Consider the following 335,307-nt stretch of genomic DNA (forward strand, 5'->3'; position numbering starts at 1 on the left):
GTGCCCAATAGGTTTTTTGTACCTCACGCGCCTCTAATAACGCTTGAATCGCTCGCAACATACTTCGTTTTTTGGCCAGCAACAAGCATCCTGAAGTTTCTTTATCCAAACGATGCACCAGTTCAAGATAAGACAAATCATCACGCGTTTTTCGTAAAGCCTCAATAACGCCTAAACTCAAACCACTACCACCATGTACCGCAATACCGGCGGGTTTATTAATCACCAACAAACTATTGTCTTCAAACAAAATGCTTTCTCGCAAGCGTTGCTCGAGTTTTTCGCCGACAAAAATATCTTTACCCTGACTTGTACGTACTGGAGGGATACGCACACAGTCACCCTGCATGAGGCGCGAAGACGCCTGTGCCCTTTTTTTATTAATACGCACTTCTCCAGCACGAATAATGCGATAGATATGACTCTTAGGCACACCTTTCAAAATACGCATCAAATAATTATCTAAGCGCTGGCCTTCTTCGTCAGCACTAATTTCTGTGTAACGTACATCACTCATTTATGCATAAACCTATTTGCTGAAATTGTTTTTTTTTGGTACTATTAGAACTGCGTGGAAATTGTTCGCGCAACCGAATTATAACGCATAAACAAAGAAAAAGTTTATCGGCCGACTATAAAAAACCGGCCATACATAGGATGAGTTGCCAATTAGCCAGTATGAATCCTGCAATACAGATTTTTGGTGGTACGACAGTACCAAAATTTGCAAGTAAATAGCATAAGAAAATCAATGTGTTAGGCTCATAGTAACCGAATTGAAAACAAATCCTAGGAGTTTGAAAACGCGCTTCCCTTAAGTGAATGATAGAAGGAAGTAACCCAGTACCAGAGCAAAATTGAAAACGAACTCATCAGATACCCACGCATGTCAGACATGCTTTACATCAGTTACAGCTCATTTTGCGGATTTTAGGCAAAGGATGTTTTCATATGCATGAAATTCCATCTATTCAGCCTCTCCCCCACATCGCTCTGTCACTACAGATGTACATATCCAGTATGCGCCGCAATATTTGCCGGTACCATGCATGTGGTCTGTCCCTATGGTCTTGGGTCATGCTTAAAGAGAATATTTTTTGTCATTTGCAAGCTATGGTTAATAACCTGAACTTGTTTTCATGTTATTTGCAAAAACCAAGATGCACAACGCTCATTCTGAATAAATCAGGAACGAGTTTTGTAGTATCGCATAGCTTCAAAAAGGCAAGGATGAATGGCCTTACTATCCTTACTTGAGGTAGCGCCCTTTTATGGGGTGAATAATGGAAAGAATGTTAATAAATGCAACTCAAACCGAAGAGGTACGTGTTGCACTGGTAAAAAATAATTATCTGTATGATTTGGACATCGAATGTCCTGCAGAGGTGAAGAAGAAAGGTAATATCTACAAGGCAGTAGTGACTCGTCGCGAACCAAGCCTGGATGCCGTATTTGTTGAATATGGAGCAAAACGTCAAGGATTTCTGCCTCTTAAAGAAATTGCACCTGAATACTTAAGTAAACATCCTGATGATTTTGGTGATGAAAAACCGCCCATCACGACTCTTCTTCGCGAAGGCCAGGAATTGCTTATCCAGGTAGACAAAGAAGAACGCGGCAATAAAGGCGCGGCCTTAACAACCTACATTACTTTGGCAGGTTGTTACCTGGTATTAATGCCTAATAATCCCAACTCTGGGGGTATCTCCCGTCGTATTGAAGGCGATGATCGAGATGAGCTAAAAGAAACTTTAAATGCTTTGCAATTGCCGGAAGAAATGGGGCTTATCATCCGCACAGCTGGTGTTGGTAAAAGCCAGGATGAATTGCAAGGCGATCTGGATATGCTCTGCAATCAATGGCAAGCCATTCGCCAGGCCTATAATTCTCAGCTTGCGCCTTGCCTGATTCATCAGGAAGGTGATGTCATTATTCGTTCCATTCGCGATAATCTGCGCAAGTCTATCGGTGAAATCATCATTGATGATCAAATTTCTTACGTAAAGGCAAAACAATACATTGAGCAAGTTAAACCTGATTTTCTGCCTAACCTTAAACTCTACAACAATACGATCCCCTTGTTTAATTTCTATCAAGTTGAAAGCCAGATCGAAACGGCCTTTCAACGGGAAGTTCTTCTTCCTTCTGGTGGCGCGCTGGTCATTGATCGTACTGAAGCGCTGGTTTCTATCGATATTAACTCGGCAAAAGCAACCAGTGGTTCAGATATTGAAACGACTGCATTAAACACCAATCTTGAGGCCGCTGATGAGATCGCTCGTCAATTGCGCTTACGTGATTTGGGAGGTTTGGTAGTCATTGATTTTATTGATATGGGTTCCAGCAAAAACCAACGTGACGTAGAAAATCGTTTGAAAGAAGCGCTTAAAGCGGATAGGGCACGTATTCAAGTTGGTCGTATCTCTCGTTTTGGTTTACTTGAAATGTCACGCCAGCGCCTGCGCCTTTCTTTAGGTGAATCAGCACAGGAAGTATGCCCACGATGTGAAGGACGAGGTACGGTAAGAAATATTCAATCGCATGGTTTATCGATTATTCGTTTAATTGAAGAAGAAGCCTTGAAAGAAAAGACCGCTGAAATACACGTTCAATTGCCGGTGGAAATGGCTACTTTCATCATCAATGAAAAGCGTGAATTTATTCTGGGTATTGAGAAACGCCATAACGTGCATGTACTTATTATCGCCAATCCTTATCTGCAGACACCACAATATAACATTACCCGTCTTAAGGAAGATAATGTAGGCAAGAATAAAAAACCTAGCTATTCACTTATTCAGCAACCAGAATTGGATGTTGTTCGTACTGAACAAGAAGCAATTAAACATGCTGAACCCGCTGTAAAAGGATTTGCTCCTCATCATGCACCCAAGATTCACCATGGCAGCTTCATTAAGCGTCTATGGAGTAGTCTATTTGGCAGCACATCCGAATCATCAAGCAGCACGGGTAGTTCTGGCCGTCATGAGAAAGTGACACGCAGCAGCCCCCACCATCACCAACACAAACAATCATCTGCACAACAGGGTGGTGAAAGACGTCAGCAGAATCAGGGTAATCGTCGGCGCCGCCCCGGAGGCCATCAACAACAACAGCAACAACAACGTAGTGGTAATGTTGCCAATAATCCGCAGCGTAAAAAAGGCTCTGGCCAGCAAAGCGGAGGACGCGTGATCCCCCTTAAAACCGATTCTGCTAAAAAGAAAGGACCGCAGCAACGATCAGAAAAACCGGTGTCCAATAACTCGGTGGATGATTAATCCTGATCTGGGATTCCCGTATTACAAACGTGCTAATACGGGGATCCTGCTTCTTGCCAGGCCGCCGCACAATGCCCTATACCTCCCCTAAATGAATTAACAGGCTTGCCCACCATTTCAAGCACGGGTTTCGTATAAATTTAGTTCGCTCCCAAGCCCAGACATTGTTGCCCCAGCAGTTCATCAACATGGTTTGAAATGACAATGATCACATTCACCCTGCTTCCCGCGACTTTGTTCACGGATCGAAGATTGATTCATCAGATGTCCACTGGTCTTAACTCTCCATAGCGTAGCCCCTTGGCTATGGCTTCAGCAATATTTTTACACTCGAGTTTTTGAAAGATATTATTGCGGTGATGTCCCACTTGACGCTCTGAGATGTTCAGGAACAGGGCGATTTCCTTCATGCTTTTCCCTTGGGAAGATAAATACAAACATTGCTGCTCGCGACTGGTTAAGCGGCCATCGAGGCAAAGTGGTCGTTGCACCCAGGACTGTGACAACAAGGTTTGTACTTCAGCAAGCTGCTTGTTGGTGGGATTGGGATTACCTAAATACGCCAGATAATCGCGGGCAAAGACTTTAAAAAACTGCTTTTGCTTGGTGCTATGGTAATTAACAAAATCTTGTTTGTTAATGCTGTTACTGTCCATGTTGTTCTCCAGCGTAGGTTGGGAAATTCACCCAACAGCACATCGGGTCTAGACCCGACCTACATTAAAATGAACACGAGCAAGAGACGTGGCTGTTCCTACCCGTGCAGTGAGTATTGGAAACATTAGTGTTCGTTTAGCGCTTCACCTGCGCAAATAGCTAACAAAACCTAAAGGTCACGTCGAAAAAAGGGGGACTTTAAGCCGTTTCTTGCGAAGGAAACGTTGAAAAAAGGAATACAAATGAAATAACATGACGTCAGCCATAATTTATCTCCAGATAGATTGTGGTCAGCTGGTAGCGGGGGATGCCAGTCCCTCCTATCAGCGCTTTACTGCTGTAAAACAACTAAAAGCACGTTCATGTTATTTTATTCTGCAGTGCCTTGCAATGAAAATTCTTGGAATTTTTATGTGGGGCACGACGGAAATCCACCCTGCCCAATCTAGAATTTTTCTTTTTATTTTATCAGTTAAAGGACTATGCCTGAATTGCATGAACCAACAACCTGCTCTCCTGCCAAGGAACTGGAATAGCATAATGAGGTTTTTTGTGGCCCATCGAATCAATATCCCCTCTCCCGCGTAAGGAGTTGAAATAGTATGAGGGTGCTTTTCGCGGGAGAGGGACAACAATAACTGGCGAATTTCTTTAGCGTGAATACCCCTCTTAAACTCCCTCGCCCGCGTAAGGAATTGGTATAGCATGAGGATGTCTTTTCGCGGGAGAGGGTTGGGGAGAGGGAAGGTCACAGAGAGCAAATTCTGATAGGCCGATCACAAAAATACATTAGGATCCCACGAGAAAAAACTACGAAAAACTACCAGAATGTATCTGGTCGGTGCGATATTTATGAGGCATCCCAGGTTTCAGTTAAAGCTTGTATGATTACTTCCATAACCGATGTTGTTTGCAGCAACACATCATTATTCCAAAAGCGTAACACTTTAAAGCCATATGCATTTAGCCAGGACGTACGCTCCATTCGTATGTTTCGTTATCAAAATGCTGGCTGCCATCCAGCTCAATAAGCAAACGCTTTTCCAGGCATGCGAAATCGACAATGTATGCTCTTATTGGGACTTGTCGCTTGAACTTATAACCGAGCCGATTTGCTCGAAGATGAAACCAAAGATGTTTCTCAGTATCTGTACTGTGCTTTCGTAAATTTTTTGCACGTTGCCTTAACGTAGATTTGTCCATATCCCCTCTCCCGCGAAAAGACATCCTCATACTATTCCAATTCCTTACGCGGGAGAGGGGGATATTGGCTCGGTGCGTTTAAAGTAAATTCGCTATTTATTATTGTCCCTCTCCCCAACCCTCTCCCGCGAAAAGCACCCTCATGCTATTCCAGTTCCTTACGGCGGGAGAAGGCAGTTAATGAGGTCCGTTATTTGCTAGGTGCTATTCGTCTCGCAAACCTGTCGCGACGGGGGTCACACCAATATTTGGATTTACCCCGCAATCATCCAATAGCTTGAGCAAATTATTCCCTCTTCTGGTTAACCGTTTCACGCAATAGGCCTGTAAATAACTTTGTAGAACATAATAATATTCCGGCAAGGTCAGGATAGTCAGAATTTTCTCTGCGCGCTCGATATGATGACGGTTAGCATAATCACAGGCTTGAAATAGCACAGCAGCAAGCATAGAGGCAAAACTTGCTTTCCTTACTGGATCAGCTAAATAAAAGCGATGTACACATTCATCCAGTGCCCGATCTTTATCCCATTCAACCCAGATATCATAAAGGTTCATGGCAATGTCAGGTTTAAACTGCTCTATGCCCTCTAAACTAATCTGTTGTAAGGCATAAGCTACCGGGACTATCGCCTGCACGTTAGCCCAGGAACAATTTCCTGAAATTTGTGAACTAATCGGCATTTGCGTGATTGGCAATAAACCCAATTGCTGATTAATTATATGATGAAAATAACGTCGACTTTGTTTTTTATATAAAAACTCTTCTATAAAATGGGCATTGAATGCTTCAGGGCGAGTGATGCGATAAATGTTGGCAGAGCCTTCCGTCAAGCTATTTTCACCACGATCAATCTTGGCCCACCATTGCTTATAACGAATAAAACATAAGGCATGACCACGGCTCGCGGCTGGCAATATCAAGATAGGGGCTGTTTTGATAATCTGGGTGAGGCGTGCTTTATGTCGTTCATTTAAATGACGATGATGCTGCAATTGCAACAGTTCAGCCGCTAAGCCAAACGCATCCATAATGGTATATAAATAAGGGAATTGTTCACGCAAATGGCGAGTCGAATAACTACTCGTAAAGCGGCGCAAAGAGTCTTTCACGATTGCAACAGTAAACTCAAGAATAAACCCTTCATAATCTAATTCAATGAATTCTCCCTGCGCATTAACAATATCCACATCACCTTGTAATTCATAACGATGCCCAAGTAACTTGCCATGAATAAAATCCAGCGCGAAATCAAGTTTAGCCCCGTATTGATAGAGCAAATGCTTGAGTGGATCTTGAGCCCTTAAAACAGGATAGACTAAGACTGACAAACCGGCACGCGTGTAAGCATTTGCGTCGGCGCCATGAGTCAGTAACAACCGGGCAAGCTCAATATCATTATTATCGACCGCCCAGTGTAAGGGAGTACGACCCGTAACATCTGGTTTATTCACATTCACACCGCGAGCGAGCAATTGTTCTGCAATATTAATTTGCTGCGTAATTGCACACTCGATCAAAGGGGTAAAACCATACTCGTCCGTATCATCTAACGAGTCCCCTAGACGTAAATAATGCTCAAAGTCAGGCATACGACAACTGATGATATCATTGGCGATAGTCATAAGTAGTCCTAGGGTTTAAATTCAGGGGTTGAAGAAAATTTAGGCATATTACCCAAACGCAATTGCTTTTCCAGTTGCTCTTCCCGTTCACGATTCTGCATCTCGGTATAGGCTTCTGAATTTAATGGCGGATCCGGGCTCAATGGTCCCGTATCGATACCATCAAAGATCTGCCTGTCTAACCAGGGATGTTGATGAATACTATTCTGTAACTCACCCTCGGGAGCATTTTTTTGTTGCTCTTCGTGATGCTCACGGGCATTCACCTTCGCTAATTGGCGATGACCTTGCTGCTCTGCCTCGCGTTGTTCTCTACCCATCAGGAAGGTTTCGTCGACCAAAAAGGAACCGCCCTCAAAGCCAGGAGGCATTCGAGTCGGTAAACCAGTACCACCCTCCTTAGTACCAGAATTCCCAGTATTAGTATCTTCAATATCGGGATCGTGTAAAATTTTTTTCGTCATAACCACAAGTATAAATTATAAATACTCACGTTGCAGAATTTCAGCAATCTGTACTGCATTAGTTGCCGCACCTTTGCGAATATTATCTGCTACAACCCACAGGTTTAAGCCGCAGGGATAAGAAATGTCTTGCCTGATGCGACCAACAAAAACTTCATCATGACCCACAGCATGAGTAATAGGTGTCGGATATTGTAATTTAGCCACCTCGTCAATTACCCGAACTCCTGGAGCTTTAGACAACAATTTACGTGCCTCAGCAGCGGTCAGAGGGGCTTTTAATTCAAGATGAATGGCTTCGGAATGACCATAAAGAACAGGGACTCTCACTGCGGTTGGGTTAACAAGGATAGTCTCATCTTCCATGATTTTCCTGGTTTCCCAGACCATCTTCATTTCTTCACGGGTATAACCATTTTCCTGAAATTCATCAATGTGTGGCAACACATTAAAAGCGATCTGTTGTGGATAAACGGATGCTTTTGCTGGACGACCATTCAATAACTCTCCCACTTGATTGACTAATTCGGTGATCGCTTTTTTACCTGTACCCGAAACGGCCTGATAAGTGGCCACATTAATACGGCTAATTCCCACTGCATCATGTAGCGGCTTCAGAGCAACCACCATTTGAATCGTGGAACAATTAGGATTCGCTATAATACCTCGGTTAGTATATTCAGCGATGCGATGTGCATTGACCTCTGGAACCACTAACGGAATATCATCGTCATAACGAAAACAGGATGTGTTGTCCACCACAACACAACCGGCAGCCGCTGCAATCGGAGCAAATTGTTTTGAGACGGAACCACCGGCAGAAAACAACGCGATGTCAACTTGACTGAAATCAAAGGTAGATAAATCTTCAACATCCAACTGCCTATTATTAAACGTTACCGTCTTACCTACTGAACGTGCACTAGCCAGTGGATAAAGATTATCAACAGGAAAATCACGCTCTTGCAATACGGTGAGCAATGCTTCCCCCACTGCGCCTGTTGCACCCACAATAGCAACATTTAATCGTCTATTCATTACTACCTCAATTTTTATAGGCTCTGTCGTCAACTTCAACCACTGCTTCAACTTGACGCCAATACCTGGTTATTGGACTGTTTACATTTCGCTAGTTTGAGTGCTTATGGCTTGATTTTCGAGCAGCGAAGCACAGAAAATCAAGCCATAAGCGCCAAAATAGTAGAAATGTAAACAGTCCCTATTTGTTCTGGGCTTTATGCCGCAGATAATGATCCATCAACACTAAAGCCATCATTGCTTCAGCTATAGGAACCGCTCGAATACCCACACAGGGATCATGACGGCCTTTGGTAACAACGGTTACTTCCTCGCCTTGAGTGTTAATTGTTTTGCCAGGCTTGATAATACTTGAAGTAGGTTTCAAGGCAAGACTGACTTGCAGATTTTGACCCGTTGAAATCCCGCCAAGAATACCGCCAGCATTGTTGCTTAAAAAGCCCTGCTTTGTCATTTCATCACGATGTTCACTACCTAACTGACTAACGGCAGCAAAACCTGCGCCAATTTCGACTCCTTTCACTGCGTTAATAGACATCATAGCATAGGCAAGTGTCGCATCGAGCTTGTCAAAAACAGGATCACCAAGCCCTACAGGAACACCACGAGCCATCACCGCAATCCGGGCACCAACCGAATCACCCTGGCGACGTAATTGATCAATATAATCTGCCAACTGCTGTATTTGATAATCATTAGGACAAAAAAAAGGATTCTTGTTTATTTCACTTTCTGCAATAAAATCGATGGGGATCGTACCCATCTGCTGCAGATAACCAATTATTTCAATACCCACCATACGTTGCAAATAGAGACGGGCAATCGCTCCTGCTGCAACCCTGGCTGCCGTTTCGCGAGCGGATGAGCGGCCGCCACCACGATAATCACGATGTCCATACTTGTTGTGGTAGGTAAAATCAGCATGTCCTGGCCGAAATAAATCCTTAATCTCGCTATAGTCACTGGAACGCTGATCACTGTTTTGAATTAACAGCGCAATGGGGGTCCCGGTAGTTAATCCCTCAAAGACACCAGAAAGGATTTCCACTTTATCCTCTTCTCGTCGTTGAGTCGTATATTTAGACTGTCCTGGCTTGCGCTTATCGAGAAAGGGCTGAATATCTTCAGCACCAAGCGCTAAACCTGGGGGGCAACCATCCACTACACAACCTAACGCTTTGCCGTGACTTTCACCAAAGGTCGTTACCGTAAACAATGTACCCAATGTGTTTCCACTCATTACTTATTACCAAAATAGGCTTTTAATTGCTGGCAGGTTAATAAAAACACGCCTTGGCCGCCATGTTCAAAATCAAGCCAGGTAAATGGCAGCTGGGGAAACGCGTCAACTAAAGCATATTCGCTGTTCCCTACCTCAACGACTAAAATGCCTTCCTCTGTTAAGTAATCATGGGCGTTTGCCAGGATTTTTTCAACAATAGCCAAACCATTATTCTCACACTCCAAAGCTAATCGGGGCTCATGAGTATATTCATCCGGCAAAGTTTGCATTTCTTCATAGCCAACGTAAGGAGGGTTAGAAACGATCAAATCATAGCGAGCTCTAGGTACATTGGCCCAGCAGTCCGATTCAATCAGGTTAAGAACATCTTGCAAGCCATGACGAGCACGATTAATCGCTGCCACTTCCAAGGCTTCTGCTGAAATATCGACTGCATCAACTACTGCTTCCGGGAATGCGTAACTGCAAGCAATCGCTATGCAACCACTTCCCGTACAAAGATCAAGTACACGCTCTACGTTATCAGCAACAAGCCAGGGAGAAAATTGTTCTCTAATGAGCTCCGCAATGGGTGAGCGTGGGATTAACACGCGCTCATCAACATAAAAAGGCAGTTCACAGAAATGGGCTTCCCGCGTTAGGTATGGCACCGGAACTTTATTGATAATCCGTCTTGCCAAACGTTCGTTGAGCATTTGTTTTTCGGCAGGTGTCAATCGAGCTTGCAAAAGCAAGGGATCGACATCGGGCGGTAACGATAAACTGCCTAGCACCAAGGCCATCATGTCATCCCAAGCGTTATCCGTACCATGTCCATAATACAAATCAGCAGCCCTTGCCTGAGTTAAACCAAAACGCAAGAAATCAACAAGGGTTGCAAAATCAGCCGTAAGCGCTGCATAAGAATCAGTCATAATCTTACCTTAATCATTAGACTTTCCGCAGCCCTAAAGAGGGAGAGGAAAATCATCGATGCATACAATTATCACAAATTGTACGCTAATTCCGATTCTTTGTCCTTAGGCCCCGTATATACGTTATAATTTTAAAAGTACTTCAAATGTCTAAATTAACGAGTTCTATGTCTAATGATTTTCTGTCTGAGGAAGACAAGGCTTTATTTCGCCAGGTTGTGGAAAAAGTGAAGCCTTTACCCAAAAACAAAAAAATTGTTTCCGAAAAGGCTAAAAACCTGCCTCAGGCAACAAAGTCGTCCACCTATCGTTCTCAATCCCCCATGACAAAGGAGCATGACTTTTATTTATCGGATTATTATACCGAGGTCGTACAAGCAAGCACCCTGCTGAGTTACTGTAATCACAGTATTCCAACCAAGCGATTGCGGGAATTAAAAAGTGGACAAATTTCCTGGCAAGCCAGACTCGATTTGCATGGCTTGCGCAGTGATGACGCAAAAAATGCCTTGATCCAATTTATTAGACAACAACATGCCTTGGCTCACCGTTGCCTTTTAATTATTCATGGCAAAGGCAGTCCCCAAGGGGAGCCCCCTGTCCTAAAAAACTTGGTTAATCACTGGCTTCAGCAATTTCCCGAGGTATTAGCTTTCCACAGTGCTTTAACTCGTGATGGTGGTTCAGGTGCTTTATATGTCCTGTTGAAGCGTCAGAGAGAGCAAAAATGATAGGATGAAGTTATTTCTATTATTTGGATACTCAAAAGAGGTCTTTTGGAATAACTCCAATTTTGGCGAAATGACGTGGTTCTATTTACATTTCAGATTGAATTTATCCTCATAAACCCTTACTATTTGTACAAAATTTTTAACGACCTTATCATGAGCAAACAAGCGATTATTATCGGAATATCCGGCCCCTCTGCTTCTGGTAAAAGTCTTCTGGCTAATACTATTGTCACTGAACTTGGTTCAGAGCAAGTTGTTGTGATTTCGGAAGATGCTTACTATAAAGACAACAGCCACCTCCCCTTCGCGGAAAGAGAAAAAATTAATTACGATCACCCTGAGGCGTTTGACCACGCCCTGCTTTGTGAGCATCTGCGTCAATTACAACAAGGGGAATCCGTTAATATTCCTATTTACTCCCATTCGAAGCACCTTCGTTTGCCAGAAACACGTTATGTCGGCCGCCATACGATTATTGTCCTGGAGGGTATTTTATTATTTACCGACAAGGCACTGCGTGAAGTCATGGATATTCGTATTTTTATGTCCACGCCTTTGGATGTTTGCTTGACCCGCCGCCTGAAGCGGGATGTGGTTGAACGGCACCGCTCATTTGAATCAGTCGTCCATCAGTATGAGACAACAGTAAGACCAATGTATTTACAGTTCATTGAACCCTCAAGTCGGTACGCTGATATCATTGTCCCTCGCGGAGGGGAAAATCGTATTGCTATTGACATGATCCAAGCAAAAATGCGTGAGTTACTTGCAACGCACTCAAAAGATTAGAAGGAGAATAATGTGGGATTTTTAAGCGGGAAAAAAGCATTAATTGTTGGCCTGGCTTCTAACCGATCCATTGCCTATGGCATTGCCCAAGCCTTTCACGAGCAAGGTGCAGAACTAGCCTTTACTTACCAGAATGAAAAACTGCAAAGCCGCGTAGAAACCATGGCCGCTGAATTTAACTCCAGCCTTACCTTTCCTTGCGATGTTGCCAGTGATTTGGACATAAAATCTGTCTTTGAACACTTGGGAAGCCATTGGGATAAACTGGATATTTTAATCCACTCAGTAGCCTTCGCACCCGCTGATCAAATCAGTGGTGACTTCATTGAACAAGCTAACCGCGAGGGCTTTCGTATTGCCCATGATATCAGTGCCTACAGCCTGGTTGGCCTGACGCAAGCTGCCTTACCGATGATGGAAGGCACCCAAGGATCGGTTCTGACCTTAAGCTATTATGGGGCCGAGAAAGCCGTACCTAACTACAACGTAATGGGTATCGCCAAAGCGAGTCTCGAAGCCGCGGTTCGTTATCTAGCTGCCAGTTTGGGTCCAAGAGGACTACGAGTCAATGCGATTTCAGCAGGCCCTATTAAAACGCTGGCAGCAGCGGGGATTAAAGACTTCCGTAAAATGCAAACTGCTTATGCGAATACCACCCCATTAAAGCGCAATGTTACTGCAGAAGAAGTGGGTAATACGGCTGCTTTTCTATGTTCTGATTTGGCTTCGGGAATTACCGCAGAAGTGGTCCATGTTGACGCGGGTTACCATGCAGTTTCAATGTCAGATCTCACCTAACCTGTTTTGCTTCTTTTAAGTGAAGTGCCTTATATATAGGGCGCTTCATTTGATTCAGTTTCTGGAATGACTAAAGTCATGTAACTTTATGCGTATTACCATGCAGTTGAAAAGTCATATAAATTGAATGAATTAACTAAGTAAGTGCCTTTGCAAAAAGGCACTTACTCAGTACAACGACTAGCTATAATATTGTGGTGGGGCAGATGGCTGCATGTAGGCCTGTGGATCAGGATACATGGCGTAAACAGGAGGTTGGTAGTAATCCCAGCGGCGTAAGTCAAAATGAATCGTCTCATCACCTTGACGTAAAGGAACTGTTACAGGTCCCTCAAGAAGCGAGTCAGCACCTAAATCACCTGCACGTATTTTTCTTATGAGATCAAGATTTTCCTGCACTTTTCTGCTATTCGCCCCAAACGATCGTCGATGCAGCAAAGTAGGTACGCCCTCTTCACCCAACTCAGACCGCAGAGTAAAAATAGCATATTTTACCCGCATCAGATCGAAGCCCCTCTGGAATAAATGACGCTCTTCTTCTGCAGTTAAAGTAAAACGATTCGGATCGTTGGGATCCAGGGCATCAGGATTGGTTTTCCGCAAAATATAGTTCTGTACTTTATCCGTAACGAAACAACCTAATCCAGCACCAATAATGGTTAAACAAGTCAGAGACAAAACAACCACACCTACTGGACTGCTTAGACCAGCTAGCAGAGCAAGGTTCATTAATGGCGTTGCAGCAAAAGCCGAGCTTAAGACAGAGGTAACGTAACCAGCAGCAAGCATACCTGCCATTGTTGTCATTCCTTGCAGCCAACCCTCATTATATCGAAAACGATCGAGACTATTTAAGGCTTGACCTAGCATATAATAAAGCGCAAGCGTTGCCAGAACCAGGAGCAAGGCAGCCAGGGCGGCTAAAAAGAGGAAAGCGATCACATCACCATTATTCTTCTTCTCATCCTTGTTTGAACGGCCATGACTATGGCTAGAGGAATGGTCAATAACAACAACTTGAGGTGTCATTATGGAGCGCCACAAAAACCAGTTAAATAATACGTCATTGCTGGCACAATAACAGTGGCGACGGTGTCGGTACTCGTTATAGTCTTCAACGTCGATATTAATTTGAACAAATTGGGGATGGGCAAAAAATGCTTGCGGTTGATCTACCTGTGCAAAGGCCGGGCGCGTGCTCAGAAAAGTATTCAACGCGTGCATTACTTTATCGGCCTCTCTTTGGCAGTCTTCCTGGTTACCAGCTAAACTTAACCAATACAAGTTGCTAGCAGGATTATTTAAAGCGAACAGGACTCTTCGTCTTAATTCATCTCTAATTTGTTCCATTGAGAGCTGAGGATTTCGCCTGCTTGCTAATTCATTGTAATCGTTAGTGAGCTGTAAAAAAAATTTTGCTAATTGGTTATCGGTAAATTTCGCCATTACATCCCCTTTTAACTTAGGTTTAATGTCTGTCTATCTTAGCCTTATGAACCAAATTATTGACGTACAAATCGTAATCCATTAAGCCATAGTTGGCTTCAATTTGTTGGGCTAAGCTTGCCTGTTGTTCCTTATCAAGCAATGACAATTGGCCATCATTGATTTTTTTCAATCGCACGATGACATAATCACCATTACTTAAGCTGCGTCCATCACGACTATTAGTACGCGGCAGGCTAAAGGCTAAATCATTAACCGTAGCATCTGCTTTGTCTGTATCGCGTGTTGCTTTATCTACCTCTTGCCACTGCAGCTGATTGGTTTGCATGAGCTTGTCTTGCGCACCAACCTCTTCCTTGTTCGATAGCAATTCTATACCTAATTGCTTTGCCCGCTTCCCAGCCTCTTGCAAGGCTAATTTTTTAGTGATGGCATCACTGACTTGCGCCAACGATTTCTTGGCGGCGGGTATGTGTTTATTAACTCGTATGACCACAACACTATCATTGTCTAATTGCACCGGTTCGCTGTTATTGCCAAGCTCCAAGACATCATGACTGAAAGCCGCGTTGACTACTTGCTTGTTTTTACCCAATTCACTATTGCTACCGCGTCGCGAAAAAGGCTCAGTCTGCTCAACTTGCAATTTTAATGCATCGGCTACAGGGGTCAGCGAATCTGGCGTCTGATAACTTAAATCGGCGAGCTGCTCTAAGGCTTGCGCATATTGAGCCTGTGATAACTCAATTATTAATTGCTCTTTAATCGTTTCTTGGACGTCAGACAATGGTTTTAATGCTGCTGGCTTATAAGCCACCAGCTTAAAAATCTCATAGCCGTGGGCAGCTTTTACTGGCGGCGAAATTTGTCCTGGTTTGGTTAACTTTGCCAAGGTTTTATCAAAACCGGATTGACCTGCAACCAGCCAGGGCAAAATACCCTCGTTGGCAACAGACAATTTATCATCCGACATGGTTTTGACCCATTCGTTAAATTGAAGAGGATTGTTTTGCAGGGCTTGGTACGCTTCCTCAGCTTTTTGCTTTATCTGCTCCTGGGTCTCTGCAGTCGCATTTTCTGGAATAGCAAATAGGATATGAGCAACCTGCCACTGTGCCGGCGTCAGAAAATTACTTTGATTATCTTCATAGTAGCGCTTGATCTCCTCATCACTGACCTTCGTTGCATCCTTGATTTTTTGCATAGATAAGCGGACATAATCGAGCGAGACTTTTTCTGGTTCAAGAAATTCTTTTTGATGCTTTTGATAATAAGCATTGACCATTTCAGAAGAAACATTCCCTTCTTTGATAAATAAAGACGTTGGTATTTGCACATACTCGTAATCTCGAGTTTGCATGTAGAGCTTAACAAACCGCTCAATCTCATCGGGTAGAGCAAAAGCACTCCCTATAAACGCAAAACGCTGCTGATTAAGCAGCATGCCTTGCCTGACTTCTTTTTGAAAAGATTCCGGAGTAAAGATGGCTCCGCTCAGTGCTTGTTGGTAACGTTCTGCCGAGAAATGTCCATCTTCCTGAAATTGAGGGATATTAACGATAGCTGCATTCGCTTGTTCTGCGCTCACCTCAAAGCCACTGGCCTTTGCTGCCTGCATAGTGACTTCATTAACAATCATATTTCGCAGAACCTGGTTCTTCAAGGCTACTTCGCTAGCCGCTGTCATTTGCGACGGATCACGCTGCTGGCGGGCTCGCCTATAATTTGCTTCGAAAGCCTGTTTACTGATCGGCTGGCCATTCACATCAACCTCTGCGGTTGAGGTCTGACGTGATTGCATATAATAATCCACGCCGAATAAGGTAAAAGTGATAACAATCAAACCAATGACTATCCAGGCTATGACACCTTGTATGCGTTCGTTCAACTTCTGCAACATGTTCGAAATTCCATATTGGTGTTTCGCAAGAAAATACTGACTTAACGTGGTTGGTAAAAAAAACGCGCCCTTCGGCGCGTTAATCTTGGCGGAGTGGACGGGGCTCGAACCCGCGACCCCCGGCGTGACAGGCCGGTATTCTAACCAACTGAACTACCACTCCAATTCTTGGTGGGTGCTGCAGGGATCGAACCTGCGACCCTCGCCTTGTAAGGGCGATGCTCTCCCAGCTGAGCTAAGCACCCAAAAACTCTACTGCACAGCTTCCTTCAAGTTCTTACCAGCTTTGAACTTGGCAACACGTGAAGCCTTAATACGAATGGTCGCTCCAGTCTGTGGATTTCTACCGGTACGTTCAGAACGGTTACCAGTGGAAAAAGAACCGAAACCAGGCAACACAACTTGATCGCCACTTCTTAAAGCATCGGTCACGGTAGTCATAAAAGTATCGAGAACTCGACTAGCGTCTGCTTTAGTTACGCCAGAACCACTTGCAATTGCTTCAATCAATTCACTCTTATTCATCTTTTCCCCTATCAGTTATTCTTCCTTTATCCGAAGCGATTAAAACAGATTCATCAACCTCAGTCAAGCAGTCACATCCTTGCATCGCCCGCCAGTAGCGGGCAACGGAGTGAAATATACTCGGTATTAATGGGCATGTAAATCCTTATTTTTACTTTTTTTAGAACTTTTTCCTTTTGCAGCCTCATGAATGGTCGGAATAGGTGTATCAACGATCGGACTACGCTGTAAAGCGAGCTCTAATACCTGCTCAACTGTCTTCACAGGATGAATGGTCAGTTTCTTCAATACGTTATCAGGTATCTCTTCCAAATCCTTGCGATTCTCCTCAGGAATAATAACATGCTTAATCCCACCCCGATGGGCAGCAAGCAGTTTTTCCTTCAGGCCACCGATAGGGAGTACTTGACCACGCAAGGTTATTTCCCCGGTCATAGCCACGTCAGCACGTACAGGAATATGCGTTACTACCGAAACCAAGGCTGTACACATACCAATACCGGCACTAGGACCATCCTTGGGTGTTGCCCCTTCTGGAACGTGCACATGGAAATCATTTTTATCGTAAAAATCATCAGCCAAACCAAAAGCCTTCGCCCGACTTCTTACTACCGTCATTGCAGCGTGAATCGATTCCTGCATCACCTCGCCTAATTGGCCAGTATGTGTGGTTTTACCCTTACCTGGCATCATAGAGGCTTCTATGGTCAGTAATTCACCGCCTACGCTGGTCCAGGCTAACCCGGTGACCTGCCCTACCTGATCAAATTCTTCGGCAAGCCCATAACGGTATTTTTTAACCCCTAAATATTTTTCAATATTAGTACGGGATACCGCTACTTTTTTCACCCGCTTGCCTGTCAGTATTTCTTTGACCACCTTACGACAAATACTGGCTATATCGCGCTCCAGATTACGGACACCTGCTTCACGGGTATAATGACGGACAATTTCACGGATGGCACTTTCACCAATATTGATTTCGTTTGGCTTTAGACCATTCAAAATCAATTGCTTGGGCACCAAATAGCTTTCTGCAATATGGATCTTCTCATCTTCGGTATAACCAGCCAGACGAATAACCTCCATCCGATCAAGGAGCGGTGCAGGAATTTCCAGTGAATTAGCCGTCGCTATAAACATTACATCACTCAAATCATAATCGACTTCTAGATAGTGATCGTTAAAGGTATGGTTTTGTTCAGGATCAAGGACCTCTAGCAAGGCAGAAGCTGGATCACCACGGAAATCCATGGCCATTTTATCTACTTCGTCCAGCATGATTAGAGGGTTTTTAACACCGGCTTTGCATAGTTTTTGAATTATTTTTCCTGGCATAGAACCAATGTAGGTTCGTCGATGACCGCGAATTTCCGCTTCATCCCTTACACCACCTAAAGCGATACGAATAAACGTTCTGCCCGTCGCATTAGCGATTGATTGGCCTAACGAGGTTTTTCCAACCCCCGGAGGTCCTACCAGGCATAAAATAGGTCCTTTCAAACGTTTTACACGTTGTTGTACCGCAAGGTACTCAATAATCCGCTCTTTCACTTTTTCGAGGCCATAATGCTCTTTATCCAGCAATTTCTCCGCCTTCAGTAAATCAAACTGGATTTTATTTTTCCTTTTCCACGGCACACTAAGCATCCAGTCTAAATAGTTGCGAATGACGGTTGCTTCCGCGGACATGGGTGACATCAATTTTAATTTTTGCAGTTCAGCAAGCGATTTCTCTTTAGCTTCTTTGGGCATTCCGGCTTTATTAATCGAGTTTTCCAATTGCTCAATTTCATTGCCTTCTTCACCCATTTCGCCGAGTTCTTTTTGAATCGCTTTAATCTGCTCGTTGAGATAATACTCTCGTTGGCTTTTTTCCATTTGACGCTTAACGCGACCGCGTACTCGTTTTTCAACATGAAGCAAGTCAATCTCGCTTTCTATCGCTGCCATTAATCGCTCAAGGCGTGTTCCCACATCAGTCGTTTCAAGTAATTCTTGTTTATCATCTACTTTGAGGGATAAATGGGCTGCGATGGTATCAGCCAAACGGCCAGGCTCTTCGATACTTGCCAGGGAACTTAATACTTCCGGCGGGATTTTCTTATTAAGCTTGATATATTGCTCAAATTGAGACATCAAAGAGCGCATTAAAATTTCAATTTCTTGTTCTTTTAAGTCAGAACTAACTTCCTCTATAATCTCCAGGGAGGCCTCGAGATAGCCTTTTTCTTGAGAATAGGCTGTTACTTTTGCCCGTTGCTCACCCTCAACCAATACTTTGACGGTGCCATCAGGTAATTTTAATAATTGGAGAACGCTGGAAATCGTACCGACCGTAAAAACATCCTGTGGAGTTGGATCGTCATTAGAGGATTTACGTTGAGCAACCAGAAAAATCTGCTTACTGTCAATCATTGACGCTTCTAAGGCCTTAATTGATTTCTCTCGCCCGACAAACAAGGGAATAACCATGTGCGGATAAACAACAACATCGCGCAGAGGTAACACAGGTAACGGTGATATCAAGTCATTTTCTTCTTCAGTCGCTGTGAATTCATTTTCGCTTTCGCTAGACATAATAAGCCCTTATTCAAACGATAATCCTAAGAGAAATAGTATGGCCTTCAGTTGAAACGCCTGCTTTTTAAGCAAGCGTCCTGGACGGCCCTGCTGGATTCAGTCCCGATAAATTCCAGCAGCGCAGATTGCTACTGCTACTACACGCTTTCTTATTCCCTTCCACCTGCAGCAGATTGTTTACCTTCTTCGCCTTCATAGACAAGGATAGGCTTTCCGACGCCATTGATTACACTTTCATCAATAACAACTTTATTAACTCCTTCGATGGAAGGTAATTCATACATGGTGTCTAAAAGAATATTTTCAAGGATGGCACGCAAACCACGAGCACCAATTTTTCTTTCCAACGCTTTTTTAGCGATCAGGCGCAGAGCATCATCCCGAAACTCCAATTCTACACCTTCCATTTTAAATAAAGCATGGAATTGCTTGGTCAGCGCATTTTTTGGTGTGGTAAGAATATCCACTAACGCATCTTCATCTAACTCGTGTAAGGTTGTTACTACCGGTAAACGGCCAACAAATTCAGGAATTAAACCATATTTAACCAAATCCTCTGATTCGAGGGAGTCTAGTACCTTTTCCATTTCCTGGCTGTTTTTTGGATTTTTGAGCTGTGCAGAGAAACCTATTCCAGATTTATCGCTGCGCTCACGAATCACCTTCTCTAATCCGGCAAACGCGCCTCCACAAATAAACAGGATATTGGAGGTATCTACTTGAAGAAACTCTTGTTGCGGATGTTTACGCCCACCCTGTGGAGGCACAGAGGCAATAGTCCCCTCTATCAATTTCAGTAATGCTTGTTGCACACCCTCGCCTGATACATCACGGGTAATAGAAGGATTATCCGATTTACGCGAAATCTTATCGATTTCGTCGATATAGACAATACCTTGTTGGGCTTTATCAACATCATAATCGCATTTTTGCAATAATTTCTGGATGATATTTTCAACATCCTCACCCACATAACCTGCTTCAGTTAAGGTAGTCGCATCAGCCATGGTGAAAGGTACATTGAGTAAACGCGCCAAGGTTTGAGCAAGCAAGGTTTTACCGCTACCCGTGGGCCCTATAAGCAAAATGTTACTTTTACCCAACTCAATACCATCTTCGGTTTTATGGTGTAATCGTTTGTAATGGTTATAAACTGCTACCGATAAGACCTTTTTGGCATGGGGTTGCCCGATCACGTATTCATCAAGAAAATTGGAAATTTCTTTAGGTGTAGGTAAATGGGTCTCAGCTTCCTCTGGAATGTCTTGGGTTTCTTCACGAATAATATCATTACATAATTCAACACATTCATCACAAACAAAAACCGAAGGGCCTGCAATTAATTTTTTTACCTCATGCTGGCTCTTTCCACAAAAAGAACAATACAAGACTTTTTCATTATCGCCGTTACCGGTTTTACTCATCTACGAACCCCTCTTTTTACTGTTACTACACCAGTGTAGTAATCTAGAGTATCTATTATTGCTTATCAGTCCCTAAAATAGCCTCACCCACTGATTTGTTACCTCTTTTAGAAGGACTTAAACCAATGTTCTGACAAATATACTTCGAGTTAATAATAGACATCCTAGTAAAATTTTAGACAATCGGAAAAATAACGCCAGTTCGCTTTTACTAAAAAAGCGAGCTGGCTGCTTTAATTACTCAGTTGTAGCCAACGCATTGCGGTCGTAGAGAACCTTATCAATCAAACCATATTCCATCGCTTGGGTAGCACTCATAAAATTATCACGCTCTGTATCACGCATAATTTGATCAGGTGTCTTCTTGGTGTGATTGGCCATAATGCTATTCAAACGCTCGCGCACCGCCAATGTTTCCCGGGCATGGATTTCAATATCCGTTGCCTGACCTCGATATCCACCTAACGGTTGGTGAATCATGACTCTTGAGTTGGGCAAACAGAAACGTTTTCCGTCAGCACCGGCACATAGCAATAACGCTGCTGCGCTGGCTGCCTGGCCAATACATAAGGTACTGACATCAGGCTTAATAAACTGCATGGTATCATAAATTGCCAAGCCAGCAGTAACGACCCCGCCCGGCGAATTAATATACAAAGCAATGTCTTTCTCTGGATTCTCGGACTCCAAAAACAACAATTGAGCCACTACCAGGTTAGCCATATGATCTTCAACTTCCCCTAAAAGAAAGATAATTCGTTCTTTCAAAAGTCGTGAGTAAATATCATAAGAGCGCTCACCTCTAGAGGTTTGCTCAATAACCATCGGCACTAACCCACTGGCGTTTCTTATTAAGTTGTCTGCATAACCTGACATACTTATTCTCCTTTATTCTCAGCGTCCTTTTTAGGGTTCATGACCTCTTCGTAGCCCATTTTTTTGCGCTTAAGTTTAGCATCTTCACTGATTTTTTCAGCAACAACTTCTTCCATAACCAGCGCTTCTATTTCAGCCAGGCGTTCTTTACTGCCTTGATACCAGGCACGCAATTCATCAGGGCTTTCATAGGCACTGGCAAATTTTTCAATCATTGCATCAACACGCGCTTTATCAGCAACCAATGCATGCTTTTTCACGTATTCAGAGAACAGTAAACCAAGGTGAACACGCTTTTTGGCTTGCTCTTCGAACAACGCGCGTGGGAAATCAGGTATCTTCTCATCATCAGAATGCTCGTGACCAAAAAGACGATGATACATATCATGCTTTAAATGCTCGATTTCTTTATCAATCAGAGCCACTGGCAGATCAAATGTATTTAACTCCATTAATTTATCAAAAAGCTTCTCACGGTTCATCGAGCTTACTCGGCGCTCTAATTCACGAACCATGTTCTCTTTGATATCTTTTTTGAGCGCATCAATACCACCCTCAGTGATATTAAATTTCTCAGCAAACGCTTGATCTAATTCTGGTAATTTACCTTCCATGACTTTCTGGATGGTAATTTTAAAAGTTGCTTCTTTACCCGCTAATTCTTTGTGGCCATAATCTTTTGGGAAAGTGACTTTAATATCAAAAGGCTTGTCTTTTTTACCACCGATTATACCTTCTTCAAAGCCTGGAATCATCGCGCCAGAACCAATGACCAGTTCATGCCCTTTAGCACTACCGCCTTCAAAGGCCTTATCATCAAGGAAACCTTCAAAATCAATGACTGCTTTATCGCCTTTAGCCACTGCACGTGAAACCTCGTGCCACTCTTTGTTTTGCTCACGCAATTTTTCCAGCATATCGGAGACGTCGCTATCCTTGACTTCAGCATGAATAGTTTCGACTTCTGCCTGATTTAATTCTGTAATGGTAAATATTGGAAATACTTCAAAGACGGCGGTATATTTAAAGTCTTTCCCTGCTTCAAGTTTCTCAGGCTCAACAAAGGGTGACCCAGCGGGAACCAGTTCGTTTTTTTGCAACGCTTCAAATAACGTTGATTGCATTATTTCTCGGGCTACTTCTTCACGGACGCTATGTGAAAAACGGCTCTTTACTAAACTGAATGGAACTTTACCGGGGCGGAACCCATCAACCTTTACTTTACGAGCAAGATTGTGGAGACGCGTGCTCACTTCTTCCTCTACTTTTTCGGTTGGCACCGAAACTGTTACTTTACGCTCCAAACCTTTCAAGGTCTCAACAGAAACTTGCATCTAGTCACCTCACGGAAATTATCATGTAATGGTGCGAAAGGAGAGACTCGAACTCTCACGGGTTACCCCACTGGAACCTAAATCCAGCGCGTCTACCAGTTCCGCCACTTTCGCAAACAGGGTGGAATTATCAAACAGTATAACTGTCTTGTAAAGACTCAGGATGAATCTTAAGGATAAGATGGCTAATCGACTCTGAAGTCTGGGGTGAACGATGGGACTCGAACCCACGACAACCGGGATCACAACCCGGGGCTCTACCAACTGAGCTACGCTCACCATAATTATTCTTGCCAACTTTGTTTTAATCAGGAATTCTGCACTAAGGCTGGCACGCCCGGCAGGATTCGAACCTGCTACCCTCGGCTTAGAAGGCCGATGCTCTATCCAGATGAGCTACGGGCGCAAACTGAAACTGGTCGGGGTGGAGAGATTCGAACTCCCGACATCCTGCTCCCAAAGCAGGCGCGCTACCAGACTGCGCTACACCCCGTCGTTAACCCGTCCCCGAGGACAGAGCGCAAATAATACCCGCAGCGACTCTGGAGGTCAATAGTACTTTTGATATTTCTACTATCTTGGCGCTTATGCCTTGATTTTCTGTGCTTCGCTACTCACGTACTCGTATGCATGCTCCGCTGCGATGCTCGAAAATCAAAGCTAAGCACTCCTATTTAATTCAAGATAAAAATCTATTGTAGGCTATTGATGGCTTAGCTTTTCGGTTAGCATTAACCTATTCTCGACTGTATTTAGTTCGCTATGAAAATACAACTTTTGCCTTTGTTTGATAATTTGGACAATCTCCACAAGAACCAAGACAATGTCATCCTTCCGGCACCAGACTATCAACAGGATTTTTATCATAGTCTGAACTTTCTCAAAAGTTATACCGGCAGCCAGGGAACTTTCAATAGTTATCGCCGCGAAGCCGAGCGCTTGTTGCAGTGGTGTTGGCACATTAAGAAAACCACTTTATCTGCATTAAAACGCGATGACATCGAACAATTCATCCGCTTTTGCCAAAATCCTCCCCAAAGCTGGATCGGTTTAAAAAAGGTACCACGATTTATCGAAAAAGAGGGCAAACGGATTCCTAACGCCGAGTGGCGCCCTTTTGTCGTCACCCAATCCAAAGCGGCAAGAAAGCAAGGTAGCAGTTTATCAATAGAGCAATTCAATTTATCGCAAGGTGCTGTGCAGGAAATATTTGCGATTTTAAGCACCTTCTTCAATTTCCTGATTGCCGAAGAATACCTTGTTTCCAATCCAGTCGCCTTGATTCGGCAAAAAAGCAAGTTTATTCGTAAACGCCAACAAAATGCGCCTGTCAGACGGCTTAGCCTAATACAATGGGAGGCGGTCTTAACTGCTGCCGATAATCTGGCTGAAGACGAACCGGAAAAACATGAGCGGACCCGATTTATCTTAAGCATGCTCTTTGGGATGTATTTACGCATTTCAGAACTCGCCGCCAGTGAGCGCTGGATCCCTTGCATGAATGATTTTGCCAAAGACAGTAACGGTCATTGGTGGTTCACTACGGTTGGCAAAGGCAACAAGGAAAGGCAGGTTGCAGTTAGTGAAGCTATGCTCGCCAGTTTAATGCGTTGGCGAGGTTTTTTAGGCTTATCCCCTTTACCCTCCCCTGCTGATAATTCGCCGCTTATTCCAAAAATTCGCGGTGTTGGCCCCATGAGTGATACAGCGCCTATTCGCCGTCTGGTACAGCTATGCTTTGATCTGGCTGCTGCCCAATTACGTCAGCGTGGTCAAACGGAAGAGGCAGATAATTTAAGCGCGGCAACCGTTCACTGGTTAAGACACACGGGAATCTCGGAAGATGTAAAAATCCGCCCACGCGAGCATGTACGCGATGATGCAGGCCATAGCTCAAGCGCCACAACCGATCGTTATATCGATGTCGAAATGCAGGCACGTTATGAATCAGCGCGCAAAAAACAAATTGAAGTCAACGACAATGAATGAAAACGTTGTCCATTTGAAGTGGCAATTCATTTCATTATTAAGTGAATAGCTGGTAGCCTTGATGCAGCGTAGCGTAATCAAGGTATTCACTGTCCAAAACCAAACCGCTTAATTACGCTACGCTGCATCAAGGCCACTGCTACACTTGCTCGAGCACATTACGTAGCGAGAGATCACTCACTTTAAATCAAGAGGGGCGCGCATCAATCAATTCGATATTATCGATTGCCAAGGGTTCAGCAAGAAAAATTTCCCCCACCGCTTGAAAACGCTTGATGGAATCCGTTACCAAATAACTTATTTTTGCTTCTGCGGATTGATGAGGATTAAGCAAGGCCGCTTGTGTCAATACCTGCTGTAGTGCTTTTGCTGTTGCATCCGCTGAATCAACCACCGTGACACCATCAGGCAACAACGAGGTCAACAAGGATTTAAACACAGGGAAATGGGTACAGCCCAAGAGTAAAGTATCTTCCTCGTTAAAATCGGATAAATAGTGTTTCAACGCCTCTCGTGCAATGGCATTATCAACCATTCCTTCTTCAGCCAGGGCGACCAATACACTACAGGCGCGAGCTGTGATAGCAGCCTGGGGTAATTGCTCGCAAATCAACTGCTGGTAAGCATTGGAAGCAATCGTCGTTTCAGTCGCTAAAACAGCGATACGGTGATTTTTGGTTGCTGCAACAACGGCTGCAGCACCAGGTTTTACGACGCCTAAGACAGGCATATCGGGTAGCATGGCTTGTAAATGGGGTAAAGCCGCTGTCGTGGCTGTATTACAGGCAATTACCAGGGCTTTTATCTGCTTCTCCACCAAAACCCGCGCCATTTGCAGGGCATACTGCTGCACTGTATCCGGGCTTTTAGTCCCATAAGGCAAGCGTGCTGTATCGCCCAAATAAACGAACGACTCACAAGGTAAGGCTGCCTTAAGGGCGCGTAGTACAGTCAACCCGCCCATTCCTGAGTCAAAAACCCCGATAGGTAATTTATTCTTATTCATTTTATCCCTATTTAATACTATCCACCCAGTTTTGGCGTTGTTTTCGAAACCACAGCCGGGGTCGCATTAGACTGCTCTACTTCCCTTAACACCTGAACACCTCCTTTAAACATTTGAGAGAGTTTAATAAGATCTTGAGTGGTTTGTGCCTGGGGTTTTTTATGGCCGCTAGCCTCTGTAAAAAAGGATTCCGCCTTAGTCAGTGCAGGACTTTCTTTAAAGCCTTTTTCATAAAGTGAGTTACTCGATAAACCGTAGAAAGTACCCATTTCATTCTTAGGCTGAAATGCCCCCGATATCACCTTAATTGCATCCGGGCCAAACGCCATATCCGGATTCGCTTTGCCCATCGCGACTAAACCAGACCATAAGTACTTCAACTCTTCCGGATCAGTTCCATCCAGGATAATCCGATTATCTTTATTCGGTGCATCGTGTAAACCCGCCAAAATTTGGCAGGCCATTGCCATGGAAAAATTGACTCGTGCCTCATGCAAAGCTTTATCACTGGTAGGTGGAGGTCCTGGCAACTTTTGCGGAAAGGCATTGACGGTTAATTTAATACTTGGCAAGTATTCCATCGACCCGTCTTTACCAGGCGTTCCCCTGTCTGAGCCTCGTTGCTCGAGAAATCCTCCCGTAAGCCTGTCATTGGGGTGTGTCGGATCTCCCCCATAGGAAATGCGGTGGGGACGCACCATCCCTTCAGCGACTACAGGTACAGCATGGTAGTACGCAGGCCTACTTCCACCTGTCGCTGACATCGTCGATCCCCCTCCAGCAGGGATAGTCTTCTGCCCCCTCCAATCCGGTTTAAAAAACTCCGCCATCTCTGAGGCTGGGCGATCTGGTCCACACTCACTTTCGAAGTGAAATCGGATGTCCTGCTTACCTGCTTTTGCTTCTTCCACTGTTTTCACAAGACCTTTTTGCATCAGGGGATTAGGATTAGCAGGATCTCCTCGGAGTACTTTTTGCATTTTTTGATAATGCTCCAGCTCTTTTCCAACAAGATTCCCTTTCTCTATTAACACTTTGCGATAGGCCTCAATATCGCGTTTTTGAGCATCGCGTGCAGGACTGGGTAAAGCAGCCACGGCAGTCTGGGATGGTAAACTTGCTAATTGCTCATCAATAACCGCTTTCTGATGGGCCAATTGCGTAACGAAAGCATCACAACCTTTAGCAAATTCTAAAAATTCCGGCCCTAATTTTTCGGCATTCTGTTTAGCAGCGGCATGGAAAGCGGGATTAAACCAGTCGATCGACTTCGTATTACCGAAGCGCTCCAATTGCTTCCGTACCTTATCGTCTGCTTTCTTCATTTTCTCAAAGAGATCAGTAACTGCTTTGAGCTCTCTTTGTTTGCCACCAAGATTAGCTGCGTAGGTACCATTGTCCAATATAATCTGGCGACTCTGTTCACGCTTTAATTGTTTGAAAACTTCTGGCGTTAGTTGTTGTTCAAAGTTCTGCCCATTAAGCATTCCATGGTAAGGCTTCGTCCTCGCAGTAGTGATAAAATTCTCAAGCGATGTGGCTGCGTTAAGATCAGCTTTTAAGGCGTCAAATTGCCCATTATCGAAATGATTGTTTGCTTTTGGTAACGCCGCACAAAAAGTAATCAGACGATAGTCAGGAGCATCGGTATTCAATCCTCTCGCTTTCGCAATCATGTGAGCGTTTCGAGTAAGTTGCTCCTCTAGCGGTACTCTTAGGGCAGCATCACCTCCACCAGAAAAATCATGATTCCCCGCTGCATTCAAACCAAACGCAGGATAGAAGGATGCTGGAACCACTCCTATAATACCCTGTATTGCCTTAACCGTTTCTACATAGTTACTGTTGGCCCCGCCGTTGTTATGGAATATATTTCTCGCACCATCAACACCTGTAGCAGCATGGAGTATATTGTTTATATCGCGAATTTTTCCTGGATTGATGTCTACGGGTGGCGATTGTTGCGCAATAATCCTGGCAATCTCGGGGCTAGCAATCTGATTAATAAGATACAATCTGTAATTTTCTTCTACAAAAGGCTTCACATCAATCGCTTCACCCAGAATGTCTTTCACTACACGTTCAGCTTCTCGTTTAGCAAGCTCATCGTGTGCATCCTGAACATTCAGCAGAGCCTTCATCACTTCTGGTTTGCTCAATAATTCCTGCTGCTTGTTCAAGGGTAATTGTTTTACCAAAGCCAATAATTCTGGATGTGCTTCTGCACCGAATTGAGCAGTCGCACTAATTTGACGGGTTAGGGCTTTTTCAGAGGCCAGGGCTTGCAGATGTGCTCTGGAATCCTTATTCACCCAACTGTACTCAGTTATGCCTATTCTTCGCAGGGCATCAGTGAACTCAGTGTCAGTTTTTGCTGTAGCCAGTGCTGTTAGTTGCGCTGTAGGTCGAGCATCTGGAAATCTATCTACCAAATCGGTTACTACACGTTCCTGCAGTATTTGTTTTTCTTTTGGTGGTAAGACTCCCACTAATGTCTGCAGAGGGTTACCACCAACATGATTGAGGGTATCATTGACAATCGCCGTTATATCATTGTAATTGGTGTTGGCATTAATTGCTAACGCATTCCTGACTACTTTTTCAGCACCCGCATAAGCGCGGATCTGTTGAGCGAATCCTGCGGCGGGATCTCCGCCTGCTGTTAAATCATCGGCATCATTAACATTCCCCATTAAAATCCGAACGCCATCCCTCACATGATCAATATGCGCACCAGCGAGCAGGGTATCCAACGCAGCTCCATCCATTGTGCGTAAAGGTGTTGAAATATAACCCAATAAGGCTCTCTGACGTATCTCTGTAATTTTTTCTGGTGTTAAATACGCATCAATTTTGGTAGAAGGTATATTTGTCGGGAGATTCGCCTTCATGTAGGCCTTGAGATTAGCATAGGTTCCCGTGCCATCTACTGTAGCCAAGGCTTTCAATTGAGCAGGGCCAGCTGCAAGCAATCTTTTTTGTACTTGAGCAGCAACAACAATGTCATCGACACTACGAAGATTATTAAGTGCTTCGCGAAATGCCGGGCTGGTGCTGAAACCAAAAGCTGGCTTATCAGTCAAAACTTGCTTCACTTGCTCTTTTGTTGTCGCTGCGATTAAGGCATCTAAAGCAGCTGGATCTTCACACTGCGCGATTTTTATTTTAAGTGCCTGCAAAGCCGCAGTTTGGCGCAAAATGGGCAAAGAAGTGGGAGTAATGGCGTGATCCACAAAATTATTAGCATCTATAGGATGCCCGGCTAAGTCACGATGGGTTTTTAGCACCCTCGCAAAATCAGCGACACTCCCCTGTGCAGCAAGAGCTGCCAAATCGTCGAGTCTGGGTGCCCCTAATTGAGGCAGTCTAGCCAATAAAAAACGTTGGCCAAGCTGGCCCTTGGCTTTGTTAACTGCAGCAGCATCTAATAAAACTTCACCATCATAAGGATCACCAAAATCTTGTTTGAAATCGTCGGCAGTATTGTTCAATGTTGTTAATATTGCATCAGTACCTATCACATCTGGCGTTATTTCATTAATAGCTAATGCTAAACCTTTCTCCAGCGCAGCTTTCTTAACGATATCCGTAAAACCTGTAGCAACAGTCAGATTAGCTGCAGTGGGTGCAGTTAAATTCCATGGAGCTAGTTGCAATTTTGCCTGAAACTGCCCATCTCCCAATGCTGCCTCAGCAATGAGTTCTTTAATCTGAGCTTCAGTAGCCACCGTATTCTTGATTTTGTTAAGTAACAGCTGTTCTTTAGCTTGAGCTTTAATCGCGTCTATTGCTGGGTCAGTTAGAAAATTCTGCGACGTAGGATCCCAAGGGCCTGGCTGAGGAAGCGAGGTTAAATCACCAAAGACTGCAGGTTTAGTTGCAAGCTTGGCACGCGCATTATTCGCATCATTGTTAATAAGATCTACTAAAAATGCTTCATCCAAGGTACCACCTGATGCCTTTAAACCAGCCTGGACTCTTCTTTGGACTGCAAGTTTGTGTAACTCTGCAAAACTCTGTCCGGCACCAGCACCAGCTAAAGTTAAAAAATTATCATCATTGGCGGGAAGCGGATCTACAACCATGGCGTTAAAGCCATGCCAAAAATCCTTTTTCGCAAGAATGGCTCCTCTAAAACTAGCGGCCGTAGTAGGATCGGCCTTCATCAGTGCATCCAGAGCAGCAATGGCACCTCCTCCATCAGGACGGCTGATTATAGTATCATCTCGAAGGGCAGCTAAAAGTTCCGCATTTTGGATAGGCATGAATAACTCCGGAAGTCATATACGATCATTTTAAACATAAAATCTTAAGCAGTCCTTAAACTTTGCATGATTTTTGCGAAAACAACTTGAATTGTCTTTAAACTCATCTATTTTAAGAGTATAGCAAGCAATTGGACAAGGGAATGAAGATACACTTTTGCTTTATTTTGGCCTTAGTGCCTACAACCCTTTTTGCCCAAGGATGTATTACAGGCAAAGTATCTGAGAAACCCAGTTATGTCTGTGTCGATGGGCGTTCGCTCAGCCGAACAGGAGGGGGGTTAGTTTGGCAAGCCAAACGCGGTTGTTTTATGAGCCGCATTCCCTGTTGTAATTACGATGCAACCCACTACAGTTATTCAGCCAATCCCGGCTATGTTTTTTCTTCCTATAATCGCTGCCGCCAAGGCTATCCTTTCCATCTGGGAGAGATGCAGACCCATTAACTCAATGATTTATGCAAATTTTGCCTCGAACCTGGCGTTTTACGTAAGCCTCTGTAACGGTTTTTCAGCGGATGGTAATAGATTATCAACCTAGGCAATCGCTGCTTGATAACTCACTGTCAACAATATCGCGACCAGTAACCAGATAATCGTACTGGTCAGGTAAGCATGCTTAAAAGACTGATAGGTTTTTTTCTTCAACCAGACATTAAGCGCAAAAACGGGAAGAATGCAGCTAACAAAGAGGATAAGAACCTTGGCCACACTGTCAGCACCCTTTTGAAATGGTAGCCAACCAGCAAACAGCGTGACGGAGCGTTGCAAGATGGTTTGAAAATGCAGAAACCCCCATAACACCCAATGTTCATAATAAACAATCAAAGCCGTCGTTAAAATAAGAGGTAATAGGAGTTTCATCCCGCGAATAGCAAATAATTTTTTAAAAGCATTGCCAAACTCTTGTGAGAAAAATACCACGATTGCGCAGCCTACAACGACTAAAGATAAAACGACCATATCCATTTTTGTGTTTATCCCCTCTCTTCAAGCGCTTCCCAGCGGGCATAAAGTTTAGTTAACTCCGTTTCGTCTGCCGCTAATTGTTGTGTATGTGAAGTAATCATCTGGGCGTCTTGCTGATAAAAATCCGCTTCAGCCATTCTTGTCTGTAAAGCAGCAATTTTTTGCTCCAGGCTTTCAATTTTCTGGGGCAGTTGGCTTAACTCCCGTTGCTCATTGAAGCTTAACTTCGTCGAAGCAGTAGTCCGTTTAACGGCTGTTTTAACCGGAGCTTGTTCACGCCGCTCTTTTTTCTGCCTACGATAATCATCGTAACCGCCGACATATTCATTGAAGACGCCTTCTCCTTCATAAACCAGTACGGAAGTCACGACTTGATTAATAAACGCGCGATCATGGCTTATTAACAATAAGGTACCAGGATAATCCATTAACATGGTTTCCAATAATTCCAGGGTTTCAATATCCAAATCATTGGTCGGCTCATCCATGACCAGCAAATTAACTGGTTTGGCAAATAACTTGGCAAGTAATAAGCGATTACGTTCGCCCCCAGACAGTGTGGAAACCTGCTGATTAAAACGCTCGGATGGAAATAGAAATTCCCGCAGATAGCTCGCCACATGTTTTTGTTTACCATTGATGGTGACGTAATCAGCCCCTTCTGCTACATTGGCCATCACCGTCTGTTGTTCATCCAGTTGACGGCGTAATTGATCAAAATAGGCGATTTCGAGAGAAGTCCCTTGTCGAACTGTCCCGGAGTCAGGGCTCAATTCGCCTAAAAGCAAACGGACTAACGTTGTTTTACCACAACCATTTGGACCAATAATACCAATCTTGTCACCACGGGTCAGTAGCAGTGAAAAATCGCGCAGCAAGGTTTGGCCTGCTACGGAAAAATTAACCTTATTCGCCTCGATAACCAAAGAACCTGAGCGCGATACATCCAAGGTTAATGCTTGTACCTTGCCTAATTGCGCGCGGCGGGCTTTGTATTCTTCTCGCATTGCTTTTAACGCGCGTACACGTCCTTCATTGCGAGTGCGGCGGGCTTTGATACCAGTACGAATCCATGCTTCTTCGTCTGCCAGACGCTTATCAAATAAAGCATTTTGCTTTTGTTCACTTAGCCGTAGTGCTTCACGCCGGTCCAAATAAGTATCGTAATCACATTCGTGACTGTAAAGTTTGCCGCGATCAATTTCGACAATGCGATTAGCGATCTGCCCCAAAAATTCACGATCGTGTGTTACAACCAGTAAACTACCCGTATAGGTTTTTAGATAAGATTCCAACCATTCAATGGCATTCACATCCAAATGGTTTGTAGGTTCATCAAGTAACAAGAGGTCAGGGGCAGCAATCAGGGCTGCAGCCAACAAAGCCCGCCGTTTCATTCCGCCTGATAAACGACTCATTTCCGCTTGCGGATCAAGGCCTAAACGACTTGCCATCATGTCTACCCTGGGTAGCAAATCCCAGGCATGCAGATTATCCATTTGCTGTTGACATACAGCTAATCTGGCTAAATCATTGGTCGCTGATAAATGATGGAATTGCGCAAGTACCTCCCCAACTTCACCCAAACTTTTTACCAAAAAATGGTAAACCGTTTCTTTACCGCTTATGGGAACTTCCTGAGTTAAACCAGCAACGCGTAACCCGCCAAGTTTATTCAGTTGCCCACTGTCAGGCAGCAAATCGCCTTGCAATAAACGCAACAAAGTAGATTTACCAGCGCCATTTCGTCCCACCAAAGCAATACGCTCCTGCGGCTGGATCTGCCAATCAACCGCATCAAGCAAGCAATTGCCAGCAAGTTTTAAGGTTACCCCATGAAGAGAAACTATACTCATACAAACTCATCGCTTTTTTAGAGCTGTTGATACTATCCTGATGTGCTTAGGTTTTGGTTGCTATCTTCTAGCTCAACGACTCTTTAATCTAAACTCAATAGGATCAGACTCACGCAACCTCCGATCCCCTTCGTTAAAATTTTGCTTTTAATTCGGTCATTTAGTCAGGCTAAACGCTCTCATTAAAATCCAATTTTGCCTCGACTTCGACATTTTTCGTAAGTCCTGAGGGTAAATCACTTTTTTATAATTAACTGTTTATCCTGCTGCGATAAATTAAACTGGGACAACACATTCATACCTAATAAGATAGTGTCATCATCACTGCCGGGTACAATCACTGCCTTAACGTTATTTAAGGTAAATTTAGCAAAACTTAGTTGTTTTAGGCGAGTCAAAGTCCCTGTCACTTCGCCACTGGCTGTTTGGATGCTAATTGGATAACGACCCTGCAACTGCAACTTGGCAGCTAGCCATTGGGGTATAGCCACCAAAGTAGCCCCTGTATCTAAAATAAATTTAACTGGATAATCATTAATGGAACCATCGATGTAATAGTGCCCCTGTTCATCAGCAACAATCGTGACAGATCCATGAGTGATTTGATAGGAACCTTGTTCCTTCTCACCGTAATAATAAAAAAATAAAAGCAATAACCCAAAAAACAACAACCAGGCAATGAGAAACATCCAACGCCCGGTTTGTGTATATTGCTTATCAACCACGTCCTTAACCTTGAACTGATGCGGGTAAAACCATCACCCCATCGATTTCTACCTGCGCTCCACGCGGCAGGGCACTTACTCCAATTGCTGCCCGGGCTGGATAAGGTTCATCAAAATAACGCGTCATTGCTTCGTTAACCAACGGAAAATGGTTCAGATCAACCAGATAAACAGTCAATTTAACCAAATTTGCCAAACTGCCACCTGCCGCTTTACAAACAGCTTCCAAGTTATCAAAAACCTGATTAATTTGCAGGCGAATTTCATCGCTGCATAATTGCATGGTTTGCGGATCAAGCGGAATCTGCCCGGAGAGATAAACAATATCTCCACAACGAACTGCTTGACTATAGGTGCCAATCGCTGCTGGCGCTAACGCACTATGAATAGGTTGCATCAATTAATCTCCCTGCTTTTTACGATATAGGCGCATCACCACTTTATTAGCACGCAAACGACGCATCACTCGTGCTAAATGAGTTCTGTCACGCACACTGATTGAAAAAGTCACTCCATTATGCCGCCCATCTCGTGGATCGACATTAATATTACCAATATTGGATTCCGCCTCAGAAATTGCTGTTGCTAATGCAGCTAAAACACCGCGCTGATTAGCGACTTCAACGGTAATATCTACCCAAAACTCACCTTGCACCTGGTCATCCCAGCGTAAAGAAACCAATTGTTCCGGGTGATTTCGTCCTTGATTAATGTTAGGACAATCACTGGCATGCACTATAATACCGCGACCTTGCTGAAAACGCCCAACAATACTATCGCCTGGTATCGGTTGGCAACAATCAGCGAAATGAACCACCATCCCTTCAGTACCTTTAATAGCCAAAGGACCACTTTTCGCTGTTTTATCCAGTTCACTACTTTCCTGACTAATCACCAGCCGTTTGGCTATAATCATTGGCATCTGATTGCCAATACCAATAGCATAAAGTAACTCATCGGCGGATTTGTAATTTAGATCATGTAACAAGGCTTGCAAAGACTCCGGCGGTACCTTGGCATAATCACTGCCTAATTCAACAAGCGATTGCTCCAGCAAACGCTTACCCAAGACTATCGATTCCGTATGTTGCTGACTTTTCAAGAAATGACGTATGTTACTGCGCGCCTTGCCAGTCACCACAAAATTAAGCCAGGCAGGGTTAGGACGAGCCCCAGGTGCAGTAATAATTTCGACCGTCTGGCCATTCGTTAATGGAATACTCAGTGGAACCAGCCGACGATTCACTTTGGCGGCAACACAACTATTTCCCACACCAGAATGCACTGTATAGGCAAAATCAACCGGTGTAGCGCCCTTGGGCAATTCCATAATATGGCCTTTGGGGGTAAATACATAAACTTCATCCGGGAATAAATCAATTTTAACGTTTTCAATAAATTCCAAAGAATTTCCTGTGCTACGCTGCATTTCCAACAAGCGCTGTACCCATTCACGTGCACGTAATTGGGCTTCATTCACTTCCAAACCAGACGATTTATAAATCCAGTGGGCAGCCACTCCGTTTTCAGCCACCTTGTCCATGTCGCGAGTACGTATTTGTACTTCCAGGGGAACCCCAAAGGGGCCAAATAACGTGGTGTGCAGGGATTGATAACCATTGGCTTTAGGAATCCCGATATAGTCCTTGAAACGTTGCGGAACGGGTTTATACGTTTGGTGTAAGGCTCCCAGAACCCGGTAACAGGAATCAATATCCTCAGTAATCACTCGAAAAGCAAAAACATCGGTTATTTCAGTAAAAGACGCTTTTTTTTGCCGCATTTTACGATAGATACTATATAAATGTTTCTGCCGACCAAAAACATGCTCATAGGGAATATTGAGTTTCTCCAAGGCCTGCTGCAAATCCTGTTCAATTTTTTGGGTGAGCTCACGCCGATTACCTCGTGATTTTTCGACTGCTGACTTAATAGCCCTATAGCGCATGGGATAAAGTGCTTGAAAGCCCAAATCCTCAAGACCAATATAGATAGCATGCATCCCCAAACGATTGGCAATGGGGGCATAAATTTCCAGGGTTTCGATCGCAATGCGTCTTCTCTTTACCGATGGCATTGCGCCTAAGGTACGCATGTTATGATAACGATCAGCGAGTTTTACAATAATGACACGGATATCTTTCACCATCGCTAAAACCATTTTGCGGAAATTTTCCGCCTGGGCTTCAGCGCGAGATTCAAATTTGATTTTGGTCAGTTTGGTTACTCCATCGACCAACGCAGTAACATCTTCACCAAATTGCTGGGTTAAATCATCTTTACTAATGGAGGTATCTTCAACCACATCATGGAGTAGAGTGGCCATTATGGTTTGATAATCCAGGCGCATACGGGCTAAAATCAACGCTGCGGCAACCGGATGGGTAATATAAGGTTCACCTGAGCGACGCATTTGGCCGCGATGTGCTTTTTCAGCGACCAGATAAGCTTGATAACATTTTTCAATAAGCGGTTGCTCAAGGTAGCATTTAAGCTCTTCGTCTAACTCCTTAAAGTAGCTCACACAACACTCCCTTCAACTACCGCTGAATTTATTTGGGCTAATGCCCCAGGATAAAACATTGAGTTCACTCGTCAATTTTCTAATAGCTTGGAGCAGCTTGTTTTAAGCGCGGTAAAACAACCTGGAAACATCAGTATAAAAAACACTCTTGTTTCACCATTATAGTAAAATTGACTATCAAAACTAGAGTCTGTTGACATTTCTATCATTTTCGCTCTTGGATTGATTTTCGGTGCGGAAATACGCACATACTCCAATCCTAATTACTCACGTCAATGACAATGTCGACCGCTTTTAATAACCCTAGTCTTTGTCCAGGATATCCGGCTTGATTAACCCTTCAGCAATTTCCCGCAAAGCAACCACAGTAGGTTTATCATTTTCCCATTCCACCATGGGTTGTTCGCCACGAACAGCTATCTCGCGAGCACGTTTGGTAGCCACCATGACTAACTCAAACCGGTTTGCAACATGCTCTAAACAATCTTCTACGGTTACACGTGCCATACTCTTCTCCTCCAGAACTTAAAAAAAGATACCAACTTGGAGCCAAAATAGTCTATTTTACTGCGATGCCATCAAGAATGAAAGTAATTTTCCTTGCTGATTGACTTGACGAGCCATTCGGAGCCGGTTTGCAATGACTATGGCTTGTAACTCAGCGGCTGCTTTATTGAAATCATCATTGACTATCAGATAATCGAATTCTGAAAAATGGCTTAGTTCATCCTGAGCCCGCCGCATACGGCTGGAAATAACCTCTTCATTATCCTGACGCCGGTCTAAAAGCCGCTGTTTAAGGGTATCCAGTGCAGGCGGTATGACAAAGACAGAAACAGCATCAGGAAAAATATCTTTAATTTGTTGGGCACCTTGCCAATCAATGTCTAGAACCACATCAACACCTGCCTGGAGACGGGTGTTTATCTGCGCTACAGAAGTACCGTAATGATGATTAAATACCAGAGCATGCTCTATAAATGCATTGGCTTCTATCATGGCCAGAAATTGCTGTTCATCAACAAAAAAGTAATCCACCCCATCTTTTTCACCAGGCCGTTTTTTACGGGTAGTATGGGAAATAGAGACTTCGATTTCAGGGAGTGAAGTCACTAACTTTCGCACCAAACTGGTTTTCCCTCCCCCTGAGGGAGCAGCAACGATTATTAAATTACCTGCATAAGAATAAGCATCGGCCATGGTTTTACTCTATATTTTGAATTTGTTCACGCATTTGCTCAATTAACACTTTCATTTCAACAGCGCTCTGGGTCAAAGCAACGGACTCTGATTTTGAACTCAGCGTGTTCGCTTCCCGATTCAGTTCCTGCATCAAAAAGTCCAGACGGCGTCCAACCGCTTCCTCACGTTGCAGCACTTTTTCGACTTCAACCACATGGGTTTGCAACCTGTCTAGCTCTTCAGTCACATCCAAACGAGCCAATTGCAGAGCAATCTCTTGTTCTACACGTGTCTTATCGACCTCCAGTTGCAAAATATGTAACCGGGTTAGTAACTTGTCTTTTGTTTGTTCCGTAAGTGGTGCAACCAATTGCCATGCCACTTTAATTTCATCCTGTAATTTATCTAAACGACTTTGTATATGTACTCTCAATGCCTGCCCTTCGGACTTTCTTACCGCCAATAGCTGATCCAGGGTTTCCTGAAATAATAACTCCACCTGCTTGCCTAATGCCTCCTGATCAGATTGGGAGGTTTGTATCACACCAGGCCAGGATAAAATGGTACTTAACGTTAAATCATTAGGTAATTGCTTAGTCGTCGCCAACTGATGTCCTGCCGCCATTAGACTGTTGACCAGGCAGTCATCGATACGTAGGGATTGGGCATCCTTTGCAATACTCTGGAACTTAAGTTGACACTCCAATTTACCACGACTTATTTTTCCACGCATCATAGTGCGTAAAGAAGTTTCTAAAAAACGGAAGACTTCCGGCAAACGAAAAGAGACATCCAGATAGCGATGATTCACTGACTTAATTTCCCAGCACAGAATACCTTCATCGAGCTGTTTCTGCACTCTGGTAAAGGCGGTCATACTATAGGTCATAAATAATACTAGCAAAATTTAACGTTGGGCGACTATAAACTAAATTTGTACAAATGCAAGCCCAGGTGCATAGTCCGACCGAAAGGTTTATAATCGCCCATTTTTAGTGAGGATTAAGCATGCGCCCCAGCAATCGTGAACCCAATCAATTACGTGCGATCAAAATCACCCGTAATTTTACTAGTCATGCCGAAGGCTCAGTCTTGGTTGAGTTTGGCGAGACTCGCGTTTTATGTAATGCCTCGGTTATTGATGGCGTACCCCGTTTTCTTAAAGGCAAAAACCAGGGCTGGATTACTGCTGAATACGGTATGTTGCCTCGCGCTACACACAGCCGGACAGAAAGGGAAGCCAGCAAAGGGAAGCAAGGTGGCAGGACACTTGAAATTCAGCGGCTCATCGGCCGCTCTTTACGCGCTTGCATCGATTTGAAAGTCTTGGGCGAAAGCACCATTACCCTCGATTGTGATGTGATTCAGGCAGATGGCGGCACTCGTACTGCAGCAATTACTGGTGCCTGTGTAGCAATGAAAGACGCCCTTTCATGGATGGTGGCACGCGAAAAACTACGTAAAATGCCAGCATTTAACTACATTGCAGCTGTTTCCGTCGGTATTTACCGCGGCCAACCTGTCCTTGATTTAGATTATGCTGAAGATGTCTTGGCAGAAACCGACATGAATATTGTAATGAATGAAGAAGGCCAATTCATAGAAGTGCAGGGTACAGCAGAAGATAAGAGTTTTAATCGTGATCAACTCAATCAGATGTTGGCCCTGGCAGAAAATGGGATTGTTCAGCTCATCGAAATACAGAAAAACGCCTAACCCCTACCCAGCAAGGGAGCAAGTGAGAAACTTGCTCCTTCCATGTCGAACGCACGATCCATTAGCTTAGATGAACACCGCCTTCCTGTATATGAGGCGCTGCAATCAAATTGGATCGCCATAGCTGCATTAAATGTTGTTCCAGGGTTTGCATCCCCTTAGCCTGTCCAGTCTGCATAGAAGAGTACATTTGTGCGAGTTTATCTTCACGGATCAGATTACGAATAGCGGTATTACAAAGCATGATTTCAAAGGCAGCAATACGGCCGCCCTTTATTTTGGGCAACAAATTTTGCGCAATAACGGCTTGCAAAGATTCCGCTAACATGGAGCGTGCCAGTGATTTTTCCGCGCCAGGAAACACATCAATGATCCGGTGAATTGCCTTTACTGCAGAGTTCGTATGTAAAGTCGCAAACACCAAGTGACCTGTTTCAGCAGCAGTCATAGCAAGACGAATGGTTTCCAAATCACGTAACTCACCGACCAAAATAACGTCCGGATCTTCCCTTAAGGCTGAACGTAAAGCTGCATTGAAGCTGATTGTATCACGCCGAACCTGACGCTGATTAACCAGGCATTTTTTACTTTGGTGGATGAATTCAATCGGATCTTCAATCGTAAGAATATGTTGAGAACGCACTGTATTGATGTGATCGAGCAATGCAGCGGTCGTAGTACTCTTCCCCGAACCGGTAGGCCCGGTAATTAATATCAAGCCACGAGAATAAAAAGCAATTTCAGTAAAAATCGGTGGCAGTTCCAGCTCCGCCATGCTGGGAATTCTTGATGGAATAACACGGAATACTGCGCCAGCACCCCGTGCTTGATGAAAGATATTCACTCGAAAACGAGCCAGCTCTGCAATTTCGAAAGCAAAATCAATGTCTTTATTCTGCCTATACTCGTTTCTTTGCTCGGTAGTCATACTATTGACAAGGAGCTGACTAAGTTCTTGCTGCTCCAAGACTGGAAGTGCTGTCTGATGCAAAGTTCCATCGACACGAATCACAGGGGGTAACCCAGCTGATAAGTGTAAATCCGAGGCCTTGTTGTCTACTGCAACTACTAATAACTCCTTGATATCCATATCGATCCCTGTTTTGCAACTATTTATCCCGAACTATCATGCAGAGTAACCCGGATTGTGTCTAGCGAACTCATGTTTTCATTCGAAACTCACTTCACGCTAATGAATAGCATTTCGATCGCATTCTATTGTTAGACAGCACAATAATTTGCTACCTTTAGGCTTTTTGGGTTGTCTTGAATCATGACCATTAGCGAGCGCGTTCATCAAATTCAAACGCTTATCACTACAGCTACTGAACGTTACGAGCGCGAAGCAAATACAGTAAAATTACTGGCTGTCAGCAAAGGTCAGTCAAGCGATGCAATTAAACAGGCATTTAAAGCAGGGATCAGTGATTTTGGTGAAAATTATTTACAGGAGGCGCAAGTCAAAATGCGTGCCTTATCTGATTTAGCAATTCACTGGCATTTCATCGGCCCCATTCAAAGCAATAAAACTCGGGGTATAGCCCAAGACTTTGAGTGGGTACATAGTGTCGGCCGCGAAGAAATTGCGATGATGCTGGCTAAATATCGTCCTGCACACCTGCCTGCACTTAATATTTGTCTGCAAATTAATCTGGATGAGGAAGAGAGTAAGTCGGGTGTCAGCCCAATTCAGGCTGAAAAACTTGCTCTTTTTGTTGGTCAATTACCCTCCTTGACATTGCGAGGATTAATGACCATTCCTCGTCCTCAAGACAACACGCAGCAGCAATATGAGAGTTTTCTGCGTCTTGCTAGTTTATTGGCTGATTTGAACAAAAAATTGAACCTATCCATGGATACTCTATCCATGGGAATGAGTGATGATTTTGAAGCAGCGATTCGTGCTGGTAGTACTCTAGTACGCATTGGCCGCGCTATCTTTGGTGAAAGACAAGGTTAACAGCGATGAAAATTAGTTTTATTGGTTTCGGCAACATGGCACAGGCAATTGCGCGTACCTTACGCAATAATCGTGATTACCAAATTTTTGCTGCCTCTCCTTCCCTTGCAAAAGGAATTAATGATGATGGCTTTCACACCGACCATGATAATCTGGCAATTATTAAGGATGCTGACGTCATTTTTTTAGCCGTTAAACCGGCGAACCTGAAAACTGTTTTAACTCAAATTAGCCCTCATCTACCTCCAAACTGCTTACTGGTTTCGATTGCTGCTGGCATGAGTCTCTCCTGGTTAGCCCCATACTGTCCCACGAACCAAGCAATCGTCCGTAGTATGCCTAATATACCCATCGCTGTGCAGGAAGGAGCCACTCCGTTAATAGCGAATGATTATGTTACCAACAAACAGAAACACCTAATCGAACAACTTTTTCAAGCCTCTGGCATCACGACCTGGGTTACGAAAGAAAGTGATATTGATTCATTGACAGCGTTATCCGGTAGCGGGCCGGCTTATGTCTTTCTTTTCATGGAAGCAATGATTAATGCGGCCAAAAAACTTGGGCTTGACGAGAACCTTGCTCACAGCTTTACCTTGCAAACCGTTCTCGGAGCTGCCCATTTAGCTAAAAATAGTACCCTTGAACTGTCTGCTTTACGAAAAAAGGTGACCTCTCCCTCTGGCACAACTGCCGCTGCACTCGATATACTGCGACAACAAGGATTCGAAGAGCTGATATTTCAGGCAATGAAAGCAGCTTGTGAACGCGCACAACAACTGGGATCCTAGTGATATTCAGCAATAAATCGATGCTATAAACACGCTAGGATAAATTTCTAATTAACCTTTTTTGCGAGGATATGATGGCGGGATTGATGGCGGTTACCTATTTTCTGATCAGCCTATTTTTCAATTTGTTTTTGTTTGTTTTATGGTTACGCCTTATTTTGCGTTACTTCCATGTAAGTAGCCTGCATCCTGTGCACCAAGCGATAAACAAATTAACAGATCCTTTGCTCGGCCCACTAGAACGGCTGATAGGAACAGAAAAACTACCGGCAAAACAGCGCTATGACTGGGTCTGTTTTGGTCTACTCATTGTTGTTGAAATTATTAAATTTATAGTCCTTGGCTTGCTTCTTTATAAAACCCTCATGCCAATCTCCTATATTCTGTTATTTTCTGTGGCTGATCTTATTGTTCAACCCTGTAACCTGCTTTTCTATATGATTCTAATCCGGGTCGTTATGAGTTGGGTTAATCCAGCATGGCAACATCCTGCGAGTGATATTATCAAGATGGTGACCGATCCTTTATTAGATTTAGGGCGACGTTTGGTACCTGATATTTCTGGTTTTGATTTTTCTCCTTTTATTGTTTTAATTATTTTAAAGGTGATTACTCTGTTCATGAGTGCATCAATGCCTTTACGACTTGTTTAGCCTATTTTTAAACGGCAAAACTATATTGGGAGAGCTATACTTGAATCAAGTTGCAATCATTTTGGACACGCTTATGACTAGCCGATTCGTAACTGCCTTAGGGATAGCCTCTTTTTCTTTATCTTTCAATGTGCTTGCTGCTCAATCTTTTTATTGTCCACAAAATGCAGGCTACATCAATATTGGTATGACAACAGACCAAGTGATGGCCGCTTGTGGACAACCCTTAAGTAAACAGCAATTAAATCGCCCAGTCACTCAAAAAGTACCCATGCAGCAACTCATGTTTAACAATCAGGGTAGTCAGACAGCCTTTTATGGTGTTTGGTCTGTCCCTGTAGGTACAAATAGCGGCGCACAATTGGAAGTTGATGTGATTGATAATAAAGTGAGTGCCATCCGTCTCAATGGTAATAGCAGCAATGCCTTTTCTATCTGTGGCGGCCGGAGTATTCAAGTGGGGGATCCCGTCACCTCGGTTTACAACGCCTGTGGTAATCCCTCCGTTGTTAATAATACCTTTATTAATCAACCCATCGTGAGTAATCAAAAACCAGAATTGTGGATTTATCAGCCTGGACAATACCAATCACCAATTAGCTTGACATTTGTTAACGGCAAATTACAATCCATCGATTAATTTACAGCGTGGAAATAACCATGAGTGAAACGATTGATGATTTAACAATTGCTTATAGTGAAGATGGAACGGAAACGACTCGCGAACTGGGAAAAGAGGTATTATCCAAAGGCGCCTGGACGACGATTATGTTCCGCTACCAGGATTGGGATACGAGTAAAAAAGAGTTCGGCCCAATCAAATACTCAATTAGACGTTATCAAAAACGTAATAACCAATACTGGATGAAATCTAAATTCAATATTTCCAGTGAAGAACAAGCGCGAAAAATTATTGATGTTTTGACCACCTGGTTAGCAGAGAATAAACAATAATCACCTTAATACTCGGGATTTTTAACTTGCTGCCTCGAAAGAGGCTGGCTTCCGAGAAATCAATATTTTTTGAACAAATTATTTTAATTTTGATTTAAAATTCATGTCTTCGCCACGCAATCTGCAAACCAGCACTAACCAAGTCTAGCTTCTTTTCAAATAAGCTGTAAAATTACTCTCAAATATTATTATCAATCTGTTAAATTAATTGGCTAAAAAAACTGTATCTTCTTTCTGGGTAAAGACATTTTTAAACTTATTTGAATTTCTCTGTACAGCATTGACGAAAAATAAAATAAATGTATAATTGCTAACCATAAATTCAATTTAGTTAACATATGGGAGTGGAAATGGGCGTCCTTAGTTTTTTCCAAAATGTAAAAATTTGTACAGGTCAAAAAACACCTGATGTAAAAAAGAATTTTTTTCAAAACTATGCAGATCATTTGGATTTTCTGGAAGAAGAGTTTAAGAAAAAAGGTGCAAAACTCATGGGAATGACCTTTGATGATGGTCTTGCTTTTTTATCTGAGCAAGCGCTGGAACGCTTGAAGATTTTTGAAAGCTTACGTGATGGCCATGATTATTTTGATGAAGTCGTTGGTGCCACTGCCATACCGCTTATGAGTTTAGCCGTCGCAACCGTAGCTGCAGCTGCTGCTATTTGGGAAGGTGCTCAAGATTTGGCAATTCACACTGGTTTTATGAAAGCTAAAGACAAAGTTTCTATCGATAAAGATTTGCAGACATCTCATTATCTGTTGGTCGCTGGCGCTGCCTTTTTATTGGCCGCAGCAAGTTTCCTTAAATCGGCTATTAGCCTGATTAGTCGACCTGTGGTTACTGCAATTCAAGGGTTTGATAAACAAGATGAAGTACGCTTTTGTAACCAAAATGCTATGCTAGGCAATAAGTAAAATCTTAATCCTTGCCATGCAGTGACACTCTACTGCTGGCAAGGTGTTACCCCTCTCCAATTCAATTCTTTTAATTTCCATTCATTTTGGCAATTTACGAAAAGATACAGCAAGGCGATTCCAGCTATTTATGGTAATAATTGCCATCGTCAACTCGACCGTTTCCAACTCATTAAAACAGTGGCGGACTTGTTGATAAGTCTCATCGTCAGCCTGTGTTTCTGATAATAAGGTAACGGATTCTGCCCAAGCCAGAGCTGCCCTCTCACGCTCAGTAAAAAAAGGCGATTCATGCCAAACAGCCACCGCATGTAAGCGGCGCTCTGTTTCACCTAACTTATGAGCCTCAGTAGTATGCATATCAACGCAGTAAGCGCAGCCATTGATTTGTGATACCCTTAATTTAACCAATTCTAATAAGGTTTTTTCCAAACCACTTTTGCTCACATGGCTCTCAAGATTGTAGAGGGCTTTGACCGCATCAGGAGAAACTTTATAATAATCAAGTCTCGTGCCCATATTTTATCTCCCTATTATAAAGAATAACTCTTTTATAGTAGTAACAACTACCCTATTTTGTTAGTATCGAACGCTATTATTTTGTCTATTTGATGAGAATAAAATCATGAAAGAACAAATGCAGTTCTTGGTGAATCTTACTGAAGAGCAGATTAAAAAATTTACACTTGAAGAAGCAAATAACCATCTTGAAAAATTTCAAGCGCTTAATAAACTAGTCACTTCTATTTGGAGTCTTTTCGAATTATTCGAGCCAGGTGCTACTAAGCAGCGAACACTAGAACTTATTAATAACCATGCCAGTGGTATCGTTATTGAACAGATGAAAAAACTCCAAGCACTCAGTAGCCAGTTGCAATTCTTCTCTTCTGAAAAATCATTGGTCAAGGAGGATGCTTTATCTAATTTCGAAAACTACCAGACCATGGCACGTAATTATCTGGCATACACGGAATACAAAACCCAATTAGATGATAAGCAAACATTAATTGAGACACATAGACAATCACTTCTTCCCGAAGAGAATCCAGAACGTTGTACAATGTATTAAGCTTGGCTAATCCACGAAGTTGATTAATGTGGTATTAGAAAATATCGCATTAATCGCTTTGTGCAGTCATTTTCCTAATTGATATCTATTAAACCTATACCTGATTACCGTTTTTTTGAATCTTCGCCCAAAGTGCTTTATAATCTACCGTTCTATAGCTACTGGGTGCCCTCGGCATGAAATCTCGCTCCATTATCTTGCTCATGACACTCTTGGGCATCGTTTCAACATCTATCTTTATTTTTCAACACAAGAAAGCGGTTAGTAACCCCATTCCTATGAATGCAATTGCCGTTGAAACGGCAGCGGTTACGGAAAAAATCTTAGCAGAACAGTTTGAAACCCTGGGCAGTCTTGCCAGTACCGATAACATCGATATCAGTTCCGAGCTAGCCGGGCAAATTGCGGCAATTTATTTCAAACCAGGAGCCAGTGTAAAAAAAGGCACTCTTTTAATCCAGCTCGATAATACCGTTTTAAAAAGTGAATTGGCCAGTGCAGAAGCCAATCTCACGTTAAGTGAAACAAGCTACCAACGTATGAGTGAATTGGCCAAGCGTAAACTGGCCTCGGCACAAGCCTTGGACCAAGCCTCAGCCGATCTGCAGGAAAAACAGAATACGGTAAAAGCCAAGAGGGCCCAATTAGAAAAACTAAGCTTACGGGCGCCTTTTTCCGGGACGCTGGGCTCAAGACAAGTCAGTGTAGGGCAATATGTAAAAGTTGGCCAACCGCTGGTCCATTTGGTCGCCAATCAAAAATTGCGAGTCGAATATAATCTGCCAGAGCGTTACTTACCCCGTTTACAAGAGGGACAGAAAGTCAATGTGGTTTCTGATGCTTTTCCTAAAAAAATTTTTCAAGGCGTGGTTAATTACATTGATCCGGCAGTTGACCGCGAAACACGAACTATCGCGGTGGAAGCGTTGATCGATAATCCGCAACGCATACTATCTGCGGGATTGTTTGTGCGAGTCAGTCACCAGTTTGGTGAAAAGAAAAAACGTCTCCTAGTTCCCGAAGAAAGCCTGATTCCAACTATCCATGGTCAAAAAATCTTTGTATTACGCGATGATATAGCCGTCGCTGTCCCTGTTGAAACAGGCGCGCATCATGCCTCAATGACCGAGATTTGCAGTGGCTTGCAAGCCGATGATATCGTTATTGTGCGAGGTCAACACAAGCTCAAGGAAGGAAGTCACGTCATTGATATTCATGAAGGGTAGGAAATAGAGTGAATTTTTCCAAACGCTGCATCCAACGACCCGTTTTTACAATTGTTTTCACTTTACTAATGGTTATTGCCGGTTTGATTCATTTCAACAAATTGCCGGTAAGGCATTTACCCAATATCGATAAACCCATTGTCCATATTTCTACTGAATATGATGGGGCAAGTCCTGAATTGGTAGAAAAAGAAATTACTATTCCCATTGAAAATGCCTTGTCAGGTATATCAGGCGTTGACTCGCTACGCTCCACCAGTATGTTAGGTAAAAGCCGGGTTAATATTGATTTTCAACTGGGCGTTGATATCAATGAGATCGTTAGCGATATTCGTAACAAAATGTCGGCGATCCAGGCAAAACTCCCCAAAGATAGCCATGCACCGGTCGTCAGTAAAAACGACGCAGATGCAAATCCTGTTGCCGTTATTGGCTTTCATGATAAAACAAAAGACTCCCTTGAAATCACCGATTATGTCTCCCGTCACATCAAACCCAGGCTACAAGAAATTAAAGGGGTCGGAGAAGTAACCTATCATGGTGGACGAGATTACGCCGTTAAAATTGCCCTCGATCCGGTAAAAATGGCAGCCCGGAGAGTCACTGTTGCCGAAGTTAAAAATGCACTTACCCAGCAAAATCTCGACATTCCAAGCGGTCAAATTAAAAGCACTAACCGTTATTATACGGTAGTCACTCATGCGCGTTTACAAGATGCTAAGCATTTTGCTGATCTCGTCATTGCCCATCGTAATAATCAACTCATCCGTCTCGCCGAGGTGGCAACCGTTTCGGTAGGCAGCGAAAATGAAGATAATTTACTCCGCATTAATGGTAAATCGGCTGTTGGACTAGCAATCCTTGCGCAATCCACTGCAAATCCCGTCGACGTGGCAGCAGCAGTTAAAAAAACCTTGGTTTCCTTGCAGCAAACCTTGCCACCGGGTTTTAGCATTCAACTGGTTTTTGATTCAACCAATTTTATTAAACGTTCTATCCATGAAGTCTATAAAACATTTATTGAAGCTATTTTATTTGTTGGACTGGTAGTTTTTCTTTTTCTAGGTAATTTGCGCGCGGCAATGATTCCCATCATTACCATTCCTATTTGCCTGGTCAGTGCTTTCTGGCCTATGTACTGGTTGGGTTTTGAATTAAATACGATTACTTTATTAGCAATGGTATTGGCAATTGGCTTGGTAGTGGATGACGCTATTGTTGTACTCGAAAATTGCCACCGCCATATGCAGGCAGGATTATCTGCCATGCAAGCAGCAATAAAAGGGAGTACAGAAATCGTTTTTGTTGTCTTGGCAATGACAATCACCCTGGCAGCAGTTTATGCCCCTATGGGCTTTGTTGCCGGTTTTACTGGCAAACTATTCCTGCAATTCGGGACCACCCTGGCTTTGACAGTGATTATCTCTGGTATTGTTGCTTTAAGTTTATCACCCATGATGTGTTCAAGGCTTTTACGACATCAAGAAGGTCGCTACAGCCTGTGGTTAGACAAACAATTTGAAAAACTAAGCACTCGTTATCATCAAAGTTTGTTTGCCGTACTTAAGCAACCTTCACGCCTTGGTATGTTAGTTTTTTGTTCTTGCCTCATTGGCTTGTTTTGCTATCTACGCCTGGGTGCGGAACTTGCTCCAACAGAAGATCAATCGTATATCATAGCCCCTATTTCTTCACCAACAAATGCCAGCACGGCTTATACCGATCAATATAGTCGTGAACTAGAGGCCGTTTATGAAACAATTCCTGAGAAAGTAGTTTATCTTACTTCAGTAAAACCCTCATCGGCCTTTACTCTCTTAAAATTAGCCCCCTGGAATGAACGGCATCGTAGTCAAAGAGAAATAAGTAATGAGCTTAGCGAGAAAATGCAAAAAATTACTGGTATCAATGTTTTTCCCGCAAGTCCTAACCCCTTGGGTCATCGGGGTGGAGGAGGAATTAATAGTCAGTTTAGTATGGCCCTTTTAGGGAATACCTCCTACCTGCGGTTAAACCAAATTGCTAACGACATTACCAAATCCCTGTCTGACGACTCGCGCTTCAGGCATGTAAAAAATAATTTAGCCTTGGATAGCGAACAGATTGATGTTGAAATTGATCGGCAATTAGCGGCTGATCTAAATGTCAATCTAGCGGACGTGGCGGAATTACTTTCTACAATGCTCGGAGGTAGTAACCCGGTGAATTTTAATTACGACGGTCAAGCCTACAAGGTGATACTACAGCTACAACAAGCTGAGCGCCGCGATATTTCTGTATTAAACAAACTTTATGTCCAAAGTGGGCGTGGGCGTATGATCCCTTTATCAACCCTGATTCAGATAAAAAATACCATTGGCCCAGACAGTCTCCCCCATCTAAATCGTTTACGCACGGCCAATATAACTGCGGAACTGGCTCCTGGGGCTCATTTGAATGAAGTACTCACCAAGGTAAAAAGACTGTTGAAGGAAAAATTACCAGAGGATATTCAATACCACTTTACTGGCGCTGTAAAAGACTATCTTGAATCATCAGGCAGTAGCCTATACGCTTTTTTACTAGCCCTTTTATTTATTTATCTGGTGTTAGCTGCACAATTTGAAAGTTTTATTGATCCTCTCATTGTACTTTTTAGCGTTCCTTTATGCCTGGTCGGGGCGGTTATTGCGCTGTATCTGTTTGGCGGTTCCTTATCAATCTATAGTAATATAGGGATGGTCACGCTTATCGGTTTGATTACCAAACACGGCATCATGATCACAGAGTTTGCCAATCAACAACTCAAACTTGGTCATGATCGATTAAATGCAGTCATGGAAAGTGCTCGCATTCGATTACGGCCTATATTAATGACTACTCTGGCAATGGTCCTAGGGGCTCTGCCTTTAGCATTGGCCTCGGGCGCAGGTAGTGAAAGCAGGGAGCAACTCGGTTTAGTAATTCTTGGTGGTATGGTGGTAGGCACCTTTTTCTCGTTGTATGTCGTACCTCTAGCCTACCTGTTGATCAGCAAATCCAGGGTAAAAATCCACGACCCTACTCAGGAAACAAACCACAGCCAAATACCCTCGTTACTTTCTGAATAATTTTATAATGAGACTTGGAAGGCTATTTTACATGCTGCACAGCATACCTGCGAGTATGTGAGCAGCGAAAGGCCGAACATCAAACCATAAAAGTGCCACGTCAGTAGAAAGCCTCTAGTGTTTTGGCAGGATTTTCACATTAGGATCTTTAGAGTAGGCGTTCAATATATCGACGACCAGCTGCTCCACAACGCTGGATTTTGCATCCTCCTCAATGAGGCCAGTTTGCTCTCTCATCGCCGCCAGTCTAGCTTCAATTTCTTTTGCAACTGAGCCATTAGGGAACATCGCAGCTAACAATCTTCTCGCTTCCGAAGGCCCTAAGTGACGGTACAATTGATTACGGACTGCCGCGTCCTCTGCCGTGGTACTAAACGCCCACAACTCGACAGGTCCCAAGGTCAGCGTCAGTAATTGCACGTTAACACCATTCTTGGTTGCATATTGTACCAGGAAGGTTGCTCCCCCCTGGCGAGGACCATGTACTCGTGTACGCAATGCCACTTTGGCTGTATTAGACAAACCGAAAATCTGACTGGTCTTTTCTACTGCCTGTGATGGGCCCGCATCCATCACATAAATTGCAGTACTGAAATCAATCATTACTGCATCAAAGTCATCAACTGATTGCGATAGCAAAGCAATTTGCACCTTCCATTTACGACCCTCACGCATGTCGATAATGACCTGATCACGAACTGCAGAGGATTTGGCCGTGCGGTGGAATTCGTCATAGACAATCCGTTTGGGATCTTCCCTAATTTCTAAAACCCGTTCTTTATGATATTCCTTATACTGCTCAGGGATATTGGTCAAACTTTCCTCCGTCAAGTAATAATGCCGTGCAAGTACATAACGCGCCAACATATACATAACCGAAGTCTGGCGATCTGCGGCGTCTCCACCACTCTTGGCAACCTCGTCCAAATCGAGCGACACAACGCGTGCATCACCAATATCAAAACTTGTCACCCTTGATAGAATTGAATACTCACGAACCGCACCAGAAATCATACGAGAAAAAGCATTAATCAATGATTCACCCGTTGGCGCAGTGACCTTTTCATATAAATCCTCAATAGAGGGTGTACGACAGATTGAGGCGGCATCTGCAAGTAAGGGCATGGCATAACGTTGTGCCAACATAGCCTCATGGATAAAACCTGCTGAATAAAGGGAATCAGTTACTTCCCACCAGGTTGATTTTGAATCTCGAACAAAACCAATTTCCTCTAAAATACTGTCAATAAACTCTTCCACACCCGGCGAATAGGGGGTGGGATTAAATTCATCAGCCAAGCTTTTATATAATTCATCGACAACCATACCTGCCAAATCAGGCATACCATCATAAGGTTTCGCAGCACCCAACGGGGTGGTCAGCAGCGTTAGGAAGTTAACTAAAAAAGAACGCTCAATCGCTGTCGGGTAACGGCAACCTAACTGGGTATCGAAGGGATTAATTGAATAATCGGGCGTCATACGTAATCGATGATAGGCTACTAAATGGCGTTTAGAAGCAGGCAACGCCTCTTTAAGGAGCGATATGAGTCCACTACTTGAAGGACCAATATCAATAATAGCTATCCGAGGTAAGCGGGTTAGCCCCCCCGATAGGCAAAGTGCCAAATTCATCGCATTAGATAATACTGACTTACCAGAACCAGGACGAGCATACACCAAATCAATCCAGGTAGTTTGTTGGGTCGAACCTGGCTGAAATGGCCAGGGCTTTCCGTCGGGTGTACGAAATAACAAGGCACCATGCTCCCAGGGCGATGCAGGCCGTGTAATCGGTAACATGCTGATCACATCTGATAAAGGAGCAACAGAAGGCACGGCAGTGCTATTGATTGTTGTAGCCAGCATACTGGAAACAAACCCAGCAAAAGGATCGCCGCAGATTTCAGATACGTCCGTTGAACCCCATCCTTCTATCGCTTTAACTAGTTCCGAACTACGTCGTCGCAATAAAGCAAGCTCTCCTTCTGGAGCCCAGGTAGCAGCGACTACCCGCAAACGTATGATGGAATCATCCGTATTAAGCTGTAAATATTTTAATAAGTTTACCGAATCACTGATTAATCTATTTTGAGCAGAAGAAAAGCTGAGGATCGCGGACAATAACCCTTTAAGTTTTATGGTACCTAATCCCTCGCTCTCTATTAAAAAGGATATTCTCCAAGGAATATGAGAAGGTAAAATACGCGCAAACAAATTAATAAACGGCCTAATATCTTTGGGGAATAAGTCAATAAAAACCGAAGAATAGATTTTATTACCAACTCGGACTGTGCGTAGATCGAGAGCTTCCGCATCACGTGGAAGCACTTGTTTAGCTAAAGAGGGCCATAACAAATCGGAGGGGTCTCCATCAAAATTATTCACCTCACGTGGCATTATCTTATCGCCAGGGAGTGTCGCCTGCCAATCATCAGCAGTAAAATCAGGATCCGCAGTCATGCGGATAGCATGTACTGCATCATGAACTTCGACCAATTTTGCATAAATATTAAGCGCATCCAGATCGTTAAGTATAGAACGTACATAGGCATCATGCGTATCACGTAACTCAGGAATCGCAGCATAAATAGTCTGGGTATTTTTAAAAGGCGGCGCTTTGGTGTCTTTCAGCATTTTCATTTTAGCTTTATTTGCCGCCTTTAATTGTTCTTGCGATAAATTATAAGGACGGGTGTAAAGAACAAAATATAACCGTTCTTCAGCACAATATTGAGCCAGAAAATTAACACGTTCATTGAATAAATCGTCAAGGCCCAGTTCCAGACGCTTTGCTGTTGCATCAGCGGGCGCGTAAATGTCCTGGATAAGTTTTCTTATATTTTGTTTGTCATGGCTAAAATAGACTTGTAGGGCATGGCCAGGCCTGCCCATGGCAGGCTGAAACGCATTACTCAACCCTTCAACCAGGCGATCAAATTCTTCGGCACCGGCAAGCGCAGTAACGCCTTCAATTTTCAGAATAGACAATAAAGCGCCGTCATGGTTAACCAGGACCGTTGGACTATCAGCAGTTTCCAAATCGCAATAAGACTCGGTTGTTTGCTTCAATGAAGTACTTAACCAGGCAAAAAAGGTATCAACACCTTCAAAAAATGATTCTGACCAGTTCCCCATGCCATTTCCCTACCATTAAACGAATATTTTCAATGAACCCTACAAATTTAACCTTTATGCAATTAAGCTGACTAGTTATTTATGTTCTGTAATTTCTTCTAAGGCACTTGCAGCCCATCGCTCGATTTGTTTGCGGAATTTAGCTCTGGAAGGCAGTAATCGGATGTTTTTAAAAAGGCTTTCAGAGACATCCTTTGATGTAATATTCGAATCAATAATTAATTGACCAAATATCGCTGGATCACTGGTTCCTTCACCATACTTTTCTTCCACAACTTGAGAGCGAAATTTAAAACTACGATAAATATTTTGCGCACTGGATTTGTATCCTGTGTCATTAGTAATTGCGCAAAAAAGAACGTGACAAAGACTGTTTAATTCTGGCTGACTTAGTTCAGGAAGATAAATTAATGTGCCGCCGCCATAGCCACCAACACCAACGGACTCAATAAAAAAACATTGGGCACAAAAACAGCACGCTGTTACAAGATTAGATAATCGATTATTAGAAAAATCATGATCAAGGTTCACAACTTCTTGATATAACCTTGCCTGAAACCCGCAAAACTGACAGGTATAGCGATCGCGCTGAAAAACCTTTAGTTCGTAGGCTTTAAAACGCTCATCAGCCTTTCTGGCTGAATACATACGCCATGAGCCAGGACTCGCTACAAGCTTTAAAGTCGTATTACGCCCCTGGTTCTCAGCCATATGACTATGCTCTCAATAATTAGCAATTAATTAATAACAAAATCAGGAAGCAAAACCTGCCTTCCTGATTTCTAAAAATAGGTTTAACGTTTAACCACCACTACCACTGAAAATTGTACCAGTAGGACCAGCAGTTGAACCACCACTACCGCCAAACATGGTTGCTCCGGCCACACCCAGGATAGAGGGCAGGAATAATAGCGCTGCCGCAATAAAAACCAATGCGATAGGCGTACCAATTGGAATCTGGGTTGGGTTATCTTTGTGCTGCTTAAATTTCATAATGGCACCGATAGAAAAGCCTAGTCCCGCCAAATACGAACCTGCAGTAATTAATTTAGCCAGGTTTGTAAATGATGCAGTAATTTGTGAGGCCATACTACCAATAGTGCTACTAGAAGCAGCTACCTCCCCAGCAATAATCAATAAACCAATACAAGCTGTGTACATCAATAAGCGTTTTTTATTACCACGCTTTGTATTTAATGTTACTGGCTTCTTCACTTTAATCTCTCCTATTATTAACCACCTGTACCATATAATGTATTATTGATGATTTGTAGCGTTGCTACAACATTCATCGCCAAAATACCACCAAAAACATGCATCAGCCCTTTACCTGTACCCCCTGGAGGTTGGCCTTGTGAAGCAGAACGAGCTATCAGTACCCAGCCCCTCACAAACGCAACGACTCCTATTACCTGGATTATAACAGACAGCGCCCAACCTGCTTGATTGCCCGGACCAAACAGACTACTAATCAAGGGATTATTACTGTTTACCGGTGCATACTGTAAAATATTCGAAGAGCCAAAGGTAGTATTTAACATAATAGCCATTCCCGTAGGGAAATAAATTAACATTCCTGCTACTATTAAATAAATTACTGGCTCCTTCATGCTCGTATTACTCGACATCATTGTCCTGGACTCGCCGTACATCTTCAAGCTATAAATGGCCTTAAAAGCGAATGCCAAACCGATTACATAAGCGGCTCCTGTTACCATCCGCTCAACAGGGAGCAAATTAGTTGCAAGATTAGTTAAAACATCGACTTGACTTGCTATCCAAGAATTACTAGTTCCTGACATATTTACTTGCCTCAACTGTCTTGCTGACTGAACCTTATTACTTGACCTGAACTGGTTATTACACGTCCCTGACGTGCATCAATCAGCTTAACTACACCATAACCAGCTATTTGTGATCCTTCTCTAACAGTAAGTGTAGACCCATTTGTTGCAATTAACCATGCCCTGCCGGGTATTACTGCTTGAATATAGAAAACCGGTCGTGGAGGCCCTCTATGAACTACACGGGGCACAGGTTTTGGCGCAGTTCTGGTGGTCAATATGGCAATTTGGTTTGATTGCTGATCAACTTTAGCTGCCAGGGTAGTTAGCATTTGATTAAGATCAGCTATCTTGGTGGTTAATTCATTCACATTGCTATTAATACCACTTAACTGATCGTTCAGCGCATTGACTTCAGAGCGCAGATTTTGTTGACTTATTTCCAAAGCAGACAATTTTTGAGTGATTTGTGTATTATCAGGCCCTGCCTGTACTGGCGGGGTTGGAGGGGTCACAGGCTGTACTGTTGCAGTAACCGGTGGCTGTATTGGAGTAGGTTGAGGTGTTGCTGTTGTTATTGGTGGAACAGTTGTTGTCTCTGCATCGGTTGTTTTACCGGAGAAAAACATCCCCCAAAACTCATAAATGAGCATGATGACAATCACAATACCAACAACAATTAGCGCATTTCGTCTAATATCTTTTCTGCCGCCGCCATCAAACTTCTTTGTCTCCCCGCCAGCTGCTTCTGAAGGACGTGCCTCTTCATCCGATGAATCCGGACTTATTACATCCAGATCAGCAAACTGGTACTCATCACTATATTCATCTTTGTCGTCTGCCATTTTTTACCTGCTCATCAAGTTAAAGTGAGGTTAAGTCCTGAGTAAATAATATACCCAAGCCAGTACCTGAATATACTTCCACGGTGGTGGGTCGACTAAATTGCTGTTGTGCAACCTGCCCCCAACTTTTACCCACCGTCGCCAAACCAATCACAGCGTTTTCCAATGCAGAGCGACCAATACCGTTTTGAACGGTAATATTATCACCACCCCCAGTCCCGCCGATTGTCACTGTTGTGTTGGCTGATTGGAAAGCATTACCAAAACCTTCCAGGAAAGAAGAAGCAAATAAAGAACCGTAACGGAGAAGATAATGGTGATCTGTATTACTGGATAATGCGGTGCGAGCCGTATTTGGATCAATGGCATACGCACTAATGCTCACCGTTTTAGCAGCCCCCGGAACTGATAATGTGTTAAAACTAATCACCATTTTATCGGCATTCGCAGGCAAATTGAAACTGCCGATTAGTTTAGAGCCCTTTAATTTACCAGACACAATCGTTGCAAGGATGGGGCCTGGCTCATCACTATTAACGGAGGTATCTAAAACAGCGAATACGATATCGCCCGTTCTAACAATTGCTTTCTGTGGAGGAGTACTGCCACCAGCACCACCAGGGCCACTCGCCATGCCGCCGGCCATTCCTGACTGAGGAGCACCACTCACCTCAGCACCTTCCGCACCCGGCCCTTTTTCCTCTTGGCCACCAGTATAGGCCTGGGTAGCCACCTTTTTCCATTCTTGTAGTGACTGATTCGCAACACCCAACATTTGGCCTGTACGTTGTTGAATTTTTTGCTGATATTTTTGATCAGCTAATTGTTGGTTCTGTCTTTTCAAAATTTCCTGTAATTGCTGTGCTTGGGCTGCCTGTGCTGAAGTAGCAGAAGGCGCTTGCCCGGGCATGCTTGGTATCCCTGCCAAGTTGGATGGAACAGTTGTTGGTTGAGTGGCTGCTTGTAAACCTGCCAGCTGAGAAGTATCTGGAGGGAACCCTGCATTCTGTATCTCTGCGTTGCTGAAACCAGCATTTTTCAAGTCTGCAGCGGTGTAGCCGGCATCTTTTAAATCTTTTGCCGAAAAACCGGCTTGGCGTAAAGCAGCCGCGCTAAAACCAGCATCTTTTAGATCTTTGGCACTAAATCCGGCTGCTTTTAATTGACTCGCAGTAAAACCCGCATTTTTAAGGTCAGCAGCACTGAATCCTGCGTCTTTTAATTGACTGGCAGTAAAGCCAGCATTCTTAAGATCAGCAGCGCTGAAACCGGCATCCCGCAATTCTTTGGCACTAAAACCGGCATTTTTAAGTTCAGCCGCGGTAAAACCTGCGTCCTTAAGTTCAGCGGCTGTAAAACCCGCATCTCTTAATTCTGCAGCAGTATAACCCGCAGCCTTCATTGCTGCTGCACTACAACCAAGTGTTTGTCTTATTGTAGCCGCAGAGACGCCAGCCGCACGAGCCGCTTTTAATGAAGCAACACTACAATCCGCCGTCCTGCCAGCCGCAATTACAGCTGCTGTTTTAATTCCTGCCTGGCCTAATTGTTGTGGTGTAAAACCAGCATCCAGCAATTGTTGAGGAGTAAAACCAGCATCAGATAAGGCTTTAGCGTCATAGCCAGCCGCTTTCAAAGCTTCTGCACTACAACCATTTAATTCGCGTATCCGTTTGGCTGATACCCCCTGACTAAATAAGTATTTTAATTTGACGGGATCGCAACCGGCAGCTCGTATAGCGTCATCGGACACATCTGTTGCTGCCCGAATTTGCGCAGGGGTGAACCCAGCTGCTAATAAATCTTGCGGCGTAAAACCAGCCGCAGCTAATTGTTTTGCATCATAACCAGCCGCTTTTAAAGCTTGTGCGCTACAGCCATTTAAAGTACGTATTCTGGTAGCTGAGACACCTCTGGCAAAAAGAGCCTTTAGTTTTTGTGGATCACAGCCAGCCGCACGAATAGTGTTATCATCCACTGGGCCTGCGGCGCTGATTTGCGCGGGTGTAAAACCGGCATTGGCCAAATCGTTATCTGTAAATCCGGCTTCTTTTAACGCCTGCGCACTACAGCCGGCATATTGCCTAATCAACTTGGCGCTCACACCCGCCAGACGCTCCATCTTTAATGTTGCAACATCACAGCCCGCACTTTTAACATCGGCGGGTGTAATTCCAGGTGGTAATTCTGACTCACCCGCTGCAATTTCCCCGGGTGTAAATCCAGCATTAGCCAGGTCTTCCGGTGTAAAGCCAGCATTAAGAAGATCTCTTGCACTAAAACCAGCCTGTTTTAACTGCGCCGCGGTAAACCCTGCATTCTTTAGATCAGCTGCGCTGAAACCCGCATTCCTTAGCTCAGCAGCACTATAACCTGCCGCCTTTAATTGGGCAGCGCTACAACCGCTGATACGTCGAATTGCTGCGGCTGTCACCCCAGCAGCTCGCAGGCGCTTTAATGCATCGACTTGACATCCTGCTTTGCGGACATCAGCTTCTGTTATTCCATTAGGCAAACCACTCGCTTTTGTAATTTCCTCTGGTGAGAAACCAGCTCCTTTCAATTCACCGTCAGAAAAACCACCATCTTTCATCTGTTGAGCTGTAAATCCTGCATTTCGCAATTCGCAGGCATCAAACCCACACTGTCTAAGCCTTCCTGCACTAAAACCTGCCTCTTTCAATTGGCGAGCGTTAAAACCGGCGGCTCTTAATTCTTTACAAGAGCAAATCCGCTCTAAGTCAGACAGTTGATAGCCACTATCTTTTAATTGAATACAAGTACAAGCAGATTTCAAATCACTAAGGACTGCTCCTTCATTAACAACCTTAGTCACTGTCGCTTTACTACAGTTGCTGTTCTTTAACGCTTGCAACCATAAACTTCTCTGCGCTCCTCCCTGATCTTCCATTGCTAAAGTCGTAAATCCCACACCCCCTTGCCCCGCTTGCGCACCTACCGGCTCGACACCTGCCCCCAAAGCTTGAGTACGAATAATAGTGGGTATAGAACTTCCGCCAGTTTTTAGTGCTGATTGAGCCTGCTCAACATTTTGTGCTTCCTGCAATTTTGCGTACTGTACCGTTGGATCAAGTGCGCCAGGAATCGATTGAATTCCGCCTGGAACCATACTCACATTGGCACTGGCATCTGGTCCTAAATCACTTGAGAATTTAAACTTTGTTATGCCAATTACAATCGCTGTTATCAGTAAAATACCTGTGAACAGAATAATTACCCGTGAACGGGTATTGGTAAATAATGCCTTAAGATTCTCTTTTTTGCCTGCCATTTGATTATAACCCTTCTACCTTGAGCTGCATGACCTTTCCATGCCAGGAAACCAGTAATACAGGCGATTTTTGCATTTCATAAGCATGCATACCATCAGCACTGGTCATACTTCCTATCCAACCTGGAGAGAGAATAGTAAGGTTGGTTCGGACATACATTTTGTCGTTGATTATCCAAGCTCTTGCATCACCACCACTTACAGTTAAACGTCGACTGCCAGGCGGAGGAACACCATCCAGAACGTGCAATAAAAGATCGTTAGCACTTGGTGGGATGCCATTCTCCATCGGCGTACTCTTCGCATTTGGGCCGTAGCCTTGGATACGGAGATCAACACGATAATCCACTGCCTTCTGACCAGGAATCAGGGTCAACATAACAGGGGTATTCAAGCCACGAAGCCTGACCGCAAGATTACCGTAGTTGTACAACTTTAAAGCCTGAATCATCAACGTATTACTTGTTTTATCCCATTGAATATTAAAAGAGGAGGGATCACCCAAATCATAGGCACTGATAGGCCATGGAGCACCGGTTGAATCAAGAAAAACGAGCGAAGAAACAAATCCTTGTGACAAACGAATAACCGGCGGCGTCGAACCTGGCGACAAATTAACGAATTGCGACGTTGCGGTTGGTTTTGGCGGAACACCTGCTGTCGCTGCTTTAGCATACTCATTGGTTTGATAAAGTTGTTTAAGGCGCAAGAGCTGTTCCGGTGTGAGTGGAAACATTTGCCTTGTAACGCCTTCAAATGCCTTAACATCAATAAGCTCATTATCAGCATCACTCACAACCTGGCCATCTGGAACTGCTGGAGCGGGTGCCGTCGGTGGTGGAACTGTATTTTGCTGCGTCGGAGTACCTGGCCTGCCTTGTTGTTGCGGTTGGCCTGGTTGGCCTTGATTTTGCGATAAACGCTGTTGCAAAAGTCGAAGTTGTTGCAATGCCTGCTGTGCTGAATCGGATTGATCAGCAGAATAGGCAGCAAACGGAATCACACTACCTAACAAAACAGTAAGCGTACCAAGCCGAAGAGCGGCTTTTTTCTTCTTATTCATGAACTTATACCACCGCTAGCTGGCCCAACAACAAACTGCGATATGCCAATCCCACGAGGAGAGTTAAGTGTTGATACCCTCGTGATTAACATGGTCACTACGTTATTTTGCTGTGAAAATTCACTAGCACTCTGATAGGTTACCAAAATCGGCATTTGTACACGCCAAGAGTACCGGCCATTTAAAATCCCTTTTTGTAGGATAATGGGAGCTCGAGTCGCTACTGCAGAGACAATAAGTTTCTTGGCCTTCACCGCATCCAAATTATTTGATTGCTGCAAAGCAGTTAAAAACTGTGACCAACCATCAGCAGTAAAGAATCCTGACGAAGCTTGCAGCTCATCACGGTAATTCACAAAGTTATAGGTAAAGGCAGCAATAGCTGCTTGGTTTGCCCATTGCAGTACTGCGGAATCAGACTGGTTAGGCTCATTAAGGGGATACAAAGGCGTAATTCTACCATTGATGCTTGTAGCAAAATACTTAGGCGCCGGTGGATGAGTAATCATGTAAACTAACAGTGAAGCCAGAACGAAATTGACTAATATTGAAATGATAAGCGTGATCATCGTTTTACGTTGGCCATCACGGTAAAAATCATTCCTCATAGCAACAATTGTCAAAGCATCTTCAGCCATAATTTCCTCGGTTATTGCGGTATAACTTTCACTTCATCATCATTCGTTGGATCAGGCGCAAGTAATGCGTTGCCTGTGTAATTTGGCTCATTCAGGGGATTCAACTTTATAGGAGGAGTAATCCCACTGGTAGCATAAAAATCACGTTCCGGTTGATGAAGGTGAAGGTAATATATAATCAAGCACAAGAGTAAATTTATACATCCCGATACAATAAGGTATTTACTCGCCCTACGATAGGTTTGAATATAAAATGTCTTAGAATTTTTTATTGTATTCCAAGTCTCTCGACTCATTGTACCCTCATTTAAACAATCGTATCTCTGAAAGTAATTTCAATACGCGAATTTGGTGATTTATCACCACCCTGAGTAGAGGTCATTATAGGTTTATCACTCCCCAACCCTTCTGTAAAGATAAAACGGCTATCTATACCTTGCGACCATAAATAATCAGCTACGGCTCTTGCTCTTGCAAGGGTCAAAGCATGCTCACGTTTTGCTGAGACATATTTGCTACTATACGCGGTTACATTCACACCAACCTTACGAAATTCTTTTAGATAACAAGCTACTTTATTCAACAAACCATAGGAAGCCCAGTTTAACCGAGGTGATTGATCCGGGAACAACGCAGAGGAAGGAATACTGACCAAATAATCTTCACCTATAGTGGCAACCTTTACACCGTTATTGGCAAGTGTCTTTTGCAGCCGGATCATAGCCTTATCTGATGTATGCGCAACCTTAAAAGGTAGCCTTAGTGCGGGATCCTCTTCAGGTGTATATTTAGGTTGGCTTTTACAACCAAAGAGCAATAAGGATGCAAGCAAAATGGCATGCCCTCTTAAAAACCCTGGTAAGCCACTACGAAATCGTCTCAACACAAATCCTCTATTGATAAAATAGTTTCCCCAGCATAATGAAATAAAAACATACTAATCATTGCGTTACAAGCAGTTATTAAAAATTCCGCTGTTTAGGTGCAATTATGGGCAAGAAATGAACCAGTTTAGGGACGTGACAAATCGAAGGATGTACATAAACCAAGGGGTATTGGTCTACGATGGAAGAAATATCAACAGTCATTGGATTAGCAATCAATCTTCCTGGGCTTTAGCCTTGGCTTTCTCACGTTCACCGACAATTTTGTCAGAAAGAGCCACCACCATTTCGGCTAAATCTTCGACACTAACGATATCACGCTCATGAGGAGGATAACTGGTTGCCATTTGGAAGTCTTTGATTAATTCATTTGCTACTGTACCCGCGTATTTATCTTTTGCTCCGCTCGCACGCTCAATGACAGCCAAATAGTTACGCGTTTCATTAATGGCCAGCAGAGGTTGTGAAAATTGCTCTATCTCTTTAACAAGGAGAGGAACAGTATTTGCAGGTTGAGTCAGTTTTCTAAATATCGTTAAAGTACCTTCTTCCTCTTCTTCAATTAATTCCTCAACAGGAGCAGGTTCATTTTGGCCATGGAAAGCAAGTAACGCAGCGACACCACGTTCGATGGGCTCACTAATTTGGGATTCACGCAATGCCTTCGTAATTAAGGTGATTTCCTCATTTTCAATTTCTTTATTAATGCTTAAATCACCACTTTCCAATATCGTTTGAAATCCAGAGAGTTGCTTCTGTAATTTCATCAGGTAGTCATCCGGTGGCGGCTCTACTTTCAAGAATTGATTTAGTTTTAAACGCTTAACTGGCTTTGGATTAGCATAAAACATACGAGCGCGTACAATTTTTGATTTGAAAAAGATATGGGACTCACCCTCGGTCTGATCTTTCAAATCCAATAAGTCGATGCGTGCTCGTTTTTCAAATGAAGAACTCTTCGTATCCATATAGCTATTAGCGATACTCGAGTCCTTGGTTTGGAATGAATCTACTTTAGTAACGTAAGCTTCACCCGCCGTTTTGGTGAAGAAATCCCAAGTCTCGGTGGGGTCTTCCAGTTTCATACAAATTTTGATGTTGGTGTTTGCACCGATGGAGGCAGCTTCTTCTTTCGATGCCTTCTGGAATGCAGGTAAATCCTGTCCAGCAAAAATAGCTGAGAATCCAAGAGAACGCGCCTGGGCAGGTACCACAGCAAAACCCTGCACGGCATAATAACCATACTCATCGAGAATACACATATAAGGAGTCGGAGAATTGGTAGGCTTTCGTAAAATAACATCACGATAATCACCTTCTACCTGATCTCCCAAACCGGCAGCCATCATCGCCTTCAAAGAAGAAACAATTACCTTACCCAGGTTCGATAGCTCATCGGGCGATTTTTCCAAAGCGGGTAATAATACCACCAGAATCCGTCGATTAAGTACAACGTCTTTAAAATCAACTTCCGCCAGGTTAGTCCGTATAATATGTCCATAGGTATCTGCAAGCGATGAAAATACGCGTACCAGCTGCATGGTAATGAAACCATGCTGTTCTAAAACCTGAGAAACCTGTTTGCCTTTTTTCTCTTTGTTATAACCAGGTAAGTTGAAAACATAGTTACGCAGGGGATCCGTTACTAATTTTGGTACAGATTCTATACTGATACTTTCCTGTTCATCACGGGGAAATATTTTATCAATGACGATTGATTCCAATTTTACCAAATCAAAATAATTACGAATACTATTGGCATCAAGCAAAATAGCCCCTTCATCACGCATATAAACGAGTAATTTCATAAGCGCTTCAACGAAGCTGATAGCACGTCCCTTCCACATATCACCATCAGATGACTGGCCAGAAGAACCCATTAAACTTACAACGAGCTGAGTTAACATGCTCGAAGACCCCTGGCAAAAAGGATTGAGCGTGTTGGACAGGCGTCTTTCCTGCGGACCAATAACGTCGCGAGCCCCGGTCATGAAATTGATGAGCAGTAAATCATCTTCACGTCCCATACTACGCACCATGGAAAAGACTTTAGCGTAAAGCGAGTTATCCCCTTTTCCATCGACATAAATAAAACCGCTGGCTTGTACAAGCGCATTAAACGCTAACGATACAAGGGCTTCTGTTTTACCACTACCGGTAGAACCAAAAATAAGGGCATGGGTTCTTAAGTCATCATTGGCAAACCATAACTCCTCATTGGTTTTACGATCATTACCAAAAAAAGCAATTCCTCTTGCAATATTCGGGGTACCAACACCTGGCTTCAGATCATTGTAATCTTTAACTCTGGCAATTTTGGGCAATCTGAAAGGCAGTTTTTGCTTACGGGTATAACTATAAAGAAAAAACAGAATACCGAGAATTAGCATTAAGCTAGCCACTTCAGAGAGATAATAGGAAACTGCAGCCACTGAAACCAAAACAATAGAAATGTTGGTCGGATCAGCAAAAAAGTCCGCAAGCCTTTGGCCAAGGGTACGGGTATCCCTTAGCAACATGGTTGGATCTATTTCATGACGCGAATCAATACCACGCATTACGGTTCTAACTCCTGCAATTCTTTAGGCGTTAATTTGACTTCTTTCACCGCGACTTCAAGGGCTTTGATAGCCTCATCGATCATGGGTACCAACGAACGGCGTTTCATCTCTTTCTCAGCCCGCCAGTGAGCAAAGGGGCCTCCAACCTCAGCAAATGGCGTTTGCCTGCCTATACAATTAAGCATATACCATAATCGTCGATCTATGGTTTTTAACCACAGAAATTCTGCACTCGGAACTACGCCATCTTCTCGCGAAGCCTCTATTAAGGAAGCCATAACAGTGAGAAGATAGGCATGCTTCGCCAAAATCTCTTGAACGTTTTCAGCGTTCTGATACTTTTTTAACACAGGTCTTGCCACAGTAAAATCAGGCTTGCCTGCAGTGCAGGTTTTATCCAGGGTTTCCAAAATTAAATTGGCTGAGTCTCTATCTCTGTTCATACGGGCCATAAAGACAGCGGCCAAGGCATAAGCCTGTGGAGGGCAGCGATCAAAGCCATCCCAATAGGGACCCAGTTGCAAAGTAAATACCCGCTTCGCATCTCCCTTGCGAATACCAGCAGTCATCTCTTGCCCAGGTACCGGATTATCTAAGAGTGCGTCGTCTTTTTTTAGCAATTTATATTTGCGTGCAAACTCAATAGGGGTTAAAGCCATTGCCCAGGGACCGGTATTGATATCAGTAGCGGCCAGATCCAAGTTCACAACGGGCATAATTGCCAGCCAATTATACTGTTCCTGCGCACGCAGGGTATTCATATTATGAGGTCTACGAAATTTAAGGGTGATATCCGATTTATAAAGAAAAATGGCTAGAACTACAAGAATTAAAACGACAGGATAGCGGATGTAATCACCAACGCTACGTGTCAGCGTTAAAAACTGATCCCAGTCAACCGTAGCAGGATCAATTGTCTGCATCAAATAAACATTAGAAGCAAGTTGCTCATTACTAACAAAAAGTGTCACCAGTTTTGCTTGTAAGATATTTAAATAGAAAACAAAGGCAACAATATGCTGGTGCGCTGTTCTCCAAATAAAAAACAGGGTAAGAAACAATAGAACCATGATCCACACTGGTGCCATTGAATTATCGCCACTACCACCTTGTTGTTGAGCTTGTTGAGCCATTCGCCAAATTTTTACTGATTAATTTAAATGAAGTATATACCCACTTTAAACAAGGCGCGACTCTCATTGCTAGTCTGCATGAGAATTTTTAACTAAACGCCCTTTTGAATAACGGTAAACCCCTGAAAGATGCACAAAGCGAATAATATTATCCAAATGAATAGAGCGATCTTTAAGACTCAGTAAGGGTCTGCCATGCTTATCCATAGGTATTTTATCTGAGGGTACTGTCAAAAGATCATTTTGATCAATATAGATAGCCACATAGGCTTCGTTTACTTTATTCTCTTTGGCTTTAATTGAATATTGCACATCCTTTTCATCAGCATAAATAGGACGTGAAATCATTTGGCGCGGGAGATTGGCAAGAATACGTTCCCAAGCTTGGATATTATGTCCTTCAGTCGAGTAGAGAGCAATAAATACCTCTTGTTGACCTGCACGGAGCGCAATTCGATTTGCCAAATTCGACTCAGTTTTAGATTTTTCTTGTCCTCTTACATCACCACCTAGTTGCTTAGCAAAATTGTCACGTATTTCACGCAAATTTTTACCAATTACACGTAAGAAATTCGACTCTTCCCAAGGACCTGTGGAAATAGTTTCATCCAGCGCTTTTAAAATAGCTTGCGCTTGTTGTTCTGTTAATTCATCTTTCATATAGGATAAGGATAAACGATTGGCTACGTTTTTTACAATTAATATAGGAATATAGCTATTATAACAGTATTCCTTGTCATACACGGAGTACTATTTAAAATTTCCTGTGAGAAAATGGAAGAAATCTGATCAAAAAATATAACTTCTTCATTATGTTAATTTTTTAGATTCCGTTAGGTCAGGTTGATCGAGTGCTTCCCCAAGTTTATTGCCGAGATCAACCAGCTTGTCTCGAGCTTGAGAATTTGATGGATTATCACTCGCTTTATCTAAAAGACCGATAAACCTGTTTATAAGAGCAATGTTAGCCCTTACTTCATCTGCATTGATAGTCGGTTTTTTATTATCAAAAAAGCCAAGGCCCATAACAGACTCCAAAACTAATGACTCTTAGAGTTACATTAACAGATCATGACTTAAGACAAACTTAAGAGAAACCAGTCTTTCATTTAATTTACACTTGTCAGTATAAATATAGATCAATCGTACATTAATTCATCTAAAGGAGTGTAATCCCTACTCGGACCACCTTGAATAAGTTCATTCAATACATCAGTCATACAAAGCAGGCGCAGGACATTAGGAGTAACTTCATCAAATACCACACGGATTCCTAATAAAGCATTCTCAGCCTCATCAAAAGTGGCTCCCAGTCCATAACCAAGGCAAAGAGAACAGAGTTGATCCGCTCGCCGGGCAATAGCAGGTAATAAACCGGTTTCTGAAAATACCTCATCAAAGCTTACAAAACGATCATTTAAATAAAATTTCGCATTCATATTGGCAGCAATCAAAGCCATACTTTTACGAATATCTGTTGCCATTCATCGCCACCAAGGTTGAGAAGATTTAAGAGAGCCTGCCAAGAAGCTTCTGAGCCATCGCAAAAATACCGGAACCGTAAAACCATAATGTTCAATAATTCCAAAAAACACTGCAGATACTAAGACTAATACTCCCGTCCACACTCGGATGTGCATAAGAAAAAGGAAAATAGGAAAAGCAGCTCTCGCATCAACCATAAAAAAACGAGGGCTTCTTGCTGAGTCACGCCAATGCGACGTTTCCGAAAAACTCCCAGCAGCCATAGAGACTCCAACAGATAGGTTTTATTTTATTAGTATATCGTTCAGGGGCGAGAATTCAAGCGGTGAACCCGCTCAAAATTAAGACGTTTCAAGCGCAACAAAAAGAAATCACCGAACTATTTGGTGGGTGTGAGATCAAAACTATCTTTTTGGGGCAAACATTTGACCACCAACTCATCGATTGGTGATTTTGGCATAGGGGTTAGTACCTTGGCAGGCTTTAATTCTGATTGATCTACCTCTACCTCTGCCTCAGGCTGTTCAGATATTACTTTTTTTGTTGAATTCGGTTGCATTTTATTCAACATATGGTTTGTGCTATTAGACATCATAGCTCCAACAATCAATCGATAATTAGATCATAACATGTACAAGATTAAGGCATTATTAAATTATTATAGAAACTATCTAAACCGGATTCAGGAAGAAAACACCACCGTTAATTCACGCTCTAAAGTAACATAATCTATCTTTCCAGTCGTCAAAACAGGTATTTTAGTAGCAGGAAATACTTTATGGGGAATCAACAGTTCCGAATGCCCCAGTGTATGGATATAGTGAACAAACGTCGATTTGTCAGCGAGAGGCGCTTCGGAAAATAATAAGATTTGTTCTCCTTTTTTAGGGCATTGTTGATAGAGTGCAGCATGCGTCTGTCCTGGCCATAAAACTGCAGCAATCGATTCCACTGCTGTTAATGAAACCATTTCGCCACCCAATTTGGCAAACCGCTTTACCCGCCCTTTAATACTCACAAAACCATTGTCATCAATACTGACAATATCTCCAGTATCATGCCAACCATCTTTTAAATGGTTAATTTCCCCTAGGCAATTAGGAGAGAGATAACCTGCCATCACATTAGGGCCTCGAATGAACAATCGCCCTCCTTCAGAGATTCCCTCCATCGCTTCTACACGATATTGAATCCCGGGAAGAGGTAAACCCACACTGCCTATTTTAGAAGCGATAGAACAATTTAGCGCAATGACAGGAGATGCTTCTGTTGCCCCATACCCTTCATAGATAGAAACTCCAAAAATTTGTTTCCAATTTTGAATGGTTTCAGGCTTAACTTTTTCTGCCCCTGCAAAAACATAGCGCACTGAGCCAAAATCTCGTGGTTTCGCTACCCGAGCATAACCGGTTAGAAAAGTACCCGTGCTTAAAAAAATAGTTGCCTGCTTGTCATAAACCAAGCTGGGAATTATTTTATAGTGCAAAGGGGAAGGATAGAAAAAGCAACGATTTCCAGTGAATAATGGTAACAAACAACCCACAGTAAGGCCAAAACAATGGAAAATAGGAAGAGCATTTAAGAAAACATCTGCAGCAGAAAAATCAACCCGAGAAATGAGCTGATAACAATTAGCCAAAATATTCGCATGACTGAGTGCAACCCCTTTGGGCACCCCCTCTGAACCCGAAGTAAACAAGATTACAGCTGTTTGCCTAACGGCTACCCGATCGCCTAAACCAACATAAGTCCGCAGCGGGAAAAACCCCTTGAGTAAGCCAGTTATCTTGTCTGCTAAACCAATAGCCGCTTTACTATCTTCCAAAAATATTAGTTCTAAACCCGCAGCAAGCAATTCCTGCAGTAAGCCCTCAAGTTTTGCTGTGATAATAAATTGGCGGGAAGTGTAGATCGTTTTAATTCCAGCCAATTGGCAAGCAGCGTATAGGTTATAAAAACCGCCACTAAAATTTAACATCGCGGGTATACGCCGGTATGCTTGCAAGGCAAAAAAACTGACTAACGCAGCAATACTAGTAGGCATCATTAGCCCAACTCGTTCACCCGCCTGTGTTTGATTCTTAAACTGCCGTCCTAAAATAAAACAACTGCTGATAAACCGCCGTGTAGACAACGAATTACCCGTGCTATCCTCCATAAATTGCCTGGATTTCTTTGCTAATTTTACTCCTTGCAACATCGCTGCAAAAAGCGATTTATCCCGATTCCAATTAGTGAAAGACATTTCACTAAGTAAAAGAAAAAGTTCCCGACCTACTCTTTTCCTGGATTGTGGTGCATCCTGTGTCGTTAACAGGCGGGGAGCCATAACATGGAGCGTTACCTTGGGGCGCCATTGTGTCAAATGCTTGTCTTTGACCAAGGAAAAAATACTGTATTGCGTGCCATCGATACGCACGGGTAAAACGCTTGCCTGCGCTTTTTTCAACATTAACCCGGCAAGCTCAACCATCGCTTCGTCGTTAAGATAAGTGGAGTACTCAGGTGGAAATAACACACAATGCTTACCTTCCTGAACTGCTTGGCAAAAAGACTTTACAATCCCTAATCCCCCAGATTCATTCACCCGTACCTCTGAAAATAACCGCAAAACTTTAAACCACCCCTTCTTTGCCAAAGATACGGGTAAAATAAAGGTCAAACGCTCTGGAAAACAGAAGGCAAGCAATAACGCATCAATAGCAGAAGTACGATTAATAACAATGACCGTGTCAGCTCCTAATTCATAATGCCCCTGAATTTTTAAGCAAAACCATTTTTTAATCGCTTTTTTTATTAGCCAACCGCATGCCTGGCTGAGAGCAAACTGCCAACGTTGTTTTGCCATGGATTGCATCAGTTCGTAGGTCAACAAAATTTATAACTCAATCGTCCTTTACATTGCAATAATCCAACCAAATTAAGGACATCATGATCAAAACATAAATTCTAAGATCGTAATATATCCTTAATGTTCTATTGTTATACTTAATTAATTTTGTTTTAAGTGAACCGGTACCATGCCTAAAAAATTGAGCACTGATGAATATTTTCGCCTTATTAAAGAAAACCACCGAAAATATTTAGAAAAAAATATGATCACTCATCTTGAAATGGCTGGAAATCTAAAACAGGCCAAATTAGTTGGGCGATATGTAGAGCAGATTGGCGATTACCGTGAAGATCAAAATCACTATCTGGATTTTGCAGTAGAACAACCCTCTACAGCAGCAAAGGTTGGTCATGGGGTTTTAGCTGGACTTTTAGGTATCGGCGTAGCTGGTGTTGCCTACTATGCGCAAAAAATGGGTTCGCCTATCGATGTCATCAATCCTTTAGCAGGAGCTAAAAATATCGTGGGTGGTGTTTTTAGTGCGGCACTTGGCGCTGGCGCCGGTTATCTGGCTTATCAGGCATGGTTAGCCAGCACTGGTAGAGCAGCTAATGACGATGCACGCAAAGAATTCGATGCTGAAATGAAAAAAGCAGGATTCACTGATAAGAAATATGAAGAACTATCCAAAGAATTGGTCAAACTATTTCATTATAGAGAATGCCTCTTGTTAGGATTGGAAAACGACGCCAAACAAAATATGCGTGAGGAGTTTAAAAGGAAGCATTTACCTGATGGTGACCCCTTTAATGAAGAAGCCCTTAATGCTGCAATCGAAGTCTATTTTTTAGATGAGTTAAATAAGTTATTTAATCAGGCCTTTGTAGATATTTATGACATCCAGGATCAAAAGATCCAAGATGAGAAACAAGAATACAAAATCATTAGCTGGCTAAAAAATTATTTTGCCAAACCTGAAGAAAGAGAAAGATTCACTCAACAATTACAAATTGAGTTCATGAATCAATGCCTACATTACTTGACAGCCCAAATGGTTGAACCAAGTTTCCTTGCCAAGCATCCTCAGATTACAGCCAGTATAAGTGGTTTAATCGCGGGTAGCATTGCCTTAGGATTGGCGGCAATCATTATTGGCGGACCAATTAGCGCGGGCATCCTGGCTATTGGCCTGGTCATTACCTGTCTTGCTGCCGTAGCGACTTATTTCGCCGTCAATAATATCGATAGTTTACGATTCAAACGCGACAAAGAAAATCGTGATGCTCTTCAGCACGCAAGAGACGATATTATCAATGAGAGTGCTCGATTAAAACGCCTGATTAAAGAGGTAGTCCCCACTACTGATAAGGATCTGAAACAATTACAAATCTATAGTGCTGAAAATGCTCCCGGAGGGTTTGCTGCTTATTTTAATATCTTTAGTAGCGGCCACAGACAAGTTGCCATGGGAGCCAGTACAGCATGGATTAGGGAATATGCCATACGCTACCGTCACAGCAAACAAGTAGAAATCAATTTATCCGAACACCATAAAGGCATTATCACGAATGGAGAACTACAAACCAAAGAAATGCAAGAGTTGTTACTGGCAGAAATGCGTTCTGAAGTGCGTGGTGCTCTCCCGGCGAAGTTAAAAAATTTTATTGACCATACTCAAGCTTATTTACAAAACCATGAGAATAAAGACTTCATCAAACGCTTTGAATTAGTCGAAAAAATTAAACAACAAGTCCTGGAAATTGTAGCTGCCGTTCCACAAGGAACTCGCCAAACTACTTTACCCAAAGAATTAGTAGATTTTTATACCCGTCCTATTACAGCAGGCGGACTTGGCGGTTTAGTCCAAGATCTGGAGCAAGTGCGAAGCCTTGCACCTATTGTTGCTCCACAACAAATTGTCGATGAATTACATCCCTATTATCAAATGTTGGTTACCGCGCAACGATTTAACTACGCTTTAACCCAAGATCCAAATAAAGCGTCCATATTCATTGGTGACGCCGATTATCGTGCAATGCTTGGTTTGCGGATTGACAGCCCCAGTGAGCGCGTTGAAGCCAAAATTAATGCGGGCAATATCCAAAGCTATTTAAATCATTCGCTGGATTTTCTCTATTCACTGAATAAACCCCTCCAAATTGATGACTCGACTAATTTGGATACACCTTTTGTTAACACAAAAGAGTTTGTTCTATATAGAACCCTGTTGATTAAGCAATTAGCCCATTTAGCTGATCCAAGCAATCCTCGCGTTAGTAATGAAGTGCGACGTGAAATTGAGCGATTTGCCAGGGAGAAACTACACATTGATCCTAAGGTCGTCTTTGACGATGTCTTGCACCAAGGTCTATTTATTCAACAAGATATAGACAGCCCGCGTTTAAAATACCTGGGTAGAGAACGCCCCGTTAGTGATTTGGAATATATCGCCGATGCCATTCGCCTGGATTTAGGTTATACGTCTAAACCGGTTACTCCACGAATGATGATCGCACAGGAAGCCGTTGACTTTCTATTCGACAAAGGTGAAAGAACTATATTTTCATACGGAAAATCCACTGATGAATTACCGCCAGAAGCAACAGCAGAATACGTAGCAAAAATAAAAGATACCATTGCAACAACAAGCGCATTTATGGCTGCTCTCGCAAAAAGAAATACCTTGAAAAAAACTGGCGCGTTAGCAAGCTATGTTCATGATTGTCTGCGAGAAATAAAAAACTTACGCGAACAAATAGCGGCATTCGATAGAGAAGTACCGGTTAAAACAGCAGAAGGTCCTTTTAAATCAAAAGAACTGGCACAGGCAGACGAGTTATTGGCAGAGTATCAGGAAGAATTAGAAGGCATTTTAGCGGTAAAAAGAGTAGAGCAACAAAACATATTGGCATCCATAATACAATTTGGCGGGTTTAAAGTACCCAGTATTGATCTAAGTTTCAATGACTGGGAACAGTTAGAAGAAAGAGATTTAATGGGATCTTCCTGGCTATTATTAGACTCACTACCTCCTATTCCAGTTGAGCATGAAGCAAGATTTTTAACGGAGGCCTGGGACCTACAGGAGTCTTATATGTCTCCTTCAGTAGATACCTCTTCCAAACAAGTAGCCACTACAACGACAATGGCAAAGTCCAAAGAAGAACTGCCTGAAGACCTCTCTATGGATCAAGATGACCATGAAGTAGCAGAAGGAGTATTGGATTCAATCATTATCGTGTCAGATACGAAAGAAATTTCTCATGAGAATTTGACCCGCTTCATTGACTCTCTTGGCAACTATTTGAGTGAATTAGAAAAAGAACGCGAGATCTGGTTTTTTAATTATAGAGATTATGCCAAAGGAGCAAGGAAGGAAGCTGCCACTGAGCTTCGAACTGCATTGGTAGAATTAAGTCAAAATAAGCATCCTGGCACTGGCTTCTTAAAGAATGGGGCTTATAGTGGAGATGCTCCGCTAAAACAACTGATTAACTCTAATTTAAGCCAAATGGGAATAGACAGCCTTGAAGAGTTATTCTCTGAAAAATGCATTCTGTCCACTAATCCTTGATCAGCAACCAATTGGTTTCAGTTTTTATTCATAAAAACTGAAACCAATTGAAATCAATTCCCGACTATAACAATTCATCGTTTATTCTTGCTCAAACAATTACTCTGTAATAAAGTGACAGGTATGTTGTGTAGAAACTATTATCAATGAAAACGCTCGGTATCGTCTTCGCGATAGCAGCGTTTATTGCTTGCGCTTGGATTTTCCAACAAAACGCGCCATTAGTACTCAGTTATATTCAAGATCTGGGTTGGCTTGCTCCTGTTCTATTCGTACTGTTTTATTGCCTGGCTACTATTCTATTATTACCCACCATGGTTTTGACTTTTGCAGGAGGAGCTCTCTTTGGTCCTGTTCTGGGTGTTTTATTTAATTTGATAGGTGCTACAGCCGGAGCAGCATGCGCTTTTTGTATCAGCCGCCATTTGGCAACTAACTGGTTTACTTCTCGCAGGGGACCGAAGATTAATAAACTCATCTCAGGTGTTGAACGTAGTGGCTGGCAATTCGTAGGGCTAATCCGTTTGATCCCTATTATTCCATTTAATCTAGTCAACTATGGTTTAGGGCTAACTCAAATCAAATTCAGACATTATGTCATCACGACTTTTATTTTTTTGACTCCCGGGGAAATTATCTACACTTACTGCGGTCACGCCGGTATGGATGCGTTAACTCACCCAACGCCTTTTTATAAAAGCTCAAGTATTATTACCTTGATTATTCTAGGCTTCTTATTGCTTACTTTCAAACTGTTTAAATCTTATCAACGCCGTCAACAGGCAAAATATCAGCGAAGTGAGTTTCGTTGATCGGCAGCTAGAATGGCTTGTAACTGAGCAATTAATGAATGATTAGTCTTAAAGACTGTATTATCAATGACTGATACCGGACGTATTCCTTGTAAAGCATTGCATATAAAAACTGCATCTGCTTCGCTCAGGCTGGTTTTGTTTAAATTGCATTCAAAACAGACGATGTTATTTTCCTGACAGAGCGATAACAAACGCTGTCTTATAATCCCTGGTAACAAACCATTCTGCAAACTTGGTGTAAAAAGCTGATTGTTTTTGATGATAAACAAATTAGCCGTTGTCGTGTCTGTAGCGCATTGCTCTGTATTAAAAAACAGGACATCATCTATTCCGTTAATTTGCGCTTGGCGGCGAGCAATAATAGCCTCCAAATAATTGATTGATTTAAACTGATAAACTGGATTTCTACTATCACGCAGCCAAGATGCGCTACCAAGCTTTACTGCTGTATTCTCAGCCAGATAATTAAAAGCCGTAAAAACCAGCCGGGATTTTTTGCTTGTTGCAACTAAACCCCTCGGCGCATTTCCTGCACCTAAAATTACTTTAATACCCCCGTCTTGCACCTGGTTCAATGCAATACACTGCGTTAGGTTTTCATACCAAACAGACGGAGAAAGCTCAAAAGGAAGTTGTAAAAAAAGTGCAGCACGCTGTAATCGCTGCCAATGAAGCTGGGAATAGCAAGGTTTGTTATCAAGTACCCGTAAAGTCTCAAAAAGCCCTTCACCTAAAAATATACGCTCATCACTATAAAAGGGCACACTATTTCCACTGCCCTGAACCTCGATGAGCATAGCCATTATAGTTTAATAGTCAACAAAATCATCAAGTTCATCGCGGAGCCGTTTTTCTTCAAGCATGTTTTCAAGCCGTCTTCGAGCATCTAAAGTTGAGCCTTCCCGTATGTCATCGACATCAATCTCTTCTTCAGAATTAACGAATACCTCTCCTTCAATCAAATCATCTTCGCTATCATCAAACAGGTCACTCATGCCATTCTCTCACGTTTAACTGTGTCATACGCTTTACAATCGCAAAGCACCAGTAAATGCAGAGCTATATATCCTTTTTTAAATTTTTTGTCTAGCCTTTTTTTAAAAAAATATTCATGAATTTCTATGCTTGAACTTATAAGCTTATCTCGCAATAATCAGGCAAGGAAAAACGAAAAATAATAATATGGCCGATCGATATAAACAGATTATTCGCAGCACTAGCCGCCAAATACGGGAACAGCTCTCTGCTGATTACCAGGAAACAGCCTCCGCGCAAGTATGCAAGCGCATTCGCGAACTTACCCAATATCGCTATGCAAAGCGCATTGCTCTTTACCATGCGATGGGAGGTGAAATTAGCCTGGATGCTTTATGGAACTCCGCTCCCCTGCATGGTAAATATTGCTATTTTCCTGCCTTAAACGACGACAAAACCCTTTCATTTTTGCCAGCAACCCCAACCACTCCGTTTAAAGAAAATAAATATGGAATTGGGGAGCCCGATGTCGATAAAGGGGAAGCAATAGCTCCCAGGCAACTCGATATCATTTTCTTGCCCTTGGTGGCCTTCGATGACCATTGTACACGCCTGGGAATGGGAGCTGGTTATTATGATCGCACCTTGGCTAAAGAAAATCATCCTTTACTTATCGGTGTTGCGTATGAGTTTCAACGCCAGCCTTACATAGAACCGCATACTTGGGATATTCCGCTCACAGCAGTAGTAACCCAGCGAACCATTTACTGGAGCAAACCATGACCAACTATTGGTTAATGAAATCAGAACCGTCTTGTTTCAGCATTGATGATCTACGTACAGCCGCTAATCAAATTACCGCTTGGGATGGTGTACGGAATTACCAGGCACGTAATTTTATGCGTGACGACATGAAAATTGGCGATCAAGTATTTTTTTATCACTCCAATACCAATCCACCTGGTATTGTTGGTATTGCTGAAGTCGTCAGTGAAGCTTATCCTGATCACACCGCTTTTGACCCAAACAGTGAACACCCCGATGCCAAAAGCACGCCCGAGAATCCAAGATGGTTTATGGTTGATATCCGTTTTAAAGAGAAGTTTCCTCACATCCTTTCTCTTGATTACTTGAAGCAACACGCCGAACTAAAAAATATGCCGCTCCTCCGTAAAGGCAATCGTTTATCGGTCACACCTGTGAGTCAGGATGAGTGGCAATTTATTACGGAGAAATTACGCTAAGCACATCACGCGCCTGTATAATCAGTAATCTTGGCACGTCAGCGTAATCAAGGGTTCACCCTTTCCACTACAACCCTCTCAAAGGTAGGGTAGTGGATTATTGGTATATTATGTGCGCAGCTATCGATTATCCAGTTTGGATTTGGAGAATAAAAACCTTGATTACGCTGACGCGCCATCAAGGCTTGTATCTTTAAAAAATAAAAAATAAGCAAGTAAATTTTGTAATCATTTCCCCTGCTTTGAAAGATAGTCTCTAAATAGCATCTCCCCCCACTTCACCTGTTCTAATACGCACTACCTGCTCCAGGTTATAAACAAAAATTTTGCCGTCGCCAATCTTTCCTGTATAGGCGGCCTTGCAAATGGCATCAATTGCCACCTCAATCATATTATCAGGTAAAGCGAGTTCAATTTTTATCTTAGGGAGAAAATCAACAACGTATTCTGCTCCTCTATAAAGTTCAGTATGCCCTTTCTGCCGACCAAACCCACGTGTTTCGGAGATCGTAATTCCTGGTACGCCAATCTCCATGAGTGCCTCATGCACATCATCAAGTTTGAATGGCTTGATAATCGCGGTAAGCATTTTCATAATAATTCCTTCGTTACAACCTAATTAAGTACATAGCTGATAGACTTGAGTTTTGCTAGACTATCGCCAACAGTAACTACAACAGCAGGGAGATTTGCATGTTTGATCCAAAACACTTTGATGATTTAGCCCAAAAACTCTTCGCTACCCTACCTACCAGTCTACAAAATTTCGAAAAAGAGATTCAACAGAAATTCAAAGAAGTTTTGCAGGCTGCTTTTTCTCGTTTGGATTTAATCACTCGTGAAGAATTTGATGTACAAACCAAAGTACTAGCTAGAACTCGCGAAAAAGTAGATGCCTTGCAAATGCAGGTTGATACCTTACTGGCACAACAAGCAAAGCACAAGGAAAAATAAAATAGCTAGCTAGTTATTCAACCGTCCAACCAATAGGAAAACAAATGAACCTTGCTTTTAGCAAAACGCGCAGTGCTATAGGCATTCTTGCGCAACCTGTATCTGTGGAAGTGCATTTATCCAATGGGTTACCCGGCTTTACCATTGTGGGTCTTGCGGAAACAGCTGTAAAGGAAAGCAAAGATCGAGTACGCAGTGCCATTATTAATAGTCAATTTGATTTCCCCTGTCGCAAAATCACTGTCAATTTAGCCCCAGCAGATTTGCCTAAATCAGGGAGCGGCTTCGATTTACCTATCGCTCTAGGCATCTTGGCTGCCTCAGGCCAAATACCTTGCCAAAAACTGGACTCTCATGAGTTTATTGCTGAATTGGCCTTGAGCGGTAATTTACGTGGAATATCAGCTATCATCCCAGCTGTGCTGGCAGCGCAGCGCGATAAGCAACAATTAATTATTGCTACTGCGGATGCAGAGGACGCTTCTTTAGTAGGCTCTGAGGGTGTTTATAGCGCTAATAATTTGCGGGAAGTCTGTAGTTATCTCTGCCAAGGTACACCACTACAGCCGCTGCCCATACGTCCGGAAATATCTATCGACAATAATCAGCTGGATTGGTCAGATGTAAAAGGACAATATCACGCCAAACAAGCGATGGAAATTGCTGCCTGCGGCGGTCATAGTATTTTGCTCTGCGGTCCTCCGGGAAGTGGTAAAACCATGTTGGCCAAACGATTTAATACATTGCTCCCACCACTGTCTGAAGCAGAAGCGTTGGAGTGTGCTGCTATCCATTCATTACGAGGACGCCTCCCTAATTTTAACGCCTGGCGCTACCCTACTTTTCGAGCCCCACATCATACTGCTTCACCAGTTGCATTGGTTGGCGGCGGCAATCCACCGAAACCCGGTGAAATATCACTTGCTCATCACGGTGTTTTGTTCCTTGATGAATTACCCGAATTCCATCGACATGTTTTAGAAACCTTACGTGAACCCTTGGAGTCAGGAACTATTTCCATTTCAAGAGCAGCGATGCAAATGGAGTTTCCAGCCAAATTTCAACTTCTTGCTGCAATGAATCCCTGTCCCTGTGGGCAATGGGGAAATTCTCAGGCAGATTGTCTGTGTACCCCTGAACGCATCAGTCGCTATCTTGCCAAACTTTCCGCCCCTCTACTGGATAGAATTGATATGCAGATTACTATTCAGGCTTTACCGCAAGAAGAATTAATTAAACCTCACACAACAGAAAGCGGCCAAAGTATAAAAATCAGACAGCTAGTGGAAGCGGTTAGAAAGATACAACATCAACGTCAACGCTGTATTAATGCTCAATTAAGTACAAAAGACTGTGAAGCAGTCTGTTCCCTGGAACAAGAAGAAGTCGCCTTTTTAAGTCAAGTCATGAGTCGTCTCAAACTATCTGCTCGTGCCTATCATCGCTTGTTGAAAGTAGCGAGAACCATCGCTGATATGAATGAGTCTGAAAAAGTAACCCTGCCTGCTCTACAGCAAGCTCTCTCATTTAAGCAGACGCTACAAGGACCCAAGTAATTTGCAAAGCAGAATAGCAAGGAAGAGCTGCTTCCATTTCGCTAGCCTGAGTCGTTATGCTTCGATGGCCGAGCACCGCAGCGCAGCCTACATAAAAGTAGGTGAGCAGCGAAGCGCGGGATATCGAAAGAATAACCGCGAGGAAGAAGAGCAGGAGAAGGAGCTGCTTCCATTTCGCTAGCCTGAGTCGTTATGCTTCGATGGCCGAGCACCGCAGCGCGGCCTACATAAAAGTAGGTGAGCAGCGAAGCGCGGGATATCGAAAGAATAACCGCGAGGAAGAAGAGCAGGAGAAGGAGCTGCTTCCATTTCGCTAGCCTGAGTCGTTATGCTTCGATGGCCGAGCACGGCAGCGCAGCCTACATAAAAGTAGGTGAGCAGCGAAGCGCGGGATATCGAAAGAATAACCGCGAGGAGGAAGAAGAGCAGGAGAAGGAGCTGCTTCCATTTCGCTAGCCTGAGTCGTTATGCTTTGATGGCCAAGCACCGCAGCGCAGCCTACATAAAAGTAGGTGAGCAGCGAAGCGCGGGATATCGAAAGAATAACCGCGAGGAGGAAGAAGAGCAGGAGAAGGAGCTGCTTCCATTTCGCTAGCCTGAGTCGTTATGCTTTGATGGCCAAGCACCGCAGCGCAGCCTACATAAAAGTAGGTGAGCAGCGAAGCGCGGGATATCGAAAGAATAACCGCGAGGAAGAAGAGCAGGAGAAGGAGCTGCTTCCATTTCGCTAGCCTGAGTCGTTATGCTTCGATGGCCGAGCACCGCAGCGCAGCCTACATAAAAGTAGGTGAGCAGCGAAGCGCAGGGTATCGAAGCATAACGGCCAGGATAGTAGAAATGGAGCAGCTCCGTGTTAGAAGGGGCAATCTGTTGGCATTACTACCAAATCCCTGATACAAATCCTCTGCGGCAGTTTCCAGCAAAACATAATAATCTCCGCTAATTCTTCCGGCAGAAGGAAAGTAGGGTTACCCAATAATTCACAATAGTCAGCAAAACTGACCCCCATATTGGCATGGATATTTGTCTTCACAAGGCCTGGCGCCACATTGATAATACGAACGTTATTTTTGGCCTCGGCCATTTGCAAACTCTCAGCAATACTGCGTATTGCGTGTTTACTGGCATGATAACTAACAGCTGTCGGATAGGGTTTCCGATCTGCAATTGAGCTGATATTAATAATGGTGCCTGACTTTCTGGCTGACATATCAGACAAAACAATTTTTATACCATTGATCACCCCGTGAACCAACACTTCAACTTCATAATGAGTTTTCTCAATCGGGATATCTCTGAATTCACCCACATTGACAAAGCCAGCATTGTTAATCATACATTCGGTTTTACCGTATTTTTTTTCTGCATCGCGGACTGCTATTTCGAATCGTTCATAATCAGTAATATCCAGTGGTGCATATAGAACTTCACGCCCTTTTAATTCAGCAAGCGGTTCAATGTGGCGACTGATTAATAAACAGGGATAACCTTCATCGGTAAAACGAATTGCTAACGCTTTACCAATACCGGCGCTTGCGCCAGTAATCACAACAAGCGATTTTTGATTATTCATGCTGTCATTCCCTTGAGTACTCTATTAACTATAGATTATTTTGTTGAGCCTCAGGGATTTTTACATGAACGGTTTATTATTAAATTAGGTTTGCTAATAGGGTTTAATGGTATAAGCAAAAACTAAAATTTGCCTATACTTCAAAAAAGTAGTATTATAGAATTAGCTTGAAAATGTCTATTTTTATACTCTCAAATCGTCGTTTTATTATTTATTTAATCCTTCGTACTGTAGTTTTTAATTTTGACCTCTTCCCGCTAATTTCGCCTGTATAGGTATCTTAAATAAAAACGTAAGGATGTAGTCATGTCTAAAACAGTCAATGGGGTTGTTAAATGGTTCAACGAAACTAAAGGATTCGGTTTTATCGAGCAAGATTCAGGGCCGGATGTATTTGCCCACTTTAAAGAAATTGTGAGTTCTGGTTTTAAAACCCTGGCAGAGGGACAGCGCGTACAATTCGTTGTAACGCAAGGGGCAAAAGGTCTTCAAGCACAGAATATAACTGTCATTTAAATTACGATATTATCTTAACCACTATGTCTTGCTATAGACATAGTGGTTTATCAGTTCCAAAGTCTCATGGTTTTGTATAAAAATCAGATATCCCGCATTCAGCCCCAAGACATAATGAGATTGATGGGCTAATTTTATCCACTTGAAATTCCTAATCACTCAAAAACAACCTTTATAAAATGAGTATCTTTCCTGGTTAGCGATTTCTATCCTGGGAACCTCAGCAGCCTGAACAAATACAGTCTAATTGTTGGCTAACGCTTCAAGGATTGCCATACGCATAAAAACACCATTTTCAACCTGATTTAAAATACAAGACTGTGGTCCATCAGCAACTGCACTATCAATTTCGACACCGCGATTCATGGGACCGGGGTGCATCACTATCGCATCAGGTTTAGCGTATTTTAGGCTATCTTGAGTCAGTGCATATTCGGCACGGTATCGTGATAAATCGAGATGTTCATTTTCCAATAAACGCTCACGCTGTACTCGCAAACAGACGATCACATCCGCTTCTTGTATACCGTCTCGTAGAGAAGACGTAACACGACCAAAATGCACCGTTTGGGGCTGCCAAATATCAGGTGCTACCAAAGTTAATTCTCCTACTCCCATACTTTTACAAATACATTGCAAAGAATTTGCTACACGGGAATGAAAAATATTACCCACAATAGCGATTTTTAGTTGACGGAGATTTGGTTTTCTTTCCACGATGGTCATTAGATCAAGCATCGCCTGGCTAGGATGCGCATGCTTCCCGTCACCGGCATTGACAATATGAACCTGGTTTCCCAACGCGTCTGCCAACTGCCGTTGTAATCTATCCTGAGTATGCCTAATCACAAACAGCTTAATCCCCATTGCCGCCAACGTTTTGATGGTATCTTCAATAATTTCACCCTTGGCTTCGGATGAATTTTGTAAATCCAAGTTAATGACCGGCATAGATAATTGCTTTGCTGCCAATTCAAAACTAACCCTGGTGCGAGTACTATTTTCATAAAAAAGATTAGCTACGCTGGTTCGGGCACAGGAAGGGTATTGCTTGTTATGTTTAAAATAGAAGGCTCTTTCTAAAAGCGAATCAATTTGAGAGCGGGAGAGCTGACTAATTTCTAAAAAATGCTGCATGGTACTCACTGTCTACTGAGAGTGTTGTAGCCACTGCTCAAGAATAACACAGGCGGCGACACTATCGACTTGGGATTGCTTTATTTTACGATATCCCCCTTCGGCAAACAACTGAGCACGCGCTTCAACGGTAGACAACCGCTCATCAACCAAATGGACTGGGAGTAAAAAACGCTTGCGCAGTTGACGCGCAAAACTGCGAGCAGCAGCTGTAGTGTACTGTTCACTATCATCGATACAAGTTGGCAGCCCTACAATCAATGCTTGCGGACGCCATTCCGCGATTATTTTTTGCACTGCATCCCAATTAGGGATCCCCAGTTTTGCATCTAACGTCGTTAAAGGCCGTGCACTACAGGTAATTTGCTGCCCTACAGCGACTCCAATTCGCTTATAACCAAAATCAAATCCTAAGTAAACGCCATCAGGCATTGAGGAAACTCCGTACTAATACATATAAAATTAATCAGGCATGCCCTACGCTGGAAGTTAATTGGCTCATTTTCACACCAATGGTCATTCCGGCATACTCCCAGCGCTCTGAAAAGGGCACTTCATAGAGTAACTCTGCGGAATAAGGGCACACTAACCAGGCATTATCCATCACTTCTTGTTCCAACTGATTTTCACCCCAACCAGCATACCCTAAAGTAACGAGTGCATCTTTAGGACCTATGTCAGCTGCTATTGCCCGAATAATATCATTTGAGGTGGTAACGGTCACGTCATCACGCAGCACCAAACTGGAGCGCCAACCACCTAATGGTCGATGAATGACAAAACCACGTTCCGGTTGAATTGGCCCTCCAAATAACAAAGGCTTTTGGTTTTGCTCAATTCGAATCGGTTCAATTTGCATTTGCTCAAAAACCATACCCAGGGGATATTGCATCGGACGGTTAATAATCAATCCTACCGTACCTTGAATATGGTGTTCGCAAATGTAAATTACAGAACGTTCAAAATTGGGATCTTTCAGTGAGGGCATAGCTATCAGCAGATGATTGGCCAATGAAGTATTGATTGGCATAGCACGCCTCCAATAATCCCTTTTAGTTAATTTAAGTATATACTAAATAAATCATTTATATGGGAAAGAGACCTAGAATATTTTATGATCAATCAATAATTTTTTTCATTTTTCTTCTTGCTTTTTTAATGAAAACCTTGCTGTGCTTGCTTTGTTCGTTGTTATTAAATTAATGAAAAAAATAGAGGGACTCATGATAATAAAAGGCATTATGCTCTGAGCACAATGCCTTAAAGAAGATTTTTACAAATTATCGACGCGATTTAAGAAAATAAGTGCACATCTTGCCCTTGCCTTTTACTTCAATTTCATCTCTTTTTTCAATGACAAACTGTTCTTCCAGTAGTAGTGCCATTTTTTCCGTAATCTGAATTTCTCCGGGAATATTGGTAGCTTCCATCCGGCTTGCGATATTAACCACATTCCCCCAAACATCATAAATAAATTTTTTGTGTCCAATCACCCCGGCTATCACTGTTCCATAGGTCATTCCTATACGGGTTTGTAAGTCTATTGCATGAATTTGGGAAAATGTTTTTACTTTTTCTTTCATGGCCAGCGCAAAGTCTGCTATACGAAAGGCATGATCCGCTGCAGGCTCAGGAATTCCTGCTGCTGCCATATAAGAATCACCAATTGTTTTTATCTTTTCAACACCATATTTTTGTGCCAAATCATCAAAGTCATCAAAAAGACATCCTAAAATGTCAAACATTTTGTTAGTGCCTATTCTCGCCATCATGGCAGTGAAACCTACGATATCACAGAAAAGAACACTTGCCTGAGGGTATTCATCAGCAATAATTTTTTCACCACGTTTAAGCCGCTCTGCGATGGATGATGGAAGGATGTTAAAAAGAAGAAGTTCATTTTCTTTGGCTGTTTTTGCAATTCGGTGTAAGGCTTTAATAATGGAAATCAACATAATAATAGTGGATAACACTGAAAGAATGATAGCAATAGAAATGACCTGATTAATTTCTTGAGAAATCTCCTTATTTCTTTCAGTTGTTCTTGCCTTAATTTTTTCGAAAAACAACTGGATGGGAGCCATAATCTTTGCTTTTTCCTCCATGTATTTCTTGCCAAAAACCAAATCGATAGCAAGCTTTTTATTGGGTTCTCCCTGACTACTATATTGATCACTTCCGGTATCAAATTTTCCTTCCACAGCATTAATAGCCCTAAATTCAATGGCAGTCAGTGCATCACTCTTTTCTTGGGCTTGTCTTAGCAACTCAAATTCCTGAAGAGAAAACCCCTGATCTATCATCATCTGCACTAATGATTTCGCCTTTTCATAGGGTCTTGGTCTTTTATCATCATCCAATACCAGATCCCAATAGACACTATCGTATTCTTTCGGACGTGGACTTGTGCCGCTACGAATAGCAATGATTTCGTTAAAATGATCAAGGTATTTTTTGTCTCCTGTTATCACGTAAAGGCGAACCATCTTTGTCAAATCATCGGATGATATTCGGAGTTCTTGAGCGATACGATAAGATTCGTAATGCCTGTTATTGCTTTGCTCCTGAAGAAAAGAGAGATGCTTCAACAAAAACAGACAACCAAGCAGGGCAACAACAAGGATAATTAATCCAACAAAGAAAGAAACCAACAAGTAATCTTGTTTGAAATGAAAACGATACATCATGCTTTCCTTGAAGAGGAGAAGGAGCCTGATTAGTTAAAATTCAAAAAATATTATTATTAATTAGTTTATACTCATTTTCAGAACAGTACCAAATTCTTGCTAATGACGACTTAAACAGGATTTGGGTTATAAGTAACAACAATGTTCGTTGCAAGCTGATTGCGACTAGGCTAAGGAAACAAATCTATCCACGAATGTTATATTGTAAAGCCTATTAGATCATTTCAGTGACCGCTACCTTATCAGGCGCTGAAATAACCTTTTTTTCCCCCAACAGCAAAGTTTCGAGTTCCGCCAAGGAGGAAACTTGGTATTTGGGGGTAAGACCCGGCGAGATAGGGTGATTATGTGCATTAAACCAACAAGTATCTAACCCTGCGTTCAAGCCTCCCAGAATATCAGAATCTGGATTATCGCCCACCATTAATACTTGTCCGCGCGCTGGATTTCCCATTAACGAAAGAGCATGTTCAAAAATACCCCGATGAGGCTTGGCAAAACCTACCTGCTCTGAGATTACCAATAGGTCGAAGTAAGTTTGAAATCCAGTTCGCTCGAGACGAATCTGTTGTAATTCCGTAAATCCGTTGGTAATAATCCCTAGCTTAACTCGCCCTTTCAAAGAAGTTAATAAACTTTGTGCGCCTTCGATTGGTGTGCAAATATCCGCCATAATAGCCATAAAAGTACTATGCAAAACCTGAGTAGAAACTTGGAGTTGGTCAGCCCAAATTGCAAAACGCTGATGTTGTAATTCTTGCGCAGTAATTGTTCCGTTCTGATAATCTACCCACAACGATTTATTGAAGACTTGATAAGTCTGGTAATCTTGTTGAGTAAAATTGACTTCAAACCGGGAAAGCAGGCGTTGTAACCCATCAAAAGAATCGAAATTAAATAAGGTTTCATCCGCATCAAATAAAATCCACTCGTACGTCTTCACTGGAGGTCTCTCATAACTAGTTGCTTCTCAGCTGGAAAACTTCTATTTTACTGTAAAAAGAATGCTATATGGAGTCCAGTTAGTGCTTTATTAAATCAGAAATCAAATCGAAGCATCAAGATAAGAGAAATATAGACAGTCCCTATGAGGTAAACTCAATCAATCCCTCATCACTTAAGGTTTTTATCCAACAAAGCTGCCGTTGTCGTAGTAGAAATTCTGGCTAATTGGTTAATGGCGTTTTCATGTACCTTTTGCTGCGCAGCACCACAGGCATCCTCCACGATAGTCACTTGATAATCACGATCATGCGCTTCACGCGCAGTGTTCTGGATAGCCATATCGGTTGAAACACCAGTAAGAATCAGGGAGTCAATTTTCTGAGCATGTAAAACCGCTTCAAGAGGCGTTGCATAAAAAGCAGAAACTCGCTTTTTAATTAAGATAAAATCATCTGGCTGTACATCTACTTTTTCATGAAATTCCGTACCCCAGGTTCCCAATTGCAGAGCCCCAGCGAGTTTCACCTTAGAAAAAAGCGGCGATTGTATGGGACATTCAATATAAGATGCACTAAAGCCTATTTTAATATGGACTATAGGAAATCGAGCTTCCCGCGCCACTTTTATGACTTGATTGACCTGCTCAAGGACTTCATGTTCTCGTATGAAAGCAGCACTTGCAGCAATTTTTCCCTGGGGATGCACAATATCATTAACCAAGTCAATGACCAATAACGCTGTTTTTGCCATACTCACCGTCCCCTTTAGCTGACCCTGCTTCTTATCTTACCGTTCAAGCGATCCTTATCACAACATCCTGAATTAAAGAAAAGGGTTATTATCAGAATTAAGACTGTTAGGGGATTTGACTACGCATTATTGCCGGGAGGAGAAACCTGTCGAGCCAAAAGCCCGACATTAAAAGACAGGAATTTCTGGCGATTGAAAGGTAGGGATGTCTGAAGTCCCCATTGTCTCCACAGTCGGATAAAATCTGTAGTGGTTATAAGTTTTCGGTTTTTCCGCTCCTTTTTCATCCCTAAGCAGCATCTTCCCCCCATTTTCTTCTGGATTTGCTCTTTCAGTTGCCGCACCCTCACTACTTGACGGCGCTTTCACATTGAGGCTGGGGTAAAGCGTTTTTATATGATCGAGTTCTTCCTGCAATTGAACTCTGATAGTCGTTTCATTATTCTTATGCAAATAATATTTAATTGCAGCAAGAGCAATGTTGGTTACTACCGCAGTAACCGTAAGAAAAAGTCCACCAGGCAAAAAACACCAGGCTGCCATAACACCTGCTAAAGCAAGAGAAACAGAAACATCAATGAATGCCGCATTTTTATTTTGTAAATATTGGTATTCACGCCGTGCATACGTTTGATGAATATTTAAATTATTACTATCGTAAATTGGTGGTAGTGTTTCATGTTCTATCCAATACTGCGCCATGCAAAATACATCTTTGAGCACATTCACTATTGAAGCAGCAACAAAGAGAGAGCCGACCGTGGGGGACATTTCTCTTGCAGCCCAAATAGCATAGGCAGATAAATTATAAAAGGTATTCACCAGGAGGAAAGTATTGTCACGAAGGCGAATGTGATGTGCTTTTTTCGGATCATTGCTACTTTCATACAGACCCGAAATAGCAAATCCACTGGTGCTAATCATGCCTAAAATACCAGCCATTGCAGGCAGATAAGCGGACCCAGCTGAAAAAAGGCCAGAGACTAAGCAACCAAGAACAAATTTTGCCGTTGCCAGGGAAGTCTTTTCCTCTATCAAACTGAGTATATAATCGACTTGATAGTGGCTGCCGTCTGTTTTTAATTTAATAAAAAAATCGTAAACAGTCAGATTTGCGTTTAAATATTGCGACCAGTGCGTTTGCGGAATATTAAGGCTTTCCAAGATATCTTGGATTTTTTTATAAACCTTCAGGTTATCTTGATTAATCGTCGTGGAATAAAAATTTACCCTTAATTGCTCTAATTCTTTATCATAAGATTTCATGTGTTCTTTAAGAGCCTCAGGGCTTTTTTTATCTGCCCGAATGTAAGCATCAAATACACGTAGAGTCTCAACTAATAATGGCATTTTATGGGATCCCCGCAACATAATGCGCATAATATTAACATACTGACCTTAAGCCATCCTTAAGAAAATTATTTTTTGAATGAGGATTCCCTCCTTGCAAAGCGATGCTGAGAATAACCGTATTTGAAATAATGGGAACCCACTTTTGGATGCATTATTTATTGCAACCTGAGGATATTACTGTCGCTATCAGGATGGCGGCAAATTCGAAGGACCTACCCAAGCTTATACTAACCGGACTAGCTGATTAATTTCTATAACGTTTCAATACACCGTCTAATTATCCTTTCCTGGGAAAAGCCTACAATCGGCTTCCTTGTACCACTGTTTTCGCAATAATTCCTATTGTTTTTTTCCTGAAGGTAGATTATTTAAAAATTTTAACAGTCGGTAGCACTTTTTTTACTAACCCTAAAAACTGCATAAGATAGATAACTAACGCTATTAGTAGAAAAAAATTAATCACTAAATTAATAAAAGGATCCAGGAAGATAGATTGATTGACAGCCCAAAATATTAATCCGGTAATAATAACCATAATCAACTGATTTAAACTATCCATATGACCAGACTTCCTTTTCAACTTAGGGATAGAAAATGACTATCTCAATAATTTTTATTGCTTACATGATGATCGATAAATTTTTTTATATTGGTTTGGGTAAAGGTCTTAGGTTGCCGTTCGCTATAAATTTTTTCTAAAAACAAGGTATGCCTCGCCAGGTTGGCTAAAGAAATCACTCCGGTAGGTGCTTTGTTTTGCTCATTATTTAATACGATTAAATTAGCGATCTGTAAATTACCTATCTTTTCTGCAACGAACCCTAAATCGTCGTCCTCGTAACAACAATAAACGTTTTTCTTCATCAACTTACTTGCCGCCATGTTTCCAGTGACATCATTTTTTTGCAGATTTACTACAATGTCCCGCAGCGTAATAATTCCCAATAATCCCTCATTAACAACAATAGGCATAACCGCTATACGCAATTTTTCCATGAGCTTTGCAACATCAAAAATAGTATTATCAGGAAGGCAATAAACCGAATTATCCCTCATGATTTCTCGGACTTTCATTGAGCTACCACATCGTTTTAATTCCTTATTAATAAAGTATAGGACAACTTTAAGGTATTTATAGTCACTTCCTTTATTGACCCTCTTTATGCGCAACGGTTTTGATTACTTTAAAAAGTAAAAAGTCTGTTGCCAATTGGAATAAAGTTTTATTCTTTAAGCATAACGGTTGATTAGTTTCATTTTCTAAATGCGTTTTCAGTCAAAGCAGCATAAAAATAAGTCATTCAGCAAATGCGGCTACTCTTGCAATACGCCAAAGGGGTTTTTATGATCAATTGTACGGCTAACCTGCTATAGTAAAACTATCGATTTATTGCAATGAAGCCTGCTGATCCAGTAGGTGAGTCGCAAATGACATTCTAGAGAAATAAGGATTTTATCGTGGAATCAATTGAGATTAAGAAAAAAGATATATTTTTTCTACGTGCCTTGGAATTAGATGAGTTAATTATTATTGTGCTTGTTGTTAGTTTAATCACCTTGCTTATTTCAGTGTATCTGTGGGATAGACATCAAAAACAACATGCTGTTTTACGTAATTTCCCCATCGTAGGCCATTTTCGCTATTTTTTTGAATATTTAGGAGATTTTTTTCGGCAATATTTTTTTGCTAGCGATCGGGAAGAATTACCCTTTAACCGTGCTGAACGCTCCTGGGTATATCGAGCAGCTAAAAATGTTGATACGACTATAGGATTCGGCTCAACCCGTCCTCTCCATAATACAGGAACGGTCTATTTTGTTAGTGCTCCCTTCCCTCCCCTCGCCACTAACCAGGCAACTATCAGACCAGTCACTATAGGGCCTTATTGCGCACACCCCTATACTTCAAATCATATTTTTAATATTTCTGCCATGAGTTACGGTGCTATTTCCAAACCGGCCATTCAAGCTTTAGCAAAAGGAGCTAAAAAGGCAGGCTGCTGGTTAAATACCGGGGAAGGAGGACTGTCACCGTATCATCTTGAGTATGGCTGCGACATTGTCATGCAGATAGGAACAGCAAAATACGGCGTTCGTGATGCTGAGGGCCATCTATCCGATAAACGTTTGCGCGAGCTGGCTGCAGAAAAAAGTATCAAAATGTTTGAAATAAAACTCAGTCAAGGCGCCAAACCAGGTAAAGGGGGAATCCTGCCCGCTGTGAAGGTGACTGAGGAAGTAGCTAAAATAAGAGGTATTTTACCTCATGTTGATTCTATCAGTCCTAATCGACATGTTGATATCAGCAATGTCGAAGAGCTTTTGGACTCGATTGAGCATATCCGCCAGATAACAGGTAAACCAGTTGGTTGCAAATTTGTATTAGGCGGTTATGAATGGCTACATGACTTATGCCTGGCTATTCATAAGCGCGGCAGTCAATTTGCCCCGGATTTTATTACTTTGGACAGTTCTGATGGAGGTACTGGAGCTTCGCCACAAGGTTTAATGGATTATATGGGTATCCCTATCCAAGAGGCGCTGCCTAATTTAGTCGACATTCTGGTGATGTACAATTTACGTGAACGCATCAAAGTAATTGCCAGCGGTAAACTGATTACCCCCTCAGGTGTCGCCTGGGCACTTTGTGCCGGAGCAGATTTTGTGAACTCTGCGCGCGGCTTCATGTTTGCTCTAGGTTGTATCCAGTCCATGCAATGTCATAAAAACACCTGTCCAACTGGGGTAGCTACCCATGACCTCAGGCTACAACGTGGATTAGTGGTCACCGATAAGGCAGAGCGAGTTTATCATTATGCAAACAATATGGCGCATGAAGTTGCTATCATCTGCCATTCCTGCGGTGTAGATGAGCCAAGGCAATTACAACGCCAACACGCACGTATTGTCAGAGAAGATGGTTTTTCTATTTCACTGGCTGAAATTTTCCCCAATAAAAAACCATTGCCCGAGTATTTATAAAGTTAACCAGAAGGCGGCTCAGATTTCGCGAGTTTCGATGCTTGGGTCTTGACAATAGAAATGTCAGCCCCCGGCTATTTTTGCTCTTAAAGAGGGAACCAATTCCTGCAAAACTTCTTTAGGATAAGGTGTGGCAGTCATTCCAGATTGCCAGATACCATGAGGCCACGCTTTATCACCATTAAAGCGGGCAACAACATGGATATGAAGCTGGGAAACAATATTACCTAAAGCCCCAACATTCAATTTGTCGGGCTTAAAATGAATATTCACCAGATTCGATATCTTAGCGATTTCCTCTATTAATAGCTGGCGATTTGTAGGCGATAATTGGTAAATCTCTTGAATATTCTCTTCTCTAGGAACCAGAATAAACCATGGAAAATCAGCCTCATTTTTTAAGTAGACTGTTGATAAAGATAAATCGTCTAACCAAATACTACTTGCTTGAATACGTTCATCCGTTACAAAACCCATTGATTGGTCACCTTAATAAATGAGGGGCTGCGTACATTTCGCTATCTTGAGCCACGTAGGTCAGCCCGTGGCTCGACATACGCCCGCTGACCAATATGCTGTAAGCGAAGCGCCTAATCTGCACCGGCTAGCAGGTATGCTCCACTGTGGAGCTCAAAAATCAAGCCATAAGCGCCAAGATAGTAGAAAGGTAAGCCGTCTCCCCTAGCTATATAACAACGATGCGTGAAAGCGTAAATGATCGTCTATAAAACTGGCAATAAAATAATAACTGTGATCATAACCTTTTTGCATACGCAAATTTAACGGCACACCAGCTCGCAAACAGGCAGCCTGCAAAAGCTCTGGCTTTAATTGCTCCTGTAGAAAAGGATCTTGCAACCCTTGATCAATCAAAATGGATGAGTGCGGCCACCCCATTTTTTCCACCAACTCAGTAGCATCATAATTTTTCCATGCTTCTTCATTCTGTCCCAGATATCCCGCAAACGCTTTTCTACCCCATGGGCACTGCATGGGAGCACAAATTGGAGAAAAAGCAGAGACACTCCGATATTGCTGAGGGTTTTTAAGTGCCAACACTAAAGCACCATGCCCACCCATGGAATGGCCAAAAATACCGGTACGTTCAGGATTCACAGGGAAATGTTGATTAATTAGTTTAGGTAATTCATCACTGATATAACAGGACATTTGATAATGTTTAGCCCAGGGATATTCAGTCGCATCGACATAAAAACCCGCGCCGATGCCAAAATCATAACTTTCCCGATCACCGGGTATCTCAATACCACGAGGGCTAGTATCCGGTACGATTAATATTAATCCCAATTCAGCAGCTAGCCGCTGAGCCCCTGCTTTGGTTATAAAATTTTGTTCATTGCAGGTTAACCCTGAAAGCCAGTAAAGAGCAGGAAGTTTTTTCGTTATAGTCATTGCAGGCAAAAATACAGCAAAACGCATTAAGCAATTTGTTAATGAGGATTGATGGCTATAAACACCTTGTACCCCATTAAAGCATTGGTGTTCTTCAATCATTGCAATTGCCATTGTCATGATCCTTCTTGATATAAGTCCTGGAGCTCGTTAATTAATTCCCTAAAAATAGAACAATGGCTGTTATTGACGATCATTGCAGCGCAGTGTACATAGAAGTATAACAAGCTCTTAGAATGTTAGAACCGAACGTATTGATTCACCTGCATGCATCAATTCAAAAGCATCATTAATTTGCTCGAGAGGTAGAACATGGGTAATCAAATCATCAATGTTGATTTTGCCCTCCATATACCAATCAACAATTTTAGGGACATCCGTCCTCCCGCGTGCACCACCAAAAGCAGACCCTTGCCATACTCGACCTGTTACCAATTGAAAAGGTCGCGTGGAAATTTCCTGGCCTGCACCTGCGACACCAATAATCGTGGAAATCCCCCAGCCTTTATGACAACACTCCAAAGCTTGACGCATCAAAGTTACATTACCAACGCATTCAAAACTGTAATCCGCCCCACCATTCGTTAATTCAACCAGATGAGCAACAAGATCCCCAGCGATCTCGTTAGGATTAACAAAATCAGTCATACCCATTTTTTTTGCTAAACTCTGGCGCTGGGGATTAATATCTACACCAATAATTTGGTTAGCGCCCACCATGCGGGCTGCCTGAATCACATTGAGCCCTATTCCACCTAAACCAAATACAACCACGGTGGAGCCAGGTTGGACTTTTGCTGTATAAATCACTGCACCAATACCCGTGGTTACACCACAACCGATATAACATACTTTTTCAAAAGGGGCATCGTTACGAATTTTTGCCACCGCAATTTCGGGCAACACCGTATAATTGGCAAAAGTTGAGGTGCCCATATAATGGAAGAGCGGCTTACCATCGAGCCTAAAACGAGAACTGCCATCGGGCATTAAACCCTGTCCCTGCGTAGTACGAATGGCTTGACAAAGATTTGTTTTTTGAGAAAGACAATAAGCACATTGCCGACATTCAGGGGTATAAAGAGGAATGACATGATCCCCGGGTTTGACTGAACTGACACCGGCTCCCACATCAACCACAATGCCAGCACCTTCATGACCAAGAATCACTGGAAAAATTCCTTCCGGATCCTGCCCCGACAGGGTAAATGCATCCGTGTGGCATACACCAGTCGCTTTTATTTCAACAAGCACTTCACCTTGTTTAGGCCCTTCTAAATCGACCATCTCAACTGTTAATGGCTTGCCTGCCTGAAACGCTACAGCGGCTTTTACTCGCATTGAGGAATCCCTCCCTGAAGATCCAATGAACTAACTAGTTATTACTGGCAATCAATAAATTTTTAATATTTTGCTGCCATTTATAATTCCTGCGGTATCAAAGAAAACATGAAGCACTTTATTTTCAATCGATTATACTTAAATTACTTAGCACTATATATATGCAACACAATATGGATCTAAATCAAATTCGTGCATTTATTGCTGCTGCTGATTTCCGTTCTTTCACTTTAGCAGCCGATTACCTGTATATCACCCAATCGGCAATGAGTAAGCGTATTGCGGCGCTTGAATCAGAAATTAAGACCTCTTTATTCATCAGAGAACATAACCGCCTAATTCTAACTGAGACAGGAAAGATTTTCTTACCTTACGCTATCGAGACATTGCAGACTATCCAATCAGGTATATCGTCCATTAATCATTTTATAGATAAACAAAAAAAACCATTGCGAGTTGGAGTCGATTTTTTGATTGGTAGCTGGATGTTACCCGATTTTCTGGCTTCTTTTAGTCATGGACATCAGGATATAGAGTTTTCAGTCAGCTATTTATCACCACTAATGAGTTTTCGCGCCTTGCGTAATCGTGAAATCGAGCTTTGTTTAAATTGCATTAGCGATAAAATCGCCCATGAATTTGAATTAATTCCTCTTTTTACGCTTCCGTATGTTATCAAGGTGGCTCGTAACCACCCTTTGGCTAAGAAAAAAAATCCGGCTCTAGCCACTATTCTGGAGTACCCAGGGATTGTCATGCCTAAATATGCCCCTCCACGCCAGACTCTAGAGAATTTTTTATATAGAAAAAATCTTATATTACTTGCACAGCATGAAGCGGAACCTATTTTTGCACTGTTAAAACTTGCCAAATTAAGTTTAGGTTGGTGTTTTATACCCAAAAATGTCATTGATAGGAACCTAATCACTATCTATGAGCATCCAACCTTACATATTGATTATTTCATCATTTATCGCAAAGGGCATAAACTCAGCGATGACGCCCAAAATTTCATTACCCACCTAAGGGAGATTCAATTCTTTGAATAGCCCTATGTGCATACCTGGCACTGCTCAATTCTAAAGCAAACAAAACAGATAATTGATAATAAGTTAACCGTATATGGCGTTAATTACACAATTTTTTAGTAAACCTATTGTCACTACTCCCCATTTTACGTTATGTTGAAATGCCCAGCACAAAAATGGGTTATTTAAAGTTATTACCATTTATAGCAAAATACAATTGCTCAATTGTTTTTTTGAAGCAATTGACCGGCTTTAACAAAAGGAGGAGTTATGGCTACAGGTGAAGTAAAATGGTTTAATAATGCCAAAGGATGGGGTTTTATTATGCCAGAAGGCGGCGGTGAAGACATTTTTGTTCACTTCTCTGCTATTCATGGTACCGGCTATAAAACACTGGTTCCCGGGCAACAGGTAAGCTATGACCTTGAGAAAGGCGAGCGCGGCTTGCATGCTTCTAACGTAATAGCACTGAACAGCGAAAACGTATCGGCTTAAGTGTCTATTAGATGCGCGGCAGCTTTTTGCTGCTGCGACGGTGCCGTTGCTGTATTATGTGAGTTTTCTCAGTGCGTTATTTAAAATGAAGAATGGTTTATTGTTGATTAACCTGGGTACGCCAGAGGCACCTGATGTTATTGCCGTCCGAAAATATCTGCGAGAATTCTTAGCTGATAAGCGGGTTATCGACTTACCTGCACCGTTAAGGTATCTCTTGCTTTATTGCATCATTTTACCTTTTCGCCCCAAACAATCAGCACACGCTTATCAAGCGATTTGGAGCGAGGAAGGCTCGCCCCTGCTAATTCACAGTCGGCATTTACAAACCAAGTTACAAACGGCACTTGGAAGTCGTTGGCAAGTGAGCCTTGGGATGCGTTATGGCAACCCCTCTTTAATAAGCGCTTTAGAAGAAGTACGCCATTGTGCGCGTTTGACCATACTGCCCTTATACCCACAGTATTCCTCTGCTGCTACTGGCTCATCCATTGAGAAAGTATTGCATTTATTAACCTCTCAACCTGTTTTCCCAACACTCACCATTATTCGTGATTTTCATGACCATCCAGGCTTCATTAACGCGCAGGCAACGCTGATAAAACCGTATGTTGCCGATCACGATTATGTCTTATTCAGTTATCATGGGGTACCAGAACGCCATCTACTCAATACGGGTTGTAACAAAATTTGTGAGCAAAGTTGCCCACCCATTGATGAAAATAATCAAGCTTGTTACAAAGCACAATGCTATGCAACAACTCGTTCCCTGGTGAAGGCGTTGAGTTTATCGGCGGACAAATATGGTATCGCCTTTCAATCCAGATTAGGCAAAACACCTTGGATAAAACCCTATCTTGATGAAGTATTACCTAAACTGGCTACGCAAGGAATTAAACGTCTCGCAGTCTCTTGCCCTTCTTTTGTCGCTGACTGTCTTGAAACGCTGGAGGAAATCGGCATACGCGCACAAGAGCAATGGCAACAACTTGGTGGTACAAAATTAACGCTTATTCCCTGTGTAAACGATAGTGAACTATGGATTAACGCGCTTGTTAATCTGGTTACCAGCCCTGAAAATAGCAATAACTAAAACTAAAACGCCCTTATTTAACAAAAGATCGCTGGGCAAGGAGACACGGAGCGCAGAATTGGAGTACACGTCAGTGCATGAGGATTCGAGCACCGTATCGACGAAGCAATTTCCCACCCCGGTAGCGTTTAAAGAATAACAGCTAAAATGAGTGGTTAAACAAGAATATTCCCACAAAATTGCAAAACATTTTTTTTATGCTATAGAACATAGAGACGAATAATTTCTAACTGAGGTGAGCATGCATAGACATTTTGCCGAGCGTCTTAACAAAGAACTCGACGGTATTGGAGTACCACCTCGGACTGATGAGCGAATTGAGGTTTTTGCCAAACTTATTAAAATACCAAAATTTAAGGCAGAAGCCTTTTTGAATGGTATTACCATTCCCGATCCCACCCTGCTTAACCTCATTGCCCAAGAATTGGAAGTTAATCCTGAGTGGTTGATAGGAAAGAGCGAGCAGCGTCAGAAAAAAACACGTGCCTAAGATCTTCTTGGCTCTTTATAGCGCCTCTTCACATTGTTCAAGATTACAACTCATCCCAGTTTTCTTGATTGTCAGCAAAAAGCTGTAAACTATCCCAATCTTCAAATAAGGCCAAATGAAACAAGGCATCCCCTTCATTCACTAAAGGAATATTGGTTTTACCAATCACCAAACCATCACAGGGAGAACAAATTTTTACTTTATTGTTGCCCAAAGGATCTACAATCAAACAAAGTAATTCATCTTTATGGATTTTTGTACCAAGTAATTTGCTTTCTATAACCATGCCACTTTCCGCTGCTCTAACCCAAAACGTTGATTTTGCAACAGCTACTTCAGGTGGTGTTCTGGCAAGTGGCCTTCTTTGAGAAGGGGACAACATCTCCAGGTAGGTCATCACTTTTAAGATCCCCCGCACTCCTAGCTTGATAGATAACTCATCAAAACGTAATGCTTCACCCGCTTCATAAATAATCATCGGAATATCTAAATTATCTGTAGCATGGCGTAGGGAACCATCGCGCATGTTGGAAGGTACCATCACTGGTGCAGCGAACGCGTTGGCTAAAGCAGCAGATTGCGCGCACTGATGGCTATATCTTGTTTGGGGATAATTACTGCGATGAATTGCACCAGTATGCAAATCAATACCATGTGTTGAGTGCTCGACGATTTCTGTCATAAGCAAATTGGCAAGTTTGGAAGCCATTGAGCCTTGCTCGCGTCCAGGAAATTGACGATTCAAATCCCGCCGATCCGGCAAATAACGCGAGTGAAGGATAAAACCATAAACATTAACCACAGGAATTGTTAGCAGAGTACCTCGGATGCGCTTCAGTAGTGGGGAGTGGTGAAGCCTGCGAATGATTTCAACCCCATTAATCTCATCACCATGAATTGCTGCTGTCACAAAAAGAACAGGGCCCTCTTTCTTACCATGAAAAACATAAACCGGAACCTCAATGGGTGTCGAACTATATAACATGGACAAAGAGAGTTTGACACAACGGGATTGCCCCGCTTTGATAGATTCATTTGCAATGACAATTGGCTGTCTCGTAGTCATCCCTGGAACCGTCGGTTAATGCCTTTTGGCTTGGCATTTTTTTCAACATATTGAATAATTTTAGCAGCAATATTCACATGTGTCGCTTTTTCTATTCCTTCAAGCCCGGGCGATGAATTAATTTCCAATACCAAAGGACCATGCTTAGAGCGAATTAAATCAACCCCTGCCACTTTTAAGCCCATTGCTTTTGCAGCAGCAATCGCGATAGCCCGTTCTTGTGGGTCTAATTTGACTTTCACTGCTTTGCCACCCTGGTGCACATTGGCGCGAAAATCACCGTCTTTGGCCTGACGTTTGATGGCAGCCACTACTTTATCTCCTATCACGAAACAACGAATATCCGTACCGCGTGATTCTTCAATAAACTCTTGCACCAAAATATTGGCTGACATTTCCTTAAAGGCATTGATAATGCTCACTGCTGATTGATGGCTTTCTGCCAGAATTACCCCTTTTCCTTGAGTTCCCTCTAATAACTTAATAACTAATGGCGCTCCACCAACCATACGAATCAAGTCCTCTGTGTCATCAGGTGATTGTGCAAAACTGGTCAAGGGCATAGGAATCCCTTTACGTGCCAAAAGTTGCAAGGAACGAAATTTATCGCGCGAACGTGAAATGGCTATTGATTCATTAAGCGTGTACATCCCCATAGTTTCCATGTGCCTTAACAAGGCTGTTCCATAAAAAGTAATTGAAGCCCCAATACGGGGGATGACTGCATCAAATTTTGGTAAAGGGACACCGCCGCGGTAATGAACGTTTGGATTGGAAGCAGCTACATTCATATAGCAATTAAGGGGGTTAATGATACTAACCTCATGATTGGCTTCCTCCCCAGCCTCTTTTAAACGCTGATGTGAATATAACTGGGGGTTTGTGGCCAATATCGCGATTTTCATGAATAAATATTTCCTTGGTTATTTTTAATTTTATATTGGTATAAGCAAAGCCTAGCTCATAATTGAAGCCTTGCATTAAACTTCTTCCGCTACTCTACATCAGTGGAGTATTTGCTTGGTCGATAAGGGCGCTACGCTCCGTTTCTCCTTGCTCTACTCTCACTACAAAGCATGACAAGAGCCGTTTCTATTTTTATTTTTGAGACGACGGACAGTCCTCGTAGGAAATCAATTTTAATAACAAAGCCAGTAGCAGGAGCATAGTCTGGATAAAACTATCCAGACTAACCTGGCAGGAATATATGAATGCAACTACAGACTATTAGCGCGCCTTCGCAAGTGTTCTAAGAAACTAATAATTGATAATCTTGAACCAAAAAATCAGCCTTGTGCGGTGTTGTGAAAAAAGCACTTAAACCACCTTGTGGATTAAACACCATCACAGCTCCACTATGTTCTATATCATAATCATGAGCATTCTTAGCATTGGGATTTACGACTTTCGCATAAGCGATACCCATTTCGCGAGTCATCTTTTTCACCATCTCATTATCGCCTCTAGCGCCATAAAAATGGGGATGAAACGCTTTGACATAATGTCTAAGTTTATCCAGATCATCTCTGTCAGGATCAACAGAAACCATTACAATCTTGGGTAAAGGCTCTACTTTTTGTTCTTCAAGCAAACGATACATTTTAGCTAATTCTGCCATGGTAGTAGGGCATACATACCCACAGTTAGTAAAACCAAAAAAAATCATAGTCCACTGTCCCTGTAAACTAGCATTATTAAACGATTTGTTATCAATCCCTGTTAAGTCAAATTGGTTAATTTCCCGCGGTTTCTGCAGTAAAGTGCCATTAAATTGTTCAACATCAATTTTCTTTCTCGCATGAATATGTTGTGAAACAAATAACCCAGTAATTAGTGCGACGAAGGCAAACAAAACAGCCACTGTCAAAGCAATATGATTTTTGGCAGGCATTTCATCTCCTCAGACATAATGATCAATCAATAAAAATACAAATAACATCATTAGATAAACAATAGAAAACCGAAAGGTACGCATAGCAACAACTGGTTGTCCATCACGATACAGCGTAATTGCCCAATATAAAAAACGCAGGCCTAACAAAATAGCCCCGATAAGATATAAGTAACCGCTCATACCTATGACAAAAGGCAAAACACTTACCACCAACAGGAGAATAGTATACAAAAGTACATGCAATTTGGTAAATGGAATACCATGCGTCACTGGTAACATAGGAATTTCCGCATGCTTATACTCTTCAAAACGATAAATAGCCAAAGCCCAAAAATGGGGGGGAGTCCATGTAAAAATAATGAGTACCAAAAGCAGGGCTTGTGGATCTAAATGGTTTGTGACAGCAGTCCAGCCCAACAAAGGAGGTGCAGCACCAGCTAACCCGCCAATCACAATATTTTGTGGCGTCGCGCGCTTCAAATAGCCGGTGTATATCCCCGCATAACCTATTAAAGTTACAAAGGTGAGGACAGCAGTCAAGGTATTAACAAAAACAATGAGTATTCCCAAGCCAAGAACACCTAGTATCACCGCAAAATACAAGGCTTGCTTCACCGAAACCTTACCTTGCGCAACTGGCCTTTTTCGAGTACGGACCATGATGGCATCGATGCGTTTATCCACAAGATGATTAATCGCTGCCGCACTCCCTGCACACAACCCTATACCAACCAGGGAAGCCAATAAAATTGATAATGCTACCCAACCGGGAGTCGCTAAATACATTCCAACAACGACAGTAAGTAACATGAGCGCAACCACCTTGGGTTTGCATAGCTCTAAATAATCTCGCCAATCAACATTGAGACGAGGTTCTGTTTTAATGCTCATCACCAAGTCTCCTTTGAATAGATTTCTTTCCAAACTCTACGGTGGTGGGAAGAGGTCTAATAAGATAAAGCATCATCAATACCGTCGCCATCAACATTGCTGCCACTCCATTATGGGCAACAGCAACCCACAATGGAAGTAAGTAGATAACATTCATTACACCAAGAGCAAACTGCGTAATCACCAGCAAAATAGCCAGTAGAGTAATACGACGTAGAGATCTGCTATTGGTTTTAAATAACAATAATAACGACAGGCTCAAAACATACAACGCGGTCAGGACAGCGCCCAAACGATGAATATATTGGATAGTTGTTCTAATCTCACTGTCTAAAACACCACCTTGATAATTTGCTCCTACAGGGGCAAACAAATTAAATCCCTGCGAAAAATGTAATACAGGCCACCACTGTCCATTACACTGAGGAAAGCCAATACAAGAAATCCCGGCATAATTAGAACTCACCCAACCACCCAAAGCAATTTGACAAAATACGATTATCACCGCCAAGCCTACCCAGAATCTCCATTGCGGTAAACTGGCAGGAGTCACTGAACTCAATTGCAAACGAAACCGGCTTAAACAGGAAAAAATGAGTATCCCGCCTAATAAATGTCCCATCACAACAACCGGGAGCAATTTTAATGTAACCGTCCACATGCCTAAGGCTGCCTGAAATAAAACTAAAAATACTAAGGTTACGGGTAGCTGCCAAGGTAAGCGTCCACCCTGCAGACGACGCCAAAGAACATTCACCGCAATAAAGAGAATAAGTAACCCTAAAGTACCTGCGGCATAACGATGGGCCATTTCGGTCCAGGCTTTACGTGTTTCAATAGGACTGTAAGGATATTGATTCTGCGCTGACTCTAATGCTTTTTGTGCCTTGGGAAGCACCATATGACCATAACAACCTGGCCAATCCGGGCAACCTAAACCGGCATCGGTCAAGCGTGTATAAGCCCCCAACATAACAACGAACAAAGCTAGAATCACTGCGATTGTTGTTGCATAACGTACTGCTGTCAATTGCATGCGTTTAACCACTCTTTTCTGCTGTACTTAATAACTGTTTAAGATCATGGAATATATCCTGAGAACTAGCAGTCAATGCATAGGATAACACCAAATAATTATCAGGATTTGCTATAAACACACGTGCCTCAGGTTTCAAAATTGCCAAGGATTGTCGTTGCTCTTGAGACAGACGTAAGAAGTGAATGTCTTGTTCCTTAAAAGAATTCCTTAAAGACTCTGGTAATGCTTTGGTATTGTCTGCAAGAATCAACCACTGTTCTACTCCGTATAAACGCCGCCCCAGAGCCAGACGAATACGTGCGAGTTTATCGAGTTGATTAAGACAAGTTACCCCACAATCACCAGGACTCCACAATAAGAGACGCCATTTATTATTACTACTCATTGCGGGTACAAGAACCGCTGGTTGCAATAATTCACCCTTATTTGTCGTTGTGGTCCCTAGCCATTGCGGATGCCTATAATATAAATAAGCCGTTATCCCTGGCGTCATAAATATCAACGCCAGCAGTACCAAAACCATATAATTACGCTTATTCATCTTCATAGGTTTTCTTCAAATTTAAGGCAACAAATAAAATTAAAACAACAAAGGCAATGACAAACCATTGCAGAGCATAGGCATAATGTCGTTCAGGAGGCATTGCTACCACCGCCCATTCTCGCACATAGCCATCAGCTTCTGATTTATCGAGGCGAATGATAAACGGATAGACTGATTTATGCAAAAATCGACCTATTAATTTTGTGTTCAATTGTTCAATAATGGTTATTTTGCCTTTTTTTTCTACAGAAGGCCCTAATACCCAATTTTTCCCTACAGGATAATAGACACGGCCTGTCAAATGCGCAGGACTTGTAGGAGTCTTGACCTGCGGCAAGGTTCGTCGCGTTACATCCCCTTGAATCCAGCCCCGATCGATTAAAATAAGGTTACCAGAATCAAGTTTAAACAGAGTAAGCACATTATAACCGAAGTGGTGCTGATAATGCTGATTATCCAGCAATAAGATATCCGGTAGATAACGACCTTTTATGCTTACTGGTTGATATTGCCGCGGCTCTATCATGCCTGGTTGCCAGAGCGTGGGACTTTGGCTGGCAAGCGCTGCTTCTGCAGCGAGCATTTGCTTTTTCTCTTCTGCCCGCGCCAATTGCCAAAAGCCAAGACGGGCAAAAAGCAATATTGCTAGCAAAGCTAAAACCGTCATTCGCCAATCAGGCGTGAAACGGCGATTAAAACAGGTTAAACTGACCATCGTTTATTTCTTCTTAAGAACTCAATTAAAATTTGGAAGGTTTGGGGAGTTGCATACATGTCGCTCGCTTGAGTGTTTATGGCTTGATTTTCGAGCATCGCAGCGGAGCATAGCGCAGAAAACCAAACCATAAGCGTCAAGATAGTAGAAATGTAAACAGCCCTTAATAAAGACCAAGCCATTGCGGAGTATAACAAATGTTCACCAAAGCTATCATCCTTATTGTCATGCTGATTATTTTAGTCGCTTTAGGCAGCGGGCTCGTTTTTTTAGTGCGTGATGAGGGTAAAACAAAACGAACTGTCAAAGCGTTAACCTGGCGTATTGCTTTATCATTACTGTTATTCTTATTTCTCTTTCTGGCGTTTAGTATGGGTTGGATTCAACCTCATGCCATTTAACCAAACGCTACTGGGAAAGTGACTTGCTTTGTCGATGCGGTGCTTTATCCTCATGTACTGGCGTTGTACACTCCGGTTCTCTGCTTCGCGTCTTCTCGCAATTCACTCTCCTCAGCGAGTTTAGAAAAAGCCTAATGACAAAGTCTATCCAGGATAAGCTAATTATTTAGCCTGGATTTATACTTAAGAGAGACAAAAAATTTACACTCAATAATTTAACTAACTAAGGATAGAACTATGTACACACTGTACTCAGCGGGCACCCCTAATGGAATAAAACCAACCATTATGCTTGAAGAGTTAAAGGTCCCCTATGACATCAAGCGAATCAATATCAGCGAAGGTGAACAGTTCAAACCTGAATTTTTGAAAATCTCCCCTAATAATAAAATCCCGGTGATCTACGATCAAGAAAACGATTTTTATTTATTTGAGAGCGTCGCCATTCTTGAATATCTGGCAGATAAACATCAACAATTTTTGCCTAAAGATCTTAAACATCGATTTAATGTACTCAAATGGTGTTATTTCCAGGTAGGACATATAGGGCCTATGTTTGGTCAATATGGCCATTTTCACCGTTATGCACCAGAACAGGTGCCCTATGCTAAAAAGCGTTATGCTGATGAGGTTTTACGTTTAATGGCCGTCATGGATAAGGAATTAGTACAACATGCTTATATTAGTGGTACTGAATATACTATCGCTGATATGGCTATCTGGCCCTGGCTTTATTGCTATGAGACCTTCTATCAAGCAACCATTGATGCCAAACAATTCCCTCATTTAATGCAATGGTATCAAATGATTGCACAACGCCCACAGGTCAAGGCAGCGCTAGCAGCCTATAAAGACTAAACACTGTGCCGTATTAGCCTAATACGGCGCTGTTCATCCTTCAAAAATTGAAAAATAATGGTTATCGTAAGCGAGGTGGGGAGAAACCAGGGTCAGTTTAAGCGGGGTGCCGATTAAAATAGGAAAAAATTTTAGGGAGATTGCCAGACAATTGCCTCTTTGCTCATTTACAGAACGCGGTTTTAAATCTATCATTTGATTAATGTACACTAATCAACATGAGAAAAATGACGATGGCACAGGGCGGTAAGCGGGCGGGAGCCGGGCGACCCAAAGGTTCCAATATTTGGGGTGAACCCACAAAAGCGGTACGTATTCCTCTTTCACGGATCAATGGCGTTAGACAATTTCTTGAAGCCGGTAATGCAAGCTGCGCCCTGCCTCTTTATTCAAGCACTGTGCGAGCAGGCTTCCCCTCTCCGGCAGATGACCACATTGACTCTTTTCTCGATTTAAACAGTCATTTGATTAAACATCCAGCGGCAACTTTTTTTGTCATTGCGTCAGGAGATTCGATGCAAAATGCCGGTATTCAATCCGGTGATTTGTTGATCGTTGATAAAAGTTTGGAAGCAACTCATGGAAAAATTGTGATTGCTGCTATTGACGGGGAGTTAACCGTTAAACGGCTTTCACGTCTGGCTAATCGAATCCAGTTGCTACCTGAAAATGAGGGCTATCCAGCGATTGATATCACTAACGAGCAAGAGCTTGTCATCTGGGGTGTAGTGACTCACGTTATACACCAAGCAGGTTAATATGTATGCTCTGATTGACTGTAATAATTTTTATGCCTCCTGCGAGCGTCTCTTCAGGCCCGACTTGCATAACAAACCTATCGTTATTCTCTCCAATAACGATGGGGCAATTATCTCACGTTCGAACGAAGCCAAAGCGTTAGGAATCAAAATGGGAGAACCTTACTTTAAAGTCAAAGGATTTTGTAAACAGCATAAAGTTCATGTTTTTTCCTCCAATTACACGCTCTATAGAGATCTGTCACAACGAGTCATGTCTGTCATTGAAGAATTTTGGCAAGATATGGAAATTTACTCTATTGATGAAGCATTTTTAGATTTAAGCACGATGCCATCTTCTCTCCATGATAACTTCTGCATCACCCTTCAAAAACGCATTTTGCAATACACCGGAATTCCTACTTCTATAGGTATCGGTAGTACAAAAACGCTAGCAAAAATAGCCAATCATCTTTGTAAGACAGAACTCAAAATTGCAGTTTTTAATATCAGCAGACCACAAGATTGGCTTAAGAAAATTAATGTTGGGGAAGTTTGGGGCATTGGGCGACAATGGCAGAAAAAGCTAATACAGCGAGGGATTCATACTGCCTATGACCTGGCGAGTACAAATGTCCATTTGCTCAGAAAACAATACAATGTCATCCTGATGCGAACCGCAATGGAATTGCAGGGAATTTCTTGTTTAAGCCTGGAAGAAGTTGAACCCAGGCACTCTATTCTTTCTTCACGTTCCTTTGGCAGCATGCAAACTGACTTCCAGCATCTTGCTCAAGCAATTAGCAGCCATTGCGCCATTGCCTGTGAGAAATTACGCCGACAGCATTTGCTAGTGAAATCGCTATCCATCTTTGTAAAAACAAACCGTTTTCGTGCCGATTTAGCCCAATATCATCAATCTATCACTATAAAACTGGAGATGCCAACGGATGATTTACGCTTAATTACCCATTATGGTAAAGAAGGGTTACGTCAAATATACAAAGCGGGTTTTCAATATAAAAAAGTGGGCATTTGCTTAGAGGAACTCATAAGCAAAGCGCATCTGCAACTGGATATTTTCCACCAGCCGCAAAAGAAATTCGAAAAAACAGAGCAAATTATGACGGTACTTGAGGCGATTAATCACAAATACGGTCGCCATTCTATTAAACTGGCTGCAGAAGGTTATTCAAAAACGTGGGCTATGAAATCGGAATTAAGATCACCAGCCTACACAACCCGTTGGTCTGACTTAGCCAAGGTTAAAAGCTAAATTTTATTGACTGTACATCAACAATTATCTATTTAAAATCGCCCGATTTACTTGACAGTATTAATTTTTACTATCTACACTATTGAGTGCTGAAAGTGGGATTATTAAGGCACAGCTTAATCGCTTATAATAATATATTATCCATTGATTAAAAAGGAATTTTTATGAAAAAAGTAACTGGTACTGCATTAGCATTCGGCGCAGCAGCTATATTCTCCGTAGCGCCTGTCTTTGCATCATCTGCTTCTGATGCTCCTATGGTTCAGTGCAAAGGCGTTAATGCTTGTAAAGGCCAAAGCGCTTGCAAAACTGCTAACAATTCTTGTAAAGGTCAAAACGCCTGTAAAGGTCAAGGTGTTACTATGATGACCCAAGATGCGTGCCAAAAAGCTGGTGGCACAACAGATGCTGGCAGCTCTACAACCCAACAATAATTAATTATTACCAGGCATGCAAAAGCATGCCTGGTTTTTATCAATAAGTCCTTATGAATTCTATTCTCAAAGAGCCGCAAAAAATGCCCTACCTCGGGTTTGGTTTAGGGTTACGTCCTGAGCATTATGAAGAAATACTACAACAAAAACCGTCTCTGGATTGGCTTGAGATCATTACTGAGAACTATTTAATACCCGGCGGTAAGCCACTCTATTATTTGGATAAAATTCGCCAGGATTACCCTCTTGTGATGCATGGCGTATCATTATCTCTTGGCAGCACCGATCCGCTCGATAAAACTTATCTCAAAGAAGTAAAATTACTGGCTGAACGTATTGAACCGGTTTGGATTTCCGATCATTTATGCTGGACAGGCATTCATGGGCTAAACATGCACGATTTATTACCCCTGCCCTATACTGAGGAAGCCATTAATCACCTTGCTTCTCGCATTATTGAAATACAAGATTATTTAGGTCGGCAAATTCTTATTGAGAATGTTTCCAGCTACCTCACCTTTCTCCAATCAGACCTCACGGAATGGGAATTCATTACAGAAATTTCCAATCGCGCCGATTGTTATATTTTATGTGATGTCAATAACATCTATGTCAGTTCAGTCAATCACCATTTTAATGCCCTTGAGTACATTAATGGCATACCACCCCGACGCGTAGCCCAGATTCATCTTGCCGGCCATTCCGACCATGGTGATTACATTATTGATACTCATGATGCCCCAATAGTCAAACCTGTGTGGGATTTATATGCCAAGGCTATTGAACGTTTGGGACCGGTTTCAACGATGATAGAGCGGGATGACAATATTCCTCCCCTGTCGGATTTATTAGTTGAATTAAATCAAGCTAGAAACATTGCAAACAACCTTTCCATCAAAGAGTTAGCAATATGACTGATTTACATCACTTACAAGATAGCTTACAAAACTACTTACTCAAGAACCCAAGCGATATTCAAACAGCCATTGTAACCAGCAATAAAGTACCTGCAGCTAAGCGTCTGGCTATTTATGGAGAGGCTTATCGTCTCCGCCTTCTTGAAGCATTGGCTACTAATTACCCTATTCTCAAACACCACCTGGGTGACGATGCCTTCCAGAAAATAGGCGAGAACTATATCCATAGTCACCCCTCCTGTTATCGTTCAATTCGTTGGTTTGGTGATAAATTTGCTGAGTATTTAGCAGGTGACAACAATACTAATTATCCTTATCTAGCCGAACTTGCCCAATTTGAATGGCATATGGCACTAGCCTTTGATGCCGCGGATACCAGGCTAATCCGTATTGAAGACATGGCTACCCTACCGCCAGAATCTTGGCCTACTATGCAGTTTCTTACTCATCCATCGCTACACCGCCTCAATTTTTTCTGGAATGTTGTCTCGCTCTGGCAAGCTCTGGCAAATGAACAACCCTTCACTGAGAAAGAGCTGGTAATGAATAGTAACCCATTGCCATGGGTTGTTTGGCGTAATGAGTATACCATTCGGTTTTATTCCTTAGCCGAGGACGAAGCCTGGGCTCTTGATGCCCTAATCCAAGGACTGAGTTTCGGTGAATTATGTGCAGGGCTCTGTGAATGGGTAGAGGAACAAGAGGTAGGCATGCGAGCTGCCTCATTATTAAAAGGTTGGATACAATCAGGTTTATTGGCAGAAATAAAACTCAATTAAGAGAGTACCCCGTAATAAACAATTTGAGCCCGCATCATGCCGCGCTAAGGCTTTTCTATGCAACTTGATTTTCTGGACATTATCCTAGCCTTTTTTGAAGGCTTCGCCTTAATTATTTCACCTTGTATTCTGCCTATTTTGCCTATTATTCTTGCCGGTTCTTTCGCGGGCAGCAAGAAACGTCCGATGGGTATTATTATAGGTTTTGTTATAACATTTACCCTCTTCGCATTTTTTTCACGTCAATTGGTTCAATACTCGGGCATCGATCTCAATATCATTCGTCATTTTTCTTACGGCATACTACTGTTATTAGGCATTATTATGCTTTCAACTTATCTCACAGAAAAATTTAGCCATCTGACGCAGCGCTTGGTTGGAGTAAGCTCAGGCTTCTCTGCCGCAACCAATCCACAAGGCGGACTGATAAGTGGTTTTTTCTTTGGCGCTTTGGTCGCAATTATCTGGACACCCTGTGCAGGCCCTATCCTTGCAGCAATTATCGTCCAAACAGTGATCCAGCAAACAACTATCATCAGCTTTCTCAGTCTCCTGGCTTTTAGCCTGGGGGCCGCCATACCGATGCTAATCATCGCGCTTTATGGCATAACCATTATGGATAAATTCACTTTTTTCAAAACAAGAACATCTCTTTTCCGCAAAATTCTAGGACTAATCATTATTGCAAGTGTTGCCTATATGATTTATCAAGAACGAGGAGAGGCCACTTCCACAACAACAGCCAAGACAAGTATTCAAACCGCTACGACATTGCAAAATGGTTTATGGCTTCCTTATAAAGCACCTGAAATAAGCAGTATAGAAGCCTGGATAAACTCAGTTCCTTTGCAATTGACCAATCTAAAAGGCAAAGTCATTCTCGTTGATTTTTGGACATACTCTTGTATTAATTGTGTCCGTACCCTCCCTTATCTTAAAAACTGGTATGACAACTATCACGATAAAGGCTTGGTTATTATCGGTGTACATAGTCCTGAATTTGATTTTGAAAAAAATCTGGACAATGTTAACAATGCGGTGAAACGTAACGGCATTCAATACCCGGTCGCCCTCGACAATCAATTTGTAACCTGGCGCAATTTTAATAATCATTATTGGCCTGCTCATTATTTAATTAATAAAGAAGGGGATGTTGTCTATAAACATTTGGGTGAAGGGGACTATGAGATCACTGAAAACAACATCCGATTTCTATTGGGGATCGGCGGGCTTGCCATGCCTACTGAGGCCAGCACCGATCATCCATCACTCGCTGAGACACCAGAAACGTATTTAGGTTATGCACGCGCAGACAGGAATGCCAGCCCCTACCCATTAATTCATGATAAACCCGCACAGTATAGCTTCCCAGAACAATTCCCCTCTAATAGCTGGGGCTTACAAGGACTGTGGCAGGTGATGCCTGATAAAATTATTTCCATGCAAGCCAATGCAGCTATAAAAATTCAATTTAATGCCCGTAAAGTTTTTGTAGTAATGGGGAATACGTCCTCAAAACCCATTCAGGTGAAACTGCTTCTAGATGGTCGAATGATCACGACAGAGAAAGGTAAAGATGTTATAAACAGCAGCATTAACGTCAACAAACATTCTATTTATGAACTGGTCGTTTTACCTCATTTTGCCGACGGTCTTTTACAAATAACAGCGACTGAACCCGGGCTTGCTATCTATACTTTTACCTTTGGCAGTTAAGGTTCCTAACTCGTTTTGCTGGACAGCTGCCACCGTAAAAAACGGTTTGCCTTTCCCGTACTGGCGGCAGCTACCAGCTCATTAATATTTATTTTCGCACAATCAAATTATTTTCCACACCTTTAACGCCATTGACTTTACTCGCTACATCTCCTGCTGTATCACTTTGGCGAATGGTCTTCACATAACCACTTAGTAATACAATACCATTATGTGCTTCCACATGAATACGAACTGGAGCAAGTTCAGGCGTGTTTATGAAGGCTGTATTGACCGATGCAGTCAATGATTCATCAGAAAGCCGTGGCTGGAACAAATTTCCTCCACTAAACATTTGACAACCGGTTAAGAGTGAAAAACCCAGAGCAATTAACATACCTTGATAATATTTTCTCATCATTTCCCCTTTTTTATTGTTATTCATGCTCCAAGATCACATGAGTTGTTTTAATTTTTTCCAAATAGCCCTTCTTTATTAGCAAGAAGCGTGCGTAAATGATCTATTTCTTTGAGTAATTCAAGTGCAAGCCCTGCACCAGCGACATTAATACCTAAATCTCTGTTTAATTGTAATACAGTACGAATGCAACGCAATGCTTCATTATCAAATTGCCATTCATCGTTTTCATTTTTATGGATACTAATAATGCCTTCATCGATAATTTCCATAATTATTTCTCTGGGTACTCCCAAAGAAGAAGTAATTTCATGCAAAGACAAGTAAAACCATTCTTCACAAGTTTCAGTGGGTGCTTTTCTAGACTCAGTCATTACTAACTCCCAATTTTTCTCGTGGATTAAATTTTGTAGTCCCTGCCATTTGCTGATATAGGCTGGTCAACTGTTCATTCTCTTCGTCAGGAATAACTATTTGTAGAATGACATATTGATCCCCTGGAGGATTACCCGGCAAGCCTCTTCCCTTAAGACGCATTTGTTTTCCGGCTTGCGCTAATTTAGGAATTTTTAAATTGACCGGCCCGGCCAGTGTCGGAACTTTGATTGAAGCGCCGAGTGCTGCTTCCCAGGGCGTAACAGGGACTTGTAAATGAATATCTTTTTTCTGTAAGTGAAACCAGGGATGAGGGGCAATATGAATTTCAATGTATAAATCACCCGCTTGCTGGCCAGCTCCTTTGCCGCCTTGACCTTTTAATCGTATCTGCTGTTTATTACCAATACCTGGAGGGATTTTTACTTTAATCGCTCGTAGTTGATAATCCATGAATCCTTGATTATTCATCACTGGCATTTGTAATTGCAGCGTTTTTTCAGCGCCATTAAAACTATCTTCAAGACTAATTGTTAATTTGGCATGCACATCACGCCCCTGATCATAATAGGAAGCCTGTTGCTGCTGCTGACGTTCACGAAAAATGCTGTTGATAAAATCCTCAAAGTCAGCGGTATTGCCTTCGTTAAAATGATAATACCCACCCTGATCTGATTGCGGCCTATAGGCTTGTCCCTGTTGTTGCTCTTTCCAGTATTGGCCATACTGATCGTATTTAGCGCGTTTCTCCGGATCGCTCAAAACACTATAAGCCTCACCCAATTCTTTAAACTTGGCTTCAGCATCAGCTTCTTTGCTGACATCAGGATGGTATTTGCGCGCAAGCTTTCGATAAACGCGTTTAATATCTTCTTGGCTGGCACTACGTTCAAGTCCCATTATCTGGTAATAGTCTTTATATTCCATAACCCTGGTTAGTAAATGATTTTCTTCATTTTTAGCGACGGACTGAAGCTTGTCAATTTCTTTTAGAGCTAACAGGATGAAAAAGATAAAAATAGAAAAACGGTGAGAATCCTTCTCACCCCTTTCTTATCTACCAAATATTTCCGGGCCTTTGTCTTGATTCTCTCTTAACTCATCCATTGTTTGCTTAAAGTTACTCTTATAAGCAGAACTAATAGACGTCGCGAGCTTGTCTGCCTTTTCCAAGGTTTTTTGATGAATGACTCTTTCTGCACAAGCTTCTTTAATGCCTTTAAGCAAATTATCCACATAGGCCTTATGAGGCTTGAAAAGAGTCTCCTGATAGGAGCTACTGCTATAACCATAGAATGTACCTAGTTCGTTGGCTGGCTTGAACGTTGGGCTTATCACATTAATTGCTTTATGATTAAATTGCATAGAAGGTATCTCACTACCGAGGGTCATCAAAGCGGTCCATATATAACCCATTTCTTTTTCTTCAAAGCCCCGCAATATAACTTGGTTACTCGCTGTAGGCGGCTCACTGAAGGCACTTAGTAGTGTCACTGCACAGGCGAAAGCAAAATGTATTCTATCTTCAACCAGCTGAGGATCATCTTCCGGTACTCCATGAGGAGCCTCAGGAAATTTGGTTATGGTCAACTTAAGATCAGATAGATACTCGCTTGCATTGGCAAGACTGGTACGATAACTCGATGCTCTCTCTTCAATATAAGATCCAGAATACCGACCGGTGCGTGCCGCATCGGGATTAATAGTATGTTCTCTAAAATGCCCTGCTTTAAAGGCATCACCAGCCGTATACCGAGCTTGGCGAGCACCCAAGCCTAAGGTCGTCGATCTGGCACTGACTGTTGTGGCACTCGATGTATAGCCTGCTCTAAAATGCGCAGCCCTTTCATCCATGGGATGATCGGTAGCAGCACTCTTGAAAGGAAATACCTCAAGAGCGCCCTCATCTGTTTTTGCCCGTCGAATGGTTTCTAATATGCCGTCCTTCAACACCGGATTGACCGCTCTCGGATCACCGTACAATTGCGTATATACCGGTTTATAGAGCTCCAATTCTGTTTCTACTTTTCTCAAATAGGTAGTTAAGAGAGCCTTACGGTCTTGAAGTTCCTTCTTCTGCGGTCCAGTGAATCCATCCATATTAACCGGAATGCTGTTTATTTGCTCAACTAATTCATTACGAAGTGGAACCAGATAATCCACAATCACTTTACAAGTGGTTGCCAATTCAGTGAAATGAGCTTCCATTGCTATTGCATTTTTCTTGGCGGCGCCCCGGAAAGCGGGACTAAACCAATGCATGGGATTCATAGCCCCCAATTGGCGTAATTCACTACGTACCTTGTCATCAACGGTACCAATCGCACCTACACGCCTATTGATGCCAATTAAGGTAGTTCTATCAGCCGCTAACGTTGCGGCGTATTGGCCAGGATCGGAATAAGCATCCCTCTTGTCATTACGTTCATCACGAAGAGCAACGATCCGCCTGCTTGCCGCCTCACGAACCCGCAGATAGGCATCATCTTGCACTAAAGCCTGGATATTCCGTAGATTAAGCTCATCAACTTGATGCCAGTTATGATTTAATGATGCATTGCTATTAGCGGTGGAAATCGCAGTTAGCAGCTCCTTATCCTTACTGACAGCAATTTCTCTTTGCAAAGCATGAATAGCTTTTTCCTGCGCTATGATCCTTGGATCAGGCTCGTCTGGACGACGATGCCTTGCAGCATCTAAAACAAGCAAACGTGCCCTTGCCAAGTCAGAAAATTGAGTATGAGCATCCTCTTTAATCAGAGCTCGTAAATGATCTGCATTCCCTTTACGAAACATTCTAAAAGTTACTTCTAAAAACTCATTTGTTCTAGCTTCTCCGCTAACAGCTTCCAAAAATCGCGCATCGTCGCATCCATTGATGAAATCGGTTAGGGCAACGATAGCGGCTTGGTTAGCATTTAAACGGTCTCGAGCTGCGGCTGAGATATCTGCATAAGCCCCTATATGACTCAAAGCGTCTACATGAGCAACAGTTAAACCAGATCCTCTTAAATCAAAGTTGCTCCCAACACGAGCAACTCGATCGAGCAAGTCGGTATCATGACTATTATTAACCTCTATTATCAAAGCGTCTTTTGCTTCCTGCGTTAAAGTGGCTAATCGAAGTTCCGCCTCATCTTTGATGGTTTCAAAAGCATCAGCATTTCCATAATTATCTTCATTTCCCAACATGTCTACATGATTATCCAAACCATGTCCCCGCAAAGCATCATTGTTTCCGGCATCAGCAAATGCGCGCAAGAGTACCAAATTATTGCTACCCCGGATCGATTCTATTAAAGCAGCACTTGCTTCTTCGCTCAGGGCATGCAACCGGTCTCTTGCTTCATCTCTAACTCCTACATAAGCATTACCACGTAAAAATTCTACATGCGCATCAAATCCACCACCTACCCGCAAATCACCATTCTCTTCAGCATCAGCAATCTGACGCAAAGCGGCCAACTCTCTACTATCACGGATTGTGGCTTTTAATGCATTACTTGCTTGTTGACTTAGCGCTGTCAGACGTTCATCGGCAGCTGTTTTAATTTGTGCTTGCCACACAATGTCTCTAATAGCACCAACAGAAGCTACTTCCTCACCATGCGCACCATCATTCCAACCGATATCATCCAAATTTAAATCAGCTGGATTATCAACCCCATAAATAGCAGTTAATAAAGCTACATTATCACTCTCTTTAATAAGAGGTTTGAGCACAAGTAGTGCTTTTTGCTCGGCAACTTCGGCTAATTGACGAACTAATTGCTCAATTTCCGCTTGTTTTAGTAGAGCACTCTGTCTTTCTCTGGCTTCAGCTTCGCGTACGAGTAATATTTCTTCTTCTCTTTCTCGTAAGGTTACCTGGAGAGCTTCTACCTTTGACGACAACTGTTCATTGTCCTCTCCAAGCTGGACTGCCCGCCTTTCAAGGGATGAATGCTCTATGCGCAACTCTTCCAACGAGCTTAAAGTCGTGTGTGCTTCCAGTTGAGCTTTTTCTGTCTCTTTACGTTGCGCATCTAACTCTTCTCCAAGAACGCGGCGAGCATCGACTGTCTCTAATTTCGAAGCAGAAAGTTTCTCTTGTAACGATTTATTCAGCGCATTTAACTCTATCGCTTCACCTTCTAAACGCTGAACTGCTTCTAAACTCGTAGTCAATTGCCCCCGCGTATCTTTCAAGGCAGACGCTAAATTGTCTCGCGTACTTTCCGCTAGAACCAACCGCTCTTGCAGCCCCTTTAAGGCTTCTTGATGGTCTGCTCGCTCTTTGGCAAGCGATAGGCTCGCCTTTTCCGAGTGCTCATCACGTTTGGCAATCTCTTGTTCAAGCGCTTCCACTCGCTTAGTGTGTTCCTGCAATACCCGGGATGCCTCGTCTCTTAACTCACTAACAGACTGCTCCGCCTGTTCCACTTTGCGCACCATACTTGCCAACTGCGCTTTCGTCTGAACAACCGTCTCTTTTTCTTGGGTCAGTGATTCTCTCAACTGAACCTGAGTTTCCGTTAACTCCCGAACCTGCGTTTCTAAGCTCAATACCTTCCCTGACAACTCTTTATTGTCCTCTCCAAGCTGGACTGCCCGCCTTTCAAGGGATGAATGCTCTATGCGCAACTCTTCCAACGAGCTTAAAGTCGTGTGTGCTTCCAGTTGAGCTTTTTCTGTCTCTTTACGTTGCGCATCTAACTCTTCTCCAAGAACGCGGCGAGCATCGACTGTCTCTAATTTCGAAGCAGAAAGTTTCTCTTGTAACGATTTATTCAGCGCATTTAACTCTATCGCTTCACCTTCTAAACGCTGAACTGCTTCTAAACTCGTAGTCAATTGCCCCCGCGTATCTTTCAAGGCAGACGCTAAATTGTCTCGCGTACTTTCCGCTAGAACCAACCGCTCTTGCAGCCCCTTTAAGGCTTCTTGATGGTCTGCTCGCTCTTTGGCAAGCGATAGGCTCGCCTTTTCCGAGTGCTCATCACGTTTGGCAATCTCTTGTTCAAGCGCTTCCACTCGCTTAGTGTGTTCCTGCAATACCCGGGATGCCTCGTCTCTTAACTCACTAACAGACTGCTCCGCCTGTTCCACTTTGCGCACCATACTTGCCAACTGCGCTTTCGTCTGAACAACCGTCTCTTTTTCTTGGGTCAGTGATTCTCTCAACTGAACCTGAGTTTCCGTTAACTCCCGAACCTGCGTTTCTAAGCTCAATACCTTCCCTGACAACTCTTTATTGTCCTCTCCAAGCTGGACTGCCCGCCTTTCAAGGGATGAATGCTCTATGCGCAACTCTTCCAACGAGCTTAAAGTCGTGTGTGCTTCCAGTTGAGCTTTTTCTGTCTCTTTACGTTGCGCATCTAACTCTTCTCCAAGAACGCGGCGAGCATCGACTGTCTCTAATTTCGAAGCAGAAAGTTTCTCTTGTAACGATTTATTCAGCGCATTTAACTCTATCGCTTCACCTTCTAAACGCTGAACTGCCTCTAAACTCGTAGTCAATTGCCCCCGCGTATCTTTCAAGGCAGACGCTAAATTGTCTCGCGTACTTTCCGCTAGAACCAACCGCTCTTGCAGCCCCTTTAAGGCTTCTTGATGGTCTGCTCGCTCTTTGGCAAGCGATAGGCTCGCCTTTTCCGAGTGCTCATCACGTTTGGCAATCTCTTGTTCAAGCGCTTCCACTCGCTTAGTGTGTTCCTGCAATACCCGGGATGCCTCGTCTCTTAACTCACTAACAGACTGCTCCGCCTGTTCCACTTTGCGCACCATACTTGCCAACTGCGCTTTCGTCTGAACAACCGTCTCTTTTTCTTGGGTCAGTGATTCTCTCAACTGAACCTGAGTTTCCGTTAACTCCCGAACCTGCGTTTCTAAGCTCAATACCTTCCCTGACAACTCTTTATTGTCCTCTCCAAGCTGGACTGCCCGCCTTTCAAGGGATGAATGCTCTATGCGCAACTCTTCCAACGAGCTTAAAGTCGTGTGTGCTTCCAGTTGAGCTTTTTCTGTCTCTTTACGTTGCGCATCTAACTCTTCTCCAAGAACGCGGCGAGCATCGACTGTCTCTAATTTCGAAGCAGAAAGTTTCTCTTGTAACGATTTATTCAGCGCATTTAACTCTATCGCTTCACCTTCTAAACGCTGAACTGCTTCTAAACTCGTAGTCAATTGCCCCCGCGTATCTTTCAAGGCAGACGCTAAATTGTCTCGCGTACTTTCCGCTAGAACCAACCGCTCTTGCAGCCCCTTTAAGGCTTCTTGATGGTCTGCTCGCTCTTTGGCAAGCGATAGGCTCGCCTTTTCCGAGTGCTCATCACGTTTGGCAATCTCTTGTTCAAGCGCTTCCACTCGCTTAGTGTGTTCCTGCAATACCCGGGATGCCTCGTCTCTTAACTCACTAACAGACTGCTCCGCCTGTTCCACTTTGCGCACCATACTTGCCAACTGCGCTTTCGTCTGAACAACCGTCTCTTTTTCTTGGGTCAGTGATTCTCTCAACTGAACCTGAGTTTCCGTTAACTCCCGAACCTGCGTTTCTAAGCTCAATACCTTCCCTGACAACTCTTTATTGTCCTCTCCAAGCTGGACTGCCCGCCTTTCAAGGGATGAATGCTCTATGCGCAACTCTTCCAACGAGCTTAAAGTCGTGTGTGCTTCCAGTTGAGCTTTTTCTGTCTCTTTACGTTGCGCATCTAACTCTTCTCCAAGAACGCGGCGAGCATCGACTGTCTCTAATTTCGAAGCAGAAAGTTTCTCTTGTAACGATTTATTCAGCGCATTTAACTCTATCGCTTCACCTTCTAAACGCTGAACTGCCTCTAAACTCGTAGTCAATTGCCCCCGCGTATCTTTCAAGGCAGACGCTAAATTGTCTCGCGTACTTTCCGCTAGAACCAACCGCTCTTGCAGCCCCTTTAAGGCTTCTTGATGGTCTGCTCGCTCTTTGGCAAGCGATAGGCTCGCCTTTTCCGAGTGCTCATCACGTTTGGCAATCTCTTGTTCAAGCGCTTCCACTCGCTTAGTGTGTTCCTGCAATACCCGGGATGCCTCGTCTCTTAACTCACTAACAGACTGCTCCGCCTGTTCCACTTTGCGCACCATACCTGCCAACTGCGCTTTCGTCTGAACAACCGTCTCTTTTTCTTGGGTCAGTGATTCTCTCAACTGAACCTGAGTTTCCGTTAACTCCCGAACCTGCGTTTCTAAGCTCAATACCTTCCCTGACAACTCTTTATTGTCCTCTCCAAGCTGGACTGCCCGCCTTTCAAGGGATGAATGCTCTATGCGCAACTCTTCCAACGAGCTTAAAGTCGTGTGTGCTTCCAGTTGAGCTTTTTCTGTCTCTTTACGTTGCGCATCTAACTCTTCTCCAAGAACGCGGCGAGCATCGACTGTCTCTAATTTCGAAGCAGAAAGTTTCTCTTGTAACGATTTATTCAGCGCATTTAACTCTATCGCTTCACCTTCTAAACGCTGAACTGCCTCTAAACTCGTAGTCAATTGCCCCCGCGTATCTTTCAAGGCAGACGCTAAATTGTCTCGCGTACTTTCCGCTAGAACCAACCGCTCTTGCAGCCCCTTTAAGGCTTCTTGATGGTCTGCTCGCTCTTTGGCAAGCGATAGGCTCGCCTTTTCCGAGTGCTCATCACGTTTGGCAATCTCTTGTTCAAGCGCTTCCACTCGCTTAGTGTGTTCCTGCAATACCCGGGATGCCTCGTCTCTTAACTCACTAACAGACTGCTCCGCCTGTTCCACTTTGCGCACCATACTTGCCAACTGCGCTTTCGTCTGAACAACCGTCTCTTTTTCTTGGGTCAGTGATTCTCTCAACTGAACCTGAGTTTCCGTTAACTCCCGAACCTGCGTTTCTAAGCTCAATACCTTCCCTGACAACTCTTTATTGTCCTCTCCAAGCTGGACTGCCCGCCTTTCAAGGGATGAATGCTCTATGCGCAACTCTTCCAACGAGCTTAAAGTCGTGTGTGCTTCCAGTTGAGCTTTTTCTGTCTCTTTACGTTGCGCATCTAACTCTTCTCCAAGAACGCGGCGAGCATCGACTGTCTCTAATTTCGAAGCAGAAAGTTTCTCTTGTAACGATTTATTCAGCGCATTTAACTCTATCGCTTCACCTTCTAAACGCTGAACTGCTTCTAAACTCGTAGTCAATTGCCCCCGCGTATCTTTCAAGGCAGACGCTAAATTGTCTCGCGTACTTTCCGCTAGAACCAACCGCTCTTGCAGCCCCTTTAAGGCTTCTTGATGGTCTGCTCGCTCTTTGGCAAGCGATAGGCTCGCCTTTTCCGAGTGCTCATCACGTTTGGCAATCTCTTGTTCAAGCGCTTCCACTCGCTTAGTGTGTTCCTGCAATACCCGGGATGCCTCGTCTCTTAACTCACTAACAGACTGCTCCGCCTGTTCCACTTTGCGCACCATACTTGCCAACTGCGCTTTCGTCTGAACAACCGTCTCTTTTTCTTGGGTCAGTGATTCTCTCAACTGAACCTGAGTTTCCGTTAACTCCCGAACCTGCGTTTCTAAGCTCAATACCTTCCCTGACAACTCTTTATTGTCCTCTCCAAGCTGGACTGCCCGCCTTTCAAGGGATGAATGCTCTATGCGCAACTCTTCCAACGAGCTTAAAGTCGTGTGTGCTTCCAGTTGAGCTTTTTCTGTCTCTTTACGTTGCGCATCTAACTCTTCTCCAAGAACGCGGCGAGCATCGACTGTCTCTAATTTCGAAGCAGAAAGTTTCTCTTGTAACGATTTATTCAGCGCATTTAACTCTATCGCTTCACCTTCTAAACGCTGAACTGCCTCTAAACTCGTAGTCAATTGCCCCCGCGTATCTTTCAAGGCAGACGCTAAATTGTCTCGCGTACTTTCCGCTAGAACCAACCGCTCTTGCAGCCCCTTTAAGGCTTCTTGATGGTCTGCTCGCTCTTTGGCAAGCGATAGGCTCGCCTTTTCCGAGTGCTCATCACGTTTGGCAATCTCTTGTTCAAGCGCTTCCACTCGCTTAGTGTGTTCCTGCAATACCCGGGATGCCTCGTCTCTTAACTCACTAACAGACTGCTCCGCCTGTTCCACTTTGCGCACCATACTTGCCAACTGCGCTTTCGTCTGAACAACCGTCTCTTTTTCTTGGGTCAGTGATTCTCTCAACTGAACCTGAGTTTCCGTTAACTCCCGAACCTGCGTTTCTAAGCTCAATACCTTCCCTGACAACTCTTTATTGTCCTCTCCAAGCTGGACTGCCCGCCTTTCAAGGGATGAATGCTCTATGCGCAACTCTTCCAACGAGCTTAAAGTCGTGTGTGCTTCCAGTTGAGCTTTTTCTGTCTCTTTACGTTGCGCATCTAACTCTTCTCCAAGAACGCGGCGAGCATCGACTGTCTCTAATTTCGAAGCAGAAAGTTTCTCTTGTAACGATTTATTCAGCGCATTTAACTCTATCGCTTCACCTTCTAAACGCTGAACTGCTTCTAAACTCGTAGTCAATTGCCCCCGCGTATCTTTCAAGGCAGACGCTAAATTGTCTCGCGTACTTTCCGCTAGAATCAACCGCTCTTGCAGCCCCTTTAAGGCTTCTTGATGGTCTGCTCGCTCTTTGGCAAGCGATAGGCTCGCCTTTTCCGAGTGCTCATCACGTTTGGCAATCTCTTGTTCAAGCGCTTCCACTCGCTTAGTGTGTTCCTGCAATACCCGGGATGCCTCGTCTCTTAACTCACTAACAGACTGCTCCGCCTGTTCCACTTTGCGCACCATACTTGCCAACTGCGCTTTCGTCTGAACAACCGTCTCTTTTTCTTGGGTCAGTGATTCTCTCAACTGAACCTGAGTTTCCGTTAACTCCCGAACCTGCGTTTCTAAGCTCAATACCTTCCCTGACAACTCTTTATTGTCCTCTCCAAGCTGGACTGCCCGCCTTTCAAGGGATGAATGCTCTATGCGCAACTCTTCCAACGAGCTTAAAGTCGTGTGTGCTTCCAGTTGAGCTTTTTCTGTCTCTTTACGTTGCGCATCTAACTCTTCTCCAAGAACGCGGCGAGCATCGACTGTCTCTAATTTCGAAGCAGAAAGTTTCTCTTGTAACGATTTATTCAGCGCATTTAACTCTATCGCTTCACCTTCTAAACGCTGAACTGCCTCTAAACTCGTAGTCAATTGCCCCCGCGTATCTTTCAAGGCAGACGCTAAATTGTCTCGCGTACTTTCCGCTAGAACCAACCGCTCTTGCAGCCCCTTTAAGGCTTCTTGATGGTCTGCTCGCTCTTTGGCAAGCGATAGGCTCGCCTTTTCCGAGTGCTCATCACGTTTGGCAATCTCTTGTTCAAGCGCTTCCACTCGCTTAGTGTGTTCCTGCAATACCCGGGATGCCTCGTCTCTTAACTCACTAACAGACTGCTCCGCCTGTTCCACTTTGCGCACCATACCTGCCAACTGCGCTTTCGTCTGAACAACCGTCTCTTTTTCTTGGGTCAGTGATTCTCTCAGCTGAACCTGAGTTTCCGTTAACTCCCGAACCTGCTCCTGCAACTCCCTAACCGCTTCCCGATCACTCGCCAAAGCAGCAATCAACTCATTCAAATTGCCAGATTGTCTGGCCACTTCCTGCATAATTCCTGGAGGTAATTGAATTGCGACTATTGGAGCAACCGGAATTTCTTCACGAGGGCTTACGTCAGCGAGTAAGCCTTTAAAAAAGGTTTTTGCAGGCTCTTTGGCCTCTTTTTCTAATTGGGCGAAAAGACTTCTTCGGAAAGGGATAGACAGTGCGTCACTGTGTAATAGTTTCTCTAGGGTTTCGTGAAGAGCCTCATTTTGAGCTTTTTCAATTAACCAATCTTTATTAACCAACAAAGCGACCAGCCGTGCTTGTTCTAACTCGGGTTTGAGAGGATTCGCTTTAGCACACACTGCATCGAGTAATTCATTGACAACTTTAAATTGCTTTACTTCACTTTTTTCAACGGCTAAATAATTTTTAAGCGGATTAACCGGGTGAGGGTTACTCAGAAGATGAACTAAAGTCTTCTCAGCAGCGGCACCGCAATTCGTTTTAATTTTAGCAAGCAATTCAGTAAGGAATGTAAACTGCTCTTGTTCTAACGCATAATTGAGCAGAGTTTTGCCACTCTCATCGCTTTGTTTAAAAAACGCCGTCCATTCTTCGGCAGATAACTCAAGCTTTTCACCGAGTCGAATTAATTCTTTTACGCCCGCAAAATTACCGTTTTTTGCGGCAATTAAAGACGGGTAAGCCTCTGTACCAACTGGGGACTTTAATAGAAAGGTTTTGGCAAACTCTCTATTTTCTTCCAGATTTGTCCATGCCAGATCTTGCGTCCCTTCATCACGCATGAACAGATGGTAAGGCGAAGTATCATCAGGCGGCAACAGAATGGCCAGGATGGTTTTCGCATCGATTTTCTTCCCAGGCTCAGGATTTAAGACATTGTATTTAGCAATGATCTGGTTAAATAAGGTCTTATTACCAAGAACCGCACAAAGATGAAGAGACTCTTTGATCGCTTTGAAATTAGCATCTGCAGAAAGCCTGGCAGTTACTTTGGCAGCGGCTAAGGCTTCTTTTTGCTGCGCACGCTGCACTGCCGCAGTCTCTACCAATTTAGATTGTTCTACACTAAGGTCATCAATAGTCAATGTATCATCGATTCTTTTAAGTTCCCGTATGGCAAGAACAAGTGCTTGGCCTCCGCTGCTTAGCGCTTTTAACGTATTCAGATCTTTATCATGTTTACCAGCAGCAATTTCCCCAGCCAACTTAGCAATAGCAACAGCCAGTTTGGCGCTTCCAATTACGTTGTTGGTTGCCTCATCAAGTACACGTGCTGCGTTCTCAGAGTTCGCTGTTACTTTCTGCCGTTTACGTTCCGCGGCTACTGCCATGATTGCAGTGGTATACAACTCTTCTGTGAAAGTTGAACGTTGAAGTGAAAGAGTCCCATCTATTTCTTTGAGTCTTTGATGTGCATAGTGGGAGAATTTACCTTTCTCTAAAAACGCCAATTGCCCATCATGTCCACCCTCACTAATTTCGCTGGCAAACTTGGCAATTGCTGTCGCCCACTTCAGATTTTCTTGCGCAGCATCGACCTCTTTTTTCTTTCCTTGTAAGAGCTCCAAACGCTTCGCTGCAACTTTCTGCAGAGATTTATAGGCCTGATCATTCAGATTTAACTGGTCGCAACCCTCTAGTGCTTTGAAAGGTCCGTTATTTGTAGCCTCAACAAGGGTGCGTAATACGCCAGGATCATCAAGGTTACTAACTGTTTCCTCAACTACTTTTTCTGCTTCTTCATTCGGGAATAACGCTAAAATGGTTCCTAATTGAACCTCATTATTATTTCGAACAGCGATATGCAAACCATTAGTTGCCCATTTAATATGGGGTGCAGTAGCCAGGCGCTCCGCTCCAGGACCATATTCCTGCATCATGAATTTGAATATTTCTGTTTCAGAAGCACCCGCTCTTTTTAGCGTGTCAACCAGGCTATTGAAAACATCAGTCATTCCCTGCTCTGCGGCATAATGCAGTAAACCATCTTTGACAACAGCCGCAATAAAGTCCGGATTCGATTGAGTAATTTTACTGAGTAAATGTTTTAGAAGTTCATTTTGACCTTGCGCAATACATTCTTTTAATATGTGGCGACCAGGCGCTTCGTCCTCCAAAAAAATGTGATTAATTTGATCTTCAGGCAGTACTTTATCTAAAACAGCCTTCACTTGTCCGACTTGTTCCGGATTACTTGGATAAGTAAACAAGATATCCAGGTGCTTTATCTTGCCTGTCTCATTTAGTAAGTGGAAGGTTGCTGTGGTTTTTCTAATTACCGATTGCAGGACATCGCCTTTTGCCAGGGCTTGCTGATGTCCCAGATCGTTTAATTGTTCATAATCTTTAATGCATTGTTGAGCGGCTGCCAATTTTTCTTGTAGTTGCTCTTTACTATAACCTTCGCCGCTAGCAACCACGCGGCGTGCATCGGTTAGAATGAGCTCTATATTATCAATAATTCGCTGCTCTGCAGCGGCGCTTGGGAGGCCCTTAACACGAACAACCTCGTTCAGCTCAGCTTGTAACGCTTGTAAACGACGGTACAGATGTAAGGGGGCGCCTTCGCGCTGGTTCGAAGGAATGAACATGACACCATCTGTTTTGGTGTATACGGCACCCGATTCGAAATCCTCTTTACTGACAGGAGTTCCGCAAGCAAAATATTTATTAAAATTAGCCAAATCGGTAATTTTTAATCCTTGCGGATCCTTTCCATCAACATCCAAAACAGTTGGAATCACATAATCACCAACAGCACGTCCTTTAACAAGACTAAAATAGGCCTGGCGATTACAAATCCCGAAGGCCATAGCTGTTAATGACCAATCATCCATATAGGGATCTTCAGGTTTATCCAGTATTGTATTCATTTCCGGATTAGGCTCGGCTGTGGCCGACAGAGGTACCTTATCTCGGAGAGGTTCTCCTAGAACCTTGGGACTGATATAAGGTAAAGTTCCATTACGTGCACCATGTAAAATTTGCAGGGTTGGTTTGACACCAAAAATGACCCCTCCATCTGCCTTTTTTTGAACAAAACGGCCATTAGCATCTGTACAACGTTCAATAAACTCACCGTTGCTGTCTCTGTAAAGCTCTTTTGTTACTGTTTTGCTTAGATTGGGGCCAAATAGTTCGTCAAAAATATCAGCAACTTCTGTTTTGGAACCTTCATAGGTTTTTTTAAAACCACCCGTTGCCCAGTCAATGTATTTAACCTGATAGCTACCATCAGGGTTTCTCTTATAGAGAAAATTTTCTGGTTTAATATCGTTATGGCTAAACTTTAAGGCCTCAAATTTTTGCGCTTCGCTTACGATAGCTTGGGATAAAGAAACGATATCTTTTAGATCACTAAACGACTTTCCTTTCACTTTCTCAGGCCGCCTAGACGGATCGTGATATTCAATAGCCCCTTTCGTATAAAGATTTAATTCAGCATTAGCGACGTCTGCCAGGGTGTCACCCTTCGCACGCTCAGTTAAAATTTGATATTGCCTAGGCGCACTGTCTTTCAAAAATAATTTTAATTTTTCCGGTTTTCCAGCTTTTCGGGGTTTATCCTGTTCTATCCAGTATTGCGTTCCTCCAGATAAAGCTCCTTTCTTCGCCTTCTCTGCTTTAGAGAGGTTTTGCAACACGTCGCTTTCAATACGATACAAAGGATCATCACGTGCAGTAATGGGACGCGTTCTTAATTCATCACGACTCTTAGGATCAAAGGTTGTAGCTTTTGGATCAGCATCAGGCACATAACCTTTTTTTACAACTTGATTTAAACCAAAGAGTAAACTTTCAACTTCTTTAACTGAGCCATATTGCCCAACACCTAAGAGCCGGCTATGGGTAAACAAACGGCCTTTCTGTTTTCCTGGACCTGCATAAGCTTCATCTAAACCTTCAAAAGGTGCAATCACACCGCGAGTACCGCCATAGGAAAAGATAAATTCACCACCCGGTGGTTTCACTAGAGAATAAGGGAGTTTTACTGCACCTAAATTAATCCTCACAGGGGTGCCTGCAACGGGCTCTCCAGCTGCATTCAGAACTACGACATCAACTGTACCAGTAGAGGAGTGCTTGACTTTAAATTGCACGTCAAGCAGATCGACGCCGGCTGGTTTTATGGCTTTTGCAACCTCATGCAGGACTAGAAAATAAGCATTTTGCTCTTCTTCACTAATTGCGGGCTCGCCTTTTTTAGTACGCTCAACCAAGCGAACCATTTCAACAGCCATCCCATGGATTTCTTTCTTCAACCGACGAATATCTTCTTCTGTCTTTAAACCCAACGTAGCGGCTATTGTTTCATCGGTATATTCTGCTAAAAAAATCGCTTCTACTTTTTCAGTAACATTCTCCCCTGACTGAAAAGCTGCCTCGAGGGCCTCTGACTTTGCCTTTCTTTGTTCTGCGGATTTTGTAATGGTGCCTGCTTTCTGTATGATGGGTTTGACAGATTCAGGGGCTTGTTCTGCGGTAAGAGGCGGAAGTTGGGCAAGCGCTTTATAGGCACTGGTAACAAGTGCCTCTAATCCTGGCGTTTCTATCGCTTCTTTATAACGACCAGCTGCTAAATGGACAAATGGCTCCTGTAACCGTAAACCTGCCGCATGCCTTAATAATTCATAAGCTTTTGGCGGCAGATTAAGCGCTTCACAGCCTTCTAACGCATTAAAAGGCTCATTACCTGTTGCTCTGGCTAACGTTGCTAATTTCTGGACATCATGAATTTGGCTCAATATTTCCTCAGCAGTACGCAGGGCTTGTCGCTGCTCTACGCCTAAGGGAGGCACTTGTACTTTATTGCTTTGGCGTTGGGTGGCTGCAGCACCAATTAGGCGATCATAGTCTGCTTTTTGTAGAGACCCGATATCTAAATAAGGATTAATGACTTTTAATTGGGCAATTGCATAGGCCTTTCCTCCGGCATGCGTAAGCAAATTGTTTAATTTCGCATCATGCTTGCCATTACTAATTTGACTGATAAAAATATCGATTGCATTCTTCAGCTGCAAGGTACGGAGCTGTTGACTCGAAATTGTCAAAAGAGGGGGGATAACGTCATAGATGGCTTTTAATTCTGATAACTTACGGAGTAATAATTCACCATTAGTATCTATCTTCACACCATCAATTTTTATTTGACTAATATCACGACTCGTCTCTGGAATGAGGACTTTAACTTTTTCTAATCCCTCTTGATAAGCCTGCCCGATGCCTTCCTCAACATCCAAGCCAAGTGCAGTAAGCTTTTGTTGTACCTCCTCGAGGGATGCACCGGTGAGAGTTTTACTATGAACACGTTTTCGGATGTCGCTATTATTAACAAAACCTTGCAGGATAGATTCTATAGTTCGACCAAACCCCCTGTCCGCCGTTTTGTTACTAGCCCCCTCTTTAATTTGTTTTAGTATTTCAGCTTGCAATTCATCGTCCGTAAAATCGAAGTAATAGACGGTGACTGAGATTTCTCCTTGCGGCGAGACTGCAACTTGAGGTTTTTTTGCTGCTGCCGCAAACACCTCTTTTATTTTATTCTGGATTGTAGAGTCTGCACTGGTACGAATCGTGTCTTTAACTGCCCATAAAGCATCTAAAGCCTCTTCGAATTTTTTAAACGTGTTCGGATCATCATCTGGCCTCCATGGTGCAACAATTTTAGCGCCAACGTGACCCTGCTGAGGTTTCGGTTTGGGAGGTGGTGTGATTTCCAGATACGTAGCTTTCCCTGCTCTAAAACTGTCATTGCCCCTTAAAATTCTCCTTTCGGCCAAACTGACAAACACTTTGTCGGATTGGTTCCTATCTTTCGTGAATAACTCCACATCCCTGATATTTCTTGCCCAAAATAAATCACGAGTAAGGTTTGCTTGGGTTTTTCTTGCATATTCGCGGCGATCTTCCTGGCCAAATCTTAATCGATCGAAGAGTGCCTTTCGTTCTTTAACCATGCCGATTTTAGCTGAATTATCCCAATCACCTTTTTGTGTTATTTTGAATTTGCCTTCTACATCGGCTAGTAAATCTGCAACAGAATGCCCATTGCTATCTTTATATTGGCTTAAATTATCGATGATCGCCGAGGCTTCTACACCAGGTAATTTGGTGCGCAATTTTGAAAGAAATTCTTTGTATTCATCATATTGCGCAACCTCAGCAGCGGCTCCTACTTTTGCACAATCACGGCGTACAATTTCGTAGAACCCCATCTGTGCAAGTCTTTGGCATTGATTCCGTAGTTGCACATCATCAGGTTTACTTTCATACATTAAAGTCGCTTGCTTGATCATGTCCGTGATATTATCGAGCGACAACGTCTGCAATTGTTCTTCTTGTTCTGCTTGCCCAAGTTTGGCCAGCATTTCAACATAGAGATTGGTTTGGAGTTTTTTAACAGGGGCAGGAGCGTCAGCGAGGGTATCGGCCAAGTGTCTGATATTACGGAAATTTTGAGCAAATTCGCTAATAAAGAGCGCGGTATCACCAAGGGCTATCGGTTCTTCCAAATTCACCTTGACCAAGTCTCTAAGAGCCAGCATGCGGGCTTTAATATCCCCATTAATTTCTTGCTGCTTTTTCTTGTAGAGTGCTAATTGCTCATCAGCGGCCTCATTCCCTTCAATTTTTTCAGGCAACTGTGCCAATTGTGCGTCAATCGCTTCCGATTCTTTTTTCAATTCTTGGTAAGCATAGGCTATTAAAGCATTTTTAACGACACCCACTGATTTTTCAGAAAAATTAATGGCATTAATACCATTGATAAATTTCTTGCAATAAGCCATGTTAGAACCTCGCGAGCGGCAGCTTTTTATATATTTCTATAGATATATGTAATTTTAACTTCTAATTATTAAGGTAAAATTAATCCACTATCTGATTATAGACTCATTAGACTGCATTAATTGGGATTCGATAGCTCAAAAATGAGCCATGCTAGTCTAAGAGAGCTAAAAAGGCTATAGGTGAAAGGAGGGATTTAACCTTTTGTTAAATTCTTAATAACTTCGTAACAGAGAGTAGTTGTTTTTTGTCAAATACTTATCCATAAAAGATAAATTTTGGTTTCACGATGGGTAGAGTCTAAAGTCACCAACTGATCATTTTAAATTTAGAATCACCACATTGGCATTATTTTTACAAAACTTTAAAAAAGTTTGGACTTATTAAGCCTTCAATGGCTATTGAGCCATCTCTTAATCTCGTAGGCGGTATCAGAGAGTACTTCCAACAATTGCGTGTAAAGTTCTTCTAGTAATTGGACATGGCCCGCTTTTCGATAACGCTCCAAATACTGGCAGGCGTACAGCATTTTGGTGGTACCACAATATAAAGCGCCACTTTTCATCTTATGAGCCAATTCTTCAATAAGAGCCCAGTCTTTAACAGCATAGGCCTGTTCAATCGCCTTTTTATCGTCAGGGATTGCTTCATCAACCATAACTTTGAGCAATTCTTTAAAAACCTTGGCATCACCCAGGATTTTGATTCCATTATTGCTATCAAGTAAAGGAAAGTTATTTAATGCAAATAATTGCTCTTCGGTGTCAGGCAAATCGCGCCCTAGCTGACCAGTAACCGACTTTTTAACTCCTGCCATCCCGTTGGCAGCAGAAGGAATATAGTGCTTTATAATTTCTTGCATCTTCTGTAAATGCAGGGGCTTTTTGATTAGTTCTGCTATCCCTGCGTTTAGATAATCGCTTTCGGTTTCCTCAAGAATGTCCACTGTTAAACCAATAATTGGGATGGGTGTGTGGTACAACACTTTTTCTCGTTCACGGATTGCCAGAATCATTTGCTCTACAGACATTCCCGGTAAATTAACCTCCGTGAGTATTAAATCAAAACGGGTTGTTTGCATCAGTTCTAAGGCTTGTTCACCGTTTATGGCAAAAGAAAATTGGCAACCAGCCTGCTGAATAATGATTTCAGTCAGGCGAGCAGCAATAAGATTATCTTCTATTAATAATACATGGGACAAACTATTGGCTCCCTTCTCAAGCCCATCGACCGTTTATCCCTATTAAGCCTTCGTTTCCGCTCGAAGAAGCCTAATAAGGGCCTTTTGGATTATTGAACGTCATAACCTGTGGTTAATAGGATACCATTTATCGTTATAAGTTATGAGTCTATTCGAGCTGCACAGTCCAACGAGCATTCAAAGCAACATCCATACCGATACCTGATTGTTTGATAGTCTTGCCACCACTATCACCACCATAAAGCTATTATAGGGGCCACATCTAAAGAGGATTGTTCATATAACGTTCTGTTTTGCTCTTTTCTTAAATCTTAAAAGCCATTAAAACCACCCTTTAGGTGAGGCATTATTTTTCGGCTCTTATCAAATAAATTGATAAATTAAACCAATACTCCCCCTGATATTTTTCCTGGCACTCCCGATCATAAGCACTTACCATCGCCTCATTGATCATGGGTATTTTATTACTGGGGATTTGGCCATGAAAAAAGGCTATTCCATTGACAAATTTGCGGAAAACATCAAGAGAAGGCAAGGGTAAGGCATGCTTCGGTCGTTCTATGCTTATGCGTTTAAAAGGTAGAGCCTGTATTCTTTCTTGTAAATGATCTAAATTCTTGTAATCGACAGGCGGCTTAAAACTAGCTAAACAAGGAAACTCACCGGACGCTTTTACAGCCCTATAACTTGTAATAAAAGGGTCGTCACCTGAAGGAAAAAGAGTCAAAATTTTTCCGCCTGGTTTTAAAGCGCGATAAATAGCCTGAAACGCCTTTTCAATACTAAAAGCACACCATTGTAAACACCAAAACGATACGATGAAATCAAATTGATTCTCGAAGGTCATGGTTAATACATCCTCTTGCTCTAGACTTACATTAGGATAATTGGCCATTTCCTCTCTGGCTAATTTCAGCATATTCTCAGACGCATCAATACCAAGCAGTGCGCCCTGCGGGATTTTTGCCACGATTTTTCGAGTATAAGCACCATTCCCACAGCCGATATCCAAGACCTGATCGGTTGGCTGTATGGTCAAATATTTTAAATAATTATCAGCAATATTCGCTTGAATAAACGAACCTATTGCATAATCATTGGCAGGCCACTCTTGCGCTGACATGTTCATTTCCTTGTTTTATACAACATTCGGCTTGGTTGATGTGTTCGGAAAAATAATTCCTTACTTCAGATCCTCGCGACGGTATTTCCCTGCCATAAATGAGCGCGCAATGGTTTCTGTCAGACAAGTTAAATTCGAATTCATGCTGACAACGAGCGCCTCTGGTGTCACTTGAGTAAGCTTCAGGTGATAATAAACGTCATGTTTTTCAATTAAATCACGATCATGATAAATGATGTATTCAGCGCGTAATATACTGCTACCATTACTCGCTATAGCAAAATCGGCAATATTGATTTGTAAGTGGTAGTTAGGTTTGAATTTACTGTCCCAGGGAAAGCTCTCAACCACCGCTCCTGGCAATAGGGTGGAAAGATTGGTTTCTACTACACGCATGATGTTTTTATTTAAAGCTTCAGCCCATTGATGAAACTCTTTTAACGCAATCTGATGGGGTGTGTAGTGAATCATTAATTGCGGTTTTTCAATATAAGCGGGGCAATTCACTTCATCGATCCCTATTTTTAAATAGCTATAAGTATTCATTTGCTGTTTTTTCGGTGGAATAGGATTTAACACATAAAATTGCGACTCTTTACTGCGTCCGCAAGCAACAAGGACTAATCCTATTAAAAAAACAAAACTCCATTTGCCTACTCTCACTGTTTACCTCGCAATAATGATTCAGGATGCCGCGACAGATAATCGGTCAAATTTTGAGCTGAATAAGCAGCCCCCGAGATCTGTTTTAACGTTTGGGTAAAATAGGTGAATACTGGCGGAGTATCTTCATTAAGATTATTGGTTAATCTTTCAAAACTCTCTGCCATATTTTTAACCGCATTGATTGTTTGACGCATGTCTTCTGAACGAACAAATTTGCTAATGTCTTCCATCGTCTTTTTAGCGGTTTTTAATGCGTCATCTAAAGTCGTGTATTTATCAATTGTATTGATTGTTGGAAAAACAGGATAATTACGATAACGTGTTCGCTTGTATTTATGCACAGGCAATGATTGAACAAGCTCAATATTTGCAACACCTGTTAAAAAATTGGGTTTGGATATATCGGCAACATACCCCTGCTTGATGAGTGTTCGCATAGGATTACGTCGTAGTCCAAACGTTTTCTCAACAAAAAATTGTACATAAACGGGGATTTCCACTTCGTTCTTGGCTTTATTTTCCGTAATTTCTATTGCTGTAACTTGACCTATTTTCACCCCGCGGTAAGTCACTATTGACGAGGCTTCCAACCCTGTCAGTGATCCTTTGAAAAACATCACATAGGTTTCCACCTGGGCACGTAAGTATTCATTGTAAAAAAAGATTGCGCCAAAAATCATTAAACTGAGTGCGCCAACAATAAAAATACCCACTAATGTATAGAGTCGCTCCTGACGCATTACACTCCTTAAAAATTAGAAATATTCAAATATAAGCTAAAGGCTGTCAGCCATAATAAGCCCCGGGTTATGATTCGAGACACCGCTTGTCTTACTGAGATATTTCTTACCGCTACATCATAATAGTAATAGCCTACGATGAGACTCACAATGGTACAATACACTGAGGTTTTTAAAATCGAGATAAATATTTCCACGAAGGTTATAGAACCTGCCAAATGCAGCAAATATTCATGAGTACTAATCCCTAACACAAAGTGGAAGGTTAGGTACACGCTAAAAATAAAAGCAGCCACTGTGTAAGTGTAGAGAAGTAACGCTGTAATATTGATCCCAATGATGATAGGCAAAATATAATCCAGTAATACTTCCTGTGGGACACGATGCAGTTTTGTAACTCGAGCTGTAATCAAATTCAAAGAAGATTGCACACAAAGTACATAGCCAATTAATAAGGGAACAAAATCACGTGTTAACAAATTTTGCACAATTAACAGTGCTTTATGTTGCAGATGATACTTGTTTAAAATATGGTGAAGATTGGTGGCTATCGACATTCCCATTAAGGCACTAATGAACAATAAAGGAATCGCCAGCTTGGCACCCGAGCGGTAGATAGTTTTTATTATGCGCTCCCAGGAAATGACGGAGCGTCCCCAGAGAAAATCTTGCATGCAGTGCCATAAATGGCCAATGAAGTGAAAAAAAAGTGTAACTGATGCAATAAACTTTATTACATTAAAACCTGTGCGCCTAAAAACATACATGTTCCAATCCTTGTGAAAAGAGTTCAATCAACCAGGCTCCCCCTCAATGATTAACCGGTAGATGCGTTACCATCCCAAGTTTTTATAAGGCACTGAAACCCTTTGGATAGCACTCATGCATTTATCCGACGCTTTTCGTTGGTTACTTATCTTTAAAAACCTTAATAGGAAATGGCTTTAACTCGTTCTGTCCTTTTAAAAAATCAGTCACTTGATTCACCTGTGTAATCGTGGCTGACGAATACAGACCTTCCGTACAAGCTGATTTACTATAATTATTGGCGACAATCACATAAGGTCCTTGATTACTGACAACAGCACAAGTACAGGATGCCTTGGATGCATCATTCTTATCGATAGAACATGGCATATCCAAACACCAGGCCCAAGGGCGGTTATTCTCACAGCTTATATAACCTTTAATGGGATAATAACGCGAGTAAATAATTTCATATCCTCCGTTACAAGGTTTTTCACCTGCAGAATACCCTTCTTTCACATCACATTTGCAAGATACAAAATCATTTCTTCCTGGAATCGGTTCACACAAGGCAGTTGTACACAATGCATATTTATTTTTGCAAAGATTAAAACTGGGTGCGGATGTGGAGGCTGTCAGATTAAGATGTACTATCATCAGAACAGCAAACACCATTTTCTTCATAATAAAATCCTTCCTGATTAGATCCCGACGCACACTCTTTTAATAGTTTGCAGCAATTAATTGCTCTTTTTATCATAAAGAATGTACCTAATTCTGCAATAACAATAGCAAGTTACTCTTCTTTTACTAATTCCATCTCCGGGGCTGAAAAATAATATTCCAGCCGGTATTTGCGATAAAACTGTTCAGCCAATTTTGCATGCACGTAAGTACTAAGATGTACATCATCCCCAAACATATACTCTTTTTCTGAGGAAAAATCGCTTTTTTCTATAATAAAATCGGTCGATTGTATATAGGGCTGTCTTAGTTTAGCGATATCAAAACCATATTTCTCAGGGTTTTCATACATTTCAGTTACTATGGAGTTCACATCAAAGACATCAACAGAGCAGTGAGGATGGGTCGCAGCAAACTCTTGGCAAGCGGTGGTCAAACGCTCGTTAAAATAGAGCGAGCAGTCACGAGTATACTCACATTCTTCTTTCTTGGCTTGGTAACGAGGGGTTAATGAAAGATCAGGTAGATTAAATAAAACAAAATGAGAATACTCATTTCTTACCAATTGAGCCAGATTCTCCATGCGGGCTTTTATAGCAAGATCGACATAATCACGAGAAGGACTGGTATTAACAGTCATTAAATCATTCGCACCAGACCATTCAATGACTAATGTTTCTGCCTTGTGTTTTTTTGATAGCTCTAGCGCTTCATCATAGGCTAATAATTTTTTACGCACGCCATTTAAAGTCGGCAAAATCAAACGGTTAAAGAAACAACTAAGGTTTACACTGGGTACCCAGCTATAATCATGTGCCGTTAAGCCAGCCTCATCGTAGTTTCTAATAAAATTTTTACCTTTATGATTAATGACCCGATCATTATTAAGGAAATAGCCCGTCTGCACTAAAATTTCGACCCGTCGCTCATGACTATTAATATTATCCACAATGGCTGCAGCAGCACCTAGTTCCTCAATGATGAATTCTTCGGCAATCATTGCGCTTAGATGATCAGTCCAGATTAAACCCGTAGTAAATTTACTTAAAGAAGAACGGCCTCGCAGACCACTCAGAGTACTCATCGGAGTAAACCCAAGTAAATTTCGCCTATCCAGCGCTCCTTGAGCAGAGAAACTATCACCCATCATGATAAAACTTGAAATCTTCCAGAGTTTCATGATCAATCCCTTATCTATTTAATGGCCACATCCTCGAAGTACCTGCTATTGAGATGGAGTATGACATTAATAGAAGATTGTGCACAATAACTGTTTTTTAGCTATTGTGACATCCATTATTCCTTAATCACCTCCAGACTAAACCAATAAGGCAATCTGAAGAGAAGATTTTTGCTTGCCATCAACAAAAATAAATTGTTTGAATGAAGCGACTGAAAGAGAAAGGTAGAACAACTACTAATGCGGTATTAATATCCACAACAGAAATTAGTTAAATTCTATGGCGTTTCGCCAGCTTGAGCGTCAAATATCAGCAGCCCACTATCGGTGTACTCAGGGCGCTAAGTATACAATCAACTTCTTCTACCCTCTTTTGGTGGACTAGACAATGCAATGGTCTAAATAAGCGAGGAGAATGATTGATTGGTGTTCGAACAGCAGGTAATTCTGCTAGGGCATCACTGTGACTATCCGCATTAACAACAGGGATTTCTTGTGGACCACCGCCGTGACCATCAGCACTGCCAACAGGGGTTTCTTGAGGAGTAATGCCGTGATTATCAGCACTATCAACAGGGGTTTCCTGAGGGGTAGTGCTAAGGGTGGTTGTAACCTCACTAACCAGTCGGTTAACAGAGGATTGGAGCTGTGTTTCTTCGCTATCTTTTAAAACCTTTTTCAAACTTTGAAATTCCGTATTACCTACTTCATGCAAACGCGCCAAGACTATTTTGGGTGTCTTGTCATATCCAAGCGCCAGATTGCTATGAATATCGTACCATTCCAACCAGAGAGTACGACGTCTATTAACATTTTCCATTCTACTGATTAAATCTTGCTCACTAAGGGCTGCTTTTGACTGATAACTTGCTTCGATCTCTTCACACCGTTTGAATTCATCAATATAAAAATTTCTAACCATTGTTGCCTTTTCATGGTTGCCAAAAGCACTGATCATTCTGGGATTAATTTGAAACTCGGGAATTTCAAACGTGCCACCATAGTAGAGTTGGCGCGCTTTTTGATAAAGATCATTTTTTACCACAATGTATTCAGCAGCAGCTCTCAAAGCAACCAGCACGGTTGGAATTAAAATGAAAGTAAACACCAAATCAGAGAGGCCTAACGGGTTGAGTAGTAGGGCCGTCAAGACAATCGCCGTGACAGCAACAATCATTGGCATTACCATTCTTGCAAATTTAAAGAACGGGTCCTTTTCATATAAACCAATGTCACGGTATTCTTCATAAATGGGACGAAAAGGTGCCAGCAAACTTGCAATAATCGCTTTGTTTTCATTAATTTGATTTGCAAAACGACTGTAGTTATAAAGATCGAGGATAGCGAGAAACGAACTCTCGTTTTGTGTTGCAAAACTGGTAGCCTGAATAAAGGCATGGGCATCTGCCAGCTTGTTGACAAACTCTGTGCCGCCATTGACTACCCTATTATTCCAGAGATAAGACAAGGAGTGCATTAAGACTTGTCCTTGCGTATCACTTGGTATTTTCCATTCTTTACCATTAATGAGAAGCAGCTTTTCAATGATATGGTTGCCAAGCTCTTGCTTATACACTTGAAGCCAATGGTCTAATAACAGCGCTTCCTTATCGTTAAAAGCTTGCATAATTTCTTTGGCAATACGGTTAGCCTGCCTTTGATTGAAATTATGCAGTATCATTTCATTAGGAAGATTTTTAGCAGTTGCCTGTTGTAAATAATAAAAAACCACTTCGGTGACTAGCATTTCTTCTACTTTCGCCGTATTGGGTTCTTTCTTTTGCATTTCAAGGCGGTATCTGGCACGCAATACTGCGATGGCACTTTCTTCATGTGGAGGCAATGGATTGTTAAGCAAGGGGAAAGCTTGAGCCAAAGCATTCGCCCGTTCATCTAGGACAACTATTTTTTGAACAATTTCTTGCTGTCGAATTTCCTCTTTTCTCTGAGCGATTGTTTCACGAAGAGGAGCCATTTCCGGGTTAGCTAGAAAAAGAGCCTTCCAAGCGGCAATAATCTTTCTCTTTTCATCCCGTATCTGCTCCAGAACCGCAGGATTCGTAACGTCTTGTTCATCCTCGAGAAGAGGAGGTATGCTAGTTTGCAGACCCCTTGAAAATTCAGCCTGGGTAAGTAAACGTTTCTGTTCAGTGGTCAATAATTTAAAGTCAGGGTATTCAGCCCTTAATATCTCCCAAATAATTCGCGCGACAACTTTCTTGTAGGCATCCGTTTGCTCTATATCACTCAGCAATCGAGTTTTTTGCGCAACAAAGTTTTGTTTAGCTTGAGCATAGATTGTTTCTGGGGAGGAAAAAAGTACTTGCCACCAGGCTAAAGAAGCACGAATCTCTTCTATCGAAGTTAAGGTATCCTTAACTGCTCTAATAAATTGCAGGCCTGCAGGAGAGCGCTCAAAAGTCTTGCGTTTTCGCCGATTAAGGAGGCCGTAACCAGGTATATACCGATTAGCTATATCCAAAAATTCCATATGTCAGGCCATGTCATAAAATAGAGGTGAATCTTACGCCTCGAAGCTTAACATTTTATTATGTATTCGCGCTACTGAAACAGATAAAAATATTCAATTCAACAAAAATTAAATCAAAAAAATTATTAAAAATACAATAAGTATTTTTATAGTCCACATCCAAAGAATCTAGTCATGCAATTTGGTGCCGTAAACCCGATCACCGGCATCACCCAATCCGGGAAGGATATAGCCTTTTTCATCCAAACATTCGTCAATTGCTGCGGTATAAACCGGAATATCGGGATGTTCCTGGTGAAAAGAAGCAATACCTTCCGGGGCAGCCAATAAACAAAGAAATTTAATTGATTTCGGTTGTACTTCCTTAATTCGGCTGACCGCTGCAATAGCACTATTTCCCGTTGCGAGCATTGGGTCAACCACAATAATATCCCGATCTTTAATATGTTCAGGTAATTTATAGTAATACTCTACTACCATCAAAGTTTTGGGATCGCGATATAAACCAATATGACCAACACGTGCAGAAGGTATTAGTTGTAACATCCCATCTAAAATTGCATTACCAGCACGCAGAATAGAGACAAAGACCAATTTCTTCCCTTGCAAGACTGGCGCCTGCATGGTCGCAAGAGGGGTTTCAATCTCTTCATACTCAATCGGTAAATCACGCGTCACTTCGTAAGCAAGCAGCATACTCACTTCTTGTAGAAGGGTACGAAATTTAACAGTACTGGTATCTTTCTTACGCATGATGGTCAGTTTGTGTTGGATAAGTGGATGGTTTACTACAACCACATGTTGATCAGTCATTATTCTTCCTTTTTAAAAAACAGTGCCATCACTAATGATTTGGATAGGCGGACTACCCTCGCTGCGCCGTAGTTTGGCTATACGCCGCCCTGCTTCCCAAGTTCCCCCCTGTAGGATTTTAGCCAAAGGGAGAGCAACAGCATCCATCTGCAACTGCTGACGAATGGTCGTTGCCAACTCATCCAACAAAGCCACCGTCAGAGCCCGCCATTCCACAATAGCCTCTGCTCCTGCGCTGTGTGGCTTAAGAAATAACGCTTTATTTTTTACCCGCAGTAAGCCCGTATCGATTAGCAAACCACCATTACGGTATTCAGGTAGACCTGTCAGATCATCCAACTGGGTTACCTTTATTCCAGCCCATTCTAGAGGCTCCACCAAAGAATAGGTTAACCATTGAGATAATTTATGGAAAGGTATCAATTCGGAACCCAAGACATCTGTCTTCAGCTTGGGATGGTACCAGACATCTCCTAAGGGGACACCCTCAACTTGTAATCGTGCCGGCCAAACTTCAGCAAAAGCCGTTAATACGGCTTGAAAAATTTGACTCGCTGTAATCGTCTGATTCACTTGTAAGGATGAAATATAAGAATAAAAATTACCCAGACGCCTTTCCTTCCCAAAATAATGGCTCTGTTTGCTAATGACCATTCCTAAGCGATTAAGTAAAGCTACTCGTCCTTCTGCTCCTTCAAGAACATTGGTATTCGTTAGCTGGAAAGCCTTTGTCAAATCGGAATGAGTAAAAGTCAGTAAGCGCTCATAATCAACACGCCAAGGCTGGTTTGGATCGTTACTAAAAACCCCACTCAGGTAAAGGGCTAAACTGGCTATCGCCAATCCTTCCGAACGGTTATATTCATGGCCGGTATCGGAATCAAGATAACGCCAATAGTTACCTGCCCCAGCATCCAGAAAAACACTAATAATGACTAGCTCATAAAAGATTTTACCTTGCTCTTCCTGTGATAACCCGTGCAAGCGAGCAGTCAATGCATTGACCCTGTCAATACCACCCGTTGTAAAATGTCGCCAACGACTATGATAGGGGATTTCCAGGGTAGGATATTGATCATGGATAACGTCTAACACAAAAGCGGCCGTTGCAGACATTTGTTCATTATCCACAGCAAAATGCTCCAATTGCTCTTGGTGTGCCAGACTCAGCATACGCTCGGCTTGTTTACGAATAGTTCGCGGATCTTGCAGCGTTTTTAGCACACTATTCATTGACTTCTCATCACTCATCAAGTCCACGTCCTTTGGGTATGGCAAGTTCGTTAATATCAATAATGCGATCCGGTGAGAAATAGCCAGCTGCCCGTTTAGCATCCATTTCTACTTTGGCATCATTGGGGATTAATTCATCAGGAATCTTCACCCGCTCTACAATCTCTATGCCTGCTCGCTCAAGGGCGGCAAACTTCATATTGGACATGGATACAAAACGATGAATTTTCGTAATACCAAGCCAATGTAAAACATCAGACATTAATTCCTGGAACCGAACATCTTGCACGCCAGCAACACATTCAGTACGTTCAAAATACTTGGCAGCAGTATCACCACCTTCCTGTCTTTTACGAGCATTATAAACGAGAAATTTAGTAACCTCACCTAGCGCACGGCCTTCTTTGCGATTATATACAATGAGTCCTGCCCCCCCTCTTTGCGCTGACTCAACACATAACTCAATACCATGAACCAGATAAGGACGGCAGGTACAAATATCAGAACCAAAAACATCCGAGCCATTACATTCATCATGAATACGGCAAGAAAGTTCAATTTTTGGATCATGAATTGTCGTTACATCACCAAAAAAATAAGCCGTCAAGCCACCAATTGGCGGTAAAAACACATCAAGATCCGTTCTGGTCACCAATTCTGGAAACATCCCCGCTGTATGCTCAAAAAGGGTACGACGTAATTCGGCCTCAGAGACATTAAAACGTTCCGCAACCCCTGGTAAATACCATACTGGTTCAATGGCTGCTTTAGTAACCAGTACATCGCCTGACTCTTGCAGAATTTTACCATCTGGTTTCAGGCGTCCTTTTTGAATAGCATTTTGTAATTCAGGGATATTAATATGTGCTCTTGTGACAGCAATACTCGGTCTAATATCGTAACCAGCCGCTATTTCCTCGGCAAAAACATCCGCGACTACATGTCCCCAAGGATCGAGAGAAACAATTTTTCCCGGTTCATGCCATTGTTTATGAGGACCAATAACGACTGGTGGTGTTGTATCAGTTAAGTCAGGCTTATGCTCCGGATCGAGAACACCCGCAGCAATGGCCAACGCCCGATAGACAGAGTAAGAACCTGAATGAGTACCTACCACATTACGATGTCTAATATTCGTAAGGGAGGCAATAATAGGACCCCGTTCTTTTGGATTCTCCGCCCCCCACTTAATTTTCAGCGGCACAGCGATATGCTCAGAGGGATGAGAAGTTAAAACAATATGACCCTTGGATTTTCTTCCTGACTCATTAATTGTTGACATACTAATCCTTGCAGATAGATAAATGCCTTAGGGGAAAACTACTACAAACCACAGTGTACTTCTTTTAATGATAGTATTTTTTTGTGGTCGCTTGTTAAATTTAAATGCATATAGTATTCCATACCGTCAGCCTACAGGATGGATTTGTCATCAAGGTACAGTCATGGAATTGTTATTTGGAAACTTATCAAAGCACAGGTGTAAACCTTGTTTTAAAACTCGGGGTAAAAAATCATTGTCAAATTGAATACCCTGCCCATCAATGATTACCGTTGTTTGTTGTGCTGCTGCACTGCCAACAGCTTCTTCATCTGTGATTTGAACGGTAGCATGGAGTTTTAAATCTTTAACAATAGTTACCAGCAACATCGGGAGAGGACAGGTTCTAAAATTTTCAGCATCTTCTAAATCTTTCACGAAGCTTTGAGGAAATGAAACGTTCATAATAATAGGATCAGATTCTATCTGGCTTATATCAGCTCTGACTAAACCGGAAAGAAAAGTAATTTGGATAGGAGAAATAGCAATTCTTTTATCAGTTGCGCTAAATTTCGCATTAAACTCTGTTGGCAGCTGATCGGGCTGAATGGCAAATAATTTCTCGATAATCTTAGAATTGACGATCTTGCCGCTGATATCAGAAACCAGGGTATTGTTAGCGTATTTAGCATGGAAAGAAAATTTATTTTGGGCTACAAAAAGCTCTGCATTAATTAATTGCGCTTTATCTACTGTATTAAGCACCGCGCTGACATTGAACCGCTTTCCTTGTAGGTCACCACGAGTTTCGATGAAAATAGAGTATGGTTCTTTCGTCATACGGACTATCTTAATCGTTTTAAAATGCAGTGGTGGTAATAAGTCAGATAAAGAATACACCATATCAACATGGGATAAACGAGCCTTATCGATAAGGATAGACTGGCCATCAGCGCGTTCTTTTTTCTCTTGGGTATTCACGCCAACGGTCTGTTTTTCTTCCTCAGCAATTTTGGGCAAACTCACCAAATTGATAAACCCTTTTTTAATCTCCAGATCATAAATATGAAACTGTTGTTTAAGTAAGGCCAGTAAAGATAAATGCGCAGTTGCTTTCCTAAATGAAATAATAACTTTTCCCTTATAGCGATAAACAAACTGCTCAACATCTATTTTAAAAGAGGGTACAAGATTGACTCGCAAATTAAATTCTGGATTTTTCTCGCTACCCGCCGTACCCTTGCTTGTAAAGGAATAAATCAGATGGGTTGCAAAATAGCTCAGCAAAACATTAAAACTCAACACAAGAATAACAAGAATTAACAAAGCAAGTACTGCTCTTTTACTCCATTCCCATAGTCCGTTTTTCATCTTGCTCTCTATTTGAGTAATAGCCTTCACAACTCTATTATAGTGCTTTTAAATCATACAAAATGATCGTTGATGCTGACATCTGTGAAAAATGATTAAAATACTTTGGCTATTTTCACGGTTTGTTTTGTTTTATTTTTTGCAACGATACCATTTTCCCGATAATCTCTTAGAGGATGCCAGACGAGCTCTTCGTCAGGCCTCTTTTTGAATTCTATTCGTTTTGAGTCAGCAAAGGGAAACATGCATGTGGGTCATTACAAGGATACTCATTTTCGTCAGTTTAGTGACTCTATTAACATCCTGTTCTATCTCTTTGCCCCCACACGCTCAGGTGAAGCATTTGCGAGCCCTCCCTAATATGGAAAAGAGCGTTAAAAAAAATTTAAACGAACAAAAAATTTTTACACAGGGTGATTGGCCAGACAAACAATGGTGGTTAGCCTATCATTCACCCGAATTAAATGCCCTGATCGCCTCAGCATTAGCAACAAATCCCTCTATTCAAGAAATGAGAAGTCGTATTGTTACTGCCAGACAAGAGGCCATTGTAGCTCGCTCGGTGTTATTCCCACTCGTGTTTTTTGATGCAACAGAAAATAGACAATTTTTAAGTAAAAACGGCCTGTACCGTGCTCTGAATCCGAACCTTCCCTTAAGCGTCAATTTGGTTGATCTAACCATGTCCTTCAATTATGAATTTGATTTTTGGGGACAAAATCATAATCTTTTTTATGAAGCAATTGGCAAGGAAAAAGCTCAACGAGCAGAAGCAGCTCAAGTCGAATTAATTGTAACAACAGCCCTTGCCCAAGCCTTTTTTGCTTATCAAACCAATCTCATCAGAAAAGAATTGTATGAACAACTGGTTAGCGTACGACAAAGCATTAACGATTTACAAAATTTAATGCAGCGGAGCGCACTGTCTTCAGCACTGCCTAGCTATCTCGCTGCAGAAAATTTATTCGAAGCCAAACGGCTTCTCAGTACTATTAATGAAGAACTTGCCGTTGATAAACACCTTATCAATGTTCTGGCAGGACGCGGCCCTGATTGCCCATTAATGATCGATAAGAAACTTCCCGCCCTCCCGAAAAAACTTTATATTCCGCAAACACTCTCCATCGATCTAATCGCTCGCAGACCCGATCTGATGGCACAGATTTGGCGCGCCAAAGCCTTCGCTTTTAGAACAGGTGCCGCCATGGCGGAATATTACCCCAACGTCAATATTATTGGTCTCGTTGGTTTAGAAAGTACTCATTGGAAAAAACTGTTTGATCGCTCAAGTGCTACAACCGCATTAAGGCCGGCTATTCACTTACCCATTTTTACAGCAGGCGCTATTCGAGCAAATATCAGAGGAACAAAAGCAGAGTTTGATGCAGCTATTTTTGCTTACAATAATCTCTTGTTACGCAGTACCCAGGAAGTGCTGGACGTGCTGGCCTTTGCAAGATCCGTCTATCAACAGAAGCAAGACCAGGTAGCACTCATCGTTTCTGCCGAAAAACGTTTAGGCTTAACCCAATTACGCCAACAAAAAGGACTAGACAGTCAATTTAGTGATTATGCTCTGCGTGAAGAAGTCATTGAACAAAAATTAATTAACACCACGTTGCTGTATAACCAATATTTAGCGTCAGTTAAACTAACCAAAGTATTGGGCGGCGGCTACTGTCAAACGGAGATCCCTCTGGTGAGAACCGCATGAAAAAAACGACTCCTGCTTATAAATTAACCATTGTTCTTTTATGCATTTTTGTGCTTCTCTTCCTTTATTGGCTTATCGTCTGGCGAACAGAGGAATACACTAACGACGCTTATGTAGAAGGTAACCAGGTCTTTCTTCAACCCCTGCGGGAAGGTTTTGTAACTGGCATTAATACCGATGACAGTTTTCTTGTTAGCAAAGGCCAGCTTCTGGTGCAATTGAATGAAACCGATTCATTAATCGCGCTGGAAAAAGCAAAAAAAAATCTGGCAAGAATTGTGCGTGATATCTGCCAGGCTTTTCATGATGTTTTTACATTAGCTGCAGAAATTGAAATTAGACAAGCGCAATTGTTGAAAGCCCGACAAGATTTCAAGCATCGCTATGCAGTCATTCACGCAAAAGGGGTATCTCTGGAAGATTACCAACATGCCGTAGACGATTTGAAAGCAAGCTTTGCCGCATTAAAAAGCATAAAAAGTCAGTATCAAAGAGCCCTGGCTTTTGTGCAGGGGACTACCATTACCGCGCATCCCCTTGTGCTGGAAGCTGCCCAACAGGTACGTGATACCTGGGTACAACTTTATCGTTGTAAAATCTATGCCCCCGTAGATGGCCTTGTCGCACAACGACGGATTCAGGTAGGGATGAGGGCGTTAAAACGTACGCTGTTACTGAGCATCATCCCTCTTGATCAAATCTGGGTCAATGCAAACTTTAAAGAGACACAAGTTAAGAAAATGCGTATTGGCCAAAAAGCCAGGGTTATTTCCGATCTGTATGGCAGCTCTGTTGTTTTTCATGGAGAAATTGTCGGGTTGCCAGGCGCCGCAGGCAACGCATTCTCGTTGTTACCCCCAGAAAACCTCTCAGGCAACTGGATTAAGATAGTCCAACGTTTACCTGTTCGTATCAAACTTGATGCCAATGAATTAAAAAAACATCCACTTCGTATTGGTTTATCGTTGGAAGTTACCGTTGATGTTTCTGATCAAAGCGGCCTGTTGGTACCGACTTCATCTGAAGGAGCCCCCCATTACGCAACCGATATATTCAAAAAAGAAGAACGAGGTGTTCAGGAATTAATTGCTCATATTATCGCCAATAATTTAGATCCCAAACTAAAAGATTATGCACAGACTCCCCTGGCTCTTAAAGAGGTAGCTCTTGGCGAGGGGCCACCTAAATGATCTTATATGTTTTGATTCTCTCATTAGCAATTGTCATTTTTAACCTTACTTTACCAATGATGGCAGGGCTTTATATCGTCAGTGATCTTGGGGGCAATGCTTATTTAGCGCCTTATGGAGTCAGCTTTTTTTGTCTCGGTAACGTATTGGGCGTCCCGTTGGGAAAACCCTGGGTTACGCGTTTGAGTGCGATGCATCTCTATGTCCTGTGTTTATGCCTCATGATCGTCTTTTCTTGGCAATGCGTTATTGCCAGTAATTATTTTAATTTCATTTTGTTTCGTTTTTTGGAAGGTTTTGCATCTGGACCACTGTTTCTCTTAATTACTATGTCTCTGATCCCTCTCCTGGCTCCAGAAAAAAAAACTGAATTTGTTATGCCACTCGTTTTAACCTGTTTTGCTATTACCCCGGTACTTGGTGCTTGTTGGGGTGGCTGGGTCGCATTTAACTATCATTGGCAAGCCTTGTTTGTACCCAATATTCCTATCTGCCTTTTTTTAATTGTCTATGTTGGTTATGGCTTTAGAAAATTTCATAGGCCGCCGGAGAAAGTGCTTTTTGATAAGGTGGGTTATTTCTTTTATAGCACTAGTTTATTTTTTATTGGTACAGCCTTAATTCTCGGGCAAGAGCTCGATTGGTTTCGCTCGTCATTAATTACTTTTATGCTCATCGCAGGCGGAATTGGTTTTCTTTATTTTATTCTACGTAGTCTTTCGTTCCCTCATCCTATCGTTGAGTTCAGGCTATTCAAACACCTCTATTTTTGCTTTGCTTTATTAAATGTTGCCCTCCTTTTTTCGGCCTATTTTGGTATGGTCATTCTCTTATCCCTATGGTTGAAACTCTACGTCAATTATACCCCGGACTGGATTATTTTATTGATAGGTACTATGGCTCTTGGTGCATGGATCCCAATATTTTTAAATTACAAACGCTTTGATGCCCGGATTCCGCTGGCAACAGCTTTACTTTTTTTTGCTATTTCCTGTTTTTATACAGCGACGTTTAATGTAGAGATTAATTTTGGCAGAATTGCCGTTTCGCGGCTTTTGGCAGGACTTGGACTCGCCCTTTTTTTACCACCGCTTTTCCGCATGTCTGTAACTATCTATCCTCAAGCTCAGGCCACAGAACGGATCAACGTGTTTCATATTGTACGTCTGCTTGGCAGTGCCTTGGGTGCTAGCTTATATGTGATTTTATGGCAACGTCGACAAGTATTTTATCATGAACGCTTAGGCAGCCTGCTAACTCCCCTGGCCCCACCTACCCAACAATTTTTTGAACGGGCAGAACACTTTCATCTGTCAGGGGAGAAAGCCTTGGCAAAATTAAATGCCCTCCTCGATCGTCAGGCTACTGCTTTAGCCCTAGACGACTGTTTTTATTTAATGGGATGGATGATGGTTATTTTACTTCTGCTTGTCATTCTTTCTTTTGTATTTCGTCCCTACCTTCCTTTTGCAAAAGAGAGAAAACGGGAAGAAAACCCTTCTCTTGGGGCCACGGACACCTCACCCGTTTAACTGCTGATAGCCTGATTTTCGAACATCGCAGCCTACATACGAGTAGGTGAGCAGCGAAGCACAGAAAATCAGGTTATAAGTGCCAAGATAGTTGAAAGCTCAACTGCCTCTAATCGATGGCTGGACCTGCGACAATGATATCAATCACCGGCTCACCGCAGTTTTTGGCAATTTCGGTACGCATTATTGAGTGAAGACGGATAATTTCGTGCCAATCGTTACCTTTGGGAGAGACGGGTTTGCCAACAACCACTTTGATCTTTCCTGGTTTGGCCAGTAAATTATTGCCACGTAAAATTGCGCGTGTTCCCTGCAAGGAAACTGGACACAGGGGTGTCGTTGTTTCAGCTGCAATGATAAAGGCACCTAATTTAAAAGGACGCAATCCGGTAGCGTAGGTAAACGTTCCTTCAGGAAAAATAACAATGGATTGTCCCTGTTGCAGTTCTGCTTCAATCAGGCTTTTATTTTCCAAACTCTTGGTAAAATCCATTCGATCAACCGTTGGATAATTCAATTTTTTAATAAAACTATTAATGATAGGTACACTTAATAATTCTTTTTTCGCGACGATTGCAATATTTGTCGGCAAAACCGCCACCAACGCAAGCGCATCGACATAGCTGGCATGATTAGCAATATAAATCACCGAACCCAGATCGTTTAAGTTGTTTTTTCCTTCGACAGTGACAGGACAGAAAGTGAGTCTAAAAAAGAGACGAGCAAAAAAATGTACCATTTTAGCGGTATTTTGAGATGAAAAAAGCAGCGAAAGAAACCACATAATGGGCAAAAGAATGACTAGCAAGATAGCTACGTAAAGGCTGTATACTAATCGTCCCAAATAACAAATCCAGCTATAAATTTTTTTACCTACACTAATGCAAGCTAATTTTATCAATTGCAACTTGACTGGCAATTGCTGCTTGCTTAATTTGCCCTCGATATAAGCCTGCTTACAGGCAGAGCGCTGTAGTTTTCCACTTGAGGTTTTGGGGACAGTTCTTGGTGGAACCAAAATGACTATATCAGGCGGTATACCTAATTCCATCGCCATTTTTTCAATAATTTCCGCGCGAATAGCTTGTTGTTTTGCTTTTACCAACTCATAAATTTCAGCAACTACTACCAGTTTTTCAGTCCCTGTACTTGAGTCACTTATACCAAAAGCTACAGTACATCCTTTGCGAATACTGCTTATCTGATTGAGTATTTCCTCGATCTCTTCCGGATAAATATTACGGCCTGCTTTAATAATTAAGTCTTTTTTACGTCCAGTGATAAACAGTTCTTTATCAGCCAAATAACCTAAATCTCCCGTATCCCACCAGCCATCCCTGAACGCTTTTTGCGTCGCTTGCGGATTATTATAATAACCCTGCATGGCAGAAGGGCCTTTGAATTGTATATTTCCCACTATCCTTTCAGGTAATTCAGCACTTTTATCATCTACGATACGGATGTCATGGTCGGCCAAAACCTCCCCACATCCCACGTATTCGACCGTTTCCTCCCCTTGCGATGCCGGAATTGCCTTATTGTCTTTTTCAAACCATTCACGTTGAATTTTATCGATTCGTGGCACTCGCTTTTTGCCAGGAAACGTTAAACCTACTGTGGCTTCTGCTAAACCATAGACAGGAGCAAAAGACTCAAGCTTAAAACCATAGGGAGAAAATTTCTTGGCGAAACGCTCAAGAGTTTTGGGATTGATTGCTTCCGCACCATTAAAAGCGTACTGCCATGAGCTCAGATCCAAGCCTTCAATTTCATTTGGATTGATCTTTTTAAAGCATAATTCATAGGCAAAATTAGGGCCTCCAGATATTGTTGCGCGATGATAATGTATTGCCCATAACCAGCGCTCTGGACGGGTCAAAAAGGTAAGGGGGGAGAGAATGGTGACGGGAATACCAAAATAAAGACTACCCAGCCAACTCATCAACCCCATATCATGATAAAGAGGCAACCAACTCACGCTGACATCGGTTGGCTTGATGCCAATGGCTTTCTCTATGGCTCGAATATTTGCCAACATGTTTCTATGAGTTAAAGTGACCCCTTTCGGCTCCCCCGTACTACCTGACGTATATTGAATTAAAGTAATATCATCTTGCTCTATAGCAACAGTGGGTAACTTACCAGTCGATGTTTGTAAATTTTTTACGGTAAGGGCTTTGGTTAAACTGGGTACGAAGGTTTGCAACATGTTGCTGAGAGTTTCCGCGGCAGTAAAAGTCACTAATAAACGAGCTTGTGCGTTACGTAGAATTCCTGCCTCACGTTTTGCATACTCTTCAATACGATCTGCACGAAAAGGCGGGTAGATAGGAACAGGGATGGCGCCTGCCAGTAAAACACCACAAAACGTATAAAAAAATGCATCACTGGTAGGTAACATAATCGCGACGGTTTCACCCGGTTGAATACCGCGTTGGCATAAACCCCTGGCGACGTTCTCAGCCTCCTTAACCAATTGGCCATATTGAATGATTTGCTCGTTGCCATGCTCATCTTGTAAATAAATATGCGGGCGTTTGGGTTCTTTTTCCGCATAGGTATAAAGCACCTCATAAAGTGATGAAGTGGTAGTCAAGTCAAGGGGTTTTGATTCAAGTACAGGTGAAAATTGCTGATTTTTAGTTCGCAATAAAGTATTAACACTGCCCTCTTTAACCATTTTGATTAAATCACGAAGTGTCACTGCCTCCACCATTGCATTGTCAGGTAAATGAACAAAAAAGGCTTGTTCTATACGATGGAAAAGTTCTACTTTCCCCAGGCTGTCAATACCTAACTCGCGCTCTAAAGAAGCATCCAACGTAATAGCCTGTAATGCACGATCGGCCTGGAGCTCACTCAAGAACCCGCGAGTAATAGTCAATAATTGCAGCTCAATTCCCTTATTTGCATTCATGAAATTTACCAGCGCCCTTAGCTACCCTTAAAACTCTCTATTTTTCAGATAATAATCCACGTCAAAGAGATTTTGCCCTTTGTTTGAGTATAGTTGACTACTATTCATTTCATTATCAAAGAGTCACGACAGGGTCTAAAATAGAAATAGAGCCAAGTACCAGTTATTCCATCTGGTTAAAATAAAAGAATAGGGAAGACGCATCATGATATACAAAAAGATTATGGTGGCCATTGATGGCAGCGATTCCTCCACGCTAGCCTTGCAGGAAGCAATTAAACTAGCTGCTCACGCCAAAGCTCAGCTGCGCCTTGTTCATGTAATTGATGAGAATATCGTTAATTACACAGAGGGTTATATTGATTTTGACACCTTAGCTGCAGCTTACAAACGGCAAGGACAAAAAATTCTAGATCAGGCCAACGCTTTAGTGCGTAAGGCCAAGATCAAATGTGATAATTGCCTCATCGAACTAAAGCTTGAGGGACGCCTTGCAGAGAAAATTGTAGCAGAGGCTGAGCGTTGGCCTGCTGACTTGCTTGTTATTGGGACTCATGGTCGTCGTGGCTTTAGTCATTTATTTTTAGGTAGTGTCGCAGAAAGTGTGATTCGTATTGCCGCCTCGCCTGTTTTACTTATCCGCAGTCAATAAGATCCTTGGCTGCAGACGCCCATGAACTTATCAAGACCTAAAGGATTAAAACCATTCGTTAGCGAATTACAAGCTAAACGTCCAAACCGGTGCGATGGCTCTACCACTATCAAACATGATCTCTTATCTTAAAGACCGACTGGCTAGAATAAAACTATTATTTTGTCGATACTAAAGCAGGATTTTCTTCATGGTTGATTCATGAAGAAGAGGATCATCCCTTGCAACCCCCTCTATTCGGATTATACTCATTGACTCATTTTTAATTAATGGAAAAACAATGTTACGGAAAACCATCTTTGCTTTTATTTTATTGCCTTTATCATGCTGGAGCGCAGGGTTTTATGCAGGTGCTGGTGCTGGACCCGATATCATCGATTTTAAAGAATATGCCTTTGTTAAATCCCAAAATACGCCCCCCAATTTTGATGTCTTGGATAAAACCCATAAAACTGGCAAAGGGGTTTTTGGCTCCTTATTTGCAGGCCATGCCTGGCAGCATGGACGCTGGTATATAGCGGCTGAAGCCAATATTAACGTCAGTACGGTTGAATTTGATTCTGCAAATAATGAATATGTTAATAGCAATATTACTGATACAACCTTTGAAATGCCCTATAGCTATGGTTTAAGTGGCTTACCGGGATTCTTCATTGGCGAGAGCATTCTCTTTTATGGCCGTGTGGGTTACACCAATGGGCGCTTTAAAATTACAACCAGAGATAATTCTTTGGCCAGTATTCGTAGAAATCTGGGTGGTTTTCGTGCCGGCTTAGGAATGAACCAAAAAATTAATGAACACCTCGCGGTAAGAATGGAGTACTCGTACCTTCGCTATAAAAAGTTAACATTTGCTGTACTTGATAATGAGACATTAAAAACAACGACCATTACTCCTACAGGGAATCAAGTCGAATTCGGTTTAATCTATAATTTTGGTTAGCGAAACAACTTACAAATCACCCAGTTTGAACTGGGTGATGTCCATCACTGGAGATGTTCCATAAAAGCAGCACAAGGCATTGCGAAACAAAGCGGCACGTCTGGGCAATCCCTGTCTGCAATAGGTAGCGACCTGTTCATACACAGCCTGCTTAAAAACATGGGTATCTGCTTCATCACCATTAAGATTATCGATACTGACTCGAAAGCGGTGCCCTGCTGCAACAGAAAGTATCCATTCCATCGCCTGAGGCTTTACCTCCACCGATTGAAATAGTGCTTGCTGTTCTGCTGTGCGCCCATCCGGCAAATACCAATAACCGAAATCAACCTGCTTTCTACGCGCTTTGCCAGCAATAAACCAATGCGCACATTCATGCAGAGCACTGCTAAAAAAACCATGCGCAAAAAAAATAGCATGGTAAGAACGTTGCTCATCAGCTGGCAGATAAATAGGCTCTTCATCACCTTTAACCAGTTGGGTATTATATTTTTCCGAAAAACAAGTATTAAAAATGGTAATTAAATCTTGATAATGATGCACTTTACTATTCATAGAGGTGAAATCGGCCTTTTTAATGCTATTGGGTTCTACTAGAAAAGAAGCCTTCATGTCAACCATGAATTGTTATTGGCAAAAAAAACATTATAATGCCGTTTCGTTCATTATTACGATGAAAATAACATGGCATCAGTATTAGAATTGGCATTAAGCTATTTTGGAAGAACACAACCCGTTTCTACACCCATTCCTAGTCTAGCAATTGATAATCCGCTTAATCAGCAACAAATAGCTTCAATACAGTATTTTACTATTGGAGAACAGGCACAAGCATCGGACGGTGTGCTTGCAGTTCATCGAGTTCAGTCTTTTGATCTAAATAAACATGCCAACTTCATTAAAGGGTGCACCACGTTATTGCAACACAAATCAAAAGCACTCAAGGAACTTGATCAAACCATTATGGCTAGTATTGTTCTTGGTGTAGTCGCCTCCAGTTTGTCCTTTCTTCCTCTAGTTGGCTATTTAAGTTGGGCAGGCTGGGGCTCAGCAATGTACCACTTAAGCCAACGCTCTCTTGCCTATGCTGAATATCAAGAAGCATTAAAACTTACAGTAGCTTGCTGCAATTGGAGTCTCGGCCCACAAGAAGAGCGCGTAGATACTAAAGAAGCGTTACAAACCAGTCCCATCATTCGTAATATGATGGCTACTCTTTACCCGGTTCTTACAGGTATACAAATAAGACACTTGGTTGCAAATGATATTGAAGAAGGCTACATCTTGGAACTCAACCAACATGAGAGTAGTTATAAAGTACCTTCTCTAACCGTATTTTCCCCCTCCCGCGAAGCATCCTCTTCTCGTGAGGAAAACATCGCTTTAAGTAAAAAAAGCGCTGAATTTAATCGCTGTATATATGGTTTTAACAAAGGTTCAGCAATGGATTTCGTCGATGCTTTTGTGTCGTTCCTGCCTGATTTATATAACCTGGCTTGCTATGGTTGCAAACAAGCTCAACGCAAGTGGCAAGAATATACTGCTACTCCCAGCAGTTCAGAGAGTTCAGCTAGGGTCTAATGATCAAAGGAGAGACACCTTCTGCTAGAAGGTGTCTTCTGGTCTTTCAAGACATCATCAAATTAATTCTCAAAACCGAAAAATTCCACCTGCCTTCTTAAACAGCTGCTATCTTTTAATTAGGCCTACTCCGTTAGGAAAATGGATGAGAATCTCGGTTTTGCATCATACAGGACTCTTGTTGCTTAGCTTGGTAACTCACGCAGTCTCGGCGCAAACGACCTTGATTAGCAATTACAGCCAACTGGTCACAGCCTTGGAGCGTGGTGATGATGTTAAGGCTATTCTCCATTTTGATAAATGCCATCTCGATCCCAATTCAGCTGCCGCCCACATTCTTCCTAAATTAAAAGGAGCCAGTACTCGATTTAATTTTAATGAGTACACTCACTATAAATTACAAATAGATGATCAAGAAAAGGATATTATTGTCACCTCAATCACTATGCTGATAGAGCACCCCCATGGCGAGTTTTGGAACAATTATGCTCGCCTGCGTATATTTGAAGACAATTCAGCAGAACTCCATATCGCCTATTACGATCCGCTCACCGATGAAAAACAGTTGGGTATGGATTGGAGTTGCCATTTAAGTAATGGGAAAGATGGGAACGGGATTATGATATTTGACGCGAGCAATTAATCGAGTCATCGACAATTCTTGTGTTTTACCCTGATATCCATTATGTTTTTTTAAATTAGAATTTTTAGGGATAAAAATATGAAATTGAGTTCTTTTAACCGACTGAAAAAAATATTTTTTTGTTTATTGGTGCTGAACTGTTATCTTGGTAATGCTTATTCTGGCCAATCCCAAAAACCAATTAGTTGCCAACAAGAGTACGCTCTCTGTACCTCGGCCGCTTGTGTACCAGATCCAAGACACCCGCGTTATGCACTTTGCACCTGCGTTGTTAAAAAGGACATTAGCCTGGGATTTACTTCTTGTGATAAACGAGAGCCAAAAATTAATAAATACAAAATTAAACGTATTCGCTCTTCCTTTTCCTTTGCTCAATTTGATCAAAAGAAAGGCATGATGTGCCCTGAAGGCTCACCATGGACTGATTGCCTTGACTCTCCTTGTACCGTCAGCCCCAGAAACCCCAGTCAAGCTATCTGTAGTTGTAAAATCCATCATAAAAAACCATTCTTCACTTTGGGTGGCGATTGCAATACTTCCAGTTGTGCAACAGGATATTGGTCAGGCACTACCAAGGCGAATAGTACTCTCCTGAGAAATACCTTATTGGAAAAACTTAATATGAATAAAGATCCCTGGCCCTATGCAGCCTGTCCCAGTACGACTACCAAAAATTAAGTAATGGGTTCAACCCATTACTTAATTACTTACAATCAACACGATGGATTGTTAAGTAATAATCAAGTTGCCATCAATTCATGCAACCTATACCATACTGGTTTTGATAGCTCCTTTATTGAAACCGCTTATGCACAAGCTTCCTGTAAACCAGACTAGTTTAAAAATACCTGTACATCCCTTACTGACTGCTTATGTAGAAAGTATTACGCTTGAAACAGCCAAAGATACTCTCTCTGCCTCTCCCTACAAAGTCTTACCCGATTTATTTGCTGTAATGGGTTTTCAATACCATGGATCACTTTTTTTGCTCATGGATGGCAAAAAAACCTTACTTAAACGCTGCGGTATCAGTGGTCTACAGACAAGTTTTAAAGAATTCCAGCCAGAACATGAACAAACAACAACCTTATTAATCAAATTTTATCCTTGGGCAATCCCTTTATTGCTCAAAGAATCGGCTTATCATTTGCATGATCAAGCCATTGGCTTAGCGGAACTTATTGGTTATAACAACATGGATTTACTGGAAGAAGAATTACTAAATGCACAGAATACGTCGGATTTAGCAGACATCATGCAGACCTTTCTCATCCAGTTACATTCAGCCAACACTAAGAAATCACCAAAAACAGCCGTTATTTCGCTGGCCAAAGAAATAATGGCCAATCCGCTAATCAATTCTGTAAACAACTTAGCGACATACTACGGTTATAGTACTCGAACGCTGGAGCGTCATTTTAAGGAAATGATTGGCATAAGCCCCAAAAAATTTTTGCAGGTTAAACGCTTTCAGCAAACTTTCAAGCAATTACAAACTGGTTTGCCGCTTAGTAACATTTTTACTAATGACTATTATTACGATCAATCTCACTTTATTCATGAATTCAAACAATTTTCCGGCTGCACGCCAGGCGAAATTCTCTGTTACTGATTTGTCGTGTTCTTCCAATACATTCTCTTAGACCTCTTCTAAACTGGTTTTGTTATTTATTACCTGGAGAATGAAATGAAACCATCAACTGAGGCAATCGCTTTTATTAAACAATCTCTCGAGGGTTGTTTTAATAACACCATAATTTTCGCTGAACATGTTAAAACGCTCGCTGAAATGGGAGTCATTCGCTATGAGGTCGACTTGCAAGCCAATCGCATACACTATTATTTCAACGATAAAACCACTCACATGGAAGAAATAGCTCTTAACCAGGCACCAATGAGCAATCATTTTGATAAAGAATCAGTACAAAAAACCATCTCTGCTATTCAGCAACAAATGATTGATTATCCAACTTTCCTTAAGCGTATTGTGGCCGCAGGAACTCAACAGTATATCGTTGATATTATTGCACAACAGGTTATTTACCTAGGCAAAGAAGAACAACTGATTGAGGATTTTCCAAAAATAGAAAAAAAGCAGTCGATTCATTGTGAATAACGTTCAAATGATAATGCAGGTTCTCCCTGCATTTTACTCGCCGATTGAGTAATGACTAATAATCCCTCTCAATGACCTCCGTTCGGATCAATAGTCTCAAACAGTTCTGCGTTGTCGCTATAGTCAATCGGCACATCTATCAATACCGGTTTCTGCTGTGCCATCGCTTCCTCAAAAATATCCTGAAACGCTTCTGGCTTCGTCAATTCCAAACCAATAGCCCCGAACGCAGCAGCAAAATCAGGGATATTAACCTGTCCCAACGTGACACCACTGATGCGATGGTATTTCATCAATTCTTGTTCTAAAACCATATTGTAACTTCCATCACGCCAGATAAAATGGATGAAATGCAATTTTTCCCGCACAGCTGTTTCTAATTCCATGGCGCTAAATAAAAAACCTCCATCTCCGGAAATTGACACGACCTTTTCGTTGGGGAGAGCGTAATTGCTGGCAATCGCCCAAGGTAGGGCAACTCCCAGGGTTTGCTGACCATTACTGAATAATAATTGGTGTGGGCGGAAGGAAAAAAAATACCGTGCCATCCACATATACACGGTACCAATGTCACAACATACTGTTGTTGAATCATCAACCGCCTGCCTTAATTCATAGATGAAACGTAAAGGATGAATGGGTGAAGCCGTGTAGTTTTTTCCTGAATCAATTTTATCAAGTAAGGATTGACGGGAATGAACTATTTTATTGCTTAATGCTCGTTCACGTTTTTCCAGATGGGAAATCAGACTATTAATATTCGTTGCAATATCGCCTAATACCTCACAGGCAGGATGATAAGAGAGATGGATATCACAAGCATGGTAATCGATATGAACTACTGTTTTTTTATTAGAGGCATTCCAAATTTCCGGATCATATTCAACGGGGTTATAACCTATTGTGATTACCACATCAGCAAGATCCAGCAATTGATCTCCGGGCTGATTTTTAAATAACCCTACTCGCCCCACAAAAAGATCAACATACTCCTTCGACACGACACCAGCTGCTTGATAAGTGCCGATTAAAGCAAAAGGATGTTTTTTGAGTAAAGTTCGAATCGCCTTGGCATTATTTTGGCGACTTGATTCCATCCCAAGTAAAATGACTGGTTGCTTCGCCTGATTGATTAAGGCAGCAGCTCTTGCGATTAGCGCTTTTGGCGCCTCACCATATTCTGGTGCAGCAATGTCAGGAATCGGTTTACAATCAGTACTGTCATTCAACACATCTTGCGGCAAACTGATAAAACAGGCCCCACTGGAAGGAGTAAGAGCCGTACGGAATGCGTTAGCGACAATTTCCGGGATATTATCAACCCAATGGGCTTCAACACTGCTCTTGGTCACTGCCTCCATCAATTTAACGTTGTTAGTCCCTTGATGGGATTGCTTCAGGCTCATTGACCGGGCTACATTACCGCCGATCGCGATTACTGGGTCACCTTCTGTGGTTGCCGTCAGCAACCCAGTGGCAAGGTTAGCCACGCCAGGTCCAGAGGTCACTAAAACAACACCAGGTTTTCCAGTCAAACGGCCATAAGCTGCTGCAATAAATGCCGCATTTTGCTCATGCCGACAGACAATCAGTTTAATACGAGAATCAACCAAGGCATTGAATACTGCATCAATTTTAGCACCAGGAATTCCAAATACGTATTCTACACCTTGCTCTTCCAAGCATTTAACGAGTAATTGACCGCCTGTCATTTTTGCCATGAAAGATTCCTTCTTTTCAATCCATTAAAGCAAATAGTGATAACTCTCTTTATAGCACTAGCCAGAAAGGCGCGCAAACCTGTAAAGGTGTTTGACAATACCAGGTAGAAAGAGGTGGCAATTATTGATAAACAATTAAGGCTGCAGGCTTTTTTTAATTTCGGCTTCGGTATCAATAGGATCTAAATCACTCTCTTCATTTTTTTTAATTTCGAGCGGCATATCATTAGGATCATTATTATTCTCGTAACTATCCTGCACACGCATTTCCCTGATCACACTTTGATCTGCTTCCTGCGAGGAGTCAGCCGTATTGGCTATGCCAGCCTCATTTTTTCGCAATAATTCGGCTAATTGTTTGGGATAGACAGGAATAGGCATGGTAACTCTCAAAAAGAAAACAATTTTTTTTAGTATAGTTTCATTCTACAAATTTTGCTTCTATTTTGCACAACAACAGACTGGTACTGAACTAAGCGTTCACGTAAATTTACCTAGGTGGTACCCGGCTTTAAAGGATCAAGACGCACGCAATAACCTTTTTTAAGTAGAAGAAAATACTGGTAGCTGAAACGAGTAACAATATTCCTTCATCAGGGATATTTAAAATATATCTTGATTTTTTTTTGGTCATACTATTAAATCCACACGCACTTAATAATCAGGAGGTAGATTTAGATGTTAGGTTTTTTTAACCAAAAAAGTGCCTGGCGTGCTGGAATGCAGGCTTATCATGCACTCGTTTTCACTTATGCAGCTTATGATCTCTATATGAATCCAGCGTCCTTGGCTGAAAATGGCATGACCATGTTTGTTAGCACCCTATCTGGCTTGAGTTTAACAGAACATAATAGTGTCTTTACTGATCTTGGTGCAGCAGCACTCAACACCACCCAGATAGGCGCTGTTTATCAAGGTGTTACATCAGCGTGTACACTTGCCCCAGGACTATTCAATGCGGTGAAAGCCGTTGGTAATTTGGTGAGTGCGGGAGTTTCTGTCCTCACAAGTTGTCCGGATGAGCCAAGTCGGGATGAGTCAAGTACGCCAAGTGCTAAATTTAATTAACATTCACCAAACAACGTTAACCGGCAGGCTCAAATAGTGTGTCCATATATTTTTTAGCCTGCTGAATACAGAGTTGCTTTTCGTCATTAAAAATCCATTTAGGTGCATTCCGTGCTTCTGTAATGAGATGATCGGTGAACACAACTTTATTTTTTAAAGCATAAGATAGAGCTAAGGCAAAACGACATTTGGCGGTTAAAGAAGAGTTGATGGAATCGACGATGTTGCCTATTTGCTGGCACATATGCTGTAACGTATTGAATGGGCTCACATAATTTGCAAGAGAAAGCCGAGTACTGTTGTTATACCCCATGAGTCCTCTGTTATTAAAAGTCAGGCGCAACCCATTCGCTATTTCTCTTCGAATCACTTCAATCTTGGTAAGAAAAAAACTGTACTCAACCTCGTTAGCCGGAATGATATCCATCAAAAAAAGAACGATGGGCTGCTGAACTTCCACAATATTTTCAATCATGTAGGACAGTTCCACATAAAATCTTCCTTCATCGTATAACCTAGGTAAATGTATTGGTCCTAGGTTCGGAATTAGCAACTGGCACATGCTATCAACATGGGGAGAATCCTAATGGGAGACCTTTACGACGGTGCATCTTAGCAATGTGGGTAATCGTTGAATATACCAAATTACCATAATTACCCTATTGATTACCCTAGATCTCTAGGAGTAAGGATTTTTTGATTAATTGCGCTAAATTACGTGCTTGCATTTTGAGCATAATTTTCCGACGATGCAATTCGACGGTGGAGATAGCGATATCTAACTCCACTGCAATTTGTTTATTTAAATAACCGTCAACAACTAAATGCATTACCTGGCGCTCTCGTTCAGTTAACAAGGCAAACTGTTTGGCTACCTCAGTCATTTGCTGATAGTTTCGATTAACCTCGTTCTTGCTGGCCAATATAGTCTGGATTTTTTCGAGTAAAAATTGTTCATTAAAGGGTTTCGTTATGAATTCTTTGGCTCCGATTTGCATTGCTTGTACCGCCATAGGAATATCTCCGTGCCCGGTAATCATAATAACAGGAGGGCAATGGCTGCGCTGACATAATAATTTGAGTACCTCCATACCACTCATGGCTGGCATCCTTACATCCAATAAAACACAACCCTCTTCGAGCTTATCGGAATGCGCAAGAAACTCGTAAGGATTAAGAAATGTTTTGACTGCCAGCTTTACAGATTTTAAAAGCCATTCCAGTGCATTTGCGACATCCAGATCATCTTCAACAATATATACAGTACTAGCCATTATTTGCTTCCACAATGTAAGGGAGGCTAAATCTGCATATAGCACCTTCGTCAATGAGGTTATTTTCTATATACAATGCGCCGCCATGTGCTTTGATGATATTACGGCAAATAGATAACCCCACTCCCATGCCATATTCTTTCGTGCTATAAAATGGAGTAAATAAATTTTCAACAACATTTTGCGAGATACCTGGTCCGTTATCCATAATATAAACATTGATCTCATCGTTAGCTGTCTCTATTTTGATAGTTAACGTGGGTTGCCGAGTGTTGGACTCTAACATAGCCTCAAGGGCATTATTAATAAGATTTAAAAATACTTGTTTGATTTGATTAGAATCCAGGATGACCTTTGTTAGGTTTTTATCAAAATCATAATTTACGATTACGACAAAATCGAATGAAAAACGCGCTATTTTGACTGCATTTTCTGCTACTGAAGCTAAATCAACTGGCTCATAATGCAGCTCCCCATGGGTAACAAAACGCTTAATACGCTTGATAATCTTACCCATCAAATCAACCTGTTTGAGCGCAGCTTCTAAAACATTAGTCAGTTCTTCTTTATCAATATCATTCTGTTTTAAGCGGCGTACACTGCCGCTGAGGTAAGTGTTAGTAACGAGTAGTGGCTGAGAAATTTCGTGGGTTAACGTTGATGCAACCTCTCCTAACACATAGCAACGTGATAAGCGCGTAAGCGTAGTTTGCTGCCGTCGCGCCAATTCTTGAATATTCTTTTGATCGGTAATAAAACACCAGGTACCAATCATTTTAATTGGTTTTCCAGCCGCATCGCGGATATAACGACCACGTGCAGCAACCCATTCATAGCGACCATTCATGAGTCGAATGCGAAACTCGGCATTGTAATCATCCTGCTGAACAAAGGCTTCTTCCAACTCATTTACAATACGTTCGCGATCATCCGGATGCAATCGTGTCAGAAAATGGTTTAATCGCCCAATTTCCCCCTTGTAATCACCTAAAATAGATAACGACTCTGAATAGCCAAAATCAATGACGTCGTCTGAGATGAGATCCCACTCCCAGATATTTAATTTACCCGCATCTAACAATTCTCTAATGTGTTCATAAGAGATTTCAAATGGCGGAGGATCAGCCACTGTGCATTTTGAGCATTTATTTATGGTTTTCATAATTACTCAATATAGAAAAAATCTAATTATATCAACAAATTAAACAAATTGACACAAGTTTGCTCGTGGTGGTTTCTTAATTATCAAGGCTGAATCGTCTGATTAGTGGTTTACCCAGATAAAAGAACTTAATACTATATGATGATTCAAGATGAAACAAATATTGTCTCATGACAGACGATTAATACTTTAAAATATTAATCGAGCTAGCTATCGTTGACAGCCATCTTAAGTCTAAACTAAGACAATCACAACGCTTTAAGGAAAATGATATGAAAAAGCCAGTCTGTGTTGTTGTAGGCGTTGGTCCAGGCAATGGAGCTGCTTTTGCAGCTTGTTTTAGCAAGCAAAACTATAAGGTCGCCCTATTGGCACGTACAAGTGATTTTACAACTAAACTTGCGCTTGAACTGACGGACGCACAGGCCTATGAATGTGATGTCAGTGATAGTAACTCCATCCAACAGACTTTTAATAAAATCACCACCGAACTCGGGGAAATTGATAGTGTCATCTATAACGCTGGCTCAGGAAGTTGGGGAAATATTGAAGAAATTAAGCCAGAGGCGTTTGAAGCCAGTTGGCGTGTTAATACCTTAGGTTTATTCACTATCAGCCAGGCTGTCATTCCCGAGATGAAGAAAAAAGGCCACGGCAACATTATTGTCATTGGTGCAACTGCCTCTAGACGTGGAGGAATTAATACGGCAGCCTTTGCCTCTGCCAAAGCTGCCCAACGAAGCCTTACAGAATCGATGGCCAAATATTTATGGCCTTTGGGTATTCATGTTGCTCTGGTCATAATAGATGGTATCGTCGATTTACCCAACACACGGCAGCATATGCCAGATAAAGCAGATGATTTTTTTGTTAAACCGAATGATCTGGCAAACACCATTTTTTGGCTGACCCAACAACCTCCTTCAGCATGGTCTTTTGAAGTTGAAGCACGTCCTTTTGGGGAAACCTGGTAGAAAAAGAGAGGTAGAATTAAATTGAACTTCATTTTATTAGATAAAAATGATCAAACTTTTGGCTGACATTGGGGTGATAATCACCGCTATTTTACATCTTTGGTTTTTCATCCTCGAATTCTTTCTCTGGAAAAAACCGTTGGGCCGTAAAATTTTCCGAACACAGCCAGAGTTTGCTTTTCAATCAGCGCCACTTGCAGCCAACCAAGGTATTTATAATGGCTTTTTAAGTGCAGGCCTTATCTGGGGCTTACTATCCCCCGATCCCATAGAAGCATTTCATGTAAAACTTTTCTTCTTAAGTTGTGCTTTAATTGCTGGCATTGCCGGAGGGGTTCTCGTTCATTTAAGAATACTATTTATTCAAGCTCTGCCGGCCTTGATTACCTTGCTATTATTACTGATGCAATGACAAGGCCCTCCCCCGGGCTGAAGGTTTAGCTTGAGTGGTTCTGACCTATTTTGAGGGAGTCAGTTGATGAATAGAGCCCACCTGCACGGAATTATCCTTTCCAGGCCAATCTGCTAATAACCTGTAAAACCAGTGTAAAAAAGCTCTTTCATAAAAAATCTAAGGTATACTAATGATATTAGAAGTCTTTTTGGAATTTTCTTGAATACGTTTCCCTTTGATATTTATAAGTATATTGCAGCCAGTAATAGGCGTGGCCTGGGTGAAGTTGCTTTGACTTTTGCTTTACTTATTATGGGGTTAATTATTTTACAGGTTGCTCTAAGCAATCACTATTGGCCCCTATTCATTCTCATCATTCCACTTGCCTTTCTATTTACCCGCCTCTTTGTTCTTCAGCATGATTTAGGTCATGGGAATCTTTTTAAAAAGAGAAAATATAATGATTGGGTTGGGGTTTTTACCGGAATTATCCTTTTTACACCTTATTTTTATTGGCGCAAAGCCCATGCTATTCACCATGCCAATGGTGGTAATGCAGATAACAGGCCCTGGGTAGGGGACATAAAACTTCTCACCGTTAGAGAATACGAAGCAAAAAGTCGTTGGGGTAAATTGGTTTATCGGTTATATCGAAATAGCTTCGTCATGTTTTTTCTCGGCTGGATTTATGTCTTTGGGATTGATCAGCGTTTTTTTCGTAAACGCAAAGGCTTTGGTAAAAAAGAGCATCGAAGCGTCATAATCACCAATTTAGGTATTATTCTTCTTTACGGTCCTATCATTGCCATTGCAGGTCTGAAGTTTTTTTTAATAGCCATCCTATTACCCCAATGGCTTGCTGGTGCCTTGGGAATTTATTTGTTCTATGTACAACATAATTTTAAACATAGATATTTTGTTTCAAGTAGAGAATGGAATTTGCGTGATTCAGCATTAAAAGGAAGTACCTTCTATGATTTACCCCAACCATTCAAGTGGCTGACAGCCAATATTGGTTACCACCACATCCATACCTTGGCACCTAAAATTCCCTTTTATAAATTAGCAAAATGCCATAAAGAGAATGACTGTTTCAGTGCCGTATCCAAGTTGGGATTAAAAAATACCAAAGAGTTGATATCTCTCAAGCTCTACGATGAAGAAATGAAACAGATGATCACCTGGAAAGAATACAAAAGCACACGTGGCTAACCTTCGCCAGCAACATTGAAATACGACGTTCACATTAACTTATCTGGTATCAGCAAAACAGCGAGCGGCCAGTAAAACCGCTCACTGCTGCCAAAGCAAACTGTAAGGTCCAAGAAAACAACATTTATTGATTGGACTTATTGTCTTTTTTCTCACTGTCCAAACTTTTAATGCTGTCGACAAAACATTTCGTTTCCCCACGCCAGGGAGCCACAAACTCTTCACAATGATAACTAAGAATAACATGCTCATTATTTTGCATTGCACGCTCAGCCTGCTCAACAAGTTCAGATTTAAACTGTCCCAAGGTGAAGTGGAATTCTCGGCCCGTAGCACCGGTCGCATTATCAAGGCCGCCGCGTATCATTTCTCCTTCATAGGTTCCCCAATAGCGGCCTTCTTTGGCAACCTTCACAATAATTCCCGATTTCTGGCCTGATTTGGTTGTCCAGCATCCGGTTAATAAGCAGGTACTCATGATGAGTATAGAAAATAACATTTTTTTATTCATAGCGCTCAACTCCCAAAGGACGCACTCTATCCAATTTTCAATTTTTACACTAGCCACTACAATAAAGCCAGCCAGCACGATTTATTGTTAATCTAAAATCGAATGACTTATAATCAGCTTAGTTTAAGTTAGTTCGCTGTTCCATCTGCAACCTCAGTAAACAGCCCCGGCATCCACAATAACCGCTCTTATGACAAGCTTATGGAAACACAAAAAAAGATTTCTGCCATTTATACCGTAAAACACGAATTTCTTCATGAGTTTTGCCAAGAAATAGAAGAAGTTTCTGAGGTTATCGAAGATTTAGTATTTTCCCCTGTGAAAAAACTTAACGTATGTTTTGCCCAGGATATTTGGTTAGATCCCCATCTTGTAAAATTTCAATCCATTTCAGAAGCAGTCAAAATTCTTCGCCAGGCTGGTCATTTTTGGTATTTACATCCTATTGCCAACATAAGACGATCGCGTTTAATTGAAGAACAACTACGGAAATGTCCTTCTCTAATACGCGATTTTCCAGTCCAAACCGAGATTCCAGCTATAGGTAGTTTCAGTCTTTTAGATCAAAACACCTTAATCTACAGTCATAAGCGCCTCAAGAAATGGCCAGATGGAACGTGCTTTTTTAACGAAGACAAAACAAATCCACCCAATCGAGCCTATCTGAAATTATGGGAAGCACTTACCCTGTTAGAGGAATATCCTAAAGCAGGAGACTCCGTATTGGACTTGGGTGCATCGCCTGGCGGTTGGACCTATGTAATGCAATCCTTAGGCGCCAATGTTACTGCTGTTGATAAAGCGTTATTGGATACCAAAATTGCCCGTCTTCCCCGGGTGAGTTTTTTACAACAAAGTGCATTTTCATTAGAGCCCTCCAAATTAGAGCAAACTTATGATTGGGTCCTGTCAGACGTGGCCTGCTACCCTGACCGGGCTTATGCACTTATTATGAAATGGATAGCCTCTGGTAAGGCAAAACAAATGATTTTTACCATAAAATTACAAGGAAAAACTGATTTAGCTACCCTTAGACAGTTCCAAGAGATACCCAATTCCCGCATCGTTAATCTGTTTTATAACAAGCACGAAGCGACCTTTTTTTATCCCTGGTTGTCAAAGCCAGAGGAGCCTTGAGAGGATCCCATAGTTTGATTCTAAATTAATTACAGTGCAAAAAAATCTAAAAAATGATAAAATTGCGCAAATTAATAATTTATTGATCAATAAAAAAACAAAAATAACAGAATTGACGTAACCGTTCAAAGTTGAAAATTTGATTTTAATTCAAGAGGGGTCGTTTACCTCAATGAACGATGAAATTAAATTTTAACCAAGAATCGGCTTTTTGCGTAAATTCTCACCAAATTACCGTTTAGAGGCAATGTCATGTTAGATGTACGAAATATCAGTATGGATTTTGGCAAAAAATCTTTATTCCAAGAAGTGGATTTAATCTTGTTGCCTTCACAACGCTACGGAGTTGTTGGTGCCAATGGAACAGGTAAATCCACTTTTTTAAAGATTTTAGCGGGCGAGGAAACCTCGACACAGGGTACTGTCGAAAAAGCGAAAAATCTTAACATTGGCATTCTGAAGCAAGATCATTTCCGCTATGAAAATGACCGTCTTATCGATGTGGTGATCCGTGGAAATTCAATTTTATGGGAAGCCCTCGAAGAGAAAGATAAACTCTATTCGCAAGAAGATTTCACCGAGCAAGACGGTTATCGCCTCAGTGAATTAGAAGAAATTGTTATGCATCAGGGCGGGTATGAAGCAGAATCTACGGCGAGAAATTTATTACTGGGCCTGGGTATTGCTGAGAAATTTCATTACGGCCCCTTGAGTGCCTTATCAGGGGGTTACAAATTACGTGTTTTGTTGGCTCAGGTTCTTTATCAAAAGCCGGACATTATGTTACTGGATGAACCCACAAACCATTTGGACATTTTATCGATTGCCTGGTTAGAGCAATTCTTAAAAACCAATTTCAAAGGCCTATTGATTTTTATTTCGCATGATAGAGGCTTTCTCAATAATGTATCTACAAATATTCTTGATATTGACTATGATACTATCCTTGATTACCCAGGGAATTACGACAAATTTTGTTTAACCAAAGAAGAGCGATTAATTCTCAAACAAAGTGAGTTAAAGAACCAGGAAAAGAAAATTGAAGCACTACAAGGGTTTGTTGATCGCTTTGGAGCAAAGGCAAGCAAAGCCAGCCAAGCCGCTTCACGCCAAAAAATGATTGATCGTATCGAGTTAGTTGAGATAAAAGACTCCAACATTTTTAAACCTTACTTTAATTTTCAACAAAAAAATCCCTCCGGTAAGGTAGTACTGGTTGTAGAAGACCTTCATAAAAAATTTGACGAAAAAGTATTATTAAAGAAAGTATCCTTCAATATAGCAAGAGGCGATAAATGTGCCATTATCGGCCCGAATGGGATCGGTAAATCAACCTTATTAAAAATTTTATTGCATGAACTTAAATCCGATCAAGGCAATTTTGAATGGAATGAAACAGCCAAAATAGGTTATTTTGCTCAGGATTATCACAACCAGTTGGCAACAGAACAAACCATATTGCAATGGATAGAAAGTCATATTGCTGCGCCCGAGCAAGAAATCAGGAAAGTGTTAGGGCAAGTATTATTTCGTGGTTCAGATGTCGATAAAAAAATTGCGATGTTAAGTGGTGGTGAATCCGCACGCTTGATTTTGGCCAAGCTGATTTTAGAAAAAAATAATGTGCTTATCTTCGATGAACCAACAAACCATTTGGATCTTGAGTCCATTGATGCGCTGAGCGAAGCAATACAAGCCTTCCCAGGGGCAGTGCTCTTTGTTAGCCATAATCGCTATTTTATTGATCGGATTTCAACTCGCGTATTAGTATTAACAGAGCAATACGGCGTACAAAATTATTTGGGTAATTATCATGATTACCTCGAGCAATTTGGCAAAGATTATCTGACAATCGCTTAGAGTTTGAGTAAACCCATTACTGAGTAAAACAAACCATTTGTTTTGCTCAGTGATTAGTTAACTCACTGCCCCCCCACAGCCGGAAACCACGGCATACAAGATATCGCAGGTGTTAATTGTATAAAAATACTTCCTGATTAGGCAGCATTAACGCAGAGAATTCCTGTTGACAGTTTTTTCAACAGGAGATAAACCGCTTCTTAGCGCATACCAAAGTACAATGCCTGGCTCAGCATTTACAGTATCCTCATTGATTTTCAATCGGCCAGAACTGACCGCAGAAGAAACGGGAATCTTTTTCATTGTATTCATGGTGTGACGATGGCTTAAAATGGCGCGTTTTTTTGCTCTGCGCTTTTTCATTGAGTATTTTAATTTGCATAATAATCGTTTCTTCTTAGCTGCCATCTTAATTTTGGGCGCAGCATAAAGAGTCAGCAGATATAATTCTTGCTGTAACCGAGCAAGTAACACTCTTTTGAGATTATTATTTTTAAGATTGCTTGTTACTTGCTCCAGATGATTCTTAAGATTCTGTTTTTCAATCGCTTGCTTTTCCTTAAAGAAACCTAATTTACCTAAATACATACAACCTCCTTGTATTCGCTAACAAACAATTGCCATTCCTTGGCTGGGTATTTTCTCAGGTAATTATTAGTTAATAGTAGACGATTTTTAAGCTGTCAAACTTTTGAAAAAACACGATGTATTTTTTGTGAACAAGTAAAAATAGAGGTAACACCTCGTATTATCCCTCGTTTTGAGAGATATCATGGGGGCCTGTCCTAAGAAGTTATTAATACTGGAGATAGTCGATTGCCTGCTTTATTGACATGGCCATTTAATTTTATAAAAATTAAATAGCCAATTTTTTATACACAGGCACTAACAGTCTATCTTGGCTTGGAAGTTCAAAAACGAAAGATATCGTTTTTTTCCTCTGGTGCATCTGTATTCCCGCTCGCTCGTTCTGCATTTCCAAAACTGGAAAACCAGATATAGCGATTGCCAGAGGCATGGGTAATTTCTCTTGCCAAGTGTTGCCGTATAACACTTACCTCTTGGGTTTCGACTACCTCTTCCGGAATCAAATCATAATTTTGATTAGAGCTGACAATGACTTGGCTGACTAGTGGCTGCTGTCTTAAAAGCTTGGGGAGTGGGATTGCCCGCTGGTTGTAACACTCCAAAAATCGTTTAACTATTTCTTTATCTTTGCTTTGAGCAGAAATCTGCAAAGCCTCATGGATTTCTGGATGAAATGAAGCATTATTGACAATAGCCGGGACAGTCAATAAATAATCAATGAGCTCATAACCTCCCAGTTCAGCTGCCTTTCTAAGCGTACCAGCCGGGATAACAAACCGACTATCTTCGATAAAACATTTTAAACTTTCCACCAATCCTAAATTTAAACATCGATAAAAAGCATCATACTCTTTCTCATTGGGATTAAAGCGCGCATCGCTTAAAAGTACTTTAAGAACGGCAGGAAAAGAAATGGCTTCATACAACAAACTATGGGAAACAGTCGGGTTATAACCATCTTCATCCTCATAGCCTCTCTCTTCCAAGGGGTCAGAGGTTTCACAGCCTTTACGTAATAAAAAATCGGCAACAAGCTTATGGTTGCCAGTGATTACGGCGTCTTTTAAGTTGCCGAACGTCGGGGGAGTGAACCCCTCATTAAAAGCCGTGTCTTTAGAAGTGCTGCCCATTGGAGACTCCAAACAATTGCTGGAGTCCAATGATACATATTTTACCACTTTATATCAATATAAAGCAGAAACTGGACTATATTTGGTAAACTGAAGGTAAATCCTTCGTCGCAATCAACGTACAGGAAGATATAATCTGAACGAGGTTATCAATTTTAGCCCGTTGCAAGTAATTTGTTAATTTTTCAAACGATACACCCGCTCCAGTGCGATCAGTAGTTCGTTCTTTCAATAAAAACTCAATAAAGTCTGTTATCTCTAAAGGAGCTAAACCAGCATGTTCTAAAAACTCTTGAAATTCGGTCTTATCATCACGTAAATCCCCTCTTTGTAGGAAGCAAGTATTCACATTGATGCTGACTCGACGCAGTTTAGGTTCTGCCTGGCGACCGGAAAAGAAAGAAAAGAGCTTGCCGAGCACACAGGGCATAATGTTCTGATCGTTGCCATTTCGGGGAAGACTGGATTTTTTCAAGCTTACCACTAAATCTTCAGTAAATTGGCGCGTAACATTTCCTGCCATAGCACCATTAAGACGAATTTCTCCGGATACGGTTGTCAAGGCAACAATATGTCCATCACGTCCCCTGACTGTTCTTAATTCACTCTCACTGATTTCAGACAGGATCAGGGATCGAATCTTGCTGGCATCCTGCCCCATACCAGAAATCAATTGATCGCAAACTTCTTCATGGAGATTTAAAATAAAAAATTTGCCATTATCTTCTACAATCTCAGGAATAACACGCCTACTGTGCCTTCCAGGATCTTGCATCATCTTCTTAAAATGAAGAGCCATTGTCCTCTCAATTTCTCGTGCTCCTTCGCGTTTATGAAAACGCAGCACTATTTCATTATTCTCGGCTTTCTTAACTCCCACTAAGAGATAGTTTTCAAACAGATTTTTCTTTGCTTTGGCATGTTCAAAGGATTCAGTTGCCTGAACTGCAAGGTTGTTATAAGTCACTTTGCCGCGCGCGAAAATTTTTACATTAGGATTTTGGCGAAGTCCTTTACCATCTTTGACTAATTCGCCATTTTCATTCAGTAATCTATAACCATGAAGGTCTGTACCGAGCACAGCAATCCTGTAAGCTGTAGCCGCACCGCCTGCACCACCGATTACAACGACTCGTCTTGTTTTTACATCACTACTCAATTGCCTTTCTCTGGTACTGAGATCATATTCATTGCCATGAAGAATAGGAGTAAAACCTCTTTTCGCATCATAAGTCGAATAGTGTTGGTATAAACTTTTTCCCATACCAGAAGAAATACTTATTTCTTTACTTTGTCTTACGAATTCATACTGCAGGGCATTCTCAAAGGAGGTATTTTGTCCTATACCCATACCCAGTGAGAAATCAATGAACTGGGCATAAATATAAGCAATAAGCGTCTTGTTACCCTGGGGAATGGAAACCTTCAGTCGGTAATGATGAACAGTAGCCTCAACATGCCAGTCATCAAGATGTTTTTCTCTTCTTTCAAGTGCCTGCACGGACACACCATAAAACGGTGGTGGCGTATCTTTAAGAGCCATGTTAACTGTATTGGCATAGAAAAGATGCCTGGTGTTCGTTCTTAAAGTGCGCCCCATGCTTTGGCTCTTGGGAATAAAATCATTGGCAGTCGAATTACCCGGTATTTCCAACAGGGGATGTTCTTGTTCGGCCCGATGATCTGCACTGCTCCAATGACCCATGTGTTGCTCGGAAATGACTAGCGTTTCCAGACATAAAGGGCCAGAACTCTTCGTTGAAACATAATGCTGCAATTGTTTAAAGGCCTTCACAGCACTCTTGGGTATTGAGGGATCAGTGGTCATCAAGGTCATACCAGCGTAACCACAACCAACAAATAATCTCCCAACAAAAATGCTTGGGGGGACAAGAACATCCGTTTCATTAAGATGTTTATTGATGGCATCACGAGTAATCTGTTGCTTTCGCTCATTAATTACATAAGACTGCTCCAAAGCATCTAATGAATCGACAACACGCTCCAGATCATCCTCAGGTTTCTTCGCTACGAGGTCTAATTTGCCTGGGGTTTCCATTGTCAACGAGGCGTTACTGAGATTGCGCTTAAAAATTTGTAATTTAACCCATCCATCAGACACTTCTTCATCAAGAATGGAGGATTGGTAAGCTAAGTCATGATGTTTCGCATGGGTAGCGATTGCTTCTTTAAGCAGAGGCCAATACGTTGAAAAAAAGGCTTCAGAATCATTAGACTCGTAAGGGAAAGGCAGCTGTGCTCTAGTCCAGATGTCCTCAATGTTATAAATAATCTCATCAATTGTGTTGTATTTTATTTTACCCTTGCCATCAGCCCCGCGGTTAATCGCAACCACCAATCGATTTAATTGATTGGTGCGTCCATCTTTTTGCCATTCGACGGTTTGACTACCCGCAAATAAAGGTATTTCATGCAAACTAACATCTTTAATTGATTTACGCTTTACACCGATATCAGATTTAGGCATACCACCATTTCCACAACTAAAATGTTGCACAAAAGTATCATATGAACATTATCTGAACATTAAGAATGACTAAGAAATCACGTTCTTGATTAATAGAAGAGCGTCTTTAAGTTAAAAAAATCACCGGTTAAACGAGTTTTTTGATAGACAGGAACATTGAAAGAGAGAGAATATAAAACGCTCTGTTAAACACAATATTTTATTCGGTCTTTTATTAACCACAAAGACAATGTTGCTAATCAACCAGAGTGAAAATTTACCTTACAAGACAAGACGTAATTTTAACGTATAATCTATATTAAAAATAAATTTCGCAGATTAATTATGAATTATTTTCCTGTGGTAATTTATCTTTTCATTGCCTTGTTTCTACAAAATAACTTGGCACTGGCGCATAAATCTTCCCAACACTATATGGCTATGCTACAGGCAAGGAGTGAGCATGGCTATTTGCCCGTGGAACATGGTCAATTGTGGTATTGGTTTGTTAAAGCTGATCACCCGGATGCCCCGCTGACACTCTGGCTAAATGGCGGACCGGGATGCTCGTCGATGGTTGGACTATTTATAGAAAATGGCCCCTATCTTTTACAAAACATGGAAACTGTCACTAAACCGGCAGCTTACCATTTTAAAGAAAACCCTTTTGCCTGGACAAAGGTCTCCCATATGCTCTATTTGGATAATCCGGTAGGAACAGGCTTTTCTTTGCCATCACGGTATACCACTTCACCCAAAGAAATGCGTGAGAATGTAGTACAGGCTTTGCAGGAATTTTTTACTCGTCATCCAGAATTGAAAAAAAATGCGTTCTTTATTTTTGGTGAATCTTATGCCGGTAAAGATATTCCAAATATTGCTTATGAAATCAAACACTCTACTGATTTCAACCTCAAAGGGATTGGTATGGGTAATGGCTTTATTGATCCTCATTCAATCAATATTACTCAAGTCGAATTTGCTAGAAATAATTCACTCATTGATGAAAAAAAAGCAAAAGAGCTCTTAGCCAAAGCCCGCGCTAAATGGCAACAATTCTATGAACTGCAGGATAAAGGAGAAAAACCAAGTTTGTATTTAGCTAAAAAAACTGCTTATTTTACTCTCGGAAGATTAAAAGAAATATTGACAAAAAAACACCAAATTCCTGTTGTTAATACCTATGACATTCGCATTATTAAATACCCTTATATTCGAGATAATTTAAACCACTTTCTAAATGATGAAAATTACAAGCCAGTAAAAGCCAAAGGATCGTGGGTAGAATGCGGTAAAGATAATCATATTGTCCGCCATTATCTAATGAATTCTATTCCCCTTTCGTCAGCCCCTCTTATTGTAAAATTATTAAAAGACTTTCAATTACCGATATTGATTTTTAATGGCATGGACGATCTGATGGTTCCTTATTTGTCGCACCCTATGTGGCTTAATAAATATGATATACGTATACAAGCTAAAGATAATCGGGGATTAATCTATCAAGCTGTCGACTATCCGCTGGAATTAGTGTTTGTGAAAGAGTCAGGCCATATGGTTTTATTAGATCAGCCGGAGTTAGCTTTTGAGCTATTTAAAAATTTCATAGAACGCTATGAATGATAAAGCTCGCTTTTTTAAGGCTCTGGTAGATTATTGTTTTCAATTCCTTCATGCGGAAATTGGTTAAGTACCGCTGGATTCGCATTATAAACGATGTACCAACCTCGCCCGCCTGGTTCTACTTCTAGAGCGATATAGCTGAGCTCTATTTTAGAACGAATATTAGCCAACACCGAAGCAGCATCCGTTTGAGTAGAAAATAATTTAGACTTTAGGAAATTACCATTAGTATCTGAAGCCACCTTAAAACCAGCCTCAGAATCCTTAAGTATCTTTGCTATTTTATCCTCATTTTTTGGGTGAAACATACCTGAATCCACATAACAATATCTAATTACATTATAGATAAGCAATAGGTGGTTTTTTTCTATTTATTAATTTAAATAAAATTATAAAGAAAAAAATAGAAAACAAACAAATTAACGCAATAAATTAATCTACCAGAAATAACAAGACCTCTCTTTCTATGCGACCCATACCGATTAAAATAATTAATAAAATCAACATTAAAAATCAAAAATACACCCAATGCTAGAACAAAAACTATAAAGAACTATTTCATCCTTTTATACTGATAAAAAATGCGCCTTCTTTCACGAAATTTTCAAGTCGATTTATATAATATTTTTTAGTTTCATACCGGTATTATCCGATACTAGGCTTTCATTCATTAAGTCCATGATGGATACTCTAAAGCGACTAGAAAGAACTCCTGATTAACCAAGCTAATTTTTATTATTAAATTTTTGCACACGCCCTTATCAATCGCTGTTTCCCATCTCTTGATTGACGCCTCTGGCTTAATAGCGCAATTTAATGCATTATGTACAAAGCAGTGCCTGGACTAGTCATGGACATGTTGCTAACCATTTTCATTTATTAAGGGAGTAAACGATGGCTAAAACATTGGGAGTCCTTGTATACGAAAATTGTCAACCGATTGATTTCATTGCTCCCTGGGAGGTATTTTCTCTCTGGAAAACCATTGCAGAGCCGATTAATCTCTATTTGATCTCTCAAGATGGGGGCTATGTATCGTGTGTCAATGACATTCTAATAAAGACCCATTGTGATTTTGAACGCTCACCACAATTAGATTATCTGATTATTCCCGGCGGAAAAGGCAGAATTAACGAAGTAAACAATGCCAAATTAATATCATTTATTCAAAAACAAGCCAAAAATGCTCAATATATCCTTTCTATATGTACTGGTATGTTCCTGCTTCATAAAGCAGGACTGCTCCATGATAAGTTAGTAACAACTTATTGGCGAGCCATGCCAGAAGCCAGACTACTTTCAAATGTTCAGGTCACGGAAGAAAGAATGGTAAAAAATGGGAACATATGGCTTGCAGCTGGTGTCTCAAGCGGGATTGACCTGGCTTTTGAATTTATCGCCGAAATAGATGGCAAAGAAGCAGCTGGCAAAGTGCAGCTACTCTATGAAAATTTTCCCCTAAATCATGCTTATTGCACAGCGAATATGGCACATTCATTACCGCCTTATAATGATAAGGAAGAGAACTCCCTTCATTTACCCAGATACATTCTTGAGTACATAGAAAAGTATGCGCCTTAGGTAAATAACTTAGACTAGTTAACCTGATGTCTTAACTAATATTTCCTATAAAGAAAGACTCAATAGCACTTGTTCATTTGTACTATCACAGATAATATTAGCTCAGAACAGGGCTTAAAATTATTTTGTCGCTTGGTTATTTCATCTCCTGTTTCATGGCCGAAATAGGGTCTATTAGCGTTTCGCTAGCTTGAGTGTTTGGGCGTTGGTTTTTCTAGCATCGTAGCGGAGCATACCCACTCGTATGTGACCAGCGACGCACCGAACGCATAAACACCAAGAGAGTCGAAAGGCCGACAGACGCTAGTAATATAGGGAAATAGTAGCCCACATGTTAAAGATTCTTCTAGTAATAAGTTGTCTAGTTCTAAGTTCCTGTATGGTCGGCCCCAACTATAAAGAGCCGAAAAAAAATATTGCCCCTCATTGGTTGAAAAATGGTCCCGGGGTGAGAGCAGCGCCCATCCGAAATGCAAATTGGTGGCAAGCATTTCACGACCCAACCTTAACTTCATTAATTCAGCAGGGTTATTTCAATAATTTATCATTACAAGTTGCGGGGGTTCGGGTTTTGCAAGCCAGAGCGCAACTGGCCCAAGCAGTGGGAGAGCTTTATCCCCAGCAGCAAAATATGGGGGGTAACATTACTTATAATCGTATTGGCGGTAGCTCACTGCAAGACATTTTACCCAACAAATTTGAAACAGCTGCCGTCGGCTTTACCGCGAGCTGGGAAATTGATTTTTGGGGAAAATATCGCCGGGCTATTCGATCCAATGATGCAACGTTCTTATCATCAGTTGCTGCCTATGATGATGCTTTAGTGACGCTAACTGCGGATATTGCAAGTACCTATGTCAGCATACGTACCGACGAGAAATTAATACGAGTCACTCAAGCCAATATTCAGTTACAGACGGCGAGTCTCAAGGTCGCGCAGTCTCGTTATAAAGGAGGCCAAACGAGTTTGCTTGATGTGGAACAAGCACAAACAGAGCTTGCCGAAACGCAGGCTACACTGCCTACACTGGTCAGTGAACTGCAAACACAGAAAGATAAACTGGCAGTATTACTTGGTACTACACCAAACTGTGTAGATGATTTGCTCAAAAAAAATCAGGGTATTCCCAAAGCACCGTCCATGGTATCAGTAGGTATTCCCAGAGAAGCCTTGGCACAGCGCCCCGATGTTTATCAAGCACGCATGGAAGCCATCGCGCAATCTGAAGCGATAGGAGCCACTGCAGCTAATCTCTATCCGGCCTTTTCACTATCTGGAACGTTTTATTTTGCTTCTAATAACATTGGCAATCGTTCACTCAGTGATATTTTCAATTGGTCAAGCCGCAATATTTCGGCGGGACCTTCATTTCTGTGGCCTATCCTGAATTATGGCCAAATTACTAACCAGGTACGGGTGCAAGATGCGGCCTTCCAACAAGCCTTGTTAAAATACCTTAATCTCATATTACAAGCACAGAAAGAAGTCCAGGATAATATTACTCGCTATGTCGAAACAAAAAAATCCGAAGCCTATCTTGTCAAAGCAAATAGCGCTGCCACTGTCACCACGAGATTAGCGATGACTCGGTATAAAGAAGGTGAAACTGATTACACAACGTTATTGGATGCTGAACGACAACTGCTGCGGGTACAAAAATCATTGACACAGTCACAGGGTGATATTGCCCAATCCCTGGTGGCACTTTATCGTGCTCTGGGTGGTGGCTGGCAAATCCGTTGTGGGAATGATATTGTTCGTAAACATATCAAGGCAGATATGGCTGCACGCACCAACTGGGGCAATTTGTTAAAGAAACAAAATCATCTGCCACCGCTCACTGAAGAACAACGAATAAAGCAACTTTATTTACCAAACTGGTGATGAATATGACTTCAGAAAAAAAAGTTAACCTCGTGAAAATAGCAGCCATCACCTTGGTTATCCTTCTCCTCATTTATCTAATAACTCACCATAAAACCAGCAATACACAAGCATTGCCTACTCCAGTAGTAATTGTAAAAAAACCAGAATCAATGGAGATGGCTGAATATATTACCCAAACGGGTAATACCGTTGCTTTCAACTCTGTGAATTTGGTTGCCCGAATCGAAGGTTACCTCGATGCAATAAAATTTACCGATGGAACCTTTGTTAAAAAGGATCAGGAATTGTTTGTGATAGAGCCCCAGCCTTACTATGAAAAACTTGTGGAAGCTGAGTCCTCGGTGATATCGCGAAAGGCCACTTATGAATATACCAAGATTGAGGCCGCACGCCAAAAGCAAATGTATAAAGAAAATGCCACTTCGTTAAAGAATGTGGAAAAATGGGCGGCTCAAGCCGAAGCATCCAAAGCAGAAGTTGCTAAAGCAGAGGCTAATGCTAAGGTAGCAGCCATCAACTACAGTTATACCCATGTGCTTGCTCCCTTCGACGGCAGAATTGGTCGCCATCTGATCGATGTCGGAAATCTAGTCGGTAATGGCAAAGCAACTGAATTGGCAACCATCGAACAGGTTGATCCTCTTTATGTTTATTTCAATCTCAACGAACTGGATTTAATCAGAATTCGTGACGCAGCAAGAGCCCGTGGTTTTAAACCCTCCGAGATCAATCAAATTCCAGTTTATGTAAGAATGCAAAATGAAGCAGGATTTCCTCATGAAGGGAAACTTGATTTCGTCAATACCGGACTGAATTCCTCAACAGGAACCATGCAGTTTCGAGCCCTTTTACCCAATAAAAATTATCCCTTATTGCCTGGTTTATTTGTACAAGTCCGTATTCCCTTGACCAAAAAAATCCCGCATTTAACAGTACCTGACACTGCCATCCAATATGATCAAATCGGCCCCTATTTGTTACTCGTCAATAAAGACAATTATGTCGAATCAAGGCGCGTGGTATTAGGTAGTTTAGAACAAGGTAAGCGAGCCATTATTAAAGGGATTGATGCCGAGGATAAGATTATCGTTGACGGGTTGCAGAATGCAACGCCGGGTAACCAAGTCAATCCTAAAATAGAAACAAACTCGTCGACTCAAGTATCAGCGGGAAAATAAATGCTTTGCAAACGAGGAAGAGAAAGTCAGTGCGGTTAAAAAACCGGTTAGCCGTTTAACTTGCACGCTTTAGAAAAATACCTCCTGTCTAAAATGGATCTTCAAAGTGAGAAGAAACAGAAATGATTTCTAAATTTTTTATAGAACGGCCTGTACTTGCAAATGTTATTGCCTTACTGCTGGTTTTTCTTGGCTTAATTGCCATTATTGTTTTACCAGTGTCACAATACCCTGCGATAGTACCACCAACAATTCAAGTAACAACCAATTATCCTGGTGCCGATGCCAAAACGTTAATTAATACCGTAGCACTTCCTATTGAGCAGCAAGTCAATGGCGTGGAAAATATGCTTTATATGCAATCCACGTCAACCAATAGTGGTAACTATACTTTGATTGTTACCTTTGCTATCGGTACTGATCTCAATTTCGCTCAAGTACTGGTACAAAATCGCGTCCAAGCAGCAATGGCACAATTGCCAGAATCCGTACAGCAACAAGGCGTCGTCGTTCAGCAAAAATCTACCGCTATCCTGCAGTTTGTTACGTTAACATCCAAAAATGGCGAATACGATGGTTTATTCCTCGACAGTTATGCCACGATTAACATGCAAGATGAACTGTCTCGTTTGCCTGGAGTAGGTAACGTCATTATCTTTGGTTCAGGTGCCTATGCCATGCGAATCTGGCTGGACCCACAAAAAATGTTCGCTTTTTCTTTGAATCCACGTGACGTTCTTAATGCGATCAGCAATCAAAACAAGGAAGTGTCTGCAGGTCAAATCGCGGCGCCCCCTGTAGTAGGCCAACAACCTTATCAATTTACTGTTAATGTCCCTGGCCAACTTGCCAATCCAGAAGAATTTGCCAACATCATCATCAAAAGCTCAGGGACGGATCCCAATGAAAGAGCTGATGCGAGTAGTGCCGCACAAATTGTGCGTATTCGGGATGTAGGCCGAGTCGAGCTTGGTTCTTCCAGTTATAGTCAGCTAGCTAAACTCAATGGCAAACCAACCGCAGCTATAGGGATATTCCAACTTCCCGGAGCTAACGCTTTGGAAGTAGCCGAAGAAGTGCGTAAAACCGTTGCTAAAATGGCAAAAAAATTCCCGCCAGGGATGGAATATTCTATTCCCTTTGATACAACCATGTTCGTAAAAGCCTCGGTGACCGAAGTTTATAAGACACTCTTTGAGGCAGGCATTTTAGTCTTACTGGTCATTGTGGTTTTCTTACAAAATTTCCGTGCTACGCTAGTACCAGCCACCACGGTACCAGTCACTATTATTGGTACTTTCTTTGCCATGTTCTTATTGGGTTACAGCATCAATTTATTAACCCTGTTTGCCCTGGTCTTGGCTATTGGTATTGTGGTAGACGACGCAATTGTTATTGTTGAAGGGGTTACACAACATATTGAAAGAGGCATGCCACCCAAAGAGGCTGCCATTGAAGCAATGCGTGAATTATTTGGGCCAATTCTTGGTATTACCCTGGTACTCATGGCCGTTTTTGTGCCCGCCGGATTTATGCCCGGTTTAACTGGTGCGATGTATGCTCAATTTGCTTTAGTCATCGCTGCAACGGCCTTCATTAGTGCGATCAACGCCATGACATTGAAACCGACTCAATGTGCTTTATGGCTGAAACCGATTGATCCAGATAAACCCAAAAATATTTTCTTTCGTGCCTTCGATCGCTTTTATAACCCTATCGAAGCCTCTTATATACGATTCATGGATCGGCTTGTACATCACACGAATAAAGTTTGTCTCCTCGGTGTTTTGTTAGTTGCTATTGCGATTGGCGGTATCAGCCTTATTCCGACAGGTTTTATTCCCATAGAAGATCAGGGCTATCTCATTTTAAACGTCCTCTTACCTGATGGGGCAACCCTCGGGCGCACGGAAACTGTTTTGGATGAATTAAGTAAAAAAGTTTCCACAGTTCCCGGTGTTGCGAACGTCATTAGCATTGATGGTATTTCTCTTCTCGATAATAACGCCAACCTGGCTAATGCGGGTGTCGTGTATATCATATTCAAAGATTGGAGTGTCCGTGGAAAAGGAGAGGATTTAAAATCACTTTATACTAGGTTTAGCGAAATTGCCGCACAAACATTAAATGCCAAAGTATTAGTCGTTGTACCGCCCCCGATTCAAGGCTTGGGCTTATCAGGCGGTTTCCAAATGCAGGTAGAAATGCAAGATGGCAGTTTTGATTACCTCAAACTACAAAAAGTTACTGATCAGTTGGTGAAGCAAGGGAATGCCCTGCCCGAATTACAAAAAGTGATGACTTCTTTTCGTGCTGCTGTACCGCAAGTTTCCGCGCCAATCAATCGTTCCAAGGCAGAGTCCTTAGGTGTCTCTGTGGGTTCCGCATTTGATACTTTACAAACTTATCTCGGCTCCTCTTATGTAAATCTTTTTACCAAATTTGGCCAGGTATTTCAGGTCTATGTACAAGCAGACGCTTCTTCACGTACAAGTATAGAGGATGTGCGCAATTATTATGTAAAAAATCAGTATGGTGGCATGGTTCCTCTTGGCACATTAACAGATATCAATCCAACTATCGGGCCAGCACTGATTTCCCTTTATAATCTCTATCCATCGAGCAGCATTAATGGCATTGCAGCAGCAGGCTATAGTTCGGGACAAGCCATTCAAACCCTGGAGCAATTGGCGCATAAAATTTTGCCCGGAGGCCTCTCTTTTGAGTGGACATCCACTGCTTACCAGGAAAAAGTAGCGGGCAATGTCAGTTATCTTATTTTTATCATGTCATTGATTTTGGTGTATATGATTTTAGCTGGGCAATACGAAAACTGGCTTGTACCAGCCTCAATTATTCTTAGCGTCCCTTTAACACTGATAGGAACAGTAATCGCGTTATCCAGCCTGGGGCTCGATAACAATATGTATACGCAGATAGGGTTGTTGTTGTTAATTGCTTTAGCAACCAAGAATGCGATTCTGATTGTTGAGGTCGCCCATGAGCAACGACAAATTCACCGCAAACCCATTATGGAGGCTGCGGTATTAGGAGCAAAAACACGTTTTCGCCCTATTTTAATGACTTCTTTTGCCTTCATTATGGGGGTGTTGCCTTTGGTCTTTGCCACTGGTGCCGGTGCCAATGCAAGGCGCTCCATTGGTGTGGCCGTATGCAGCGGCATGTTAGCGTCTACCTGCCTTGCGGTGGTCTTTGTGCCCGTGTTTTACGTATTGTTACAAACCTGGCAAGAGAAGCGGCATATGAAAAAGAAAGGGGTAAAAGCGACAGCAGAGTAAGAAGTAAGCAGGATCAACTCTGCTTTTCTTCTTTCCTTTCATTTTCGAGCGATTCCCGGTCATGGTGTTACTTAAACTCCTCTCTTATCAAATTCATTTATTAAGCAAGTTTTTTTAAAAAAAGCACCAAAATGGATGATAATCACGCACAATACCGCTAAAAACAAACTCATTGACTAATTAATTTTCATTTTAAATGAAAAAAATTTATTTATCTTAAGCTTTCCTTAAGGTTTATTTCAGAAAACCTTGATAAAGTATAAGTAATCTAAATTAACTAAAGTGATCGATATGAGTGCACAAAGTACGCCTAAAATGTCGCAGCTATTAAGCAACAGCTTCTTTGGCGGTCATCGTTTGCCTCGTAAAATCACACAAACCGAGATACATGAGTCCGTAGCTGTTCCGGTCGCTCAACTTGAACAAACTATTCGAGATGTTCAATCCAAGTATCCATCGGAAGCTAAAGAAAAAGCATTGAATTCGATGCAAGAGATTTTGAATGCTTGCTTACAGCCTTCAAATCCAATGAATGTGTTTGGTAGTTAAACACTTCGCAATGCATTTGCAAAAGTCTTAACTCTATTCCAGTTATATTGGTATAATCATGCCATGAAAATCAGGCCTTTGTTGTTTTCATTCATTGTTTATACCTCCTTCATTGTTAGTTCACAATCAGGCTCCCCAGTAAACTCCGCAGAAAGGATCCGTTCTTTGCCAGGCCTTGGTAAAATTAACGAACTGCAATTAGCAGGCTATCTCCCACTTTCAGGTCCCGATTGTGTCGGCTACCAATGCCACAACAAAACGGGTAATTTATTTTATTGGTTTGTTGCAAGTCCTACCCATTCTACAAAAACGCCCATTGTCTTATGGCTGAACGGCGGCCCTGGCGCTGCAAGTTTATATGGTTTTTTTATGGAAAATGGTCCTTATACAGTCCAAAAAAATGGCCATCTTGCAAAAAGACAATACTCATGGACAAAACAGGCCGATTATTTGGTGATTGATCAACCTGCTGGTGTCGGGTTTTCTTATGGCAATCATTCCAGTTATGCCAATGAAGCGGAAGCCATGGATCAGCTTTATCATGCTTTAAAACTATTTTTTCAACGTTATCCCCAATTTTCGGCACAACCTTTCTACCTTGCTGGTGAATCCTATGCCGGGAAATACTTGCCGCAACTGGCAATCCGTATTTTAGCCGGCAATACCCATGCTCAAAAAATCCAATTAAAAGGACTTTTAATCGGTGATGGTTGGGTGAATCCCCGTTTACAACAAGCCGCTAATATTGATTTTGCCTATACACACGGACTCATTGATAAACAGGCACAGACTAAAGTCAAAACGCTTTATCAGCAGTGTATAAAAGAAATTGATAAAAAAAACCCTTCAAGTCGCCGTGCCAATCAAGTCTGCGAAAAAATTCAAAAGTTTATAAAAAAAACAAGCGGCAACCTTAATTTGGCAAATATAGCAACAGCTACCGAACCAGATGATAGAGCGATGCTTCACTATTTAAATCGTCCTGCTGTACGTAGAGCCTTACATAGTGATCCACGCGTGAAAAAATACAAAACCTTCAGCAAAATAGCTGCAGATAGTCTTGAAATCGGTGAACAGGACTCCGTTGCCAATCTTTATCCCCGTATACTGTCTGCTGGTATTCCTGTGTGGATATACAACGGCCTTGACGATGGAAAAGATTCTAATTTCATGAGCACTGATTTATGGCTTGCAGCATTGAATTGGCCTGGTAAAAAGCCCTTTGCCCAAGCATCGACCTGCGTATGGCATACTGACGGTCAGGTTGCCGGCTATGTTAAAACAGCTGCCGGGCTAACTCAGATCAAAATTCGTGGTGCCGGCCATCTAGCACCTATTGATCAACCCGCAAGATTATTCGATTTGTTTAATCACTTTATTCACCAACAACCACTTTGTTAGCGTTCTCTGATAACCTAATTCCCTGAATAAAAAAAATTTTTATTATTTTTAAGTTTTTTAAAGCTATTCATTGAAATTTAGTATTAAATATGGAAATTCAAATTATTTAACGACGTGATAAGTCTATTTGAGCTGTTAACCGTTAACTTGACTGCTTGAAGGACAACCTGTTATGGATATTAGGTTAAAAATTTATAATGAATCAAACTAGATATAGATTGCCATTTTTAATTGTTATTGTTCTTTTTCTCCTGTTGCACCTCTTCTTCCTGCTATCGGCCAATTTATTAGTTGAAGAAGCGTATTATTGGAATTATGCGAATCATCTTGATTTCAGTTTTCTCGATCACCCGCCAATGGTTGCCCTCTTAATTAAATTAGGAACATCCCTTTTGGGAACCAATGAATGGGGGGTGCGCTTTGCTACAATCCCTTGTTGGATTTTGACAGGGTATTTTAGCTTTAAGCTCACCAACTCAATAAAGAGAGGAGCTGGTATTTATGCTATTGCGCTCTTGTCAGTCCTTCCTTTTTTCTTTATTCATTCGCATATCATTACTCCAGATATCCCTCTCATCCTTAGCTGGTCGGCAACGCTTTATTATCTCTACCAGGCTTTGGTCCTGGAGCAATCCAAAAAATGGTATTTGGCAGGACTCTGGCTTGGCCTGGGGCTGCTTTCCAAATACACCATCGTTTTGCTTGGGCTTGCGACCGTCACCTATTTAATTTTAGAGCCTGGTTCGCGCAAGTGGTTCTTTCGTAAAGAACCTTACCTTTGTGCATTAATCAGTGTGCTCCTGTTTTTCCCTGTTATTTATTGGAATGCTACTCATCAATGGGCCTCCTTCCAATTTCAGAGCACGCGACGACTGCAAGAGCATTACACCTTTTCCTTGCATATATTGATTGGATTATTGCTGGTATTTTTAACTCCTGCCGGTGTTTTTGGAGGATGGCTTTTATATACCAAAGAGCACGCTAAAAACCTCATAACCACGAAAACAAAACGCTTTCTTCAAGTGTATACAACCGTACCCCTGTTATTTTTTTCATTGTTTAGTCTGTGTCATGTAATCAAGGTTAATTGGATTGGCCCCAGTCTGCTGGCAATGATTCCCTGGTTTTCGATCCTAATCGCCCACGACCAAAAAATAATTGGTTTATCGACCCGTAAAAGTTGGATAACAACCTGCGCTGTATTATTATTTTGTTACAGCGGAATACTTTATTGTATTTTTTCAGGCAAACCACAAACACTTAACCACTATTTATTTCCTAAAGTAATTCATTGGGATGAGTTCACCTGGCAACTGCATCGACTTGCCGATACCGTAGAAAGTAAAAATCATGACACGCCCATCATCGTGCCGCTGGATGTTTATAACATTGGCAGCGAGTTTAACTTTTACCAGCAAAAGTTGCTGGAACATCAGCAAATCGATTCGTCCTATCAGGTTATTGGTTCCCATGTTTTTGGATTAAATAGTTTAATGTATCAATATTGGGGCAGTGCCGATGAAACGAAGGGAAGGCTTTTGCTTTTAATTTCCAGAGAGTTATATCGCTTTAAGTATATTAATAATACAGTCTCTAGCTCACCGGTTTTGGAGTTATCCGATTACAACCAAGATCATAAGGACAGTGCAGTTAAATTTTATTATCAACTGGTCAAAATGGGCTAACCTTGCAGCGCGAAACCCCTGGATTCCCGTCTGTACAGAAAGGACAATGTCTTCCCGCGAAAGCGGGAATACTTCACAAACAAAGCGAGTAAGTAGGCAGATTTGCCTAACAGTTAAATTACTAAGAAAAGACACCAATGGTCATCGCAAGCTCCAAATCTTGTTCTTCTGCGTCAACTCCCCAATCGCAGTCACTATCTTCCTCATAACCAAAAATCATTGAAGACAATGTACGAATGACAAAAACGGCGGGATGAATAACAACGGTCACAGCACTAATTAATGCGCCTGTAATATCATCAGCCAGCTCCATAGCATGACCTGGAAGCCAGATCCAGGCTAGCGGATTCAAAACGTAGAAGGGAGTGATTGCCACACGTAAGGCGGTGCAGGCTAAATCATATAAACATCTGGCTATGTGGCAAAGAAACGTGGTGAACGCTTCCAGATGAAAGAGAAAGTTGTAATAAGGCTTAAACTTAAAATCCCCATAAAGTGCATTGGCCGCAATTTTAGTATTTTTAAAAAAAGTAGTCAGAATCTTTCTCCCAGGATTAAATCCTGGCCCATTTTAATACTCTCTTTTTAAAAAGAAAACTTCTAGCGATAAAATTAGTGTATAAGAGAAAGAACGAAAAAATGGCGCCGACCAAAGCAACGGATCGTAATTAAAGATAATTGCTATCATCAGTCAATCCTTGTTCCTTCCATTACTCCGGCCAGTTATAGTTAATTATTTTAGATCAATAAGAAACTACAACTTATGTCACAAATCCATGATCTTTTTGTAATCATTAAACAGCAGCTTAAACTACAGGGTTTAACCTATAAAGAGCTTGCGAAAAAACTGGCTTTATCAGAAGCCAGTGTTAAACGGCTGTTTAGCCAGCAACACATTGATTTGTCTAGACTGGAAGCTATTTGTGAGTGCATTAATCTAACCTTATCGGAAGCCTTTGAACTCGTACAAAAAAGAAATAAACCGATCCTGCATTTAACCGAGAAACAGGAAAAAGAATTGATCAGTGACAAAAAATTGTTACTAGTCGCCATTTGTGTTCTTAATTATTGGGAATTCAATGACATCTTGAATTTTTATAACTTTTCAGAACATGAACTGATTAGAAAAGTAGCCCGTCTTGATCAAATGAAAATTATAGAGCTGCAACCTGGTAATCGGTTCAAGCGCTTAATTCATGCTGACTTCTATTGGATTGCCGATGGCCCTATTCAGCGTTTCTTCCAGGAAAACATCCAAACTGACTTTTTCAACTGTCGCTTTGAAAAACCAGAACAATTGTTTTTAGTGCGCAACGGCATGCTCAGTGAACAAGATAATTTGAAATTTCAACAAGCGTTGCACAAAGCCGCTGATCAATTTTTACAAACTTGCCGTGAAACGATCGATATTGCGATTGATAAACGCCATGGAACAGCATTGGTAATTGCCATGCGTCCATGGGTTCCTCATATTTTCAATGATCTAAAGAGAGTCTGAATTAGCAAGTACAAGTTGTTTCGCTGATTGATAATCCAATTTACCATTGCCTAACCTTGGTAACTCCTCCACTTGTTTGATTGTTTTAGGCAACATTAACTTGGGTAAATCAGTTTTCATTAGCTTTTGCATGACTTCATCAACGGATAGATTCGCAGCATAAACAAGCGCCAATTGCTCCCCTTTTTTGCTATCAGGGATTGCAAGGGCCATGATCGCAGTATCTTCGTCATGCAATGCTTGCTGCCAGCGCTCCTCTACTTGACCTAAACTCACCATTTCACCACCAATTTTGGCAAACCTGGAATACCTGTCAACAATAGTCAGATAACCCTCATGATCCAGACGACCCTTATCACCTGTTTTATACCAGGTAAAATCACCATCCTCGATTAATACGGCGCGTGTTTTTTCTGGCATATTAAGATAGCCTTGCATGATTTGAGTCCCGCCAATAAGGACTTGACCTTCTTCTCCAACCGGTAGATCCTGAAGTGTTTCAGGATCGACAACCCTGAAAGCACAACCGGGTAAAGGTAAACCCACTGTCCCCGGTTTATTTGCTGTATGCACATGCCAATCACTTGCTGATAAAACATCAGGCAAGTTGCAGCTAGCGACTGGAGCCACTTCCGTTGCCCCATAACCTTCATAAATATCCAAATTGAATTTGCGTTTAAATTCCTGGTAAATGGTAGGTGATAACTTTTCAGCGCCAGCAACTACCATACGCAAACTCGATAGCATCATGGGATGAATAGCATTGTTACGCGCATACAAACCGAGGAAAGTAGAGGTACCACACAAGAAAGTCACTTTGTGGCGAAAAATGAGTTTGGCAATCGCCAGGGAATTCGTAGGATCCGGATAACAAACCATCGGTATCCCCTTTAATAAGGGCATTAACGTTGTTACCGTAAGACCAAAGGCATGGAATAGTGGCAACGAATTCAGAATGATATCTTTTTCTTCAATACCAAAAACACTCGCCACCTGATTAATGTTGCTTAAGAGATTACGATGGGTAAGTTCAATACCTTTTGGCTGACCCTCACTACCACTACTAAATAAAATCACTGCTGTACTGTTAACATCCGCCTTTTTGATAAAAAGCAAACTCAACAACCAGATAGGGAAGAGTTTAGCCAACATGAAATAAGCGACAATCCAAAGTTTGCTTTGTTCACCTTTGAAATCCTCCAGATAAATAAAGCTTATTGAAGACATCAACCCATTGAGTTCGATACCACGTGCTTTTATTTTTTCTATAAACTGCCGGGAAGTAATCATTGTTTTAATTGCAGCTTGCTGTGTAGCCGACTGAAGTATGGATTCACCAGTCGTATAATTTAAATTGACGACTGTTTTACCCAAACAGAACAAACTAAGATTGGCGATCACTCCTCCCAGACTGGCGGGTAAAAGAAGACCTATCGTTTGTTGTTTTTTGATGAGTGGTTTAAGTTTCCGGCTGAAGAATAATACTAACCCTAATAATTTACTGTTCGTTATTTTTCTGCCATTTTCCTCAATAAGCGCGGGTAAATGCCCTATTTTTTTTGCTTTATACAACCACTCCGATTGAATGCTGTTTAATTCGTTCGTTGATAATTTCCAGGCTTTAACAGAAAGCTCGCGCACCTTTTGTTGCACGGCTTGTGCCTTACAGCCAATATCCATTGCAGAGCCATAGATAACGGTTACACGACGATTATTGGCTTGAATTAACCGTTGATAATAGGACGAGGCATAGGAGGCTTTTGCTCCCCACAAACCATGGATATAAAAAGGTATAATGACTGCATTCGCACCCACCACTGCCCGCTCAAAACCAGTTCGGAAAACACCTAATTGTCCATTCCGGCTTAGACGCCCCTCAGGGAACAGTGCTACAACCTCGCCTGCATTTAAAGCAGCATTAATTTCCTGTAACGAATCCTGGCTGGCGCCTCGAGCAATAGGAATGATTTTAAATTTCTTGAGTAACCAATTCAGATACCAGGTTTCATAGATAGAACGCTCCATAACAAAACGAATTGGCCGTGGACAAGCGATCTGTAAAATGGCCCAGTCGATAAAACTAACATGATTACCCAGCAATAGGACACCACCTGCTGAAGGCAGGTTATCCAGTTGGTAAACGCTCAGGCGATAAAATTTGGAAGCAACGAAATACAATAAATAGCGGACCAGAGATTGAGGCAAGGTTATTATGGTATAGATTGCACCGGCCAAGGCAATCACAAAAAGTCCATACAATAAAATCAGACTATCTATACCCAAGAGGCTAAATAAGACAGTAAACCCCAGAAATCCAATCATGAAACAATTTTGCATAAAATTGTTGGCAGATAATATTTTACCCAACTCCTTGCGAGGGGCATTAAACTGGATCAGCGCATTAAGCGGTACAATGAGCATGCCGCCAAAAAAACCATAAACCAAAAAAAGCAGCACAATCGCCACTTGACTGGAAAGCGTTGGCAGAATAAAAAGCCCTGCGGTTATTCCCACCGTGGCAACCGGAAGCAAACCCGTTTCTACGAAACCCTTTGATACTTTACCGGCATATAAGGCACCTAATAATATCCCTATTCCTCCTATAGCTAAGGACCCTTGGGCAAACATCACGCTGATATTGCCCAGATGTTCTTTTAAAAACGCACCATAACTGGCCAAAAGTACTTGATTAATAGCCCAGAATAAGGATAAGCCGACAATGCAGGTAAATATGACATTCTTTTCAGTGACCTTTTGCAAATAGGTTTTTAAATAATGGCCACGAAAGTAATTGCTTAATTCATAATGTGACTGCGGATCTGCCGCTTGTTTTTGTAACAGCAGAAAAGTCATTAGCGTTTCAAAAACAGAAACGATTACTAACAAAAAACCAGCCGGAGCGATTGCTTGTAGCAGCAAGGCCTTATCACTGCTGTGCTGTAATCCCGCAGCATCAATAGCAAAGCTAAAAAGATAGGTAAAAATAAAAGTGGCCCCTAGAATAGCAATAATTGTCAGCGTTTGAACAATTGCATTAGCCTGCGACAGATGTTCCTTCCCGAAGATCTCTTTAATATAACCATACTTGGCTGGTGAATTGAGGGCACTTTGAATAGCAAGTAATAAGGTTAGTAAGAAAGCACCCCAAAAATAACCTTGGTAATAACACCAGGTAATCACTAAGGTCAGCGGAATAGCCGCTGCCGCAGTTATTCTTAACACCAACGCTTTAGGAAACTTATCAGCAAGAAATCCTGATGGGGTAAATAATAAAATATAAGGCAAAAGGATAAGGGCATTAATAATTGCGGATAGAATGGTATAGGTAGTTCCGATTGAGGTTTGATAGAGGGTATCTTGAATCAAAATTTTATGCCCCAGATCAACAAAAGTATTGAAAAACACCACCATGAGATAGGGGTAAAAACCTCTTATTTTGGTTAAGTTCATCTTGCACTCCAATTAAATCTTCTATTAACAGCATATAATTCGCACATTCAAAATAGAATCTTTTTCCCCGAAGTCCTATTTGGCAAATGCATTAGTATTACTATTTAATACTCTAAATAAAACCTCTCCTCTAATGAGTATATTCAGCAAAGATCTAATCAAGCATCTATTCGACATAACCACAATACCTCATTTTATGTATCTTCAACAATTCTTCTCTCTTAAGGTTTACCTAAGATTAATAATGTAAAATTTATGATCTTTATGTTCATTCTAACTGCACTCTCTTTTTGTTTAAAAAAATTGAAGTGACGAGAAGATGTGAGAGGTTTTAAAGATGTCATACAGCAAAATTGACAGATCAACAGCAAGCGTTCCAGTTAACACTAAATATCATTTATTTGCTTTCGTAAAAGATACTACCGATGGCCCAGGACACGTATCGATTAGCTCCGTAAAAGAAACACCGGAACAGAACAAAATTAAACATACCAGTTTTTTTCCTAGTTTGATTGGCTCATTCATTAATGGGCTTAGTTTGGGCTCAGTACCCGTACCAGGTCGACTAGCGTCTGACCATCAAGAGGACTTAAGAGAAGCAGAACACGTTTTAGTTAAAGAAATTGACAGTGAACAATATCAACGTGCTAAAAAAGCCCAAAAAAACTTTTCAAAAGAGGTGAGCGCAGGAAAGCGGGCTTACTCTGTTTTTGGTTCGTTAAATCCATTCGCTACGCTTATGACCAGCTTTTTTAATGCCCAGAAAAATGCTTACGCAACAGCCGAAAAACATAAAAGAATACATGGATTCCATCCAGTGGAAGATCACTGCGGATTTCATGTTTATGATAACGAGAGCCACAGTGCACCTGCAACGTTCGGTCCAGATAATTGCGCAAGCTCCGTAACTTATGTTGTCGCTGAGGCAGGGATTCCTTTCAGTAACCCACTGATACCTACTCTCTTTACTCCCAGTCTAGAAAAACAAGGATTCCAGAAAATAGATAAAGAAGAGTTTATACAACGATTTAAGCTAAAATAATTAATAATTATTGGCGCAAAATCAAGTAGGAAATAAAAGAGGCATGTAACAATCTCATGCCTCTCCAATTAAGGTTTAGCATTTAGGTCCATTGCTTATCTGCTCAGCCAAGTTATTGGGTGTTATTCCCCAAGGCATTTTCGATGGCTCAATATGCGCGCCACCACTAGTTAATATTTCACTTACAAGCATTGAACAATGCATCACCTGACTGGTTGTTTTCTTATGCCCAGATAAGAATCGTTTGTTCATTAATACATCTAACGGATCCTGAGTAATAAAATAAGGCGCATCCTGAAAAAATCCCAGCATATTCACTTTGGGCACTAACTGGTAGGTTGTTTGGCCTTCTTCCACTTGCTTTCTCGTCTGATCAATATGGGCGAGCATCGCTTTTGTATCAAGATTTTTAATTCTAATCGTTTGATCAGGTGGTACAGAAAGCGGGTTTTGCAATGGCAGGGGGGAAGACTCAAAATCACTAATTAGTTGTGTACGCGAAGCAGCTTGTGTTTCCATATCTTCTGCTAATGTTGTAGCTAGATGGGCTGGCAAGGGTAAAAAAATGGTTGGACCTATTGCTGGAATAACATCAGGGTGAATACTGATATACTCTCCAGGGTCTTCCGGTTTCATCTTGGGCCGATTACCCCCAACTTGGATAGCTGCATGCCCTACTCCATTTCTGGCTGTCATTTTCCAAAAATAAACCCAAGTATCTTCCTTCTCGACATCGGCTGAAGTTGGTTGCGGTTTAGATGATACAAAATCTGACTTGATGGAAGAGGTAGAGTTAGATTTAAAAACCATTGACTTTAACCATTCAAACATACGTAATCCTTTGTTATCTGCGAATACTAAATAGGATGCACTGAAGCCATTGTAAAAACAATGACCATAAGGTGCAATTTTAATTCTGGTTGGACGAAATATCATAATACCCAAATTTTCCCCAGTATACAATCAGCCAACGATTAACAAAAAACCAAGGACCGATTTTATATAGCTTGCTATTTATTAGCAAACTATTATAATATGCCAGGAAGGGTATCACCAGGAGAAAGAAATGAGTCTTCGATTATTGTCCTTAGCCGAAGTAAAACAAAGTATCACGATGGGGCAAGCAATTGCCGCCATGGAGCGTGCTTTTTTTCAGCTAGCAAAACAGGAAGTCAAATTACCCTTGAGAACAGGTATTCCTGTTGCCGAGGAAAAAGCCTTGACCTTAGCCATGCCAGCCTACCTTGCCAGTGATAAAACCTTAGGTTTAAAAGTAGCCTCTATTTTTCCCAATAATCCTGCCAAAAATAAGCCCTCAATTACCGGATTTATTATGTTGCTTGATGCAACCACCGGGGAACCCAAGGTGCTAATGGATGCCGCTTATTTAACTGCCTTAAGAACAGGTGCTGTCTCAGGATTAGCAACCAAATACTTTGCCCGTGACAATGCCAGCCATGTGGCTATTATTGGTTCAGGCCCGCAAGCGTTCACTCAACTTGAAGCGGTTGCAACAGTGCGCAACATCAAACGTGTTTCTCTCTGGTCACGCAATAAAGAAAACGCAGAAAAATTGGCAAAAAAAATTGCCTCTCAATATGAAGTTAAAGTGCATGATTCCGTATCAAAAGCGATTAGTGAAGCAGATATTATCTGCACCGCGACCAGTAGTATCGAACCTTTAATTCATTTCAATTCCCTGCAACCGCATACACATATTAATGCCATAGGTTCGCACTCCCCTGCGATGAAAGAAATTGCTAATGACGTTTTGAGCCAAGCGGTTGTAATCGCTGATCAGTTAGAGGCGGTGTTGTCCGAGTCGGGGGAAATCATCAGTGCTATTGAGCAAAATGAACTAAAAAAAGAGGCAATCATTGAGCTCGGTCAATACCTGCTAAACAAGGAAAAAAACTATAGCGATCAGTTAACCGTATTCAAATCGGTCGGGCTTGCAATTCAGGATTTAAGCGTCGCTGAAGTCGTTTATCAAAATGCGTTAAAAAATAATCTGGGTAGCACCTTCTCTCTCGGTTAAAGGGAAAGAAGCTACTCCTATATTACTAGTTTGGAGAAATTCGGTGCAGCCACTCCATAGCAAAACCCCACTCATTTCGTCACAATACCTGAAAAATAAATGGGGTAAATCCATTCATTTTAAGTTAGAGTTACTCCAGCCACCTGGTTCATTTAAGCTGCGTGGTATCGGGCATTTATGCCAACATGAGTGGAAAAAAGGAGTCCGAGCCTTTGTTGCCTCCTCAGGAGGTAATGCTGGTGTTGCAGTGGCTTATTGCGGAATGAAACTAAATGTCCCTACCACTGTGTTTATTCCAAGTAGCAGCCATCCACTCTATATTGATGCGATTAAATCCTACGGTGCTAAAGTCGTTATTGCAGGTTCAGTATGGGATGAAGCCCATCAAGCTGCGGCGCTTTTCGCTAAAGAGAACGCAGCAGCCTATATTCCCCCGTTTGATCATCCACTGCTGTGGGATGGCCATGCAACGATGATTGAAGAGGTAGTCACACAAGGACTTAAAACACCAGACGCCGTGATTGTTTCTGTAGGCGGCGGCGGATTGGCCTGTGGTGTTCTTGAAGGTATGCGACGACAAGGATGGCATCAAGTGCCTCTCATTGCAGTCGAAACAACAGGTGCTGATGCTTTTTATCAATCGTTAAAAGCCTCTAGCCGCATTATCTTACCTTCCATTACCTCTAAAGCAACAAGTCTTGGGGCAAAATCAGTAACAGAACGACTGATGCAATGGTCAGAAGAACATCCCATCCAGAGTATTGTAGTCAGTGATGAATCCGCAGAGCAGGGAAGCCGTTCTTTTGCCAGGGATCAGCGTTTGCTGGTTGAACTGTCGAGCGGCGCTTCGTTAGCGGTAGTCTACGAAAATCACCCTATCATTCACGCCTTCGAATCAATACTGGTTGTTGTATGCGGCGGCATTAATATTAGTCATTTCAGAATCTAGGGCTGGTTGATGATGACGCGTCTTCAATTTCTTTGTTATCAATTAGAACATACCCTCCTTCATCATCTGACTCTTCTACAATCTTATGGCCTTCTTTCTTAGTCGCTAGCAGCAGATCATCCTCAACTTCATCCTTGTCGACAAAAATAAAATCACTGTCATCCAGTTCCTCCTTCATCTTTGCCACCACTTCTTCATCACTATTTTTATCAATTTCCTTCTTGTCAGTTCTACTAACAGGTGACAACAAAGCATTACAGCTTTCAATAATGTAATCCCGGATAAAACCGACTACCCGATAGGAAGACATAATGGAAAGATGCCCATGGCGATCAAGCTCAACCAACGATTTTGGATTTTTCTTTACATAATCAACCACATAAGAAAAGGCTGGACGCACAATCCAATCTTGTGCGGCAGCAAAAAAATTATAGATTGCTTTCGATTGCATCACTTTAGCACCCAGTTTTTTGAGAAAGGTACTGTTTACTTGCATCTGCTCTACTGAAGTAGATACTCGTGAAAGAGGATCAATTGCTAAATCCGAACCACCAAAAGGACCACATAAATTTATTACTCGTTCGACATGAATCCCTGCTTCGGGAAGATAGCGTTCTGCTGCATAGGTATTGACTAAACAACCTCTTGAGTGGCCTATTAAAATAACATGTTTGTGCCCATTCTTTTTTATTTTTTCAGCTAATTGTGAGGAAAAATAGTTGATCCCTTTTCCTTGATAGCGACTATCAAAGGACACAAGATGAATAGAAGAAACAAGCTCGGGAAGACCCGCTGCTATTAAACGCTGCGCAATTCTGTCAAAAGCACCGGCCTGATCAGCAGTACCATGAGTACAATAAATCGCAATGCCTTCACTTAAATCAGGGGCATGCTCCTTGGGAGCCCTAAAATTAGGATTACGGAATACAAGATCACCGGAACCAAAGGAAGTAAGCCAATAATAGGTATGGGCAAGCGCGCCCGTTGTGCTAACTGGTTGTATTTCCTTAATCTTCCTGAAAATTTGCTCAAAAAAAGTATACATCCTAACTCCTTGTAAACATCTCTTCCCTTAGGAGTGCACAACTAAATCCATAAGCAGTTGCTATAACTGCTTATGAGCCAATTAACAAAAACACCTAAAGAATTCGCAACGAAGCGTAAGACAGGGTTTTAACCAATAAAACCCTGAAGAGAAGAGGCGAAGTATGCTGACATTTCTACTATTAATGCTTTTCCACTCAAGCTGGCGGACTGTCAATAAGACCAACTAATCTGCCAAAGGATTGCGCAATATAATCGTAGAGTCGCGCTCTGGACCAGTTGATAGCATATCAACTGGGACACCCAACAACTCTTCAATACGCTTAACGTAAGCCAATGCATTGGCAGGCAATTGCTTAAGCTCTGTTACATCAGCAGTTGACTCACTCCATCCTGGCAGCTCTTCATACACGGGTTCCAACCCTTCAAAGTCTTCTGCTGCTTGCGGTGGACGGGATAACAATTGCCCCTTTGCATTTCGATAGGCAACAGCAATGCGCAACGTGTCGATGCCATCCAATACATCAAGCTTGGTCATGCATAAACCCGTGATGCTATTAAGCTCTATGGAACGTCGTAGCAATACGGCATCAAACCAACCGCAACGGCGAGGACGACCCGTTACCGCACCAAACTCAAAACCGCGGGCAGCCAATCCCTTACCAATTTCATCTTTCAGCTCAGTAGGAAACGGACCACCACCAACACGAGTAGTATATGCTTTCGTGATACCCAGTATGTAATCAAGATAACGAGGACCAAAACCTGCCCCGTTAACGACACTACCTACACAGGTATTCGATGAGGTCACAAATGGATAAGTACCGTGATCAATATCAAGGTATACGCCTTGCGCTCCTTCAAATAAGATAGACTCCCCTTTTTCCCGATGCTCATGCAAAGAGGTTGTCACATCACAAATCATATTTTGCAAAGCGTCTGTCCACTCGGCTGCTTCTGCCAACAAAGGCTCAAGAGCAATTTCCTCTTGGTGGTAATAATGTTTCAATACAAAATTATGATATTGCAATAACTCGGTGAGTTTTGTTTTAAAACGTTGAGGATGCAATAAATCGCTTACCTTGAGTGCTCGTCGGGCAATTTTATCTTCATAGGCAGGCCCAATACCGCGACCTGTGGTACCAATGGCTGCATCGCCTTTGTGTTTTTCCCGAGCATTATCCAACGCGATGTGACAAGGTAAAATCAAAGGACAGGCTTGACTGATATGTAAGCGGCTACGAACATTAATGCCTTTATTTTCCAGCTCTTTAATTTCATCAAGCAACGCCTTGGGCGATAGTACGACACCATTACCAATATAACACTGCACATGAGGACGTAATATGCCGGAAGGAATTAAACGCAAGACCGTTTTTTCACCTTTGATTTTCAGTGTATGTCCTGCATTATGTCCACCTTGATAACGAACAACTACTTGTACGTCATGTGTTAACAGATCGACAATTTTACCCTTGCCTTCGTCACCCCACTGCGTACCTATCACAACAACATTTTTACCCATAATGGACTCTTACTCTGCAAATTGATGAACAACGGTGAGTAGAACAACCCCCACCAGCATGCTAAAAAAACCAGTTAAACGCAATATTTTCTCATCCTGTCCAATAATCTTGCGCAATAATTGCTTCCATCGCTCAGGAGAAGTAAATGGCATTAATCCCTCGAATACAAATACTAAGGCAATGGCCGAGAGAAAATTAATGAGCAACCGTATCTCCAATAAATAAAAAAGGGTTAAGCATGCTTAACCCGATTTCAGCAAAATTAACGATTATAATCAGTTTTTAGCGTTAACACCATCACCTTTTGACAAGGAATGTCTAAAGTAATCAAAAAACGCACTGCTTTGATCCAATACCAGAATATCTTGTCTGCTGTTAAAACTACCTTCGTAAGCTTTCAAGCTCCGATAAAAAGTGAAGAAATCTTTATTTTTACTAAAGGCTTCGGCATAGATAGTAGCCGCTTCAGCTAACCCACGAGCTCTAACGATTTGACCTTCGCTTTGTGCTTTGGCAAGCAATATAGTCACTTGCGCATCGGCTGCCGCCTGAATTGCTTCTGCTGCTGCATGACCATCAGCACGATGGCGGCTAGCTATTTTCTGCATATCGGCACGCATACGTTGATAAATAGCATTGGAAGTATTCTCGGGTAATTCTATGCCTTTAATACGCACGTCAACAACATCGATACCCAGTTGACTCGCTTGTTGTTCGGCTTTACCACGTAAGACTTCCATCACATCATCGCGTCCACCAGACACCAGATCAGAAATATTGCGTTTCCCAAATTCCGCACGCAATGAGGTGTTTAACTGCTGCTCAAGCAAGGTTTCTGCCTTGAATTCATTACCACCTGTCGATTTAAAATAACGAGCTAAATCATTAATTCGCCATTTCACATAATAATCGACAATCACATCCTTTTTCTCCTTGGTTACAATCCTTGAGGATTTGATATCCAAAGTCTGAATACGTGTATCAAAAATGCGGACACTTTCAATAAAGGGTGTTTTTAGATGTAACCCGGGCAATAATATTTTTGCCTTATTGGTATCAGCATCACTTACCAAACGCCCAAGACGAAGTAAAATACCCTGTTGGCCCTGAGTAATAGTAAAAACACTGGCAAGCAATACCATCAATATAATGAACAATAGAATGCCTAAAGTTGCTTTAGTCGTATTCATTTAGTTATTCCCCTCCTGACGGTAAGTGCGTCTGGTGATATTCCGGTCACTGACCAGCGTATTCTGTATATCATTAGCGACTGCAGAATGATCAATCTTGGTCGCAGACTCAGGGGTGGCTGGAATAGATGCGGACACTGGATTCGCTGCTAATTTGTCCAAGGGTAAATACAAAAGATTACCTGATTTGCCATCAACAATAATCTTACTGCTCTTGCTTAAGACTTGTTGCATCGTATCTAAATACATCCGTTCAGAAGTCACTAACGGAGCTTGGGTATAGCCTGGTAAAAGGGCTAAAAACTCTGCGACTTCCCCCTTCGCACGTAATACTGCTTGCTTGGCAAAGGCTTGCGCTTCCTCAAAAACCCGCTTTGCTCCCCCTTCAGCAATAGGAACTACCCGGGCTTGATAAGCAAGGGCTTGTTCTTTAAAACGTTTTTCGTCTTCCTGAGCCTTAATTGCATCATCAAAGGCATCCTGTACATTTTCAGGTGCGCGGGCAGGTTGTGGTGAAACATTCACGATCACGATTCCGGTTTTATATTTTTCCAGAATTTTGATTAAAGAATCCTGAACATTACTTCCCCAGGCTTCACGGCCTTCCGTAATGATCTGATCAAGCGTTGTTGTACCAACTACTTGTCGCAAAGCACTTGAAGTAGCCTGCTGTAAACTTTCTTGCGGATCAGCGACGTTAAAGAGATAAGCCTGTAAATCGTTGATTCGATACTGTACAGCCAAAGACACTGATACCAGATTCTCATCTTTTGTTAACATCTGTGCTGAATAGGAATAGTCAGAGAGACGCTCGACATTTTGCACAATTTTTGTCGAAATAAGACGTGGAATCCAATGAGGTCCAGGACCGACGGTTTCCACATACTTACCAAAACGAAGAATCGCTGCCTGCTCGGCAGGATCAACGATGAAAATGCCAGAGATGGCCCATAGAATAAAAACAACCAAAGTGACCATCACAGCGAGTACACCGCCATTACTGGAGGATGGCGTTTCATTACCGGGTTGGCCAGAACCACCAAAAAACGTTTTCTTCAATTTATCTTGAAAACGTTTCAGTGCTTCGTCCAAATCTGGCGGCTGATTTTTACCGCTCCACGGATCTTTATCTTTATCCTTGTCCTTATCCGGCTCATTCCATCCCATCTATATCTCTCCGCCTTCACACAAAAGTAGAATTCTAGGATGTATACTCTGTTTAAGCAAGCAAATGGCAAGGGTTTATACCTGCTTTACCTGTTTGCCCACACCATCCAGATCTTCGTGAAGCGATTCTCGACGGTTCTCCATCTTTTCCAGAACCCTGTCTGTTCGTGTACCCGGATAATCCTCTCTATACTTCTTTACCTGCTCCAGACTGGTATATTTCCCACTATCTATCAACCAACGCATTGAACTCCAGGGATTAAAGATAATGATCCCTAAACATTTTTTAATAGAAAGGGCTTCCTCATATTTTTTCACAAACGTGGCGAACTGAACCTCCTCCTTGGTAAAAGGACTGGGGGCCTCGACTTGAATTACCTCCTCCTCCGCCTCCTTTTTCTTGGAGGGAGGTTGCCCCCTTAAAACCAGGGATTCCAATTGCAAAGCGACATGGCTGGGGCGAGCAAAAAGGTACCAGAGTGATTGCCACCAGGAATTTTCCGCATAGATAATGGAGTGAAGGGGGCCACTAATATGGCAGCGGCGAACGAAGCTGGCTGCAAGCTCTGGCAGTTTCTCCGTGTATTTTGAAACTTCATCGAGTAAAGCATAACGATTATCTTGTAATAAGGTACACAACGCTTGCTCTCGCGGAACAGCCGCTCCATGGCAGAGAAGCATAGCGATACCACGTAAAGCGTCCTGCGAATCTTCCTTTGTCTCCAAGCGAGCACATAATAAATCAATGGCTCGATTGGACTCCTCATTCGTTGCTTCCAAATCCAGTCTAGGTGCTTTTGATTCAAGAATAGTCTTTAAAGCGTCCACCCGCCCTAACCGAGCGGCTAATAAAAGAGGCGTTTCCTGCAATGCGCCATAAGTATTATCAACGTCTGCCTCTGCTTTAATTAAGGCATCAACTGCTCCGGTAAAATTCTTAATAATGGCTTGATGCAGAGGGGGAATAGAAATCTTTTTATCTTTACCGACTTGAATTGCACTGGGTTTATTAACATTGGGATGATTGGCCAAAACAACACGTAAGTTATCAATGTTCTCAGTATCAATTACCCTGGCTAACAATGTTTTTCGCTCCGGGTCATAGCTATCTGCCAACAGTTGTTGTGGAGTTGGCTCTTCAACAAATTTTTTGGCGTGTTCAAGCACAAGATTCCCTAAGTCAGGTTTTCCCAATTGAAAGGCTAAATGAACGGGCTCTTCAACATGGGCGCTTGCCCCCTGCTCGAACAGGAATCTAATGTACTCCGTCAAATTATGTTCGACCGCATCATGGGCACGAATCAGATGATTTAAAATAGTAGTTTGCGCACCATTTCTTAAACAGAAAATGTGTCGTAAGACTTTGGGGTTGGTTTTTAATTCTTCGAGAATAAGTTCTTTAAAGGCGTCCAGGCCGCCCTCATCTTTTCTAGCAAGGATCCGATCGATCTTATCCAATAAGTGCATATCCCTTTTCCTATTTTATATTTTTAGACAATTGACGAGCTCATCGAAAATTCATATTACACAGTGGAAAAATGAAGATCAAAATAATTAGTTAAGAAACGATCCTTTTCCGTCATCAAATCTGCGAAGTGCTCTACAATGACACTAATATCACAAAAATTACCCGTTATACTACTAAAATTCTGTCTATCTATCTCTTTAAATAGATAAGATCCCAAACACCATGTCCAAGACGGTTACCACGCTGTTCGAATTTGGTTAAGGGTCTGGTTTCCGGCCGTGGCGAAAAACCGCCTTTGGGCTCACTATTCGCTAAAGCGGGCTCAACCGATAAAATAGCCTGCATATGCTCCGCATACTCTTGCCAATCGGTTGCGCAATGAATAAATCCACCCGGTTTCAAGCAACGGACTAATAATTTTACAAAATCAGCTTGAATCAAGCGTCGTTTATGATGACGCTTCTTAGGCCAGGGATCGGGAAAGAAAATTTGCACGCCTGCCAACGAGTTTTCAGCAAGATGATGCTTTAATACTTCCACCGCATCATGGGAAATAATCCGTACATTTTCAATGGCGTACTCCTGTAAATCAGCCGCTAAACTGCCAACGCCAGCACGGTGAACCTCTATACCAACGAAATTACGCTCGGGATACTGCTGTGCCATAGTCGTTAGCGACGCTCCCATACCAAAACCAATCTCGACAACGGTCTCCGCTTCCCTGCCAAAAATTGCCTGAAAATCAAAAGGCTTTTCATCTAAAACTAATTCGTAAGCCGGCAAATAATGCATTAACCCCTGCTCTTGCCTGTTACTTAATCTTCCAGCCCTTAAGACAAAACTCTTAATTGTACGATGCATAAAAATTACTCAATTAGCTTTAATGCGCGGATTATACCCCCTAAAGAAGGATTTGTGAGTAGTTACGGAGCTATTAATCACTTTATAAAAAGGAAGCGTTTGTTTTTCCCAAACTCATTGAAAGCGACACAAAGGTCTGATACCTACTCCTGCTATTTCACTGCAGTACATTGACTATCTGATCACCAGTATGCTCTTTCTGCTCTTTATTGGAACTATAAAGACCAAAACTCACTAATCCGGCAACCACGCCAACGGAAGCTAGCAATACCACCCCTGCTGTGGAAATTGTAATAATTGTCTTCAAAGCCAGCAGCGTGGCTGTAAAAGCACCCGCGCTCAAAATACCGCTAAGAGTCGCTGTTGTGTTGAAAAGAAAGGCGTGGTTATTATCTTCCTTAGGCTTATACTGCATTGAACCGCCTGGTTGAACAATTTCCGAGTAGGTTGGGTAGATCCCTTTTTTTGCCAAATCAGCTAAATGAGTTTGCACGATTTGACCAATAACTAACGCAATGTCATCCTGTTCCAATTTCTCCGCATTAGGGGTACCTGCAACAGCACTTGCCAATGCTTGCAAGTAGGTTCTCTCTTCCTTATAGGTTGCGCTGGAACCTGGAATCTCTACTTCATACACATTTTTAGTATATCCTTCTATACGATAGGCTATAAAGTGGGCTACTTGCTCCTCAATAGCAATCCATTTTTTCTCAAAGATGCCCTCTAATTTCTTTCTATGATGCGGGTATTTTCGTAGGAAATCATCCGCAAATAGCTTCCTTATTTGTTGGGTTCTTTTATCGTCACTGACAGGTAGATACTCACCATATTGGATGAGTATCTTGTTTTTCAATTGGATGAGGGGAGCCGCTAAATAATTCAAGACATCTGCTTTGAATTGATCGTCATCCAGAAACTGAAGAAGATCTTGCTCCAGATCGGAGGCAATTTTAGCTTTGGTATATTCTTTCATAGTAATACGTCATCTCAAAATTATGGAGTATAAACTGGTACCAGTTTAACATGAGGGAAGCATCTGTGCATGTCTTTTACTTCTTATCCAATTGTAGAGCAATGCAAGCGGCTGCAGTGAGTCCTGCAAATCATTAACTTTTCAGTTGCAACTCCCTGCGGATACCCTAAGATTATTACGCATTTTGTGATTTTTAAATGCCGTTGTACTCGCGCTGAAGAGATAATTTTGTTTATCAGCACATTGCTCTGTCCTTACTCAACGAGTATCAACTCATTTATACAAAACCGTGCTTCCCACAATGCGACGGCGGATGGCAGAATGGGTGAAGCGTCCCGCACTACATCCCTGTCGTAGCCTGGGTGCAACGAAGTGAAACCCGGGTTACGGTCTGCAGACCTTCACCCAGGCTACAAAAACAAGGAAAAAATGATGTCCCAGTAACAATTAGTAATCGTTGAAGATGATTTTGTTTGTCAGCTTCCCGCAATGCGACGGCGGATGGCGGAATGGGTGAAGCGTCCTGCACTACATCCCTGTCGTAGCCTGGGTGCAACGAAGTGAAACCCGGGTTACGGTCTGCAGACCTCACCCAGGCTACAAAAACAAGGAAAAAATGATGTCCAGTCACCACTAGTAATCGTTGAAGATAATTTTGTTTGTCAGCTTCCCACAATGCGACGGCGGATGGCAGAATGGGTGAAGCGTCCAGCACTACATCCTTGTCGTAGCCTGGGTGCAACGAAGTGAAACCCGGGTTACGGTCTGCAGACCTTCACCCAGGCTACAAAAACAAGGAAAAATGATGTCCCAGTAACAACTAGTAATCGTTGAAGATAATTTTGTTTGTCAGCTTCCCACAATGCGACGGCGGATGGCGGAATGGGTGAAGCGTCCCGCACTACATCCCTGTCGTAGCCTGGGTGCAACGAAGTGAAACCCGGGTTACGGTCTGCAGACCTTCACCCAGGCTACAAAAACAAGGAAAAAATGATGTCCCAGTAACAATTAGTAATCGTTGAAGATGATTTTGTTTGTCAGCTTCCCGCAATGCGACGGCGGATGGCGGAATGGGTGAAGCGTCCTGCACTACATCCCTGTCGTAGCCTGGGTGCAACGAAGTGAAACCCGGGTTACGGTCTGCAGACCTTCACCCAGGCTACAAAAACAAGGAAAAATGATGTCCAGTCACCACTAGTAATCGTTGAAGATAATTTTTGTTTATCAGCACATTGCTCTGTCCTTACTCAACGAGTATCAACCCATTTATATAAAACCGTGCTTCCCACAATGCGACGGCGGATGGCGGAATGGGTGAAGCGTCCTGCACTACATCCCTGTCGTAGCCTGGGTGCAACGAAGTGAAACCCGGGTTACGGTCTCTGCAGACCTTCACCCAGGCTACAAAAACAAGGAAAAATGATGTCCCAGTGACAACTCGTAATCGTTGAAGATGATTTTGTTTGTCAGCACATTGATCTGTCCTTACTCAACATATCAACTCATTTATATAAAACCCATGCTTCCACAATGCACGGCGGATGGCGGAAAGCGTGTCGGCCCCCTGACAGGGCTGGCTCCTATAGGTCACGCCAAGGGTCGACAATCCAATACCTTATTGATAAAACGTGACTTAACGGATAAATTGTCTATGCCGAGCCAATAACCCTACCTAGACTTGCCAGAGAGCAGTTAACAATCATTGGTGGTCTCGATTTTTAAAAACAAGCAGATGATTTGTTGGAAAAATAACCTGAATACATTGCATAATGGGCCATTTTTTGCTATAAAACGCCTCTTGTATTTCACACCCGGCTAATTCGCTCGGCGAAGGCCCCGAATTTATACAAAACAGAATTAAATCTATCGAACACTTCGGAGTAACAACATGTCAAGAGTATGTCAGGTTACTGGCAAGCGACCTACTACAGGTAACAATGTGTCGCACGCCAACAACAAAACAAGAAGACGCTTTCTACCCAATCTGAAAAGACATCGTTTTTGGGTTGAAGAAGAAAACCGTTTCGTATCTCTTCGAGTCAGTACGAAAGGTATGCGAATTATTGATAAATTAGGAATCAAAGCTGTTTTGGATAAACTCCGAGCAAACGGCGAAAAGGTTTAATTGAGAGGAAACTACCATGGCAGCTGTCACTATCAAAGTTAAGATGGAATCAACCGCAGGTACTGGTTACTACGTAACAACAACCAAGAATCCGCGTAACCATCCTGAAAAGATGGAATTGAAGAAATACGATCCTGTCGTTCGTAAGCATGTTATCTTCAAAGAGAAAAAAGTTAAATAAATCAATAATTGCCTCCATTAGGAGGCTTTTTTTTGCCGTTTTTTATTCTCTTATCGCCTCAATCATAGTCACCAAGTATTTTTTACATTCTTATTGAACTTATTAAGACCTTTTTGTGTTGAAAATGCCCTTATTCTCTACTGGATAATCGCCCTGAATCAGTTAAACTTAAGAATAAAAGCGATGAAACAAAGAGGATTTGCATGAAACCTTCGTTGCAACTCAATATAAGTCAGCAACTAACGCTTACCCCGCAACTTCAACAAGCGATTCGTCTTCTACAACTTTCTACACTCGATTTGCAACAAGAAATCCAACAGATCGTTGAATCCAATCCGATGCTAGAAGCCACGCCAAATGAAGAAAAAGAAGAATCACATCTAGGAAACGAAAAACAATCCCAGGAAGAGTTTGCCGATTTTCAATGGTCACAGCTTTATACCAGTCAAAACAAACGCACAACTTTTGACGATCTCGATTTCAATTATGAGAATCTTTATTGCACTACGACCAACTTGCAAGACCATTTGCGTTGGCAATTGGATTTAACACCAATGAGCGATATAGATAGAGTCATCGCGACTGCTATTATTGATGCAATTGATGATGATGGCTTTCTTACCCAGACCATGCTCGAATTGCATGCCAGCCTGGATAGTGAAGCCCATCCTTTGGATATCGAAGAAATTGAAGTAGTCCGTCACCGCGTACAACATTTTGATCCTGTTGGCTGTGCTTCAAATAATCTGGCAGAAACATTATTAGTCCAGCTTGAACAATTACCAGATCCAAATGGGGATCTCGACCTGGCAAAACGAATTGTGCGTGACGATATTGAGCTGCTTGGTCATCATAACTATCGTCAATTAATGAAAAATTACCAGGTTAATGAAGCCAATCTGGATAAAGTATTGCAAATCATTCAACGTTTAAACCCGAAACCAGGTAGTCTCATCCATCAAGGTGCCACTGAATACATTATTCCAGATATCATTGTAAAAAAAATCAATGGTGAATGGCAGGTTTCTTTAAACCAAAATACATTGCCGCGCCTGAGTATCAACAATCACTATGCTTCTCTCATTCAGCGGGCAGACAATAGTGCTGATAACCAGTTTTTAAAGAATAATTTGCAAGAAGCACGTTGGTTTTTAAAAAGCATTCAAAGTAGACAGGAAACGTTATTAAAAGTTGCCCAGTGCATCGTGGAATATCAACAAGAATTTCTTGAGCACGGGGATGAAGCGATGAAACCGCTCATTCTTAACGATGTTGCTCTAGCCTTAGATATGCATGAGTCAACCATTTCACGAGTTACTACACAAAAATTTATGCATACCCCGCGCGGTGTGTTTGAGTTAAAATACTTTTTCTCCAGCCACGTAACAACAAGTAGTGGCGGAGAATGCTCATCAACAGCTATTCGAGCAGTCATTAAGAAATTAATTGCTGCGGAAAATCGTAAAAAGCCGTTGAGTGACAGTAAAATTGCCCAATTGATTGGCGAACAAGGCATTCAGGTTGCCCGACGCACCGTGGCTAAATATCGCGAAGCCATGGGGATTGCGCCATCCAATGAACGCAAAACAATTCGTAGTTAGTTTTATTTCAACTGAAGGAGAGGATTATGCAGATCAACTTCACTGGTCATAATGTCGAAGTTACCCCTGCCTTGAAGGCTTTTACGGAAGATAAATTCACTAAACTGGAACGGCATTTCGACAGAATTACGTCTATCCATGTGGTATTTGATGTCGAAAAATTAAGCCAAATTGCTGAGGCATCCATCTTAATTTCAAAAGCCAAATTACATGCCCGTGCTGAATCTGAGGATATGTACGTTGCTATTAATATCCTGGTCGATAAACTGGATAGACAGCTAATAGAACATAAAGAAAAAATTCGTGAGCACCGTGAATAATCTTTAATTCTGTTTTTACTCTTAATCAGGTTGTAATCTTTTGATTTTAATGACTAATAAAATAAAATAAAAATAAATCAATTGGTTACAACTTAGGCAAAAAAAACAATCTCTCCAAAAGGTTGTTTGTTGTGTACAGATAGCGTTAAAATAGACCTAGTTTTTCTTCCGGTCTGTAATCATGCAACTTTGCCATGTTATCAATCCAAATAGTGTTTATATCGATTCAACCTCACAAAGCAAAACAGCAGTACTTCTTAAAATCAGTCAATTGTTAAGTCGAGAACAGCCTCAACTTGACGCACAAGACCTGTTTGATGCCTATTGGAAAAGAGAATGCATGGGAAGCACTTCTATTGGGCAAGGGATCACTATTCCCCACATACGCGTGCCCGGTATGACGCAACCACACGCCTGCGTCATTAGATTGCTCAATCCCGTTGATTTTGGCGCGACTGATAAACAGCCGGTCGATTTAGTCATTGGTTTGGTCGTGCCCCAGGAGCAACAAGTCGATCAACACCTGCAACTTTTAGCATCAATTATCAAGCAATTCAGCATTCCTTCATTTAGAGAAGCCTGCCGACGAATGACTGATAGTGGAGCGCTCTATAATCTATTAGCGTCTGAAACTGTACAAACAGAAGAAGCCCTTTGATTTACACCACTCCCTAGAATGGTTGCGCATCGATAACCTGCCAAGCGCTTGGATTGCCTTGTTTCGCCGAAAACTACATCCTGAATTTTTCAAAGCCGCATTGCAGGAATCATTTTTTGACTCAAGACATAGGCTACTAAAAGCCTCCTGCTCCTATTGGGAAAAATTAGTCTCCAATATTGAATTAACTTCGAACTCTGGATATTCAGTTTTCAACCCTATAAGCTGTGTCAAGATTGATAACTTCCTAAGAAAAAATGTTAAAAATCCTGTTAATTCCCGTTTTCTTACTTCCTTCTTTTGCCTATGCGAATGAAAAAGACGTGATTTGGTCCGCAACCTATTACCAGGCCATACCCAATAAGAAAGGCATTAGCCAAGATTATTGCCAGGCGCATACTCCAGGTACCTTTGTGGGCAAGGTTAATGAGCAACTTCAATTTGGAGCCGTCACCAATCGCGGGATCAAGCTCGATCAATTCACCTTTCATAATAAAAAAATCGCTGGGATTTCATTTATGGAAGGCAGCTTAAGGGCGCGAGGCCATACTCAAAAAACAAACTGGGAAGATCATCTACGCTATTATGTCTATAAATTATCCGAATATGGCCTTACTCGCGGTGTGTGGCAAAGTAAAGAGTGTAAAGGTTTTTTTGTAGGGAGGGTCATTAGTAAAAAATAATTATTGTCTTTCTCAAAACGCTCATGATTGTAGAAAATTGCTGCACATGCTAAATTGTAGCTGTCATGATAAAAACTAAAATTACCATCATTAATAAATTGGGATTGCACGCTCGGGCTTCTGCGAAATTCGTTTCTACCACATCGAGATTTCAAAGTCATATTGACGTCACCAAAAATACGCAGACCGTTAATGGCAAAAGCATTATGGGGATTATGATGCTTGCTGCCAGTAAAGGCAGTGAGTTAATTTTACAAATTGATGGTCCGGATGAGGTCGAGATGGAAAAAGCGATTACCGAACTCATCAATAATCGCTTTGGTGAGATAGAATAATTGTCTTTAACTATTAAGACTCATCAGACGACTGGCGTTTGCGTTGTTTGCGCACACGATGCAAAGCAAGCAAGGTTTGCAAAGGACCGGACAAAGCATAAATGACAAAACCAACAAACAGAACCACAGACGGATTTGCGGCAATCGCGACAAACAGAATTACCATAACCAAGAGGTATAAAAAAGGAACTTTTCCTTTAAAATCAATTTCTTTAAAACTGTAGTAGCGTACATTACTCACCATAAGAACCGCCGCAACAACCGTAATAAACGCTGTCAGTATAGCGATTACAAAATGTTGCAATTCATTTTGGTGACAAAACCAAACAAAGGACGAAACAATCGCTGCGGCAGGAGGACAGGCAAGCCCTTGAAAATAGCGTTTATCCGCTGTTTCAACCTGGGTATTGAAACGCGCAAGCCGTAAAGCCACTGCAGCGGTATAAATGAAGGCTACTAACCAGCCTACTTTACCTAATTGCTGCAGATTCCAACTATAAAGCAGTAAGGCCGGTGCAACTCCAAAGGTAACCATATCGGACAAGCTATCGTATTCAGCACCAAATGCAGTTTGCGTATTCGTCAAACGAGCAATACGTCCATCAAGCCCATCAGCAACCATACCAATAAAAATAGCGATAACAGCGACTTCGTATTGCGCCTTTAATGAAGCGACAATCGAGTAAAAAGCAGCAAAAAGGCTTGCCGTAGTAAACAAATTAGGTAACAAATATATTCCTGAATGGTTTTCTTTCTGATTCACAGTAAATGCTCATCTAAAATTAAATCGTTAGCATGCTAACATAATAATTGTCCTTACTGCCATTGCTTCGTTGTTTTGCCAAGATGATGCTATACTAGGCATACTGTTTTTAATATGTATCAAATATGGCCGAAGACTCCGAGAACAAAAAAATTGTTATCGAAGGTGTTACTCCTCAAGGTAAGCCTTTTCGTCCCAGTGATTGGGCAGAGCGAATGAGTGGGACAATGGCCAGCTTCAAAAACAGACGTATTCATTATTCCCCTCTGCTGCAACCTAGCGTGAATACAGAAGGCTATAAATGCGTTCTACTTGATCCCAAACTCAAAGAATCCAGTCCACAAGTCTATCAAGCCATTTTGGATTTTGCTAAAGCCAACAACCTCAAGATTTGCGGTGAGAATGAGTAAATTACCCTGCAGCAATGGATGCCCCGCGAACCCTGACCAACCTCAATGCACTCACTGCGTTTGAGATTGCAAACGAATAGAGATTTCATAATTACCATTCCCACTCATCAATTCAAAACTATGAATATCACCAGCAGGGCCAGAGGTTGTTATTAGACTATCGCTGCGGTTAGGAAGACTCCAACGTGTCTGTAAAGTTCCCCTTTCGTTTTTTAACTGTATTTTTATTGAACCAATCATATCATCATTATTCCAGGGAGCCGCATCTGCTTCATTCAAAGACAAAATCACTGTAACAGCTTCTCCTGGTGACAATGGCTCAGACCACAAAGTAATCCCCCGGACTTTATCCATAATTTGTGAAATCCAATGACCAGGTAACTCTGGAATACGCGCATAGTGTGTAGGTTTCCCAGCGCGATAAGTACTGATATCAAAATAAAGTTCATCGCCGGCAGGTTCACCCGTTTTAATTATTTTAATGTGCTTTAAAATCAAACTGGGTTTCAGCTCAGTGCCTTTATTAGCAGCAAAAAGCAACACAGGAAATAGAATTAAACAGGCTAAGATAGATTGATAATTCCTTTTCATCGCTACTCCTTAAGGCTCCTAAGAGCAATCTTCTTATTAAATATACGTTAGATACCCATAACTAGCTTGCTTTAACTGACAAATTGCATGCTAAACGCTTCTATTTTCCCCATTACTGTAGCTAAAAAGGCCGTGGTATTTTCAAAATTCATAGCTAAAACTCCCGCAAAAAGAAAAGCCAGGCCTTTCCCCCCCTGTTGCACTCCTGGTTCACTCGCTGTTACCAATAGTACACAACCCCGAATAAACCAAATCAAACCGGCTGTCTGAATGATTAAACCCATGGAGCTATAAATATCATAGGGATTATAATTGGCATATTGCAAAACATTGCCTGTTCCAAACGTAGTATTGGATAAATTTTGTACTGTGCTAGGTAAAAATAACAAAGCAGAGCCACCGATAATGTAAGCGAGGGGTACAAACATCTTTTCTTGAGAAGACGAGTTAGCTCGATGATCACCTATTTTCCTGAGTTTTGATATGGCAGTCATAAAAAATACGATACCGAGCAAATAAGCACCTCCTGAAAGAAGATGTTGCACAGGGAAAAGAGATCGGCTCAAATTGCCAATCATAGTGATTAGGTCAGTGCTATTCATACTCTAATTATATACTTAATTCTTCTATCAACTCTTGCAATGCATAATTTTTCCCCTATATTAGTGGGTTTCCTAACCAAGTTGTAATTATTATGCAAGTCAATACCTTTCCCATTACCCTGGAGGACGCGTTTATGCTCTCTCCTAAAGTAAAGCATTTTATTTTCAAAACAGAACAATCCCCCCCATTTAGCTACCTTCCGGGGCAATTTATCACCATTCATTTTGAACGGAATGGTAAAATGCTCAAGCGTAGCTATAGTATTGCGAATGTTCCTACACAAAACAATTATATTGAATTTGCAGCTGGCTATGTTGCTGAAGGACCAGGTACTGATTTATTGTTTAACTTAAAACCAGGCGATAAAATTAACATTAATGGGCCCTTTGGGCGCCTAATCCTCAAAGAAGAGATGCCTAAACGCTACATTTTTGTAGCAACCAGTACCGGCGTCACTCCTTATCGGGCGATGATTAATGAGCTGAAAGCGCGTTTAAAAGTTAATCCGGAACTTCAAATTGTGATTCTGCAGGGCGTGCAAAAGCATGAAGACCTCCTTTATCCTGATGAATTTATTGCGTTTGCGGCCCAGCATCCGCAAGTCACTTTTCGTGCTCATTTAAGTCGGGAACAAGAAAGTGCCTTAGGTCCTCATGAACACAAAGGCTATGTACAACATGCCTTTCCCGATCTAAACCTAAATCCCACAGAAGATATGATTTATTTGTGTGGAAATCCCGGTATGATCGACGATGCTTTCAATTATCTGAAAGAAAAAGGGTTTGCTTTACAACAAATCATTCGAGAAAAATACATTTCAAGCCCCAGTAAATAACGGTTTTAACGAGAGGAGAATAAACTATTATGTATTACGATGAATTATCAGCAACGATGGAACATCTGCTGCAAGACGGTAAAGGCATTTTAGCCGCTGATGAGAGCAGCGGTACTATAGGTAAGCGATTTGAGACAATTGGTCTTGAAAACACAGAAGAAAATCGCCGTGCGTATCGCCACTTGCTTGCCACTACGCCTGATTTGGAGCAATACATTAACGGGGTCATCTTGTTTGAAGAAACGTTTCAGCATAAAGATGATCAGGGAACAGCTCTCCCTGACTTGTTTGCCCAAAAAGGCATTATTCCAGGCATTAAAGTAGACAAAGGGCTGGTTACTTTAGCCAATACTGATAATGAAAAAGTGACCCAAGGTTTGGATGGCTTGGCGGAGCGCCTGGAGCATTTTAAAAAATTAGGTGCAAAATTTGCAAAATGGCGCAATGTTTACACCATTGGTGAGTACACGCCTAGCTTGACGGCTATCAAGGCTGGTGCTGAGATGCTTGCTCGTTATGCAGCAACCTGCCAATCAATTGGTATTGTTCCGATTGTTGAACCGGAAGTATTGATGGATGGTAATCATTCCATTGAACATTGTGCTGAAGCCTGCGAAATGGTATTGCATGAGCTCTTTCATGCTTTATTCATTCATCAGGTTGATTTAGAACACATCGTTCTTAAACCAAGTATGGTCACTTCTGGTAAAGATACGGTTCCTTTTAGTTCAGCAGAAGAAGTTGCTGATTACACGATTAGTGTATTCCGTAATAACGTACCGGCTGCGGTGCCAACAATTAATTTCTTATCTGGCGGCCAATCACCACAACAAGCTACTGCCAATCTGAATGCAATCAATAGTGCGGGTTACCAACCTTGGAATCTGAGTTTCTCTTATGGAAGAGCGTTACAAGAAGATTGCCTGCAAGCTTGGGGAGGTAAATCGGATAACATTAAAGCAGCCCAGGAAGCGTTGCTTAAGCGTGCACGCTTAAATAGTGCAGCCTGTTTTGGTGAATACCTGGAAAATATGGAATAAAGACGAGAGGAAGCGGCACCTGCCGCTTCCTTATTTTTATTTGCAAGTTTAAATGAAGAGATCGGCGTGGCCCATAGGACTTACGCAAAATTTCGAGGTCGAGGCAAAATTTGCTTTTAATGAGAGAGTTAGCCTAACTAAATGACCGAATTAAAAGGAAATTTTAACGAAGAGATTGGCGTTTTGCCTCTAGGACTTACGCAAAACTTCGAGGTCGAGGCAAAATTTGCTTTTAATGAGAGAGTTTAGCCTAACTAAATGACCGAATTAAAAGGAAATTTTAACGAAGAGATTGGCGTTTTGCCTCTAGGACTTACGCAAAACTTCGAGGTCGAGGCAAAATTTGCTTTTAATGAGAGAGTTTAGCCTAACTAAATGACCGAATTAAAAGGAAATTTTAACGAAGAGATCGAAGTTTTGCGTAAGTCCTGTGTTAAATGAATTCAAACCGAGCCAGCAAGGGTAAATGATCCGATAACATCCGCCAAGGCTTTCCTTTCAAACAATAGGCCTCTGAAACCCGCATCCCACGAAAATAAATCCGATCCACGCAAAAGGCCGGTTTTATTGCCGGAAATGAACGAGCATGATGGCCTTTCATGCTGTAGAAAGCCTCATTAATACCTAACTCTTCTGCCAATGGTTTTGATAAATGACGGCGCCAATCATTGAAATCACCCGCCATAAGCAAAGGCTCATGTTCTGGTACCGCTTCACTGATTCGCTGCATCAATGCGCTACACTGTGAAGAACGCTCAGCCTTAAATAAACCGAGATGAACGCAAAGTAGATGGACATTGATTTGGTTTAGCCCCTCTCCTATTTTTATCTGACTGTGCAAGATACTGCGTGAAGCACGATTCATTGAAGATAAGTTAATATTCTCAAATCGTTCAAAAGGATATTTACTTAAAATGGCATTCCCATGATGACCTGAGTGGTAAATTGCATTTTTTGCATAAAGGTAGTGAGGCCATATTTTTTCTGCAATGTATTCAAATTGGGGAGCATCGGGCCAAGCAACAATGCGTTTTTCCCGTAGCCTATGCTCACCCTGTACCTCTTGCAGAAAAACAAAGTCAGGATTTAATGTTAATAGCGCCTCTCGCATTTGAGGTAATAGAAACCGTTTACTGAAACTAAAACCCTTATGGATGTTGTAGGTTATTAGAGACAGGCTTCGCTGGTGTTTTTGCATAGCAACATTAGAAATAAACCCATTAATTAAGCATAACACTAACTACAGTAATAAGCGGTAGCTAAGACCTACTTTTATCATTCTGCGGGTTTAGGTAACATGAATTATTAAAAATTGATTCATTAGCCGTCTATGAAAACCTTCACTGTTACCATACCTGGATTTACCATTGCAGGTAAAGCCTGGGGAAATCCAGAGCTACCCCCTATGCTGGCTCTACATGGTTGGCTTGATAATGCCAATTCCTTTGATCTCGTAGCACCTTATCTGGAAAAACAATTTTATTTGATGGCTATTGATTTACCTGGCCACGGCCACTCCTCTCATCTACCCGCAGGCTGTTATTATCACTTCAGCGATGGGATTTTTACCTGTCTGCAAATTATTCATGCGTTAGGATTCAAGCATATTCATTTGTTAGGGCATTCCATGGGAGCCTGCCTGGCCAGCCTGATTGCCGGTGTTGCAGCAGAGCAAGTCCTTTCGTTAATTTTGATAGAAGGCCTGGGGCCTTTTTCCCAACCAGAACAAACTTGTCGCAAACAATTGGCACAATATATTCACCATCTTAAAGGAGAAAATAAAGAGGCAAAACCTTATCAATCGCTTGATTTAGCTGCCCAGGCACGCGCCAAACGAGGATACTTATCACTGGACTATGCGAAAATTATTTGTCAACGCGGTGTTGTTAAAAGAAAAGAGTCATTTTATTGGCGACATGACCGACGCTTATTAAATCCAACGCCTTTGTACATGACCGAAGGACAAATATTATCGTGTTTACAAGGTATTACTGCCAGAAGTCTTTTGATTTTAGCTGATAATGGCTTTGTCTTTAAAGATTTTGACATGCAAGAACGTATCAAAGCAGTTAAAAACCTACAGATAACTCAAATGCAAGGTGGCCACCATATTCATATGGAGCAACCAGACGCGATAGCACAGCGTCTGGTTGAGTTCTATAACATTAGGTAGAAGGGATTGGAGTTGGTTTGGGGTTCTCGCAAAGTTGATAATTAACAGCAACTTCGTCCAGCACTTTCTTTAACTCGCTTAGAGAATAACCTAAATCCTTCGCCGCTCGCAAAACACCACAGCCTCCTTCATCAAAAGTAGAATAAGGAGTCCAATAATCCATATTGGCTTTGATCATGACATCAAACGCTTTGCGTGTATTCCAACCGGCTTGATTAGCCATCAAATAGAATAAACGGTTAAATACGCCACTTGAATGATGGACATCCAGGCCCCCATAATACTCGTCAGCGGAATCAATGGAATGGCCATCACGACTCGGCTTATCCATATATCGTAAAACATCACGTCCACTGCTTTCCTTCACAATTTCTGCGCCAATTAACCAATTATTTTTTCCACTTGAATAATACTCAGCAGCTTGTGCGGCCATATCAGAAAATGCTTCATTCATCCCCCCTGACTGACCAAAATACTCTAATGCTGAATGTTGCTCAGTGAAGCCATGACTGATTTCATGACCACCAATACCTAATGAAACTAAAGGATACATAGTAGAATCGCCATCACCAAAGGTCATTTGTCTGCCATCCCAATAGGCATTTTCATAGCCTTCACCATAGTGAACACGCATCACTATTTGCATAGGGGCGCCATTCCGTTTGACTAAAACCTCAACACCATACCAATCATGATACATATGCTTAATAACATAGCCTGCATAGAGGGCATCATTAGTCGGTGAAAAGGCACCATTTTCTCTATCATATCCGTCCGCTTTATAACCAGTCCAGAATGTATTGGCGGCCGTATTGCCAGTCGTTTTGCAATTAAATTTCATTGGATCATTCGTAGAAAAATAATCATGCTCCATATCCACTACTTTTACATTTTCATTTTCCATATAACAGCGTTCTTTTTTGTTATCTCGGGTCATTTCAAGAAAGGGATAATTTTTACCAAAAACATACTCACCAACTTTAGTATTACCACCAAATCCAATTCCTTTCACTGGTGTACGAGCCACTGTTTTAATATCATTCCATTCCACAAAAGGTTTAGATGATTTCGCATCAACGATAGCTGTTGGTCTTTCTGGAATTTGATGATCATAGCGCACAAAAACACTCACTTTATATGCCCAATGCGCTTGATGTTTATCATCAATATAAATGATAGGAGTTATCTGCTCTTCACTCACATCTTTGTTTTGAAATTTGGCTTTAAACTGTTGTAATATTTTGCTGGAATTTTTTACCAAATCCTCTGGAGGATCGCCTAATTCACCCTGCAAGCCACGATAGACTGTGCCATTCATTTGCACATCTTTTTGTGTATTTAATAAGTTATTTATTGAACCATCACTATGCATAATGGCATAACCACCAAAGACCATGAAACCAGCATAGTACTGTTGCATACGAACATGGCTTATCTGATTTTTGTCTTTATGTTGCTTTACAAATTGTAAAACATCAGCAGCGTTGGAATTGACAGTCTTTCTATTCGGCAATGACAGATAAAACTGCTGTTGTAAATGCTGTAATGAAACCTGATCTAATGGGAGTGGCTCAGCCGCGTTAGCAGAAGAGACCAGGGTTAAAGCCAAGCAAGCAGCTACAGGGGATAAATGGGAATTTATACGCATTAATCTTTCTCCTTAAAGTATGCATGAGGACTCGTCCGGGAGTACTCATCTTTGCTAGCATTTTCCCTGCCAATTTTTAGAAATTAAGCAATTTAAATGCTCTAACAAGGATTGTTGGAATATCCCCGTCAAGTTGAATTTCGGATTTCAGATTAAGCATATTTTCCTGAGGTTGGCCTTAGCTAAAATCCGTTGGCAATATCTTACAGGGATTCATGCCAAACTAATATAGTTTTTTTATTTTTAAATTATTAACGTTTTTTGCCCCAACAAAATAAATACCATGGCCTCTGGGAAAATCATCTTTGTTACATAAATTATTACCGTTTCTTAGCCGATAGAAAAAACAAAATCCTGTTTTTTCTATCGGCCTCACGTTAAATAATGGTTTGCCTGCCAGCAATTTTGGGTAATAATTCCACACTTGCCCTTATGGCCAAAGGATGTATTAATTTACTATGAGCACTATTACTACTGATCTCCAACTTGCTGTCTCCTATCTGAAACAGGGCGAGATCGTTGCTATACCGACTGAAACAGTTTACGGGCTTGCAGGAAACGCTGAGAATGAAGAGGCGATTAGGAAAATCTATGCGATTAAAAATAGACCTCTTAATCACCCGCTTATTATGCATGTTGCAGAAAATTGGGATTTATCCAAGTGGGTCCAGTTTATCCCTGATTACGCCCAGATCTTAATTGAACAGTTCTGGCCAGGCCCTTTAACCCTGGTCATGAAAAGCAAACCAGGGCAAGTCAGTCCTTTAATAACGGGGGGACAAGATACGGTGGCCTTACGTTGTCCTAAACATCCGATTGCACAAGCGCTTTTAAAACAACTTGGAGCCCCGCTCGTAGCGCCCTCCGCGAACCCTTTCGGTAAAATTAGTCCCACAACAGCCGAGCATGTTCAGCATAGTTTTCACCAACAAGATTTACTTATTTTGGATGGAGGACGTTGTCAAATTGGAATTGAATCGACTATCGTGGCAGCCATTGATCCCCACGGTTATCAAATCCTGCGTCCTGGACTGATTGATGAACTGGAACTCAACGCCATTTTGCCAAGCAAGCAATTAAAAAGCGGCGACACGATTCGAGTGCCAGGGAAATTGGATAGCCACTACCAACCTGAAAAACCGCTCTATTGCTTTCCAGACTCTGCGAGCCTGCTTGCTTTCTGCCAGCAGAGCACCCTGCCTGTTTATGTGCTTGCCTTTGCTAACCTGCCGCAGCAGCCCCGTGAGCTGTTTTACCAGTTTCCAACCTCACCCGAAGAGACTGCCTTTGAGCTTTATTACCAACTCCGTTATGCGGATCAATCACCCGCCTCTTGTATTGCTATTGAACTCCCCCCTGAACAAGAGCGCTGGCACGGCATTAAAGAACGCATTTTAAAAGCTGGACAGAAACCGTCCTAGTCTACGCGCTGGTAACACACAGAATGCGCTCGCTGCTATTCGCTGTTTAATTATTGTTGGGTAATAAATAGATCAAAACCTGAGTAGGCATTACCTTGTCCCCTTTCTGACAAAAAACATCCGCTACCGTACCATTAAAAGGAGCCTGAATTTCAGTTTCCATTTTCATGGCTTCAAGTACTAATAAAGTCTGTCCTTTAGTCACTTTGTCTCCCACTGTAACATTGACGCTGACAATGTTACCTGGCATGGCAACAGTAATATCACCTGGCCCGGAAGGACGTTTAGCAGCGGGCGCTAAATTCGTTTCTTCTGTCTCTTCAAGGCTAATGAGGACTTCTTCTGGCACACCATCAACCCATAAAAAACAAGCTTGCTGGCCTTGCTCGCGGGTTCCGTAGCCCGCAATCTTTATATGGTAGTTTTCACCGTGCAAGGCAATATCGAACTCCGATAATCGATCACTTGGTGCTGGAGATCTGCTGATTATCAAAGGTTCGGGTTGCAAAGTATTGGCTTTTCGTTGCTCTAAAAATTGCTTCCCAATTTCAGGAAACATTGCATACGAAAGAACATCTTCATCATTTTTGGCGAACTCACCACTTGCTTCCCGTAGACGCTTCAATTCTTTCGGTAACAAATCGGCAGGCCTGACTTCAATTACCTCGGTATGCCCGATAGCTTTCTTACGTAAACTTGCGTTGATTTTACCCGGTGCAGCACCGTATTTCCCTTGACAATACAATTTCACTTCATTGGTTATCGTTTTGTAACGAATACCAGTCAACACATTCAAAACAGCCTGCGTGCCCACTATCTGCGAAGTAGGTGTCACTAACGGGGGGTACCCCAGATCTTTACGTACTCGCGGAATTTCTTCATGCACTGCATTGATCTTGTCCAAGGCGTGTTGCTCTTTCAGCTGACTATAGAGATTTGAAATCATTCCCCCTGGTACTTGATAAAGTTGTACGCGTGGATCAATATCACGGGCCTCACTTTCAAATTGCTGGTATTTTTTGCGTATATCTTGAAAATAATCAGCAATTTCAAGCAATAAATTCAAATCAAGCCCTGTATCGAATTCGCTGCCAGCCAATGCAGCAACCAAAGGCTCCGTTGCGGGATGCGAAGCGCCTCCGGAGAAAGATGAAATGGCGGTATCAATATGCTGACAACCCGCTAATACTGCCTGGAAGTGACAGATACCTGCCAACCCAGAAGTAGCATGGGTATGTAAATGGATAGGTAATTGGGTTGCGTCGGCTAAGGCTTGGTATAAGGTAATTGTTGCGGTTGGCGTAAGCAGACCCGCCATATCTTTAATAGCAATACTGTCACAACCAATATCAGCAAAAGCCTTACCAATCGTTACGAAACTTTCCAGATTATGTACCGGGCTAGTCGTATAACAGATAGCCCCTTGTGCATGCTTTTTTTGAGCCTTAATGCTTTCTACCGCTACTCTTACATTACGTACGTCATTTAAAGCATCGAAAACACGGAAAACATCCACACCATTTTTAGCAGCCAAGCGTACAAACGTCTGTACAACATCATCGGCATAGTGCCGGTAGCCCAACAAATTCTGCCCGCGCAAAAGCATGGATAACTGAGTATTGGGTAAAGCCTGGCGCAAAGACTTAAGGCGCAGCCAGGGATCTTCTTTTAAAAAGCGTAAACAGGCATCGAATGTAGCGCCGCCCCAAACTTCCATAGCCCAAAAACCAACCTGATCCATCTTATAGCAGATTGGCAACATATCTTCGGTGCGCATACGTGTTGCAATTAAACATTGATGCGCATCACGCAGCGTGACATCGGTGATATGTGTAACCATGGCTTGTTCAATCCCTTGCTTGATAGACCACTTCCCCAATTCTACCATGCTGGGAAATTGCTGCGTCGACCGTGTTCGAATCCTCATGTACTGGCATGTACAGGCCGATTCTGCGTTTGGCGTCCCCTCGCACGTTCCCACTACAGCAAATTTGGAAAGCGATCTAATACTGAATAATTTAAGAAAGATAACATAATTGACTACACAACGATATTAGACTATGCATTCAAAAATGAAACTGCAAAATGGAAGGCATCATGCCGATATCGTGCCGATATCATCGAATATATGGACATTATCATAAAGTTCAGGCAGAATCGCTTCAATTTTTTGAAATCAACTCATAATGAAGAAAATACTCGTTTTGCATGGGCCAAATCTGAACCGCCTGGGAGTACGCGAGCCTTCTATCTATGGCACAACGACTCTGGCAAAACTCGATGCTTTGCTCAATAAGCAGGCAGCCGAGGCTGGCATTCAGTTAACCAGTAAACAAAGTAACTCTGAAGCCGAGTTGATTGACATGATTCATCAGGCCGCCGATAACAAAGTTGATTACCTTATTATCAATCCAGCAGCCTTCACACACACGAGTATCGCAATTCGTGATGCATTGATAGGCGCAGCAATTCCATTTGTAGAAGTCCATATTAGCAATATTTATGCGCGCGAAACATTTCGTCACCATTCTTATTTTTCTGATATTGCCCAAGGGGTTATCAGTGGGCTTGGAGTTGGGGGTTATTGCCTGGCTCTTCAAGCAATTATAGAAAAATTCAATTAATAGAGAGTTATTATCGATGGATATTCGTAAAATCAAAAAATTGATCGAATTGCTGGATGAAACCGGCATTTCAGAAATTGAAATCAAGGAAGGCGAGGAATCAGTACGTCTGAGCCGTCATAGTTACGCCATGGAAGCACCCGTACAACAACGTTATATAGCACCGCCTTTACAACAAGCGGCCCCCCCTACTGCCGCGCCCCACGCACCGAATAACAGCGAACCTAAAGTTGAAACCACGGTTTCAGGGCACAAAGTTCGCTCGCCCATGGTGGGGACCATTTATACCGCACCATCCCCTGATGCTGCCCCCTTCGTTACAGTCGGCCAAACAGTAAAAACCGGTGATACCTTATGTATTGTTGAGGCAATGAAAATGTTTAACGAAATTGAAGCGGATCGAACCGGTATAGTGACTGCCATCCTTGTGAAAAATGGTGAGCCAGTCGAATATGACCAACCCTTGTTTACCATAGAGTAAGGGGTAAATGGATGCTCAGTAAAATTGTTATCGCTAATCGTGGCGAAATTGCTCTTCGTATTTTGCGTGCTTGTAAGGAACTTGGTATTCAAACGGTTGCCGTTCATTCAGACGTTGATAAAGATTTATTGCATGTGCGACTTGCGGATGAGACCGTTTGTATTGGTCCTGCTCCCTCAAAAGAAAGTTACTTGAATATCCCGCGCATTATATCTGCCGCGGAAATTACTGATGCTGTTGCCATTCATCCCGGTTACGGTTTTTTGGCAGAAAATGCTGATTTTGCTGACATTGTTGAACAAAGTGGCTTTCGTTTTATCGGTCCACGCGGGGATACAATTCGCTTAATGGGTGATAAAGTCTCTGCCATTGCTGCGATGAAAAAGGCTGGGGTTCCCTGTGTACCCGGTTCTGATGGCCCTCTATTAGACGATGATGCTCGCAACTTACAATTAGGTCGTGATATTGGCTACCCAGTGATCATTAAAGCAGCAGGCGGCGGCGGTGGTCGTGGTATGCGCGTTGTACACAGCGAAGCCAATCTTCTCAATGCAATTGCCTTAACTCGCAGTGAAGCAAAAGCTGCATTTAACAATGCAACGGTCTACATGGAGAAATTCCTGGAAAATCCTCGCCATGTTGAATTCCAGGTGTTAGGGGACGGCCAAGGTAATGCGATCCACTTGGGAGAACGTGATTGTTCAATGCAACGCCGTCACCAAAAAGTGATTGAAGAAGCGCCAGCACCTGGAATTACCCCTGCCTTACGTCAGGAAATTGGCGAACGCGTTGTCAATGCTTGCCGTGAATTAAAATATCGCGGAGCCGGTACCTTTGAATTCTTGTATCAGGACGGGTGTTTTTATTTTATTGAAATGAATACACGTATCCAGGTTGAACATCCAGTAACCGAAATGATTACGGGTATTGATCTGATCAAAGAACAAATAAAAATTGCCAGTGATATCCCTTTTACCCTCACACAAGAAGATATCAAGCTACAGGGCCATGCCGTTGAATGCCGTATTAACGCTGAAGATGCAAAAACATTCATGCCTTCACCAGGTACCATAAGACTTTTACATCAACCAGGCGGCCCCGGCATTCGCTTTGATTCTCATGTCTACAGTAGCTATACTGTGCCGCCGAATTATGATTCCATGATAGGTAAGTTGATTAGCTACGGTAAAACGCGGGAAGAAGCTTTCGCCAGAATGCGGAATGCACTGGATGAAATTATCATTGATGGTATTAAGACCAACATTGAGTTACACCATCGTATTTTGCGCGATAAAGCCTTCATACAAGGGGGTACCAATATCCACTATCTGGAAAAAATGTTGAAGGAATAAGCTTGTGTGGTATCAACTACAGATTGAACAATGCCATCGTAATGAGGTGGAATTACTGAGTGAGGCGCTGGAAGAAACCGGCGCTTTATCTATCACCTTGACAGATAAAAATGACGACCCTGTACTGGAGCCAGAACCTGGAACCACTCCACTGTGGCCAGATGTGGTGATTAATGCGCTTTATAGCGATGAACAAGACGCTGAACAAGCAAAACAGCTACTCGCACCTCAACATGCCCATTTGCATTTCAGCATTCAACACCTCGCTGATCAAGACTGGGAACGTGCCTGGATGGATGATTTTAAACCCCAGCGTTTTGGCGAAAGGTTATGGATTTGTCCTTCTTGGCTTGAGCCGCCAGAGCCTCAAGCCGTTAATTTGATTCTGGATCCTGGCCTGGCCTTCGGTACCGGAACTCATCCAACAACGTCTTTGTGCCTAACCTGGCTTGAACAAGCTGATTTAAGCAATAAAAAAGTGATTGATTATGGTTGTGGTTCAGGAATCCTTGCTCTTGCTGCCTTAAAACTTGGTGCAGCAAATGTGCAGGCAGTTGATATTGATGAGCAAGCGTTACAGGCAACCCGGAATAATGCGCTTACCAATACGATAGAACCGCAACAATTGCAGATTGGATTTCCACAAAGTCTGGAAGCACCAGCCGATTTGCTGATCGCCAATATCCTGCTGGCACCCCTTATGAGTTTGGGAAATACCTTTAAGGAATTACTTAGCCCTCATGGCCTCCTGGTCGTTTCGGGAATTTTAGAGGAGCAAGCCAGTTCATTAATCGAAACTTATCAGGCTGATTTTACCCATTTATTAACGCATAACCTGGATGGCTGGTCTTTATTAGCCTTTGCACGTCGATAGAGGCAGTTAATATTTCTTACTATCTTGATGCTGGTTACTCAAGCTAGCGAAAATCACTGCCTTCTAAGGCCAACCTGTAATTTTAACGTATAATGCCTTCTTATCTTATAGAGCAGAGCCTACTATGACCAACTCTCAAATGATTTCTTTTACTCCCAAACGAGCTTTATTAAGTGTTTCTGACAAACGTGGACTAGTTAAGCTTGCCAAAGTCTTACACGAACAGGGAGTCGAGCTTGTTGCTACCGGAAATACAGCTGCCCTGCTTACCGAGCACCACTTACCGGTTACGGAAGTCAGTGCATGCACAACCTTTCCAGAAATGCTTGATGGCCGAGTTAAAACCTTGCATCCAGCGATTCATGCAGGACTGCTGGCCCGAGATAGTCAAGATGATCACATTCTAAATGAACATGGTATCCAGCGCTTTGATCTGCTGATTGTTAATTTATATCCCTTTGAACAAGTCATTAGTAATCATGATTGCGATTTTCAAAAAGCGATTGAAAATATAGACATCGGCGGTCCAGCCATGATTCGCTCAGCAGCCAAAAATCACGCCCATGTTTTTGTTGTAGTAACACCCGACGACTATGAATTGCTGGCAGAATGCGTCCAAGCAAAGCAAGTTTCGGCCAATTTGGGATTCAGCCTGGCGAAAAAAGCCTTCGCCCATACGGCAGCCTATGATGCAGCAATTGCCAATTATCTTGGTACTCTGAATGATGAAAAACATCCCAGTGGTTTTCCCGCTGTCTTAACTTGTCAATTTAATAAACAATATGAATTACGTTACGGAGAAAATCCCCACCAACAAGCAGTCTTTTATATGGATAAAAACCCGCCAGCTGGATCACTAGCCACCGCACAGTTAATCCAGGGTAAACAATTATCCTATAATAATTTGCTTGACGCAGATGCCGCTTTTGATTGTGTTAAATCATTTCCGCCTGAAACCAATACCTGTGTCATTGTCAAACATGGTAATCCTTGTGGCATTGCGATAGGTAACACGCCTCTTCTTGCTTATTTACGCGCTCAAGAGGCTGATCCGGTATCCGCTTATGGTGGTATTTTGGCTTTCAATCAGTTGTTAGATGAGGCAACTGTGCAAGTTATTCTTGAAAAACAGTTTCTTGAGGTACTCATCGCTCCAGCAATCACTGAGGCAGCAAAGCGGATATTGGCCACGAAGCCCGCTATCCGCGTACTCATAACAGGGATCTGGGAACATAACCATGAATTTAAGCTAGATATGCGTCGAGTCGATGGTGGTTTATTAGTCCAGGAACACGATGATTTTGCAGTAAACAGCGATGAATTTATAACCGTCACCCGGAAAAAGCCTTCCGAGCAACAAAAGCAGGACTTACTCTTTGCCTGGTTAGCAGTAAAACATGTCAAATCAAATGCAATTGTATTTGCCAAAAATAACGCCACCATTGGAATTGGAGCCGGCCAAACCAGCCGTGTAATGAGTACGCGTATCGCTTTATGGCAGGCAGAACAAGCCGGTTTTTCTACTCTGGATTCAGTCATGGCATCTGATGCATTTATCCCCTTTGCTGACAGCATTGAAATAGCTGCCCAGGCAGGAATATCTGCCCTCATTCAACCAGGTGGATCAATACGGGATAAAGAAATGATTGCTACGGCCGATGAAGCTGGAATTATCATGGTATTTACAGGATACAGGCATTTTAAACATTAGACGTCTTCAGAGGCAAAACCGCTTTTCCGGCAAAGATGTTTTATATCCACCTGAAGAACCGTATCGATACCAATACGTTTTCCTTCCTGCATATTCAACATCGTTGCCTTGTCTTTATCGGCGCAAATAAAAAAACCGCAGCCATTTGTCCCGTCATATCGTCTAGATTGGCCGGAGGAGATGAGTAAATGGAGATCCAAATTTTCCAATCGGGCAGCAAGATGCTGGGCAGCAAAATCGTGATCAGTACCAATCTCTAAGCCAAAGGTAACATTTTCAATAGTAAACACAGGAGAAAACAAGCGATCTGACCATAAATCCAGGGTTTCTAATAAAAGATTTTCACCAGGTAGCGGCGTTTTACCAAAAAAAGCAACGTCAGGAATAGCAAGAGCGCCTGATCCATCCTCAAGACAAGGGAGCACCTCCAAACGCTGACAATGTACCGAAGATAATGCGTTAAGGAATTCACTCTCAGACGTTAATTCTTTCACCGTACTGTGTTGTTGTTCATTTTTATTGACAGTCAATAGATACCCTCCCCTTTTTATCAGTCTTAAACATTTGCCACTATAAAATACAGGAGCAATGTTTTGCATATACACTGACGGGATAAAATGATCTGAATGGGCTCGGAAATAGCTTTTCTCATCAGCAGCCAGTTTATCCACCGAAAGATAAATGCTACCTGGAATTAAAATAATCTGGGGGTATAGTGCACTGAGGGCCACCATTTCTCGCGCAAAATAATCCAGGGCAAGTGATTGAGGCAGGCATCCATGAGTTAGCAACCCACACCCACTTTTCCAGAAATCCCCAGGGCCTATAACCAGTGCGAGATGATCAGATACGGTGGAAGGTTGAACGGCTTCCATAGTCTGTTTGATGATCTCTGCCGCTTGAGTCAAGAGGGCCAGGGCTTGCGATTTTAAGTCTAATGTCCTATTAATAACGGGTTCAAATCCTTTTGGTAAAAAGTAAACCCTTAGTTCCATACACAGCTCTACAGCAAACCACTATATAAATTATAGGCAAATAATAACCACTTTGTTTTTTTTATAACAAATTGATTTCAAAGAATTATTAAGAAATTGCCCTGCCGCTATAGGGATGTCATGCCTAGAGACTGTTTACATTTCGCTGGAAACAGTCCCCAGGCAAAGCATCAGTATCTGTCATGGTTCAGTGCTTTGTAGATATCCATAAATGTTGAAACTGAGCTAATATTGATAGGAATATGTAATCGACGGGCAATATCACTGGCAGAAAAAATACCTCGAATATGATGGAGTGTATTATCGATTACCAGAAAATGTTGGCTTCCTTCGTTTTTTAGCGTTTCTACAATATCTTTGACTTTTGCTCTTTGTACATCATTAAAATCAATCGCTTTCAATTGACTCCGAGGTGTCATCACTTCATTCACATAGATATCACGGCGCGGGGTGTGGTGATGAACACGCGACATGACTTTTTCGCCAATTAAATCACTATAGGCAAGCGTACCTATAAATTCTCCATCCTCCAAAACCAATTTCAATTTAACATGCGTCTTTTTCATTAAATCTTCGGCGGTAACCACATCAAGTGACTGATCAATGACTAAGGGTTCTGTCTTTTTAAAATCAGTAAAGATATCCAATGCTGGAGAATCCAGCGTTATTTCAAAAATCTCATCAGGAGTGATCAAGTGGTCAATCTTACTAACATCACAGGTTTTTAAAATCATGGCTATTCCTTGTACTTCAAAGAGAAATAAATACAACTGTCAGCCTTAAATATAAAAAAGCTATCAAGGGTAGAATAATTTTTTTAGTAAAAAAAATCTATAAATTCAGTCAGATCGGCAATGACTTCTTTTATCTTTGTCAAATCACCCGATTTGACAATATACCCATTAGGGTATATAAGAACTAATAAAATGGAGAGCTGCCATGTCAAATTATCCCTCACACGAAAAACAAATTTCACGTATCAATCGCGTTATTGGTCAACTGGAAGGCATTAAGCGCATGATTGAAGATAAACGCTATTGCGTAGACATTATGTCCCAGTTACGTGCTGCACGGAACGCTATTAAAACGATTGAGTTGGGCGTGCTTGAAACCCATATAGGCCATTGTGTGACTGAAGCCTGTTGTAGCGGTAATGACGCCAATAAGGAAGAACGGATTCGTGAGATTATTAATCTGTTGCAAAAATATGAATAGGTGAACCGATGAACCCCAAACACCACCATCAAGAACAGGACAACATCACAACAGAACAAAAGAGTTGCTGCCATCATCACCAGCATCCTAGTCCTGCCCCCCAGCAACCGACTCAAAGCAAGGGGCCAACTATTTATACCTGTCCCATGCACGCAGAAATCCGTCAGGAAAATCCAGGTACCTGCCCTATTTGTGGTATGGCGTTAGAGCCTGAAACCGTGTCTGCAGCCGAAGAGCATAACCCGGAATATGAGGCTATGAATCGCCGATTCTGGATAGCTTTAGTGCTTAGCCTGCCAGTATTCATACTGGCTATGAGTGAGCATGTACTCAATCAATGGCTACCAACCCATCTCTCAATTTGGATCCAAATGATTCTGGCTACACCGATTGTAGCAGGCTGTGGCTGGCCGTTCTTTCAACGGGGCTGGCAGTCCCTTCAAACCGGTCATTTGAATATGTTTACCTTGATTGCTATAGGTACTGGTGTAGCCTGGGGCTATAGTGTGATAGCCACCCTATTTCCTGGTATTTTTCCCTCTTCTTTCCGCAATGAAGAAGGATTGGTTGCCGTGTATTTTGAAGCAGCTGCCGTTATTACCACATTGGTTTTACTTGGCCAGGTATTGGAATTAAAAGCACGGGCCCAAACCGGCGGAGCCATTCGCGCTTTATTACAATTATCTCCCACCACAGCACATCGCCTTGACGAAAATGAACAAGAAACGGAGATAGATCTTGGCCATATTCAGGCAGGCGATTTATTGCGCGTACGCCCAGGGGAGAAAATACCGGTCGACGGTGAAATCGTCAACGGCAAGAGTTATATCGATGAATCGATGATTACGGGTGAGGCAATGCCCGTAGCAAAAGCAAAAGGTTCCCGGGTTATTGGTGCTACCTTGAATCAGACAGGCAGCTTTACCATGAAAGCAACTCATGTTGGCCACGACACCATGCTGGCTCGAATCGTCCAAATGGTTAGTGATGCACAACGCAGCCGAGCCCCTATCCAACGCCTTGCTGATGCTGTCGCTGGCTGGTTTGTCCCCCTGGTTATTTTCATTGCTATTATTGCTGCAATTTGCTGGGCAATGTGGGGGCCTCAACCTGCTTTCAGTTACGCTCTCATTGCTGCTGTTTCCGTACTCATTATTGCTTGCCCTTGTGCCTTAGGACTAGCCACCCCCATGTCGATTATGGTTGGCATTGGTAAAGGCGCCAGTCAGGGTGTACTTATTAAAAATGCTGAAGCATTGGAACAGATGGAAAAAGTAGACACTTTAATTGTTGACAAGACCGGTACACTCACTGAAGGTCGTCCAAAATTAACCCAAATCGTTACCCTCCCTGACTGGTCAAAGGATGAACTATTAGCTTTAGCAGCAGCGCTTGAAAATAATAGTGAACACCCTCTTGGATATGCCATTGTCAGCGCTGCGAAAGAAAAAAATCTGTCTTTTTCACCAGTCACTGATTTTGAAGCAGTGATTGGTAAAGGGGTTCGGGGATTAGTCAATGGACGCCCTATTGCGATTGGTAATTTGAAATTAATGCCAGCCTCGGAAAATACCAATCAGTCCCTCTTTGATCAGGCCGAGGCTCTACGCAGCGAAGGCGCTTCGGTGATGTTCATGGCAGTGGAGCATCAAATTGCTGCCATTCTGGCAGTGACAGATCCCATTAAATCAACAACGCCTGCTGCAATTAGTACTCTTCAGCAAGAAGGGATTGAAGTGGTCATGCTAACGGGTGACAGCCAAAAAACCGCAGAAGCCGTCGCTGCCAAACTGGGTATTACGCAGGTTGTGGCTGAAATTATGCCTGAAGATAAAGGCCGAATTGTAGCCCAATGGCAACAGAAAAATAGAGTCGTTGCTATGGCGGGTGATGGGGTAAATGATGCCCCGGCACTGGCAAAAGCTGATATTGGTATTGCGATGGGTACTGGTACGGATGTGGCGATAGAAAGTGCCGGCGTTACTTTGCTATACGGCGATTTACAAGGCATCGTGAAGGCACGCCTTTTATCCAAAGCAACGATGCGCAATATACGCCAAAATCTGTTTTTTGCTTTTATTTACAATGCGCTGGGTGTTCCAGTGGCAGCAGGGATTTTATATCCCGTCATGGGTCTGCTCTTAAATCCCATGATTGCGGCAGCAGCCATGTCGCTTAGTTCGGTCTCAGTCATTATTAACGCGCTGCGTTTGCGATGGGAAACATTATGAAAATAATCCATGCTCGCCAAGATAACGAACAGAAAGAATTTAGTGCACGTATTTGGGTATTACCACTCAGAAATGGTATTATTTTGTTCAGCTATTATGACTGATGACAACCACAGCATAACAGGGCTGTCTTGCAAGGAACGCTCGATAGTATTGATTGAAATAACACCGCTTTATCTTGACGATAACGATCGGTCTATTTGGAGCGTTAAAAGTGAACATTTTTATTCATAAGATCTTCAATAAGTCTTTCATGTCGATTCTGGCACTCATAAGTTTTACTTACCCCTTATTTGCCGCTGCTAATCATCAACATAGCACGATGGACCATACAAAACATTCACACGCAGCCAAACAGAATGGTCCCTCTACTGTGAAGCTCACTGTACAAAAAATCCTGACGAAGGGAGGACAACAGGTTGTTACTATTAAATTAACTGATATTCAAACGAATCAACCGATTAATCTGAATGATTTAAATGAGGTGCACACAAAAAAAATACATTTATTGATTATCGATGATAGCTTAAGTGATTATACCCATACCCACCCACAAGCAACCAAGAAAGCTGGCGTTTATCAATTTACATGGCAGCCCACAAAAAAAAATGCCACTTATCGCATTTGGGCGGATCTGGTACCAACAAAAACTAACCGGCAAGAATATGTAATTAGCAATTTGCTTGGCGCCCCTCAAAATACGCCAAGAAGCGCTCACCAACTTGCCAAGGAAAACACCCTCGATGGTTACACGTTCAAATTATCCTTTGATCAAAAGCAATTGAAAGCAGGAAAGCCAGCCCTGGGCACAATTCATATCACGGACACCAAAGGCAATCCTGTCCGCTCCCTGGAGTCCGTCATGGGGGCTTATGCACACATTGTAGGTTTTAATGACGACTTTAAAACAATCGTTCACATCCATCCAATGGGTGCCGAACCACAGAAAAGCTCCGATCGTGGCGGACCTGAATTACAATTTCATCTTGTTCCTGAAAAAGCCGGTTTTACCAAACTCTATGCCCAGGTAAAAATTAACGGTAAAGAATTATTCGTTCCCTTTGGTATTAAGATTGATAACTCCTGATTTTTTAGGATCGCGAGTACTTAGGGTATTCAACAGCTAACGGTCTATGCCACTATTGTCATGAGTGAATACCCTCTTCCCATCTAATCCGGCTGAAAGGGTGTATAATAACTCTCTTCTTCGTTCTTGACAGGAGAAACCATAACCTGTTGAAGCCAATTTTCTGGATCTATTCCTGCCTGGGCAACCATTGACATCAACTGAGCCAGTTCTCTTTTTAGCATTTGTTGTTCACTACTGAGAGCCTGACAAGTCGCTTCCAATGCTTCATTTTCCTTCTTAATTTCTACTATCTCGATTTCTAGCTCATGAAGATGATCTTTCTTACGAACTCGCGACTTGCGGGCAGATAAGAGATTAGACAAACGCCTGAGCTCTTGTTTCTCCTCGACAGAAAGAGACCCTTTTCTTTCTTTTAAATTTTCAACTTGTTGTTCATAGAGCGCATATTTTTCCCCCTCTCTGCTCGTTTTATCCGTTTTTTCTGGTAAGGGGAAGAAGGCATAAGGACCTACTAAACGACGGTGCGGATTAGAGCGCATTACTCGATCATTTGCTGAAGTAATCGAGGGCTGTTGTGAAGAAGAGTCGGTTTCAAATTTGAAAAAGCTGTTATTTATAAACAGTGGCTCGTTTACTTGAAATCCAATGGATCCCTGCGCTAAGACTTCTTCCTCTTCTTCCTTGATTTGAGCAGCAGGTAATACAAGCTCTGGCAAATAGAGTTCTGCATACTCTGCTGAAACAACAGGGGCTAATAACCGTTGTTGCTCACGATAATTCCTGGAATAATCTTCCCATACTTTCATTGAAATTTCTGGCGTAGAAGAAGGGTTTTTCAATGCGCCTATCAGGAATTCTAAAAGAGAGCTTTGGAGGCTGGTAAGTGCAATCAAGTCATCCTTACTGGGGAAATCATGAGGATGTAGATCAAGAAACATAGTTAAGAAATGTTGTGTCGCCTGTTGCGTCTGGTAAAACTCAAGCATTTATTTCCCCTGTAATTAGCTCAAACTCAAACGAATCAGTCTAACAGGGGAAAGATTAAGGAATTCTTAACAATTCCTTAACCTTTAAAGGCCAAGCCGCCATCCAGTTTGTTATCCATATCGGGCTCTTTGGGCTTTTCCTGGATGTCATGGAGGTCCTTTTTGATTTGCCTGCATTTTTCTGTCGAATCAACTTTTTCTACTTTAACGGGACCGATTGCTTTGACTGCCTCATCCCGAATATCGCTAACGGCAGATTTAATGAGATTGCCAAGAGGTTTTAAACCAAAGCTGTTTTTTATAGCAAAACCAATTCCCTCAAACGCATAGGAAACCGCTGAAGCAAGCCCCTTGAGAGGGTTCCAACCCACTTTTCCTATCACATCATTGCAACGTCTACCAAAATCTTGCAACGCTGTCCCTACAGCCGATAAAACCCCACCACCCAGATGGCCTAAACTAAAAGTAAAATCAACTGTTTCCTTAAGCAAACTAAGCCCGGCGTGAATAAACTCCGCCATGACTATTCGTGGCACGGATGTTTCTTTCACTTGAAAATGGCGATCATGTTTCGCTAATAACCCACGTAACATGAGGGGTAACTGGCTAACACTTGCTGCTTCCGTCAAATGTTTATAATGTTCTTCAACCTTATTTAAAACTTTATCGTATTTATCTTGCGGTGAGCCAGGTTCATTTTCAATGATGTTTCTCACTTCATCACGTAACGCTTGCGCTTTACCAGCCTGGCTTCTTTGTGAAAAAGCAAGTAACTCCGATTTTTCTCGCTCATATTTAAAAGTAAGTCGATAAACCTCTTTTTCAAGAGCTGCCAACTTAGCAACATCAGGATCAAGATTTTTCGCACCCTCTGGCAACATGCCAGGGAACATTTGTCTCACCGTAGAACAAGGTTCTGTACAATGCACACCACCAGGCTTACCGACCGTTGGCTCTTGACGCTCATCCAAGCCAACTCCACGCGCACTCAAACGTGCAAAAAGCGCTGGATCCTCGTCTCTTAATTGCTTTAATTCCCTAACCACGTCCCCTGGCTTGGAAGCACTGTCATCAGGAAAATGGGGATCTTTCTGATTCTGCTCAAATAAATAATTAAATACCTTCGGGTAAGAGACTTTAAATAACTCCCGCTCGAGTTGGTTAACAAAAAAATCAGAATTTTTTACATAGAAATCAAGATGATTATTTAAACTTCTAACATCTCGCGGTACTGGTATCCCATCGACCAATTTAACTACTTTACCCGACTTTAAATAAGCCTCACGCTCTTGATGATGCTGATTAAATAGCTTCAACATCTCTTTACTTTGCGTTTCGGGAGGGAATTGCGAGATATCAGAATAAGGATTCTCTGCTTTCTTGGGATCGCTGGTGACCATTTGAGGCATTTTTCCCTCTTTAAAGGTCGTACCATGTTGAGTTAAAAATTGATAAAGAGAATGCCACATTATTTTAGCACCACTCTCCATGGTGTCTTTTTTTATCTTGGTCGTATCAGAATGGTTACCATACATAGGCAACATAGATACCTTGGTATTGGGTGAAGCAATAATGGCCCGTGTCATATCTTGCGGTTTGAAGTCCCGGCGCATTTCATCCGTTTGTAATACGGCTACATAGTTCTTCACATTATCCGGAATGACCCTTCTATTCATCACCCCTTTGTCGCTCATCCCGGCAACTGGATCCATAGCAAAAATATTGATACTTAAATTCTGTAATCGTTCCAACACTTTAGCCTCGTCAGGACTTAACGAATCTTTGCGTCCTGCCAATTCCAATTCCCTTTGCTTCAGCCGATTAGCGATCTCAATACAGGTGACAGAACCACGACTAAAACCGGTTAAATTGAGAGTATTGTCCACACTCTCTTGTTGAAGTAACCACGCTTCAACCTCTTCTGTTGATTGTATTGCATTGGGTGTGACTTCTTTACCCAGCATTCCCGGACCATTTCGTACAAATTTCTCGCCTGTACAAGCCTCAGAAAATTGAGAAATGATGTTCTTTTTCTTCATGGTACTTTTTTCACCAGTACCAAAACAAAACCCAGTAAATGTAGCCATAATGAGGAATCAGTAGGTGACTTAAGATTAGTATAGATGACAAATAATTAAGCAATTATTAGCAAAGACAAGAAAAATGATTAATTTTGTTATTTCACAACAGCGGATTATTTTGCAGAAGCGCGTATCAGGAGTGCGGAAAAGCACTCCTGGCAGGTAAAAACATTAGTCATCCAATAACCCAAGTGCCTTCACCGTATCACGTTCTTGACGTAGTTCATCCAGTGTTGCATCGAATTTGGCTTGACTATAATCATTAAAGGACAAGCCTTCCACCACACGAATTTCCCCGTGTTCACGGCGGCAAGGGAATGAGAAGATCAAACCTTCATCCACCCCATATTCCCCTTCGGAGCTACGGCAAACCGAGAAAGATTCATTGGCTACCGTATCATTCACCAAATGGTTAACCCCTTGAATAATCGCGTTTGCAGCCGAGGCAGCCGAAGACAATCCACGTGCTTTAAGAATTGCTGCACCACGTTGCTGAACGGTACTCACAAAGGTATCTTTTAGCCACGCCTCATCTTTAATCACTGTCGGTACAGGCAACCCATTAATTTTCGCGTTATAAAAATCAGGGTACTGAGTTGAAGAATGGTTACCCCAAATCGTCATTTGACTGACTTTAGTAATATCAACCCCGGCTTTCTGGGCAAGCTGGGTGCGCGCGCGTAACTCATCCAGGGTGGTCATTGCGTAAAATCTATCATTCGGTATATCCCTCGCATGATGCATGGCAATCAGGCAATTGGTATTACAAGGGTTACCAACAACAAAGACACGCACATCATCAGCAGCATAATCGTTAATAGCCTGGCCTTGTTTAGTAAAAATGCCGCCATTAATTTGTAATAAATCAGAGCGCTCCATTCCTTGCTTACGTGGCACAGAACCAACCAGTAAAGCCCAGTTAACGCTTTGCATAGCCTCATTGAGATCAGACGTACAGACAATACGCTTCAACAAAGGAAAAGCGCAATCATCCAACTCCATTGCGACGCCTTCCAGCGCTGGCAAAGCCTGTTCTAGTTCGAGTAAATGTAATTCCACATCAGTGTGGGGACCAAACATTTGACCGGAGGCAATTCGAAACAGCAAAGCATAACCGATTTGCCCCGCAGCCCCGGTTACAGCAACTCTAACGCGATTGTTCATGATTTTTTTCCTCGTTTAACCATTGTTTTACTAATAAAAGCGCCGCAATGCTACGCGCTTCAGAAAAATCCGGCCGCGCCAACAATTCTTTCCAGGCGCTTAAGGGCCATTCCACAACCACTGGCGGTTCAGGTTCGTCCCCAGGTAAAGGAGCCGTGTATAATTCACGTGCCACAACCAGCTCAAGACGAGCCCCAAAATAGCCTGGCGCTAATGTCATGGATTTGAGCCAGTCCAACTGCCTTGCTCCCATACCTACTTCTTCACGCAATTCGCGATTCGCCGCATCAAGGGAAGACTCCCCTTTTTCAATTAACCCTTTAGGAAAGGCTAATTCATAAGAATCAGTACCTGCAGCATATTCCTGCACTAACAGCAAGGATTCTCCTGGCGTAATGGGCACCACCAAGACCGCTCCATGGCCATGACTACGTATACGTTCATACACCCGTTTTGCACCGTTAGCAAAACGAAGATGCATTTGCTCGATAGTAAACAGTGATGACTTGGCAATCACTGTTTTCTGTGTGCAGACTGGTTTTTCCCGCATTCTCACCTATTACCTTTCGCACGCTATCCCAGAGTTAATTGTGTAAATTCACTGTAAGAATCAAAAGCTCAGGATTTTGTGGTAAAATTTCCGTCATGATACTATTGCCTTTCTCAACAAGCCAGTCTGATTTTTAAAACAATGTTCCCTACCTCTTTATATATCCATATACCCTGGTGTATCCGTAAATGTCCTTATTGTGACTTTAACTCTCATAAGAGTCCCGCATCGTTGCCTGAAGAATCTTATGTAAAGGCTTTGCTTGCTGATTTTAAAGCGGATCTTGACCATTTTCCTGCACGGAAAATTCATAGTATTTTTATTGGGGGCGGGACACCAAGCTTATTTTCAGCCCAGGCCTATGACTCTTTATTTAACCTATTACAGCAATTAGTGGAATTCTCGAGTGACATTGAAATTACGCTTGAAGCCAATCCCGGGACAGTCGAACAGCAACGATTTAATGACTATCGTCGCTTAGGTATCAACCGACTATCCCTGGGCATACAAAGTTTTAACCCCATTCATCTACAAGCCTTAGGACGTATTCATGATGACCAGCAAGCCCATAAAGCCATCGAAGCAGCGCGCCAGGCAGGCTTTGATAATATTAACATCGACATCATGTACAGCTTACCCAGGCAATCCGTTGCGGAGGGGTTAGAAGACTTGCATAAAGCACTGGCCCATCAACCCGAGCATTTGTCGTGGTATCAGTTGACCATTGAACCGAATACTGTGTTCTATAAGAAACGCCCTCCTTTACCTAACGAGGAAGAAGCCTGTACGCTGGAAGAACAGGGATTGGCATTATTGGCGGCCCACGATTTTAAACGCTATGAAATTTCAGCCTTTTGCCAACAAGAAAAATGGGCCAGACATAATTTAAATTACTGGCTTTTTGGGGATTATTATGGCATTGGTGCTGGTGCACATGGAAAAATATCGCTTGGCCAAACCATCTATCGTACAAGGAAGCAACGACAGCCAGCCGATTATCTCGCCGCAGATAAAGCCTTTCTCGTTGAGCGAGAAATAGTTACACCTGACTCCTTGTTATTCGAATTTATGCTCAATGCGACGCGCCTGGAACAGGCCATCCCCCACGCTCTCTTTAGCGAACGTACGGGACTCCCTTTTGACCGCTTACGCCCTCTTTTAGTCCATGCAGCCAGTAAGGGACTTATCACCATGGATGAGCAGTTTTGGCAAATTACCCCGTTGGGGCGCCGTTATACTAATGATTTACAAGCTTTATTTCTGCCCGACTAATACGGGTTAAACCCTATTTTCGTCCCTAAGCATTTTTAATAACCGACAAGTAGGTTATTTCATTTCAGTTTTGTCATTGCCTGGGCGTTTACCCTGTTTCCTGTTCTGTCCCGCCTGCGCGGCAAAAACCTGTTTAATTGATAGAGAAAATGTTTTTTGCAATCAATATGTTCAATGCATAAACATCACGCCTTCACTCTGACTTACTTTCCTTATAATTTCATTCTTTAGGTTGTGATAAAAACTTCACAAGTATATTGCTTTCCTCGATAATGAATCTTTCTTTTGCTAGGAGGCATCATGTTAAGCGCCCTGCTATTTATTTTTGTCGTTGTTATTGCTTATTTAGCTGGCTCAGTCTGTTCTGCAGTCATCGTCAGCCGTATTTTTTCTCTCCCTGATCCACGCGTTACAGGTTCACAAAATCCAGGGGCAACCAATGTATTACGCTTGGCAGGCAAAAAATATGCGCTCATTGTTTTGATAGCCGATATGCTAAAGGGCCTCCTGCCGGTCGTGTTAGCCAAAGCACTGGGAGCAGGGCCCGCTACCATCAGCTTTACCTGTTTTGCTGCAGTGATGGGACATATGTATCCCGTCTTTTTTAATTTTCAAGGCGGCAAAGGCGTTGCTACCGCGATTGGTGCTTTATTAGGATTCCATTTTATTCTGGGAGTCATGGTGATTGCGACCTGGCTTCTGGTTGCCAACTTTAGCCGTTATTCGTCTCTAGCCTCCATGGCTTCCATCGCGCTAGCTCCTGTTTATGCCATAGTCACCATGAGCGGTATGGAGACTTTGCCCCCCCTGCTCTTTATTGCCATGTTTATCCTTTATAAACATCGTGAGAATATTACTCGCTTAATCGATGGTGAAGAACCAAAAATTCGTTTTGAAAGCCATTCGCTCAATGAAGAAATCACCGCCGCCTTGAAAGAACAGGTTGAAGAAGAGAAAATAGAGCGGGCTGAAGAATTGGAGCACAAGAAGGAATTAAAGCACTTGCAGGCTCTGGACAGTGAGGCGTCTACTGCAGCGCCCAAAGAGAAGCCTAAAAGCCCCAGGAAGAAAGTAACCAAAAAGCCCAAGGCCTAAACCTTCTTGCAAACAGGACTCCTGGCAAAGAGGTTTTACTGTTCAGCCAAAGGCCACCGCGCTTTGACGTCGATGGCCTGGCTACTATCCTTTTCCCCACGCGCCAAATGCAAATACCCGGCATACGCCACCATAGCACCATTGTCAGTACAATATTCGGTGCGGGGAAAATAAACCTCTCCCGGCAATCCTTGCATGAATGCTTTTAATGACGCTCTCAATGCCCGATTGGCACCCACGCCGCCAGCAACAACCAGGCGGCGATTTGCAGTCTGTTGCAAAGCTCGCTTACATTTAATTAATAAGGTATCCACCACAGCCTGTTGAAAGGCTTTTGCTATCAAGATCCTGGCGTTATCATCTTTGGCACTGTTGTTCCAGGTCGTCAGTGCATGTGTTTTAAGACCGCTAAAACTAAAATCAAGCCCGGGCCTATCCGTCATAGGGCGTGGAAAAGGGGGCAATGAATGGACCGTTTCAGGCACCGCCTGATCAGCCAATCCTGCCAAAATAGCGCCTCCCGGGTAAGGAATGCCCATCAGTTTTGCCGTTTTGTCGAAGGCTTCACCAACGGCATCATCAACCGTATCCCCCAACAAATGATAATCCCCCAACCCCCGTGCCTCTATTAATTGGGTATGCCCACCTGAAACCAGCAACACTAAAAAAGGAAAATTAAGCTGCGGGGAATCCAGTTTTGCCGCCAATAAATGCGCCTCGAGATGATGAATTGCCAACGCAGGCTTTTTGAGGCCCAAGGCTAAACTCTTGGCAAAACACGCCCCTGTGAGCAACGCGCCAATCAAACCAGGCCCTGCCGTATAGGCAATCGCATCAATAGCCGTTTTATCCAGATTCGCTTGCTGCAAAACCTCGTTTACCAAAGGGACTAAATATTTGACATGATCACGTGAAGCCAATTCCGGTACGACACCACCATAACTCTGGTGAGTCGCAATTTGAGAATGAAGTGCATGCGCTACCAAGCCTTTTTCAGAATCGTAAATCGCCACGCCTGTTTCATCGCAGGATGACTCAATTCCCAGTACTCGCATCAACACCTCTATCAATTCAACGAATGCCCATCAATTATACGGAAAGAGGCAGCGAACGCCAAAAACAAATACAATAGCCCTCTAAACCCGGCGGGGTTTTAAAGAAGTCTCATTGCCTCTGCTATCGACAACTCGATTCAGGCCAGGAAATCCCGTATAAACCATCGGCAAAACAAGTTTTTAGAGCCATTATAAGCGAATTCACAAATAACTCTACAAATCTAAGTGACAATAAACTTGACGATTGCATCAACTGGCACTAGAATTGCCAGCCTATTGTGTTCAATTAAATCAGAGGACTAAATTAATGCCTACCGTTCGTGTGAAAGAAGGCGAAAATCCTGAATACGCACTACGTCGTTTCAAGCGCTCTTGTGAAAAAGCTGGAATTCTTACTGAGTTACGTCGTCGCGAGTTTTATGAAAAACCTACTGCTGAGCGTAAACGCAAACAGGCTGCTGCAGTCAAACGTCATCTTAAGAAAATTTCTCGTGATACGTCTGCTCGTCGCAACGTTAAGCATAGACGCAAGTAATTATGACTATTAAAGACCGCCTTAGTAACGATCTGAAAGACGCTATGCGTGCCAGAGACAAAAAGACGCTGGATACCTTGCGTCTTGTTACTGCTGCAGTCAAGCAAGTTGAAGTTGATGAGCGAATTGTTGTTGATGAAGAGCGAATGCTTGTCATCCTCGATAAACTTGCCAAACAACGCAAAGAATCAATTGCTCAATTCCAAGCTGCGGGACGTGATGATTTAGTCGCGCAGGAACAATTTGAATTGGATCTTATCAGTCAGTATTTACCTGAACCTTTGTCTGAAGCTGATATTGAAGCGCTTATCGCCCAAGCTCTTGCTGATATAGGCGCTGAAAAAATGAGTGACATGGGTAAAGTAATGGCGCAGCTTAAACCGCAATTACAAGGGCGGGCTGATATGAGCAAGGTTAGTGCGATGATAAAGGCCCGACTGAGTTAGCCTGCTATCATGTCTGGCTTAATCCCGCGGCCATTCATTGACGAACTCCTCCATCGAACAGATATCGTTGAGTTGATCGATGGTTATGTGCCGCTTAAAAAGAGTGGCCATAGTTTTGTAGCCTGTTGTCCCTTTCATAGCGAAAAAACCCCTTCCTTCAATGTTGTTGCGAAAAAACAGTTTTATCACTGCTTTGGTTGTGGTGCGAGCGGGAATGCCATTAGTTTTGTGATGAGCTATCTCAATCAAGGCTTCACGAACGCTGTTGAAACCCTGGCTTCACGACTAGGGATGCAAGTACCCCGAGAAGGCGATTCCGAAAAAAATCAGCAATCGCTGAGCCTCTACCAGTTATTAAATCGCGTGAGTCAATTTTATCAGAAAACATTGAAAAATCAGGGGCAAATTGCGATTGACTACCTGCGCCAACGCGGCCTTAGCGGCGAAATAGCCAAATTATACCAATTAGGCTATGCACCACCGGGATGGCAAACATTAGAAACGCAATTTAAAAGCAATAAAGCCGAACTGATTACGACGGGCATGCTTATTCAAAAAGACGATGGCAAAACTTATGATCGCTATCGCCATCGAATTATGTTTCCCATTCATGATCGACATGGCCGGATTATTGGTTTTGGTGGACGAGCCATTGATGCCAGCCAAAAACCTAAATACTTGAATTCACCCGAAACAACCCTTTTTCAAAAAAGCCGCGAGCTCTATGGCTTACATCAAATACTGCAACAACAGGTTACCATTGATGCCATCCTGGTTGTTGAAGGCTATATGGATGTAATCGCCCTGGCCCAATACGGCATAACCAATGCTGTTGCTGCCTTGGGAACCGCAACGAGTACTTACCATATTCAACTCCTGAGCAAGCATACCAAACAGCTGATTTTTTGTTTTGACGGTGATACAGCAGGTCGACAAGCCGCCTGGCGAGCCTTGGAAAGTTGCTTGCCGCACTTAAATAATGGACTTGATGCCAGTTTTATTTTTTTACCCGAAGGCCAGGACCCCGATAGCTTGGTTCGAGCCGAAGGCCAAAATGCCTTTAGGGAACGCCTGGAAAAAGCGACACCTTTAAACCGTTTTTTCCTTGATACCATCGCGGCTGCGATTGATACCAAGAGTGCTGCAGGTAAAAGCCAGCTCATCAACGCCGCCAAACCTTATCTGCTCAAAATGCAAGAAGGTCCCTATAAGCAATTATTGGTGGATGAAATAGCACGCATGACGCGTATCGAAAATCATCGTATTAGCCAACTTACTCAGGATCAGGGCAGTGAAAAAATAAACGATATCAAGACGATTACCCGCTCGCCTCTGCGGCTGGCCATTGCACTTCTTATCCAGCACCCGGAGGTTTTCGCCGCATGCCAATCCGAAATAAGCTTTGAATGGGTTGACAGCAAAGAACAGGAAATTCTGCAAAAGTTACTCCAGCATATTGCTCAATATCCTGAAAGCAATACAGCGTCCCTTATCGAATTGTGGCGTGATACCGCTTTCTTTGAGCCACTTAGTAAGTTAGCTGCGTGGGAACATCAAGTCCCTGAACAGGCTTTAACGAAAGAATTTATTGATATTATTCTTTTCTTACAAAAGCAGAATTTAGAAAATAAAATTAACCAATACATTGCAAAATCCAGAAATCAGGGCTTAACTATTTCAGAGAGGCTGGCATTGCAAGAAATGTTGCAACGACGGCATCAAACAGCCCATGACAAAAATTAACGCAGAATATACTGGCATGTTTGTCCTCTGGGGTTTATAATCAAAACCTTTTTGTAATCACTCACCCGATAAGTGCCTATGACCATGAATGACCAAGAACAACAGCGCTCGCAAATCACTAAAGTCATCAGCTTAGGTAGAGAGCAGAATTACCTAACTTATGCCCAGATCAACGATCTGCTACCCAATATCGTTGATACGGAACATTTTGATGTCATTATCTCTATGTTGGAAGGCATGAATATCAAAGTATTCGAACTCCCTCCCAGTGATGACGAGTTGGCGCTGCTGGGTAACACTGAAGAAATACCCGAGGATGTCGAAGAAGCTGCGGCTGTTCTTGCTTCTGTGGATAAAGAGACAGGACGTACTACTGATCCCGTGCGAATGTATATGCGTGAAATGGGTACTGTCGAGCTCTTGACCCGCGAAGGTGAAATACGCATTGCCAAACGCATTGAGGAAGGCATCTATCAAGTCTTGAAATCATTGGCGCATTATCCAGAAACGATACAACTTATCCTTGAAGATTATGAGCGGGTTCTGGTTGAAGAAATACGTCTTAGTGAAGTCATTAGTGGCTTTGCCGATGACGATGAAGAAGCACCGCCAGCGAATATTGGTTCCATGCTCGACGAATCTCAACAGGAAGACATAATCGTTAGTGATGTCGATGTAGAGGATGAAGAAGGTGAAGGCGGCCTGGCAGAAGCTGACGATGGCCCCAATCCTGAGCAAGCCAAGATTTATTTCGATGAATTACGTGAGAATTTTGATAAAGCGATGGTGGCGATGCAAGCCAATGGCCGTACCGCTAAAAAAACCATCGAACTGCTGGATGTGATGTCGGAATCGTTCTTGAAGTTAAAATTAACGTCAAGGCAAGTTGATCGCTTAACTCGTCACTTCCGACAATTACGTAATCATATTCGTGAGTTTGAGCGCAGCATCATGCGGCTTTGTATTGAAAAAGCGCGCATTCCCCGCAAGCTCTTTATTGACACGTTCCCTGGCCAGGAAACGGATATGAGCTGGCTTGAGACGCTGATTAGTAAGCAAGCGAAAAAGCTGGATATAGGGCGCATTGAAGAATATAGCGAAGAAATCAAACGCCTCCAATCAAGACTGGTTGCCTTTGAAGAAGAATATGGTTTAACCATTGCTGAAATTAAAGATATTAACCGTAAGATGTCTATTGGCGAAGCAAAAGCCCGCCGTGCCAAGAAAGAAATGGTCGAAGCCAACTTGCGTTTAGTGATTTCAATTGCCAAGAAGTACACTAACCGCGGCTTACAATTCCTTGATTTGATTCAGGAAGGCAACATTGGCTTAATGAAGGCCGTTGATAAATTCGAATACCGCCGTGGCTATAAGTTCTCAACCTATGCTACCTGGTGGATTCGTCAGGCCATTACCCGTTCAATTGCAGACCAGGCACGTACGATTCGTATTCCTGTGCATATGATTGAGACGATTAACAAGCTCAATCGAATTTCACGCCAGATTTTGCAAGAAACCGGGCGCGAGGCAACACCGGAAGAGCTGGCAGAGAAAATGGATCTTAGCGAAGATAAAATACATAAAGTATTAAAAATCGCGAAAGAACCGATTTCAATGGAAACCCCAGTCGGTGACGATGACGATTCGCACTTGGGTGATTTTATTGAAGATAATAATATTGAATCACCGATTGATTGCGCCACCGCCGAAGGGTTACGTGAAGCCACGCTGGAAATTCTGGAAACCCTGACCCCACGCGAAGCGAAAGTATTGCGTATGCGTTTTGGTATCGAGATGAATACGGATCATACGCTGGAAGAAGTGGGTAAACAATTTGACGTGACCCGCGAGCGGATCCGCCAGATTGAAGCAAAAGCCTTACGTAAATTGCGCCATCCTTCCCGCTCAGAGAAGCTCCGTAGCTTCCTCGAGGGTGATGACACCTAATGGTATCCTGATTGTTGGGGAATACGCCTGTTTTCCTCAACAATCAGGCTAAAAAATTAAAAATCTTGTGGAATTAAAGCGTTATTACCATTACAATGGCAACTCTTCGGGCCCATAGCTCAGTTGGTTAGAGCAGCGGACTCATAATCCGTTGGTCCTAGGTTCAAGTCCTAGTGGGCCCACCAATTTAAGTCAGTAAAGTCAAAAAGTTACACTTGAAACCCTAAATCCCCAAAATCCCCTTCGGGATTTCTTCGGAATCCGCGTGCAAAATCTAAAACGAAATTGCCTATTAGAGAACTTTTAACCCTTTCAAACTGTTAATAATGAGAGCAAGTAGCCTGGGTGAAACGAAGTGAAACCCGGGTTGCGGTCCTGCAGACCTTCACCCAGGCTACGTTTACTACGGTTCTATCGATAAATTCTCAGCGTTGATTACCCCAAACCGCAAGCCAACAATAATGGCACTGGTTATGTTTCGACAATTTAATTTTTGAAAGATGGATTGTCGATGCTGAGTCACTCTTCGTATGGATACCTTTAGAAAAGCCGCAATTTCCTTCAGTTCCTTACCTTGTGCAGAGAGATAGAGACATTGCTTTTCCTGCTCACTTAAACGTAGGTCGAAATAAATTGGTTGTCGCATCCAAGTGCTGGCAAGCAGCGCTTGAATTTCAGCTAATTGTTGAGAGGTTGGATTACTATTGCCTAAATAGTCCAGATAGTTCTTTGCAAACACTTTAAAAAAGGGACTATCAATTAAATTCATTTTTCTTAAGATTTCTTGCTTTGTTTTCACCATTATTCTTCCTTTATTTTTTAAAGGCGTGACTTAGTACAGGAATTATTGAAAAAATAATTCCTGTATCTCTAGTCGCTGAAAGAATTAAGATTTCTGGTTAAAAGCGAATTAAAAGCACGCTGTAAACCATGCTCCAAAGAGTTTCAATATACAACTGCGTTTCTATTCCTATCATTACTCTGAATAGCATTCTCTTGCTTTCTTAATATGCACAGAAAGATAACAAGCTTTGTGAGCTTTCCTCCTAATTTAGGGTACAAAAGGGATGCGTGGGAATCCCATACTCGTATTGAATTATAAACGTCCCTTTTCCCAAAGTTAGTTTGGGACAGGAGGGACAATTGATACTCTTATCAGTTGAAGTCGATAAATTTTGCTTGTTGTTTGCAACCGACATAGAATTCCCTCAGTGAATGAATCCATCGGTTGCTTTGATAGAAAAATCCTTATCCGTAAAAGATTGTTAAGTGTGTTATTAGCAAACAAACGAAAGTTTGTATATTGCGCTCTTGGGTGCGATTTGAGGAAGCTTGATGTGCGAGGATGAATAAATGGAATACACACTCCGGTTCCGTAACGAGACTATCAAAGTACCTGGGGTCATTTACATAATAGATTCGATTATCACAGTAATCAGACTTAACGGGCTTATTTGACGAACTCCCTACCCTAGCATGTACAATTTGGTGTTAATTATCGATATTTTTTGTGAATTTTTATGATCAAAATTGACCTTCTAAAAAACAATCCGCAAGCCATACCAGCACTTTCGAATATTTGGTATGAGGTTTTAGGTAAAATTTGGATGCCAGAGATTGGAATAGAAGAAATTGAATCTTTGTCTTACAAAGAACTGAACCAAGATATGCCTCTTACATACATTGCATTATATGGAGAATTCAGAATACCTGTTGGTTCATGCACGTTGGAATTAAACGGTGGAATTCGTCCTGGTTTAGGACCTTGGATTGGTGATTTGGTAGTTGATCAAAAATATCAAAGACAGGGAATAGGAAAAATGTTGCTTGATGTCGCAATCGAAAAAGCAAAAGAGCTAGGCTTTGAAAAAATTTATTTATTTACTTTTGATCCTGCGATAACGGAATACTATCGGCGGTTTGGATGGAAGAAAATCGGCATGGATGAATTTAAATCACAGCCTGTAATAGTGATGGAAGTACGCTTATGAATCACGTAAGAATAAGACTTAGCTACTTGCGTATGTCGGTTGGCCACTCCATTACTCCCTACCCTTCTTTTATATCTGTTATTTTTTAAATGCAATATTTTCTCCTACAATAGATATCTTTTAGCTAATAACTGATTTTACGATTAATCAGACTTAATTGGGTTAATAGCTCCCTTAACCCGCTCTCTTCAATGCATCAACAACAGCAACAGGATTTTGAGAAATTACTGTTAAATAAGCCCGTGCAGGCGCTTCCGGCAAACGCTCCCCTCTTTCCCATTTTTCCAGAGTACGAACACTGAAGCCAAACTCTTCTGAAAATTGCTGGCGGCTCATATGTAGTTTTTTTCTAATTTCGGCAACATCTACCTGAGCCGGCACACTAACTTTATGAGCTTTATGGCCCTTTGTTTGACCCTTTGCGTACTCTAGAGCTTCCATTGCGCCCTGAATTAAACTTTTTCCTACATCACTCATGAGAAGTTCCTCCATAAGTATCCACAATATGTGAAATAATTGTTTTCACTAAATTTCGCTCTTGTTGCGAGAGGTTTGCTTTCTGGTTTTTCCCATACACTGTAAAGAGAAAAATTGGCATCTGTTGATTATGATAATAGTAAATTATCCTCACACCGCCACTTTTCCCAGTATGAGCATCAGAAGCCCAACGCACTTTTCTCGCGCCTCCCGTTCCTACAATTAAATCCCCTTTTAAAGGATTCGCTGCAATAAAATCGATAAAAGACTTCCGACTGGCTTCATCCATGCAGGTCATTGCCTGTTTTAAAAATTCCGGCGTCTCTACAACTACCTGTAATGTGTTTGTCGTTTTCATAATTTATATTAGCCCCAATGGGGTTTTTTGTCAACCCCAGTGGGGCTATATCACAATGTATTTTGAAACATACAAAGCCATCCATTTATGCTCATACGCTTTCTTAAAGGAAATCAATTATATTGTGTACAGTTTCTTCCCGTCCTTGCTTGAAACAAAATTCTTTGTCAGCCTCGTCTTTCTCAAAATATGAGCCAAGGTTAGAATGAACAAAAAAATTATTCTCAAATGTAATTTCAGCAATTAACCAGGGTTTAAAGCCTTCGCTCTCACACATTACTCCCTCTCTTTCGCAGAGTAATAAAATTACTGAATTGTTCTTAATTCTTACAAATTCAACTATTATTAATTTTGGAGAATCGTCATTATAAGCAAAAATAGCCCTCTTTTTTAAATTCTTAAAATAAGCTTCAAGAGGATTTATTCCTATGCTGTCTGGGCATCGAGGAAAATAATAGGTGGCGCCCCACATATATTGCACACACCTTTTTGTAAATGACTTCTCTACCGTATTAGAATCACTTAAATCAATAACTGCCATAGCATTTCCTCTAATTAAAGTTAGGCATATGGCAATTTTGAAAAAAAATAATCGATTAGTCTCGGAATGAAAACTACAAGATTTTATTCCTAGAGATAAATGACCAATTAGATGGCCGTCGCTTCATTTTTAAATTTTCTAGCCTCACACATCATTAAAAGTGAGCTTATAACGCTTCTATCAATTACTTTGTTTACCAACTTAATACTGTGTTTAATATCGTCATCCCGATTGACACCTTCCTTACTTGAATTAGAAATTCTATCCTTAGGCCATATAAGTTTATGTATTCCTATATTCGTAATTTTAATCCCTTGCATTTTAAACCAAATTCTTAAGTCAAATACTGCTAATATTTTTCTGTCTTGCCAGCTATCAAATTGAACTTCAATGCGTTGAATCTTACCAATCCATGAGTTAAGTTTCTCTTTTAAAATAGTAATTGTGTCTTCTTTTACATATCCTGGGTCAAAAGAGAGAGAATTCCCAGTCAAGCACTCTATTTCTTTTTTGGGACACCAACTATCTTGTTGATGGTTTTCGTAGAATATGCACCACGGTGTCTTGTACATTTCGTGAAAAGCAAGGTTCTGCTCTCGCGATAAGCCTTCTTTATTGATGATTTTAGATATAGCACTTTCAAACGCCTCACGATTGGTATTATTTTTGTACCAGTCTGTGTTTATAAGTAAATGGTACATTATGAATATATCGCTGACTGAGGGATATCTTATTGGTTGAGGTGGTGAAGCCGTAACGAAAAAATTTAGAAATTTATCAATCTCTTTGGCTAATATAAACTCACGAAAGCATTCTTCTTGTTCCTTTATTGGGAGTTGGTGAACTGAGTGCGAGAGACCAATGTTACCTTGGTTAAATTGATACCTTTTCCAGACTTCATATAACCATTCTTCAGGCGTTAAAATTTTGTTGTAAAACTCATCATCATACCAAAGTGGTCTTGTTAATTCTTTTGTCATGCTTTATCTCACGGACTCTGTATATTTTTGGTGGAATAAATATTGATTATAATTCCGAAGTGACACGAAAATTTTTTATAAATTCAAAACAATCAAGTTCCTCCTCTTTCTTAGCTAATATTTTCACAATAGTTTTATTGTTAATTGCGGTTCTATAATCAAACGCCATGAATAAGCTTGATGGAAATACAATTAAAGTTCCGTCGTTTAATTTGAAAGATCCCCAACCAAGTGCGGATAAAGAAATTCGTAATTCATTGTCGTTTTTATGTCTCTTATCTTTTATATAAATATATTCAATAGGATTTCGTAAATATTTAAAGTCACTTTGAACTTTATCTCTTCTAACATAATCTACAAGGCCATAGTTTATATCAAAAATTTGATTGCATTGATGTCCGTTGTATTGAAAATGTACATTAGAAGCTTGTAGACTTTGATTCAAAGTAGCTCTTAATTTTCCAAAATCAAATACTAAACAAACTTTCCCTTTTTTTCCTCCTTTTCCATAATTTCGCCATATGAAGTCTGAGTTTTCTAAAGAAAAGCAGCAAGCATAAGTTCTACTGCGTGCCCGATCATAATAATTCGCACCACTAAAAGAGGGATCTTTTTCAAAATATGATCTTTCGTTGATTATTCTCTCTAAAGGTAATTGTTCTCCATCGTTTGGATCAGCATTTTTGAAATCCTTATAACTATCCACTCGGTTAAAATATAAATACTCACCTAAAATTGAACGGATTAAATTTTCAATTGTCATGATTTTATACAGTAATTGCTTCTCTCGGGGAGCTCTCAAAAGAAGAGCATGTGGTTCGATAAGTCCCATGAAAGACTCCATTCTTGTAGAACCAATCTCATATAAGTATAGTCAGATTACCCTGGTGCCCCATATGAAATCATCCACTGCTACTAATCATTATTACTAACATCTATAATCAGCTTGGGATCTCAAAAAACGACCGGTACTTGAGAAAGGGGAAGGATGTTATAAGAGAATTCCAATGACTACCACCCTACCCTCTTCAGATTTTCATATCATTTTCAAAGTCTCATAAAATCGATGGAAGTAGACGTTTCTAATATAGTTCAGAAATACCTCCGACGTACACATGAGGCCTTAAAGCTCGAAAGATACATTATTGTTGTTTCCTAAAAACATATAATAAAAATGTGCCTGTGCAAATTACTGGAATAAAATAGAGAAATGCTTTCACTAAGCTTGGATTAGAGGCCTCAGCTTCAATAATGCTTATAAAAACTACCGCCGCTGTCATTGAAGACACGATAATGAACCTAGTTGCTTTTTTATATTTCCAGAAAAATGGAAGAAGTAATAAGAGAAATAGCCATTTACTAAAGCTGCTGGATTTAGATTCTAGATATTTTAGCTCTTTTTTACTTTGAGGATAATTATAAACACCCATTAACTGAAGTTCTGATTTAGCACGCTCAACCCATTTGATTGAATCTTCGTCTTCTTTGTTAATTTCTAATTTTATATACTTAATAAATAACTCTTTGGCCTTCTCCTCATCTATTTTTTCATAAAGTAAACCAAGATTGTATATCGCCGAAGTATCATTTTCATGATATGCAAGAACTTGCTCGTATTGAGTTATTGCTTTATTTACTAGCCCGTGATCATGATACAGCTTTGCCAATTCAAAACGTACATACCAAGACTTAGGATCAAGTACTAAGTATTTTTGATAATATTCTACTGAATGCTGAGTATCTTTAGCATCTTTATAAGCACGAGCCAGATCCAGATATATGCCGTCAATACCAGAATAGCTTGTTTCAAGCCCATTCGTTCCAGTTTTTTTCCTAGCTGACAATGCATAATTTAAGACTTGAATAGCCTTTTTTGGTTCTCTTTGATCTTTTAAAACCCCGGCAAATTTTCTAAGTATTTCAATTTTCAGCTCGGTTGCTTGCGAGGATTTTATCCATTCACCAAGCCGAGAAAGCGCTTCATCATAACGATGCCTAGACTTTAATTCGTAAATCAATTCTCGCCATGCTTCATAATAATTAGAATCTAGAGAGATCGATTTCTCAAGTAATTCAATTCTTTCATCACCGTCGCTAAATACAGCTTTAAGCAGATATCCTTCTGCAGTTTGTTTGATCTTTAAGGACTTTTCGATATTAAATAATGCATTCTTACGGTAATTTATATTTTCTTGGATTTCTTGTGTACTAGGTGCCACTCTATAACGAAAAAAATCAAGGTCATGTTCTTCCCTTATTATTCTTGCATAAATTAAATACCCTTCATGTGATTCAGGATGCATTTTCAAGTAATTTTCTATTAATTCATGTGCCTTATTTAAGTTAGTGTCATTTTTTCCAGGAAATATTGTATAAAGTCGGGCAAGAAGTAAGCTCTTCTCGTCTTTAGATTTAACTTGGTTAATTTTATCAAGAACAATGGGGAGATTTTTCTCTTTAGATTCCCAATTTAACAAAGAAAAATTACGTAAAATAGTTTTAACTTGTTCTTCTGAGTTAAGTGCAATGGTTTTTGGCTCAATGGGTTTTTCTTGGGAAAATGCTGTGTTAATGAAAAAAAAACTGCTGATAAGAATAAGTATGAATTTTGATAATTGCATTTTTTGCCTCAATAAATTTAGTATTAATGGCAAACCCCATTAACAATTTAAAATTGTATATGGTAAGTGACTTTATTATGACCATTAACTTATACGGGATTTGAGGCAGAGTTTTTATTTTTAACACCAAGGTCGACCTTTATATTATGCCTTCTTTTTGATCAGCGCGGCAATTTTAGTCCAATAACAACTTTAATGCCACTTTTTGTCGATTCTTCCAGAGAACCCCATTACCTACTACCCTACCCTCTTTCAGATTCCCATTTCATTATCAAAGTTTCAGCAATTCGACGAAAGTTGTAGTTTCTAAGAGAGTTCAGTAAAACCACGGTATAGATATACTATTTTTAAAATTTATAGATAGGGAATTTGTATGTTGGTTATGCCCTCTACCTTAGCAGTTAATTCCCGGAAGGGAGTGCCACAGTAAAACTAGCCGATCAAATTCCCTTCCAAACCAAACCCATTTTGCTCTCGTCCTTTCTGACTTAAGTGTATTTATATTTGATTCTATAATGCTTTTATAAGCTAAAACATCATCTCTAGCGCTTTCATTTATAAGGAAATTTAGGAGGTTAATGTAATAATTATCTGAATCGGCAATTAACTTACCCCCATACCTCACATCACCCAAATCAATAGGTGAAAAAAAAGACCTAGCTTCCTCTGTTATTATAACTTTAGGATCTATAATTTTTTCCTTTTCATATGAATAGGCCTCGATTAATCCTTGCCCATAAATAATAGGATGATTGTGGTAAAGCTTCCCTATATGAATGACACCTCTGGAAAGTAGGTTAAGGTTTATAAATAGAGTCCTTTGTAAAATTTCTGCTTGATGTACAGCTATCAGTAGAGAATTAGATACATAATTGACAGGCCAAGAAAAAACAATTGTGTCTGAAAAGAAGGTAAATGATAGCTCAGTAAGACCATCTTTCCTCCTATGGCCTGCGCTCGGTCTAAAAGAATGATATACCCGAAGTAATGCGTTTTCTTGCTCAGACGTCATATTTTCTATGAAGTCTTTAAAACCCAAGATATCCAGATAAATAATTACTCTATCCTCTTGAGATTTCGAACCAAACGAATGGAGTTTGAAATCGTTCATTACTTATCCTCATGATAATTTTCAATTAACGATCAAAGATTATAGTAATATCATTATTCGGATATTAGTTTAATTAACCGCTATTTATGAATTATATCCCGCATATATGAAACATGCTGTTCAAGCTCAGAATAGCTCCTCAATTGTCAACTGTATCTCATCTTGACTCGGCTTGGCATATCTAAATATTTCTTTAATGGACACATTACCACTAAGCTCTTGAGCAAAATGAACACCATGTTTGTCTGTAACTTTCTTTAAGAAAGTATGTCGCAGTTTATGTGGCGTAAAATCAAACTTTTCTTGCTCTGGTAAAAATGCCAAGGCTTGCTTTAACACCCGCTGACAAATTCGGTAAACATCTAAGGTTTGTAGGCGTGTCCCATACCTTGTTATAAATAAAGGCTCATCATCCTGAGCTCCTCTTTTCTCCAGATATTCTTCTAAGTACATCCTACTTTCCTTCGGCAATGGAATTTTTTGACTAATACGATTTGACTTATGGCGTGAAACATCACATAAGCCTTCCTGTCTATATTGACCGACATTTAAGGAAACTACTTCTGATTCACGAAGCCCCGTGCCAAGTAAGACATAAAAAAGAGCTGTTTCCATTAATGGATTTTGATTCTTGCGAGTGCAGCCTTTAAGTCGCTGCTCGCAAGCTGATTTTAAACGCATTAGTTGTTTTGAAGTTAATCCATTCCAATCCGGCGCATCGGTTTGTAAATCTTTGACCTGTGCTAACGGATCACCTGCTAATAAGGGACGTTGTTGATGAAGCCAACGACCTACGTGACGAATGGTTGCCATCGTTCTATTAATAGATGTGGCCTTATAGGGTTTTCCAGTTTTCTCAGAAATGGTTTTACATAAATGCTTTTGAAAATGTTTACTAACAGCCGGCGTCCAACTATCCACCAAATCATGCCCTACTTCCATTTGAAAGAAATTTATAAATTTCGCCAAATCTTTCATTTTGGCCTGTTCAGTTTTTTCAGGGGCTCCTTTCACATGCACTGAGTAATAATAGGACAACCAAGCGGACAGGGAATTGGTATCAAAATGACCATCCAAGGGATGGAAAATCTTATCTATCACAAACTTTCGATTTTTTGAATTTTGTTCGTCCAGTAAATTCATAGGGTCACATTTTTATTTTTTTCCAATTATACCCTGTTTGTGATGGATAAGGTACGTTATCTATCTCAAAGTGCAAAGCACTCTGAAATGACTATAATTTAGTCAGTAAATCTTGTTTATTCAAATTAAGAAAATTATGACAGCGAAGAAGCCTAATCCAAAAGAGGAACATATCAAATCATTATATCGTGCAGAAATGCAATTTCGACTAATGGTTTCTGTTCGTCTGGCTTGCAGCCTCCAAAATCAACCACTAAACGTTCCAGATCTTTGGATTTTTGGTAATAACCAATTAGAAGGGAGGGAAATCCAGCTGAATATGAAAGAAGCTAATAAAGCAGCTGCTTTTTTAGAGCACGCTATTACCTATGCGTGGAGTATCCATGCTTATGAAGCAATTTTAAAATGCACAACTTCTTCTGATAGAAACGATGAATCCATAAACGCTGCATACCAAATCTCGCGTTATATTAGGCATGCATATACGCATAATCCATATATTCCAATATGGAGTTTTCAAGACGAAGATAAAAACAAAAGATATGAAATTCCAAATATAATTCGATTAAATACAAGTAATCTTCATAAGGAAAAATTGAAATGGCAAGACTATGGGGGATTTATAACCTTATGGAATTTATCTCGTTGGATTAGATTGAACATACTAGATGATAGGCTCCATAAAATTCATTCTAGGGAACATACGTATGTTCCCTCTGGGATTATTCAGCTAGGACGCTTAATATTAAAAAAAATTGAAATCGATAAAATGCCTTCTGATGACAAAAAAATAGGGATAGAAACAGTAGAAATTACTGGAGAGCAATATGGAATAATAGCTCGAGATTCGGATGGTATATACACTGTAAAACCCCTGAAGAAAATTAAATAGCCAGGGTAGCCTTGCTCATCAATTCAAGTTCATCACCATACAAAAATACGAACTATGGGGTCAGGGTTTGAATTTTGTATTCAACAATCAAAATTCAAGCCCTGACCCCACTGCCCCGGATCCTAAATTTAAAGAGCATGAGGTATGAGAGCTATCTAAAGATAGCTTGGTAGCATAGATTAGTTTACCTTCTTAGATTAAACTCTTCTCTCATAGTAATCAGCAATTGCCATTAAATGGAGAATATGGGATCAGGACTTTAGTTTAATTGTTGAATACAAAATTCAAGCCCTGACTAGGACCCCAGTTGCTTTTTTAGTCTTTATAAACTTATTGGATTTATCGATGCCTGTTACTCCCTTCCAGTTAGCCAAGCAACCATTAGATAAAGACGCATATATATGGCGATATATGAGCTTATCCAAATTTATGTCGCTACTTGTAACTCAAAATATTTATTTATCAAGAGTTGATTTATTTAGTGATCCCTTTGAAGGAGCATCAACCCAAAAAAACATTCTTCTTCGTAAAGACCTATACAAGGACAAGATACCAGAAAACATGTTAGAACAAATATCATTAAATTTTAAAATCATGCCAACTTGGGTTTATGCTAATTGTTGGCACAAAAGCGATTATGAGTCTGACTATATGTGGCAAAAATATGGTTCTGTGGATGGTGCCATTGCAATTCGAAGTACTTATAAAAATTTAATCGAATCAATTAAAGGTGATTGTGTAATTGGAATGATTTCATATGTAACAGAAAATGATTTCATACCTGAAAATAATATTTTGAGTAGATTTTTTTACAAAAAAAAGGCTTTTGAACACGAAAATGAAATAAGAGTATTACATTGGCATCCTGAGTTTAATGGTAACTTATCCGTCGTTAATAACGATTTGGGGATTACTTTTCCTGTTAACTTAATGAAATTAATAGATAGTATTTATATTTCTCCATTATCAGGGAATTGGTTCAAAAATATTGTTACTGATATTTTAGAAAAATACTCAATGAATATTACTGTTAATGACTCTCAATTAAGCTCCAATCCAGTATATTAAGTACTAAATGAAAAGGGTTTGTAGGATAGTAATGTATTGGGGATAGATATTTTACTAAACTACGAGGTCAGAGCTTTAATTTTGATCGTTGAATACACGATGCAAGCCCTGACCCTGAAGACGCCGTTCATTTGAGGAGTAAAACTTTTAAGCTACATTATAAAATAAAGCCTATTCAATCTTAGAAAGAACGTATCGCCCGAACGTTACCTCCATAGCCACCATCTCTCCCACAAGCTGCGGAACCATGAAATTCCCTACCGGTATCAAACAACTGATACCAAGCTTGTTCTACTCCAACTTCAGTAGAGCTCCAATACGCTTTACAACTAGAATCGACTGGGCCAGCATATACATTAAATTCTCCAATAATATATCTTTGCTTAAACATTAAATTAAGCTCATATTTTGATGGTAAATACCAATCATTATATCCACCATCTTTACAAGAAGCTGCAACCTTGGCGGCATAATTTCCAGCTGGGCCTAAGGCTTCTCTTATACGGTTGCTATTAAATTTCCCTGCATAAATACCATCTCGAATTGCACCGGTAGTATATTGCCTGTTAGCCCACTTAATGCCTCTCGCTTGATCAGAACTAGCAGCAATCAAACCATGATTATTACTTTCATCTAACCAAAAAATTACACCTCCTTGATAATACTCACCAATTTCATGGGCAAATATAGAGGTATTAACACATATACAAGAGAGAAATATTGATATTAGTTTAATATTTTTCATATAGTTACCATCTATCATTATTTCGTATATCAGATTGGCGCATCATGTTATCAATCCGTTGCTGTTCTAATTGTTGACGCTGCACCTCCAACATTTCCTTTTGTATTCGATTAGATTCTTCTTGTTGCATACAAGCTTGATAATTTGGGTCATTAAATCCCCCTGTACAAAATGAAAAAGCATTTGCAGAAACTGCTACTAATATGCATATTAAAATTCTTTTCATAAAACCCCGACATCTAATAACTAAATTAAAATAGCCATTCCCGGATTATTATTGTTATTGTCGAGTTAGTACTTTGATAAACTCGTGGAGATAAACCATTACTTGAAATGATCATATTTTGATCATTCGCGCGATGCTAAGAATTCTTTAGTATTTTGTCAAGTCAAAAAAACTGTAACTGGTAAAAAATTTTTTGCGAAAAACGATAACCAATCTATATGATTTCATTGCTCATCAATTATTCAAATACTTATAAAGAGTTGGTTTTGAAACACCAATTAACTCACAAATTTGTTTGATACTATGCTCTTTTCCTTTATAAAGTTTTATTGCTAATTTTGCTTTATCTGTTGATAACTTTTTAGGTCGACCACCTTTTCGACCTCTTGCCCTAGCAGCCTGAAGCCCTGCATGAGTACGTTCGCGAATGAGATTTCTCTCAAATTCCGCTAAAGCTCCAAAAATATGAAAAATTAACTTCCCAGAGCTAGAGGAAGTATCAATTGACTCATGTAAACTTTTCAATCCAATTTTCTTTTCGTCCAATGAGGCTACCATGTCAATCAAATCTTTTAGAGACCTGCTTAAACGATCTAACCGCCATACCACAATTACATCACCTTCACGCGCATAATCAAGAGCTGCGTCTAAACCAGGGCGTGCAATTTTACTTCCTGTCATCTGATCATCAAAAATTTTCTCACATCCAGCCTGAATCAGAGCATCATGTTGTAAGTTTAAATTTTGATCATCTGTTGAAACGCGAGCATATCCGATTAACATATTATCTTTTGGTTAATTAATTCATTGGAATTGAAGTTATATTAACTTAGTTTAATTTACAACATTTATTAACTTTATCGCTCTCGATTTTACTTCATCCAGAATTTTTAACATCCCACTTAATTAAGAGTAAATAAAACCCCCGTTTCTAATATAGGACTGTGGTGAATTTGTGTATTTGAGTACGGCACTGTTATACATCGTAGGACATTTGTAGTGGTTTCCTGCGATAAAATTTAAAATATAATCAATCGGTTATTTTTCAATTGACGGGCTCATAACCCGTTAGTTCTAGTGGTAGAATCCATATTGGAAAAAGTTATAATCCATAATAGACGAGCTTATATTCCATTTTGGACGCTATCTATTCTCTAATACTTGATGGGACATCGGGGACGCGGGGACAACCCTATCAACACTGATTTTCTCTGTTCTATCTTGTCCCCAAACACTATTTACTGGAGGGACAACTCCATACCTTACGTTCCCTCACTGTCCCCCATGTACCCGCTGTCCCCAGCTATTTTAAGCTATTCTTCATCCCAAATGCGGTTGCTAAAAACATACAACCGCGGTATCCCTATGCCACGTACTCGGATCTTTTGAGTTGTCCTGCCGTCATTGCTTGGAATTAGCCAATCAGAATTAACCAATACTCGAGCAACTATTTTGGGATCAAAGCCTTTACACACTTCGTTTTTGAATACTTCCGATAAAACCATGTATAACCTGTCGCCATTGTCTGCGGTAGTGTAAAATCCTGCACGATTATTGATTCGTTCATTATTGGGCATTTTAATATTATCAAAACGACTGGCACCATGTGACTCAAAAAAAGCTCTGGCTTGGGACAAAATAACTCTCTCATCCCGATTACCGAGTGCACCAAACGAATCAAGCCATGCACGATAACACTTCAATACAGCATAGAGAGCTGTACCACTAGACTAACCGGTTAATCTATATCCACTTGCCAATTCACCGGCTGCTGCAACTAAACCAAAGCGCCTTGCTACTCTTGTAATTTGTCCTGTGCAATTAGGGACAAATGCCATCTCCATAAATTCATGAATCTTTTGGTGACTCAATGCGGTTACCTATTTCAAATTTTATGGAATATTCTAGTCCATAAAAATGCCAAGGCTCCCATCTTAATCACCTGCTATGCGCACGAAATGATGATTATTTTAGAACTCGTTCAACAATTTTGTGGAGAAGAACTGAAATATGATTTAACCATTGACAAGCAACCGGGGCGAGCGTCCTGGCAAAACCCGACTCTTGAGTTGTTAGCAACAACCACGCTGCTCAGACTGTACAGGCCGTTGCTGGCTACAGGCCTCTTTTTATTACTCATTAATATCACTGTGTGCATAGATAATTAATGGATTATAATTAAACAATTATTCAAAATAATGATCTTACCCTATGAGCAGAGAAAAAAGACCAGTTTTTTTTCCCACCGCAGCAAAGCAACCGACTGTCATTTTAACCAATTATATCCATTTCGATGGCATAGGGGACTTTAATCACCTGCTGGATATTATGGAAGCCTTTATGCCCTGGACTACCCAATTAGGCATCAGAGTCGTGCCCCTGGTGTTGTGTCTTAGTGAAAAGAGGCAGATGGTCGTCAATAAAATTGAAGAGCGTTGCCCTGGATTGCAACCTTTTATATTTACCGTTGATGGTCGTTACCCACCTGATTTGATACCCTTATTCGAAGAATTTGTAGCTAGCAACAACAAGTTGCAAAAAATGCTTAACAGAGCTTTGAGTATTTTCCAAATTTCAACTGCCATAACAAAAGAGCAAAAAGACCTTTTATTAAAATTTTGCCAACCGAATATCCCTATCGTAAATATTAGTGAACAAGCTGGATTACGTACCACAGCGATGTTTAGTGCCATGAGCCAGGTGGATGAGAGAGATCGCCCTGTGAGTGCTTTAAAAAATATTAATGATCGGTGGATGGGGCTAGAGGATAAAACCTATTGCTATGGCGTTAAAATCAAAGCACCTCTTGAAATGAATAAGGCAGAAGCCATCCTAACGCTAGAAAATACTGATTTTATGCGTGTACTGCTAGGTCACTCTGACCCTCAATCGACACCCTCAGAAGAAACCGCCACAGAGTTTCTGCGTACTAACCAGCTAATCCCAGCTTACTTACAATCACAAATGAGTATTATGAAATTTATATACTTCTGCCTTGAACAACCGTCTCTGGCTGGCAGTAGTGATCTTACTTTTTATATTAATAATTATGACAATCTTTTTCATCCGCGATGTAAGATGGAGTTTACCCAGGAGCTTGAAGCGAGTCATGTACGTTTATCAGCCACAAGAGTTATCGAAGATGAGATCCTGGTCCCTCTTTTTGAAGCACTCTTGATTCAGGATCCTCATTTCCATCACTTGAAGGATTTAGGAATTACTAGCATTGAAATCAATTCGAATGGAAATAGTCGAACGATGGTTTTGGACTCAGCGGGTTCTACTTCACCTAAGAGAACAATTAGAATTTTGACTGATTTTAATCTAAACGACCATGATTATGATTATTTATTCCATATTGCCAGTTCTGTCGTTGGGGTCTCTGGTGATAATACCCTTGAAAAGGCACTGTCTCATGATAAATTGCCTGTTTTGCAATCAGAAGAAAAATATACCTTTGAACGAGGTATGCAGGCATTGTGTCAATTGGCCCAGGATTATCTTCCTGATATTTCTGCGGCGGTACAAGAAGATTTAGAAAGATTCTTTACTAGAAAAAATATGAGACTTGACAAGCCTTCCCATTGGTCTGAACTCTTAGCCATTGATCTGGCTATTTTATTAGAGCATTGGCAGAGAGTGACCGGCGAATTACGAGTTAAAAATAATTTATATCCTAATTTGGATCATATCTTCTATGAAGCCCTTTTGCATATGTCGGCGGCGAAGGGAGACATCGCTCTATTAGATTTAATTTATGAATATTTTCCTAAAATAGATTTTACCATCCCCAATAAACTCGGTAACACAGTCCAGACAATCGCAGCAGAAAATGGTCACGAAAATTATTTGCAAGAGCTATCGAGATTAGTTGACGTGCAAAACACAACAGCCATGGAAATTGAGAAAAAAGTGGTTCTTTAGTCTCAGACCTGCCAGGAATTTATATTTTGAGGAGTTAGCATAATATCTATAGAAACCCATAGTTTTTATCTAAACTTAGCAAGTAGCCTGGGTGAAACGAAGTGAAACCCGGGTTGCGGTCCTGCAGACCTTCACCCAGGCTACGTTTACTACCATCTAAAAACCGTAGACGTAATGAGGTTTCGCATTTCATCAGTTGTTGGTTTATTTTTACCAAAATAGACAAAAATTACTCTATCTGGTCCTGGTACTCCATCTTCAGGATCTGCTACATATATCAGATTTGGCGAATCCGTTAAATTCTTATTTACCCACCACCCAATGAGTCCAAATTTATCTCCAGTTTTAACTTGAGCCTTATTTTCGATTTCCATTTGATACCTCCATGTATTTCCACAATGTGGGTCTAGGCCTGCTCATTTTTATTCTAATGATATTATTTATTACATAGCAAGTAGCCTGGGTGAAACGAAGTGAAACCCGGGTTGCGGTCCTGCAGACCTTCACCCAGGCTACGTTAACTATGTTTACTACTGTTCCATCGATAAATTCTCAACGCTGATTACCCCAAACCGCAAGCCAACAATAATTGCACTGGTTATATTTCGACAATTTAATTTTTGAAAGATGGATTGTCGATGCTGAGTGACTCGTCGTATGGATACCTTTAGAAAAGCCGCAATTTCCTTCAGTTCCTTACCTTGTGCAGATAGATAGAGACATTGCTTTTCCTGCTCGCTTAAACGCAGGTCGAAATAAATCGGTTGTCTTATCCAAGTGCTGGCAAGCAGGGCTTGAATTTCAGCTAATTGATTAGAGGTTGGATTACTATTGCCTAAATAGTCCAGGTAGTTCTTTGCAAACACCTTAAAAAAAGGACTGTCGATTAAATTCGTTTTCTTCAACGTTTCTTGCTTTGTTTTCACCATTACTCTTCCTTTATTTTTTAAAGGCGTGACTTAGTACAGGAATTATTGAAAAAATAATTCCTGTATCTCTAGTCACTGAAAGAATTAAGATTTCTGGTTAAAAGCGAATTAAAAGCACGCTGTAAACCATGCTCCTAATGTTCAACCGGTGTAAATAATGGGAAATTTTGGCGGCTTCTTACGGACATGCCATTGAAATACAAAACTGAAATAGACTAAGATTCGTTTAGCCATAATTATCTCCGTTAAGATGATTGTGGTTAGCTGGCGGGGAGGAGGCCTAATTCCTCTCTGTCAGCGCCTGTTGCATTTAACACTTCAAACGCGCTTTTATACTATTTTATTCTGCGGTGTCTTGCAAATGAATTTTTAGAGTTAGGCAGACACCGCAGAAGCTGTCGAATAGCCATCGCAATGAGAGCCCCGTCCTCTCTATTTTTGGTTCACGCTACAGACAATCAACTCCCCCATGAATTCGGAGAGCGAATCATCGTCCTTACATTAAAAGTATCGGATGTAACACAGAAGGCTCCGCTGCCTCCCCTATTCCAGACACTATCCAATCTAACGCAAAAAGACCTGCATTAGCGGGATTATTATACGATTGTATGCTATAGTTAAAGTGGATTGAATCTGTCTTAAGATTAAGTAGCCATCTATTTTCTTCTTATTGCCTATCTAGTGAAATACCCTCTTAACAAGGTTATTTCTTCAATTTGTCTCGCCATTTTATTTCTAGGATTTAGGGGGGGTTATGAACCAAAACACATGCCATTATTGTCTGGAAGAGAAAGATGACTTTTCAATAAGAGGGCAATACAAAGTGACAAATGGAGATTTTCTCTGCTATCGACTATGCAAATCGTGCTCCAATAAGTTCATTGGAATAAACTCCTATTCTGATAAGGAAGGTCGTCATACTTTCTTAAATATCGTAAAAGCGAATGCACAAAAACATCCCTTATATGTTGGAAATTAGCCTGGCAGCTCATTTCTAACAATAAAAACCCGGGGTGATTATACCATTTAACAAGATCGGGAGACCTAAGAACAAACTGCTACCTGGTTACTTTTCCATGCCTTACCATCAGGATACCTTCCATTGCCAATTGATAACCAGGGGTTGGCTTCGTGGCTGTTTCTTTTAGATAGCCTTGTGTGACACAAAATTGAACCAGCTCTTTAACCTCTTCAACATTTTTAGCTTTTTTACCAAGCGCTTCAAAAATTTCATCCATTGTTAAAGTGACATCAATGCCTGCATTTTGCGTCATCATTTTTTGAAAAACATCCAAAATATCTTTTTCGTCCATGCTAAATCCTTTACTTATTTATTTAAGTATAATTCAGAATTCCCTTATAGGGGGCACTCCAGGAAAAATCCTATCCATTAATTGCAACTCTATTGATAATCGATTGCATCGATTACACCACCTTAACATAAAAAGTGAGCCCCCACATTTTTTCCTGAAACAAAATTAGCAATTATGCCACTGTCATTTAGGTCAATTTGTGAATCGCTAATTTATTATATTTATAATAAAATCAATAAATTAAAATTGAAATGGGTGACTAAAAATCCACTCCTCGCTCTCATACCCACTTCATTTAAAAAACAGATCAATTCAACGAGGCTGCTTCCATTTTTCGCTTTGCGGTAGTTGTCGGTCTCCACCAAATATAACGACCGCTTACCATGCTACAAATTTTCCTGCCCTCTCTGTGAGCTTAGAATAAGTAACGCCCCCTTAAGCTCTCCTCACAGAGTGAATTAGCTAAAACTCATACCACCCTGGCTTAAAGGTTCCAGTCCTTTTCCTCTTTCAGTAGCCATGGCTTTCGTATACTTTTCTCTTATTGCTCTGGCGTCACTTAATTTACTACCCTCTTGGTTCTCTTGAACAGTTGCAAAAAAAGCTGGGCTTCTTTTTGCAAGGGATTGTTTAATAATTGAAACTTGACCTTTAACAGCGGAGCACTCATCTTCTATGATGGGTTGATCTTTAAAAAAGGCCACAATGCGATTAATAAATCGCATAAAAGCTGATGTTTCCTGAGTTTTGGGAGTGAATTTGGAAAGATTGTCTTCCAAGTTGCTTATGATGCCATCCAAGGCTTTTTGGTATTTAACACATTCACGGAAAGTCTCTCCAGTTTTTTTTTGATCAGTATTATTGAGCTCTTTTTGGATTACGGTAACACTCTTTTTGGCCTTTAATATTATTTTTTCTAAATCAGTTAAATCTGAATATAAATTGGGATCAGAAGTTATAGTATCCCTTCTTTTATTATCCAACTCCCTTACTATTTGGCTTAACCCATCAACGGTTTCATTGGTTTTAATTTTTGTTAAATAAATAGCTTTTTCTTGAGCTGTGAAATTTTTTAAATTGAGTCTTTCTGCTACAGGAGGAGTCCCTTTCCAATAAAAATCAAGTTGACGTTCATATAACAATTTATCAACCTGATTTAATTTTTCATGGAGGCATTTAAGATCTTTTGTAAGTTCTGCATGATGTTGGGCAAAAATCTTGAAATCAAGAAAGGGACGAAGGCTTTCAAATCGCTCATTTAAAACTTTTTTATATTCTCTATTGCTTCCATTCTGCATGAGCCCTTTAGAACACCTTGATATTTCTTGAAGATTTTTAAGGAGTTGTGCTTTAGTTTTAGGCTCAACTTTTCTATTCGCCAGGCTTTTTGCGAAAGAAGCAATTTCTTTATCCAAACGCTCTATTACAGGCAAGATTTCTTCTTTAAGAGGACAGGAAAGCTCTCTTCTTGTCATAGGTTTTAATAAATTATCAGTGGTTCCTGGGCGTTGTACTAAAAAATTACTTAAATTTTCTGCATCGGTGATACCCATTTCTTTGAGTACACCCATGGCGAACGTTTTGCAGTTGAAGCGAACGTAATCATAGTCAGGGCCGCCAATATGCTTTACTTGAGCTCCTTGTTGTACGGTAGATGCATTTACACGTTTTTCTCTGTTTATAATAGAGAAAAATTTTTCCATTTCTGCTTGAGAAATTTCATAAGTTCTATGTACTACCTTGTATTTTGGACTGAAGATTGCCACATCTGCATTTAGTTCTTCGGCAACATTACCACCCTCAGTAATTCGAGCGGGGCCAAATCCTACATTACATACAATTCTTGCAGGCTCAGAAGGCTTGGCTTGTTCGGATAGCATCAATGCAGCATGCCCTTCAATTTCTATATAACTTAAATAGTATGACATTTTAAACATCCTCAAAACATCCACTTATTAAGTATAAAAAACGCTCATTATGGGCAAATTATTTTATATACGCAAAATACGCATTTGAGGTGGAGGGCAGCTCTGGTTATGGGTTTAAAGACGTTTTTAGGATCAGTCGCTTGTGCCACTGAGGTGCTTAATTTTACTGCTATAACAGTAAAATATAGTTAATTCATGGTATTTGCATGCCTACACACGAGATTGCCCATTTAATCCATTGCTACCGTAAACAAAGCGGCTTATCGCAACAGGAATTAGCCCGGTTAGCGGGTGTCGGGAAGACAGTTATCTATGATATTGAAAAAGGGAAAGAATCGGTACGGTTAAATACCTTACTCAAAGTACTCGATATTTTAAATATCCAAATGAAATTTGAAACGCCTTTCCTCAGGCAACGGATAATAACTCATGGAGAAAAGCACTCCCATCAGTGAATGGCATTAAGGCTGTTTCTTTTCATGTTTTTAGGACTAGCCATTCGATAAGCTATTGCTTCGTATAATTTAGAATATTGTTCAATATTTGTTCAACCATGGTTTTATAACTATACTAAACAAAAGTTACAGATCCTGTCGAGGGATAAGGCAACACTGTTCAGGAACTGAAAAATAGGAGCACGGATCTGTCAACTATTGGAACGGCGATTTTTGTTAGCGTCAGGAGGTAGGAACGATGACTAAGCACGAAAAGAAAGGAAAACAATCTAAAACACTCCATAAAGAGGAAAAGGTTAATCCTAAAGACCTGGAAAAGGTAAGCGGAGGTCGTTTGGGAGGACCAATCCCGGGCTGGATTGATGGCAGGCCAAGAAAACCACGCCCCGGATAAGACCCCTCTCCTTTCAATCAAATGAAGCGAAACCGAACCAGCTATCCTCGCTTTAAAGAGCAGGAGATACGGGATCTATATAAAGATAGCTTGGCCGCTTAGCTTCATTTGTCCTGGATAAATGTTGCATCAGCAATTCCATCTATGAGGTAATGGCTTGAATTTTGATTTTCTAATTTACACTAATTCAAACTTCACGCCCTACCCCCTCAAGCTTGATGATTTACGGCGTTATTTTGGGAAAAAAGGACATAACTCTAAGAAACCCCTTATAGACAATGCTTGCACTATTAAAACTTCAAAATGTGGGAGAGTTTTCAACGATGTTTCTGAATTATGGCTTTCTTGCCAGCGCTGCGTTCCTTATACCTGTATTTATCCTTTAGCAGGTATATGAATGGCTCTAGCAAAGGAGGTGCGCTGAAGAGTTCTAATCGACATAATCATATTCCAAACTCCTGCAGAACCTTTAATTCTTCAGATTTAATATATACTTATAAATCATAGGGCAATGGCAGGTTTCAAGGAATAGGAATGAAATCAAAAATCCTAGACTTCTTTTCTAAGTTACGAGCGAGTTATTGGTATATCCCTTTGATGATGTGTGTCACTGCACTTCTACTCTCTGTTTTAACTTTACGTTTAGATCATTTATTTGTTTGGCAATGGTTAGAAGAATGGGGATGGTTTCATGCCAGCAACCCCGAAGGAGCTCGCAGTATTTTATCCACAATCGCCACATCCATGATTACCGTCGCCGGTGTTACCTTCTCGATGACCATTGTAGCCGTCGCTTTTGCTGGCAGTCAGGTGGGTCCAAGACTCACTTCAAATTTTATGAGAGATAGAGCAAATCAAATCACACTGGGCACTTTTATAGCTACTTTTTTATTTTGTTTATTTATTCTATTAGCTCTTTTTAACTCTAATAAAGAGGGGATTGCACAGATTAATGGGCAAGTTTTTATTCCTCAAATATCTTTGCTAATTGCTATCGTGCTTACTATAAGCAGCCTGGTGGTTTTGATTAGCTTTATTCATCACATCCCTGAAAGTATCAATATGTCGAATGTGATTGCCCAGGTGGGAGAGGAATTAAATCGTCAAATCAGCTCTCAATTTCCCATCAATATAGGCAAAGAATACACTCAAAAACCCCTAGACTTGTCTTCACTAAAGAAGACGATTGTATCGTCCACTACTCAAGGGTACATTCGTATCCTGGAAGGAAATTCACTCATTGATATTGCCACAAAAAATGATTTGATTATTCAATTAGAAGTACGTCCTGGTGCTTATATTACTGAAGACGTAACCCTACTCATTATTTACTCCTCAAAAAAGGTGGATGAACAGATTCAAAAACAATGTACTGAAGCATTCGCATTAGGCCATAAACGCAATCAAGAGCAGGATATTCTTTTTCTGGTAGATGAACTGGTTGAAATTATTGCCCGCGCTTTATCACCTGGTATTAATGATCCGTTTACAGCCATAACCTGCCTGGATTGGCTTCAATCAAGCGTACAAAAATTATCGAAAGAGGATGAGCCGTCAGCTTATCGCGCCGATAGTGAGAATAAATTACGGTTAATAACGAAACCGATTACCTTTCAGGAATTTTGTGATCTAATATTTGTTAGAGTGCAACCTTATGTATGTAAAGATAGAAACGCAACTTTTCATATGATGGAAATGATTATTTCTATACATCAAGCACTCATAAATCCGCGACAGAGATCTATTATAAGCGCTCATGCATTATCACTGAAGGAAGCGGCCAATGAAGGTCTTCCACTTTCAGAAGACCGTAAAAAACTTTTAAGTCTCTATGAACATCATTTTAATAATACAGACTAGTGAACTTTTGTATTAATCCTGGTCATTTGTTTAAGATAAATTATACCCCATATAACCCCTAATATAGCTGCAGTAACGGATCCCAAGAGTACTCCCAATTTTGCAGCATTTAAAAACCTCATATCCTTAAAAGCTAACATGGCAATAAATATTGACATAGTAAATCCAATTCCGGCAAGGAGTCCTACCAACCAAAGACCTTTCCATGTGATGCCATCCGGTAAGTGACACCATTTTAATTTTATACAAACCCAGCTTATTCCAACAATCCCTATAGGTTTTCCACAAACCAGTGCGACAACAATGCCCGTTATAATAAGTAACTCTGAGGCAGAATAAGTACTACTACTGAGATTTATACCCGCATTTGCTAATGCAAATAGGGGCATAACGATATAAGCAATCCATGGATGTAGTGCTTGCTCAACTCGAACTACTGGAGGTAATAACTCTCTTTTAGCCACTTGAAGTTTCTGAAGTAGTCGCCTTTGACTATGCCCTTTTTCTAACTTTATATCTCGTCCTGTAAGCTCGCCAGTAATACGTAATAATAAATCTAAAGGATGCTCAGACATAGGCTTAGATCTCACAGGAGTCATTAGACCAAGAATTACTCCTGCTAAGGTAGGATGAGCCCCACTCATAAGGATTCCAAACCAAACCAAGCTTCCTGGAATAAGATAGCTCCATGCTGAACCAATACCAATGCGTTGAAAACCCAATACCAATAAGACACCTATTCCTGCCGTTAGGAATCCCAAATAATTGAGACCTTCGGAATAGAATAAAGCAATAATGAGAACAGCAATAATATCGTCAATAATGGCTAAAGAGAGCAGGAATACTCTAATCTCGCCGGGAATAGAGCGGCCTAATAATGCTAGTATTCCCACTGCAAATGCAATATCAGTTGCAGTGGGAACAGCCCAACCAGTTTGTTGTATTGGTGCAAAATTAAAAGCAAGAAAAATTAGTGCTGGAATGATAACCCCACCCAAGGCCGCAATAACAGGTAGGATTGCTTGCTTGATTTTGCTTAAGGCCCCCTCATGCAGCTCACTACGAATTTCCATACCCACAACAAGAAAAAAAAAGGTCATAAGAATATCGTTGATCCAAAAATGAAGTGACTTAGAAAATTCAAAGCCTCCTAAACTAATAGCAAATGATGTATGCCATATGTTTGCATAGCTATCAGCCCACTGGGAATTAGCCCAAATTAGCGCTATTGCGGCTGAAATAAGCAGGAGGACACCGCTTACAGCTTCAATATGAAGAAAATGTTCAATGGACGCAAAAGCACGCGCAGCCAAAACTTGAGTACGCCGCGGCTTGGGATGGGCCTTTTTACTCATAACTATGGAAATCCTTCATTGAAAAATGTTAAACAGAAAAATAACAATCAAATCATAGTATTATAATAAAGCATGAATAATTTAATTATATAGTCTACAAGTGGTTTTTAAATCATTGTGGCAATGAGCGTAAGCGCAAATGGTCAATAACCACTTATTTAATTCATTAATAATTGTATCTATCTTTTCTGGCAAACCAGTGAATTGGGTTGGAGAAGTCCCTACAGCGTGTATATGCCTCGCCAAAAGAAGCTGTAATAGTAGAGCATGATATCTTTCATACGCCTATGGCCGCACCACGAGAAATGACAGTTTACAATTTTTCCGCAAAAATCGTTTCCACTGAATAGACTGTAAGAATAGTTTCTAAGATCTTATCCATAAGAGAAGCAAGATAATAAGGTCATAGAGAACCTTATTATCTTGTTTTAGTGATTAATATTGCGATTTAATGATAAGGCCAGCAGCAAGGCCAACTGCCCCAGCCACAACAATTCCAATTTCTTTCTTATGATTCCATAACTGAGTAAAGAATGAGGGTTGATAGGTTGGCTCTCTCCTGATTTCCTCTTGCTGAACGGGTGTTTCAGTGGTGGTGGTTTGAGCTCTCATCTCTTCTTCAGAACGGGACGGTTTGCGGGCAAAGAAGGGACATTTGCTAATAGCTTGAGTTGATATTCTGGTTCTTACTTTTTCTTTATCAACAGGCTTTACTTCAGCCCTCACAATCGTGTCCATAGGAATTCGCAACGATTTTGCCAATTGAGGATCCAAGTGGGCAATTAAAGGTTGAAGCCCTGCATTGATTCCCTTTGACCCTTCTGATTGAGCGGTGGTTAATGGGTATTCTTGTAGTTTTAACCCTATTCCGTACAAAATTTTTAACCCATGCGTTAATTGCTCCGCTTCCTGGGTCGTTAAATCAGACATGGCTTCTTCGGTGCTAACACCAGGTTTTGCAAGATGACAAATTAACGCCGGTAGTTTATCCAAACCCAGTTCCTTCCGTAAAATCTGTAACACCGGTCCACAATAATCAAACTGAGTGCCAGTAATAACTCGCTCATCACGGTCTTTAGGGAAGTTTTCTGTGACAACAGCTAATTCCTCGATTATTCTTTGCGCAGAATCCTGATCCAAAACGCTCGATAAAAGATCATATAAATCACTCTTTCCTTTTTGAGAAAAGGCTTCAGGCAATAATTGCTCTACCATCATTTCTTCTGCAACTAACATGGCAGTAGACAACACGGTTGCGACATGGCTGCCAGTATTAAAAGAAGGGCTAACTAAATAACCATTGACTTTCGCATCAATAAAATCACGATGGCTCTCGATGATCACACTATCATCAAAGGCTCGAAAGATAGGCTGGTCTGTACTGTCTTTCATATCAAAGGCATAGGCAATTGCCTTTAAATTGTTATAAGTCACCGAAAAATTATTCGTAAACCTGATAGGTAAGACTGTTCGCGTGCTTCGCGGCTGACTCACACGCAATGGTTGCACCATTTCATCCTGTAAAGCACCTACCAGAAAATCGTCCACACAAGAGGGATCGTCTTGTATGGCTTTTTGCATCCGATTGTAAGCGACGGCTAAGGAAGTACTGAGCAATGGTCGTGGATCAAAATTGTATTTTTGTAAGTAATCAAAAATGACATACATCGCATTAAAAGCCTGGTTTTGAATAAACAAACCTAAACCACTGCTATTAACAAGGTTACCTGCTTGTAAAATTTTTTGTTGTGCCGGGCGTTTTTCATAAAAACCCCCTTCTGAAATTGCTGTCACGCGAATGATGTCTTCTGTTATTTCTTGTGGCAATACCTCTCCTGTTTCGGCATGGATAATCCAACCTAAAGGGGCGAATGTTTCATGTTCAGAGGTAGAAATGGCCAGTCCGTTAGATTCCTGGGTATATTCCTGCCTGTCATCCATATAAAATCCCAACTTGCTGATCTGCGACATTTCAGGCGTCGAACTAAATTCAGAAAATACTTCTGCAACGGGTTTCCCTGATTCCCGTAACTCTTTGTCGATCGCTTGTCGCTCACTGGGACTAACGGAAGAAGGGCAAGCGAGATAAGTGAACCCTTGTTTGGTCAGTTCATAGCGCATATTTCGGCCTACATTCCATACGGGAGCGTGAATAATATCCCATAGCCCTTGCTCGCCATAGGTCGTTTGTCTATTCACATGAACCAGAGGCTGTGCCCTTTCGTTTAATAATTTTGAACGGCCTAATGATAAATGACTTGTAAACTCCAGGGATTGGCCAACCGCTTTTGGGCTCATGGCATCAGAACCATCGAAGAACATATCAACCTCATCATTGCCATGTGCAGGTCGTTCTACAGGGTTGCTCGAGTAATCAAATTTTGCAACTTGCTGTAATAATCCAGCCCGTTGCCCCTGTCCTAGATGAAATCGAATGACTAACGCCCCAATATTTTTGAAGCGTTCAGTAAACGCTTCGAGTGGGCTTAATTCTGAATTAAAATCAATATATCCTTTTTCATCAAAGCTATCTTGTCCATACTGAGCACCTTGATAAGACAAAGTAATGCCGGGATAAGATTTTTTGTCTTGCCTGATTTGTTCATAAATAGTCGTTTTGGATTGCATAATAATCACTATACATAAAAAATGTGCAGTATATAACATGATTATTAAGCCTAGATTAACAGCAAATAGGCCGTGCTATTTCTATATAGAGGGTCAGCATTGAGCTCTTGAAGAGCGATATCAGGGAAGCCCTGCAATCGCCCCCATAGATTGGCTGTTTGCTAAATTACATGGCAGCAGTATATCGAGCCCCATCGTCAAATCTGCCTTTTAGCTCAACAAAATTTCTTGCTGGCTGGAAAAAAGTAGCCTGGGTCATTGAAAATTCAGGCTGGACAGGCATCATTTCGGAGAGTTGTAAAAGCTTGCAATAATGGCCGGTGAGCAACATGCTCTCTTCAAGATTTAAATTATTTTTCTTGAACCATCTTATCAATGCATCAGTATATTCAGTACAATTTAATTGATAGCCACTGGGCAAAAATTTTCCTAAATGAGCGCGCGCTTTAAGTACCTCCATGAAAAAATCGGTGATTTCTTTCTGAAACGCCGCATGCCCAGGTATATTAATGTCAGATACCATATCCAACGAACAAACATGCTTGCCTGCCTGATGCTGAGTAATCGATACGCCCCCGTTCGTACCTTGCAGGTAACGTAAATACATCCCTGATACAATGGGGTAATACCCTTTCTTGTTGTATTCATGTAAAGTCGTAAATACCTTTTCTAGGGCAACGACTATCTCATGATGGTCAGCGCTTACTTCGAATAACAAACCAGTATCCTCAACATTACGCGGATAACCCGTCTGATGATGAACTGAGTCATACCAACGTGAAACAGAGGTTTCACCGGTGCTTCCAATCACCAGGGGAAGCACAACATATTGGGCAAAAAATGGGATCCAGGAAGGATATCGGCACAGAAATTCGCTCACATGCAGAGAGTCGAAAATCCTGGTTTCCATTTCCTGCTTCACATGGGTTAAGGGAGTTCGGGCATTTCGATCCGAATCGGTCTTCTCTACGGGACGCCAACGGTAGACACAGACATTTTTAACAGTTCGATTAGTTAACTCATCCGGTTGGTAGGTAGGCATCAGATACACACTGGTATAAGGATCACGTTCCAGTAACCCGTCCTTAATCTCTTCGATTAATTGGGCGACGCTCATCACTTCTCTGCTGCATTCTAATTTTTTGGCTTCAGTACATTGAATTTCGGCACTTAAGACAAAACCAAACAATCCCTGGTGGCCTGAGCAAATTGTCTCAAAATCAGGATGACTGGCATCAATCGTCACAATTTCCCCATTGGGCAGACAAACGGTCATGGATTTGATAAGGCCTGATACACCAGGTTGGTCTTTACCCGTGCCAATGCCACTATTGGCTGCTAAACCAATAAACGAAATATAGGGATTTAACGAAGAGGTAGGTAAAGTCAGGTTATATCGCTCATAGAGCTCCTTATTGATTTCACCCACTTGCATACTGGCACCAATCGTGACGACTTGATTATTTCTATCAACGGCTTTAATTTGCGTAAATTCTTTTCCGACTAAACGAATAACAACATCGGCATCCTCTACACCATGCACAGAATAGGATTCACTGTATTTTTTTCCGCGTCCTCCAGCAGCAGGCCTTACCAAAATCCGTTGTGCAGGATCTTTCTTTTTATTTAAAGCAGTAATGAACTTCAGAACTGCGCTTAATGATGCCGTATCATTCACATCTAACACCAGCGCATTCTTATTTCTTCGAAATTTTGAATAATTTGTCCATCCAGTGGATGATTTAATTTTTAAATTATTTAATTGAATAAATCGCAGTAACTCGACACGTTCTTTTGGCGAAAACGACATCTCACACCTCATTTAACATTGGCTAAAATGATTAATATTTGAGCAAAATGAACGCTTAATGTAAAGCGAATTGTTTTCCCGGCAAGATTCCAATTTGGAATTGGAAAGACTAAGGCCAGGTTTGATGTATTGCAGCCGCTGTTGTTATTGCGCTATTTTAAGTTAACACGTTTCACTCTTTAGTTGGTATAAAATGGTTTTGTACCCTCCAGTTAAAGTCCTTTATGGTGGTAGGGCTCTATGATAGATTCGTCATTAATACACCTCTCCCCGTTCTATGAGCTAACTTCACTCCTGATATTGGCAACCACCATCGGTTTTTTCTGTCTGCTGCTTCGACAGCCAACGATTGTTGGGTTCATCATTGTAGGGATACTGGTGGGTCCAGCCTTTCTGGGGATTATACAGTCCCATGATCATATCGAATTATTGGCTGAATTAGGCATTGCTGTATTACTTTTTCTTGTCGGCCTGAAACTGGACCTCAACCTGATCAAAACCTTAGGCCTGGTTTCCCTGGCGACAGGGCTTGGACAAGTTGTGTTTACTTCCTTGATTGGTTTTTTTATCGCCAAAGGCCTCGGCATGGATTCAGTAACAGCGCTCTATGTGTCTGTTGCGCTGACCTTTTCCAGTACCATCATCATTGTCAAACTGCTTTCAGATAAACATGAAGCCGATTCCCTTCATGGCCGTATCGCCACTGGATGTCTTATTGTGCAGGATCTGGTGGTTGTTTTAGCCATGATGACCTTATCCGCCTTTGCTATTGGCAGTGGGGACAGCGGGGTTGGCTTGACAACACATTTCGTCAAAGTCTTTTTATACGGTATAACACTTTTAGTCTTTGTTGGTCTATTCATCCGTTATCTGGCCAATCCTTTGGTCAACCGCATGGCCCATTCCCCCGAATTATTAATTATTTTTGCCATAGCCTGGGCAGCACTGATGGCCGCTTTAGGCAGTTACTTTGGCTTTAGCAAAGAACTGGGAGGACTGATTGCAGGCATCTCATTGGCCTCGACGCCGATCAGGGACACGATTGCCGCAAGACTATCGCCCTTGCGTGACTTCCTGTTACTTTTTTTCTTTATCGCATTGGGCTCACAACTGAGTTTAAACCAGCTTGGCCATCAGGCCGTGCCGGCAATCCTATTCTCTTTATTTGTCTTGATTGGAAATCCACTGATCATGTTAGCAATTATGGGTGCGATGGGGTATCGCAAACGCACCGCCTTTTTAGCCGGATTGACTGTCGCGCAAATCAGTGAGTTTTCGTTGGTATTTATGGCAATGGGAGTATCGTTAGGTCATATTTCAACGAGCTCCTTAGGGTTAGTCACCCTGGTAGGATTGATTACCATTGCCCTTTCGGTTTATATGATTACTTATTCGCAACCTCTTTATCGTTGGTTGGAACCAGGCCTGTCCTTTTTTGAACGCAGCAATCCCTACCGGGAAAATAGAGAAATTCCTCCGTCAATCCATAAAAATAACTATGACATTGTCATTTTTGGCTTAGGACGGTTTGGCAAAGCGATAGCAAAATTATTAATTGCGAAACAATTAGATGTGCTGGCTATTGATTTTAATCCCGATGAAGTCAGGGAATGGGAGTTTCAAGGCTATGACGCCATCTATGGGGATGCCTGTGATATTGAATTTCTTGCTTCCTTGCCTTTAAATCAAGCAAAATGGATTATTTGCACAATTCCACAACACTTGCTTGGGGTAACCTACCAGGATCCAAGAATTATTTTGACTGAAACCGTAAGACAAGCCAAAATTCCGAGTTATATTGCAGTAACGACACACCATACTTCGGAAATAAAATCATTAAAAACGCGGGGAGTTGATGTCGTTTTACAGCCGTTTTATGATGCGGCGACCAGGGCGGTTGAAATAATCCTGGATCTATCAGAAAGCAATCCAACGAAGGCTGGCAAAGAATAAACTATCGATCCTTTAGCCCATCACCACGACTTATTTGTAGTTGGGATCAACCGGCCGTCCAAGCCTCTACTGAGCGCCCCCAAAATTGGATTTTTGTTCGATTTAAACAGAGGCAACGCTGATTCGCACAGCCGATTGCCGGATAGCTAAGCCAATTTTTGCCTGTCAACCCCTATGCATAAAAGCAATATTGTGGAATAATATTGCCCAATTGCAACAATATTTATCTATTAATATGAAAGTAAAAGCAATTCCTTTAATACTCGCTCTTTTTTTTCCTGCCACTTTATTCGCAAGTACTACAACTTGCCCTTTATCAAACGGGATCAATGTACACACTGCAAAGCGAATTTTAACGATTTGTAAACATGGCTCCGTCGTTAAGAGCTTTGATGTCGCTCTCGGATACAAAGGTGTGGGTAAAAAACGAGCGGGTGATAATAAAACGCCAATTGGTTTATATGGGTTAGCTTATCCAAGAAAATCCAATCAATTTAAAGTCTTCATTCCAATCCTCTATCCGACTGCAAAGCAAAGGGCTGCAGGCTATACGGGTAGGGATGTAGGTATCCATGGCCCAACTCAGTCATCCAGTGTGTTTGGTTGGCTAAGCCACTTACCGGGCGCAACGCGTGGATGCATTGCGGTGGGTAAGAATAACTATATTGAGTATGTGGCGAACTGGGTAAAAACGAATCCTGGAACCAAGGTTTTAATTATTTAAGTAAGTTTTATTTTTTTAGATAGTTATAACCATCGCGAGCTTTATTCTGAATATATCTCCATTTTTATATTCCCTGTAGTTAATCCGCTTTAACAAGCATGAATAAAGCTCAGCATTAACCTGCCTACTCTTAAGTAGACTCCGTCATTCAATCAACTCCCTCACAATAGGGAAGATTTGCTGCAGGCCCGCTGTTCGGTTAGCGGAAATCAACCCTATGGGTAATTTTACCCATCCACACTTTATACTGACTGCCTTACAATTGCCCACAAAAGATGTCCATCACGATGTAGGACACTGCTATTTTGAGGAGCAATCAATGCCTGGTTCTACTAATAAGCGCGATATTGCATTATTGGATGTGGATAACACCGTACTTTTCGGTGCTGCTCCAAACACGACTTATAACGATAATTTACTCGATGCCCTCCTTGAGGCAGGCGTTCGTGATATTTATTTGTTCACCTCAATGACCATAAATTCAGAGAGTGTTAGGGAACGGCAAACACTTGCAAACTATATGGAAAGCAAAGGATTTAAAGTGCATGGAGTTATTACTCCCAGCGATATCTTTTGGCCTTTGGATCAGGAGTTAATGGAGCGTTTCCTGAGCCATTTTAAACGGCCTGATAACAGTTTAACAAAAACCCTGTTAGAGCAAGATCAATATAGTGCCATTAATTTTGCGATTGAGTCCCAACCTGGGGTTGCTTTTGCACTAGCCTTGAACAATCCTGAAAGCATGGCAGGCATCACGGCACATAGCCAGGCAGCGAATAGTGTTCTGGGACTAGTCAAGAAGGCTAGCGATGAATACCTGACTGAAAAAGGCCACATGTATGACTTATTTATAAAACATAAGCCAGAATGGGTGAACCGTATCATTTTTGTCGATGACGCCAATGACAATATCAACGCTGTTGAAAAAGCGAATGAGAAATACAAATGCCGACTATTCGCTGTTTTAAATAGAGACAAGCAAAATGCCTGCGAGCTTCCCGCTCCGTTTTACCAGGAATCGTTTGCTTCAATGATAGGTAACCATCGTTTAAAACAGTTATTAGCAAGCTATTGCGATGCGAAACAAAACACTAGTCGGCAGCCCTCATTGAGCTGGTCTGCGTTTTTCCGTAAGGCCGTATCTCCCGCTCAAGAAGAAACCGCCATTGCTGCTGTACAGAAGGCCCTGGACAATGAAGAAACCGATCTCCTGCCTCATTTGGCCACTCTACGTCAGGGGGAACTTGGAAGTACACTAAGACGCTTTGTAAAAAGCGGTGCAGCAGATGCCTTCTGTGGTAAGAAAATTTCGACTGTCAGTGAATTGGTTAATGCGCTTCATAACCAGGTCAATGGTCAAAATAGCTTTGTGTTTGAAGTTTAATTTCGGGCCGTACCATTAATGGCAGGATGCTCTATAGGACGTGCCACTTTTAAAGAGAAGCCTTGATGTCCAATGCGGAATCAAGGCTGCACGACTCTAGATTTTCAAACCTGCTGAGGTGTCTTCAAGCAAATAAAACCCATCATTTTTTCCGTCAGTACCTGGGTTGTATGCTTTATATACCTGAAGAAAACCTTGATTCCGCCACGCCGCACCAAACTATCGATTACTTTAACAACAACCAGCACTCTGTCATTAATTCTGTTTCAGCTACCTCGTGATCAAAATTATAATAACAAAAAATACAAGGCAAATTTCCCAGCTCTTCACCGGATTCCGGTAACCAATCACGATATAATCCATACACCGTTTCACCAATAGTATTGCGCGAGCCCTTGTGTGCAGCTACTGCATAACGACCCGCTGGCAATCGTTTTTCTATAATCTCGCCTTCAAGTTTCAATTGCTCAGGTACGGTAATAGCAAGATCAAAACGAAACTCTGCGGCAGGTGTTGTTTGCGGATCATCATAGGCAAACCCAAACGCTTCCCCCGCTTTGGGTTTCAGGTTAATCGTTTGCGCTTTAGCCCAGTTGATTAGTCGGTTAACACTATCCCCTACTTTTTGCGGATCACCACGATGTTCTAACACTGCCAAACGTCTTGCCGCTATGTTTTTGATACTTACATTCATTGTCATTTCACCTTGTTTAGGCAAACAATACGGCTGTTGTTCCCACACTTGCCAGCTTGACTGAGCTCTAAACTCACTTGGATTAAGATGGCAAGCTTGTTTAAATGCGCGTGTAAATGATTCATGGGATTCGAACCCCGCATTGATTGCAATTTCAATTATTGATTTATCTTTGTTAACAATTAACTGGTGGGCGGCCCTTTTCAAGCGCAGCCAACGAACATATTGTTGTAACGATAAACCCGTATAGGCCGTAAATAAGCGATGAAAATGATATTTTGAAAAGCAGGCAATATCACTCAACTGGTTTAAAGTGAGTTTTTCGTCAAGATGCTTCCCGATAAACTCGATTACCTTTTTTAATTGACGTTCATAATTCATACTGTTCTCAATTCAAATGATCACTTCATTTACAGGACCAAGGTTACTCCGCCCCTAAATGGGTTGTTTGACCATTATTGCTGAATTAGCATCTATTTTTTAACTGGCAGCATCCCCCTCAAAGTTGCTGAAAACAGTGATTACTTAAAAACCCCACACTAAATTTTCTAACTCCTGCAAGCTCCTTGCTTTATCCTTCCAATCTGGGATTCTTACCTGGATATTTAAATTACTGTATTGATGCAGCAACATTAATGCAGTCAATTGATGGCTCAACGTCTTCGTCAACTCATGGGGTAAATAACCATAAGCCGTTAAAAACGTATGTAGCAATTGCTTGTCACCTTGTATAAGGAAGGCGCCTGGACCAAGCAAATCATACTCAGGCAACCCTAGCATCGCATCGCCAAAATCAATCAATCCACTGATGTGCCAAATACCCTCTACTTGCTTCACTAAAACATTCATTGGGGTATATTCCCCAGTTAAAATAACTGGCTTTTTGAGCGTTGGTAATATCTCTTTGGTTGAATCAAGGTAAGCAGGCAACTCTTGTAATAAAACGGTTGAAAGCCCTTTAGCCCGATGATGTTCTTCGCACTGCGCTCTTTGTTTTTCAAGAAATTGCGGCCAATGACAATCAATCGCTTCAAGTCCATCCGTGGGTAAGGCATGAACTTCCCGAATGAGCTCTCCTAACTCACGAAGAATGACTACTTTATTGTTATGGGCCATGGTTTCCCAAAGGCTTTCGAGAAGTGTTCCTTCAAGTTTGCTGAGAATAAGATAAGGCCATCCAAGGATTTCTCCTGCATACTCAAGCGAGGGAGTTTTAATCGACAGTCTTCCCTCTACCTGCTTTAAAACCAATCGCTCACTTTCAAATTGGCTTTGATGAAACGGCGGAAAAATTTTAATGACCTTACTATCTCCATAGGAAAAGACAATATTTGTCCCTTCAGAAAATAGCCTTAGTGAGGCCTCGGGTAATTGGTGTCTATCAATAACTGCGGCAGCCAGGTCTTCTGCAATGCGCAGCTTGCATTTTTCATAGTCTTCAAAGGTATGAATCGTTGAGAGTGTTTGGTTTAAAGTAGTGTTATCCATCAATTTTAATCCTGATACCTATTATTGCTCTATAGCTCGCAGCATTAGATTACTACATGTCAGGAAATAGAGTTGACCTTGGTGTGATATTTTTTCTTTCGTCTGCATGCCACAACATAATCTACTCACCAGTCGGATAGGTTTCGGGTAAATCATCAGAACTTAGTTGATTTTCCGTTGATAACGCAGTTAATGCACTGGTCTTATCAATGTGAATAATGCTATCAAATTGATAAGGTAACTGGGAAAAATAATAATGGCTCAGCCGCTCTGATTCCGGCAAATAGATAACCCCAATGGCCCTTTGCAATCTGGCGTGTTTCAGTAGTTCTATCAGGTGGCTTTTGTTGCGTAAGTTTAAAAAGAAGGTACTGGTTGATAGCTTATGGAATAATGCTTCATAGCTTGCTTCAAGCGCTGGCAATACGGTTTTAATTTCAGCAGGATAATCCCAGTCAGAGGAGGCCATTACAGTCCCCGTATATGTAGAAAATCCTAAAAGATAAGAACTGGTATCATAGTGCTCTCGAACAATTTGGCCTAAATTCACTTCCCCTCGATCATTCATCTCGGTGGCTCTGGCATCGCCAACATGAGAATTATGCGCCCAAACAATCACTTTGGCTGGCAAATTGCTTTTTGATTCAATGTGAGCAATGACATTGCTTAAGGTTTGGGCCATATGGCTATCGCGTAAATTCCATGATATTGCTCTGGGCTCAAACATAGCCCGATAATATGCTTCAGCATTTTTTACCAGGCGTGCATTTTGATTGGCATAAAATTCTGCTTCACTCAGTAATAATTTATCCGCATTTAATGTTGAAAAGGTTCGATGTTGCATTTCCAATAACTGCTCTTTAACTTCCTTGATACATGAATGTTTCAAATGTTGATTGACAAAATAACCATACATTTGTGGATCCATGGCTGTATGATCAAAACAAGCGTAACGATTTTTAGCTTGCTCGGCCAAGTCAGGCTGGTGTGAGGCTAAAAACCCTATAATAGCCTGCATTGAATCATGTAAACTATATAAATCCAATCCATAAATTCCAACCTTGGCTTTAACATCAAGATTGTCATTGTATTGTCTCAACCAATGTAAAAATGGAGGTATGGTTGTATTAGCCCACATCCAGGTTGGAAAACGGGTAAAGTCGTCCAAAGCGGTTCGTTCATTGCGGAATTCATTACTACCTAGAATATAACGATGCATTGAGTAAACACTTGGCCAATCACCTTCGATGGCAATAGCCTTAAACCCTTTTTGCTCGATTAATAATTGACTTAAAGCAATACGCGTTTGATAGAACTCTTCCGTTCCATGAGTGGCCTCGCCCATTAAAACAATTCGGGCCTCACCAATGCTGTCAATAATTTTATCAAAACCAGAGGTCTTGGTGATTTCAATTGGATTAATTGCCTTGGTCAAAAGATCAGTTAATTTCTCATCAATTACCAGATTGGCCATTATTCCTCCTGTTATTTTCCTACCTCAACTAATCTCGTTTTAATTCATTATTGACATCATTTAAAAGATCAGCCTCAGAAACATGAACCAAATCTTTTGGTATTACACGACTTATTAATTTTTCAACTTGTTTATTGATATCTTTTAATAAGAGGCCATGCATAGGAGGTGAGGAGACCAGGATCAATTTTTCATAGTCATTTACAGCGTGACCGTGTTCAAGAATCTTGGCAATTTCTTTTGCAAATCTCTCAATTTGGATTGCTTTGGGATCTGATTCCTGACTATAGGTCCCATGCGCACCTGAGGATTGGTATCGACCAGGCTTATCAGAGGTAATCTCAATATCTTTTAATTTGTTTTCACTATGTTCTATTTGTTTAACCAACGCTAAATTATTTTTGGAATAGTCATATATTCTGCATATTGTTGAGTCGAAAACGACAAGCCAGGTTAGTTGCTGTGATTTCATAATACCTCCGTGTAATAACAAGCAGTCTGCTGGACTGTTCATCAGAAACAAAGCCCTTCGCAATAACCAAAGAACAATATAAAGGTTAACTGGTTAAAGAAAGTCCTTTTATCAAATTTCCCTTAGTTTATAGACTATAGATTCACTTTTAACAATTGGAGTGCTTTTTTTGCCAGGCAGGATAAACGATGAAATCACAACAATTTGCGGACCAAGAATAGATAACAATAGATAACGCAATAGGTAACATTTGAAGATCGCACCTAGGGACCCAGAAGAGGAGATGGGGGAGAAATGGACTCTGCGTGGGTATAGTCTAAAAATTGGGCCCTCAAGGTATTAGACAAAACCCCATTGACCAATTTTGATGGCTTATCAGAGGGCAAATGCGGATGGATTGCTTTTATTTTATCTATCGCCTGAGTACAGGCCGTTAAAAATCGGCTTACTAAAAATTCATAATTTTCCACAGTAAAATCAACCTTCGGATGAAAGTGTATTGGTCTTTTATGCAACATTTGACTGTAGGTAGACGCCATGTGTTCCAGGGTTTGAATAGAAAAATCGAAATTAATATTTCCCGGCATTTTCATCGCTTCAGTGAGGTACTCCTCTACAGACTGAGGTGAATGATCGGCATCTATGACAACTAATTTACCGTTTGCAACGCCCCAATTACCCTCATTCATTACCAGATCTTGGACAAATGTTCCAGCAACAGCCAGCTTTGCGATACCTGCCTCGCCTATTTGCTCGACAACTTTTTCTCGTATGGCCCTCTTGATTTGCCACTGATCAGGAGTGCTTCCTTTTCGGTGATTTAACTTGATGACTGACCGAGTACACTGGGTAATAATGCTTTTGAAACCAGTAAAATTCTCGATAAACTCAGAGGCAAGGTATTTTTCAGCCTTCATTACGTCACCTGATGATGAGATATATCGGCCATTTTTTTCATGAACCAGTTTAATCCTTGGAGTATCTATGCCAATATTTTCTCGAACAAAATAGAGGTTATGCATCCCTAAAAGAATATTAGAATACCTATCTCCGTCCCCTTCTTCACAGACTTTAAGGAGATATTTTTTATCTTTAATAACACAGATTTTACCTGCGCTTACTCCATTTGTTTTTTGTTTGCAATCTCTAATCGTCCCCGTCACAGGCTGAATGGTCAGTGTATGACTCATATCGATTGGCTTTAATAGCAAACCGGGCACTGGTTGGGTAACAGGCCTGTAGAGGCTTAAGGCTCCAGTGGTGCTGGCGTTAGAGGGTTGAGAAAAAAAGGTTTGCGTCTGCGAGACTAAGGCTTTTTGGGTTTCCGTGTTTGTACCAGACTGTTTTTTTGGTGTTGCCTCTACAGAAGAGACTAATGCTGACAACGCCAAAATAAATACTAACTGTTGTGCGAGTGATAATTGATTAAAATCCCTTCCACACGCTGAAAACACAAAGGGCTCCGACTGCTTATTTCTTTTTTTATCTACAGGCAACCGTTGTTTTTGATTAAATTTATGCTGTGTTTGATAAGTTGAGCGATGAGATGGTTTGCTCTTGAAATGACTTCTTTTTTCCCGCATGATACAGACAACAAAACAATCAACTAGCGCAATATATTATCATTTGCAGCTTAATGAATTATTAAGGCCTTTTTATCACTATTTATCTTGGATGGGCTCTGAACTCTTTTACTGTCACTAAGGTCTTAAATAAATAGCGATGTCCTTTTCGATGCGTGTTATCAATGCTTGAATAGCCGCCCTGATTGGCTCTGTAATCTCAAATTGAAATTTGAGTTCGTTAATTTCTATACCATACAAAACCAACTTATTTGGTAATAAATTAAGGATTTTTCCCATCTCTATGGTATTTGCCAGTCCAAATTCATGCGTGGATTGTATTGAATTAATTGTTTTAATTTCTTCATTTTCAAGATAAAGAAGGCTGCCTGCCTTTGCCCCTGTTCTAACGGCATCAATTAAAAAAACCGTTTTTGCCTGTTGCATCCAATCGAGCAAATTAAGACCTGGCCTATCACAAGCCATGAATTGTAATTGCTGTGTAGAGTAGCCTTGAAGCGCTTTCTTCTTTTGTAATCCCTGAACAACCTCCCACCCTAAACGGTCATCCCCAAAAGGTGAACCAATACCTAAAATCAGCAATTCAATCATCTCGATCCACATCTAAAGTTAAGAAATGAGTCGAACAGGAAATACAGGGATCATAATTTCTAATGAGCTTTTCACTATAACCCCTAAGCTCATCACTTGGTTTTTCAAGTCCAAACTGCTGCAGGGAATGGTATAAATCGTCTTCAATACAGGCCTGGTTTTGGCTGGTTGGTGGAACAATCCGGGCAGATTGAACCAACCCTTGCTCATCCATTTCAAAACAATGCCACAATAAACCGCGCGGTGCCTCTGTACATCCATAGCCCCGACCTGAAGCGATATTCACCTCCGTATAAGACGAATCAGGATAGCTATAATTTTCCAAAATACGAGAAGCCTCCAATAGACAAAAATAAATTTCAATTGCGCGCGCTAAAATGCTGTGATGAATATTTTTACTTGGAAAATGAACGTCTAATTGCTTTAAAAAAACTTTTATCTGTTCAGGTAGCCGTTCATGATTGATATTTAGCCGTGCTAAAGGGCCGACCAAATAGGGTTTACCGTCTAATAAACAGTGAAGCGCGTTGGAATAAGGGACTTGATGTTCTTTAAAGTAATCATCAAACTCATCAATAGTAATATTCAGCCCTTTATCTGAAACAATGCGTCCCTCATTCATTGGATATTCCTGCTCATGAAATAAAGAAACACAGGTGAAATCATGGAAGGTTTTTCCAAAAGGCAATGTGTTTATCCATTGAATAAGTTCTTCACAATCGACAAGTGATGCCTTTATTTTTTGTAATAGGGTTTGCACAAGCAGTGGATCAGGAGCCTTGTAAAAACCGCCAATCCTTGCACCAACCGGATGGACAGATCGCCCCCCTAATAATCGCATTAATTCATTGCCCAGTGCTTGTAAACGCAAACCGCGACGTACTTCATGAGGGTAAATTTTTGCCATCTCGGTCACTGCTTTAAAACCCAAACTATCTGGCAAAGCCAAAAGGTGGATATGTAAGCTATGACTTTCTATCCACTCCCCACAATAAAACAAACGCCGCATCTCGCGCACCCAAGGGCTAGGCCGCATGTTAAAGCAATTTTCAATGGCCTGCGTCGCACTCATTTGGTAAGCAACCGGGCAAATACCACAGATGCGAGCAACCATATCTAAAACCTCGCTATAATCCCGTTGCTCTAAAAATTTCTCAAATAACCGAGGCGGCTCATAAATTTTGAGCTGCAAAGATTGAATTTTATTATTCTTAATTTTTATTTTAAGCGCCCCTTCTCCTTCCACACGAGCAAGAATAGGAACTTCAATTAATTTTTCTTTATTCTTTGACAATCTTAATCCCTTTAAAATAATTACCTGCCTGGTTAAATGCGGCTGCTTGATTATTGATATGCAAAAATTGCCTGGCAATCTTATCGACGCTACTGCCATTTTGGGCAAACCGAAGGCCTAATGAATGCGCATTGGGATTTTCCGAAGGGCCATAACAGGCATAACAAGCACGTCCATACCCAGGGCAAAGAGCGCCGCAACCTGTTTGAGTAACAGGGCCCATACAGGGTTCTTTTTTAGTAACCAATACACAGACCTGCCCTTTGCGTTTGCACTCCAGACAGACCGCATCCCTCTTAATACGTGGAACCACACCAAACAATAGCGAACGCACCGCATTCATTACCTGATGGGTATTAACAGGACAGCCCCATAACTCCAAATCCACTCGCACATGACTTGAAATTGCTGTAGAGGTACTTAGGGCTTCAATGGTTTTTGGTGACGCATAAATACTCGCCATCCATTCTTGATAATTCGCTGCATTGCGTAAAGCCTGAATACCACCTGCCGTTGCACAGGCTCCAATCGTAATAAGAAACGTTGAATTGGCACGAATCTTTTTTATCCGCTCTGCTTCTTCAGGCGTTGAAATACTTCCTTCGACAAACGCAATATCAATTTTTTCCTTAAAATCAAGAAGGCCGGCTTCAGCAAAATGGGTCAGCTCAACCAATTCGGATAACATGAGCAAGGCTTCCCCAGCATTTAAAAACGCCAACTGACAACCATCACAAGAAGTGAATTTATAGACTGCCAAGTGCGGTTTCCTCATTTCAAAATCCTGGTTCGGTAAACAAGGCTTTTATACAATCATAGGCAAAAACAGGACCGTCCTTACAAACAAATAAACCACCATATTGACAATGTCCACAGTGACCTATGCCACATTCCATGTTGCGTTCCATGCTAAGATAAATCGCTTTTTCAGAAATACCTTGATTAATCAATGCCAGGCTAGCAGCCTGCATCATTCCTTCAGGACCACACATCATTGCTATTGTATTGTTGGCATCTAACTGAAGTGAAGTAATCCTATCCGTTACATAACCAACACTCCACGGCCATGTTGGACCCGCCTTATCGGCAGCAATATAAATTTCGGTTTGCGGCATGGCTTGCCATTTCTTATATTGCTTGCGAAAAATAAAATCTTCACTATGTTTTACACCCTGAAAAATCTTTAGGGCCCCGTACTGTTCCCGTCTGGCCAAAATGTAGTTAATAACGGATACGGTTGGTGCGCATCCCAAGCCGCCGGTCACAATCACAATATCTTTGCCTAAAGCCCCTTTTACAGGCCAACCATTGCCAAATGGACCACGAACACCAACATAATCACCCTTTTTTAATTGCTGCATTGCTTTTGTTACTCGTCCAACCGCACGAATTGTATGCCCTAGATAACTGTGCTCTGCGGGATCGGAACTAATTGAAATTGCGACCTCACCTACACCGTAGAGGTAAAGCATGTTAAATTGTCCAGGATAGAAAGAAAAATCCTGCTGGTCTGGCTTTTCAACCAATTGAAGATCGAGGGTGAAAATCGTGGCTGACTCTTGATGCCGTGCATTAATTCTTGCAGTACGAGGTAGATAGGAATCCTTGAACATTATTTCGTTTCCCTTACATTGGATTCACCTGAAATAGCAGCTAATTCTTCGGTCATATCAATGCCTACTGGACACCAGGTTATACAACGGCCACAACCTACGCAACCACTCGTATCAAACTGATCAAACCAACTACCTACTTTATGCGTCAACCATTGTCGATAACGCTTTTTTGTATCATCACGAATTGGGTGGCCAGCCAGGTAACTGTGGCCTTCAGTAAAACACGAATCCCATTCGCGCTCCAAGGTGCTACTTTCTCCATCAAGGCTGGGATTTGTTATTTCACTATGGCAAAAACAGGTGGGACATACAGACGTACAATTGCCACAAGATAAACAACGTTCAGCAACCTCCTCCCACCGTGAATGACCTAAATTGGAGAACAATAAATCTCGCAACCCTCGCTGATTATCCAAAGGGATACGCTTCGTTTGCATGGCATCCGCATTAGCAATTTCCTGTCCGGCATCGTTACCTTGTTGTGTTGTTGCCAATACTAAATTCAGACCGGAAATTAAATGATGACCACGCTCGCTGCCCCCTTGAATGACGAAACCCGAATCTAATTCGGTCATTAAGAGATCGAAAGGACTCCTGACATTGGGTCCCGTCCCTGCCGAAACACAAAAGCAATTATCAGACGAATAACCACAATTAACAGCAATAACAAATAACGATTCACGGCGTCTTCGATAGCGTTCATCTTGATGGGGCTGTGCTAAAAAAACCTTATCCTGAATTGCCATTGCGGCTAAATCACAAGAACGAGCCCCAATAATGGCGATGGGCAATTCATTAGCGATACAGGGTTTAAATTCCAGTTTTCCTGTACTGCTACGCTCAACACGCCAAACAGTTTCACTGGGTTTAAATAGTAACGGCTTGATCGCTTGCGGGCCATTAGCCCATGAAAAGGCACGTTGTACAGGCAGTTGTTCTAGACGATACTCGCCTGGAGCCTGATGAGCACGAATACCCCAAGGTAACTGGTTTGCGTCTGTCAGCTTATCATAGACAATTGCTCCGTCACGGACTTGAGGCCCCACACAAGAGAAACCTAATCGCTGCAATGCATCAATTAATGCTTGTAACTTGTCCTGGGGCAAAAAATAGCTCCGATCATTCTCCATAACAGCTTCATCCTTAGCAGTTAGCAAATTCGCGGTAACTGTTCTCCGCTTAACCAATCCATCATTCGTAGCCCTCCTAATCTTGTACGCAATTGTACAAAATGCCTGGGATCTTCTACGACTTCTCCAATGATTGCTGCTTCTTTACCTAAGGAGTGGCTTCGCATGGTTGCGATTAACTTATCAGCCTCTTCTGCAGCACAGATAGCTAAGAGTTTGCCTTCATTAGCCACATATAACGCATCTAAACCGAGCAGTTCGCAAGCACTTGCCACTTCCGTACGGATAGGAATTTGGTCCTCATCGATAACAAAGCCAACCCCAGATTGTTCCGCCCATTCATTTAAGGTCGATGCCACGCCGCCTCGCGTAGGATCGCGAAGACAATGAAGCGAAGGTACCGCATCAAGCATGTGGCTAACCAACCCATTTAAAGCGGCTGTATCCGATTTGATGGTTGTTAAAAACTCCAAATTATTACGCTTGGATAGAACAGCAATGCCATGATCACCGACATAACCGCTGAGAATAACCTTGTCACCAGGCCTGGCCTGATCGCCGGAAATACAAACACCCTGAGGCACTACGCCTAATCCCGTGGTACTAATAAATACCCCGTCACCTTTACCACGTTCCACCACTTTGGTATCTCCGGCAATAATTGCTACATTAGCAGCAAGGGCAGCCTCTGCCATTGAGGTCACAATTTTTTTTAAGTCTGCAAGGGCAAAGCCTTCTTCTAAAATAAAACTTGCTGACAAATACAGTGGTTTCGCCCCTGCCATGGCAATATCGTTTATCGTTCCATGCACCGATAAGGAACCAATATTTCCCCCCGGGAAAAATAAAGGGGAAATAACATGAGCGTCGGTGCTCATTACCATTCGTCCAGACTCCACAGAAAAACAGGCTTGATCATTTTTTTGTGCGAGCCAGGGATTATCAAAGGCAGGCAAAAAAATCTCGTTAATTAATTGCACCATTGCTCGTCCACCACTGCCATGGCTCAAATCAATAATACCGTTTTTAATATTTAATTTGGGTCCTGCCACTTTTCTTTGGCTGATAGTTTCCATCTTTAACGCCCCCTTCCGTAGGCATAAACCGCAGCGCAGGCTCCTTCAGAGGAAACCATACAAGAACCCAAAGGATTTTGGGGTGTACACACCTTGGCAAATAATTTGCAATCACTCGGTTTTTTTATACCGCGTAAAATAGCCCCGCAATCACATTGTTTATGTTCAACACCAGGAAGATCGGGCAAAACAAACCGCTTTTCAGCATCAAACCGCTCGCAAGTGGTTTTAATTTGCAAGGCACTTTCCGGGATATTACCCAACCCGCGCCACTCAAAATTGGAACGCAATTCAAACACGTCTCTTGTGATAGCTTGTGACTTTAAATTTCCTTCTCGCGTCACTGCACGGGTGTATTGAATTTCAACATCACTTTGCCCTTTGTTAATTTGCTCAATGACCATTAAAATGGAATGCAAAACATCAAGTGGTTCAAATCCTGAAATAACAATAGGCTTTTTATAGGTTTTGCTTATTGGCTCATAGGCCTGGCTCCCTGTCACAATGCTTACATGAGCGGGTCCTATAAATCCATCCAGATTATGAATACCCTCTTCATCGCCCGATGATTGCAAAAGGCAATTCATAGCGGCAGGCGTTAATACATGATTACAAAAGACTGAAAAATTAGACAAATTTAATCTTGCAGCCTCTTTAATCGCATGCGCTGTGGGCGGCGTTGTTGTTTCAAAACCAATAGCAAAAAAAACAACGTCTCGTTCTGGATTAAGTGTCGCCAACCGCAATGCATCATCCACTGAATAAACCATCCTGACATCAGCTCCCTTTGCTTTTACCTGCAATAGGCTTTGCTGATTAGAACCTGGGACACGCAACATATCCCCATAACTACAAAAAATAACGTTAGATGAAGTAGCCAGGGCAATGGCCTTATCAATGCGGTTTATAGGTAAAACGCACACGGGGCATCCAGGGCCGTGAATCATTTCTACATTATTGGGTAAAAGACTTGGGAGACCATAACGGTGTATGGTATGAGTATGCCCACCACAAAACTCCATCAAGCGATACTGTCGCTCAGGCAATGCTTTATTACCAATTTCTTTGGCTATTATTTTCGCAAGCCTGGCATTACGAAAATCATTAATGTATTTCATTGGGCTTCCTGCATTTCAGCAAATAACATCAGTGTTTTTTTGGCTTCTTCTTCATCCAGCCTTGTCAGGGCATATCCCACATGAAGAATAACGTAATCCCCCTCACTCACTTGTTCTACCAGGGCGAGCGAAATTTCTTTTTCAATGCCGCCTATATTCACTAGTGCTCTCTGAGAGTCCAGCAATCGAACGACCTGAGCAGGAAGAGCTAAACACATATTAATTCCGCCTCTTTGTAATTTCCAGCAAGCCATGCCTGCCCCAATGAAATGCCACCATCATTGACAGGCACTTGTTCTGGTAAATAGACTTTCAGTCCACTACGTTCTAATTGTTTTATCAACCCGTCTGCAAGCACCTGGTTTAAAAAACAGCCACCACTTAATAAGACCTGCCTGATCGCTGTCTTTTTTACCTGAATCATAATCCAATCCACCAAGCCCGCAATTAAAGTCCCATGAAAAACATTGGCACCACGCCTGGGATCCTTATCAAGTAAGTGCCTAAATGTTGGTAAAAAATTGAATTGATTGTTGGCGAGAGTCCACCCCCCCTCAAAAACTTCAGGATTAGTGACTAAGCTTTCAAGCTGCATAGGGGCTTGCCCTTCATATTGGGAAATCGTGTTGATGCCTAACAAAGCACTGGCGGCATCAAAAAGACGACCACAACTACTGGTAGTCGGCAAAGAATGGCTGTTTTTTAGCAAATGAACCAACTCGGAAACATGAGGCTTGTCGAAAAATCGCCGCAGTATCTCACCCTCTTTTTGCAAACAATGTAAAATGGCAGCAGCCATCCGCCAAGGCTGGTGAATCGCTCGCTCTCCACTGGGTTGCGGTAGAGGATAAAAATGCCCTAATCTTTGAATTTGCGTATTTTCCAGAAGAAATAACTCCCCTCCCCAAGCCTTACCATCCCATCCATAGCCGTACCCGTCTAACACAAGGCCCAACGCAGGCTCCAAAATATGATACTCCGCGGCAACTGCTGCCAAATGAGCCTGATGATGCTGTACAGAAATTACTGGCAGATTATAGTGCCTGGCAAGGCTGGTTGTATAAAAATCAGGATGCAAATCACAGGCAATACGTTCCACTTTAACATCAAGAAATCGCATCCAATGAGAGAGTGACTCATGAAAAAAATCAATCGTTTCTTTATTCGTTAAACTTCCTATATGTTGAGAAATAAACGCTTCATTCCCCCGTGTTATACAAAACGTATTCTTAAGATGCCCCCCTAAAGCCAGGGTTGAAGGTATGGAAAAAGGCAATTGAACACTGATAGGAGAAAATCCTCGAGCACGCCGTATAAAACGCGGCTGGTTATTGATAAAACGCATGACTGAATCATCAACACGAGTAATCACCTGGCGATTATAAGCGATCACTAAATCAGCAATCGCTATTAACTCATTATGCGCCTTTTCATCCGCGATCATTAAAGGATTCCCTGCCCTATTGGCACTTGTTGCAATCAATACCGAGGAATGAAGCTCATCCAGCCATTTCAAGCCCTCCGGATAACCTGCCAGAGCGTGGAATAACAAATAATGCAAGGGGGAAGAAGGCAACATCACACCCAGACCAGATAAACCTGGGGCAATAATTTCCGGAAGAATGTCCTGCTTCTTTTTTAATAATACGATAGGGCGCGCCTGGCTGCTGAGAATCTCTTTCTCTTTATCGCTGACCGTTACAAATGTCTCAGCACTCATGCAATTTAGCACCATTAACGCCAATGGTTTTGCTTCACGGTATTTTTTTTGGCGTAATCGTTGAACCGTCTCATTATTTCTTGCATCACAAACTAATTGATAGCCTCCCACTCCCTTGAGAGCAATAATTTTTCCTTCCAATAGCGCTTGGGCAATGACTTGAATGGAAACGGAAAGCTCTGGACCACAGTCTTTACAAGCCGTAGGTTGAGCATGATAGCGGCGATTCTCAGGCGAACTATAATCACGCTCGCAAGACGGGCATAAAGTAAATTCGCCCATTGATGTCTGGCACCGATCATAAGGTAATTCTTTAGTAATCGAAAAGCGTGGACCGCATTGTGTGCAATTCAGAAAGGGATAGTAATAATAGCGGCTATCCGGATTAAAAAGCTCTCCCAGACAATCAGGACAAGGACTCATATCAGGCGATATAATACCGTGTGAAGCCCCGGTTTTTTGACTTTCAATGATAAGAAAATCGTTTTCATTAGCGATTAAAGCAAGATTGCTTGTTTCAATATCGTGAATCCTGGCTAATGTTGGTAACGACGTTAAAAGGTGGGAAAGAAAAGAAGAAACAAACCATCCCTGCACTTCAATCAGGACACCTATTGTATTATTTTGCACCCATCCTGTTAGATTTAAGTGCTGAGCAACCCGGTATACATGGGGACGAAAACCGACCCCCTGAACCTGGCCTTTAATTAAAATCCGTAATCTTTCTATCTCAGCCATTCCCTTGGATCGCTTCTAGCCACTCATACCATTGACCTAAACCCTCTCCCGTTGTTGCAGAAACAGGCAACACATTAACCGTTGGATTAATTTTTTTTACATCTGCAATACACCGATTGATATCAAAATCAACATAAGGCAATAAATCCGTTTTCGTTAGTAACAATAAGTCTGCCTTACGGAACATTTCCGGGTATTTTAAAGGCTTATTATCTCCTTCTGTTACAGAAAGAATGACTACTTTATAGGCCTCACCCAAATCAAATAATGCAGGACAAACTAAATTGCCTACATTTTCAATAAAAAGAAGGGAGTGTTTTTTTAACGAGAGGTTTTCAACCGCATGACCAACCATATGAGCATCTAAATGACAGACTTTGCCTGTATTAATTTGAATCGCTTCTCCGCCGCTTGCCTGAATTTTTTCAGCATCATAATTTGTTTGTTGATCACCGACGATCACCGCAATATCCAGGCGATGCTTTAAGTCAGCAATCGCTTGGGCAAGTAAGGTTGTTTTCCCTGAGCCGGGACTTGACATCAAATTAATAGCAGTAATTTTATTGTTTAAAAAAGTACGACGATTGATTTCGACGAACTCCTGGTTTTTTGCCAGTATTTCTTGCTCAATTGAAACAAGCTCCCCTGCATCATGGTGGTGGGTATGTAAGAAATTGGCATCGTCATGATGCTCATGATGGTCTCTTTCTGAACCTGAACAACCGCAAAGTCCACACATTATTCGACCTCCATCGATTTAACACGCAGCTCCTCACCCTGAATTATTCTTAACGAATATTGCCCACAAATATTACAGCCATCATAATAATTTTTAAGCATAACAGTTTCCTGACAAAAGTCACAGATTGCTTGTCCTTTGATCTCAATTATCTCCAGACTCGCATTTTCTGCGATGCCCCCTCTTGCCACCACACTAAAACTAAACCGTAAAGATTCATGATCAACGCCGCTTAATTCTCCAACCTCCAGATAAATTTTCTTTACTGATTGGCAAGCGATTTGGGATGCACGCTCCTTAACGATTTCAAGAATAGAGCGAGAGAGTGTTAGTTCATGCATATTAAATTAATCATTAGGTATAGACATGACAGCTTAGATCTTAAAAAATAACTTGTCTCTAAAAAGGATCAAAACCATTGATACAATAACCAATTCCACGCTGCTAATCATCGTCTTTGTATTTGGGTTAGGTTTGCGCCATGGCCTGGATTTGGACCATATAGCAACCATTGACTCCATCACCAGAACGCTTAGAGCAAATAATCAACTGTCAAAGCGTGTGGGGTTTTTATTTTCGTTGGGACACGGGTTAGTGGTCATTATTCTCAGTGTGATTATCAGCAACGGCATTATCCGAGCACAATTCCCAACATGGCTAGAGCCGTTAGGAAGCTATATATCCATCTTTTTCTTATTAGTCTTTGGATTAATTACGCTTCATAATTGTTTAGTCCACAAAACAAAATCACACCCGCCAATCAGTATCGGCGGTTTTTTCGCCCTCACCCTGAAACGATATAATGCGTTCTGGATTATATTAACTGGCGCTCTTTTTGCTTTTTCCTTTGATACCTTTAGCCAAGTCGCCTTATTTTCTATTTCAATGTCTTCTTCCAGTAATTGGTATTTTGCAGCCCTCCTTGGCCTGTTTTTTATGTTGGGGATGATGGCAACCGATGGGCTAAATGGCTTTATGGTATCTCTACTCATTCAACGAGCCGATAAATTTTCGTTTTTGATTTCACGGCTTTTGGGTTTTTTTATTGCCAGCTTCAGCCTCATCTTGGGTTTGTTAAGTCTCTATACGGAATTAAATAAGCTCAGCTAAAATAGAAAGGCTGCCATTTTCATAAAATGGCTTAGGGTTGTTTGAATAGGAAGGATCCCATCATGCAGTCATGGCACGCATTAAGCGTAGCGGAAGTAAAAAGAATTTTAGCTGAACAACCCAGGAACTATGGCACAAACGAACTAAAGGATTTCGAAACGGTACCATGGTACTCTATGCTGGCAAGACAATTCGCTAATCTCTTAATTGGTGTCTTGCTTTTCGCAATGGCGCTCTCTTTTTTTCTTGGTGATCTCTGGGATGCCTTAGCTATTCTTGCTATTGTTATTTTTAATGGGCTTCTCGGCTTTTTTCAGGAATGGCAAGCAGAAACAACGATACAAAAACTCAAATCGTTACTATCCCCTTTGTGTTACATTCTCCGCAATGGTGAAAAAGAACTCATTGATGTCAAAAAACTCCTTCCAGGCGATTGCGTCCTTTTACAGGAAGGCAATATTGTTCCCGCAGACATTCGGGTTACTCATGCCGTTGATTTATTAGTCAATGAAGCTGAGCTAACTGGCGAATCGGCATCTGTTGCCAAGGGAATAGAATCCTTGCCGGAAAAAACAATACTGACTGATAGACGCAATATAGCCTTTATGGGAACCCATATTGTCAGTGGGCATGGTGAAGGTCTGGTTGTTGAGATTGGCATGAATACCGAATTCGGGCGTATTGCGCAACTAACCGGAACAATTAAAGAAACGAAAACAAAACTCCAACATCAACTGGAAACACTGGGAAAACAATTTGGACTTCTGGCACTTCTTATTTCTTCTCTGGTAATCATTGCCGGCGTACTTGGTGGCAAAAATATTATAACGATGCTGATGACAGGCATATCATTAGCGGTTTCAGCGATTCCCGAAGGTCTTCCCGCTGTTGTCACCATCGCCCTGGCATTAGGCGCAAAAAGAATGGCTCATAAAAGAGTATTGTTACGCCGCCTTCAAGCCGCAGAAACATTAGGTGCCGTCTCGGTTATCTGCACGGATAAAACAGGAACACTGACCCGCAATGAAATGACGGTTCAAAAAATTTGGACAGCCGATGGCGTCTTTTCAGTGACCGGAACCGGTTATGAACCACATGGCAATTTCCAGAAAGAAGGGGTTGTTATTGAGCCTAAATCCTATCCCGAACTTATCGCCTTATTAACAACAGGCCAAAAATGCAACCATGCTTCCATTAAAAAAATTGACCTGCAATGGCAAGCTATCGGCTCTCCTGATGAAGCAGCCTTGATTGTTGCCGCCATCAAGGCTGGATTAGAAATTTCTCATAATCCTGTTATTAGAGAATTTGCTTTTGATTCAACTCGAAAACGCATGTCTACTGTTGAAGAAACGGAAGCCTATCACATCGTTCATGTGAAAGGTGCTCCAGAGGCTATCTTGGATCGTTCTACCCATTTTTTGATTGGCAAGGAAGAAAAAGAGCTCACTAAAGACTATCGAGAGCACCTTGAAAATGCTTATATTGCTTTTGCGAAACAAGGCTTAAGAACACTGGCTATCGCTAGAAAAATAATACCCAAAGAACCCCAAATTACTCTACAGGATGCGGAAACCAATCTCACATTCTTAGGTGTCATTGGTTTGTTTGATCCGCCTCGCTCAGAAGCCCCCCTTGCCCTGCTCCAGGCAAAGCAAGCAGGGATTAGAGTCATTATGATTACAGGCGACTCTCCTATTACAGCCCAAGCCATAGCAACCCAGCTCGGCTTGGATATTGAAAAAATTGTAACCAGTAAGGAGATTAGCGAATTAACTGATCTCGCTTTATGTCAATTATTAGAGCAAAAAATCTTATTCGCCCGAACGGTTCCACAAGATAAATTTCGCATTGTTAAATTGCTCCAATCCCTGGGCAATCTCACCGCCATGACAGGGGATGGCGTCAATGATGCCCCGTCCCTCAAGCAAGCGGATATTGGTATCGCCATGGGAATAAGAGGAACAGATGTAGCCAGAAGTGCCGCTGATATGGTTTTGTCAGATGATAACTTTGCTTCAATTATCGCCGCCATCGAAGAGGGAAGAAGGCAGTATGCGAATATCCGCAAGTTTATTCTTTATTTAGCCGCCTCAAATACAGGTGAATTATTAGCCATCCTGATTAATATAGTGATTGGCGGCCCCTTGATTCTTATGCCCATTCAGATTCTGTGGATTAATCTTGTGACTGATAGTGCTACCGCAATCTCGCTTAGCTTGGAGCAGGCGGAAACGACGATTATGAAACAGCCGCCTCGCCAGATTAATCAACCCATTTTTGATAAAAAGGCCCTGTTTTTATTAGGGTTGTTTGGCTCTTACCTCAGTTTAACGGCTTCTTTCCTCTATCATTTCTATTTGAATGAATCCTATGAAGCAGCTAACACGATGTCTTTTACAGCCATTGTTGTCATGGCAAATATTCTTACCTTAAATTTTCGCAGCTTTCAAAAACCCATGTCGGAAATTGGCTGGTTTTCTAATAAATGGTTACTCACAGCGATTATATCAATGATAGCACTCCAGATTGCGGTGGTTTATTTGCCGGTATTACAACCTATTTTTCATACAGTTCCCTTATCGCGACTGAATTGGGGAGTCATTGTTCTTTGCGCACTCCCTCTCTTTCTTATTCCAGAAGTTTATAAACGGACTCGGGAATTGTAATTATAATTACTTATATTTTAAAAATTTGGGATTAGGAGTGAATTATTAAAACGCATCGTTCTACTACTCAATCCATTTTTAAATGGCAACCCTGCATTGCCTTTCTTTCCTTATTCGCAATCTGCCTGTATTTTTTTATGCGTGCCCTGGACTTCTCTTCGGCAGAAATACCTTTGTTATTCATTATTCTCCTTGGTGGTATCCCTGTATTCATTCAGATTCTATTTAAGTTATTCCAAGGTAATTTAGGCGCTGATTCCCTCGCCGCAATTGCCTTGGTAACGAGTGTTATTTTACATGAATATTTGGCTGCAACGTTTATCATTCTTATGCTTGCCAGTGGCCAAACGTTAGAAACCTATGCCAGACGCAAAGCAGCATCGGCACTACTCGCATTAGTTGAACGCATGCCTTCCATTGCACATCGACAAACCAATAGCCACCTTGAGGACATCCCCCTGGCCTCCATCCACATTGACGATAAAATCGTTATATTTCCTCACGAAACCTGCCCTGTTGATGGCATAGTCACCAATGGACAAGGTACTATGGACGAATCCTATTTAACTGGAGAACCTTATTTAATATCCAAAACACCAGGTACTTATGTTTTATCGGGTGCCATTAATGGCGATTGCGCTCTCACCGTACAAACCACCCAATTGCCATCTGACTCACGCTATGCGGCAATTGTCAAAGTATTGGAAGAGGCAGAACAAAAACGCCCTGCAATTAGACGATTAGGCGATCAAGTAGGTGCTATTTTCGCTCCCTTCGCCCTGTTATTTGCATTCATTGCCTGGTACGTAAGTGGCGATGCTTTACGGTTTCTTTCTGTGCTGGTTATTGCGACGCCCTGTCCCTTATTAATCGCACTCCCCATCGTGTTAGTCAGTGCTATTTCAAAAGCGGCTAAACAAGCGATCATCATCAAAGATCCCGTTATTTTAGAACAATTACCCCTCTGCAAAACGGCTATTTTTGATAAAACAGGTACCCTAACCTACGGCAAACCCTCGCTAACCGACATTATTATTGCTGGTAATTATAAAAAAGAGGACCTATTACAATATGCCGCTAGCCTGGAACAGTACTCCAAACACCCCCTCTCAAACGCTATTCTCAATGCAGCCAATGAGCAAGCCATCATTCTTCTTAACGCAACCGATGTCTCAGAGAAACCAGGGCAAGGGTTAACGGGAAAGATCAATGGGCATACCATCACTATTACGAGTAGAAAAAAACTTCTGGAGTCTGGTGCCTCCAGTGATAACCTTCCACCCGTTTTATCGGGCTTAGAATGTATAATACTGGTTGATGATCGGTATGCGGCCTCACTTCATTTTCGTGACGCTCCCCGTCTCGATAGCAAACCCTTCATCAGTCATTTAGGCCCAGCCCATCAATTTAAAAAAATAATGCTCGTTTCCGGCGATCGCCAATCGGAAGTAGACTACCTGGCTAAATGGCTGAATCTGACTGAAATCTATGCATCCCAAAGCCCTGAGCAGAAACTTGCTATTGTGCGACAAGAAAGAAAGAATGCACCGACGGTTTTTATGGGGGACGGCATTAACGATGCTCCTGCTCTCACCGCCGCCACGGTTGGCGTGGCCTTTGGACAACATAGTGCTATTACTTCCGAAGCAGCGGGGGCTATTATCATGGAGAATACATTAAGCAAAGTCGACGAGCTGATTCATTTAAGTTTAAATACGCGACGGATTGCCGCACAAAGCGCTATTGGTGGCATGGTGCTGAGCATTATAGGAATGGTATTCGCAGCAGCAGGTTTTATTACTCCAGTCGTAGGTGCTGTGCTACAAGAACTAATTGATATTATTGCCATCCTCAATGCGTTAAGATTAGCGACAGGCAAACAAATTACAATTGATCTGCCAAACTATACGATAAATTAAGAGGTTTAATATACTTTATCGGCACGCAACTATTGAGATTAATTTTTTAAACGATTTTAATGCAAGGAATTAATGATGCCTGAATATAATATTCGACTTTTATGGGAACGCGGAGCGGAAGATTTTAACTATCAAACCTATAGTCGCAAACATACCGTATTTTTTTATGGCGGACCAAAACTCGAAGTCAATTCGTCGCCCCATTTTATGCGTAATCCCCAATTTCATTGCCCGGAAGAGTTACTGACCGCCTCTCTGTCAAGTTGTTTTCTCCTTACTTTTTTATCTCTTTGTGCCAAAGAAGGCTATACTGTCGATAGCTATTCTGATCGAGCTACTTGCACTATTGATGAAATTAATCATACCGTTTCACATATTGTTCTCTCTCCCATCGTGTCTTTCAAAAAAGAAAAGACACCGGACAAAAAAGCAATGGAGAAACTTTTTGAGACAACACACAGTCTTTGCTTTATTGCCAATTCACTTAAATCAAGCATTACGATAAAAGCCAAATTTGCAGATGAAGAATAGACCTCTTCGGAAACTTGCTACGGAGGAGAAGTCTAATAGATAACATCAAGTAGCTCTATTCCTTAGGATCCAATCATGGAAAAGGACTTAAAAAAAATATTAGTACTCCAACCTTCTCAAGCGTTACAAGACTTGCAAAGCTCTTTACGAGGGTTAACGTCCGTTGAGGCTAAAAAACGTGTTAAAAAGTATGGAGCAAATAAAATTGCTACCCAACATCGCTCGCATATTTTAGAAGCCCTTTCCCATTCAACGAATCCCTTAGTCATTATATTAATCATTGCTGCATTGATCTCATTTTTCACGGGTAGTCCAATTAACGCCGCTATCATTCTTATCGTCGTGAGTATTAGTATTGGCCTCGACTTTTTTCAAACTCATCGTTCCCTGATAGCAGCAGAAAAATTACAACAGCACGTCGCAGTAAAAACTACGGTATTGCGAAATGGCAGTGAATGTCATTTACCTTGTGATGAATTAGTTCCGGGTGACGTTATCTGTTTAGCCGCCGGTGATATCGTTCCCGCCGATTGTTTATTACTTGACTCCAAAGATTTACACGTACAACAAGCAGCTCTTACGGGAGAATCATTACCTGTAGAAAAGGAGTCAACAGCGATTTCGACTATGCCTCAAAATCCTGTTGAAGCAACCAATGGAATATTTGCAGGTTCTTCTATAGTCAGCGGCAATGCTATTGCATTGGTACTAACGACAGGAAAACAAACACTGTTCGGGCAAATTGCGCAAATATTATCTGCAACACCCCCTCAAACCGAATTCGAAAAAGGCATTTTACGCTTCGGTTTTTTTATCATGAAAACCGTGATTTTCCTTATTCTTTTTGTCTTCTTAATCAATATTTACTTACATCGCCCGGCACTTGAAGCACTGTTATTTTCGATTGCTTTAGCAGTTGGGCTTACACCTGAATTTTTACCTATGATTACAACAGTCACTTTAACAGCAGGCGCTTTAAATATGGCAAAGCAACAAGTGATTGTTAAAAATCTGGCTGCCATCCAGAATTTTGGCAGTATTGATATTCTATGTTCTGATAAGACAGGCACATTAACACAGGGAGAAATGACGCTAGAGAAATATGTGGATATTTTTGGAAACAAATCAGAATACGTCTTATTGCTAGCCTACCTAAGCAGCTTGTTTAGTACAACAATAAAAAATCCTTTGGACAATGCGCTACTTAATAAATCAGGGATCAACCCTTTAGATGCGGCTATTTTACATCATGAACATCCCGCTCAAAAAGGTTATGAAAAAATTGATGAAATTCCCTTTGATTTTGAAAGAAGACGTTCAAGTATTGTCGTTGATAAAAAGGGGATGCACCTAGTCATTACGAAAGGCGCGCCTGAAAGCATCCTTAAAATTTGCAGTAAATACAGGCTCGATGGAGAAGAGAAATCACTCAGTGAGAAAACAATAAAACAGTCTTTGCATTTTTTTCAAACTTTAAGCCGGGAAGGATATCGGGTTATAGCCATTGGCTATAGACCTGCAAAGAAAGAAAGCTATGGGGTAAGGGATGAAAAGGACTTGATTTTAGCTGGTTTTTTAGCTTTCCTGGATCCTCCTTGGGAAGATGCCAGAGAGACTATTGCCGAACTCAGGCAAGCAGGTGTAAAGATAAAAATATTGACAGGCGATAATGAGCTGGTTACCCAGCATATTTGCAATGAGGTTGGCCTTTTAACTAAAAAAATGCTGACTGGTGAGCAAATAGAAGAAATGTCTGATCTTGCCTTAGCAAAAACTGCAGAAGAAATTGAAATTTTTGCACGGGTATCTCCCCATCAAAAACAACGCATTATTCAAGTGCTTCGTGCAAAAGGACATGTTGTAGGATACCTGGGAGACGGCATCAACGATGCTCCTTCACTTCATAGTGCAGATGTAGGTATTTCTGTTTCTGGCGCCGTTGATGTTGCTCGGGAAACAGCCAATATCATCTTATTAGAGCATAATTTAAAAGTGCTGTTGAAGGGCATTATGGAGGGAAGAAAATCCTTTGGGAATATTATGAAATATTTGATGATGGGAACAAGTTCTAATTTTGGCAACATGCTAAGTATGGCATTCGCCTCCCCATTCCTGCCTTATTTACCAATGAAACCCACGCAAATCCTTCTTAATAACCTCCTTTATGATATTTCACAAATCTCTATTCCCACTGATAACGTTGACCCTAGCTTTATCAACAAACCCAAACACTGGGATATCGCCATTATACGCCGATTTATGCTTTATATTGGACCTGTTAGCTCTCTTTTTGATTTTATTACTTTTTGGATAATGCTAAGTTATTTTAATGCCTCAGAATCGTTATTCCAGACAGGTTGGTTTGTAGAATCGTTAGCGACTCAAACACTCGTAATTTTTGTCATTCGTACGATTAAATCACCGTTTAAAAGTAAACCAAGTCTTGCCTTAACACTTACCGTGTTAATGGTCGTAACCGTTAGCATCCTCTTACCATTTAGCCCTTTGGCATCTGCATTAGGATTTGTTCCACTTCCGATCTCTTTCTTTTTCTTTCTAACACTGGCCACAATCGGTTATTTGTATTTGGTCGAAGTGATTAAGAATAAATTAATGGGGCGATGGCAGCAAACCGGTCGATCCTGACATTTAACCTTTCTAAATGCTGCCTTCAATCTCTCTTGAGAGAGCCCTAATAGGCTTTAGTAATCAATCAAAACAATACCTTTCTAGCCAATAAAAGGGCGGGATCTTCCTTTGCAGGTTTTATTGAAAAACCTAAACTGTTTGCTAAAGCGAGCATAGGCTGATTGGCTGACATGATGATACCTTCCATGTTCTTTAAATTCTTGGTTCTAGCAACAGACATTAAACTTGTCATCAAGTGACTTCCGATGCCTTTATTTTGCCATTTATCTGCTGTCACCAAAGCAAATTCACAGTAGTTAAGATCAGGATAAACATAATAATAAGCAATTCCGATAATAGACTCTCGCCCTTTATTTTGAATAACCGCCACCATAGCCATTTCCCGATCATAATCAATTTGTGCTGTTCTCTTAAGCATTTCAGGCGTTAACTCTCGCAACGCCCCTATGAAACGAAAATATTTCGCTTCTGAAGAAAGATGGCGAATAAAATTTTGTTCTAATTTGGCATCCTCAGGCCTGATAGGTCTAATTAAAACCGCTGTCCCATCAGCTAATTGCCAATGTGAAATTAAATGAGACGGATAGGGATGAATAGCAAGATGGCTATAGGGGATGAAGGATGTTTCAAAATTAATAACAATACGCGCATCTACCGCGACAACTTCCTTATCATTAACAATTAACGGATTAATGTCCATTTCTTCAATTTGCGGTAACTCACAAACCATTTCAGAAACACGTAATAACAACGCTTCAATAGCAGTAATATTCACAGCGGGTTTATTGCGAAATTCTCCCAGCAGTTTTGCAATCCGTGTACGAGCAATCAAATTTTTAATTAGATAGTTGTTTAAAGGTGGCAAAGCAATCGCTCGGTCTTGCATAATTTCGATCAAACTGCCTCCTGCTCCAAAATTAATCGTTGGTCCAAATACAGGATCTTTTATAACACCGACCATTAATTCACGATCATTAGAGGTTTTATACATTGGTTCTACAGTTACCCCGATTATTCTGGCGACGGGCATCCTTTTTTGGGCACGTTCAATTAACTGATAAAAAAAAGTTCTTACAGCCTCTGCATTAGTGATATTAAGTTGAACCCCAGAGACATCCTGCTTATGGGTAATATCTGGTGAATAGATTTTCATAACAACAGGAAATCCCAGAGATTCTGCAGCAACTAATGCTTCGGTGGCAGTATGAGCGAGTATGGTTTGAGTGATCGGTATTCCAAAAGCGCGCAAGATTGCCTTTGATTCAGTCGTTGTAAGTATTTTTCGATGTTCGGCAACAGCACTTTCTATGATAAGTTGTGCACCACTGATATCAGGTGGGCTCTGGTAAGAGAGAGGTTCAGGCACCTGTAGTAATAATTGTTGATTATGATAATAGTTCGCCAAATAGGAAAATGCATCTACAGCCATTTCAGGGGTATTAAAAGAAGGAATTTTATGCTTTGCAAAAAAATTATTTGCTTCTTCAACCTGGGTCTTACCCATCCAGCACGTTAAAATAGGTTTCTCGCTTTGGCGAATGATTTCACTGACTTGTTCTGCTACTCTAAGCGGCTCTGACATCGCTACGGGAATAAGAATTATTAATAACCCATCACAATTTTCATCTTTTAGACAAGCCTTAATAACCTGCTGATAGCGCTCCGGGGTAGCATCCCCTAAAATATCAATCGGATTTCGGTGAGACCAATGGCCAGGAAGGATAGTATCAAGATAGGAAATCGTCTCATCCGTTAATTCGGATAAAGGAATATTCAGATCGGCGGCTCGATCAGCTGCCATTACCCCAGCACCGCCACCGTTAGTAATAATGGTTAATTGATTACCCTTGGCACGGCAAGAATTTGAAAAAACCTCTGCTGCTGAAAATAGTTCTTTGATGCTGTTTACTCGCACTACCCCTGCTCGGCGTAAAGCAGCATCAAAGACATCATCTGCACCAATCATTGCGCCTGTATGAGAAATTGCAGCACGTGCCCCCTGAGAATGTCGACCCGCTTTGATAGCAATGATTGGCTTTAGCCGTGAAGCGGCACGAAGCCCACTCATAAACTTACGAGCATTCTTAATTCCCTCAATATAGAGCAAAATACAATCTGTCTTCGGATCAAGGGCTAAATAATCTAATAACTCACCAAAACCAATATCTGCACAATTTCCCAGTGAAACCACAGTAGAAAATCCAACCTGCTCTTCAAAAGCCCAGTCTAAAATGGCTGCGCACAGAGCCCCAGATTGAGAAATGAACGCTAAGTTTCCAGATAAAACAGGACTATTTTCAAAAGTTGCATTTAAACCAATTGAAGGGCGCCTGACTCCCAAACAGTTAGGGCCAACAAAACGAATTTTAAATTGTTTTGCTAAATCAATTACAGTTTGTTCTAGCTCTTTGCCCGCTCCATTTGCTTCACCAAACCCCGCCGAGAGAATAATCGCATGGCGTACATTTTTTTCGCCACACTCAATCATTATTTGAGGCACTACAGCAGCAGGGGTTACAATGACCGCAAGATCAATAGGATGATTAATTTCTTTTATGGAAGGAAAACAGGGATTACCTCGAACTGTCTTATATTTGGGATTTACGGGAAAAATTGGCCCTGAAAAATCAGCCTGTAAATTGTCAAAGACTTTAGCGCCAACTGATGATGGCTTATCACTTGCTCCTATCACTGCAATGGAGCATGGGTTAAACATCCTATATAAAAAATGCTCTTCCATAAGATTCCTTATACCCAAAACCTGAAGTCAACGCCCTATGCAAACATCATAGCGCAATTCACAACCTCAGTAATTAGCGCAGTAATATTTAGTTAGGGCTTCAATGAAGCCCCCCATTTAATCAATTTTTAAGCACAAAAACACTCGATTCCTATTGGGTAAATGCTACTTTGTCCAGGTAGTTAGGGATATCACAATGCCAGCCTAATTCGTCTGTAATATGCTGTTTTAACGCGATAGACGCCTGTGGTTCTCCATGTGTTAAAAATACTTTTTTAGGTGGGCTTTTAAAATGCCTTAACCACGTTAAAATTTCCTTATAGTCAGCATGGGCGGATGCATTATTCAGGACTGCTATTTGTGCATTGATTGGGATCATCTGCCCATGGACTTTGATTGTTTGTGCATGATGCAGTAGTTTCTCCCCCCGAGTTCCTGCGGCTTGAAAACCAGTCATTAAGATTGTATTTCGATGATCAGGTGCAATGGCTTTTAAATGATGGAGTACTCGCCCGCCGGTCATCATACCACTCGCTGAAATAATAATTTTAGGCATGGGGTGATGGTTCAAAGCGATCGATTCTTCTACTGTTCTCACATAAGTTGCAATACGACAAACATTAAGACATTCCTCACGTGTGAACTGATGCTCATCCCTGTTATTAAGCAAGATCTCGGTTGCATCAATTGCCATAGGACTGTCAAGAAAAATCGGCAAATCAGGAATCTGTTTTTTCTTTTTAAGCTGGTATAAATAATACAATATATTTTGGGCACGCCCTACCGCAAAGGCGGGAATAAGAATTGAGCCTCCCCGTTTTATGGTTTTGTTTACAATAGCTGCGATGTCATCTTCTGGATTAGTTTTATCATGCAAACGATCACCATAAGTCGACTCAAGAATTAAATAATTAGCGTCCCGGATTATTTCTGCAGGTTTCATAATAGGGTCATGCAGACGCCCCATATCACCGCTGAATAACACCTTGATAGCTTGATTTTCCACCTGAATGAACGAAGAGCCAAGAATATGGCCAGCACGATGCCAACTAAAACCACAATCGCTTAACAAAGGATATAATTTATTGTAATCGACTACTTCAAATTGTTTTAACGACTCGAGTGCATCTTCTTGCGTGTATAAGGGTAATGCAGGGTGGTGTTTACTGTAACCATATTTATTCGCGCGTTTGGCATCCTCTTCTTGTAAATACCCGCTATCAGGCAACAAAATAGCGCATAACTCCTTGGTCGCTTTTGTTGCATAGATAGGCCCTGTGAATCCGTTTTTTACCAGTAGAGGTAAATAACCACTGTGGTCGATATGGGCATGCGTAATAACTACAGCATCTAAAGAAGAAGGTTGAAAAGGTAAGGGGTTCCAATTTCTTAACCGAAGATCTTTTAATCCTTGAAACAAACCACAATCAACAAGTATTTTTTTGTTCTCTACCTCAAGTAAATACTTTGAGCCAGTCACGGTCCCTGTAGCACCTAGGAAAGTAAGCTGCATTTTCCAACCCTTTGTTTTTGAATTATTAAATTATAGTGTATACATAGAGTGCTTTATTGAATTTTCAGATATGTTTATAGTAAATACCACTATTTAGTGGCGATGACCTTAGCATTTATATTTAGCTATTAACAGCTATTTTTAAGCAATGGGATTGTGTAATTTATAATCCGTCAAAGAATCGTCCATCAATCTAACTAAGGAAACCCATTGTTGGCTAATCACTTGACCAGGCTCAAATTAGTGAGGTTAGGAATTGACTCCCTGCAAGAATTTATTGTTTTCCTGCATGTGGATTGCTTTATTTGTAAATCAGAAGGATTTGATGCCTTAACTCAAGTTGTGGTTTCCTTTAACAATACCTCCCTGGTAGCAATGGTGCATATTGTCCAATCCGATATATTAAAAAGCTGTGAGGCCAGTTTATCAGAAAGTGCCTGGCAACGGTTAGGCGTCAAGGAAGGCGATGATATCGACTTATCACATCTCACACCTGTTACCTCATTAAGTTTTGTCCGTTCTAAAATATATGGCAATGAACTGTCTGCCTTTGAACTTGAGGCTATCGTTAATGATGTTGTTTCCGGGAAATATTCGAATATTCATTTAGCCAGCTTCATCACATCCTGCGCCCGCAATAATTTAAGTATTAAAGAGATCATTGATTTAACGCAGGCAATGGTGAAAACAGGGGAACAATTGCAGTGGGATTCTCCTATCATTGTTGATAAACATAGTGTTGGCGGAATTCCTGGTAACAGGACAACACCTATCGTGGTGGCAATTGTAGCCTCAGCAGGACTCATCATCCCCAAGTCCTCTTCACGTGCAATTACCTCCCCGGCTGGTACCGCCGATACGGTTGAAACCATGACCTCTGTGAATTTAACAGCAAAGAAAATAAAAGAGGTAGTGGCTCTGGAAGGCGGGTGTATGGTATGGGGCGGTTCCCTGGGTTTAAGTCCTGCGGACGATATTATTATCAAAGTTGAACGCATGCTAGATCTTGATCCAGAAGGACAGATGATTGCTTCGGTGCTTTCAAAAAAAGCAGCTATTGGAGCCACACACGTTCTTATTGATATACCTGTTGGCCCCACAGCCAAAATCCGTTCGGAAGCCTCATTTTTACAACTTAAAGACTATTTTTCCATTGTAGGTAAAGCAATGGGGCTTCATATTTTTGCAGTAAAGACAGATGGAAACCAGCCTCTTGGCCTAGGAATTGGTCCTGCACTGGAGGCCAAAGATATTCTGGCTATTTTAGAAAATAAAGCAGAGGCGCCAACTGATTTGAAAAACAAAGCAATTTCCCTGGCTGCAACTATCTTGGCATTCGGAAAAGGAATACCTTATAGTCAAGGGGAAGAATTAGCAAAACAGCTCTTAGAAAACGGATCTGCGTTAAAAAAATTTTTAGCGATTTGTAACGCCCAGGGAGGATTTAAAGAACCCCCAACAGCCTCCCTCACACAGGATATTGTTGCCGTACATGCCGGAGTGGTATCAGAAATTGATAATAGAAACCTCGCCAAAGTAGCAAAATTAGCCGGAGCGCCTTTTGATCCAGCGGCCGGAATTGAGTTTTTTGCAAAAATAGGAACCTGCGTAGAACCAGGTCAACTATTGTATCGGATCCATGCCGAATCAAGAGGAGCCTTGAACTATTCACTTTCTTACGCTCAATCAATTCCCGCTATTGTTAAAATAAAATAAGAACGATTGACAATCCGATGGCAAACCGTATTATTTTTATTAAATATAAAAGTAAAAAAAACATATCATTCTAGCTATTAGGAAAAAACTGCCCTTAACAGGAAAAAATAATTATCCAGGAGTAATTATGGCAAGCTCAGAATCAATTCACGATAAAATTTCAATCGATATAATGGATGCCATCTATAAACGACACGCTGTCCGTAATTATCTCCCCAAAAAAGTTGACTCCAGCATTATTCACAAATTGCTGGATGCGGCTGTACATGCCCCTACCGCGCTTCATGAAGAACCAAGAGCATTTGCAGTGATTCAGAATAAGGAACTATTGGATCGTTTGTCAGAGAGCGCAAAAGCTTTATTGGCTACTGAAGCGAAGAATAGCAAGTCACAACAAACAAAACATATTCTTGATGTGGCAACACAAAAAGAGTTCAGCCTATTTTATAATGCAAGTACATTAATCGTTATATACGGGACTTTTGAAGGACCCTTTATTGCAGCAGACTGCTGGTTAGCTGCCGAAAATTTAATGCTTTCAGCGCTCGCATTTGGCCTTGCGTCATGCGTCATTGGCTTTGCCGTTTCGGCCTTAAATTTGCCTGAATGGAAAGCCGAATTAGGAATTCCAGAAGGGATGACAGCGATAGCTCCAATGATTATAGGTTGGCCAGCAGAAAATACGTTGCCCTCCACTCATAAACCAACAACAATTCTCGCGTGGAAATAATTCAGAGATATTCCCGAGCGGTAATCTCTATTCTTTAAATCGCAAGAACTATCAAATTATTCCCGTTCGGGAATAGTTGCGAGAAGATAGTTCACAGATTAGCGTTAGTGAATGAATTGATACCAAACAATTTGGTCTTCATAATTTTTTTGAACTGACTACAGATCAGGCTCGCTGGTATGGAGGGCCTGATCTGACTTAGCACTTACATACTGTGTTGATTTTCTCGCCTGTTTTGCTCTGGCTCTCCAAGTTCTTTTAGGTTAAACCAATGGTTCAGAACATCTGCAGCATTTGCAGCGCCTGGAATTGTAGAGGGAAGCGCAGTGATTGTCTTAAATAAAGCATCGAATCCTCTATAAGTATTTAATGCTACAACGACTGTTTTGACAGTCTCAGGAACTTGTTTACACATTAACGTTACGGCAGTCACTGCGTGGATAGAAATATCTATAGCATATTCAGAAAGATCGGCTTCGGGGTCATTCCACAATGAATATAAAACCGCTAAACCTGTAAGGCCATTATAAATAATACAGAAGTTCTTCAGCGTGATAGATGACTGTAAGTCCTTAAAAAATCCCAACATTATTTCCTCCTTAATAAACCAATTTCCCCAATAAATTATCATTGTTTTTAATAAATTACAGCAACGATCAGGTCAACAGCCCTTTATGGTTGTTGCAGACAATCCTCAATACCACAGCCGTTAAAAATTACCCGTAGCAGATTGGCCGTGAACCGGATCTGAAAATTGTTGCGGAAGGCGTTGAAAGCCAAGGAGCAGCTTCGGTGTTTACAAGCCCATCAATGCGATCTTGGACAAAGTTAAACAAATTTCTATCAGAGAGCAAACAGCTTGGATCGAGGCCAAGAAATGTAGTTGACATAAAAACAAGAGATCGCAATTACCAACTGGATTGCCATTCAGGCAATCCAGTCGATAAACTCATTTTCCTTGTTTCACTCAGAGACGTAGGAAGGAGAAAACTGAGAACTTGGCTCGTAAGGCGCTGTAGGATACAGAGGTGTAGGAGAATACACAGGTGGCTGATAAAATGCTCCATAGGTAGGTGGCATATACAGTGGCTGTTGAGCAAACACGACAGCAAGCGTCGATTCCTGAGCGGATTTCGATTTCTGAGCGAGTTCTGGAACGACAATTCCAGCAAAAGCGTTGATCTCCCTTAGTTGACTACCAATGGAAAACCTGGCGTTTTGGTTCATTTCGGTCACTCCTACTGCGGTAGTGATCTGGCCTATTATCAGGAAACCTGCAGCTAGAATAAAGCCAGCAAAGCATCCAGCACTAGCCGCCATACATAAACTCGTTACTGCAATGAGAGCACCAAATAGGGTCATAAAAGCACCACCCATAGTATTAAAGGCGCCTCTAATTGCATTTGATATTGGGTACTGCTCAAGCGTTTCTGTTAAATAAGTGACTTTGGCAGCAAACAGACCCAGCGTCTGCTCGTTAGGCGTTTTTAAAGCCGCTGTCGCTTTCACGACCAGGTCATCCCAGAAACCAGGTTCAAACAATCCACCATAATTTGCGCCAACAATAGCCCTTAATTCCTCAACACTCTGGATGAAACTTTGGCCATGAACAGCAATTTGGGCTTTTTTGCGTCTTTCTGCAATACTAAGCTGCTGGGACTGCCAAGTCGCGGCTTTTTTTTGTGCTTGAAGCTCGGATTGGAATGCAGTACGGGTCTGGGTCCATACCATATGATTTCTCCTCAATATAAGGGAACTAAAAATAAATGAAAAGAATTCTAGCATAACCCCCTTTCTATCGGTAGCATTTAATGCTCCGTTTTGAATACGCTTGGTTACCATGAAAGAAATTATTCTGGCCACTGACAATAAAGGTAAAATTGCCGAATTAGAGGCTATTCTCGCTCCCTGGCATTGCATTTCTCAATCCACTTTAGGAATAAAAAGCCCCGAAGAAACAGGATTAAGCTTTGTCGAAAATGCCATTTTAAAAGCCAGGCATGCCAGTCGTTTGAGCAATAAACCCGCTCTGGCAGATGATTCCGGTTTGGTGGTGCCCATCCTAAACGGCGAGCCGGGAATTTATTCAGCACGTTATGCTGGTATTCATGCAAGTGATGCGGACAATATTGCTTTACTATTAACCAAACTTGGAGCAACAACAGAGCGAGATGCTTATTTTTATTGCACGATTGCCTTGGTGCAACACGCTAATGACCCCACTCCCATTATTGCCACTGGAAAATTACTTGGCAGGATTGCCAGTGCACCTGCGGGCGAACAGGGCTTCGGCTATGATCCTGTTTTTTACCTACCTAGCCACCAATGCACAGTAGCACAATTGCCTGCTACTATTAAAAATACGATTAGCCACCGTGCTCAAGCGCTGAAACAACTCCACTCTCAACTTTGATGTGACAAGACTATGGACGAGAATAACGACACCTTATTTCTGGAAGCTTACCAATTACAACGAGAAGGTAAACTTCCGCAGGCTATTTCTCTTTATGAAAAACTGCTGCAACTCGCCCCTAACCATGGACAGGCCTTACATTTTCTTGGTCTTGCCTATGCACAGCTGGGCGATATGGATACCGCTATTGATTTTTTACAACAAGCCTTGAGACTGCAACCTAACGATGCCAGTTTATACAATAATCTGGCCAATGCTTATAAAAATTCGCATCAACTGGATAATGCCATTCTTTATTACCAGAAGGCAATCCAACTGGCTCCTGACTACGCTCAAGCACAACATAATTTGGCTACCGTCTATGCCTTGCAAAATGACTACACGAAAGCACTTCATCATTACCGTCTGGCAGTTCATGCTGAGCCTGATTTTACTGCTGCCCATTTTAATTTGGGCTTACTATTACTTCAAAACAATGAACTAGCGGCTGCAAAAACGCAATTCAAGAATGTTTTAGCACTGCAACCCGACCATCTGGAAGCACTATTTTATCTGGGTGTACTCTATCTGGAAGCCAATTTACTGGAAGAAGCAGAGCAGGCTTTTGAGAACGTGCTCGAAGAAGACAAACACCATGTCCAAGCCTTAACTAACCTGGGTGTGATTGCACTCAAACGTGAGCAGGGTCAATTAGCAGTAAGTTATTTCACCAACGCGTTGGCTATTGATAATAATCATCTGGATGCCCGCAATAATTTAGCAGCGACATTCATGCACCATGATCGTTTTGAAAATGCGCTCATGCATTACGATGTGTTGCTGAAAGAAGACTCTAACAATATTGAGTACTTGTACAATTCCGGCGTTGCACAAATGGCTTTGGGACATTTAAGTGAAGCAACCGGTCACTTTGAAAAAATTTTAGAATTAAAGCCCGACCATTTTGCCGCACTTAATAATTTAGCCGCTATCTATATCCGACTTGAGGATAAAGACCATGCCCGTACTTTGCTGGAAAGAGCAGTTGCTGCCAATCCAGACGATAAAGCCAGCCAGCACATGCTTCATGCCCTTGCTACTGATGAATTAAACCCTCCGACCTGCCCAGAATATGCTTCTAACTTATTTAATAATTACGCCCTGTATTATGATCAGCATTTACAGGGTCAATTAAACTACTCGCTCCCCCAACAAATCGCTCAACTACTCCATCATTTAAATCTTTATAAATTAAATGAGGTGATTGATTTAGGCTGTGGGACTGGTTTAACAGGGGTCGTATTGCGCGAAATTAGCGAGCATTTAACAGGTGTTGATATTGCGGCAAAAATGCTAACCCAGGCACGAGAAAAAAGAATTTACGATAAGCTGATAGAAGCGGAATTAGAAATTTTTTTGAAAAAGAATAACCATCATTATGACTTAGCCGTTGCAGCCGATGTACTGCCTTATTTTGGAAAGCTTGATGAATTGTTTACTGTCATCGCCAACCGACTCAAGCCCGAAGGCCATTTTATCTTTACCGTCGAAATCTCCGAAGAGAAGCCCTGGCAGTTACAAACAAGTGCCCGTTTCAGCCACCATGTTGATTATATTAGCCAATTATGTAGTCAGCTCGACTTGCAGATCATTCAGCAGGAAAAAGTCATCGCCCGACGGCAGCATCAAGAAGCGTTACCTGTGATGCTCTTTGCCGTGCGTAAGTCGATTAAACTCTGTTAATATTAATCGATACCATTCTAATGGAGCGGGATTGCTCTCCCTATTAAACAGTATTCCTTTCTCCCTGTTTAGTAAGTTTAACAGTTACGAGACAACTAAATTCGCCCGACAACAGCATCAAAAGACTTTGTCTGTGATGCTGTTTATCGTGTAGAAATCGAAAACTACATAACAATACAGTTAAGCTGGTCTTCTGATTCCTCTGTGGGTAAAACGTCTTGAGGTGCAGGCCTTCTATGCAAGGGATGACGGCCAGAAAGAACTGTAGCGATGAGCAAGTTACCAAACAGTCTACTCACTGCTTCCACTTCCTCCCTCGCGTCTCTTTCTTCCACGGCCTTCGCATAAGCGGATTGTTCTTCTGGACTTAGCGTTGTTGCCTCTTCATAAAGCTCTTCTGTGCTGCTATTTTTATATTCCCTATAATAAATAGCAAATTTTTGGACGATTTCCTCGACTTCCTTTTTATCTACAAAAAATTGATATGTTTCACTCGCATGCTCCTCTGCTTGCTGCTGAGCAAACAGGTCATTGATGTATGCAGAAAAACGCTCTGGTGTAATTTCAGAGGCAAACTCACTGTGAGTATGCATAATTTCTGTCTCTTCTGCGTGGGTATGATCTTTCTTAATATGGGGAGCGTCTGGACCTCGTACCGGATCAACAATATAACCAGGCATTGTTGTTATGAAATGTGTTTCTAAATGGATCCAATTATCTCTCACTTTGTCAGCAGTGGCTTGGGGACCTGCGAAATATACATTTATCGTGTTTTTCACCGCTTGAATTTTAATTGATATGCCACTCGAAGGTTTGGCTAACTCTATATTAAAAGGCATTCCTTACTCCATTATTATTGTTGTTGATTTTTGATGACAATAACGGAGAAAAATTAAGGCAACCTTAAGAAGATCCGAGTAACAGCGAATTCTTTTATAAGCACTGTAGATAAATATCCTACAGTGCCAGACAAGATAATTAGAATGATACAACCAGATTTTTATTCACTAGTTGCAACTGAGTCTTGAATAAACTCTGAATTTGCTCAAGACTGGCTTTATCTTTCGCTTCAAAACGCGCTACCAGGCAAGGGGTTGTATTGGAAGCCCGTAATAACCCCCAACCATGGGCAAATTCAACCCGTAAACCATCTATAGTAATTACCTCCGCATCGGGAAATTTAGCCTGTTCACTGAAACGCTGCATGAAAGTAAATTTCTCTTCTTCAGCGATGGGAATCTTGATTTCAGGGGTATTAACGCTATTAGGAACAGCATCAAACTGCTCGCTCACTGTTTGCGAACTTGCACTGATGATTTCTAATAAACGGCAAGCGCTATAAAGTGCATCATCAAAACCATACCAGCGATCTTTAAAGAAAATATGTCCACTCATTTCACCAGCCAAAGCGGCTTGCTCTTCTTTCATCACGGCCTTCACGATCGAGTGTCCGGTAGGACACATCCTGGCAATACCACCTGCTGCGCGAATAACTTCAGCCAGATGACTTGAGCATTTCACATCATAAACAATGGTTGCCTCTTTATTGCGGCTTAAAACATCACGCGCATAGAGCATTAACAAACGGTCTGGCCAAATGACTTCACCCAAATTGCTAATGACTCCCAAACGATCTGCATCCCCATCGAAAGCTAAACCGATATCTGCCTGATGTTGTGCCACCATTGCTTTTAGATCAACCAGATTTGCTTCTATCGTTGGATCGGGATGATGATTAGGAAAACGGCCATCCACTTCACAATACAAGGGAATGACCTCACAACCTAGTGCGGTAATGACCTGGGGAATAATGGGGCCGGCAATGCCATTCCCACAATCGACCACTACTTTTAGACGGCGTTGCAGTTTAATATCGCTAAGAATACGATTTGTATAATCGTTCATGATATCGAAGGACTGGGCTTTACCAACACCATCCTGACGCGTACCTGCTGTCACCAACTCATAAAGCTGATCAATATCAGACTGTACGAGCGTTTTACCAGCCAACACCATTTTTATCCCATTATAATCTGAGGGATTATGGCTGCCTGTTACCATCAGGCCGCAATCTATACCCTCCTGAGTACAGGTTGCATAATACATCACCGGGGTAGCTACGGCACCTAAATCGACTACCGTAATACCACTCGCCAGAAGGCCTTCCTTTAACGCATTTACTAAATTGGCACTCGTTAAACGACCATCGCGGGCAACAAAAATTTTACTACGCTGCAAAGCATGCAAACGGCAGCTAATTGCACGTCCTATACTGTAAAAAGCATTCTCATCGAGTTGCTTACCAATAACACCACGAATATCGTAGGCTCTGAAAACAGAACGTTCAACCTGCCTTTGACTATAAGTCATTAATGTCTCCCGGAACTACCAAAGCCGCCTTGGCCACGACTACTTTCTGTAAACGAATCAACCACAGTAAAAGCTGCTCGTACCACGGGTAAAAAAACCAGCTGGGCAATACGCTCTCCTGGATTCACCGTAAAATGTTCCTGATTACGATTCCAACAGGAAATTTTTAGCTCCCCTTGATAATCAGAATCAATCAAACCAACCAAATTACCCAAAACAATACCGTGTTTATGCCCCAGGCCTGAACGCGGTAAAATAACAGCCGCTAAATTGGGATCAGCAATATAAATAGCAAGCCCTGTGGGCAGCAAAAACGTTTCTTGTGGCCCAATCTGCAAGGGCTCATCAATACAAACACGCAAATCTAACCCTGCCGAACCCGACGTTGCATAGCTGGGAAGCGGGATGCTGCTACCTACCCGTGGATCGAGAATTTTTACTTGAATGGCTTGTTCCATGGTATTCCCCTAATTTTTAATGCCAGCATTTTGAAGATTTGCTGCCAGAATTGCAATAATTTGCCCTGCAAGTCTGGTTTTATGGGTCAACGGCAATTCGGTTTGTCCTTTTGCAGTCAACACGGTGACCTGATTGGAATCGCTATCAAACCCTAAGCCGCCACCGACTTGATTCGCAATGATCATATCAAGTTTTTTAGCACGCAATTTGTCTTTCGCGTGCTTGATAACCTCTGTCGTTTCAGCGGCAAAGCCTACCACATAGGATGCCTTACCACTTGCTGCAACTGCCGCAAGAATATCCGGATTAGCCTTGAGATGAAGGGTTAGTTCTTGTTTATCCTGCTTTTTAATTTTCTCTTGCGCCGGTGCCTGCAGACCATAATCTGCTACAGCAGCCGTAGCAATAAAAATCATGCCGGTCTGCAAGTGGTGCATCACGGACTCATACATCGCTTGTGCGGAATCAACGCAATCACATAACACACCAGGAGGTGGCACTAAAGAAGTTGGTCCAGAGATTAAAGTAACCTGAGCACCCGCTAAACAGGCGGCTTGTGCAAGGGCATAACCCATTTTCCCAGAACTATGGTTACTGACATAACGCACTGGATCAATAGCTTCCCGCGTGGGGCCCGCTGTAATCAACACATTTTTACCTTGTAATAGTTGACTCACCTGCTCTAAGCGTAATGCATTGATAATATTATCTATTTCACTCAAACGTCCAAATCCTTGTTCGCCACAGGCCTGTGAACCTTCCTCAGGACCTACCAAAATAACACCCCGTTGAGCCAATAGTTCGCAATTAGCTTGTGTAGCAGGGTGTAACCACATACTTTTATTCATGGCTGGACAAACAATAACCGGTGTTTCTGCTACCAAATACAGCGTCGTTAATAGATCATCAGCAAGTCCGTTCGCCATCTTCGCCAGACAATTGGCAGAAGCGGGAGCGATTAACAGGTAATCAGCCCAGCGCGCTAACTCAATATGCCCCATGGCACGTTCCGCTTGCTGATCAAACAAGTCAACACGGACATCATGACCACTCAAGGCTTGTAAGGTTAGCGGTGTTATAAATTGCTGTGCAGATTCTGTCATAATGACACGAACCTCTGCTCCCAAACGGCTCAATTCACGCACCAGATAGGCCGATTTATAAGCAGCAATCCCTCCGCAGATTCCAAGAACAATTTTTTTATTGGCAAAATCTTGCATGGCTTTTATTTTTTGATCAGAATATCTGCGATCAAACCACAAACCTCGCCATAAAGGAATAACAATAATGAGTGGCTCTCGACCAGCACAGCCATTGCGCTTGCGTGAAAAACTATTAACTCAAGGGGTTAAAAGCCTCTCCGATGCCGAATTACTGGCTGTTTTTATCAGTTCGGGCAATAATAAAAAAAACTGCTTACAACTCGCGTTTGACTTAATCCACCATCTAGGCGATTTACGCGCTATACTCAACGCCGATCACCATAGCTTCAAACAAATCCAAGGGCTGGGGCTGGTACGTTATCTGCAATTGCAGGCAATTCAGGAGATCTGTCGGCGCAGTGATTTTATCAGCTTACAAAAAAATATTTCGCTAACTGACTCTTATCAAACCTACACTTATTTGAAACGGCAATTGCGCGATAAAAAAAATGAAATCTTCGTCGCCTTGTTTTTAGATAATCAGCATCGAATCCTTGCTTATGAAGAATTATTTTCAGGCACAATCAACACAGCGACTATTCATCCCCGCCCTATTGTTGAACGCATACTTAAACTCAATGCTGCAGCGTTAATCCTGGCCCACAATCACCCATCCGGTATATCCGATGCCAGCCCGCAGGATAGAGAAGTGACAATCCGTCTATGCCATGCCCTGGAATTAGTCGATGCTCGCCTGGTGGATCATTTAATCGTTGGTGATAATGAAGTGTATTCCATCATGCATGGAATGAAATGGTGTTGCCACTAAGAAACAAATTGTGTCAATTTATAGTATCAATATAAGCACATAGTTATAAAAAGGGCGTGGCTATGCTAAAAACACCTGAAGCAAACATTCATCTTGTTGCCGCCAATTTAAATGATTACCCAAGACTGCAGAATCTGGCGCGATTTTACGTCTACGACATGTCGCGATATTGTGGCTTCTTGCCCGGCTGGGATTGCCCTGAAACTGGCCTTTATGAATGTTATGATTGTAAAAAATACTTTACTGAAAAAGAACGCTATCCCTTCCTCATCCGCGTAGATAAAGAACTCGCCGGTTTTGTATTGATTAATAAAGTGGGCACAACGCCGACTATTGACTGGAACGTCGGTGAGTTTTTTGTCATTGCGAAATTTCAACGCCAGGGAGTAGGCCAGCAGATCGCCAAACGACTATGGCAGCAATTTTCAGGACACTGGGAAGTGGCTGTCATTCCGCAAAATAAGCGGGGATTAAATTTCTGGCGCAATACGATTGGTGAATTTAGTAAAAACCAATTTAGTGAAACGGTAACACCAGTATCCTACGATCTTACTAACCCACGTATTATTTTTCATTTTATCGCCAAGGAAAGAAATGAATAAAAAAGTTTTACTTGAGTACTAATCCCTCTATTATGTAACTTACTGATTTCACCCGTGTTAACTTAAGATGAATGGAGTGCATCATCATGGCTGAGGATATTCTGGATGTATTGGTGGTTGGTGCAGGACCTGTGGGTTTGTTTTGTGCTAATGAATTAGCCCGGCATGGTATGCGTTGCCGAATTATCGATAAAAAAGCGGGATTAAGTGATAAATCCAAAGCGCTGGCGATTCATATCCGCACCCTGGACGTTCTGGAGGACTGTGGTTTTATTGAAGAGGTTTTAGCCCAAGGCCTAAAAGTCGAAGGGGTTTTACTTAAAGCACATGGAAGATTGCTGGTCGATGTTAATTTCTCTCTTGTAGAAGGCGATCGCCATTATCTGATTGACCTGCCTCAGGATAAAACAGAGCAAATATTATACGAAGAACTTATGTCGAAAGGGTTAAAAGTGGAATGGCAAACCGAGTTAACTGGCATTGAACCCGTTAACAATCATACCATCGCCACTTTAAAGAAGGCTGATGGCAGCAACGAACAGGTTAATGCCGCCTGGATTATTGCCTGTGACGGCTCTCATAGTACGCTAAGGCATTTGGTTAATGCCGATTTTCTGGGTTCCACTTATAAAGAAGTTTGGTGGCTTGCTGATCTTCTTATTGATTGGAATTTACCAGAAAACAAAATGGCTCTCTTTGTCACCCACCACGGGCCTATGGCAGCATTTCCAATGGGGAATAAACGTTATCGACTCGTCCTGGTTGCCCCCGAGGGCTCCACGATCAATGACACCCCTACTGTTCAGGATATAGAACACGCCTTTAAAGAACGTACCAGTGAGAGTGCCACTTTATCTAACCCGGTCTGGATTACACAATTCGGTATTCATCACCGGCAAATCCAGCAATATCGGCATGGCAGAGTATTTTTTGCAGGGGATGCCGCGCATATTCACAGCCCGATGGGTGGCCAGGGTCTCAATACGGGAATACAAGATATTTATAATTTGGTTTGGAAATTGGCCTTGGTAAAAAAAGGATTAGCGCACGACAGTTTATTGGATAGTTATCACAAGGAACGTTACCCCATTGGCAAAGAAGTATTGAAAAAAACAGACTTTCTGACCAAGCTGATTACTATCAGAAATCCTTTCCTTATCTATTCGCGTAATCTCTTCGTTCGTTTTATTACCTCTTTCAAGTTTGTTAAGCGTTACTTTACGCGGGATATGGCTGAATTATCCATTTCTTATGCCCAGAGCCCCATAGTAAAAATTTTGGGCATTCCCACGAAATTTAAAATTGGTGAATTTGCTCCAAATTTCTCATTCACAGATATTCACAGTAAAGAAAAAAAACAATTGCATCAAATGATTCAAGGAACGATGCATCATTTATTCTTGTTCGCCGGGCAAAATAAGAATCAATTTCCCGCTTTACTTGAAACTGCAGCTCTAATCAATCAGCAGTTTAAGGAAATCATCAAGGTTCATGTAGTGCTATCCGATTCCAATGAAGCACTCCATTTAGACTCCGTCTTAATCGATGACAATCAAGAAGTGCACCAACAGTTTGCCATTCAACAAACGACAGCTTTGTTAATTCGTCCCGACAAATATATAGGGTTGACACAATCACCGGTGAACAAAGATAGTTTACTCGCCTATATGAAAAACATTTATATGAGTAAATGAGACATGGTAATTAAAATGAACGGTCACTTTTTCCTCTGGCTAGCAAATCTAACCAGAGGATCTTAATTAGGACTAGGGTTTGTCTACTCACCTTGGGTATACTAAGAATATATATTGACTCACTCCTTCTAACCATTATGATGACTTTATTGTATCTTTGCTATTTTGCTGTTGGGTTACAAATTGTTTTTAAACCCAATCGCTTTGTAAAACTGCAATTCCTGGTTTGTTTGTTATTGACTACGTTTTGGTTTAACTATCACAGCCATCTGGTGCATCTATGATTACTCAAACCAAGATTCATCAATGGGGTAATTGTTTTGGCCTTATCCTGGTCTGTGCAGTATTGTTGTTCGCCTTTTATGATCAACTTTACAACCATGACTTACCCTGCCCGCTTTGCCTCTTACAACGAGCTTGCTTTATAGGTATCGGCCTTTGCTTGTGTATGAATCTCACAACGGGTATTAAAATTACGCATTATGGGTTAATGACCTTAACATCGCTTCTGGGGCTTGGTATTGCCTTACGTCAAATTTTTCTTCATGTTGCACCGGGTGATTTAGGTTATGGATCTCCTTTACTTGGCTTATATCTCTACACCTGGTCTGCGATTGGTTTCGTTGTCATTATCGGTGTAATTGCCATTGCTCAATTATTTGAACATGCATTTTTAGAAGACAACAACGCACCTCCCAGTCGCTGGCTTTATCTACTAATGGGCTTTTTCCTGCTCTTGATTCTTGCTAACGGAATCAGTACATTCATCGAATGTGGCCCTTTTGTCTGTAAATCTAATCCACAACATTATTACTTACTGGATACAATGGCCTAAACCTCTGTCAGGGAAACAATCATGCGTCTTTTAGCTTGCCTTTTCTTTCTTGTCTGTTCCTGCTGCCTCCAGGCAGACACAATGGACCATTATATGAATATCTCTAATAATATCCCGCAAATGGAGATGAAGGCTGATCCGCAAGCCCAGGCTTGGGCGAGATCCGCACGCAATGTGTTAATCATTGCTAACGAAAGCATTGCTGAAACCTTAATTCAAGCGAACGAAGCAGCGAAAAGCCATGGTAGAGCCTTGTTTTGTCTTCCTCCCGGGACAACTTTAAACGCCATTACCCTCAATGGCATTATTCTGCAAACGTATCGTGAAATCTCCAGTCAACAAAGTGATAAAGATAAAATGACTGTTTCGCAAGTAGCCTGGTTAGGAGTCACCAAAAATTATCCTTGCCCTGCTCAAACAGCCCATGATAATCAAATGCAACACATGAGTGAGCTCTTAGCCCATTAAAACAGTGGTTTATTTAAGTTTTTGAAAAAAGGAGTCAGCGTTTAAACAATAGTTAAAAAGTGAGGGGACCATGGGCGTTTTATCGCATAAGATGCAAGAACAACAACCACTAGGCTTTACTGAGAAATTCCCTGTACCAGCAGCCCTGGAAGATGTCTTTAACAAACTTGTTAAAGCCCTCGCGCCGCTCCAACATCCAGCGTCCCAAATTATCTTTAGCGTCGATTCTTTTGATGAATCACTGGCTGAATTAGGCGTATACCAAAACGACAAATTTATAAAAAAACTTGAGAAATATAGAGGTACCCCGAATATAAAAATTTGTCATATGCGCCATTATTCCACTCTTGACGCAGCTCATTGGCATGCCTTATTTGCTGAAACAGATAAGAGTGGGGCATTTATAAGAATTGTTGCTACGGATTCCCGAACCAATAGTTTAGGCGAGGGGATCACCGCCCAAAAAGATATTACTAAATATGCTTCTCTATACGGTTTTAACGTTGAATTTATAAAGGGGGCACAACAGCCTTTTTCAGTAAAAGCCTGTTGGTTATATGCTTTGGCCAATCTAGCCTCTTTTGCTGCAACGGGCCGTGAATATAAACCGCGAACGCCCCATCTCGGTAAGGAATTAAGCGAACTCATTGAAACAAGGAAAGAATTAACTTTTTTTAACACTGGAACGTCGAGCAACATGGCAGTTCCAACCCCAGTTGAAACGAATTACCCATTCTCTTGGGAAAAAGGGGGAGGAAGTGGTCTCATCATGCTGGCTGTGCTCTTGCCGTTAAGCCTACCAACAAACCTGTTCATTCTTGCCACTGGTATCACCCTTGCGCTATTAGGAGCCGCCTTATTGCTTATAGATTTTTACAACGGAGTTAAAGAAGAATCGTCCACACTTTCGGAATTCTTGCTTTAAATACCAGCCTTCAAACACTGAAAGCTGGTTGATTAACCTAATTACTAAACTCTTCAAACGCCTCCAGAGCTTCAGCAGCGTACATTAATGATGGCCCCCCTCCCATATAAACAGCCATGCCTAAAGTTTCCATCAATTCTTCACGAGTCGTTTGCAATTTCACTAGCGCCTGGGAATGAAAACCTATGCATCCTGGGCAGCGATTAGCAACTGCCAAAGCCATTGCAATTAATTCTTTGGTCTTTTTATCCAAAGCCCCATCTTTTGTCGCTGCCTGTGCCAACGAAGAAAAGCCTGCCATCACTTCTGGCATTTCCTTACGCATTTTAGCCAATTGCGTACTAATTCCTTTCGTTATCTCACTAAATTTTTGTGACATTTTTACCCCCTTGGTAGATTAGAGCGTGACAAACAGAGAGAATTTTATACCATGCTCGCAAGTTGAGGACAATCAACCAAGCGAAAGAAACAAAATAATTATATATTTCGCCAGCTTGAGTGCTTATCCCTTGGTATTCGAGTATCGCAGCGGAGCATACCCATAAGTCTGTGAGCAGCGAAGCACAGAAGATCTACAAAAACAACAAGAGCCAAGACAGTAGAAATAAGGAAGAACCAGCTACATTTCGCTAGCTTGAGTGCCTGTGCCATGATCTTCGAGCATTGCAGCGGAGCATACACATAAGTCTGTGAGCAGCGAAGCACAGAAGATCTACAAAAACAACAAGAGCCAAGACAGTAGAAATAAGGAAGAACCAGCTACATTTCGCCAGCTTGAGTGCTTGTGCCATGATCTTCGAGCATCGCAGCGGAGCATACATATAAGTATGTGAGCAGCGAAGCACAGAAGATCATGGCACAAGTGCCAAGATAGTAGAAAGGTCAGAGTGTCCTAGTGAAGGGCCATGCTAATAAATACTAATAACAATAACAACGCATAAATCTTTCCATATAAGATATCGGGCATAATTTTACTTAAATAGCCTCCTATCTTTACCCCCAAAGTGCTACCAATAAAAATACCGAGTACTGCGGGCCAATAGATATAACCTGTACTATAAGGTGGAAGATGGGTTTCCTGAGAGCCTGCCAATGCGAAAATAATACTCCCTACAACGCCACTTGGAATAGCCAGGGCATTCGCTAACCCGGATACCTTATTCATCGGGACACGATAATACCTGAAAAAAGGCACAATAATTACACTGCCACCAATTCCCAACAGTGAAGCAATCGTACCCGTTATCAGACTTAATATTCTTAAAGTGGTTTTACTTGGTTTTCTTGCTACGGATGAATCTTTTTTAAAAAACTCCTGTTTAATTGTGCGTAATAAAACCAATCCTATTAAAGTCATAAAAATATATCTTAACCATTGGGAATCGATCATACTTGCAGTGGATGCACCGAAAATGGCACCCAAAATTAACAAAGGCAGCATTTGCTTGAGTAAGGGAATGTCTAAATTTTGGCTACGAAAGTGCAACGCTGTGGTATACACCATATTGATTAACATCAGCATAAGGGAAGTACCAATCGCAACATGCATAGCCAAGTCTATCGCTACACCGTGTAAAGGTAAGAGCCAAAATAAGATAGGGACAACCACAAAGCCACCACCAAAGCCAAACAACATGGCTAGTAAGCCTGTAAACACACCGACAAAGAGATAAATTACAATCATACTGTATGATCCTTGACTACTTTACGCGTTTATGGTCAACTCAGCCTGTCAATTTAATGAACAATTCAATGCTTTTGCGTTCTTGATTATCAATGATTTAAATGAGGGTGTATATATGGGTAAATTAACCGCTGCTACTGCTCCTGCTGAGGTACTTGATCATCTGAGCTCTTTCTTCGATACACGAGCAAAGGTTTTGGCCGGGGCTGTCTGCCACCACTGGCGTAACTCAATTCCTCCTGTGCAGCGCCTGTTTATCCTTGGCTCCCCAGTATTGGTGCAAACGAAAGAAAGAGAATGGCACACCCCTCTCGCAACAGAAATAGAACAATCTTTTGCCAAAATCCCCGAAGACGGTTTCATGGTTTTCCCCAGTGCAGAAGATGCTTATTTATACGCGCATAATGCTTTTCATCGTCCCCAAGATAACCCCAACTATAATGACGGTATCGCCGGATCTGGCGTTGTACAACAGTCTTTTTTAGTTTCTCGCTCCACTAGATATGATTCCCCTCTCTATCATCCAGTCGTTTTTGAGATTGCTTTTGATAATAAAAAGCGAATAGAAACCGAATGGCATCCATTTAATTTTATGAATTTGGGGGGTGAAAGTAGAACTATTTTGATGGGTCAAATCAAAAATACTAACTGTAAAAAAAACCTCACCATTCTTTCTGCGCGGGTAGCTATTGAATCTATCGGCCCTCAAAAACTTCCTGAACCGGTTATTTTGCACGACTCGAAAGCAGAAAAAGATCCTGGAAGAAACATTAAAATAGAGGAACAAAAATCGCAAAAAGGACAGTGTAGATTTATGTAAGTTTCTATGAAGCTGAACTGAGATTCAGCTTCATTCAGATGAAGTTAAACAAAGATTTCCTGTAAAAAATTAGCCATCGCCTGGAGAGCACGGCGTTCTGCTTTAGCATTATAAATTGTACCTAATTGCGTATCATGTGCATGTGGATTAGTAAAAGCGTGTTGGGTATGGCCATACATATGCACTTGCCAATCGACTTTGGCCTCTGTCATCTCCTGACAGAACTCATCGACTTGCTCAGGCCGAACCATCGGATCGTCATAGCCGTGCAGAGCCAGAATTTTAGCGTGGATAGGATGACTAGCCAGCTTTTCTTCCGGCTTATTTAATAAACCATGAAAGCTAACTACCCCTTTTAATTCAGCCCCACTGCGGGCTAAATCCAAGGCACACATACCGCCAAAACAGAATCCTATTACCGCTATACGGTTAATATCTACCTCGGGCATGGCGATTAATGCATCATAAGCAGCACGAATACGTTCGCGAAGTAATCGACGATCATTGGCTAGAGGTTGCATGAGTCCCATTTTTTCATGAGTACTGGCTCCTACGCGCCCATGTCCGTACATGTCCAAAGCAAAACCAAGATATCCCATCTCAACAAGCATTTGAGCTTTTTCACAGGCAAATTCATTACGCCCGCTCCAATCATGAGCGACTAAAACTGCCGGCCGCGGTTGATCATTTTCATCATCATAAGCAAGAAAACCATGTAACTCCTGTTCACCATGATGGTAAAGATAATTTGATGTATGCATAACCAGTCCTTTTTCTCTCATTGTTTACAGTCTAAATTGATATTGGCAAATGTCCAGTACCTGATTGTTAGTTATCCGCTTTCCACTATTCAATCTGTTAATTTAAATACTCAATTATATGCTCTCATCTGGCTCATTCTGTGCTTATACAATTTTATTCTAATCATGCCCAAATTGATCTTTCTTGAACTATGATCAATTTATAGTTCAAACGCGGATGGGAATTATGCTTGCGAATACATTGACAGAGTTTAGAGACTATATTCACGCCCAACTATGTTATCAATTATTCATTACCCCTATTCATCTGCCTGTTGAAAAACCCTATCGCGATTTTGCACGGCGCGCTTGTGAGTTTTTCGTGGAAAAACGCACTGAGGTCATTGACTGTATTTATCCACGTCATCATGTCCTTCATCATTTTGCCCCCCATGATCGCTCAACCGCTAAAAAAGTACTCATTACCCATGGTTGGATGTCGCGGGCAGCGTACATGGTTCGCTTGATACGTGCTCTCCATCAACAAGGTTTTGATGTGTATGCTCTGGATTTTCCAGCGCACGGCGAAGCAAAGGGAATGCAATTACCGTGGACAGATGCTGTTTTATTGCTGAACCATATACTGAATAATTTTGGTCCATTCTATGGCCTGGTAGGCCACTCTTTTGGTGGATCCATGCTATTGAATACTTTAAATCTTGCAAGCCAGCTACCCGGGTGGCAACTGGATGCAGAACCAGAACGGGTAGTCCTTTTAGCTTCACCAACCCGCATGCGCACACCGGTGGGTAAACTAGCCAGACGCTTTAAATTAAGTGGCCGTGGTCTTCTTCTCTTGCGCGAAGTTTTTCGTCAACATGCTATAACTGATTTGAGAAAACTTGATTTTCGTCATTATATCAATCATGCCCAAACCCCCTTCCTCTGTATTCATGGCGACAAAGATGACTCGATTCTACCTAGTGAATCAATCATTTTCTGCCAACAATATCCTCACGCTTCACTGGCTTTATTGCCGGGAGCAGATCATGTTAGCGTATTAATAGATGAGCGGGTAGAAAAGACAGTCTGTCAATTCCTCACTTAATCCAGTGTTTTTCGATAACGTTTAAAACCAATTATCATGACCACTGCCATAAAAGTGATAATGGGGATAATTTCCCGCCATACTTCCCAGAATCCATTGCCCTTGAGTAAAATCCCACGGACTATCACTAAAAAATGGGTTAAAGGTAAAATATTACCTAGCCACTGAGCCCAATCCGGCATACCACGGAATGGAAACATAAACCCTGATAATAAAATAGAAGGCAAAAAGAAAAACACCGCGCCTTGCACGGCTTGTAACTGATTAGTAGCCAACGTGGAAAAGGTTAACCCTACCGCCAGATTTGCCGCAATAAATGGCAAACAGAGAATTAATAATAGTGCGATACTGCCTTGCATAGGGACATTAAACAAAAATTTAGCCATGAATAAAATAAGCAATACTTGTAAATACCCTACGATAATATAGGGAACAATTTTCCCAACCATAACCTCCATCGGCTTAAGAGGCGTCGCTAACAAATTCTCCATCGTTCCACGCTCAAATTCCCGCGTAATAACTAATGCGGTAATAATTACCATCGTCATTGTCAGCACCACACCTAACAGGCCAGGTACTATATTATAGGCAGTAATCGCCAATGGGTTGTAAATGGCATGGACTATAGGGTCGTATGGCGGAGAACCAGCAGCCAAGTGATTTAAAGGCCCAACAAGCTCCTCTTTAAAAACCAAAGAAGCCAGATCACTAAATACTGAAACTGCGCGACTGGTTGCCGCAGGATCAGTAGCATCTGCTTCCAATAATAAAGTTGGCTTGACTCCTTTAACCAAATCATGGGAAAAATTAGGTGGAAAATTAACTACAAATTGTACTTCCCCTCTTTTCAACAAAGCGCGTGCCTCTTCCTCTGTTGATACAGGCTTTATAAAGTGAAAATAAGTTGAATCCTGCATGGCAACCAGGATTCTACGGCCAAAATTACTATAATCAGGATTAACAATGGCGGTTGGTAAATTACGCGGATTCGTGTTAATCGCAAAACCAAACAAGATTAATTGTATTAAGGGGATGCCAATAATCATTGCAAAGGTTGCTCGATCACGAGCCATTTGAATAAATTCTTTTGCCATGACAGCAAGCAGACGAGAAATTGCCTCTCCTTTCAACTAAACTCTCCCGCTGATTTCTTAACCAGACTGATAAAAGCATCTTCCAAAGTCGTTTCAATAGCTTGCCAGGTTACAGACTTCTCTTCCGCCAATTTATTCAAGCCTGCTTCTATTTTCTCTCGCTCATAACCACAAATATGAAGCTGGTTACCAAATAATGCAGCCAGCGTCACTCCGTCCATCATTTTTGCTTCTTGCAGCAAATTGGTAGTCACATCACCTGTTATTTGCCAAGTATTTAAGTGGGTACTAGCAATGACTTCCTTGACCGTGCCAGTTACCAATAAATTTCCATAAGCCAAATAAGCAAGGCGAGTGCAGCGCTCTGCTTCATCCATATAATGGGTAGATACCAACGTCGTAATGCCTTTTTCACTCAAATTATGTATTTTATCCCAAAATTCGCGGCGTGCTATTGGATCGACACCTGCTGTAGGTTCATCCAGCAGCAATAATTGAGGCTCATGTAACAAACAAGCAGCTAATGCGACGCGTTGCTTCCATCCGCCTGATAATTGTCCAGTTAATTGCCGACGTCGATCGACCAAGCCCAGATCCTCCAGCGCCTGTTCCACACGCTCCTTCCTTCTATCAAGATTATAAACGCGGGCAATAAAATTTAAATTTTCCTCAATACTTAAATCGGTATAAAAACTAAATCTCTGCGTCATATAACCCACTTGTTTTTTAATTTTTTCTGATTCAGTAAGAATATCGTATCCTAAACAAGTGCCCCGACCTCCGTCTGGCGTTAATAACCCGCATAACATCCGGATTGTCGTTGTTTTTCCACTGCCATTGGGTCCTAGAAAGCCAAAGACTTCACCCTGTGCTACAAACATACTAATGTCATGGACAACTATTTTATCGTCAAAGGATTTACGTAAATCAACGACATCAATAATGGCTTTTTTCATGGTAGAAATACCGATACCGGTTGCCCTGGTTTAAATTCACTAGGGTACTTAAGTTTCGCCTTGATGCGAAAAACCAATTTATCACTGTTGTCGCGACTATAGACAAGAGGGGGGATGAATTGCGCTTCAGGAGAAATATAATTGATGGTCGCCTGGCTTGTTTTTATGCAACCCTCACAGAGAAATGTAATCTCTTGTCCACGCCGCAATCGAGTCAGAGTCTGTACCGGTACAAAAAACTCAATCCGGACATTTTCGGGTGGCAAGAGAGAGAGCACTGCTTGCTCATTGCCTACAAACTCCCCTTCCCGGTAATAGGTATCAAAAATAAAGCCATCCCTTGGCGCATAAACAGTTTTTTGCTCCAATTGCCATTTAGCTTCTGCAAGTTTTGCAGTTAAAGAAATAACCTGTGCCTGTTGTGCATTGATTTGTTCATCGCGGCTACCCAGTTTTGCTAATTGTAAATTAGATTCATATTGTGCTTTAAGCTGTTTTTGCTCTTTATACAAAGCGACCGCTTCATCAACCGAATCTTTATCGATAGCTTGTTTTGCATAGAGTTGTTGGGTACGTTGTACACGAATTTCTGCAAGCTTCAATTGTGCATCGGTTTGCTCAATTTGGGCCTGGATCGCAGCAATTTCAGGTGAGCGCCTTGGCTGCATTAAATCATTCAATAATTTTTGAGCTTGTAATAAATCAGCTTCATTTTGTTTGACTACTAATATTTGCGGGTCGGCATCCAACGAAAATAATAATTGGCCTTTTTTAACCTGATCGCCGCGGTGAACATACAATCTCATCAATTTCCCTGAGTTAGGGGAAGCAAGATAGACATTTTCCCCTTCAACATAGCCCTGATAACTGCGCTCTTTTTGTTGCCCACAGTTTACAGCCATTAAGATTAACAAGGCGATGAAGAGAAATTTTATTTTCATACCGTCATTTTTTTTACACGCTTTAAATTAGTATAATGAAAGGCTCGCCGTATTTCATGTAAATCTCAAGAGAATCATGACTAACTCAATAAATCGTTTATGCCAGTAATCCCCTGTAATAGGCCAATACTATTTATTGACTCTACTTTATTAGTAACAAACCGGGGATAATTTGTTTAGAATGCCTTCCTTTTTCGCGTACCCGAATTCTAATTGGCGACAAAAAAATTGGTATCTTCTTTAAAATAAGGTTGAGTTATGTTTTATATAAACGACAAACAAAAAGTTATCCGTAAACTTCCTAGTGGTAAGGCTTATAAAAATACTTTAGCAACAGCTGGAATCAAATCCCTGGAAGAAAATTTACCCTCAGGAAACCACTTAACACTTTCCTATCTTGATGGTAGGCGTGTGGTGCGATTGTCTGACTCAACGGCCTCACAATATCAATCGGAACAGAAAGGAGGGCTTTGCTGGTATTACGCCTCCAAAACACAATGGTTTGGCAAGTTCTATATGGGGCCGGAACGCAATTACGAAAAAATTATTTCAACTTACCGCAAAATTTGTACATACCAAACAAAACTTAAAGCGCGGGAAGATGCCATTGTAGATTGGTTTAACGAGCAGTTTGAATCGTTTAAAGCCCAGGCATCAAAAGAGGCAGCAAGCGATACGATATCTGAATTCACTGAATTGACTTTTGCCAATATGATTTTGCAACACAGGCCTGCATCAGAAGACGCTGTTCGTCTCTTCCAGGATTTTTTAGGCAATAGAGAGTTTGATGATTTGACTTATTTTACCCTAAATCGTCAGGCTAAAGCGTTGATTGATGCTATCACTGCTGTCAGTCAGGAACTTCGATTTGACGTAAAACAAGCGGTTTCTGAAGTACTTGAGGCAAGTAAAATTGATTTATCTTTAGAGGAACTCAGTTTAGATGAGCTATCAACCTATTACGACCGTGTCATCATTAACCACATATGGCGCCTTCAAGGCTGTACTCCTTCCCCTTGGCATCCGGCAAAAGGGTTGCAGGCCCTGGTGAATGAACTACGTGAAGGCGAGTGCATTGCTGAAATTGATTATGACCTTATTGAAACCTCTGCTGAACCCCCTCTTCATCAATTTGCCGCATCCGAAGACGACGGCTATCTCATTCATACCACAATAAAAAAGACTGATAATGAAAAAGGCGAAGAGACACACATCATCAAAATTATTGGCGCCGAATTAGAGGGTGGCGGTAATATTTATTATATCGATCCAAATGATGCAAGTGCTCCTGATAAGCCCAGAATCGTGCATAAAATACCTTACGACCTTTTTTGCGAGATTTTACAGGACGAACATGGAGCTAGCGCGCAACAGTCCATGTCCGCCACAACCCTCCCGCGAGTTTTGCATCGTATACAAATGCCAGACAATAACATTGTAGCCGCCCCATCTTCCCCCAAACGAGTGAGCAAAAGACAACAAGACCTTTCGCCGCCCAGTTCACCAACGGATGCACCAAAGCGACTGAAGAAAGAGGAAAATCACAGTAAAAAAGATGCCAGGCTATTTCGAATTGAGCCCCCGCCAGAGAAGGAAGAAATAGAGCCAGCGACTCCGGCATCGCCCATTTCTCCCTAATGATGGTTAACAGTGTATTTCAATATGGTAGCCGGGTGTATTCAATGCTACATTCTAGAGAAATAGTTAAGATTAGGGACAAACATGAAATTTGATCTACTGGTTTTAGGTGGGGGAAGCGGTGGTATTGCCAGTGCAGTACGTGCTGCTCGCCACGGCGCTAAAGTGGCGGTAATTGAAGAAAATCATCTCGGCGGTACCTGCGTCAATCTCGGCTGTGTTCCCAAAAAAGTCATGTTCAATGCCTCAATGGTGGCAGACACATTAAGAAAATCACCTGACTATGGCTTCCATCCTGTCAATATAAAATTGGATTGGCAAACACTAGTCAGTAAACGCAATGCTTACATTGAGAGATTGCGAGAAAATTACGCCAAACGCTTCAACGAATATAACATGACCTATTTACACGGCAAAGGGGTATTCGTTGACGCTAACACCGTTGATGTTTGCGGAAAAACCTATCAGGCAGATCATATTATAATCGCTACTGGGGGCCAACCCTTGCTTCCCAATGACTTGGAAGGAGTTGAATATGCTATCGATTCAGATGGTTTCTTTTCGCTTGCCTCCAGACCAAATAAAGTAGCTGTGATTGGGAGTGGTTATATTGGTGTGGAATTGGCAGGTTTGCTGCACAGCCTTGGCGCGGAAACCCATTTACTTATTCGCGGGGAGCGCCCTCTGACTCGATTTGATGCGATGTTAGGAGATACCCTAATAGAAATTATGAAACAACAAGGCATCAAGATTCATGTCAACCATAATGCCCAACGTATTATCATGCAAGAAGATGGGCGCAAAGCGATTAAATGCCATAGCGGCTCTATGATTTCTGATCTGGATACAGTGATTGCTGCTGTTGGCAGGTCTCCACGTACCTTCGGTTTAAATCTGGAAGCTCTTGGTATGGATAGAGATAACCGTGGTCTTATCAACGTTGATTGCTATCAAAATACGTCGATACCCGGTATTTATGCCATTGGCGATGTCACTGCCGCGCCAGCCTTGACACCTGTTGCTATCGCCGCTGGCCGTCGACTCTCCGATCGTCTCTTCGGTGGACAGAAAAAAGCACATCTCAATTATGAGAATATTTGCTCAGTAATTTTTAGCCATCCGCCAGTTGGCAGCGTTGGATTGAGTGAAGAAGAAGCCATAGCCAAATTTGGTAAAGAAGATATTAGAATTTATCAAACTCGCTTTAATCCCATGTATGACGCGTTAAGTGAAGTAAAAACCCCAACAGCGATGAAATTGGTTACTCAGGGAAAAAATGAAAAAATTATCGGTCTTCATATGATTGGTTATGGCGTTGATGAAATGCTGCAAGGATTTGGCGTTGCTGTTAAAATGGGCGCAACCAAACGCGATTTTGACGATACTGTCGCCATCCATCCGACTAGCGCCGAAGAATTGGTAACCATGGTATAAAAATGACTATTCGTTCTTATGAAAATAAGTCACCTCTTGTTGGTGAAAAGGTCTATATTGACCCTCAAGCTGCTGTTATTGGCGATGTAACACTTGCTAATGATGTGTCAGTATGGCCTATGGCTGTTATTCGAGGCGACGTGAATTACATCCGGATCGGTGAAGCTTGCAATATTCAGGATGGTGCCGTTTTACATGTATCCCATGATGGTCCGTTCACCCCAGGCGGCCAACCACTCATTCTTGGCAAAGGTATAACTATTGGCCATAAAGCTGTGTTACATGCTTGTACGATAGACGATTATTGTCTGATAGGGATGGGTGTGTTGATTCTGGATAAAGTTCATATTGAACACCATGTTATGGTTGCTGCAGGCAGCCTTGTTCCCCCAGGGAAACGTCTTCAAAGCGGTTATTTATATCTGGGTAATCCGGCTCGCGCAGTGAGGCTTTTAACGAACGAAGAATTAACTAACTTAGAATATTCTGCTGAACACTATGTTAGAATAAAAAATAACTATTTGTACCCACCGCAGTAGGGTCTGTTGACATGTCGCTAGCTGGGGGCGAAAAGGATTGATTTACGGGCATCGAACACAGGAATTAACATTTTCGGCCCCAGTAGCGGGAATATCAACAAACCTCTCAAAGAAAGCTGACGTGAATTCTTTATTATCAAAGAGAAGGGTTTCTATCCTTAAAATGGGCAATTCCTTCCTCTTATTGACCAATTCCTCTTGTAAAAATTAAAAATAATTGCCATTATGCTCAATTATAAAACCACTCATGGCTCAACCAATTGAAGTGAGGCGAGTAAAAAAAGAGGATAAGCGTAAGCCAAACTGCTTCAAATTGATGGTTAACGTATTTAATATCAACACTGAATACAATTAATCACTAATTATAATTGACGAGATACGCTTGCCCATGTAGCTTTTACCGCTGCAAATATTTTAATTTTTAATTAAAGGAATAACATGCATCTAGATTTTAAAAAATTTAAACTGCCACTCATCCTTTTGGCTATATTTTTAGTTCCACTGCTTTTTGGTCAATACATACCCGTTCAAATTAAGTCTATCAGTTATGCATTTAGCCTGAGCATGAAGGCCGTACTTGAATTTTTCATGCCGTTTATTATTTTTAGTTTTGTCTTTTCATGCCTGGGAAATTTACAAAAAGGCGCCGTATTTTTCGTATTTTTACTTATCATTTGCGTTTTTGCGTCTAATTTTACAGCGTTAATGTTTGGTTATACTTCTGGCTACATTGGGCTGAGTCTCTTTCATTTCAATGCCGCCAGCATCGATTCAATGCCCCAGTTAGTACCAGCCTGGCAATTTCACTTAACAAAGCTTATTTCTAATGATATTGCGTTATTAATTGGCTTTTTTACAGGTATCTTCTTTTCTTTACGTCCTAATCCAATAGCAAAAAAAATAGGCACCAATTTAAATAAAGCAGCCAATGGTTTCCTAAAAAAACTGTTTATTCCTTTGCTACCCTTTTTTATCCTAGGTTTTTTGTTCAAGCTTGAATATGAACAGGTTTTACAAACATCGTTGAAATTATACGGCCCAATTTTAGTATTAATTATTGCCACTCAATGGCTATATCTTACCTTCTGGTACCTCACAGCGAGTAATTTTTCACTTAAAAAATTCTTTTTCTACTTAAAAAATGTATTGCCAGCTAGTTTAACTGGTTTAAGTACTATTTCGAGCGCCGCTTCAATGCCAGTACTACTCGTCTCAACCGAAAAAAATCTTAATGATGCTGAAAAGGCAAAGATGCTCGTTCCAGCTATTATTAACATTCATACTATCGGTAGTGCTATTGGTGTTCCTATTTTGGCGCTAGCAACTATCTTAACCTTTGGTCTGCCACTGCCATCCGTGCATACCTTTATTATTTTTGCCTTCTACACAGCGTTGGCGAAATATGCTGTTGCAGCAGTTCCCGGCGGAGTCATTATCGTCGTTACTCCTCTTTTGGAAGCCCATCTTGGTTTTTCCAGTGACATGGTTGGTTTAATTACTGCAATTTATTTGATCTGTGATCCTTTTGGTACAACAGCAAATGTCACCGGCAATGGCGTGTTCCCCATTATGTTTACTAAATTGCATGAGCGTCTCAAAGATATGCGATTGCCGAATCTTATCGGAGCGAGAAAAACGACTTTCGCTAATGATTAAGATCCCAGCCTTTAAATTTCAAGCCTGCTTGTGAATACTGCCAAGCAGGCTTTTTATTTCCAGTACCCCCGGTTTAAAGCAATTTTGATAAATCCTTGTGCCCCAGGCTTCCCGCGAGCATACTTGCTTGAAGAATGTAAAAGGCAGGTGCTTTAAATGGCTTAAACCCTCTTGCTAAATTTTTTGGCCTTGATGACAACGTTCATTAAGATCTTTGCCGACTCTCACTGCAAGCACCACTACTTTTTAATGAGTAGATTCGCCAAAGCAGGATAAGGGATACTCGCTTCTTGAACAGTAGAATCCACACCCTATGCAGACCGCAATCGGACGGCATGTGGACGGATTAAATCCGCCCAATTGTCGCTGACTACTCCACCTCTGAAATCCATCTACATCCAATCCCATTCCTTACTGTTCTTATTCTTATTTACCGTAACACAACGTGTGAGGAGTAAACCCGATCCCTCATAGGTTCATTAAACTAAGCAAGAACAATCGACATCACATACAGGTAGAAAACAACTGGGTTGCGCACTGTTTTTAAGTTCAACTAAGATTCGATGCGACAAGGTGGCAAGATAAGAGTTGAGCTGAAACAACAGGCGAAAGAACACATGGCTCATGGGTATTATGGTGTATCCATGAAAAGGCGCAAAGTGTAAGAACCTCATTTTAATTTGCAACGGTTGGTTAACGAGCTTAAAACTTATGGATAGCTGGACAGAAGAGGAGTGTGAATTACACTGAAGATGGACAACTGCACGATGTAAGTAACTGCTTATCCAGCAGGCAGAAAGCCCCGTGGCGAGCATTTGCTTGACTGATTGTATGCTTTCGAAATACCTTCTTTTCTTGATCACCGTAACCGTCTTTCTTTTAATACGCTGCTTGCAGCGTTCAAGTTAGCGAGGGATTTGGCATAAAATTAACCTATCATGTTGATAGTGAATAAGTTACATTCATGCCGGACTCTAATTAAATACTGCTGAAAAACTGCGACAGTAGCCCACGAAGTGCAACCCTGGTGGTGTCCCAATAGGATTAATAATCGATTTCATTAAGTATGGTTTGTACCCTTAAACCATTATAAAGCACGCTGATATCTTGACTTAATTGAGAGTACTAGAGCGCTTTGTAATCGATTTAATATAAGCAGGAATAGTTGCTCCAGCATTATGTGGTGCAAAATTCGGTCGTAGAAATGTAATTATTCCTCAACCATCCCATCCTTCATATTGCAAGGTTTAGAAATCAATGCGTAGGGAACGATCTTCAGCGTTTGAATGCCCTTTAACAAGCTAATCATCCCATCTCACGAGCCTCAAATAGACGTCATTATTAGGGATTGGCAAAAGAGTATGTAGGGATGGCGTTGCTGTTAAACGCTAATTTCAGAGTCACTTAAACGGTATTTATTTTTGACAAAAAAAAAGCGGCTATTAAGCCGCTTAGGAAAAAAGCCCTGGCGATGACCTACTTTCGCATGGAGAAACTCCACACTATCATCGGCGCGGGTCTGTTTCACTTCTGAGTTCGAGATGGAGTCAGGTGGTTCCAAACCGCTATGGTCGCCAGGAAAACTGGTTTGCCTGTTCTGGTTAAAGCAGGGTTAACTGCGATAGCCAGGAGGCCGGTAAAGAATATGAGGTAACACAAACGTATTCGTCTTTCATTATTGCCTATAACCTCAAAGCAATTCAGGTTATATGGTCAAGACAATCAGCCAATTAGTACGAGTTAGCTTCACGCATTACTGCGCTTCCACACCTCGCCTATCAACGTCGTAGTCTTCAACGGGCTTCATGGGAAAACTCATCTTGAGGGAGGCTTCCCGCTTAGATGCTTTCAGCGGTTATCCCGTCCGAACTTAGCTACCCGGCAATGCGACTGGCGTCACAACCGGAACACCAGAGGTTCGTCCACTCCGGTCCTCTCGTACTAGGAGCAGCTCCTCTCAATTTTCCTACGCCCACGGCAGATAGGGACCGAACTGTCTCACGACGTTCTAAACCCAGCTCGCGTACCACTTTAAATGGCGAACAGCCATACCCTTGGGACCTGCTTCAGCCCCAGGATGTGATGAGCCGACATCGAGGTGCCAAACACCGCCGTCGATATGAACTCTTGGGCGGTATCAGCCTGTTATCCCCGGAGTACCTTTTATCCGTTGAGCGATGGCCCTTCCATACAGAACCACCGGATCACTAAGACCTACTTTCGTACCTGCTCGACCCGTCAGTCTCGCAGTCAAGCACCCTTTTGCCTTTACACTCTTGGTACGATGTCCGACCGTACCGAGGGTACCTTTGTGCTCCTCCGTTACTCTTTGGGAGGAGACCGCCCCAGTCAAACTACCCATCATACACTGTCCTCAACCCAGATTATGGGCCCAAGTTAGAACCTCAATAATAACAGGGTGGTATTTCAAGGTTGGCTCCATGCAAACTAGCGTCTGCACTTCCTAGCCTCCCACCTATCCTACACAGTTATCATCAAAGTCCAGTGCAAAACTATAGTAAAGGTTCACGGGGTCTTTCCGTCTAGCCGCGGGTACACTGCATCTTCACAGCGATTTCAATTTCACTGAGTCTCGGGTGGAGACAGTGTGGCCATCGTTACGCCATTCGTGCAGGTCGGAACTTACCCGACAAGGAATTTCGCTACCTTAGGACCGTTATAGTTACGGCCGCCGTTTACCGGGGCTTCGATCAAGAGCTTCTCCGAAGATGACCCCATCAATTAACCTTCCGGCACCGGGCAGGCGTCACACCCTATACGTCTTCTTACGAATTTGCAGAGTGCTGTGTTTTTAATAAACAGTCGCAGCCACCTGGTCTCTGCGGCCCTCACCAGCTTCGTTATGTAAAACAACTAACCGGCAAGGGCGTACCTTCTCCCGAAGTTACGGTACCATTTTGCCTAGTTCCTTCACCCGAGTTCTCTCAAGCGCCTTAGTATTCTCTACTTGTCCACCTGTGTCGGTTTGCGGTACGGTTTTCTATAAGTTATGGCTAGCAGCTTTTCCTGGAAGCCTGGCATTAATGACTTCTCTGCACCCCGAAAGGTCAGAACCACTTCGCACCTCCGCGTTAATGAGAAACCGGATTTGCCAGGTCTCTCCGCCTACATGCAAGTACCGGGACAACCAACGCCCGGCTCATCTAGCCTTCTTCGTCCCCACTTCACCACTTATAAAAAGTCCAGGAATATTAACCTGGTTCCCATCGACTACGCATTTCTGCCTCGCCTTAGGGGCCGACTCACCCTGCTCCGATTAACGTCGTGCAGGAAACCTGGGACTTCCGGCGAGAAGGTTTTTCACCTTCTTTATCGTTACTCATGTCAGCATTCGCACTTCTGATACCTCCAGCCCACTTCTCAATGAACCTTCATCAGCTTACAGAACGCTCCCCTACCACGTGTATTACTACACATCCGCAGCTTCGGTGTATGGTTTTAGCCCCGTTACATCTTCCGCGCAGGCCGACTCGACCAGTGAGCTATTACGCTTTCTTTAAAGGGTGGCTGCTTCTAAGCCAACCTCCTGGCTGTCTGTGCCTTCCCACATCGTTTCCCACTTAACCATAACTTGGGGACCTTAGCTGGCGGTCTGGGTTGTTTCCCTCTTCACGACGGACGTTAGCACCCGCCGTGTGTCTCCCGTGATTCAATTAGCCGGTATTCGGAGTTTGCATCGGTTTGGTAAGCCATGACAGCCCCCTAGCCGAAACAGTGCTCTACCCCCGGTAATCATTCACGAGGCGCTACCTAAATAGCTTTCGGGGAGAACCAGCTATCTCCGGGCTTGATTAGCCTTTCACTCCTAGCCACACGTCATCCGATAATTTTTCAACATTACCCGGTTCGGACCTCCA

The 335,307-nt window shown here is 41.7% G+C and carries 293 protein-coding genes, 7 tRNA genes, 2 rRNA genes and 2 pseudogenes (2 of these 304 cut by a window edge); 124 read left to right on the top strand and 180 right to left on the bottom strand.

Features of this window, described 5'->3' with window-relative positions; translation table 11 throughout:
• Window positions 1-517 carry the 5' portion of an RluA family pseudouridine synthase gene (locus DYC89_RS11170; RefSeq protein ID WP_115221856.1) on the bottom strand. Its footprint begins 428 nt before the window's first position, so the window shows 517 of its 945 coding nt (coding positions 1-517); it begins with the start codon at window positions 515-517; its stop codon lies beyond the left edge, outside the window.
• Window positions 518-1,283: 766 nt separating this feature from the next.
• On the opposite strand from DYC89_RS11170, the gene DYC89_RS11175 reads away from it, so the two are divergent.
• On the top strand, window positions 1,284-3,281 hold the full coding sequence (locus DYC89_RS11175) for an Rne/Rng family ribonuclease (RefSeq protein WP_115221857.1): 1,998 nt from the start codon (window positions 1,284-1,286) through the stop codon (window positions 3,279-3,281).
• Window positions 3,282-3,541: 260 nt separating this feature from the next.
• Here DYC89_RS11175 and DYC89_RS11185 read toward each other — a convergent pair whose 3' ends face one another.
• The 7 genes and pseudogenes from DYC89_RS11185 to prmB form a co-directional block, all read right to left on the bottom strand.
• On the bottom strand, window positions 3,542-3,937 hold the full coding sequence (locus DYC89_RS11185) for a helix-turn-helix transcriptional regulator (protein ID WP_115221858.1): 396 nt from the start codon (window positions 3,935-3,937) through the stop codon (window positions 3,542-3,544).
• Window positions 3,938-4,788: 851 nt separating this feature from the next.
• Window positions 4,789-5,141: pseudogene (locus DYC89_RS11195) on the bottom strand (endonuclease domain-containing protein).
• A gap of 204 nt (window positions 5,142-5,345) precedes the next feature.
• Window positions 5,346-6,767 carry a Dot/Icm T4SS effector AnkH/LegA3 gene (gene ankH / locus DYC89_RS11200; RefSeq protein WP_115221860.1) on the bottom strand — a complete coding sequence of 474 codons (1,422 nt, stop codon included), beginning with the start codon at window positions 6,765-6,767 and terminating at the stop codon, window positions 5,346-5,348.
• Between the two features lie 8 nt (window positions 6,768-6,775).
• Window positions 6,776-7,231 carry a hypothetical protein gene (locus DYC89_RS11205; RefSeq protein WP_115221861.1) on the bottom strand — a complete coding sequence of 152 codons (456 nt, stop codon included), beginning with the start codon at window positions 7,229-7,231 and terminating at the stop codon, window positions 6,776-6,778.
• A gap of 15 nt (window positions 7,232-7,246) precedes the next feature.
• Window positions 7,247-8,269 (bottom strand): aspartate-semialdehyde dehydrogenase, encoded by a 1,023-nt coding sequence (locus DYC89_RS11210; protein ID WP_115221862.1) that lies wholly within the window; start codon window positions 8,267-8,269, stop codon window positions 7,247-7,249.
• A gap of 181 nt (window positions 8,270-8,450) precedes the next feature.
• Window positions 8,451-9,509 (bottom strand): chorismate synthase, encoded by a 1,059-nt coding sequence (aroC, locus tag DYC89_RS11215; RefSeq protein WP_115221863.1) that lies wholly within the window; start codon window positions 9,507-9,509, stop codon window positions 8,451-8,453.
• Window positions 9,509-10,426, bottom strand: a complete 918-nt coding sequence (gene prmB / locus DYC89_RS11220; RefSeq protein WP_115221864.1) for a 50S ribosomal protein L3 N(5)-glutamine methyltransferase — start codon at window positions 10,424-10,426, stop codon at window positions 9,509-9,511. Before prmB ends, aroC begins: the two co-directional genes overlap by 1 nt.
• Window positions 10,427-10,593: 167 nt before the next feature.
• On the opposite strand from prmB, the gene DYC89_RS11225 reads away from it, so the two are divergent.
• The 3 genes from DYC89_RS11225 (at window position 10,594) to DYC89_RS11235 (ending at window position 12,744) form a co-directional block, all read left to right on the top strand.
• On the top strand, window positions 10,594-11,157 hold the full coding sequence (locus DYC89_RS11225) for a Smr/MutS family protein (RefSeq protein WP_115221865.1): 564 nt from the start codon (window positions 10,594-10,596) through the stop codon (window positions 11,155-11,157).
• A 153-nt stretch (window positions 11,158-11,310) separates the two neighbouring features.
• Window positions 11,311-11,946 (top strand): uridine kinase, encoded by a 636-nt coding sequence (udk, locus tag DYC89_RS11230; RefSeq protein WP_181879384.1) that lies wholly within the window; start codon window positions 11,311-11,313, stop codon window positions 11,944-11,946.
• 12 nt (window positions 11,947-11,958) lie between these two features.
• Complete coding sequence (locus DYC89_RS11235; protein ID WP_115221867.1) at window positions 11,959-12,744, top strand: enoyl-ACP reductase FabI; 786 nt, start codon at window positions 11,959-11,961, stop codon at window positions 12,742-12,744.
• 180 nt (window positions 12,745-12,924) lie between these two features.
• Here DYC89_RS11235 and DYC89_RS11240 read toward each other — a convergent pair whose 3' ends face one another.
• From DYC89_RS11240 to DYC89_RS11300, 13 genes are all read right to left on the bottom strand, one after another.
• Window positions 12,925-14,190, bottom strand: a complete 1,266-nt coding sequence (locus DYC89_RS11240) for a hypothetical protein (protein ID WP_115221868.1) — start codon at window positions 14,188-14,190, stop codon at window positions 12,925-12,927.
• A 22-nt stretch (window positions 14,191-14,212) separates the two neighbouring features.
• Complete coding sequence (locus DYC89_RS11245; RefSeq protein WP_115221869.1) at window positions 14,213-16,090, bottom strand: SurA N-terminal domain-containing protein; 1,878 nt, start codon at window positions 16,088-16,090, stop codon at window positions 14,213-14,215.
• An 86-nt stretch (window positions 16,091-16,176) separates the two neighbouring features.
• A tRNA-Asp gene (locus tag DYC89_RS11250) sits at window positions 16,177-16,253 on the bottom strand.
• 6 nt (window positions 16,254-16,259) lie between these two features.
• Window positions 16,260-16,335: transfer RNA gene (locus DYC89_RS11255), tRNA-Val, on the bottom strand.
• A gap of 7 nt (window positions 16,336-16,342) precedes the next feature.
• On the bottom strand, window positions 16,343-16,615 hold the full coding sequence (locus tag DYC89_RS11260; RefSeq protein ID WP_019216274.1) for an HU family DNA-binding protein: 273 nt from the start codon (window positions 16,613-16,615) through the stop codon (window positions 16,343-16,345).
• A 126-nt stretch (window positions 16,616-16,741) separates the two neighbouring features.
• Window positions 16,742-19,195 (bottom strand): endopeptidase La, encoded by a 2,454-nt coding sequence (gene lon / locus DYC89_RS11265; RefSeq protein ID WP_115221870.1) that lies wholly within the window; start codon window positions 19,193-19,195, stop codon window positions 16,742-16,744.
• Between the two features lie 152 nt (window positions 19,196-19,347).
• On the bottom strand, window positions 19,348-20,622 hold the full coding sequence (gene clpX, locus DYC89_RS11270; protein WP_115221871.1) for an ATP-dependent Clp protease ATP-binding subunit ClpX: 1,275 nt from the start codon (window positions 20,620-20,622) through the stop codon (window positions 19,348-19,350).
• A 237-nt stretch (window positions 20,623-20,859) separates the two neighbouring features.
• Window positions 20,860-21,498, bottom strand: a complete 639-nt coding sequence (clpP, locus tag DYC89_RS11275; protein WP_115221872.1) for an ATP-dependent Clp endopeptidase proteolytic subunit ClpP — start codon at window positions 21,496-21,498, stop codon at window positions 20,860-20,862.
• 2 nt (window positions 21,499-21,500) lie between these two features.
• A complete protein-coding gene (gene tig, locus DYC89_RS11280) occupies window positions 21,501-22,832 on the bottom strand; it encodes a trigger factor (RefSeq protein WP_115221873.1) in 1,332 nt (443 codons plus the stop codon).
• A gap of 29 nt (window positions 22,833-22,861) precedes the next feature.
• Window positions 22,862-22,946 (bottom strand) — tRNA-Leu (locus tag DYC89_RS11285).
• Between the two features lie 89 nt (window positions 22,947-23,035).
• Window positions 23,036-23,111, bottom strand: a tRNA-His gene (locus DYC89_RS11290).
• A gap of 50 nt (window positions 23,112-23,161) precedes the next feature.
• Window positions 23,162-23,238, bottom strand: a tRNA-Arg gene (locus tag DYC89_RS11295).
• 10 nt (window positions 23,239-23,248) lie between these two features.
• Window positions 23,249-23,325, bottom strand: a tRNA-Pro gene (locus DYC89_RS11300).
• Between the two features lie 269 nt (window positions 23,326-23,594).
• Between DYC89_RS11300 and DYC89_RS11305 the strand changes: the two genes are divergently transcribed.
• Window positions 23,595-24,821, top strand: a complete 1,227-nt coding sequence (locus DYC89_RS11305) for a tyrosine-type recombinase/integrase (RefSeq protein WP_115221874.1) — start codon at window positions 23,595-23,597, stop codon at window positions 24,819-24,821.
• A 187-nt stretch (window positions 24,822-25,008) separates the two neighbouring features.
• On the opposite strand, the gene murI is transcribed toward DYC89_RS11305, so the two are convergent.
• Window positions 25,009-25,827, bottom strand: a complete 819-nt coding sequence (gene murI, locus DYC89_RS11310; RefSeq protein ID WP_115221875.1) for a glutamate racemase — start codon at window positions 25,825-25,827, stop codon at window positions 25,009-25,011.
• Between the two features lie 17 nt (window positions 25,828-25,844).
• Window positions 25,845-30,092, bottom strand: a complete 4,248-nt coding sequence (locus tag DYC89_RS11315) for a hypothetical protein (RefSeq protein WP_115221876.1) — start codon at window positions 30,090-30,092, stop codon at window positions 25,845-25,847.
• 143 nt (window positions 30,093-30,235) lie between these two features.
• On the opposite strand from DYC89_RS11315, the gene DYC89_RS11320 reads away from it, so the two are divergent.
• Window positions 30,236-30,538 carry a hypothetical protein gene (locus tag DYC89_RS11320; protein WP_115221877.1) on the top strand — a complete coding sequence of 101 codons (303 nt, stop codon included), beginning with the start codon at window positions 30,236-30,238 and terminating at the stop codon, window positions 30,536-30,538.
• A 90-nt stretch (window positions 30,539-30,628) separates the two neighbouring features.
• Here DYC89_RS11320 and DYC89_RS11325 read toward each other — a convergent pair whose 3' ends face one another.
• The 8 genes from DYC89_RS11325 to DYC89_RS11360 all read right to left on the bottom strand — a co-directional run bounded on the left by DYC89_RS11325 (window position 30,629) and on the right by DYC89_RS11360 (window position 38,236).
• Window positions 30,629-31,060: a hypothetical protein gene (locus DYC89_RS11325; RefSeq protein ID WP_115221878.1), complete on the bottom strand. Its 432-nt coding sequence runs from the start codon at window positions 31,058-31,060 to the stop codon at window positions 30,629-30,631.
• Window positions 31,061-31,068: 8 nt separating this feature from the next.
• Window positions 31,069-32,916, bottom strand: a complete 1,848-nt coding sequence (locus DYC89_RS11330; RefSeq protein ID WP_115221879.1) for an ATP-binding cassette domain-containing protein — start codon at window positions 32,914-32,916, stop codon at window positions 31,069-31,071.
• A gap of 236 nt (window positions 32,917-33,152) precedes the next feature.
• Window positions 33,153-33,641: a retropepsin-like aspartic protease family protein gene (locus tag DYC89_RS11335; RefSeq protein ID WP_115221880.1), complete on the bottom strand. Its 489-nt coding sequence runs from the start codon at window positions 33,639-33,641 to the stop codon at window positions 33,153-33,155.
• Between the two features lie 4 nt (window positions 33,642-33,645).
• On the bottom strand, window positions 33,646-34,038 hold the full coding sequence (locus DYC89_RS11340; RefSeq protein ID WP_115174696.1) for a RidA family protein: 393 nt from the start codon (window positions 34,036-34,038) through the stop codon (window positions 33,646-33,648).
• A gap of 3 nt (window positions 34,039-34,041) precedes the next feature.
• A complete protein-coding gene (gene spoT / locus DYC89_RS11345) occupies window positions 34,042-36,165 on the bottom strand; it encodes a bifunctional GTP diphosphokinase/guanosine-3',5'-bis pyrophosphate 3'-pyrophosphohydrolase (protein WP_115221881.1) in 2,124 nt (707 codons plus the stop codon).
• A 303-nt stretch (window positions 36,166-36,468) separates the two neighbouring features.
• Entirely contained in the window at window positions 36,469-36,672 is a 204-nt protein-coding gene (gene rpoZ / locus DYC89_RS11350; RefSeq protein WP_019216259.1) for a DNA-directed RNA polymerase subunit omega, read from the bottom strand.
• Between the two features lie 57 nt (window positions 36,673-36,729).
• A complete protein-coding gene (gene gmk / locus DYC89_RS11355; RefSeq protein ID WP_115221882.1) occupies window positions 36,730-37,365 on the bottom strand; it encodes a guanylate kinase in 636 nt (211 codons plus the stop codon).
• A 4-nt stretch (window positions 37,366-37,369) separates the two neighbouring features.
• On the bottom strand, window positions 37,370-38,236 hold the full coding sequence (locus DYC89_RS11360; RefSeq protein WP_181879385.1) for a YicC/YloC family endoribonuclease: 867 nt from the start codon (window positions 38,234-38,236) through the stop codon (window positions 37,370-37,372).
• Between the two features lie 119 nt (window positions 38,237-38,355).
• On the opposite strand from DYC89_RS11360, the gene rph reads away from it, so the two are divergent.
• Window positions 38,356-39,063, top strand: a complete 708-nt coding sequence (gene rph / locus DYC89_RS11365; RefSeq protein ID WP_115221884.1) for a ribonuclease PH — start codon at window positions 38,356-38,358, stop codon at window positions 39,061-39,063.
• A 61-nt stretch (window positions 39,064-39,124) separates the two neighbouring features.
• Here rph and DYC89_RS11370 read toward each other — a convergent pair whose 3' ends face one another.
• Window positions 39,125-40,153 (bottom strand): type IV pilus twitching motility protein PilT, encoded by a 1,029-nt coding sequence (locus DYC89_RS11370; RefSeq protein WP_115221885.1) that lies wholly within the window; start codon window positions 40,151-40,153, stop codon window positions 39,125-39,127.
• Window positions 40,154-40,336: 183 nt separating this feature from the next.
• On the opposite strand from DYC89_RS11370, the gene DYC89_RS11375 reads away from it, so the two are divergent.
• The 6 genes from DYC89_RS11375 (at window position 40,337) to DYC89_RS11400 (ending at window position 44,338) form a co-directional block, all read left to right on the top strand.
• Window positions 40,337-41,023 (top strand): YggS family pyridoxal phosphate-dependent enzyme, encoded by a 687-nt coding sequence (locus DYC89_RS11375; protein WP_115221886.1) that lies wholly within the window; start codon window positions 40,337-40,339, stop codon window positions 41,021-41,023.
• Between the two features lie 5 nt (window positions 41,024-41,028).
• Window positions 41,029-41,814 carry a pyrroline-5-carboxylate reductase gene (gene proC, locus DYC89_RS11380; RefSeq protein ID WP_115221887.1) on the top strand — a complete coding sequence of 262 codons (786 nt, stop codon included), beginning with the start codon at window positions 41,029-41,031 and terminating at the stop codon, window positions 41,812-41,814.
• A gap of 74 nt (window positions 41,815-41,888) precedes the next feature.
• Window positions 41,889-42,467, top strand: a complete 579-nt coding sequence (locus tag DYC89_RS11385; protein ID WP_115221888.1) for a YggT family protein — start codon at window positions 41,889-41,891, stop codon at window positions 42,465-42,467.
• 73 nt (window positions 42,468-42,540) lie between these two features.
• Window positions 42,541-43,107, top strand: coding sequence for a DUF2845 domain-containing protein (locus DYC89_RS11390; protein ID WP_181879386.1), 567 nt, complete (start codon window positions 42,541-42,543; stop codon window positions 43,105-43,107).
• 20 nt (window positions 43,108-43,127) lie between these two features.
• The gene (locus tag DYC89_RS11395; RefSeq protein WP_115221890.1) at window positions 43,128-43,421 is read left to right on the top strand and encodes a hypothetical protein; all 294 of its coding nucleotides are present in this window, start codon (window positions 43,128-43,130) and stop codon (window positions 43,419-43,421) included.
• 350 nt (window positions 43,422-43,771) lie between these two features.
• A complete protein-coding gene (locus DYC89_RS11400) occupies window positions 43,772-44,338 on the top strand; it encodes a hypothetical protein (RefSeq protein ID WP_115221891.1) in 567 nt (188 codons plus the stop codon).
• Window positions 44,339-44,419: 81 nt separating this feature from the next.
• Here DYC89_RS11400 and DYC89_RS11405 read toward each other — a convergent pair whose 3' ends face one another.
• The gene (locus tag DYC89_RS11405) at window positions 44,420-44,857 is read right to left on the bottom strand and encodes a carboxymuconolactone decarboxylase family protein (protein WP_115221892.1); all 438 of its coding nucleotides are present in this window, start codon (window positions 44,855-44,857) and stop codon (window positions 44,420-44,422) included.
• A gap of 106 nt (window positions 44,858-44,963) precedes the next feature.
• On the opposite strand from DYC89_RS11405, the gene DYC89_RS11410 reads away from it, so the two are divergent.
• The 3 genes from DYC89_RS11410 to DYC89_RS11420 all read left to right on the top strand — a co-directional run bounded on the left by DYC89_RS11410 (window position 44,964) and on the right by DYC89_RS11420 (window position 49,722).
• Window positions 44,964-45,407 (top strand): hypothetical protein, encoded by a 444-nt coding sequence (locus DYC89_RS11410; protein ID WP_115221893.1) that lies wholly within the window; start codon window positions 44,964-44,966, stop codon window positions 45,405-45,407.
• Between the two features lie 176 nt (window positions 45,408-45,583).
• Window positions 45,584-46,633, top strand: coding sequence for an efflux RND transporter periplasmic adaptor subunit (locus DYC89_RS11415; RefSeq protein ID WP_115221894.1), 1,050 nt, complete (start codon window positions 45,584-45,586; stop codon window positions 46,631-46,633).
• 8 nt (window positions 46,634-46,641) lie between these two features.
• Window positions 46,642-49,722: an efflux RND transporter permease subunit gene (locus tag DYC89_RS11420; protein WP_115221895.1), complete on the top strand. Its 3,081-nt coding sequence runs from the start codon at window positions 46,642-46,644 to the stop codon at window positions 49,720-49,722.
• Between the two features lie 114 nt (window positions 49,723-49,836).
• Here DYC89_RS11420 and DYC89_RS11425 read toward each other — a convergent pair whose 3' ends face one another.
• From DYC89_RS11425 to DYC89_RS11510, 18 genes are all read right to left on the bottom strand, one after another.
• Window positions 49,837-52,860 (bottom strand): type IV secretion protein IcmB, encoded by a 3,024-nt coding sequence (locus tag DYC89_RS11425; protein WP_115221896.1) that lies wholly within the window; start codon window positions 52,858-52,860, stop codon window positions 49,837-49,839.
• A gap of 75 nt (window positions 52,861-52,935) precedes the next feature.
• The gene (gene icmJ, locus DYC89_RS11430) at window positions 52,936-53,571 is read right to left on the bottom strand and encodes a type IVB secretion system protein IcmJDotN (protein WP_115221897.1); all 636 of its coding nucleotides are present in this window, start codon (window positions 53,569-53,571) and stop codon (window positions 52,936-52,938) included.
• 90 nt (window positions 53,572-53,661) lie between these two features.
• Window positions 53,662-54,021 carry a type IV secretion protein IcmD gene (locus tag DYC89_RS11435; RefSeq protein WP_115222742.1) on the bottom strand — a complete coding sequence of 120 codons (360 nt, stop codon included), beginning with the start codon at window positions 54,019-54,021 and terminating at the stop codon, window positions 53,662-53,664.
• Window positions 54,022-54,092: 71 nt separating this feature from the next.
• A complete protein-coding gene (locus DYC89_RS11440; RefSeq protein ID WP_115221898.1) occupies window positions 54,093-54,662 on the bottom strand; it encodes a type IV secretion protein IcmC in 570 nt (189 codons plus the stop codon).
• 11 nt (window positions 54,663-54,673) lie between these two features.
• Window positions 54,674-55,489: a type IVB secretion system protein IcmG/DotF gene (gene icmG / locus DYC89_RS11445; protein WP_115221899.1), complete on the bottom strand. Its 816-nt coding sequence runs from the start codon at window positions 55,487-55,489 to the stop codon at window positions 54,674-54,676.
• 19 nt (window positions 55,490-55,508) lie between these two features.
• Window positions 55,509-58,781: a type IVB secretion system protein DotG/IcmE gene (gene dotG / locus DYC89_RS11450; RefSeq protein ID WP_115221900.1), complete on the bottom strand. Its 3,273-nt coding sequence runs from the start codon at window positions 58,779-58,781 to the stop codon at window positions 55,509-55,511.
• Between the two features lie 4 nt (window positions 58,782-58,785).
• A complete protein-coding gene (locus DYC89_RS11455) occupies window positions 58,786-59,844 on the bottom strand; it encodes a DotH/IcmK family type IV secretion protein (protein ID WP_115221901.1) in 1,059 nt (352 codons plus the stop codon).
• Complete coding sequence (locus DYC89_RS11460; RefSeq protein ID WP_115221902.1) at window positions 59,841-60,482, bottom strand: type IVB secretion system apparatus protein IcmL/DotI; 642 nt, start codon at window positions 60,480-60,482, stop codon at window positions 59,841-59,843. Before DYC89_RS11460 ends, DYC89_RS11455 begins: the two co-directional genes overlap by 4 nt.
• Window positions 60,483-60,493: 11 nt before the next feature.
• Window positions 60,494-60,778, bottom strand: coding sequence for a type IVB secretion system protein IcmM/DotJ (gene icmM / locus DYC89_RS16625; protein WP_115221903.1), 285 nt, complete (start codon window positions 60,776-60,778; stop codon window positions 60,494-60,496).
• An 11-nt stretch (window positions 60,779-60,789) separates the two neighbouring features.
• Entirely contained in the window at window positions 60,790-61,368 is a 579-nt protein-coding gene (gene icmN / locus DYC89_RS11470; protein WP_115221904.1) for a type IVB secretion system protein IcmN/DotK, read from the bottom strand.
• A 213-nt stretch (window positions 61,369-61,581) separates the two neighbouring features.
• Window positions 61,582-63,924, bottom strand: a complete 2,343-nt coding sequence (locus DYC89_RS11475; RefSeq protein ID WP_115221905.1) for a TraM recognition domain-containing protein — start codon at window positions 63,922-63,924, stop codon at window positions 61,582-61,584.
• Window positions 63,924-65,060, bottom strand: a complete 1,137-nt coding sequence (gene icmP / locus DYC89_RS11480; protein WP_115221906.1) for a type IVB secretion system coupling complex protein DotM/IcmP — start codon at window positions 65,058-65,060, stop codon at window positions 63,924-63,926. Before icmP ends, DYC89_RS11475 begins: the two co-directional genes overlap by 1 nt.
• A gap of 69 nt (window positions 65,061-65,129) precedes the next feature.
• Window positions 65,130-65,720 (bottom strand): Dot/Icm secretion system protein IcmQ, encoded by a 591-nt coding sequence (gene icmQ / locus DYC89_RS11485; protein ID WP_181879456.1) that lies wholly within the window; start codon window positions 65,718-65,720, stop codon window positions 65,130-65,132.
• Window positions 65,721-65,870: 150 nt separating this feature from the next.
• A complete protein-coding gene (locus tag DYC89_RS11490; RefSeq protein ID WP_115221908.1) occupies window positions 65,871-66,086 on the bottom strand; it encodes a hypothetical protein in 216 nt (71 codons plus the stop codon).
• A gap of 113 nt (window positions 66,087-66,199) precedes the next feature.
• A complete protein-coding gene (locus DYC89_RS11495) occupies window positions 66,200-66,544 on the bottom strand; it encodes a type IV secretion IcmS family protein (protein ID WP_058446979.1) in 345 nt (114 codons plus the stop codon).
• Window positions 66,545-66,808: an IcmT/TraK family protein gene (gene icmT, locus DYC89_RS11500; protein ID WP_115221909.1), complete on the bottom strand. Its 264-nt coding sequence runs from the start codon at window positions 66,806-66,808 to the stop codon at window positions 66,545-66,547.
• Between the two features lie 116 nt (window positions 66,809-66,924).
• On the bottom strand, window positions 66,925-67,137 hold the full coding sequence (locus DYC89_RS11505) for a hypothetical protein (protein WP_115221910.1): 213 nt from the start codon (window positions 67,135-67,137) through the stop codon (window positions 66,925-66,927).
• A gap of 90 nt (window positions 67,138-67,227) precedes the next feature.
• Window positions 67,228-69,393 (bottom strand): AMP-binding protein, encoded by a 2,166-nt coding sequence (locus DYC89_RS11510; RefSeq protein WP_245953985.1) that lies wholly within the window; start codon window positions 69,391-69,393, stop codon window positions 67,228-67,230.
• A gap of 172 nt (window positions 69,394-69,565) precedes the next feature.
• Here DYC89_RS11510 and DYC89_RS11515 point away from each other — a divergent pair, with 172 nt between their 5' ends.
• Both DYC89_RS11515 and DYC89_RS11520 read left to right on the top strand, forming a co-directional pair.
• Window positions 69,566-72,952 carry a hypothetical protein gene (locus DYC89_RS11515; protein ID WP_115221912.1) on the top strand — a complete coding sequence of 1,129 codons (3,387 nt, stop codon included), beginning with the start codon at window positions 69,566-69,568 and terminating at the stop codon, window positions 72,950-72,952.
• Window positions 72,953-73,098: 146 nt separating this feature from the next.
• A complete protein-coding gene (locus tag DYC89_RS11520) occupies window positions 73,099-73,764 on the top strand; it encodes a TVP38/TMEM64 family protein (protein WP_115221913.1) in 666 nt (221 codons plus the stop codon).
• On the opposite strand, the gene DYC89_RS11525 is transcribed toward DYC89_RS11520, so the two are convergent.
• Both DYC89_RS11525 and DYC89_RS11530 read right to left on the bottom strand, forming a co-directional pair.
• Complete coding sequence (locus DYC89_RS11525) at window positions 73,743-74,531, bottom strand: aminotransferase class IV (RefSeq protein ID WP_245953986.1); 789 nt, start codon at window positions 74,529-74,531, stop codon at window positions 73,743-73,745. The two genes, DYC89_RS11520 and DYC89_RS11525, sit on opposite strands and share 22 nt — an antisense overlap.
• Before the next feature lie 45 nt (window positions 74,532-74,576).
• A complete protein-coding gene (locus DYC89_RS11530) occupies window positions 74,577-74,762 on the bottom strand; it encodes a PA3496 family putative envelope integrity protein (RefSeq protein WP_115221915.1) in 186 nt (61 codons plus the stop codon).
• A gap of 187 nt (window positions 74,763-74,949) precedes the next feature.
• Here DYC89_RS11530 and DYC89_RS11535 point away from each other — a divergent pair, with 187 nt between their 5' ends.
• Window positions 74,950-75,525, top strand: coding sequence for a 5-formyltetrahydrofolate cyclo-ligase (locus tag DYC89_RS11535; RefSeq protein ID WP_115221916.1), 576 nt, complete (start codon window positions 74,950-74,952; stop codon window positions 75,523-75,525).
• Window positions 75,522-75,986 (top strand): EVE domain-containing protein, encoded by a 465-nt coding sequence (locus tag DYC89_RS11540; RefSeq protein ID WP_115221917.1) that lies wholly within the window; start codon window positions 75,522-75,524, stop codon window positions 75,984-75,986. The genes DYC89_RS11535 and DYC89_RS11540 overlap by 4 nt, the downstream gene beginning before the upstream one ends.
• Window positions 75,987-76,242: 256 nt before the next feature.
• Here DYC89_RS11540 and DYC89_RS11545 read toward each other — a convergent pair whose 3' ends face one another.
• The gene (locus DYC89_RS11545) at window positions 76,243-76,581 is read right to left on the bottom strand and encodes a P-II family nitrogen regulator (protein ID WP_058446998.1); all 339 of its coding nucleotides are present in this window, start codon (window positions 76,579-76,581) and stop codon (window positions 76,243-76,245) included.
• A 98-nt stretch (window positions 76,582-76,679) separates the two neighbouring features.
• Here DYC89_RS11545 and ubiK point away from each other — a divergent pair, with 98 nt between their 5' ends.
• Together ubiK and DYC89_RS11555 are read left to right on the top strand one after the other, a co-directional pair.
• Entirely contained in the window at window positions 76,680-76,940 is a 261-nt protein-coding gene (ubiK, locus tag DYC89_RS11550; RefSeq protein WP_115221918.1) for a ubiquinone biosynthesis accessory factor UbiK, read from the top strand.
• 44 nt (window positions 76,941-76,984) lie between these two features.
• Window positions 76,985-78,496, top strand: a complete 1,512-nt coding sequence (locus tag DYC89_RS11555; RefSeq protein WP_115221919.1) for a YifB family Mg chelatase-like AAA ATPase — start codon at window positions 76,985-76,987, stop codon at window positions 78,494-78,496.
• A gap of 853 nt (window positions 78,497-79,349) precedes the next feature.
• Here the strand turns inward: DYC89_RS11555 and DYC89_RS11560 are convergent.
• On the bottom strand, window positions 79,350-80,069 hold the full coding sequence (locus DYC89_RS11560) for an SDR family oxidoreductase (protein ID WP_115221920.1): 720 nt from the start codon (window positions 80,067-80,069) through the stop codon (window positions 79,350-79,352).
• Between the two features lie 306 nt (window positions 80,070-80,375).
• Between DYC89_RS11560 and DYC89_RS11565 the strand changes: the two genes are divergently transcribed.
• A complete protein-coding gene (locus tag DYC89_RS11565) occupies window positions 80,376-80,585 on the top strand; it encodes a cold-shock protein (protein ID WP_115221921.1) in 210 nt (69 codons plus the stop codon).
• A 243-nt stretch (window positions 80,586-80,828) separates the two neighbouring features.
• On the opposite strand, the gene DYC89_RS11570 is transcribed toward DYC89_RS11565, so the two are convergent.
• From DYC89_RS11570 to DYC89_RS11610, 9 genes are all read right to left on the bottom strand, one after another.
• Complete coding sequence (locus tag DYC89_RS11570; RefSeq protein WP_115221922.1) at window positions 80,829-81,722, bottom strand: aspartate carbamoyltransferase catalytic subunit; 894 nt, start codon at window positions 81,720-81,722, stop codon at window positions 80,829-80,831.
• A gap of 12 nt (window positions 81,723-81,734) precedes the next feature.
• Window positions 81,735-82,154, bottom strand: a complete 420-nt coding sequence (gene ruvX / locus DYC89_RS11575; RefSeq protein WP_115221923.1) for a Holliday junction resolvase RuvX — start codon at window positions 82,152-82,154, stop codon at window positions 81,735-81,737.
• Between the two features lie 34 nt (window positions 82,155-82,188).
• Window positions 82,189-82,752, bottom strand: a complete 564-nt coding sequence (locus DYC89_RS11580) for a YqgE/AlgH family protein (protein ID WP_115221924.1) — start codon at window positions 82,750-82,752, stop codon at window positions 82,189-82,191.
• 250 nt (window positions 82,753-83,002) lie between these two features.
• Window positions 83,003-84,409 carry an adenylate/guanylate cyclase domain-containing protein gene (locus tag DYC89_RS11585; RefSeq protein ID WP_228363371.1) on the bottom strand — a complete coding sequence of 469 codons (1,407 nt, stop codon included), beginning with the start codon at window positions 84,407-84,409 and terminating at the stop codon, window positions 83,003-83,005.
• 214 nt (window positions 84,410-84,623) lie between these two features.
• On the bottom strand, window positions 84,624-85,352 hold the full coding sequence (yjjG, locus tag DYC89_RS11590; RefSeq protein WP_115221926.1) for a pyrimidine 5'-nucleotidase: 729 nt from the start codon (window positions 85,350-85,352) through the stop codon (window positions 84,624-84,626).
• Between the two features lie 170 nt (window positions 85,353-85,522).
• Entirely contained in the window at window positions 85,523-86,104 is a 582-nt protein-coding gene (locus DYC89_RS11595) for a cysteine hydrolase family protein (protein ID WP_245953987.1), read from the bottom strand.
• Window positions 86,105-86,272: 168 nt separating this feature from the next.
• Window positions 86,273-87,454, bottom strand: coding sequence for a hypothetical protein (locus tag DYC89_RS11600; RefSeq protein ID WP_147285504.1), 1,182 nt, complete (start codon window positions 87,452-87,454; stop codon window positions 86,273-86,275).
• Between the two features lie 367 nt (window positions 87,455-87,821).
• Entirely contained in the window at window positions 87,822-88,016 is a 195-nt protein-coding gene (locus DYC89_RS16955; protein WP_115221929.1) for a Thivi_2564 family membrane protein, read from the bottom strand.
• A gap of 44 nt (window positions 88,017-88,060) precedes the next feature.
• Window positions 88,061-88,531, bottom strand: coding sequence for a CBS domain-containing protein (locus DYC89_RS11610; protein WP_115221930.1), 471 nt, complete (start codon window positions 88,529-88,531; stop codon window positions 88,061-88,063).
• A 384-nt stretch (window positions 88,532-88,915) separates the two neighbouring features.
• On the opposite strand from DYC89_RS11610, the gene DYC89_RS11615 reads away from it, so the two are divergent.
• Window positions 88,916-90,439, top strand: coding sequence for an FMN-binding glutamate synthase family protein (locus DYC89_RS11615; protein ID WP_245953988.1), 1,524 nt, complete (start codon window positions 88,916-88,918; stop codon window positions 90,437-90,439).
• Window positions 90,440-90,502: 63 nt separating this feature from the next.
• On the opposite strand, the gene DYC89_RS11620 is transcribed toward DYC89_RS11615, so the two are convergent.
• The 3 genes from DYC89_RS11620 to DYC89_RS11630 form a co-directional block, all read right to left on the bottom strand.
• Window positions 90,503-90,916: an HIT family protein gene (locus tag DYC89_RS11620; protein ID WP_115221931.1), complete on the bottom strand. Its 414-nt coding sequence runs from the start codon at window positions 90,914-90,916 to the stop codon at window positions 90,503-90,505.
• A gap of 204 nt (window positions 90,917-91,120) precedes the next feature.
• A complete protein-coding gene (fghA, locus tag DYC89_RS11625; RefSeq protein WP_115221932.1) occupies window positions 91,121-91,966 on the bottom strand; it encodes an S-formylglutathione hydrolase in 846 nt (281 codons plus the stop codon).
• Window positions 91,967-92,083: 117 nt separating this feature from the next.
• A complete protein-coding gene (locus tag DYC89_RS11630) occupies window positions 92,084-93,193 on the bottom strand; it encodes an S-(hydroxymethyl)glutathione dehydrogenase/class III alcohol dehydrogenase (protein ID WP_115221933.1) in 1,110 nt (369 codons plus the stop codon).
• Window positions 93,194-93,366: 173 nt separating this feature from the next.
• Here DYC89_RS11630 and DYC89_RS11635 point away from each other — a divergent pair, with 173 nt between their 5' ends.
• The 4 genes from DYC89_RS11635 (at window position 93,367) to DYC89_RS11650 (ending at window position 96,299) form a co-directional block, all read left to right on the top strand.
• On the top strand, window positions 93,367-94,242 hold the full coding sequence (locus DYC89_RS11635; RefSeq protein WP_181879387.1) for a LysR family transcriptional regulator: 876 nt from the start codon (window positions 93,367-93,369) through the stop codon (window positions 94,240-94,242).
• Window positions 94,243-94,491: 249 nt separating this feature from the next.
• Window positions 94,492-94,716 carry a cold-shock protein gene (locus DYC89_RS11640; RefSeq protein ID WP_058447036.1) on the top strand — a complete coding sequence of 75 codons (225 nt, stop codon included), beginning with the start codon at window positions 94,492-94,494 and terminating at the stop codon, window positions 94,714-94,716.
• 85 nt (window positions 94,717-94,801) lie between these two features.
• Window positions 94,802-95,809: a ferrochelatase gene (gene hemH, locus DYC89_RS11645; protein ID WP_115221935.1), complete on the top strand. Its 1,008-nt coding sequence runs from the start codon at window positions 94,802-94,804 to the stop codon at window positions 95,807-95,809.
• A gap of 241 nt (window positions 95,810-96,050) precedes the next feature.
• Window positions 96,051-96,299 (top strand): hypothetical protein, encoded by a 249-nt coding sequence (locus tag DYC89_RS11650; RefSeq protein ID WP_115221936.1) that lies wholly within the window; start codon window positions 96,051-96,053, stop codon window positions 96,297-96,299.
• Between the two features lie 43 nt (window positions 96,300-96,342).
• On the opposite strand, the gene DYC89_RS11655 is transcribed toward DYC89_RS11650, so the two are convergent.
• The 7 genes from DYC89_RS11655 to DYC89_RS11685 all read right to left on the bottom strand — a co-directional run bounded on the left by DYC89_RS11655 (window position 96,343) and on the right by DYC89_RS11685 (window position 102,448).
• The gene (locus DYC89_RS11655; RefSeq protein ID WP_228363381.1) at window positions 96,343-97,365 is read right to left on the bottom strand and encodes a succinylglutamate desuccinylase/aspartoacylase family protein; all 1,023 of its coding nucleotides are present in this window, start codon (window positions 97,363-97,365) and stop codon (window positions 96,343-96,345) included.
• Complete coding sequence (gene rimK, locus DYC89_RS11660) at window positions 97,362-98,270, bottom strand: 30S ribosomal protein S6--L-glutamate ligase (protein WP_115174655.1); 909 nt, start codon at window positions 98,268-98,270, stop codon at window positions 97,362-97,364. Before rimK ends, DYC89_RS11655 begins: the two co-directional genes overlap by 4 nt.
• A gap of 344 nt (window positions 98,271-98,614) precedes the next feature.
• The gene (locus DYC89_RS11665) at window positions 98,615-99,256 is read right to left on the bottom strand and encodes an SCO family protein (RefSeq protein ID WP_115221937.1); all 642 of its coding nucleotides are present in this window, start codon (window positions 99,254-99,256) and stop codon (window positions 98,615-98,617) included.
• Between the two features lie 9 nt (window positions 99,257-99,265).
• Window positions 99,266-100,150 carry a heme o synthase gene (gene cyoE, locus DYC89_RS11670; protein ID WP_115221938.1) on the bottom strand — a complete coding sequence of 295 codons (885 nt, stop codon included), beginning with the start codon at window positions 100,148-100,150 and terminating at the stop codon, window positions 99,266-99,268.
• Window positions 100,140-101,186: a COX15/CtaA family protein gene (locus tag DYC89_RS11675; RefSeq protein ID WP_115221939.1), complete on the bottom strand. Its 1,047-nt coding sequence runs from the start codon at window positions 101,184-101,186 to the stop codon at window positions 100,140-100,142. Before DYC89_RS11675 ends, cyoE begins: the two co-directional genes overlap by 11 nt.
• Before the next feature lie 4 nt (window positions 101,187-101,190).
• Window positions 101,191-101,736: a hypothetical protein gene (locus DYC89_RS11680; RefSeq protein WP_115221940.1), complete on the bottom strand. Its 546-nt coding sequence runs from the start codon at window positions 101,734-101,736 to the stop codon at window positions 101,191-101,193.
• A complete protein-coding gene (locus DYC89_RS11685; protein ID WP_115221941.1) occupies window positions 101,723-102,448 on the bottom strand; it encodes an SURF1 family protein in 726 nt (241 codons plus the stop codon). The genes DYC89_RS11680 and DYC89_RS11685 overlap by 14 nt, the downstream gene beginning before the upstream one ends.
• A 197-nt stretch (window positions 102,449-102,645) precedes the next feature.
• Between DYC89_RS11685 and DYC89_RS11695 the strand changes: the two genes are divergently transcribed.
• The 8 genes from DYC89_RS11695 to DYC89_RS11730 all read left to right on the top strand — a co-directional run bounded on the left by DYC89_RS11695 (window position 102,646) and on the right by DYC89_RS11730 (window position 109,566).
• Window positions 102,646-102,849, top strand: coding sequence for a twin transmembrane helix small protein (locus tag DYC89_RS11695; protein ID WP_058447043.1), 204 nt, complete (start codon window positions 102,646-102,648; stop codon window positions 102,847-102,849).
• 237 nt (window positions 102,850-103,086) lie between these two features.
• Entirely contained in the window at window positions 103,087-103,707 is a 621-nt protein-coding gene (locus DYC89_RS11700) for a glutathione S-transferase N-terminal domain-containing protein (RefSeq protein WP_115221943.1), read from the top strand.
• A gap of 233 nt (window positions 103,708-103,940) precedes the next feature.
• Window positions 103,941-104,465 carry a LexA family protein gene (locus DYC89_RS11705; protein WP_115222745.1) on the top strand — a complete coding sequence of 175 codons (525 nt, stop codon included), beginning with the start codon at window positions 103,941-103,943 and terminating at the stop codon, window positions 104,463-104,465.
• Window position 104,466: 1 nt separating this feature from the next.
• Window positions 104,467-105,720 (top strand): Y-family DNA polymerase, encoded by a 1,254-nt coding sequence (locus tag DYC89_RS11710; RefSeq protein ID WP_115221944.1) that lies wholly within the window; start codon window positions 104,467-104,469, stop codon window positions 105,718-105,720.
• Between the two features lie 164 nt (window positions 105,721-105,884).
• The gene (locus DYC89_RS11715) at window positions 105,885-106,154 is read left to right on the top strand and encodes a hypothetical protein (protein WP_115221945.1); all 270 of its coding nucleotides are present in this window, start codon (window positions 105,885-105,887) and stop codon (window positions 106,152-106,154) included.
• Between the two features lie 53 nt (window positions 106,155-106,207).
• On the top strand, window positions 106,208-107,068 hold the full coding sequence (locus DYC89_RS11720; RefSeq protein WP_115221946.1) for a DUF692 domain-containing protein: 861 nt from the start codon (window positions 106,208-106,210) through the stop codon (window positions 107,066-107,068).
• Window positions 107,065-107,850, top strand: a complete 786-nt coding sequence (locus tag DYC89_RS11725; RefSeq protein ID WP_115221947.1) for a DNA-binding domain-containing protein — start codon at window positions 107,065-107,067, stop codon at window positions 107,848-107,850. Before DYC89_RS11720 ends, DYC89_RS11725 begins: the two co-directional genes overlap by 4 nt.
• 57 nt (window positions 107,851-107,907) lie before the next feature.
• The gene (locus DYC89_RS11730) at window positions 107,908-109,566 is read left to right on the top strand and encodes a cytochrome c biogenesis protein CcdA (RefSeq protein WP_115221948.1); all 1,659 of its coding nucleotides are present in this window, start codon (window positions 107,908-107,910) and stop codon (window positions 109,564-109,566) included.
• An 88-nt stretch (window positions 109,567-109,654) separates the two neighbouring features.
• On the opposite strand, the gene DYC89_RS11735 is transcribed toward DYC89_RS11730, so the two are convergent.
• From DYC89_RS11735 to DYC89_RS11810, 16 genes are all read right to left on the bottom strand, one after another.
• Window positions 109,655-109,990, bottom strand: coding sequence for a BON domain-containing protein (locus DYC89_RS11735; RefSeq protein ID WP_115221949.1), 336 nt, complete (start codon window positions 109,988-109,990; stop codon window positions 109,655-109,657).
• Window positions 109,991-110,013: 23 nt separating this feature from the next.
• Window positions 110,014-110,337 carry a chaperone modulator CbpM gene (locus DYC89_RS11740; protein WP_115221950.1) on the bottom strand — a complete coding sequence of 108 codons (324 nt, stop codon included), beginning with the start codon at window positions 110,335-110,337 and terminating at the stop codon, window positions 110,014-110,016.
• Window positions 110,330-111,265 carry a DnaJ C-terminal domain-containing protein gene (locus DYC89_RS11745; protein WP_115221951.1) on the bottom strand — a complete coding sequence of 312 codons (936 nt, stop codon included), beginning with the start codon at window positions 111,263-111,265 and terminating at the stop codon, window positions 110,330-110,332. Before DYC89_RS11745 ends, DYC89_RS11740 begins: the two co-directional genes overlap by 8 nt.
• A 126-nt stretch (window positions 111,266-111,391) precedes the next feature.
• Window positions 111,392-127,702 (bottom strand): hypothetical protein, encoded by a 16,311-nt coding sequence (locus DYC89_RS11750; RefSeq protein WP_115221952.1) that lies wholly within the window; start codon window positions 127,700-127,702, stop codon window positions 111,392-111,394.
• A 389-nt stretch (window positions 127,703-128,091) separates the two neighbouring features.
• Window positions 128,092-128,901 carry a response regulator gene (locus DYC89_RS11755; RefSeq protein ID WP_115221953.1) on the bottom strand — a complete coding sequence of 270 codons (810 nt, stop codon included), beginning with the start codon at window positions 128,899-128,901 and terminating at the stop codon, window positions 128,092-128,094.
• A 346-nt stretch (window positions 128,902-129,247) separates the two neighbouring features.
• On the bottom strand, window positions 129,248-130,024 hold the full coding sequence (locus DYC89_RS11760; RefSeq protein WP_115221954.1) for a class I SAM-dependent methyltransferase: 777 nt from the start codon (window positions 130,022-130,024) through the stop codon (window positions 129,248-129,250).
• A gap of 60 nt (window positions 130,025-130,084) precedes the next feature.
• The gene (locus DYC89_RS11765) at window positions 130,085-130,687 is read right to left on the bottom strand and encodes a PqiC family protein (protein ID WP_115221955.1); all 603 of its coding nucleotides are present in this window, start codon (window positions 130,685-130,687) and stop codon (window positions 130,085-130,087) included.
• On the bottom strand, window positions 130,684-131,430 hold the full coding sequence (locus DYC89_RS11770; protein WP_228364112.1) for an MlaD family protein: 747 nt from the start codon (window positions 131,428-131,430) through the stop codon (window positions 130,684-130,686). Before DYC89_RS11770 ends, DYC89_RS11765 begins: the two co-directional genes overlap by 4 nt.
• Before the next feature lie 8 nt (window positions 131,431-131,438).
• Entirely contained in the window at window positions 131,439-132,197 is a 759-nt protein-coding gene (locus DYC89_RS11775; RefSeq protein ID WP_245953989.1) for an ABC transporter permease, read from the bottom strand.
• Between the two features lie 142 nt (window positions 132,198-132,339).
• Entirely contained in the window at window positions 132,340-132,861 is a 522-nt protein-coding gene (locus tag DYC89_RS11780) for a hypothetical protein (RefSeq protein ID WP_115221956.1), read from the bottom strand.
• 112 nt (window positions 132,862-132,973) lie between these two features.
• Window positions 132,974-134,041 carry an SGNH/GDSL hydrolase family protein gene (locus tag DYC89_RS11785; protein ID WP_115221957.1) on the bottom strand — a complete coding sequence of 356 codons (1,068 nt, stop codon included), beginning with the start codon at window positions 134,039-134,041 and terminating at the stop codon, window positions 132,974-132,976.
• A gap of 310 nt (window positions 134,042-134,351) precedes the next feature.
• Window positions 134,352-136,532, bottom strand: coding sequence for a hypothetical protein (locus DYC89_RS11790; RefSeq protein ID WP_115221958.1), 2,181 nt, complete (start codon window positions 136,530-136,532; stop codon window positions 134,352-134,354).
• A 168-nt stretch (window positions 136,533-136,700) separates the two neighbouring features.
• Window positions 136,701-137,345, bottom strand: a complete 645-nt coding sequence (upp, locus tag DYC89_RS11795; RefSeq protein ID WP_058447079.1) for a uracil phosphoribosyltransferase — start codon at window positions 137,343-137,345, stop codon at window positions 136,701-136,703.
• Between the two features lie 12 nt (window positions 137,346-137,357).
• Window positions 137,358-138,599, bottom strand: coding sequence for a URC4/urg3 family protein (locus DYC89_RS11800; RefSeq protein WP_181879388.1), 1,242 nt, complete (start codon window positions 138,597-138,599; stop codon window positions 137,358-137,360).
• Window positions 138,589-139,860, bottom strand: coding sequence for a GTP cyclohydrolase II (locus DYC89_RS11805; RefSeq protein ID WP_115221960.1), 1,272 nt, complete (start codon window positions 139,858-139,860; stop codon window positions 138,589-138,591). Before DYC89_RS11805 ends, DYC89_RS11800 begins: the two co-directional genes overlap by 11 nt.
• 150 nt (window positions 139,861-140,010) lie before the next feature.
• Window positions 140,011-141,210, bottom strand: a complete 1,200-nt coding sequence (locus DYC89_RS11810) for a hypothetical protein (protein WP_115221961.1) — start codon at window positions 141,208-141,210, stop codon at window positions 140,011-140,013.
• A gap of 247 nt (window positions 141,211-141,457) precedes the next feature.
• Between DYC89_RS11810 and DYC89_RS11815 the strand changes: the two genes are divergently transcribed.
• From DYC89_RS11815 to DYC89_RS11825, 3 genes are read left to right on the top strand one after another with little or no spacing between them, the layout of a single operon-like run.
• Window positions 141,458-142,924, top strand: a complete 1,467-nt coding sequence (locus tag DYC89_RS11815) for an efflux transporter outer membrane subunit (RefSeq protein ID WP_115221962.1) — start codon at window positions 141,458-141,460, stop codon at window positions 142,922-142,924.
• Window positions 142,921-144,114 (top strand): HlyD family secretion protein, encoded by a 1,194-nt coding sequence (locus DYC89_RS11820; protein ID WP_115221963.1) that lies wholly within the window; start codon window positions 142,921-142,923, stop codon window positions 144,112-144,114. The genes DYC89_RS11815 and DYC89_RS11820 overlap by 4 nt, the downstream gene beginning before the upstream one ends.
• Window positions 144,111-145,646 carry an MFS transporter gene (locus tag DYC89_RS11825; protein WP_115221964.1) on the top strand — a complete coding sequence of 512 codons (1,536 nt, stop codon included), beginning with the start codon at window positions 144,111-144,113 and terminating at the stop codon, window positions 145,644-145,646. The genes DYC89_RS11820 and DYC89_RS11825 overlap by 4 nt, the downstream gene beginning before the upstream one ends.
• 109 nt (window positions 145,647-145,755) lie before the next feature.
• On the opposite strand, the gene DYC89_RS11830 is transcribed toward DYC89_RS11825, so the two are convergent.
• Window positions 145,756-148,563, bottom strand: coding sequence for an AMP-binding protein (locus DYC89_RS11830; RefSeq protein WP_115221965.1), 2,808 nt, complete (start codon window positions 148,561-148,563; stop codon window positions 145,756-145,758).
• A gap of 205 nt (window positions 148,564-148,768) precedes the next feature.
• Between DYC89_RS11830 and DYC89_RS11835 the strand changes: the two genes are divergently transcribed.
• Window positions 148,769-149,215, top strand: a complete 447-nt coding sequence (locus DYC89_RS11835) for a universal stress protein (RefSeq protein WP_181879389.1) — start codon at window positions 148,769-148,771, stop codon at window positions 149,213-149,215.
• 280 nt (window positions 149,216-149,495) lie between these two features.
• The gene (locus tag DYC89_RS11840) at window positions 149,496-150,158 is read left to right on the top strand and encodes an outer membrane protein (protein ID WP_115221966.1); all 663 of its coding nucleotides are present in this window, start codon (window positions 149,496-149,498) and stop codon (window positions 150,156-150,158) included.
• A gap of 9 nt (window positions 150,159-150,167) precedes the next feature.
• Here DYC89_RS11840 and DYC89_RS11845 read toward each other — a convergent pair whose 3' ends face one another.
• A complete protein-coding gene (locus DYC89_RS11845) occupies window positions 150,168-150,701 on the bottom strand; it encodes an elongation factor P hydroxylase (protein ID WP_281271388.1) in 534 nt (177 codons plus the stop codon).
• A 141-nt stretch (window positions 150,702-150,842) separates the two neighbouring features.
• Here DYC89_RS11845 and DYC89_RS11850 point away from each other — a divergent pair, with 141 nt between their 5' ends.
• The 5 genes from DYC89_RS11850 (at window position 150,843) to DYC89_RS11870 (ending at window position 154,498) form a co-directional block, all read left to right on the top strand.
• Window positions 150,843-151,739, top strand: coding sequence for a hypothetical protein (locus tag DYC89_RS11850; RefSeq protein ID WP_115221967.1), 897 nt, complete (start codon window positions 150,843-150,845; stop codon window positions 151,737-151,739).
• 145 nt (window positions 151,740-151,884) lie between these two features.
• Window positions 151,885-152,382, top strand: coding sequence for a hypothetical protein (locus tag DYC89_RS11855; protein ID WP_115221968.1), 498 nt, complete (start codon window positions 151,885-151,887; stop codon window positions 152,380-152,382).
• 78 nt (window positions 152,383-152,460) lie between these two features.
• On the top strand, window positions 152,461-153,060 hold the full coding sequence (locus tag DYC89_RS11860) for a hypothetical protein (RefSeq protein WP_115221969.1): 600 nt from the start codon (window positions 152,461-152,463) through the stop codon (window positions 153,058-153,060).
• Window positions 153,061-153,190: 130 nt separating this feature from the next.
• Window positions 153,191-153,994 carry a helix-turn-helix domain-containing protein gene (locus DYC89_RS11865; protein ID WP_147285505.1) on the top strand — a complete coding sequence of 268 codons (804 nt, stop codon included), beginning with the start codon at window positions 153,191-153,193 and terminating at the stop codon, window positions 153,992-153,994.
• 75 nt (window positions 153,995-154,069) lie between these two features.
• Window positions 154,070-154,498 (top strand): DUF1398 family protein, encoded by a 429-nt coding sequence (locus tag DYC89_RS11870; protein ID WP_115221971.1) that lies wholly within the window; start codon window positions 154,070-154,072, stop codon window positions 154,496-154,498.
• A 68-nt stretch (window positions 154,499-154,566) separates the two neighbouring features.
• On the opposite strand, the gene alsS is transcribed toward DYC89_RS11870, so the two are convergent.
• Entirely contained in the window at window positions 154,567-156,219 is a 1,653-nt protein-coding gene (gene alsS / locus DYC89_RS11875) for an acetolactate synthase AlsS (RefSeq protein WP_115221972.1), read from the bottom strand.
• 135 nt (window positions 156,220-156,354) lie between these two features.
• Window positions 156,355-156,600 (bottom strand): hypothetical protein, encoded by a 246-nt coding sequence (locus DYC89_RS11880; protein WP_115221973.1) that lies wholly within the window; start codon window positions 156,598-156,600, stop codon window positions 156,355-156,357.
• Window positions 156,601-156,897: 297 nt separating this feature from the next.
• On the opposite strand from DYC89_RS11880, the gene DYC89_RS11885 reads away from it, so the two are divergent.
• Window positions 156,898-157,287, top strand: a complete 390-nt coding sequence (locus DYC89_RS11885; protein ID WP_115221974.1) for a hypothetical protein — start codon at window positions 156,898-156,900, stop codon at window positions 157,285-157,287.
• Window positions 157,288-157,303: 16 nt separating this feature from the next.
• Here DYC89_RS11885 and DYC89_RS11890 read toward each other — a convergent pair whose 3' ends face one another.
• The 3 genes from DYC89_RS11890 to DYC89_RS11900 form a co-directional block, all read right to left on the bottom strand.
• Window positions 157,304-157,762 (bottom strand): hypothetical protein, encoded by a 459-nt coding sequence (locus DYC89_RS11890; protein ID WP_115221975.1) that lies wholly within the window; start codon window positions 157,760-157,762, stop codon window positions 157,304-157,306.
• 196 nt (window positions 157,763-157,958) lie between these two features.
• Entirely contained in the window at window positions 157,959-158,561 is a 603-nt protein-coding gene (locus tag DYC89_RS11895) for a response regulator transcription factor (protein WP_115221976.1), read from the bottom strand.
• Window positions 158,554-159,723 carry an ATP-binding protein gene (locus tag DYC89_RS11900; protein WP_115221977.1) on the bottom strand — a complete coding sequence of 390 codons (1,170 nt, stop codon included), beginning with the start codon at window positions 159,721-159,723 and terminating at the stop codon, window positions 158,554-158,556. The genes DYC89_RS11895 and DYC89_RS11900 overlap by 8 nt, the downstream gene beginning before the upstream one ends.
• Before the next feature lie 272 nt (window positions 159,724-159,995).
• On the opposite strand from DYC89_RS11900, the gene DYC89_RS11905 reads away from it, so the two are divergent.
• The 3 genes from DYC89_RS11905 (at window position 159,996) to DYC89_RS11915 (ending at window position 162,303) form a co-directional block, all read left to right on the top strand.
• Window positions 159,996-160,697, top strand: coding sequence for an SDR family NAD(P)-dependent oxidoreductase (locus DYC89_RS11905; protein WP_115221978.1), 702 nt, complete (start codon window positions 159,996-159,998; stop codon window positions 160,695-160,697).
• Window positions 160,698-160,743: 46 nt separating this feature from the next.
• Window positions 160,744-161,109, top strand: coding sequence for a DUF1304 domain-containing protein (locus tag DYC89_RS11910; protein ID WP_181879390.1), 366 nt, complete (start codon window positions 160,744-160,746; stop codon window positions 161,107-161,109).
• A gap of 201 nt (window positions 161,110-161,310) precedes the next feature.
• Window positions 161,311-162,303, top strand: a complete 993-nt coding sequence (locus DYC89_RS11915) for a fatty acid desaturase (protein WP_115221979.1) — start codon at window positions 161,311-161,313, stop codon at window positions 162,301-162,303.
• Window positions 162,304-162,427: 124 nt separating this feature from the next.
• On the opposite strand, the gene DYC89_RS11920 is transcribed toward DYC89_RS11915, so the two are convergent.
• Complete coding sequence (locus DYC89_RS11920; RefSeq protein ID WP_115221980.1) at window positions 162,428-162,814, bottom strand: hypothetical protein; 387 nt, start codon at window positions 162,812-162,814, stop codon at window positions 162,428-162,430.
• Between the two features lie 201 nt (window positions 162,815-163,015).
• On the opposite strand from DYC89_RS11920, the gene DYC89_RS11925 reads away from it, so the two are divergent.
• Both DYC89_RS11925 and DYC89_RS11930 read left to right on the top strand, forming a co-directional pair.
• Window positions 163,016-163,951 carry an SAM-dependent methyltransferase gene (locus tag DYC89_RS11925; protein ID WP_115221981.1) on the top strand — a complete coding sequence of 312 codons (936 nt, stop codon included), beginning with the start codon at window positions 163,016-163,018 and terminating at the stop codon, window positions 163,949-163,951.
• 252 nt (window positions 163,952-164,203) lie between these two features.
• The gene (locus DYC89_RS11930) at window positions 164,204-165,811 is read left to right on the top strand and encodes an ABC-F family ATP-binding cassette domain-containing protein (protein ID WP_115221982.1); all 1,608 of its coding nucleotides are present in this window, start codon (window positions 164,204-164,206) and stop codon (window positions 165,809-165,811) included.
• 147 nt (window positions 165,812-165,958) lie between these two features.
• Here DYC89_RS11930 and DYC89_RS11935 read toward each other — a convergent pair whose 3' ends face one another.
• The 3 genes from DYC89_RS11935 to DYC89_RS11945 form a co-directional block, all read right to left on the bottom strand.
• The gene (locus DYC89_RS11935) at window positions 165,959-166,399 is read right to left on the bottom strand and encodes a hypothetical protein (RefSeq protein WP_115221983.1); all 441 of its coding nucleotides are present in this window, start codon (window positions 166,397-166,399) and stop codon (window positions 165,959-165,961) included.
• 323 nt (window positions 166,400-166,722) lie between these two features.
• A complete protein-coding gene (locus tag DYC89_RS11940) occupies window positions 166,723-167,529 on the bottom strand; it encodes a hypothetical protein (RefSeq protein ID WP_115221984.1) in 807 nt (268 codons plus the stop codon).
• Between the two features lie 76 nt (window positions 167,530-167,605).
• Window positions 167,606-170,017 carry a hypothetical protein gene (locus DYC89_RS11945; RefSeq protein WP_115221985.1) on the bottom strand — a complete coding sequence of 804 codons (2,412 nt, stop codon included), beginning with the start codon at window positions 170,015-170,017 and terminating at the stop codon, window positions 167,606-167,608.
• Window positions 170,018-170,341: 324 nt separating this feature from the next.
• Here DYC89_RS11945 and DYC89_RS11950 point away from each other — a divergent pair, with 324 nt between their 5' ends.
• Entirely contained in the window at window positions 170,342-171,619 is a 1,278-nt protein-coding gene (locus DYC89_RS11950) for a S10 family serine carboxypeptidase-like protein (protein ID WP_115221986.1), read from the top strand.
• A gap of 14 nt (window positions 171,620-171,633) precedes the next feature.
• Here the strand turns inward: DYC89_RS11950 and DYC89_RS11955 are convergent, their stop codons facing one another.
• On the bottom strand, window positions 171,634-171,927 hold the full coding sequence (locus DYC89_RS11955; RefSeq protein ID WP_115221987.1) for a hypothetical protein: 294 nt from the start codon (window positions 171,925-171,927) through the stop codon (window positions 171,634-171,636).
• Between the two features lie 586 nt (window positions 171,928-172,513).
• Between DYC89_RS11955 and DYC89_RS11960 the strand changes: the two genes are divergently transcribed.
• From DYC89_RS11960 to DYC89_RS11990, 7 genes are all read left to right on the top strand, one after another.
• A complete protein-coding gene (locus DYC89_RS11960) occupies window positions 172,514-173,200 on the top strand; it encodes a DJ-1/PfpI family protein (RefSeq protein WP_115221988.1) in 687 nt (228 codons plus the stop codon).
• 331 nt (window positions 173,201-173,531) lie between these two features.
• Entirely contained in the window at window positions 173,532-175,085 is a 1,554-nt protein-coding gene (locus DYC89_RS11965) for an efflux transporter outer membrane subunit (RefSeq protein ID WP_115221989.1), read from the top strand.
• 5 nt (window positions 175,086-175,090) lie between these two features.
• Complete coding sequence (locus tag DYC89_RS11970) at window positions 175,091-176,266, top strand: efflux RND transporter periplasmic adaptor subunit (protein WP_115221990.1); 1,176 nt, start codon at window positions 175,091-175,093, stop codon at window positions 176,264-176,266.
• Window positions 176,267-176,388: 122 nt separating this feature from the next.
• Window positions 176,389-179,565, top strand: a complete 3,177-nt coding sequence (locus DYC89_RS11975) for an efflux RND transporter permease subunit (protein ID WP_115221991.1) — start codon at window positions 176,389-176,391, stop codon at window positions 179,563-179,565.
• Window positions 179,566-179,856: 291 nt separating this feature from the next.
• Window positions 179,857-180,114: a hypothetical protein gene (locus DYC89_RS11980; RefSeq protein ID WP_115221992.1), complete on the top strand. Its 258-nt coding sequence runs from the start codon at window positions 179,857-179,859 to the stop codon at window positions 180,112-180,114.
• A gap of 165 nt (window positions 180,115-180,279) precedes the next feature.
• Window positions 180,280-181,515, top strand: a complete 1,236-nt coding sequence (locus tag DYC89_RS11985) for a S10 family peptidase (RefSeq protein ID WP_245953990.1) — start codon at window positions 180,280-180,282, stop codon at window positions 181,513-181,515.
• A gap of 197 nt (window positions 181,516-181,712) precedes the next feature.
• On the top strand, window positions 181,713-183,200 hold the full coding sequence (locus tag DYC89_RS11990; RefSeq protein ID WP_115221994.1) for a glycosyltransferase family 39 protein: 1,488 nt from the start codon (window positions 181,713-181,715) through the stop codon (window positions 183,198-183,200).
• A 121-nt stretch (window positions 183,201-183,321) separates the two neighbouring features.
• Here DYC89_RS11990 and DYC89_RS16725 read toward each other — a convergent pair whose 3' ends face one another.
• Entirely contained in the window at window positions 183,322-183,513 is a 192-nt protein-coding gene (locus DYC89_RS16725) for a hypothetical protein (protein WP_245953991.1), read from the bottom strand.
• Between the two features lie 450 nt (window positions 183,514-183,963).
• Between DYC89_RS16725 and DYC89_RS12000 the strand changes: the two genes are divergently transcribed.
• A complete protein-coding gene (locus tag DYC89_RS12000) occupies window positions 183,964-184,698 on the top strand; it encodes a helix-turn-helix domain-containing protein (protein WP_115221996.1) in 735 nt (244 codons plus the stop codon).
• Here the strand turns inward: DYC89_RS12000 and DYC89_RS12005 are convergent.
• Window positions 184,684-188,148, bottom strand: coding sequence for an acyl-[ACP]--phospholipid O-acyltransferase (locus DYC89_RS12005; protein ID WP_115221997.1), 3,465 nt, complete (start codon window positions 188,146-188,148; stop codon window positions 184,684-184,686). The genes DYC89_RS12000 and DYC89_RS12005 overlap by 15 nt on opposite strands.
• Before the next feature lie 337 nt (window positions 188,149-188,485).
• Here DYC89_RS12005 and DYC89_RS12010 point away from each other — a divergent pair, with 337 nt between their 5' ends.
• Window positions 188,486-189,190, top strand: a complete 705-nt coding sequence (locus tag DYC89_RS12010; RefSeq protein ID WP_115221998.1) for a hypothetical protein — start codon at window positions 188,486-188,488, stop codon at window positions 189,188-189,190.
• 75 nt (window positions 189,191-189,265) lie between these two features.
• Here the strand turns inward: DYC89_RS12010 and DYC89_RS12015 are convergent, their stop codons facing one another.
• A complete protein-coding gene (locus tag DYC89_RS12015) occupies window positions 189,266-190,021 on the bottom strand; it encodes a hypothetical protein (RefSeq protein WP_147285506.1) in 756 nt (251 codons plus the stop codon).
• Between the two features lie 235 nt (window positions 190,022-190,256).
• Here DYC89_RS12015 and DYC89_RS12020 point away from each other — a divergent pair, with 235 nt between their 5' ends.
• On the top strand, window positions 190,257-191,228 hold the full coding sequence (locus DYC89_RS12020; protein ID WP_115222000.1) for an ornithine cyclodeaminase family protein: 972 nt from the start codon (window positions 190,257-190,259) through the stop codon (window positions 191,226-191,228).
• Between the two features lie 43 nt (window positions 191,229-191,271).
• Complete coding sequence (locus DYC89_RS12025; protein WP_115222001.1) at window positions 191,272-192,177, top strand: pyridoxal-phosphate dependent enzyme; 906 nt, start codon at window positions 191,272-191,274, stop codon at window positions 192,175-192,177.
• On the opposite strand, the gene DYC89_RS12030 is transcribed toward DYC89_RS12025, so the two are convergent.
• From DYC89_RS12030 to DYC89_RS12070, 9 genes are all read right to left on the bottom strand, one after another.
• On the bottom strand, window positions 192,167-193,222 hold the full coding sequence (locus DYC89_RS12030; RefSeq protein WP_115222002.1) for an alpha/beta hydrolase: 1,056 nt from the start codon (window positions 193,220-193,222) through the stop codon (window positions 192,167-192,169). The genes DYC89_RS12025 and DYC89_RS12030 overlap by 11 nt on opposite strands.
• A gap of 225 nt (window positions 193,223-193,447) precedes the next feature.
• Complete coding sequence (locus tag DYC89_RS12035) at window positions 193,448-194,746, bottom strand: adenylosuccinate synthase (protein ID WP_115222003.1); 1,299 nt, start codon at window positions 194,744-194,746, stop codon at window positions 193,448-193,450.
• A 9-nt stretch (window positions 194,747-194,755) separates the two neighbouring features.
• Window positions 194,756-194,953, bottom strand: coding sequence for a DUF2065 domain-containing protein (locus DYC89_RS12040; RefSeq protein ID WP_058444897.1), 198 nt, complete (start codon window positions 194,951-194,953; stop codon window positions 194,756-194,758).
• Window positions 194,954-195,022: 69 nt separating this feature from the next.
• A complete protein-coding gene (gene hflC, locus DYC89_RS12045; RefSeq protein ID WP_115222004.1) occupies window positions 195,023-195,937 on the bottom strand; it encodes a protease modulator HflC in 915 nt (304 codons plus the stop codon).
• Window positions 195,938-197,104: an FtsH protease activity modulator HflK gene (hflK, locus tag DYC89_RS12050; protein WP_115222005.1), complete on the bottom strand. Its 1,167-nt coding sequence runs from the start codon at window positions 197,102-197,104 to the stop codon at window positions 195,938-195,940. It lies immediately after the preceding gene.
• 75 nt (window positions 197,105-197,179) lie between these two features.
• On the bottom strand, window positions 197,180-198,571 hold the full coding sequence (gene ankC / locus DYC89_RS12055) for a Dot/Icm T4SS effector AnkC/LegA12 (RefSeq protein ID WP_115222006.1): 1,392 nt from the start codon (window positions 198,569-198,571) through the stop codon (window positions 197,180-197,182).
• Between the two features lie 190 nt (window positions 198,572-198,761).
• Entirely contained in the window at window positions 198,762-199,433 is a 672-nt protein-coding gene (gene trmB, locus DYC89_RS12060; RefSeq protein ID WP_115222007.1) for a tRNA (guanosine(46)-N7)-methyltransferase TrmB, read from the bottom strand.
• Between the two features lie 157 nt (window positions 199,434-199,590).
• Entirely contained in the window at window positions 199,591-200,406 is an 816-nt protein-coding gene (locus DYC89_RS12065; protein ID WP_115222008.1) for a hypothetical protein, read from the bottom strand.
• Window positions 200,407-200,746: 340 nt separating this feature from the next.
• Window positions 200,747-201,121: a hypothetical protein gene (locus DYC89_RS12070; protein WP_115222009.1), complete on the bottom strand. Its 375-nt coding sequence runs from the start codon at window positions 201,119-201,121 to the stop codon at window positions 200,747-200,749.
• Window positions 201,122-202,294: 1,173 nt separating this feature from the next.
• On the opposite strand from DYC89_RS12070, the gene rpmB reads away from it, so the two are divergent.
• The 7 genes from rpmB (at window position 202,295) to DYC89_RS12105 (ending at window position 206,309) form a co-directional block, all read left to right on the top strand.
• Complete coding sequence (gene rpmB / locus DYC89_RS12075) at window positions 202,295-202,531, top strand: 50S ribosomal protein L28 (protein ID WP_058444883.1); 237 nt, start codon at window positions 202,295-202,297, stop codon at window positions 202,529-202,531.
• Window positions 202,532-202,547: 16 nt separating this feature from the next.
• A complete protein-coding gene (rpmG, locus tag DYC89_RS12080) occupies window positions 202,548-202,712 on the top strand; it encodes a 50S ribosomal protein L33 (protein WP_019216095.1) in 165 nt (54 codons plus the stop codon).
• A gap of 203 nt (window positions 202,713-202,915) precedes the next feature.
• Complete coding sequence (locus DYC89_RS12085) at window positions 202,916-204,313, top strand: RNA polymerase factor sigma-54 (protein WP_115222010.1); 1,398 nt, start codon at window positions 202,916-202,918, stop codon at window positions 204,311-204,313.
• Between the two features lie 26 nt (window positions 204,314-204,339).
• Window positions 204,340-204,633, top strand: a complete 294-nt coding sequence (hpf, locus tag DYC89_RS12090; RefSeq protein WP_115222011.1) for a ribosome hibernation-promoting factor, HPF/YfiA family — start codon at window positions 204,340-204,342, stop codon at window positions 204,631-204,633.
• A 181-nt stretch (window positions 204,634-204,814) separates the two neighbouring features.
• The gene (locus DYC89_RS12095; RefSeq protein ID WP_115222012.1) at window positions 204,815-205,291 is read left to right on the top strand and encodes a PTS sugar transporter subunit IIA; all 477 of its coding nucleotides are present in this window, start codon (window positions 204,815-204,817) and stop codon (window positions 205,289-205,291) included.
• 257 nt (window positions 205,292-205,548) lie between these two features.
• Window positions 205,549-205,974 (top strand): hypothetical protein, encoded by a 426-nt coding sequence (locus tag DYC89_RS12100; protein ID WP_115222013.1) that lies wholly within the window; start codon window positions 205,549-205,551, stop codon window positions 205,972-205,974.
• Window positions 205,975-206,039: 65 nt separating this feature from the next.
• Window positions 206,040-206,309: an HPr family phosphocarrier protein gene (locus DYC89_RS12105; protein ID WP_115222014.1), complete on the top strand. Its 270-nt coding sequence runs from the start codon at window positions 206,040-206,042 to the stop codon at window positions 206,307-206,309.
• Between the two features lie 13 nt (window positions 206,310-206,322).
• Here DYC89_RS12105 and pssA read toward each other — a convergent pair whose 3' ends face one another.
• Window positions 206,323-207,072 (bottom strand): CDP-diacylglycerol--serine O-phosphatidyltransferase, encoded by a 750-nt coding sequence (gene pssA, locus DYC89_RS12110; protein WP_115222015.1) that lies wholly within the window; start codon window positions 207,070-207,072, stop codon window positions 206,323-206,325.
• Window positions 207,073-207,197: 125 nt separating this feature from the next.
• Between pssA and DYC89_RS12115 the strand changes: the two genes are divergently transcribed.
• Window positions 207,198-207,482: a DUF3579 domain-containing protein gene (locus DYC89_RS12115; protein ID WP_115222016.1), complete on the top strand. Its 285-nt coding sequence runs from the start codon at window positions 207,198-207,200 to the stop codon at window positions 207,480-207,482.
• A gap of 51 nt (window positions 207,483-207,533) precedes the next feature.
• On the opposite strand, the gene DYC89_RS12120 is transcribed toward DYC89_RS12115, so the two are convergent.
• Both DYC89_RS12120 and DYC89_RS12125 read right to left on the bottom strand, forming a co-directional pair.
• On the bottom strand, window positions 207,534-208,073 hold the full coding sequence (locus DYC89_RS12120) for a hypothetical protein (protein ID WP_115222017.1): 540 nt from the start codon (window positions 208,071-208,073) through the stop codon (window positions 207,534-207,536).
• A 71-nt stretch (window positions 208,074-208,144) separates the two neighbouring features.
• A complete protein-coding gene (locus tag DYC89_RS12125; protein WP_115222018.1) occupies window positions 208,145-208,675 on the bottom strand; it encodes a type IV secretion protein IcmC in 531 nt (176 codons plus the stop codon).
• A gap of 92 nt (window positions 208,676-208,767) precedes the next feature.
• On the opposite strand from DYC89_RS12125, the gene DYC89_RS12130 reads away from it, so the two are divergent.
• The gene (locus tag DYC89_RS12130; RefSeq protein WP_115222019.1) at window positions 208,768-209,511 is read left to right on the top strand and encodes a ferredoxin--NADP reductase; all 744 of its coding nucleotides are present in this window, start codon (window positions 208,768-208,770) and stop codon (window positions 209,509-209,511) included.
• A 29-nt stretch (window positions 209,512-209,540) separates the two neighbouring features.
• On the top strand, window positions 209,541-210,551 hold the full coding sequence (locus DYC89_RS12135; RefSeq protein ID WP_115222020.1) for a class I fructose-bisphosphate aldolase: 1,011 nt from the start codon (window positions 209,541-209,543) through the stop codon (window positions 210,549-210,551).
• A 433-nt stretch (window positions 210,552-210,984) separates the two neighbouring features.
• On the opposite strand, the gene DYC89_RS12140 is transcribed toward DYC89_RS12135, so the two are convergent.
• Window positions 210,985-211,749, bottom strand: coding sequence for an endonuclease/exonuclease/phosphatase family protein (locus DYC89_RS12140; protein WP_115222021.1), 765 nt, complete (start codon window positions 211,747-211,749; stop codon window positions 210,985-210,987).
• A 132-nt stretch (window positions 211,750-211,881) separates the two neighbouring features.
• Between DYC89_RS12140 and DYC89_RS12145 the strand changes: the two genes are divergently transcribed.
• Window positions 211,882-212,724: an alpha/beta fold hydrolase gene (locus DYC89_RS12145; RefSeq protein ID WP_115222022.1), complete on the top strand. Its 843-nt coding sequence runs from the start codon at window positions 211,882-211,884 to the stop codon at window positions 212,722-212,724.
• Here DYC89_RS12145 and proA read toward each other — a convergent pair.
• Window positions 212,717-214,372, bottom strand: a complete 1,656-nt coding sequence (gene proA, locus DYC89_RS12150; RefSeq protein ID WP_115222023.1) for a zinc metalloprotease ProA — start codon at window positions 214,370-214,372, stop codon at window positions 212,717-212,719. The two genes, DYC89_RS12145 and proA, sit on opposite strands and share 8 nt — an antisense overlap.
• A 458-nt stretch (window positions 214,373-214,830) precedes the next feature.
• Here proA and DYC89_RS12155 point away from each other — a divergent pair, with 458 nt between their 5' ends.
• Window positions 214,831-215,793, top strand: a complete 963-nt coding sequence (locus DYC89_RS12155) for an L-threonylcarbamoyladenylate synthase (protein ID WP_115222024.1) — start codon at window positions 214,831-214,833, stop codon at window positions 215,791-215,793.
• A 46-nt stretch (window positions 215,794-215,839) separates the two neighbouring features.
• Here DYC89_RS12155 and oadA read toward each other — a convergent pair whose 3' ends face one another.
• Complete coding sequence (gene oadA / locus DYC89_RS12160) at window positions 215,840-217,720, bottom strand: sodium-extruding oxaloacetate decarboxylase subunit alpha (protein ID WP_245953993.1); 1,881 nt, start codon at window positions 217,718-217,720, stop codon at window positions 215,840-215,842.
• Window positions 217,721-217,979: 259 nt separating this feature from the next.
• Here oadA and aroQ point away from each other — a divergent pair, with 259 nt between their 5' ends.
• The 5 genes from aroQ to purH all read left to right on the top strand — a co-directional run bounded on the left by aroQ (window position 217,980) and on the right by purH (window position 222,835).
• On the top strand, window positions 217,980-218,417 hold the full coding sequence (aroQ, locus tag DYC89_RS12165) for a type II 3-dehydroquinate dehydratase (protein WP_115222025.1): 438 nt from the start codon (window positions 217,980-217,982) through the stop codon (window positions 218,415-218,417).
• 16 nt (window positions 218,418-218,433) lie between these two features.
• Complete coding sequence (gene accB / locus DYC89_RS12170) at window positions 218,434-218,898, top strand: acetyl-CoA carboxylase biotin carboxyl carrier protein (protein WP_115222026.1); 465 nt, start codon at window positions 218,434-218,436, stop codon at window positions 218,896-218,898.
• Window positions 218,899-218,909: 11 nt separating this feature from the next.
• Window positions 218,910-220,250 carry an acetyl-CoA carboxylase biotin carboxylase subunit gene (gene accC / locus DYC89_RS12175; RefSeq protein WP_115222027.1) on the top strand — a complete coding sequence of 447 codons (1,341 nt, stop codon included), beginning with the start codon at window positions 218,910-218,912 and terminating at the stop codon, window positions 220,248-220,250.
• A 4-nt stretch (window positions 220,251-220,254) separates the two neighbouring features.
• The gene (gene prmA, locus DYC89_RS12180; protein ID WP_115222028.1) at window positions 220,255-221,124 is read left to right on the top strand and encodes a 50S ribosomal protein L11 methyltransferase; all 870 of its coding nucleotides are present in this window, start codon (window positions 220,255-220,257) and stop codon (window positions 221,122-221,124) included.
• A 124-nt stretch (window positions 221,125-221,248) separates the two neighbouring features.
• A complete protein-coding gene (gene purH, locus DYC89_RS12185) occupies window positions 221,249-222,835 on the top strand; it encodes a bifunctional phosphoribosylaminoimidazolecarboxamide formyltransferase/IMP cyclohydrolase (RefSeq protein WP_115222029.1) in 1,587 nt (528 codons plus the stop codon).
• On the opposite strand, the gene DYC89_RS12190 is transcribed toward purH, so the two are convergent.
• Together DYC89_RS12190 and DYC89_RS12195 are read right to left on the bottom strand one after the other, a co-directional pair.
• On the bottom strand, window positions 222,832-223,830 hold the full coding sequence (locus DYC89_RS12190) for a hypothetical protein (RefSeq protein WP_115222030.1): 999 nt from the start codon (window positions 223,828-223,830) through the stop codon (window positions 222,832-222,834). The genes purH and DYC89_RS12190 overlap by 4 nt on opposite strands.
• 170 nt (window positions 223,831-224,000) lie before the next feature.
• The gene (locus tag DYC89_RS12195) at window positions 224,001-224,564 is read right to left on the bottom strand and encodes a CBS domain-containing protein (RefSeq protein ID WP_115222031.1); all 564 of its coding nucleotides are present in this window, start codon (window positions 224,562-224,564) and stop codon (window positions 224,001-224,003) included.
• Between the two features lie 205 nt (window positions 224,565-224,769).
• Between DYC89_RS12195 and DYC89_RS12200 the strand changes: the two genes are divergently transcribed.
• The 3 genes from DYC89_RS12200 (at window position 224,770) to DYC89_RS12210 (ending at window position 228,363) form a co-directional block, all read left to right on the top strand.
• Window positions 224,770-225,045, top strand: coding sequence for a metal-sensitive transcriptional regulator (locus DYC89_RS12200; protein ID WP_115222032.1), 276 nt, complete (start codon window positions 224,770-224,772; stop codon window positions 225,043-225,045).
• 8 nt (window positions 225,046-225,053) lie between these two features.
• Window positions 225,054-227,276 (top strand): copper-transporting P-type ATPase, encoded by a 2,223-nt coding sequence (locus tag DYC89_RS12205; RefSeq protein WP_115222033.1) that lies wholly within the window; start codon window positions 225,054-225,056, stop codon window positions 227,274-227,276.
• A gap of 214 nt (window positions 227,277-227,490) precedes the next feature.
• On the top strand, window positions 227,491-228,363 hold the full coding sequence (locus DYC89_RS12210) for a hypothetical protein (protein ID WP_245953994.1): 873 nt from the start codon (window positions 227,491-227,493) through the stop codon (window positions 228,361-228,363).
• Window positions 228,364-228,446: 83 nt separating this feature from the next.
• Here DYC89_RS12210 and DYC89_RS12215 read toward each other — a convergent pair whose 3' ends face one another.
• The 4 genes from DYC89_RS12215 to nudE all read right to left on the bottom strand — a co-directional run bounded on the left by DYC89_RS12215 (window position 228,447) and on the right by nudE (window position 233,147).
• Window positions 228,447-229,352, bottom strand: a complete 906-nt coding sequence (locus DYC89_RS12215; RefSeq protein WP_115222035.1) for a bZIP transcription factor — start codon at window positions 229,350-229,352, stop codon at window positions 228,447-228,449.
• 77 nt (window positions 229,353-229,429) lie between these two features.
• Window positions 229,430-231,439 carry a DUF5621 domain-containing protein gene (locus DYC89_RS12220; RefSeq protein ID WP_115222036.1) on the bottom strand — a complete coding sequence of 670 codons (2,010 nt, stop codon included), beginning with the start codon at window positions 231,437-231,439 and terminating at the stop codon, window positions 229,430-229,432.
• A gap of 165 nt (window positions 231,440-231,604) precedes the next feature.
• A complete protein-coding gene (locus DYC89_RS12225) occupies window positions 231,605-232,597 on the bottom strand; it encodes a malate dehydrogenase (protein ID WP_220271776.1) in 993 nt (330 codons plus the stop codon).
• Window positions 232,581-233,147, bottom strand: a complete 567-nt coding sequence (gene nudE, locus DYC89_RS12230) for an ADP compounds hydrolase NudE (protein ID WP_115222038.1) — start codon at window positions 233,145-233,147, stop codon at window positions 232,581-232,583. The genes DYC89_RS12225 and nudE overlap by 17 nt, the downstream gene beginning before the upstream one ends.
• 141 nt (window positions 233,148-233,288) lie before the next feature.
• On the opposite strand from nudE, the gene hemW reads away from it, so the two are divergent.
• Both hemW and plsY read left to right on the top strand, forming a co-directional pair.
• On the top strand, window positions 233,289-234,419 hold the full coding sequence (hemW, locus tag DYC89_RS12235; RefSeq protein ID WP_115222039.1) for a radical SAM family heme chaperone HemW: 1,131 nt from the start codon (window positions 233,289-233,291) through the stop codon (window positions 234,417-234,419).
• A 300-nt stretch (window positions 234,420-234,719) separates the two neighbouring features.
• Complete coding sequence (gene plsY, locus DYC89_RS12240) at window positions 234,720-235,514, top strand: glycerol-3-phosphate 1-O-acyltransferase PlsY (RefSeq protein ID WP_115222040.1); 795 nt, start codon at window positions 234,720-234,722, stop codon at window positions 235,512-235,514.
• A gap of 35 nt (window positions 235,515-235,549) precedes the next feature.
• On the opposite strand, the gene tsaD is transcribed toward plsY, so the two are convergent.
• Window positions 235,550-236,569: a tRNA (adenosine(37)-N6)-threonylcarbamoyltransferase complex transferase subunit TsaD gene (gene tsaD, locus DYC89_RS12245; RefSeq protein WP_115222041.1), complete on the bottom strand. Its 1,020-nt coding sequence runs from the start codon at window positions 236,567-236,569 to the stop codon at window positions 235,550-235,552.
• A gap of 307 nt (window positions 236,570-236,876) precedes the next feature.
• Here tsaD and rpsU point away from each other — a divergent pair, with 307 nt between their 5' ends.
• The 5 genes from rpsU (at window position 236,877) to DYC89_RS12270 (ending at window position 241,425) form a co-directional block, all read left to right on the top strand.
• Window positions 236,877-237,104 (top strand): 30S ribosomal protein S21, encoded by a 228-nt coding sequence (gene rpsU / locus DYC89_RS12250; protein WP_026069641.1) that lies wholly within the window; start codon window positions 236,877-236,879, stop codon window positions 237,102-237,104.
• A gap of 2 nt (window positions 237,105-237,106) precedes the next feature.
• Window positions 237,107-237,550 carry a GatB/YqeY domain-containing protein gene (locus tag DYC89_RS12255; protein WP_115222042.1) on the top strand — a complete coding sequence of 148 codons (444 nt, stop codon included), beginning with the start codon at window positions 237,107-237,109 and terminating at the stop codon, window positions 237,548-237,550.
• 9 nt (window positions 237,551-237,559) lie between these two features.
• Complete coding sequence (dnaG, locus tag DYC89_RS12260) at window positions 237,560-239,293, top strand: DNA primase (RefSeq protein ID WP_115222043.1); 1,734 nt, start codon at window positions 237,560-237,562, stop codon at window positions 239,291-239,293.
• Window positions 239,294-239,371: 78 nt separating this feature from the next.
• On the top strand, window positions 239,372-241,240 hold the full coding sequence (rpoD, locus tag DYC89_RS12265; protein ID WP_115222044.1) for an RNA polymerase sigma factor RpoD: 1,869 nt from the start codon (window positions 239,372-239,374) through the stop codon (window positions 241,238-241,240).
• 108 nt (window positions 241,241-241,348) lie between these two features.
• A tRNA-Ile gene (locus DYC89_RS12270) sits at window positions 241,349-241,425 on the top strand.
• Between the two features lie 218 nt (window positions 241,426-241,643).
• Here DYC89_RS12270 and DYC89_RS12275 read toward each other — a convergent pair.
• Entirely contained in the window at window positions 241,644-242,042 is a 399-nt protein-coding gene (locus DYC89_RS12275) for a response regulator transcription factor (RefSeq protein WP_115222045.1), read from the bottom strand.
• A 718-nt stretch (window positions 242,043-242,760) separates the two neighbouring features.
• Between DYC89_RS12275 and DYC89_RS12280 the strand changes: the two genes are divergently transcribed.
• A complete protein-coding gene (locus tag DYC89_RS12280; protein ID WP_115222046.1) occupies window positions 242,761-243,231 on the top strand; it encodes a GNAT family N-acetyltransferase in 471 nt (156 codons plus the stop codon).
• Between the two features lie 174 nt (window positions 243,232-243,405).
• Here the strand turns inward: DYC89_RS12280 and DYC89_RS12285 are convergent, their stop codons facing one another.
• The 8 genes from DYC89_RS12285 to DYC89_RS12320 all read right to left on the bottom strand — a co-directional run bounded on the left by DYC89_RS12285 (window position 243,406) and on the right by DYC89_RS12320 (window position 250,462).
• Complete coding sequence (locus DYC89_RS12285; protein WP_115222047.1) at window positions 243,406-243,708, bottom strand: helix-turn-helix domain-containing protein; 303 nt, start codon at window positions 243,706-243,708, stop codon at window positions 243,406-243,408.
• On the bottom strand, window positions 243,701-244,066 hold the full coding sequence (locus DYC89_RS12290; RefSeq protein ID WP_115222048.1) for a type II toxin-antitoxin system RelE/ParE family toxin: 366 nt from the start codon (window positions 244,064-244,066) through the stop codon (window positions 243,701-243,703). Before DYC89_RS12290 ends, DYC89_RS12285 begins: the two co-directional genes overlap by 8 nt.
• Before the next feature lie 103 nt (window positions 244,067-244,169).
• Window positions 244,170-244,607, bottom strand: a complete 438-nt coding sequence (locus tag DYC89_RS12295; protein ID WP_115222049.1) for a hypothetical protein — start codon at window positions 244,605-244,607, stop codon at window positions 244,170-244,172.
• A gap of 107 nt (window positions 244,608-244,714) precedes the next feature.
• On the bottom strand, window positions 244,715-245,587 hold the full coding sequence (locus tag DYC89_RS12300) for a hypothetical protein (protein ID WP_115222050.1): 873 nt from the start codon (window positions 245,585-245,587) through the stop codon (window positions 244,715-244,717).
• Between the two features lie 46 nt (window positions 245,588-245,633).
• Window positions 245,634-246,419: a DUF2971 domain-containing protein gene (locus DYC89_RS12305; protein ID WP_181879391.1), complete on the bottom strand. Its 786-nt coding sequence runs from the start codon at window positions 246,417-246,419 to the stop codon at window positions 245,634-245,636.
• Window positions 246,420-246,729: 310 nt separating this feature from the next.
• Window positions 246,730-248,208, bottom strand: coding sequence for a tetratricopeptide repeat protein (locus tag DYC89_RS12310; protein WP_115222051.1), 1,479 nt, complete (start codon window positions 248,206-248,208; stop codon window positions 246,730-246,732).
• Window positions 248,209-248,602: 394 nt separating this feature from the next.
• Entirely contained in the window at window positions 248,603-249,319 is a 717-nt protein-coding gene (locus DYC89_RS12315; RefSeq protein WP_115222052.1) for a hypothetical protein, read from the bottom strand.
• A gap of 126 nt (window positions 249,320-249,445) precedes the next feature.
• Window positions 249,446-250,462: a tyrosine-type recombinase/integrase gene (locus tag DYC89_RS12320; RefSeq protein ID WP_181879392.1), complete on the bottom strand. Its 1,017-nt coding sequence runs from the start codon at window positions 250,460-250,462 to the stop codon at window positions 249,446-249,448.
• Window positions 250,463-250,598: 136 nt separating this feature from the next.
• Between DYC89_RS12320 and DYC89_RS12330 the strand changes: the two genes are divergently transcribed.
• Together DYC89_RS12330 and DYC89_RS12335 are read left to right on the top strand one after the other, a co-directional pair.
• Entirely contained in the window at window positions 250,599-251,354 is a 756-nt protein-coding gene (locus DYC89_RS12330; protein WP_115222053.1) for a hypothetical protein, read from the top strand.
• A 345-nt stretch (window positions 251,355-251,699) separates the two neighbouring features.
• Window positions 251,700-252,422 carry a hypothetical protein gene (locus DYC89_RS12335; RefSeq protein ID WP_115222054.1) on the top strand — a complete coding sequence of 241 codons (723 nt, stop codon included), beginning with the start codon at window positions 251,700-251,702 and terminating at the stop codon, window positions 252,420-252,422.
• A gap of 181 nt (window positions 252,423-252,603) precedes the next feature.
• Here DYC89_RS12335 and DYC89_RS12340 read toward each other — a convergent pair whose 3' ends face one another.
• The 5 genes from DYC89_RS12340 to DYC89_RS16890 all read right to left on the bottom strand — a co-directional run bounded on the left by DYC89_RS12340 (window position 252,604) and on the right by DYC89_RS16890 (window position 255,264).
• Window positions 252,604-253,167, bottom strand: coding sequence for a DUF1566 domain-containing protein (locus DYC89_RS12340; RefSeq protein WP_181879393.1), 564 nt, complete (start codon window positions 253,165-253,167; stop codon window positions 252,604-252,606).
• Window positions 253,168-253,171: 4 nt separating this feature from the next.
• Complete coding sequence (locus DYC89_RS12345) at window positions 253,172-253,393, bottom strand: hypothetical protein (protein WP_115222056.1); 222 nt, start codon at window positions 253,391-253,393, stop codon at window positions 253,172-253,174.
• A gap of 234 nt (window positions 253,394-253,627) precedes the next feature.
• Window positions 253,628-254,176 (bottom strand): recombinase family protein, encoded by a 549-nt coding sequence (locus tag DYC89_RS12350; RefSeq protein ID WP_115222057.1) that lies wholly within the window; start codon window positions 254,174-254,176, stop codon window positions 253,628-253,630.
• A 530-nt stretch (window positions 254,177-254,706) separates the two neighbouring features.
• Window positions 254,707-255,030, bottom strand: coding sequence for a hypothetical protein (locus tag DYC89_RS16885; protein ID WP_115222058.1), 324 nt, complete (start codon window positions 255,028-255,030; stop codon window positions 254,707-254,709).
• Window positions 255,031-255,123: 93 nt separating this feature from the next.
• Entirely contained in the window at window positions 255,124-255,264 is a 141-nt protein-coding gene (locus tag DYC89_RS16890; RefSeq protein WP_181879394.1) for a hypothetical protein, read from the bottom strand.
• Window positions 255,265-255,351: 87 nt separating this feature from the next.
• On the opposite strand from DYC89_RS16890, the gene DYC89_RS12360 reads away from it, so the two are divergent.
• Together DYC89_RS12360 and DYC89_RS12365 are read left to right on the top strand one after the other, a co-directional pair.
• Window positions 255,352-255,561 carry a hypothetical protein gene (locus DYC89_RS12360; protein ID WP_147285507.1) on the top strand — a complete coding sequence of 70 codons (210 nt, stop codon included), beginning with the start codon at window positions 255,352-255,354 and terminating at the stop codon, window positions 255,559-255,561.
• Window positions 255,562-255,604: 43 nt separating this feature from the next.
• Window positions 255,605-257,317: an ankyrin repeat domain-containing protein gene (locus DYC89_RS12365; RefSeq protein WP_115222060.1), complete on the top strand. Its 1,713-nt coding sequence runs from the start codon at window positions 255,605-255,607 to the stop codon at window positions 257,315-257,317.
• A 149-nt stretch (window positions 257,318-257,466) separates the two neighbouring features.
• Here the strand turns inward: DYC89_RS12365 and DYC89_RS12370 are convergent, their stop codons facing one another.
• From DYC89_RS12370 to DYC89_RS12390, 4 genes are all read right to left on the bottom strand, one after another.
• Window positions 257,467-257,691: a hypothetical protein gene (locus tag DYC89_RS12370; protein ID WP_115222061.1), complete on the bottom strand. Its 225-nt coding sequence runs from the start codon at window positions 257,689-257,691 to the stop codon at window positions 257,467-257,469.
• 156 nt (window positions 257,692-257,847) lie between these two features.
• Complete coding sequence (locus tag DYC89_RS12375; RefSeq protein ID WP_115222062.1) at window positions 257,848-258,246, bottom strand: response regulator transcription factor; 399 nt, start codon at window positions 258,244-258,246, stop codon at window positions 257,848-257,850.
• A gap of 1,058 nt (window positions 258,247-259,304) precedes the next feature.
• Window positions 259,305-259,559: a hypothetical protein gene (locus DYC89_RS12385; protein ID WP_115222064.1), complete on the bottom strand. Its 255-nt coding sequence runs from the start codon at window positions 259,557-259,559 to the stop codon at window positions 259,305-259,307.
• A 458-nt stretch (window positions 259,560-260,017) separates the two neighbouring features.
• Complete coding sequence (locus tag DYC89_RS12390) at window positions 260,018-261,487, bottom strand: hypothetical protein (RefSeq protein WP_115222065.1); 1,470 nt, start codon at window positions 261,485-261,487, stop codon at window positions 260,018-260,020.
• A 206-nt stretch (window positions 261,488-261,693) separates the two neighbouring features.
• On the opposite strand from DYC89_RS12390, the pseudogene DYC89_RS12395 reads away from it, so the two are divergent.
• The 3 genes and pseudogenes from DYC89_RS12395 to DYC89_RS12405 form a co-directional block, all read left to right on the top strand.
• Window positions 261,694-261,917: pseudogene (locus tag DYC89_RS12395) on the top strand (helix-turn-helix transcriptional regulator); the annotation flags it as partial.
• Between the two features lie 263 nt (window positions 261,918-262,180).
• Window positions 262,181-262,336 (top strand): hypothetical protein, encoded by a 156-nt coding sequence (locus DYC89_RS16535; RefSeq protein WP_181879395.1) that lies wholly within the window; start codon window positions 262,181-262,183, stop codon window positions 262,334-262,336.
• A gap of 534 nt (window positions 262,337-262,870) precedes the next feature.
• Window positions 262,871-264,196: a DUF2254 domain-containing protein gene (locus DYC89_RS12405; protein WP_115222067.1), complete on the top strand. Its 1,326-nt coding sequence runs from the start codon at window positions 262,871-262,873 to the stop codon at window positions 264,194-264,196.
• Here the strand turns inward: DYC89_RS12405 and nhaA are convergent.
• From nhaA to DYC89_RS12420, 3 genes are all read right to left on the bottom strand, one after another.
• On the bottom strand, window positions 264,193-265,551 hold the full coding sequence (nhaA, locus tag DYC89_RS12410; RefSeq protein ID WP_115222068.1) for a Na+/H+ antiporter NhaA: 1,359 nt from the start codon (window positions 265,549-265,551) through the stop codon (window positions 264,193-264,195). The genes DYC89_RS12405 and nhaA overlap by 4 nt on opposite strands.
• 435 nt (window positions 265,552-265,986) lie before the next feature.
• Complete coding sequence (gene ceg17, locus DYC89_RS12415) at window positions 265,987-268,179, bottom strand: Dot/Icm T4SS effector Ceg17 (protein ID WP_115222754.1); 2,193 nt, start codon at window positions 268,177-268,179, stop codon at window positions 265,987-265,989.
• A 166-nt stretch (window positions 268,180-268,345) separates the two neighbouring features.
• Window positions 268,346-269,989, bottom strand: coding sequence for an FAD-binding protein (locus tag DYC89_RS12420; RefSeq protein ID WP_181879397.1), 1,644 nt, complete (start codon window positions 269,987-269,989; stop codon window positions 268,346-268,348).
• 240 nt (window positions 269,990-270,229) lie between these two features.
• On the opposite strand from DYC89_RS12420, the gene DYC89_RS12425 reads away from it, so the two are divergent.
• The 3 genes from DYC89_RS12425 to DYC89_RS12435 all read left to right on the top strand — a co-directional run bounded on the left by DYC89_RS12425 (window position 270,230) and on the right by DYC89_RS12435 (window position 274,050).
• Window positions 270,230-271,942, top strand: a complete 1,713-nt coding sequence (locus DYC89_RS12425; RefSeq protein ID WP_115222070.1) for a cation:proton antiporter — start codon at window positions 270,230-270,232, stop codon at window positions 271,940-271,942.
• Window positions 271,943-272,177: 235 nt separating this feature from the next.
• Complete coding sequence (locus DYC89_RS12430; protein ID WP_115222755.1) at window positions 272,178-272,666, top strand: L,D-transpeptidase family protein; 489 nt, start codon at window positions 272,178-272,180, stop codon at window positions 272,664-272,666.
• Window positions 272,667-272,883: 217 nt separating this feature from the next.
• A complete protein-coding gene (locus DYC89_RS12435) occupies window positions 272,884-274,050 on the top strand; it encodes a hypothetical protein (RefSeq protein ID WP_147285508.1) in 1,167 nt (388 codons plus the stop codon).
• Window positions 274,051-274,276: 226 nt separating this feature from the next.
• On the opposite strand, the gene DYC89_RS12440 is transcribed toward DYC89_RS12435, so the two are convergent.
• From DYC89_RS12440 to hypA, 16 genes are all read right to left on the bottom strand, one after another.
• Complete coding sequence (locus tag DYC89_RS12440; protein WP_115222072.1) at window positions 274,277-275,125, bottom strand: AraC family transcriptional regulator; 849 nt, start codon at window positions 275,123-275,125, stop codon at window positions 274,277-274,279.
• A 144-nt stretch (window positions 275,126-275,269) separates the two neighbouring features.
• Window positions 275,270-276,232, bottom strand: a complete 963-nt coding sequence (locus DYC89_RS12445) for a phosphotransferase family protein (RefSeq protein WP_115222073.1) — start codon at window positions 276,230-276,232, stop codon at window positions 275,270-275,272.
• A 121-nt stretch (window positions 276,233-276,353) separates the two neighbouring features.
• Window positions 276,354-277,706 carry an erythromycin esterase family protein gene (locus DYC89_RS12450; RefSeq protein ID WP_115222074.1) on the bottom strand — a complete coding sequence of 451 codons (1,353 nt, stop codon included), beginning with the start codon at window positions 277,704-277,706 and terminating at the stop codon, window positions 276,354-276,356.
• Window positions 277,707-277,734: 28 nt separating this feature from the next.
• Window positions 277,735-278,178: a host attachment protein gene (locus tag DYC89_RS12455; RefSeq protein ID WP_115222075.1), complete on the bottom strand. Its 444-nt coding sequence runs from the start codon at window positions 278,176-278,178 to the stop codon at window positions 277,735-277,737.
• Between the two features lie 263 nt (window positions 278,179-278,441).
• Window positions 278,442-279,761, bottom strand: coding sequence for a hypothetical protein (locus DYC89_RS12460; RefSeq protein ID WP_115222076.1), 1,320 nt, complete (start codon window positions 279,759-279,761; stop codon window positions 278,442-278,444).
• Window positions 279,762-279,878: 117 nt separating this feature from the next.
• Window positions 279,879-280,352: a hydrogenase maturation protease gene (locus DYC89_RS12465; protein WP_181879398.1), complete on the bottom strand. Its 474-nt coding sequence runs from the start codon at window positions 280,350-280,352 to the stop codon at window positions 279,879-279,881.
• The gene (locus tag DYC89_RS12470; protein ID WP_245953997.1) at window positions 280,345-281,646 is read right to left on the bottom strand and encodes a Ni/Fe hydrogenase subunit alpha; all 1,302 of its coding nucleotides are present in this window, start codon (window positions 281,644-281,646) and stop codon (window positions 280,345-280,347) included. The genes DYC89_RS12465 and DYC89_RS12470 overlap by 8 nt, the downstream gene beginning before the upstream one ends.
• The gene (locus DYC89_RS12475; protein WP_115222079.1) at window positions 281,633-282,421 is read right to left on the bottom strand and encodes a sulfhydrogenase subunit delta; all 789 of its coding nucleotides are present in this window, start codon (window positions 282,419-282,421) and stop codon (window positions 281,633-281,635) included. The genes DYC89_RS12470 and DYC89_RS12475 overlap by 14 nt, the downstream gene beginning before the upstream one ends.
• A 1-nt stretch (window position 282,422) precedes the next feature.
• Window positions 282,423-283,259, bottom strand: coding sequence for an FAD/NAD(P)-binding protein (locus tag DYC89_RS12480; protein WP_115222080.1), 837 nt, complete (start codon window positions 283,257-283,259; stop codon window positions 282,423-282,425).
• Window positions 283,259-284,392, bottom strand: a complete 1,134-nt coding sequence (locus DYC89_RS12485) for a 4Fe-4S dicluster domain-containing protein (protein ID WP_115222081.1) — start codon at window positions 284,390-284,392, stop codon at window positions 283,259-283,261. Before DYC89_RS12485 ends, DYC89_RS12480 begins: the two co-directional genes overlap by 1 nt.
• Window positions 284,393-284,412: 20 nt before the next feature.
• A complete protein-coding gene (hypE, locus tag DYC89_RS12490; RefSeq protein WP_115222082.1) occupies window positions 284,413-285,468 on the bottom strand; it encodes a hydrogenase expression/formation protein HypE in 1,056 nt (351 codons plus the stop codon).
• Between the two features lie 2 nt (window positions 285,469-285,470).
• Window positions 285,471-286,586, bottom strand: a complete 1,116-nt coding sequence (gene hypD / locus DYC89_RS12495; RefSeq protein ID WP_115222083.1) for a hydrogenase formation protein HypD — start codon at window positions 286,584-286,586, stop codon at window positions 285,471-285,473.
• On the bottom strand, window positions 286,583-286,804 hold the full coding sequence (locus DYC89_RS12500; RefSeq protein WP_115222084.1) for a HypC/HybG/HupF family hydrogenase formation chaperone: 222 nt from the start codon (window positions 286,802-286,804) through the stop codon (window positions 286,583-286,585). Before DYC89_RS12500 ends, hypD begins: the two co-directional genes overlap by 4 nt.
• Window positions 286,795-289,044 carry a carbamoyltransferase HypF gene (hypF, locus tag DYC89_RS12505; protein WP_115222085.1) on the bottom strand — a complete coding sequence of 750 codons (2,250 nt, stop codon included), beginning with the start codon at window positions 289,042-289,044 and terminating at the stop codon, window positions 286,795-286,797. Before hypF ends, DYC89_RS12500 begins: the two co-directional genes overlap by 10 nt.
• Entirely contained in the window at window positions 289,037-289,783 is a 747-nt protein-coding gene (gene hypB, locus DYC89_RS12510) for a hydrogenase nickel incorporation protein HypB (RefSeq protein WP_115222086.1), read from the bottom strand. Before hypB ends, hypF begins: the two co-directional genes overlap by 8 nt.
• Window positions 289,783-290,124: a hydrogenase maturation nickel metallochaperone HypA gene (gene hypA, locus DYC89_RS12515; RefSeq protein WP_115222087.1), complete on the bottom strand. Its 342-nt coding sequence runs from the start codon at window positions 290,122-290,124 to the stop codon at window positions 289,783-289,785. Before hypA ends, hypB begins: the two co-directional genes overlap by 1 nt.
• Before the next feature lie 52 nt (window positions 290,125-290,176).
• Here hypA and DYC89_RS12520 point away from each other — a divergent pair, with 52 nt between their 5' ends.
• The 5 genes from DYC89_RS12520 to mgtA all read left to right on the top strand — a co-directional run bounded on the left by DYC89_RS12520 (window position 290,177) and on the right by mgtA (window position 298,658).
• On the top strand, window positions 290,177-290,893 hold the full coding sequence (locus DYC89_RS12520) for a DNA repair protein (RefSeq protein ID WP_245953998.1): 717 nt from the start codon (window positions 290,177-290,179) through the stop codon (window positions 290,891-290,893).
• Window positions 290,894-290,955: 62 nt separating this feature from the next.
• A complete protein-coding gene (locus DYC89_RS12525) occupies window positions 290,956-293,562 on the top strand; it encodes a cation-translocating P-type ATPase (RefSeq protein WP_115222088.1) in 2,607 nt (868 codons plus the stop codon).
• A 137-nt stretch (window positions 293,563-293,699) separates the two neighbouring features.
• Complete coding sequence (locus tag DYC89_RS12530) at window positions 293,700-295,481, top strand: heavy metal translocating P-type ATPase (RefSeq protein ID WP_115222089.1); 1,782 nt, start codon at window positions 293,700-293,702, stop codon at window positions 295,479-295,481.
• A gap of 75 nt (window positions 295,482-295,556) precedes the next feature.
• Entirely contained in the window at window positions 295,557-296,012 is a 456-nt protein-coding gene (locus DYC89_RS12535; protein ID WP_181879399.1) for an OsmC family protein, read from the top strand.
• Window positions 296,013-296,087: 75 nt separating this feature from the next.
• Entirely contained in the window at window positions 296,088-298,658 is a 2,571-nt protein-coding gene (gene mgtA, locus DYC89_RS12540) for a magnesium-translocating P-type ATPase (RefSeq protein ID WP_115222091.1), read from the top strand.
• Between the two features lie 67 nt (window positions 298,659-298,725).
• Here the strand turns inward: mgtA and DYC89_RS12545 are convergent, their stop codons facing one another.
• Together DYC89_RS12545 and DYC89_RS12550 are read right to left on the bottom strand one after the other, a co-directional pair.
• Window positions 298,726-301,401 (bottom strand): bifunctional acetate--CoA ligase family protein/GNAT family N-acetyltransferase, encoded by a 2,676-nt coding sequence (locus tag DYC89_RS12545; protein WP_115222092.1) that lies wholly within the window; start codon window positions 301,399-301,401, stop codon window positions 298,726-298,728.
• 151 nt (window positions 301,402-301,552) lie between these two features.
• Window positions 301,553-302,914 (bottom strand): MBL fold metallo-hydrolase RNA specificity domain-containing protein, encoded by a 1,362-nt coding sequence (locus DYC89_RS12550; protein WP_115222093.1) that lies wholly within the window; start codon window positions 302,912-302,914, stop codon window positions 301,553-301,555.
• A 213-nt stretch (window positions 302,915-303,127) separates the two neighbouring features.
• Here DYC89_RS12550 and DYC89_RS12555 point away from each other — a divergent pair, with 213 nt between their 5' ends.
• Window positions 303,128-304,630 (top strand): thymidine phosphorylase family protein, encoded by a 1,503-nt coding sequence (locus DYC89_RS12555; RefSeq protein WP_115222757.1) that lies wholly within the window; start codon window positions 303,128-303,130, stop codon window positions 304,628-304,630.
• A gap of 127 nt (window positions 304,631-304,757) precedes the next feature.
• Window positions 304,758-305,360 carry a nitroreductase family protein gene (locus DYC89_RS12560; RefSeq protein ID WP_115222094.1) on the top strand — a complete coding sequence of 201 codons (603 nt, stop codon included), beginning with the start codon at window positions 304,758-304,760 and terminating at the stop codon, window positions 305,358-305,360.
• Between the two features lie 205 nt (window positions 305,361-305,565).
• Here the strand turns inward: DYC89_RS12560 and DYC89_RS12565 are convergent, their stop codons facing one another.
• Both DYC89_RS12565 and DYC89_RS12570 read right to left on the bottom strand, forming a co-directional pair.
• Window positions 305,566-305,949: a hypothetical protein gene (locus tag DYC89_RS12565; protein WP_115222095.1), complete on the bottom strand. Its 384-nt coding sequence runs from the start codon at window positions 305,947-305,949 to the stop codon at window positions 305,566-305,568.
• 374 nt (window positions 305,950-306,323) lie between these two features.
• Window positions 306,324-307,091 (bottom strand): hypothetical protein, encoded by a 768-nt coding sequence (locus tag DYC89_RS12570; RefSeq protein ID WP_115222096.1) that lies wholly within the window; start codon window positions 307,089-307,091, stop codon window positions 306,324-306,326.
• A gap of 109 nt (window positions 307,092-307,200) precedes the next feature.
• Between DYC89_RS12570 and rdgB the strand changes: the two genes are divergently transcribed.
• Together rdgB and DYC89_RS12580 are read left to right on the top strand one after the other, a co-directional pair.
• A complete protein-coding gene (rdgB, locus tag DYC89_RS12575; RefSeq protein WP_115222097.1) occupies window positions 307,201-307,773 on the top strand; it encodes an RdgB/HAM1 family non-canonical purine NTP pyrophosphatase in 573 nt (190 codons plus the stop codon).
• 12 nt (window positions 307,774-307,785) lie between these two features.
• Window positions 307,786-309,495, top strand: a complete 1,710-nt coding sequence (locus DYC89_RS12580) for a tetratricopeptide repeat protein (protein WP_115222098.1) — start codon at window positions 307,786-307,788, stop codon at window positions 309,493-309,495.
• Between the two features lie 164 nt (window positions 309,496-309,659).
• Here the strand turns inward: DYC89_RS12580 and DYC89_RS12585 are convergent, their stop codons facing one another.
• From DYC89_RS12585 to coaBC, 4 genes are all read right to left on the bottom strand, one after another.
• Entirely contained in the window at window positions 309,660-310,334 is a 675-nt protein-coding gene (locus DYC89_RS12585) for a hypothetical protein (protein ID WP_115222099.1), read from the bottom strand.
• Between the two features lie 139 nt (window positions 310,335-310,473).
• On the bottom strand, window positions 310,474-311,865 hold the full coding sequence (locus DYC89_RS12590) for a phosphomannomutase/phosphoglucomutase (RefSeq protein ID WP_115222100.1): 1,392 nt from the start codon (window positions 311,863-311,865) through the stop codon (window positions 310,474-310,476).
• On the bottom strand, window positions 311,865-312,323 hold the full coding sequence (gene dut / locus DYC89_RS12595; RefSeq protein ID WP_115222101.1) for a dUTP diphosphatase: 459 nt from the start codon (window positions 312,321-312,323) through the stop codon (window positions 311,865-311,867). The genes DYC89_RS12590 and dut overlap by 1 nt, the downstream gene beginning before the upstream one ends.
• A gap of 9 nt (window positions 312,324-312,332) precedes the next feature.
• Complete coding sequence (gene coaBC / locus DYC89_RS12600) at window positions 312,333-313,544, bottom strand: bifunctional phosphopantothenoylcysteine decarboxylase/phosphopantothenate--cysteine ligase CoaBC (protein ID WP_115222758.1); 1,212 nt, start codon at window positions 313,542-313,544, stop codon at window positions 312,333-312,335.
• Between the two features lie 67 nt (window positions 313,545-313,611).
• Between coaBC and radC the strand changes: the two genes are divergently transcribed.
• The 7 genes from radC to DYC89_RS12630 all read left to right on the top strand — a co-directional run bounded on the left by radC (window position 313,612) and on the right by DYC89_RS12630 (window position 318,819).
• Entirely contained in the window at window positions 313,612-314,295 is a 684-nt protein-coding gene (radC, locus tag DYC89_RS12605) for a RadC family protein (RefSeq protein WP_115222102.1), read from the top strand.
• A 62-nt stretch (window positions 314,296-314,357) separates the two neighbouring features.
• A complete protein-coding gene (locus DYC89_RS12610; RefSeq protein WP_220271777.1) occupies window positions 314,358-314,897 on the top strand; it encodes a GNAT family N-acetyltransferase in 540 nt (179 codons plus the stop codon).
• 86 nt (window positions 314,898-314,983) lie between these two features.
• On the top strand, window positions 314,984-316,591 hold the full coding sequence (locus DYC89_RS12615) for an FAD-dependent oxidoreductase (RefSeq protein ID WP_115222103.1): 1,608 nt from the start codon (window positions 314,984-314,986) through the stop codon (window positions 316,589-316,591).
• Between the two features lie 140 nt (window positions 316,592-316,731).
• A complete protein-coding gene (locus DYC89_RS16960; protein ID WP_412754602.1) occupies window positions 316,732-316,875 on the top strand; it encodes a DUF5993 family protein in 144 nt (47 codons plus the stop codon).
• A complete protein-coding gene (locus DYC89_RS12620) occupies window positions 316,872-317,426 on the top strand; it encodes a disulfide bond formation protein B (RefSeq protein ID WP_115222104.1) in 555 nt (184 codons plus the stop codon). The genes DYC89_RS16960 and DYC89_RS12620 overlap by 4 nt, the downstream gene beginning before the upstream one ends.
• Window positions 317,427-317,447: 21 nt before the next feature.
• A complete protein-coding gene (locus tag DYC89_RS12625; protein WP_412754598.1) occupies window positions 317,448-317,894 on the top strand; it encodes a phosphatase in 447 nt (148 codons plus the stop codon).
• A gap of 70 nt (window positions 317,895-317,964) precedes the next feature.
• A complete protein-coding gene (locus tag DYC89_RS12630; RefSeq protein ID WP_115222105.1) occupies window positions 317,965-318,819 on the top strand; it encodes a hypothetical protein in 855 nt (284 codons plus the stop codon).
• A gap of 37 nt (window positions 318,820-318,856) precedes the next feature.
• Here DYC89_RS12630 and DYC89_RS12635 read toward each other — a convergent pair whose 3' ends face one another.
• Window positions 318,857-319,198, bottom strand: coding sequence for a carboxymuconolactone decarboxylase family protein (locus tag DYC89_RS12635; RefSeq protein ID WP_115222106.1), 342 nt, complete (start codon window positions 319,196-319,198; stop codon window positions 318,857-318,859).
• 513 nt (window positions 319,199-319,711) lie between these two features.
• Entirely contained in the window at window positions 319,712-320,503 is a 792-nt protein-coding gene (locus DYC89_RS12640; RefSeq protein WP_115222107.1) for a sulfite exporter TauE/SafE family protein, read from the bottom strand.
• An 82-nt stretch (window positions 320,504-320,585) separates the two neighbouring features.
• Here DYC89_RS12640 and DYC89_RS12645 point away from each other — a divergent pair, with 82 nt between their 5' ends.
• Window positions 320,586-321,323 carry a hypothetical protein gene (locus DYC89_RS12645; protein ID WP_147285509.1) on the top strand — a complete coding sequence of 246 codons (738 nt, stop codon included), beginning with the start codon at window positions 320,586-320,588 and terminating at the stop codon, window positions 321,321-321,323.
• A 44-nt stretch (window positions 321,324-321,367) separates the two neighbouring features.
• Here the strand turns inward: DYC89_RS12645 and DYC89_RS12650 are convergent, their stop codons facing one another.
• Complete coding sequence (locus tag DYC89_RS12650; RefSeq protein WP_115222109.1) at window positions 321,368-322,084, bottom strand: dienelactone hydrolase family protein; 717 nt, start codon at window positions 322,082-322,084, stop codon at window positions 321,368-321,370.
• 226 nt (window positions 322,085-322,310) lie between these two features.
• Here DYC89_RS12650 and DYC89_RS12655 point away from each other — a divergent pair, with 226 nt between their 5' ends.
• A complete protein-coding gene (locus tag DYC89_RS12655) occupies window positions 322,311-323,171 on the top strand; it encodes an alpha/beta hydrolase (protein WP_115222110.1) in 861 nt (286 codons plus the stop codon).
• Here DYC89_RS12655 and DYC89_RS12660 read toward each other — a convergent pair.
• From DYC89_RS12660 to DYC89_RS12670, 3 genes are read right to left on the bottom strand one after another with little or no spacing between them, the layout of a single operon-like run.
• Complete coding sequence (locus DYC89_RS12660) at window positions 323,168-324,301, bottom strand: ABC transporter permease (protein WP_245953999.1); 1,134 nt, start codon at window positions 324,299-324,301, stop codon at window positions 323,168-323,170. The two genes, DYC89_RS12655 and DYC89_RS12660, sit on opposite strands and share 4 nt — an antisense overlap.
• A complete protein-coding gene (locus DYC89_RS12665) occupies window positions 324,298-325,221 on the bottom strand; it encodes an ABC transporter ATP-binding protein (RefSeq protein WP_115222111.1) in 924 nt (307 codons plus the stop codon). The genes DYC89_RS12660 and DYC89_RS12665 overlap by 4 nt, the downstream gene beginning before the upstream one ends.
• Complete coding sequence (locus tag DYC89_RS12670) at window positions 325,218-326,162, bottom strand: HlyD family secretion protein (RefSeq protein ID WP_115222112.1); 945 nt, start codon at window positions 326,160-326,162, stop codon at window positions 325,218-325,220. The genes DYC89_RS12665 and DYC89_RS12670 overlap by 4 nt, the downstream gene beginning before the upstream one ends.
• A 258-nt stretch (window positions 326,163-326,420) precedes the next feature.
• Between DYC89_RS12670 and DYC89_RS12675 the strand changes: the two genes are divergently transcribed.
• From DYC89_RS12675 to DYC89_RS12690, 4 genes are all read left to right on the top strand, one after another.
• A complete protein-coding gene (locus tag DYC89_RS12675; RefSeq protein ID WP_115222113.1) occupies window positions 326,421-327,800 on the top strand; it encodes a hypothetical protein in 1,380 nt (459 codons plus the stop codon).
• An 84-nt stretch (window positions 327,801-327,884) separates the two neighbouring features.
• On the top strand, window positions 327,885-329,234 hold the full coding sequence (gorA, locus tag DYC89_RS12680; RefSeq protein ID WP_115222114.1) for a glutathione-disulfide reductase: 1,350 nt from the start codon (window positions 327,885-327,887) through the stop codon (window positions 329,232-329,234).
• A gap of 2 nt (window positions 329,235-329,236) precedes the next feature.
• Complete coding sequence (locus tag DYC89_RS12685; protein WP_115222115.1) at window positions 329,237-329,773, top strand: gamma carbonic anhydrase family protein; 537 nt, start codon at window positions 329,237-329,239, stop codon at window positions 329,771-329,773.
• Window positions 329,774-330,211: 438 nt separating this feature from the next.
• Window positions 330,212-331,429 carry a cation:dicarboxylate symporter family transporter gene (locus DYC89_RS12690; protein ID WP_115222116.1) on the top strand — a complete coding sequence of 406 codons (1,218 nt, stop codon included), beginning with the start codon at window positions 330,212-330,214 and terminating at the stop codon, window positions 331,427-331,429.
• Window positions 331,430-332,892: 1,463 nt separating this feature from the next.
• Here the strand turns inward: DYC89_RS12690 and rrf are convergent.
• Window positions 332,893-333,008, bottom strand: a 5S ribosomal RNA gene (gene rrf / locus DYC89_RS12695).
• Between the two features lie 130 nt (window positions 333,009-333,138).
• A 23S ribosomal RNA gene (locus DYC89_RS12700) occupies window positions 333,139-335,307 on the bottom strand (it continues 728 nt past the right edge of the window).

The sequence above is a fragment of the Legionella donaldsonii genome, from assembly GCF_900452385.1.
Taxonomy (GTDB): domain Bacteria; phylum Pseudomonadota; class Gammaproteobacteria; order Legionellales; family Legionellaceae; genus Tatlockia; species Tatlockia donaldsonii.

Excerpts from the sequence above, each read along its gene's own strand:
- DYC89_RS11175 (WP_115221857.1), top strand. The coding sequence starts at position 1,284 with ATGGAAAGAATGTTAATAAATGCAACTCAAACCGAAGAGGTACGTGTT.
- DYC89_RS11185 (WP_115221858.1), bottom strand. The coding sequence starts at position 3,937 with ATGGACAGTAACAGCATTAACAAACAAGATTTTGTTAATTACCATAGC.
- ankH (WP_115221860.1), bottom strand. The coding sequence starts at position 6,767 with ATGACTATCGCCAATGATATCATCAGTTGTCGTATGCCTGACTTTGAG.
- DYC89_RS11205 (WP_115221861.1), bottom strand. The coding sequence starts at position 7,231 with ATGACGAAAAAAATTTTACACGATCCCGATATTGAAGATACTAATACT.
- DYC89_RS11210 (WP_115221862.1), bottom strand. The coding sequence starts at position 8,269 with ATGAATAGACGATTAAATGTTGCTATTGTGGGTGCAACAGGCGCAGTG.
- aroC (WP_115221863.1), bottom strand. The coding sequence starts at position 9,509 with ATGAGTGGAAACACATTGGGTACATTGTTTACGGTAACGACCTTTGGT.
- prmB (WP_115221864.1), bottom strand. The coding sequence starts at position 10,426 with ATGACTGATTCTTATGCAGCGCTTACGGCTGATTTTGCAACCCTTGTT.
- DYC89_RS11225 (WP_115221865.1), top strand. The coding sequence starts at position 10,594 with ATGTCTAATGATTTTCTGTCTGAGGAAGACAAGGCTTTATTTCGCCAG.
- udk (WP_181879384.1), top strand. The coding sequence starts at position 11,311 with ATGAGCAAACAAGCGATTATTATCGGAATATCCGGCCCCTCTGCTTCT.
- DYC89_RS11240 (WP_115221868.1), bottom strand. The coding sequence starts at position 14,190 with ATGGCGAAATTTACCGATAACCAATTAGCAAAATTTTTTTTACAGCTC.
- DYC89_RS11245 (WP_115221869.1), bottom strand. The coding sequence starts at position 16,090 with ATGTTGCAGAAGTTGAACGAACGCATACAAGGTGTCATAGCCTGGATA.
- DYC89_RS11260 (WP_019216274.1), bottom strand. The coding sequence starts at position 16,615 with ATGAATAAGAGTGAATTGATTGAAGCAATTGCAAGTGGTTCTGGCGTA.
- lon (WP_115221870.1), bottom strand. The coding sequence starts at position 19,195 with ATGTCTAGCGAAAGCGAAAATGAATTCACAGCGACTGAAGAAGAAAAT.
- clpX (WP_115221871.1), bottom strand. The coding sequence starts at position 20,622 with ATGAGTAAAACCGGTAACGGCGATAATGAAAAAGTCTTGTATTGTTCT.
- clpP (WP_115221872.1), bottom strand. The coding sequence starts at position 21,498 with ATGTCAGGTTATGCAGACAACTTAATAAGAAACGCCAGTGGGTTAGTG.
- tig (WP_115221873.1), bottom strand. The coding sequence starts at position 22,832 with ATGCAAGTTTCTGTTGAGACCTTGAAAGGTTTGGAGCGTAAAGTAACA.
- DYC89_RS11305 (WP_115221874.1), top strand. The coding sequence starts at position 23,595 with ATGAAAATACAACTTTTGCCTTTGTTTGATAATTTGGACAATCTCCAC.
- murI (WP_115221875.1), bottom strand. The coding sequence starts at position 25,827 with ATGAATAAGAATAAATTACCTATCGGGGTTTTTGACTCAGGAATGGGC.
- DYC89_RS11315 (WP_115221876.1), bottom strand. The coding sequence starts at position 30,092 with ATGCCTATCCAAAATGCGGAACTTTTAGCTGCCCTTCGAGATGATACT.
- DYC89_RS11320 (WP_115221877.1), top strand. The coding sequence starts at position 30,236 with ATGAAGATACACTTTTGCTTTATTTTGGCCTTAGTGCCTACAACCCTT.
- DYC89_RS11325 (WP_115221878.1), bottom strand. The coding sequence starts at position 31,060 with ATGGATATGGTCGTTTTATCTTTAGTCGTTGTAGGCTGCGCAATCGTG.
- DYC89_RS11330 (WP_115221879.1), bottom strand. The coding sequence starts at position 32,916 with ATGAGTATAGTTTCTCTTCATGGGGTAACCTTAAAACTTGCTGGCAAT.
- DYC89_RS11340 (WP_115174696.1), bottom strand. The coding sequence starts at position 34,038 with ATGCAACCTATTCATAGTGCGTTAGCGCCAGCAGCGATTGGCACCTAT.
- rpoZ (WP_019216259.1), bottom strand. The coding sequence starts at position 36,672 with ATGGCACGTGTAACCGTAGAAGATTGTTTAGAGCATGTTGCAAACCGG.
- gmk (WP_115221882.1), bottom strand. The coding sequence starts at position 37,365 with ATGGCCGATGCTTATTCTTATGCAGGTAATTTAATAATCGTTGCTGCT.
- DYC89_RS11360 (WP_181879385.1), bottom strand. The coding sequence starts at position 38,236 with ATGACCTATAGTATGACCGCCTTTACCAGAGTGCAGAAACAGCTCGAT.
- rph (WP_115221884.1), top strand. The coding sequence starts at position 38,356 with ATGCGCCCCAGCAATCGTGAACCCAATCAATTACGTGCGATCAAAATC.
- DYC89_RS11370 (WP_115221885.1), bottom strand. The coding sequence starts at position 40,153 with ATGGATATCAAGGAGTTATTAGTAGTTGCAGTAGACAACAAGGCCTCG.
- DYC89_RS11375 (WP_115221886.1), top strand. The coding sequence starts at position 40,337 with ATGACCATTAGCGAGCGCGTTCATCAAATTCAAACGCTTATCACTACA.
- proC (WP_115221887.1), top strand. The coding sequence starts at position 41,029 with ATGAAAATTAGTTTTATTGGTTTCGGCAACATGGCACAGGCAATTGCG.
- DYC89_RS11385 (WP_115221888.1), top strand. The coding sequence starts at position 41,889 with ATGGCGGGATTGATGGCGGTTACCTATTTTCTGATCAGCCTATTTTTC.
- DYC89_RS11390 (WP_181879386.1), top strand. The coding sequence starts at position 42,541 with ATGACTAGCCGATTCGTAACTGCCTTAGGGATAGCCTCTTTTTCTTTA.
- DYC89_RS11395 (WP_115221890.1), top strand. The coding sequence starts at position 43,128 with ATGAGTGAAACGATTGATGATTTAACAATTGCTTATAGTGAAGATGGA.
- DYC89_RS11400 (WP_115221891.1), top strand. The coding sequence starts at position 43,772 with ATGGGCGTCCTTAGTTTTTTCCAAAATGTAAAAATTTGTACAGGTCAA.
- DYC89_RS11405 (WP_115221892.1), bottom strand. The coding sequence starts at position 44,857 with ATGGGCACGAGACTTGATTATTATAAAGTTTCTCCTGATGCGGTCAAA.
- DYC89_RS11410 (WP_115221893.1), top strand. The coding sequence starts at position 44,964 with ATGAAAGAACAAATGCAGTTCTTGGTGAATCTTACTGAAGAGCAGATT.
- DYC89_RS11415 (WP_115221894.1), top strand. The coding sequence starts at position 45,584 with ATGAAATCTCGCTCCATTATCTTGCTCATGACACTCTTGGGCATCGTT.
- DYC89_RS11425 (WP_115221896.1), bottom strand. The coding sequence starts at position 52,860 with ATGGGGAACTGGTCAGAATCATTTTTTGAAGGTGTTGATACCTTTTTT.
- icmJ (WP_115221897.1), bottom strand. The coding sequence starts at position 53,571 with ATGGCTGAGAACCAGGGGCGTAATACGACTTTAAAGCTTGTAGCGAGT.
- DYC89_RS11435 (WP_115222742.1), bottom strand. The coding sequence starts at position 54,021 with ATGTACACAGCTTGTATTGGTTTATTGATTATTGCTGGGGAGGTAGCT.
- DYC89_RS11440 (WP_115221898.1), bottom strand. The coding sequence starts at position 54,662 with ATGTCAGGAACTAGTAATTCTTGGATAGCAAGTCAAGTCGATGTTTTA.
- icmG (WP_115221899.1), bottom strand. The coding sequence starts at position 55,489 with ATGGCAGACGACAAAGATGAATATAGTGATGAGTACCAGTTTGCTGAT.
- dotG (WP_115221900.1), bottom strand. The coding sequence starts at position 58,781 with ATGGCAGGCAAAAAAGAGAATCTTAAGGCATTATTTACCAATACCCGT.
- DYC89_RS11455 (WP_115221901.1), bottom strand. The coding sequence starts at position 59,844 with ATGAATAAGAAGAAAAAAGCCGCTCTTCGGCTTGGTACGCTTACTGTT.
- DYC89_RS11460 (WP_115221902.1), bottom strand. The coding sequence starts at position 60,482 with ATGGCTGAAGATGCTTTGACAATTGTTGCTATGAGGAATGATTTTTAC.
- icmM (WP_115221903.1), bottom strand. The coding sequence starts at position 60,778 with ATGAGTCGAGAGACTTGGAATACAATAAAAAATTCTAAGACATTTTAT.
- DYC89_RS11475 (WP_115221905.1), bottom strand. The coding sequence starts at position 63,924 with ATGCGTGGTATTGATTCGCGTCATGAAATAGATCCAACCATGTTGCTA.
- icmP (WP_115221906.1), bottom strand. The coding sequence starts at position 65,060 with ATGGCTCAACAAGCTCAACAACAAGGTGGTAGTGGCGATAATTCAATG.
- icmQ (WP_181879456.1), bottom strand. The coding sequence starts at position 65,720 with ATGAAAGATGAATTAACAGAACAACAAGCGCAAGCTATTTTAAAAGCG.
- DYC89_RS11490 (WP_115221908.1), bottom strand. The coding sequence starts at position 66,086 with ATGGGCCTTGGCTTTTTTGATAATAAAAAACCGACTATCAATGCAGAT.
- DYC89_RS11495 (WP_058446979.1), bottom strand. The coding sequence starts at position 66,544 with ATGGCAACAGATATTCGTAAAAGTATGGCTTTGATTGCTGCCAATATG.
- icmT (WP_115221909.1), bottom strand. The coding sequence starts at position 66,808 with ATGGCTGCTGGGAGTTTTTCGGAAACGTCGCATTGGCGTGACTCAGCA.
- DYC89_RS11505 (WP_115221910.1), bottom strand. The coding sequence starts at position 67,137 with ATGTCTAATAGCACAAACCATATGTTGAATAAAATGCAACCGAATTCA.
- DYC89_RS11510 (WP_245953985.1), bottom strand. The coding sequence starts at position 69,393 with ATGGCAAAACAACGTTGGCAGTTTGCTCTCAGCCAGGCATGCGGTTGG.
- DYC89_RS11515 (WP_115221912.1), top strand. The coding sequence starts at position 69,566 with ATGCCTAAAAAATTGAGCACTGATGAATATTTTCGCCTTATTAAAGAA.
- DYC89_RS11520 (WP_115221913.1), top strand. The coding sequence starts at position 73,099 with ATGAAAACGCTCGGTATCGTCTTCGCGATAGCAGCGTTTATTGCTTGC.
- DYC89_RS11530 (WP_115221915.1), bottom strand. The coding sequence starts at position 74,762 with ATGAGTGACCTGTTTGATGATAGCGAAGATGATTTGATTGAAGGAGAG.
- DYC89_RS11535 (WP_115221916.1), top strand. The coding sequence starts at position 74,950 with ATGGCCGATCGATATAAACAGATTATTCGCAGCACTAGCCGCCAAATA.
- DYC89_RS11540 (WP_115221917.1), top strand. The coding sequence starts at position 75,522 with ATGACCAACTATTGGTTAATGAAATCAGAACCGTCTTGTTTCAGCATT.
- DYC89_RS11545 (WP_058446998.1), bottom strand. The coding sequence starts at position 76,581 with ATGAAAATGCTTACCGCGATTATCAAGCCATTCAAACTTGATGATGTG.
- ubiK (WP_115221918.1), top strand. The coding sequence starts at position 76,680 with ATGTTTGATCCAAAACACTTTGATGATTTAGCCCAAAAACTCTTCGCT.
- DYC89_RS11555 (WP_115221919.1), top strand. The coding sequence starts at position 76,985 with ATGAACCTTGCTTTTAGCAAAACGCGCAGTGCTATAGGCATTCTTGCG.
- DYC89_RS11560 (WP_115221920.1), bottom strand. The coding sequence starts at position 80,069 with ATGAATAATCAAAAATCGCTTGTTGTGATTACTGGCGCAAGCGCCGGT.
- DYC89_RS11565 (WP_115221921.1), top strand. The coding sequence starts at position 80,376 with ATGTCTAAAACAGTCAATGGGGTTGTTAAATGGTTCAACGAAACTAAA.
- DYC89_RS11570 (WP_115221922.1), bottom strand. The coding sequence starts at position 81,722 with ATGCAGCATTTTTTAGAAATTAGTCAGCTCTCCCGCTCTCAAATTGAT.
- ruvX (WP_115221923.1), bottom strand. The coding sequence starts at position 82,154 with ATGCCTGATGGCGTTTACTTAGGATTTGATTTTGGTTATAAGCGAATT.
- DYC89_RS11580 (WP_115221924.1), bottom strand. The coding sequence starts at position 82,752 with ATGCCAATCAATACTTCATTGGCCAATCATCTGCTGATAGCTATGCCC.
- DYC89_RS11585 (WP_228363371.1), bottom strand. The coding sequence starts at position 84,409 with ATGATGTATCGTTTTCATTTCAAACAAGATTACTTGTTGGTTTCTTTC.
- DYC89_RS11595 (WP_245953987.1), bottom strand. The coding sequence starts at position 86,104 with ATGGCAAAAACAGCGTTATTGGTCATTGACTTGGTTAATGATATTGTG.
- DYC89_RS11600 (WP_147285504.1), bottom strand. The coding sequence starts at position 87,454 with ATGCCATTATTAGTTGAGACTCTACGTGTATTTGATGCTTACATTCGG.
- DYC89_RS16955 (WP_115221929.1), bottom strand. The coding sequence starts at position 88,016 with ATGGATAGTTTAAATCAGTTGATTATGGTTATTATTACCGGATTAATA.
- DYC89_RS11610 (WP_115221930.1), bottom strand. The coding sequence starts at position 88,531 with ATGAAAGTCCGAGAAATCATGAGGGATAATTCGGTTTATTGCCTTCCT.
- DYC89_RS11620 (WP_115221931.1), bottom strand. The coding sequence starts at position 90,916 with ATGGGTTTTGTAACGGATGAACGTATTCAAGCAAGTAGTATTTGGTTA.
- fghA (WP_115221932.1), bottom strand. The coding sequence starts at position 91,966 with ATGGCAATTGCAATGATTGAAGAACACCAATGCTTTAATGGGGTACAA.
- DYC89_RS11630 (WP_115221933.1), bottom strand. The coding sequence starts at position 93,193 with ATGCGAGTAAAAGCCGCTGTAGCGTTTCAGGCAGGCAAGCCATTAACA.
- DYC89_RS11635 (WP_181879387.1), top strand. The coding sequence starts at position 93,367 with ATGGATCTAAATCAAATTCGTGCATTTATTGCTGCTGCTGATTTCCGT.
- DYC89_RS11640 (WP_058447036.1), top strand. The coding sequence starts at position 94,492 with ATGGCTACAGGTGAAGTAAAATGGTTTAATAATGCCAAAGGATGGGGT.
- hemH (WP_115221935.1), top strand. The coding sequence starts at position 94,802 with ATGAAGAATGGTTTATTGTTGATTAACCTGGGTACGCCAGAGGCACCT.
- DYC89_RS11650 (WP_115221936.1), top strand. The coding sequence starts at position 96,051 with ATGCATAGACATTTTGCCGAGCGTCTTAACAAAGAACTCGACGGTATT.
- DYC89_RS11655 (WP_228363381.1), bottom strand. The coding sequence starts at position 97,365 with ATGACTACGAGACAGCCAATTGTCATTGCAAATGAATCTATCAAAGCG.
- rimK (WP_115174655.1), bottom strand. The coding sequence starts at position 98,270 with ATGAAAATCGCGATATTGGCCACAAACCCCCAGTTATATTCACATCAG.
- DYC89_RS11665 (WP_115221937.1), bottom strand. The coding sequence starts at position 99,256 with ATGCCTGCCAAAAATCATATTGCTTTGACAGTGGCTGTTTTGTTTGCC.
- cyoE (WP_115221938.1), bottom strand. The coding sequence starts at position 100,150 with ATGAGCATTAAAACAGAACCTCGTCTCAATGTTGATTGGCGAGATTAT.
- DYC89_RS11675 (WP_115221939.1), bottom strand. The coding sequence starts at position 101,186 with ATGCAATTGACAGCAGTACGTTATGCAACAACAATCGCAGTGATTCTA.
- DYC89_RS11680 (WP_115221940.1), bottom strand. The coding sequence starts at position 101,736 with ATGAAGATGAATAAGCGTAATTATATGGTTTTGGTACTGCTGGCGTTG.
- DYC89_RS11685 (WP_115221941.1), bottom strand. The coding sequence starts at position 102,448 with ATGGTCAGTTTAACCTGTTTTAATCGCCGTTTCACGCCTGATTGGCGA.
- DYC89_RS11695 (WP_058447043.1), top strand. The coding sequence starts at position 102,646 with ATGTTCACCAAAGCTATCATCCTTATTGTCATGCTGATTATTTTAGTC.
- DYC89_RS11700 (WP_115221943.1), top strand. The coding sequence starts at position 103,087 with ATGTACACACTGTACTCAGCGGGCACCCCTAATGGAATAAAACCAACC.
- DYC89_RS11705 (WP_115222745.1), top strand. The coding sequence starts at position 103,941 with ATGGCACAGGGCGGTAAGCGGGCGGGAGCCGGGCGACCCAAAGGTTCC.
- DYC89_RS11710 (WP_115221944.1), top strand. The coding sequence starts at position 104,467 with ATGTATGCTCTGATTGACTGTAATAATTTTTATGCCTCCTGCGAGCGT.
- DYC89_RS11715 (WP_115221945.1), top strand. The coding sequence starts at position 105,885 with ATGAAAAAAGTAACTGGTACTGCATTAGCATTCGGCGCAGCAGCTATA.
- DYC89_RS11720 (WP_115221946.1), top strand. The coding sequence starts at position 106,208 with ATGAATTCTATTCTCAAAGAGCCGCAAAAAATGCCCTACCTCGGGTTT.
- DYC89_RS11725 (WP_115221947.1), top strand. The coding sequence starts at position 107,065 with ATGACTGATTTACATCACTTACAAGATAGCTTACAAAACTACTTACTC.
- DYC89_RS11730 (WP_115221948.1), top strand. The coding sequence starts at position 107,908 with ATGCAACTTGATTTTCTGGACATTATCCTAGCCTTTTTTGAAGGCTTC.
- DYC89_RS11735 (WP_115221949.1), bottom strand. The coding sequence starts at position 109,990 with ATGAATAACAATAAAAAAGGGGAAATGATGAGAAAATATTATCAAGGT.
- DYC89_RS11740 (WP_115221950.1), bottom strand. The coding sequence starts at position 110,337 with ATGACTGAGTCTAGAAAAGCACCCACTGAAACTTGTGAAGAATGGTTT.
- DYC89_RS11745 (WP_115221951.1), bottom strand. The coding sequence starts at position 111,265 with ATGGAATATAAAGACTATTACCAGATAATGGGACTTGAACGTAGTGCC.
- DYC89_RS11750 (WP_115221952.1), bottom strand. The coding sequence starts at position 127,702 with ATGGCTTATTGCAAGAAATTTATCAATGGTATTAATGCCATTAATTTT.
- DYC89_RS11760 (WP_115221954.1), bottom strand. The coding sequence starts at position 130,024 with ATGTCAGCGCAAGAGTGGCCTGCCAATGATTATGCAATAGGTTCGTTT.
- DYC89_RS11770 (WP_228364112.1), bottom strand. The coding sequence starts at position 131,430 with ATGCGTCAGGAGCGACTCTATACATTAGTGGGTATTTTTATTGTTGGC.
- DYC89_RS11775 (WP_245953989.1), bottom strand. The coding sequence starts at position 132,197 with ATGTATGTTTTTAGGCGCACAGGTTTTAATGTAATAAAGTTTATTGCA.
- DYC89_RS11780 (WP_115221956.1), bottom strand. The coding sequence starts at position 132,861 with ATGAAGAAAATGGTGTTTGCTGTTCTGATGATAGTACATCTTAATCTG.
- DYC89_RS11785 (WP_115221957.1), bottom strand. The coding sequence starts at position 134,041 with ATGAAACTCTGGAAGATTTCAAGTTTTATCATGATGGGTGATAGTTTC.
- DYC89_RS11790 (WP_115221958.1), bottom strand. The coding sequence starts at position 136,532 with ATGGAATTTTTGGATATAGCTAATCGGTATATACCTGGTTACGGCCTC.
- upp (WP_058447079.1), bottom strand. The coding sequence starts at position 137,345 with ATGACTGATCAACATGTGGTTGTAGTAAACCATCCACTTATCCAACAC.
- DYC89_RS11805 (WP_115221960.1), bottom strand. The coding sequence starts at position 139,860 with ATGTCAACAATTAATGAGTCAGGAAGAAAATCCAAGGGTCATATTGTT.
- DYC89_RS11810 (WP_115221961.1), bottom strand. The coding sequence starts at position 141,210 with ATGAAAAACGGACTATGGGAATGGAGTAAAAGAGCAGTACTTGCTTTG.
- DYC89_RS11815 (WP_115221962.1), top strand. The coding sequence starts at position 141,458 with ATGTGGGTCATTACAAGGATACTCATTTTCGTCAGTTTAGTGACTCTA.
- DYC89_RS11820 (WP_115221963.1), top strand. The coding sequence starts at position 142,921 with ATGAAAAAAACGACTCCTGCTTATAAATTAACCATTGTTCTTTTATGC.
- DYC89_RS11825 (WP_115221964.1), top strand. The coding sequence starts at position 144,111 with ATGATCTTATATGTTTTGATTCTCTCATTAGCAATTGTCATTTTTAAC.
- DYC89_RS11830 (WP_115221965.1), bottom strand. The coding sequence starts at position 148,563 with ATGAATGCAAATAAGGGAATTGAGCTGCAATTATTGACTATTACTCGC.
- DYC89_RS11835 (WP_181879389.1), top strand. The coding sequence starts at position 148,769 with ATGATATACAAAAAGATTATGGTGGCCATTGATGGCAGCGATTCCTCC.
- DYC89_RS11840 (WP_115221966.1), top strand. The coding sequence starts at position 149,496 with ATGTTACGGAAAACCATCTTTGCTTTTATTTTATTGCCTTTATCATGC.
- DYC89_RS11850 (WP_115221967.1), top strand. The coding sequence starts at position 150,843 with ATGGCATCAGTATTAGAATTGGCATTAAGCTATTTTGGAAGAACACAA.
- DYC89_RS11855 (WP_115221968.1), top strand. The coding sequence starts at position 151,885 with ATGAGAATCTCGGTTTTGCATCATACAGGACTCTTGTTGCTTAGCTTG.
- DYC89_RS11860 (WP_115221969.1), top strand. The coding sequence starts at position 152,461 with ATGAAATTGAGTTCTTTTAACCGACTGAAAAAAATATTTTTTTGTTTA.
- DYC89_RS11865 (WP_147285505.1), top strand. The coding sequence starts at position 153,191 with ATGCACAAGCTTCCTGTAAACCAGACTAGTTTAAAAATACCTGTACAT.
- DYC89_RS11870 (WP_115221971.1), top strand. The coding sequence starts at position 154,070 with ATGAAACCATCAACTGAGGCAATCGCTTTTATTAAACAATCTCTCGAG.
- alsS (WP_115221972.1), bottom strand. The coding sequence starts at position 156,219 with ATGGCAAAAATGACAGGCGGTCAATTACTCGTTAAATGCTTGGAAGAG.
- DYC89_RS11880 (WP_115221973.1), bottom strand. The coding sequence starts at position 156,600 with ATGCCTATTCCTGTCTATCCCAAACAATTAGCCGAATTATTGCGAAAA.
- DYC89_RS11885 (WP_115221974.1), top strand. The coding sequence starts at position 156,898 with ATGTTAGGTTTTTTTAACCAAAAAAGTGCCTGGCGTGCTGGAATGCAG.
- DYC89_RS11890 (WP_115221975.1), bottom strand. The coding sequence starts at position 157,762 with ATGATTGAAAATATTGTGGAAGTTCAGCAGCCCATCGTTCTTTTTTTG.
- DYC89_RS11895 (WP_115221976.1), bottom strand. The coding sequence starts at position 158,561 with ATGGCTAGTACTGTATATATTGTTGAAGATGATCTGGATGTCGCAAAT.
- DYC89_RS11900 (WP_115221977.1), bottom strand. The coding sequence starts at position 159,723 with ATGAAAACCATAAATAAATGCTCAAAATGCACAGTGGCTGATCCTCCG.
- DYC89_RS11905 (WP_115221978.1), top strand. The coding sequence starts at position 159,996 with ATGAAAAAGCCAGTCTGTGTTGTTGTAGGCGTTGGTCCAGGCAATGGA.
- DYC89_RS11910 (WP_181879390.1), top strand. The coding sequence starts at position 160,744 with ATGATCAAACTTTTGGCTGACATTGGGGTGATAATCACCGCTATTTTA.
- DYC89_RS11920 (WP_115221980.1), bottom strand. The coding sequence starts at position 162,814 with ATGAATAAAAAAATGTTATTTTCTATACTCATCATGAGTACCTGCTTA.
- DYC89_RS11925 (WP_115221981.1), top strand. The coding sequence starts at position 163,016 with ATGGAAACACAAAAAAAGATTTCTGCCATTTATACCGTAAAACACGAA.
- DYC89_RS11930 (WP_115221982.1), top strand. The coding sequence starts at position 164,204 with ATGTTAGATGTACGAAATATCAGTATGGATTTTGGCAAAAAATCTTTA.
- DYC89_RS11935 (WP_115221983.1), bottom strand. The coding sequence starts at position 166,399 with ATGTATTTAGGTAAATTAGGTTTCTTTAAGGAAAAGCAAGCGATTGAA.
- DYC89_RS11940 (WP_115221984.1), bottom strand. The coding sequence starts at position 167,529 with ATGGGCAGCACTTCTAAAGACACGGCTTTTAATGAGGGGTTCACTCCC.
- DYC89_RS11945 (WP_115221985.1), bottom strand. The coding sequence starts at position 170,017 with ATGCCTAAATCTGATATCGGTGTAAAGCGTAAATCAATTAAAGATGTT.
- DYC89_RS11950 (WP_115221986.1), top strand. The coding sequence starts at position 170,342 with ATGAATTATTTTCCTGTGGTAATTTATCTTTTCATTGCCTTGTTTCTA.
- DYC89_RS11955 (WP_115221987.1), bottom strand. The coding sequence starts at position 171,927 with ATGTTTCACCCAAAAAATGAGGATAAAATAGCAAAGATACTTAAGGAT.
- DYC89_RS11960 (WP_115221988.1), top strand. The coding sequence starts at position 172,514 with ATGGCTAAAACATTGGGAGTCCTTGTATACGAAAATTGTCAACCGATT.
- DYC89_RS11965 (WP_115221989.1), top strand. The coding sequence starts at position 173,532 with ATGTTAAAGATTCTTCTAGTAATAAGTTGTCTAGTTCTAAGTTCCTGT.
- DYC89_RS11970 (WP_115221990.1), top strand. The coding sequence starts at position 175,091 with ATGACTTCAGAAAAAAAAGTTAACCTCGTGAAAATAGCAGCCATCACC.
- DYC89_RS11975 (WP_115221991.1), top strand. The coding sequence starts at position 176,389 with ATGATTTCTAAATTTTTTATAGAACGGCCTGTACTTGCAAATGTTATT.
- DYC89_RS11980 (WP_115221992.1), top strand. The coding sequence starts at position 179,857 with ATGAGTGCACAAAGTACGCCTAAAATGTCGCAGCTATTAAGCAACAGC.
- DYC89_RS11990 (WP_115221994.1), top strand. The coding sequence starts at position 181,713 with ATGAATCAAACTAGATATAGATTGCCATTTTTAATTGTTATTGTTCTT.
- DYC89_RS16725 (WP_245953991.1), bottom strand. The coding sequence starts at position 183,513 with ATGGAGCTGGCTGATGATATTACAGGCGCATTAATTAGTGCTGTGACC.
- DYC89_RS12000 (WP_115221996.1), top strand. The coding sequence starts at position 183,964 with ATGTCACAAATCCATGATCTTTTTGTAATCATTAAACAGCAGCTTAAA.
- DYC89_RS12005 (WP_115221997.1), bottom strand. The coding sequence starts at position 188,148 with ATGAACTTAACCAAAATAAGAGGTTTTTACCCCTATCTCATGGTGGTG.
- DYC89_RS12010 (WP_115221998.1), top strand. The coding sequence starts at position 188,486 with ATGTCATACAGCAAAATTGACAGATCAACAGCAAGCGTTCCAGTTAAC.
- DYC89_RS12015 (WP_147285506.1), bottom strand. The coding sequence starts at position 190,021 with ATGTTTGAATGGTTAAAGTCAATGGTTTTTAAATCTAACTCTACCTCT.
- DYC89_RS12020 (WP_115222000.1), top strand. The coding sequence starts at position 190,257 with ATGAGTCTTCGATTATTGTCCTTAGCCGAAGTAAAACAAAGTATCACG.
- DYC89_RS12030 (WP_115222002.1), bottom strand. The coding sequence starts at position 193,222 with ATGTATACTTTTTTTGAGCAAATTTTCAGGAAGATTAAGGAAATACAA.
- DYC89_RS12035 (WP_115222003.1), bottom strand. The coding sequence starts at position 194,746 with ATGGGTAAAAATGTTGTTGTGATAGGTACGCAGTGGGGTGACGAAGGC.
- hflC (WP_115222004.1), bottom strand. The coding sequence starts at position 195,937 with ATGAATACGACTAAAGCAACTTTAGGCATTCTATTGTTCATTATATTG.
- hflK (WP_115222005.1), bottom strand. The coding sequence starts at position 197,104 with ATGGGATGGAATGAGCCGGATAAGGACAAGGATAAAGATAAAGATCCG.
- ankC (WP_115222006.1), bottom strand. The coding sequence starts at position 198,571 with ATGCACTTATTGGATAAGATCGATCGGATCCTTGCTAGAAAAGATGAG.
- trmB (WP_115222007.1), bottom strand. The coding sequence starts at position 199,433 with ATGCATCGTACAATTAAGAGTTTTGTCTTAAGGGCTGGAAGATTAAGT.
- DYC89_RS12065 (WP_115222008.1), bottom strand. The coding sequence starts at position 200,406 with ATGAAAGAATATACCAAAGCTAAAATTGCCTCCGATCTGGAGCAAGAT.
- rpmB (WP_058444883.1), top strand. The coding sequence starts at position 202,295 with ATGTCAAGAGTATGTCAGGTTACTGGCAAGCGACCTACTACAGGTAAC.
- rpmG (WP_019216095.1), top strand. The coding sequence starts at position 202,548 with ATGGCAGCTGTCACTATCAAAGTTAAGATGGAATCAACCGCAGGTACT.
- DYC89_RS12085 (WP_115222010.1), top strand. The coding sequence starts at position 202,916 with ATGAAACCTTCGTTGCAACTCAATATAAGTCAGCAACTAACGCTTACC.
- hpf (WP_115222011.1), top strand. The coding sequence starts at position 204,340 with ATGCAGATCAACTTCACTGGTCATAATGTCGAAGTTACCCCTGCCTTG.
- DYC89_RS12095 (WP_115222012.1), top strand. The coding sequence starts at position 204,815 with ATGCAACTTTGCCATGTTATCAATCCAAATAGTGTTTATATCGATTCA.
- DYC89_RS12100 (WP_115222013.1), top strand. The coding sequence starts at position 205,549 with ATGTTAAAAATCCTGTTAATTCCCGTTTTCTTACTTCCTTCTTTTGCC.
- DYC89_RS12105 (WP_115222014.1), top strand. The coding sequence starts at position 206,040 with ATGATAAAAACTAAAATTACCATCATTAATAAATTGGGATTGCACGCT.
- DYC89_RS12115 (WP_115222016.1), top strand. The coding sequence starts at position 207,198 with ATGGCCGAAGACTCCGAGAACAAAAAAATTGTTATCGAAGGTGTTACT.
- DYC89_RS12120 (WP_115222017.1), bottom strand. The coding sequence starts at position 208,073 with ATGAAAAGGAATTATCAATCTATCTTAGCCTGTTTAATTCTATTTCCT.
- DYC89_RS12125 (WP_115222018.1), bottom strand. The coding sequence starts at position 208,675 with ATGAATAGCACTGACCTAATCACTATGATTGGCAATTTGAGCCGATCT.
- DYC89_RS12130 (WP_115222019.1), top strand. The coding sequence starts at position 208,768 with ATGCAAGTCAATACCTTTCCCATTACCCTGGAGGACGCGTTTATGCTC.
- DYC89_RS12135 (WP_115222020.1), top strand. The coding sequence starts at position 209,541 with ATGTATTACGATGAATTATCAGCAACGATGGAACATCTGCTGCAAGAC.
- DYC89_RS12140 (WP_115222021.1), bottom strand. The coding sequence starts at position 211,749 with ATGCAAAAACACCAGCGAAGCCTGTCTCTAATAACCTACAACATCCAT.
- DYC89_RS12145 (WP_115222022.1), top strand. The coding sequence starts at position 211,882 with ATGAAAACCTTCACTGTTACCATACCTGGATTTACCATTGCAGGTAAA.
- proA (WP_115222023.1), bottom strand. The coding sequence starts at position 214,372 with ATGCGTATAAATTCCCATTTATCCCCTGTAGCTGCTTGCTTGGCTTTA.
- DYC89_RS12155 (WP_115222024.1), top strand. The coding sequence starts at position 214,831 with ATGAGCACTATTACTACTGATCTCCAACTTGCTGTCTCCTATCTGAAA.
- oadA (WP_245953993.1), bottom strand. The coding sequence starts at position 217,720 with ATGAGGATTCGAACACGGTCGACGCAGCAATTTCCCAGCATGGTAGAA.
- aroQ (WP_115222025.1), top strand. The coding sequence starts at position 217,980 with ATGAAGAAAATACTCGTTTTGCATGGGCCAAATCTGAACCGCCTGGGA.
- accB (WP_115222026.1), top strand. The coding sequence starts at position 218,434 with ATGGATATTCGTAAAATCAAAAAATTGATCGAATTGCTGGATGAAACC.
- accC (WP_115222027.1), top strand. The coding sequence starts at position 218,910 with ATGCTCAGTAAAATTGTTATCGCTAATCGTGGCGAAATTGCTCTTCGT.
- purH (WP_115222029.1), top strand. The coding sequence starts at position 221,249 with ATGACCAACTCTCAAATGATTTCTTTTACTCCCAAACGAGCTTTATTA.
- DYC89_RS12190 (WP_115222030.1), bottom strand. The coding sequence starts at position 223,830 with ATGGAACTAAGGGTTTACTTTTTACCAAAAGGATTTGAACCCGTTATT.
- DYC89_RS12195 (WP_115222031.1), bottom strand. The coding sequence starts at position 224,564 with ATGATTTTAAAAACCTGTGATGTTAGTAAGATTGACCACTTGATCACT.
- DYC89_RS12200 (WP_115222032.1), top strand. The coding sequence starts at position 224,770 with ATGTCAAATTATCCCTCACACGAAAAACAAATTTCACGTATCAATCGC.
- DYC89_RS12205 (WP_115222033.1), top strand. The coding sequence starts at position 225,054 with ATGAACCCCAAACACCACCATCAAGAACAGGACAACATCACAACAGAA.
- DYC89_RS12215 (WP_115222035.1), bottom strand. The coding sequence starts at position 229,352 with ATGCTTGAGTTTTACCAGACGCAACAGGCGACACAACATTTCTTAACT.
- DYC89_RS12220 (WP_115222036.1), bottom strand. The coding sequence starts at position 231,439 with ATGGCTACATTTACTGGGTTTTGTTTTGGTACTGGTGAAAAAAGTACC.
- DYC89_RS12225 (WP_220271776.1), bottom strand. The coding sequence starts at position 232,597 with ATGAACAATCGCGTTAGAGTTGCTGTAACCGGGGCTGCGGGGCAAATC.
- nudE (WP_115222038.1), bottom strand. The coding sequence starts at position 233,147 with ATGCGGGAAAAACCAGTCTGCACACAGAAAACAGTGATTGCCAAGTCA.
- hemW (WP_115222039.1), top strand. The coding sequence starts at position 233,289 with ATGTTCCCTACCTCTTTATATATCCATATACCCTGGTGTATCCGTAAA.
- plsY (WP_115222040.1), top strand. The coding sequence starts at position 234,720 with ATGTTAAGCGCCCTGCTATTTATTTTTGTCGTTGTTATTGCTTATTTA.
- tsaD (WP_115222041.1), bottom strand. The coding sequence starts at position 236,569 with ATGCGAGTACTGGGAATTGAGTCATCCTGCGATGAAACAGGCGTGGCG.
- rpsU (WP_026069641.1), top strand. The coding sequence starts at position 236,877 with ATGCCTACCGTTCGTGTGAAAGAAGGCGAAAATCCTGAATACGCACTA.
- DYC89_RS12255 (WP_115222042.1), top strand. The coding sequence starts at position 237,107 with ATGACTATTAAAGACCGCCTTAGTAACGATCTGAAAGACGCTATGCGT.
- dnaG (WP_115222043.1), top strand. The coding sequence starts at position 237,560 with ATGTCTGGCTTAATCCCGCGGCCATTCATTGACGAACTCCTCCATCGA.
- rpoD (WP_115222044.1), top strand. The coding sequence starts at position 239,372 with ATGACCATGAATGACCAAGAACAACAGCGCTCGCAAATCACTAAAGTC.
- DYC89_RS12275 (WP_115222045.1), bottom strand. The coding sequence starts at position 242,042 with ATGGTGAAAACAAAGCAAGAAATCTTAAGAAAAATGAATTTAATTGAT.
- DYC89_RS12280 (WP_115222046.1), top strand. The coding sequence starts at position 242,761 with ATGATCAAAATTGACCTTCTAAAAAACAATCCGCAAGCCATACCAGCA.
- DYC89_RS12285 (WP_115222047.1), bottom strand. The coding sequence starts at position 243,708 with ATGAGTGATGTAGGAAAAAGTTTAATTCAGGGCGCAATGGAAGCTCTA.
- DYC89_RS12290 (WP_115222048.1), bottom strand. The coding sequence starts at position 244,066 with ATGAAAACGACAAACACATTACAGGTAGTTGTAGAGACGCCGGAATTT.
- DYC89_RS12295 (WP_115222049.1), bottom strand. The coding sequence starts at position 244,607 with ATGGCAGTTATTGATTTAAGTGATTCTAATACGGTAGAGAAGTCATTT.
- DYC89_RS12300 (WP_115222050.1), bottom strand. The coding sequence starts at position 245,587 with ATGACAAAAGAATTAACAAGACCACTTTGGTATGATGATGAGTTTTAC.
- DYC89_RS12305 (WP_181879391.1), bottom strand. The coding sequence starts at position 246,419 with ATGGGACTTATCGAACCACATGCTCTTCTTTTGAGAGCTCCCCGAGAG.
- DYC89_RS12310 (WP_115222051.1), bottom strand. The coding sequence starts at position 248,208 with ATGCAATTATCAAAATTCATACTTATTCTTATCAGCAGTTTTTTTTTC.
- DYC89_RS12315 (WP_115222052.1), bottom strand. The coding sequence starts at position 249,319 with ATGAACGATTTCAAACTCCATTCGTTTGGTTCGAAATCTCAAGAGGAT.
- DYC89_RS12320 (WP_181879392.1), bottom strand. The coding sequence starts at position 250,462 with ATGAATTTACTGGACGAACAAAATTCAAAAAATCGAAAGTTTGTGATA.
- DYC89_RS12330 (WP_115222053.1), top strand. The coding sequence starts at position 250,599 with ATGACAGCGAAGAAGCCTAATCCAAAAGAGGAACATATCAAATCATTA.
- DYC89_RS12335 (WP_115222054.1), top strand. The coding sequence starts at position 251,700 with ATGCCTGTTACTCCCTTCCAGTTAGCCAAGCAACCATTAGATAAAGAC.
- DYC89_RS12340 (WP_181879393.1), bottom strand. The coding sequence starts at position 253,167 with ATGAAAAATATTAAACTAATATCAATATTTCTCTCTTGTATATGTGTT.
- DYC89_RS12345 (WP_115222056.1), bottom strand. The coding sequence starts at position 253,393 with ATGAAAAGAATTTTAATATGCATATTAGTAGCAGTTTCTGCAAATGCT.
- DYC89_RS12350 (WP_115222057.1), bottom strand. The coding sequence starts at position 254,176 with ATGTTAATCGGATATGCTCGCGTTTCAACAGATGATCAAAATTTAAAC.
- DYC89_RS12360 (WP_147285507.1), top strand. The coding sequence starts at position 255,352 with ATGATGATTATTTTAGAACTCGTTCAACAATTTTGTGGAGAAGAACTG.
- DYC89_RS12365 (WP_115222060.1), top strand. The coding sequence starts at position 255,605 with ATGAGCAGAGAAAAAAGACCAGTTTTTTTTCCCACCGCAGCAAAGCAA.
- DYC89_RS12370 (WP_115222061.1), bottom strand. The coding sequence starts at position 257,691 with ATGGAAATCGAAAATAAGGCTCAAGTTAAAACTGGAGATAAATTTGGA.
- DYC89_RS12375 (WP_115222062.1), bottom strand. The coding sequence starts at position 258,246 with ATGGTGAAAACAAAGCAAGAAACGTTGAAGAAAACGAATTTAATCGAC.
- DYC89_RS12385 (WP_115222064.1), bottom strand. The coding sequence starts at position 259,559 with ATGGACGAAAAAGATATTTTGGATGTTTTTCAAAAAATGATGACGCAA.
- DYC89_RS12390 (WP_115222065.1), bottom strand. The coding sequence starts at position 261,487 with ATGTCATACTATTTAAGTTATATAGAAATTGAAGGGCATGCTGCATTG.
- DYC89_RS16535 (WP_181879395.1), top strand. The coding sequence starts at position 262,181 with ATGACTAAGCACGAAAAGAAAGGAAAACAATCTAAAACACTCCATAAA.
- DYC89_RS12405 (WP_115222067.1), top strand. The coding sequence starts at position 262,871 with ATGAAATCAAAAATCCTAGACTTCTTTTCTAAGTTACGAGCGAGTTAT.
- nhaA (WP_115222068.1), bottom strand. The coding sequence starts at position 265,551 with ATGAGTAAAAAGGCCCATCCCAAGCCGCGGCGTACTCAAGTTTTGGCT.
- ceg17 (WP_115222754.1), bottom strand. The coding sequence starts at position 268,179 with ATGCAATCCAAAACGACTATTTATGAACAAATCAGGCAAGACAAAAAA.
- DYC89_RS12420 (WP_181879397.1), bottom strand. The coding sequence starts at position 269,989 with ATGTCGTTTTCGCCAAAAGAACGTGTCGAGTTACTGCGATTTATTCAA.
- DYC89_RS12425 (WP_115222070.1), top strand. The coding sequence starts at position 270,230 with ATGATAGATTCGTCATTAATACACCTCTCCCCGTTCTATGAGCTAACT.
- DYC89_RS12430 (WP_115222755.1), top strand. The coding sequence starts at position 272,178 with ATGAAAGTAAAAGCAATTCCTTTAATACTCGCTCTTTTTTTTCCTGCC.
- DYC89_RS12435 (WP_147285508.1), top strand. The coding sequence starts at position 272,884 with ATGGGTAATTTTACCCATCCACACTTTATACTGACTGCCTTACAATTG.
- DYC89_RS12440 (WP_115222072.1), bottom strand. The coding sequence starts at position 275,125 with ATGAATTATGAACGTCAATTAAAAAAGGTAATCGAGTTTATCGGGAAG.
- DYC89_RS12445 (WP_115222073.1), bottom strand. The coding sequence starts at position 276,232 with ATGGATAACACTACTTTAAACCAAACACTCTCAACGATTCATACCTTT.
- DYC89_RS12450 (WP_115222074.1), bottom strand. The coding sequence starts at position 277,706 with ATGGCCAATCTGGTAATTGATGAGAAATTAACTGATCTTTTGACCAAG.
- DYC89_RS12455 (WP_115222075.1), bottom strand. The coding sequence starts at position 278,178 with ATGAAATCACAGCAACTAACCTGGCTTGTCGTTTTCGACTCAACAATA.
- DYC89_RS12460 (WP_115222076.1), bottom strand. The coding sequence starts at position 279,761 with ATGCGGGAAAAAAGAAGTCATTTCAAGAGCAAACCATCTCATCGCTCA.
- DYC89_RS12465 (WP_181879398.1), bottom strand. The coding sequence starts at position 280,352 with ATGATTGAATTGCTGATTTTAGGTATTGGTTCACCTTTTGGGGATGAC.
- DYC89_RS12475 (WP_115222079.1), bottom strand. The coding sequence starts at position 282,421 with ATGAGGAAACCGCACTTGGCAGTCTATAAATTCACTTCTTGTGATGGT.
- DYC89_RS12480 (WP_115222080.1), bottom strand. The coding sequence starts at position 283,259 with ATGTTCAAGGATTCCTATCTACCTCGTACTGCAAGAATTAATGCACGG.
- DYC89_RS12485 (WP_115222081.1), bottom strand. The coding sequence starts at position 284,392 with ATGGAGAATGATCGGAGCTATTTTTTGCCCCAGGACAAGTTACAAGCA.
- hypE (WP_115222082.1), bottom strand. The coding sequence starts at position 285,468 with ATGGAAACTATCAGCCAAAGAAAAGTGGCAGGACCCAAATTAAATATT.
- hypD (WP_115222083.1), bottom strand. The coding sequence starts at position 286,586 with ATGAAATACATTAATGATTTTCGTAATGCCAGGCTTGCGAAAATAATA.
- DYC89_RS12500 (WP_115222084.1), bottom strand. The coding sequence starts at position 286,804 with ATGTGTTTAGCTCTTCCTGCTCAGGTCGTTCGATTGCTGGACTCTCAG.
- hypF (WP_115222085.1), bottom strand. The coding sequence starts at position 289,044 with ATGGCTGAGATAGAAAGATTACGGATTTTAATTAAAGGCCAGGTTCAG.
- hypB (WP_115222086.1), bottom strand. The coding sequence starts at position 289,783 with ATGTGTGGACTTTGCGGTTGTTCAGGTTCAGAAAGAGACCATCATGAG.
- hypA (WP_115222087.1), bottom strand. The coding sequence starts at position 290,124 with ATGCATGAACTAACACTCTCTCGCTCTATTCTTGAAATCGTTAAGGAG.
- DYC89_RS12525 (WP_115222088.1), top strand. The coding sequence starts at position 290,956 with ATGCAGTCATGGCACGCATTAAGCGTAGCGGAAGTAAAAAGAATTTTA.
- DYC89_RS12530 (WP_115222089.1), top strand. The coding sequence starts at position 293,700 with ATGCGTGCCCTGGACTTCTCTTCGGCAGAAATACCTTTGTTATTCATT.
- DYC89_RS12535 (WP_181879399.1), top strand. The coding sequence starts at position 295,557 with ATGCCTGAATATAATATTCGACTTTTATGGGAACGCGGAGCGGAAGAT.
- mgtA (WP_115222091.1), top strand. The coding sequence starts at position 296,088 with ATGGAAAAGGACTTAAAAAAAATATTAGTACTCCAACCTTCTCAAGCG.
- DYC89_RS12545 (WP_115222092.1), bottom strand. The coding sequence starts at position 301,401 with ATGGAAGAGCATTTTTTATATAGGATGTTTAACCCATGCTCCATTGCA.
- DYC89_RS12550 (WP_115222093.1), bottom strand. The coding sequence starts at position 302,914 with ATGCAGCTTACTTTCCTAGGTGCTACAGGGACCGTGACTGGCTCAAAG.
- DYC89_RS12560 (WP_115222094.1), top strand. The coding sequence starts at position 304,758 with ATGGCAAGCTCAGAATCAATTCACGATAAAATTTCAATCGATATAATG.
- DYC89_RS12565 (WP_115222095.1), bottom strand. The coding sequence starts at position 305,949 with ATGTTGGGATTTTTTAAGGACTTACAGTCATCTATCACGCTGAAGAAC.
- DYC89_RS12570 (WP_115222096.1), bottom strand. The coding sequence starts at position 307,091 with ATGGTATGGACCCAGACCCGTACTGCATTCCAATCCGAGCTTCAAGCA.
- rdgB (WP_115222097.1), top strand. The coding sequence starts at position 307,201 with ATGAAAGAAATTATTCTGGCCACTGACAATAAAGGTAAAATTGCCGAA.
- DYC89_RS12580 (WP_115222098.1), top strand. The coding sequence starts at position 307,786 with ATGGACGAGAATAACGACACCTTATTTCTGGAAGCTTACCAATTACAA.
- DYC89_RS12585 (WP_115222099.1), bottom strand. The coding sequence starts at position 310,334 with ATGCCTTTTAATATAGAGTTAGCCAAACCTTCGAGTGGCATATCAATT.
- DYC89_RS12590 (WP_115222100.1), bottom strand. The coding sequence starts at position 311,865 with ATGACTTATAGTCAAAGGCAGGTTGAACGTTCTGTTTTCAGAGCCTAC.
- dut (WP_115222101.1), bottom strand. The coding sequence starts at position 312,323 with ATGGAACAAGCCATTCAAGTAAAAATTCTCGATCCACGGGTAGGTAGC.
- coaBC (WP_115222758.1), bottom strand. The coding sequence starts at position 313,544 with ATGCAAGATTTTGCCAATAAAAAAATTGTTCTTGGAATCTGCGGAGGG.
- radC (WP_115222102.1), top strand. The coding sequence starts at position 313,612 with ATGAGTGGCTCTCGACCAGCACAGCCATTGCGCTTGCGTGAAAAACTA.
- DYC89_RS12610 (WP_220271777.1), top strand. The coding sequence starts at position 314,358 with ATGCTAAAAACACCTGAAGCAAACATTCATCTTGTTGCCGCCAATTTA.
- DYC89_RS12615 (WP_115222103.1), top strand. The coding sequence starts at position 314,984 with ATGGCTGAGGATATTCTGGATGTATTGGTGGTTGGTGCAGGACCTGTG.
- DYC89_RS16960 (WP_412754602.1), top strand. The coding sequence starts at position 316,732 with ATGACTTTATTGTATCTTTGCTATTTTGCTGTTGGGTTACAAATTGTT.
- DYC89_RS12620 (WP_115222104.1), top strand. The coding sequence starts at position 316,872 with ATGATTACTCAAACCAAGATTCATCAATGGGGTAATTGTTTTGGCCTT.
- DYC89_RS12625 (WP_412754598.1), top strand. The coding sequence starts at position 317,448 with ATGCGTCTTTTAGCTTGCCTTTTCTTTCTTGTCTGTTCCTGCTGCCTC.
- DYC89_RS12630 (WP_115222105.1), top strand. The coding sequence starts at position 317,965 with ATGGGCGTTTTATCGCATAAGATGCAAGAACAACAACCACTAGGCTTT.
- DYC89_RS12635 (WP_115222106.1), bottom strand. The coding sequence starts at position 319,198 with ATGTCACAAAAATTTAGTGAGATAACGAAAGGAATTAGTACGCAATTG.
- DYC89_RS12640 (WP_115222107.1), bottom strand. The coding sequence starts at position 320,503 with ATGATTGTAATTTATCTCTTTGTCGGTGTGTTTACAGGCTTACTAGCC.
- DYC89_RS12650 (WP_115222109.1), bottom strand. The coding sequence starts at position 322,084 with ATGCATACATCAAATTATCTTTACCATCATGGTGAACAGGAGTTACAT.
- DYC89_RS12655 (WP_115222110.1), top strand. The coding sequence starts at position 322,311 with ATGCTTGCGAATACATTGACAGAGTTTAGAGACTATATTCACGCCCAA.
- DYC89_RS12665 (WP_115222111.1), bottom strand. The coding sequence starts at position 325,221 with ATGAAAAAAGCCATTATTGATGTCGTTGATTTACGTAAATCCTTTGAC.
- DYC89_RS12670 (WP_115222112.1), bottom strand. The coding sequence starts at position 326,162 with ATGAAAATAAAATTTCTCTTCATCGCCTTGTTAATCTTAATGGCTGTA.
- DYC89_RS12675 (WP_115222113.1), top strand. The coding sequence starts at position 326,421 with ATGTTTTATATAAACGACAAACAAAAAGTTATCCGTAAACTTCCTAGT.
- gorA (WP_115222114.1), top strand. The coding sequence starts at position 327,885 with ATGAAATTTGATCTACTGGTTTTAGGTGGGGGAAGCGGTGGTATTGCC.
- DYC89_RS12685 (WP_115222115.1), top strand. The coding sequence starts at position 329,237 with ATGACTATTCGTTCTTATGAAAATAAGTCACCTCTTGTTGGTGAAAAG.
- DYC89_RS12690 (WP_115222116.1), top strand. The coding sequence starts at position 330,212 with ATGCATCTAGATTTTAAAAAATTTAAACTGCCACTCATCCTTTTGGCT.